Origin of the sequence: Streptococcus sp. FDAARGOS_520, assembly GCF_003812685.1 — a bacterium.
Lineage (GTDB): Bacteria > Bacillota > Bacilli > Lactobacillales > Streptococcaceae > Streptococcus > Streptococcus agalactiae.
In genome coordinates this window covers 1,405,001-1,866,373 of the sequence record NZ_CP033810.1, presented here as the reverse complement: position 1 = coordinate 1,866,373, position 461,373 = coordinate 1,405,001, and the positions used below count along the sequence as shown (strand labels likewise).

The window sequence follows — 461,373 nt, the reverse complement described above, 5'->3', positions numbered from 1 at the left end:
AATCTTCTAACTTAGCAATTTCTTTTTGTTGTTTTTCAAAATTCTTTTCTTCAGTCGCTATTTTCTCTGCCTTAAGATCCATAAATTTCGAATAATTGCCTACATAGCGGTCTAGAGAATGTGTCGTTAAATCATAAGTTACTGTAGCTACCTTGTCTAAAAAATAGCGGTCATGGCTGACAATAATAAGGGCTCCTTGATAATTTACAAGATAATTTTCTAACCAAGCAATCGTATCAATGTCTAAATGGTTCGTTGGTTCATCTAAAACAAGTAATTCTGGCTTTTCAAGTAGCATTTTTGCAAGCGCTAATCGTGTATTTTGCCCGCCAGACAATTCACTAATAGGCATTTCCCACATATCACTGTTAAACTTAAAACCATTTAAAATAGCCTTTATATCTGATTCATAGGTAAAGCCACCTTTTTCACGAAACTCTTCTGACAAAATATCGTATGTTTTCATCAATTGTTCCAGGTCACTTCCTGAAACTTGCCCCATTTGTAATTCCAATTCACGTAAGCGCTTCTCTACTTCTCTTAATGAGTCAAAAACTTGTAACATTTCTTGGAAAATTGTATTTTCAGATTGAAAACGACTATCTTGTGCCAAGTAGGACAAACTCAAATCACGCTTTTTATTTATTTCTCCTTTTGTCGGAGCCTCTTCACCAACTAAAATTTTAAGAAGCGTTGATTTGCCAGCACCATTACGTCCAACAAGAGCAATACGATCACGTTGATCAACTTGAATATTAATATTATCAAAAAGCACATCACCTGAAAATGAGCGCTCAATTTTGTTTCCTTGTAGTATAATCATAGTTTTATTATAGCATACCTTCAAATAAAACCATTATGGAAATCTTCTCTTTTAATCAAATGATTGCACCTTTTAGGGCTTTAGGTTACAATGAATGTTAGTAATTTCCAAGAAAGAGAGAGACTTTATGTCTATTACAAAAGAATTTGATACCATCGCAGCTATTTCAACTCCTCTCGGTGAGGGAGCTATTGGTATTGTCCGTATATCTGGTACAGATGCCTTAAAGATAGCATCAAAAATTTATCGTGGAAAAGATCTATCCGCGATCCAATCCCATACCTTAAACTATGGTCATATTGTGGACCCAGATAAAAATGAAATCTTGGATGAAGTTATGTTAGGCGTTATGCTTGCTCCAAAAACATTCACAAGAGAAGATGTTATTGAAATTAATACGCATGGAGGAATTGCAGTTACTAACGAAATTCTTCAGTTAATTTTACGACATGGAGCACGAATGGCTGAACCAGGAGAATTTACTAAACGTGCTTTTTTAAATGGTCGAGTTGACTTGACTCAGGCTGAAGCTGTTATGGATCTTATTAGAGCTAAAACAGATAAAGCAATGGATATTGCCGTTAAGCAATTAGATGGTTCTTTAAAGACACTAATCAATAACACTCGACAAGAAATTTTAAATACTCTAGCCCAAGTTGAAGTTAATATCGATTACCCTGAATATGATGACGTTGAAGAGATGACTACAACACTGATGCGTGAAAAAACACAAGAGTTTCAAGCACTTATGGAAAATTTACTTCGAACTGCCAGACGTGGAAAAATTCTTCGAGAAGGACTTTCAACAGCAATCATTGGTCGTCCAAATGTCGGTAAATCCAGCTTACTAAATAACCTCTTACGTGAAGAAAAGGCGATTGTGACAGATATTGAAGGAACAACTCGTGATGTTATTGAAGAATACGTCAATATTAAAGGAGTTCCTTTAAAACTAGTTGACACTGCTGGTATCCGTGATACAGATGATATCGTTGAAAAAATTGGTGTTGAACGTTCAAAGAAGGCTTTAGAAGAAGCCGACCTTGTGTTGTTGGTTCTCAATAGTTCCGAACCACTAACATTACAAGACCGCTCCCTTCTAGAACTAAGTAAAGAAAGTAATCGTATCGTATTACTCAATAAAACGGATCTTCCTCAAAAAATAGAAGTTAACGAATTACCTAAAAATGTTATTCCAATTTCGGTTTTAGAAAATGAAAACATCGATAAAATCGAAGAACGTATTAACGATATTTTCTTTGACAACGCTGGTATGGTAGAACATGACGCTACTTATCTATCAAATGCTCGCCATATCTCACTAATTGAAAAAGCCGTTGATAGTTTAAAAGCTGTCAATGAGGGCTTGGAATTAGGAATGCCTGTTGATCTCTTACAAGTCGATATGACTAGAACTTGGGAAATACTTGGAGAAATCACTGGGGATGCAGCTCCAGATGAACTAATAACTCAGCTCTTCAGCCAATTCTGCTTAGGTAAATAAAAAAATATTCGGTGCGTAAGCACCGAATATTTTTATTTTCTTAAGTTAAAAACTCGTTTTAAAATTTGAGCAATAATAACCCAAAGTAAGACCGAAGTAGCAATAACAATTAACCATGAACTCCGTGATTCTGTAAGAGGTAATGGAATATTCATCCCAAAAAAGCCAGTAATTGCTGCAATAATCGCTAAATTAATCGAAATGATATTCAAACCTGTTAAGTTTTCGTTCAAGTTATTATTTAAGACATTATTAAAAGTAGATGATAATTGTGAAAGTACCTGACTGTTTAATTGTGTCATACTGACTAACTGATGCGCTTCAATGAGAGCATCTGATAACTGTTCTTTTTCCACTTCAGAATTAAATCGCTGACTAGGATGAACATCTAATTGCTCTAATACCAATGCATTTTGATTGGCAGCTGTCAAAAGATAAACGGATCCTGTCTCTAGGTCACTCATGGCTAATAAGCGCTTATTGGTTGTTTGTTCTCTCAATTGACGGTTGAGAATATCCTTTTCTCTATCAATTTTCGATACAACATTAAAATATTGTTTTGTAATCAAAGTTAAAGCTGCAAATAAAAATTTTTTAGGAGAGACATCTGGATTACGGTCTAGATATTTTTGCAATAGTTCTAGCATATAACTATTTCGAGACCGTGTCACCGTTATCAAACGGTCGTGTGATAAGCAAAAGGTCATCGGAACGGTCTCATAATAACTTTCTTTCTGCTTTAGATCAATAGTATTAAAAATAATCGTCAAGACTTCTTTTCCTTTAATATGAGAACATTCCATAAAGGCTCGTTCATAATCATCCAGAGCATATGTAATAATCTCACTATCCAAATATTTTGCTTGAATTTCCGATGTTTCTGTTCGCAATTGCTCTGCTTCAATGTTAATCCAAGTAAAACCATTTCCAAATTTTTGTTCGACTATCATTTTTTCCTTTCTTTAATCCATTTTTACCACTTCTAGCTGTTTACCACCTAAAAGAATTAAGTATTTGTCTATCTTTTCTATCTCGTAAGATTTTTTTAAAGCTTCTGCATATAAAGCCATTTGTCCCTGATAGCGTTCTTTTAATTCTAGAGGATTGACAAATTTATCAGTCTTATAATCAAATAGAATTATCCGATTTTCTAATAGTAGATACCCATCAATAATACCACGTACAACGAATTTCTCACCACTCTCCGGATCTTCTTTTAACATGGCAAAAGGTGCCTCTCGATGCAGATGTTCTACTTCTTCTTGTATATACTTACCGAGTGAGGTTTCTTGGAAAAAATAGTTGATTTTTTCAATCTGAATAGCCGCTTTGACACTTGTTTCAGCATTCACTTCTGTCAAAGCTTTTTGAATATCTTCCATTTTGACATGAGATGACATCTCTATGCGTTGCATTAATTCATGTACAGCAGATCCTAAAGCTGCTGGGTCTTGCTTTTTACTTGTAGAAAAATCAGGTAACTTAAAATCTACTGATGTTTTAGTAATAGTTTCCATCACATCAACACCTTCTATATCTAGAATAGGCTCATAGAATTTTTTGACTTGACTTGGTGTTCTCACTGTCGGTAACTCAATAGCCGCTTTATAAGTTTGATTAATCTGCTCAACAGATTCTAACACGCTAATCGCACGCACGATATCTTCAGACTGACGATTCTCTACCTTATTATCGGGATTGAAAGGTAGACTAGGGTTAACCATCCCTATGTGGTGATCTGTTAATTCCTCTAATGATACGAAGTTGATGTCATAAAACAACTCTTGTTTCTTATAGGTTTCATGAACAGCCAGTAACCAATCTTGAAAGGTCACAAAAGTCTCACGACTAGCTAATGGGAGATGATTATTTTCAGATACTAAGTCATAATGATCAGCCCATTTGGTTTGACTAGCCTTACCAACCAGATATAATTTTTTCTCTGCACGTGTCATAGCTACGTAAAGTAAACGCATTTGCTCTGATAAAGTAGCTAAGCGTAACTCTCTTTTATTAAGTTGGTAAGGAAGTGTTTCCATGCTAACCTTTACTGCAGGCAGTATCTCTTCTTCGAGTTCATGTCGCATATCAGCAACATATTTAATACCAATTCCTTGATTTCGGCTTAAAATAAGAGGGGAAGTTATGTCTACCATTGAAAATTTCTTATCAATATTTAAAATAAATACATACTTAAACTCAAGCCCCTTTGATTTGTGTATAGTCATTAGGTTAACAGCATTTTGCGGTAATGCCACCTCAACATCTGCCAAATCATTTTCATTTTCTAAAACTTTATCAATCATTCGAATAAAGCGTGATAAACCCTTGAAACCTGTTTTTTCAAACTGATTTGCTCGAAGTGCCAAGGCATATAGATTGGCTTGACGTTGCTCAGCTTTAGGCAGAGCTCCTACATAATCATAATAAAAACGGTCATTATATATTTTCCATATTAAATCATAAAGCGAATGCCATTTAGCAAAATCACGCCAAGTCTGGAATGTTTTCATAAAGTGATCTATTTTAGAAGATAATTCTGGAGTAATTAAATCACTATGATGACCTTCTTTATGATAAGACAATTTCACTTTATGATAAAAAGCCATTTTGACATCCTGAATAGCAATTCTTGTTAAATCATCTTCATTAAAGCCAAACATGGGAGATCTCAAAAGAGCAACTAGAGCATAATCATTTAAGGGATTATCAATTGACCGCAAAGTATCAAGCATTACCATCACTTCGACTGATTTTAAGTAATTTTGCTCCCCACCGTCAGTTACCAAAGGAATACCATAACGGTCAAAAGTTTGTAAGATACCATCATTCCTTGTCCTTGAAGAAACTAAGAGGGTGATATCTTGAAAGGGAACATTCTCTTCTTTATGCAATCGAATAATTTCTTTTGCGACTAACTTTGCTTCAGCTGGGCTAATATCATATTGTTGACTATCACTGTCATCTATATCATCTTCATCAGTATCTAATAGTAAAACTTGTGTTTTATTATTCGGATGTCTTTCTTGCTGTCTTGGACTACCAGCTTTTAATTGGTGACTTTCATCATAAAGAATGTCTCCTACTTCTTCATCCATAAGATGTGTAAACACACTATTTGTACTGTCTAAAACCTCTGATTGACTCCGAAAATTCTCTTTCAGAATAATTAATTTCCCTTGACTTGGATTGTCTTGGTAAGCTTTGTATTTATCATTAAAAATTTGTGGATCAGCCTGACGAAAACGGTAAATTGATTGTTTTATGTCTCCAACCATGAAACGATTATGTCCATTAGACAATAATTCTAACATTCTCTCTTGGGTATGGTTATTGTCCTGATACTCATCAACCATTACTTCATGATACTTATCTTGATAAAGTTGCCTAATATCATGATTTTCTTCCAATATTTGAATTGCAAAATGGGCAATATCAGAAAATTCAAAAGCATTTTCTTGAATCTTCTCCTGTAAATATTGTTCTGAGAAATCTAAAACAAAGGATTGCAATAATTCTAACAAGAAAAGAGATTCTCCTTGATACTTAAAAATAACTTCTAAGTGCTTAAGTCCAACGATACGATTATGCAATTGTTTAAAGATAGGATATTTAACGCCAGCAACTGTAACATCATTGCCTGAAGGAATCACATTAGTGATATCACGTGCCAAATTAGTCAATCCTTTTTTTCCATACAGCAAATTAAAGTCTTGAGACCAATGGACTAAATTTTCAATTATTTTAAGGTGTTTTTTGTAATTTGCTGTCGGAACCCCTTTAGCAGTTAATTGCTTATAATCTTCTTGATCCGTTAAATCACGTAATTGATTAGCAGTTGTTTGCATTACATTTAAAAGGCTTGAAACTTCTTGATCTGGAATAGCTTCAAAATCAGTGTAAGTTTGTGCACCTTTTAGAAAAACTGTTTGCATCCAGCGCTTGGGGTTATCGGTGGACTGGCTAAAAGCATAAACTTTATAAACCATTTCTCGAAAAGCTTTGCTATCTTTACGATTACCTGAGAAATTTTTGACTAATTTTATGAATGAAGCTGCATTCTTCCCAGTCATGTAGTCAGAAAATAAATCAGCATAGACCTCATTCTTTATGACGTCTTGCTCATTTTTATCTTGTAAAATCCTAAATATAGGTGATATGCCCAAAGTATAACCATATTGGTTAACTATTTTTTGCGTAAAAGCATCCATAGTACCAATATCAGCTGTTTGAATGCCGACAAGTTGCTGGGTGAGAAACTGTTTTAAATCATCTGATTCTGCGGATTTCAAAGACTCGTTTATTTTCTTTTCTAAACGTTCTTTGAGCTCACCTGCCGCTTTTACTGTAAATGTTGAGATAAACAAAGAGTCAATCGGAACCCCTCTTAAAAGTTTATCTAAAATCCGCTCAACCATTACAAAAGTCTTTCCAGAACCAGCCGAAGCTGATACCAGGACATTGTTACCAAAAGTATAAATGGCTTCAATTTGTTCAGGCGTTCGCTTTTGTTTTTTATCAGAATTTTTTTCTTCTGTCTGAATAACAGCAATATCTTCTGGATTTAAGAAAGGCTTAAAGGTCATCATTTTCCTCCTCTTGCTGCATTAATGTTAAGAAACCTTGACGTTTTTCCTTAGCAGGTAATTTATAAAGCGCTCTGGCACGTGCCATATGCCTATCCGCCTCGAATCCCGTAATACTCTTAAACTGATCTCCGTCAACTGTTTTAGCATCTTCTGTATATGGATTGATCAAAAACTTACCTGACTTAATAGTCTCAGATGCTTTTTTGTAAAGCGATTGGTTATGTGCTTGTAAAATAGCAATTTCAGTCTCTGAATAAAGGGAATCTTTGAGATGGTATTTCCCATTTGCTAAGAATTCTTTTTCGGCTTCTGAAAATAATCCTTTATAAGTTAAAGCTTGATGATTTTTTGTTACTAAATCATCTAAATTTTTAATTTTAGACAAGTCTTGTCTAGGTTCCTGCATATGTAAGTACATAGCTCCAAAAATCGGTGGTTTTTGTTCAACTTCCTTGTCACGACTGATAGCATCAATGTAGGTGACTAATTGTGGACTTAGACCGTTATAAAATTTTTGGATATCGAATTTTTGAGCGCTTGATTTATAGTCCACGACACCCAAAGAACCATCAGATAAACGATCGATACGGTCAATAATACCGTTAATTTTTATAGTATTATCAATCATTAGTTCAAATCGTTCTTCTTCACTTTCAACAGTCATCTGACTATCTTGTCGTAATATGGTTGCAGTTGCACGCGCGATATCTTCTAAAATTTCTAAAGAATAACGACTTTCTGCATCTTCTGAATACAAGGATTTGAAAACATCTTCTTGATTGGTTTTATTAATTGCAGAGTTGAGTTTCTCTTCAAAAGATTCTATCCCTTGGTTTTTCATCAGAATTTCAAAAACACGATGAAGGTACGTTCCATGGTGCCGCATATCTGGATGAATTGAGTCTTGTTCTTCCAAACCTAACACATATTGTAAAAAATACTTATATTGATTATTATAAAAAGTTGTCAAAGCAGATGAGGATAATTTAAGTGGGTCATCTTCTGGGAAGCGTCTGGTCATCACATCTGATGAAACTGTCACAGTATCAAGACTATCTGTAATTATTGGTATCTCAATCCCTTTAGAAGTTAATTGACGACGCAAATAACGAACAGCAACTGACCAAAAAGTTTGTTCTTCTTTAGTCATCTCTTTGTCAATAGCAGAGCGATACAAGTCAACAACACGCGATAATAAAGCTTTGTAATTCCCAATATTATCAGCTTCTTCTTTTAACGATTGGCGTCCTTTATGATTAAAAGGAACACCTATATCTCTTAGTTCGACAAGATATGGTGACATCTGATCTTCAGACTCATTCAATAATTGTGGTATAGTCAACACTAATTCTTGTTTAGCAGCATTAAAAAGAGAGAGGGCAGCAAAATGGTTTTTCTTCAAATTTTCTTGCGTCATAATGTCAAAATGACCATCAGTGTCATTGGCATCATTTATAAGCTGACGTTCAATATCAGATATTAAAGATTTGTTTTGAGCAATCTTTGGAAAATGTGATTGTGTCATGCCTAGGGCATAGACAAATTGATTACTATGTGGTTCTACCAAATCGTAAGACTTAACAGTAACCACATCAACAGTAGCAGGGACCATACGATACTCGGCTTGCATCATACCTGAATTTAATAACGATAAAAATTCGTCTAAATTTAATTTTTCTTGACCAAATATTGTTTGAAACTGCTCTAAAATATCTGTAAATGTTTTCCAAACTTCTTGATGTTTTTCTTGTTCATTTTCAGACATTTGACCAACTAATCGCGATAAATTGTCACTCAAACCTACCTGAGTAAGGAAAAACATGAATTGGTTGAGTGTTTTTATACCGTCTTGTTTTTTCGTTTTCACAAAACTTTCCAGTGGAGTAAGGAGGGACTGACGAATAGTGTTAAGACGCCCTAAATCAAATTTTTTAGCCCCCACAACAAAATCTGTAAAGAACTTCTTAGGACCTTTAATGTCTGCATATGAGATATAAGCCTCAAAATAATCTAAATCATCTTGGCTAATCTCTCCATAAATACCTGTCTTAAAAAGATTTAAAACATCTTCAGCTCTAAATCGATAACGTTTTATTCGAGACAAGGAATCCATAAAATGAACTAAAGGGTGCGCAGCCATTGTTTCAGCTTTACCGAAATAATAAGGAATATCATACTGCTCAAAAATCTTACTTAATTGTAGTTTATAACTATCTACATCTCCTAGTAAAACTAAAATATCTTTGTAGCGATATCCTTGATAAAGTTTCTGACGTATAGCTCTAGCCACATGTTCCACTTCATCTTTTTGATTAATGCACTCCCAAATTGTTATACAATCTTTAGCAGTGTCGTCTAAAATGTGACTACTATTTGTAAAATCATGTTTACCTTCGATATTTTTCGAAATCATTTCAAAACCAGATTTACTTTCCCACTTGGACAAGATAAATTCTGGTTTTGTTTGAAATGTCGTTGCTAGATATCTTAAAAAATCAACCCCTGCAGAATAAATATTTCCATTAGTAAAGTTAGCCTTATACGCTTTTTGGCTAGCATAAGCTCCGATGATAATCTCTTGACAACGTGAACTCAGACTTTTAATTAAAGCTTCTTCTTCAGCTGAGAAACGGGTAAAACCATCGACTATAAGGATAGTGTTCTTTAAATCCACATCTAGCTGGCCTGACCTTACTTGTTCTGTAAAAAAGGCAATTTTAGATTGATTGTCGTATTCTCCTTCTCTTAAAAGATCTGAAACCACTAGAAAAATAGCTAATAAATCTTCAAATTTTTCAGGAGAATGTAAATATTTTAACTCTAAAATACTCAGATTTGCTGTCTGCAATTCTTTGTATAGGTCTACCAATTGACTGATAAAGGAAGCATCTTGCTTCAATCGTCCAAAAACTTTTAATTGTCCATCTTCAAAACTTGCTAAAGCACGATAAAAGATCATTGCTAATCCAATATCGTTTAAACTTTCTTTTTGATTAGGCTGGTTTAAAGTAAAATAACGTGCCAATTGAGCAAAGCGAGTAATTGTAATAGCAAAAGAGGCTTCTTGAGGAAGGTTCTCTAATACTGCACGCTCTTTTTCAAAAGATAAAGAGTTTGGAGCAATATAAAAAATACGCCATCCAGCTTCAGCAGCATGCGCGGCCTGATTGACTAAGATTTCTGTCATATCATGATTAATATCAGTATAAAGTAATTTCATGAATCTCCTATCTTATAAGTCAACTGAGAAGTAAACCTTCTTCAACTTATCCTTTACAGTTTATTAATATTATACCAAAAATAGCTTCAAATCTAGGGGAAGATATTTAGTTAAAAATTCAAGCATTTCTTATTAAAATAGTTTATAATGAGCCTATAAAACACTTTGGAGATACTTATGAAAATAGATGACCTAAGAAAAAGCGACAATGTTGAAGATCGTCGCTCCAGTAGCGGAGGTTCATTCTCTAGCGGAGGAAGTGGATTACCGATTCTTCAACTTTTATTGCTGCGAGGGAGTTGGAAAACCAAGCTTGTGGTTTTAATCATCTTACTGCTACTTGGCGGAGGGGGACTAACCAGCATTTTTAATGACTCATCCTCACCTTCTAGTTACCAATCTCAGAATGTCTCACGTTCTGTTGATAATAGCGCAACGAGAGAACAAATCGATTTCGTTAATAAAGTCCTTGGCTCAACTGAGGATTTCTGGTCACAAGAATTCCAAACCCAAGGTTTTGGAAATTATAAGGAACCAAAACTTGTTCTTTACACCAATTCAATTCAAACAGGTTGTGGTATAGGTGAATCTGCTTCAGGACCATTTTATTGTTCAGCAGATAAAAAAATCTATCTTGATATTTCTTTTTACAATGAATTATCACATAAATATGGTGCTACTGGTGATTTTGCTATGGCCTACGTCATCGCCCACGAAGTTGGTCACCACATTCAAACAGAGTTAGGCATTATGGATAAGTATAATAGAATGCGACACGGACTTACTAAGAAAGAAGCAAATGCTTTAAATGTTCGGCTAGAACTTCAAGCAGATTATTATGCAGGGGTATGGGCTCACTACATCAGGGGAAAAAATCTCTTAGAACAAGGAGACTTTGAAGAGGCCATGAATGCTGCCCACGCCGTCGGAGACGATACCCTTCAGAAAGAAACCTACGGAAAATTAGTGCCTGATAGCTTTACCCATGGAACAGCTGAACAACGCCAACGTTGGTTTAACAAAGGCTTTCAATATGGTGACATCCAACACGGTGATACTTTCTCCGTAGAACATCTATAAATTTTAAATAAAAAAACAGCATCTTAATTGATGCTGTTTTTTATTTATTTTTCAACGTAAAATATAAATTATCTTATTTCTGCATTAACTTTCTCAACGAGTGATTTAGTGATTTTTTCCATATATTTAGCCACTTCTTCGTCCGTTAGATTGTCATTAGGGTTTTGGAAAGTTAAGCTATAAGCCATTGATTTATACCCTTCTGCAATATTATTTCCAGCGTAGACATCAAACAGTTTAATCGCTGTTAGACGTTTTACCCCTGATGTCTCAATTGCTGACACAATATCATGATGACTAACAGATTCTGCAAGTAATAATGCAATATCGCGAGATACAGACGGATACTTCGTAATATCTTCAAAAATCAACGCTTGGTTCATTTGACTTTCAATAGTTGATAGATTGATTTCAGCAACATAAGTTTCAGGAATATCATATTGTTTTGCAGTTTGTGGGTGTACTTGACCAACAAAACCAATCTCTTTCCCATCTAATAAGATAGTTGCTGTACGACCTGGGTGCATACTTGCTAAACCTTTTTGTGCTACAAAAGTAACATCTAATTTTAATTTAATAAAGAGCGCCTCTACAATACCTTTGGCGTAGAAGAAATCAACTGGCTTGGCTTTTGTTTGGAAATCTTTTTCCTCTACTAGACCTGTTAAGGCAAAAGTAAACGTCTCTACTTCAGTTGGTAAATCTTCTTTTGGATTACCAGTTTGTTCAAAAACTTTTCCTATCTCATAAACTGCAAGGTTACTGTTTTTGCGAGCAACGTTATAAGCAATTGTATCAAGCATTCCTGAAACAACATTTTGGCGAAGTGCTGAGCGATCAACAGTCATCGGCCACATAAGTTCAGTTATATTAGTTGCTTGAGTTGAGAACTGCACTGCTTTTTCTGGAGTTGTTAAAGCATAGGTGATAATTTCAGATAATCCTGCTCCTTCAGCAACCGTACGGACTCTACGACGTAAGCGTTGCATACTCGTTAATTCTCCTGCAGTCGCTCCGGCTTCTGGCAATGTTGTTGGTAATTTTTCGTAACCATAAATACGGGCAATCTCTTCAACTAAGTCAGCTTGAATGGCAATATCCCATCTACGACGCGGTACCAACACAGTAAATTTCACTTCTGAACCAGAAATAGCAAAGCCGAGTTTTTCAAATACTTCTTCAATATCAGTATAGGTAAGTTCTGTTCCCAAACGAGTATTAACGTAACCAAGAGTCGTTGATACCTCTACCGGCTCAGTTGGAAGAACTCCTTCTGTAACTTGACCAGAAAGAACTTGACCACCTGCCAATTCTTGTAACATTGCAGCCGCAAAATCCATAGCCTCTGAAACTGTATCATAATTGATACCTTTTTCAAAGCGAGAAGATGATTCTGAACGAAGGTTGAGTCTTCCACTTGTTTTGCGGATACTTGTTCCATTAAATACTGCCGCTTCAAGGACCACTGTCTTAGAAGAACTACCAATTTCAGTTGATTGTCCTCCCATAACGCCTGCCAAAGCAACTGGTTGATCATTTACCGCAATGACCAAGTCATCAGCTATTAAGTCACGCTCTTCACCATCAAGAGTAATTAACTTTTCCCCATTCTCAGCATTACGTGCTACTATAGTTGTCCCATCAAATTTATCAAAATCAAAAGCATGCATTGGTTGACCATAAGTCAAAAGAACATAGTTTGTCACATCAACAACATTATTAATTGGACGTATACCAGCATTCATCAGTTTATTTTGAAGCCATTGTGGACTTGGTGCAACTGTTACATTCTTAACAATACGAGCCGAGTAAGATAAAACTTTATCTGATTCAATGACAACAGAAATCTTATCAGCTGCTCTTTCTGCTTCTTCAATGAGATTTTTTTCTTCAAAATGAACTTTTTTCCCATAAATTGCTGCTACCTCATGGGCAACACCACGCATTGAAAGAGCATCTGCACGGTTTGGTGTAATTGATAATTCAATAATTTCATCATCTAAGTCAAGATAAGAGAAAATACTATCACCAGGTATAGCTCCCTCAGGTAAAATTTGGATACCATCAGAAAACTCTTTTGGAATGATACTTTCCGATAAGCCCAACTCTTGAAGTGAACAAATCATTCCAAGTGACTCCATACCACGGATTTTACCTTTTTTAATCTTATAGTTATCTGCAATACGAGCACCAGGAACCGCTACGATAACATTAATACCAGTCTTGACATTTGGAGCACCACAGACAACTTGACGAAGTTCATCATCCCCTGTATCAACTTGACACAAATGTAAGTGGGTATCTGGAACATCTTCACACGAAACAATATGACCTACAACTAATTTTGATAAACCTTCCGCTGGTGTCTCCACACCTTCAACCTCAATACCAGTGGTTGACATTTTCTCAGCTAGTTCTGCTGTTGTAACATCAACATCCACTAACTCTTTTAACCATTTATACGATACTAACATGTAATTTCTCTCTATTTATTTTCTTTTATTTTTATACAAGTGCTTTGTAGTTTTTAGTGTAAACTTTTTCTTAATAACCAATCCGTATCCACTTTATCACCTACTGAAAATTGGTGCTCAGAAAATTTTTCAAATCCGTATTTAGCGTAAAATGCCTGAGCTTTATGATTAAACTCCCAAACACCTAACCAAGCCCAATCTAAGCCTGATTTATAAGCTAAATCCAAAGCAAATTCGAAAGTAGCCTTACCTATACCTTGCCCTTGGTAGGCATCTAGAAGATAAATCCTTTGAATTTCAAATGCTTTATCAAGATCTTTTTCAGTTTGCTGACTTCCCCAGTTTACTTTTAAATAACCCACTAAATCTGTATCAAGATAAACAAAATAAGTATCAGATTCAGCATGGGTAATTTCCGATTTTAATACTGGTAAAGTGTAAGACTCATTGAAAAATGCTTGAAGTTGTTCCTCACTATTATCATGAGAAAACGTCTGCCGAAAGGTTTCTATAGCAATATTCTGTAAAATATTCACATTATCAAGGCCAACCTTTTTAAAAGTAATTTGAGACATTAGAAAACCTCCTATTGAGTAAGGTAATAGCGTTAACATAAATTTATCATCACACCAATGATGCTACTTGCTATCTAAAATCTTAAAATTGATCTGTGAAGCGAACATCACCTTGATAGAAGCCACGAATGTCATTGATACCGTAGCGTAACATTGCAATACGTTCTTGACCTAAACCAAAGGCAAAACTGGAGTATTTCTCAGAATCAATACCAGACATTTCCAAAACACTTGGGTGAACCATACCAGCACCCAATATCTCAATCCAACCTGTCTGTTTGCAGACATTACATCCCTTACCTCCGCACTTGAAGCAAGAGACATCAACTTCAACTGAAGGTTCTGTGAATGGGAAATATGAAGGACGAAGTCGGATTTTACGCTCTGCTCCAAACATTTTTTGAGAAATCAGTTGAAGTGTTCCTTTGAGATCGCCCATTGAAATATTTTCTCCAACAACTAAGCCTTCAATTTGATGGAATTGATGGCTATGAGTAGCATCATCAGTATCACGACGGAAAACACGTCCAGGAGAAATCATTTTTAAAGGCCCTTTAGAAAAATCATGTTGGTCCATTGTTCGTGCTTGAACAGGCGAAGTATGAGTACGTAGCAAGATTTCTTCTGTAATATAAAAAGTATCTTGCATATCACGGGCTGGATGATCTTTTGGTAAATTCATTCGTTCAAAATTATAGTAGTCTTTCTCAACTTCAAAACCATCAACCACTTGGAATCCCATACCTAAAAAGATATCTTCAATCTCTTCGCTAGTTTGTGTTAAGACATGACGGTGACCTAATGTCATTTGACGACCAGGCAAGGTAACGTCGACACTCTCAGACTCTAACTGTGCTTGAATCTTCGCAGCTTCCACTACTTTAGCTTGTTCCTCAAACGCTTTTGTTAAAATATCACGTACTTCATTGACTTGTTTTCCAACAACTGGTCGTAAATCATTAGATAAATCTTTCAGACCTTTTAGTAATTCTGTTAGAGAACCTTTTTTTCCTAAAACTTGTACACGTAAGTCTTGTAATTCTTTAGTGTGGTTCCCAGTCATTTCTTTAAGCTTTTCTTGAGTTGATATTTTCAACTCTTCTAATTGTTTTTGTAAATCCATCTTTCCTCCAAGTCAAAATAAGTAGCTTTGAAAACAAAAAAAAGCGTGCCACTACCCCTTAATCGGAGCGTTGACACGCGGTACCATCCGTTTTCTATCTGATCGACCAATCAGACCTTAATTATAGTCCTATTTGTGAGTGAATTCCACCCTCTTTCACTGATTCAGCTTGCAGTCACGGCTGAACTCCCTAAGCAGCTTCCCTTGGTTTACTAGTCTCACAGACCTCTATTCAATTAAAGACTATTTTATCAAATTTTTCAGTCTTTAACAAGCACTATTAGATAAAGATTACTTTGTCTGCTTCACTTTTCCTGTTGCATAATCAAATAATAATCCCGATTGTACATTAGGAATAAAAACGTTAAATTCTAAACTTCCATCTGAAGATTTAGCCTCAATATGTGATCCCGAAGATAAAAGATTATCTCTGTCATAAATTAAAGTCACACGATACCTAACAGTTTTATGACGATCCAATGCTTTACGAACTAAAGTTTCATAATAATTTTGCCCTGTTGATTGGTTGCTATTAGCTTGGTTTGCCCAAGCTGCTTGTGTGGCAATATTTTTAGGATTACTTGTGGAGGCATCAAATCCTCTTAAACTCCCTACTAAAGCATAACCAATTAAATGGCCTCTGTCCACAGCGTGGTTATAGCTCCCTTTTAATCCATTTATCTGATGCCATCCAGCTGGTTTCCAATAAGTTCTACCATTCCCTGTTTCTTCTCGATTTCGATATTGACGAGTTGCTTTTGTTAATAAGGCATTTGCTTTAGTCGGAACAATTTGGTTATTAACCTTCTTTATTTCATTAATAGCATATGGTGCACTTGACACTTTAGCATTCAAATCTGTTTTATTTTGATTAATGATAAAAGCACCTGACTGGTTCCAAGCTATATTTGTTCCCAATTGTTTTTTAACATTGCTAGTCAAAACAGATTCAGATAACTCTCTACTAGGAGTTCCTGATACATTTTTAAGGGAAGTATTTTTGCCAGATTCATTACTAATAATTAAATCTGTCACCTGTTTTAAAATGTGATCATTAGGCAAAGATTTGCTTTCACCTAACCCTATTGCCAGTAATGAAAAAAGCAAAGTTACAATCGAAGCTGTTATTTGTTTTTGTTTTTTTGTCATTGTATTATTCTACTGCTAAAATTAACTCTCAAAGGAAACCACTATAAGCATCAAATAACTTATAGTGGCTCTTTCTATTTTCCTAAAAATTTTCCAATAATATTTTGCCATTTATCCAGCGATAAAATAGAGTAAGCATGCTCTCCGTCACCAAAAACACTATAACCCAACATCAATCCAACCGCTAAAAACAGCAAGGCTAATAGTATGACTAATACTATTAGACCGATTTGTTTTAATACATATTTCCAACCACTAGATGCCATATTACGCCTCACTTACACGTTTAATATTAGCACCAAGAGCCGCTAATTTTTCATGGAATTGATAATAACCACGGTCTAAATGGGTTAATTGGCCAACTACTGTTTGCCCTTGCGCAACCATTCCTGCCAAGATTAAAGCTGCACTAGCTCGTAAGTCAGTAGACATGACCGGTGCACCTTGTAAAGCTCTCCCACCATGAATCATTGCAGTATCTCGTAAAATTTCCGTTTGTAATCCCATGCGACGCATTTCTTCCAAATGTTGAAAACGATTTTCAAAAACTGTCTCAATCATAGTTGATTCGCCATTAACTACTGCCATTAGAGCTGTAAATTGAGCTTGCATATCAGTAGGAAATCCTGGATGAGGGAGTGTTTTCACAGTCACTGGCTTCAATTTTTTAGTATCAGCTTTTACACGAATACCATCTTCTTCCTCTGACACTTCAACACCCATCTCCATCAATTTAGAGATTAAAGGACGGTTATGTTCCCAAATAGCATCCTTTACTAGAACATTTCCAGAAGTCATAGCAGCTGCCACCATAAAGGTTCCAGCTTCAATACGATCTTGGACAACATCATGTTCTGTACCATGTAAAGCATCAACACCAATGATCGTTAATGTTTCCGTACCAGCACCCTTTACTTTAGCTCCCATTTTATTTAGTAACTGCGCAAGGTCTACAATTTCTGGTTCACGTGCAGCATTCTCTATCGTTGTTGTGCCTGAAGCAAGTGTAGCAGCCATCATTAAGTTTTGAGTGGCACCGACTGAGGGAAAATCCATGTATATATTAGCTCCCTTAAGCTTTTCAGCTTGGGCAGTAATATCACCACCATTTTGTGTAATCGTAGCTCCCATAGCTTCTAAACCTTTAAGATGAAGGTCAATTGGTCGGCTACCAATTGTACAACCGCCTGGCATTGAAACCTTAGCATGGCCATTTCTAGCTAAAATAGGTCCCAAAACAACAATAGAAGCTCTCATTTGACTAACAAATTCATAAGGTGCAACATCTAAAATATCACCTGAGGCATCCACTAAGATTTCTTTTTTATCGCAATTAAAGTCAACTTGAATATCTAAACCACGAACAACATTGTTCATTGTAAATACATCAGACAAGATAGGAACATTGGTCAACAATGTTTTCCCTTGGCTTGGTAAAATTGTGGCTGCTAAAAGAGGTAAAACTGCATTTTTAGCTCCTTCAATAACAACTTGACCTTGAAGCTGCGTTTGCCCACCTTCCACAATAATTTTATCCATTTGAATCTCCATTCTTATAACAATAGTAAGTTGATTATATCATAGTTCAGCTAATATTTCCTTTATTGGAGAGCCCAAAAGATTGATTGACACAACTGAATCACTTCCAATAAAAAATGACTAACCACATAGCCACCAACTATACTTATCAACAAAATAAAAACTTTTAATTTTGAGATGTTTTGAGGGGACATTTTAATCATTTTAGACCAGTCAAATAAATCTACAAAAAGTTGATAAAAAAGGGCAATAAAAATAAAATTACTAACTATAGTTACTATATTTAATATCATATTCATGCCTTCTATTATACACTAAAAAAGCCTAATTAGTCACAAAACTAATTAGACCATTTTTCTACTTTTTACCGACGCTAATACGGTTAATTGCGCGACGAAGAGCAACCTCAGCTCTACGCATCTCATCAATATTCTGAGTTGTTTGAGCTTTTTCTAATGCACGCTCAGCGCGTTCCTTAGCCCGTTCTGCACGGTTAAGGTCTATATCACGTGCTCGTTCTGCTGAATCCGCAACAATTGTCACCTGATCCTCATTAACTTCAATTATACCACCATTAACAGCTACCCAGTCTACACCTTCTTGATGAGAACGATTAATCTTCATCTGATGAACATTAAGGGGAGCAATCAAATTTATGTGACCTGGTAAAATTCCCATTTCACCATCTGGCGTTCTAACAGTAATGAGACTAGCGTGATGGTCATATCTAATACCATCTGGTGTTACTACTTGAACAGTCAATTGTGCCATAGCATCACCTCATTAATAGTTCATTTTTTCTGCTTTTGCGATAACATCCTCAATACCACCAACCATACGGAAGGCATCTTCTGGAATTTGATCATGTTTACCATCTAGGATTTCTTTGAATCCGCGAACAGTTTCTTCAACCGGAACATATGAACCTGGTTGACCAGTAAATGTTTCTGCAACATTGAAGTTTTGAGAAAGGAAGAATTGGATACGACGTGCACGTCCAACTAACGTTTTTTCCTCATCTGATAATTCATCCATACCTAAAATCGCAATGATATCTTGTAACTCACGGTAACGTTGAAGAACACGCTGTACTTCTGTTGCAACTTCATAGTGCTCATCTCCAACGATTTCTGGTGTGAGTGCACGAGAACTTGAAGCTAATGGGTCAACGGCTGGATAAATCCCCATTTGTGTCAATTTACGTTCAAGGTTAGTTGTTGAATCTAAGTGAGCAAAGGCTGTAGCTGGCGCAGGGTCAGTATAGTCATCTGCTGGCACATAAATAGCTTGGATTGATGTAACAGAACCTTTTTTAGTTGAAGTGATACGCTCTTGTAATTGTCCCATTTCTGTAGCAAGTGTTGGTTGATAACCAACGGCTGAAGGCATACGACCTAAAAGCGCTGACACTTCTGACCCAGCTTGTGTGAAACGGAAGATATTATCAATGAAGAGAAGCACATCTTGTCCTTCTACATCACGGAAGTACTCAGCTATTGTAAGACCAGTAAGTGCCACACGCATACGTGCTCCTGGTGGTTCATTCATTTGACCAAAGACCATAGCCGTTTTTTCAATAACGCCAGATTCTTTCATTTCCCAATAAAGGTCATTCCCTTCACGAGTACGTTCTCCTACACCAGTAAATACTGAAATACCACCATGTTCTTGGGCGATGTTGTGGATTAATTCTTGAATAAGAACGGTTTTACCAACACCTGCACCACCGAAAAGTCCAACTTTACCACCTTTTAAGTAAGGTGCTAATAAGTCAATAACTTTAATACCAGTTTCTAAGATTTCTGATGATGTTGATAATTCATCAAACGATGGTGCTTTTTTATGGATTGGTTGACGTTCTGCATCTTCTGCAAAAGGCTCTTCAAGGTCAATAGCATCTCCAAGAACGTTGAAGACACGACCCAAAGTATCCTTACCAACCGGCACACTAATTGCGCGACCAGTATCTAATACTTCCAAACCACGTGTAAGCCCATCAGTTGATTCCATAGCGATTGTACGAACGAGGCCGTCACCAAGTTCAAGAGCAACTTCAAGTACTACTTTTTGTGACTTATCGCCATTTTTATAGACAATCAATGCATTATTAATCTCAGGAAGTTTGTCGCCACTTGCAAATACAACGTCAACGACAGGTCCAACTACCTGAGCAATTTTGCCTGAGCTCATGTATTTCTCCTTATCATATGATACAAAGGATTTAAAATACCTTTGTTCACTATTTTTTCTATAGACTAATTAATTATTCAAGTGCATTAGCACCTGCAACAATTTCTGTAATTTCCTGTGTGATAGCTGCTTGACGAGCGCGGTTATATTGAATAGTTAAATCATTGATAACATTTTTAGCATTATCAGTTGCAGTCTGCATAGCTGTCATACCAGCCGCATGCTCTGCTGTTTTAGCATCAATAATAGCTCCATAAATCAAACTCTCAGTATATTGAGGCAATAATTGCTCCAATATAACTTCACGGTTTGGCTCAAGTTCAAAACCAGTAATCACTCTATCCTCAGAAGCCTCTTCTGCATCCAATTCTTTGATAGGAAGCATTTGTTGCATTCTGACTTGGCTAGTTAAACTGTTAACATGGTGATTGTAGCAAACATATAATTCATCGAACAACTCATTTTTGTACATTTCAACTGCTTGAGCAATAATTTTACCAACTTGATCAAAACTTGGTTGGTCCTCTAAACCACGTAATTCGAAAGAAACATTCATTCCACGTGCTTTGAAAAAATCAGAACCAACACTACCAATTGAAATGATGGCATAATCATCATTCTCAGTATGATAGTCAGTTATAGTGTCCATCATCGCTTTTAAGATTTTTGAATTGTAACCACCAACTAAACCCTTATCAGAAGTAATAACAATATAACCTGTTTTCTTCACCGGACGTGAAGATAACATAGGGTTATCTGATCCAGATACTAAGTCTGACTTTAAGAGGTTAGTAGTAATTTGACGAATTTTAGAGGCATACACTTGAAAATCTCTAGCAGCTTGTTCAGATTTAACCAACTTAGCAGATGAGACCATCTGCATCGCACTAGTAATCTTACTTGTTTTTTCTGTAGAGAGAATCTTGTCTTTAATTTCACTAAGAGAGCCTGCCATATTAGAACCCTCCTATTATTTAAATTGTGATTGATCTTTAAATGCTTGAATAGCAGCATCTAATTCTGCTTCTTCTGGTAAATCTTTTGTTGTGCGGATTGTTTCGAAGAGATTATCATAATGAGCATCAAAGTAATCATACAAAGCTTCTTCAAAAGCTAAAATATCATTTACAGGTACATCATCAAGGAATCCATGTGTTAGAGCATATAAAATCACAACTTGTTTCTCAACTGGTAATGGTTTGTGTAATGGTTGTTTTAACACTTCCACTGTGCGACGACCACGATTTAGTTTTGCTTGTGTTGCTGCATCAAGGTCTGAACCAAATTGAGTGAATGCCTCAAGTTCGCGATAAGAAGCAAGATCTAGACGAAGCGTACCTGCAACTCTCTTCATCGCTTTAATTTGCGCTGCACCACCAACACGAGATACTGATGAACCTGCATCAATCGCTGGACGAATACCTGAGTTAAAGAGATTTTCTTGCAAGAAAATTTGGCCGTCAGTAATTGAAATAACGTTTGTAGCAATATATGCTGAGATATCACCTGCTTGTGTTTCAATGAACGGAAGCGCTGTAATCGAACCTCCACCTAAAGCATCTGATACTTTAGCTGAACGTTCCAAAAGACGACTATGAAGGTAGAAAACATCCCCTGGGTAAGCTTCGCGACCTGGAGGACGGCGAAGAAGAAGCGAAAGTTCACGATAAGCTACGGCTTGTTTTGATAAATCATCATAAACAATCAAAACGTGTTTCCCGTTATACATGAATTCCTCAGCCATTGCTACTCCTGCATATGGAGCAATGAAAAGTAATGGAGATGGTTGTGATGCTGAAGCTGTCACAACGATTGTATAATCAAGGGCACCGTATTTACGCAAAGTTTCAACTTGTGTACGTACTGTAGACTCTTTTTGACCGATAGCCACATAGATACAGATCATATCTTGACCTTTTTGATTCAAGATTGCATCAATCGCTACAGACGTCTTACCAGTTTGGCGGTCACCGATAATCAATTCGCGTTGACCACGTCCGATAGGAACCAAAGCATCAATCGCTTTGAGACCTGTTTGAAGAGGCTCAAAAACTGATTTACGTTGCATAACACCAGGTGCTGGTGTTTCAACTGGGCGTGTTGCTGTCGTCTCAATTTCACCTAGTCCATCAACTGGTTGACCAAGCGGATTGACGACACGTCCAATCATAGCTTCCCCTACTGGTACTTCCATAATTTTACCAGTACGTTTTACCACATCACCTTCACGAATTTCTGAGAAATCACCCAAAATAATGATACCCACGTCATTAGACTCAAGGTTTTGAGCCATACCGTACGCACCATTTGAAAATTCAAGAAGTTCTCCACTCATAGCATTATCTAGCCCACGAGCACGAGCAATACCATCACCGATATATGTAACAATACCAGTTTCTGTGACGTCAAAATTTGGCTGGAAGTCTTCAATTTGCTTTTTAATTAAAGCGCTAATTTCTTGTGCATTAATTGCCAAAAGTCACACCACTTTCTATTTTAATTTCATTTTAAATTGATGTAATTGATTACGAACACTTGCATCAATTACTTTATTGTTTGCATTGACAACAAATCCACCAACAATAGATGGGTCAATGTGCTCAACTAACTGTCCATTTGGTAAAGCTAATTTAGTTTTAGCAATATCAAAAAGACGTTCTTTTTGTTCTGGAGACAAAGCAACTGCAGTTGTAATTTGAATTGGATATTGACCATTCACTTTGATAAGTTCCTGATCAACTGATTTCAAAATAGGATATAGAAGTGCTTCACGTTCATTTTGTACAATAACCTCAAGGAAATTAACAAGATAAGTTGAACATGATGTTTGCAATGTCTTCACAAAATGTTGTTTTTCATCATGTGAAACGGCAAGACTTGACAGGACACCCTCAAGCTCGCTTGTTTCAAAAATATCAATTAAAGCTGCTACTTCTTGTTGGATTTTTTCAACAATTTTATGTTCAATGGCAACTTCAACAAGGCTTTTTGAATATTGCTCAATTAGAGCCTGCGTCTTTTTATTCATTAGGCATCTCCTAGCTTTTTAATATAGCTATCAATGAGATTACTCTGAGCTTCTTTATCAAGATTTGATACCATAATTTTTTCAGCTAATAAAACTGTTAAATCTGCTACTTCACCCTTAACATCTGCTAGTGCTTCTGCCTTATTTTGGGCAATATCTTGATGTGCTTTTTCTTTTAATCGATCAGCTTCAGTTTTTGCTTCTGAAATAATTTGATCACCTTTTGCAAGACCTGTCTCTTTAGCGTTATCAATGATTTGATTAGCTTCAGTTTTAGCGTTAGATAGTTCTTCCTCGCGCTTAGTTGCAAAAGCTTCAGCTTGTTGACGTGCCTGTTCAGCAGTATCAATATCATTAGCTATCTTTTGTTCACGGGCTTCAAAAATACCTGTGATTTGTTTCCATGCAAAAGTCTTAATTAAGATAAATAAGAGAAGCACAGAGCCAGATACGATAATGATATCACCAATCGTTGTACTATTAATAAGTATTGACATATTTCTCCTCTCTTTTCTTATTCTTCTTCGTCACCATGAACTTTGTGTCCAATATAACTTGAGCTCAAGATAATGAACACATACGCTTGGATGAAACCAATAAACATTGAGAATGCTGTCCAAACGATATTCAATGCAAAAGCTAGTGGACCTGTAAATGGTGATAAAACTGCAAGTTGTAAAAGTAATCCAGTGACAACTTCACCAGAAAAGATATTACCAAAAAGACGCAATGCTAATGAAGCAACATTAGTAACTTCTTCCAATAAATTCATCGGAAGCATTGCTGGTGTTGGTGATAAGAAACCTTTGAGATAACCACCAATTCCTTTTTTGCGAATACCTTCAATATGACAAATAAATGCTACTAATAATGATAATGTAATATCTACACCAAAATTAGCGGTCGGAGATGTCCAAAAATTATGCTCATGTGTTTTCAATGATGTCATCAATCCTAAGTTGTTAGCAATGAAGACAAAACTGAATAAAATAAACATCAATAAACTATAATTTTTAGTATAGTGTCCTAAATTTTGTGAGATTGTATTATTAACAAGCTCATAGACATATTCTAAGACATTCTGCTTACCTTTTGGTTTTATTGTCATCTTACGACTAGCCCAGAAGACTAAGATAAAGATAATAGTAATTGTCAAGAGAGACATAGCTAGGATGGTTAAATCAAAATCAATGCCTAAAAAAGATACGGTTGGATTACTTGTAGATTCCAATCCTCATCCCTCCTTTTTTTCTAAATTGTCGTCTATCTTACTAAGAATGTAAACGCAAATAGAACGAAGAAGGTACCTTCAATGAAGGCCACACCTGTAAACATCAATGTTTGCAGTTTGCTAAACATTTCAGGCTGACGAGCCGCTGATTTGGCAATATTTGCAACCAAAATTCCTTCACCGATTGAAACACCCATCACGGCGAAACCAAGTGCTAAAATAGCTAAATTCATAATAGAATTCTCCTTTAAAAAATATTTACTCCGTTATTTTATTCCTATTTCTTGTGCATGTCAATGAATTTCCTCATTTGATTACGTTTTCATGAAATAGTTTGAGATGGTTTACACAATCCTTTTCAAATAACAATTTTTAGTTTTTTTAGCTTTAATTTAATCCCTTATTAAGATATGACAACACTTTATTTTTGATATAGTGTCTCTTTACATTAATAATATTTTACCTTATAGGATAATAAAATCTCTATACTAAAGTGGTTTTACATAAGAAACGTTTAGCATAGAGATTCGATAAGCTTATCAACTAATCACTAAAATAGGGTGATTATTGTAGTTGCTGATACAGTTGTTCGTAAGCAACACATGCTGTATCCCATGAAAAATCTTTTGACATAGCTTGCCATTGTAACTTTTTCCACGCTTCAGGATAATCATTATAAACTTCTAATGCTAGTTTTAGAGTTTGCATTAACCAATAGCCTGAAAAATGATTAAATGAAAAACCTGTACCACTACCATCAAATTGATTGAAGGCTACCACAGTATCTTTTAATCCTCCAACTTCATGTACCAAGGGCAAGCTACCATATCTCATAGCCATCATCTGCGAGAGACCACAAGGTTCAAAAGCACTTGGCATCATGAAGATATCTGAAGCCGCATAAATCTGTTGCGCTAATCTTAAGTCAAAAGTAATATTAGCAGATAGTTTTTCAGGGTAACGACTAGCAAAATAAGAGAACGTTTCTTCAAAATGGTGATAGCCTGTTCCTAAAATAACCATTTGAATATCTTGTTGAAGCATATTGTCCAATTCAGAAGCAATAATATCAAATCCTTTTTGATCGGTAAGTCGTGAAACAATACCAATTAATGGTACATTTTTATCTTGAGGTAAGCCCAAATTTTCCTGTAAAGCCAACTTATTTTTAATTTTGCCCTCTAAGTTGCTTTTTGAAAAATGATATGGCAAAAAAGCATCTGTTTCTGGATTTAACAAATCGCTATCAATACCATTTACAATTCCAGATAATTTGCCTGCTTCCATACGCATAATTTGATCTAAACCTTTACCAAATTCTGGAGTTTTTATTTCATTTGCGTAGCTTGGTGATACCGTTGTCACTCTATCTGAGTAAAGAATTGCTGCTTTCATCCAATTAAGACAATTATTCCATCTAAGAGTTCCATCTTCATATCTCTCAGCGCCAACTCCAAATAAATCTCCTAACATTTCTGGACCAAACTGCCCTTGAAATTCAATATTGTGAATAGTAAAAACTGCTCTTATATTATTATAGGCCTGAATCCAGTGGTACTTCTCTTTCAATAAGAAAGGAATCATTGCTGTATGATAATCATGGACGTGTAAGACATCGGGAATAAAATCGATTTTCTCCATCAACTCTAAAGCAGCTAATTGGAAATAAGCAAAACGCTCCCCATCATCCCAATCACCATAGACATGACCTCTATAAAAATAATATTGATTATCAATAAAGTAGAACGTAACATTATCTTGAGAAAGTCTCTTAACTCCTACATATTGATGACGCCAGCCAACATCTGTATAGAAATACATGAGGTTTTCTATTTGGTCTCCAAATTTTTGGTCTACCATATCATAATATGGCATGACAACAGCGACATCATGACCTTTTTTACTAAGTGATTTTGGGAGTGCGCCAATCACATCTCCCAAACCACCTGTTTTAGCAAAGGGAGCACCCTCTGCCGCAACAAACATTATTTTCATTGTATAATATCCTCATTAATCTCTGAAAATTTAGGAATCACTAACGGTTTATCTAAACTACCTTTCAATGTAACTCCGGATGCAACCTTAACGCATTTGTCAATAATAGTATTTTCAATGGTTGCCCCTTCTCCGATTTTTACTTTTGGAAAGATAATACTATTGACTACTCGAGTCCCTTTTTCAAGGAGACAATTTCTAGAAACGATAGAATGGTCTAAATAACCTTTAATAATACTTCCAGAGGCTAGTTGCGAATTAGAGACATTTGATTGTTTATCAAAATAAGTAGCTTCCTCATTTTTCACCTTAGTATAAACTTTTTGGTTTGAAAAGAAGAGCGAATAAAATTTATTTGGTGTTAACATGTCCATGTTAGCATCATAATAGGATTTAATAGAAGAAATGTTTGACAAATAACCAGTGTATTCAAAAGCCAAAGCATTACTTTCAACAATTAAATCACGAAGTAAGAAGCGGAGTTTACGTGGTTCATTATTTTGAGCTTCCTCTTCCATTTTTTCGATTAACCAAGGTGTATCGATAACATAAATCTCAGCAGACATTTTTTGGTTATCGTCATTATCTACAGCTTTACCTAGACTCACTACATGATCAGATTCATCAATGGTCAAGACTTGATTAGCCTCTGCAATAGCTGATCTCGGCATTTTTTTATAAACCACGGTGGCTTGCGCACCATTTGCATTATGCAAGTGGATTACTTGACTTAAGTCAATATTACAAAGCATATCACAACTCATATATATCGTCTGGTCGCTACCCGAACGCCTCAAGTAAGTTAAAATTTGATCGTAATAATCCCCATTGACTGTACGAGTATCATCGTCTGTATCATAGAATCCTAAAGAATAGTGACTCAACAGTGTACCTAAGCCCCACTCACGACCACTTCTAATATGGTCAAAAACAGAGCGAACATTATTCCCACGAAAAATACCATAAATACTTCTAACGCCTGCATTAGCTAAAGAGGATAATTGAAAATCAATTAAACGATACTTACCATCAAAAGGTAGAGAAGCAAGCGGACGATTATCCGTCAAACTGTGCATATCTGGGTAACTAACAGTATTTCCTAAAATCGCAGTATATTTATCAATCTTCATTTGGAACCCCCGCTACTTCTTTATAACCAATAACTTCTACTTCTTTACTTCCATCAATCACAACACCATCACCAATAACAGCATCCTCACCGATAATAGCTCGATTTATCTTTGCACCTTCACCGATAGTCGCGCCACTCATAACAAAGGAGTCTTTAATAATAGCATTTGGTTTTACCTGGACATTAGTTGATGAAATGGAGTGCTCAACATTTCCTGCAACAAAGCATCCATCTACAACTAAAGAATCTTTAACATTTGCATCTTCTGTCATGAAATTAGGTGGTGCAATCAAATTTTTAGAATAGATTTTCCATGAACGATCACGACTATGTAATTTGTTATCTTCTCCAATATATTCCATATTAGCTTCCCAAAGGGATTCAATAGTACCAACATCTTTCCAATACCCATCAAAATTATAGGTATAAACACGTTCACCCGATTCAAGGTATGCTGGTATAACATTTTTACCAAAGTCTGACATGTCTATGCCGTTCTTTTCACCATCAATTAAAACTGTCCGTAATCTCTTCCAGTCAAAAATGTATATTCCCATTGAAGCCTTTGTTGACTTAGGATGTTCAGGTTTTTCTTCAAATTCGACAATACGGTCGTTTGAATCAGTATTCATAATTCCAAAACGGCTTGCTTCTTTTAAAGGAACATCTAAAACAGCGACTGTTAGGCTTGCTAAATTATCTTTATGCGTCTGTAGCATGTCATCATAGTTCATTTTATAGATGTGGTCCCCAGAGAGAATGAGTACATATTCTGGATTAATACGATCAATGTAGTCAATATTTTGATAGATAGCGTGGCTGGTACCTTGAAACCAGCGATTACCTTCTGTTGCAGAATATGGCTGTAATACAGTTACTCCCGAATCGATACCATCTAGTCCCCAGCTAGATCCGTTTCCAATATGAGTATTGAGTTCCAGCGGTTGATACTGAGTAATAACTCCAACATTATTAATACCTGAATTCGCACAATTTGAAAGCGCAAAGTCAATAATACGGTAACGACCTCCAAATTGAACAGCAGGTTTCGCAATGCTCTGAGTCAATTTTCCGAGTCGAGTGCCTTGTCCTCCGGCGAGAATGAGTGCTAACATTTCATTTTTCATATTATTCTTTCCTTTCAAAATGAGGTTACTAAATTGCAGACTTATTTACGAAGCCGACGTTTTATTCTCCAAACACTTGCCCCAAGGGCTGGTAATGTAAAACTTAAAGTATGATCATAATCTTTCCATGTAGCCACTTGTGTTTTCGTTACAGGATTGTGGTTTTTCCAAACACCTCCAAACTCTTCCATTTCAGTATTTAAAACTTCTTCATAAATACCCGCTTGCGGAACACCAATAGTAAAGTTAGGGCGTTCTACAGGAGTCATATTAAAGACACAAAGTAACAAATCGCCTTTATCATCTTTTCGTATAAAAGATAAAACAGTTTCAGATTTATTATCCGCATCAATAATTTCTAGCCCGTCAAAGGAATCATCAATACGCCATAGGCACTTATGATCTTTATAAAATTGATTCAATTGTTTAGTATAGCGTTGCATCTTTTGGTTCATATCATCATTTAAGTTTTCCCATTCTAGTTGATCATTATATTTCCATTCTAAAAATTGACCAAACTCACTTCCCATAAAGAGAAGTTTTTTCCCAGGATGACACATTTGATATGCATATAAATTACGTAAACCAGCAAATTGATTATAACGGTCACCCCACATTTTATGCATCATACTCTTTTTACCATGTACTACTTCATCATGTGAAAAAGCTAGTACAAAGTTCTCATTGAATATATACATAAAACTAAAAGTCACTAAATTAAAATCATATTGCCTATAGAGAGGATCTTCTTCATAAAAACGCAGGATATCATTCATCCAGCCCATATTCCATTTAAAGTCAAAACCCAATCCTCCAGACTCTAAGTCTTTAGTTATTGGGGTAGAAGCTGTTGACTCTTCAGCAATCATCATAACATTAGGATGACGCTCTTTAATTACTTTGTTAAGTTTCCTTAAAAAGTGATATCCTTCCAAATTACGATTATCCCCAAATTGGTTAGCTTCCCATGGTCCTTCATCATAATCGAGATATAACATATTACTAACCGCATCAACACGAATACCATCAATATGATAATGTTCAATCCAGAACAAGGCACTCGAAATCAAAAAGGATTGTACTTGATTTTTTCCTAAATCAAAGTTCAGAGCTCCCCATCGATAGTTATGCGCACGATCATGATTTTGATACTCATAAGTAGCAGTTCCATCGAAATAGGCTAAAGCATCGTCATTCTGAATAAAGTGTCCTGGAACCCAATCTACAAGAACTCCTATATTATTTTTATGACATGCTTCTACAAAGTCTTGAAATTCTTCTGGAGTACCATAGGTATGTTCAAAAGCAAAATACCCCATTAATTGATATCCCCAACTCATATCAAGCGGATGTGCCATTAAGGGCATAAATTCAACATGAGTATAATTCATCTCAACAAGGTAGGGGATTAAGTAATCTTTTAACTGAGAAAAAGTCATAGGATGTCCAAAATCATCTTTTTTCCATGAACCAGCATGAACTTCGTAAATATTAATTGGACGCTTCTGAAAACCCAGACGTTTGCGCCTTCCCATCCAAAGACCATCTTCCCACTTTTTATTTCTAAGAACTTTAATAACACTTGCAGTTCCAGGACGTCTTTCCATATAAACTGCCATAGGATCGATTTTCTCAACTACTTGACCACCTTTACGAGTAACCAAATATTTATATAAATCACCTTCGCGCGCATCCAAACTGTTAGCTTCCCAAACTCCTGCTTGATTTTTGTTCATTTGGAGAGGTCGATTTCGCCAATCTGTAAAATCTCCAATAACTTGAACATTTTCAGCATTAGGAGCCCAAACTCTGAAACAAAAGCTTCCATTTTCGCTATGTACGCCTAAATAATTCTGGAGATGAAAATTTTCACCTATTCCAAAAGTATATAACTCATCTTTATTGGACATCTACTCACCTCACAGGTCCTACTAGTCAATATAAGACAAAAATATTTCCTCAATGGTACAAAAAAAGAGGAATACATTTTCCTCATACAGACGCATCTGAAAATATTTCACCCTCTATATTTCCGAAAAATTAACTAAAATATAAGAAACTCAAATTCAAATCAAATTCCTTAATATACACAAAAATAACCTGAATGTTTTCAGGTTATTTTGTGATATCAAGGATCATTACAGAAAGCTCATCATCTAATGAATCTATCGCTTTTCCTTCTTCATGATTTGATATTATTATATCACCTATGAAAGAATTCTGCAAGCGTTTTCCTTTAATATTGAAAATTATTTTTATTTTCTTATGTTCTTCGACTGTAAAACTTATGAAACCTGAATGGTATTGAGCAGACTCTACAAAAACATGTTTGCGAATCTCTTCAAAGCTAGAATAAGAAAAGTAAGGAGAGTTTGTCTTCAAAGTAATTATTTTCCTAATAAAATTAATAGTACTCTTATGAAAGGTAACATTATCCCAGTTGACCTGATTAACTTGGTCTGGGGCATTGTAAGAATTCATAGCCCTTTCTTTATCTGCTTGAGTAAGTTGACCTTTATCACCTGTAGGATAACACTTTGTTCGAAGAAACTCCTGACCTAATTGCATGAAAGCCATCCCTTGCATCAATAGATTCATAGCACTAGCTACTTCAACTCGGTAAATATGTTGTTTCTCGTTGTCATTAGGATGTAATTCCCATAGCAAATCATTTAAGTTGTAGTTGTCATGTGCTTCAACATAATTTAAAACTTGACTAGGATCAATGTATGATACTAACTCATCACTTCCTAAAATGCCTTTTGCAACAATATCTTCTGTACTGTTTCCAGAAACTAAGCCTTTTTTAAATTCTCCGTAAATTTCCGCACCTTTGACAGCGTCTCTTACATCATCATTGAAAAAGCCAATTCCAGGCATCTGATAAGCATTATCTTTTTTAGCTTTATTTTGAGGCGTGAGACCAGCTCCCATGTCCCATCCTTCTCCATAAACCAAAATACGAGGGTCGATTTTATTTAGCTCATTTCTTATAATGTTCATCGTTTCTACATCATGTAGTCCCATCAAATCAAATCGAAAACCATCAATATTATATTCTTTCACCCAATACAAAACTGAATCAAGAATATACTTACGACACATTTCTTTTTCACTAGCTGTTTCATTACCACAGCCTGACCCATTTTGAAATGTTCCATTGTGATTCATTCGATAATAATAATCTGGAACCGTTAGTTGAAATGCAGAATCAGTTGATGAAAAAGTATGATTATAGACAACATCCATAATAACACCAATGCCTGCATCATGGTACGCTTGGATAGCAGATTTTAATTCTAAAATACGCGTTGCAGGTTCATGTGGATTACTAGAGAAGCTTGCTTCTGGAACATTGTAGTTTTCAGGATCATATCCCCAATTATAAGCATAGTGACCATCATCATCAAATGTCTGATGATGATCGAAAATTGGTTGAAGTTGGATATAGTTAACTCCTAGGTCTTGTACATAATCAAAGGTCGTTTTATCACCATGCTGATTAACCGTACCTTTTTGATGCAATCCCTTAAATTTTCCGTGATAATCTGTCTTAACTCCTGAAGTCTCAGATATCGAAAAATCACGCACATGCATTTCGTAAATGACTGCTTGATTGGGGTTTTCGAGCCGCCACTTAGCTTCTTTTCCATGACTTATTTTAAACCCTTCCGGAGTTAATGCTTCTGGAGCAATAACAATAGACCTTTTACCATTTGCAGTCGTTGCAATGGAATAAGGGTCTCTCGTAATTTTAAAGGTACGTCGTCTATAGTAGACTCGATAAGTATATGCTTGGTAATTATAGTTTCCTTCAAGTTCAGTAAACCAGACTCCATGGGTATTTTCTTTATGATTTTTATAATTGACGGCTGTCCCTCTTTTCATAGAAAGAACTTTTGATACACTTGCTGTTTCATCTGTCGAATGATATAAAATCAGTTCTACACGTTCCGCAGTAGGGGCCCATAATCTAAAAGCCGTTTTAGTTTCTGAATATTCAAAACCTAACCAACCATCAAATCCCCATTTTTTGTCAAACGCTCTACTATTGATTGCCATGTCGTAGGCATGAGGTTGGCGTCTACTATAATGATGGCTACTAACTGCTGCTTGACGAGAATAATACAGATTGTCATCCCCATCTACAATCCAAACTTCTTTACGTGCACCACCTTGAGTACAATCAATGCGATAATCTATTGTTTTATGATGCCAATTTTTATCCTTAACAATCACATAATAATGGCTTAAAAAATATGGCAAGGGATATTTTAGTATCGCAACAGCACCGAAACTGTCAAACCGTGAAAAATGAGCATCTTGACCCTCTGAGCCATCGCGCCACTGCCATAAACTTAAATTAAAGTAATTTTTCTTTCGGCTATGGTAATGTACAATGACAGTATTATCCATTCATCAATCTCCTAATCCTTCTAAATCATCTACCTCATTAGCAAACTTCTGTGCAATAGCTTCTATCGCTAGTTCATCTTTATCTAAAACTAAAGCATCATCTGAAATTTCATCAGTATTAGCAAAGAACCTAATATGATTTTTAAGGTTTGCTAGAGTAATGGGAGCATCTCCTCCATATTCTCCATCTAAGTTAATCATCATACGCTCGTCTGATAGGGGTTCGATAGTTAGATAAGACGTTTTAATATACTCTACTCGTTTATCATTAATATGTTTTCCACCTGCTAGCACCAAACGAATGAGATGCATAATCTCAATAAGATTTGCAGTTTTTACTAAAATAAGGGTAAATTTCCCATCATCCAATTTGGCATCAGGTGCAATTTGTTCAAACCCTCCTACAGAATTTGTGATGGCAACAAAAATCATTGAAGCATCACCGATAAATTCACCCTTATCGTGAGTAATTTTGACTGGTACTTTTCGAACTCGAGGTAATAATTCAACACCCTTTGCTAGATAAGCAAGATAGCCAAACGTTGTTTTCAATTGACTTGGTACACTATAAGTTAACTCTGTCAAACTACCTGCAGCTGCAATATTAATAAAATAATTGTCCTCTTGAGCTTGACCAATGTCCATCTTAACGATTTGATTTTTACCAATTAATTTAGTTGCTTCAATAGGATTACCTCGCGGTATTTTTAAGGCACGAGCAAAATCATTAGTTGTTCCAGTTGGAATAATTGCCATCTTAGGACGACGTTTCAAAGGTGCAATACCATTAACAACTTCATTAATAGTACCATCTCCACCTGCTGCAACAATCAAATCAAAACCAGCTTGAGCAGCTCTAGTAGCTTCATCTCTGGCAGAATTTTTAGTTGGTGTTGTTTGAAAGGCTGATGTTTCATACCCAAATCCTTCAAGTATATCAAGAACTTCCGCTACATTTTTTTTCATAATTTCTTGACCAGAAGTTGGGTTATAAATTAAACGCGCTTTTTTTTGTTTCTTCATTTCTTCCTCACTTAAAGGTTGAGTAACCAGTCTTCATCTTGTATTGTAATCCCTAAATCTTGAGCCTTGGTTAGTTTACTTCCTGCATCGCTTCCTGCAACAATTAAATCAGTCTTTTTAGAAACGCTACCTGTCACCTTAGCACCAAGGTTTTGTAATTTCTCTTTTGCTTCATTACGAGTCATTTTTTCAAGCTTACCGGTTAAAACGACTGTTAAACCTGAAAGTTGTGCATCTGTACTAACTCGTTTTCCTAGATAATTAAAATTAACGTTATAGGAAGTTAATTCCTCTAGTAGTTTATCTACCTCTTCTTTTTCAAAGAAGGTATGAAGTGATTTGGCAATAACCCCTCCTAGTCCATCAATTGAGGCAATACTTTCTTGACTTGCTTGACTTAGTTGCCTCAAATTACCAAATTCCTCCAATAAAAGGCGGCTCGCCTTGCTTCCCACATGACGAATACCTAGGCCAAAAAGAAGTTTTTCAGCAGAATTTTCTTTTGAAGATTGGATTGCATGATAAATCTTAGTTGCAGATTTCTCTTTAATACCATCTAAAGTTAATAAATTCTCTATACTTAAACGATAAATATCTGCAACATCTGCTATTAAATGAGCATCAAATAATTTTTCGACTAAGGATGGACCAAAACCTGTAATATTCATAGCATCTCGGCTAGCAAAATGAGCTAAACGTTCTTTGATTTGGTTGGGGCACAGCGGATTAATACAACGTAAAGCCACCTCACCTTCAAAATGAACTAATTCACTACCACAAGAAGGACATAGTTTAGGAATAAGCATGACTTCTTGCTGGTTTCGCTTACTCATAACGACATTTAAGACTGCAGGGATGATATCCCCTGCTTTGTATACAACAACAGTATCTCCAATACGGATATCTTTTTCGGCAATATAATCTACATTATGCAGAGTGGCCCTACTAACGGTTGTCCCTGCTAGTTGAACTGGAGTTAGGTTAGCTGTTGGTGTTACGACTCCTGTTCGCCCAACTGTCCAATCAACAGATAATATTTCTGCTTCCTTTTCTTCAGCAGGAAATTTATATGCAATCGCCCAACGAGGTGCCTTTACAGTGAAGCCCAGCTCTTCTTGCATTGCTAAGCTATTAACCTTAATAACAATACCATCGATATCATAAGGGAGGGAAACTCTATCTTTTTCTATAGTTTGGATAAAATCCCAAATTTTCTCCATAGACGAGCTAATTAAACGATGATGATTGACTGAAAAGCCATAGCTTTCTAGCTCTTTTAAAACATCATCTTGTGTTTCTTTTTGCGTAGGGCTAGCTTCTTGATAAAGAAAAGTTGCTAATTTACGTTTCGCAACAATTCCTGTGTTTAATTGGCGCAAGGTTCCTGCTGCTGCATTCCTAGGATTAGCAAATTCCTGCTCACCATTTGCTCGTTTTTCTATGTTAATAGCTTCAAAAGATTCTTTGGGAAGGTAGCACTCTCCGCGAACAGTAATATCTAAACTTTGGTCTAAATGTAGAGGAATATCATGAACACGCTTTAAATTTTCAGTAATATTTTCTCCAATATTGCCATCACCACGTGTTGCCCCAACCTGTAAAACACCATTTACATAAGTCAACGAGACAGATAGACCATCAATTTTCAGCTCTGCCATATAAGCAGCAGTTGGAAACTCTGCTTTAACACGTTTATCAAAGGCTATCAATTCTTCTTTTGAGAAAGCATCCTGCAATGAATACAAAGGATATTCATGTTGGTATTTTTCAAAGCCTTCTAAAACTAAACCACCCACTCGATGTGTGGGACTATTTGGCAAAATGTTTTCTGGATGTTGCTTTTCTAATTCTACTAACTCTCGATATAACTGGTCATATTGACTGTCAGAAACTGTGGGATTATCTTGTGTATAATACTCTTTTGCGTACTGATTCAACAAAGATACTAATTCATTCATACGATTTTCCATATTTCTATTTTATCACAAAGACTAAGGATATTAGTAAAAATTGGAGCATTTCTCATAAAAGTTGCAGCATTTTCTAGCTATGCTAACTATAAACCCAAACAAAAAAGCCGAGATCAATGTCTCGCGCTTTATAATATATTTATTTTGTAAAATCGACGTGTCTACTCAACTTATCCACAAGGACTGCTCCAACCAAAAGTGAAGCCAATTCACCAACAGCTGTCGTTAACCATGTTAATAATAAAGGTAATCCTGCTACAATTTTCAATTCAACTGCTACCGTAATCATTGAAGCAGCAAAGAAGAAAGAAAAGAAAAAGAATGCTTTGTTAATAAGGCCATTAAATAGATAATCTTTTTGATATTGCTTGAATAAAATGGTTCCAAGATAAACAAAAAGTAAGGTTGAACCACCACCTACAAAGACATCAATCATTCCAAAACTATAAAGATTAGAAATCATACATCCTAACGTTACCGCAAAAAGGTATTTTCGGTGGTAAAAGGCCAAGAAATTTAGCATTTCTGAAACACGGAATTGATAAGCACCATAAGCAATAGCATTAAAAGGTGGCGTTATGGTTAAAACGATATAGATAGCTGTTACAATAGCCATGTGAGCGTAATCGCGAGTTGTAAATGTGTTCATAATTTCTCCTTTAACGTTTAGATAGTTAACACTTCTAACGTTTGTAATATGCTTGATGAAAGGGAACTAAGCATCAAGGGTTGTGTAAAACAACTTACTAAGTATATCACAAACAAAAAGTAAAGCCAAGCTTATGGGAGATTTCCTCATCACTTTGAAGCATCCGTGATATAATAAAAATATGGTTAAATTAAAATCGTTACTGAAAAAAAGTATTCAAAATGAAGTCAGCTTATATTTACTGTTCGGACTATTAACATCCCTTCTTTATTTAGTTATTCGACAAGGGATTTTTAATTTCTCGCAGGACGCTCCATTCTCTGCAATAGTTGCTAACATAATAGCTATACTTTTTGCTTTTTTTACAAATGATCGATTTGTTTTTAAACAAACTAAAATTGGACAGCTTCAACGCTTACAAACATTTGTCATCGCTAGATTAGGCACATTAGGATTAGATTTGATATTAGCTGTTATTTTTGTTGATCAATTTCCTTCTATTATCGGACAATTCGTTCAGCACAATTTAAATAAAATCAACACCATTGAAAGCCTTGTATCTCAAATATTAATTATTTTACTCAACTACATCTTGAGCAAATTTGTTATTTTTAAAGACAAAAAAAGACAACTCTAACAAGAGCTGTCTTTTCTTATTTTTCTTCTTTGGATTTTTGGATAAGAGACATAATATCTCCACGCCTTGATTCAATTTTTCCTGTCGCAATTTCTTGAACGCTGGCATTCAGTATTGCACCTAAAATCATAATGTGGGCTAAGAAAATAAACCATAGCATTAAGATAAAGATAACGACCGAACCAAACGTTTTAATATCTACCATTTTCTCAACCCTATTTAAGACGTATTGGCTAATTAAATTACTAAAAAAACCAATAACAAACGTTGAAAATAATGTCCCTGGAATGACATAACGTACTTTTCTAATTCGTGCGTTAGGTAAAATAAAGTATAAAATTCCAATACCTAAAAATATAGTCAAAAATGTAACTGGTTGTGCAAGATTTAAAAGCCACGCCGTTAGAGTATCTCCCAAATCATACATGTTTACAATTATCTGTAAAACTGGTTTTGAAAAGGTTGAAAAAATTAAAACAAAAGTCAGTAAAAATAGGATGATCAGCCCAGTCCCCACACCCACTAAACGACTAATCACAAAGTCTCTGTGTTGGTCAACACCGTATGCTTTATTAATGGCTTTTTGAAGAGAGGTCAAACTTTTAGACATTGTCCAAAAAGCTGTTAATGACGCGAATCCCAAAATGCCGGTAGACGGTTTCGAAAAAGCATCTACTGCTAAGCGTGAGGCAGGTTCATAAATATTTTTCGGAAGATTTTTTTGCATAAGTGACAATAAATCCGACACATTAATATGAAAATAAGGAAAAATATTAGCAGCAATAACTAGTAATGGAAAAGCTGTCACTAATAGATAATAAGCAACTGCTATGGCTGATAAGTCCATCTCTGCACTTTGAAAATGACGCATAAAAACTTGAATGGGTCTATATTCTAGTTTAGCCAGCAAATCCTCAAAGAATTTTTTTAATTTCATTTTAGTAAGTTCTTTCTTCTCCTTGACTCGTTAAAATAACAGGACCATCTTTAGTGATAACAAATTGATGTTCATATTGACAAGAAAGACCACCATCTAAGGTTTTATGTGCCCAACCAGTTTTCATGTCTGTATCAATTTCCCAAGTACCAGTATTAATCATTGGTTCGATGGTTAAAACCATCCCCTCACGAAGACGGAGACCTCGACCTGCTGTACCATAGTTAGGCACCATAGGCTCTTCATGCATTGTTGGACCAACACCGTGACCAACCAAATCACGAACAACTCCATAACCACGACTCTCTGCATAATCCTGAATAGCAGCTCCAATATCACCAATGCGGTTTCCGATAACTGCTTTTTCAATCCCAATATACATTGCTTCTCTTGTCACAGACATTAAGTCTTTCACCTCTTGTGAAACTTCACCTACAGCATAAGCCCAACACGAGTCTGCCAAACCACCACTATATGTTTCCGTGTACTTTTTCATTTGAGCCACGTTGTCAAAGTTTAACGATGAAACGTCAACAATTGATTTATCTAAAGGTTCGCTTAAAACCATATCTACTTTTAAAAGGTCACCTTGTTTTAGGGTATAATGACGAGGAAAGGCATGAGCCACTTCATCATTAAGCCCACAACAAGTAGCATATGGGTAATCCATAACTGCACCATCAACCCCGATTTGCAATGGCAATACGTTTTCTTCTTTACAACGTCTACGAACGTATTCTTCAACTTCCCACATATCAACTCCTGGTTTGATAATATCACGAAGTCCAATGTGGATGCTGGCTAAAAAATCACCTGCTCTATCCATTGCTTCAATTTCGCGTGCTGACTTTAATGTAATCATTTTCTATTTATTCTCCTTATATCTAATTAATTTTTACCGCTATCATAGCTTTAGCAATAATTTTATTTTCTAATTTTAATTCTAAATCGAGTGTAGCTTCGCGCCGTTTTTCTGAAATAATTGTTGGCGTTACCATTATTATTTCATCAATTTGAACAGGTTGCAAGAAATAAAGTGTCATTTGTTTAACAACAATACTGCGTTGATGCTTACGAGTTAAGACACGAATACAAATTTCTTTTAAGAACTCCGTCAAAACTCCTTGTGTTAAGCTACCTGTATGGTCAATCATAGCGGGTTCTACTAAAAACGAAAAGTGACCATCTTCAATTTGTAAATTAGACAAGATTTGATCACTATAGGTGTATAAATCCGTCCCTTGCGACATCGATAAATTTTCTACAGCTTGTCGTCTTGTAATAACGCCTAATAATTCAAAGTCATCCGATACTACTGGCATCATATTCAAATCTTCAAAAATCATTTTTTGACTGATATTAGCTAGACTCATTCGAGGTTTAGCAACAATGATATTTTTTGACATGACTGTTGCCAATTTTACTTCTTTATCTTTTCCAAGAATATCTTGAACACTAACAACACCAACGACAACATTAGCTTGGTTGACTATTGGAAAACGAACATTTTTAGTTTGTTTAACAAGAAGATTAAATTCTTTTACGGTATCATCCTGCGCTAAGAAACCGTAATCCATTTGCGACTGATAGACTTGTTCAACGGTCTTTAAATCAGTACGAATTTTGGCATTTGACAAAGTGTGATTAATCATCGTTGATACTGTGAATGTATCATAGTGTGTTACCATTACGGGAATTTGAAGTTTATCTGCTAAACGACAAACAGATGGGGAAACATTAAAGCCACCTGTAACTAAGATAGCGTTTTGATGTTGTAAGGCTAAATGTTGTATCTCATCACGGTCGCCAACAATCAATAACCCTCCTTGCACCAAATATTTTTCAATATTTCTGTGAGTCATTGCACCTATAGAAAATTTACTAAACTCCTTGCTGAGTCCCTCTATTCCTGCAACAACTTGTGAGTCACTAATCCTTGCAATTTCAGCATAAGTCAGTTTTTCAATATTAACCTTTGCTTTTTGAGCAACACGTACTGTCCCACTACGCGGTCTAGTCTCAACAATACCCCTATTTTCTGCCTCTTTTATAGCGCGGTATGCAGTGCCATCACTCACCTTTAAATGATTTGAAATACTGCGTACACTAACCCTCTTACCAACAGCTAAATTTTCTAGGTACTCCAAAATTTCTTGATGTTTACTCATAACGATAATCACCCCTAGTTAATTGAAACTCAATATAGTCTCTTATACGGCGTGTGTAACGGTCGCTTCCTTTAAAACTCCTAGATTGTTTGAAATGCGCCTTCAAAGCAACCTTCTGACTAGCAATATTCTCTTTATGTGTTACTATGATCAATTTGTCCATCCCAAACTCTCGAAAAGCAAAAAAAGAAAGTGTCTTTAGACATTCAGTCATAATGCCTTGACCCCAAGAACTTTCTTTCAAAAAATAGCCAATTTCAGCTGTCTTTTTAGATAAATCAATGTTTTCAAAACGGATAACTCCAAACATTTTATGACTAACTTTATCTTCAATCGCCCAAACTCCCAATGGCTCTTTCATAAAAGAATGAACTAAAAGAAAATCACTTTCCTTCTTACTGGTTTGAACAGGAAAAATAAATTGTAAATTTGTCCTTTTTGAAGCTATTCGCCAAAAAGCTTCCCTATCAGTGTAGGCAACAGGACGTAGGTTAACATGTTCTGTTTCAATGAATGCAAACCGTCCTAAATTTGTCCATATATCCATGATAATATTATACCACAAGAGATTTCAAATACCTATAAGTGACTTAATCTAAAACAAGAAGAAAAGAGCTAAGAAATATTCTCAACTCTTTGTTATATATACTATTCCTCAACCAATTGGATATCCGCACCCAATGATGTTAGTTTCTCGATGATATTAGAATATCCACGTAAAATAAACTCGATATTCGTAATTTCAGTTCGTCCCTCTGCCATTAAGCCAGCGATAACTAAAGCAGCGCCTGCACGCAAATCTGTCGCTTTTACAGGTGCACCAGATAATTGATTAGGACCACTATAAACTATTTTGCCCCCTAGGGTAGAAATATTAGCTCCCATACGTGCTAATTCGGGAACATGATTAACACGTTTCTCATAGATAGTATCTAATAAACTCCCGTTTCCTTCTGCTGTTAGTAATAAAGGAGTTAGAGGTTGTTGTAAATCTGTAGCAAATCCTGGGTAAGGTGAGGTTTTTATGGATACAGCTTTTAACCTTTCTTGTTCTTCGACAAAAATTGAATCCTCTTCAACTGTCATTCGAACTCCCATCTCATCTAACTTAGCAATGAAACTCTCAAGGTGTTCATATAACACATTGGTCACTTTTATTCCTCGTCCGATAGCTGCTGCCATAGCAATATAAGTTCCTGCTTCAATACGATCTGGAATTACTTGATGACGCGTGCCATGGAGCGATTTCACACCTTCAATTGTAATAACATCAGTCCCAGCACCACGAATATGAGCTCCCATATTATTTAAAAGAGTAGCCACGTCAATAATTTCTGGTTCACGTGCAGCATTTTCAATAACCGTACGGCCATTTGCCTTAGCTGCTGCGATTATAGTGTTAATTGTCGCACCAACACTGACAGTATCCATATAAATATTTGCTCCTTGCAAAGGCTTTCCGTTTGTTGCTAGACGCATTGAATCACCTTCATAAGAAACACTAGCTCCCATCGCTTCAAAAGCTTTTAAATGTAAATCAATCGGACGGGGGCCTAAATCACAACCACCAGGTAAACCTAATGTTGCTTGACCATAACGCCCCAATAAGCTTCCATAGAAATAATAGGATGCACGAAGACTATTGATTTTGCCATAAGGCATTGGAATATCTTTAACGCCACATGGATCAATTTCAAGCGTCTCACCATAACGCTTAATCTTAGCTCCCATAGTTTCCATAATGTCAACTAAACTGTCAACATCAGAAATAGCCGGAACTCCATCTAAGACCACAACATCATCAGCAAGAATAGTGGCAGGAATCAAGGCAACTACACTATTTTTGGCACCCGATACAGCAACTTCTCCCGTCAGTTGCTTGCCACCGTTAATAATAATTTTACGCATACTTTCAAATCTTTCTTTAACTAGAATTCAACTCTACTATATTATCATAGTTTAAATTCTTTTTCAAATACCAGTATTGTGTGATGATATAATATCTTAAAAATTCTTATAATTAACGATGTAGCCTTATTTGATTACATCACTGTGTTTTTGCCTATTAACCAGAGCTTTTTCAACTTCATAACGCAATTGTCTGGTTGCATCTACAATATGATTTGCTTTTGAAATAGCCGATATAACAGCAATCCCATCTGCACCTGATTCTATAATATCATGAACAAAATCACTAGTGATTCCGCCTATTGCAACGATTGGAATATCTTGATTAATTTCTCTAACTGCCTTTGTTGTCCTATTGCCAACAGCAGGCTTAGCATCTGCTTTTGATTGTGTCGGATTAAAAGGACCAATTCCGATGTAATCAACAACAGATAATTGTGATTTCTGATATTCATCCATTGTACTCACAGATAAACCGATGATTTTATCTGGTAAACGTCTCCGTGCCTCATCAACAGGTAAATCATTTTGTCCAATATGAAGACCATCAGCATCAATTAACTCAACTAAGTCAATGTCATCATCAATAATAAAAGGAACTTGATATTGCTTACAAAGTATTTGGAGTTGCTTAGCCATAGCAATTTTTTCCTTACCTTGTAATGCTGTAAAACCTTTTTCTCTAAATTGAAATAGAGTTATACCTGCTTGTAAGGCTTCTTCAACAACAGTCAATATATTCTTCCTAGAGCAATCCACAGTTCCACAAACAAAATATAATTTCAATGTATCTTTCATCTACTGACACCACCTATTTGTCCATAATCATTTCTGATTTCATCTGGGAAAGGGCATCTAAAAATGCAACTTGGAAACTTCCCACCCCCTTACCTTTTGCCACCTTCTCTGCAATTTCTCCAGCAACATTATAAACAGTCATGGCCTCTGTCAGACAAGCAAGATCATCGCTTCTGTCAGAACTACCAATAAAAGCAGCCAATACTGCCCCTAATAGACATCCAGTTCCTGTAACAAGTGGCATTAAAGGACTACCATTTTGTAATAAGCGAACTTCTCCTCTAACAGCGATAGCATCAGTTTCTCCTGTGACAACCACTGGCACATCAAAAACTTGATTGGCTTTTACAGCAATTGATTCTAAATCAGCCACTTTTCCGCCATCTGCCCCTTTAGACGCTTGTTTTTCACCAATCAAAGCAGCGATTTCACTACCATTTCCTCTAAGTAAACTAATAGAATAATTCTTCAATAAATCAAGTGACACTTCTAATCGAAAACGACTTGCTCCTGCCGCTACAGGATCTAATACAACTGGAACTTGGTTTTTATTTGCTATTTTGATTGCTTCTTGGTAAAGTTGCCAACTTTCTTTTGTTAGTGTTCCTATATTAATTAATAATGCATCTGCAACTTTTAACAAGTCTTCTAAGTCCTCTATGCACTCGCTCATAGCCGGAGAAGCTCCTAAAGCTAATAAACCATTGGCTGTAAAGTTTTTGACCACATTATTAGTGATACAAATGGTTAAAGGATTTACCTCTTTTAATTGTTCTAAATACATTTTAGTCTCCTTGATAGCTAGTATGATTGACAGGACCGTTTCCAAGGCCCAACTCAGGCGCTGTTTCGATAGCTGAAGTAATAAATGATTTAGCGGTACTTACCGCGTTTAGAATTGATTGCCCTTTAGCTAACTCCGCTGCAACGACTGCTGCAAATGTACACCCAGTCCCATGAGTATGAATAGTATTGATACGTTGATTACTAAGAGTTATCAACCCTTCTTTTTCCAAAAATAAATAATCTTTAGCCAAGCCATCTAGATGTCCTCCCTTTATAAGAACATTTCTAACAGAATATTGTTTTTGAATATCGTAACCTGCTTTAATAATACTTACTTCATCTGATAAGTCATATCCCACTAAAACCTCAGCTTCTGGTAAATTTGGTGTGATAATAGTTGCTAATGGCAATAAGTCTTCTTTTAATGCTTCTACGGCATCTGAATCAATTAAACGATGTCCGCTAGTTGCCACCATAACAGGATCTAATACATAAGGTTGCGGATATTTTTTTAAATATGAAGCGACTAAACTAATTGTTTCCCTCTCCGCTAACATTCCTGTTTTAACCGCCTTTGGCTTAATATCATCATAGACACAAGCTAGTTGTTGATCAATGATAGCTGTTTCTATATGCTGAACGCCTCTAACCCCACAAGTGTTCTGAGCAACAACACTAGTCACAACAGCCATCCCGTAAGTCCGACGAGCTTGAAATGTCTTTAAATCCGCCATAATCCCTGCTCCACCGCTAGGATCAGTTCCTGCAATAGTTAAAACTGGTGCTAAATAAGTCATATTAATCCTCCCATTTTTCTTGATTTATTGCCATTTGAAAAAAACGTCTCTCATGCTGACAAGATTTCACAAAAGCATCTACCAAATCAGCTTGCTTCTCTTTTGACAAATTCTGCGCATAATAATCCATCATACGAAAATAGTTTTCCATTAACTCTTCAACTGTATCGTTAGCATAAAAAGTTATCCAATTATTAAAAGGGTTACCATTCAAAAACTGGTTCTCCTCAATTATTTTTTTAGCCAATTGATGGTAAATCCATGGACATGGGCTCATTGCAGCTAAAGCACCAGCAATACCATTTTCGTAAAAATGAAAATACATATGTTTAATGTAATGATCTGCTGACGGGTACCATACACCCTTTTCGATAATATCCTGATAAGATCGATTAGTATAAGCGGCCAAGGCTTGATGTGGGCCTTCACCATCTGCTAACTCCCGATTTAATGTAAAGTCAATTTGTTCAAGGAAAAATTGTTTATCTCGTAAATTATCAGATTTTGCCAAGCACAGGGCATAAATATCAGCAAATTTCCCAAGGTAGATATTATCTGCCTGTAAATAATGGCAGATTACGTCATGGTCTAAACGCCCTTTTATAATTCCTTGAATAAATGGATCTTGATAGATGGATTGGATATATTTTGCTCCTTTAGCAATCATCTTATCTTTTAACATAGTAATCTCCTTTGTTATGATCTCATGAGCAGAACACGCTCATTCTATATAAATGCACAATTGTATTACTAAACTAATTGTACTTATTTAAAAATCATTCCTATAGACAATAAAATACTCATACCAAGTAAACTATAATCTCGAAAACGAACGGGATAAGTTGAAGCATGTGTTCGCTCTTTACCCACTTCAAAACCTTTAGAAAGCATTGCTAACTCTAACTGTTCTACCCAATATATCGTCTTTAATAAAACTGACAATATTAGTCTAGGCGATAATGCCCAAGTTACCTGATTCTTCAGTCGGAATGCGAGTCGATTACGTTGGTATTGTAATTTAATTAATGGTAGAAGATTAAAGACCGCAAAAATACCATATGCAAAATGACTAGGCACTTTGAAAGTTTGATAAAGAGATTCTATAAAATCATAATTAGAATGTGATGCATGAAATAACAAACCCACGTTCATAAAAATAAGCGGACGACAGGCCACTAGACTAGCTAAGACGAATTGATGGGGTAATTTTCCCCAAAAATACGTCCCTAGAAATAAAGAGAGTCCCATCACAAATGATATCAGATTGACCTTCGCCCAAGTTTTTAAAGAAACCTTTACGAAGCATTGCAGTGTTACTACTATAATTAGAAATAACAAAGACGTTCTTAACCTCAATGTGAAACTAAACGAAAAGGTTGGTATTAATAAACATAGGAAGGTAATAGCTGGATGATAGTTTTTCAAATTGAACAAGATGACACCTCCAAGAAACGTGTTGCAAAACACTCTTTTAAGTGAGGATCATGGCTAGTAAAAATAACCCCACAATGATTTTTGTGACAATAACTCAAAAGAAGAGTTGTAATCATATTAGCGTGATAGGCATCTTGTCCATAAGTTGGTTCATCTAATAATAGAAGTTTACTATCACTAGCTAAAATACTGCCAATGGCTAATCGCCTCTGTTGGCCTTGACTTAGTTGAAATGGTGAAAACTGTTTCTTATCCCAAAGATTTATGGTTTCCAAAATATCCCTCGCTTTGTTACTATCCTTGCAAACCTGAAAAATTTCGTCATAAACTGTTGAAAAAATAAATTGGTCTAAGGGATTTTGAAATAAAAAGCTTATAGGAATTTGCTTTCTATGAGTAAATTGTTTTTTCCCTTTAGTCCTATAAAGCCCTAACAATCCCATAAACAAACTAGACTTCCCCACGCCACTTGGTCCATCTAAGCACAACCTCTCCCCACTTGCTAAATCAAAATCAAGGTAAGAGATGAATTTGTTTTTTGAAAGTTTAACTTGGAAATCTTTAATTGATAACAGTTTGTCACCTGTATTATGACTTTTCTTTTCTAATTCGAAGACATTCAAACGATTGAGCATATAATCAAAATTGACCCTTGTCAACCGTTTTTCCAACCAAAAATAGTGATCCATTATATCTTGATAATAAGTAATCAAATGATCGATTACAATCAGCATTGATTGATTGTTTGCTTGATAATTAAGAACTAATTGTAATAGTTGACTGGCACTCTCTTGATCCAAATTCGCAAAAGCTTCATCTAAAATAATAAGTTTAGGAGATTTTAAAAAAATGGTCGCCAATGCTAATCGCTGTTTTTCACCTTGAGATAAAGTATAAATCAACCGATTCTGAAATCCTTTTAAACCAACTTGTGCCAATACAAACTCACTTCTATCTTGCATTTGCTCCGGTTCTATTTGTAAATTTTCTAAAATAAAATACAACTCATGCGCCACAGTATCCATACAAAATTGCAAATCAGGATTTGGAAAAAGAAACCCCACATCGCTTGGTTCTATTAATGAGCCGTTTAATAAAACTTGACCTTTCCCACTTTCTTTTAACCCTGATAGTAAAAGAGCCAATGTACTCTTACCACACCCTGAATAGCCACTGATTAAAATTCGTTCTCCTGGGTTAAGACTAAAAGTCACTTCATCAAATAAATAATGACTATCGCCATGGGTGCAAGCTAATTTTTCAACAGATAGCATAGGCTACTTCCTTTCATGAATCCCATAAGCATTCAGTACACCACTTCTATGCAATTGGTCGCATATATTCTTTGTTAATAAGAAGAAAATAATAGATGAAACAGTTCTTACTATAAGCATCAGAATGTTATATGAAAATGAAAACGCACTAAGTCCATTGGCATAAAAACTCCATGCAAAACTAAAAATTGATGTCAAAATAGCAGACAATATAAAAGCTGGCAACTTGTAATTATGATACCTAAATAGTGTAAAGCCTAATTCTGACCCTAAACCTTGAAGGGTACCAATAACGAGTACACTTGGTCCATAAATTGATCCAATTAAAACCTCTATCAAAGCAGCTAACAATTCTGCTACAATAGCGGTTCCTGGTTTCCTCAATATATAAAGAGCCATTGGACCTGCCACAAACCAAATACCATAAATAACTTCATGCGCTATAGGGCCTACAAAAGGTACAAAAGCATTTGAAATATAGCCTGCTCCAAAGTAAACAACGCCCAGAACAACCGCTAATAGAGCAATCAATAATACATCTTTTAAACTCAATTTCATTTTACTTTTTCTCCTTTAAATAATGCTTGTATTGTCATAAATACAGGAACCCGCTTTAATCCCTGAAGTAGCAACAAAGCAATAACACCGCCAATTATAGTCGCCCCTATAAACCTTGGCATAAAAAGAAAAATGGATTGAGCTGCAGATGCTTTAGCTAACACTTCGTGATTTCCATCCGCTGTCCAAGTCCAAAACCAGACCATAATTGGAGCTGATAAAAGTGCTCCAATTATCCCTGTTCCTATAAACTCACCCACCCAAGACATCCAGTCTTTCGCATAAAACCGATAAAACCAACCCGCTAAGAAAGCTCCTGGACCAGCTCCTAGAATAGCTAAAGGTGCAACAGATGCTACTCCTGCTTGAGTTAAAATACGAATAAAAGCCGTTACAAGTGCCATAACTAATGCATAGATTGGTCCCATTATAACTCCAGCGATAATATTAACCACACTAGACATAAAGGCCATGCCTTCTATTCTAAAAATGGGCGTTAAAAAAACATCTAAAGCAATCATAATTGCTAAAACCGTTAATTTTTTTGTTTTATGATTAGTCATCATAACTCCTTCTCTATGACAGATAAGGGGCAACAACCTACAAAAAATTTTGACAACAAAAAACTCCATCTGCAAGCAAACGGAGTTTATTATCTGATTAACTAGAGCTAGCTGTCTACTAAGAAGACACTACGCCCTTTTCCACCACAAAAAACTTGTAATGGCACACATTTCCCTTCGACAGTACTAACTGCATCAAGTTCAATGGGTATAATCTCAGCTGTTACGCACCCCAAATGTCCTATTTAATTTACTTAAGAATAATAACATAGTTCCTTTGAAATGACAAGGCTTACATTCTGATCAGAAAGCTATTTAAAACAGTAAAACCCTACTCACTAATCAATGAGTAGGGTTTTATGTCTTATATTTAGGAATGTTTGTTAGTTTAGAAACTAATTATATTTTTGGATATTTCTGTTTATCGCCTCCACTCTACTTTCATTGAGATAAACATGTTCATACATATCGTCCAACTCAGCATAAAAGTTTTTTAAGTCTGTATTATCTTGATGCGATGCAAGTAAGACTTGAACCTTATCACGTGTAGATTTGATTTTTTCAAATAAATCATAGTTACGTTTATACAAAGCCTGAGCTTCATTAACAATATCTGAGACATTTTCCAAAGAATAGGCATTATCAATACGTTGGATGAACCCTTTAGACTCCTGAGAAATAAGAATGCCTAAATTGTAGATATCATTTCTAGCCTTTTCTTGTTTAAGAGGTAGTTGATGCCTTATTTCTGAATTATTAAAAGTCTTCACAGTAGTATGTGCCTTACGTTGTTTTTCTTGTAGTCTTTGATAAAATGCTTTTGATTTTTCACTCATTTTAACATAACGCGTTGGCATTTCAAAGTTATCATCAGCTTTAACCGATGTCGTTGCAACTAGTAATAAGCTACTAGCTAAGATTAAAGTTGTTATTTTTTTCATATTAGTCTCTTTCTATCTTTTAGGTTAGTTTAATACAAAAGTTTAAGATCGCCTTGATAGCAGTGTCTACTCTTTTATACGCGATGAGATTGATTTACTCATCTCAGTAACTTCTAATAAACTAGCTACAAAAGCTTGATCCATGTGGCGCGCTCCGATACGATTGTCCAAATGGCTAATTTTAGCTTGAGAACCTGCTAAAATAGCTTCAATATCATTATCAACTGGAACTGTTTCTGTCTTGATTTGGTTATTATAAGTATTACGAGCGACGTTGAATTCTTCAATAGCTTGGTAAGCACGATTCCAAATCATATTCTCAAGACGAGCTGTATCTTCTCTCAATACATTGACTGCACCATTATTAACCTTATTATTTCCTAAAGCTTTCTCAACATCAGAAAGATTAGAAGTTTGAGTATTAATGAGCGTGGTCATTTCCGCAGTTGTTACACCGGCTGTATTAGCAATATTGACTGTTGATTTATACGCCGAAATAGCATCGTGTGCTGCATTAATCTCCTCTTGAGAAGCTTTGGATTCTTGAACAACTGATTGAACCGGAGCCGGCTGTTGGACAGAAGTTTGCGCAACTGAACTTTGTTGTGGAGTTGCCACAGTTTCAGATTTCTTTTCTATCTCTTGAGTATTTCCAGATACTTTTTGCTCAGTTTGTTCTTTTACAGCCCCTTTTTGAGGAGCTAGCGATTTAGTTTTTTCCTGTTCTACTTTTGGTTTTTGAGCATCATTTTCTACTAGTGAGTCATGATTCAATACTTCTTTATTAGAAATTGTAAATGGGGTGAGTAGCTTCACTTTTTCAACTTGCTTTTGAGGCATAAGTACATTAGACGTTGTTGTCATAATTACTTGCGGGACGTAAGGTAATCTTTTGACTGAATAAACAAACTTTTTAGTAGACCCATAATTGGAACTAATTGCTTGCATGTCTAATAAAATATTGTCATTAGAAATTACTTTTGTTAACTCTGCATTTACTAATTCTTTTTTAGAATAACTCTTAGTAGCTTTTCTTACTTCTTGTTTATACTTAGTTACAAATTTTCGAAGTGACTTAATAGCAGTGTCTAATTTATTATATTGAATGTCCAATGTATTAAAATTATTTTCTATGGGTAAATCCACAGTGTTATCGAGTGCCTTTTTTAGATTTATCTCTGAACTTATAACTATTTGAAGAAGTTGTAAATACTGATTAAAAATTGAAGGGCTTAGATTCATGGACTTAATTTCATTATAATTATCTTTTGCAATCTTCACTTTTTGAAGCAATTCTTTTGCAGCATCAATTTCTTCACTATATAGTGCATAATGAGCAGACGTATAAATTTTAGAAGACTTTTTGTATCCATATTCCAATTTTTTTATTTGCTTTTCCTTCAATTCTTTATAATTTGAAGGTAAGTTAGTTTCAATACTATACGGTTCAGTTGAATTAAGATATTTTTTATGGAATTCTGTGTCCTTTAACTTTTCAAGAGAAGGCTTATCTTTTCCTGTATTCTTAAAAAAGTCATTGATAACTCCATCTAAATCTTCAATTATTTTCGCTGCAATTCTTTTATTTGGAATATATTTATATCCAGGAGCATCTTTTGAAACAAAAGTTATATCTCTGATTAAAATATCCAGTATTTCTGCTTCATCTTTATGCTCCCCATCTTTATGGTTATTTACAATTTGATATCCTAACCTTGCTTTTCGTGTAATTTCATTTAATAAAGCAATGTACTCTTTAAAATCTTTATTATCCTTGTAGTTATCATTATTATCTAAATGTTTATCATACCATACAGAGAAAGGAAATAAAGTACTATCTAAACGATAAATTTTATCTACCCCATCCGAAAACTTGTGCTTCGCTGAACTAATTTCTTGATATATATAATTATAAACACCTTGGTCTAAATTATATATTCCACTTTTTTCATATTTATCTAATGATTGAAGAATATTTCTTTGATGCGCATCTTCTTTAGCAATATTACTTAAGTTAATTAAGTAGTATTCAATACTATCTATTTTATCTTTAAATTCTGATAAAATAGTTCTATACTCAGGTTCCTGAAACTCACTTCGGTTAATCCATTCGTTTGCTTCAATGAGCTCATAACTTAGATAGTTATAAATTTTTTCACCCCATCTCTCATCAATTTTCTTTCCAGATTTTTTTGAATCAATATACCCAAGTTGCTGTCTTAATTTCGTTTCATCTTTTCCCACTATCGCCCCTACCGGCTGACTTGTAGATACTGCTGTTACTGCTAGCGATAGAATCGCTGCTGATTTTAAAAATTGTTTTTTCATTTCCATCTCTCTTTTCTTTTTCATGATAATTTTTACATCAAAAACTTATCACGAGATAATATATTAGCATAAGATTAGTAACATGGCAAATCAATTAAATTACGAACTTTTGTTTTTGTTTTCATGCTTTAAGGACAATAATGTTCGGTTATAATAACTAACGCTGTTTGTCGAGATGGAATTTTTACTTTTTTTAGAAACTTTGTATTTTTATTAAATACATTTAAATCAAATAAAAATATCATTTTTTAATTTTTTTTACATTTTATACTTATATAATATTTTTATAAAGGCTATATTTATTTGATAATCAAATGATTTGAGTGTGAAATTATTTTTTTGAAAAATTTTTCGATAGGAAAATTCAATTAACTTGGCCATCATTTTATTCACAATATACACCATATTTTCAAGAAATATGCAGTATTTCCTATACTTAACCAGTTTATTATAAGATTTTATAAATGTTCTATAAATTATCATGAGCAAAAAAAGCGTAAACTTTCGTTTACGCTTTTTATTATTTGCTAGCAATAAAATCCTTTAAGGCCTGGACTTTATCAACTCGCTCCCATGGCAAATCGATATCAGTACGTCCCATATGCCCATAGGCTGCTGTTTGTCGATAAATAGGTCGTTTGAGGTCCAACATATTAATAATGCCTGCTGGTCGCAAATCAAATATTTGACGTACAGCTGCCTCTAGGTCTGCTTCTGCTATAACACCTGTTCCAAATGTATCTACACGCACAGAGACAGGCTGGGCAACACCAATTGCATAAGCAAGTTGTACTTCTACTTTTTTAGCTAAATCAGCTGCAACAATATTTTTTGCAATATAACGAGCTGCATAAGATGCTGAACGATCTACTTTAGTAGCATCTTTACCTGAAAATGCACCACCACCATGACGAGAATAACCACCATAAGTATCTACAATAATCTTACGACCTGTTAGTCCTGAATCTCCTTGAGGGCCTCCAATAACAAAGCGCCCTGTAGGATTGATAAAGAATTTTGTTTGGTCATCTAAATAATGGCTTGGAATAACTTCATTGATAACTTTCTCAATCACGTCCTTATGGAGTTGGTCATTAGTTACATTAGGATCATGCTGTGTCGAAATAACTACTGCATCCACACGAATTGGTTGATCATTTTCATCATATTCAACCGTTACTTGAGATTTTGCATCTGGTCGAAGATAAGTGAGTTCCCCAGACTTACGTAGATCTGTCAATTTCTTAACTAACTGATGAGCTAAAGAAATTGGCAATGGCATTAACTCAGGTGTTTCATCAACAGCAAACCCAAACATCAAACCTTGGTCACCTGCACCAATTAAATCTAAAGGATCTTGTTCAAGAGAACCACGTACCTCAAGAGCTTCATTGACTCCCTGTGCAATGTCTGGCGACTGTTCAACGAGTGACGGATGCACTCCAACAGATTCAGCTGAGAAGCCATATTCAGCTTTATCATAGCCAATTTCAGCGATTGTGTTACGGACAACTCGGTTAATATCAACATAGGCTGTCGTTGATATTTCGCCAAATACATGAACCGACCCTGTATAAACAGCTGTTTCGGCTGCTACGTGGGCATCTGGATCTTGCTCTAAAATTGCATCTAAAATCGCATCGGAAATTTGGTCAGCAATCTTATCAGGATGTCCCTCAGATACTGACTCAGACGTGAAAAGTTTACGTTCTGACATAAAAATGTCCCCCCTAAAATGTAAAATGTGTCGAGTTACAAAGAACTAGCCTCTAGGCTACCTTTTCGGGACTCATATAGCTATTGTACCACTATTTCATCTTTTGTGAAATAAGTTACCAATAAATAAAAAAATATCTCTATTTTCTTTAGTCTTTTTTCTCGATTTATACTATACTAGATTTATGAAAACCTACGAAAAAATTTATCAAATACTATCAAAAAATAACAACTTTATTAGCGGAGAAACTATGGCAAATCAACTTAATATTTCCCGCACAGCTATTTGGAAAGGTATAAAAACGTTAGAAGAATTAGGCCTAGAGATTGAGTCTGTCACTAACAAGGGCTACCGATTGGTATCAGGTGACATATTATTACCAGAACAACTCGAACAAGAAATTGGTATTAAGGTTAGTCTTAATAATAATAGTGCTTCAACCCAACTAGATGCTAAAATGGGGATAGAAAGTAAATTAAAGACTCCACACCTTTTTTTAGCTCCTAATCAAAAAAAAGCTAAAGGACGTTTTGATAGACCTTTCTTTACATCAAATCAAGGCGGCATCTATATGTCTCTTTTATTACAACCTAATGTACCGATTGAAGATATAAAACCTTATACTGTCATGGTAGCCTCTAGTGCTGTAAAAGCTATCTCACGGTTAACAGGAATTACTCCTGAAATTAAGTGGGTCAATGATATTTATTTAGATAATAAAAAAATAGCTGGTATTTTAACCGAGGCTATCGCTTCTGTTGAGAGTGGGTTGGTAACGAATGTTATTATAGGATTAGGTATCAATTTCTATATCAAAGAGTTCCCTAGGGCGTTAACTAAGCGCGCAGGTAGTCTCTTTACAGAGCAACCGACCATAACTAGAAATCAATTGATTACAGAAATCTGGAATCTCTTTTTCAATATTCCACTAGAGGATCACTTAAAGGTATATAGAGAAAAATCCCTAGTCTTAGATAGAACCGTTAGCTTTATGGATGGTCAAACAATGTATTCTGGGAAAGCTATTGATATTACAGATAAAGGATATTTAGTGGTTGAGTTAGATGATGGTCAGTTGAAAACACTTCGCAGTGGCGAAATCAGTCTTTCTTCTTGGTAGATTTGATAAGCTCTTTTGTGAATTTTGAAATCGCATACACCTTTTGAAGATCTCGAAGTAATAAAACTCCCCAAAAAATAGCAAAAATCCAGGAGCCATCCATAACGGATTGATTAAAAAAATAAGTTTCAAAAGAGCATAAAAGCGCCATAAAAATAAATTGTCGTTTTGTCATATCACCATTATAACAGAATCTACTAAATAATTAAAAAACTTATCAAAAAAATAGTTGCCTGTAACAGGCAACTATTTTTAGTTACGTTTTAATCTTCAACGATTGCTATTCGTTCTGCTAGATAAGAAAAGTCTTCTGGAATTTGATGATTAACTTCAGGTTCTGTTTCCGTCTTTTGAGCTTTCATTTTCTTTGCAAAATCGCTCCGAATTTGATTAAAATCATTTCTAGGTACAGCTAAAATATTAGGTGAAAAACCTGCTGCTTTACTCATAATATTACCAAATATATCATTGAGATCGGTACGTTTCATAGCTTGTTCAGCATTAAAGGCCGCATCAAATGCCAAAATAGCATTCTCGCTATTAGCTAAGACAGGTTCAGATCCCATTAATAAGGCTCTATCTTGAGCCGTAATATTATCTAATATCTCGTTCCAAGCGCTCTTTAAAGCTTCTAAGTATTCACGTGAACGTTGACTATCTACAACCGTTTCTTCCATAATGGTCAAAATCTTTGTACGGTCAACTTTAAATGTGAATGTCTTATTATTAACCTTTACTTTTTGAGTTGATGAACTTTGATCTGCTCGAGAGAGTTGGCTCATTTCGTTTTTTAACGATTTTAACTCTCGACGAAGACTATCTAATTCTGCTGTCACATCTGCGGGTATGTTTGACGAATTTTTTTCTACCATTTCAGACAATTGGATGGTCATCATCTCTGCATAAACTTTAGGATGGCTACCATTTTTTATCTCAGGAAGAACAGATGTCACTTTATCAATCATTTCAAATAAAATATCTTGTTTAACATTAAGATTGGCTATAAAAGTATCACTTGAATGACTATCTTCACCACCTGCTTGAACAACAAGTAAATCTCTTAAGTACATCAATAAATCTGTTGCAAAACGACTCATACTTTTGCCACTATCAAAGATTACTTCAAGTTTAGCGAGTGCTTCAGTTGTATCGTGAGCCAATATATTCGATACATAATCATCTATAGCAGATAAGGAAATGCTCCCTGTAATTTCTTCTGCTACATCTAAAGAAATGTGGTTATCTTTCGCTAAACTCAAGGCTTGATCGAGAATTGATAAAGCATCACGCATACCACCTTCGGCTCGTCTAGCGACTAGTGTCAGAGCATCCAAATCATATGAAATAGCTTCTTTATCTAAAATCTGTGCTAAATGATCTCGAATAGCTAATAATTTAATCGCTTTAAATTCAAAGCGCTGGACACGAGATAAGATTGTTGCAGGGATTTTATGGAGTTCTGTTGTTGCTAATATAAAAACAACATTTTCTGTTGGCTCTTCAAGTGTTTTCAATAGTGCATTGAAGGCACCTGTAGACAACATATGAACCTCATCAATAATATAAACTTTATAGGTTGCCCTACTTGGAGCATAAGTTGATTTGTCCCTGATATCACGAATTTCATCGACACCATTATTTGACGCAGCATCAATTTCAATGACATCCTCTAAACTACCATTTGTAATATCTCGACAAATATCACAATGATTACAAGGTTCGCCATTAATTTGATTTGGGCAATTCATCGCTTTTGCAAATATTTTAGCAGCACTTGTTTTTCCAGTTCCCCTAGGTCCTGAAAAAAGGTAAGCATGGCTAATTTTTTTGCTGGACACAGCTTGCTTTAAAGTAGTTGAAATAACACTTTGTCCAACCATTTCATCAAATGTTTGGCTACGATATTTCCGATAAAGGGCCTGATACATTACTTTTCAACTCCAAACATATCCAAATTCCAAATCGTATGTTCTACTAGAATACCTACAAATTTTTCTAAGTATTCTTGATCAATCTCATCATAATCTGCTACTAAAGAAGAATCTAAATCTAGAACTCCTAGAAGTTTGCCATTTTTAAACATAGGTACTACGATTTCACTCATAGCTTTTGAATCACAGGAGATATAGTTAGCATGCTTTGTAACATCATCAACGATCAGCGTCTTAGCAGTTTGTGCAGATTCACCACAAACACCTTTTCCTAAAGTAATATGCACACATGATACACCACCCTGGAAAGGGCCAAGAATTAACTCTTCTCCATCAAATAAATAAAAGCCTGTAAATACAGAATTTGGAAGCATAGCATTTAGCATAGCTGAAGCATTTGATAAGTTGGCAAGAGCATTTGTTTCATCTGAGAATAGAGCTTGCGCTTGTAGTAATAATAATTGATAATTTTCGATTTTCTTAGACTTGTTCATAGCACTTATTATAGCATAATTTGAAAGTTACTAAAACTAAATAACCATCCTATATAAAACAAAAAAATAAACACAAACCATTGTGTTTATTTTGCTTCATTTAAGATGCTAGCCACTTTGGTATTGATTAAATCAATAGCGACAATATTACTTACTCCTTCTGGAATTACAATATCCGCATAACGCTTTGTTGGTTCGATAAATTGATGATACATAGGTTTTACAACTTCTGTATACTGTTCAATAATACTATCTAAACTTCTATCGCGCTCTTCCATATCACGCTTAATACGACGAATAATACGAATATCATCATCTGTATCAACAAATAATTTGATATCCATTAAATCACGCAAACGCTGATCTTCTAATACCAAAATTCCCTCAACAATAATGACATCCTGGGGTTCTTGGCGGATAGTTCTATCACTACGGGTATGTTTTGTGTAATCATAAACCGGAATATCGACCGGACGTCCCTCAATCAATTCGTTCAATTGCTCAATCATCAAATTGGTATCAAAAGCAAGGGGATGATCATAATTGGTTTTTACACGTTCTTCAAAAGTTAAATGACTTTGATCTTTATAGTAAGAATCATGTTCAATCATGGTAATTTTTTGATCTGGGAAATTTGATAAAATCGCCCGAGAAACACTGGTTTTACCACCACCAGATCCACCTGTAACACCAATAATAATAGGTTTTTTACGCATTTGTCACTCCAAATTAAATTTATCCTCTATCTATTGTACTATAAACTTATTTTTTTTAAAGTCTAAATTTTATTGAAAACGCTCTAAAAATAAAAAGCATGTTATAATAACAATGATAATATATAAAATAACAAGAGGATTCTTATGATAACAAAATTTCCAGACCAATGGCAGGATAAATTAACCCAGCGTCAATTTGATGATCTAACAGATATTCAAAATAAACTTTTTCAACCTATTACTGATGGTGATAATATCCTTGGAATTAGCCCTACAGGTACTGGTAAAACTCTAGCATACCTTTTCCCAACGCTTCTTAAGTTGCAACCTAAAAAGAGCCAACAACTCTTAATTTTAGCTCCAAATTCAGAATTAGCTGGACAAATCTTCGACGTTACAAAAGAATGGGCTGAACCATTAGGACTGACCGCACAACTATTCCTTTCAGGTTCTAGTCAAAAACGCCAAATTGAGCGACTAAAAAAAGGACCAGAAATTCTTATAGGAACTGCTGGACGCGTATTTGAACTTGTGAAACTAAAAAAAATAAAAATGATGAACATTAATACTATCGTCCTTGATGAATTCGATGAATTACTCGGCGACTCACAATATCATTTTGTGGACAATATTATTAATCGCGTTCCTCGTGATCAGCAAATGATTTACATTAGTGCCACCAACAAACTGGACAATAGTAAACTTGCCGATAACACTATAACAATCGATCTATCTAATCAAAAACTTGATACTATAAAACATTATTATATTACAGTTGATAAAAGAGAGCGTACTGACCTACTTCGTAAATTTTCAAATATTCCTGATTTTAGAGGTCTTGTCTTTTTTAACAGCTTATCAGACTTAGGTGCATGTGAAGAACGTTTACAATTTAATAGGGCCTCGGCAGTTTCTTTAGCAAGCGATATTAATATTAAATTCCGTAAAGTTATCTTAGAGAAATTTAAAAACCATGATATTTCATTACTCCTAGGAACTGATTTGGTAGCTCGTGGCATTGATATCGACAACCTAGAATATGTGATTAATTTTGATATCGCACGCGACAAAGAAACATATACACATCGTTCTGGACGAACTGGTCGTATGGGGAAAGAGGGATGTGTTATTACATTTGTAACACATAAAGAAGAGCTCAAACAACTTAAAAAATACGCCACCGTTACAGAACTTGTACTTCACAATCAAAAATTACATTTAAAATAAAAAAAGAAACAAGTAACTTGTTTCTTTTTTTATTAAGGCGTTGAATATAATTCACCTACAGTAACAAAATAATAGCCCTGGGTTGTCAGATAATCCATAATTGTAGGCAGAGCATCTATGGTTGTCTGGTGAATATCATGCATCAAAATCACTCCTCCAGGACGTAATTGTTTTTTGATATTGGTCATCATTGCTTGTGTATTATGATTTTTCCAGTCTTCTGTATCAACTGACCACAACATTTCTTTCAATCCTGTCACTGTTTTTACAGTAGCATTTGTTGCTCCGTAAGGGGGACGTAAGTACACCGGTTTTTGTCCTGTTGCTTTCATAATCAGATCATTAGTCTTATGAATCTCTTCCTTGATTTTCTCCGCTGGTAGTTTGGTTAAATTAGGATGATCCCATGTATGATTACCAATCTCATGACCTTCAGCATGCATCCTTTGTAAAATATCTGTGTGCCCTACAGCACTTTGTCCCATTACAAAGAAAGTCGCTTTAGCATTATATCTTTTAAGGATTTCTAAGGCTTTAGGAGTCGTTTTTTCATTTGGTCCATCATCAAAGGTAAGTGCAACACGTGGTGCTTTAGCTTTTAAATTAGAAACTAAATCTAGATCACTTGATTTTAAATATGACTCATCGATCACATTATATAATTTATCAAGTGGTAATTTTAAATCATTAATAATTAACTTACCATCTTTAACATCTAGCCCATCTGTTACTCTTCCAGTTTTTAAAAATTCTTTATTGCTATCATGTTCCTTTAGTTGAGTTCCTGGAGCTATATTTTCTAAAATAGCCTTAAATCCAGATATATTATGAGCTAAAAGCTCATCTAATTCAAAAGGTTTCTTATTTTGATCAAGTAAGTAGGTTCTCAAAAGGCGACTTGATTTTTGAAACATACTTCCTTTTTCTTTTTGATATAAGATTTGATAAATGGATAATTTTTTAACATTTGCAAAGTTAGAATCTGCTAATTGAGGACGTAGAATAATGTATTGATTGTCATAAAATTTTTTATGCTCAAAGCTTTTTTGATTCCACTTTAAAATATCAGCGCTTAGACTTTTGTCATATCCTTTAGGTTCAAGAAAAAGAACACGTTCAGTTTTCTGTCTTTTCACCACTTCTACCGTTTTCTCGGCTATGCGAATTTCTTTTTCAACAACAGCTTGTTGAAGTTTTATTTCTTTATGTTTCAAAAACGAAAAACCTTGCCAAGCAAGAATCGCTATAATAATTAGACTAAAAATACCTATAATTAATTTCTTCATATAATGACTCTTTTGTTATTTTTTATGACAATTATATCACAAAAATAAAACCACTTTAGAAGATTATATAATTCTTTATTTTTAATGTAAAAGAGGTTTATAAAACGACTCAACTGACAATAGTTGAGTCGTTTTACGTCTATTTCATATCAAAAACTATCGATTTTACATTTGTCATTGCTTCAATTGAATATCTGATACCTTGAACACCTGCACCAGATCCTTTGAGTCCTAAGAATGGGAAATTATCAGGACCACGTCCAGTCTTATTGTTAATGTGAACTGTACCAACTTCAAGTTTATTTGCTATATCAAATGCTTTTTGGAAATCACGTGTAAAGACTGATGATTGTAATCCAAAATCAGATTTGTTGGCAATAGCAACAGCTTCTTCTGCATCCTTGACACGAATAATTGGGAGAATTGGTCCAAAAGGCTCTTCCCAAGCTAGTTTCATATCTAAAGTAACATGATCAAACAATCCTGGAGTTAATAGACGACCATCACGTTTAAATTCATTCAATTCTTTCGCACCTTTTTGACGTGCATCTACTACTAAGCTTTCAATAAAGTCGGCTGAATTATCATCAATAACCGGTGTCACCGTTGCATTATCAAATGGATCACCTACTGATAATTTTGCTACATTTTCAGATATTTTTTCTGCCAATTCATCTGCAACTTCTTCAACGACAAGTACACGCTTAATTGCCGTACAGCGTTGTCCGGAGTAATCATAAGCACCTGCAACGATTTGTTTAGCAGCGTTGTCAAGGTCAGCATCAGCTAAGACGACACCTGCATCCTTACCACCCAACTCAAGCATAATTGGACGCATTCCTGCTAACTTACCAATACGTTTTCCAACTGGCGTTGATCCTGTAAAGTTAATAAAATTAACTTCTTCATGCTCAACAATGTAATCTCCAATCTCAGAACCGCGTCCTGTAATAGTATTAAAGACACCTGCTGGAAGACCTGCTTCTGCAAAAGCTTTTGCTAAAACAAGTCCTGAGACTGAACCTTGTGTTGGTGGTTTAAACATCACAACGTTTCCACCAATTAGAGCTGGCGCAATTTTTGATCCTGAGAGGTTAACAGGGTAATTATAAGGTGCGATTGCTAAAACGATACCTACTGGTTGACGACGAATAACAGCCAACTTATGACCTGTTGAAGCATCCATTTTTCCACCTTCGTCAGCTGAAGTTGATAAACGAATTCCTTCTTCTGCTGCATAACGAATAAGATCAGCTGTCCTTACAACCTCAGTTACTGAAGCATTGTAAGCTTTAGAAATTTCTTTTGCTAAAACAGTAGCAATTTCTTCTTTATCACGTTCAATAATGTCTGCGGCTTTATGAAGGTATTGTGCACGTTCATATACTGTCAAAGCAGCCCAGGCTGGTAAAGCCTCACGACCCGCTTTCATAGCATGATCAACTTCTTCTCGAGTCATCGCTGGCACGAATCCCAATGAAGAATCATCAATTGGTGACAAAATCTCAATCTGATTAACAGATGATTTCCATTCGCCATTGACATAATTTTGATATTCTTTTGTCAAAGTAAATCTCCTTTTACATTGTAATAGGTTTATTCTATCACTTTATCTATTTATTTCAATTATCTGACATATTTTTCTTAGAAACTTAACAATATCCAAACTTTCAATAAAAAAGTAGAGATTTTTTAATCCCTACTTTTTTATTATTCTCAGTCAAAGTCAACGTATTCTTTTTGAAGTTCGATAACTTCTTCCATAGTTGAACACTCTGAAAGAGCACGATTAGCGTATTCTTCCATTTTAGCTGTGTCCAATTTTTTCATTAAGCTACGTGTACGAAGTACTGAGGTTGCTGACATTGAGAATTCATCCAATCCCATACCAACAAGAAGTGGAACCGCAGTTTGATCACCGGCCATCTCACCACACATACCTGCCCATTTACCTTCAGCATGAGCAGCTTTGATAACGTTGTTAATCAAACGAAGGATTGATGGATTGTATGGTTGATAGAGGTATGAAACTTGCTCATTCATACGGTCCGCAGCCATTGTGTATTGGATAAGATCATTAGTACCAATTGAGAAGAAATCAACTTCTTTTGCAAATTGGTCTGCAAGCATAGCTGCCGCTGGGATTTCAATCATAATACCAACTTCAATGCCTTCAGCTACTGCTACACCGTCAGCTAACAAGTTCGCTTTCTCTTCTTCAAATATAGCTTTAGCAGCACGGAATTCTTTAAGCAAAGCAACCATTGGGAACATGATGCGTAGCTGTCCATGAACTGAAGCACGAAGAAGTGCTCGGATTTGTGTGCGGAACATTGCATCACCAGTTTCAGAAATTGAAATACGCAATGCACGGAATCCTAAGAATGGGTTCATCTCTTTTGGAAGATCAAAGTAAGGAAGCTCTTTATCTCCACCGATATCCATTGTACGAACAACAACTGGTTTACCATTCATACCCTCAAGAACTGCTTTATATGCTTCATATTGCTCATCTTCTGTTGGGAAATCTTGTGAATCCATATATAAGAACTCTGTACGGTAAAGACCAACTGCTTCTGCTCCATTTTCGTTAACACCCTCAACATCTTTAGGTGTACCGATATTAGCAGCTAATTCAAAATGTTTACCATCAGCAGTAACTGTTTGTGCATCCTTAAGAAGTGCCCATTCAGCTTTTTGTTTGGCATATGCTTCACCTGCTGCCTTGAAGGCTGAAATTTGAGCTTCAGTTGGTTCAATGATAACTTCACCAGTAATACCATTAACAGCAATCAACTGACCATCTTGAACACGTTCAGTAATATCATTTGTACCAAGAACAGCTGCGATTTCGAGTGTACGTGCCATAATAGCTGAGTGACTTGTACGCCCTCCAATATTTGTTACAAAAGCTTTAACAAATTGTTTATTTAATTGAGCTGTATCAGAAGGTGTCAAATCGTGTGCAATAACGATTGATTCTTCATTGATAGTTGCTGGGTTTGGTAATTTAACACCCAAAAGATGTGCTAAGACACGTTTGGCAACATCACGGATATCTGCTGCACGTTCTTGCATGTATGGGTTATCTTCCATACCTTCAAAGATAGTGATGAACATATCAGTCACTTCTTTAAGACCTGTTTCTGCATTTACTTGTTTTGCACGAATAGTCTCTTTAATTTGATTAATCATTTCTGGGTCAGAAAGAACCATTAAATGAGCATCAAATACAGCTGCGGCTTCTTCGCCTAAGCTTTCTACTGCCTTCTCACGGATAACAGAAAGCTCGTCTTGTGAAGCTTGGAGTGCAACATCAAGGCGAGCTTCTTCTGCGTTTGTATCTTCGACTGTTACAGTCTCAAATGACAAATCCGGTTGGACAAGTAGATATGCTTTAGCAACTGCAACACCATCAGAGGCTGCGATTCCTTTAAGCATTTCTGTCATTTTCTTATGCCAATCCTTCTTTTGTCATTGTTTCTTCGATAGCTGCAATTGCATCATCTGCATCTGCACCTTCTGCTGAAATAGTAACATCAGCACCTTGACCAACACCAAGACTCATAACACCCATGATTGATTTAAGGTTTACTGCTTTACCTTTGTAATCAAGCGTGATGTCTGAAGCAAATTTGCTAGCTGTTTGGACAAGCAAAGTAGCTGGACGTGCGTGAATACCTGTTTCTGCAACAATGTGGAAATCTTTTGAAGCCATATTATGGTTCTCCTTTTGTCATTTGTAAATATTTGAGTCACCTATTGGTAACCCTTACAAGTTAAAAGTATAACATATTGCTTTTTATTTTTCAAGATTAAATGTCTCAAACAGAAAAAAACTTGAATGTTTTCCACAGCTTTTCATATTAAAAATGAGAGTCTTAGAATTTAAAAATAGAATTCTAAAAATGATTTTTTTATGTTCTTCTGAAAGGAATTGGAAAACAGGCTGAAAGCTTTTAAACTAACCCTAAAAAACGAAATATAGTGTCTCATTTTATTTTAAGACACTATATATTGTGTTTTGTTAGAAATAAAACACTTGCTTTTTCCATTCTTTTTTTATATGCTATTACCATGAAAAAAATTAGGAGGACAACATGGCAGCTATTACTGTTTTTTCGAAAAACAACTGTATGCAATGTAAAATGACTAAGAAATTTCTTGACCAGCACGGCGCTGATTTTGAAGAAATTAATATTGATGAAAAACCAGAAAAAATTGAATATGTGAAAAATCTCGGCTTTTCTGCGGCTCCAGTGATTGAAGCTGGTAATGTTGTTTTTTCAGGTTTCCAACCAAGCAAACTAAAAGAACTTGTTTAAGCAAATTAGAGTCTGGGAATAAAGCAATTAATTGCTTTATTCCCATTTTGTATTGTTAAGTTAAGAGGATAAATTCAATGAGTTTAAAAAATATTGGCAATGTATCTTACTTTCGCCTAAATAATGAAATTAACCGTCCTGTTAATGGACAAATCCCACTCCATAAAGATAAAGAAGCCTTAACTGCTTTTTTCAAAGAAAACGTACAGCCTAATTCAAAAGCTTTTGACTCAATCACTGATAAAATTGCTTACCTCCTTAAGTATGATTATCTTGAAGAAGCTTTCCTCAATAAATATCGTCCTGAATTTATTGAAGAATTATCTACCAAACTCTTCGATAAAAAGTTTCGTTTTAAATCCTTCATGGCAGCCTATAAGTTTTATCAGCAGTATGCATTAAAAACAAATGATGGAGAATACTATTTAGAAAGTATTGAAGATCGCGTTCTCTTTAACGCTCTTTATTTTGCAGACGGTGATGAAGAACTAGCAACTGACTTAGCTCTAGAAATGATTTCACAACGCTATCAACCTGCAACACCAAGTTTTTTAAATGCTGGTCGAAGTCGTCGCGGAGAATTAGTCTCATGTTTCTTAATCCAAGTAACTGATGATATGAATGCTATTGGTCGTTCGATTAATTCAGCTCTTCAATTATCTCGTATTGGTGGTGGGGTTGGAATATCACTTAGTAACCTTCGTGAGGCTGGAGCTCCTATCAAAGGTTTTGCTGGTGCTGCTTCTGGAGTCGTTCCAGTCATGAAATTATTTGAAGACAGTTTTTCTTACTCCAACCAACTTGGACAACGCCAAGGTGCTGGAGTTGTTTACCTTGACGTTTTCCATCCAGATATTATTTCATTCTTATCAACTAAAAAAGAAAATGCTGATGAAAAAGTACGTGTTAAAACATTGTCATTAGGGATTACTGTACCCGATAAATTCTATGAACTAGCACGTAACAATCAAGAAATGTACTTGTTTAGTCCTTATAGTATCGAACGTGAATATGGTGTTCCTTTCAGCTATATTGATATTACCGAAAAATACGATGAATTAGTCGCTAACCCTAATATCACTAAAACAAAAATCAATGCTCGTGATTTAGAAACAGAGATTTCTAAACTTCAACAAGAATCAGGTTATCCTTACATCATCAATATTGACACTGCTAATCGTACTAACCCTGTTGATGGAAAAATTATCATGTCAAATCTTTGCTCTGAGATTTTGCAAGTACAAAAACCAAGTCTTATCAATGATGCTCAAGAATACCTTGAAATGGGAACTGATATTTCTTGTAACCTTGGCTCAACTAATGTTTTAAATATGATGACATCTCCTGATTTTGGAAAATCAATTAAAACAATGACTCGTGCTTTAACTTTCGTTACTGACTCATCAAATATTGAAGCTGTTCCAACTATTAAAAACGGAAATGCTCAAGCACATACATTTGGACTTGGAGCAATGGGACTCCACTCCTATTTGGCAAAAAATCATATCGAATATGGTAGTCCAGAATCAATTGAATTTACTGATATTTATTTCATGCTAATGAACTACTGGACCTTAGTAGAATCAAACAATATTGCCCGCGAACGTCAAACAACATTTGTAGGTTTTGAAAAATCAAAATACGCTGACGGTACATACTTTGATAAATATGTATCTGGAAAATTTGTTCCACAATCTGACAAAGTAAAATCCCTATTTGCTAATCATTTTATCCCCGAAGCTAAAGATTGGGAAAACCTTAGATACGCAGTTATGAAAGACGGACTATATCATCAAAATCGGCTTGCAGTTGCTCCGAATGGTTCTATTTCGTATATCAACGATTGTTCAGCATCTATCCACCCTATTACACAACGTATTGAAGAGCGTCAAGAGAAAAAAATCGGGAAAATTTATTATCCAGCTAATGGCTTAGCTACAGATACTATCCCTTATTACACTTCTGCCTATGATATGGATATGCGTAAAGTAATAGACGTCTATGCCGCAGCAACTGAGCACGTAGACCAAGGTCTCTCAATGACACTCTTTTTACGAAGCGAATTACCAAAGGAGTTGTACGAGTGGAAAACAGAAAGTAAGCAGACTACTCGCGACCTTTCAATCCTACGCAACTATGCTTTCAACAAAGGTGTGAAATCAATCTACTATATCCGTACTTTTACAGATGATGGTAGCGAAGTCGGAGCTAATCAATGCGAAAGTTGTGTCATCTAACGAAGAAACTCTACTTAAAACATCAGAAACTAGACTGAGATAAACTATCTCAGTTTCATGATGTTATCTTATTTTCTAAGGTATTTTCATCTTTATTTTTCTAAAAATCGATAATACTTGAAATATTGCTAGATCAGAATTCTATATTCTACTCTTCTTCCATCATCATTATATAAAAACCTATTTACCATTGGAGAAAACCATGACAACTTACTACGAAGCTATAAACTGGAACGAAATTGAAGATGTTATTGATAAATCAACTTGGGAAAAACTAACCGAACAATTTTGGCTCGATACACGTATCCCTTTATCAAATGACTTAGACGATTGGCGCAAACTTTCTGCTCAAGAAAAAGATCTTGTTGGCAAGGTTTTTGGAGGCTTAACCCTACTTGATACCATGCAATCAGAAACTGGTGTTGAAGCTATTCGTGCCGATGTTCGCACGCCTCACGAAGAAGCTGTCTTAAACAATATTCAATTCATGGAATCTGTTCACGCTAAATCTTATTCTTCAATTTTCTCAACTTTAAATACTAAATCAGAAATTGAAGAAATTTTCGAGTGGACTAATAATAATGAGTTCCTTCAAGAAAAAGCACGTATTATCAATGACATTTATGCTAATGGAAATGCCCTTCAAAAAAAGGTGGCTTCCACCTACCTCGAAACTTTCCTTTTTTATTCTGGCTTTTTCACACCTCTTTACTATTTGGGAAATAATAAGTTAGCAAATGTTGCTGAAATCATTAAATTAATTATTCGTGATGAATCTGTACATGGTACTTATATCGGTTACAAATTCCAGCTTGGTTTTAACGAATTACCAGAAGATGAGCAAGAGAATTTTCGTGATTGGATGTATGACCTCCTTTATCAGCTGTATGAAAACGAAGAAAAATACACCAAGACACTTTATGATGGCGTAGGATGGACTGAAGAAGTTATGACCTTTTTACGCTACAATGCTAATAAAGCTCTTATGAATTTAGGACAAGATCCTTTATTCCCAGATACAGCAAATGATGTCAACCCAATTGTTATGAATGGTATTTCAACAGGAACATCAAACCATGACTTCTTCTCTCAAGTAGGTAATGGTTACCTACTTGGTAGCGTTGAAGCTATGCATGATGATGACTATAACTATGGATTATAAGAAAAAGACACTGATTTAGTGTCTTTTTCTAGTTAAATACAAATTTCTTGACAAGCAAACCCTTTCAAGATAGAATGTTAGAGTAAATACACAAGGGAGTGCCTTGAGCTGAGATTGCAGATATGCAAAATCCTCTAACCTGATCTCGTTAGGACGAGCGTAGGAATTGTGGTTTGAATTGGTTAAACATGACAAATGACAAAAGAATCTCCTTTGCTGTATAAAAAAAGGAGATTTTTTATGTCAAAAAATAACAACACTACCTGTCTTATTGAAACTGCTATTTTTGCAGCGCTTGCTATGGCTTTATCAATGATTCCTGATTTTGCGTCATGGTTCACTCCCTCTTTTGGAGCAATTCCTCTGATACTTTTTGCATTACGTCGTGGTACAAAATACGGTCTATTTGCTGGCTTAATTTGGGGCTTATTGCACTTTGTTCTTTCCAAAGTATATTACCTTAGTTTATCCCAAGTTTTTATAGAATACATCTTAGCATTTATAAGTATGGGACTTGCAGGCGTATTTTCTGCTAAATTTAAAGATGCACTTAGCAGCAGCTCTAAAACTAAAGCTTTATCATTAGCATTATCTGGAGCAATATTAGCAACATTTGTTCGTTATGTTTGGCATTATATCGCTGGTGTTATTTTTTGGGCTAGTTATGCACCAAAAGGTATGTCTGCTACATTATACTCATTAAGCGTCAATGGTACTGCTGGTTTGTTAACTCTATTTTTTGTAGTCATTAGTATTATTATTTTAGTTATCAGCTACCCTAGCTTCTTTTTACCTAAGAAATAGAAAAAATAAAAGGACTGATTTTCAGAGAATCAATCCTTTTATTTTACACTAATATAAGTTTTTTGATAAAAAATCTAGCTACTACTATCTATAAAAATGACGTGCTGCTTTTAAAGACTTAATGAGAATGTAGATATGAATAGATGTTGTTATAATAATTGCTACAATCTCCACTTTTTGAAAAACAAATGAGATAAAGAATAATACAAAATAGATCGTAGGGAAAATAAAACCACTTAAATTCATGACAATATCAAAACACATCTTATAATTTGATTCCAACTCTGCTTCGTCCAATTGTAAGACATTGTTTTTCAACTCTTTTAAAGTTGGAGCGACTGTCATTTTTATACCTCGGATATTCCGATATACCTTTAAAAAATATATATGTAAACCCAATAAAACAAATAGCAGTGATAAATCATATATTGGAATAACTAAAGTAACTGAATCATCAAAAATATTTAGTTTATAGTTAAATAAAGTATTAACTATACTGAGTACTATTGAAATTGACACAAAAGTCATCCCATAAGAATGTCTTAAATTAATCTGGCGATAAATTTCTTCAGATTGACTTTCATCAACATTGAAAAAAACTTTCTGATATTTTTGAATCTGATAGAGGTAGATGAGACTAAAGAGAGCTGTTATAATTACAACAATACGACTAACCCATAGGAAATATTGAACAATATTAATTTCAGATAAGTACTTATCTTGACCAAATATGATAAAAAGAGCTCCTACGGAACCAAGTATGGCCCCTATAAAACCACCAATTAAAAGACTTTTGATAATTCGAACAAATGTAGTATCACTTTGTTTTATAAAATTTTTCATCATTATTCCTCCATTGACACTAAACTAAAAACATTCTCTAGGGATTCTTTAAATACTTGAGAAATCTTCATAGCAATAATAACAGATGGCGTATATTCTCCGCGTTCAATTAGGCTAATTGTTTGTCTTGAGACTCCTGTTAATTTAGCGAGTTCTGTTTGATTGATACCATCTCGTGCACGCAATTCTTTGAGTCTATTTTTTAAAATTAATCCCATCATTTTTCTCCTTTATAAAATGATATATAGATTTATTCCTCGCTCTATTTATTGACTGGACGCAATTCCTTGATATCATGAATACGGACAATACGCACCTCCTCTTTACTTCGTTTCAAGTTGCGACGAATCTGTACCCAATCCTCATCTACCTTTAAAATCTCATAAGGATGAGTTTGAGAACCATCCTCTAAATAAATCATACATGTGCTTCCTACTAAATCTTGAATCATTTGTGACATAAGTGTTTTTCCTCCCTGATTTATTTTTTCTAATTGTTTACCCCTACGACTGAGTGCCTTTTGCTCTTTAGGTACACCAATATACGTCATGACCATAAAAAGCCATTAAGCCAAACAATTCCATCTATCTACTCCCTTTCTTTTTGCAAACAAAACTCAAGCCCTGCAATTGATGCTACCAACACACAAAATACAATTTCATTTATTTCTATTATATCAAGCATATCAAGAACAAGATTACTTACCATACATAAGCAAACTAGGGTTTCCATAACTCTTGCAACCATCCGACCTGTAATAATAAATTCCTTTTTCATTTGAGTAACTCCTAAAACCATTATGCTTTTGAAACAATGATTAATTTGATTGTTCAATGATTAAGTGATTTTAACACGCTCCTCCTTTGATATTATTTTTCTTTTTTATAAATAATTATTAGCAAAGATTATTGATATCATTAAAATATCACCCCAAAAAAAGTTACTAAATAGAAATAATTTAGTAACCTTTTAAATCTTCAATTTTTAGTTAAAGCCTCTTTAGCCATAAACTTATAAAGGCCCGAGTAACGTCCTCTATAATCTTTTTTCCATGGTTTATCTCGTCCTGCAAAATGTAAAAAAACAGTATGGTTAATAACCCACTCTAAATCCCATTCATTGCGACTTTTTAATTGATAAATAAGACTATACCTAGCATCATAATTATAAATTTCATCAGGTATTGGTTTAACCAAATTAGCGTATAAGCCATTTAAGATATCCTGATCTGGTAAGATTAGACGACCACGGTTTTGCATTATGTAATCTAAGATAGTTTGTTGATGAACAACTTTTCGTATAGCAGGCAAGTTCATCAAGAGTACCCCTGTATTGAAATAAGAGGATTCTAGCTCTACATTTTTTAACCGTAATTTATTGACATAATCTAGAAACTTACCATCAGTATTATGACTTGCCGCTGCATATAGTTGATCACCTAACTCCATATCATATAAACTTGAGAAATCATTTAAGCAAAGCATATCTGCATCTAAATAAAGTATCCTATCTAAGGTCTCAGGTAAAAATTTATGAGCCAAAAGTCGATAATATATTGTATCTGGATAGCGATCAGTTGTAGGTGCCTGAGCAAATACTTCGGTACCTACAATTATTGGATGATAGCCAACTTCTAAATTTTGAGTATATTGAATAAGTTCTGTATGACGTTTGAGTAATGTTTTTTGTAAGACATATATCTCTAACTTACGATTCTTGGTTTGTCGGACAAGCGAATAAAGCATCACTTTAAAATGATCTACGTACATATCATCAATAGAAAATAATAGATTCATGAGTTGGATCCTCTCCGTAGTATATCTTCTTTCATCCTAACATATGTCTAAAGAAAAACCAAGTTTGAGTTAAAACTTGGTTATCTTTTATATAAAACTTCCCCATAATATAGCTAAAATAATTGCTGGCAACATATTGATAACTTTAATATTTAGGTTAAAGAGTAAATTAACACCGACACAGAATATAAGCATATTTCCTACTAAGTTAAGGTAATCTAAAGATGATGGATTAAGTAGACTCCCCATGAAAAAAGCAACAATCGTAAGGCTACCTTGTAGTAAAGCGACAGGAAGTGCAGAAAATAGAGCTCCTTTCCCTAAAGACACTGTCATAATTGCAATAATAATCATGTCTAACATTCCCTTAGCAAATAAAATCGAATGATCTGCTGCTATACCATCTTGAATGCTACCAACAACGGCCATTGCTCCAATACAAACGGTACAAGTTGAGGTGACGAATGCCTCCACAAATTTAATATCGTTACCACTTCCTGTTTTTTGCTTAAGATAGTTCCCAAATTTATCAATATACGAATCTAGTGATAGCAACTCTCCAAGTACCGTACCTAGAGCAAGAGTAATAATCATCATATTTGTATGATTAGAGATGAGATGTGACTTTTCGACTAACATCATTTTCTCCAAAACACCTGATATCGAAATAAATAAAACTGCAACTCCCATGGCTTGCATAAGGCTCTTTTGAAGTGATTCTTTCAAAAAATTTTTCAAAAATAAACCTACAAAGCCTCCAACTATAATAAGAATAACATTGATAACTGTTCCTAAACCAACCATATTTCTCCTATATACACAAAGGAACAGAACGATGTTCTGCCCTTTGTCTGTTTTATTTACTAACTAAATGAGAGGTGTTTCTTATAAATTTTCTGCAACTGCTGCTAGCAACTCTGCAATTTTACTTGCATCGCTACCACCTGCCATAGCCATGTCTGGTTTACCACCACCACGACCTGCTACAATTGGTGCCAATCCTTTGATCATGTTACCAGCGTGGACATCTTTAGTTTTGCTTGCAACAAGGACATTAACCTTCTCACCAATAGCTGCTACGAGAACAAGCACATCAGAGTAGTCTTTTTGTTTCCAGTTATCAGCAAATGTACGAAGTGCACCTGCGTCTGCAACATCAACTTGACTAGCAATGAAGCGCACGCCCTTAGCTTCTTGAATATCTTTAAAGACATCACCAGCTGCTGCAGCTGCTGCTTTTTCTTTAAGCTCTACATTTTCTTTTTGAAGATCACGAAGTGAGTCGCTAAGAGCTTGTACTTTAGCTGCTGCATCTTTCAATTGCGGAGCTTTTACAGTAGCAGCGATCTCTTTTAGTGCATCCTCTTGGTTACGATAAGCTTCAAAAGCTTGTCTACCAGTAACTGCAATAATACGACGAGTACCTGAACCAATACCTTCTTCTTTGACAATCTTGAAGAGACCGATTTCTGAAGAATTATTTAAGTGAGTTCCACCGCAAAGTTCAACAGAATAATTACCAATTTGAACCACACGAACCACTTTACCATATTTCTCACCAAAAAGTGCCATTGCTCCCATCTCTTTTGCGGTTTCAACGTCAGTTTCAGTCGTTGTGATCGTAAGATCGTTCCAAATTTGCTCATTAACTTCTTGTTCAATGTGACGAAGTTCCTCATTGCTTACTGCTTCAAAGTGAGTAAAATCAAAGCGCAAGAATTCTTCTTCGTTCAATGAACCAGCCTGAGTTGCGTGTTCACCGATAACATTGTGAAGAGCTGCATGGAGCAAGTGAGTTGCTGTGTGGTTTTTCTCAACAGCCAAACGACGCTCTTTGTTGATTTCAAGTGTGTAGTTTGTTCCAACTGAAAGTGATGCCAAAACGTTTACAGTGTGTAGAGGTTGACCATTTGGTGCTTTTTGAACATCAACAACCTCAGCAACTGTGTCACCCTTATCATTTTTGATGACACCGTGGTCAGCAACCTGTCCACCCATTTCAGCATAGAATGGTGTTTGAGCAAAGACAAGAAGAGCTTGACCTTCTGAAACTGCTTCAGTACGTTCATTGTCAGCGATGATGACTGAAAGACTTGATTCAAGACTATATGTGTCGTATTCGAATCGTGATTCTTCAACAATACCAGCTAGGGTTTCATTTTGCATCCCCATCGAACCACCCTTAACAACAGCTGCACGCGCACGGTCTTGTTGTTCTTTCATGGCTGACTTAAAGCCTTCGTGGTCAATCTTATAGCCTGCATCTTCTGCCAATTCCTCTGTCAATTCAACTGGGAATCCATAAGTATCATAAAGTTTGAAGATATCTTTACCTTCAAGTGTGTCTTTACCTTCAGCCTTAAGCTGCGCAAGCAATGAATCTAAGTGACCGCTACCAGCATCGATAGTACGAGCAAATGTTTCTTCCTCACGTTTAACGATTTTCTCAATAAAATCACGTTTTTCAAGCACTTCTGGATAGTAGCTTTCCATGATTTGTCCAACAGTCGGAACCAATTTGTAAAGGAAAGTTTCGTTGATGCCAAGACGGCGACCGTGCATAACCGCACGACGGAGAAGACGACGAAGAACATAACCACGACCTTCATTTCCAGGAAGCGCACCATCACCGATGGCAAATGAAAGCGCACGGATGTGATCAGCGATAACCTTGAAGCTCATGTTGTCGCCATCTGGATCGTAAGTTTTACCTGACAATTTCTCTACTTCACGGATGATAGGCATGAAAAGGTCAGTTTCAAAGTTTGTTTTTGCCCCTTGCATAACAGCTGCAAGACGTTCAAGACCCGCACCCGTATCAATGTTTTTGTTTGGCAATTCTTTGTATTCTGAACGTGGTACGGCTGGGTCAGCATTGAATTGTGAGAGAACAATGTTCCAGATTTCGATGTAACGATCGTTTTCGATATCTTCAGCCAAAAGACGAAGTCCAATATTTTCTGGATCAAAATCTTCACCACGGTCGAAGAAAATCTCAGTATCTGGACCTGAAGGACCAGCACCGATTTCCCAGAAGTTATCCTCGATTGGCACCAAGTGACTTGGTTCAACGCCACAAGCAATCCAACGGTTATATGAATCCTTGTCATCTGGGTAATAAGTCATGTAGAGCTTGTCTTTAGGGAAGTCAAACCATTCAGGACTTGTCAAGAGTTCAAATCCCCACTCAATAGCTTCATCACGGAAATAGTCTCCAATTGAGAAGTTACCAAGCATTTCAAACATAGTATGGTGACGTGCTGTTTTACCAACATTTTCAATATCATTAGTACGAATTGATTTTTGTGCATTGGTAATACGTGGATTTTCTGGAATCACTGAACCATCAAAATATTTTTTCAAGGTTGCAACACCTGAGTTGATCCAAAGAAGCGTTGGGTCATTAACAGGAACCAAGTTAGCTGAAGGCTCAACGGAATGTCCTTTGGATTTCCAGAAATCCAACCACATTTGGCGGATTTGTGCAGACGATAATTCTTTCATTATTCTCTCCTAAAATTAGTTTGATGCATTTTTTTCTAACTCTTTGACATAGTCGATCGCTATGACAAGCGAAATTGTCAAATCGTTGTAAGTTTCACTGTAAACTTCTACCTGATAAGTTGAAGTCATACGAAACCACTGTTGAGATATGTTTGCTATAACTTGATTGTCTTTTAAGAGTTGGAAATCCATATCCCAAAAATTTCCCTTAACTTCCATATCAAGGTCTTCAATGGTGTAATGAGGTTTCAAAAATGAGAAATCTTTCTTAATCGTGAAATGATTCCCATTGGCTAATGTCACATTAAACTTTGGTAAAAAACTTAAAACCTTCTTCTCAATCTGACTAATGAGATGTTCCTCTTCGTCAAAGACTTTAAAAGTCTTAGGTAGAGGGAACAAACTTCCTTCAACGTGATAACAGGGAAGCCCAGTCAGGTCTGTAATAGTAAATTTACCGCCTAGAGAAAACATTTTTTCTTTAATTTGAAAAGTAGCCATATCTCTTCCTCCTCGAAAGTTGACAAATAGCAAAAGACAAGTCCATTACGAAGGGCGAAAACCGCGGTACCACCTTCATTCAATGAACTTGTCATTCTCATTTATTTTTAGTTTTACCCCATTGAGTAGCATCTTTTTCTGATTATCCATGACTCGCAGCAACCGTCACTTTTCTGTATCTAATCGTTGAAATTTCATTCTCAATAGTATTAATTATACAGTCTTTTTAAGACTTGGTCAACTATTTTTTAAGTGATGATGAACCACTTGTTGTAGCATATTGTGATAAGATGCCTGCAAATGCTTTATCTTTAATCTTAACATTAGCTTTTTCTAAGGCTTTTGAAATCACTTTATTTTGGAAGGCTCTATCGCTTGTTTTATCCTTAAGAATAACTTCTTTTAAGCGATTTTTGTAAGATTTCCAATCAGATTTTTTCTCTGTCTTATCAGTTACTTTAATGATGTAGTAACTTGTTTTATAAGTTGTTGAATCAACCGTTGAAACCACATCTGAAACACCATTTTTATCTAGCTTAAAGGCTGCTGACATAACTTCTTTAGGGAGGGTTGTCCCTGCAGAATCAAATTTATACTCAACTTTCTTATCAGTAGCTGTTGTTTTTTCTTTTGCAATCTTTGCAAAATCAGCTCCATCAGCCTTTACATCTTTAAGGACAGATTTAGCTTTATCTTCTGCATCCAATTTGATTACTTGTACAGAAGTTTCAGGAGTATAGTTTTTATATGCTTCTTTATAGTTTGCTTCTGTTAATTCTTTCTTAGCTGCTTCTTTTACAGCATATTCCACAAGCATAGTTGTGCGAATTTGTTGTTTGTAACCTTCCGGAGTCAAACCTGCTTGTGAAAGTGCGCTTGAAAATGAATTACCATAGCCTTTAGCTGTCTTATTATAAGCTTCTGATACTTTTTTATCTGAAACTTTATCACCATACTGTGTATCAAAAACACGTGAGAGGATCAATGTAAGCATTGATTGTTGTGCAGCTTTTGATGTTTTTACTTGATCATAAAAATCAGAGACTGTAATAGTGTCGCCCTTCATTGTAACAACATTTGTTCCATTTGATGTTTTACCTGAGCAGGCAGCTAATGTGGCAACTGACATAAGTGTCAAAAAGCCTGCTGCAAGTTTTGATCTTGTTTTCATGATTTATAACTCCTTTTTGTCATTAACTCCATTATTATATCATAATTTCTTAAAAATGCCTTAATCTTCTAGTACAATATGATCTGCATTTTTACGAATCATCAATAAACCATCTCCCAAAGGTACCAAAGTAGCAGTTAAATCAGGATGTTGCAAAGTCGAGTCAAATAAACGTTGCAGACCTCGGTAGATAGTTCGCTGACCTCTTCTCACTTCATCGATAGGTTTTGCAATATCTCCACCTTGGAAAATATCATCTAAAACAACTACTCCTCCAACATCTAAATGTTTTAATACTTGAGGTAAAAAAACGATATATTTAGACTTAGCAGAATCCATGAATACAAAATCGTAAGATTTATCCAATGTTTGTAACACATCCACAGCATCGCCTTCCAAAAGGGTTATCTGATTGTGATTATCATATTTTGCAAAGTTTTCCTTAGCCAAGGCAATCATCTCTTCATTACGATCGATCGTTGTTATCTTTGCTTCAGGAGCGTTTTCTGCCATCAAAAGGGCCGAAAAACCAATAGCTGTTCCAATTTCTAAAATGTGCTTAGGTTGTAATGTTTGCATCAAAAAACGAAAATAAGTCGCTGTTTCATGAGGTATAATAGGGATATTTTCCTGTTTAGCAAATGCTTCTAACTCTGCTAAACAGCCATTATTTTGTTTTTGGTGCTGACGCATATATTGAACAATTTCTTCTTTAACTACTGGACGACGCATATTATGATTAGCATTTTTACTGTAAGATTGAACCACTTTTGGCTCCTCTTTTCTATTTTAAATAATAACTTTTTTATTATAGCAAAAAATGTCTAACTCTGAGAATGATTTAATCCAAACGAGTGAAATCAAGTGATATTATATCTTTGAGACTTGAAATATTATAGTTTTCTTTGGAATTCTCTAACCTTAAGTTTATGGATTTTATACCAGCATTTTGAGCAACCTCCAAATCTAGTGGACGATCTCCTATGTAATAAGTCATTGATTTATCTAAAGAATATCGTTTAACTAAATAATTAATCCCTTGTGGATGTGGTTTTCGCTCGAATCCCGAAACACCAGTTAAAATTTCATCAAAATAATGAGAGATCTGCAAGGTTTCCAACACTGAATGCGTACTTGCTCCTTTATGTGTATACATAAAATTGGGGATATCTTGTTCTTTGGTCCATTCTAAAATCTCTTTTGCATATGGCATTAAATGTATTTTAGAATCTCGACTTTCTTGTTCTTTTGTAAAATATGCTTTCAGTTTTTCATGAGGTATTTGCTCTTCCTCTGAAAGGTTTACCAATAATTTCCCCACTGATTCCTGTAAAATATATTCATGGATTAATTCTTTATCAAATATTAAACCAAAATGACGATAGGTTTCTTCAAGAGCTTCCATAATTGGTACATACGAATCTATTAATGTCCCATCTAAATCCCAAATAAAAGTAAGCTTCTTCATCCTATTTCCCTTCTTTTTTGACAATAGCAGTTTTGGTCTCATAAAAATCATAACTTGGGTAGGTATTTCCACCTATTGAGTTTTCCACTAACTAACTTTACCAAAACCACTCTCAAAACAAACTATAAAATAACTGATCACTATCAAAAACCAGTCTAGTTGACTGGTTTTACTTCAATAGCTATATTTTCAACTTAATCATTATGGACGCCTTTTGCTACAAGATTTTCCAGTTCCACTAAACGCTCTTCAAATACTCTAAAAGCTGCATCCAGATAGTCTGCACTAGTCATATCAACACCAGCTTTAGCAATGACGTTTAGAGGGTAATCTGAATTCCCAGCTTTAAGGTAATTTAGGTAGGCCTCTTTATCCTCCGGATTACCGTTTACAATACGCTCTGCTAAATAATTTGCTGCTGCGAAGCCGGTTGCATATTGGAAAACATAATAATTGTAGTAAAAGTGTGGAATTCTTGCCCATTCATATTGAATAAAATGATTATCTTCTTTAGTCAAACCATAATATTTTTCATTAAGCTCAGCGTAAAGATTGTTTAAGTATTCGCTAGTTAGTACTTGCCCCTCCTGATCAGCTACATGAATGGCATGTTCGAATTCAGCGAACTGTGTTTGCCTAAAAATTGTTCCTTTGAAACCGTCCAAATAATGATTGAGAATTGCAAAGCGATTTTTATCATCTTTAACTTCTTTCAAAAGGGTTTCTGTTAATATATTTTCATTTGTTGTTGATGCAATTTCAGCTAGGAAAATAGAATAATCACCATAAACATAGGGTTGATTTTCACGAGTAAACGTCGAGTGTAGACTATGTCCAGTTTCATGCACCAGCGTATAAAGATTATCTAAAGTATCTTGCCAGTTAAGAAGCATGAAAGCATTAGTGTCATAAGATCCACCTGAATAAGCGCCTGACCTCTTTCCTTTGTTAACATGGACATCAATCCAACGTTCAGTAAAAGCACGATGAACACGTTCAGAATATGCTTCGCCAAAAATAGCTAGAACCTCCTCTGATTTTTTTAGAGCTTCATCATAAGTAAAACTCATATCCATTTGAGAAAGGGGTGTATATACGTCATACATCTTCAAATCATCTAGCCCAAGAACTTTTTGACGCAACTTCATATAACGATGTAAGAGCGGTAAATGATGATTAACTGTCTTAATTAGAGTTTCGTAGACCTCTTCTGGAATAAAATTGGCAGATAGAGCTGATTGGCGTGCTGATTGATAATGATGCACACGAGCCTTAAAATTTTGAGATTTCACATTTGTTTGTAATGTTTTAGCGTAAGTATGCTGGAATTGTTCATATGTGCTATACATAGCTTGATATGCTTCTTTTCGAACCGTCCTATCGCTAGATTCCATAAGGGAAATGAAATTACCATGTGTAAGCTCAACTTCCTCACCTTTTGCATTTTTTACAACTGGGAAGACCATATCTGCATTATCAAGGATTTCAAATGTCTCACCAGCTGCTCCAAAAATCTCACTAGCACCAGCTAACAATTCTTCTTCGTTTTGAGATAAGACATGAGGTTTATTTGCAAATATTTTCTCAAAGAAATGATCATATTTTTGCAAGTCAGGCATTTCTAAAAGGAATGACTGGTAATCAGACTCTGAAAGTTGCAATAGTTCTGGCTCGTAAAACGAAAATGTTTCACTAAATTTTGCATAGAGCGCTGTCGCTTTCGCTTGAAATTCTTGATATTTCGCAACAGTGGTGTCTTGGTCATTTTTCATTGAAGCATAGACATAAACTTTTTCTAAACGGCGAGATAAATCTAATTCAACCTCCGTGATCTCCAATAAAGATTGGCTTGAGTCCAACAGATGACCTGAAAAACCCTTTGCATTATCGATGGCTTGAGTAAGCTCTACCACTTCAGTTTCCCATAACTCATCAGTCGCAAAGACAGTAGTTAAATCCCATTGGTATTTTTCTTCAATATGTGAGCGATTGTCTGACATTTTGTATCCTCCAGTTTAATTCTTAGTGACTATTTTATCATAAAATACAGGGGGATAAAGTGTTTGGTCTAAGTTATTCTTATTTTTTTGATAATAATTTGTAAAATTCTGATAAAACGATGTTAGAGAATTTGTTATTTGACAAAAATCAGTATCTACACGTGGTGGCTGTATTTGAGGAAAAAACATCATTAGCTCTTGGGTCAATAGATTCTGACCAGAAAGGTAGGCCTTTTCTTGTTTTCGTAACCAAAATTGATTGCCATAGCGTAACTGCTGACGCACATAATCTCTGATATTTCTGTCTTGTTTAACCTTATAAAAATTTAGATTTTTTGATTGGTATGGCCACTTCAAAAATGCTAGAACGTCTCCACTAAGAGGGCAAGTTTTACTTAAGTAATAGACATGTCCGCGTAAATCTTCGTAAATCAAATATTTTAGTCTCAGTACTTCTAACCTCAAATCTAACTCCCAAATATGAAATCCGATACTTTGAGAAAATTGTAAAAATTGTTTATGTAGATTTGTTAAACGATGCTTTAACCAGAGTTTTTCCCCTAGTAACCATCTCACTTGAAAGTCTGCCTGTAGATATGCTTTTGTTCGCTCCCTGAGTCGCTGCTCTGATAGTCGGCTACACTGAACTTCTAAAGCCAATGTCTCATTCACAAATAAATCTGCAATCTGATTAATTTCTGGCAAATGATGCTCGAGCATAGTTTCATTCTCTCTACTTAAACTCATATATAACTTTGCTTTTAATTGCAAGTGCTCATTAGACTCATTTTCATGATAAAACTGACAATTTTTTAGACTAATATGTGCAAAGTGTCTTCTCATGATTCGACCTGCCTTTAACCTTACAGCTGAACAACAAGTTGGACAAAAATACTGTCCCTTTCCCGGATGAGACTCGAGTAGATTAATTAAATTTCCTTGTTTGTCTTTAGCAATTAACATTTTTTCTCCTACTTTTACTATTCGAAAAAAGTTATCCTTTCGGATAACTTTTTATTTATTTTTTGACATTAAAACTAGGTAAACAAAGACATTAATCACCATCAGCCCACTTGTTATTAAAAATGGTGTCATAAAAGGTTCCAGATGTAGCTGGCTTGGAAGTTTCGTTAAAATAAGCGGTGTCAAAATAACTCCTATATTACCAGCTGTTAAGGCAAGGCTTGTGATAAAGTTATTATGTTCTTTTGCATAGTTTTTTGAAATATAAAAGAATACAGAAGACATGGTGCCAACAAAACTAGCTCCTATTAAAATACTAGCTACGATAAAAATGATCTGATTATTAGCTAAAGCAAATAGCACATTACCTATTCCCATAGCTAGAATCATGATTAATAGCGTCTTCTCTTGGAATACTTTAACTAATTTTCCAAATACAGATCCAACTAAAATACCACTAAAAGCAAGGAGAGTTAACATATTACTAGAGAAGCTCGTCGCGTAGTGATATTTTGTCACTAGTAAGGTTGGAATTTTGACAGTTGCTCCTATATAAGCAATACCTACTAAGAACGTGATGAGCATCAACAAAGCCGCTTTAGTATCAAATGTTGTACTAGCTTTAAGGGTATGTGTTTGATTTTCAACCTCTGGAACATTTTTCCAAAAGAAAAAGAAAACAGGAATAACCAGAAGGTAAACCAAATAAATATAATTCACACCAATAGCTAAAACCAATCCAACAATAAATGTAGTTAAGGCTTTACCGATATTGAGTGATGCTGTTCTAAGACCAATCATACTGGCTCTCTCATCAGCCTCATATAAATCCGTTATGATACTAATTGATAGCGAATTATAGAGACCAATACCAATACCCAAAAGTAGTCGACTAGCCATCGCAAGTGAAAAATTACTTGTAAAAAATGAGATAAACCCAGACATTAAGATTAAACATAAACCAAGTAAGACCGTGTTTTTTTTGCCAAGTTTTGTGACTACAAAATTACTCAAAATAACAAAAATAGTAATCATCATAGCTGGAATAGTAACTAAACTCTCTACTGAAGCTAGTCCAATATGAGGGTTTTGAGTATGGTAAAAGGCATACAATTTAGGAATTGCAGGAGCAATTGCTAAATGAGACATCAAAAAGATAGAAATCGATAAAATAGTCAATTTCAATGAAAGTTTTGAATTCAATGGTTTTCTCCTTTAAAATAATCACTTATAAGTATATGAAGAATACTAAGCAAGGTCAAGTGAGTCGTTTCACTAATCTAAATACCTTTTTAAGATAGCTGCCTCTGAATCTCTCAATCTACGATACTGACCTGGTTTCAAATTCATATCAAGCCTCAAGTCACCAAAAGAAATACGCCTCAAGTATATAACTTTAACGCCATATGCAAGAAACATCTTTTTTACTTGGTGAAATTTCCCTTCTGTGATAGTTATTCTTGCGGTACTTTTGTCATTATTAGCCGTATCAATCGTTAATTCAGCTGGTTTACACTTTGTTCCATCGTCAAATACAACTCCTTCTTCAAAAAAGGTAATAGCATCTCTTTCCAAGAAACCATTTACTTCAACATAATATGTTTTTGCAACGTGGTGTTTTGGATGTAACATTCGGTAACCCAGTGGACCATTATTCGTGACTATTAAAAGCCCTTCCGTATCACGATCTAGACGACCAATCGGATACAATCCCTCCACCTTATCTTTTTCGCTAATTAAGTCTATGACTGTTTTATGTTCTGAATCTCTAACTGCTGAAACAACTCCTGATGGCTTATAAAGAAGGTAATAAGAACTTTCTTTTAGGCAGACCCTCTCTTTTCCTACAAAAATCGATTGTAGACCACTATCTACAATAACATTATCCTTTGTAACAATTTGACCATCTACAGAAACTTGCCTAGAACAAATTAATTTCTTAACCTGATTTCTAGACCCAAATCCTGCCTGACCTAATAATTTATCTAAACGCATACCCTTAGTTTACCATACTGTAAGTTAAACATTTGCTAATTCTTTTTAAAATCTTTATACTACTAATTAGTAATAGAAAAACAAAGGAGATTATCATGGGACTTTTAGTAGATGGCAAATGGGTTGATCAATGGTATGATACTGCATCAACTGGTGGTAAATTCGTCCGAACCGTTACACAATTCCGTCATTGGGTTACTAAAGATGGTTCAGCAGGGCCTAGTGGGGATGCAGGTTTTAAAGCAGAATCTGGACGATATCATCTCTACGTTTCACTAGCTTGCCCTTGGGCATCACGTGTATTAATCATGAGAAAGCTTAAAAATCTAGAATCTCATATCTCTATCTCCATTGTTAACCCTTTAATGTTGGAGAATGGTTGGACTTTTCAAGAATATAAAGGCGTTATTCCTGATATGATTAACCAAAGCCAATACCTTTACCAAATCTATCAAGCAAGTCAAAGTGATTATACAGGACGCGTGACAGTCCCTGTTCTTTGGGATAAAAAATTCCATACAATCGTTAACAATGAATCATCTGAAATTATGCGTATGTTAAATACTGCATTTAATCATATTACTGGAAATACTGACGATTACTATCCCGATTCCTTACAAGGACAAATTGACGAAATGAATAATTTTATTTATCCAAAAATAAATAATGGTGTCTATAAAGCTGGTTTTGCCACTTCTCAGAACGTTTATCAAAAGGAAGTTGAAACCTTATTCACAGCTTTAGATCAGTTAGAAAAACACTTATCTGATAACCATTATCTTGTTGGAGAACAATTTACCGAAGCTGATATTCGCCTTTTCACAACTTTAGTTCGCTTTGACACCGTTTATTATGGTCATTTTAAATGTAATTTAAAAGCGCTACATGATTACCCACATTTATGGCATTATACAAAACGTATTTACAACCTACCTGGAATTGCTGAGACAGTTAATTTTGATCATATCAAAAAACACTATTACGGTAGCCATAAAACCATTAACCCTACTGGTATTATTCCAGCTGGACCTAACTTAGACTGGACAATTTAATAAAGCATAATAAAAAAGTAAGAATGAATTTTTTCTCATTGAGATTCATCCTTACTTTTTTATTATTTACTTTACAACTTTGATGCCGCTGCTTCATCCACAATAATCACAACATCATCATGTTTTTGGAGGATACTTGCTGGCATATCTTCTGTGATAGGTCCTTTAATCATACTTGCAATCGCTTCTGCTTTTTCAATACCATACGCCACTAATACGATTGTTTTTGATTTCATAATAGAGCCTATACCCATTGATAAGGCTTGCTTTGGTACATCATCAATACTATTAAAGAAACGACTATTAGCTTCAATTGTACTTGGAGCTAAATCAACCACATGTGTTGTAATATCAAAAGGTGTACCTGGTTCATTAAAACCAATATGACCGTTACGACCAATTCCAAGGATTTGAAAATCAATTGGATTAGCATTTATGACAGCATCGTATCGTTTTATTTCTTCTTTCAAATCTTTAGCCAAGCCGTTTGGAAGGTTATTTTCCTTGAAAGGTTTAGCATCAAAAAGATGTTTATGCATAAAATAAGAGTAACTTTGATCATTACTTGCGGCAATTCCAACATATTCATCAAGGTTAATAGAAACCATATTTGAAAAATCAAGATTACTTTTTACAATCTCTTCGTAAAAGGTGATTGGGCTACTTCCTGTTGCCAATCCTAAAGTTTGAGCACCAGCTTTCATTTTCTCTTCTAAAAGAGTAAATGCAATTTTTCCCCCCTCAATGTCGTTCTTAACTGTAATAACTCTCATGTTTACTCTCCTTTTATTTGGTATAGACCTTTATGATTATATTATATGGTATATACCAATTTTTGTCAATAAAAACTTCTTAATTTCGTTATAAAACTAAAAAGAATTACTGTCCATTCTAGTTTAGACAATAACTCCACGATTAATATTTTATATTGAAAATAATTGTCCAATGACGTAGGTTGCCAACATTGTCAAACAACCAATCATCACATTTCGACGCATGGCAGGTACTGTAGGAGCTTGACCTAACTTAGCACTTACATAACCAGTTGATAATAGTGAAACAATAACAATTATTACCGTTCCTACAATTCGTACCGAAAATGGCAATAACAGAATAGTTATAGTTGGAAAAATTGATCCGATGGCAAAAGCTATAAAACTAGATATAGCAGCATGCCAGGGGCTTGTATATTCACCGAACTCAATACCATATTTTTCTTCAACTAAATGCTCAATAGCATTCTTTGAAAAAGCCTTGTCAACTAGCCATTGAGCATGTTCGTGACTTTCTCCTTTTGCTAAGTAGATATCAACTAAGGATTTTTTGGCAAGTTCTGGATTATTTTCTAGTAGTTTCTCTTCACGCGCAACTGCTGCTTGTTCAGTATCTTTTTGAGTAGAAACACTAACATACTCCCCGCCAGCCATAGAAAATGCACCAGCTAAAATCGCGGAAGCTGCTGATAAAAAAATAATCCAAAGGTTATGAGTTGCACTCGCAACACCAATAACAACACCAGCTACAGAGATGATACCATCATTAGCACCAAGAACACCAGCTCTTAAAATATTCAATTGTTGGGAAAAATTTTTTGCTTCTTTCATCTTCTCTACTTCTCACTTTCTGACAATTATTATATCACTTATTTAGAATGATTACAATTATTTTTTATAATCATTCTAAATAAAAAGATTAGTTGGGTCATTTTTACTGAACGTGATATAATAGAAAAGCTTACTTATAGATAGGAGAAATCATGAATACAAACGATTTTGATTTTTATTTACCAGAAGAACTCATTGCCCAAACACCACTTGAAAAAAGAGACGCTTCTAAATTATTAGTCATTGATCATAAGAATAAGACGATGACAGATAGCCATTTCGATCATATCTTAGATGAACTCAAGCCTGGTGATGCTTTAGTAATGAATAACACACGTGTTCTGCCCGCTCGCCTTTATGGTGAAAAGCAAGATACACACGGCCATGTAGAGTTATTACTTCTCAAAAATACAGAAGGCGATCAATGGGAAGTGCTTGCTAAACCCGCTAAACGCTTACGAGTAGGGACCAAAGTTTCATTTGGTGATGGTCGGTTAATAGCAACAGTCACAAAGGAATTAGAACATGGTGGGCGTATTGTAGAATTCTCATATGATGGTATTTTTCTAGAAGTCCTTGAAAGTTTGGGCGAAATGCCACTTCCGCCATATATTCATGAAAAACTAGAAGATCGTGACCGCTATCAGACTGTGTATGCAAAAGAAAATGGTTCTGCTGCTGCACCAACAGCCGGTCTCCATTTTACAAAAGAACTATTGGAAAAAATTGAAACAAAAGGTGTGAAGCTTGTCTATTTGACGCTTCACGTTGGACTTGGAACTTTCCGTCCTGTTTCAGTTGATAATCTTGATGAACACGAAATGCATTCTGAGTTTTACCAATTATCTAAAGAAGCTGCTGATACTCTCAATGCAGTTAAAGAATCTGGTGGACGTATTGTAGCTGTTGGTACAACTTCTATTCGCACATTAGAGACAATCGGTTCTAAATTCAATGGTGAATTAAAAGCCGACTCAGGGTGGACAAATATTTTTATCAAGCCTGGTTATCAGTTCAAGGTTGTAGACGCTTTTTCAACCAACTTTCACTTACCAAAGTCTACTCTTGTCATGTTAGTATCAGCATTTGCTGGACGTGATTTTGTACTAGAAGCTTACAACCATGCAGTTGAAGAACGATATCGTTTCTTCAGCTTTGGTGATGCTATGTTTGTTAAGTAAGAATAGGCTTTCAATTAGGAAAAAGTTTTATCATTTTTTAACACGATTGACATACTATAACGCCTCCAAAATGCTACAATATGATAATGAGTAATCGAAGTATTTTAGACGAGCGATTATGTTTTACGGTTAGTGAAACACATCGACTTTTCAATAAATTTTACCAAAAAGCTTTGGATGAATTTCAATTGACTTATCTCCAATACGTTATCTTGTTAGTCCTTTGGGAAGAGGATCATCGGCATATGAAGGAACTTAGTTATGCACTATCTCTTAATTCGAATACCCTAACTCCAGTTTTAAAGCGTATGGAAAATCGTGGGTGGATTGTACGAGAAAAACCAAGAGATGATAAAAGGCAACTCATTATTCATCTAAGTAACAAAGGTATTGAGTCACAAGATGCCGTTGTCAATGCGGTGCAATCGTGCGGGTATTTTTTCTCAGAAATTAGTCCTGAATCTTATCAAAAAACTGTTTCTGCCCTTTCTTCACTTAACCAAGTTATAAAATCACATTTATAAAAACCTCTTAGATAGTTAATCTAAGAGGTTTTTATTATTTTGATAGATTTATTTCTAATTCATATTAACACGATGCCATTGATTAATAACAAAACATAATTGTTCTAGCTGATATAGTCCCACTCCATTAATTTCTGAATCTTCCTGAGTAGAGCCACCTAAACCTGCAGTATAAATAGCAACAATATAAGGCACTTCTTCTTTGACAATTGCTCCAACATTCAACGCCTCACGGACATACCCTGGCTTTTGAGCAACAACAACATCAGATGGTATCAAAGCACGATAATAATCTGTTGGAAAAGCTTCTTCTAAATAAGTAATTAAACTATCATACTTTTTACGATGTTTCCAGAGATAGTCTAGCACTTGAATATAGTAATCTGTTGTCACTTTATTACCGTTTTTTTGTATATTTTTGATGTCTCCTTTAGATTGGCCATAACGACCAAACTTTGAATAAGCACTATCCATGCCACCAATACGCTCAGCTAAAGCATAGGCGGGTGTATTTTCTGAATAAACTAAAGAGTATTTTTGCATATCATCAATAGACATTGCCCCCGAGAAAGCAGCAACATAATTATTATGTTCACCAATATATTCATAGTCAGTCTCGGTAATATCAAAGCGTTCTTCCATGGACAACTTGCCCTTGACCACTGCATCTACTACCAACATGTTAAGAGGTAACTTATAGGTGCTCCCTGCTGTCATAGCCTGAGTATCATTCATAGCGTCCCTTTGTCCTGTTTTTAAATTTTTATAAGAAAAAGCAACACTATTTTTTTCAATGCCATATTCAGACATATAGGCCAGAACAACCTCTTTCAAGGACAAATGGGCATAATCATAATAGAGCCTATAGGCATTCATCAATTCCATATCTTGTTCCATGACCATTTTCTTTTTTTCAAGAGACTTTTCTACAATTTTTTGATCATGTGAGCTACTGGATGTCCTTGTGGTTGAAGTAGATGATATTCTTCTATCTTTTGTCTGCTTCAACTTAGAGTTACTGGACTTATTAAACATTACTAAAAAAATCAGCATGATTAATAAAGTAAGGGTAATAATAATGGTTAATCCTAAAATAAATTCTTTCTTTGTTTGTTTCACAACACCTCTCCTACTAATTTATTATAGTAAGAAAATTAGAAAAAATCAATGAGAATTCTATTCAAACAGTGATAATAAACATCACGTATTCATCCAAATTTTACCCAAAGAAACAATAGTAAACGACAGCAACTATTGTGCTAGTTAATCCAATCAAAGCTTCATAGCTAATTAGTTTCATACGATCTTTTATAGCCATATTGACAGCTCCGCCTGTCGCATGGAAGAAGGATCCATGAGGTAGCGAATCCAAAACAGTCGCACCTGCGTGAATCATAGCTGCACCCGAAACCGCCGGTACCCCTGATTTAATCAAGGTTTCAGCAAACGTTTGTGAAGCAATAGTTGTTCCAGAAGTCGTTGATGCTGTTGCTGCTCCCATAAAAATACCTGAGAGTGGGGCAAGGATAAAGGTCGGCATATTTAAAAATTCAAGGAGATGAATCATATCAAATTGTAGATTAGATGCTTTAATAATACCTGAGAGCGTACCTGTTCCAATCAAAAGAATTGAAACGCCAACAACTTTTGATAAACCGTATTCAACAAACGGTACCGTTTCTTTTAGGTAACCTGTTGCTAAAATACTAATTAGACCACCCAACGGCAGTGCAATCAAGGGATCAATAGTGATTCCAAATAAAGGACGAAGAGCTAATAAGCAGATAACCACAAGTGGACCAGAAATAGCCGGTAAGAATGCTGGCAGATCAGAGCCCACTTGCTCCTCACTATCATAAGAAATATCGTTATTTTTCTTGGAAACAATCTTTGCTAATATAATCGTAACTACTAAAGCTGCAATTGCAGGAATAATATTTTGTACCATTAAGCTTGTTAAATCAACCTTAAATGCTTCTGAAGCAGCAATTGTATTAGGATTGGGTGAGATAATATTCCCAGCCTTACCACCACCAATCATTGCTAACAGTATGCTAGATTTAGAAAGATTAGCTTTTTTACCTATTGCTAATGCAATCGGAGCAACTGTAATAACTGCAATATCAATAAAGACACCTACTGCACAAATAATCATTGTTGCGATGGCTAAAGCTGTGATGGCTCGCTGTTGTCCTAATTTTTTAATGATACTTTCTGCAATTTTTTCAGCTGATCCGGTTTTAATTAAAGCACCCGCTAAAATCCCTGATGTTAAAATGCGTAATATGGATGACATCATCCCTTGCGCACCTAATACCATTGTATTGACAATTGTAACTAAATCACCGCCACCAATCAAACCACCAACTAATGCTCCAAGAATGAGACTATAGGCAGGATGAACTTTTTTGATAATCAGTAAAATAGCAAGCGCTAATCCTATTAAAGCCCCTGTTGTTGTAAATGTAGCTTCCATAACTTATCAAAATTCCTTTCAATATTAATGATTATACAAATTGATTAATCTAAAGACTTGAGTAGCAGTTTCTTTCATATTTTTATAAGCTACCTCTTTAGACATAGCCTCATCTAAGCTGATAAGGCGTCGTACGATTGGAAAAAAAGCATCAATACCATGTTGATTACAAAGTATAGCATCTTCGGTGACAGATCCAGAAAATGCCACTACTTTCTTACCATATTTTTTAGCTAATTTTGCTACGCCAATTGGAGCTTTTCCCATCACCGTTTGCCCATCCAAACGACCTTCACCAGTAACTACTAAATCAGCTTCAGAAATCGCTTTTTCTATATTAATTTCTGATAGAATAATATCAATACCAGGTTCTAAGGTAGCATTTGTAAAGGCTAAAAAGGCAAATCCAAGCCCACCCGCTGCACCTGTTCCTTCAATAGTTGCATCTGCTTTTTCACTAACTGAAGTAGCTAAGGTAGCATAATTACTTAACCAAGTATCCATTTTTGTAATCATATCTTCATCAGCACCTTTTTGCGGTCCAAAAATCGAACTACAACCTTGAGCACCACATAAAGGATTTGTTACATCACATGCAATTTTAAAATCACATTCTTTTAATTCCTCAATAACCTTATCAGTAGAGATAGATTTTAAATCTGCCAATCCTTGTGCTCCCAAACTGATTTCTTGATTATCTTTATCTAATAATGCATATCCCAAAGCTTGTAGCATACCTGCCCCACCATCATTAGTAGCACTACCTCCAATACCAATAATAAAGTGCCTACAGCCTTTACTTATAGCATCCTTTATCATTTCTCCAACTCCATAAGTGGTTGTGTGGAGAGGATTTCTCTCTTCAGTAGCAATTAGGGTAATACCAGCAGCTGCAGCCATTTCAATAATAGCTAACTGACGCTGTGGAATAATACCATAACTCGCATGTACTTTTTCTCCAAGAGGCCCCTTAACAGGGATTGTTTCGATCGTACCCCCCATACCTAGCGTCAAAGCTTCAACAGTTCCTTCTCCCCCGTCTGCTAATGGATGTACTTCCACATCCGCCCCTGAGATTACTTCATTAATTGACTCCTTTATAGCATTGCCAGCTTCTAAAGAAGAAAGACTCCCTTTCAAAGAATCAATAGCTACTACTACCTTCATTTGAAAACCTCCTTGAAAATATTTTGTGAATCTTTGTTATTTTTTTCACTATTTTATATCACTCAATTATAGTAACAAAATCAAATAACAAAAAATATAGACTACAGAACAAATGTTAGCGTTTTTATGATATGATATTTGTTATATATAACAAAAGGTAAGCTGAATGAAATTAAGAAAACAACTCGCACAACAAATCGTTACCTCTATCAAAGATGTTTGTCAACAAGATATTAATTTTATTAATACCAAAGGAATCATTTTCGCTAGTACCAATCCAAAACGTGTTGGAGAATTCCATGAAATTGGTTTAAAAGTAGCACAGACAGGACAAATGATTGAAGTAACAGATCAAGAATCTTATTTTGGGACACAAGCAGGGATCAATATTCCTTTCTATTATAATTGTGAATTATTAGCTACTATTGGGATTAGTGGAAACCCCAACCAAGTAGGAAAATATGCTTTACTTGCTCAAAAAATGACTCGACTCATCTTAAAAGAGCATGAATTAGATTATCTGGATTTCGGGCGAAAAAACGAAGCTTCTATTGTCTTACATCATCTTGTTGAAGGCAGAGAGTTAGACTACTATTACCTCAATCAATTTTTAAACCAATACCACCTATCAGAAAAAACTGACTATCGTCTACTCACTTTTGAAATCAATAGTCAAAAACAAAAATTACTCTTAAGTCAATCTGAAATGTCACTCTTGAACTTTTTTGATAAACTTGACACTGCTATTTATACCTTTAATTATCCCAATCAATACTGGCTTTTACTTTCTGACCATATGTTTGACTATTATTATCCAAATATCCTATCAAAGTTTGAATGCGAAAAGGGCCTCTATAAAGTTGGTATCGGACAAAAATCATCTTTATCACTTTTAAAAAGATCATATGAAACGTCTATCTTAGCCCTGAAAGCTTTAAAAGGTCAACAAAAGGTCAACCTCGTCGACGACCTTGATCTTGAACTGTTATTAACAAGTATTGATTCTAATATTAAACAATATGTGCTAAATAAAGCGCTTGTAAACTTATCTGAAAATGATAAGATCTTGCTTAACTCATATTTTAAGCATAATCTATCATTAAAAGAATGTAGTCAGGAACTTTTTATCCATAAAAATACTGTTCAATATAGGTTAAATAAGATTTATGAATCAACGCAACTCAATCCAAGAAACTTTAAGGATGCAACTTTATTGTATCTAGCACTTAAATCAGAAGATATTAACCTTCATAAATTATAATAAAAAGGAGTAACCTATGGATACTCCTTTTTATATTAAATTGAAACAGAGACTAGTTGTTTAACATGTTATCTGTTATGATGTTCAAACAATGATTGGCCATTTGTCTTAATCACTTTTTGGTACCAACCAAATGACTTCTTCTTGTAACGTTGTAGACTCCCTGTTCCATCATCATTTCGATCAACATATATTAGACCATAACGTTTACTTAGTTGAGCTGTAGACATGGATACACAATCAATACACCCCCAAGATGTATATCCCATTATTTCAACACCATCTTCAATAGCTTTAGCAACTTGAACTAAATGTTGATTCATATAATCAATACGATAATCATCTTCGACAGTATAATCACCGTCTAGTGTTTCTATCAATTGATCTTTTGCTCCCAATCCATTTTCTACAATAAACAACGGAATCTGATAACGTTCATAATACTGATTTAAGACTAGGCGTAGCCCGATGGGATCGATTTGCCATCCCCATTCTGAAGTTGTTAAATGAGGATTAGTTAGGCCTCCAAGGATATTTCCCTGACCACTTTGATAATTTTCAAAGTCATAAGCTTGTGTCACGCTCATATAGTAACTAAACGATAGAAAATCTACTGTATTTTGTGCCAATACTTCCTCATCTCCTTCTTCAAATTTAATTTTAATACCATTATTTTTGAAATAGGACTGAATATAAGTGGGATATTTACCTCTGACATGTATATCTGAAAATAGCAGATTATGTTGTTCAAATTGTCTTGCAGCCAGGACATCTCTTGGATCAGATGTCATAGGATAAGCTGGCATAGCCAGAATCATACAGCCAATTTTAAAATTAGGATTGATAGAACGCCCTAATTTTGTCACTCTAGCCGATGCTACTAATTCATGATGAATAGCTTGATAAAGCTCCTGAGGACTTAGTTGTGATTTGTCGGTCATAATAGCACCACTGGTGAAAGGCATATGTAAAATAGAATTCACTTCATTAAAAGTCAACCAATATTTCACCTTATCTTTATAACGCTCCATGACTGTTTGAGCAAATTTCTCAAAAAATGCTATCAAACATCTATCAGCCCAACCATTATAAGTTTTTGCAAGATGAAGCGGTGTTTCATAATGAGATAAGGTAACCAAGGGCTCGATATTATATTTAAGCAACTCATCAAATAAATTATCATAAAATTGTAAGCCAGCTTCGTTTGGAGCACTATCATCACCATTTGGAAAAATTCGAGACCAGGCAATAGAGGTTCTAAAAACTTTAAAGCCCATCTCTGCAAACAGTTTTATATCATTTTTATAGTTATGATAAAAATCAATTGCTTCTAGCTTCAAATTGTCTGGAGTAGGTTTGGCGGTGAAATCGCCTAAACCACCATTTGGAAGTACATCTTGTACAGATAAACCTTTGCCATCTGTTCTAAATGCACCCTCTACCTGATTGGCAGCAACTGCACCTCCCCATAGAAAATGTTTAGGAAAAACCGTCATATTATCATCCTTCCTTTTAAAGAATTACAAGTAAATCATCTTCATTTGTAACCATTGTCTCTGCGTCTTTAACGATAATTTCAAGTTGGTCAATTGAATTTGTAACTACAACCGGACTAATAAGAGAATACCCCTTTGAACTAATAAAATCAATATCCATTCGCAAAAGTAACTGTCCTCGTTTAACAAAATCGCCAACTTTGACCAATTGTTCAAAACCTTCTCCATTTAGTTCTACAGTATCTATTCCAATATGGATTAACACTTCGACTCCCTTATCATCCTTTAAGGCAATGGCATGTTTTGTAGGAAATAAACTTATAATTTCACCATCAAATGGTGCATAAACTTCACCCACACTAGGAGTGATTGCTAAACCTTCACCTAGTAATTTAGATGAAAATGTTTCATCGGGTACTTTAGATAAAGGTAATACATTGCCTACCATAGGTGAATACAATGTCTCTTTTTTTGATAAACCACTTCTAATATGTGTGTGCTCTTGAGCATTAATACTACTTTTTTCGTTTTCTCCTTCATCAATTCCCAAGAACCATGTAATAATGAAAGTCAAAATAATAGTAGCTATTGCTGCAATAACAGCATTACTGAAATTATTGCCCCCCTGTGGATTGATATATTGTGGCAAACCAATAATAGATGGTACTACAAATGTATAGGAAGCAATATTAACTAATCCAATATAAGCTCCTACTAAACCACCTGATATCATTGCAGCGTATAAAGGCTTCTTGAATTTCAGTGTGACACCATAAAGTGCAGGTTCTGTGATACCAGCTAGTAGTGCTGATAAACCTGCTGCAAAGGCCACCTGACGTGTTTGTTTTTGTTTAGCCTTAACTGCAACAGCAAGAGAAGCCGCACCTTGAGCTAAATTAGAAGCTAACATTGCTGGTAAAATCAAAACATCTGGTGTCGCAACAGAAGCAGCTAAAAATATTGGAGCAAATGCCCAGTGCATTCCTGTCATAACAACCAATGGCATAATAGCACCAAGAATAGATAAAGCTAACCATGGCGCCACATGGTAAATCGAAAGCATTGCACTAGACAATCCTTTACCAATAATTACCCCCAGTGGCCCCACGACCACTAAAGCTAAAAAGCCAGAAATGAGAATAATCAAAGTCGGTTGTAAAAAACTCTTCATTACACTAGGAACAATTTTATTAATCCATCTCTCAATATATTGCATAAGAAAAACCATAATTAAGATTGGAATAACAGAAGAACCATAACTAGCCAGTGTAACCGGAGCTCCAAATAAAGATAATGGTTTTCCTTCAGCTACCATTGTCACAAAAGCAGGGTGTAAGAGAATCCCTCCTACTGTAGCAGCTAATACAGGTGTAACTTTAAATCGTGACGCAGCTGAATAAGCAATCATTATTGGCATAAAATAATAAGCGGCATCACCAAAAAAATTGATAAAAGCTACTGTTTGAGAACTAGAGCTTGCTATACCGAGCATAGGGAGCAAAATACCTATAACCTTGAGCATCCCTCCTCCTAGAAGAGCAGGTATAAGCGGCGTAATGACTCCTGCAATCGTTTCAATTAATTTCTCAAGTATTGAACTCTTTTTTTGTGATGAAAATTCTCTGGTAGTATTTTCAAAATGACCTAAGGCCAAAAAAGCATTATAATAATTATTGACATCATTTCCCAAAATAATTTGGTATTGATCATTTTTACGCATAACACCGATAACATTCGGAATAGTTTTAATAACCTGATCGTTGACAATTTCATCATTGTCTAAAACTAATCGTAATCGTGTCACACAGTGGGTTACGTGTTGAATATTTTTTTCTCCCCCTACTGCTGCTAAAATAGCTTTAGCAGTCTCTTGGTATTTAGTCATCTGATATCTCCTTTAAATTTTTAACTAATCGTTTAACATGCACCGTCAGATATAGGAGTTCACTTGAATTAAGTTGATATTGGTATTGGATAGCCATATTGTTGCCGATCTCTTTAACACATTTATATTCTCTCGGATATTTTTTCTTAACTACCAAAAGTAAATCAGCATCATCATCTTCGTATTTCATTCCTGATAAAACGCGTTGAGCAAATAATTTGGTATGTGTCATGAAACGATAATAATCAATTGAACTTTCATCTAGTTCTGTTCGAAAATCTATTTTTACTTTCTGTTCAATGTAAGATACAATCTCAGTGATTTTATGCGCTTCATTAAACGGATTATCCAATCCAGCATTTACAAAGTGCATAGCAATAAAAGCCGACTCATCGATTGTTAAACAAATGCCCAATTCATCCTTTATAAGTTCCAGAGCCTTCATCCCAATGGAGTATTCATCAGGATAGTAACGTTGGATTTCCAACCTTAGTGGATTTTGGATAACCATTCCTTGTTCATGTCTTTCAATAGCCGAATGAATATGATCTGTCAAATTGATATAAAGAATTTCATCTAAGTTCTTACCCAATTTGATTTTACCTAGGTTGATAATTCGTTCTGAACATGCAACTACTTCTTCTGGAACAGTAATAAATAACTCCGTAAAACGGTTCATGTTATCACTATTTTTTAAAACAAATGACTTCTCAATAGCATCGCTATTAATCCTATCACCTATTCTTTTCTTAAATGCAATTCCTTTCCCCATCAGTAGCACATCTAATCCTTGATGTGTTACTGATATGACTGCATTATGATTTAATACGCGTTTTATAATCATTAAAGTCCTAGTCCTTCACTCGCACAATAAAAAATGACCCATCCAAGACACAACAAAAAGTCGTCGTTGAATAGGTCCCTGCTCACAAAATGTGATAACATCCTTTATTATGCAATTTTATCTGTTATCAGCTTGCTTACCTTAAATAATAACACCTGAAAACGTCTTAATTTTATCATTTCTTACTAATCTTGTCAAGCGCTTTCAATAAACTTATTCGCTTAGTTGAAGATAATAGGACTATTCTAGTTTTATCTGAGTTTGGACTTCTAGACTTTTAAAAAACATTATCAACTTTTAGAATAATAAAAAAACGAGCCTATCGACTCGTTTTTTATTAAGCTTTAGCAGCTTGGTAAAGTTCATTTACTTTATTCCAGTTAATAATTTCAAAGAAAGCTTTGATGTAGTTAGGACGAACATTACGATAGTTTAAGTAATAAGCATGCTCCCATACATCAAGCCCTAAAATAGGTTTCTTGCCTTCCATAATTGGAGTATCTTGATTGGCAGTTGAAAGCACTTCAAGTTTGCCTTCAGCATTAACAACAAGCCAAGCCCAACCTGAACCAAAACGTCCTGTTGCTGCTGCTGTGAAAGCAGCTTTAAAGTCTTCAAATGAACCAAAAGTTGCATTAATGTCTTCAGATAACTCTTGTGAAATTTGAGTTTCTTCTGGTGACATCAATTCCCAGAAAAGAGCGTGGTTAAGATGTCCACCACCGTTATTGATGACTGCCTGACGAATATCTTCTGGAATTTGAGAAACATCAGCTAAGAGCGCCTCTAAGTCTTCTCCAATTTCAGGATGTTTCTCAAGAGCAGCATTTGCATTAGCAACATAAGTTGCATGGTGCTTATCATGATGTAGTGTCATTGTCTCAGCATCAATATGTGGCTCAAGCGCATCATATGCATAGGGTAAATCTGGTAAAATAATTGCCATGTCGAAATCCTCTTTTCATCTATTATTACCCTTATTCTATAGGAATTTGGAACAGCTTTCAACTCTTTTGTTTCTTTAATTAGGGCTTTTTATGAGCAATTTTTAATAAGGCTAAATCAAAGAGATAATCCTTATCATAAGTCCCTCTTTTAATAGCATAGTCAGTCTCGATTAAAATCCTAATCGCTTCTTTTAAAAAAGCAAGGGGAAGGTTTCTAGAATCTCTGACAGCAAATTTTACTTGATAAGGGTTGATTTTACGTCCTATGTAATGGGATAGTTCAGAAACAATTTGACTCTCTGACTTCCCTTTACTAGCCAATATTTTAACTTGCAAAAACATCCGAAACTGTCCTAACATGATTGCAATCAATTTGATTTCGTCTTCGCCTTGTAGACGTAAATCTCTTACTAAATCACGCGCTAAATCTATCCTGCCAAGTAAGACATCTTGAGTCAAATCAAATATATTATCTTGCAGGCTTTTAGGGATAGCCTCTCTAACATCATTGGACGAAATATGACCGTCTGTTTTATATGACTTTAAGAAAGCGATATTCGTTAAAGTATCACTAAAATCATAGTTAGACTTAATCAATAACTCATCAAAAACACCTGCTTCAAAAACTAATCCTTCTTGGTGAGCATATTTTTGAAAATACGTCTTTAAATCTGATTCTTTTAAAGTATTAGCCTCTAAAACACGAGCATCACGTTTCAATAACTTTACAAGTCGACGTTTTCCATCAAGTTTTCCTGGAGCACAAATAACAAGTCTCGTAGTATCTACAGGATTCTGCAAGTAGGCTTCAAAGCGCTTCATTGCTTGTTCATCTAAATAAGTTTTTTTATCAGTTGTAATATCTTGAAACTGATCAAAAATAACAACCTTGTAGTCTGATAAAAAAGGTAAACTTTCTAAGTCTAATTCCGCATTTTGATAGTCTTCTTCACTTAAATCAAAATAAGAATAGGCTAAATCGTCTTTATTGAATCCAATTACCTGAAATAGCTTCTCTTTCATCTGAGCATATTGCCCTAAATCTTCTCCTGCTAAAACAGTTACTAACCCTAAATTATCTGGGGTAATTCTCCCAATTTCTTCAATCGCAATCATATTCCTTATTATACCATAAGGAAACTTTTCAAGGTGTCAAATAATACTTAAAATCATTCATCAACTCTATGAGAAATAATTCCAAATTGACAATCTCGGATAAAATGGTCATTATTCTCTTCTAATTCTTTTTGTAAATTGACATCTTCTAATCCCTGAAGGTCACTATATTTTTGTATTCTTTCTTTCATGATATTTAGTAGCCAAGATAAATCTGTACCAGTTTGTGACGTTTGAATGACATTTTCTGATACAAAATGGTCAACGATTAAGCCTGCTTCTAACATTAATTGCTCAAGTTGACTTCCAATATGAATGTGTCCTCCTTCCTTCTCAACAGTTTGCCAGATTAGTGATTGTATTTTATTCATATTTACAAAGCTAGGCTTAGCTAGTTCTAAACACATTGCATCACTTTCTTGAAAAACATAAAAACCATTTGGCTTTAACAAAGGTGTTAAACTTTCTATTACTTTCTTTGGATCTTTTTGATACATTAATACACGACGTCCAATAATTGCATCAAAACTTTTTGTTTCAAAGGAGGAAAGTGCTGCTAAATCTGCGTTTTGATAACTAACATTAGCATAGCCATTATCATGTCTAGCTTGCCATAAAAGTTGCTCATTAATATCAATTCCTACAACATCACCTTCTTTACCAACGATATCAGCAGCCAAACGCGTCAATTCCCCACTACCACAACCAATATCCATAACTCTCATACCGGGCTGCAAAGCTTTTTTTAATAATGCTTTTGAAAAATCTTCTCTGTGAAACATAATAACACTCTCCTCTCTTCTATTTTAGCAAATTAAAGGTTAATACGTACTATCAGCAAAAAATTATAATAGGTTGAAATTTTATAGCATTATTTTCTTGTTTTCGTATCTACTTTATTATAGAATAACAACTAATCATTTTTAGCATGACGAGCTCAATTACAAAAGGATAATCATGAAAAACTATCGAAAACTTATTGTACTACTACTTCTAACCTTTTTTGTCATTTTTATGGGAGCATATGCTTACACGCATATTGTTGAAAAAAGATCCCTAACTAGCAATACTATTGAAAAAACTCTACCTGTGGTAAATCAGATTAAGCCTCAAACCATCAAAGAATACCAAAATTACTTAACTAAGGTAGCTAAACGTAATGTTCTTCCTGTAGACATTCCTCAGGCATTAAATAATGAAAAGGTAGAAATTACCGCTACTGATGGCATGCAAACATTCACTTGGAATGATAAAAATAATCCTAAGCAAAAGGTTATCTTCTATGTTCATGGAGGATCATATATCCATCAAGCTTCTGAATTACAATATATTTTTGTCAATAAACTAGCTAAAAAATTAGATGCAAAAGTTGTCTTTCCTATTTACCCTAAAGCTCCTACATATAATTATAGTGATGCTATCCCCAAAATTAAAAAATTATACCAAAATACATTAGCTAGCGTCACATCTCCCAAACAAATTATCCTAGTAGGTGAAAGTGCAGGCGGAGGTCTTGCTTTAGGTCTTGCTGATAACCTTGTCACGGAGCATATCAAACAACCAAAAGAAATTATTTTAATATCACCATGGTTAGATATTGCTACTAATAATCCAAAGATTGAAAAAGTTCAAAAAAAAGATCCCCTTCTTAAAGCTTGGCAATTACAACAAGTAGCTCCTTACTGGGCAAATGGAAAAAAGAATTTTAAAAATCCTCAAGTTAGTCCTCTTTACAGTAGCCAATTTAACAAGATGGCTCCAATATCATTTTTTATAGGAACGCACGATATTTTCTACCCCGATAATCAATTATTACATCAAAAATTAGCAAAAGAAAACATTAAACACCACTATATCGTTGGTCAAAAAATGAACCACGTTTATCCAGTCTTACCGATTCCTGAAGCAGAGACTGCTTTCAAACAAATGCTTAAAATTATCAATCATTAAATAAAAAGGTTTCCAATCAAGTTTAGTTGGAAACCTTTTTTCTATTACTTTTGAATGACTAATTGTCTTGAGATAAAAACTCTGAGAATAAAACTTCTTGACTAATCTTTTCAGCTAAAGCCTGTTTAAAAGCTAATTTCCCTAAATAATAGGATTTGTGGTCAATTGTTGGGAGTTTCAAAAGTTGCCCAACTAATAAACATTCCTGACCAATAATATAAGGACATTTTTTCCTACTTTCTTCATAACCTTTTATTAGCCCTGCCGCAACTTCATCACTTGTAGCTAATATACCATCTATACTAACTTCTTTTACCAATTGATAAGATAAATTTAGTCCATCATTAAAGTCATGAACATTCCCAACTACCATATATGGAGAGGATAGTTGCCCATAGACCTCTTGATAAGCTAATAATGCGGATTGATAGGTAGCAGAGGATTCATTATTCCTTGAAAATAATAAAACTAAGTGCTCCAAACCTCGTAACTTCATATCAGAAAACGCCTCTAGAAATGAAGAATAGCGATCAAGGTAAGCAGAGGATAGATGATTATATTCCTGCAATTTTTCACAAACTACTATTCGTCCATATTTTGCATAAGTTTCAATAATATCGAGGCTAATTGCTCTTGAAGTGAATATTAAAGCATCAATAGCTTCCATCTTGAGCTGTTTCAAGTAGGAAAGTTCTAATTCTTGGTTGTAATCCGAAGGCATCATAACAAGTTGATAGTCGGTAGTTTTAGCAGCATCTAATAGGCCATTTATTAATTGTGTAAAATAAGGATGGCGCGTGTGGGGAATGACGACACCTATTTTTTGTGTTTTGCCTCGACTTAAATCCCGCGCTAGTTGATTTGGTATATAATCCAATTCGGTGATAAGAGCCATTACTTTTTGTCGCGTCTCATCAGAAACATGTGGGTGATGATTGATAACACGGGAAACTGTTGATTTAGCAACACCTGCCTTTTTAGCTATATCACTAATACTTGTCATTATAAGGCTCCTACTTTAAAAATTTTTGAATCCCATATCCCACTCCGTCTTCATCATTAGACTTAGTTAGTTGATATGCTATCGCTTTGATATCATCAAAAGCATTATCCATAACAATAGGGTAACCTACCATTTCAAGCATAGGCAAATCATTATGTCCATCTCCAAATGCAGCCGTTTCTTCTCTAGCTAACTGCTCTTTTTGAAGGATGTAAGCAATTCCTTTAGATTTTTTGGCTAAGAGATGTGTAATTTCAAGATACGCTTTACCTGAACGTTGAATAGTGATTTCTGGTAACTCCAAACTTTGAAGATATTTTTCTAATTCTAGCATATTTGCTTCATCGAAAGTAATCATCATAATTTTAAAAGTATTTGTGTGACCTTCTAAAAACTGATCCTCATTATGAATAAACGTTGGGCATTGTTGAGTTAAACTATGTTCGTATCGGATTCCTTCATCTATTTTATCACAATACCAGTTATTAAGATCGTAATAAGATAAACTAACTTGAGGAAAATGAAACCGTATTCCTCTTAGCAATTGTTTTACTGTGCTTTTTTTAATGATTTGTGTATGAATAGGTAGAACTTGATTATTATCTCCTATTCTATAAATCAATCCTCCATTAAAAGCAACTTGGACTCCTCCTAATTGAAGTGCATCTACGGCATCCTTCATTTCCATAGGTGCCCTAGCAGACACTAAAGTTACTGGAATCGCTGCCTCACGTATTAAGGTAGCGTTACTTTTACTCACTTGTCCTTCACTATTTAATAGTGTACCATCCATGTCACAAAAAATACGTTTGATAGTCATAAAAAATACCTCTCTTCTTCTGAAATCAGTATAAATGCTGGAACCCGTTCCATGTCAAGCTTAAAATTACTGAATTCTTGCGAAAAATAGATTGTATTTAACAGATACGCAATCATTTTTATAAATCAACGAACTGTCTGAATATGCCACTTCCACCATCCTGTTAGCCTAATTGTACCTGATTGATCCGTTCGGAAAATCTTGCTTTTAATCTTTTGGAACCTTTGTAAAGTCTCTTGATGAGGATGCTGGTAACGATTATTTTTACCAGCTGAAACTAGAACCACACTAGGAGACAACTTTTTCAGAAAGGATAGACTTGATGAGCCCTTAGAACCATGATGTCCTGCTTTAAGGATATCTACTGATAAATTAGGATAAGCTTCTAATAACTGCTTTTCTCCCTCTTCCTCCAAATCACCGGTAAATAAGAAGCCTTTTCCTAATAAATGTCCATATAAAACAATTGAATCATTATTTTTTCCATCACCCTTGTGCCATGGGTAAAGTACTTGTAAATAACTTCCCATGACAGCAAGTTTATCACCGGCTTCTATAGATTTTACCGCTACACCTATCTTTGATAAATGCTTAACGTACTGCGAATTCGTTAAAGAACCTGAACTTGTAATCAAACGTGCAACTTTAAAATGCTTTGAGATAACTTCCATATCCCCCATATGATCTGTATCGGTATGAGTTATCACTAAATCATCTATCTTGCTAATACCTCTGCTTTTCAAGTAAGGAATGAGCGTTCTCTTAGCATTAGACTGATTTACTTTTTGTTTCCATTCTTCAGGCTGTTCAAATCTCACCCTTCCCCCAGTATCAATTAAAATTGTTTTTCCTAACCAATCCCTCACTAAAATACTATCTCCCTGTCCAACATCTAAAATCGCAACCTCGTTAGTAATTGGATTCTTAGTGATAAAAAACAAGGTAAAGATAATAAGAAGGGAGCAATAACGAAAACATTTAGAATGATAATAATCATAAAGTAATCCCAAAATTATAATCATGACTATTAAAAGAAAAAGGCTGGGCTTTCCAAAAATAAGTGGCCTTGGAAACAGTTGCCCAGTCCATTTTAATAACACTTCTAGGATTTCAAACAAACTATTAATACAACTTAATTTAACGATAGGCGATAAGACAAATATAACAGTTAATAAAGGCAAAAATATAATATCAAATGCAAAAGATAAAAGTGCTGTTAATATAATTGATATTGGTTGAAAACCCGAAAAATAGTAGGTTAGTATGGGAAGAATTCCTACAGAGACTGTCAAAGATTCGATAGCTACTTTTTTTATACTCGAAAAATGATCAAAGGAGGTCATCGTAAGTATAAAAGCATAAGCAAAGCTAAGAACTCCTCCCGTAGTCAAAAGTGAGTGGGGGAGGGAGATAAGACAAATTAACAAGCAGAGAGCAAAGTTCTCATCTTTCTTGACACCGCTATGTGATAATAAAGATTGAATAAGTGCCCTAACGACTGAGATACTAAAGCCTGTTAAACCAGCATAAATTAGCGAGAATGGTATTTGAAGTAACCAAACATGGTCTAGACGTAAGCCAATACGTAGACAGATATAACGAAAAATACCGAGAAAAAAACCTACTTGCATACCTGACAAAGCAAATAAATGTATAATACCTAGACTACTATATAAATCGGACATGTCATCAAAGGTCTTATCTAGATATCCAAACAAAAGCCCTGACATATAGTGACGCATAGGATTTGGAAAAGTTTGACTAATAACAATTGCACTTCTACGCCACTTAGACATAAGAGCAAAGAAAGACCTATGTTGAAATAAGCGTATCTGTTTTATCTTTGTCACTTTGGCGATACGATAAATTCCATGTCTTTTTAAATACTGACGATAATCAAAGCCATTAAAATGCCTTCTCTCCTCTGCTTCTTCAAGTTTGATATCTGCAATTATCATTATATTATTATCAAGATTTTGAAAATAATCTTTCTCACTTTTATTTTTTAATGTGTAAAAAGCTTGATAAGTGTTACCTGAAGCATCTGCCTGGAATGATAAAACATCACCATTGATAGAAATAGTATCAATACGCACTTTAATCTGGCTAATATGATTCGGTACTCTTTGATATTGGACATTCATATTGTGATTTTGCCATAAAAAATAAAATAAGAAAAAAATTACTATTGCTATTGTTTTAAAAATAGTTTCACGATCATATTGATAAATCAGAAAAATAAAAGAAAATAAAAGAAAGGCACAACCAAGCATTGTCCAAGAAAACACTAGTAAGTAAATTTGGAAGACCAACAATGCTAAATAAATAGGTTTTAGAGGAAAATACTTAGTCAATTGTAACATCTTGACGTAATTTTTCTAGTGTTTTCTCACCAATACCTGATACGTTTTTGAGGTCATCAATAGTTTTAAAACCACCTTGACTATCACGATAATCTAAAATATCTTGAGCTCTTTTAGCCCCAACGCCTGATATGGTCTGAAGACTTGATAAATCTGCTTTATTAAGATTAATTTTCCCCTTACTATTTCCCTGAGTAGCGATATTATTTGCTTTCTCCTCTTCCACAACAGTTATTTTTTCACCTTTTTGAGCAACATAGATAACCGTCTCATCTTGTAATTTCTGTGCTAGATTAACGGATTTACTATCAGCGAGATTGCTTAGTCCACCTGCACGCTTAATCGCATCTGTTACACGACTTTGAGAAGGCAAACTATAAACACCTGGATGATTGACTGCCCCTTTTACGTCAACCGTTACTTGATTAGATACTTTATCTTTGACGTGACTAATCATTGGTACCTTTTTTTCTGTTATAGTTGATACTTTTTTCTCTAAATTGATATTTAAATTGTCTTCTTTATGATGAGTGCCAAAATGATTTAAACCCAAAATTCCAAATAATAAGAGTCCTACAATAATTCCTGTTGTCTCCCATTTATGCGATTTAATTTTTTCCAATACTATTTCAAACATAAAAATATTCCTCCATTTACTTATTCGTAACTAAAGAGATTTTCCTATTAAAAACCAAAAAAACTATTTACTAAAAAGTAAATAGTTTCCATGTAACCCTTATTTTAGATGTTTTTGTGGATCCCACACAAAGCTTGCTAAATAACTAAAAATTAGAGTTAGGACAAGCAAGACAATAGCTATAATTGCTAAAGGTAGACGATAAATATAAGTCAATGGATTTAATTTCTTACCATCATCATAAGTTTCATTTTCTCTATCTAAACGATCAAATTCTTCCTGAATACGACGAGATACTTCTGCAATCCCTTCGGCATCCATACGCTTAATATCAGAAACATCAATAGGGTTACCAAAATTCATATCAACACGATGCCCCTTTAATAGATTTTTAAAAACCATAGGACCTCTATATGCTGCTGGCATAATTCTGACTTTTGCCATTTTTGCAATAACAGCTACGCCTCCTTTGACATCTTTGGAGTGGCGGCTTCCACTCGGAAACATCACCAAAGAACGGTTGCTATTTTTCAGCATCTTTACAGGATATCGAATAGCATCTTGCCCTGGCTTTTCACGATCAATAGGGAAAGCACCACACATTTTAATCCACCAACCAAACAAACGATTCGTGAATAATTCTTTTTTGGCCATAAAAATAAACTGTTTGGGTCTAGCAGCAAAAGCCATGTACACAGGATCCCAAAATGTTCTGTGTGGAGCTACTAAAATATAATTTTCATCATCTTTTAACATTTTATCTTCATTATGATAGTGCGCATTACCATTAGCCACCCAAATCAAGAACATAACTAAAGTACGTAAGTAAGTATAGAACATGTTTCTCCTCTACCTTTCATCAAGTAACTTCTATTTTATCATGCTTCCTTTTTTTTAGAAAGAATTATCTTAAAATCAACCTCCACACTTTCAAAACTAGTGCTAGGAAGCTGTAATTTTGCTATAATAAGCCTATGATAGATACAATTTTAAAAGAAAATGAACGCATTGATCAGCTTTTTTCAACTGATGTCAAAATCATCCAAAACAAAGAAGTTTTTTCCTATTCCATAGATAGTGTTTTATTGTCTCGGTTCCCTAAACTTCCTTCTCGTGGTCTTATCGTTGACTTATGTAGTGGTAATGGTGCTGTCGGTTTGTTTGCCAGCACCAAAACAAATGCGACAATTATAGAGATCGAACTACAAGAGAGCCTTGCGGATATGGCTAAGCGTTCGATTAAGCTCAATAAATTGGAAAAACAGGTTACTATGATTAATGATGATTTAAAAAATCTTCTTGATCATGTTCAACGTTCAAACGTTGATTTAATGCTTTGCAATCCACCTTATTTCAAAGCAAGCGAAACCTCTAAAAAAAATCTAAGCCCGCATTATCTCCTTGCAAGACACGAAATAACAACAAACCTTAGAGAGATTTGTCAAATTGCTCAACATGCTCTAAAAACAAAAGGACGTATCGCTATGGTACATCGTCCAGACCGTTTCCTTGAAATTATTGATACGATGCGTCAGTTCAATTTAGCACCTAAACGTATCCAATTTGTTTATCCAAAATTAGGAAAAGATGCTAATATGCTTTTAATTGAAGCTATTAAAGATGGCTCGACAGAAGGTATGAAAATACTTCCTCCTCTTGTTGTTCATCAAGATAATGGAGACTATACTGAGACTATTTTTGATATATATTTCGGAGAAAACGGAAAATCTCATGATTAAAGTTCCTGCTTATATGTATGTTTTAGAATGTTCAGATGGAACACTTTATACAGGTTATACTACAGATGTCAAGCGCCGTCTCAATACACACAATACTGGAAAAGGTGCTAAATATACTCGTGCGAGATTGCCAGTAAAACTTCTTTATTCTGAAGCTTTTAATAGCAAACAAGAAGCAATGAGGGCAGAAGCATTATTTAAACAAAAGACTCGGCAAGCAAAATTGACTTATATTAAACAACATAAAAATGAACAATAATACGATAATATACTAAGTGTAATGAGCCTATCCTCGCTTCTTTAACTTTTAAATTTCAACCTCACTTTAATCTTTTGTCTTCATTCTTAAAGTTATAAGGCAATTTTATGGATATCACTATCTACGCTTTATCTTACAAAAATTAAAAAAGGAGTCGCTCAGCAACTCCTTTTTCATAATCCTCTTATTTATCGCCTTTGTTGCGAATAACAAATCCAGTTTGTTTTTCACTTGAAGTGTTTTTATGAGGTTTTTTATTTTCTTGACGACGATTATCTTTCTTGAACTTATCATCACGACGTTTAAAATCACAACGACCACCACGATCATCACGGTCACGATTTCCACGACGATCACCACGATCATTGCGTCGACGATCGCCACCACGGCCATTGCCTCGTCCACCTTTACCTTTAAAGCCACCACCTGATGGTTTAAATGGTAATGGTTTTTCACGTGTGATTTCAACTTCTGGTAACGATTCTGGATCCTGAACTGTTAAGCTTAAGACATAAAGAGCAAGTTCTTCTGGTGTGTATTGAGTTGCTAATTCTAAAGCATCGGCTTTAAATTTATCAAATTTAGAAACTAATTCCTGATCCTCAAAGTCACGTGCAATACGTTTCAATGCAACTTTTTTCTTAGCCTGAAATGCTTCGCTTGCAGTAGCAGGCTTCATTCCAGTCATACGTTTTTTAGTTAAGTTTTCAATAATTGTCAAATATCCCATTTCGTTTGGTGAAACAAAAGTGATAGATTGACCAGATTTACCAGCACGACCAGTACGTCCAATACGGTGAACATAACTTTCGGGATCTTGGGGAATATCATAGTTGTAAACATGTGTAACGCCTGAAATATCTAAACCACGCGCAGCAACATCTGTGGCAACAAGAATATCAATATGGTCATTTTTAAAGTCTCTGATAACACGAAGACGTTTATTTTGATCTAAGTCTCCATGAATTCCTTCTGCTCGGAAACCACGTAATTTTAGTCCACGAGTTAATTCATCTACACGACGTTTCGTACGTCCAAAGACAATTGACAATTCTGGTTGATCAACGTCCATCAAACGTGTCATAGTATCGAATTTTTCATTTTCCTTAACACGAACATAATACTGATCAACATTCACATTAGTTAATTCAGTTGCTTTAATTTTAACATGCTCAGGATCTTTCATGAATTTAACGCCGATACGTTTGATTGGATCAGGCATTGTCGCTGAGAATAAAAGAGTTTGACGTGTTTCTGGTACACGACTAATGATTGCTTCAATGTCCTCTAAAAATCCCATGTTAAGCATTTCGTCTGCTTCATCAAGAATAAGAGTTTCAATGTGATTAAGTTTAAGTGCTTTACGTTTAATTAAATCAAGTAATCGACCTGGAGTTCCAACAACAACGTGTGCTCCTGAACGTAATGCCTTGATTTGTTTTTCAATACTTGACCCACCATAAACAGAGCGGACCTTAACACCTTTATCGCGTCCAAAACGGAACAATTCTTCTTGTGATTGTACTGCAAGTTCACGTGTAGGAGCAATAATAAGTGCTTGGATAGTATTATCTTCAGTATGAATTTTATTTAAAGTTGGTAACCCAAAAGCTGCAGTTTTTCCTGTACCTGTCTGCGCTTGACCAATGACATCTTTGCCTTCAAGAGCAAGTGGGATAGTCATTTCTTGGATTGGTGATGGCTCTACAAAGCCTGCTTTTTCTACCGCTGAAAGAATATCTTGCGATAAGTTAAGTTCTGTAAATTTCAAATGTTTCTCTTTTCTAAAAGACAGTGCGAAGCTGCCTTATGAACCTTTATTAGTTATCTTTTCTGACAACCTACTTAGTGTAACACAATTAAAAGTAAAAAGATATAAAATAAGGTCAATCTAATAAATAACACGCTTTCATAAATTGCTAGTTCTATTAGTTGCTTCAGAAAATAGAAAAAAGGCAATAAAAACCCACCATCTATAAAGAAGGAGGGTTTATAGTTTATCTATCTAGAACGCAACGGCTGCTTCACTTGGAATCTCCTTAGTGATATAGTGACGAATCTCTTTACTTGTTAGTACTTCTTTAAGTACTTTTATTTTATCACTATTTTTATTATCTTCACGAGCTACCAAGGCACCTGCAAAACGGATATCTGGTTTTTTCTCATATAATAATCTTTCCCTTTTAGGAACTAGATTGATTTTTGTCACATATCCAGGGAAATTAAAGACAAGGTCATATTCAAAATAGGCCTGATTGAGGTTAAGTAATGCTACAGGTTCAATTCGTAATTTTTTAGGGTTAGTAATAATATCTTCGATAGCCTTGGTCTTTTTGGACGTATTCTTTAAGGTGATAAGTTTCTTTTCTTGCAATAATAGCAGAGCTCTAGTCATATTGGCAGGATCAGACGGAATCGCTACCTTAGCACCGTCTTTAAGCTCGGCAATATTTTTCAAATGTTGACCATAAAAACCAGCCAATGAATGATAAATTGGTGTAATTGATACTAGATGACCATCATTTTCCTTATTAAAGATACTCATGAAAAATTCATGTTGTAAAAGGTTAGCATCATGTTCTTTGTTTTCTAAAGCAATGTTAGCCTGAATATAGTCAGAGACCATGACAACCTTTAAAGTATATCCTTTTTCTTTTACATTATCTTTAACCAAATCTAAAAAGGTAGATGTAGGTTTGCTGTAAGTTGCAACAGTAATCACCTTTTCTTTACTATTCTTATCTTTAATTTTCTTAGACGACATTGCTTGCTTAGTACATGCCACTAAACATAAAGACATCATGATTAGACATGTTAGGGAAAGTAATTTTTTCATAGTTCCTCTTTTCTTTTATTTTCTTGAGTAGCGGTTTGCTATAAAATAGCCCAAACTCTGTAAGATAAACACATATATTATAAATAAGACAACAATCAAGTACATAACTGGGTAGTCATACTCTTGATAGCCAAAACGATAGGCATATTCACCCAAACCTCCTGCACCAATAACTCCCATTATTGTCGAGTAGCCAAGAATACTTATAGCCGTTGCAGTAAATGATAAAACAAGGTCAATCTTGATGGAGGGGATTAAAAAATAATAAATTATCTGTCTCTTGTTAGCCCCTAGACTGAGAGCTCGATCTACAACAACTTGAGGTATATTTAATAAAGCTTGTTCCACATAACGTGCATACAAACTGACTGAAACCAAAGTAAGAGGTAAGATTGCCGCTATCGTTCCAAATGAGGTCCCAAAAATTAATCGATTGAGAGGGATTAAGATAAAAATAAAAATAAGGAAAGGGACACTCCGTAACGTACCTAAAAATAAATTTAGTAGTTGATAGGCTAAAGAATGTTTAATCAAGTAAGACTTTCTCAATGAAAACAATAAAATACCTGTTGGAAAAGCAATTAGAAAACAAAGAATCAAGGTTAACCCTAACATTAAATTGGTTTCCCAAAATGATTTTAAGATACCTTCGCCATGTTTTTCAATAATGTCAATCATGTAACAAAAACTCCTTTACTTGATCTACGTAGTTTGACTTTAATTGATTCAGAGTTGCTTTCACTGGAACAACAGTATCTACAATAGTCTGGTGATCCAAAATCATTACACGATCACAATATTGTTTTAAAAGAGATAGGTGATGAGCAATCATCAAGATAGAGATACCATATTTTTCACGAAGATCAGACAACAAGTTAAATATCTCTTTTTCACTATTAGTATCTAAGGCAGAGCTGATCTCATCACATAGAATAAGTTTCGGTTTTTGCAAAACAGCCATAGCGATTGCAACTTTTTGTTGCTGCCCACCACTCAAACTATGGCATTTCACCTGTTTTAAATCCATCAAACCTAAAAAATCTAAGATATCATTAATTGCGTCATGATTTACTTTTTGATGATTTAATTTATAAACTAAAGCTAGATGATAATATACACTTTCTCCTGCTAACAAATTATGATTTTGAAAAATATAAGCAATATCTTTACGCATCTGACGTAACTTATTATCAGAAAAAGACTTCACTTCTTTTCCTTGATAATAAATATTTCCTTTATCATAAGGGATTAAGCCATTAATCATCTTCAAAATAGTACTCTTTCCAGTACCATTAGAACCAATCAGACCAACTATCTCGCCTTCTTCTATATTAAAAGAAATATCATCTAATCTAAACTGTGATTTTGGAAAAATTTTTCCAACACTCTTTAATTCTATTATCATTATTTAATACTCCTCAAAAAAATATCTTATCAAAAAAATACAGCGTTTTCAAAATATATGCTTGAGGCCTACTATACTTCAAAATAAAAGCAGTGATAAAAATCACTACTGCTAAATTGTTTATTTTAAAACAGCTGTCGCCAAAGCTTTCTGTATACTCACTATGTTACGGTCGTTCTTAAACTGAAGTACTTCTGCTGGTTCTATTGCTGATGATATCCAAATCTTTAACTCAGCATCTAAATCAAAATGACCACTAGTTTCCACTGTAAAACGTGATATAGAAGCATAAGGTATAGAATTATAAGAAACCTTTTTACCTGTCACCCCCTGTTTATCGACTAAAATTAAACGATAATTAGTAAAAACAATCAAATCACGAATTAAGGTATAAGCTAAATCAACCTGTTCATCTGAAATCAGAATATCAGATAACTGATTCTCGACTTTATCGGTATCCATTTGTGAAGCATTTCCCATTAATCCCGAAAAAATTCCCATGTTAATCTCCAATCTTTTCTATGTATTATAACTATTTTAGTCTAAAAAACTTAAAAAGTCACTCAAATTTGAGTGACTTTAAATTTTACATTTTTTCTTCAAGCTTCACATCAGGATACTTATCAGCAAACCAGCGAAGTGCAAAATCATTTTCAAATAGGAAAACTGGTTGGTCAAAACGATCTTTTGCTAAAATATTTCGGCTTGAAGACATGCGTTCGTCTAAATCGTCTGAGTTAATCCAACGTACAGTCTTTTTACCCATTGGTGTCATAACAACTTCAGCATTGTATTCACCTTCCATACGATGTTTAAAAACTTCAAACTGAAGTTGACCCACAGCACCCAGCATGTATTCGCCTGTCTGATAATTCTTATAAAGCTGGATTGCTCCTTCTTGTACTAATTGCTCAATACCTTTGTGGAATGATTTCTGCTTCATAACATTTTTTGCTGATACTTTCATAAATAATTCTGGGGTAAAAGTTGGTAATGGTTCAAATTCAAATTTATTTTTCCCAACTGTTAAGGTATCCCCAACTTGATAAGTTCCTGTATCATAAACCCCGATAATATCCCCAGCAACAGCATTCGTCACATTTTCACGTGATTCTGCCATAAATTGAGTAACATTGGAGAGCTTAGCACCTTTACCAGTACGTGTCAAATTAACTCCCATACCGCGCTCAAATTCACCAGAAACAATACGAACAAAAGCAATACGGTCGCGATGACGTGGGTCCATGTTAGCTTGAATTTTAAAGACAAAACCTGAAAAATCTTTAGCCAAGGGGTCAATAACATTACCTTCTGTAGTCTTGTGACCATGAGGTTCTGGAGCAAACTCCAAGAAAGTATCAAGAAAAGTCTGAACTCCAAAGTTCGTAAGGGCAGAGCCAAAGAATACTGGAGTTAGGTCACCATCAAGAATAGCTTGTTCTGAAAAGTCATTACCTGCTTCTTGAAGAAGTTCAATATCTTCTTTGACTTGTTCATAAAATGGATTATTGGCAAACAGCTGATCACCGTCTTCAATACTTGCAAAACGCTCGTCTCCCTTATAGAGTTCTAAACGTTTATTATGTAAATCATAAAGCCCTTCAAATGATTTCCCCATACCAATCGGCCAATTCATTGGATAAGAAGCAATACCTAGTACTTCTTCTAACTCTTCAAGCAAATCCAATGGCTCACGTCCATCACGGTCCAATTTATTAATAAACGTAAAAACCGGAATATTACGATGCTTAACAACTTCAAAAAGTTTTTTAGTTTGAGCCTCAATACCTTTAGCCGAATCTACAACCATGACAGCTGCATCCACAGCCATTAAGGTCCGGTATGTATCTTCCGAGAAATCCTCATGTCCAGGTGTATCCAAAATATTAACACGTTTACCCGCGTAATCAAATTGCATAACAGATGAAGTAACAGAGATACCCCGTTGCTTTTCAATATCCATCCAGTCGGACTTTGCAAAAGTACCTGATTTTTTCCCTTTTACTGTCCCTGCTTCTCTAATTTCACCACCAAAATATAATAATTGCTCAGTAATAGTCGTCTTACCAGCATCCGGGTGAGAGATGATGGCAAAAGTACGGCGTTTTTTGATTTCGTCTTGTAATGTCATATTCAATCCTTAGCTTTTATCCATTTCTTAGTATTATTTTCAGTAGTCTCAACTGAAACAATAATCTTGTCTATAACTTTATTATTATAGCGAATTTAACAACATTCTTCAAGTTCAATCTATTTCCGAAGAAAGAAGAGAAGCCTGTGTCTAAAGACCCAAGCTTCTAAAATAAATTATTTTGATCGTGATTTTTTAAGGAAGCCTAACATAATCGCTAACCCTGTTACAATAAAACCAACCAAAGTTAAAATACTAATGGCTTGATCACCAGTTTTAGGCAATTTTTTAGCTAAGGCTGTCATAGCTTTTGGCTTAGCACCTATAGCCTTAACACTTGACTTCAAACTAGAAGATTGACTTTTCGTGAACTTCTTAGGGGAATCGTCCTTTTTATTTTTAATTGGTGCTGTTGGTTTCGAAGTAGGTGGTACTGGTTTTGGAGTATCTAAGAGCTCCTTTTCCTTCTCTTGGTTCATTTCTTTATCCAATTTATCAGGAGTAACAGGTTTTTCTTTCTTAATTTGTTTATCTGTTAGAAAAACACTGACATCACTACCAACAAGGGCAGTTTTAGGCATCTCAATACCATTTACAAAAATATTGTATAACGTTCCTGCCATTAATTTATTGGCGAACCTTGCTTTGCCATCTTTTTCAGTCAAACCTTTTGCAACAATTGTCCCATTTGAATTAGTTAATGTCACTTCTTGGTTTGCTATAGTATTTCCATTAGCATCGTAAACAGTTACAACCGCTGCTTCTGCACTAAATTGAGGTGCTTTGGTACCTTTACCATCTACATAGAATGCAGCCGCTTTATGAGAGCCTGCTACATCAGTTCGAAGAGTATAGCCCTTTGATTTTCCATCAATTGAAACACTGATATTTCTTGATAATGGTAGGTTGGTAAAGATAGCTTGTCCATTATCATTCGTTTTTAAAGAAGCAAGCGCTACTGCTTTACCATCAGTAATATCAGTCAACGTTACTTCTTTTCCCTTAACAACAAGTCCATCTTTATCTAAAGCAGTGACTGTAAAGGTAAAATAATCTTTTTTAGGTGCAACATTAACATATGCACTTCTTGATTCTCCAGGTACAATATCACCAATTTTTTTCCCATCAACAAAATATTGGTAGAATGTTCCATCTAGTAAACGATCAGTAAAGCGAGTTAATCCATTGTCACCAGAAACCAAGCTAGCAATCTCACGACCAGCTTGTGTTTTTAAGGTAACTGTCCTGCCTGAAACAGGTTCAGCATTCTGGTCTCTCACTGTGATGTCTATGGTTTTTTTTGAATACGTTGGCTCATTTGTCCCTACTCCTGTTGCTGTAAAACTAGCTGCTTTACTAGAACCTGCTACGTCAGTTCGAATAGTATATCCTTTTACTTGTCCATCAACAGACACACTAAGGTTACGTTTTATAGGGAGATTATTAAAAATAGCTTGTCCGGCATCATTCGTTTTCACACTTGCAATAATTTTAGGCTGACCACTTGTCACCTCTGACAAAGTTACCAATTTTCCCGGCAAGACATGCGTCTGACTATCTACAACGGTTGCTACAAAACGGAAACCTTGTTGTGCACTTGCTGCCATTACTGGTGTCTCAGCTTTAGCGTTCACAGGTAATTGAGACGTTAATACAATACCTGATAATACCGCTACAGTTACCAAACCTAATTTGGTATTGAATGATTTATTCATTACTATTTTCCTCCAGAAAAAATATATTTCAAAAATAATTAACCGGTTAAGTTTTTATTACGTACTATATCTTAGCAGATTAATAATTAGCGGTCAATCATAAAAATAGCTAAAAATGAAAAACATTATCCAGCTATTTATTTTTTAATAGCTAGATAATATAATAATATTAAAATAATTAAGATTCTTCTGTTTTAAGACTAGCTCTCATTCTCACTTTTTGGAAAATTTGTTTAACAAATAGGACGAGAAAACTTAATAGAGTTGTCACTATAAAAAGGTTTAAAAAGGGATTTGTTATTCCTAGTATTGGTGTCTTCATCATAAAGCCATAATTCCCCCCAGTCAAGAGGTTAATAAAAATCAAAGACATATTAATGAGAAGCGTTAGTTGTATAATCAATTTTGGATTTAATTTGTCCAAATTGGACTGTGTCATCAGATGTAGTAAACTAAGGACAAATAAAGCAAAATGTCCAATAAAGAAGAAAATATTAGTCACATGTAGAAACTGGTAAGGGTAAAAGTCTGGGTGAATCATTGCCAATACTCCACCTACTACTCCTAACAATGCGAAATAATCCTTTAATATTCCAGGCCTCGCCAAGAGAACGACAAACATGCCTATTCGACAATGGTAAAGGGGAAGACTTTCAGATAAAGGCAATTTTGCCCAGAAAAACCAAGTATAAATCGTAATTAACTGAAGTCCTAAAAGGATACTCCAAATAGTTTTATACAAAGGCTTATCTCTATTAACCAAAGTCAGCCACATCAGAAAAGGTAAGACAGATAAAATCAAACTATGGATAAGTAAAGGCATCTGCGGAATCTCTGTTCTGATATTAGAAAAGAATTCTATCATTTTAGTATTATCTTTCTATCATTTTTTTACTAGATACTTAGTATATCAAATTATTTGCTATAAGACAAAACTATTTTTCAAAGAAAAAACTCTTTGGTAAAACCAAAGAATTTTAAATTAGATATATACTACACAACTTTAGTTGTTAATTTTCTTAAATATAGAGATAACAATAATCCGAATAGGAATAAAAAACCAAAAACCATTAATGTCAATTGATAGGAATTTCCCCATGAATATGTCTTTGATAACAATAGGGGCCCAAACAGACCTGCTATTGCCCATGCTGTTAAACTATAACCATGTAAAGTAGCTAATTCCTTTGTTCCAAAAATATCACTTAGATAAGCAGGTAATAAGGAAAAGCCTGCACCATAACAAGTCATTAAAATAGACATTGCTATTGCAAATACAATAGCATTGAATGACAAAAATAAACTAGAAGTCATAATAAAGTTCACAATAAATAATATTATAAAGGTCAACGGGCGTCCAATGTAGTCAGAGAGACTTGCCCATAACAGACGTCCAAAACCGTTAAATATCCCTAGTACCCCTACTAATAAGGCTGCAGATTCTGCGGAATAGCCTGCTAAATCTTGTGCCATTGGTGAAGCTGCTGATATTAAACCTAAGCCACACGAAATATTAATAAACAAAGTCAACCAAATGATGTAAAAGGTTTTTGATTTTATAGCAGCATTTGCTTTTAATCCAGTAATAATTTGTGAATTCATAGCATTCTTTTTACCGTCGTGAGTCAAAATAGTTATTTTTTCCTGAGGTGGTTGTTTAATAAATTGTGAGGCAATCATCATGACAAAAAAATATACTAATCCCAAAATATAAAATGTTTTACCTACACCAATCCTAATCATTAAGGATTGTGCAAGCGGACTTGTTACTAAAGAAGCAAAGCCAAATCCCATAATAGCGAATCCTGTTGCTAGTCCCCTCCTATCAGGAAACCATTTAATAATAGTCGATACTGGAGTAATATAACCTGAACCAAGTCCGATTCCTCCTAAAATACCGTATGCAACATACAGTAACCATAACTGCTGAGTTTCAATGGCTAAACCTGTTAACACATTCCCTGCTCCATATAAAATAGCAGAAATCATTCCCATTATCCTAGGACCAAAACGCTCTACTAAGTGTCCCATAAAAGCTGCAGACATTCCTAGACAAAAAATAGCCAAACTAAAAGCGAATGAAACTGATGAAATATCCCAACCAGTCTCTGAGATGATTGGGTTACGAAACACACTCCAAGCATAAGTTGATCCTAGCATTAAATGTAAAACGACTCCAGAAACCGCAACTACATAACGATTTAAATTTTTCAAACAATCCTCCTAAAAACGAACTTAAGTTTTATTTTTAAAAATATAGTTCGTAATAAACAGATTATCAAAAAACTGAATATATCACCAGTTTTCTGCTTAGCATATCTATTTTCCTCAATAAAACTGAATATTATTCGTGATTAAAAAACAAAAAAGTTAGGGTAACTTGTTACCCTAACACCTCTATTATCCTACTTCAAGAATATCAACTATTTTAGAAAGATTCATTGAGTTAGAACCTTTTAATAATATTTGATCTTTCTCCTTAAGAGTATCTTTTACTTTTGCAAGCAATTGATCAAACTGATCTACTTCTTGATTCTTTTTAAAGAAATACACTTTACCAATTGGGAACATCTGGCTTGCTAATTGAGCCAACCCCTCAATATCCTGGCCATAACAAATCAAAGTATCAATAGAGTCAGGTCTGATACTCATAATCATTTGATTATGTAAATCCACAGATTGTTCTCCCAGTTCTTTCATATCAGCTAAAAGAGCAATCTTCTTTCCACCATCATTATTGGGAATAGCTGAAAAGGTTTCTAGTATCAATCGCATAGCCGTTGGGTTAGCATTGTAAACATCTGATAAAATATCTGCTCCATTGGCTGATTTCTTCCATTCGGTGCGATTACGAGTTAGTTGAAGATTTTCTAGAGCATCCACTATATCTTCTTCTGCTACTGCTAATAATTTTCCAACATAGGCAGCGACCATCGCATTAGTTGCATTGTACTTACCAGGTACTGGTATACGTAATTGGTGCTCCAAAGCATTAGTTTTAAAAGTTAAGGAATGTTTTTCTTCTTTGAGTTCTGTCACTTGCAATTCTTGGTCATGACCAAAACGAATAGTCATCTGGTTTGCTGGAAGATATGGATCAATAATTGGATCTCCCGGTGCAATTAATATGCCATCTGAACTCATACCATCTGTGATTTGCATTTTCCCTTCTGCAATCTTTTCTCGACTACCAAAAAATTCTAAGTGTGCTTCACCAATCAAAGTAACAACAGCAATACGTGGTTTTGCAATTTCAGATAACACATGGATATCTCCAAGATGATCCTGTCCCATCTCCAAAATAATTTTTTCAGTATCTTCTGGCATGTGTAGCACAGTATAGGGTAAGCCAATCTCGTTATTGTAGTTTCCTTGTGTTTTATAAGTCTTATATGTGGTTGATAAGATTGCAGCTATCATATCTTTAGTTGTTGTCTTACCATTTGAGCCAGTTACTGCAATAACATCAACGTTCATCTTTTCAATATAATACTGTGCCAAGACTTGAAATGCTTTAAGTGCATCAGACACTAAAAGATAAGGATGACCCTCTATTTCCTTCTCTGAAATGGTTGCTATTGCTCCATTATCAAAAGCCATCTCTATAAACTCATGTCCATCTCTTGCTCCTTTTAAGGGAAGAAATAAGTCACCTTCACTGATATTACGACTATCAAATTCAATATTTCCCAGGGGAACGTCTTCAAACTCTGATACTTGATTTTTAGCGCCAACTACTTTAGCAACTTCATGCAAACTAAGCTTCATATCATTTCCTTTTCTATTATTTAGCAACAATGTTGTAGATAGTATGCTATCCCTTATAAACGAATATACTCCTAAATTATAACACACTTTCATAACATATCATAGATTTGAAAAAGCTCAACTAAGAAAGACTTAGTTGAACTTTTTTAAATTAAATGACTCTCACGTTTTTCAAACATTTCTTTAGCTAACATAACTAACTTTTCAATCAAATCACTATAAGTTAGCCCCATATTTTCCCAAAGCAGGGGATACATTGACCACTGAGTAAAACCGGGCATTGTATTCAGTTCGTTTAAGAAGATTTGTCCATCTTTCGTCAAAAAGAAATCACAGCGTGATAAACCACAAGCCCCGATTGCTTTAAAAGCTTTACTTGCATATTGACGCATTGCTTCCATAGTTGCTTCATCAACTTTAGCTGGAATATCCATAGTAATTTTATTATCAATATATTTGGCGTCATAGTCATAGAAATCGACGTCTTTAACGACTTCGCCAGGAAAAGTTGTCTTAACATCATTATTGCCTAAAATACCTACTTCAATTTCACGAGCTGTCACGCCTTGTTCAATCAAAATACGGCTATCATACTTGAGAGCTAAGTCAATTGCAGAGCGAAGTGAGGATTCATCTGTCGCTTTTGAAATACCTACTGATGACCCCATATTAGCCGGTTTTACAAAAATTGGGAAACTTAAAGTTTCTAAAGAGAGTTTAATCGCATGTTCCAAATCATCACCCTCAAAATAAGTTTGATATGCAACCTGAGGTACACCTACTGTTGCAAGGACTTGTTTTGTTGTAATTTTATCCATAGCCACGCTTGAAGATAGAATATTAGTCCCAACATAAGGCATCCTTAAAACTTCTAAAAATCCTTGGATAGAACCATCTTCCCCCATTGGTCCATGTAAAACGGGGAAAACAATTGCATTATCATCATAGATATCACTTGGACGAACCATTTTGTCTAAATCAACAGTTTGGTTTGTCATTAACTTTTCATCTGAAGATGGCATTTCATCAAATTCTTGTGTTTTAATAAATTGACCTACTTGCGTGATAAAATAAGTTTTAACAAAAAATTTATCATAATTAATAGCACGCATGACGCTTTCTGCAGACAGTACAGATACTTCACGTTCCGCAGAGCGACCACCGTAAAGCAAGATCAATGTTTCTTTTGACATATTTCTTCTCTTTTCTATCTAATCTAAGATTGACCTTTTAATAATACCATATTTTAACCTAACTTTCAAAAATCAATCCACTTAAAGTTAGTATTGTAAAAGAAAAAGTTAGGAGATTCCCAACCTTTTCTTTATAACAATTATAACTCTGTACGATTTTCGATTGCTCGAAGCAAGGTTACTTCATCTGCATATTCGATATCTGAACCAACAGCTAAACCTCTCGCTAATCGTGTCACTTTGATACCAGCTGGTTTTAAGACTCGTGAAATATACATTGATGTAGCTTCACCATCAGCAGTCGCATTGGTAGCAACAATAACTTCTGTCACCTGACCATCCATCAATCGAGTAATTAAACTTTTCAAATTAATGTCATCAGGGCTAATACCATTCATAGGTGAAATTAAGCCATGTAAGACATGATACAAACCATTATACTCTTGAATTTTTTCCATAGCTGACACATCTTTACTATCTTCAACAACCAAGATAACAGACTGGTCACGCGTCTTATCTGTACAAATTAAGCAAGGATCATCATCAGTCAAATTACCACAAACAGAACAATAGGTTAATTCCCGCTTAGCAGCTAATAAATTCTTAGCAAATTCATTAACATCTTCATCACTCATACCAATGGTGTAAAAAGCTAAACGTGTTGCTGTTTTAGTACCTATACCCGGTAATTTTGAAAAGCTGTCAATCAATTTAGCAATTGGTGTTGGGTAAAGCATTCAAATGTCCTCTCTTATTGTCCTGTGAACTGTGAAATATATTGATCAATCATATCTCGTGCAACTAATTGATGGGATTTTGTTGTATCAGTTGTAACATGCGGATACATTACCGCTACTGCTATTTTACGATTAGTATCGTAGGCAATAGCGTTTAAGTTGTAGGTAGAAACTGTTTGTCCATTTACATTTTTAGCAAATGTTTCAGCGGTACCAGTTTTACCACTAATGGTTGTCACATTCCCCCTCATTGACGTACCAGTTGCATAGCCACTTCCACTATTGACAACGTTATAAAAACCTTCTTGAATAATGGCTAACTCTTGATCTGAGATAGCTATCTTATTTAGTGTTTTAGGAGTGATTGAACGAACCAATTGAGCGAACTTATTAGAATCATTCCCTTCATAGATATCTGAAACCACGTGAGGTGCTAAACGATTCCCATTATTCGCAATAGTTGAGATATACTGACCAAGTTGCATTGGTGTATAGGCATCATACTGACCGAACGATTCCATTAGAGTTGTTCCTAAGCTGTATTTTCCAGGTACATAACCTTCTGATTCAGGTAAATCTAATCCTGTAGAAACCCCTAAACCATATTCGCCGTAAGTTTTCCTTAGTTTAGCCATTGCTTCTTGATAGCCTCGATCAGTTAAAGCATCTCCTGTATTATAGTCTTGTCCCATTAAACGAAGTGCTACTTGAACCATATAAGTATTAGATGAATACTCTAGCGCTTGTGCCGCAGATATTGGAGTCAAACCTCGTGTAAACCATGACCGTATATTAGCAATTTCTTGGTCATAAAGCACTTCATTTCCTCTAAGAACTTTATTTTCCCATCCTGATGATAGCGTCGCACCTTTCACAACAGATCCTGGCGTGAAATTCTTAGCAATAGTGCCTAGGCTGTCATCAACTAAATTCCCATGATCATTTTTCAGACCAGCCATTGCTAACACTTTACCAGTTGAAGGTTCTATAGCAACTGCATACATCCCTTCGGAAAAACTAGCGCGTCCACTAGATAATTCACTGCCATAGTATTGTTTCAAGATACTTTCTACTTTGTTTTGGTAATTAAGATCAATCGTTAATTTAAGATTTCTTCCTGACTTACCTTCTTGCGTAATATTATCTGAAACAACTTTACCTTTTTTATTAACAACTACTTTGCGAATTTGTCTGATTCCTTGTAAGTCATCTTCATATTGTTTTTCAAGGTAAGAAGTTCCCACTCGGTCATTCAGTGAATAGCCTTTTTTCAAATATTTTTTAACTTCTTCTCTTGGTAAACCTGCCTTTTCTGTAGAAATAGTACCTAATATATCCGATAAAGAAGTTCCTTTTTTACGACGATGCCAATTACTTGTTACAGAAATTCCTAACAGTTCCTTCTTATCAGCATCCAGTTTCTTGATTTGATCATCACTTAATTCGCCTGTACTTAATTTCACTGAACCAAACGTTGGTGTCGCATTCATTTGGTTAAATAAGGCAACCACTTTTAACTCATCTTCAGAATAGTTAATAGCGCTCACTGGAACTGCAGCAACTGCATTTGCATATACGGTTGATTCGGCTAGATGGTTACCAAATTTATCGTAACGTTTAGAATCTGGTAAACTTTCAACAACTTTTTTGTAGTTGGCTTTATCTGCTAAATAATAATCTCTCTTTGCTCTATCGCTTGAAGCAACTTCGGTTAAGGTAATGTAATGTGATAATTTATTCGCTAACTCTTTGATAGACTGAGATGAAATATTGTTTCCTCTAGAAAACGCCACAGTAGGACGTTCATCATTTTCAACTAAGACAACTCCCTTAGCATCAAAAATCTGACCTCTCGCTTTTGATTCTTTCACTGTATAACTCGTAAGAGCTGTCAGTTTTTTCATGTAAAATGATTGTTGCCCAATCTGCATTTGCTCTAAACGAAGAATTAGAACAGTAAATAATAAAACAATAATAAAAAATAGAAGATTTAATCGTCTAGGTATGCTAGCATTTTGCTTTTTTACAGTGAGACGATACCTTTTTTTACGATTCAACATTAACTCCTTGCTATAAAAACTCTGACTACTATTGTATCATAAAAATGGTTTTTTACAGACACTCAAAATGTTATAAATAATAAAAAATTCAAGCCAACTTGGCCTGAATTTTTTATATAAAGATTAGATTATTTACCTAAGTAATATTCTGAAACAAGGTTTAATTTTTCATCAAATTCGAAAACAAGTGGTGGGAAGTTAGGAATTTCAACGTCCATGATTTCATCATCTGACAATTGTTTGATATGTTTTACAAGAGCACGGATTGAGTTACCGTGTGCACCAACAAACACATTTTTACCATCTTTAAGAGCAGGAGCAATTTTATCTTCCCAGAAAGGAAGAGCACGCTCTAAAGTAACTTTTAGGTTTTCTGCATCTGGAATAACAGAATCATCTAGTGAAGCATAGCGACGATCAGTATGTGCTGAATGTTCATCATCTTTAGCCATATCTGGAGGCAATACATCATATGAACGACGCCAAATATGAACTTGCTCATCACCAAATTGTTCAGCTGCTTCTGCTTTATTTTTTCCTGTCAATCCACCGTAATGACGTTCGTTCAAGCGCCATGATTTTTCAACTGGTACCCAAAGTTGATCAGCTGCTTCAAGGGCAAGGTTAGTTGTTTTGATGGCACGTTTAAGAACTGATGTAAAAGCAAGGTCGAACTCAATACCTGCTGCTTGAATTAATTTCCCAGCATCAATAGCTTGTTGTGTACCTTTTTCTGAAAGATCTACGTCAGCCCATCCAGTGAAAAGGTTAGCTTTATTCCACTCAGATTCACCGTGGCGTGCGAATACTAATTTTACCATTAGAAAATTTCTCCTTTAATTTTGGCTATACCAATATTTACTTTAACTATTCTACAAAAAATAGCCATAAAAATCTAGTCTGATTACTAGTTCAATAATCAAAAATAGCTTATTATTAACTATCTATAAGAAAAGGCATATCACCTAGAGTGCTATGCCTTTAGATATCATGTGATTTATTTAACAAAATCTAATAAGGCAAGGAAGCTTTCTGCTTCAAGTGAAGCTCCACCTACAAGGGCACCGTCAACGTCTGGGCAAGCCATATATTCTGCAACGTTTTCAGGTTTAACTGAACCACCGTATTGAACGCGAACTTTGTCAGCAACTGCTTGACCGAAGTCTGCTGCAACAACGTCACGAACTGCTTTACACATGTTTTGTGCGTCGTCTTGAGTTGCTGATTTACCAGTACCAATAGCCCAGATTGGTTCGTAAGCGATAACAAGTGATGATACTTGCTCTTCTGACAAACCTGCAAGAGCTGCTGAAACTTGAGCACCTACGAATTCAACCGCTTTACCAGCTTCGTAAGTTTCAAGAGACTCACCGCAACAAATGATTGGAGTCAAACCATTAGCAAAGATAGCTTTTGCTTTTTTGTTGATATCTTGGTCAGTTTCATGGAAATAATCACGACGTTCTGAGTGACCGATAACAACGTAGTCTGTACCCATTTCAGCCAATACTTTAGGGCTGTTTTCACCAGTGAATGCACCTGAATTCTCAAAATAGCTATTTTGAGCAGCGATTTTCAATTCTGAACCTTTAGCTGCTTCAAGAACTGTTGATAAAGTAAGCGCTGGAGCAGCAATCCCTGCTTCAACAAGTTCTGATGATGGTAATTTAGAAGCTACTGCTTCGATGAATGCTTTTGCTTCTTCTGGATTTTTATTCATTTTCCAGTTACCAGCGATAAATGGTTTACGTGACATTACACATACCTCTTCTTTTTTTATTTACTAATCTATCATACCATAAATTATAGTTAATTAAAAGTTTCACGAGTCTAGTAAAACGCTTTAATTATAGATACTAAAAAAGAGTCCCTGAGGACTCTTCACAATTTGAGCTGTCTGACTCTAACTGCCGTTTGGGAACTTAATTAAGTTAAATTAAGCTTCGATTTCTGAAACGATACCTGAACCAACAGTACGTCCACCTTCACGGATTGAGAAAGTAGTACCTTGTTCTACGGCGATTGGGTGAATCAATTCAACTTCGATAGTAACGTTATCACCAGGCATAACCATTTCTGTTCCTGCTGGAAGTTCGATTGAACCTGTTACGTCAGTTGTACGGAAGTAGAATTGTGGACGGTAGTTGTTGAAGAATGGAGTATGACGTCCACCTTCTTCTTTAGAAAGGATGTAAACTTCACCTTTAAATTTAGTGTGTGGGTTGATTGAACCTGGTTTAGCAAGAACTTGACCACGTTCGATTTCATCACGTTGAACACCACGAAGAAGAACACCAACGTTGTCCCCTGCAAGACCTTCGTCAAGTTGTTTACGGAACATTTCAACACCAGTAACAACTGCTTTTTGGATATCTTCTTTAATACCAACGATTTCAACTTCGTCGTTGACACGAACAGTACCACGGTCGATACGTCCTGAAGCAACTGTACCACGTCCAGTGATTGAGAATACATCTTCAACTGGAAGAAGTAAAGGTTTGTCAGTATCACGTTCTGGTTCTGGAATGTACTCATCAACAGTGCTCATCAATTCCATGATGATGTCTTCGTATTTTTCGTCGCCTTCAAGTGCTTTAAGAGCTGAACCTTGGATAACTGGAAGGTCATCACCTGGGAAGTCGTATTCTGAAAGAAGGTCACGAATTTCCATTTCAACCAATTCAAGCAATTCTTCATCATCAACAAGGTCAACTTTGTTCATGAATACGATAAGGTGTTTAACACCAACTTGACGTGAAAGAAGGATGTGCTCACGAGTTTGTGGCATTGGTCCATCAGTTGAAGCAACTACAAGGATAGCTCCGTCCATTTGAGCAGCACCAGTGATCATGTTTTTAACGTAGTCCGCGTGTCCTGGAGCGTCGATGTGGGCATAGTGACGTTTTTCAGTTTCGTACTCAACGTGTGCAGTGTTGATTGTGATTCCGCGTTCGCGCTCTTCTGGAGCAGCATCGATAGAAGCGTAATCTTTTGGTTGGTTAACTGAAGTAGGCAAGCGACGTGCCAATACAGTTGTGATAGCTGCTGTTAAAGTAGTTTTACCGTGGTCAACGTGTCCGATTGTACCAATGTTAACGTGTGGTTTACTACGATCGTATTTTTCTTTTGCCATTTTAGGAAAAGCCTCCAATAAAATATATTTTATAGATAGACGGTAGGCAATACAGTCTAACTTTACTTATCTATTTTAACAAAATCCTCTAAAAAAGCAAGTATTTTATGCTTTTTTGCTTATTTCTTTATTTCCTTAAAATTCGGGTAAGATTGATTGAGGCATTTGTTATCTCTTATATGTATTTTTTAGTAGTTATCATATAATCATATTGTTAAATACATCCTAATTTATAGTATTAGAATATTAATAGACACTTCTTTTCTTCAAATATCTTCTCTCTATTAATTAGAGTTTAAATTTCAAAAAATACAAAAATCGAGATAAAAATCTCGATTTTTGTTTGGATGATTATTTAAAGGCATCAAGGTTGATTATTTTTTCATTTTTTTCTTGTGGCTTATATTGCTCTTCTGCTTCTTTCATTATGAGTTCCTTTTTCTCGTTAGCATCAATATTAAGCACGAATCCGATAGCTACAGAAAGTACCAAGAGGCTGTTCCCTCCTTGGGATAAGAAAGGAAATGTCACTCCAGTTGAGGGGATTAACCCAGAAATACCACCAATGTTAACAAAAACTTGCATCAATAGCATTGCTCCAATACCAAGAGCGATCATTGAGTTGAAAGGATCTTTAGCCTTTATACCTACGTGCATAATACGTAAAATTAAGAAGAAAACCAAAGCTAAAATAAACCCTGCACCAATAACTCCTAATTCCTCAATAACAATTGAAAAGACAAAGTCTGTTGTTGCTTCTGGTAAGTACCCTAATTTTTCAATAGAATTCCCAAGTCCTCGACCAAACCAGCCACCGTTGCTCATTGCATAATACGAATTAGCCAACTGGTGTCCTGAATCTGTTAAATCTTTAAATGGGTCAAAAAAAGCATTAAATCGCTTAGCTACATAACCAAAGACAGGGACTTTAGCCATTGTCTCAACTCCAACAACTGCAATAGTTCCGATAAATAAAGTTGACCCCACGACGATTAGACCAAGTAAAGCTGAAAACCATCGATAACCAATACCACTAATACAGTACATAATAATGACCGTTAGAACAATTATCGAACCATTTCCTAAATCAGGTTGTGCAATTACCAAACCAATCATAAATAAAGAATAAAATCGCCAATCTTTTAGGTCGCTTAGTGATCTCGGAAGCCATCTCCCTTTTGTCAAAGCTTGATAATCATATATTTCTATCTTTTTTTGCCTTCGAGCAAAAGTAAACGCTAAATACCATACAATGATAACTTTTAAATATTCAGCAGGTTGAAAACTAATAGGACCAATAACAATCCAACCATGTGCTCCATTAACTTCTTGTGTAAAAAAGCGCGCTATTAGTAGTAAAAATACTTCTACCAATACTGCCATAGTCAACACTTTAGAATTTTTCAAAAAATTTAGTTTCAGTTTATAGATAAAGATAATTGCAACCAAACTGACTGCCCAAAAGACACCCTGGTTGATTACTGAACGAAAAGGGTTAGCTCCAAGCTGAATTAGAGTTGCACTAGTTGTCGAATAAATTACAATTAAGCCTAGAATAGACAATATCAAATAGGGAATGAGGATGGAATAATTCAGAAGATGCCTTTTATCAATTTTCATATTGTATTATTTCCTTTAATATATCAAAAAATTACCATTATGCATTATATCATCTTTCGAAGTAAAGTAAAAGGGAGAATAGCAATGATCCTCCCTCTATCAATATTAACCTGAATTTCGTAAACCTGTTGCAATACCATTAATAGTAATATGAATCAACTTCTCATAGTCTTCATCTAGTTGGTTACTACGAAGACGTTTAATCAATTCAATTTGAACATAATTCAAAACATTGAAATATGGCAAACGATAATCTAAACTTGCATGTAACATTGGGTTTTCTTCTAATAAATTATCATGCTGTTCAATAGCTAAAATCATATCTTTAGTTAACTGCCATTCATTAAGGATGATATTAAAAACATCTCGAACTTCTTTACTTCCAGCTAACTGAGCATACTGAAGCGCAATATTCATATTTGATTTTGATAAAACCATATCTACATTAGATAAAAGAGAATTAAAGAATGGCCATTTTTGATACATGGTTTGTAATTTTGCTAAGTTTGCCTCATCTTGTTCAATAAAGTGCTTGAAGGCTGATCCAACACCATACCATCCTGGAAACATAATACGATTTTGTGACCATGAAAATACCCATGGAATTGCACGTAAACCTGAAATTTCTGTAATTGTTTTACGTGCTGCTGGCCGAGAACCAATATTTAAACTTGATACCTCTTTAATTGGACTTGCTTCAAAGAAATAGTCATAGAAATAAGGATTATCAAAAACTAAATTTCTATAAACGGCATTACTTTCAGACACAATACCATCCATTGTCTCACGGAAATTATCAATTTCATTAGGGTTAGTAATCATACGTGTTACCATGCGGTCTATGGAAGCTGAAATAAGCATTTCAAGGTTATAATAGGCTGCATCTTGATTACCATATTTATTCTCAATGATTTCACCTTGCTCTGTTAGGCGAATTCGATCTTTGATTGAACCAAAAGGTTGTGATGTGATAGCTTCATAAGATGGACCACCACCACGACCAACAGTTCCACCACGACCGTGGAAAAATGTGATTTTAATACCGTTTTCTTCACCTATTTTTGTTAGCTCATTTTGAGCTTTATATAGAGTCCAACCAGATGATAAATAGCCACCATCTTTATTACTATCTGAATAACCTAGCATTATTTCTTGATAATTGTTGTTAGTAGCAATCCATTTTTTAACTAATTCATAATGTAGATACTGGGTCATAATATCACGTGAATTATCCAAATCTTCGATGGTTTCAAATAACGGTACAATCTGAATACGAGCTTGATTGGCATCAATTAGTCCAACTTCTTTTAACATGATAGCTAACTCAAACATATCCGAAACGCTCTCTGTGTGAGAAATGATATGCTGGTTTATAATGTCTTCACCCAATTGATCTTTTAACTCACGTGCTGTTTGGAAAATAGCCAATTCTTTTTGAAGTAACTCGGATTTAGGAGCATGCGTAGAAGATAATGTTCTAGGATCTTCTGTTAATTCTTTTAAGAGAAGTTGACATTTTTCTTCTTCTGAAAGAGAACTGTAATCATCTACAATATTGGCAGACTTCAATAATTCTGCTACACAAGCTTCATTAATACTAGAATCTTGACGCATATCAATAGTAGCTAAATAAAATCCAAAGATATCTACTGCTTGAATAAGACAAGCTAATTCGCCATCAACAAGAGAATCTTGTCCATATTGAACTAAAGATTGCTTCACAAGTAACAAATCTTGTTTAAACTCCTCAGCAGTAGCGTATGCTGGTAGTTCTTCTGTCTGTATGTCAGAAGCTACTTGAGCGATATGTGATTTTATATACCTTCCTACAATATCAGAAGATTCTTGGCGACTAACAAATTTCTCTTTTGGGGAAGAACCAACTTTTAAATTTAGTAGGGTTTGTACCAGTTTATCTTGGATAAAATTGAAAGCTTTACGGTAAGGTTCATTTTCCCTATATACCGAATTATCTTGTGACTGGTTTGCCAATGTAACAAGTTCGGGAGAGACTTCAGTTAGATTTATTGAAAGTGACATATTACGATAAAGTTCATTTAGCTGCTCAATATAATGGTTAATAATCACTTCACTTTGTACCATAGCTGATAATCTTAGTGTCTCAGCAGTTACAAAGGGATTGCCATCTCTATCACCACCAATCCACATCCCCATAGTCAGAGGCTTAGGATTCTCCAAGTGAATACCTTTTTTAGCTGCCAGTGCCTTATATTCTGCTGTTAATTTGGTAACTGCTTTAATAAGAGAACGGTTGTAATATTCCATTACATTGGTTATCTCATTTTTGACTTTCAATTTTTTCTCGCGAATAGTGTCTGTTTGCATGATAATGCCGATGTAACGACGCAAGTCAGCATACCATTTTTCTTGATTCACGATTCCTGCCTTGACATCTCTGTATTTACGTAATAAATCATGAATCTTAGACGTTAATTCGAGCACCGTTTTACGCTGCACCTGAGTAGGATGAGCTGTTAGCACAGGCACAACATTGACGTGTTCAAGAATATCTTTAGCATTTTCATGGCCAGCTACAACATCAATAGTCGTTGATAACTTTCCTAGGTAATCTTGGTTAAGATTATTTTTATAATTAATTTCATATGCTAAATCAACGTCTTCTGAAATATTAATTAAGAGCGGCAAAATAGAGAAGTAACGAGAAACAATAACCATCTCCTCGTTGCTTAAAGCCGAAATAGTTTCCTTCAGACCAGTATAATCGTCAGTTAATGATAATGAAACTATTTTTTCAATCTTGTCAAATGATTCACTACCAATCAATTTTTGCGTTGCTTCATCCAAAAGCTGCTTCAGTAAACCGACCTCTTCGGTAATGATTTCTTTATTGCTACTACTTTCTAATTTCGGGTGGGACAAACCATCACTTCCTCTCTTAAATCTCACTACTATGATACCATTTTAAAGTAAAAAGTAAACCATTCTAGGATTTTTAGATAGAATTTTCAGATTTTTACTTATTTATGACAGTAATCAGTTTTTCTTGTTCGACTTTTTTGATATACTGAGGATAATTGAGATTAACTGATTAATTGTTAATTAACAACTATTATTAAAGGAGTATCGCATGAAACTTAAAAAACGCTCTGAATTCCCTGAAAATGAACTTTGGGATCTGACTGCTCTCTACAAAGATCGTCAAGATTTTTTACTGGCTATTGAAAAAGCTCTTGAGGATATCAAGGTTTTCAAAAAAAATTACGAGGGAAAACTTAATTGTGTTGAGGATTTTACTAGTGCCCTTATGGAAATCGAGCATATTTATATCCAGATGAGTCACATTGATACGTATGCTTTTATGCCTCAAACTACTGACTTTAGCAACGAAGAGTTTGCACAAATTTCTCAAGCAGGATCAGACTTCGCAACTAAAGCTAATGTACTACTTTCTTTCTTTAATACTGCCCTAGCAAATGCAGATATAAAGATTTTAGATTCTTTAGAAAATAACCCTCATTTCAAAGCAACTATTCGCCAAGCTAAAATTCAAAAGCAACACTTATTAAGTCCAGAAGTCGAAAAAGCTTTGACAAACTTAAATGAAGTCCTAAATACACCATATGATATTTATACTAAAATGCGTGCTGGCGATTTTGATATGGAAGATTTTGAAGTTGACGGAAAAACCTACAAAAATAGTTTTGTAACTTATGAAAATTACTTTCAAAATCACGAAAATGCAGAGATACGTGAAAAATCCTTCCGTTCATTCTCGAAAGGTCTACGTAAGCACCAAAATGCTGCAGCTGCGGCTTATCTTGCAAAAGTCAAATCTGAAAAGTTAATTGCTGATATGCGTGGTTACGATAGTGTTTTTGATTATCTTCTTTCCGAACAAGAAGTTGACCGTTCAATGTTTGACAGACAAATTGATCTTATCATGGATGAATTTGGTCCAGTAGCTCAACGATTCCTCAAACATATCGCCGATGTTAATGGTATTGAAAAGATGACTTTTGCAGATTGGAAATTAGACATTGATAACGAACTTAATCCCGAAGTAAGTATCAATGATGCTTATGACTTAGTAATGAAATCAGTTGCTCCTTTAGGAAAAGAATATTCTCAAGAGGTTGAGCGCTATCAAAAAGAGCGTTGGGTTGATTTTGCAGCTAACGCTAATAAAGATTCTGGAGGATATGCTGCGGATCCTTACAAAGTTCATCCCTATGTACTCATGAGCTGGACGGGGCGTATGAGCGATGTCTACACACTTATTCATGAGATTGGACATTCTGGTCAATTTATCTTCTCAGATAATCACCAAAGTTTTTTCAATACTCACATGTCCACTTACTATGTTGAAGCTCCATCTACTTTTAACGAACTTTTACTTAGTGACTACTTAGAAAACCAATTTGATACAGCACGTCAAAAACGCTTTGCTCTTGCACATCGCTTAACTGATACTTACTTCCACAATTTCATTACTCACTTACTTGAAGCTGCTTTCCAACGTAAAGTTTACACTCTAATTGAGGAGGGAGGAACTTTTGGAGCAGAACAATTAAATGCTATTATGAAGGAAGTATTAACACAATTCTGGGGAGATGCTATTGAAATAGATGACGATGCCGCTTTGACATGGATGAGACAAGCTCATTACTACATGGGGCTCTATAGCTATACTTACTCTGCTGGATTAGTAATCTCGACAGCCGGCTATCTCAATCTCAAAAATAATCCAAACGGAGCAAAAGAGTGGTTAGCATTCTTGAAATCTGGTGGGAGCCGTACCCCTTTAGAAACAGCTCTATTAATCAGTGCTGATATTTCTACTGATAAGCCTCTGCGCGATACTATTAATTTCTTATCTAACACTGTAGACCAAATTATTAATTACAGTAATCTTATTGAGCAAGGCTAAACTACAGCCTTTCAAAAACATAAAAACAAGTTGGAGATATCTCCAACTTGTTTTTATCTTATTTTTTGTAAACTTCCTGATAAAATTCAATTTTGTCATTCTTTTTAACTTTAATTTGGTTTGCTGCCTTAGGAGCTAATTTATTATTGACCTTGAACATCCAATAAAGCCCTTTGGTTTCATCTTGGCTGATGCCATCAATTGAAGTAATGAAACCATCTTTTTCTTTAACTTTATAGTTAGCTTTAAGCACATCCAAAACAGTATCACCTTTATGGTAAACAACCTTTTCACTTAACACGTTCGTATCTTCTTTAACCACCAATTCAACCTTACCAACTTCTAACGTTGAGCTAGTTGTTGTCTTATTCGATGTAGATGGTTGCCCGCAAGCTACTAAAGTTGTAGCGAATACTGTTAGCAAGAATAATTTAATGTATTTTTTCATTCCTAAATCTCCTTAAAATCGGTAACAAAAGAGGATAAAATAAACAAGTTGATAAAGCGTGTGCCATATTAAAACTAAGTCCTGCTAATACATAAGTCCACCAAGGCATATGATATAACCAAGCAAAACAGGTATCAATAATGACGCCATAAACAACCCCTAACCCTCCTGCAAAGAAAGTTTGAAGTACTACCTCCGTTATTTTACCAAAACATACAGCTTTTGTCAGCGGATATATCAGAAATTTCCACAAGCATAAAATTAAAGTGAAGGAAATGATTTGCAAAAAGACCCATGGCCCAAAGCCCATTAAAAAAGAAGAAACTAGCATTGTTATAGTTACAGTAGCTACACCTTCTTTTAAATCGAATAAGACAACTGTAATCAAAAAAATGGCAGTAATTGGCTGAATGTTAGGCAGAGGCGCAAAAGCATATCTCAACACAACACACAAAGCAGATAATATAGCGACTCTAGTCAATTTAGTTAAAGTTGAATTCTTTATCATGTCTTTAATTATACCTCAAAACTATGACTACCGCTTAAAAGTCTTTTTTATTACAATTTCATTTCTAATGTTACATAAACGACCTCTTTTTTAAAAGAACGTAAATAAGCCTGTAAACTTTGATTTTTTAAACCTTTTAAGTTACAATATCAATAATGAGAAGAAGAATTAAACCTATTGTTGTTGCGGTTTTTTTCAGTTTATTTGGACTTTTATTAATTATTGGTCATTTACATTCGACAAATACTTTGAAAAAAGAATTAGTTGAAGCTAAAAAGACAATTCCATCCGTAAAAGCTTCAAAAGTACCGCAAAAATCAACATCATCGAAAGATAAAGAGTTTGTTCTTAAACCGATTATCGATGTCTCTGGTTGGCAACTTCCTAAGGAGATTGATTACGATACGCTTTCAAAAAATATTTCAGGTGTTGTTATTCGTGTCTTTGGTGGATCAAAGATATCTAAGACTAATAACGCTGCTTATACAACTGGAATCGATAAATCGTTTAAGACCCATATCAAAGAATTTCAAAAGCGAAATATCCCAGTAGCTGTCTACAGTTATGCACTTGGTTCAAGTGTTAAAGAAATGAAAGAAGAGGCTCAGATATTTTATAAGAATGCAGCTCCTTACAAACCAACTTTTTATTGGATTGACGTAGAAGAGGAGACAATGTCTAACATGAATAAAGGTGTCCAAGCATTCCGAAAAGAATTAAAAAGACTTGGTGCTAAAAATGTTGGTATCTACATTGGTACTTACTTTATGACTGAGCAAGGCATCTCTGTAAAAGGATTTGACGCTGTTTGGATTCCAACTTATGGTAGCGATTCTGGATACTATGAAGCGGCTCCGCAAACTGAACTTAAATACGATTTACACCAATACACCTCTCAAGGTTATCTACCAGGATTCAATCAACCGCTTGATTTAAATCAAATTGCAGTTAATAAAGACAAGAAGAAAACTTATGAGAAACTTTTTGGAAAAGTAAAAGAGTAAAAGCTACTGTTAACAGTAGCTTTTTTGATAAACTATTTATTATTTAATTCTTCAATAGAAAGGATTTTTTGGGTTGGTTTTTTCCTAAGCGTAGTAACGATTGCTTCTGCCACTATCACAACCTTAGTTGGAAAGACCTTTTGTACAACAATACCTAAGAAAGGCAAATGACTAAATAACTTTATACACTTGGCTTGGAAAATCGAGAGAGGTCGCTCTTCACCATACATCAAACCTGGTCTTACAAAAAGATAATCCAGACCGCTTGCTTTGATTATCTGCTCTGCCTTCCTTTTACTTTTAATGTAAGCTGAATAGCCGCTGTTGGCTGAAATATAAACTAACTTTGGTATTTGATTTTTGTGACAGAGTGCTACTGCTTTTTGGGTTGCTTTAACGTTAAGCTCATCTAGTTGATTGGGCTTAATCGCTCCAATACAGTCAATTAATATATCAAAAGTTCTGTCTTCTAAATGAATCTTATCAGCTTCTGTAATATCTCCCCTAATGTAGGTTAATCTAGGATCCTTAAATATATCACCTTTACCTTCATGTCTTGATAAGTAAGCCACTTTATGCCCTTTTGTAAGCGCTGCTTTTATTATCTGCTTTCCTAAAAAACCACTACCACCTGCAATCAGTATTTCCATAGTTCCCTCTCCTTCATTTTGTAAATTTAGTATAGAAATTTTTATATGCCTTGTCAAAGTAATCGTTTAATACCTGACCACGGTATGATTTCAAGTCATTACATCAGGACACTTCATATTTAGCTATTTATAAAACTTCTAATTTAACATTCCAAATAGTACTGTTGCGATATTTATTATCATTATTCCCTGAAATGGTATTCAAGCTTATTTCTAAGAGTCAGTAGAAATTTACTATAATCATCTTTAAATGTTATAATAAATATGAAACAAACTTATTAGTTAAGGGTCATTATGAGTAAAAAGAATAAAATCAAAAAAACTTTAGTTGATCAAATTTTAGATAAAGCAAAAATCGAACATGATAGTCTACAATTGGATGCTTTACAGGGAGATTTCCCCAACGGTATTCAAAAACAAGATATCTTTAAGACATTAGCGCTAATCGGTGATAAAACCGGTCCCATAATAGGTATCTTACCTCTCACCGAGCATTTATCCGAAAAAAAGTTAGCTAAAATTTCAGGAAACAAAAAGGTACAAATGATACCTCAAAAAGATCTCCAGAAAATAACCGGTTATATTCACGGAGCAAATAATCCAATTGGAATTCGCCAAAAACATAATTACCCTATTTTTATCGATACTATCGCTTTAGAAAAACAAGAACTCATTGTCTCTGCAGGAGAAATTGGACGTTCTATTCGTATTAATAGTGAGGTTCTTGCAGATTTCGTAAATGCTAAATTTGCCGATATAAAGGAATAATAATTAGGATTGGAGAAAAATATGAAATTTTATCTTGTTAGACACGGAAAAACACAATGGAATTTAGAGGGGCGTTTCCAAGGTGCTAACGGAGACTCACCTCTCCTTGAAGAAGCTATTGAAGAATTAGAAGAACTTGGACAATACCTATCATCTATTCATTTTGATGCTGTTTATTCTAGCGACTTAGGTCGTGCTAGAGATACTGTTAATATCCTCAATGATGCTAATTCATGCCCAAAAGAAATCCACTATACTCCTCAACTTCGTGAATGGGCATTGGGAACTTTAGAAGGTTGTAAAATTGCAACTATGCAAGCTATCTATCCTCGTCAAATGACCGCATTTTATCAAAATCCCTTACAATTTAAACATGACATGTTCGGTGCAGAATCTCTTTATCAGACAACGCATCGTGTAGAGAGTTTCTTACGTTCTCTAGCTTCAAAAAATTACGACAAGGTCCTTATTGTAGGACATGGAGCAAACCTAACTGCGTCTATTCGTTCCTTACTGGGTTATCAATATGGTAGTTTACACTACAAAGATAAACTTGATAATGCCAGCCTCACAATCATAGAAACTCATGATTTTAAAGACTTCAACTGTCTGACTTGGAACGATAAATCTTATTTAAGGCAAGAGGTCAAAATGACACACTAAAATAATCCACTAGATTCATCTAGTGGATTATTTAATTATCTAGCATACTTCATGCGTAATACTTTTTCTTGTTTTGCAGTTAGGCGCAGTAAAATAACAACTTTGTCAACGCTCATATTACTCTCAAGCAGACGCTCTGCTGCCATCATTAAACCATTATTAAGTCCCATTTCAAGGACTGGATTACTTTTATCGTTGATATCAAAAATAAATTTATTATCAGGTAAGTCAAACAACACTTTAACAGCACCGAATAATTGCTCAAAGTTATCAATAGCAACATCATAAACTGGTTTAATTCCCGGTTTTAAAGAACGTCCTCTATGGTTGAACCACATAGAATGCCAACCACCATTAAATGCACCCATAATATCATTATCATATGAATCACCCACATAAAGTGTAGTTGAAGGGTTCATATCAAATTGCTCTGCTGCTAAATTAAAAATCTCCTTTTCAGGCTTTTGAAAACCAGTTGCTTGACTAACTATAACACGTTTTGGATCAACATAGTCATAAAGTCCCAATTTTTTAACTTTTTTCAATTGATGTTCCGTAGGACCATTTGTAATAATTCCCATTGGTACATTTTTTGATTTCAAAAAGTCAAGTGTCATACGCATCTCATCAAGCATTGTAATATTTTCAAGTTCATGTTCGTATATTTCTTGAAAATAAATACCAGTAGCTTCGTCAATTTCACGATAACCAAACTCTAAAAGCGTTTCTTTGCATCGCCAGAAACGAAAATATTCTGTTGTCCATTCACCAGCCATTACTCGTGGAAAGCCAATATCTGAATAATGACGAAAGCGAATATAAGCTTGGTTAATAGCGCTCATATCAAAATCAGGAAAGCATTTCTCCACAGCAATACGGTAAGGTGCTTGTTGATCGTAAATCGTATCATCAACATCAAAAACAATTGAAGTAATCATGATTATCCTTTTCTTTCTGAATTTTCAATTGTTAATTATACCTTTTTCTACCCTTATTTTCAAATGGTGAAAAGTCTATTAAAAATGAGAATAACACCAGAAACTCATAAAATAAATTATGAATTATCAGTGTTTTTGTGGTACAATAGGATGAATACTAACTTGGAGGAAATTATGTCTAACCAACATATTGAAGAATTAAATGACCAACAGATTGTTCGTCGTGAAAAAATGGCTGCTTTGACTGAACAAGGCATTGATCCTTTTGGTAAACGATTTGAACGTACAGCAACATCTGGTCAATTAAATGAAAAATACGCTGACAAATCAAAAGAAGACTTGCACGACATTGAAGAAACTGCTACAATCGCTGGTCGTTTAATGACTAAGCGCGGTAAGGGGAAAGTTGGCTTTGCGCATATCCAAGATCGCGAAGGTCAAATTCAAATTTATGTCCGTAAAGATTCTGTTGGCGAAGAAAACTACGAAATCTTTAAAAAAGCTGATTTAGGTGACTTCCTTGGTGTTGAAGGGCAAGTAATGCGTACAGATATGGGAGAACTTTCTATCAAGGCTACTCATATTACTCACCTTTCAAAAGCACTCCGTCCACTTCCTGAAAAATTCCACGGCCTAACTGATATTGAAACAATCTATCGTAAACGTCATCTTGATTTAATCTCAAATCGTGACAGCTTTGACCGTTTTGTAACACGCTCAAAAATCATTTCAGAAATTCGTCGCTTTATGGATAGCAATGGTTTCTTAGAGGTTGAAACACCTGTTCTTCATAATGAAGCTGGTGGTGCTTCTGCTCGCCCATTTATCACACATCACAATGCACAAGACATTGACATGGTTCTTCGTATCGCAACTGAATTGCATCTAAAACGTCTTATTGTAGGTGGTATGGAGCGTGTTTATGAAATCGGACGTATTTTCCGTAATGAAGGGATGGATGCAACCCACAATCCAGAGTTCACATCTATTGAAGCCTACCAAGCCTATGCTGACTACCAGGATATTATGGACTTGACAGAAGGTATTATCCAGCATGTTACAAAAACTGTAAAAGGTGATGGACCAATTAATTATCAAGGCACAGAAATTAAAATTAATGAACCATTCAAACGTGTTCATATGGTTGATGCGGTTAAAGAAATCACTGGTATTGACTTCTGGAAAGAAATGACTCTTGAAGAAGCACAAGCTTTGGCACAAGAAAAAAATGTTCCACTTGAAAAACATTTCACAACAGTTGGTCACATCATTAATGCCTTCTTCGAAGAATTTGTTGAAGACACTTTAATTCAACCAACTTTTGTCTTTGGTCATCCAGTTGAAGTGTCTCCACTTGCTAAGAAAAATGATACAGACCCTCGTTTTACAGACCGTTTCGAACTCTTTATCATGACTAAAGAATACGCTAATGCTTTTACAGAATTAAATGACCCAATTGATCAGCTATCTCGCTTTGAAGCACAAGCATCTGCTAAAGAACTTGGCGATGATGAAGCAACTGGAGTTGATTACGATTATGTTGAAGCACTTGAATATGGTATGCCACCTACTGGTGGACTAGGTATTGGTATCGACCGTCTCTGTATGCTGTTAACTGATACAACAACTATCCGAGACGTCCTACTTTTCCCTACAATGAAATAAGAATATATTAAAACCCATCCTTATTTAAGGTGGGTTTTAATATTACCTCTACTGAACTTTGTTAGGTTTCTGATTTATCGCTCACGCAATTTTTTATCAAGGTTCACCATTTCAATAGCCGAAAGAGCACAATCATAACCTTTATTTCCTGCTTTTGTTCCTGCCCTCTCAATAGCTTGTTCGATGTTATCCGTTGTTAGAACACCAAAGATATGAGGGATATCTGACTGGCTATTTAAATGACCAATACCTTTTGTCACCTCATTACAAACATAATCATAATGATCAGTGCTGCCTTTAATGACTACCCCAAGACAGATAATAGCATCATAATCTTTATATAATGCCATTTTTCTAGCCATATAGGGGATTTCAAAAGCACCAGGTACCCATACAATATCTATATCTTCTTCTGAAACACCATGTCTCAGCAGTCCATCTACTGCTCCTGATAATAATTTAGATGTAATCAATTCATTGAAACGTGAGACTACGATTCCTATTTTCATTTCGTTTGCCACTAATTGTCCTTCAATAATTGTCATTTTTTCTTCCTCCTTTAATCTAAAAGATGTCCCATTTTTCCTTTTTTAGTTTTTAAATAATTAAGGTCATAAGCTGTTACTGCCACCTGTAATGGCACTCTGTTTTTGACGCAAATTCCTTCTGCTTCAAGTTGTTGGATTTTATCTGGATTATTGGTTAGTAAGTTTATAGAATTTATACCTAAATCTTTTAAAAGTTGAGCACTAACTCCATAGTCTCTCTCATCTCCTTCAAAACCTAAAGCCAAATTAGCTTCTAAAGTATCTAAGCCTTCTTCTTGCAAATGATAAGCTTTTAACTTATTAATCAAACCAATTCCTCGACCTTCCTGTCTCATATAAAGAAGGACTCCACGACCTTCAGCCTCTATTTGTTGGAGGGCATTAGCCAGTTGTTCCCCACAATCACATCTCAAGGAATGAAAGACATCACCTGTCAAACATTCTGAGTGTAAACGACATAAAACATCTTCACCACTACTAATATCCCCTTTAACAAGGGCAACATGTTCCTTATTTGCCACAACTTCGCTATATCCATAAGCCGTAAAATGACCGAATTGCGTTGGTAGCTGAATCTCAATTTCTCTAACCACCCCTCCCTCTTCTTGACGTCTATAGTCTTGCAATTGTTTTATGGTAGCGATAGCTAAATCGTGCTTTTGAGCAAATGCTAATAACTCATCCTTTCTCATCATACTACCATCTTCAGCCATTATTTCACAACAAAGTCCACATTCCTTTAATCCAGCTAAACGACATAGATCAACGGTTGCTTCAGTATGTCCATTTCTAGCTAAAACACCTCCTTCCTTGGCTAACAAGGGAAATAAGTGCCCAGGACGTCTAAAGTCTTTAGCTTTGCTACTGTCGTTAGCAACCATCTTAGCTGTCAAAGCTCTATCTTCCGCAGAAATCCCAGTACTAGTTGATAGATGATCAATAGATATGGTAAAAGCTGTTTCATGATTATCAGTATTATGGCTAGCCATTTGAGCTAATTCTAACTTTTCAGCATAGTAATTAGACAGAGGTAAGCAAATTAATCCTTTCCCAAATTTAGCCATAAAATTAATCGACTCTTTTGTCACCATTTCAGCCGCACAAATAAGGTCTCCTTCATTCTCTCTATTTTCGTCATCCATCAACACTACCATTTTCCCTGATTTGATGTCTTGTAAAAGTTTTTTTATTGGACTAAAGGCCATTAGCTTTCTCCTCTCTCTTAGTAGCCATTTTCTGATAAAAAAGACCAATCCATTACCGATGAAGTGTGATTAGTTCTATTAGTGGGTGCTAAAAATTTCTCAGCATATTTGCCTAAAACATCCACTTCGATATTTAATAAATCCCCAACCTTTTTTAAGGATAGATTAGTTTGAGCCATCGTGTGGGGAATGACCGAAACTTCAAAAGAATGCTCTGTAAATGATACCACTGTTAAGCTAATCCCATCTAGAGCCACCGAACCTTTCTCTATAATATAAGACATAATACTAGGTGGAGCATCAATTGAAAATCTGACAGCAATATCATCTTTTTGGATTTTTTCTATTTTTCCAACCCCATCCACATGTCCAAGAACAAAATGCCCCCCTAACCTTGAGTCACTTCTGAGTGCTAATTCTAAGTTAACTTTAGAATGAAGTCGTAAAGCAGCTAAGCTTGTTCGCATCATACTTTCTGGCATGACGTCTGCTATAAAAGCTGTTTCACTTTTGTCAAGAACCGTCAAACAAACACCATTAACAGCTACGCTATCCCCTTTTCTTAATAAAGGGACTAGTTTGGGAGCATCAATACTTAATTGTTGGGACTTTATGCCATTCCGAATACGACTGACTTGACCCATTTCCTCAATAATTCCTGTAAACATAATGTTCTACCTTTCCTTCAATAACAACGTCAGAATCCATACGACTAAGTTCAATATCTTTTACTCTGAAAGCTTGGTTAAGCCAATCCAAACCTTCTCCAGAAATAGCTGTTTTTGCTTTCAGACCTCCTATTATTTTGGGTGCAATAAAAACAATTAGTCTGTTAACAATACCAGCTTTTAAAGCTGAAAAATGTAAACTACTTCCTCCTTCAATAAGAAGGCTATCAATCCCTTCTTGTCCTAAAATAGTCATTAATACTTTCAAATCCAGCTTTCCATCTTTTCTTGGGACCTTAATCAAACGGCAACCCATTTCTTTTAATGTTTGTTGCTGAGCAAGATTATCTGAACATGTTGCAATCCATGTTGGTATTGTTTTAGCGCTCTTAACTAGGTAAGAGTCTAAAGGTATCTTCAACTGACTATCACATACGATCCTCACAAGCGCTTCACCTTTAGGAATACGGCAAGTTAAACGTGGATTATCAGCTAATACAGTATTGATACCGACCATAATAGCACTACATTTTTGCCTCAATTTCTGAACAGATTGTCTTGAGTGCTCATTTGATATCCACTTAGAATCGCCCGTCTTTGTAGCTATCTTCCCATCTAAAGTCATAGCATATTTCAAATAAACAAAAGGCTGCTTATAGGTCATGTGAAAAATAAATCTTTCATTCAGAGCATCGCATTCTTCTCTTAAGATACCAACTTCAACATTTAAACCTTCTTTTCTCAACAAGGCAATCCCTTTTCCTGAAACTAAAGGATTTGGATCTAAACTTCCAACTACTACTTTTTTGATACCAGATTTAATAAGAGCTTCAGTACAAGGTGGTTGCTTACCAACATGACAGCATGGTTCTAAAGTCACGTACAGAGTACTTCCAGAGATATCCTCATCAGCATTTTTAATAGCCTGTCTTTCCGCATGTAAATCTCCAAATCGTTTATGATAACCTTTGGAAATTATACGATCATCTTTAACAATAACAGCACCTACTAATGGGTTGGGAGCAACGAACCCCATACCTTTCTCAGCCTCTTTCAAGGCTAATGCCATGTAGTCTTCTTTTTTCATCATTTCCTTTTTCCTTCTAAAATAAAAACCCTTAGCTTCTAAAATAGAAAACTAAGGGGAGGGATGAGAAGTCGTTGATTATACTAATTAGCATTATATTTTAGGTAGCACAAAAAAACTAAAGACTCCCTATAGAAAACTATAGGGAGTCTCTCATTAATCCAGCACAAATAAACTGCAAGTAGCAGACAATCACTGAATTCTTCTCTCATCCAGACTTTACTGTCGGTACTGGAATCACACCAGTTCATGCTCGAAAGCTCGCGGACTATACCGCCGGTTAGGATTTTCACCTGACCCCGAAGAAATTCTATTTGACAGTTATTTTACTAAACTCATTTTTATTTGTCAATAAAAATAATGTGTTTTTTATTATAAAATAATAATTAAGTAGCTCATCTATTCTTATCTCTACAAGACAGTATATCTATACCATAAAGCAATCTTTCGAACTAATCAAACAAGAATCGCTAGTATTATTGGATTATATTTCTTAAAAAATTCACTACAGATATAGTTTACTCCACTTAAATAACTTAGGTAAATCTACGGAACTAAAAATAATCGATAGAAATCTGTTATTTTGTTATTTCAAATGTAACTGTTAAGAAAATAATTCTCTAAATACTAAACAGCACCTCAATTGATTATTAAGTAGCGTTAATTTTTAATTGTTTTTCTATTTTCTATTTGTTATAATGGCTTGAGATTACTAGAAAGTATAGTATTACATGAATCAAAATCATTCCGTCAAAAGATCCTTATCCGAAGTTAATCAGAGCGTTGAGGTTCCTCACAATAGCTCTTTTTGGAACACTTTAAGAGCTTTTCTTGGACCTGGAGCTTTGGTTGCAGTTGGTTATATGGATCCAGATAACTGGATTACTAGCGTTATTGGTGGAGCTACCTATCGTTACTTACTATTGTTTGTTGTTTTAGTATCTTCTTTGATGGCGATGCAATTACAACAAATGGCTGGCAAGCTTGGCATTGTTACACGACAGGACTTAGCACAAGCAACAGCTTCTCGACTCCCAAAACCGCTTCGTTACCTGCTATTTATTATCATTGAGTTAGCCCTTATCGCTACTGATTTAGCAGAAGTCATTGGCTCTGCCATTGCTCTTCACTTATTATTTGGCTGGCCCCTGTTACTGTCTATCATGATTACTATTTTGGATGTATTCTTACTTTTACTCTTAATGAAGTTAGGCGTCCAAAAAATTGAAGCCTTTGTTTCTGTTCTCATATTGACAATTTTGATAATCTTTACATATTTAGTTGTTTTATCACAACCTGATTTAGATGCTATGTTCAAAGGATTTTTACCACACCATGAGCTTTTTAACATATCACATGAAGGGAAAAATAGTCCTTTAACCCTCGCTCTTGGCATTATCGGCGCAACAGTCATGCCACATAATCTTTATTTACATTCTTCTTTATCTCAGACTAGACGCGTGGATTATCATAATAAATCTTCAATAAAAAAAGCTGTACGTTTCATGACCTTAGATTCTAACATTCAGCTATCACTTGCATTTGTCGTGAATTCGCTACTATTAGTCTTAGGAGCTAGTCTATTTTATGGGCATGCTAATGATATCAGTGCCTTTTCTCAAATGTATCTTGCCCTATCTGATAAAACTATTACTGGTGCAGTAGCCAGTTCTTTCCTTTCTACCCTTTTTGCAGTTGCCCTACTAGCAAGTGGTCAAAATTCAACGATTACAGGTACTTTAACAGGACAAATCGTTATGGAAGGTTTCCTTCACTTCAAATTACCTCAATGGTTAATAAGGCTTTGTACTAGATTATTAACTCTTCTTCCAATTTTTGTTATCGCCCTACTAGTTGGAGGCGAAGAAAATACGTTAGATCAACTAATCGTCTATTCACAAGTTTTTCTTTCCTTAGCTTTACCATTTTCAATCTTTCCATTGATTTATTTCACGTCGCAAAAATCAATTATGGGAGAGCATGCTAATGCTAAATGGAATACCTATTTAGCATACCTTGTCGCCATCATTTTAACATTACTCAATTTGAAATTAATCATGGATTTACTTTAATACAATACAAAAAAGCCCCACTAATGAACTGAACCTCTATCATGAGACATACATCTAATGATAGAGGAAAGTACATAATGATGGAGCTTTTTGTATTTCTTTCAAAGAACCCGTGAGTAAGGGCTAGTATTTTTTTGCTTGTACCTCTCCTTGACATTATAATAACCGATGATGAAAAACGATACGCCAAGGATAATTGCTGCAATCAAAGATAAAATTTGGATACTAAAATATAGGTGTTGAAAATTTCCTTCTAAATGTGCTTTAAAAACCATCAACCAAGCCCAAAAAACGGATAAGATTAAGTAAGCATTTTGTAATACTCTAGCTAGGTAAAGACTTAAAACAGTTATAAAAATCAAGGCAATGATAGCTATATATACCTTTGGTAATGGGTAATTAAAATCAATTTTAACTAAGTAGACCGCTAAATTGACCAATGACGCAACTAGCAACCATCCTGCATGAATTCCAAATGTTATTCTAAGCAGTAATTTTGATTTATTTTTACTTAGTATCTTGATAATGATAACCAGAAGAATACAGTAAGCAAAAATTATTATTGTTGATAGGCCAATCAAATTACTCGTAAAAAATACAGTCCATATATTATTAACTAATAGAAGACCCAAAAAGTATGGAAAAATGCTAGCAAAGTTATCTTGGTAAGATTGACTCTTACTGAATATAGCTCTTAATATTACTAAAAAGGTCAATAAATAGATGACTGACCAAATTGAAAAGGCTAATGGTGCTGGTGTCAAGAGCGTTTGATAACGATCAGACAGACTCTTCTGACTGTTCCCTGTTAAAAAACCTGTTGCGGATAAATAATTCACTATTATTGTTAAGATAAAGACTAACAATAACACCTTACTTTTAAATGAATGTCTAATCATAGAGGCCTCCTTTTACCTCCATTATAATTCTTTTAGTTTAAAAATTCTATTTTTTTAATCAATATGTTTACTGAATACTCGTTTGTCTCGACAAAAAAAGTGGTTTTTGAAACCACTTTTTATTTATTTACGAAAAGCATCTAAAATGACTTTAAATTCTTCATTAGATAAAGTGATACCTTTACCCATTTTTGTATGATCTGGACTCCATGTACGCAAATCAAATTTAGCTGGCGCTCCGTTGAAGCTCACACGATTCAACTCTTTTGTCCAACCTTTTTCATTTTCAGATAGGACCAATAACTTCTCAACAATTTCAAATGTAAATTCTGACATTTTATACCTCCACTTATACTATTCGTTATTTTTATAGCTTTTTGTTCTATTTAAATGAACTTCTTCTATTTTAACAATTTTTAGTAATATTGACCATGTAAAATGACAAAATAGTTATAAAAGTATCTAAGCTCTTACAGTCTTGCTAGTACCATCATTTTGATAAAGGTTCACTAATCCTTCTTTACAAGCACGAATCATATCCCCTTTTTTTACTGGATTTGGTAATGTTATGGTTAATAATTCCATCGGATTTGGAGCACGGTCTATTTTATTTCCTTCAGCATCACGCAGACCATCAATAAAACATTCAAAGTGACGGAAGCCAGGACCATAGAATTCTACGCGATCTCCTTCCATAATAACATTACGCTGACGAATTGTAGCCTCCATTTTAGCATTGTCAAATGAAACCACTTCCCCAACAAATTTGTATTGAGGAATTTTACGACGAGCTCCAAAGAGTTGTTCATTTTCAGTTGGTGTATGGTAGTAGAAACCTGTTGCTAATTCGCGTTGTGCAACCTTCCAAAGTTCATCAATCAAGTCTTCTTTAATAGCTTCAAAAGCTTCTGGACTTTCCATATAGGCATCTACAGCAGCTTTATAGCAATTAGTTACTGTAGAAACATAATGAATGGATTTCATACGTCCTTCTATTTTTAAACTATCTACACCATTTTCAATCATATCTGGAATATGCTCAATCATACACATATCCACAGCTGACATTGAGAAAGGTTCTGGAATCTCGCCTTTTAACGATTGACGTTCTTGTCCAAATGGCATATCGTAGAGGTCATATTTCCAACGACATGACTGAGAGCAACCGCCACGATTAGCATCACGATGGCTCATATGGTTTGATAGAACACATCGTCCTGAGTATGAAATACACATCGCGCCATGAACAAATGCTTCTATCTCAACATCTGTCCTCTTCCTGATTTCAGCCAACTCTGCCATAGTAACCTCACGTGCTAATACGACACGAGTAAGCCCCATCTCTTTCCAAAATTCAAAAGTTTCATAGTTCGTGGAAGAGGCTTGAGTTGACAAATGAATTTCTAAGCCTGGTGCTTCTGTAGCACAAATAACAATAAGAGCAGGATCTGAAACAATGACTGCATCTAGTCCCATATCACGTAATTCACGAAACCACGGACCTGCCCCAAGCTCATTACCTTCATGAGTAACCATATTAGCCGCTACATAAACTTTAGCATCTCTTGCATGAGCATAGTTTATTCCCTCTTGTAACTCTTCCATAGAAAAGTTACCAGCTCTACTTCGAAGACCATACGCTTGACCTCCAACAAATACAGCATCTGCTCCATAATCAATAGCAACTTTTAATTTTTCTAGTGTTCCTGCAGGTGATAAAACCTCAGGGCGTTTTTTTACATTAGACATCTTATATTTCCTTCTATTTTCAAGATAAAAGAATTATTTTCTATCTTAATTAACATACCAATCGATATGCAGTTCTTAGTGTAATTGGCTACGCTTTGAAATAGAAAACTTTCACGTAGCAAATAAATCTTATTTTACTGTTGATGGGTCAAAATCATAAAATCCAGTATCTAAACCACGTCCTTTAGGGTGCAGTTTTCTAATTCGTTCATCAAACAAGAAAGCCTGATCCTGAGTGAATGTTCCATTTTCAATCAAACGAGCTGTTTCGACAAAAATTTCAGCAATAGCAACAAAATTATCTCCTGGACAATAAATACCATCTAATTTCCAGTGAGTAAAGTGATGTTCAACTAGTTCAGTCACTTTAGTCATCATATTGATATCATTGTTAATAAAAATATGAGTCCCATGCTTATCTTCGTAAATAGAATAGTGACTTTCTGGATCACCTGGTTCTGCTAAAAAAAGACCACGCTCACGTGTTTTTTCATCAGTGATATGAGTAAAATTATAATAGTTTTGCAATAACGGACGCTTAGAGTGATGAATTACAGAAGCCCCATAAACTAAAATCTCAGCAGGAAATTCAAGATTCTCAGACATCTTAAAAAGTTCTTCAGAAGGTATTTCACGTGCTAAAACCGTTTCTACTGCTCCATGTTGTCCCCAAAAATTAACTTGACGACTTGATGTAACGAAGACAGAAGTGTCGTAGATAAGTTTGAAGTTATAACCATCACGCTTGTTGATATAAAATACTCCTGCATCACCAACTACCAAATAATCCACATTAATTTCTTTCATCAACTCCAAAAATGGTTTGATATTATCCATCATCTCTTGATGCATGAGTGCATTACAAGCTACTGTCAATTCTTTACCAGCATCATGTACTAATTTAGCGATTTCACGCAATTCATCGTCTGAAAATGAATGTGGTAAACGAAGACCGTAATTTTCTTCCCCTACATAGATGCGGTCAATTCCTATTGCTAGCAATTGCTTTACTTGTTCAATAGATTCAGCTGTCGCTGTCAAAATTATTTTTTCCATAATTAGTATTATAACAAACTTTCAGCATTTTTAAGCATATTTCTTGACAAGAATAAATAAAAATATTCTTTTCGAAAATTATATCACTTTAGAGGTTAAGCACTATCAGATAAGAAAAAATATAGTATTGTAATATTATATAAAATTATATCTATTTTTTCTTTTCCAATTTAAAAAAGTAAGGAAAGTAGTAAAAAATACTTTTAGTATTCTACTACTAATATGGGCAATGTTTTGGTTTTTTTGAGAAAAAACCTTTATTTTAACTCATAGTATCAAAAAACTAGTGACAAACTCTATTATTTGTGATATGATATGCTAGTATCAAAGGAGAAAGCTATGTCATCACCACTTAAGCAAGAGCAAACTCACGAAAGCAAAACAGAGCAAGCTCAACCAAAATTTCAAGTATTTCAAGAATTTGATCACAGTGCTAAGTTGCGTGAGCTAGTCTTTTTTGCTCGTATCGCTCTCTTCAGTATAACCACTGTGCTAATCTCTTTCTTATTACTAGCACTAAGTTTAACACCTGTCTGGAGTTTCTTACTAGCGATGCTGGCAAGTCTAGCAGTTACATCTGCAGTCTCTTCATTCATTTGGTCACTCAGACAATAAAAATCTCATAAAAAAGAAGCTACTTATAGTAGCTTCTTTTTTATTTTTCTTTATCTTCTGTGTTTTCTTTATAATCAATGACAATATCTTCTACTTTTGTTTCAGGAGCCTTATCTTCTTTTTTAGCAGTATCCTCGTCTGAGAATTTTGATTTAGCTTGATTGACAAAATCATTAGCAAAGTCAACTACTTCTCCGCTTTTTTCCTTAACGGCTGAGACGATATCCTCTGTTGTCAATTCACCTGATTCAAATTTACCTTTATAATCTTTAAAAGTATCAACAGCTAAATTTGAATATTCACTTGCTTTATCTTTAGCTATTTGATGATATTCTTCTGGATTTTCTTTATATTCTCCATAGAATTTTTCTGCATTTTTCCTTAGCTCTTTTCCTTTTTTTGTTGTTAAAAAATAAGCTGCTGCTGCACCTGATGCAGCACTGATAACTAAAGTTTTAAATAATTTACTCATTTTTTGTCTCCTTTTTTACGAAAAATTTTTGAAGCCGCTTTTCCAATAGCTAAAGCTGAACCTGCCTTAGTAACACTTGAGGTTGCACTACTTGCCTTTTGTCCAATATGTCTTGCCTGTAGGTTTAAATCAGATACAGATTCTGATAAGTCAGCAATAGCTACAAAAAGAGGATCAATAGTAGATACTTTACCATTAACATCATCAACTAAAACATTAGCTTTGGCTAAAATTTCATTAGTTTGGTAAAGAGTCACGTTAACATCGCTTGTTAATACTTTAATAGTTTGCTTGGTTTCCTCAATCGTTTCTGATACTTTTTTCAGAACGAAAAGTATTCCTAAAACTAAAACAACAAACGCAATGGCAATAATTAATACAGCAATTTCTATCATAATACCTCCTCTGTTTAATAATATGAAATATGTTGTTCACGACGACGATAAATAATCATGACAATTCCGATAATAACTAAAATAACTGATAACCATTGTGACACGCGCAAACCCGCCAAATAAAGGCTATCTGTCCTCATCCCTTCAATAATGAACCGTCCACATCCATACCAAACTAAATAAAAACATGCCACTTCACCTTGTTTTAAAGTGCGCGGTCGATGACGAATAGACATGATGATGACAAAACCTAGGAAGTTCCAAAGAGACTCATATAAAAATGTAGGTACTCGGTAAGCTCCATCAATATACATTTGATTTTTTATAAAGTTTGGTACGTAATTCAGATTTTTTACTGCCCTACCGTATGCTTCTTGATTAATAAAATTCCCCCACCTACCTATGGCTTGGGCAATCATCACTCCTGGAGCAGCAATATCCAGAAAATCAATGGGTTTAATCAAGCGACGATATGAAAAAATCACAAGGAGAATGGCCCCGGTAATTAACCCTCCGTAAATAGCAATACCGCCATTCCAGATGGCGATAATCTCTACTGGGTGCTTAGAGTAATAAGCCCATTCGAAGATAACATAATAAATACGAGCTCCAACAATGGATAGTGGAAAAGCCATGAGAATGAAATCTAGAATATCATCCGACTTAATGTTCTTACGAGGGGCCTCTTTCATTGCTAAGTAAACTGCTAACAACATACCAGACACTATGCAAATAGCATACCAGCGAATAGAAAAGGGGCCTAATCGTATTGCTACTGGATTAATCATCATTGACCTCGTTCTGACTAATCAAATGTGTTAAACGATCCTCAAAAGTCTGGGTAGCATCAAACCCCATTTGTTTAGCTCTGTGATTCATAGCCGCTGCTTCAATAACTACTGACACGTTTCGGCCTGTTTTAACAGGAATACGTATCCGAGGAACCTTAACTCCAGATAATTCGATCTCTTCATTGCCATTCCCGAGTCTATCAAAAACTTTTCCAGTTTCAAAGTTTTCAAGGTATATAGCTAATTGCACTTGCGATGAATCTTTAACCGCACTAGCTCCATATAGGCTCATAATATCAATGATTCCCACACCTCTAATTTCAAGTAAATGACGTAATATCTCAGCAGGCTCTCCCCAAAGCGTCTCTTCGTCTTTAGCATAAACATCAACACGATCATCTGCTACCAAACGATGTCCTCGCTTAACTAGCTCTAGTCCTGTCTCACTCTTACCAATACCGGAATCACCTTGAATCAGAACACCCATACCATAGATATCCATCAAGACACCATGAACACTTGTCCTCTCAGCTAAGCAAGAATCTAAATACCAAGAAACTTCACCTGATAAACGACTTGTAGGGGCCTTACTTTGAAGAATAGCAATACCGGTATCTTTAGCCGCCTCATACATCTCTTCTGGAATTTCTAAATCACGTGCTACAACAATAGCTGGTGTTTCTTTTTGGAACATTTCACGTAACACTTGATAACGATTATGTCCTGTCATAGCCATTAAATATGACCACTCTTTCATACCAACAAGTTGCAAACGCTCTGGTGCATAATAATCAAAATACCCTGTCATTTCTAGACCAGGACGTGAAATGTCAGCTGTTGTAATCCGCTTAGATAATAGATGTTCATCACCATAGATGACATTTAACTTTAAGCGGTCAACTAACATTTGAACAGTAACTGCCATACTTACTCCTTCTTATAAAAGTGAATATCCCTATTGCTATACCCTACAATTTAAAGTTGAGCAAAGGTACTAAACACTTTCATTAATTTACACCCACATTATATCATACTTTTTACTAAAAGTAAGCGCTAACGCGTTTTTCTGAAAAAAAGAAGATATTTTGAAAAAGTGGTCTAAATAAAGCTAAGAAAAAAGGAGATTCATCTAGCAAATCTCCTTTATATGAATTACCAGAACCAACCGTCATCATCAACAGGTTCAGCATCTTTACGTCTTCTGGGACCTTGTCTTCTTGTTTCAATAATATCTTCTTTATAGGGTAAGAAAACAGCTAATAAAATATATAGCAAAAGACCAAATTTGGTAAAATACAAAATCAGTGCAATCAACACCCGTGAAAGAGCTAAATCCCAGTTATACTTATCAGCTAGACCGGCGACAACACCGCAGACCAACTTACCTTTTCGTTGTTTGTAGAAGCTTGATTTCATACCTATCCTTCTTTCTATCTACTCTATATTTTAATTATAACTACTTTGACAGTAAAATTAAATAGGCCTTACGACTGATTTTAAAAACTCTCTATCAAGCGACCATGACAATAACCACAAGCAAACTTGCGTAAATTAACACGTCTCCTACGTCGGTATACTTGACCGCAAGATTGGCAAGAGTAATGATGATAATTCACTTTAACAGCCGTAACTCTAGGGGTATATCGTAAGCCATCGACTTTTTCTAGTAACTCTTTAAAAGCTTTATCCCTATGTTGATATCCTTTACCTTGTATATAGAGATGATAATGGCAAAGCTCATGTCTTACAATCTTACGAAAAATATCAATACCAAACTCACGATAAATTTTGGGATTAAAGTCAAGGTGTCTATCGTTTGGAAAGAAGCGTCCTCCAGTTGTTCTTAAGCGATTATTCCAATGTGCAGTATGTAAAAACTGACATCCAAAATCTTCTATAGACACCTTCTTAACATAATTAGTCAAGTCCGTCTGGCTTGATAAGACTAAGTCCAATTCTGCTACGCTCCGCATCTACCTCTACAACCCAAACAGTTACAATATCACCAACAGAGAGATATTTGCTTGGATGTTGTAAAGGAGGCATTTTTCTAGTTTTTTTATCGCGTTTTCGCTTAATAAGGCGAGACTGGTGGATTAGACCATCTTCATGAACACCAATATCAACAAAAGCACCAAAATCAACGACGTTTCGAACAGTTCCTTGCAATTCCTGTCCAACTTTTAAATCACTGACATCTAAAACATCATGTCTCAAAACAGGCGCTTCAAAATCATCACGCAAATCACGACCTGGTTTCAAAAGATCTTCTATAATGTCTTTTAATGTTTCTTGACCTACCCCAATACTTTCTGCTGTTGCAATTAAGTCAAGGTTTTGTAACTTCTCTTTAGCAAGATCATCTAATTCTTTGATAGTCAGTTGGTCAAGCAACTTTTTAACAGCTTCATAAGACTCAGGGTGAACACCTGTATTATCCAAGAAATTTTTAGCATTAGGAATACGTAAGAATCCAGCAGCTTGCTCAAAAGCTTTTGCTCCTAATCTGGGCACTTTCTTAATTTCAGCACGTGACTTAATTTGCCCATTCTCTTCACGATATTTAACAATATTTTCAGATATTGTTTTATTTAAACCTGAAACATGAGCTAACAAGGCTGGACTTGCTGTATTAACATTAACACCTACTTGGTTAACTACAGTTTCAACAACAAAATCAAGATTTTCTGCTAATTTTTTTTGGCTAACATCATGTTGATATTGACCCACACCAATAGATTTTGGATCAATTTTGACTAGTTCTGCTAATGGGTCTTGCAGACGTCTTGCAATTGAGATGGCCGAACGTTTTTCAACCGTTAAGTCTGGAAATTCATGACGTGCCAATTCTGAGGCTGAATAAACAGAGGCACCACTTTCGTTAACAATCACATAGGATACGTCTGGAAAATCTTGTAAAACTTCTGCAACAAATGCTTCTGATTCACGACTCGCTGTTCCATTCCCTATAGCAATAATTTCTATATTGAATTCTTTGATAAGTTTTGCTAACTCTATTTTTGATTGTTCGATTTTTGCTTGATTAGCTGGAGGAACTGGATAAATCACTTGTGTTGTCATTAATTTTCCAGTTTGGTCTACTACTGCTAATTTTGCTCCTGTACGAAAGGCAGGGTCAAAACCTAACACCATTTTCCCCTTAAGCGGTGAGACTAACAATAAGTTACGAAGATTCTCTGAAAACAGTGAAATTGCACCATCTTCTGCTCCTTCACTTAGTTCTGTACGGATACGGCGTTCCATAGCTGGAACGATTTTTTTCTTGACAGTCTGTACAATAAGGTCATCTATATATTGGCTAGTTTCTTTAAATCGAACAGCAAAAAAGCGAAACATTTTTTCAAGGTTATGCTCAAAATTAACCTTAAGAACACCCATTTTCTCACCACGATTCAATGCTAAAACTTGATAGCCATGGAGTTTACTTATTTTTTCAGAAAAGTCATAGTAGATTTTGAAGACCTGTTTTTCATCAAGTGACTCATCTTTAACAACTGCAGTGATTGAGCTGTAGTTCCAGATCTCATTATATGTCCATGAACGTAATTTATTATCCTCAGAAAAAGCTTCGATAAGAATATCTACTGCTCCAGAAAGTGCCTTCGTAGTTGTCTCAAAACCATCTGTAAGATAGTTTTGAGCTTCTTCCTCAAGGTTATCCTTATTTTGTAAAATAAGACGTGCTAAAGGAAAAAGACCTGCTTCACGTGCAATCGTAGCTTTCGTACGACGTTTTTCTTTATAAGGTAGGTAGAGTTCCTCAACATCTGCTAGTTTAGTTGCTTCTTCAATAGCCTTTTTGAGTTCTTGAGTCAACTTTCCTTGTTCTTCAATTTTGGCTAAGACCGTAGTTTTACGATCTGAAAGAGCTGTCATACTCTTATCAAGGTCAATAATTGATTTGATTTGAACTTCATCCAAATTACCTGTCATTTCTTTACGATAACGGGCAATAAAAGGAATAGTATTTCCTTCATCTGTTAATTCTAAAACCTTTTCGATTTGTGACGCTTTAATACCTAAATCAATAGCAATTTGTGTAATATTTAAATTTTCCATAACGCTTTTATTATAGCATATTTTTGACTTACGAAGAGTTTTAAAAAGCGATTTCAAGATAGCGTTTTTATAATCTAACAATAAAAAAACAGACCAGATCTGCTTTAATTCTTTTCAAAATATTTTCGAACAATTGGTGCTACTTCCTTACCATAAAGTTTGATAGCATTTAGGACGTCTTTGTGAGGCATAGAGCCAACTGGTAGATGTAACATAAAACGGTCTAACTCAAGTGCTTCAACAAGTCCTATAATTTTATGTGCAACCACTTCAGGACTTCCTACAAAAATAGCACCTTCTGGACCTACTGAACGTAAATACTGCTCTTTGGTCATTTCAGACCAATGAGGGCGTCCCTTAGCAATATTATCGACGGTCTGTTTCGTAGGGAAAAAATAACGGTCAATAGCGGTTTGATTATCCTCTTCAATCCATCCCCAAGAGTGAGCAGCAACTTTTAGTTGTTCTGGTTTGTGTCCATTACGACTACCAACTTCTTTATAAATATGGACCAATTGACGAAATGCTTTGGGATTCCCACCAATAGTTGCATAAACAATTGGCAAACCTTGTTCTGCAATACGAATTGTAGAATCAACATTTCCTCCTGTTGCCACCCATATTGGTAACTGTCTCTGTAATGCTCTTGGATAAATTGGTCGCTCATTAACTGTTTGTGTCAAATGACCTTTCCAATCGAGATTTGTCGCTGAGTTAATTGCTAACAACATATCCATTTTTTCATTAAATAAATCATCATAATCCGCTAAATCGTATCCAAACAATGGAAAAGACTCAATAAAGGAACCACGCCCTGCCATAATTTCTGCTCTACCATTTGAAAGTGCGTCAATCGTTGAAAATTGCTGGTAGACGCGAATAGGATCATTGGAAGAGAGAATCGTTACTGCACTAGATAAACGGATATTATTAGTTCTAACCGCTCCTGCTGCTAGGACAATTTCGGGTGCAGAGACCGCAAAATCTTCACGATGGTGCTCTCCAATACCATATACATCTAAACCAACTTGATCAGCTAGTTCAATCTCAGCAACTAATTGGCGAATCCTCTCAGGATGTGAATAGCTTTGGTTTGTTTCTTCAAGGATTGTTGTCTCTCCGAATGTTGTAATACCTAATTCAATCATAATCTTACCTCATCAATCTACTAATAACATTTTATCACTATATAGTATCATTTCCAATCGATTTGTTTTTTTATGTTAAAAATAAGCTAATATAGTATAATAGGTTATTATATAAAGAAAGAGGTGCCATTAATGGCTATTACGCACAAACGTCAAGATGACTTAGAAAGTATGTTCGCTAGTTTTGCTAAAGTACCAAAACCTAAAAAAGTTGATTCTGATTCAAAACCTGAACAGAAAGATGATTCTCAGAAAGATTAAGTTCTATGGATATCTTTAATCAATTACCGGATAGTGTCCTTCAATGGTTTGCCATTTTCATTTCCATTATTATTGAGGCACTTCCTTTTGTTTTGCTTGGAACTATTTTATCAGGAATTATTGAAGTCTTTATAACACCTGATATAGTCAATAAGTTCTTACCGAAAAATAAATTTCTCAGAGTCTTATTTGGAACCTTCGTTGGCTTTGTCTTTCCTTCTTGCGAATGTGGTATCATTCCTATTATTAATCGATTCCTTGAAAAGAAAGTGCCTTCATACACGGCAGTTCCGTTTCTTGCTACTGCCCCTATTATTAATCCTATTGTTTTATTTGCGACCTACTCAGCATTTGGAAATTCCATACGCTTCCTGATATTACGCTTTGTAGGTGCTACCATTGTAGCCATTGCTTTAGGAGTCATGCTTGCCTTTTTAGTAGATGATAATATTCTAAAAGAAGACGCTAAACCTACTCATTTTCATGATTATTCTGATAAGAAGTGGTATCAAAAAATCTTTCTAGCCTTAGCTCATGCCATCGATGAATTTTTTGATACAGGACGCTATCTAGTATTTGGTACTTTAATTGCTTCAGCTATGCAAATTTATTTACCAACTCGAGTTCTTACTACTATCGGACATAGCCCTATCACAGCCATCTTAGTTATGATGTTGCTTGCTTTCATCTTGTCATTGTGTAGTGAAGCTGACGCTTTTATAGGTGCTTCTTTATTATCAACCTTTGGAATCGCGCCAGTGATGGCTTTCCTTTTAATTGGACCCATGATTGATATTAAGAATTTAATGATGATGGTAAATTCTTTTAAAACAAGGTTTATTGTCCAATTCATTAGTGTATCTTCTCTTATTATTATTATCTATTGTTTATTTGTGGGGGTAATATAATGATTCGATTTCTTATTCTTGCTGGTTATTTTGAATTAAGCATGTATTTAAAGTTATCAGGTAAACTAAATCAGTATATTAATACTCATTATACCTATTTGGCCTATATTTCAATGGTCCTATCTTTTATTTTAGCAATTGTACAGCTAATTATTTGGGTTAAAAATATGAAAATGCATAGTCACCTACATGGTAAAATAGCTAAATCAACAAGCCCAATGATTTTAGTATTTCCCGTTTTAGTAGGTTTGTTAGTACCTACAGTTAGTTTAGACTCAACCACAGTCTCTGCCAAGGGATATAATTTCCCTCTAGCAGCCGGCTCTACTGGTACTGTAAGTCAAGATGGGACACGCGTTCAATATTTGAAACCAGATACCAGCACTTATTTTACTTCTTCAGCCTATGAAAAAGAAATGCAAAAAGAGCTTAAAAAATATAAAGGCTCTGGTACATTAACCATCACAACTGAAAATTACATGGAAGTTATGGAACTAATTTATCTCTATCCCGAGCAATTCATGGATCGCCAAATACAATATACTGGGTTTGTTTATAACGAACCCAAACACGAAGGATATCAATTTATTTTCCGCTTTGGAATCATTCATTGTATTGCCGATTCAGGAGTTTATGGTCTACTAACGACTGGAAATCAAAAAAGTTATCCGGACAATACTTGGGTAACTGTTAGAGGTACAATTAAATCCGAGTATAATCAATTGTTACAACAAAACTTACCAGTCTTACACATTGAAGAGTCTCGTCAAGTTTCTAAAGCTAATAATCCTTATGTTTATCGTGTCTTTTAATATAAAAAGAACTTTCTAAATGAAAGTTCTTTTTTCTTATAAAATTCCTTCCAGAAGGCCACGCATGAAATCTTCTGAATTAAATTCACCAATATCATCGATTTTTTCGCCGAAACCAATGAATTTAACAGGAATATCTAGTTCTTGACGAATAGCCAGTACCACACCACCCTTAGCAGTACCATCAATTTTAGTCAGAATAAGGCCAGTTAATGGTGTAATTTTCGAGAACTCTTTAGCTTGACTTAAAGCATTTTGTCCTGTAGATGCATCTAAAGCAAGCAAAGTTTCGTGGGGAGCATCAGGTACGACACGCTTAATAATACGTCCAATTTTTTCCAACTCTGCCATAAGGTTTTCTTTATTTTGCAGACGTCCTGCTGTATCAATTAACAAGACATCAACGCCTTGAGCAACGGCTTTTTCCATGCCATCAAAGACAACGCTAGCCGGATCTGCTTTTTCTTCTCCAGTGACAACTGGTACATCAACACGGCGTCCCCATTCTACTAGTTGAGCCACAGCACCTGCACGGAAAGTATCAGCTGCTACTAACATAACTTTTTTCCCTTGAGACTTGTATTGATGAGCTAACTTACCTATAGATGTCGTTTTTCCAACACCATTAACACCTACAAAAAGCATTACGGTTAAACCTTCTTGGAAATTGATAGCCTCATTATAAATACCATCTTTTTCGTAGATTTCAACTAATTTTTCAACGATAACACGTTTTAAATCCTCTGATTTCTTGGCATTCTCTAATTTTGCTTCATAACGAAGATCTTCGGTTAACTGTGTTGCAACATTTACCCCAACGTCAGATAAGATTAACATTTCTTCTAATTCTTCAAAGAACTCTTCGTCAACACGACGGAAGTTAGAAAGGAAAGCATTAAGGCGTGCACTAAAACCTGTGCGTGTTTTTTTCAGGCTACGATTATATTTTTCCTCTTGACTCTCAGCTTTTATAGTGTCTGCCTGTGATTGCGATAAAACTTCCTGTGCCTCAGAAAATTCTGACTCATCTGTTGACAGCGAATTAGACGAGATTTCTTTCTCAATTGCTTTACGTTTAGCATAGTAATCTGCTAAAAAAGCATCAGCCGCAGATGTATCCTCTGACTCTGTTTGTACCTCAGTTTTTCCACTAGACATCTCTTCTTGAAGGGGAGTTTCTGAAAACTGATCTGAAGCCTGACTATCACTTAATTGCTCCTTATCACTAAAAGATGCCTCAGATTTAGCAGAAACATTGTCAGAAAGAGTCGTGGAATCAGGAACTACATTTTCTACCTCAGAAGTATCTGCTACCTTTGTCTTAGCCCTATCTTCTAGTTCTAAAAAACTATCGTCTTCTTTTACAGGAATTTCATCGGTATCTTCTGACTCTAAAGGATGAATTTCAGAGGTAACTGGTTGATGTGATTCTGACAATGCTGTATCTCTTTCTAATTCTAAGAAAGAATCATCTTCTGCAACAGGGACTTCAGAGGTTCGATTCAAAGTTGACTCCTTCGAAAAGTTGCTGCCCTCCTCTTTATCAATAACTGAATCTTCATCTTCTAAAACAACAGATTCTGATGCTTCAATTTCTGGTTCTTTATCTTTTTTCTTATGTCCAAATAGGCGGTCAAATAATCCCATTAATTTTCCTCACTTAAAATATATTTCCCAATTGCTTCGGCGACTCCAGACTCATCGTTATTACAAATAGTTGTCGCTTTTGCTATTGCCTTAGCTTCTGGAATACCATTAGCCATTGCAACTCCTAAGCCTGCCCACTCTAGCATTGATAAATCATTTGCTTCATCTCCCATTGCCATAACTTGACTACTATCTAACCCAAGGTGTTTTGTCAGTAGTTCTAAGCCGACTGCTTTATGAACACCTTTAGGCATCAATTCTAAAATGATATCACGTGATTTAAACATTTCATAGTCAACTTTAAGTCTATCAGGAAGTTTAGCAATTTGTTGATCAAGATATGTAGCATCAATAACACTAACAATTTTATTATAAACTACATCCTTTGGCACTTGCTCTAAATCATCAACTTCTATAAATTCTAAGAGCGGGTTGGCTAAATGATATTGAGAATGGTGTCCCTTGTTAGCGATACTATATACCGTTCCCTCACTTAAGATATCTGTTGGCAAACCCACTTGATACAACTCCTCATGGATATCTTCCACTTCTTGTCGTGTCATTGCAGTTTTAGCTAAGATTTTCCCTGTATTTTGTTGAACTAAACCACCGTTAAAAGTAATGCTGTAATCTTCATCAGATACTAACTCTAGGTCCTCTAACAAATTACCAATTGCTTTTAAAGGACGCCCTGTTGTAATAACAACTTTTATACCTTTTTCTCTAGCTGCTTTTAAGGCCACTTTATTTTCTTCTGAAACTTTCTTATCTGTTGTAAATAAAGTGCCATCTAAATCTAAGGCAAGTATTTTAATATCCGACATTAATCCACCATACTTTCTAAATAAGCCATTACAGCTTGATTATTGTGATGACCTATAATACAATCTGCTATCTCTTTAACTTCTGGTCTAGCATTTTCTGTTGCGATAGCTTTTCCTGACCACTCTAGCATTTCTAAATCATTAATATTGTCACCAAAAGATAAGACTTCTTCTGCTCTAATACCGTATTGTTCACAGAGGTGCTCTAAACCATTTCGTTTATTAACTGAGCTTAGAATAATATCAATGGATTTAAAACCTGTTGTCACTGCTGTGGCATACGGTATAGCTTGATTTACCCACTCCTCAGCTTGTCTAACAGTCTCTTCAGTAAAGTTAGCCGTTACTTTGAAAATAATATCATCAACATCTTCAAAGTGAGAAACTTTTTGCAAATTATCATAATAATGAGTGATGAATTCAATATAATCTGGATTGGCATCACTTAGAATATATGCACCATCCTTGCCAGATAAGACATATTCATTATTCTCCATATAAGGGCTCTTACTCAAATGGTCAATAATATCTAAGTATTGTTCTCGACTCAAGTGCTGTTCATATGCCAAGCGATTAAATAAGACTGCTGCACTTCCGTTTTCTGCTATAAAAGCCATCTGATCACGAAAGTCAGCAAATAATTGTTCAAGTGATAATAAGGAACGCCCACTTGCTGCCGTAAAGACAATTCCTTGTTCTTTAAATTTTTTTAGCACATTTGCTAAACGTTTTTTATCATAGGTACCGTTTTCATCTAAGAATGTACCGTCCATATCGGTTGCTACTAATTTTATCATGGAATCTCCTAACTAAAGGGTTTACATTTACTATTGTAACATAAAATAAGGCTGAAAATCCAAAAAACAGAAGAGATCCCCTTCTGTTTTCTAATTGGTCATTTCTTGAGCTTCTTTTAATTTTACAGAAACAATTTTGGAAACGCCTGATTCTTGCATCGTTACCCCATAGATACTATCAGCAGCAGACATAGTCCCTTTTCGGTGAGTAACAACGATAAATTGACTTGATTTATCAAATCGATTAAGATAATCGCCAAATCGCTTAACATTTGCTTCATCTAAAGCGGCCTCAACTTCATCCAAGATGACAAATGGAATTGTCTTAACACGGATAATGGCAAATAATAATGCTAACGCTGATAATGCTTTTTCACCACCTGACATCAAGTTTAAAGACTGGATTTTTTTACCAGGAGGTTGAACCGAAATATCAACCCCAGCTGATAATAAATCACCTTCTGTCAGAATAAGGTCCGCAGAACCTCCACCAAACATCTGTACAAAGGTTTCTTTGAAACTATGACGAATGGCTTCAAATGTCGATTTAAAACGAGTCTTAACTTCATCATCCATATCTGTAATCGTCTCTAGTAATAAATTTTTGGCATGAACTAAGTCGTCTCGCTGTGTGTTAAGGAAGGTCAATCGTTCATGAACTTCTTCAAATTGAGCAATTGCATCAATATTAACAGGTCCTAAAGCTTTAATTTTAGCTTGTAGAGATTTCAATTGTTCACGCGCCATCAAAATATCTTCCAAGACATTTGCTTTTACCTTCGCTTCATCCAATGTCATCTGATAGTCTTCTGATAATTGACGTGAGAATATCATCAATTGTTGAGATAATTGTTCACATTGTGACTCTAATTGAGCTTGCTGACGAATAAGACTTTCATTTTTTTGTCCCTCTTTAGCCAGAGAAGCAGCTAAATCATCTAAAGCAGCTTCACAATCCTCCAATTCAAAACGGAGACTCACAAGCTTTTCTTCGTCATTTTCTCTTCTATTATTTACTTGTAGCAACTGTTTTTCTATACGTGGAAGCTCTTCTTTGTCTAATTGACTGTCCTGATGGCTTAGTAATGTTTGTAAATTACTAATGTCACGTTTTATTTCAGACAAGGTAATCTCTAGACGTGTACAGTTGGCACGTTCAAATTTCTGCTCGTTTAGCAAATCACGTTCTTCTAGCTGTGCCTCTGACAATAATGTTGTTAGATTATTGACTTTTTCTTGAATTGAATCTTTATCTTCCTTAATTTGAGCAATTGAAGTTGTCAACTCTTCTTTTTTAATAGCAAATTGTTCAAGTTCTTTTTCTAAACGATTTTTTTCATTTTCAGAAGTAGTTTGTTCCAACGCCCCGCTGCTTAATTGCAAGCCATTATATAGTTTATTTAAATCAGCAAGCTTTTCTGATAGTTGTTGATACTCTATATCAGCTCTTTGTTCCTCAAGACGAGCTTGTTCTCCATCATTCTTAAGTTGTGCTAAGGTTTCTTGTTTCTCTTTGAGTTGCTCTAACAATGTGGCAACTTCTTTTTCTTGAATTAATTGTTTACTTTGTGCCTGTTTCAATTCTTTTTTTAGATTATCCAATTCAGGCTTGATAAAAACAGTATTATTTTGACGATTTGCTCCCCCTGAGTACGACCCTCCAGGGCGTAACTCTGTTCCATCTAAGGTTACTAAACGTACTTGATAATTCAATTGTCTCGCAGCTACATTAGCATTATCAACCGTATCAAAAATAGCAGTTAACCCTAAGTTATTTTTAAAAATGTTTGACAAGCGTTGATCATAGGTTACCAATTCACTAGCTATTCCTAAAAACCCTTGAGAACTTTGTAATTTTGAGAGATAATGTTGTGCTAATTCTCTTGGTTTTATTGTAGTTAAAGGCAGAAATGTCGCTCTACCTTGGCGGTTTTTCTTTAAAAAAGCAATTGAACGTTTGGCAGCACTCTCGTCTTCAACAATGATGTGTTGGCTGCTACCTCCCAAAGCTATCTCCAATGCTGTTTGGTAATGTTTGTCAAAGCTAAGATGCTCACTAACAGCACCTATGATACCTCCAAGCTGGTCCTTAGCCTGTAGAACTGACTTCACTCCAGCATAGAAATTACTATGATTTTTCAAAATAGATTCTAAACTCGAAATACGTGCTTGCTTTGATTTGATTTCATCTAAATGATCAAATAAAATTGACTGCTGATTCTTATACTCACCTTCTAGATTTTGCAAGGTTTGACCTAAATCTTGGTAGTGAGATAATAACTGACGAACATTCTTCTTTGCAGCCTCAAATCGTTCCAATGCTACCTTTGCGTTACTTTTTAATACTTCTAAATTTTTGCTAACTTCTTGTATTTCTTGAGATTTAGCTTGAGAAGCTTGTTTTTGATTCTCTATATCAGCTAGTAAAGCTGTTAAAGCGTTTGAAGTGTCGGCTTCTTCTTGCATCAAGGTAACAAAGTCTTCTCGAAGTTTTTCAATAATCTGATCCGGATTAGTTGAAAAACGCTCCAAGGAACTTTCTGTACTAACAATTTCTGATCTTATTTGGGCTATTTTTTCCGACAGAGTAGTTAACTCTATATTTTTTTGGGTAATCTGGTCACTACAATCTTTAGCTTTAATTTCTAACTCTGCTAAGCGTTGACCTGCCTCTTCTTTTTTTTCAGCCTTTTGGTTTGACTCTAAACGAATCAGATCAATTTGGCGTTCCAAATCTGACTTTAACTTTGTAACGTCTAAAAGAGCTAACTGTTTAGCCTCAATTTCTTCAGATAAATGGTGACGTTTCTGTTTTAACGATTGATTTTCATCTTCAAGGGACTGACGTTGTTGGTAATAAGTTGCTAACTCTTTTCTTACTGTCAATAGCTTTTCCTCAACAGTAGTTAAATCTGATTGATGTTGTAAAATATCTTCAATCAAAATAGATAAGTGGAGTCCTTGTCGTTCCTCATCTAATACTAAAAAACGCTTGGCAATACTTGCTTGTTTTTCTAATGGTTGGACTTGCATGTCCAATTCATAAATAATATCCTCTAAGCGATCTAAGTTCCCTTGAGTTTGTTCTAATTTGGATTGTGTTTCTTTCTTACGTGTTTTGTATTTCAGAACACCAGCGGCTTCTTCAAATATGGCACGGCGCTCTTCTGGTTTACTATTAAAAATAGCTTCAACGCGTCCTTGGGAAATAATAGAAAAAGAATCTCTTCCTAATCCAGTATCCATAAATAAATCATGAATATCACGTAAGCGAACTTTGCGTCCATCTATTAAATATTCACTATCTCCGTTTCGAAAAATACGACGTTCAACTCGAACTTCGTCAGCTATATTTTCGATAAAATGGTCGCTATTATCTAAAGTAACACTCACTTGCGCATAATTAAGGGGCTTACGATTTTCTGTACCAGCAAATATAACGTCTGGCATCTTACCTCCTCGTAAACTTTTTGCGCTTGATTCTCCCAATGCCCAACGTAAACTCTCTGTGATATTACTTTTACCTGATCCATTTGGACCTACAACAGCAGTAACTCCTTGATCAAATTCTACCTTAGTTTTATCCGCAAAGGACTTAAAGCCTTGCATTTCAATTTCTTTTAAAAACATGATTTCCTCATTGTAACGTTGCTAAAGCATTTTTGGCAGCGTCTTGTTCAGCAGCTTTCTTTGATCGTCCAATTCCTTGGCTCAAATTTTCTTGGTTGACAGATACAGTCACCTCAAATTCCTTTGCATGTGCTGGACCACTTTCATTAGTAACTTGATAATCTATTTTTACATCCCCATGAGATTGAAGTAATTCTTGCAAGCTTGTCTTGTAATCTTTAACACGCTCATAGGTCCCTTTTTCAACGTGAGGGATCATTACCTTGTTAACAAAGGCATGAACCACTTCAACACCTTTATCTAATAATAAAGCTCCTAAAAAAGCCTCAAATAAATCTCCTAAAATAGTGTCACGATTACGTCCACCAGATTTTTCTTCTCCTTTTCCAAGTTTAATATAGTGATCAAAGCCACATAGACGTGAAAAACCTGCAAGACTTTCCTCACGAACAATCATTGAACGTAATTTTGATAAATCACCTTCTGCCTTTTGAGGGTACTTTGTAAAAAGATACTGTGAAATAAGTAATTGTAGAACAGCGTCTCCTAAAAATTCCAAACGTTCATTATGTGAAATGTTTAGGAGGCGATGCTCATTTGCGTATGATGTATGGGTAAAAGCTGTATCTAATAATTCTTGATTAGCAAAAACAATACCATAGTCTTTTTCCAGCTTTGATCTTAATTCTTTCATTTTTTTCTCCTTGATTTCAATCATAGATAAAATATTAAACAAATACCATTATACCACAGTTGACAAATAATCAAACATTTTGGAAGTTAAACCTATCTTCCAAAGAAAACGTTTCCTTAATTACATATTTGAATATTCAACAAAAGACTAGGATACACACCTAGTCTCTTGTTAACTATTCATCAATTTTATCAGGTACTACATAAAAAAGCACATAAGTTCCTACAATAGTTCCAATCAATAATCCCAGTTTGAGCCACATTAGAGGAGCAAAATAGATTGAAATTCCCATCAAGATATAAATTTGCCAAATCATTGACTTTTTACGCGCTGGGGCAATACTTCTGCTTTCAACAAAATCTGCAGCGTAGTATTTATAAACTTTAGTTTGACGCAACCAAATATCAAATTTTTCAGAGCTTCTCGAAAAGCAAAAAGCTGAAAGCAATACTAATGGAGTCGTTGGAACTACCGGCAAGACAATACCTGCAATGCCTATCCCTAAACTAATAAATCCTAAACTAATGTAAAAAATCTTTTTCAATCTTAAATCCTCGTCAGTGGGGTAGCTGAATCAGGTGAAGTATCGTGAACAGAAAAATCTGTGCCCACACCAAAGTCAGCTCTCATTAAATTGTTTTCCATAGTCATGTGAGCAAGTTCCTTAATATTATTTTCCTTACTCAAGTGTCCTAAATAGATGTGTTTAGTACGGTTACCTATAGTGCGAATCATGGTTTCTGAACCATCTTCATTAGATAAATGTCCTTTATCTGATAAAATACGTTGCTTAAGTGTCCAAGGATAAGAACCCGAACGTAGAATCTCAATGTCGTGATTTGACTCGATCAAATAACCATCTGCATTCTCAATCAAGCCTGCCATTCGGTCGCTAACATATCCTGTATCTGTCAACATCACAAAGCTCTTATCATCTTTCATCATACGGTAAAATTGGGGATCCACAGCATCATGACTTACACCAAAGCTCTCAATATCTAAATCCCCGAAAGTTAAGGTTTTACCGCGTCCAAAAACATGCTTTTGACTAACATCAACTTTGCCTAACATGTTACGCTCATCCATAACTTTCCACGTCTGCTCATTGGCATAAATATCAAGGTGATATTTCCTAGCCAATACGCCAACACCTTTAATGTGGTCAGAATGTTCATGGGTAACTAGTATAGCATCTAAATCTTCTGGTTTACGATTAATTTCTGCAAGAAGGCTAGTCACTTTCTTGCCTGTTAAACCAGCGTCAATTAAAAGACGTTTTTGGGGTGTCTCAATATAAAAACAATTTCCAGTTGAACCTGAAGCTAAGATACTATATTTAAATCCTATTTCTGACATGTTTTAATCTTCAACGTCCTCCCATTCTTCATAAGTTACAGCATCTTTATCATAAGGCAAGACTATTGTAAAAGTAGACCCTTTACCATACTCACTCTTAGCCCAAATAAATCCCTTATGCTGCTTAACAATTTCTTTTGCAATTGACAAACCAAGTCCAGTCCCACCCTGTTGACGACTTCTCGCCTTATCAACACGATAAAAACGATCAAAGATGAGAGGTAAATCTTTTTTGGGAATACCTAAGCCTTGGTCTGATATTGATAAAATCATCTGCGTTTTAGTTGTGCGTAGATTAACTGTGATCTTACCACCATCTGGTGAATACTTGACTGCATTATTTAAAATGTTATCAATCACTTGAGTCATCTTATCTGTATCAATTTCCACCCAAATTGACTTAAGAGGATAATCTCTGACAATTTCATAAACTTTTCCTGTGACTGTTTTTTGATTTCTAATCTGATCAAATCGATTCAAAATTGAGGTCATGAAAGCTGTAAAATTCGTCATTTCAACATCTAAATGCGTTACTTCATTATCAATGCGCGATAAACTTAATAAATCTGATATCATACGCATCATACGATTTGTTTCATCTAGAGATACCTTAATGAAGCTTGGAGCAACTTCTTCATTAAGCGCTCCCTCATCTAAAGCTTCTAAATAAGATTTTACAGATGTCAAAGGTGTACGAAGTTCATGAGAAACATTAGATACAAAAAGTCTTCTTTCACGCTCTTCTTTCTCTTGCTCAGTAGCATCGTGTGACACTGCAACTAAACCGGAAATAAAACCACTTTCACGACGGTTCAAAGCAAATCGAATCCGTAAGGTAACAAATTCACCGTTTTCATCACGTCTATTAAGAACTACCTCTGGCGTTTTAGAGACTAAATCTTGGAACGAATATGGACTTCCCGACCCTAACATATCAACAATATTCATTGATAAAGCTTCATCATATGCTAGATTGAACTGCTGTTGGGCTGTCTCATTAATCATAACGATTTTTCCTGAACGATCTGTAGCCAGCACACCGTCAGTCATATAAGTTAAGATACTTGCTAAGCGATTCTTTTCTTGTTCTAAGTTATCATGTGCCATTCGGAAGACATCAGATAAATCATTTATACTTTCACCTAATTCTACCAAATCTGCATCACCTTGAATTAGAATACTATCTGAATAATTTCCTGCTATCAAATCTCTGACTTTCCAATTCAAAAGCCGGATATTTTTAGACATTTTAAAATCTCTAACCGCTAGATAAACAAAATAAACAGCAACAAAAACTAGTAAAAAAAGTAAGGCTAGCTCAAACGACCTAATATTTGCAGCACTATTATTCATAAGACTTCATGTAATAACCTACACCACGTCGAGTCAAAATATATTCTGGACGACCAGGAGTATCTTCAATCTTTTCACGTAAACGTCTCACCGTCACATCAACTGTACGGACATCTCCAAAATAATCATATCCCCAAACTGTTTCCAATAAATGTTCGCGTGTCATGACTTGTCCGATATGTGTCGCTAAATGGTGAAGTAATTCAAATTCTCGGTGCGTTAATTCAATTTCTTCGCCACGTTTCTTAGCAATAAAGGCATCTGGTAAAATTTGCAACTCACCAATAGTAATATCTGAAGAAGCATTTTGAGCACTTTCTTCTGCTACAGCTGTTTCAATATTTTCAGTACGTCGTAAATGTGCTTTGACCCGTGCCAAAAGTTCACGATTTGAAAAAGGTTTAGTAACATAATCATCTGCACCGATTTCTAAACCAATGACTTTGTCAAACTCACTGTCTTTTGCAGAAAGCATAATAATAGGAATATGGCTGGTTTTACGAACTTCCTTAGCCACTTCTAAACCATCTAGTTCAGGAAGCATTAAATCCAAAATGATTAAATCTGGTTGAAATTCTGCATATTGTACTAAAGCTTCACGGCCATCGAAAGCTGTCGCCGTCTCATATCCTTCTTTGGTTAAATTAAATTTGATAATATCTGAAATTGGTTTTTCATCATCAACGATAAGTATTTTTTTCATATTTTACCTCTATTACTTTCTGGTCTCCCACTTCCATTCATAAACTGAAAAATAAAAGTGACCGAAAATATGATAATATGGGCCTAAAGCACCACTATTATCACTAATTATAACAGATTTCCTAGTTAATTGGAAACTTTCAATACATCCTATTAAACTGAAAAATAAATGATACGAGAACGTAATATTTTTACTAAAAATACCGCTCTAAAAATAGCAATATTTAAATCAATCCTACTCTTTAATATTCTGAATTTATTGACAAGCTCACAAACAGGTGATACACTTATCTATAATGTTAGGTAACCTAACAATAAACTGTTATTTTAGGAGGTTCTTATGTCACTCATATCTTATAAGAATGTTAACAAGTATTATGGAGATTATCACGCCCTTCGTCAGATTAATTTGGAAATAGAGCCAGGGCAAGTGGTTGTTCTATTAGGACCTTCTGGATCAGGTAAATCAACACTTATTAGAACAATGAACGCTCTCGAATCTATTGACGATGGTAGTTTGGTCGTGAATGGACATGAATTAGCAAATATTTCATCTAAAGAATTGGTCAACCTCCGTAAAGAAGTTGGTATGGTTTTTCAACATTTTAACCTTTATCCTCACAAAACCGTGTTAGAAAATATTACATTAGCTCCTATTAAAGTATTAAAACAATCTAAAAAAGAAGCTATGGAAATTGCTGAAAAATATTTAAAATTTGTCAATATGTGGGAAAGAAAAGATTCCTACCCATCTATGCTATCAGGTGGTCAAAAACAAAGAATTGCTATTGCTAGAGGGCTTGCCATGCATCCAAAACTCCTCCTCTTTGATGAGCCTACCTCTGCCCTTGATCCCGAAACCATCGGAGACGTTCTTTCAGTGATGCAAAAATTGGCAAATGACGGAATGAATATGGTCGTTGTAACTCATGAAATGGGATTTGCACGAGAAGTTGCTGATCGTATTATTTTTATGGCTGATGGGGAAATTTTAGTGGATACTACAGATGTACAAGACTTTTTTGATAATCCCAGAGAACCACGTGCTAAACAATTTTTAAGCAACATTATCAACCATACCAGTACTGACCTTTAGGAGGACGAAATATGCTGAGACGAAAAAGATTAACGTTCTATCTATTATCCTGTATTTTTATTTTCCTGTTATTTTATCCTAACTCAACGTCAGCTAATCAATTATCAGAAATCAAAAAATCGGGCGTCCTTAAAGTTGGAGTCAAACAAGATGTGCCTAACTTTGGTTATTATAATGCTGAGACGAATCAATACGAAGGAATGGAAATTGATATTGCCAAAAAAATTGCCAAATCCTTAGGTGTCAAACCAGTTTTTGTACCGACAACCGCACAAACCAGAGAGCCTCTGATGGACAATGGGCAAATTGATATTCTAATCGCAACATACACTATCACGCCCGAAAGAAAAGCTAACTATAATATTTCTAAAGCTTATTATCACGATGAAATTGGATTTTTGGTGCGTAAAAATAGTCATATCAAAACTATAAAAGAATTGGATGGTAAACACATTGGTGTGGCTCAAGGTGCCACTACAAAAGTCAATTTAGAAAAATATGCTAAAGAACACAAGCTAAAATTTAGCTATGCTCAATTAGGGAGTTTCCCAGAATTAGCGATATCGCTGTACGCTAATCGTATTGATGCTTTTTCAGTTGATAAATCTATCCTTAGCGGCTACCTTAGCCCTCATACAACCATATTAAAAGAAGGGTTCAATACGCAAGAATACGGTATTGCAACCAGTAAACAGGACAAAGTCTTGATTCCCTACGTTAATAAGTTACTGGTATCATGGGAAAAAGATGGTAGTTTAAAACACATTTATCAAAAATTTAAGCTTAAACCCGCTAAAGTAAAAAAAGAATAGGGAGGATTTTTTATGACTTTATTAAACATCAGTCCTTTTGCCATTTCAAGGTGGGGCGCTTTCTTTAACCATTTCGACCTATTCTTTAAAGGCTTCTTATATACTCTAGGTATTTCGTTTGGTGCACTCCTACTTGCTCTGATATTAGGAATTCTCTCTGGTGGTTTATCAACTTCTAAAAGTAAAGTTGGTAAGTTGATATCACGTATCTATGTTGAAGTTTTTCAAAACACACCTCTTTTAGTTCAAATGGTTTTTGTCTACTATGGACTAGCAATCATTAGTAATGGACATGTTATGATTAGTGCTTTTTTCACCGCCGTTTTGTGCGTTGGACTATACCATGGTGCCTATATTTCTGAAGTTATTCGCTCAGGAATTGAAGCTGTCCCTAAAGGACAAACAGAGGCTGCTTTAGCTCAAGGATTCACAGCTAATCAAACCATGCAACTTATCATTTTGCCTCAAGCTGTCAGAACAATTTTACCACCAATGACCAACCAAGTTGTTAATCTAATCAAGAATACCTCTACCGTAGCAATCATTTCTGGAGCCGATATCATGTTTGTAGCTAAGGCCTGGGCTTATGATACGACTAATTATATCCCAGCTTTTGCAGGAGCTGCTATCTTCTATTTTGTTATTTGTTTCCCACTAGCAAGCTGGGCAAGAAAACAAGAAGAATTAAATAAGAAAACTTATTCTTAAGGAGGTTTGATATGTCATCAGTCTTAACACTAACAAAGATACTATTTCTCCTTCAAGGGTTCGGTTTAACCTTATATATATCTTTTATTTCCATTTTACTATCAATGTTTTTTGGAACTCTATTAGCAATTATGAGAAATAGCAAAAATCCTATCTGGAAATTAATAGCTAGTATCTATATCGAATTTGTCAGAAATGTTCCAAATCTACTTTGGATTTTTATCATTTTCTTAGTATTCCAGATGAAATCAGTCAGCGCTGGTATTACTTCGTTTACAATTTTTACCTCCGCTGCTTTAGCAGAAATTATTCGGGGAGGTTTAAATGGAGTCGATAAAGGACAAACAGAAGCTGGACTTTCTCAAGGATTCACTTATTTGCAAGTTTTCATTATTATTATTTTCCCACAAGCTTTTCGCAAAATGTTGCCAGCCATTATTTCTCAGTTTGTAACGGTTATAAAAGATACATCACTACTTTATTCTGTTATAGCTATTCAAGAAATCTTCGGAAAAAGTCAAATTCTAATGGGAAGATATTTCGAAGCTGGACAAGTTTTTACACTCTACGCTATTATAACTGCTGTCTATTTCATTACAAACTTTATCATCTCAAGTTTTTCACGTAAACTTTCAAAACGTTGGGAGCAAGCTACTGAGTAATTAAAACGAAGGCCTTTTAGACCTTCGTTTTTTTATATCTTATTTAAATTAATCATTCATATGATCTCTAGAACGTTCAATGATTTTTCCAGTTTCTGCATCAATTTGATAATCAACTTCATTTTTATTTTTCAGGTCCACAAAGTCAATATCATAAACTGATTTTCCATTTTCAATTTCTTCTTTGATCTTAAGATTACTGACTTCTGATTCCTCTATATTAGCATCTTTAAATGCAATCTTTTTGGCTTCTTCTTGACTTATTTTATGAGATTTTTGACTTGACGATGAACTTGACTGAGAAGTCGATTTTGAAAAGCCATTATTATCCATGTCCCGCTCAAGGATTTGTCCAGTCTTAACATCTACATGATAGCTGTATTCTGCGCTTTTGGTATTGAATTCAATTTCGTAGCTCCCTCTAAAGTTTTCAAATTCTTTGTCAATTTTTTGATGTATGACATCCTTCTTAGCCACTTTAGCATCTTTATAAGCAATAGCTAACGCTTGATTAGTTGTCTTTTGGAATTGTGATTGGTAAAATAATACACCACCTCCAAGGATAACAACAAGGACTAAAAGAACTCCTAAAAAAACTTTATTTTTCTTAATCATACAGCACCTTCTTTCTATTATTCAATTATATTTTAACATAAGCTAGATACTTCTTCAATTTTGACCACTCGTTTATAAAAACATGTGGTCAATAAAAAACCATTTGACATTAATACCTCAAATTAAAAGATACCATAGTACTATGGTATCTTTTAATAGTATATGTATCAGTTGATGCGCATTTTCTGCACAGCCTTCTTCAAGTATTTGACTTGTTTATCAACCGATTGCTTAGCACTACGCCTTCCAAATGCGTAATATCCTTTTTTATTGAAATAACTACAATCGTAATCCTCTTCTTTAAAGAAAAACCATTTCCTTCTAGATAGATTTGGCGATCTATAACCTCTAGTCATATCGTTTCGAAATTTTGGGTCTAACTTTACAGGATCAACATCTAATTCTTTATGACGTGTATTATTTTTAAAAGCATAATTAAAGCTAGCTCCATTGATAATACCATTACGTGTTATTACTTCTGCGTCAATCTCGTTTAAAAAGTTTCCTTTGTCATCAATAATAAATTCCGTATGGAATGAAATTAAAAGCTTACTATTAATAACCGGCTCATCATCTGGGAAACCAAAGATTTCACCATTTCTCCGACGTTTATTATGCAAGCGAGCAGATTCATAGTAGGCGATACTATCTGGTTCTCTTAAACATGATAGGTAGTTTACTAAAGCATCTCTATCAGTCATACCAACATCTTTAAAGTATCGTCGAACATACTGTGCTTGCTGACTAGAAATCAAATAGCGGAATTGATGGAGTTTCCTATTTAATACAGTATCTTCGGCTAGACTATTCCCAGGAAAAGAATCATAAATAACTTGTGATAAGGCTATCCAGAAATCATCATGTGGAGCTAACTCATCTGAAAACTGTGCGACCAAGTATTGTGTTTCTGATAATTCTCCTGACAATTCAGTTGGCATTTTAGCCTGCTCTAACACGAATTCTAAAGCTTTGAGGGGTGCTTGTAAACTTAAAGAAGTCCAAAAATACTTAAAAATAGGAGAGCCAACTTTTATATCATCAATAGCCTTGAGGCCCTTTAAAAAAAGTAATAGATCATCTTTAGGTATGCTCCATTTATCTGCTAAAGACAGTATCATTTTTATATTTTGATAATAATTTTCTATCCCTTCAACTGTAAAAGGAATATTAAGAGCGGTCTTTGCCATATCTCTCCCCTCCAATTTTACTTATTATAGCAAAAAGGAAAGCTTAAAACCAAGAAATATCTTCACTAAAAAATGGCTCTTACTAGCCATTATATTTTTAAACAAGATACTGCGGTTTTTCGATTTTATATCCTACTCCTCTAAGTGTTTTTATATATTTAGGATATTTACTATCATCTTCGATTTTGTCACGGATATTAGAAATATGCACCATAATCGTTGTCTCATCACCTTCTAAATACCTACCATTAATCTTCTCATAGAGTTGTGTTTTAGTATAAATCCTTCCTGGTGATGACATTAAGATATGAAGAATCTTAAATTCTGTAGCAGTCAACTTGATATGTTTACCATTTTTAGTTAGTTCAACATGTTCCTCATCTAATTCCAATTCCCCTATCTTTATAAATTGATTTTTAGGTTTGGCAAGACTATTGAATTCATAGTAACGACGCAGTTGCGAATTAATTCGAGCTAAAACCTCCAAAGAATTAAACGGTTTCGTGATAAAATCATCTGCTCCAATATTCAATCCTAATATTCTGTCCATATCTGTTGTCTTAGCTGCTAGCATAATAATAGGAATCTGACTATCTTGACGAATGAGTCGCGTCAACTCATATCCATCTATTTTAGGTAGCGTAATATCTATGATTGCTAAATCAATCTGATGTTGCTGAAATAAAGAAAAAGCCTCCTCACCATCACTAGCCATCACAACCTTATAAAGAGCTCCCTCTAAATACGACCTTAATAACTCTATTGTTTCGTCATCACCTTGCACTACTAATACTGTTCGCAATGCTCCATACCCCTTTTTATTAATACTATTTTCCTTCATGTGTCAATCATATTAATTATACCAAAAAAATCTAATTTTGTGAATGTTATATGAGATTATTTATCTATAATTAGCTTATAATTAAACATAAAGAAAAAATTAGCATCTAAAAAACTGATTCTGCATCATACAGTAATCAGTTCACATCATTTATTAATGATTTTTATAATGACTAATAAAATTTATTTAACTTCGTCAGGTCTAGATTTTCTTGCAATATCAGCTAAAATACTTTCTACAAATTCCTCTATAGATTTTGTTTCAGTCGCTTTGCTTCCATAGCGGCGCACATTTACGGCTTTTTCTTCCATTTCCTTATCACCAACAATCAATTGATATGGAATTTTTTGGGTTTGAGCCGCACGAATCTTATATTGCATCTTTTCGTTACGGTCATCTACTTCAGCACGAATACCACGATCTTTAAGGACACGAGCCACTTCCCAAGCATAATCAATGTGGGCTTCATTTGAAATTGGAATAACAGAAACTTGTTGTGGAGCAAGCCAAGTTGGAAAGGCACCTTTGTAAGTTTCAATTAAAATAGCTGTAAAGCGCTCCATTGTTGAAATACCACCGCGGTGAATCATAATTGGACGATGTTCTTCACCATCTGCACCGATGTATTTGAGATCAAAGCGTTCTGGAAGAAGGAAATCTAGTTGGATAGTAGATAGTGTTTCTTCATTACCAAGAGCAGTTTTCACCTGGATATCCAATTTAGGACCGTAAAAGGCTGCTTCGCCTTCTGCTTCAAAATAATCTAATCCAAAATCATCCATAGCCTCTTTTAGCATAGCTTGTGCATTTTCCCACATCTCATCGTTATCATAATACTTATGTTTATCTTCTGGGTCACGATAAGATAAGCGGAAACGGTAATCTGTTAAGTTAAAATCTTCATAAATTTCTGCTATAAGATTAAGAGCTTTAAGAAATTCATCTTTAATTTGCTCAGGTGTAACGAAAATATGGGCATCGTTGAGTGTCATTTCGCGTACACGTTGCAATCCTGTGAGGGCCCCTGATTTTTCATAACGGTGCATCATACCAAGTTCAGCGATACGAATTGGCAATTCACGATATGAATGAACATGATGTTTATAAACTTCAATATGGTGTGGGCAGTTCATTGGACGAAGAACGAATTCCTCTCCATCTCCCATATCCATTGTTGGGAACATATCTTCACGATAGTGGTCCCAGTGCCCAGAAGTCTTGTAAAATTCAACAGATGCCATCGGAGGTGTGTAAACGTGTTGATAACCTGAAGCAATCTCCTTATCAACAATGTAACGTTCCAATTCGCGGCGAATAGTTGCTCCATTTGGCAACCAGAATGGCAATCCTTGACCTACTTCAGGATTAACCATAAATAAATCAAGTTCTTTACCTAATTTGCGATGGTCACGTTCCTTAGCTTCTTCACGGCGTTTAAGATATGCTTTCAAATCTTTTTTATCAAACCAAGCAGTACCATAGACACGCTGCATCATAGCATTATCACTGTTACCACGCCAGTAAGCACCAGCGACATTTAGAAGATGAAAGACTTGAATACGTCCTGTTGATGGGACATGAGGTCCACGACAAAGGTCTACAAATTCACCTTGACGATAAACAGTTAAACCATCTTCAGCATGTTCACTAATTAATTCAACTTTATAAGGGTCATCTTTAAAAAGTTCTAACGCTTCTTCTTTACTGATTTCTTCACGAATACAAGGGTGATTTTCCTTAACAATTTTTTTCATTTCTTCTTCAATACGAGGAAGATCATCATTTGAAATTTGACCTGATTTATTATCAGTATCGTAGTAAAAACCATCTTGAATAGCTGGACCTACACCTAAACATAAGTCTGGAAAAAGGCGTTTTGCAGCTTGAGCAAATAAATGCGCTGCTGAGTGACGAAGAACTCCTAAAGCATCTTCGTGGTCAGGTGTTACAATCTCAATACTACCATCTTCTTCGATAGCACGTGTTGTATCAATAAGTTGACCATTAAATTTACCAGCTAAAGCTTTTTTAGCTAAAGAGTTAGAAATTGATTGTGCAATTTCAAATGTTGTGATGCCAGATTCAAATTCACGAATTGCACCATCTGGGAAAGTGATTTTAATCATCTTGTTCTCCTTTTCTTAATAACTGTTAGGATGATACCAATTCCTAAACACATTAATTCACTAATAAACAAAGGGATTGACCTTTGATTGAATTCCACATTATCCTAGCTAGGGATAATAAGTATAACATTAGCAAAGCAATCTGCCTCTTTTATGCAACCACTTCTTTTATAAAAAAAGAGCCTTTACATCCAAAAGGACGTAAAGACTACGTGGTTCCACCTCAATTTATCCAACACAAAAACTCGAGTATACTTGTGTCAGACCTCTAGTGGCGATAAGGGAACCACCCTTTTATGTTTGCATAAAATCAAGGAAGTAGTACTAAGTTCTCTAATTGCACTCTTTCCACCAACCAGTGCTCGCTCTTAAAATCTATTAGAACCTAACATGTCTTCATTTTTTATTATAACAATATTTTTTATAATTTCAAGACATTTACTAATTTTATTCGTCTCAATCTAAAAAATCTCGAATAGATGAAATACGACGTTTAGGTGCTTTTACCACTTTTTTAGAGGCTCTTCCTGTAAAGGTAAAAACTTTCTTAGGTAAATATACCGCTTTTCTGACAAAACGAAGAGTAGAATGGCTATCCTTATTTCCTATTGTCAGAGAGACTTTTTCTTTCACACTAGCTTTTTGTGAAATCAGAAAGTCTAGGTAAAAAGCATATACAGACTTGCTGAAATTCTCAGCAGAAATCTCATATAATTTCTGTTCATAAGCTTCTTGAGTCATTTTGGGTGTCTCTGCTATTGCATCTAGGATAGCATCTGCCAAATCACTTTCCTTCTTGTACAGAGTTCCAAACATTTTATCTGAAATAACATCATCTAGATAAGGATTACTTTGCGCAATGATTGGACGTCCACTCGCCAGACTCTCAATGTAAGTTAATCCTTGCGTTTCACTTGTTGAAGCACTAATAAAGAAATCACATGCTTTATAGTAGATAGCCACTTGGCTATGCTCAACCATACCTGTAAAAATAACTGAATTTTCAAGTTCTAAAGAGTGAACAAGTTCTTTTAGATCTGAAAGATAAGGACCATCTCCAACTATCACTAATTTTACGTGAGGATTTTCATCAACGACAGCTGATAAATGCATCAAGATTGCTTGAATATTTTTTTCAAAAGATACCCGTGATAAACTCAATAGCATTGTATCATTATCCGCAAGTCCAAGCTCCGTTCGTAGATTCTTGATTGTTTCTTCAGAGATATCCTCTCGACGATAGTTCTCAACAGGAATACCTGTCGGAATAACTTGTTTTGGAATTTTGACACCGTAACCATCTAGAAGATTGAGAACAATTCGAGAAGGACATATGACACCATCCAAATCACTTAGGTAGGTACGCATGATATATTTGACCATACTTGGCTTAATCAATTTGCCTTTTGCGATATAACCAACGTAATCCTCATATTGAGTATGATAAGTATGCACAACAGGTATTCTTAAAGCTTTTGCAACTAATTTTCCTAAAAGCCCTAAGCTGAATTCTGTTTGAGTATGAATAATATCAAGTTCGTAGTCTTTAGCTATCCTATAAGCAGAAATTAAACCTCTATAAACTACTCGACGATCCGTAAAAGAAATAAAAGGGACACTTGGTAAACGAATAATTGTAGGGTCTTCAAAACGTTTGACATTACGGTCGGTAGTTGTGAAAATATAAACTTCGTGTCCTTCCTTCTCCAACCCTTCCTTTAAAGTGCGGATACTTGTTGAAACTCCCGAAACTTGGGGGAAGTATGTATCTGTAAATAGACCTATACGCATCTTACAACTCCATTACTTTTTGATAAACACTTGCCAATTCATGGGCAATTCGTTCGATACTTCGACTCTCAGCCACATGATAACCTTCTTTAATCTTATCACTCTTACCAGATAAGACTTTATCCAACTTTTCAACAAAACCATCAACATCAGTCGCTAATTCAACACTGTCTTCGGTCACCCAACCGTGATACACAGGGATATCTCTTAAAACCACATGCTGATGACTAGCTAAAGCCTCTAAAACTACTATCCCTTCTGTCTCTTCACGACTCGGAAAGAAGAAAGCATCGCTAGCACTCATGGCACCTTCATAAACATCACCTTTTATGTAACCAGCAAAAGTAACATTTGAGGGATGTTGCTTGGTAACGATTTGCCTAACCTTTCGAGGAATAACCCATTTATTTGTTTCTCCAAACCAAATAAAACGAATATCAGGCATTTTTGCAGCTACTTCAACAAATTGGTCAATTCCCTTACGCATGAAATAAAGACCGGCCCCCATAACAACTTTATCATCCTTACTTAAGTGAAAATAGTGACGAAATGCAGATTCTTTCTTTTCTGACCTCTGATAGCGACTTAGATCAATCCCGTTAGATAAAACAAAAATTGGTTTCTTGATGCCATATGCTTTTATTAGTTGTTTAGAATAATCAGTTGGGGTTATAATGGCATCTGCTTTTTGATAAAAACGGCAAAGGTACCATTTAAAAAGCGGGGATACTAAATTTGAGCCAATAAAAGAATTTCTAAAGTCCTCTTCAGTGGAATGGCCATGCATAATTACTTTTTTCCCAGTTTTTTTAGCTTTACTCATCAAAAGCCAACTTCTAATACCATAGGTATTCATATGAACAAGGTCAAAGTCATCTGTAGGATTAGTGGTATAATCTATCCCAGCAATTTGAAGAGCTTTCTCTTGATGTTTGATAGCACGACCGATACCTGACTTTTTCAAGTATTCTTCAGCCTCTAAATACAGTAAAACTTTCATAGGTCTTATTATATCTCATTTTACCTTTTTTTTCACCTGATTTATCAGTTAGCTTCCTCTATTTTAGGAACCCAAGCCGAGATAGACGCAGATTCAACTAAAAAATCACCCCAACCATCATCTCCTATAACAACCTCTTGTTCACAATTACCTAAATAATCAACAAACGTTTTGCCTGCATAAATTTCCCCTACTTCCATATGTTTCCATCCCTGATCACCATTTGTTAGGACCACAGCTAAACAAGAATTATGTTCCTCATCCCCAAGACAAGTCCAACCAATACAATTTGAATGCGTAAAATAATCGACTTGTTTGCCAAATACATAGTTTTGGCGTAGCTCAGCCATTTTATCAATAACCTCTTTAAAGGATGGTTGACCAAATTCTCCTTGAATGCCATAGTAATCACCATAAAAAAGACATGGAGTCCCTTGTTGGCGTAAAAGTATCAAGCCATAAGCTAAAGGTTTAAACCAATCTTCCACTCTACTTTCTAGAGCTTGTCCACTTTGCGTATCATGATTTTCTACGAATGTAACAGCATACTCAGGATTATCAATAACAAGACTATCATCAAAAATTGTTCGCATATCAAAATCACGGTTTTGGTGACTGGCATCAAAAAAATTCATATGTAAGGTAACATCAACAAGAGAAAATTGAAATTGTGTTGCCTCTAAATAGTCCTTCATTGATGTTTGGTCAGATTTCCAATATTCGCCAAAGACCTCTAAATCGGGTTTTATTTTTGTACGAATATCATTAATGAAAGTTTGAATAAAGTAAGAATCGATATGTTTCACAGCATCCAAACGAAAACCTTCAATGCCTGTAGTTTCAATAAACCACTTAGCCCAATCTTGTAAGTTTTTTATAACTTCAGGATGCTTAAAATCAATGTCATTGTACATGAGATAATCGAAATTACCATTTTCATCATCAATCAAATCATCGTCTGCCCAACCTTTATTATCGCCTACAATCATAAAGATGTCTGTTTCATTATTTTTAGCATCGTAATCTAAACCAGTAAAGTGGTACCAGTGCCATTTAAAATCATTGTACTCACCCTGTCTACCTGGGAAATCAAATCCCGTCCATCCTTCAATCTCATAGGGTTCACTTAATGCTTCTTGACGATTTTCAGGATTGACTTTGATGACTTGAAATTTTTCTTTATGATCACCATTGGCTTTATGGTTAAGAACGATATCTGCAAACGGTTTAATGCCATTTGCCTTTAACGACTTAATAAGCTTTAGATACTCTTCTTTCCTACCATATTTTGTTCTAATTGTTCCATTCTGGTCAAATTCTCCTAAATCAAAGAGATCATAAACACCATATCCTACATCATCACTGCTAGTTCCCTTAAATGCTGGTGGTAACCAGATTTTACTAATTCCAAGTTTTTTAAGGTCTGATATAGACTCCTCTAATTTCTTCCAGTGATTCCCATCACTAGGTAAATACCACTCAAAAGCTTGCATTATCAATTCATTTGTCATATTACACCTCTAAAAAAAGATTAGGAAGCTAAGCTACCCTAATCCTCTCAATATATCATGTTAAGTATCAGAAAGTTAAGCGCTAAGCTACTACCATTCTACCACTATTTTTCAAATAACATACTCTAACACTAATTATTTGTTGTGCCACGTTTAACAATCCCGTGATTAAGCACTATTTCTTTTTCTTCCAACTCTTCTTTGTGCATAATTTTTGTTAGCATACGCATGCTAACAGCACCCAAATCATAGACCGGTTGACTGATAGAAGTTAAGTTAGGACGTGTATATTGTGCGATTGGCGAGTCATTGCTTGTGATAATTTCAAAATCTTCAGGAACACGTTTACCTGCCTCAAAAAGACCATTTAACAAACCTGCCGCTAACTCATCCTCAGCAACATATGCTGCTGTTGCTCCAGCATTAATCACGCGTTGAGCTAATGCAAAGCCTTCAGCATAACGGTAGTTGGCTTCAAAAACCAACCCCTCTTTAAAGTTTAAGCCATTTTTCTTGAGACCTTCTTTGTATCCTGCCAAACGAACCTTGCCATTAATATCGTCAATAAGTGGTCCTGATACAAAAGCAATGTCTTTATGATTGCCAGCTAAAATATCAATAACATCAACTGCTGCTGCTTTGTAATCGATATTAACACTTGGTAATTGATGCTCAAGGTCCACAGTACCTGCTAAAACAATCGGTGTGCGTGAACGAGAGAACTCTGCACGAATCTTTTCAGTTAAGTGGTGTCCCATAAAAATAATACCGTCTACTTGCTTAGCAAACAAAGTATTAACAACATTAACCTCTTTATCATCGTCTTCATCACTTGAAGCAAGGACAATGTTATATTTGTACATTGCTGCAATATCATCAATACCACGCGCTAAAATTGAAAAGTAGCTATTTGCGATATTAGGAATGACAACACCAACAGTTGTCGTTTTTTTACTTGCTAAACCACGCGCCACAGCATTTGGACGATAGTCAAGACGATCAATAACTTCAAGGACTTTCTTACGTGTATTTTCCTTGACATTTTTATTTCCATTTACCACACGACTAACAGTTGCCATCGAAACACCTGCTTCACGGGCAACATCATAAATCGTAATCGTATCATCTGTATTCATATTGATTTAACTTCCTTTCTATTTGAAAATGACGCTTTCACTGATATTTTATCACCTTTTGGAAACACTTTCAAGCTTTTATAAAGCTTTTTTATGAAAAACTTTCAAAATACTAACTAAACTTGATTTTTTCCTATTTTTTTGGAAAAATAATAGGCATAAGAAACTAGCCTAACTAGACTAAGTTCCTTTTAGGAAGAAGGGTTATTATGTCAAAACTTAATCGTATACGCCATCACTTACATTCAGTCCAAGCTGAACTTGCTGTCTTTTCTGATCCTGTGACAGTCAACTATTTAACAGGTTTCTTTTGCGATCCCCATGAAAGACAAATGTTTTTATTTGTCTATGAAGATCGCGATCCTATTTTATTTGTACCAGCACTAGAAGTATCGCGTGCAAAACAAAGTGTACCATTTCCCGTCTTTGGTTACATAGATTCAGAAAATCCTTGGCAAAAAATAGCTAGCAACTTACCATCCTTTTCTGTTTCTAAAGTTCTAGCCGAATTTGATAATCTTAATGTTACTAAATTCCAAGGTCTCCAAACCGTTTTTGATGGTCATTTTGAAAACCTAACACCTTATATTCAAAACATGCGCCTAATTAAATCACGAGATGAAATTGAGAAAATGTTAGTCGCTGGAGAATTTGCTGATAAAGCTGTTCAAGTTGGATTTGACAATATCTCGCTAAACAACACTGAAACCGATATTATCGCTCAAATCGAATTTGAAATGAAAAAACAAGGTATCAATAAAATGAGTTTCGACACTATGGTTTTGACTGGCAATAATGCAGCAAATCCACATGGTATCCCAGGAACTAATAAAATCGAAAATAATGCTTTGTTATTATTTGATTTAGGTGTAGAAACACTAGGTTATACGTCAGATATGACCCGTACAGTAGCAGTGGGGAAACCTGATCAATTCAAAAAAGATATTTACCATTTATGTCTTGAAGCACATCAAGCGGCTATTGATTTTATTAAGCCAGGAGTCCTTGCTTCTGAAGTTGACGCAGCAGCAAGAAATGTTATTGAAAAGGCTGGTTATGGACAATACTTTAACCACCGCCTTGGTCATGGATTAGGTATGGATGTCCATGAATTTCCATCTATTATGGCTGGTAACGATATGGAGATTCAAGAAGGCATGTGCTTCTCTGTTGAACCAGGTATTTATATACCAGATAAAGTTGGTGTGCGAATTGAAGACTGCGGTTATGTGACTAAAACCGGCTTTGAAGTATTTACCAAAACACCCAAGGAACTACTCTATTTTGAAGGATAAAAAAAGAGCTTTAAGCTCTTTTTTTATGTTACATAAAAGTACATCATCTTGTTTCTATTAGCATTGGCGCCATAAATGTGTATCAATTAAACCACAGTAAGCATCTACTGGTGAAACTCCTGTAAATTCTGATTCTCCAGCCAATTTCGCAACTACTGCACTTATCGTGCTAGGAAGCCCATCATAAGCATTAATATAAGTCCCTACCTGTGGCATATCTGCTAAAGCAAATGCATGTTGTACTGAAATCACAATAGATGGTATTTCATGAACGTAAAAAGGCTGATCAGGGGTGCCTTTAGCTGCTGGCCAAATAATACGTTGTGTTGTTCCTCCAGCATTGACATCTACCAAGTTAATAATCAAGTCATAGTGTTCTGTTAGATTTGCGATTGGCTGTTTTTGTGCGTAAACATTAGCGATAGCTGCTGCCCGCTCCTCTTGTGGCAATTTCATAATACGCTCTTCGGTAGACTCCCAGACAGTTACTTCATGGCCACGTGCCTCAAGTAACTCTTTCATGTAATCCGATGCACGTTGCTTGTTTCCAGCAATCATCGCACCAAAACCTCCCTTATATCCTTCAACGTTAACAAGTAAGATATGACGATAACGTTCTGGATTTACTGGAAAGATATCTTTTTGTTTATCTTTTACCAGAGTTACTGCTTTATCAGCAACTTCATCAGCTATTTTTTGCGACTCTAATGTGTTGATTAAAGCCATAGCCTTATCTTTAGGCATAAAGAGTTCTTGGCGACGTCCCTCATAGTTATGCAAGCCTAATTTCGCTTTTAGACCGAGAGTACGACGTAAAGCGTCATGGAGACGTTCCTCTGTTAGAATACCTTTTTCGTAACCTTCTTTCATCCATTGAATGTCTTCATCAGGGTCATTAAAGAATAAGAATAAATCACAACCTGCTTCAATCGCCGTTGGCAACAAATCTCTCCTTGCCATTGAAGCAGTCATTCCAACCATATGAGAAGCGTCCGTTACAATAGCTCCATTATAACCTAACTCTCCTCTCAATAACTCATCTAAAAGTGTTTTATTCAATGAAGCTGGTAACATATCATCAAGGTCTCGCTCTGGATGCATTTCTTTTTCAACGTTTGGTAAATGTATGTGACCTGCCATGACTCCTGGTAAACCTGCGTCAGCCAATTCACCATAAATGCGGCCAAATGTCGACATCCACTCCTCTTTACTCATAGGATTGGAAGCAAATGACAAATGATGATCACGCTCATCAATGCCATCCCCTGGAAAATGTTTAGCGAAAGGTACAATATTATATTGCATGATTCCTTTCATATACTCTTTTGAAAGTGAAATAATTTGATCAACGTTAGCACCCCAATTTCGACTAGCTATGATAGGATTACGCCAATTACGTGTCAAATCTACAATTGGAGAAAATGAAGCATTACAACCCACAGCAGATGCCTCCATCCCTGCGATTCTTCCCATTTCATAAGCATATTTCGGATCATTTGTAGCAGCCACTTTTATTTCATCGCCAACTTTAGTTCCATCCGTGACAGCACCGTCTCCACCAGCTTCTGTATTTGCAGCAATCAACATCGGCAATTTCGACTTTGTCTGTAAAATTAAATTCTGATCATAGATTTCACTTGAACTACCTCTATTATAGCGAACAGCAGCAATATGATACCGATCCAAAACATCTGTTAAATATTCTTCTGAACGACTAGCTCCCATATTGAAAAAAAGTTGCCCAATTTTCTCATCCAATGTCATCTCATTAATTGTTTTTTCAATCCACTCAATTGCTTCTTGATTTAGATTGAAGGGTTTCTTTGTTAAGTCAACTAAATGTGTCATAGCCTATCCTTTCTATTAGTTATCTAAATTAGCCCAAAAGGTATTAATAGATTCTTTTTGCCTTTGCTGTTCGAATTGACCTTTTGCAAAAGCTTCACCAATATCTTCTCTAAGAATTTCCCATGATTTGACTTCCTTACCAACAAGTACTGGGTAAAATGCAATACCATTTTGTTCTGCTGCAGCCAGATCACCCAGGGAATCTCCTACCATCAAAATAGTTTCACGGCAGTAACCACTTGCAATTAAAGTGGCGATAACATCTTCTTTTTTACCTCTATCTTGACAATAGATATCATCAACATACTTTAGCAATCCCTGTTCTTCCCACTCTTGCCAAACAGCTTCCTTGTTAGCAGAACTCACGACATAAACATTACCAAATTGACTTAATCGTTCTAAACTTTCTAACACACCTGAAAACGCTAAAGAATCTCCCTCATAATTTTTGATTTGGCGATTCACTTCATTGGACCATTCTAAAGCCTTCTCTAAATCTCTACTAAAATCGTTGGCAAGCGCTAACTCTAAGGAATTATTGGACAATGAGTCTGTTGTTTCGACCCATTCTTTTAATTTATCAATATGTTCTACTCCGGCAAACTCAAGGCCCATAACCAATCCCACAAACCGATTAACTCCACGAGTTCTTGAATAAAGATTGACTCTATCCCACTCTTTTAAAAAACTTGTTCTTTCTTGTTCTGATATCCCAAATATATCTGCAGCAATTGGACCAAAAAAGAGTTGATGCTTATATGTCATTGTATCCATTGCGCAACCATCAGAATCTATGCAAAAAGCGATTTTGTGATTTGTATCTACCATATTATCTCCAGTTTCTAAATTTATCTAACTTATGAGGATTTTCCAATTAGCAACCTACCCATCATTTAGTGGTAAGATCATTAAACAAATTTCCTTAAAAAACCACTCAACTCAATAATCTCTTATGTGTTAAGTGGCTATTATCTTGTAAATTAAACACCAGAGTAAGCAGCAAATCCACCATCAATCGGAAGGACAACGCCATTAACAAAACTTGATGATTTTTCATCTGCTAAAAAGAACAATCCGCCAATCAGCTCACTTGCTTCTCCAAATCTTCCCATTGGTGTATTATTAAGAATTTTCTCAGCACGCGCAGTTGGCTGACCGTCCTCAGTAAATAACAAGCTTCGGTTCTGATTTGTTACCAAGAAACCAGGTGCAATAGCATTACAACGGATACCAACTTTTGAGAAATGAACAGCTAGCCATTGTGTGAAGTTACTAATAGCTGCTTTAGCTCCAGAATAAGCTGGTATTTTGGTCAGAGGGGTAAAAGCATTCATTGAAGAGATATTAATAATATTCGCTCCTTCACGTCCAACCATATCTTGGGCAAATACTTGCGTTGGCAATAATGTTCCTAAATAATTTAAGTTAAAAACAAAGCTAATACCAGCTTCATCTAACTCAAAGAAGGTTTTTGTTTCTGAAGGTAAGTCTAATTCGTGAAATTCATTATCAGTTGTAGCTTTAGGATTGTTGCCTCCTGCACCATTAACTAAAATATCAGTTGGTCCAAGATCCTCTAAAACGGCTTGATGCACTTCTTCAAGGTTTTCTTTAGACAAAACGTTAGCTTTATAAGCCTTAGCGATACCACCTTCTTCTACAATTTCATCAGCAAATGTTTGAGCAGCTTCTTGATTCAAATCTAATAATGCCACTTTAGCGCCTGCTTTCGCAAATTCTTTAGCCATATAACCACAGAGAACACCGCCTGCACCTGTTATGACGACAACTTTATTGGTAAATGTAATTGTTTTTGACATCTTATTCCTCTCATTAACTTCTATAAGTATTCTACTCTTAGCTAAGTACAATCATATTATGATAATAACTTTCCAAATTTCTCTTTCAGGAGATTGGAACAGGAGAAATTTGGAAGCATCGCCTTATTTTGAACCTTTAATCACAGCTTCGTATAAACCAGAAACGTAAGTGGCTCCTAAAGCTCTATCGTATAGGCCATATCCTGGACGACCTGTTTCTCCCCAAATCATACGCCCGTGGTCAGGTCGAATAGCACCCTCAAACCCAAATTCATGGCATAACTTAATAACTTCATACATGTCTATTGACCCGTATTCTGATGGATGAGCCGATTCTTTAAATGACTTTCCATCACCTAATTTAATATTGCGAGCATGAACAAAGTTTACACGATCTAACTCAAAAGCACGTCGCGAAATCTCTAAAACATCATTCTGGGGATCAGAAGCGTAAGAACCCACACATAAAGTGATGCCATTACTTTTACTATCGTACAATTTCACAAAACGCTCAATAGCCTCTAACCCAGTAATAATGCGAGGTAAACCAAAAATAGAATATGGTGGGTCATCCGGATGAATGGCCATTTTAACGCCTACGGCTTCCGCTTCAGGAATAATACGTTTAATAAAATAAGTGAGATTTTCCCAAAGTTTTTCCTCATCAATTTCAGCATAGGCATCCATGATAGCCTTCATTTCTTCTTTACTATAGCTGGCATCCCATCCTGGCAAAGATAATTCACCGTTTACTGGATCCATTTTTTTAGAAACCGTCTCATCAAATATCAAAGCTGTGGAACCATCTGGATATTGATATGCTAAATCAGTGCGTGTCCAGTCAAATACTGGCATAAAATTATAACAAATAGTATCAATACCTTCCGCAGCCAAATTTTTGACGGTTTGAATATAATTATCAATCAAGAGATCACGTGTTGGACGTCCCAATTTGATATCTTCATGAACAGGTACTGATTCGATAACCGAAATTTTAAGCCCTGCTGCCTCTACCTTTTCTTTCAGCTGTTGAATGCGCTCACGTGACCAAACTTCTCCTACTGGTACATCGTATATCGCTGTAACAATCCCTTTCATTGTTGGAATTTGACCAATATTTTCTAAAGTAACGGGGTCGTCTTCACCATACCACCTAAATGACATTTCCATGATTTCACTCTTCCTTTTTAGTTCTTAAAATAATTAACTGCATTTTGATAAGCGATGTCTTTAGCCATACTTCCTAAAGCTTGATAATCTTCTGGAACTTCTCCTTCTTCAATCCATTCTCCTAAGTAGGTACATAAAATACGTCGAAAATAGTCATGACGTTGATAAGATAGAAAACTTCTAGAATCTGTTAACATACCAATAAAATTCGCCAACATGCCTTGCTCTGCTAAGGCATTCATTTGACTAATCATCCCTAATTTAGTATCTGCAAACCACCAACCTGCACCAAATTGAAGGTAAGATCTCACTCCAAGTTCGTTAGCTTGAAAATTTGCCAAAGTGTTAGCTACTGCTATATTGTAAGCTGGATTGAGATTATACCAAATCATTTTAGGCAGACTATCTTTTTTAACCAAGGAATCCAATAAACGGTTCATATTAACAGTTAAAGCCACTTGGTCACCAAGTGAATCCACACCCACGTCAGCTCCCAATTTTTCAAAAATAGTAGAATGATTATTTCTCAAAGCTCCAAAATGCACCTGTGTTACAAAACCATATTTTTTATATAATCGGCAAAGTTCCATAAAAACAGCTGTTTGCCATTTGCTGATTTCTGATTGATTTGGGATATAGCCTTCACAAACTTTATTAAATAAATCGTTCAACTCCAATTCATCAGTTTGTTCAAAGACGATTTCCGTAAAACTGATATCGCTAGCCCTACAACCATTTTGAGCAAAATACGCAATGCGTTCTTCCATTGCTGCTATAAATGTTGAAAAATCTGTAATCTCTTTTTGAGTAATGTCACCCAGTTTAGTAATAAAATCAACAAAATGTCGATGTTCAATAAAAGCTTCATCTGGCCTAAATGTCGGAGCAACAACTGTTTTAAAACTCTCATCAGCAGCCAACTTTTTATGCCACTCGAGAGTATCAAGAGGGTGGTCTGTAGTACCAATAAACATAACTTTGCTATCTGCAATTAAACGTCTAGGACTTATTTTATGCTCTTTCAAGAAATGATTTAAACGATGATAAATTTCCTCAGCATTTGATTCTGTCAAAATCTCATTAACACCAAAGACATTTTTCAATTCCATAGCAGACCAATGATAAACAGGATTACCGTATGCTCTTTCTAGTGTTCTAGCAAATGCTTTAAATTTCTCAAGGTTGGATGCTGGACCTGTAATTTCTGCTTCAGAAATACCATTAGCCCTCATAAGACGCCATTTATAGTGGTCACCACCAAGCCACAAATCCACAATATTATCAAAAATATGATCTTCAAAAATGTCCTTTGGATCTAAGTGGCAATGATAATCAAAAATAGGTTGTCTCTTGACCTCTTCATACAGCTGTATAGCTGCTTGATTTTTTAACATAAATGTTTCAGTATTAAACGCCATATTCTTCTCTTACTCACTAATCAAGTGCAGAAACAAACTGTTTAGCTATTTTAGTAACACTATCATAGCCTTCTGTGGCTACTTTACTAGATAATGCTGAGCCAACACCAACCGCAACTGCTCCTGCTTTTCTCCATTCAACTACATTTGAAACAGAGACGCCACCTGATGGCATTAAATCAACATCTGGAATAGGACCATGAATATCTTTGATAAAACCTGGACCCACAACTCCACCTGGAAAAAGCTTTATAATCTGACATTTATACTTTCTAGCTACCACGATTTCTGTTGCCGTTGCACAGCCTGGGAAATAATAAACCTTGTTTTCATTAGCTAAATTAGCAATATCTGAATCAAAGTGTGGGCTAACCAAAAATTTAGCTCCAGCATCAATAGCCTCTTTAGCAAGTTCAGTTGTCATGACCGTTCCGGCCCCCACAATAATTTCTTTATTATTTTTAAAGTCATCTGATAATTGTTTGATGACTTTGCTTGCTTCAGGAGTCGAAAAAGTTACTTCAATATTCCGAATACCACCCAAAATAGCATGCTTTGCGATTTCGAGCGCATCCTCAGATGATTTCCCTCGAATAACAGCAAAGAAATAGTTGTTTTTCAATTGATTTAACATAATACCTCCCAAAATGTAACCGTTATCTTTAACTATATTATATAAGTCATCTGATGAATTGTCAAGAAGAATACTAAAAAAATAGCTATTCAAGAATAGCTATTTTTCTTCTTATATTAAGCTTTCAATGCTGAACGTCTAACACTCATGATATGCATAAGCATAGCATCATGTGCAGCTACTGGATTTTTTTCTCGGATTGCTTTGATAATTTCTCTATGTGCTTCTAAACTATCCGACTTCATCTGACGATTTGTATAATTCGCATTTATCAGATGAATTGACTGGTTGATGACTGGCAAAAGGCTATCCATTGCAATATTACCACTGTATTTAGCTAGCATGGAATGAAATTCCACGTCTAAAAGTAAATGTTTCGGATCGCCTGCGTGAACAGCATCTTCAATATCTCCAACAAGCTTTTCGAGTAATTGTAACTGATCATCTGTAATTCTATAAGCTACCAGCTCTGCTATTCGAGGTTCCAATAAAAGGCGTAGTTCAAAGAGATCTGATGTCAACCTATCTGTGTCCTTTATTAGAGAGAACCCTAATGGATCCTCAGAAACACCCTTTTTAGAACTAATATATGTTCCAGAGCCCTGTCTGACTTCTAAAATATTACGCGTTGCTAAACTTCTGACTGCTTCTCGGATTGTGCTGCGACCAACATCTAGATCTTCTGCTAATTCATATTCATTGGGGAGCTTAGCACCAACAGGGTATTCTCTTTCTAAAATTAAATGCAATAGACGATCTGCTGTTTGTTCTACTAAGGGTCTAGCCATATCATCACCTCTTCTAAAATAACTACCCCTATTTTACACTATTTTTTTTATTATGGTAATGAGGAATAGTCATCCAGCGTTTTTTAAATTCTTTGACGACTTGTTTCGGCTGGCGATTCCTTGAAAAGAGACCTTTGTGATTCCCCTGTACACGAAGTATCATCAGATTAGTTTCAAAGTCTGCAAAATTCCAGACTTGCTCACCAACTAAATTAGGAATACCATCAAAAACACGATGACTCATTTCATAAAAATCACATTGAAATTCTTCTGTATATGGAATATTCCAAGTAGAATGTAATCCCGGTAACGTATCAGCGCCATACTCCGTTATGATAATTGGTTTGTCAGGAAATTTATCTTGCCATTCTAATAACTCTTTTCTTATACCTACTTCTGCATTTGTTAAATCACCGTGGTCAACGTACCAACCATAGTAACGATTAAGGCAGACAACATCAACCAGGTCCATCACTTGGTCTCTATCTGGGGTTGCCATTAAAATATTAACCAAGGTGACAGGACGTTTTTGAGGGTCTAAATCTTTATAAAGTTTTACTAATGGCTCAAAATAATCATGTGCTCCCGCTTCATGACTAGCCGGTTCGTTAGCGACTACCCACATCACGACGCTAGGATGATTTTTATCACGCTTCACTAATTCTTGGATAGCTTGTTCATGCGCCGCTTTTGTTTGCATCAAATTCCACGTACCATTATCTTTTGGTGACAAATCTAAGGAAGCGTTAAAATTTTGAAATAACCCTACTGCTGGAACCTCATCTATCACTAACACTCCCATTCGATCTGCTAAACGCATCATTTCTTCAGAATAAGGATAATGGGATGTTCTAAAAGAGTTTGCCCCCATATCCTTCAAAAGATTCAAATCCATTAAGTTAGCAGCTTCATTCAAACCTCTGCCATTAATGAACGTATCTTCATGTTTACCAAATCCTTTAAAATAAATAGGTTTGCGATTCAATAGGAATTGACCATTTGTCACTTCTATTTCTCTAAGACCAAAATTTTCCTCATAGACATCTTGGAGTTGATTATCAACAAAAATTTCAACACGCGCTGTGTACAGATAGGCATTTAAAACTTCCCAAAGATGGACATCACTAAGAAATAATCTGCTATCCTTCGTTTCACCCACTAGTTTGTTATCTTCATCAAAAACGCTAATTCTAACTTCGTCAACCTTTTGATTAGTCTCCACTAAAAAATGTAAATCTGCTGACTGTAAATCATCTGATAGACGACTTGTAATTGTAATATCAAAAATATGATTTTTAGGACGTATCATCAACTTAAGAGGACGATGCACACCTGCATAATTGAAGAAATCAAAATTCTCACGTACTTTCTTCTTAATGCTACCATCTTCTTGAATGATTTCACTATAATTTCCGACCGGAAGCGTGGTATAGTCTAAAACGTTATTAGCACAAATTGATACCTTAATTTTCTCATTATTATACTTACATTCAGGAACAAGAACTTCAAAAGGAGTAAAACCTCCCTTATGCTCTCCTACCAATACACCGTCAACATAAATTTTAGCTTGATGTGTCACTGAGCCAAAACGCAGCACCATCTCTTCATCCTCTGATACTTTAGGTACTTCAATGACTTTTTCATACCAAAAATCACCTATATAATCACGTTTTTCTTTACTTACCATCAAATCATTAAATGAAGTCGGGATAACCATGACTTCATCTGAAGGTAGTAATTCATTTGGATTATGTTCTCCTAATTTAAAGTTCCAAATACCGCCTAAATCATAAGTATTTCTTGTTTTTGTCAATAATGGATATAACATACACTCTCCTTTTACACTATCGTTTAATATCATTTGTTTCTTTTTCAATGAGGTAAGCAATATCATCTCGTGTCATGATATTGATATCTCCTTGAATGGTATGTTTGTATTTAAATGTAGCCATAGCTATTTCTAAGGCCCTTTGAGGAGTTTCTTTTTCCAGAAGCGCATGAATTAAACCTGCAGCAAAGGCATCTCCTGTCCCCACACGATCTAATACTTCAACGCCAGTTTTATCAGTTTGATATAACATATTATTATGATACAAATATGATTTTAACATATACTGATTAGTATATTCCATTTCCCTTTGAGTAAAGGCAATATAGTCTAACCCATATTCTTGGACAATCTTTTGGGTTATCTTTTCAAGTAATTCAATATCAAGGTAAGGTCTGGATAAGCCCAACTCATCTTTTAAATCTTCACTTTCGCCAGCTAAATAAATCGGCTCTAAGCCAAAGCAAACATCTAATAATCCTAATAGTGGCGATAATTGCTCACGTGCCTCTTGAAAAGATGACCATAAACTCTCACGAAAATTGAGATCAATCGATACTTTTACACCTCCTTCTTTAGCTTTTGTCATAAGGAACCGAGTCACCTCATATAAGTCCTTGGTTAGTGCTGGAGTAATTCCAGAAACATGAAACCAATCCACTCCCTTAAAAATAGAAGTAAAATCATAATCACTCAAGGTACTTTCCCAAAAAGATGAATAGTTACGATCGTAGATAACCTTATTTGTTCTTACCGAAAATCCTTGTTCATAGTAATAAATTCCTAGTCGTCCTTCTTTTTTAATTATAGCAGCTGGACTAATTTGCTGTGACAATATAAATTGACTTGCCATCTTGCCCAAATCATTATCAGGCAAAGCTGAGACCAATCCTACATGGTAACCTAGTTGAGCAAGGCTTGCTAAGACATTAAGTTCTGAACCACCGAATTGGCATTTTAGGTGATTAGCCTGCATCAGTGTGTGATATTGAGGTGGAGATAATCGCAAAAGAACCTCACCTAATGAAATAATTTTTGCCATAAGAATCCTCCAATGGTAGCTCTTATTTAACAAAATAGCTGCTCTATTGAAGAGCAGCTAAACTTTTTAATCTTTATCAATAGGATATTTTGTTACATCAACATAATCCATATCTGTCAAAGGAACATTACGAGCAATATCTTTAGCACGTTCCTTAGTAGTTGCTGCTTTCATAACTTGAATCTTCTCTTGAATACGAACCATTTCTTCTTTATCTAGTTTGTAAAATTTCATTAAAAGAAGAGCTATAGACAAAGCTATAAATGGAATGGCCACAAGGATACTAATAGCTGCCATTTTTAAATCAGGGGGCAGTGGTGTTTCGATAGTTGGAAATGATTTTGAAAATCCAATTCCTGCTAACACAAAACCTACTACCATAGGAGCAAATGAAGAAGCAATCGAATCTGTTAAGGAGAAGATAGTTCCAATCATTCCTGATACATAACGACCGGATTCAGAAGTTTCATAGTCAGAAATATCTGCTCCCATAGTCAATACTAAACTAGCAGGTGCTTGTGAAGCGTATCTCGCAATAATATTAGTAACGATAAATAAAATAGTATAAAGATTTAGGCTTGTTAAACTAAGGTCACCAGGCTTACCAACGTAAAGAACTGCACCAAAAGCAAGTAAACCAATCATACCGATCTGAATTGCTCTGACATATGAAAAACGAAGACCTTTTTTACGAGCAATTGTTGAGAACAAAATATTAATAATAACACCAGGAACAATGAAAAGAAGTGAGAATTGTCCTGATAAAGCATAATTACCAAATAAAATACCAAACAATAGCACCATAACAACGGAATCGCCAAAGAATTGGATGGCAAATTTTACCAAAGCTGCAGCAATGGATAATATCTGAAGCGGTTTATTTCCTTTCAACACCTTCCAGTAATCTTTTAGAGCAGTCTTTTGGGTATTCTCTCCTAAACCAAAGAATTCTTTTCTGTCTTTTGCCCAAATCCCAATAATTGCAACGATTGCTAAAATAGCTGAAATAAGAATTGTTCCAAAAATAAGGACATTGAAGAATTGAGGTGTAAAATTACCAAATTTTGGTACTAAGAAAACTGAAACGACAAACTGACCGCCTGTCATTAATGATGTTGTCATAACTGCATCAACGATATTAAAAATAGGACGTTGCTTAGGGTCATTTGTCAGTGCTGTTTGCCCTGCTTTAGTTATTGTCTGTTGCATTGAGTATCCAATTTTATGGATAATTAGAACAAGGATAAATAATGGGAAACGAATATTTTCATCGACACCTCTCAATGCAAGAAGAAAAATCAATGACAAAGCCGTAATAACGTTCCCAATAATCAAAATAGGACGATACTTACCAAATTTTGTATCAGTTTTATCAATCATAATACCAATAGCTGGATCAATAAAACCATCAAAAATACGGATATAACCCATAATTTGACTGACAAAAATGGCTGCCGAGCCAAGAACGCCAGTTGAGAAATAGGTAACAAACATAAACGTAAATAAGTATATATTTGTAGAAGCATTGTTCATGGCAAACATAACTAACTGCCATACTTTCGCTCGGTTATAAGATACAACTTCTTCACGTTGTTCCATATCCATTGTTTTCTCCATGAGAGAACCCTCCTTGTATTTTGTAAACGCTTTTATGATTAAATAATACTATTCATCTGATGTTTTTTCAATATTTTTATAAAAAATATCTTTTTTTATTATAAAAAAGACTTTCCAGCTATAAATACATAAGATGTTTTTTTGCTTTAAAGGTCATGATCATCATATGTTTTGTTACCCCACAAAAAAAGATGCCTAAGCATCTTTTAGTTGACTTTCGTAGTAGTTGTTCCCGTTTCAATCACTTCTACACAAGCATTTAAGGCACCCTCTACTAGATTTTTGACCGCTTCATCTGTATAATAAGCCGCATGAGGAGTGTATATTACTTTCGGATGGTTAATCAGTCTTAGGAAATCCTTGTCTGAAATGTCTTGACCTTGACAATTTTTAGGTATATATGGCCCCTCAAATTCATAAGTATCAATACCAGCTCCCTCCAAAAGCCCTTGATCTAAAGCCTCAAGAAGATCTTTGGTTTCCACCAATGCTCCACGTGCCATATTCATTAAAATAGCACCTTTTTTAAACTGTTTAAACATATCTAAATTAAATAGATGCGTATTTTCAGCAGTTGGTGGCATATGTAAGGACACAAGATCAGCTTCTTCAACAGCTTCTTCTACCGAATTGACATACTCAAGGATACCATCTGCCATTGGATTATGGTAAATATCATAACCAATAACACGACATCCGAACCCTTTAAAAATTTTAGCAGTCGCTAGACCAATGCGACCAGTTCCTATTATAGCCACAGTCATGTTACCTAGGACTCGTCCTCGAATTGGCAAGGTCCATGAAAAATTCTGTTCACGAACATTAGCTCTAATAAGCTCAACTTTTCGAATAAGGTTAAGAGCGATTGTCACTGTAAATTCTGCAATAGACTCCGGTGAGTAACTTGGCACATTGCTAATGATAATACCATGTTGCTTAGCTAACTCAAGATTATACATATCAACACCAGCACTGCGCTGAGCGATTTGCTTAATTCCCATTTCTTTGAGAAGAGGATAAATAGCATCATCTAAAGGCTCAATCTGTGCATTAGCAATCCCATCAAAACCTTCTACCTCATTAACAGTTTCCAATGTCAAAGGTCCTTCACTCATAGAAAGTTCCACATGATTTCGGTTTGCCCAATCTTGTGCTAATGTTGCTTCTTCTTCTCTAACATTAAATACTTTGAGTTTCATCACTAATATCTCCTTAAATATCTAATTTATAGTCCATTGGATCAATAATTTTAAGTACTTTTATAAAGAGGTAATTAAAAATAAAATTCAATATAATTGGTGCAGCAACAAATATTATAATTATCAATAACATATTCATAACTGACCATCCACCTTTTGCTAAATTAAGAGCATTAATCGGTCCAATCAAACCACTGATACCAAAACCTGCACTAGCTGGTGTTCCTTGAATATTAAAGAGAGCTCCGAGAATTCCTAGTATTGCTGCTGAAGATATCATAGGTAGCATAATCTTCGGTTTTGCTAATACATTAGCCATCGAAATCTTAGGAGACCCTAAAACATGCGCTAAGGCTGTCCCCTTAGAATTGACTGACCACCCAGCCATACAAAGCCCAAAACTAGCAGCACAGATACCTAAATTAGCAGCACCAGAACCAATTCCGGACAAACTAATTGCCAAAGCAATCCCAACTGTTGTGATTGGAGATACGATCAAGAAACAGAAAATCATCGCAATTAAAATTGACATCAAAACAGGTTGTAAACCAAGTAATGAAGCAATCCCTTGTCCAATCATGGTGGTAATCATTTTGACATAAGGTAATAACACATGACCTACTCCTCCAACTAGTAAGAGTGTTACTGTTGGAATGACAATCAAAGTGAATGATTTCGTCTTGTCAGATAAAAATTGGATCAAAAGGACACCTAAGGCAGCAGTAATTCCCATGTTAATGATATCGCCTGTTCCTTTTAGCATAATAGCGCCTTTAAGGAAGGTTGCAGCTCCACCTGCAAACATAACCGCTAATCCTAGTGATGCTGATTGAATGGGATTAAATTTAAAATTGAGACCAACCATAATACCAATAACAAGCCCCATCATACTTGTTGCAACTGCTGTTGCAGCGATTAAAGTTGCAAAGCCGCTCCACATTGGCAGTAAAGCTTTCATTAATTCTCCAAGGATTGCTCCTGGTATCAAGACAATAACAGTCCCTAAAGCTAAACCATTTAATACGTTCATTATAAACGATTTAGTTGTTTGTTTTTCGACAACATCCGACATAAGATGCCTCCTACTAATAATGATTGTTTGTGATTTCACTAACTATATTAACTATATCATAGCTATTTGCAAAAGGAAAATTGGAAAAAATTATATAAGTATAGCTTTTACTAATATTATTGTGGAAATAATCATAAAGGTCAGATTGATAGACTTGTGCTATACTATTACTAAGAAAAAAGGACAGATATTATGGATATTAGACAACTTACTTACTTTATTGCTGTTGCAGAAGCAAAAAATTATTCACGCGCTGCAAAAAGTCTTTTTGTGACCCAACCTACACTTTCACAATCCATTAAAAAATTAGAAGCAGAATTAAATACTATTTTATTCTTACAAAATGGTCGTCAACTCGCTTTAACTGAAGCAGGAGAAATTCTCTATGAGAAAGGACAATTGTTGATGACTAATGTTAATCAAATGGTTACGGAGATCCAGCAATTAAATCAAGAAAAAAAGGAAGGTATCCGTGTAGGGCTTACTTCTCTTTTTGCTATTCAATTTATGAAACAGATTTCAACTTTTATGGCTACACATTCAAATGTTGAAGTATCTTTGATTCAAGATGGTTCCCGTAAATTACAAGAATTGTTAGCAAAAGGAAAGATCGATATTGGCTTATTGTCCTTTCCAAGTACCCGCAATGATATCACTATCGAACCACTGCAAACCTCAACTAAAGGATATAAAGTAAGCATTGTCATGCCAAAATCGCATCCTCTTGCAACACTTCCTGAAATTGAACTTAATGATTTAAGAGATTATAAAGTTGCCTCACTCAACGAACATTATATGCTAGGAGAGATGTTGCCTCGTAAATGTCGTGCTTTAGGATTTGACCCCCATATCGTCTTTAAACACAATGACTGGGAAGTTCTTATTCATAGTTTACAAGACCTCAATGCAGTCACTATTTTACCAAGTGAATTTGAAAGCATTAGCCAAGTTCAAGATTTATGCTGGGTCCCACTTAAGGATAAAAATAATTTTTATCCGATTGGTATTGCTTACCGAAATGATACTTCTTTTAGTCCTATGATTGAAGAATTTTTAAGTCTTTTAAAGACCAATTAATAGCAGTTAAACCAAAAAGTTTTAAACTTTTTGGTTTTATTTATTTTCCAAATGACAAAGAAAATCATAAACTTTTTGATTCCACTCATAAAGTGTTTCGTTACAGTAATCTAAATAATAAACCCTGTGTTTCAAGTCATTGGGCACAAGGCTTTGATAATCTTCTTGATAATGTTTTGGGATAACACATGCAACTAAATGTTCTGCTAAAGAAAGCTGATTTTTAATTTTAGCAGGATGATAACCATCAAAAATAGAATCAGGATGATTGATGATATCTTGATAAGTAAAATGAAAACTGACCCCTGGCTTAAAACCTACTGTTAACTCCTGTTCAGATGGTGCTTTGCCTAACAATCTTTCCATTACTAAACGATAACCAGAATTGGTATTTGACCAGTTCAACATCACATAGTCAAAGTAATCTTTAGGGTCTCCAGCAGCATTCCTCTTATCTTTTACCAGTACTTCAGCAGGCTTATTAAAGGCTTTAACTGCTGATAAGATTTTACCTTCTTTAAAAATTAGTTTTGCAGTTTCAATCGTACATGTATGGCTTAAAAAATCAGAAGTTAAACTAATACCATCCTCATTAAAAGTAGCTGCCGCTTCTCTATATTTGGGAATATAGGGAAAAGTAAAACTATTGTATTTTAAAAAATGAACAATTTTTGCGAGGAGATGTTTATCGTCACATTGTATCTCAGTTTTTCTTTTATATTGTTTCTCGTAAGCTATGAAAGCTCCTATCCTTTCCAATTCAAACGCCTTAATTCGAGGATAATCCAGCAAAGCTAATTGGTAAACACCTCCCCATTGTAAACTATATGCTGCACGACAAATTTTTAAAATCATTTCTTCCTCCTTTTGATAATCCCTACAACAATTTCTATTAAATAGTAGCATTTAAACGTAATCGACTCAATAACTTGGTCAATTTTCGATCAAAAATAAGATTAAGATACCAAAAAAGCCTGGACTATACTTACCAGACTAACATACTGTTTATTAAAATGAATCAATCTTTTGTTACTACTAATTGCTTACGATTATTAAAGAAAATTTTATAAGCCAAATAAGTAGCTACAAAAGAAGCTATCGAAGTCGTTGCTAATAGCATAAACGTCACCATCATTTGGTATTTAACCGCTTGGATAGGTGAAGTTCCAGCAAGAATTAACCCTGTCATCATCCCTGGCAAAGATACAATCCCAAGTGTTTTAGCTGAATCAATTGTAGGTACCATACCAGTTTTGATAACATCACGAATAATATCAATCGAAGCTGGCAAAATATCTGCTCCTAAAGCTAATTTTGTCTCCACTTCCTCTTGTTTACTTCTAAATTCGGACAATAATTGTTTATAGCACAAACCGATTGCTACCATAGAATTACTAATAATCATACCACCTACAGGAATCATTTGATTCGGAACAAATTTTAAAATTCCTGAAAAAATCAAGACAGATAAAGTGATTATAGTCCCTGACCCAATAGCTATAAATGAAATAACAAACCCTTTATTAATCCCTTTACCACGCTTAGCTGCGTTATAAGAAGCATTAATAATCATGAATAGCATTAAAAGAGCTGTGAAAATAGGATTTTGATAACCAAATATATAGTCTAGCAAAAAACCCACTGCTAATAATTGAATCACTGCTCGGATAGCGCTAATAATCACTTCTTTTTCTAGGTTTAACTTTTGCCAGTAAGAAAAAAATAAAGTAATCAAAACTAATGACGATGCCATTAGTAATGACATTAAAGAAATAGAATTTGCACCGCTCATTTTATAACCTCCATTGCTTCAATACTACCATTGACAACTTTTAAGACTTTATTGGCAAATCGACGACTCTGTTCCTCATCATGCGTAATCCACAAAATCGTTATTCCTTTGTCATGTAATGATTTAATAACCTTTTCAACAATAGCTTTATTATGATTGTCTAAAGCCGAAGTAACTTCATCTAAGAGTAAAACTTTAGGTTCAAACAATAATTGCCTAATCAGAGCAATACGTTGCTTTTCTCCTCCTGATAGTTTTTTGACATCCTGTTTCAGGTAAGACTGGTCCATTTCAAAACGTTGAAATAAATCATCAACGCGTCTATAATCTACTTTTTCGTGTCGAATGTGGTAAGGAAAACTAATATTGTCTTCCACTGTATTACCAAATAAATGTGGCGTTTGAAAACAGTAAGAAATCATTTTTCGACTTTCAATCGGTTCTAATTGGTTCAAATCTTTTCCATCAAAGAAAATATGACCTGCAGTAGGACTCATTAAACCACTGGCTAATTTTAATACAGTACTCTTACCACTTCCAGATGGCCCTACAATAGAAACAAAATCACCTTCATCAATTGCAAAGTTGATATCATTTAAAACCAACTTATCATCCGTTTTAAAATCAACGTGTTTAAAGGTTAAATAGGACATTGTTAAGCTCCTTTATTTCTTATTTATAATCATTATAATTAAGTCTAACATAAAAATCAAAAAAAAGCTCTTTAGAATAATTCTAAATTAATAAGTAAACTTATTTTACCTCTTATTAAAAATTTTCTGATAAAATAGGCTTTGTAAGAGGCCTTATAAACAAGATAGTTATCATCCAAGTCTCTGCACTTTAGTTGATCAATAAAGGAGACTCCTATGTTTTTAATCGATTTTATTTTACATATTGATACTCATATCTATGCTATGGCTAACACTGTTGGTAATTGGACCTATCTATTGCTCTTCCTCGTTATTTTCGTTGAAACTGGGGCTGTCATCTTTCCATTTTTACCAGGTGATAGTTTATTATTTGCTGCTGGAGCCCTTGCTGCAAATCCAAAAATGTCCTTCAATATTGTAACTTTTCTTATTATTTTCTTTATTGCAGCATTTATTGGTGATAGTTGCAACTTCTTGATTGGTCGTACATTTGGTTACCGTTTTATCAAACATCCTTTCTTTCGTCGTTTCATTAAAGAAAAAAATATCCGAGATGCTGAGCTTTATTTTGAGAAAAAAGGTACTGCTGCCATCATTTTAGGGCGCTATATCCCTATTATCAGAACCTTTGTTCCTTTTGTAGCAGGTATTAGTCAGCTCCCTCCAAAAGTATTTATCAAACGCGCCTTCATTGCAGCATTATCTTGGTCAGTTATTGCAACAGGTTCTGGTTTTCTCTTTGGTAATATTCCTTTTGTGAAGCAGCACTTCTCGCTTATTATCTTGGGAATTGTATTTGTTACCTTAATTCCTGTCCTTATTTCTGGTGTCAAATCATATCGGAACACTAAGTAATGTATCCAAAAATTTCTATTTAACACTATTAATCACTAAGAATGACAACAAAAAAAGAGCAATTAGTTGCTCTTTTATTAATTTAGTGTTATTTCTCCTGTTGCATAATCCATAGTGTATGATGCTTGTGTGTTTGGAATAGCAACATTAAATTCTAATGTGCCATCTTGTGATTTAGCTTCTAGGTGCATTGCAAATGGAACTAAATCAGTATCATTACGGTACAATGGAGTTACACGGTAACGAACACGTTTGTTTTGGTCAACCGCCTTACGAACTAAGCTTTCATAATAATTTTGTCCACGATTGATTTTTTGATTTGATTGGTTGGAATGAGCTGTTTGTGTGACAACATTTTGAGGATTTGACACGGAAGCATCCCAACCTTTGAAATTTCCAGCTAAAGCATAGGCAATTAAATGCCCCTTGTCGACTGCATGTCCATAATGGTCATTAGTAGCTACTTGATGCCAACCTAATGGTTTCCAATTTGCATCGGGAAGAGTGGTATCTCTGCGATTTTGATATTGACGAATGGTTCTATCAAGCATTGCATTAGCAGTTGATAGTCTTTGTTGATTGTCAATTGTATTTTGAACATACGCTTTAACATTGACATCAGCATTTAAATTTGTCTGATTATTATTTAATTCATAAATACCATTAACATATTGAAATGGTAGGTTACCAATAGCATTTTTTAAATTATTTTGAAATTCCTGGCTCGTATCAACAGATGAATTGACATCAGCATGTACTATCGGCGTTACGTTTTGCGGCTGCGTTGGAAGACCAAAGGTCATTACCCCCAACATACCTAATGTAGCAATTACGGTTATAAACAGTTTATGTAATCTTTTCATAAGCTTTACCTCTTTCTAATTACATTAAACAAGCGTCTACCATATTGATATCCGTTTTAGCTAATTGCTCTCCTTTTGTCACAACCATATCATATGCCTATTATTTAAGCATGTCAATCATTTATTTAATCTTATATTAATTTAATATTACTTTAAATTTAATTTACTCATTAAATTAGAAAATCTGCAAATAATAGCTTTGTTCATCCCCTAACTTAAATCAAAATTTATGCTATGATAGTGGTAAGGAGGCTTGTTATGTGAAAAAAACAATTGGTATTATAGGTATGGGAGTTAGTGGTTTAGCTGTTCTACTAGCACTTTCTCGTAAAAAAGAGAAAGAGTTAAAACAGTTAGCTATTTTTTGTTTTGATGATACTGTCCACTTTGGACGAGGAATTCCTTTTCAAGAAGACGTTGACTCAGCTTTAATCAATTCCCCAATCAACGATATTTCATTTGATTATCGCCATATGTCTGACTTCATGGATTGGTTAGAAGAAAATTACTATGACACAAATCTAACCTATGTATCAAGGACACTTTACGGACAATACCTTTCAGAAAGAACTAAGTTACTTTTAGATAAACTCCCTGTCACGGTTATTAAAACAAGAGTGGATAAACTAAACTATTTATCAGATGAGCAACAATGGCAAGTCTATATTCAAGATAAGCTTTTTCCTGTCACATTTGATGAATTACACTTAGCTTGTGGTGCTCTGCCTGTTATAGAACCTTATCATTTGGAAGGGAAGACCGATTATATCAAAGACCCTTATCCTATCAAATACTTGGCTCAGGAAAATTGGAAGGGAAAAACAGTTGCTATCATCGGGACTGGTCTAGCTGCAATTGATGTTATAAAATGGTTGCTACTCAATACACAATCTTCTGTTAAAGCATTTTCAATAACCAACTACTTCCCTAGCGTCCGTATTGTTAATGATTTACCACTTACTTGGCACTTTTTTACCAATGATAACCTTAAAGCATTTCTATCACATCCTTCAAAAACCTTCACTATTGCCGATTTTAATGATTTGATGTCTGGCGAATTGGAGCATCTTGGCTTTAAAAACTGGAAAAATACAACAGAAACTTTTTTATCCCCAGGAATTGATGGTCTCAAGTTAGCCTTTAAATACCCTAAGCAACTCTATCTATTACAACAATTAGCTTCACGAATCACTGTCTGGTTAACTGACCTTTGGCCACTCATGTCATTATCAGATAAGAAAGAGTATAAAGCACTCTATGGAAAAGCGATTATTAACTTGCGAAATCCTATGCCTGATGAATCTGCTAAAGTAATTTTGAAAGCTGCACAAAAAGGGACTTTTTCTCTGATCAATAACGTCAAGACAATTACAAAAAATGACGAAGGATTTTCAATAGAAAAAGAAAAACAAAATCATATATCTGTCGATCGCGTCATTAACGCTACTGGTTACCAGTTAAACACTAAAAACTGGACAAAAGCCAATCCACTTCTAAAATCGCTCATCAATCAAGAATTTTGTCAAATTGACGATCAAGGAGGGATTACTATTTTAACTGAAAATGCACAAGTTTTGTCTCCAAAATATGGTCCAATGCCAGGTTTATATGCGCATGGTGCACTGGTTAATGGTGTCGTTTATCAGAATAACTCTACAATTAAAATTCAACAAATGGCAGAGCGAGCCTTTTCTGATAATAAATAACCATTTCTAAAAAATACCTCCTCTTTTATTATTTAAGAAAGGGAGGTATTTTTTTATTATAAATTCCTTTGTTGTAATATAGACTGTGCTATACTTTCTTTTGATAATTCTTTTAAGTTATCTCCTATCAATTGTAAAGCAGTATCAGCCATATGAGCGATCTCTCTACTATGTGTCACCATAATAACACATCGTTTTTCCTTATGCGCAAAATCTTTAAGACGCATCGTAATATCACGCGCAATGTCAAAATCTAAATTCCCCGTAGGTTCATCAAGTAAAATAGCTGGTGTTCCTACAACCAAAGCTCTCGCAATAGCTACACGTTGTTGTTGCCCTCCTGATAATCTCAAGATATTTCGCGTTAACATATCTTCTTTTAAACCTAAATCCAACAATAATTGTTTATCTGCAGTAGGTTTTACCAACTGAACATTTTCCAATGGGGTTAGATAGTCTAAAAGGTTATAATTTTGAAAGACCAAAGCTATATTCTTTTTGCGATGCTGAGCATAACCTGCTTCTTTAATATCTTTTTTGTTAAATAATACTTGTCCCTCAGTAGGCGAATCAAGACCTGCCATCAAGGATAGAAGGGTTGTTTTCCCTGAACCAGAATTCCCTAATATAGTATAAAATACCCCTGACTGAAAACTATAATTGATATTTTCTAATGTTTTATTGTCGTTCCCCTTATAACGATAAGCAATATTTTTTAATTCGAGCATAGATTTCTCTTTCTTGAGCTATGTATTCAATAGCAGAGCATATTCATTTTAACCGTTAATATAGATGTCACTATTGGTCGGTATACTTATGGCACTTTAGGACAGTTTTGATAAGATTCCCCTTGGTTTGTAGCGAGCAATAATTAAACTAGTAGTAATAATAGCAAATAAGACGATTGCTAAACCAACTAGAATTACTAACCAGACTTCCTCAGGCTTCACTTGTACATTTAACGTCTTAATCGTTTGCATAAACATATCTGTATCACTATCAGCCCCAAGCTGCATATTCCCAAACCCTTTCATAAAGTCTGCTCTGACAGTTCTAGAGGCCTGATACACTAAGGAGTCTGCTAATTTTTGACCAATAAATTGACTGATAAGTACTGATAAAGCAAAGGCTGGAATAGCAATCATTAGTACTTCTACTGCGTACTGACAATGATAATTGCTTTAGACTTACCAATAGCTAATAAAATACCTGTCTCATGGGTTCTACCACCAATCCAGAATAGCAGAGCCATCATCACTAGGATAATAGATACTACTAACATGCCGCCTTGTAGAGAAGTAATTAATTGATTCAAGACATCTATACTTTTTGCATAACTTGTTAGCAAGGTTGCTGTAATTGTCAGTTGGTATTTATTCCAATCAATAGGATTGTTTTTTGATAAAACTTTTAAGAGTTTCTATATCAGCATTCTTTTTAGGATATACAGTTGTTTGGCGATAAAAGGCCTTACCTTTAGAATAGCCGTATAAATCCTTAATCAATTGCGTATCTGAAAAGGCTGTATTTTCTAGCATCTCATAAGGGTAATTTGATTTTTGTACCGTTTTACCTTTATATATGCCAACAATAGTTGCTTCAACTAATGTTTTATCCTTACTGTTTCTAACGGGGTCTTTTGAAAACATTAACTTATCGCCAACTTTAAGATGATTTGTCTTCGCAAAAGCCTGATGAACAATTATAACTCGCTGATCTTTCGGCGTGATATGTCACCCTCCCTTAAGAGAAATCATCCCCGCTGTGTATTTAGGATCTGTATCGGAGTAACTATTACCATGAACTTGTAAAACTTGTTCTTTATATTGTTCTTTATCATTTGGTCATGTAACCATTTTTTCCGAGGTTAGTCCAGCATAAGCCATCAAATTATTATTAACGCGCTTAACATTTGGATTACTTGCTATGTTAACTATTGCTTTTTCAGGGATTTCTCCAGATCCGTAACCATCACCAACAAGGTCAGTACTATCCGATGAAATATGCAAAATTGATCCAGTTTGCCTTGAAAATGTCTTCTTAGCAGTAAGACCAGCATTTTTTACCGCAATACCGCTAATTAATGTAGAAGCAACTAGCCATAAACATACGAATAAAGTGATACTCTTACGCTTTTTACGGCTAACATATAAAAAGGAACGTTTAAATAAATTCATATTAACCTCCTATGACATTCGTGACAATATTTGCTTTGGTTGTAGTTTAAGAATAGAATAACTAGATAATACAACTGCAAATAAGCAAATTAAAGCACCCTGAGCATAGAGTCTAAAGACATCCATTACTCCAACAGAAACAGCGAGGTTATCAATTCTATCAATAATTAGACTACTATTTTGTACAATTTGTGAACTCACACCACCATTAACTTGTGATAAAAGGCCAGCTGCAAATGTTTTTCCAAGAAAGACACCACCAATAATAGATAGTGTGAAGGCAGCACCTGCTACTAACAGTACTTCTATCAGATAATGACCTATGATTTCAAACTTAGTTTTTCCGATAGCGAGTAAAATTCCCGTCTCTTTAATGCGGTTATTAATCCAAAATGTTAGCATGACAACTAATATTGCCATCGCCACGAGACTAACAATAAGAATGATTCGTCCCACTAGACGATGCAATGTCTCGATATTACGATAAGAATCTCCATAAAACTCTTTAGCTGTTTGAACATCTAATTTCCCGAAATCAAGCGGCCATTGTTTGATGTTTTGGATAACTGTATCCACTAAACGTTTATCACTTAAGCGCACTGCAACCGTCTGATAACCTTTTTGTTTACTAATCTTCCTAACCAATGTTGCCTGAGCAATCAATGTATTATCAATATTGGGATTAAAAGTATTTTTAGACTTAGCACTATTCGCATCATAAATTCCTGCAATAGTAACATTTTCTTTGCCTAATCTCAATTTGTTACCCACACTTAAATGATTCTTTTGTGCTAACTTCAATGGAACTAGTACTTGTTTTGTATTATCGGCCGCTAAATGGCTTCCTTTCTTTAAGACCAATGCTTTTGTCTGAAAAGCTCGTAAATCTTCTGTACTTTGATAACCTGCTAATGTAACTTGATTCTCTTCTTTAGAAGAGTTATATGGTGATACAGATTTTAAACGGCTACCAACATCAATGCTTAAACTTGCCTCTACTGACTCAACCATTTTTGCTTTTTTCAAAGCTTCGTATGCTTGTTCAGGCCAATAAGCCTTTTCTTTGGAGGTTAAATAAATGCTTTTCCCTTGTTTTGTTAGGATATTTTTTTCCAAAGAATGCTGAATACTCATCAGACTGATTAAACATGTGCCTATAGTTAGAAAAACTAAGAACAAGGTTACTGTTTTCATTTTTTGACGTTTCAAATAAGCTAAACTTAATGTCCATAGGTTCACTATTTTCCCTCCTTTTTCTATCTTAATAATCTCTAGAATAACGATAGAAGTCGTTAGATATTCTCTATCGACTTCTACGTTATCTATCAATTAGTGATTTTATAGCACTGTTTCTAAAAACAATTATTTCTCAAATGTTTTCATAAATTGGTTAGTATAATCAATTACTTCTTTAAGGTTAGTATCATAAATTTGGTGAGTTCCGTCTAGTGTATGAATAGAGACTTCTTTTGGATCTTCTGATAACTCCTTATGTTGCTCTTGCCAACTGCCTTTAATTGGTATATCTAAACTACGTAATTGAAGCCCTAAGTCACTTTCACGTGCTAATAAATACATAGCAGGAATTCCCTTTGGAATCTTATAGTTGGCACTTTCGTTAATCATATTAGAAGAATTCTTCGCTTCTTCTTTCATATTAGAATTATTAAGTATCTTATGTCCAATAGCAAAAAATTGTGCATTAATATCGTCGGATACTTTAGGAATTTTAGGTAATTCTTTTAACACTGGAGCAGCGAAATCAACTTGCTTACCACCTTCCATACCCGGCGTTGATGTATCTAAACCTATTAATCCTAGCACTTCCTTTGGATAAGTACTGATGTATTTAAGGGCATAAACACCACCAATTGAATGAGAGGCAATTACATATTTTCCGGTAATACCAACTTTTTGTAAAGCTTCGTGGATATCTGAGGTAATATTAGCTAGATTTCGTGGTTGGTCAATGACATCACTTAAACCTGAACCAAATGGCTCAACTACCACAACCTTATGAGTTTTACTTAAATTACTAATCAAATTATGGTACTGATGTTTGGCAGTCACCGTCCCTTGACCAGGAATAAAGACAATTGGTACTTTACCTTCTCCAACAGTATAGACATTCATCTTCTTGCCTTTGACTTCAACCTTTTGACCATATTCTTTGATAGGTGTTTTGATATATTTTTGATATTGTTTGTTACTAATAAAGCTCTCTGTGCCTTTATTATATTTTTCAAGTTCTTTCGTTAACTTCATTCGCTTGGCTGCTGTTGCCTTGTCTTCCTTCGGATTTGCAGTTACGTTTTCTTGCTTAGGATCCTCAGTTTTAGTTTTTTGATTATCTTTATTGGCAGAACATCCAACGCAAAGCATTAAAGTCAGGGCGATGGTTGATAATGTCGTTATTTTATTCATCTTTTCTCCTTAGTAAAATAATTGGGGGGAATAATTATTTTTCATGCGATTGAATCCACTCGTCAATAGCCTTCGCCATATGTTTATATTGCGTATGATAAATCAAGTGGCTAGCATCTAGTGTCTCAACAGAAACGTCTTTTGGATCTTCAGATAAGTCAATATGTTGTTGTTCCCAGCTTTTAAGCTTAGGGAATATTTTTTTACGCATTTTTATATCTTCTGCTGACTCATTAGCTAAGAAATACTTAGCTGGCATACCTTTAGGGAACTTAACTTTTTCCATTTTATGAAGATTGTCACTAACACGCCTATCTTTATCGCGCTCTGTTTTATTACCTGATTTTTTAGCACCGATTGATAAGTATTGTTCATTGGTTTTCTTATCAACTTCTGGAATGGATTCTGCCCATTTTAAGGTTGAAGCTGAAGATTCTCCAGTTGTGCCATCACCTTCCATATTTGGTGTGCTTGTATCCATGCCAATGAAACCTTTGACATCGTTAGAATATGTCTTAGCATAATTTAGACCGTATATGCCACCTAACGAGTGAGCCATAAGATAGAAATTTTTGACACCGACTTTTTCAAGAGCTGTATGAATCTCTTTGGTAATATTTTCAATCGTACGTGGCTTATCTGTCATATCACTAAGCCCATAACCGAGCGGTTCAACCGTATAAATTTTATATTTTTTCCCTAATCTATCAAGCAAGTTTTTGTAAGCATAACGTGGTGAAATTTCAGCTTGACCAGGGAAGACTACTAGCGGAATTTTCCCTTGACCCATTGTATATATGTTCATTTTTTTACCGTCACCGACATCAATTTTTTGTCCGTAATCTTCAATTGGTTTCGCTTTATATTTAGTTAGGTCAATAGCACCTTTAGCAATCATAGCTTTTTCTGCTTCTCTCTCTTGTTTTTGCTTAGCGATTGACTTTTCTTGCTTAGGCTGCTCAGTTTTAGTTTTTTGATTATCTTTATTGGCAGAACATCCAACGCAAAGCATCAAAGCGAGGGCAACGGTTGATAATTTCGTTATTTTATTCATTTTTTCTCCTTGACTTAGGTATTTCATTCAACGATTACTTTTGATGGGATTGGATAAATCCATCAATAGCTTTAGCCATATGTTCATATTGTGTTTGGAAAATATTGTGACTACCTTTAAGAATTTCAACGGAAGCATCTTTTGGATCTTCAGATAAATCAATATGCTGCTGATCCCAATTTTTCAAACCTTTAAAATCTGCTTGACGTAGCTTGATTCCCTCCACAGATTGATCAGCAAGAAAATACTTAGTTGGCATCCCTTTAGGGAATTTTACATTCTTCAATTTACCAAGATTATCACCTAAGCGCTCATCTTCATCTCGTTGAGACTTATTGCCGTTAATTTTTTTCGCAATTGACAGATACTGTTCGTTAGTCTTATCATCAACATCTGGTAATTTCATTGCCCATTTAGCACTTTCAGGGTCATACTTTGTTTTTTGTTCCCCTTCCATCCAAGGTGTACTGGTATCCATACCAATAAATCCTCTGACTTCTTCTGGATAATTTTTAGCATAATTTAAAGAATACATACCGCCAAGTGAGTGAGCTGCAAGGTAGAAATTTTTAACTCCAATTTTATTTAGGCCTGTGTGAATTTCTTTTGTAATGTTTTCTAGCGTACGTGGTTTAGTAGGAATATCACTGAGACCATAGCCTAATGGTTCTACTGTATAAATTTTATATTTTTTACTTAACCGCTCAATTAAATTCTTATAAGCATAGCGTGGCGAAATCTCAGCTTGACCAGGAATAAAAACAATTGGAATTTTTCCCTGACCAGTTTCATAAATGTTCATTTTCTTGCCATCACCAACATCGATTTTTTTACCATAATCTTTGACCGGTTTTGCCTTATATTTTGTCAAATCAACAGCGCCTTGGGGATGCATCTCTTGATCAGCAGCTTCTTTGTTTTTGGGTTCTTCTTTTTGCTTATCTGTGAGTTTAGTTTGTTTAGGATGATGAGACTGTGTTTTAGATGTAGACGTGTTTGATGCAGCACACGCCGTACAAAGTAGTAGGCTTAAAGCAACAGTTGATAGCTTTGTTATATTCTTCATGCATTCTCCTTATTGTCTGGAAAACATAGCTTTACCAAAGTGTCAAACGTTTTTCTGGTTTTAGATACATTGAATCGCCTTTTTTAACACCAAAGGCATCATAAAATTCTTGGAAATTACGTACTGGGATGTTAGCTCTCAATTCATATGGTGCATGAACATCTGACTGAATTGAGGACTTACTTTGTTCTTTGGTTGCTTTTTGACGCCAAATACTTGCCCATGATTCAAAAAATTCTTTATAGTTTGGATTTTTTCAGTCTTAAGAGCTTCTAGAGATGCCATAACACCACCATTATCTGCAATATTTTCTGCTAAAGTTAATTTACCATCAACTTTACCGCCATCTGCTTTAAGGCCATCCCATTGGTCAATCATAGCTTGTGTTTTTTTCTTATAATGTTTTAAATCTTCTTTAGTCCACCAATCGTGAAGATTCCCTTTCTCGTCATATTTCATACCATTAATATCAAATGAGTGTGAAATTTCATGACCAATAATTGCTCCGATAGCTCCATAATTTTGACTAACTGTTTTAGTTTTATCGTAGAGTGGTGATTGAAAAATCGCTGCTGGAAAGACTATGGAATTGGTATTAGGATCATTATAAGCATTTACAGCATTGGCACTCATTTGCCAATGTTCACGTTGATTAGACTGGTTAAATTCTTCAAATGTTTTCTTGTTCGATAATTTTCTGTAGTTATCATTGTTTTCAAAGAAGCTTGCTTTACTATCAAATTGGTACTGACGATAAAGATCAGGATAATCTTCTGGATAGCCAATCATTAATCTCATGTTATCAAGTTTCTTAATGGCCATTGCTTTTGTATTTTCTGATAACCAAGTGTTGTTTTTTAACCGTGTTTTATAGACATTAATGATTTTCTTAGCCATATGTTCGACGTCTTTTTTAGCTGCCTCACCAAAATATTTCTTACCATAATAATCACCCAAAATATGGCCAAAAGTATATTCTAATTGGGTGTAAGCATTTTTTCTTTCGATTCAATCTGAGTCAAACCAGACGCAACATTCTTAAAAGCACTCGCTGCTTGACGATTTTGTTCTCCTAGAAAATCTGATTGATCAACTAGCATAGAAATCATCATCCATGCTTTCATATTGGCTAATTGTTTACTATTTATAACATCATTAACCTGTTTAAAATAAGTTTTATCTTCTACATTGACTGCCTTATTCGTTGGCCCAACTAGTTTTTCAATCAATTCTTTAAAGTCAAATTCCTTGGCGTAATTGTGAACCGTTTCCATACTTTCAGGGTTATATCGCCCCGCAGCTGTCTCACTTTCAGCTGTGATTTTACTTTGATCAACTTGCGTTTTTTCTGATAAGAGTCTATCAAATGCTATAGCTTGTTTAACTAGTTTTCTATCTTCAATGTTACTTTTTCCAGCTTGTTTAAGCAAAGCCATTGCTGAAGTACGGTAAGCTGATAATTTAGCCTCACCTTCTTTATTGCCCTTCTTATATTGGTCAGGTGATTCAAGTAATGCGGGTGCTTGACGAAGCACCAATTGCTTTTGGCTATTATCTCGAGCATTGGTTTCCACAGTCAAACCAAATGGTAAAACAAAACCACTCATCACAAAATCATGGGCCAAACTTTGAAAGTCTTTCATTGAAGAGACTGCTTCAAGTTTTTGTAAAACTGGTTTTAGAGGTTTGAGACCATTTTTATCTCTTGTTTTAAAGTCCATACCTTGTTTATAGTATGCAACCATTTTTTTCTGTTCATCATTGGTTGTTTCAATCTTTCCTGAGGCCATTTTAGCCATATCAGACACTAACAGTTGCTTTAATTTATCCTCAATTTCTGAAAAACTATTAACACTAGTCTGCCCTTGTTTGAGTTTTGTATTGGCTAGCCAATTATCATTGACAGCCCTGTAGAGATTTTCTCTCGGACTGACATTATTTGCTTTCTTCTCACTGGCAGATACTGCATGTAACATAGCAATATCTTTAACCACATATCCTGATATAAGACAAGCTGTTAAAGTAAGAACACTCATGGATTTTAAATAGGATTTTCTTTGCATAAATGACACCTCTCTTTCTTATTCACTTTTAGTATAGCAAGTAGGGTGTTAAATTCTTGTTAAGAATTCACTTTTTTACACTTATACAAAAAAGTAGTAGCTAATGAGCTACTACTTTTGATTTAAGAGATAAAACCTTTTATCCATCACAATTAATGTTGCTAAATAGATTTTATTTTATCATTAATATTTGCTTTTAAACTTTTTAGCTAAACTAAATAATACACTCAGCATAACGATAGCCATTCCAGTGATATAATAACCACGTTTGCTGTCACCAGTGGATGGCAATGTATTTTTAATTTGTTTTTCAACATGTGTCTGATGTGAAGTTATCTGTTTATTGTCTGTTCTAGCCATATGAACTGCGGAAACTGTCTTAGTCTTTGGTAAATCAGACGCTTTAACTGTAGTATCAGTTTGATGAACGTTATTAACCTTGTAGCCTTCTTCAACTATAGGTGCTTCTTGGGTTTTATGTCCCTCTTCAGCTTTACGTGCTTCTTCAGCTTTACGTGCTTCTTCAGCTTTACGAATAGCTTCTAAGTCAACTACTTTAATCGGAACATCAACTTTATCAACACCACCATTTACATAATGAATCGATACTTTAGCGTTTGTTAACATTCCTGATTCATTTGTGTTTGGAGCTTCGTCGATTGTTAATGTATAAGCTCCTGCCATTTCTGGAACAACTAAGTGCTTCATCAACATATCCACAGTTACTTTAGCTCCTTTGTCAGCTGTCATTTGGCTTGCTTTAACATCAAAACGGTTTCTATAGATATGAAGGGTCTCATTACGACGATAATTTGATAAGTCAACAGCAGATAACTTAATAATATTATCTCCAAATTCTAGTGGTACTGTCATATCTTTAGTGATTTCTACACCATTTCTAAAACTATAAAGACCGGTTTTATCAACAGATTCAAGTAATGAATCATCTTGATATAATTTTAGTTTTAGAGAGTCATCTTTGGCAACGATGTGGATAAGAGCAGTATCAGAAGTCAAATCACGTTTAGCAACTGCTGTGTTAAGCTCTGGAACTGATTGGTCAAAGAACATGCGACGAACAATACTTGCTTTCTCTCCTGCTTCTGTTACCACTTCAACCCTAATCCAAGTGTTAAAACGACTAAGTGGTAATTTAGCCCGGAACTCATATTGTTTACCGGCATAAAGTACTCTACGTCCACTCATTAATGGTTTTGTTCGATTAGTCAAGTCTTTACCTTGAATAATAACAGGGGTTCCTAGCATGTCTCCATTTTCATTCACCATTTTGACTTCAACATGCTTGCTTTTATCACCATCCTTGATGTGACCGATAATACCAGATGCTGTGATTTCCTTACCATTTAGAGTTGCCTCACTAGCAGTTTCCAATAAGGCAGGAGTTAAGAGAAATACTGATGGGTATTTATGTTCACTAACAGGATCATCTTGTGGTCCAGCAACTGCAAACTGTCTCATCATCATATTTTCAGTAAGAGCACTCGCTCCTTTAACAGCATTAAAATTAAGTTTAGTATCTGCAGTGAGATTAATTCGAAGGACTAGACTGTCACTTGTTTCGTAATACGCTGAATCTTTTTGCATAGTAAGTAGCATATCCCTCATATGCTTATTTTTAGATAATCTAGGACTTAAAGGAAGTTGTTGAACTTTCTTACTTACACTACCCGTCTCCATAATCAAACTTTTAACATTTAATGAATTTTCTGTTTTATGTAATACAAATGTTGTCCATCCTTTAGTTAAAGGTAACTCACTACCTTTAACAACTTCTTTTCCATTCACAGTAACCTTACTATAATGTGACCAGTCAATATTAGCAAAGGTTACTTTTGCTGTATTTTCATTGGCTTGAGTTGAATGACTGAGCTGTTCACCTTTTTTAGTCATATCTTCTTTCTGATGACTATATGGATCTTCTTGCCCTTTATAAACAACTTTAAGACTTGCACCACTGGTTAATTTAAATTTAAGGTTAATTGCATCTTTATAAATATAGTATCCATCTATCTGACTTTCAGTTAAACCAAAACTAGAGTCAAATTTTTTCAATTCATTTGGAACACCATTTTGGATAAGGTATATTTTTTTAATAATTGAAGCTGGGTCTTGAGATTGTTTGAAAAACATATCTAATTCAACTGTTCCAGTTTTTGCAATAAGTTGTCCCTTAAATTCAGAATCCTTTCGTCCAAGTCGAATAGTTTTAAACTTACTCATGTCCATATCGTTTATATCCAAAGAAACATCTTTTTGTTCAACCAATTCTGGCATCTTTCCATCTTTGAAAGTGGTCATGATTTCTGAACTTGAGTTAATGTTATTAATAGTAAACTCTAGACGACGATTTGTCGGGTTGTATTTTAATTGGTAAGTTTTGCTGAGATTAATGTCTTGTTCATCATTTTTCAAGATATTATCAACAGTTTTAACCTCATTCAAACGACGAACAGATAAACTATCAATATGTCTGACATCATTTGGTAATTCAATACCAATCTTAACAGATTTATCTTTAAGCGCTATACGAGAAGTTTCTTGCAATTTATCGTTAACATAAATCTTACCACCCTTGTCTTTAATAGCAGCAAAGCTTGAAAATACAATGGCATGGTAATCTACTGTTTCACCAGTAGCTAATTGCTCAAAAGTAGTATTGCTCAAATAGTCAACCGCTGTGATATTGACATATTTTGTATCTGCAAAATAATCTGTTGTGATAGTAATTTCTTTATTGCGATTATTATTACGATGAATTTTAAGACTAGTGTCATCAAATTGATTAGCTGACAAAGCATTTCTAGGAATGACTAATTTGCCATCAGATTCGACTTGTAATATTTTGCCATTTACTTTGCTAGCTAAAATAGGGTCATCAACAAAGCTAAGTTGAAGAGACTTAGCATATTTAATTGCTCCTGATTTATCTTCAATAGCGTCTTTTTTACTATCCTTTGGTGCTTCATCCGGCGGCGTGTTTAAATCTGGGAAACCTGGAGGAGTTGATAAACTATCTTTGGGTTTGCTTGGCTTAGTTCCCGGTGGGGTTGAATAATCAAAACTTCTCATTGAAGTTGGTGCTGGTAAATCAATTCCTGGTGGACGGTCTAATTTTGGTTTTTCAACTTTTTTATCTTCTTTTTTAAATCCTGGAGGTGTGATAAGGTCTAAATTATTATTGCCACCACCAACATACTTAACAGATTGAAGATAAACGTCTTTCAAACCAATGCCAGTATCCTGAACTTTGAAAGTAATTTTTTTCCAGCGATCTTCTAACTTCTCTACAGTAGTCTTATCTTTGGGACTTAAGTAAGGTTTATTGTTGTCCATTTTGATATAGTATTGATAAATTTGGACACCATCGCCACCGACACCTTTATTATTCAACTGTACTTTAATTTGATAAATGTATTGTTTATCCCCTTTTGCAATTTAATCTTTAATCTTACCATCCCAAATAGAATCTGGCATCATGGCAAAACTATTACGATAATCTAGGCGATAAAGTTTTCTAACGTCGTGTGATCTACCAAGTACACGAACTTCTTTATTGGTATCTGGATCTATAATAGAATATTGAACATACTCCATATTACGCAAAGCTGCAATACGAACTCCTGCTTTGTCATAGAAAGGACTATTAGGAGAGAAAAATACTGTATTGTTATAGATTGGAAGACTCAACATGCCGTTAGTTGTAAAGGTTGATGAGGTCTTGTTGGTTTCTTTATTAACATAGAATTGAACGCGACGTTTTTTGTCACCGTTACCAATTTCAGAAATGCCTTCAAAAGCATCAATAGCTTTTTGCTCTGTCCATGAACCGTAAAAACCTAAAAATGGTAAGTGTAAATCGGCTACACCTTCAGTATCTTTTAAGTTAAGATAACCTTCCAAGAAATTATTGCGAGTTAAAGCCTCTGCATCAGAATAATCCACATCAAGGTCAACAGCTAATGTCTTACCTGCTTCTACAGTAACTTTCCTTGTAACTGCATCAGCTTTTTTTGATACTAGGTGTTCTGAATTTTGCGTACGAAATCCTTTTTCATCAACTGGGTCCGCAATCGCTTCTGATGAGATGATATACGTTTTATTAGTTTTTCCAAAGTTACGAAGTAGAATGCGTGCTTTAAATTTTTTCTCTTTTAATTCACGTAACTCCAACTTACCATCTGCATTATTATCGTTAGTCCCTGTTACAGTTGCAACGACTGTCGTAACAAGAGCTTTGGCAAGATTCATTGCTCCGCTACCTTGTTGGCGCACAAAGTAAGGTGTTTTGCCATCTTTTGATTGTTTATTGATAATTGGCTGTGCAGTGTTCATCAAGAGTAATTTAATAAAATCAGCAGCATTATCAACAGGAATTTTTTTATCTGTAATGTATTGTTTTAAAACTGCAGCTGCCCCAGCTACCTGAGGTGCAGCCATTGATGTTCCTGATTTATCAGCATATTGATTATCCTCCACAGTTGAGAAAATATGACCACCTGGAGCTGTAATCTCAGGTTTTAGACGTAAGTCTGGTGTAGGTCCCCAAGAAGAATAAGAAGATAATTGTCCTGCTAAACTATTATCAATAGCTTGACGCTCTGTTAAAATAGTAATAATTTTATTGCTATTATTTTTGATATTGTTATACGTGCTTCTGGTAATGCGAGCAATATTAAATTTAGCTGCTTCTGATTCAACTAATAATTGACTGCCTAAATCATCTTTAACCTTCGCATTATTGTAAAGCAAGATAGCAGCTGGATTTAACTTAGTAATCGCCTGTACTTTTTCTAAAAATCCATTAGATTTATTATCTTCTGGAATTTCAAGCATGGCGATTTTACCACTTAAATCAAAATGTTTTGACAATTCCGAAGGAGCTCCTGCTCCCAAATCTACAGCCAATCCAATAATAGTTTTTGAAGCGTTTGGGGCAACATGAAGATTAATGACTTCTGTAACTTCTGTTCCAGATTTTTTATCTTTAAATTTCAAAACATGAGCATGCTTTTTAAGGTTCTCCATAGAGGCAACAGCCAAGGTATTATCATCGAGGGCTGGGTTGGCAATCAAGGCTGTATCATAATTTTCTGCTAGCGGCTTAACACCATAAGTATTACCGTCAGTGATATTTCCTTCATTACCTGCTGCTACTGCAATGACGATTCCTGCCTTACACGCTCTTGCAATAACTTCAAGTTCAGGATAGTCTTTCCCCTCATGTACAAATCCAGCAGGTGTTCCAAGACTCATATTAACAACATCAGCTTTTAGTAAAATAGCATCGTCTAGAGCTTTTAGCCACACATCTGTGAAGGTTGTGGGATTTTGTTGGTCATCTGAAAATACCTTCATCGCTAAAATTTGAGCATTTGGTGCAACACCATACAATTTTTGATTATCATCATTAGCTCCTACGATACCTGTTACATGCATACCATGCATTACACCGTAGCTATCCTTGAGGTTATCATTATAGTCATAATAGTTATAACCATAAGGTACTTTTTCGGAATAGAATTTTCCTTTGAGATTCTTTTCATGAATCAGTTTTTCAATACTAGTTTTATTATACTTAGCACGATTTGGTTCTTTGATTTTTAGTGCTTGGTGTTTGAAATCAACCCCTGAATCAATAACTGCAACAACAGTTCCCTCACCTTTATACTGGGAGTTGTTCCAAACTTCTGGCAAACCAATAAGTTGCCCTGAGGAAGATAGTAAAGGTTTTGTCTGAACATATTCTTGTGAGACATAGACCCTTCTAACATCAGCAATCGTTTTTAATTTTTCAATTTCTTGAGCTTGAATATCAAGTGCGACACCATTAATAATAGCATCGTAACGCTTCACTTTGCTTGAATCAAAGTGAACACTTTTTTCAATATTCTTAAGAACTTTATCTTGCTCTTGCTTGATGCTTTGTAATTTTTTCTCAACATCAGCTTGATTTAACTGTGCAACTGTTTTTTTCTGTTCTGTCGCATAATCTAAGATAGATTCCTTATTAAATTCAACAATTACTCTTACTTTTTGAGGCTTTGGCACAGCCGGAGTAGCTTTCTCAGCAACCGCCCCCTGTGGTTTAGTCACAGTAACTGCCTTAGTTGCTTCTGTACTCTTATTGCCTTTCTCTGAGTTTTCTTACTCGTATTTAGGCAACTGCTTTGGCTGATTAACAACTTCTGGTGTAACAGTTACTTTTGGAGCTACCTTCTTAGTATCTTGAGCTAAGTTAGGAATCTCAACTGTTTTTTCATTAATTGTTGGGGGTGTGGTTGTAATAGGTTGGCTAACGTCTGAGTTAACACTAGCTTTTACTGTTTCTGGCCTTTCTACTACCTTATCTCTAGGCATTACTCGGCTCTCAGATTGAACAGTTTCACTTTTGACAACCTTATTCTCCTTAGCTTCAACAGGAGTTGTAGTTGCTTGTGTACTGTGAGTCTTAGAGGTATTTAGAGCTGTTGTGTCTGCTTGAACTGGCTGAGGTACTTTCGTTACAGTGGTAGGTGAGGTTGTTGCTTCATCAGCGTGAATCTCTGTACTTGCTGTAGCTAGACTAACAACTGCTACTGTACCCAATAAAGCACCGCATAGGCTGCGGCACACTTTACTTTTCCTAAATCCAAATTTGTCCGTCTTTTTATAAAATGTCATGGCTTCCTCGTTTCTAAATTTTTGTCTACATCTTTAATCATCATTAAGAAATAATCCATGCTGAATACTCGGAAACGGATCAACCATATCATCACCATTGTCATAAACAATATGATTATCTAGCCCTAAATTGGTTATATTATCAACGGTACTATTTTTCAAAACAACAGTTACATACCGACATATGTCTGAAAATTCTAAATAATGAAGACGTGAATCCATAAAAAAGACTTTGATAGGCTCTTTTTGAGGAGGAATTTCGACAACAACTTTTCCATCATAGTGATGAATATATTTCGTATTCTCTATAATTCTTAAAATAGTATTAGATGAATCATTATGACCAATAGGTTTGGCTGAAAGGAATTCACTCATAAAAGAACCTCACATTACTTAACCGGTTTGTTAACCAGCTAACGAAATTTTAGCACTCCTCTAAGTACTTGTCAATGGCAAATGTTAAGTTAAAATCGTTTTCAGCAATAAGTTCTTTTATCTTTTTTTACATTAGAAAATATTTCAGTTTTTATTATTTCTAATTATTATCACAAAAAAACACCTCTATTTTCTGATTTTCTCATAAAATGTGGAAATGATCAGTTTATCATATCAACTCTAACCATAATTGTTAAAGACTACCCAAGGTATTATAAAAAGCCCTTGAAATACTTCAAAGTGCTTTTTATAGATGCATATGTAGGAACAACATGTTGCGAGTTAGTTATCTGGTAATAATTCTTTTAAGTAAACCGCTTCTACTTTAAAAGTATTATCAAAAGCATAACCATAAATATAGCCATCTATCATTGTTTGATAGGTAATATCTATAGATTTCCCACATTTATAGGAAATTTCTTTTTGTAACCATGCCTTATAAAATAATAATTTAGAATCCATATCACTACTAACTGATTCTCCTAGGTAGTTTTGGTAGGTTTGTTCTGATCTATCTTTGTATTTCTCAATATCAACCCCAGTTGAACCACTGGGAGCATAGGTTAGAATATGATAGTCACCAGAATTAGAGTAACTAATTTTCCCCTTTGGCAAACCAATTAAATAACTACTAACACTAGAAAAAGATTCCTGACAAATCTTATTGGTAAAACCTAACTTTTTTAAGCATTGGTACACAAAATAACTCCCTGTTAACAGTTTATCTTTGCTTACCTGTCTATTTGCTTGTTGATATCTCATCAACCGATCGCCAGATAAATTATTCTCCAATGTAGACTGCCTATTTTTATAAATCATAATATAGTTAACTTTGTCTTTTTCTGATAAAGGATTCAATTTCTGCCTCCGCTTTTTGTAAAGATGCCTCTGCTTCTTCTTTAATTCCTTGGCTTAGTCTTATCATATAACTTTTATAGATATCATAGTCTCTTTCAAGACAGCTAATTGCTTTACGTATCTCTCTTACATCAGGTTTCTTTACCAAATAAGCGCACTTTTCTTTACTGAACTTCTTAATATTCCAAAATTGTTCGTTAAAGAAAGGGATACCTATAAAGGGAATACCTTGTGCAGCCATCGCATAAACTGTTCCTTGCCCACCGTGTATAATAGCGAAATAAATCTCTTTATCTATGGTTTTAAAATCAATAAAATCAACTATCTCAATATAACTTCCTGGAATGTTTATAGCCTCACCACAGCTTGTCAGTAAATAATGATAATGCCTTGGTAATGTCTTTAAAAAAGATTCCACCCAATCTCGTTTAAATGAAGTACCAAAGCTGAGCAGTACAGTCTTATTGTCTTGATTAATTTGGCTGCATTTTGAAAAACCTACATTATCTATCAAAATAGGTCCTATCGTTTTATAGGACGAATCTTTATCAAATTCATAAAACAAAGAGTAATCTGTTACCAAGTTTAGATCACCAGTAAATAATTCTAAAGCATTATTAAAAGGTTTGCCACCATATTTTTTAATATAGTTATTCCACGTTTTAACATTTGTTGAATAAGTAGTGATTACTCTTTTGATAAAATCCTTTGTTTGAGGCTTACTAGCTTTACTTATCTTCCCATTAGGCAATATTCCTTCTGAGTTTTCAACAATTTCACTGATATGCGTTGCCCCTGAAATAATCCAAATTAATGGTATGCTTTCTAAACGACAACTTGTAACAATAGATAGACGGTAACCTGTCAATACAGCATCAAATTTTTCTTGGCGTAACAAGTCTCTTTCAATAGAACAGATGCGTTCAATTTCTTCTTCTGATAAAAAATTAAAGTCTGTTGAAAGAGAAAAGAAAGCATCATATCGCTTACTATTATAAACAGATTTATCTTCTACACAGTGGTGATAGCGATAAGCATCATTATTAAATAAAAATGGATAATAATTGTCTCCAAGGATATGAATATCATGTCCTTGTTCATATAAACAATTAGCCAGTTTTGATAATCTTTGGCTCTCTCCTAAATTCATCATGAAAGGAGCAAATAAAAATTTACTCATTTTATCACCTTTTTTCAATAATAGCAAAAGAGATACCACCGAAGATCGAATAAGATAGGACTAAATAATAGCCCTTTTCTATACTTTCATTAACAGTATAGTCCAGTTCTTCACCAGCACCATTAGATGAAAATCCAAACTGACCAGAAGCAAGGTTTGGCATATTATAATACTCAGACAAGTTCGCTAAGAAATCATAATCTGAACTAACTGCCTTCTTCCGCTCATTCCAAACGAAACCTTTGATATCTTTTATGGTTAGTCCTAAGTCTGATAATAAATTTTGAAGCGCAGCATCAAAAATAGTCATCACATCTGTGAATGTTTTATGGCTATATTTTAATTGTTTACTACCTAATATTATAGGAGAATTATCCAATGCTTGACGAGAGAGGACTTGTGCTGAACAATAATCAGAACCGACAAACATTTGACTATCATAGTTTAATTGTTGCCACCACATAAAACTCATGTCTGTCCACTGATTAGCAGAAACAAGAATCACATAGTCTAGATTATCGTTACGCATCATTTCCTTGGCATATTGTATACCATCAAGCGCTCCACTATTTGTCGAAATGACAGATAAAGGACCTGTTATTTTAAAAATGATAGAAAGCATACCAGCTGCTGCATTCATTACTGTAAACGGGAATCGTGAAGCAGAAACATGTGCATATCCTTCTGTTGTGATTTGCTTTTCAATACCTTCAACAACCTCAACTGGTCCAGAAAGTGTTGTAAATACAATTCCTACTTTTGAAGTATCTTGTTTTTTTAGATTAATATTGCTTTCTATTAGTGCTTGAGCTGTTGTTACGGCAACCATTTTGGAAAAATCATCCATTTTCCTAAATTGTGCTGGGTTGACAGTTTTGGGTGGTCTAGCCCCTTTAAAGCGTAATGCTTCAAAGTCGTTGAAATTACTAGCAACTTTTTCATAGGTTATAGAAAGTGATTCATTCTTAGAAATGGAAGCAACAGATGATAAGATAGCCATTTTAAGATTTTCTCTAGCAGGTAATGTTTCTAGAGGTGAATCTAAAGATGACAATAAGACACCACTATTATTTCCACCAAAAGCAAACGAAAAATTTAAAGCATTTCTTATTGGGTATTCTCTCTTTTGATGATAGACAAAATTTTCTGGAAAACCTTCTATCCCAATCTCATTTTTAGTTGCTGGTACAGTCTGTTCCTCTATTGCCGCTAAACAATTAATCAATTCGATAATACCTGCAGCCCCTAGAGTATGACCCGTTTGCCCCTTGGTACTGCTGATCAATGTCGTTGTCGGGAAAAACTTACCATACATATTTTTTTCCATTTTATCATTAGCTTGAGTACCTGTACCGTGACCGTTAATATAGTCAATCTCACTGTAGTCAATACCTGCTTGAGTCACTAGCTGCTTTGCAATCTGTGCCGCCCCTTCACCTGTTGGCTTAGGTGCTGTTATATGATAACCATCTGAAGTAATAAGACCACCTATAATTTTTCCATATTTAGCTAAGGACTGATCTTTGACAAGAACAACAAAACCAGCGCCCTCACCCAAATTGATTCCTTTTCCAGAAGAATAGGGCTGACATGCCATTTCTGTATTAATAGCTCCTAGTGATGTGAAGCCTGCTAAAGAAATATCACTTAACTCATCACAGCCACCACAAATAGCTAAATCACAATCGCCATCTTGAAGTAATTGTGTTCCTAATATTACGGCATTATTACTTGCAGAACAGGCGGTTGAAATAACATACGAAGCTCCCACAATATCATGATAAGCCATCAATTCATCAGCAATATGGTAAACAGATGCTTTTTCTAATAAACTAGCATCTACTTGACGCTCTCCTTCTTCAAATTGATACAAGGCATTTTGACCAGCACTCTTTCCCCCAAGTGAGGTCCCTAAACACACAGCAATATTATGATAAGCTTTTAAATTAACACCTGAAGAAGCAAGAGCCTCTTCAAAAGCGGTAAAAGCAAATTTAAAATTACGTGTCTCATCTTTGTATTGCTCAGGAACCTCTGGGTCACTAGTTATGCTTCCTGTATAAGATTCTAAAATAGAGTCGTGATTTTTATATAAATGTTTAGAAATTCCTTCTTTTAAGTCGAAGAGATGCTGTTTATGCTCGCTATAATTCTTTCCCAAAGAAGAAATAATTCCTATTCCACTAACATATACGCTCATTCTTTGTTCCAACTTTCTGGGATACAATAAGGGCTTGATTGTGTTTTCAAAATTTGGCCATCTTCTGTTACAAAAGTAACTCCTGAATGAGCATATGTTTGGTTAACAATCATCAAACCTAGGTAATTTTCCGAAGAGTCTTTCTCGTCTGCTATCCAAAAAATCTTTCCAACAATTTGGTCATCAAATAGCACTGGTGTTCCTGAAGCGAGTTTTTCCTTCGTTGAGAATCCAACACTTTTAACTGTTGCTGATCTGATGTGCTCTAACAAGCTATCGCGACCTCTAAATTCTTCCTTTGTGAAATCTAGATTCCAAGAATAACCTATTTCATATAAAGAATATTCTTCTTGTTGATAAATATCAGTAATGGGTTGTCCCACTTCAAACCTTAAATATCTATCAAGTTCATCCCCATACTCTGCTATACCTTCACAGACATCCGAAACAAAAGTAGCAAAAATAGAAGATGGTAGGAAAAATTGATAGCCAAATTCTCCAGAAAAACCAAATCTAGCAAGATAACCTTTCTCACCTTTATAAGTCATCTCTATCAAAGTACGAAAATTAAGTGTTGAAATATCATATTCATAAAATGACTGAGCAATTTCTCCCGAATATCTTCCTTCAATTTGCAGCATTTTATACTCGTCAGAAATATCTGTTACGGTATAGTCAAAATTGATGTTGTCTAAATAAGAATCCAAAGCTTTATGACTAGCCAACCAATATTTATCATCAAATTTGTAGAAAGTCACATCATCATAAACTGTTCCATCTTCATTGAGTAAAAAAGTGTAGCCACAAGTATCTGTATCTGCAAATACAATATTCTTAGGAATCACAAGGTCTAAGGCTTCTTCACATTCTTCACCAGTAATTTCATATAAATACCCCTCATAAACTTTATAACCTTTATCTGTTCTCAATGTATTATAAATAGTATTCATTTTTCTTCACACTTTCTATATTCTGTAATGCTCACATTTGTAGCATAAGGTGAGTTCCTTTTAAACATGCACCTTATTTTTAAATGATTGTTCTCTTTGTAAGAATAAAATATTCCATTTTTAGCAGAAATTAGTATATATTTATCATCGCTAGCTACATACAATACTAATTGTTGACTATTTTCCAAAACATAGGATTTATTATCATATTTGACATGTTCCCCTTGGCGGATTTGGACAAACTTTCCTCTAATTCGATAATCAAAAGAAATAGAATATAATTCACTGTCTCTTGGAATTTCATTCTTAGGCAAAACAATCTGATTATAGGCTAAAACCAGTTTGTGACTAGGATAATGCTTTCTGTTAGCTATCATTCTCTTGATGCCATAATCCTTCTCTTCTTCTAATGTTAGGTTAGAGATATGTTTTAAAAGGTCAGTTGCTGACGCTTGGTAGTTGCTGTCCCATATTGGCTGTTTTTTTAGATTGATTAACGCCTCCTCCGATGATGCTTGTGAAATCCTAAAATGATAAGTCAGTGGAAAAGAAAGGCTATCTGTATCAATAAGACATAAGGGTCTAAATTGCATTTGATTGCTGGCTTTGCCAGGAGGAGAATAGGAAATCATTTTATCTTCATTCGGGAGGTAATAATGGAATTGTCTATCTTCAAACTTATCTGCTCGAAGAAAATCATCATGCTCAATCGGGTAACTTCCTGGAACATTCACAAGATAACCTTCACTATCTCTAATCAACTGCTCTTGGCAGTGTAACTTGAAAGTCTGTTTCAATAATTTTGGGAACATCTCTTTAGCCTTTTGATTACATTTATAAACACAAGTGATTTCTTCGTCACTTGTAAATGTCATGATTTTCTCAATTAAAGCACCTTGATAGAAACATTTGATTGTAATGTGATTTTCTTCTTCTTTTACAACTAATTTCTTGTCCAAAGGTTGGCTAAAAATCAAAAAACTATCTTCAAGTATCTTTCTTTTCTGCTTTTCAAAAATAAGGCTGCCATTTGGAGAGATAAGTAAATCATAACCTTGAAAAGTTCTCTTAAGACAAATAGTTGCATCTCTATAATGCTTTTTTCGACGTTCCAGTTGAACATCGATATTACCATAAAGGGTTTCCACAGTTGCTTGAATGTAATAATAATTGGCAAAACGACTTAAAGTTAGGCTAGGGTGAGCCCTCGTTAAGTTTGCCAAGTGATATTTTCCAGTTTTAACCCGAACCCTCTTTACTTGTTCCGATAAAAAGTCAACTTGTAAAACATAACGGTTATCTAACTTAGCAATTTCCATTTGAAACAAGCTCATTTTTAAATAATAAGGAAGTGAAGCACTATCTTCTGCTTTAAATAATATTTCTTCATCAGAGACTTTGGTCCTAATTTCTGTCTCCTCTTCCAAGGGATTTTCAATTTCCTCCATAATTTGAAAAGTTGATATGTCGTATGTTTTACCATAATAATTCGAAATACGAAACGTATTCAATATCTTAGGGAGGTGACTACGCAATGATCGACAATGCAGTATGTCTTCATATGTCTTATCATACTCTTTGAAGCCATTCAATTTTGATAAAGCTAAGGAGGGTTTATTGTAGTTACTGATTTCGGTATAGATATTAGAAAACTTCAGTTTTGTTATCTTCTTTAAGATAGTTTTATATAGATAAGTGATTGCCTGTCCACTACGACTTTTCGAATCAATTAAAAGAAAACCACTAAAGCTACTATTCCAATCTAAACAACCATAGGTAATAAATTTAAAGAAAGCTGATGTTCCAATCAAAACACCATGATTTTTCAGTAAAAATAAATGTGTCACTTCTTTAACTTTTAACGTTAAATCAAGGTCATCAACAGTTAAAGGCCTACCGTCTGGAAATTGATAAACATGATTCCTATTAAATAAATGAACCACTTCAGAATAATCTTCTAAGGAAGCTTCAGAAATCTTTAATTTATTATCATCTTTCATTTTTTAACCTTTTTAATAATAAAATGAATTGCCAATAAAATAAGAATGAGGGCAATGATATAAATCAACATAAAGTGATTACTCAGCCTTTCTCCATCAGCATTACGCAAAACAACACCATATGATTCTTTATAGTTAGAGACAGTGGCTTCGTTGGCTTTGTCAAATACCTTCGCAATAGAACCCTTCATTAAGACCTGTTTCAAAAGAGAATTGATTTGAGTCAATGGAAACCATGTCATAACCTGTTGTAATGCTTTTCCTACCGAGCCAATTGAGAGATATACTCCTGAAATAAAACCAATAAAAGTCCCTACAATTGTGCTAAGAGTCGTAAAAGCTGAACTAGTATGAATAAAGGCTAAAATAGGTAAAATCATCGCCGCAGATAAAACAGTCCCTAAGGAAACGATCCCTAAAATAGTTAAATAATCCATAGCTGAATACTCTAGCAAGGAATTAAAGCCGTTAAAAATACCGATAGCAAAGATGCAAGAGAACATCGTCATGACAATACCAAATAAAACGGCAAATATAGCATAGGACAATTCAATTTTGATATTTGATATAGGACTGACCTTAAAATCTTCATTTAATTTTTTTTCTTTGTCGGACACCATAACTCCAAAGGCACCTAATGTACTAGTCATTGAAATAATAGTCGTCAAACCTGCAATGAGCCAATAATTAACCATGTGAATAGTATCACTGGATACTGTATTACTCCTCAATGCTGCTTTTATAGCATCTAATTGAATTTTTCCCAAGAAAATCTGATAGACCAAAATTAAGATAATAACTGATAAAAAAGACATGAAAAACGCTAACCGATCTCGCGTGTAAACTTTACGATTTCTAGAAATTAGTTCAAACATTGTTTTTCCTTTCTTTTTCTCTAAGCAAGTTGAGATACGCCGCCTCTAAGTTCGAATATTCAACATTAAATGTCTCAATAATAGATTTATCTTGATTGTCTGAGATAACCTGCATCATTTCCTCAACAGAAATATCCTTAAATACTATCTCCCTTTCTGAAAGGACTTGACATTTATTAACAAAATCAGCTATCGAAAGTTGGTCTAATGACTTTTCTGGTTTCAATACCACATTCAAGTTTGTTGTGGAATGTTGCTCAATAAAGCTTTTAATATCTCCCGAATAATAAATGTTTCCTTCAATAAGAACATTTAAAACATCACAAGCAGACATTTCTTCAAGATAATGAGTAATTAGTACAACTGTCATCTGCGATTGTTGATTTAGTTGTGCGATAGCATCCCATAAATCGCGACGAGATTGAGGGTCTAAACCAGTCGTTGGTTCATCTAATAATAATAGAGAAGGTTGTGGCAGCAAGGCGCGTGCAATATCAACTTTTCGTTTTTGACCTCCTGATAAACTGCCATATTTTTGTTTTTTTATTGCTGTGATATCTAGATACGTTTGAAGATCTTTAAGGCGATTACGTACTTGTGATTTAGATAAACCGTACAAAGCACCTCTAGAAATTAGATTTTCCTCAACCGTTAAATTATCATCTAAGCGATTACTTTGGAAGACAATACCAATGTGACGATAAAAATCTTTAATAGATAGAGGTTTTCCATCCACCTCCCACTTAATATCGCCTGACGTTTGCTTAAAATTTTGAATTAAAAGGTTAAATAAAGTTGTTTTACCAGCTCCATTAGGTCCAAGAAGGCCATAAAATTTTCCCTCTTCAAAGATGAGATTAATGTCTCTCAATGCTTCAAAAGAACCATATTTTTTTCCAATATTTTTGAGTTTAATTTCCATTTTCTGATACCAACATCCTTCCTGAGGCAACCTCTTTTTTATTCTCATCTCTAATAACGACTTGAATTTCTAAAAGATGCCCCAATTTTGATTGAGATTTACATGTAATGTTTAGCTGGTCTCCTGGAGTAACAATTTTCTTGAATTTGAAATTCTTCACACTGGCTAAATAACCTACTTTTTCTGCTATTTTCTCTGCTGTTAATTCATCAAGAGAGGGGAGGCTACCATCAAGTGCATCTAAAATATAAAGTAAAGCTGCAGATTGAGCTGCCATCTCAATCATCAAAACACCCGGAACTATAGGACGTTGTGGAAAATGTCCTTGAAAGTAAGGTTCGTTGATAGTAATATTCTTACGACATTCAATGATACCTTTTTTATAACTCTGCACTCTATCCACCATTAGAAACGGATAGCGATGAGGTAACATTTTTATAATTTCTTCACTACTTAGCTTGGTCATCTATATCCTCACTATTTTCAATCACAAAATCTGCTAGTCTATTTACTGATGATAATATTGAAATATCATCATCATTTAGTTCAACACCAAACGTTGTTGAAATCCCTATTGACAGTTCTAGGGCATCAATAGAGTCTAGCTCTAATCCACGACCAAATAATGGTTGATCATTCATAATCAGATCTTTATCAATATCCAACATTAAAGAGTCAATCAAAATACCTTTAATTTCATCAACTACTTCTTGACGTGTTTTTATTATTTTACGTTCTTCAGCCCAGTTAATCATTAATCATTCCTCCATCAATCACAATATTTTTTCCTGTAATATAGTTTGCCTTCTCACTTGCTAAAAAGCTTACGAGCCAAGCCACCTCTTCAGGTTGTCCAAACCTTTTTAGAGGAATAAGATGCTCTTTTAGCTCTTCTTTATTTTGCAATTCATTTGTCATATCTGTTTCAATGAATCCTGGACTTACACAATTAATCGTAATACCATCTGATGCAAATTCTTTCGCTAGAGTTTTAGTAATGGAAATGATAGCGCCTTTCGTTGCTGAATAGTTCGCTTGCCCTATCTGCCCTGCTATACCACTAGTTGAAGAAATATTGATAACCTTTCCCTGTATACGCTTAGCCTTCATGATTTTTAACACGGCTTTACTCATGTTAACTAGCCCCATAATATTTATGTTAATGACATCCATCCATTTTTCCTTAGACATCATCAAGAAAAAGCCATCTCTAACAATACCAGCATTATTAACTAAACAATCAATACCGCCATATTCTCTAAAAATTTTAGTCACCAATTTTTGTACTGCTTTTGCATCTGAAATATTGCATTTATAAACGTCTAATTTTGGTAACTCCTCTTGTAAAGCTCTTGCCTTAGCATCATTGCTATTATAAATAGCAATGACTTTGTAACCTTCTTTGTATAACTCTTTTGTAATAGCCCTTCCAATTCCTCTGGTACCACCAGTAACTATTGCTACTTTCATAACTGTTTCCTCCCCCTCTTTTTCATTTTTTGCAACTGACTAGAAATAAACCTATTAGGAGAAATATCAATAATCTCCGCATCCTTTTCTATGATAGTTTCCTTAATCGCACGCCAGTTAAAGAGATTGGTCCACTGATATAAAATTTCATCTACCAATTGATCACAATGAAAAATATAGTCATAGTCATCATTTTGCGAAATATCTAGGCTTTCAATCAATTGTTTATACTGCTCTTTAGATTCATTTAAAAAATCAGTATGATATGGTGCTTTTACGCCTAACTGCTTTAATTTATAAAAATAACCTTTGTTAGTCATCACGTCATCAAAGAAAGAACGGTTGACTTGATCCATAGCAATTACACCAGCTCTATCATCAGTAATAATAGCTAATTTTACTTTCTCAGACTGTTCTTTTAAAACATCCTTACTAAACATATCAATGTTTTCAACCATCAAAAGCCAAAGCTCTTCAGACACATGACAATTTTCTATAAGTTGGGCACGACGTTTAATAAAGTGAATAATGTTTTCAAAACTAGTACTACCACTAGCATATAACACATTGAAAATACCGGCGCTATGAGCTGAAAATCCTATCCCAGATACTATTTTTTCATCGTTTGTTAGCCAATCATTATATAAAAAATTTGCTAACATAGACGCATGAACATTGTCTAAACTTACCTTGTGGTTAATGACATCCATCATTAACTGATATGATTCTAAATCAGTTGCTTGTAACTTTGAAAAAAGAATTTCACCTTTTGGAGTTTTAACTAGTTGACAAAGGTGTTTTGACTGAACATTACCCTGTCCTCCATATATTATTACTGTTTTCATTATTCAATCCTTTCCATTAATAGTATTGGCATGTTATAATCAACGACACTGCCATCAGCACAGTACTTCTTGATTACTTTGATATCCCCATAACTTTTATATTCATAAGAAATTCCTAAGGTTATAACTTCCAACAAGGTTTCTCCCTTATGATATACACCACCTTCCGTAAGAAACTCAGAATACCTAATATTTCCAACCAGTTGGACTACTAATAGTAACTTGTCTTTAAGCCGCGTTTTATACAAGCCACATTGATTATCAGAACATTGTTCACACCTACTCAAAATATTAGAACGTCCCATATTATCACCTTCAACTAATCATCTTCGCTCTGATATCAGTACTGTTGGAAAATAAAATATTTCTAAACATCTACTTCAAACACTACTATGGACAAGCCGTGCATTGCCTTTCTTATGTTTTCTTCCTTTCTGTGTCGTCTGAAACTCTTTAAAATGAGGTCATGACTTAAGTGTTGAATTCACAAAATCATGAGTAAAACACTGCTATAAACATTAGTTTAAATTTAAAATAAACATTATAAAAATTAATTATAAATTCACACTCTAATTAAAATATCATTATTATGTTAAAATAGTAACAAAGTATTTCATCTTTGTCAACACTTTCATAAATGACATCTGCTTTTTGCTTACCTTTTATAGACCAAAAAACGCTCTTAGAAAGCACATCTAAGAGCGTTTTTAACTTTATTTTGGTAAAGATATGGTAATTATTGTTCTATGAGGGACATTATTCTCAACACTAATAGTCCCTCTTCACCTGATATACTCCCCTTATAGTGGACAGTAAAAAAACAAAAATTCACTAGACACTATAAGGGGAGTATATCATCACTAACAAAGCTAAGTTAGTAAGCCTAAAACTTCTAAACACTCAAAAAAATTAATGGCTTGCCTTACTAATCAAGAACCCGCACTCTCATATACTTCTACTCCTTTATGCCAAAGTATTAGTGATACCATAAAAGAAATCAAGGAAATCAAGATAACCCCACCAATATTAAAATAGACATTTCTATCTTGTAAGAAGTAAGCAGCGGGATAATAAGCTGTAAAAGCAAATGGAATGACAAAACTAATGATCCAACGCAATAGATTATTATATATTGCGACAGGATACTTAGCAAAGTCATTAAACATATAAAAAATATAGATAACAGCACCAGATTGTTTGGTCCAAAAAGCGATACTTGACGTAGCAATCTTCAAGGAGGTATAAATCAAAGTTGCAAAGGGGATAATAAATATAAATAATAATACTTTTGGCACGGTCCAGCTTATACTAGATACTGTGGTAGATAACAGAATAAAACCAACCAATAACTCCCCCAATGCATCTACTTGAAAGGTTTCAACTAGGACATGAAATAAAGGACTGATCGGCCTGGTTAAATACTTATCAAATTCTCCTTTTCGAATAAGCCTTTGACCAAGAGCCCACAAGTTATCAAAGAAAAGGTGATCAATTCCTTTTGGGAGGAGAGAAAAACCATAAATAAAAGCTATTTGCTGAAAAGTCCATCCTTCTAAAGAAGGGATATGTTGAAAAAGAACATTCAGAAATAAAAGATTTAACCCTTGTGTTAAAAATACTCCTAAAACGCCTACAAAAAAGTCTATTTTATACTCCATGATTTGCTTCATGTATTGTTTAATAAAAATAAAGTGCATTCGCTGATATTTTGTCATCTCAACCTCCTTGGATAGTGATATGCAACTGTACTTTTTTCCATATTAATTGAGATAAAGCTACCATTACTATTAGCCAAAATATTTGTAAAAGTAAGGCTTGCACAATTTGACTGCCATCATATTTACCAATAATAATCATTACTGGTGTGTAAATTAAAGATGAAAATGGTAAAAATCCTAAAATATCAGCAACGATTTTCGGAAAAAAAGTAAGAGGAATCAAGCTCCCCGACATAAATGCGACTAACGAATTTTTTAACAGGTTTGACCCCCATAAATTTTTAAAAACAAATGCCGAGAAGCCAAAACAAATATTAAAAAAGAAGTTAATCAAAAAAGCTAAAATAATGCTAATAATATAAAATACCACTAACACTATAGCTTGAATCAAATCAGTCCCCAAGAAGAGGCGTACCCCCGTAATAACAAGCAAAAACGGTACCCCTATACTTAAAAAGATGAGCCATCTAGAACCAATCTCCATGAAAAGGTAGGAAGCAGCAAAGTGAACTGGACGTAAGAGTCGCATAATAATTGAACCGTCTTTTACTTCGTCACCTATCATAAATGAACTATCAGTTCTTGTTAATAAATTAGTCACAAAACTCATAATAATATAGAGAATCATATCTGACAGCTGAAAACCTTGGATTAAGGATTGACTTGAGGAATCGAAAACTGCTTTCCATAGATAAAATGCAACAAATGCTCCTATCACATCACCTATCCTATAAAGGATGAAATCAACACGATATGTGATTAATCCTTGGATTCCTGTACTAATAAAAGGTTTATAACGTCTCCAAATTCTGTTCATCCTTATAGCTCATTTCTATAGAAGCGACGAATGATATCTTCAATATCCGCATCTGTCATTTTAAGGTCACGTACAGAAAAATCTGCTAATGTCTGCTGAATTATGTCAGCAGTTTGGTAGCGAGAACTATCATACTGAATATCTAAAACTAAGTCATTACGTTTAATATTAATCTCCGACTTTCCAATTAAACTAGAGCTGATATGCTCTTGTCCTGGGCGCAAATCAAAAGAAAGAGTTTTCATCTTTCCAAATGTCTCTTTTAGCTGAGAAACTGTGCCATCAAATATTTCTTGTCCTCTATCAATCATAAAAATACGATGACAAAGTTGTTCAATATCACTGAGGTCATGTGTCGTTAGTAAAATCGTTGTCTCTTCTTCTTGATTAATTTGTGTGATTGCACGTCGGATATTATCTTTCACTGAAACGTCCAAGCCAATGGTGGGTTCATCTAAGAAAAGAACCTTTGGGTTATGTAATAAAGAAGCTGCGATATCCGCTCTCATACGCTGTCCGAGAGACAAAGTTCTAACAGGATCCTTTATAAAGTCATTTAGTTCCAAAACCTCATTTAAAAAAGCCATGCGTTTGCGAAATTCTTTATCAGGAACGTCATAGATTTCTTTTAACACTGTATAGGTTTCTTGTAGAGCTAAATCCCACCATAACTGCGTACGTTGCCCAAAAACGACTCCAATATCCTTAACATAATTTTGTCGGTTTTCTTGTGGCAATTTGCCATCAATACGGCAAAAGCCCGAAGTTGGTTTTAAAATCCCAGTTAACATTTTAATTGTTGTAGATTTTCCTGCACCGTTCGCTCCAATAAATCCCAAAATTTGTCCTTTAGGCACATCAAATGTTAAATCTTTAACAGCTTCAAAGGTGTGTTTTTCAGGACGAAGAAATGATTGAAATGCTCCTTTTAACCCTGGTGCTTTAACGGTTTTTATAAAATTTTTCTGAAGGTGAGAAACTTCAATCATTGACATATTAATACCTCTTTTACTCAACAGTATTTTTATAGCTTAAATCAGCTCGACAGTTAGATTATTAAACTATAATAATGATTAACAGCTATTTATTATAGCACAATTAAAAATTCAATGCAAACGTTTTCTTAGATGGTGTTACTGCTTAATATTGAATAAAAAAGAAGGCCAACTTAGCCTTCTTTTTTATTCATGTGATTTAGAGACGTTTCTTATACCTTCTTTTCCTAAACGAATGACGTATTAAAAGCATTAAAAAGAAAGAAAATACAAAGTAAAAGACTAAGTGGAAAATCTTATTAAGGAACATAAATTTTTGATAATATTCAAATGCTTTTGGTGCCACGTGACTAGCATCACTATAGACTTTGTTATTCATAAAAAGCACCATTGTATCATGCGTCTTTAGATCTGCATAACCAAAACTTGAATACTGGAAAAAGGTCCCATTAGAATTAACTATACGACCATGCATGTAAAGCCCACCATAATAATGTGATATCGCATCATTTTGATGTTTGGTATATTCATCCGTTGGGAAAAAGTACCCTTTAGAAAAAGACCGCATCAACACCCAAAAGTTCAGCGGAGTTGTGAAAAAATCTCCAGCTCCATATGCTGTGGATACTTGATTAAAGATATTAATTTTATTTAACTTGCCGTTCTTTCGCATTGGGCTAACTAAGTCATGATTAACAACTGATTGGTAACTTTGGGTATCATCTAATCGCAAAGGATTTTTTATCACATCATCAACAAGTTCAGCGTAGGTCCTTCCCGTAACTTGAGTGGCTATACCTGTTAGGAAACTAAAGTTGATATTAGAATAATACCACGATTTCTTATTAACAAAGTTATAGTGTTTTAAGCAAAATTGTAATTGTTCTCTCTCATTTTTTAGATAAGGAGACACCTTAACACCTTTTTCTCTTAACCCACTCGTATGGGTCAACAATTGGTGGATGGTAATACTATTACTACCTTTTACTTGGGGAAAGAACTGAGACAATCGGTCGTCTTCACTCAAGACATCTTGATCAATTAATCTTTGGATAATAATTCCTGTCATGAGTTTTTGGAGAGAAGCCATTGGAAATAATTTATTATTTTCAATATCCGTTTCAACTTCCCCACGGTTAATCCCATGCGAGATGGTAATCGGTTTACCAGTATTATCGCTAACAATCATCATTCCATTAACATTATTTTTTCGCATAAAGCGATGCAATAAAATCGGTGTAATATTCCCTTTATTTTCTGGAATAAAAAAGAAACATGCCACTGAAATACCGGTGGCGATTACTGCTATAAGAAAGAGAGATAGGAGCGATTTTAAAAATTTACGTACCATAAATAACCTCCTTAATATCATAACACAGGGCTAAATTATTTCAAAGACATTTTATATATTCTAGCAAAAAATATGTTCGTCGCTAATATTATTTTCAACTCCTATCATTGCTACCTCAATATTTCCTTTTAGATTCTCACTATGATCTTGATAGTTATAACTCTTCTGATAAGTACGGATTCCTAAAAAAACTTGGTAATTCTCTTCAGTCACTTTAGCCTTCTCAAAATTTTCTGTTTCAAGATAAGAAGATATCGCTTCTCTATAAAAAACATTATGAAACTCTATCAACTCCTCCTGCTTTACTTTCAAGAGAAGCAAGCTCACCATTTCTTTACCCTGTTTAAAACACTTTCTCTAGTGTCACTCCAATCTTTTAAACTGTTTTTAGGACATTTTTTAAAGACAGAGATAAGGTTATCAATGTCCTTGAATCGCCTTATTCAAACACCAAACTTGAGCAACCAATAATCTCATCAAAATCATCAAGCACAAACATTTAGCTTTAGAAACTTTGAATATTTTAAAAAGAGAATTCATATCACTTTGAATATCAAAAAGGAGAAAACCAATTTGGTTTTCTCCAGAATATAATTTTTCATCAACCCACTACAGTTGACAAAGAGCCAAAAAACAAGGAATCAATCAAGAAATTTTGATTGATTCCTCGTTTTATGCTTATATGAGATACTTTAAACAAATTTTTTCAATGAGATCCAACTATCTAGTGACTCCTCGATATCCTTTTATACCTCTCACGATAGCTTTGAGGAGTAAGTACTATTCCATTCGTTTTACCTATAATTTCACCAAATGCATACATACCATATCCTATATAACGGCTATCGTTTTAAGAACAATTTATTTATGTTGGCAGAAAATAATAATAGGAAGCAGAAAAATCCAATAATATTCAAGAGAAAAAGTATAGGTGATAGCTCTCTAAAAAAATTTGATATTGAAACTATAAGAAACCCTGTAGATACGATAGTTGAAACAACCTTTTTCTTATCCATATTAATAACCACCCCTTAAAACAATTTCATATCCTATATACTTTGTACGCATAACGAATCCCTCCTAAATTATTTTTTTGTCTGTTGCAACCCTGACAAGTTAGTGTAGCACGAAAAAACGATTATATTCTCAAAATCTTATCTTCTAGCTGCTCAACTTCTTCTTCAATACGAGGGTCTTCATCATTCTTAGTGTTAAATAAAGCGAGATTGGATCAACCAGTGTCACGTTAGCCTCTCCAAGCTATTTATTTTTCTAGTAATCAAAGGGATTGGTTCATAATTCCAAATCTCTAGCCGATGACTTTGAAGGATGTATAGTTGAAGACTTGATTCGAAACTTTTGTATCTTTTCCTTGAAATAGTATAGTCTCCGTATTTTTCCGAATCATCAAGCAAGCCTAGATATGATAAGTCTTTAAAATAAGTCGGTTAAAATAATAGCTCTTGTTTTAATTTTTGAAAATCCTTATCACTTATAATCAACGCTTCTCTAACTGGACTATCTATTAGATCTTTGGACTCTTCAAATATCATATTTTTTGGCTTCGCAAATTGGTAAGATTTCTGTTTATTATGAAGCCATCCACGCTCTTTAAAATTTCTAAAGCAACAATATAAGTTTTAGAATAGAAAGATCGGTTAGCTGACTTACTTCTTACATATCAATGATTAAACCTTTAGTATGTAATAATAAGGTAATCAATAACTTTTGTTCAGTCGGAGACAACCGATTATCAAGTTCAATTTTTTTAGTTAATTTAGAATATAGAAAACCTAATTGTGGGATAAGAGCATTTTCTTGATAGTCAAAATAAGACTTCCCAACATGCATTAACTTCTCCTTCTGCTCATCAGATAGCTTATTAAAAACTAGAGTAATGCCCATTTCAAACTATTTTTAGATAGCTTGAGCTTGTTTGACAAAGTTATCTAAACGACCTGACCTTTTTTCTTTAACCAAAGGGAGGTGGAATCCTAACAGTTAAGATTGAAAATTCATATCGTCGACGAAAAACAATTAGAAGTTCTAGAACTATTAGCTATATTTGAATTTCAAAATGGAAAGCACTTAGGATACTCTTGATTTTTTAAATATCCATATTTAGCTCCTACTATCATTATATTTGCATCTTATCAAACATAATGATAATATGCAAACTTTTCGATAAAATGGACAAATACGATAATAAATATTTCATTTGTTAGTATATCCTCACTTTACTTGGTCATATAAGCAAAATTCATGGTACTATCTGTAGATGTAATGTGACGAAAGATATAGTTCCGTAGCCTATATACGAACCATAACTACTTTCCTAAAAAGAGAGAATAGTACCTTCTTTTGGAACTGTATCAGTTTCACCATCTAGTCTTTCGGCTGTTCCAACCCAATCCTGACCATTTCCCATTGAACTGGTAATGGTAATCTTCTCACCATTTCAACCTTTGAGTTTCAGTCCCACTGATTAATTCGTGCCGCAACTCCCCAAGTACATTTGCTATAAGCATAACCCATGACATCATCACCGCCCGAAATCGAATCATTACGGACACTTTCTAGTGCCTTTGGATCATTCTGGGCGGTTCCCCTTTTGGTTGACTAAAGCTACGATCGACTTGGTAGTACCACCCCGTTGCGCTGGTTTGGTGTTCAATGAGCTTGTCCCCAGAATTCCCCTCCCAATGGATGAGAACTCGTGAATCCTGTTTTTCCATATATATTTTTCCTCCGTAAACTAAAAAAAGAGAACACTCTAAAAATGTTCTCGTAATGCCAGAAATTTATCTGACGTATCTATTTTTTTGTCTACGCAAGCCACTTCAAAACAAACGGTCACGTCAATATGTTTTTTAATACCTTTTTTATGTTAAAATCACTCTTTTCAATAAAGACAAAATGCTTGAAAAAGTGCTTAAAATAAAGGATTTTTACCCTTTGCTTCGTTGTAGCAACGCTACGCACTCCACATGGCTGGTATTATCAGCCATTGGGTAATCAGCCTCTTTGAAGTTAGCTTCATCCACAATTGTCGTTTTTCCTGAATTTTGAACGACCACAACATAAGTCTTAGGATCAAGTACGTAAGCATTCGGCGCTTTCGTTTCTTTAAGGTCATAAAATCCAGGTTTAAGGTTGTCAAAGGTAAGGGTTGTCCGACCGACTGTCGTCTCTTTGCTGACAGGAATGAAATCTCCTTGTACTTGATGATCTGCCGCTACTGTTGTGCGTTTAGACAAGGTGAAGGTCGCACCTACTAAGCCTTCTTTAGCTTCGTCAATCTTGTTAATGCTGAACTTCCTGCTCTTTTTATCCGTAACCGTCAAAATCGATTCCGGAATTTGTGACTTAATCGTTGTCCCAATAGCTTGAATCTGAGTGGTGTAGTTTGCATTAATAGGTGGTGTAAATAAAGTGCTGGAGTTGTTAGACCAAGCTACCTTAATATTATCTGCTGGAAAAAAGGCGCCAAAAGAGGATGATAGAACTTTTGGATCTAAATATCTCGATCTATCACTATATGGATCGCGCGCCACTAAAAGATAAGGAATAACTCCTAATGGCTTCATGATATCAAAGCTAGACTGACTTTGAGGTATAAAAGTTTTCTCAGATGAGCTCCGCTATTATAACGACCTTTATCAGCTCATACTCTTTCATTTCTAAGAAAAGCGAACAACTGAATTCTTTAGCTTCATAGATGATAACGTAACAACTGGCAATTCTGCTTTTAAAATGGTCTTTAGGACCTTCATGAAGTACAAAACTTACATCACAAACGCCCTCAGCTATCCCTTTCCAATGCCAAATTAGAAGCGACCAACAAGCTTATCAAAGACATCAAGCGACAAGCCTTTGGCTTTCGCAACTTTAAAAATTTTAAAAGCAAAATTCTCATCGCTTTGAACATCCAAAAAGAGAGAGAACCAAGCTGATTCTCTCTCGTTGTTAATGATAAGTCACCCATTACAGTTGACAAAGAGCCCATATAAGGTGTACAGGTCAGAAGGGTAACATAATCTTTATCCTCTTCAATGCTCACGGCATCCAATTGGCTAGGTTCAATCACCATGATACGATCCACTTGATAAGCCAAGGTTTCTTTCAGATTGGTAACATAAAAATAATCACCTTTTTTCATCTTATCCAAATCCGCAAACAACCGAGCAGCTGGCATACCTCTTTGACCGCTCAAGACCGCATGTGTAGAAGCCCCTCCAATCGGCAAACTTATCCCTTCTAGATGACCAACTCCCCGTTGCAGATTGTCCTCTTCTGAACCAGCGTAGATTGGTAAATCCTGATTGATTTTTGGAATCATCACATGGTCAACCTGCTCTCTGACTTCTAACATCCTAGCGTATTCAGTCCACCCTGCCTTTTTTGCTCCTCAGAATAAGAATCTCTCAGCACAGATTGAGTCGACTGACTACTTGTTCCAGAAATACTAGCATTGTAGGCTTTAGCCAGACCTAACCGTCGTTGAATCTCCGTACGGTCAATGGTTGTAACTGTTCTTTTAAAGGCATTAATATTGGCATGAGAAGCTTGATAATAACTAATCTGACTGACAATAGGGAAAGGCCAAAACTAGTCATTTTCTATTATTTAATAATTTCAACGACACCTTACAATTGTTTACGACGGAAAGAACAAATGGTAAGTATCATAAAAGTAGAACCAACTAATATATAGACAATTGTACCAATTCCCCCTGTTTTAGGAAAAACACCTGGTGGGCGTTTGGGAGTGTTGGTAATAAGATGTTTACCATTTCCTTCAAGATACCCGATTTGATTTTTATTAGCATTTGGATCTGCTTTCAGGTTCGTAACTTCTCCATTTTGAATTGTAAATGTCACAACAGGTTTCGTTTTAACCTCTATATAGCCATCTGGACTTGAAATTTCATATAATTTATAGTTACCATCTTGAAGTGCTTTAAAATAAATTTTACCATCATTCTTTGTTGTAACATCACTTCCCTCTGGAACAAATTGCTTATACCCAGAAAAATCTTTTTCTATCTGAAGTTGAAACTTAGCTCCCAAAAGCGATTCTGAATGTTTGTCTTTATTAACTTTAATAAATTCAACCTCACCCATTTTCTTCTGATTACTGATGGTTAGTACCGGAAACTCACGAACATCACGAATTTTGGGAATTGGGAAATCACGAATAGTATTTGGTTCTTTTTCACTCTTCGGACTTAGCGTTGTACGATTATTTGTATTGTAAAATTTGTTACTTATATAGTTATCTTTTAAACGTACATCATAGGTAAGAACTACTTTTTGTCCACTTCCTAAGTTCAAATGATTGATTTTGATGGTTTGAGATGTCTTATCATAAGTCACTGTAACATCTTTTAAAATTCCCCCATCACTGTTTGGTCCACCAAGAGCCACACCATTTTTTAATTGACTGCCATCATTTCCAACCAAAACGTAATCATCATGTGTAAAACTTTGACCATTTTTTAATTGGAATTCAATCATCTCTCCCATAGGATCAGTCACATTTCCATCAACAATAGAATGTTTTTCCTCAACAATTGTTTTAAAGTATTTATTTAGCTCATCATAAATTTTATTTGTATCATCAACATTAGTATAATTTTCTGTTTTACTTGATATTGATTGCATAAATTTCTCAGCTTCAAGAGGAGTTGCACCAGGATCTCCGTTTACACCAATCCCAACAGTAAAAATGTCATAACCTTTAGGTCTTATATTTCCATTAAAGTATAATGTTGTTGGCTCACCATGAGTTTTGATTTGTTTCGTTGCAGAAACTTTCTTTGTCTTAGGATCAAATGGATAGACCCAGTTGTAATCTCTCCAATAGAGATAAATATATCCACTATTAATTGCATATCCCTCATTACTCATTACAGAGAGTTGATTTTGCGGTACTCGATAAGCTGCTTGTGTCGTTCCTCCAGTAACAGGAACTTTTCTATCCGAAAACAGTTTAAAACTCTCTCCATCTCCTTTTACTATTTGATAATCATCACCATTGATTATAAAATCCTCTTGGAGAATACCACTTCTATCTGGTATTTTATTTAAAAAAGAATTAAACTGGTTTTGGTAAGATGTTGATATATAAGGATTAAAATTTATGGCATAAGACATCGTAGGGACACCATCAGTTACGTGAAAAATAAGTTTTTTTCTAGCATTAGAACTTTGTGTCTCTAAAATTTCATTTGCTTTCATTAGAGCTTTTTGAGTAAATGTCGCACCAAATTGATAGAGCGTGCGATCCCCATTTATATGCTCCGCTTCCTTTGGAATTCTTGACTTTAGAATATTAACTTCGTTAGCATCATTTGTTAAATTTAAATAACTGTAATTATGTGTAGTTGCTGTAAAAGTAGTTTTATGATAATCCCATGATACACTATCATTCAGCGCTTTACCATTTTGATCGGCAACTCCCTTTGATACGGTCGCTTCAGTACCATCAAAAATGGTTGAGGCATATGTCACAAGAGCTACTCTATTGTCTTTATTTGATGTAATTTTATCAATCAGCTTTTCAACTGCTTCCCCAGCTTTTAATGCTCTTTGAGAATTATTGGCTCTTTCATTATTCATACTATTTGAATTATCTAATAGCACAACGACATCTAGTGGTTGATTAAGTTCTTTCGTTTCAACAGTGGTTTTACCCTCAACAGTTAATTCAATTTTATATTTATTCTTATCGAGATCATTGACCCCTGTAATTTTTTTTGATAACCAACCTTCAGCAATCTCTCTTCGACCATCTTTTCCATTTATTGGATTCAATGCTTTGTATTGTTCACCAACTTTGGAACCCTCTACATTAACTAATGGGTAATTTTCTTTTGTATCCTCATAAATAGCTGATTTTGGATATTGGGCATTCAAAACTTCTTTTCGTTTCTCTGCTTTATCTGCATCCATACCCTCGATTATTGTTGCTCCGTTATCTGCAACTTTAACTTTCCAGGTTTTATCAGTTTTTTTATAACCAATTGGTGCTGTTTCTTCTCTTAATGTGTAGTCTCCAGGTTTTATGTTTTCAAAGGTTGCTTCTCCAGAACCCTCTACCGTTTCGTGACTTGTTTCTGACTTATCATTGTCATTTTTTAACACAAAAGTCGCTTTGCCTAATGGTGTAGCATTGTCTCCCGTTTTTTTAACAATTACTTTTCCAAGTGCTTGATTGGTATCTTGGGTTTCACCTTGTACCAATATACCAAATGGAATTTGGGACAGGATTAGTAAAGTAACTGATAACCCTCTCCATATTTTTTGTCTCTTTTTCATTTTTCTCCCTTCTAGATAACCATTATTCACAATCATCATTAGTCACCTATTTGATAAGTAAGTAAGCCATTCACAACATCGTTATTGACGATGTTGCATCCATCTTCTCATCATTATCACGATGAAGAGTCCAATTAATAATACTAGTAGTATCTTCAACACTAGTGACAAACGATAATCTTGTACGGTTTGTTCTTTGTGCTTTTCCGCCTCGGTAGAATCATAAGGAATACGCTCTCCTTTTACCAAGAGACGATGACTATTGATCATGTAAGGTGTGCAAGTCAGCAAGGTTATATAATCCTTACCATTGACAATCTTAACCTCACTTAAAGCTGTTGGATCCACAACTTTGATAGACACGACTTTGTAGGCAAGTGTTTCCTTGATGTTCGTCACATAGAAAATCTGGCCTTTTTTAACTTTATTTAAGTCGGTAAATAGCCTAGCTGTTGGCAAGCCACGGTGGGCAGTTAGTACTGAATGGGTTGACAAACCTCCCACTGGAAGACTGGTTCCCTCCAAATGCCCACTACCTTTCTGAAGCACAGTTTCGGATGTTCCAGCATAAATTGGAATATCAACCCCAATACTTGGGATTGCCACATGACCTATTTGCTCATGAACTTCAAGCATACGAGCATACTCTCTCAAACCTTCTTTTTGCTTACTGGTAAAAGGGTCTATAAGCAAGGGATTCCTTGATAACGTCTCATTGTAAGCATTAGCTAAAGCGATGCGTCGTTCAACCGTATTAGTATCAATCTTAGCGACTTCCCGCTTAAATTGATTAATATTTTGATGCGAAGCAAGGTAGTAACTTACCTGGCTCACAATCGGAAATAAGAGAATCAGACTTCCCATCACAAAAATGAGGGTTCTGATTTTATTATTTCGAATTATTGTGACTATTTTGACTAGCCGCTTTTTCATTCTTTCTCCGCTTTTTCTGTTTCGTCTTTTTAAACCAAATGAGAAGCGACAGCAAGATAAGTCCAACGACTACCCACATAGCATAGGTTAGGTATTGTTGTTGCCTGAAGGTCTTTGAATCTTTCTGCACTGTTTTTTCCACATAAGGAATTCGCTTGCCTCGAACGAGGAGGCGATGACTATTTATCATATAAGGTGTGCAAGTTAATAGGGTGACGTGATCTTCTCCTTGAATCACGTACAAATCCTCTAACTGATCAGGGGCGATAACTTTGATTTGGTCTACCTGATAAGCAATCTTTCCGCCGATGTGTTCAATGTAAAAACGGTCACCTACTGTTACCTTGTCTAAATTGGTAAATAGCTTGGCCGTTGGTAGCCCTCGATGGGCAGTTAGAACGGCATGAGTTGACTCACCACCGACTGGAAGACTGGTCCCCTCTAAATGTCCAACGCCCCTCTGAAGATTTTCTTCAGCAGAGCCAGCGTAAATAGGGATATCCTGATTAATTCTTGGAATAATCACATGACCTATTTGTTCTTTGACTTCAAGCATGCGGGCGTACTCAACGACCCCTGCCTGCTTTTGTTCAGCAGAGTAGGGGTCTTTAAGCGCTGGATATTCGCCATTAGTTTTGGCACCTGCTATACTGGCGTTATAAGCATAAGCAAGTTCTAAACGCCGATTAATCTCCACCCGGTCAATCTTGGTAACAGCTTCTTTAAAAGCATTAATATTGGCGTGAGAGGCTTGAAAGTACATGACCTGACTAACGATGAGAAATGCCAAAACAAGGAAACCCGCTAAGAAAATTAAACGAAAAATCCATATACGAATATTCGTAGCTAGAGATATTTTTGATTTTTGTCCCATGCTAATCCTTATTTTGATGTTTCCGATGTTTTGATAGTAATCGTAAGGCTAAAGCAATTAAAATACCACCAATAATTACAAGTGCCATTGCCTGTTGCTCACCTGTTTTGGGAATAAGACCTCCTCGAGATGGCACTTTAGGTGTCGGAACTTTTTTATTTTCAATCGTTACTGTTACTGTTTTTGATTTTTCAATAGTCACAGCAGTCTCTGCCTGTCCGATCTGATATCCTGACTGTGTCTCGATTTCTTTTAAGACATAGTCCCCATGGATGAGCCCGGAAATTCTGATATGCCCTGATGAATCTGTTTCTAAATGTTTTGCAGCGTCAATATCTTGAGAATGCACCCCATTTTTCACACGAATAGGAGTCCTACCATTCTTTTCATAAAGTTCAAAGACAACGCCTGCTAGTGGTTTTTTGGTATCACCATCCACACCAACTTTAAGCAAGTCCAACTCACCTGTGGACCAGATGATTTTAGGATAAATCACTTTATCCTCAGACAAGTCAACCAAGAAAGCTGAGACATTACGATTTTTTTCACCGGCTTTAACCGCCAGACCATAATAAATTCCATCTGGTAGTTGGTTAAATGTAGCCTTTCCTTGTTGATTAGTAGTGGCTTCAAAAACCTGCTGCGCCTGTTTTTTCAATTCTGTGATAGTTAGGGAATTCCAATGTGCCAACAAATCGCCATCTTCAGTTGATTTTAATTGGTACAACTGATAGAGTACTCCTTCAATTGGAGTCCCTTCTTTAGGGGCAATCTCCAACTGTGGATTTGGACGATCAATATCCCTTGCTTCAAGATGAACAATCGTCAACTGATGAGTTTCTTGCGCTAAAACAGTTTGGCTAATTCCAAACATAGTCCCTAACATCAACAGAAAAGAAAACATAAGTTTTAATGTTTGTTTCATGATGTTCCTTTATTTTAAAAACGACAAAAAGAGAAATAAGGCTATTTCTCTTTTCTTAAACATGGTTACTTAAGAAGTAGCCTTTTATTTAGTTATCTTTTGTACGACGCTTCATCCCCTTAACAGCAAAAGCCATCACCGCAGCACCGATAGCGACAAAGATAGCCGTACCAATACCACCAGTATTAGGGATTGAAGGACGTTTGTTGTTTTTAATTGTATCAGGTGTTGCATCAGCACTATCAACCGTGATGTCAGTTGGTTTTGTATTATAAGATGTTTGTGATACTGTAAACTCGATTTCTTTATCAGGGATTACATAACCTTCTGGTGCTTTTGTTTCTTTTAATTTGTAAGTTACTGCTGTACCCTCTGCATTCGCATCAACTGCATAAGCCAAACCTTTAATCTCAAACGTACCGTCTGTATGTGATTTCAATTTGATTGGTTGCCCAGTAACAGCTTCTCCAGCAATATAGTTTTTATTAGTATTCGCTTTAATAAGAGCATCTGTCCATTTTACTGCTGTCCCATCAGAAGCCAACAAATCAAACTCAGCACCACCTAGTGTTTGTGTTTCTGTTGAGTCTTTCTTTACAAATCGTTTCCCACCAGTATGAACTTCTGGTTTTCTTGGAGGATTAGATGGTTTTGGATTGTCAGCTTTATCAGGAGGTATGGTCATATTGAAGTTCAAAAGTATTTTCAATTGCTTTTCCTAAAACTGCTTTTTCATTAATAGTTGATGCAACTGGAATTTCCAAAAATGCCGCATCATCTGTATTTGCAGTAGCTTTATCAAGAGCATCTTGATTTTTAACAAGGGTCATTCCTTTAAGTAGCTCAGCAATTTCTTTAAATTTCTCTGGTTTAAACGTAATTTTTAATGTATTTTGGTTATCAACTGTTGGTTCATCAATAGTGTAGTGCTCATCTCTATTCAGTGTTTTCGAACCAATCTTGATTTTTCCAACAGATTTATAAGTCAAGCCATCTGCAAATTTATCAGTAATTTCAAATTTTTCATAGTCACCTAAATTGGCAGGGATTGTAGATTTCAAGAACCATTTGAATTCTTCACCAATCGTATAACCTGCATCGTCCTGACCTAATTTTTTAACATCTTTATCTGTTTTTGGTTCATCAGTTACAACGTTTTTAGGGTAAATATTAATTTCAGAAAGGAAACCTGTACCTGTAGAGTTAGCAACTGGTAATTCCAACACAAACGGTACAGCATAAGCTTTGGTAATGTTTGAAGGTGAATTCTTTAAATCTTCTACATACAAGTATCTCACATTACTTTTTGAATCCAGAGCATCGACGACCAAACCTTGAGCATTAGTTTTTTGAGGTAGACTGACACCTTCTTCAAGAATCGTTCCAACTTTTGCATCTGCTGCTTCAACTGTTGTCAATTTTTTCAATTCATCAACAGAAATATCCGTCTTGACTTTATAACGTTTAAACTGTACACCTTGCAAACCTTTTACATTGTCACCAAGTTTAGCATAGTTAGATATTACTTCGCCGTCTTTATTCTCGATACCACCATTAGAAGTAATTTCCGATTTATAACTATCAGCTTGTAATTTATAGATATTTACTGTTGTTTTCGCTGGGCGTTCTTGTGACACTTCTGCAGCTCTTACAATACTCATTCCAGTCGCAAACTGAGCTACTGGTTCAACAGTTGACCCCGCCACCATTGTTAAAACAGCAGCCGAAAACAATAACTTCTTCGATAATTTCATTAAAAGTTCTCTCCTCGCTTTTCCCTTTGTTCTTTGTAAGTGCTGATTATTATTAAGCACAAAACTATTAAAGTTTAGCACAGATTTTCTTAAAAAATTTGCTTATTTTAAATTCGTGTTTATTTTTACTATTTTTATTTATTTTTTCAGACGGAAGATTAAAAATATATGTGGATTTTCAAAGTTATATTTTAACAAAATCACCTTTATTTGTCATATAAATAGTAGTATAATAATGGTGAGAGATGATGAAGAGAGAGTTTGCTAATTAGCGTGTCTTTTTAGTGTATCCACAAGATAGTTGTTTTCATCATTTTATTTTGTAGTCTTTACAAACCTAAAGAAAAATTCTAGAAATGATAATGAAGGCGGTCTATCAAATGGTTACATTCGATTTTAAACATGTTCAAACATTGCATACCATATCTCAACTACCTATTTCAGTCATGTCACGAGACAAGGAACTCGTTCAGTTATATGGTAACGAAGACTATCTGTTGCCTTACTATCAGTTTTTAAAACATTTAGCTATCCCTTATAACCAAGATATCACTGTTTATGAGGGTCTTTTTGAAGAATCATTCTTAATTTTTCCTGTCTGTCAATATCTTATTGCTATTGGACCATTTTATCCCTATAGCCCTGATATCAATAGGCAAGAACAGTTATCCAGTCGCTTTCTAGAACAATTTTCTCATCGTAGTAAAAAAGAAATCTTATCCTATATAAAGCTTGTCCCTTGTTTTCCTACTACCAGTATACGTAGTCTTCTTGTGTCTATCGATGCCTTTTTCCAAACACAGTTTGAGGCTAGTTGCCAACAAGTCATCAATCATTTATTAGAAGAGTCAGAACAGATTGTTGCGGATCCTGATATTGTTCTTCACCTAAAACATACTAAGAAAAACTCTTTTCAGTTACCCACTGTTTTAAACCATCTCAATCACATTATTGATCTCGTTAAGCTGGGTAACACTCAACTGTTAAAGCAAGAAATTAATCGCCTCCCATCATCCAGTGTTACCTCATCTTCAATCCCTGCCCTAAGAGCTGAAAAGAACTTAACTGTTGTTTACTTAACAAAATTACTAGAATTAAGTTTCGAGGAAAATACTGATGTGGCTAAAAGTTATGCGCTGGTAAAGCACTATATGGCTTTAAACGAAGAGGCTCCTGATCTTATTGATGTTTCAAGAATTCGCTGTGCAGCTCTTATTGATTTTTCAGAATCCTTAACCAATAAGAGCATCTCTGACAAGCAGCAAATGTACAATAGTATTCTCCATTATGTGGACAACCACCTCTACTCCAAACTCAAAGTATCTGATATTGCCAACTACCTATATATCTCAGATTCCCACTTACGCTCAGTTTTTAAAAAATACTCTGACATTTCCTTGCAAAGTTATATTCTAAAGGCAAAAATTAAGGAGGGACAATTACTACTGCAAAGAGGGGTACCGATTGAGGAAGTAGCGAAATTATTACATTTTTACGACACCACACATTTTCTTAAAACCTTTAAAAAATACGTGGGAATATCTTCAAACGAATATCTTACTAAATATCGTGAGACCTCATGCCAGTAACATAGCAATCCATGAAGGTACGGAATTATTTCATCGTCCTTTTGCCTTCATCTGAAACGACTAAAAAGAGCCTTCTCGTTTAAACGGAAGACTCTTTTGTTACCTTTCAAAATCCACTGGCACTACTTTTTAGTCTAAAATTTTCAGCTAATCCAGTCCATACAAACTCTCTCTTTGTGCTATAACATAGGTTATGGATAAAATTATTAAATCAATTTCTGCCTCTGGTGCCTTCAGGTCTTATGTCCTCGATAGCACCGAGACTGTTAAATTGGCTCAGGAAAAACATCATACCTTGTCGTCTTCAACAGTTGCTCTTGGTCGCACCCTGATTGCTAATCAAATATTAGCGGCTAATCAAAAAGGCGATAGCAAGATTACGGTTAAAGTCATCGGTGATTCTTCCTTTGGTCATATTATCTCTGTTGCAGATACCAAAGGGCATGTTAAGGGGTACATCCAAAATACTGGTGTTGACATCAAAAAACGGTCACAGGTGAAGTTTTGGTTGGCCCTTTTATGGGGAATGGTCATTTTGTGACCATCATCGACTATGGCACAGGTAATCCCTATACCTCAACAACGCCTCTTATTACTGGGAAAATTGGTGAGGATTTTGCTTATTACTTAACCGAATCAGAGCAACCCCCCTGCTGTTGGGCTTAACGTGCTTCTCGATGAAAGTGATACTGAGCCTGAGAAATTAGATGGCTTTGGTTGATAGCACGCGCAATTTGATTGATGTTATTTCCAATCCGTGTTAATCGTGACAAATGACATATTGGGATTAAGAAGAACTCTTCTAGCATAGACTGAGAAATTTTGACAATTGCTCTTAGCAATCCGCTCATTTAATTGATTCAATTCTGAATCTGTTAGAAAGACTTTTTTGAGATTGGTACGATAACGATAAACAATTGCAGCCTCCTAACCCATATACTTTTCACGAAACTCACGACTGAGTGGCTGTGTTTGATTGACTTCCACAATCAATTCTTGAACGCAGGTCAATAAGATTGACACGTGTTCATGAGTCACTTGATGATTCTCTCTTGCAATAATCAAAACTTCCTGCACATCTCAACTAATCTGCTCAAACTTTTGGTATTGCCAAAGGGTGGATGTATACTATAAAAGTAGACAAAACTTTGTGTGTTACAATCTGTTTTAAAAGACACAAAAACGAAAGGACAACCTATGTCAACATTTAAACGCTATGATGAAGAATTCAAACAATCTCTTGTTAACCTTTATCAAACTGGAAAAACTCAGTCTGAACTCTGTAAAGACTATAGGGTATCCACTTCTGCGCTTGCAAAATGGATCAAACAGTACTCTCAATTCAAACTCGAAGATAATTCTGTACTTACTGCCAAGCAAATACAAGAGTTACAAAAACGTAATGCGCAGCTTGAAGAGGAGAACCTTATCCTAAAAAAAGCAAGTGCCATATTCATGCAAAACTTAAAGTAAGACTCCTCGCTGTCTATCGGTTACGCTTTGAACACGCCACAACAACCTTGTGTCGTGTTTTACGTGTCAATCGCTCCACTTACTATAAATTTCTAAAACATAAGCCCTCAAAAAGAGAATTGGATAATCAAATTTATAAAAAACAAATACTTGAGATTTATACCAAAGCAAACAAAAGACTTGGTGTGAAGTCTATCAAAGTCATTCTTCAAAGAGACTACGACACAAAAATCTCTGAAGGAAGAATTTACCATCTGATGAAGAATATGGCGCTCCCTAAAATGGCTACCGTTAAGCCAAAAACAGCTCTTAAAAAGACTCAAAAAACGTATCCTCAAAACTTACTCAACCAGAAATTTTATCCTGACAAACCTAATCAAGTATGGTCTACTGACTTCACCTATATTTCTATTGGATATAAGAAATATGTCTATCTCTGCGCAATACTTGATCTCTATTCTAGAAAATGTATTGCTTGGAAATTGAGTCACCGTATGGATGCAAAGTTAGCATGTAACACTCTAGAATTAGCTCTTAATAAAAGAAAGATTGAAGGAACACTTCTCTTTCATTCCGACCAAGGGTCACAATTTAAGGCCAGGGAATTTAGAAAAATAATTGATGACAACAATATCATGCATTCTTTTTCTAAACCTGGATATCCTTATGATAATGCCGTAACTGAAGCATTTTTCAAGTATTTAAAGCATAGACAAATCAACCGAAAACATTATCAAAATATCAAACAGGTTCAATTAGACTGCTTTGAATACATTGAGAATTTTTATAACAATTACATCCCACATACGGCTAATCTAGGACTAACCCCTAATCAGAAAGAAGAAAATTATTTTAACGCAATAAAATAACACGGTTTTCTGTCTACTTATTTGACATTAGTCCACTCTGTGAATTCAGATGTGGAAGAAGAAGTAACTCGCAATGTTTTATTTGCTTCTTTTTCGTGTGTCACTGGAACCGCTGCATCTCATTCTAATCCTACAGCATGCTCCGCTGATTCTGTAGGATTAGAATGAGATGCATCTGTTGATAACACTGCTGAAGTTGACGTATCTGTCGCAAGACTTGTTACATCTGAAGTAGGCTGTGTAACAGTAACTTCCGGTTTTACACCAGCTGTTTGTGGTACCTCAGTACTCATAATGCTTGACTCATCCGCCAAAACAGAATGACTACTCATTCCTAGAAATGTCAATCCAATTAATACCGATGCTACACCAAATTTGAATTTCTTAATCGAAAAACGCTGTTTCGTATGTGCGACATTATAATTTCTTTGCTTATACTTCCTAAGCATAACTTCTCTCCTTTTCAAAAGTAAAAATAGATTAACCAATAAAGTTATCTATTTTTACTTTTTTTAAAGTTTTACTGTTTTACATTATCTCGATAAATGTGAACTATTATTTGAATTTGTATTGTATAATCACATTCGATAAGATTTATAACTTTAAGATTTTATATAAAGGTGATAGTATATTGGTAAGTTCAGATAACACTAATTTAAAATTTTTAAAAGCTTTCTCAGAATTGTTAAAGATGAGGAGCTTTGAGCAAATTAAAGTTAGCGATTTAGCAAAAAAAGCTCGACTTAGTAGAAGATCTTTCTATAATCATTACAATTCAAAAGAAGACTTCCTTAGGGAGTCTATTTTAATAATCTTTGATGATATCACAAAAATTTTAAATAATGATTTATTATATGAAGAAGTGGTCTTAAAGGAGATGCTTAGCTATATGTATATAAATAAAGAAATTATTAAATCCTTTGTTTTTTCCGAATATTGACAACATAATTAAAAACTATATCAAAGAGATGATTACACATTCCGATATACCAGACTTACAAAAACAACTGGAAACAGCATATCAAGTTCCATATTCTTTCGCTCTTGGTATTTATATCTCAACAATTGAAAGTATTATTTTAAATTGGATAGATCATGACTTTACTGAAGAGCCTGAAGAAATAGCAAGATATATTACATCTGTCGTGAGAATTTAATATTTGTATTAGAAAAAATAATATTTCTTTTCCTCATCTAATACTTTATAAAGAAAAAGACGATAGTTTTTTCTTCTATCGCCTTTGGTAACCATTTTTATGAAATTTTTTAAAGTTAAAAATATAATTTATAATACTATCTTCTTCCATTTTCTGATTTTAGTTCTGAAAGTTCCAAAAGGTGCAACCGTATTTACATGAATAAACTTATACACTTCCCAAGTCGCTGTTTTAGTCGCTTCATCAGCCCACTTTCTCATATGCGCTTCAAATAATTCTTCCTCACTCAACAAATCAATCATTGCATAGATAGAATTAATATTTTCATTTAATTTTGCTTTCAACTCTTGCAGAGATAAATGAGCGTAGGTATCTGTGAACCACTGATATAATTCACCAAGTTGATTCCATTTAAATTTATCCGATGGTGTTTTTACTTGAAGTCCCTTTCTTTCATCTTCTTCCCATTTAAGAACCAAGTTGGTCCAGCCAACCTGATAAGAAAGGTTGGCTGCTGGAGTTCTATCAACTTCATCAATTCTTTTATCTTTTAGATTCTCTGGAATATTATTAAATTCCATAATGTATTTCTCAAATGTTTTACTTATTTCTTTTTTCAACTCTTCTTTATTTTCATAAACTCTCAAAAAACATCTCCTTTCTGATACATATTATTAATAATGATACGGAAACAACCCCAAAGTATTGTATTATAGAATTAGATGACTGATTACAAATTCCTTGTTCACGCCAAAAGAGTTATTAAAAAATTATGATTCAATTTTTTTAGACAGGCATTTGTTAGAAAAACTTCTTGTTACCGAGAGGGGAGAAGATCAGTCATTAATAATCAATCTAAACTACTCCAACTTCCCTTATTAGCATATCATTGATTTGCTACTTTTTTAGCACTTCTTATTACAAATCTAAAAATTGATAGATAATACTATGTTAACTAATAAAGATACTAGTAAGCTGAATTTTCGAGAACCTCTTCACCGTAGCCTCCAGCTTCTGGTAAAGGTAGATTTGTAGAATTAGGTGCTCTTAAAATTCTAATTGGTCTAGCACCGGCCTCCCTAGCTGCATGAATATCGTCATCACTATCTCCATAATGAATGTCTGAACCATATTTCTTAATATAATATGATTTATCATATTTGTATGGCTTTTTAGGTTTATCGCCTGTATAATTTACAGCAATTGGTTTGTCTAATTTAAAATCTTTAGCTAAGGCTTTAGCTGTTTTATCAACCTCGCCCTCCTTATACATTGACCCTCTTGTCCTACCTGTTATAAAAACAATTTTATCTCCTCGTTTTTGATGCATAGCAATTAATTTTTTAGCATATTCTTTGGGAATGGAATCTTGATCTCCTCGTTTTGCAACAAGATCCCAGAATTTTTGTTTATGAAGAAAATCAAACGATCCAGGAGTTACATATTCTTTACCATATTGAAAATATTGACTACTGAAAAGCAGTGTATCATCAATATCAAAACTAACAGTAATCGGCTTCTTACCTTCTAAGCTTTTTTGAATCTCGTCAATAGAAATAGTAGTGACTTTATCTTTATTTGTGTCCGAAAGAGCAGTCATTCCCTCTTGTGTATAAGCTACTTTTGGCCCCTTAGCCTCAACTACTGTTTGTAACGTTATCGTAATCCCTAAAACCAAAAGACTACTCACTAACACTTTCTTCATAAGAACCTCCATAATAAAGTATAAAAATTATTTCTTTAATTAGTTTATCACAAAAAACATAAGAATGAAAGCGATATCATATATGGTTATTTTTTACTTATGTTAAGTCTACAGTCTTCAAAGTGATTTTTCTTCTGTCTCTTGCTTAGGAGTGTTCGCTTCACGAGATTTAATATAATCTTTCATTTCTTGGTAGGTTGTATAAGTCTTCAGCATATCGTCAAAAAATTCTTGAAGGGCATCTCTTTCTATTTCAAATTCTTGGATACTTTGACTGACATCTGCTATGGTAATGTCTTTTGGAAGAACTAACTCATCTAACAGCTGCATAGTTGGCAAACTATTTCCTGGTGTTTGTGCAATGGCAAGTAGAGCCCCTTCGATTTTTTGGTAATAGGTCAGTCGATTATCTAAGGCTTTTTAATATTCCTTTCGTTAAAAAGTTTCTAGGCTTTTACGAGCAGAGCCACACACTCCACATGATGTGTCATTGGGAATAAGTCTACTGGTTGAATTTTTACTAAATGATACCCTAATTCTTCAAATAGTTTGATATCACGCGCCATTGTCGCTGAATTACAAGAAATATAAGTGATTTTATCTGCTTTTGTTTGGGCAGCAGAATATACAAAACTCTCCGTTAATCCTTTTCGTGGTGGATCAACCATTATAACAGTTGGTTTTATACCTTCTTTAAGCCACTTTGCCATTGCATTTTCAGCCGAATCAGCAACATAGGTACTGTTAGTTATCCCATTTCGAGTAGCATTTTCTTTGGCATCACTTACTGCTTTTTCAACAACTTCAACACCATAAACATGTTTTACTTGTTTAGCAACAGATAAGCCAATTGTTCCTATACCTGAATAGGCATCAATAACGATATCCTCTGAGTTTAAATCTGAAAAATCGATTGCTTTTTGGTACAGTTTTTCAGCCATTTCAGTATTAACTTGGTAAAAAGATTGGGCTGATATAGCGTAAGTATTTCCTAACATTTGGTCCTCAATAGTATCAGAACCATATAGAGTACGAAATTCTTTCCCAAAAATAACGTTGCTATTACGATCATTAATATTTTGCATAATTGAAACAACAGAAGGAAAGGCAGACACCAACTTTTCAATCATTTGGTCAATGCGGAATATTTTAGGACGTGTTGTCACCAAAACCAACATTAATTGCCCTGTATAATGTCCTCGACGAACAACGAGATTTCTAATTAAACCAGATTGCTGCTCTTCGTCATATGGTTTAACATCAAATTTTCTTAATAAATCTCGTGTAAAATTAATCAGAGCATCAATCTCTTTTTCCTGAATTAAATAATCTTCAATGGATACCAGAGTATGTGAATTTTTTCTGAAAAAACCTGTCTCTAGCTGTCCATCAACACGACGAACTGGTACCTGAGCTTTATTTCGATATGCCAAAGGGATTGTCATACCAAGAGTAGGTTCTACTAAAACATCAGATATATGAGCAATTTTATAAAGGTTATCAGCTACTTGTTTTTGTTTAAATAACAGCTGTTGTTCATAAGTAAGATGTCCCAAATCAGCAATCCCTGTACGTAAATAGGTATAGTCTAATCCTTCATTTCGGTGAGGAGAAGTCGTTAAATATTCCTCAACTTTTCCATATCCTATACGCTTACGTAATTTCAAGACGCGCATCTTAATAATCTCACCTGGAAGAGCATTTTCAACAAAGAAAACAAAGCCATCTACTTTGGCAATACCCATTCCCTCATGGCTAATGTCGCTAATTTCAGTTTCAATAATATCATTTTTATGTAACATAATTTTCCTTTTATATCTATCATTTGAAGTCTTTAGTTTATACACTAAAGATAAAAATAGAGTGACAATAAATCACTCTATTATATCATAATTAAAAATGTTAACGCAGTCCCATTTTCTTTAGGATCTTTTTGTACTTAGCAAAATCAATTGTTAACCCTTGACCACCATACTGGTCATAATCATCTACCCAATCTCCTTCTCTTGGAATTGTCATTTGCTTAATACCATTTTTAGCATCTGATAAAATTGGAATGCCATCTGTTAGGACAAAGCTATAAGATAAATTACTTGAAGTTAAAGCATAGGCTTTACCGATAGCAGCAGAACCTGTAAAGAGACGACGTGGGTCTTTTATTTGAGAGACAATAGCTCTCATAACTTGTTGTTGACGTTGTGTTCGACCAAAGTCCCCATCATCGTCTTTTCTGAAACGAGCATAATTTAGAAGGGTCCTTCCATCCATGTACTGAATCCCAACCTTAATTTTTTGGCTAGGTACAACGCCATTTTTCATCCTTAAATCATCAGGAACTTTAACTGAATCAGCAGATTGTCCACCGACAAGTCCAAATTTAGCATTAATCTTGACACCATTAGGAAACAGTGTATCAATAGCATCTGCAAATGTCTCAAAGTCAACCATAACATAATATTTTATATCAATATCAAAATGATTTTTCAACGTTTGTCGAACATACTCTGCTCCTTTATGATTATCTTGTTCTCCCAAATTAAAAGACGCATTTAATTTCATATCATAGTAACCTTCCGTACTATAATTAGGAATATTGACTAAGAGATCTCGCATAAAACTCACCATCTTAACCTTATTATCCTTGTTACCAACATTAGCAACCATTATGGTATCTGTTCTCGCATCAGTAGATCTCTCGCTGACACGTTTATCACTACCTAAAATTAAGATATTAGTCCCATCAACAGCATCTTTTCCCTTAAAATCTTCAATAATTGCAGGGCTATAATGTGACTTCCCATTATTCACATCACGCATTCCTTTAACAAACATGAAAACCATACCTGATAAAACAATTAGTAATATAATACCTATGAACTTTAGGAAACCCTTAAATTTTTTTTTCTTTCTAGGGGGGGTTATAGCCTTTGGAGGGAAAGGCGCCATAACCTTCACCCTCTGTTTTTCTTTTCTGGCCCTTTGTTTTTTCTTCTTCGGAGCTCTCTCTTCTTGATAAATTGGTAAACCTTGTGAGGTTAGCTGAGGCTCTGAGTAAAAATCGTCATCTTGATAATAAGAATCAGAATAAGGTTCCTCATAATAAGAATTAGTTGGTGGACTTTCTGTCCTTCTCTGTGGTCGTACTGCTGTTTTTTTATAATGAAGGTACTGAAATTCCATCTTTTCACGTTCATTAAGATAATGGATGTTTTTTAAAAGATAGTTATATCGTAGCTCTTCATGATGATTTAGCTGACCGTAATTATTTCTTGACATATTTTCAGGTGATTTACTTTCAATAATAATAGTTCATACTACCAAACTGTGATAACTTAGTTAGATAAATTAACCAGTGACTCTCCAATTACAGTAGCTATTTTTTGTGGTGTAAGATAATCGGTATCAATAATCATATCAGACAAACCACTATAGAGTAACATGCGTTTTTGATAAATATCATAAAATTCTTCTTTTGAATGGTTTAAAAATAATGGTCTTCTATTCTTCTCATCTTTTTTTATACGATGATATAAGACTTCAAAACTTCCTGTTAAAAGAATATTATTATGACGATTTAAAGTTAAAAGACGACGATTTTCTTCAAGGAGTACAATACCTCCTCCACTAGCTATCACAAGTCCTTCATTTTTTTTCTTTAAAAGTTCGTTTAAAAATTGAGATTCTAAAGCACGAAAGGAGGCTTCTCCTTCTTCTGTAAAAAATCGGGAAATTGACATACCAATATGTTTTTCAATCAGACTATCCATATCAATTACTTCATTTTCTAAGCAGTTGGCAACACTAGTCTTGCCAACTCCCATGAATCCCAATAATACCTTAGGCATTAACTAATCCCTCCAAATGTTCTAAAAAGTTAGGATAGCTTGTATTAATAGCTTCTTCACCAGATAAATCTACTTCGCCTTCTTTGACCAAGAGAGCAGCAATAGCTATCATCATTCCTATTCTATGATCTCCATGACAATCAAGTGAAGCAGCGTGAAGAGGGGTATTACCACGTATAATCATACCATCTGCTGTAGCAGTAATATCAGCACCCATCTGTTTTAGCGATTCGACAACGACCTGAATCCGATCTGTCTCTTTCACCTTTAATTCCTGAGCATCTGCTATGACTGTGGTGCCTTGAGCTTGTGTTGCTAAAAGAGCAATAATAGGTAATTCATCAATCAGACGTGGAATCATAGCCCCAGAAATATGAGTAGCTTGTAGATGAGAGTAATCAACTGTAAGGGTTGCTGATTTTACTTGATTATCAACCGAAGATAACTTAATTTTTCCACCCATTTTACTGACGACATCAAGGATTCCAGTTCGTGTCTCGTTTATACCTACGTTTTCTAAAATAATATGACTGTTAGGAATAATAAGACCCGCTACTATCCAAAAGGCAGCACTCGAAATATCACCAGGAACTCTTATATCTTGTCCTACTAAGCTCTGACCGCCATTGAGTCGAATTTCTTTATCTTTAATATCCAAATGTCCACCAAATTGCCGAATCATGTCCTCAGTATGATTCCTTGTTTGCTCTTTTTCTACAATGAGAGATTCTCCCTTAGTTTGTAAAGCCGCAAAAATTAAAGCTGATTTTACTTGTGCAGAAGCTACGGGTAAATGGTAAAAAATAGGTTTTAATTTTTTTGTACCTTGAAGTTTTAATGGTGGTAAATCACGGTTAGTTACTCCCGAAATTCTAGCTCCCATTTTGCTTAAAGGCAATGCTATACGATCCATAGGTCTCTTTGACAAACTATTGTCTCCAACCATCGTCACTTCAAACTCTTGACCAGCTAACACACCTGCTATCAGACGCATTGAAGTACCAGAGTTTCCCATGTCTAAGAGATTATTCGGTTGTGTTAAACCTGCAAATCCTTTGCCATAGATAGTGATTATCTCGCCATCGTCTTCAATTAGAACCCCCATTTGTTTAAAAGCCTCTATAGTTGATAAAACATCCTCGCCTCTTAAGACATCAACAATTCGGGTAACTCCCTGAGATATACTCCCAAAAATAATAGCCCTGTGACTTATTGATTTATCGCCAGGAACACGGATGGTTCCCTTGAGAGTATTTGCATTAGTCAGTAATTTCATGATAACTCCCAAAATCTATTTTGCTATTATTGTATCATAATATATGCTATATTTTGAATTTTTTATTTATACTATAGCTCCTCTATATAGCTGTAACATCTTTTATAAATTAACTTCACATGTCATACATCATTATGTTATAATATTGTTACAAAAATCACATTTTAATTTTCAGAATGCATTTAAAAATAAACAGCTACTATTTTATGTTATTTTAGAGGTTAACAGATGAAAAGAAAACAGTTTATAAAATTAGGAATTGCAACCTTACTAACGGTTATTTCGCTTTACACACCAATAAACCTAGCTACAAATCATACCACAGAAAATATTGTTACTGCTCAAGAGTATAAAACAAAAGAGAATGGTACTTTACCTTTTAAACACAAACGACAATTGGTTTTAGGAGAGTTGGATGACAAAGGTCGTGCCACATTCGCACATATTCAGCTAAAAGTTAAAGATGAACCCAAGAAAAAGAGAGTAAAACGTTTAAAAACAACCCCTGTTGGATGGCACAATTTTAAATTCTATTATAATGATGGTACTCAAAAAGCTTGGCTAGTGAGCCGAGGCCGTCTTATTTGCCACCAATTTAGTGGACTAAACAATGAAAGAAAGAATTTAGTTCCAATGACGAATTGGCTAAATACTGGAAACTACAATAGCACGAATTCATCTAACCCTGAGAGCATGCTATTCTATGAAAAACAACTAAAGACTTGGCTTTCGACTCATAAAAACTACTACTTAGATTATAAAGTAACACCAATTTATCAAAATAATGAACTAATTCCAAGAAAAATTGAATTAAAATATGTTGGTATTGATAAGACTGGGAAATTATTACCTATTTTTATCGGAAACAAATCCACTCAAGATCAATTCGGCATCAGCACTGTTACCTTAGAGAATACCTCACCAAATGCTACCATTGACTACCTCAGCGGAAAGGCTCAAAATACTGTCTTATCAGCTAAAGAACAAAGAAAACTTATCGCTAAGCACGAAGAAGAAAAACGACTTGCAGAAAAGAAAGTTGAAGAGGAAAAAGCTGCTGCTGAAACTCAGAAAAAACTGGAAGAAGAACAAGCAAGGCTTGCTGCTGAAGCTCAAAGGAAGCAAAAAGAGGAGCAAGCAAGGCTCGCAGCTGAAACTCAGAAAAAACAAGAAACTCTAGTACAAGAACAAACTAGTCAAGGCTACAAACGTGACTATAGAGGAAGGTGGCATCGTCCAAATGGACAATACGCTTCAAAAGCAGAAATCGCTGCTGCTGGATTGCAATGGTAGAACTGTTTATTATCAAATCAATTCTATTATTATAATGTGTACATAAAAACCATCTTGCATATGCAAGATGGTTTTTATTATATTTTCAACTGTTTAATAATCTGAGACTATTTTTTTAAGTTGTAGAATGATTTGATACCTTTGTATTGAGCAACTTCACCAAGTTGGTCTTCGATACGAAGTAATTGGTTGTATTTAGCAATACGGTCAGTACGTGATAATGAACCTGTTTTAATTTGACCAGCGTTAGTTGCAACTGCGATATCAGCGATTGTTGAATCTTCAGTTTCACCTGAACGGTGTGATACAACTGCAGTGTAACCAGCTTCTTTAGCCATTTCAATAGCTTCGAAAGTTTCTGTCAAAGTACCGATTTGGTTAACTTTGATAAGGATTGAGTTAGCAGCTTCTTCTTTGATACCACGTGCTAAGTAATCAGTATTTGTAACGAAGAAATCGTCACCAACTAATTGTACACGTCCACCAAGGCGTTCTGTAAGAGCTTTCCAACCATCCCAGTCGTTTTCATCCATACCATCTTCAATAGTGATGATTGGGTATTTGTTAACCAACTCTTCAAGGTAATCGATTTGTTCTGCAGCAGTACGAACTGCTCCACCTTCACCTTCGAATTTACTGTAGTCGTATACTTTACGTTCTGCATCGTAGAACTCTGATGAAGCACAGTCAAAACCAATCATGATTCCGTTTTCGCCAGCTTCGTAACCAGCTGCTTCAATAGCTTTAAGAATAGTTTCTACGCCATCTTCAGTACCTTCAAATTTAGGTGCAAATCCACCTTCATCACCAACAGCTGTTTCAAGACCACGTTCTTTAAGGATTTTCTTAAGAGCATGGAATACTTCAGCACCCCAACGAAGTGCTTCTTTGAAAGTTGGTGCACCAACTGGCATAATCATGAATTCTTGGAATGCGATTGGAGCGTCTGAGTGAGAACCACCGTTGATGATGTTCATCATTGGAGTTGGAAGAACTTTAGTGTTGAATCCACCAAGGTAGCTGTAAAGTGGTACTTCAAGGTAATCAGCTGCAGCACGTGCTACGGCAATAGAAACACCAAGAATAGCATTTGCACCTAATTTACCTTTATTAGGAGTTCCGTCAAGAGCGATCATAGCACGGTCGATAGCTTGTTGGTCGCGTACATCATAACCAATGATTGCTTCTGCAATAACGTTATTTACATTGTCAACAGCTTTTTGTGTTCCAAGACCACCGTAACGAGACTTGTCGCCGTCGCGAAGTTCAACTGCTTCGTGTTCACCAGTAGAAGCTCCTGAAGGAACCATACCACGTCCGAAAGCACCTGATTCTGTATAAACTTCTACTTCAAGTGTTGGGTTACCGCGTGAGTCAAGGACTTCGCGTGCGTAAACATCAGTAATAATTGACATTACAATACTCTCCTTATGAGTTTTAATTTTTTACATATTCATAATATCATAATCTTTAGTTAATAACAAGGAAAAACCCAGTGAAACCGCTTTATTACGTGGTTTTTGATAAAAAAATCACTAATTCTTTTCAAGTTTACCTGTGCTAATGCAACCCATTTAGGTTATAATAAAATTAGCAAATTCAAGGAGAAATTATGACTGAACTTGACAATAAAATCCTACAAAAAGCAAGCGGTGAAAATCGTCTTGATCCTGATCAACAACGTTACTACCTTGGTACTTATAAAGAAAGAGTTGTGCTCCACTTAAGTTTAAAAGAGGCACAAGAAGAAAAGTTTCAACTTGCTATAACATCTGCTCTTAATAATCTGATACTTGAATATCCTAATCTTAGTTTAAAATTATCACCAAATCTCCCTACTGATGTTCAAATGTTCTACATGAAGTTAGCTAACCGTCTATCACTAGCTGCTACGATTGTTAATGAAGCAAATGCCAATTCTCCATTTGGTATTATTATACATAGTGATAAGGCTGAAAACGTTGAATGGAACGATTTTGAGACACAATTCCCTGATTTATTCAATTCACCAAAAAAAGAGGAGTCTCCTAAAAAAAGTCTATGGCAACATTTCTTTAGTCAAAAATAACAAGGAGGTCTAATGGAAATTTGGGATGCTTATGACCAATATGGGTTCATTACAGGTCTTACACTTAATAGGGATCAAAATATCCCACAAGGCTTATTCCACTTAGTTGTTGATGTTATCCTTTTTCATGAGGATGGTGACGTATTGATGATGAAACGGCACCCTAAAAAGAAAGCTTTTCCTGCTTATTTCGAAGCCACCGCTGGCGGATCTGCCCTTAAAGGAGAAAATGCTAAGCAAGCTATTCTAAGGGAACTCAAAGAAGAAACTGGTATCGTTCCTCAATGTCTAACCTTTCTTAATAGAGAGTGGTTCTCTGAGCGTTCTTACTTTGTAGACCATTTTATCGCAAAATACAATGGTGCAAAAGATATAATTACATTGCAAGAAGGAGAGACCGTTGACTATATCTGGTTAAAACCAGAATATATTGATTTATTTTTATCTAAAAACAAATTAATACCCTCTCAAATAAAACTCTTAAAATCCTTAATCTAAAAACTAGGCTTAATAAAGGCCTAGTTTTCATTTGCATCAATAATATCAAATACCTTAAGCAAATTTTTTTCATTAATCTGATACGCAGCTTCTTCTCTGACAATTGGTTTTGCACAAAAAGCAATTCCTACCCCAGCGGATTTGATCATTGGTAAATCATTGGCACCATCTCCCATTGCGATGGTTTGTGAAAGGTCTAAGTGATTTTCAGAAGCCCACTCTTTTAACTTTATTTTTTTCACTTCTTTAGTGACAATCTCTCCCTCAACTTCGCCAGTGAGAAAACCACCTTTGACACCAAGACGATTCGCTTTGACATAATCAACTTGTAATTGCTTAGCTAAGATATCAATCGTCTCGTGAAAACCTCCTGATACAAGACCAACTTTCATCTGACGCTTGTGACACTCTTTAATCAATTCATAAGCCCCTGGAGTAAAATGTATTGAGGATAATATATCTGTCAAAATAGTAACAGGCAAACCTTTAAGTAGCGCTACTCTTTTCTTCAAAGCTTCTTCAAAATCTAACTCGCCACGCATTGCAGCGTCAGTCAGTGCAGCAACCTGTTTCCCCACCCCTGCTTCAATAGCTAATAAATCAATAGCTTCTTCCATTATTAAGGTTGAATCAACGTCCATGACTAACAAACCTTTAATCATTTAAAACCTCCAAAACTTTTTTACTATTGTACCTTAAAATTAGCACCTTTCATAGATAGCAATTAAAAAAAGAAGAGTACTAACTCTTCTTTTTTAGAAACGAATACGTTCTTGTGTCTTTTCATAAGACGTCACAAAACGGTCAGTTACACCTGGTTCCACAGTCTCAAGTGCGTATGAAATTTCATCGAAAGATGCTTTATAGTTATGTTCAACTTCAAATAAGTACAAAGCTTGTTCAAAGCTCTTTTGCACATTTTGTTCAAAACTACGATAACGGTTTGAATACTGTAGTAACTGCTCTGTGAGAGTCGCATCTTGAACAACTAGATATGTAGCTTGCTCTAAATTAGCGATAGCATTTGTAGTCACATCATTTAAACGTGAAACAGCCTCAATATCAATACGACCGCGACTGAGTTCATTAATAAGTGCCTCAATTTGAGAACTTGTTGTAAAGAAAGTGCTTAAGAAGTCTTGCGGGATTCCTGGAAGATTGCGTTTTTCCATGAAACGTTTAATCATATGGAGCTTGTTAACATACTTATCCATATTTTGGCGTGCTCGTGTCTCAACGCTTTCAATAGTTTTAACGGCTTCAAAAACTTCCATTTGATTTTCTTCAACAGTAGTCAATGTTTTCAACGTACGCTCAAATAAAATTTGTAGATGAGTATAAGGTGAAGCTTCTTGACCAAAATTTTCTACAGAAGGTAAAACCTTTGTTTCAATTTCTTCCAAATCATTTGTGAAGGAACGTAAACTTAAGCTTTCATTTTCATTTAAGATATATTTAGCAGATAATCGTTTGATTTCATGCCCCAGTTGTTCATTGTTAGATTTTGCATGAGCAAGGAATTGAGGAATAATTTTACTATCCTTATGAGCTACTTTATAAGCAGCAATCTCACGTTCAAAAATATCATAAAGTTTATCAATTTTTTCTTGAATATGTTCATTTTCATCGCGAGCACGATCTAGATCCAAACTAACTAAACCATCTGAATTCGAACGAATAGCCTCACGAACTTCTTGAAAACGTTGTTCAATATCCTTTTCAGGGAAATGGTAGTTTTCCTCTAAAAGACGACGATATCCTGTCTCCAAATCATCTAACTGATCTGGAAAATCGTCTTCTAATTTAGCAACAATAGCTGGAATTTGTTCTGTAATTTGCCCTAAAGCAATCGTATGCTCCTCTGCTTTATTCAAAACTTCAGAAGCTTCAATCGGGTCACCAGTTGAGTTTAAGGTCACAAAATGTGAAAATTCAGCCTCGATATTTTTCAACTGCTTTTCAATTTCTGGCATGGTTGTCCCGTAATTATCTTCTTTTTCAGAAATTGATTTTTGAAGTGTTTCGTATAGGTCCAAAGCATGTGTTACACGGGCACTATTTTTCTCTTCTTGCTCTTTTAAAACTTCTAAAGCTTCACGAATCGAAACAATATCTTCTTCTATAATAGTTAGCTGACTATCAACATTATCAATCTCGTGCTTAGCACGCACAAAATTAAATGAATCATTAAGATTTTCAGCTTCAACTAAATGAAAATCAATATCTTTAAATGAATTAGTTGATAAATCAGTCCATTTTTGGTTCCATTCTCTAAAAGTTGATTGACTTTGGCCAATCAAATGAAGCAATTTGACTTGCTCAATCTCCTCTTGCACAGGAAGGTCAACTAACTCTTGTTTTCTAGTTTCTAAGTTTGCAATTAATGTATCATTACGTTTTCTTATTACGACGCCGACTACGTAGGCAATAATCACAAGCAGGACTATAGCCACAAGCAGCAATATGATTCCGCTCGACATTCAACTCTCCTTATAATGGTCTAATTTTCTAAAAATCTACTATAACGTTAAGATTATAGCATACTTGAACTGTTTTTCAAAGCTATCTTTGGACTAGATATCTAAGTTACTATAAACAGCATTAGCTTCAATGAATTCACGTCGTGGTTCTACTCGATCTCCCATTAGCATATCGAAAATCTTATCTGCTTCTGCTGCATCATCAACTGAGACACGTGCCATCAAGCGGTTTTCAGGATCCATTGTTGTTTCCCAAAGTTGATGGTCATCCATCTCACCTAGACCTTTGTAACGTTGTACAGTAGGTTTTGAACGTCCTGAACTATAGGTATCTAGAGCTTGACGTAATTCCTCTTCTTGATTGACCCCTGGCTGAATATAAGCTTTAATCTCACTTCCTACTTTGACACCATAGATTGGTGGTTGAGCGATATAAACATATCCTGCTTCCAAAACAGGTCGCATAAAACGATAAATCAGAGTTAAAAGTAAAGTTCTGATGTGAGCTCCATCAACATCGGCATCAGTCATAATGACTAATTTTTGATATCTGACTTTTGATACATCAAAATCTGCACCAAATCCAGTTCCCATAGCTGTGAAGAGACTTCGGATTTCTTCGTTTGCTAAAATTTTATCCATTGTAGCTTTTTCAACGTTTAGAATCTTACCCCTAATCGGTAAAATTGCTTGAAACTCACGATTACGTCCTGATTTTGCAGACCCTCCCGCAGAATCTCCCTCCACTATAAAAAGTTCATTCATCTCAGCATTATTAGATGAGCAATCAGCCAGTTTCCCAGGTAAGTTTGAAATCTCTAAGCCTGACTTTTTACGTGTTACTTCACGCGCCCGTTTTGCTGCAATACGGGCTTTAGATGCCAAAATTCCTTTTTCAACAATCTTCTTAGCTACTTGTGGATTTTCTAATAGGAATCGATTGAAAGCTTCGCTAAAGAGACGATTTGTAATTTTAACAACTTCAGAATTTCCAAGTTTTGTTTTAGTTTGTCCTTCAAATTGTGGATTTGGATGTTTAACAGATATAACTGCTGTTAAACCTTCACGAACATCTTCTCCAGTTAAATTATCTTCATTTTCTTTGAGAATCTTATTCTTTTTAGCGTAATCATTAATCACACGTGTCAAGGCAGTACGAAATCCTTGTTCGTGCGTTCCTCCTTCATGAGTGTGGATGTTATTTGCAAAACTCATAACAGTCTCTTGATATCCAGTAGTATACTGCATTGCTACTTCAACTGAAATACCATCTAATTCACCGTCAGTATAAATAGGATTTTCAAAAATCACTTCTTTGTTCTCATTGATAAACTCAACGTATGAACCTATACCACCTTCATAGTGATATTCTTTTTCAACTTCTTGACCTTCTCGCTTGTCTGAAATGGAGATTCTTAGTCCACGATTTAAAAAAGCTAATTCCTGAATACGTTTGGCTAATTTATCAAAATCAAATACAGTGGTTTCAGTGAAAATTTCTGGGTCAGGCGTAAAGTGAACTGTTGTTCCTGATAAGTCAGTATCACCGATAATTTCAAGATCATTAACAACAACACCGCGTTGGTATTCTTGATAATGAACCTTGCCATTTTTATAAACCTTGACATCTAATTGTGTTGACAATGCATTAACAACAGATGACCCTACACCATGTAAGCCACCAGAAACCTTGTATCCGCCACCACCAAATTTACCACCGGCATGGAGAACTGTAAAAACTGTCTCTACAGCTGGTCTTCCAGTTTTTTCTTGGATATCTACCGGAATACCGCGACCATCATCAACAACTGTAATAGAGTTATCTGGTTCAATGTAAACTTTAATATGTCCTGCAAATCCAGCTAAGGCTTCATCAATTGAGTTATCAACAATTTCCCATACAAGGTGATGAAGCCCTTCTTTCGAAGTCGAACCGATATACATGCCTGGACGCATGCGAACAGCTTCTAAACCTTCTAATACTTGAATCTGACTTGCGTCATATTCTTGAGCACGTTGTTCCATATTCTTTGTTTCTTCTGTCATTTACTCTATTATCTCCATCAATGATTTTGACCCATCGACTAATAAGGTATCAAAACCAGCCGATTCTCCTGCTTGCTTATCTATATCACGATCGCCTATTACTAAACAATTATCAATTTGGTATTTTTCTTTCAAATAAAGCATACTCTCGGGACTAGGTTTCCTTGAAAAGCCGTTATCAGCAGTCACTACTTCTGTAAAATAGTCAATAATTTCTGTTTTTTCCAGAATAACTATAACTTGATTATCACGATGAGACACCAAAAAATTACGACTACCTTGTCTTTGAATTTTCGCTAAAAGTTCTTTTGCCCCTTGGAATAGAATTGGTGTTTCCAAAACCTTAGCTTCATTAGCCTTATACTCTTTTAAAAAATCAGCTTCTTCAGGGATAAAATATGCAATTGCATCTGCTGTTGACTCTTTTAATTTTTGATACACACTATCGTGGTCTGCTTGATATCCAAATTCTTTCAAAGTCTCTACAAAAGCACGTGTGGAACTTTCGTAATTATCAAGTAGTGTACCACCCAAATCCCAAATATAATCATGATAATTCATACCCTTTATTATATCATATTATTACGATTTTTTATAGCTACCACCTTACTTAATTAACTCACTCCTCTAAAATATTTCGATTATTAAAAGGCTGGATTATCTTTCCAACCTTTTTTTGTTATATACTACGATACTTCAAATGTGATCCATTAGCCTTGGCCTGACGAACTGTATTTTGATAAGACATGGATAAGACCAATCCAATTCCAATAAGATTACTTAGTAATGAACTTCCACCTTGCGAAATAAACGGAAGTGGGATTCCTGTTAGAGGTAATATACCAACTGCTGCACCAATATTTTCAAAAACATGGAAAACAATCATCATGATAAAACCAGTTGATATAAAAGTATAAAATTGATTATTAGATTCAATGGTGATCCTTAACATACGGTAAATGATAATGAGATATAACCCTAAAACAATCGCCGAACCAATGAAGCCAAAATTCTCAGCAATGACAGTAAAAATCATGTCACTTTCACGAACAGGAACCGAGAGCTCTAAAATATTAAAACCTTTACCTGTTACCCCGCCACTTCCAATTGATACCATACCCTGTGTTTGTTGATAAGCAATTGAGTCTGCAAAACTAAATGGATCAATCCAAGCAGATAAACGGTTGATTTGATATGTATCCATCCCCAAATTATAAAACCATTCCTTGCCGTTTGGTGAGATAAAAATCATCAAAAAGCTAGCTATAAAAAGAACGATAGTAGATAAAATTGGCAAGATTATCCACCAAGATATGCCCGATAAAAGGATTAAACCTGACAAAATGGCAAGGAAAACTAATGCTGTTCCTAAATCTTTTTGTAACATTAGAAGAATCATCACTGGCAATGTAACCAAACCAAACAATCCTAGCAACTTCCAATCATCTTGAAAAGTTTTGCGATTTTTCTGATGAAAACTAACAGTTATTCGAGATAACATTAAAATATAGGAAATCTTCATAAACTCTGACGGTTGAAACAAAGTTACCGAGCCAATGGTCACCCAATTTTTAGCACCTGTTGCCGCAAAAAGCTGTGGACTATAAAAAATTAAGGGAAGAACCATTAGGGTTAGTCCTAAAGCATACAGATAGGGCGTGGCTTTCCATAAAAATTCAGTACTGAAAAGCATAACGACAAATGCAATAATACACCCCATAATAATCCAAGACACCTGCTGAAACATCGCGATATAGATATTAGAAGGATAATCATTCATCGTTGCAACATAAATTGAGGCTAAACCAATCATTAATAAAAAAAATACTGGTATCACAACAGCATAATCAATTTGCCCTTTAAAATAGTTTGATTTTTGTGACATAGGACTTCCTTTTTTATTCATGGTAATTATTATAACATTTTTTCAGAATCTGACTTATATTTTTTGCAATAAAAAATGCAACTCAAATCATTATGAGTTGCAAATATTAGGAGATTGTTCTTCATCAGTAAAACAAAGAACATGAAAAGAAAAGTTTATTTAGGATATTTAAAGTATACAAAGTTCACCTTAAACAAAACTTAAATAAGATTATTTAAGTTTTGTTATTTTCTCAACACTAGTCTAAAGAATAAAATCCTTCCTAACATCTCAAAAAAGGTTTTAATATGTCCCCTGCCAACTTCTCTACCATTAAAATAGGATATATTAAAGGTTAAAATACACGATACATCCATAATAAAAAGCATATTTTTTTATTTTATTCTATTTTAAAATACTTTTTGGGGCGAATTTTGGTCCGTTATTATGATAACTTCCTCAGTACATCAAGCACTCTCTCAACTGTAACAACCTCTTCTTCTCTCACTTCTTCGTGTAGTAACACATAATCAAATATCTTTCCGTTTTTACGCACTATCGCTACTGTGTTCCCTGAAATATAGCCTTTATCAATCGCTTCTTTAAACTCATCTATATCTGTTCTGATAGACAAAAAGATAACAAATAACCGCTCGTTAAATGAGCGGTTATTTGTTACTTCAGTTTTTCTTTGACAGCATCTACTGCCCCTTCAACAGCATCTTTAGCATCATCTGCTAGTTCTTTGCCTTTAGCAATTGTTTTTTCAATAAATCCTTTTGCTTCTAACTCTTTATCACCGGTTATTTTGCCAAAGCCTTCTTTAGCACCACCTTTTGCTTGATCTAATTTTGATTTTAGTTTTTCTTGTGACATACTGCACCTCCTTATTATTTTTATTAATCATAACATCTATATCTTTCTTTAGCAAATAAAAACAAGAGTCGCTAGTGTCAGGCGACTCTTGTTTTAGTGATTATCTCATGGTTATGCGAGTATGGATGTATACTATAAAAATAGACAACACTTTGTGTGTTATAACCTGTTTTAAAAGACACAAAAATCTCTGAAGGAAGAATTTACCGTCTGATGAAGAATATGGCGCTCCCTAAAATGGCTACCGTTAAGACAAAAACAGCTCTTAAAAAGACTCAAAAAACGTATCCTCAAAACTTACTCAACCAGAAATTTAATCCTGATAAACCTAATCAAGTATGGTCTACTGACTTCACCTATATTTCTATTGGATATAAGAAATATGTCTATCTCTGCGCAATAATTGATCTCTATTCTAGAAAATATATTGCTTGGAAATTGAGTCATCGTATGGATGCAAAGTTAGCATGTGACACTCTAGAATTAGCTCTTAATAAAAGAAAGATTGAAGGAACACTTCTCTTTCATTCCGACCAAGGGTCACAATTTAAGGCCAGGGAATTTAGAAAAATAATTGATGACAACAATATCATGCATTCTTTTTCTAAACCTAGATATCCTTATGATAATGCCGTAACTGAAGCATTTTTCAAGTATTTAAAGCATAGACAAATCAACCAAAAAAATTATCAAAATATCAAACAGGTTCAATTAGACTGCTTTGAATACATTGAGAATTTTTATAACAATTACATCCCACATACGGCTAATCTAGGACTAACCCCTAATCAGAAAGAAGAAAATTATTTTAACGCAATAAAATAACACGGTTTTCTGTCTACTTATTTGACATTAGTCCAATAGTATGATTATTACTCAAGAGATTATTTTTATTTTAAATATAAAATAATTTTCACCATGTAATATTTCATACTTTATATTATACTTATTAAGTATATTCTTTACTATATTTAATCCTAATCCATTACTATTATCCAATTTTAGATCAAAACTAGCATCTAAAATTTTATTTATTTTCGAAATTTTATTTTTATCATATGAGTTTTCTATAAGTAACCAATCATTAGCTATTTTGATATTAATTATTCCATTTCGATTAGTATATTTTACTGCATTGCTAATCAAATTAGAAAATACAATATTTAGTGCCGTTTTTCCTATATAAATATTATAGTCTAATAATTCCTTATTAATATTTATTTTTTTTTGATTTACTAAGATAGAGTATTTTTCTAATACTTCATCTAATGTATCACCAACATTTAAATATTCTTCATCATTATTCAAGTCTTTTATAGAATAAAAAGATAATATTTGCGAGACATTCTTTGTTAAGTTATCTACAATATTAATACACTCACTGATATAAAAGTCTCTATCTTTATATTTTCCGATATTATATTTCATATTCTCAAGTAATATCTTTAGGCTGGAAAGAGGAGTTTTAAGTTCGTGGGACGCCCCCTTAAAAAAATCATATTTCAATTTTTCTAACTTTAAAATTTCCTTATTTTTAAATTCCAAATCATTAATTGTATTCAATAAAGCACAATATAAGTCATTGATTTGCTGTTTTAGTTGTCCAATTTCATCATTAGAACTAATTTTCAATCTTGTTTCTTTGTCAAGTTTTATCATTTTATCAGTAACCATAGTTATTTCTTGTATATTGTTTTTTATAGATTTAGCATAAATTAAAGAAATAACAATGGAAAAAAGAAATGATATCGATAAAGAATATGGTAAAAACTTAAGGCTCAAGTCTTTCGCGTCTTTTTGCATATCAGCTGTTGAAACAAATTGAAGATGTATTTTTTTGCCATCATGAAGTTTAATTTCCCTTTCTTCAATTATTAAAGAATTACTATCACTTTTTACATTAACATTTATATTATCATTTATTTGTAATTCATTTTTGTTATTATTTTTTTTTATAAATACCTTTATGTCACTACTTTTAGAATAAAGCTCCAAAGTTTGGTCTAAATATTTTAACTCTTTTCCATTCATATTTTTAGAAATTTCATCTGCCATAATGTGGATTTTTACTTTCCTCGTCTCCAAATATGTTTTAGGAAAGATAAAAAAGAATAATGAATGAACTAATATAATTAGTATTCCAAGAATAGAAAATATTTGTATGAACATTTTTGGGAATATTTTTAATTTCTTCATTTTCTCTCCAATTTATATCCTACATTTCTTATAGTAGTTATACAGTCTAATTGTAATTTTTTTCTAAGTTCTTTTATATATACATCTACTACTCGATCATAAGGGATCTCTTCGCTATCCTTCCAGACATAATCAATAATTTGCATTCTTGTTAAAACTTGTCCATCATTATCCAATAAACATTTTAGTATTTCGAGTTCTTTTGCATTTACATCTATTTTTTCATCATTTATTTTAGCTGTATAACTATTAAAATTTACCGAAAGATTCTTATATTCAAACTTCTCTAAATGTCCAAAATTCTTCTTAATTAAAGAATCTATTCTAGCCTTTAAAACAGGCAATGAAAATGGTTTTTCTACATATCCATCTACTAAATTAGTAAATGCATCAATTTTATATTCTTCATCACTAAATGCAGTCAAAATTAGAATTGGTAAATTGCTTTTCTTTCTAATTTCTTTCAACACTTCTAAACCATTTATAAAAGGTATCTGAATGTCTAAGATAACCAAGTTTATATCACTATTAAATTTTGACAAGGCTTCCCTTCCATCTTTAGCCTGAATAACAGTATATCCAAATTCTGAAAGGTATTCACTTATTCCCTCTCTTATCAACTTATCATCTTCAACAGTTAATATTTTCATAGATACCTCCATTTAAATCTATACATAATATTATACAGTATATTATTTGATTTTTATAAGTCAAAAAACATTCGGTGATATAAATCACCGAAAATTTTAATTATTATCAATTAATAACTCTTTTGGATTCTTTCTTAATGTATAAATTGAAGAAAGAATCAATGATACAAGAAGTACAAAACTCATAAATATAACTACATAAATTATGAATTTAGGTAATACATTTATATCTAAACCTGAAAGAGTCTTGTTGAATCCTTCAGCTTCTGCCCCCCCGCCTAATTGACTAGATGCAGATTGTCTAGCTATTTGTTTAGCTATATCGCCAGTAACTTTATTCAATATATTATTCCCTAGCTTATCAGCTGTATATTGAGCTAAGAAATAAGATCCAAGAAGTGCGGGAATGGATATAAATACCATCTCGATTATAAATTGACCAAAAATTTCTAATTTAGATATACCTAATGATAGTAATACTGCTATTTCTTTCTTTCTGGCATTCATCCATAAGAAAAGTAATAATGAAACTACAACTCCTGCAAATATTAATGAGCCAACAAATAATTTGTTTGAAATAGAATAGATACCGGATATAGATTGTTGCAGCGCAGGATAATTTGATGAACTTTTAATCAAATTATATTCTCTCCAATTTATATCTAGTTTCCCAAGATCTTTTATTACACTATCAAGATTCTTATCACCTTTTACAAAGAATGTTGCATCTTGGTATACGGCTGTATCTTCTGTATTACCATAAACTTTAGCAGCTGAATGAACGTCAGTGATTAGTGTATTTTCGTATAGTTCTTGTGCTGCACTTACCCCACCGCTATTATGACCATCAAATAAACCTTTAATTTCTACTTCTACAGTTTCATTTGCAACTTTTTCATTGTCAGCATCAAACAAATTAGATTTTATTTTTATTTTATCTCCAACTTTGAGATTGTTTTTTTTTGCCAAATCTTTATGCATTAAAATTTTATTTTTATCTTTATTTTCTAAATGCTTTCCTTCTACTAACTTATATGCTTCTGATACAAATTTTGTTTCTTTTGCTGAGTCATTAACCCCTGTTAACATAACTGTTCTCTTAAAATTCTTTGCTCTTTCAGGTGATTGATTTGCAAGTGTATCTTGAGTTTCAATTATATCATGATCAACTAGGTCTGCGACGCTGTTTATTCTTTTTACATAGGAGTCTATACTGTTTGTTTGAGATATCTTTTTAATATCTTCACCTTTTACATTTCCTCCACCCCTAGGTGTTCCTGGATTTACTTGTCTATTTATTTCCATAGAAAAACTGTTTGTTATATTAGCAAATGTTTCCTTAGAAGCTCTATCTGTGGCATCTTTAATAGATAAACTAATGATGCTTAAAGTTGCCATTGATAGAATAACTAATATAATAATTAATGATTTTAAGCTTTTTCTAGTTACATAAGCAAATGCATTTTTTATCATTATTCAACCTCCAAATTCATTTTATTTACTTTTTTCAACTTTTTACCACTTAGTTCTAAAATGATATCCGCAGAATCTGCTACTTCCTTACTATGTGTTACAACTATTACACATTTATTTCTATCTTGAGCTAATTCCTTTAATATATTAATTATTTCTCCAGCAGTAACACTGTCTAGGTTACCGGTAGGCTCATCAGCTAGTATTATTGGGGCATCTGATACCAGTGCCCTAGCAATAGCTACCCTTTGTTGCTGACCACCAGATAATTTCATAACATTTCTTTTTATTTGTTTTTTATCTAAACCTAATTCGAACAAGATACTCTCATCTACTGATTTATTTACTAGTCTAATATTTTCAATCGGCGATAAATAATCTATTAAATTATAATTTTGAAATACCAAAGATATATTATTTTTTCTGTGATTACTATATCCTTTCTTTTCTATATCTTCATTCTTAAACAAGATTTTTCCTGTTTGAACTTTATCAAGTCCTGCAAGTAAGGAAAGAAGTGTGGATTTTCCTGTTCCTGACTTCCCTACTATCGCATAAAACTTTCCAAGTTCAAATTTTTGATTTACTCCTGACAAAACTTTTTCTTTAGAATTTGCGTAACTGTAATTTACATTCTTTATTTCTAATATATCCATTATTTGCTCCTAACTTATTTTTGATAATATTTCTTTTGGTTTCTTAAATAATATTAATGAAGAGGCCATTACAACTGATAAAACAATAATACTTATTAATATTAAATAACTTTCTGCAAGTGTTGTTATGTTTAACATAAAACTGCTTTTATTTATTAAACTTCCACCGAAAATCATTGAGTTCTCTGAGTTAATAAATCCTTCTACAATTACTTTTAATAGTAGATTCCCTAAAAATAAGGAGGATATTATACTTGGTATTGATATGAATATTAACTCAAATATAAATTGCCTTATAATTTGTATCTTAGTTGTTCCAATAGATAAAAATATACCTATTTCATAAATTCTTTCTCTTAACCATAGAATCAAGATTAATGAAAGAACAACTATTCCACCTAACATAATCGAATAAGTCATTATTTTAATTATATGTTTTATTCCACTCACTGACTCTAAAGACTCTTCGAATGCTTTATTATCTTTCTTAATAGAATACTTTGACTTATCAATTTTAAAGTCTTTCAATTTGTTTAAGGCAAGCTCTGTAGATTCTAAACTACCAGAATACATTAAAATTTTATTTGCAATTCTATTATTCTCTGATTTATTTAATATTTCTTGGCTAGTTGAATAATCTACAAAAACCATATTTTCGCTAAAATCAGATGATAATCCTGTATATGTTTCCTGTTTTTTACCAGAAAAGATTCCTATAATTTTAAATTTATGACTTTTTATTTTTCCACTTTTTTCCGTATCTAGTAATTCAAGATCAATTTCATCACCCAATTTTAGTTTGTTTTGTTTAGCAAATTCTTCATGAACAAGAATTGAATTCTTATCATTTTCTTCTATATTTTTTCCTTCTTTAAAACTAAATACTCCACTACTAAATAAAAGATTTCTTTTAGTATTACTTGTAGCTTCTAGTGAAACAACATTTTTAAATTCGTCAGATAAATCTTCTCTATTTATACTTTGCTCACCACTAACTACTTTAAGATCTTTCAATTTTGCTAATCCATCATATTGAAATATTTTTTCTTCAACCTCTTTTATTTTTTCAATATTCTTAAATTGATTAATATTAAAATATTTACCATCTTTTTTTGTAATTGATATTGAAGAATTAGAACTTTCATATAAAGCCTTTTCTATTTCATTACTTGATTTCATTATTGTTAAACATGAATACAAGCAAGAAAGAACAATTGTTAAAATAGCAAATATAATAAGTGTTCTATTTTTTTTTCTGGTAATATATGCTATAGCATTTTTTATCACTTCCTAATTACTCCTCTCTATTTTTACTCCGCAACTATTGCATCCACTGGATTAATATTTTTACATCGCCTACAACTAATGTTTTTAAAACTATTTCCATTAAAATTTCTTCATTTGACAAACTATCTCAATGATAGAGCCGTTTATATATGAAGTTACTGAATTTCGTATCTATTTATTCAAAGGAAAATCTCAAATAACTCATTATGAAGAATGCGATACGAAATCTAATTCTCATGTTTATATAGTTTTATTATCAAAAACTACCTAATGCTCTATTGAAAAAACTAGACTTAGGGTAGCGATGATAAACAATGAACTGATGTCTGGTTAAGGAAATAGTTATTAAGCAATACAGATTTTATGATGCATACTGGCTGTTTCAATAATCATCCCGTACTTGACAGTACCTATCTAATTTTACATAAGTTCACCTCCCAATTTAGCTTACAATAAATAGACATTTAACTCTTAAAGCGAAGAATTACGTTTACTAGTAAAATTATCAATCTATAAGTTACTAGACACCAGTGACAAAATAGTGTTGCCTAAATACTAGATTACATACCTTTTATGAAACGTTTATGAAATAAAATTTTTTCCATATTATATTAATTTTTTTATTTTCAAAAGAGCTATGCTAATTTCTTTTATCCCTTACTCTAATCCATTTATATGAAATTCAGTTGTAAAAATAAAGTCTTATGCTAACATAGTAGTTTATGTTTTATTAACGTTCTTTTGGGCGGCATTGGAGCGCATAAATTTTACGCAGGAAAAATAGGCCAGGTTTTTTTATATATTATTTTTAGTATTACCTTTATTCCTGGAATTATCGACCTTATCGAAGCTTTGATGGCTCTCGGAAAACAAACTGATGAATATGGAAATATCATCGTTTAATGAAACAAAAAGCCTCACGCTCAATTTTTGGTCGAGGAGAGCGTGAGGCAAGACAGTATAAGAAATAAGCATTAAATGGCTCGTTTTCTTGTAGCTATTTTAGCAAATTTAGAAAGGTTAAGCAATCTGAACGGCTCCCTGTCAAGTAGACAGTCAAATAATAAAAGATAAGTTATGCAACCTGATTCCTGAATTCTAGAGGAGTCAGGTTGTTTAATTTTGATTGATAACGTTGTGTGTTGTAGAATTCGATATAACGTGCCACATCATTGACCAACTCATCATAAGAGTTGTATTTCTTAAGGTGGTAAGACTCAGTCTTGAAAAACCCAAAGAAACTTTCAGTTGGTGCATTATCAATACATTTGCCAATCCGGGACATGGATAAGGTCAGACCAGCTTGTTGTATGATATAACGGTATTCTTTGGAAGTATATTGACTACCTCAATCGCTATGGATGATAGGTGTGGCTCCTGGATTGAGCTCTAGCCCCTTTTTAATGGTCTTCATAACAAGTGGATTTCATTGTTGTGACTAATCTCATAAGCGATAATAGAACCGTTATACAGGTCTTTAATCGCACTGAGATAAGCTTTAGCTCCCAGACCGTATTGAAGATAGGTGACATCTGTGCACCATTTCTGGTTATGAGCTGTGGCTGTAAATTCACGATTAAGAATATTTTCTTCGTAAAATCTGTCACCAGCTTTTGTACAAGCATGGCTAACACGACGAATGACTGAACTAATCCCCAGAATGTTCATCAATCAACGAATCCGTTTCTTGTTTTAAGTTGTCCCAAGTTGACGATTAATAAATGTTGTCATACGGCGATAACCTAAGATACCATTGTAGAGTCTATGAAGTTCCTTGATTTTAGCCATTAGCTTTGTATTTTTTGTCTCAAAATCTGTTTTTTGACGATTGAGCCACTTGTAATAGCCTGAACGAGACCCCTTCAAGAGTTGGCATAAGGCCTGAATAGGCACATTAGATTCCTCATCGTAATAATTCTTGATTACTTGGAACTCCGCTAAATGCTTACCTAGTCTTACCGTCTGTTTCCTCGTTTGATGTCTTCTAACTTTTTTAGTAAACTAACCTCGATTTCTAAGAGACGATTACGTTCCTCCAATTGTTTAATCTTGAGTTAAAGTTGCTCAATCTCGGTTAAATCAGGCCTACTCTCCAACCCTTTCACACGTCTATCAACCAAACCTTGTGAGCCATTCTTCTCAAGCTTACGCACCCAAGAATAAATTTGTTGGTAGGAAACACCAAACTTCTCAATAGCTGCTTGATAGTCTTTCCCATGGGCAATGGTGTAGTTAACAATCTCTACACGTTCTTCAAATGTGGCTTGCCTTCCTTGTTTCATACGGCTATATCCTCTACTAGTGGCTTTCAAGTCTTCACCACTAGTATACCGTTTTATCCACTTTTGGAGAACAGAGCGACTTGAGATATCATACCATTTACAAATATCTCTAAGAGAGCCTTTTCCATCAAGGTAGCCTTGAACACCCTGTTCTTTAGCTAATGTGGAGTATATCAATGGCGTATTTCCGTAAACGCGACAACGGGTGGGAATATCGAATATCGTATAAACATATAATAGGAAATATATTACTTTGCAATATTACTTCCACTAAATATCAACAAGTCATAAATCATTATAGTCAAACGCATGTGCAAGATACAGTAAAGCGTTTTAACATACATGTAAAAGCCTGCGTATCCATGGCTGTTCACGAGGGATATATAGAAAAAAATTTTTGTTTATTCACTAAGGTTAAAGCAAAAAATAAGGGGCGTAAATAGAGATAAAATTTCTTGAAACCAATGAATACTTACGCTTGATAAAAATTTGTAAAGAAAAATCACAACATCAATCGTATGCAGCGTTATACCTCATCGCTAAAACTGGCATGCGCTTCGCTGAATGTTTAGGTTTAACAGTTAATGATATTGATTACACTAACAAATATTTATCAATTAATAAAACTTGGGATTATCATTTCAACCAAAGATACCTGCCAACAAAAAACAAAAGTAGTATCAGAAATATACCAATTGACAATGATACATTATTTTTTTTGCATGAATTTACAAAAAATAAAAACGACAGATTATTCGACAAACTTTCAAATAATGCAGTCAATAAAACTATCCGAAAAATAACTGGTCGCGAGGTACGAGTGCACTCTCTCAGGCATACATTTGCAAGCTATCTAATTTCCATCTCTCAAGTTTTAGATCACGAGAATTTAAATATCACTTTAGAAGTTTACGCACATCAATTACAAGAACAAAAAGATAGGAACGATAAACTTAATCAGAGAAATTTGGGGCGGATTTGGGGCAAAATAGCTCTAAACCGCTATTTACATGCAATGAATATGTCCCCTGCCGGAATCTACTACTATTGTACACAATAGTTCATAATAGTCCAAGCGTTGATTTAATGGTTGTTTATAATAGTAAAAAGTTCAATGTAGTTTCATTTTTAATCTATTTTGCCCCTTTTTTGCACCCTTTCACCTCAATTCTCTCATAACGTCTTCCACTCTCTCAACTGTCACAACTTCATCATCTCTCACTTCCTCGTGCGGCAACACATAATCAAATATCTTTCCGTTTTTACGCACTATCGCTACTGTGTTCCCTGAAATATAGCCTTTATCAATCGCTTCTTTAAACTCATCTATATATAACATATTTTATCCTCCTACTTATCTATTCGATAAAAAATCCCCAAAATAGACAATTTTAAATTTTTCTGTTCTGATAGACAAAAAGATAAATATTTTAAAAAAAAGTATTGACTTTATATAGTACATGTATTATAATTAATATATAGAAAGGAGGAAGATATGAGGATATCAGAAATTGCTGATTTGCTTACTTCAATCGGAACTCTGTTGGTTGGTATAGCAAGCATAATCACAGCAATAAAAAAAGAACCTAAAAAGAAAAACCGGCCACGGAGATTCAAATAAGGTTCTAGTAGTAGTTTGGGGCTCAAGCCCCTTGCCACTACTGATAGTATATCATATCTAAGACAAATATGAAATATTTGATTATTTTCGCAATTTGTTTAGTTGTATTTTACTTTATTAACAATGATGATTGAAATGGATAAAGAATTAACACCTCAAGAAAAAGCAAATAAAAAGTGGGCAGAAAACAATAGAGAACATAGAACCTATCTATCAAAACGATCTACTGCTCGTAGTTTTATTAACAAAAATGCTACAAAAGAAGACTTATTAGAATTAAAACAATTAATTGAAAGCAAACTCTAGACACACAAAAAAACCGCCCTCAATAGAGAGCGGTTAATATTTATTTCAGTTTTTCTTTGACAGCATCTACTGCCTCTTCAACAGCATCTTTAGCATCATCTGCTAGTTCTTTGCCTTTAGCAATTGTTTTTTCGACAAATCCTTTTGCTTCTAACTCTTTATCACCGGTTATTTTGCCAAAGCCTTCTTTAGCACCACCTTTTGCTTGATCTAATTTTGATTTTAGTTTTTCTTGTGACATAATGTGCCTCCTTATTATTTTTATTCTATGGTAACATTTTGATTATTTCTAGGCAAATAAAAAAGCAAGAACCGCTAGTGTCAGGCGATTCTTGCTAAATAATATGCACCTATACTGTAATCTGCCTACTTATTTCAAAACTAAATCGTTGTTTTATTAAATCATTTATTTGTTTTGTTGAATTTACAATTTTTAGTTGACTTTTAATATGATTAAAATCATAGTAAGACAATAAATTGATAAAAGCAGAGTTTACAAAGGACGAACTTACTTCGCTAATTCCTGCGAACGAAACAGTCACGACTGTATCTGTATAAAAATAAGATTTCAATTGTTCAAATAAAATCTCTCCCGCCTTATTATCGTTAGAAAAATTCTTTGCTAGTTCTTTGACAGTTAACGTTACCATTCGAATTCTTCCTCCTCTTCTAAATCATATAAATTGTCATTCGATACATCTATTCGAATTTCAAAAAAAGTACCAGGATATGATTCCTCAGACGAATAACTTTGAGTAATTTTATTATCTGATACCGAGACTATACCACAATTAGATATAATTGTAAAGTTCCCGACTTTGTTAGTAGTTAAAGTATTTACAATATTAGAAAGCCCTGCCCCTCTATTTTGAGGTATAGTTTCTGCAGAAACACCCTCTTGAAGAGCGAATTCTATTAACTTGTTGTCAGGCTCATCCTTTTTAAATTTTCGCTTTATAGACTGAGGGATTCCTATTCCGAAATCAGATACTGCTATTACAATCTCCTTGTTCTTGGGATAGTATTGCCCAAAAATACATCCCTTAGATTCCTTAGAATGATCTGCAATATTATTAAAAATTTCGTCAACCGCTACACAAATAGAACTAAACTCATTTGTTCTGCCAGTTTGCTTTTGTAACCAATTCTTAAAGTCTGTTACCTTCCATTGAGCTATTTGTTCAGTGTTAATAAATTTAATTTCAAAAGTAGTCGGGCGCAGTTCCGGCTCTTTATAAACCAATTTATCAAACACTTTAAAAAAGCCACAATCTACTAGATACAACATAGCTTGCCTTTGACGTTTATTTAAAGAGCTTTCTTCGCATATTAACCACTTGATGTTTGCATCTTTTCTTTTTGTAGCAAAAGTTAACATATTATATAACGAAATTACTCCACTAGGTTCCGCAAACTCAATGTTTCTCATATCTACTGTAAGTGTCCTGTTATCACTTAAAGCAAGTAATCTATTGAAATTGGTAACGATTTTCGTAATGTTATATTTGTTTAAATTCTGAGGAAGAACTAGATTATTCATTGATAACAACTTTCTTTATAATAGCGAAACTATTTTACTATTTTTATAAAGAGATTTCAATATTTCAATAAAAATAGCCCCCGCAAAGCGAGGGCATTTGTCTTATCTAAAGGAGCTTTTCCTTTCGTTTATTTTTACATATCTGTTGCGTTAACTAAGTAGCTATCTTCTACCCATTGCGCCGACTCTGGATGGTTAATGCGTGACCATCCATTCACTTTTTCATAAACTCTTACACGAGTTCCTGCCTTGATAAATTCTTTATCAGCGCTACTTGCGTTTGGCTTAGACTCTACATAATAGTCTGTGCTAAGAGTTGCTTCGTAATAAGGTACATTTGAGTTGTCTAATTTAGTGTTAGTAGCTAGTTTTTGATAAAAAGTAAGTTCTTGTGGCTTATCAACCTTAGGTATATCCATTTTGCTACTATCATCTGCTAACAACACAATATTTTTATCTAAACCACCTGCTACTCCTACACTTGTAAACTGCCACCAGCGAACACCATCCATTGAAGGGAAGAACTCCCACAGCGGCTCTGTTCGTACTTCGTAGTCTGGATAACCAGCTATCCAAATGCTATTAGGGTACTTAGCGATAATTTTCTGATAATCAATATTATTAAGCGTAAATGGTTTATAGCTGTAATAAATAGGCTTATATCCAGCGCTAGCGATTTTATCCATAAATGCAATAACTGCATTTGTGTTAGCTTGCTTGTCTGCGCTTGCGGAATCTTCATAGTCAATGACTAAGTATGATACTTTTTTGCTTGGTAAGTTAGACAAAAATAAGTCTGCTTCCCGTTGCGCTAAAGCACTATCACCGCCAAAACGTCCAAAGTGGTAATAGCCAATTGGGTCGCTTGTGTTTGCTTGTTGTTGATGTCTGTCAGACAGCCAAGCAATTGACTCGGATACCTTGATAATCGTTTTTGTAGTGCCCGCCTGCTGACAAGTCGTTGTTAAATCTGCTTGTTGATAAGCCGATACATCGATAAAGTAATCACCTTTATTTAAACCGGTATTATCAGTTACAGTAACAGCGTTTTTAAAGCTTTTTGGTCTAAAGGCTGTTGGATAAGTTGCTGAATATGGGATTTTTACAAGATTGTATGCACCGTTAGCACCCCCTTGATTTTGCCCCAAAAACCAGCCATATCCGCCTCCTGCATCGCTGTCAAAAATTGCTACATGACTGTAAGGCGTTACACCGTCAACAACCATAAAAATAGCAACATCACCAGCTTGCATAACTTCCACTTCATCAAAATAGTTTAAGATACCATTTTCGTGACGTTGCTCCCATATATCCCTTGCGTATCCTGTATTTGTACAGTTTGCGTATGGCAGTCCTAGATACTTACAGTAATCTGCGTAGCCATCCCAACATTGTGCACCGAAAGACCCATCAATATCATAAGCGTTACCATTTGACCTGCTTTTATATTCTTGATAAGTTGCCATTTACTCCTCCTTTCCAAAAAGTAAATAAATCGGATAACTAAAAAAAGCAACCACTGCAAGCGGTATGTACAGTATTGCTATTGCTAGTACCATTGCTATTTTAGTGATTGCACGCATGTCCCCTCCTATTTTTTTGGCTCGTGGTAAGTCAATGCTTGCTCACTGTCTGAAAGACCTTCGGTTGTTGGGTCTGTAACAATACCTGCAATAACAAGTACTGAAAACACACTATTAACAACTACTAACAATTTATTACCTAAATCACTAAGTTCAAGTGTATAACCAAAAACATTTGCAACTGCTTGTACAACTAAAAATATTGCTGGAATAATTGCTGACCAAAATGCTTTGTTTTTAATTCTTACTTTCCAATTAATCATGTTATTTCTCCTCTTTTTCTAGACGACCAATGCGGTCACTCATATAAGACATCTCCTTTTGGACAACACCAATGGTCTGAGAAATGTCCTGTAACTGTTCTGTATTTTTATCTAAGTGACCTTTGAGCCACTCTTCACGTTTGTTAGATTCTGATTTTGATTGGTCATGGAAATCCATTAGCTTTTTCTCACGCTTATCAGACGTTCGCACCAGATAACCAACCACAATCATAAAAAGCAAGATAAAGAGAATAGCCCACACAAATTGTGATTGAGCGATTCTTTCTGCTTGTTCTACTGTCATCCGACTACCTCACTAACTTGCTAAAATTTCAGCAAGTAATTCTTCATCGCACATAATTGCAAGTTGCTCTTTTGTTTTGTTATTAATAAACTCTGAAAATCCCTTTTTAACAAAACTTGACCAAGCCATACGTCCATAATATAAGTCAATCGCAAATAATTTAATCATCATATCTATCCCTTCTTCCTGTAAAAAAATTCTAACCAATAGCAATAAGATCTTCATCTTTTAAAACCTCTTTTGCGTAAAGCGTACTTATCAGATTGATAAGTGTTTGTGTGCCTGTTGATGTTGATGTACTTAGTTCAGTCATTTTTTCAGACTGAGCTTTATCTTTATACTTTTCGTCGTAAAATATCTGCTCACACTTTTCAAGTGTTTCTGCAAAAGATTTATTATCAAAGTCAACTGGTAAGTCAAAAGTTAAGTTACCTCTTACGTGAGGTAAATCAACTGCCACAATTGCATTAACTTTTGCAATGCTTTTATCTTCTAACATTACAGGATATTTGTTTAAAATTTCCAATAGTTTTCCTCCTTTAAATTGTCCACTGAATTTGACCTTTTACGTTAACAGTCCATTTTGACGGATTAAACCACAGAATACGACCGTCTGCGCTCACTTGAACATTTAAAACATTGAGTTGTATAGTCCAAGCCGTTACTGCAAACATCATGTCGCTAGGTATCAAATTCGTAGGCATAGAGCCAACCGTCAACTTATCTATGCCATTCGTCGCAAAGTTGTACTTAACGGTGACTGTACTGCCTGTCTGCCTATAACTAAAACCATTGCCGATTGACTGCCAGCCTGAGTCTATCGTTGTAGGCAAGCTATCTTTTTTAGCGTACTCACTCCATGTGCTCCAAGCACCGTTTTCCAGCAACCGCGTAAATATAGTTTTATTTGTACGGTCGTAAAATTGTTGATAAGCATAGTTTGCCGTCTGGTGTCTTACAACTGTTACGTACCCAGGACCTGCCCCTACAGGTCTATTAGCACCTCTAAATACACAATAAAAACCTGTGTCTTGCAAGCTATTTAGGTCAGTGTCATCATGTCTAAAAGAGCCACCATTATTTAAAGCAAGTTGTTTTTGTTGGATTGGCTTGCCATCAGAGTAGATATTCCCAGCGACGTTTAAAGAACCTGAATCATCGATTTTAGGTAGTGTACCAATTCCAACGCTATTTTTGTGCCATGCTAGCGGAAAAGATTCTGTTGATACGGTCTGTTTTACAGGCGTTCCACCACCGCTAACAGAAAACAAATCACTTAGCAAGCCGTAAACATCAAACGATTTATCTGGTCCATACGTGCCACTCAAAGTTGCTGTTGAGTTAACAAGTTCTGCGGTTGACGTATATGTCCCACTAGCGTTAGAAGTATCAACTGTAAAGCTAGTTGTATTGAGTGGCGCTGTCTTAAAAGTCAACATCATCTTATTTTTTTGTACGCCATCAACAATAAGAGGTGCAATTTTAGCGTTGCGAGTAACAACCAAATTGTCATTTTTAGCGCCTGCTCTGGTTACGGTAAAACTGAACGCAGGTGGGAAGTACGGAATGACGTTTACTTCTGCGGTAATAGGGTCTGACACCCTGCCCCTACTATCTGTAACTGTAGCTTTAATAGTTGCTTTGCCACTAAAGTTAAATATCCCGAGCGGACCACCATTTTGCTGCGTGGATTGGTTTTTGCCAACCACCTCCGCATAATAACTAGCTATCGTCGACCCATATGCTCCTACAGCACCATTAAAAGTGACAATTGGATTGGATACAATTTGCACAAAATTATTAGCACCTACTAATGCAGATGCTTTTTGATTTGTATCCGATAAAACAAGACTTGCTATTGTTGGTTTAACACTATCAGGTAAAGTCAGATAAAAAATAGCGGTTGACGTCCCAATGACAGAACCGTTAGATTTTGTATCAACGTATATTGTTCCAGGTGTGCTAGTTGCATTTGGAACCGTATTAGCCCAATCTAAACTTGTTTTAAAAGTTGTTGAACCTTTTATATCACTAGCAACAACTCCAGTGATACCATTCACGTTGTATCTTACATCATGTGTAAAATCACTTGAACTTTGATTGATATTAACATTTAGCGCATCTCCAAAATAGCCGCTAGATACAGATACAGTACTTGCACGAGATAGCTTCGTTAGTTTAAATTGTTGGTCTGGTATCGTCAACGTTCCGGGTGCGTATCCACCTGGACCTAGCAATTTAGCAGCAACAACGACTATTTCATCTCCATTTGAATCGTGTGGAACTCTGATAGTTTTATCAATCAACAATTGATTGCCGTTAAAACCGATAGAGGAAGGTGCGTTAAAGTCATATTTAGCACCCACCCAGGCATATCCACCAAAACTATACTGAGCGTAACTGTTAGTGCCAGAAGTCAAATAGAGCCTAAACCTTACTTGACTACTATTGTCTGCAACCGACGTTGAAACCTCGTCAACAATATAAGTTAAGCGATAACTCTTGTCAGAGTTACTATAATATGTTGTCATCTATCCTCCTTTCTACCCGACATATCTTACGACGTTAATATCAGCGTTTAGTTCGTATTGCTCAATACGATAACGTCCAATTTGCAGTTTAGTTGTAAAAATACCGCTATCAATAACAAGCACACTCTGAGCTATATATGCTACTTCTTTACCACTTGAGTAAAAACTGATGCGATCGTTATCAACTCTAACGCTTGACGTTCCATCTTTTTGTCCGATTACAAGACCGTCCTCTGACTGACTCATAAATTTATTAACAAAATCAGTGCGTATCTGCATCTCCCCAATTGTTTGCTGTACTGCTATCATGCGATTAGAAAAGTCTATCAGTTTTTGTTCTGATAACTTTTGTCCTCCCTCTCGTGCTTTGATTTCGTCTTGCAATGCTTTAACCCAGTCGTTGACTGTGTCTAACGTTGCTTTAGATTGCAATTCAGCTTCTGCGATGCGAGCACGTTCAGCGAGTGCATTTAGTTGCTCAACTGTAAACGCTTCGTCAGCTTTTGAATCAAGATTACTTGCTTTATCAGCTTCTGATTCCTGCCAGTCGCCTGTTTTATTTCCCCTAACGAGCATAAACCCACCAGAGCTGAAACTACCTTGCTCCGATGACACCATCGCGAACCTTGGTCTAATCCTACCTGTCTTAGTTGGTGTAAAAGTGATTTCAAAACGTCTGAGACTAGAGTCAACGTTTTTTATAATTGTCTCTCGTGGGGTATCGCTAGTAATAAAACCATCTGCTATATCATAAAGATAAAAATATAAATTCCCAGCTACCTCACGTTTAACATAAGCACTAAAAGTGTACGTTACACCTTGCTCGACCATGATATCTTTTGCATGCGACACTTTTTGCCCACTAATCCATTTTTTAAGCGTGAAAGGACAATTAGAGAGGTTCTCGTCTTCTAGCGTTGCAGAAGTAAACCAATCAGTCCCAAAAAATGATTTTGTACCATCAATCAGATTGTTTGTCCCGACGACAACCGTCCCAACCATGTCAGTCCAGCGGTATTTTTTAGGGTCACTTGAATCTATTGCATCGTAGTCAGTATATTGCCCAATGTAGCGCTTGTTTGCACTATCAGACACGCTAAAGTCAACTGTCCCATCTGAGCTGTTTGCATACGCTACATGCCAGTAAGGTGTCTTACCGTCAGCACCAGCTGGACCTTGGATACCTCTAGCACCATCTGCGCCTTTTATCAAATTCCACTTGTACTTTTTAGGGTCGTTTGAGTCTATGATATTATCATCAACATACATACCTATGTACGTTTTGCCAACGTTATCAGATACACTAAAGCCAGTTGATCCGTTCTCGTCAAGGGCGTATGCTATATGCGTATAAGTCGCTTTACCGTCAGCACCAGCTGGACCTTGAATGCCTTGGTCACCTTTTGGACCTTGCAGTCCGTTTACACCGGGAGGTCCTTGTGGTCCCGGTGCGCCATCTTTCCCGTCAGCACCGTCTTCAGTGTCTGTAAATGATATTTGTGTGCTTGCTACAAGTTCCTCATTTAAATATGCCTCAACTGTTATATTTAAAACGTGGTTAAAGTCGCTTGCTTTAACGATTAGCGATGGTCCGATATCAATTAGCGAGTCACCATTTTTATAAAAATAAACTGCTTCATAGTCTTTCCCGTTCTTTTGCAAGCTAGGAGTTAGGACAGATTCACCAGTGCCATTTTTAAAAGCGACACCATTCGAAGTAGCTAGTTTGATTTCGTATGGAATTGACTCATCGTATAGACGCAACATATCACTGATTAAATCAGAAGCTAACTGACTTTCTTTTTCGACAAAATTGCTGAATTTAGTTTTGTTAGAGCTGGGATTTGTTATGGATATTTCTTGCTCAACTACTCGTGCTGTCAAAATCAGCGGTGGCTCGTATCCGTCGTCCTGTATCCGCACAACATCACCAAGTTCTAAGTCAACATAGCCATCAACTTCGTATGTAATTGCTGGATATGCGTGTGCTTTTAAGTCTTTTAGACCTGTTGACATCAAGACTTCTTGACTATCAGTCTCGACTTCCATGTCTTTTCGTATCCAGTTGTCTCGTGTCTCATTACCGGTTAAAACAGATGGATAGCGGTCTCTTGAAAGTGGTGCGTACAAAAATCCATTTTTGAGATAGTACTCTACTTTACCGTTTTCATCTTTCCACTCTTTGTAGATAGAGTTGTCAATATAGATGATTTGTTCTTCTTCATATGTTTCTGTTTGCGCCTCTTGTACAACTTCTTCGTACGATATCTGTGTTCCACCAGTAACTTGCTGAGTAGTTGCACCATTGACAGACATACCTTGCGCTATTTCACGAGGGTAACATACTGTCTGCAATCCTCTAGCAAAAGCGTTAATCTCATACGAGTTTTCCATGACATACATGCGTCCAGCGTAATTCTGCTCTAAGACAGTGACTCTTGTTTTAGACACACTCTTGATAATCCCTGTGTGCCCCCATTGTGTTGTATAAAATGGAGCACCAAAATTTGCTTTAACATTATAGATACCGCCAGCTTGCAAGTTGCCAGCATTAGGCGACCTGTCTAGCTTCCAACCATAAGCACCCCAGTTATAATCAGTGCCGATTAAGGCAGCAGCCATACCGCCTCCGATACGACCTCTAATACCACCAACCGAGCTGTCAATCCAAGCGCCATCCAATTTTTTTGCATACCACCCAGATAGCGCATAACACTGTCCAGAACCGATTCTGCGCCCTTTCAGCTTAGTAGCCTCATTAATAGCTTGTATTGTTTTAGTGGCTCTTCTAGCGACGTTTACGGCGGTTATGGGCTTTACAGGAGTCTGCCACAGCTTATCAATCGTATTGAGGATATTTCCAGTTACTTTATTGATACCATTTCGGATATTAGTCATCAAATTTGTGTAGCTTTGATATCCTGCTGCTGCATAGTCATATTTAGCTCCACCAGCTCTAAAAAGCCCTTTTGTATAGTCTGCTATATTCTTTTTGCCGACGACATTATAAATCCCTTGTTTTGCTAAAAGATAAGTGTAATCTTTTAAAAAGTCATCTACACTTGCATAGTGCATGTACGTTCCGCCCTCGTTTGCAGGACGAGCCATACCAGTAGTGACTTTTACTCCGCTAGGACGTGTCTGTGCTCCTCCACTCATACCTGCCCAATTGTTGTCACGTTTACCAACTGTCGAATCACCCCAGAAACTCTCTAAATAAAGCTGTGTAATGATGCCACTTGGCAAAATGTTGTATTGTACAGCATAGTTTATAATCGCTTGTACGTTGGCTTTTTTGATTGTGTGACCGTAATATTTAATATCGCCGCCTAAGTAAGTCTTGTTAGAGCCAACTGTCTTAGTGACTTTACGTGTAACAGGATTAGAGACAACACGCTCACCTTTTACAGTCTTTTTACCGTAAGGACGTATTGCGTTATAAATCTGACGCTTATCAAGCTTTTTAGTAATACCAGCGATATTTTTTTGGTATCTAAGCACAGTGTCACTTCTGTCACGACCAACACCGTATGACTTTCCTTCTTCGTATTCTTTATAGACGTTTACTATAAAAGCTTTAAAAGTGTGGTTATTGTGTAGTTGCGTTTCAAACTCAATTTCTGCATCAAAATTATTAGCAATCGATAACAAGCGAGCTAACTTAGTATCTTGGCCAGTCCATTCCAAAGTGAGTTTTTTGTCCTTGACTTCGTTTGTGCCAATTGTCAAAGCACCCCAATTTAAAATATCAAATGCTACAAGATACTCTTCAAACGACATCGCTTTAGTTGCTTTATATGCGTTGCAATACTCGTTGAGTAACTCTAAATTAAGATTTTCGCAAAGGCAACGTATTTTTGTCTCTGTTTCCTCGACTTGCATGATGTTAAACAATTGTACTTTACCTTTGTGTACAAAAGAGACAAATGCTTGATCGTTTAGTGCGTGATATTTGTGATTAAGTGGATTGTCACCCAACAGCGTTTTTTTATAAACTGAAAACTCAAAGGCTGACGAACCAGTTGTGAGCTGTCTAGTCCACAAATCATCATAATAATTAAGTGCTCCTTGTTTATCATTGTCTAAAAGCAAAACTGGATGTAACTTTGCGTCGTGTATTACTAGAGTTATTACAACCACCTCTCTTCCATAAGTATCTCAACATTTGGTGCAGACTGAGAAAATTTAGATAACTGCATAACCAACTCTGACTCTCCCGGTGGTATAGATATTGGTTGAGAGCCTAAGACCATGTCCTGTAAGGAATTAAGCTCTTTGGTTTTGACTGTATCATTTTCAAAGTTAATGATAACCTCATCCCCTGGTTGATATTTATTGACGATATTGTTGTAATGAGACACTCCCATTTTTTCAAAATTAACTTTTTCAAAAAGATTATAATTGATATATTTAGAACTATCACTACATGTTCCCATTGCAAGGTGTATCTTGCGGGATTTTTTCCCTTTAAGAGATGGAACAGTTACATGATGATGCGCACCGTTAAAATAAATACGAAACTTATCTTCTTCCCTGAAAATCTCAACCGCTCTACTTCTATTCATTGAAAAAGGATTGTGATAATTTCTGTCTGCTTGGAATTTAAACTGCTTATAAAATCTCCAACCCACACCGTCGTCATCAAGCGCAAAAAAATTGTACTCTGTTTCAAAACCATTTTTCCGTTTGTAAGTTTCGATTCCATACAAAAACTCGTCATTTCCTTCATCGTCGATTCCCGTTACACAAAGCTTTAAAAAACCTTTCTGATCCTGCGCAGTAGCAATAAAAATCTGTTGCCACCAAAAATGTTCGTTCATCGTATACTCTCCATTAGAATCTGGTTTAATGTCAAATGTGCGAGTTCCTACATGTTCTGTGTATCCCGGTGTGGTGCCTCTATTTCCAATAACAACATATTCACCGCCCTTGCCAGAACCTAAGATGTTATCAATGCGCATCCGTTTCAGCTCTGTATCGTACGTCGGTGGCATGTGATTAAGTTTTGCGACGTTTGGCGCACCATCCAAAGATTGTGCTATCGCTTTTGAGTAATCAAAAAGGACTTCGTTGCGATGCACGATAGTCCCGTCTTCTTCTTCTGATGATCCAAGTGCAAAAGCACCTGTTTCGTTTGCGATGCCGATGTAGCCATTTTCGGAGTTGTGTTTTATTTTGATAATTGGCAACGCATTGGTGTTACCCTCGTTTTGCAATTTAAATGTTAGTTTATTTCCATCTTGCGTGTAATCTAAAAACTTTTTGTAAGTAGTTGAATGAGCGACGCCATCTGGAATTAAAAAAGTGATAACAGCCCTCTGATACCACCTTGCTACTTTTTCTGTCGAAATCTCACCTTGTGCAAGCCCGAGATAGTACTTATCTGGTTCATCTCCGAACGTCATTTTTTTAGGCTTGTCAACATTTAACACACCAGCAAGTTCATGTTTTAATTGCTCGGTTAAAACGCCATTTATTTCTAGTGGCTCTATATGTACTTTGATAATTTTAGCGCCCGTCTTTATGCCACGAATAGCTGTACCAAGTTGAAACGTCTCATTCAACGACAATGTTCGTTCATTTCCTATAGACCGCTCAACACGAGATATCCTAAAAAATTTAGACATGTCTACACCGTCATAAATAAATTTCAATTTAGCATTCCTTTCATTCGATTATTGCGACTATTTCGTTGCGTTTGATAATTTGTAATGCGGTCCGCAACTTTAGCTACCCACTGACCGTCCTGTAAGTAAAGTTCTACTGGACGCTCTATTGCTTGTTCTGCAATGTCTAAAGCTTGCTCAATAACGCTGTTATCTTTAGTAGATTTTAAAACTGCAATCATTTCCTCAATCATCCAATACAACTTATCATCTGTTGTTGAAGTCACTGTGTTTTTAGGAAGTTCGCTCATTCGTTGCGTGATATTAGCAATCTTAGTGTTGTCAAAACCAATACCGTTTGCATATTTTGGTATTCCTAAGTCATACATGTAATCACGAGTAGCACTTGCTTTCATGACTTTCGAACCACGAGGGAGTGGCAAGATAACGTCACGTCCATCTGGGATAAAAGATTGTCCGTTTGGTAATGTTACTAACTCTTTATATAAAGAACCTTTTTGGTCGTTGACCATCGCAAGTCCACCAGGGTGGTAGTCTGTACCAACAGCGTATCCTGTTAGTTTGCTCCATAAGTCACTCGCAGTTTTTTTGATTGACGCCCAAATAGTGACATGTTTATCTTGCACACTATTTAATGTTCTTTGAGCGCTGTTAACTCCGGACAATGTTTTATTAGCCGCTGTCACTTTGACTTCTTTTCCGACTAAGCTATTGATCGTTTTTTGTGCTTCATCTTTCCCTTTTTTTGTTAAGTTTTTAGCGAGTAATTTTTTTTCGTCTGGTTTTAAAGCATTCCAATTTTCAAGAGTTCGTGTTGCAACTCCTTTTTTATTCAGGAAGTCTTTGTTATCCCCTAAAATCCGCTTAACTTCTTCTGGCAAACTATTCCATATTTCTAAATGTTGCTTACTTTCTACTATAGCTTGAATACCTTGATGCCCATCAACAACTAACTCTTTCTCTTCTGGAGTAAGGGTATCCCATTTGCCAGTCTCTACAAGTACTTCTGCCATGGTTATCCGAGCGTTTGTTTCTAGGTTTGCGTTTTTAGCAATAAACTTAAGTCTGTCCCAGCCACCTTCCGCTTCAAGAGCCTTGGCTACTTCCTCTTTAGCATTGGTTTTTAACTTACCTGTTTTGGGATTCCAGACAAGTCCGTTCCACTGCGAATTAGCAAGCTTTTGGTCTTCTGTAGATTTCTTAGTGGTTCTAGCCCACATTGTATTCACTTCTTGCGCTTTTGAAGCCGCTTTGGTTGTCTTTGTCATCAACTCTTCGTAAGACAAACCAAGCTCCTTCATTTGCTTTTTAACATCATTAACCATCGCTTGTTGCAATTGAGGGTCTAAATATTTAGCAGTACCTTTTAGCAATTTCTTTTGAATTGCAGCGTAGCGCTTGCCGTAAGCTTCCATTTTTAAGTAATGGTCTGCTTCAAGTTGTTGTTGCTTCTTGTGTATCTCTTCGCGAGTTTTGACAGCCTCTTTGTCATTACCTTTTATAGAGTCGTAAACTTTTTTAAGACCACTTTTGAGTTTATTGTATGACTTATTTTCTGCTTTTATCCATTTTTCAGTAACTTCAAGAGCTTTGGTTAATTGCTGGCTATTCAATGAATTTAAATCGCCATTCATTGCTTTTACGATAGCTTTTTTCTCTTTAGCAGAGTAGTTCAATTTTGACAGTTGCACATTGATAAGCTCGTTTTGATTCGCTAATACAACAGCTTTTTCTTCTTCGGTTAATCTTCTGTGTTCATTACTAGCATTTTGATAGATATTGATAACTTCATCAGACATCTGTTTAACATTCTCTACAGTTTGTCGGCTAGATTTTTTTATTTGGTCCATCGTACCTTGGCTAAAACCAAATTGTTCTGCAAGTTTGATTTTTTCGCTTAAATCTTTATTTTCTAGCTTTTCAATTTCAGCAACTAAACCTTGGAACGCTGTCTTCACGGAGTTAACCTGTTCAGCTCCCCCTCTAAAGCCTTCCATTGATTGATTTGTTTGATCAACCTTATCTTTAAAGGATTGCAGTTCATTGGCTTGTACTTGACTAACTTTAGTCCCCCACTCTTGCGTACGTTGGTGCGCTTCGTAGGCTTTTTGAGCAAAGTATCCGACAGCAAGCGCAGCAGCTCCTCCTAGCACAACACCCCAAGTTACGGGATTCCCTAGCAATGCTGCCGCTCCACTCATTCCAGTTAATGCAGTAGTTGCACCTTCCGCTCCAACTCCTAAAGCAGCAGCTCCAGTTTTTGCTGCTCCCAGACTCCCGGAGAGTGTGCCTAACGTTTTGCTTAATTTTCCTAGTCCTTGAATCGTTCCACCGATGACACCGACGCCTTTACCAAAAATGGATAGAGCAGGCCCAGATGCAGCTGCAATGAGCCCCCATTTTATGATTTGGCGTTGTTGTTCTTTGTCGAGAGAACTAAAACTCTTTGCTAAGTCAGCTACTCCTTTGATAAAAGGTCTGCTCGCTTCTAAACCATCGCGTAGTGCGTCAATTAGAGGTCCTCCAAATTCAATAGCAACATCATTCACTTGGTTTTTTAACATCTGTAATTTAGATGCAGTTGTTTCATAGCGTTTGTTAGCTTCATTCATCAATGCTTTGTTTTCACTAAAACCTTTATTAGCCGATTTAAAAGCATCTCCTAACAAATCGCCTGCTCCTGCTAGACGTTGCAATGTATCAATTTCACGCACGGAATTAATATCCATATCTTTTAGGTAAGCGGTTACGTCTTTGCCCTCATCCTTAAAACGCTTCAACCCTTTGACAAAGTCAATAATGGCTTCTTGTGGATTTTTCTTCCAAGACGCAGCAAATTCATCAGCGGATTTACCAGCAATTTTTGCAAACTTCCACAAATCTTCGCCACTAGACAACACTTGTGTATTAATTTTTTGCATGACACGACTAAACGCCGAACCGCCCGCTTCCGCTTCGATACCAACAGAGCTCATAGCTGTTGCCAAACCAAGAATTTGAGGGTCTGTCAATCCTACAACCTTACCTGTACCAGCTAAGCGAAGACCCATTTCAACGATTTCTTTTTCAGTTGTCGCAAAGTTGTTACCCAATTCAACAATTGAGCTACCTAGATTGCTGTACCTAGATGGATCTAGTTGTGTGATATTAGCAAACCTAGCTAATGCTGTTGCAGCTTCTTCTGATGACAAGTTAGTAGATTTTCCCATGTCAATCATGACACGAGTAAACCCTAAGATGTCTTTTGTTTTAATACCCAATTGGCCAGCTGCTTCTGCAACGTGAGATATTTCGGTTGTTGATGCTGGTATCTCTTTAGCCATTTGCCTAATCCCTTTAGACAACATATCATAAGAATAAATTACTTTTCCGTTCGAGTCTTTTACTTCATCAACAGTCTTTTTCACACCAGCAAACGCATCTTCATATTCAATTGCTGCTTTAATTGCATATCCTGCTCCTGCTGCAATAGGTGCTGTAACCCCTTTAGTAAAAGCAGCGCCAACACCAGACACAGAATCTCCAAACGACCTCATCTTTTTCCCAGCTTGTTCTGCTGCGTTGCCAAAACGAGTAAAAACACTTGTTTCTGTTGCGAGTGCTTTTAAGCGACTTTGCAATTCTGAAACTTTTGCCGCAGTCTCCATCATTGCTGACTTGGCGTTAATTAATGATTTTTTTTGTTTGGCAGTGGCTTTGTCAACATCACCGATACTTTCTTTTAATTCACTGTATTTTTGTGATTGTCGCTTAAGTAACTCTTGATAACCTTTCAGAGCACTACCCGTTTCTGCATAAACAGCTTTAAGTCCTTTTACACGACTACCGTGACCTTTAAAGCTATTTTCAACAGCTTTAAGAGAGTTATCTAAAGTTTTCATGTAAGTTTTTAGGTTTCTTGTGTTAGCCATAAAAGGCGCTATGTCAAGAGTTGCAGTTGCTACTAAATCACCTATGTTTCCCATCTATTCTCCTTTCTAGCCGAAAAGGAATGGAAAAGCCTTGTCCAAGGTTGTTTCAACCACTTCTTCTTTTTCAGCAAAGTTTATCTCTAGTGCTTGCACCATCAATTCTATATCTGATAAGCGCATTTTTTTGATATCTAAAATGGTATAACCATTTTTTAGCAGACTCTGAATCCACAAGAGCAAGTTGTCTTTAGCTTCTTGAGGAGTTATCGTTCCTTTTTTTCGTCTTCCTCTTTTTCTCCGCCTAAAGCGTCAACAAAAAGATCATTCAATTTGTCCAAAACAGTCATGTCTGACTGTTTTAAGTCATCGATAGTAAATTGATTTCCGTACATTTCAACAAACATTTGTAAGTATGATTCGTTTAATTTGCGGTGCTCTTTTGCATCCAAGCGGTGTTCATCACTGCTAAATACAGCGCTTTGCCTAACTTGATGTTCAACTGCTAATAGATTATCTTCAACATTGATGAAATCCTTCGCAAAAGTCTTATCAACACCGCCTTTTTTTAGTGTAATTTCGTACATATCTACTCCTTATCAAAAATAAAAGGTTGGATTTAAAATCCAACCTTAAACAACTTCATCTCCGTGGCGACTATCAGGAAGACCATCAGAACTTCGATGGTCTTCCACTACGACTTTGGGAATACCATTCCTTTGAATGTTTCTAAATTAAAATCACTTGCAGCTTCGCGACCGATAACGATAACATCACCGTCTTCGCCGCGAGCCACAAAGTTACCCGTTACCTTGTCTGCCTCTGGGTTAGGTGCACCCTCTTTTGTTTTTGTATCCATGCCTGGAATGTTAAATTTACCTTTTAGCAAGCCAACCCAAATCGCTTTGCCATTTTCATCACTTGTTCTAAACATACAAGCAACATTGTTAGGCGTGAGCGATTTATTGTATTTTTCAATACCATTTTCTGCCTTTATACCAAAGAAAGCTTGCCGAGCTTCGGACGTCAAATCTAACACCTCAATTTCTAATTTAGTTTCCGTAATACCGCCAGATAAAACAACATACGGTCCATCATCTGCCATAACTGTCACTAACTCGTTAGTAATATCAAGTTTCGCTGCTTTCATCCCAGGCAATGGCTTGACGCCATCTTTTTTTTCTTTTACTTTGTCATCATCTCCAAGCACTGCATACTGGAAATCACGTAGTCCAAATTTTACTTTTCCCATTTAGTTCCTCTTTTCTTAATAAAAATCAAAATAGCGGTATTTCCTTACATTCATTAGTAAGTCAATATCGCTATCTTTGTATCTTGGCTTTTCATTTGCGGTATATCTTTCAAAACCGCCTTTTTTTAAAACATCGTCTATACACTTCGCAATCTGGTCAGACTGAGAAGCCGTTTTACACCAAAAATTGATTGTAATACGTTGTTCATTGCTAACCATATCATCATCCGCATATAGGGATGGTCCATCGTACGTCGTATTTATGCGCATAAATGGGGCTAGCTCTACTTTTCGTACATCAATTGGGTTGTCTGGTATATCGTAAGTAAAAATACCTTGTTCAAACCCATTTTTAAAAGGACCACCTCTGAGCTTATCCAACAACTCGTTCAATGTCCTATCGTTTTTTAATAATTTATAAGCTGTTGTCTCAGCAATCAAAGCCCAAGTCCCTCCTTAACTTTTTGAGCGTAAATTTCTCTTGCTCTCGGCGTCATCTCATTGATAGTCTTTTCCTCAAAGTCTTGTCCTTTTTGATAGATTGTCCCACTATTCGGGAAATGAGCGCGCCAACCAGTTTTTCGACCGTAACCGATATCTTTTGATATAATGCCGACGTTAGCTCCTTTGAAACCACTTGTCGTAGTATCATATTTCAATTTAGTAACATAAACTGAATAATCTATTGGTGTATTTCTAGACAAAGCCTTTTCGAACTCCTCAGCAACCTGCGTAACCGCTCCTTTCGCAGCGTTAGGCGCTTTAACCTCAAGTTTAGTAAGATTATCCAAAATACCATCAAGTCCTTTTGTCATGACATGCTAACCCCGCTAATCATAGTAATATCTTTACCAGACTCGTCCAATTCAATTTTGTCAATCTTATATATACGTTTGTTAAAATCGACAAACATAGTGTTATCGATGGACAATTTAGGATTGTATCTGATTAAAAACGTTTTTGTATCTTTGTTTGTAGGCAAATCACTTGCATTTTGAAATTTCGATTGATAATTAAAATCTCTCAGTTGCGTTTTTATAACTTCCGCCCAACAGGTATACAAATCTTCACGAATGTTGTCTACAACTTCACCATCTTCGTTTTGTCCGCCTGTTTGGTTAAAGATAGTAATTCTAACATTCATCTTCCGCGTTATCATGCGTCACCACCCCTCAGTCTGAGTTGGTGGATAATGTTCAGAACACCGTTAGCAAGCGGATAGCGATTACTATCCGCAGATAGACCACGGTGATCGTATTCCTCCTTAACCTGTTTTTTTACAGCTAACGCAAATTTAGCGCTATCTTTGAACGTGTCTGCGGTTGAGCCATCTTCTATCGCAAAACAGATTTGTTCCTGTGCCGATTTAATCATTTCTTCGATGATGTCATCTTCAAAATCAAAGTCAATTTTACAATAGAGCTTTACACTGTCTAATAACTCTTTCGATACAGCCATAGCTATACCTCTTCAACGCCTGCTAGTGCAAGTAAATCTGATTTCAATGTCTTACCACTAAAGTCAATTCCTTGACTTGTTAAATAGCGTTTGATTTCTTCTACAGTGCTCTTACTAGTTGGTTTCGCCTCTTTCTCAGAGGCTTTCGCTGGGTGTGAATGTCACATAGTATCCAGCTTTGTCATCAACTTTAGAAACGCCAAAGCGAAGCACAGCTTGCAAGTATTGACCGTAGATTTCATTATCTGCCCAACGAAGCCCTAAGTCTTTACGATCAGCAAATAATACACCACGTTTAAAATCTCCGACAAAAGCCGAGTCTTTACCAATTACGTCATCAGATAAGACAAAAACAGGTTTTCCAAGAAATACTTTCCCAGAAACAGAAGTGATTGAATCTTGCAATAGGTAACGACCATTTTTATCTTTTAGTGTATCCATTGTTTGATAGAAACTTTGAGATACAATAAACGACACGTTGTAAGCAGGGTCTAAATCAACGTTGAGAAGCTTCTTGATTTCGTCTAAGTTTTTTACTGTCTTAGTTTCGAATTTTTTGAGAATTGTTGCGATAGCGTCATTTGTTGTATTAACTTTCATTTGACCGATTGTTTCAGCAACAATACCAACCAAATCTACATCTGCGTCGTCAATTGACTCTTGAGACAACGGGATAGCTCCACGGTAAGTTTTAATTTCCCATTCGACGTTTTTAAATTGTGGTTTGCCTAGTTTTGGATTTTTTTCCAATTCTTCAACGCTTACCATTTTCTCTGTTGCACGTTGTAATACCGGCCATTTTCCTGATGCTTTTTTAGCTGGGTGGATGCTAGTGAATTGTTTCAAATCAACAACTGTCTTAACTTCACGAGCTGGTGTATATAAAATTTCTTCACTAGAGACAGGTTTTACATCTTTTTTCTTAACACCGTCCGTTTTAGGATCTACAGGAGTTGTTTGGTTAAGTGGGATAAGAACCTCGTCTTTCCCTTCAAAACGCAAAGTTTCGTTAGTTACTGTTCCTTTTGAACGAATAAATTCGTTAACGCTTTCGCGGTATGTTTTAGTTTCTTGTGGCACTTCTTTTCCTCCAGTATTTTCTGCACCGCCTTTTTCAATGCTAGATTCATATAATTTCAAGTCGTTTTCTGCTTCTGCTAGGCTTGCTTTAGCTTCTTCAACTTCTGCTTTAATTGAGCGAGCAGTTTCAAGGTCATCTGATTCCAAAGAGTTTTTTACTTCTGCTGTTTTCGTAGCAATTGTTTGGTTTAAGCCAGCGATAGTCGCTTTAATTTCTTTAATTTTTTCTTCGAACATAAATTCCTCCAATAAAAAATGAGCCTATAGCCCTTGTAAAATTTCTTCTTTTTCGATTTCTAGCAACATATTGCTAATTTCTTTTTTACGTTTATTTCTACTTGCGTAATAATCATCAATTACCGCTTGCGGCAACATCGAATTATCAATGCTAGCGACTGCTTCAAACGACATCACTTCGTCAGCAAAACCTTTTTCTACGGCATCTTGAGCGGACATAAACGTTTCATTTCGCATCAAATCCATGATTTCATCTTCCGATAACCCTGTTTTTGCGACATAGGCATTCACGATAGCTTTATCGCTAGATTTCAGAGCGTTAGAAGCTTTGTCTAGAACATCGCTATTACCAGACACCCGATTAAAAAGTGCTTTGTGCACCATCATCTGAGCGGTTGGGCTCATGACGACTTTATCAGCTCCCATAACAGCCACTGATGCTGCGCTTGCAGCCATACCAGTGATTTCTGCGGTTACTTTTCCTTTATAATTTCGCAAAGCCGTATAGATTTCACTTCCGACTGTAACAAGACCACCATTTGAGTTAACTTCCAAAACAATATCGCTATTGTCTTCGGGAAGGTTATCAAAAATACTTTTTGCACTAACAGCTTCCATTCCGTAATAGTCGTAAACTTCTTGAGAATTATTTGAAATTAGTGGCCCTTTAAGATTTATCCTCTTTGGCATTTACCTCACCTCCTTTCCCTTTGATACCAATCTTGTCCTGATATTCTTCTTTTTTGTCTAAAAAGACGTAGTTTAGGCTCGACTGATACCTATCCATATTAGGATCTGTAGATTTTTGCTTACCAAGTTCGACAAGGCCTTGATTAGGTGTTAATATTTGGTTATTAACCAGCTTGACAATTTCATCAACATTACGACCTGTGACACTTCGTGTGTCGAATTCGATATGATAGAGACGCCTGTCGTTGTCGTTTAGTGTTTTAAGACCTAACTCACTTGTAATTGCGTCAAAATAAAAAGGCAAGTCATTTGTGACATAGTCCTCCATAAGTTGAGCAACAGACTGGTTTGGGCTATTAACCCCAAGCTTATAGCTAGGGACCCGCAAAGCTTTAGCAATCTGAGCGGTTGAAAAATTGTTACTTGTGATTAGTTGCAACACGTTAGTATCAATTTCAAGTGGTGTATATTCTTGCGTATCATCGAATACTAAAGGACTACCACCAATTGCACCCTCGCGCATTTTTTCAAATTCAACTCTGGCTCTCTTACGTGCTTCACCGCTTAATTGAGCACCTTTCATTTTTAAGATACCGCTAGAAAATCCATCCTTGAAGAATTTAATTAAGGTATTGATACCACCTTTTTGTAGGTCTATCTCATCTCCTAAAGATAAAAGCGGAGACCTTCCCAAAATTGTGTCATGGCTAAAGAATTTCCAGTGTATGACATCATGAGCAAAGCATTTAATTTTTTTACCAGTCAAAGTGTCAGTAAAAGTGTAGACAATATCATGATTGTCCGTTTCCTCGACTGTTGTTTCTGATGGTCTATAAAACTGAAATTGCAGCGCTTGACCTGTTTTTGGATCGCGCAAAATGCGAGAAAAGGAGTTGCCGGTCAAAATGGCATTGACTGCCATAGCGAATTTCCAAGTCCTAGCACTCGCATTATTTGTGGATTTAACATTTAAAAGATAATTAATATCCTCATCGTGGATGATGTCGCCATTAACATCCTTTTTAACGAGCGGAAACCTAGCAATGTCTCCAGCAATAATAGACGTCGCTGTCAAAATGTCACTGTTTTTTAACGCCGACACTCCTAAATATTTTTGAGAGATATCGCCGGCCAGAACAGATGCTACATAGTCATCGTAAGATACCTTTGAACTCCCCAAAGGTTGAAAAAAACTCATAGATTTCTCACCTCCTTTCTAGAGGTCTGTTACTTTTTCCAGCGGTTTTTGTGTTTTTTCTTGATGCGACTTAACTCATTATTAGTTGCTTGAGCATTGTGTTCTACAATTTGTTCGAGTTGCTCAATTCTTTTATGCTGATTCCTTAGCGCATCAGCTTGCAATGCGTTTTCTGCAATCAGTAACGCTACTTTTTTTTCAATTTTTCGTTTTTTCTTAATACGTTTATTCATTTTCTTCCTCCTATGCTATCTACGTAGATAGCTAAAATAACCAAGATAAGACCACTTGATATAAAGCCGACTTTATCGCCAAACAAAAAAAGACCGTATATTAACAGTCCTAGTCCAACTAATAAGATTAATGTATGTATGTTTTTTAAAATAAAACCAATCAAAACAGTGTCTCTCCTCCTAGAATCTTTTCGCTTGTCCAGTAGCCAGAACCATCAAATGGCTCTAAGTAACAAACTGCATACCCGTCTAAAGCTGCGTCCAGAGGGTCTATCTTATTGCTATTCTTATTCTTATCAATCCTCATACCATTGTTATCAGTCTTGATATAGGCGTTGTTTACAGCCATGGTCAGCAAAGGGTTACCAGAGTGCTTTATTTTGCCTTTTTTGAGGTCGTCACGGAATTGTTTTGTCGGCATGTTCAAAACCATTGTCGTCTGCGAAACTTCTATCAGAGGCCACTCTGGATGCCTTTTTTCAATCATTGTAAGTAATGTTCCAAACTGATAAGGGTCAAAGCAAATTCCATTAACTTCCCACTCGTTGGTATAGACCATCTCTTCAATTTTTTCTAGGACACGCTCATCATCAATAACCCCGCTTTCAAGTGTTGTTATCTCACAATAACCTTGACGTTCCAAATTACTATAAGATACACCATCCCGCTTTTCTTTAGCAGTTAAACCATATTTTGTAGCAACAAAAGAAAAGCTATCGATGTACCAATAGTCATCCATCATAACGACTGGTGTGATAGCGAACAAGTCGCTAACACGACCGACGTCAACACCTAGCCAAACTCTGCGTTTTGTGGTGTCTGGTTTATCAATCTGAGCAAGTTCCCAAGATTGCTTGTCAATATAGGATTCCTCGCTAGATTGACGCCACATGTTAAAGTTTTTAATCAGGACTTTATTAATTTCCCCTGTTTCGAGAGATACTCGTCTACGAGTTCGTAGATAGTCCATGATCTTATCGTGCAGAGCTTCTACTTCGAGTATTGGATTAGATTTTATCCAATTAGATTCATCTTTAATCTCTTCTTCGTTGTCTTGCTCCGCGACATATCCAAAATAGCCATCATCTACAATTTCTCCATCTAGTATTTTAGTGATGTATGGATACTCAATTGTGTGCATTGGGACATTCAAATCCACCCCAGCCGTCGAAATAATCAAGATAAACGGGTTATCAAGCTGACCTTGACCAGATTCTAAAAGTTCTAGCATTTCATTAGTCTTTGATGCTGCGAACTCATCTAAGACACCAACATAAGGTTCAAATCCATCAACCGCTCCCGTATCGCGACTAAGGGCCCTAATATAGGATTCGTCATGCAAATTTTTGAGTTCGTCCCTAACAATTTTAGTGGCTTTTCTAACATCTTCATCTTTACCTCTTAGAGAAGATAGTTGCTTTTTAGCCATATCCCAAGCTATTTTAGCCTGTGTTCGGTCATTAGCCGTACAAAATAGTTGTCTGCTCATAGATGGGTTATGACCAAACAAAAATTCATAAAGCAAAATACCAGCTATTAGAATTGTTTTACCGTTTTTACGAGCAACAGAAATCATAGCTTTTCTAAATCGTCTCAAAGAATGGTCGTTTTTTTTACGCCATCCATACAGATTAGATATAATAAACTTTTGAAATTTGGCTAACGGATATGGTTTTCCAGTTTTGACGTCTGGTAAAATTTCAATGAAATGAATTGGATCGGCCGCTTTTTCTGGTAGATAAATAAATTTAAAATTGTCATCGCCTATTTTTTTGAGGTCATTCAAATGTCTCAAGCATGCTTTGAAAACTTTTTGACTTGCTTTTATCTCTTCGTCAACAACCATTTTTGCATAATAAAAAGCGTCATCTTTATAGATGTCGCTGATTGCTGAATAATCGTATTCCACTTTTATCACCTACGAACCTACGCCAAACGACTGCCCTATCGTTTGCTTATAATACCGACCACCTTCTTTGCCAATACACTCCACTAAAAAGCCATTATCCCATGGATTATTTTGGGCGTCATTTGGATCGTATTTAACAACTATTTTAGTGATGCTATTTATTTTCTCACCGTTGATTTCAACAATCGGAAACTTGTCGTTCCCTAACCATTTAATAGTAAATTCTTTAACCGGCTTCATTTTTATCCTCCAAATTTATCAAAAATACTCTTGGGCTTTTCCTCTTCTTTAGGAATAAACATTTTCATACGACTGTCAACTGTTAAACCTAATTGGCTAGCACTACTTCTGATATTAGTTGTAGCCTTTTCCAGTGTTAAAATAAGCGGACTCGGAATTAAACCTTTGTCTGGATCATTCGCAAAATAGCCAACTTCATCTAATTTTTTGACTGCATCTTTATATATTGCGTACCATGTGCAATATAGTTCAAGAAGCCCTCTATCTAAGTTTCTTATGGGTAGGGTCTGCAGGTCATTTATAATTCTTCTATACTCAGCTCTAGCCACTTCGTTTAAGTGCCGCGGTGGTGTTACTTGCAATTTCGCAAGACCGTCAGAAGCCTTTTCTTGAGCGGTTTCTCGGACTTTTTTCTCTTCTTTAGTAAGGTGTTTTTTTGTCGTTTCAACTACTTTTAATTTTCTCCCCATAGGACCTCCTTTACACAAAAATTGACAGTTCAAAAATTTCAAAAAGGGAATTTTTTGCACGAAAAAGGCCGCGTTCTCAAAAACACGAACAATACACGCCCGTTCAAAAACAAGCGGGGTATTTTCCGAACATTTGTGCCGTATATCGTTTTTTTATAGCCGTTTATTCGCCATGGCTTTTACATCTTTCTCTTATCGCTTTACTGTCATTACACGCTTTACAGCTCGCTTGTAGGTTGTTCCAGTCTAACCTTTTACTCCAATCTTTCTTAACTGAGATAATGTGGTCAGTCATAGTTGCTTCTCCTCCACACATAGCACAGACATAATCACTCTGCAACAAGACTTGTTTGCTTGTCTCTCTCCAAATCTTAGAGTTATAAAATTGTTTAGTCTTCTTGTCATACTTCCATCTGTTACGATTATAATCTCTGTACTCAGCTGACCTATCATCGTAGTCTACAGTTGTTCGTCTACCTCTTGAGATAGTTAATTTCTGTGGTCTCATTGCCTGACCTCCAATAAAAAATAAGTATTTTATGCGTATTTTACTTGACAAACATGTCTTTTATGTGTATAATATAAGTATAGAAAGTGAGGTAAGCAATATGCCAATGACCCCTAAGCAAATGATTAAATTGCTTAAAAAGAACGGGTTTTATGAAATTAGTCAAAACGGTAGTCATAAAAAACTTCGTGATGATTTAGGACACCAAACAATCGTTCCAATGCACAATAAAGACCTTGGTAAGGGTCTTGAAGATACCATCTTAAAACAAGCGGGTTTGAAATAATCCGCTTGACAAGATGACTTGCTTATCTCACAATAATCAAAGGAGAATCATTATGTTAGTTTATCCAGCTATATTTACACAAGACTCAGATTATATCATGGTTACATTTCCAGATGTCCCTGAAGCAATCACTCAAGGTGAAGACTTTCAAGAAGCTTACGAAATGGCTGTCGAAGTCTTAGGTTTTGCCCTTGAGGATTATACTGACTATCCAAAGGCGAGCTCCGTTTCTGATTTAAAAGAACAGTATCTTGGTTCTGATATTGCTTTAATTGGCATTGATATGATTGCCTACATGAAAAAATATCACTCTAAGAAGGTACGCAAAAACGTGACTATTCCTGAGTGGTTGAACAACGCAGCCGAAGATAAAAACCTCAACTTTTCTCAAGTCCTTACTGAAGCACTTGAATTAAAATTACAAGCATAAGAGCCACCGTTGTGGTTCTTTTTGCATAATAAAAAGCCACCACAATGTGATGACTGAGTGTTTATTTATTCGGACGACTAACACTAAACGCCTCTTCACGCTTGTCTCGTCAAGTAACGTGCCCTAAACGCTATCTGTTATCGCATGATAGTTGCGCTGTTGTTTCCGTACAACAGTTAAACGACGTTTTCCACCACTAAGACTATAACTTAATGCGTGTTTTTAGCAAACGCAGCTACAGGAACAGTCGGAATCGAACCGACACATATAATCAGACCGTCGACAATCCAATTATCAAGGCGCTACCTCTACCGTTTTCCAATCACGGTTCATGTTCCAACGGTTTAGTCTTACTTTGCGCAAAGGTCCCCGTAGAGATACTAGTGCTTATTTTTAAAGTAAGCCTATAGACCCATCACGAATCGAACGTGATTAATACCATAAGGTCTACACAAAAACGGTTATAACTCCGCTCCATGTCCCACGCCCGCTGTATTGCTCTAGTGGCTGAAATAACCACTATTGAGACGGCAGGATTCGAACCTGCGTACGTTCCAGACCCTTTATAGTCATATCGCTCCCCCAACTGAGCTACGTCTCAACACCCTATCTCGCCTTTTAGCTACAAAATAGCAAGTTCGATAGTAGTTAAAGTTGACGACTAAATAAATAGCCTGTTGGTAAATGATTATCTCTTCTTGCTATTTTGATAATACTATATTAACACATATTTTTATGTATAAACTATTGTATTACTGTATAAAAACTAGTCAAAAACTCCTTGCTCTACAATCAAAGAACCCTCCCTATAAAGCTCTGCAAAAGCTAATAATGCAGCATCTAGCGTGTCATAATAAAAACTCTCTGACATACATAATTCTGTATAAATAACCTTATCTGCATTTTTGTAAGGAGATAGGTATTTGTCATACAAAATCCTACGCTTTTCTGGCTCCAATATCATACTAACTGATTGCTCAATTGCTTCTAATTCTTGTTCAGCTGACACACGGTTGAGTGCTAAGCGTTCAACTGGCTTACTAGGAGTTCCGTGTGATTGTCTAGGCTCAAAGGAATAAGTGGCTGTCACTTTTTGAGTATCTACATCATTAGCGATCCTACGCCAGCGTGGATACTCTCTTAGTTTTCGCTTAGCGTTTGATTTAGTCTTTTGTATATTAATTTCTGGAAAAAACGTCATGAAAGCTCCTCGTATGATATAATAGTTGTACGAATATATACCGAATGGCGCTTTCACGAGCGCTTTTTTATTGTTCTCCTTTCCTTTTTCTGCTGACTGTTTTTTTGTGTTGTTAAATGTCGAGTATTAAATTTTTAGTTTTGTGTCAGCACTATATTTTCAGCTTTGTGCTTGTATAATCATCTGTGAGCGATAACAGACTTTAGATTTTTTATGAAAAAAATGTCGGAGGATATTTCCCTTTCTAAAAATTTCGCTCTATAACTACGTAACGATTATTCCACGCTACGCAGCTGAATACTTACAGAAAGCTTCTAGGGTAAGTTTAACGAGTATTCCAGCTCGTAGACCCACAGAGCCATTGCAGGCTCTTAGGCGCTTGCGTGGGACTTTAATTTGCTTCTGTGTTTAATAGTTTAAAATGCCAAGTTTCATATTCACCATGATAAACGAAGCTTATAGAGTCTGCGTCAACGATCTTATCGCATACAACATATGCTAAATCAGTATTTTTTAAATAATCTTTTTCACCATATTTAACAATAGCAATATCATGTTTTTCACCACTTCTAAAATAATAGCCAGAGGACAAATTATATTTGTCATTGTTAAAGTCATTTGCATATTTTTTTGATATAAAAATTGTTTTTTCTTTCATAATTTAATCTTTCCCCATAAACTAAGCATTTTCGCTTTAGCTTCAACAGTACCACTCGAAGACTCTGTAATTTCTTCTAACTCGTAAAAATGAACTTTTTTATTATGGAAAGTAATCATTATTTTTTTGTTCTGTTTTTCCATAGAGTTGAGAAATTTAACGGCTTCAAATAATTTTTTTAAATATGTCATCTCAACTCCTCCAAACTCACCCATCTAAACTGCGGAAACTGTTCTGCTTCTTTGCGTGTGCATTTGTGTGCATATTCGGTGTTGACTGTGTATACTGGTAATCCGTCCCGATTATTTCCTACATAATACGCACGTTTGGGATTTACCAACACTCCTAATTCTTCATTCATTCTGTTACCTCAAGATATTACATAAACAAAGTCACTATCCAAAGCAATAACAATACGACTAGCGGAGAAATAAACGCTCTTGCAATCACTGTAGCAAAATCTTCATCCGTATTTTTTTTAGCAATAACAAAACTAATTAACACATCAATTCCTACAGCTTGCGGTAAATTGATAGATGGTACACCATCGATTGTTAATAAAATATTATTCCAACCGTATTTAATAACAAATCCAGATAATACTAAGCCGAACGGCAATAGAACTAAAAGTATAATAAAGTTCTTTTTAGCAGCATTTTTATTTTTATCATAATTCATAATCTTATTTAACTCTCTTTCATTCATTTTCTACATCTTTTCTAAACTGCCAAGCCCAGTCAAAGTCTTTGCGGATTTCGGATTCGGTGACGTTTCTAATATTTTTGTATTCCTCTAATTGATCTTCATATGCTTCAATTAATTTTAGTTTCTTGTTTACCTTTACTAAAATTATTTTTAAATCACTATTCGGATTTGGTATCTCAACCGTATACAGCTTCTCTTTTTCGATTGTGTAGCCATGCATCCAAGCACTAATAAAATCATTGTGGTGGTCAATAGCCCAAAGCCACACATCATGATAATAGCCACCTCGGTTATCAGAGGTGAGATTATCGTACATATCTATTGCAGACGCATCCGAAAATGATTTTTTATGTTCCTCAATCCAATCAGCCACAAACTGTGGCACTTCTGGTTTTGGTTGAATGAGTTGGTCGAGTAATACTTTTACAATATGTGTTTTCACTACTGGAATGTCGCCGACACCACCTTTACCAATAGACTGTTTGTCTATCAATTTCTTCGCTTCTTCAATATTCATTTTCTACCTCGCTTAACTTCTTCAACAATTTCAATTGCTACACCTATTGCAGCCATATAACCAGCGTAGCTTTCTTGTCCGTAGTTATCCAGATCATTGTCAAATTCTTTATTAAGTCTTTTTAAAATTTCGTCAATCATACCCTATCCCCCATTTCCAGTCAGCTCAGCAATCCGTTTTGTCTGTCTAGCTCTATCATCACTAGCACGTTTAAGTTGCTTTTGTGTCCTGCGTAATGCAGTCAAGTATTTCTTATTCTTCAATCATCCTTCTAACCTTTCTAGTAATTCTGGATTTTCGTGTATATTTCCGATATTTTCGATTTCCCGAATTTCGTCTGGACACCCGTCTTTGTAGTTGTAAAATGGATCGTGTGTATCTGCTTTATCAACTATGTTCCAACCAAAATCTACAAATTTTACTTGTCCTACGTACTCAGACAAAGAGTCGTTAAAAAGTCTGCAACACTTAACGATATCCCCATCAAACACCTCAATGCCGTTTTTATCTTTTAGGCCTGTTGATTGCATTAACACAGCTTCCTCGAAAGGGATATATCTACGGACAACTTTCCGATAAAAGGTGTATATTTTGTTATCGACGTAATCTATTGCTTCAACCACGCCCATAGCTTGCGTTACTTTATCCCACACTCTAAATTTTGGTATCATCCTTAACCTCCAACCAAACCGCTAACATCACGCAATAATTAGCCATGTCGTTTAACGTGTCTGACAGGCTTTCTGAGACGTTTTTGTCGCTGCTTATAAGATTATATAGTCTGTTGTATTTATCGCCTATACGAACGATACCAGCGATGTATCCGAAGTCGTTTAGAGACTTCTCGAAAGAATTTCCGTAATCTGCGTTTTTGGCTAAAAATGTTTGATAGTTTTCGTTATATGCTACTTGCATAGTTTCTGCGTTAATTTTATCTGTCATGTGTTATACCTCTAAAAACTCATAGCTGCATATATCAGACGTTTAGTCTGCTTGTAATGCTCTAACTTAGTATCTTTGTGCGCTCTTTTTAGTTTTACAAAAAAGTTCTGTTTCATGGTCATTTGGATCGTGATACTCACGATATGATTTGAGATACATCTGTACATAAGTGTCTTTATCAAAATAATCTTTAAATGCTTCGATTACGTAAGGCCTTGGCAGTATATTTCTACGCTTGTTATTTGAGATATTTAGTCTTAAGCGTTCTGATGTTTTATCATCTAGATTTAACTCTTTGACACGTCTCAAAATACTGCTATCAAAGATACTATAAAATTTATCCGTTAGTTCGTTCATCTATTTCCTCAATTTTTACTTTTATTCTAGGGTTTGGACTATACTTTTTTGTTGCTCTTAAGTCACATACAATATTATCGTCTGACCAGACAATCCCCGATTTTTGTATTTTGTCATAACCCGCGTCTGAAATACTATCAAAAACAGCTTTAACTAGGTTATCAATATCAGGCTTCTTTACGTGCCATATAAGCTCGTTTATAAATTTTTGATATATTTGTACGGTTTTACTTTTTGAGCGTGCCGTAGGCTCTTTTATTAGCGTTTGTGGCGCTCTCATGTAAAACGTGACATCTACTTTTACACAGTTATCAAAAAATGGCCCATTATAGTTTTTTTCAATCCAACCAGTGACTTGTTTTCTCCACTTTTTCATTTTAGGGTCTTCATACGTTCCCCACTTGCTAAATTTTGGTCTTGTTTGTGGTTTTGGCTCTACTGGTATCTCAAACTCTGTTTTAAAATTCAATTTCTTCAACTCCTACAAAAATAGCGATTCTTTTTGAGCTAGGTCTAGCTTGATAAGATTTAGTCATGTACTGTTCTATGGTTGCTTTTTTGATACCAAGCCGTGCTGATAACTCTTCTTTTGTGCCAACGTCGACAAACTTGTCGTCGTCATATATTGCATATATCCTTTGCTTCCGCGGCTTCGTCATATTTAGAATGGTAAGTCATCATCTGAAATATCCATTTTGTTGGCATTGCCAAAATGAGAATTAGAACTATTGCCGCTTTGATTAGTCTGTTGTTGGCTATTGCGACTTTCTAATAATTGGAAATTTTCCGCAACAACTTCTGTTACATAGATACGTTGCCCTTGCTGATTTTCGTAATTGCGTGTCTGAATGTGCCCTGTGATACCGATTAAAGTCCCTTTTTTAGCCCAGTTTGCTAGATTTTCAGCAGATTGTCGCCAGATAACACAATTAATGAAGTCCGTCTCTCGCTCTCCGTTTTGCTCTTTGAATCTGCGGTTAACTGCAAGTGTAAACGTAGCTACAGCTACTTGACTTGGCGTGTGACGAAGTTCGGCATCCTTGGTCATGCGACCTACAAGTACAATATTATTAATCATTTTTTAGTCCTGCTTTCTTTTTGAGTTTATTGATTAATTCGTCTGCCGAAACAATGTGTTCCGTATGCAAATTTTCCAGTGTCCCCACTTTTAAAGTATCGGTTAGCCATTTTGTTAACTCTTCAACGTTTTGGTTTGTGGCTTTCGCAATATCATTTAAATCAGACTTGTAAGTCTCGACTTGGATATTGCTTATTTTAGGAGTTTTAGAGGTTGTCGGTCGGGAGGTTTTTTGTTCTTTGCGTTGCGTATCTTCTGTAACAATCGCATCTACATCTTCCTCACCAATTCCAAACAGCCCTTGCAAGGCATACTTACCTGCGTACGAACTCACTGCACCAGTCCATTGCGGAACTTGCATTTGTTGTATTTGTTTAGGTTCTCCTGTTTTATAGTCTTTAGTATTTAAAACAGGCACACTGTCCAACTCAGCATATCTTGTCGCTTGGTGTTGTTCATCACCAAGTCTAGCTGTTGCTGTTGCTTTGATAAAAATTCTGCCGATCAATTCCACCAATTCGTCAGATACCGTTAACTCCCACCCGCTATTTAGTGTTTTAAAGTGTGTAAAAATATCTTCTGCATTGCGAAATGTATATTTAACGCCTTGTTTTGTTGTTTTTGTTATTTGCATTTTTGTCTGCAATTCTGCAAAAGTCATGCTCATCTACTTCACCTGTAAACTTTCTGTTTCGATTAGTTGAACTCCAGATATATCAATTCCAGATTTTAAAACTTTTGAGATTTCATCTTTTTTTGGTTTGTATTCAACTTTTTCTTGCATGTATTCAAAAGGTATTTTTGTTTCGTCCAAAACCTCAACCTTCTTACTTTTTCGCAAAGATACTTTAAACATTCCAGCATCAACTTTTTTCTTTTGACTTAAGTCCATTGCTAGCCTAATTGTATCTTTGTATTTTTCCGCTTTGGCTTCTGCTTGCTTTTGCTTTTTGTAAAAAGTTTCTTTTTCGTTTTTGTACATTTCAATATCAGCTTGTGTATTTTTTAACATCTTTACAAAATATTCAATATTATTCTCTAAATCTGATTGAAAATCGATGCTATCCAAAGTGTCTTGAAATGTTTCATCATCAAGATCCATAGCTGATAATTGCGCATAAATACCCTGTAACTCGTATAAATAAGCCATTTATTTCCTCTTTCTGTGTTTCAGCTGCCAATTTTCGGCTTTTAATCTCTTCAACTGTTTCTTTAACTCTATATTTTCTTCAGCTTCTTTAAGATAATCAGACATCAAGTCGCTGTATCTACTTTGCCAGTAACGACTAGACTCATATATTTCTTCGTTCACAGTCAGTCCTCTAAAATTCGTTGTTTAATTTTCCATCTGCTGTCTGAATTAGTATCAACAAACATTTCCGGGTCTACATCAAATTCTGTGCTGATATATCCCATCAAGTCCTCGTCTGTATAATCTTTAAACTCGTTGTAAGTCTGCCTCAAAGAAGGATCGTCATAATTTTTTAGGTGATCTACCGTAAATATAAGCGCATCCCTAAAATTGCTATCAAATGTGATTGACTCACCGTTAATTCTGATTTCAACCATATATCCCTTCCTAAATCGCATATTTCTTGCGCAATTGCCGCAATAGTGTCACGTACTGTGATTTATCAACTAGCCCAAAATCAAGCAGCTTCTCACGCTCTTGATGACTTGCTCGGTACCAGATAAGCGTTTCTCTATGTTGTTTTGTCATAACGTATTCTCCTGTTTATATCGCTCTATTCTTAATCGGTCTGCTTCTGCTGTTGTCATACCGGTTCCAAAAGCGTATAGGTTTATCCAATTAAAAATTGGCTTAACTCCATTTTTTTCGATTCCTTCGGCGCAGTAACTAGCAAACTTAGCAAAAGTCTCTTTACTCGCCGTTTTACCAAAATCTTTTTTGATTTGTTTGTTAAAAAATTTAAAAATCTCCTGATCCATCTTCTATATCGTCTATGCTTCCTAGTGCAAATTCTTTTAAATCTGGTCCTTTGTAGTCTGGATTAGACCAGCTAGGAACGTTGGATTGTGATTGCATTGTTTTGTTAGCTTTTTTAGCTTTAAAGTCTCTTTGAGCCTGATATGCTTGTTCAGGAGTCTTTATCCCATCATTAATCCAATTATCCAAAATGCGAGCGATGTAATTAAATTTGCGGACATTATTAGCAACTGCTACTTTAACAGCTTCCAAAAACAAATCCTTTGAGACATTTTGTCCAATGAGATAGTCATTAATCATGTCGAACTCAAACTTTACAAGACCTCTACCAAGATTTGCTTCAACAACATCAACAAACCTATCTTCTTTATCTTGTTCTAGTTCTAACTCTTTATCTATATTTATATCTATCTTTTTATCTTTCTCTATCTCTATCTCTGGTGTACATTTGTACAACATTTGTACACCACTGTTATTTTTTGCTCTTAGTTTTCGTATCCTGTCAGCCTCAGTGCTTGATTTTCCGACAAAATTTTGAATATTTGTCATATATATAGCACCATTATCAAGAATTTCAATTAGTTGTAGGTCTCTAAAAATTTGAATAGCCTTTTCGACAGTGCCAACCTGATGTCTTGTAATCGTTGCAAGCATTTGTGCGTTGTAAGGGATAAGGTTGTTAAACATTAATAAACCGTCATTTTTTAAACTTCTTAGGTATAGCTTGAGCAAAATATTGCTATAGATATAGCCGTCAGGCATACTTTCTAAAATGATTGCTTCATCACTTTCAAAAAAATTTTCTTTTAATTTTAGATAGTAATACTTTTTGTTATCTGCCATTCAATACTCCTTAAAAAGGTCTATCCTTGCCCCAAACTTTCCCGCATGATCCTGGGGTAGGTAACTCTATAAAATCCGTGCGTTTTGGTCTCTCAACCTTTCGCACAACTTGGTAGTTATCTAACACCGTCTCAACAGTCTTAGTAATTGTCTTTTGATTGCTATTGCGATTGCCGAGATATGCAAGTAAAGCGATAAATGCTAGTATTGCTACTCCTGTCATTGGATTTTCCATATCATACTCCTTTTCTCGATCCACTTGTTCGTAGAGATCTATTGACGTCTGCTAGGTCATATAGCACTTTCCCGTTTAGACATGTGTTTCAATTGTCCATTTTGGTCTTTCTTCTTTTTGGTTTTGCGAAAATAAAGTTAAATAATTTTTTCATTTTGTAATTTTCTCCATTCTTCAAATTTTTTAACTTTTGTTGAACGACCGCCAACCTTGTCAATGTATTTGCGATAATTTCTGTCTTTGTACATCTTTCTTAGTAATCGCTGCGTTTGGTCAAATGACTTTCCAATAAATTCGGATAAGTCGTTATCATTAAGCCAAAGCTCTTCGTAAGGTACTTCGATACCGCTTTTAAGTTTTGCTAGCATATTGTTTCCTTTCTGTGATATAATTAAGTAAATTAAGTTTGTTTTGAGTCCGATTCCCGTCGGACTTTTTTAGTGGTATAATCATCTCGAAAGGAGGTGATTATAATGAACGACGTTTTAAAAACTAATCTTATTGCAGATGTCGCTATTTTTTCGGAAAAAAGCAATTGTAAGCTTAATGTGATTACAGCGAGTGGAATATTCACTGGAACTTTATTACCTGAAAATCCTGATAAAGCCAAGTATGCTCATGTCCTTGAATTCTTGGAATATCGTAAAGAAAATAAAGATGACAACGAAAGATTTATGTTGCTTGTTGATGCTACTTTGTCAACATCAAAAGAATCTACTTTGAACCTTCCATTTGTTGTTCTGTTTATTGACCAGATAATCGGCGTATCTTCTGTTCAGTAGTTAGCGTATTACTTAACTTTTCAGAATCTACTGTTACCACAGTAGGTTCTTTTAATTCTGCTAGGATTTCTTTTAGTGTTTGGTTTATTTCTTTTAAAATAGTAATCATGTTCTTTCTCCTTAGTGATATACACTTTGATTTTGTATGAACGCTCCATAGTATGGATTTCGTTCTTGCTGTTCAGCAAATGATGGCAACTCATTTAAAACAAGCTTTCGAACAGCAGCGCAAAAATTAACTATCATGACCGATATCCTCTTCTGAAGGTGTCGGTATTTGTTTGGCAATAATCTCAACGGCAATTTTTATGCCGGTTAAGAAACCTTTTCCATAGTCAGAACCTAAAAATTCTAAGATATTTTCAGTGATCAACTGCTTAAAATTTCTTCCATCCCTTCTCCTTTCTAAGCTACATCGCCTTTTTCTAAAGCGATAATTTCTTTTTGTTTTGGTGTTTCACGAATTTCAAACAATGAGAAACTGTCAAATGTTAGTGATTTTAAATAAGAGAACGCTTTTTCTGCTTCTGTATGTTTGATATGAGTGTACTTCGTCACATTGAAATGATGTTTCAATCGTGAATGTTGCAAACGGATGAACTGACCTTTTTTAGATGCAAATAGGTTTTGACTAGCGATTTTACCTGATGCGTCAAAATATTCTTTAGCAAAACCATAAGCTTGTTTGCTGATAATACTTTTGATTTCACTAGCTTCTACATCGTCGATGTGGACTTTTTTATCAATTTCAATTGCTAAAGACCGAACTTCTTCAACATCTTTTTTAATGGCTTCTTGGGAAGCTTTTACTTGCTTTTGAGAAGATAAAACCTCAATCATCATATCTTCAAGCGTCATTCCTTTGACGACTTCAAGAGCGTCTTTTTCGTTCATTTTTGATAATTCTTTACTCATTGATTATTACCTCTTCTATAATTTTTCTATTCCCGGATGGAATGATTTTGTACATTTCATCACACCAAGACTGGACTGTGTTAACCATCTTGGTTACTTCCGTAACTGAATAATGTGCATTGACATTGTTGATAATTGGCTTAAAACGAAGTGGCGCCATTTTCGTATCGAAGAAGTTTTGCACGTCACTAATGATTGAGGACAGCTCACTTATCGAAGTAACAAGGTTCTCAAGTTTTTCTTTTTTGCCCTCGAGGTGACGAATCTGGTTTGTTACTTCAATAGCTCGTTGTGACTCAAGCTTTATTGTCGATAACTCAAGCTTTTTACTATCTAGCTCCCATTCAGCTTCTTCAAGTGTTGTGGAAAGCTCTTTATTTTTATCTAGTAAAGTCCGGTTAAGTTGCTTTGTAGATTCATAATCATCTGGAACTTTTTCGATTACGACTTCTTTTTCAACGACTTTAGCACTCAAGGCTTGTTCGGCTAGTCTCTCATTTTGTTGTTTTAACCGTTCTTTGTCAGCTTCTGCTAGTTTGAGTTGGCGTTCTAACTCTTTGTATTGCTTATGAGTTGTAATATCCCCATCAAAGACTTTTTGATTGAGTTCTGGATTGGCAGACGGCTTTGACATTTCTGATTGAAGCTTTTTTGGAAGTTCTTCAAATGTTTCGATATTCAATTGTTCGCTTTGCGAACGAATGAAATTATAATGATTAATGTACTCATAAGCTTTTGTTTTTCTAAATCCAAGGCTTGAATACCACTCTTCAAAACAACCATATCTATTTTTTGCCAAAACTTCTTGAGCTTTAACAAGTTGCTTACCTATTTCATAAGCGCTTTTGCTTTGAATTCCATAGATAATATTTGAACGCTCTTGTAAAAATTCTTGAGTTTCAAAATCAACAAGTGAATAGTCAAAATCATTTTGTGTTGTTATTTCCTGCATTTTTCTCCTTTCTAGTGTTGTGTTAGTTTTGTTCTATTTCTAAGAGTTTGCGTTTAAACCGCAATGTTTGGTAAAAAAATAATATCATCTAATGATATATCGAATATATAGGCAATTTGATAAGCCTTTGTAACACTTGGCTCTGTATTACCTCTTTCCCAGTTGCCCCATGTATCTTTGGAAACTTTCAAAGCTCTTGCAGCCTCTTCTTGACTCCAGTTTTTTGTTGCTCTTAAAGCTTTCAACGTCATTTTCGTCATTCTCCCACCCCCTTTCTATCTGTTTTTAGTACCTCTAATCTGCTATAATGTGAGCAGAAAGGAGGTGAATGTGATGTTTGACTATTTCAAACTTTATACAATTGTCTTGGAAACCTTTGTGGAAACCAAACCAGACGACGCTTATAGCTTATTTGATAATCTAAGTCTTAACAGTGAATTTGTAAAATTCTCTAAAGACTTAGATAAAAACATTGTAATATCAGGCACTTTAGAAGTAATTGATAATTTACTTGATGATTGCTTGATAAAAGGAAAACGTCGCCCAACAAAAGATATTACTTTCTATTTTTTCGATGGCGTAACAACAACTGGTTACTTATATCTTCAAAGTCTTAAAGATAATAATTTTTCGAGCCGTTTAAAGAATATCCTTAAAGAAGAAGGTATCCCTCTTACACCAACTTCTATCACAAGGACTATCGCCAAACTAACCTTGTGATTTTGTAAAACTCTTGGCAATTATGGAAAGTGTTACTTCAACATAGCCATCGCCAAGGGTTTTTGTCTTTACAGAATCTTCAATAACATAATGAATCCTTTTATCATCTATCAAGAAATGATTATCGGTTTCAATGATGTTATGAAGCTTCGGCGCTGGATAGTTTTTTTGGCTATACGGATATTTTTTGGGGCGCATCTATTCCACCTCCTTTCTGTGGTATAATTGAAATAAAAATGTCGAGGTGAAAATATGGTTAATGATTTAAATAACAATTTCTATCTTAATGCTGACGATACTCTAAAACCCATTAAAAACGTTTTAGAACCAATTTCATATGCCCTTTATTCGATTATTGTCTACTTTTTAGGTCCGCAAATAGAACAAGGCATACAAGATAAAGCAAAAGTCGATTACTTAGTAAATGCTACTGCTAAAACTACAAAGCAAATACCTGAAGAATATTTTTCTGATGAAAATAAATTATTAATCGCACAGATAGTGGAAGATTCTATTTACAAATTATCTAATGAAGATTTTTGCAATTTATTCGCTTCACTTATTGCATCAAGTATGGATAAAAGAAAAACTGTCAAACCTATTTATTCTTCTATACTAAAAGAAATGTCGTCTTCAGATGCAAAACTATTACAATACTTTTTTTCGAATCGTTTTATATTTGAAATTAATATTCAAAGTAGTAATCATTTATTTTCAAATCCAAATTTATATAACTGGTATTGGGATAGTAAATATTATAAAGGGATCTATCCTCATAATTTTGAAGCAACTCGGAATTATGAACAACCCACAGAAATGGAAGAAATGTACAATAACGGCATTGATTTTTACCAAGATAATATTGAAACCGAAATTCAATTTTTAGTTAGTAAAGGAATAATTGCACCTGATCCCAATTTTTATTGTCACCAATTTATTCCAAGCATTAAAAAATTTTCACTTGAAAATGATGAAACTGTTCAGAAATTACTTAAAGAAAACGAATATTCCACACCGAAGACGATTATTTCAGTTGAGCATAAAGTATATTGTCTTACGACATTAGGGAATGAATTAAAAGATACTCTTATTAATGGAAGTGATATTTTATTTACCGAAGACGATCTTTAATTACACTTTTTATAATATCTTCAGAATTTTTATAATTTTGCTCCGATATTTTTAACCAAGAATCAGACAATACTCCAATGAGTCCTTTAGTAACAAATAATGACGTAATAAATGATGTAAAGAATGAGATTAAAATAATTTTTAATATCATAATTTTCCTCCTACTCCCTCATGGGAGTTTTTATTTTGTAATAAGCCAAGCGATCAGCCAAGTGATACCACCTAGCACCAATAGCGCTGGCAATACGCCGCCTTCAAATTCAATACTTGTTTTTTCTTTGCCATTACGACTAGTAAACGTGTGTTCTAAATCGCCTAGCATTAGTTTTTTCCAATTCATTTTGTACCTCCTAAAAATGTTATAATCAACTTATCCTAGTGGAAAGGAGGATAAGTCATGGCGAAAAATGGACCTAAAGGCGGCGGTCGTATCGGAGCCGTCAAAGGTCGCTCTCAGTCTCATAACCCTAAAACTGGACTTTATACCAAGCGTGACACATCTACTGGCAAGTTTATGGACACGAAAACTACTGGTGGAAAGTTCAAAGGTGTTAGGACTGAAAAGTAAGCGTTGGATTATCTTTAAGAACCTGATGCAGACCGATTGAAAAACGACTAACAAGTTCTTCATCTTGTTCTTTGTAGCCAACTTCATGTAGAATAGCATGTGTTAGTTCGTGGACTAGCACTTGCTTTTTCTTTTGCTCTGATAATGACTCACGAATATATATGATTTGTTGTTCGTAATCACAATACCCCCAGAGATTTCTATCATCATCATAAGCTTTGAAATGCTCCTGAATAACAACGTTATAGGTCATGCCACCTACTTTCAATAAATCCATTTACTCTCCTTTCATTCTTGCAGAGATACAGCCAATGTGCTAAACTAAACTTACCCCATTAGGGGTGGGGGAATTTCACCCCCCTATCCGATTACCATGTAATCAGATATTTGATTTTGAGCTTAAACCAAAGAATGTGAATTTCCAACTCGACTTCTTTGTGTTTAGGCTTTTTGTTTAGCCTAGATTTCATTAGCTGTACCTCCTTTCGTTTTGCTTAATTCCTTAAGCTTGATTATATTATACTGCGGTTAAACCGCAATGTCAAGTATTTTTTTGCGTTTTTTTACGGTTTTTTAATTTTTTTATTTACTTTTTTGCGTTTTTGCCGTAATATATACATTATAAGGAGGTGCAAAAATGTCTTCAAAAAAATTAGAGAACAAAGAGATATTTTCTAAAAACCTTGCATTTTATATGGAGCGAAAAAGAGTAGACAGAAATACACTATGTGCAGACTTAGGACTGAAGTATACTACGGTTAGAGATTGGCTCAAGGGTATAACTTATCCACGAATAGGGAAAATAGAACTTTTGGCTGAATACTTTTCAATTAACAAGTCAGATTTGATTGAAGAACACTCTACTAATGGAGCAACTTCCAAAGTCAACTTTGATCCAAGGCAAGCAATTCTCTTATCTAACTATTCAAAACTTAACAACGTACGAAAGAATAAGTTGCTGGCTATATCTGAGACACTTTTATCTGAGGAACAAGGCAAAGTGATAAACTTGCAAGAGAAGATGGCAGAATACGGCTCCAGAAAACGTGTAAGTCTATCTGTACCCGGTAAAGTGTCTGCTGGTACTGGATATTGGCAAGAGGATGACTATGACACAGAGGTTGACTTCTACGCTGATGAAATACCAGATGAAAAAAACTATGACACCGTTGCGGTTGTTGTCGGTCACTCAATGGAACCAAAAATAAAAAATGGCGACTTTTTATTTATTAAGCTGGCTGATCAAGTTGACATTAACAAAATTGGTATTTTCCAAGTTAACGGTGAAAACTATGTCAAGAAATTAAAGAACGACTACCTCCAGTCACTTAATCCAAAGTATGCTGACATCACACCAGCTGAAGGAGATGATTTCAGAACCATTGGTGAGGTGGTAGATATTTATAGAGAAGGGTAGTCTGTGGAAAACTTGACGACATAGAAGATTTTAATGTTTATAGATTTATGAAAGCGTATAGGTTAAACACCATCTGCGATGAAGCGATGGTAGTAAATGAGTTTAAAAATTTAATTTAGGAGATTTATGATATGAAAAAACCTTTTTATAAAAAGTGGTATTTTTGGACACACGCTATACTACTATTAGTTTTAGGATTTTCGTTTTTTGTCATTTACAGATTGGCAGAGACTAATATTGTTAACGAGAAGAAAATAGCAAAATTAGAAAAAACTCAAGAAAATAAAACGACGTCAGGTATTAGGAAAACCATATCCGATTTTACCAGTCGTTTTGACGAAGAATTGTCTGTCAGAGCTATTAAATTTTATCTTAATAAAGATCAAGTTGTATCGTCTTTTGGTGATGAAGTTAAATTGGGTGGAGGTTACTTAACTATAAATAAACCAAATAATGACAAAACAAGAATGTTAGCAACAACAACAGATTTCAAAAATAAAATCATTGTGCCGATAGAATTCAAAAATACAACTGGGGAAACAAAAGGTTTTGATACAAGAGATATTTTCGCCTACAATGGAGATGAAACTATTTCTTTTGATTCAGTTATCAGCGAAAATTTAGATAATGACGGATATAGCGTTGTTGTAAAAGATGGAGAAACAGCAGCGGCTAGTATTGTTTTTGGGACAAACAGCAAGATTAAAGATATCAAAGTGAGATATAACTCAGGATTATGGAAATAAAAAAAGCCCCACGCTCAAATTTTGTCCAAGGAGAGCGTGAGGCAAATTCTAGTATAGTAAAAACCTGCTTTTTGGGAGGGGCTTTTACCATACCTATTTTAACAGAAAATGAGGTAAAAAACAATGTGGATAGAGGAGCTAGCCAACGGGAAATTTAAATATATCGAAAGATATACTGACCCTCTAACAAATAAGTACAAAAAAGTATCTGTGACACTAGATAAAAATTCTAGTCAAGCTCAGAAAAAAGCTGGTTTAATATTGCAGGAAAAGATTGAAGATAGGCTCGCTATCAGAAATCACTCAGAAATGACTTACGGAGAACTTAAAAAGGAATATCTAAAGCAATGGATACCGACCGTCAAAGACTCCACAAAACGTGGTTATTTAGTATCTGACAGTCATATAGCAACCGTGTTACCAGATGATACAATTATCAACAAGTTGACTAAACGTGATATTAGACTAATCATTGATAAACTATTAAAACACAATTCGTATCATGTTACGCATAAATGTAGAAAGAGATTGCATGCTATATTTTCTTATGCGATACAAATGGACTATATGACAAGTAATCCGACGGAGAACGTCTTAGTTCCCAAACCAAAGGATGATTACAAGCCTGAAAAGGTGCTTTATTTAACATCTAACGAGGTTTACGACCTGTGCAATAGAATGATAGACAATGATGAACAAACGCTCGCAGACATCGTTTTATTCATGTTTTTGACGGGTGTACGGTATGGAGAATTAGCTTGTCTGACTTACGACAAAATAGATTTTGAAAATAAAGAAATTCTGATTAATGCAACTTACGATTTTAACACACGAGAAATCACTACGACCAAGACCAAAAAATCAACACGCAAAATATCTGTATCAGATAATATTTTAGATATCGTCAATAGACAGAAAAAGACAAGTTCATTCGTCTTTCCAAATTCGAACGGTGTACCGATTTTAAACGCGTACATCAATAAGCGATTGAAAATTTATGGAGATTATCACACGCACTTATTTAGACACTCGCATATATCATTTTTAGCAGAAAAAGGGATACCGCTAAATGCGATAATGGATAGAGTTGGTCACAGCGATCCAAAAACAACATTATCTATTTACAGTCACACAACTGTAAATATGAAAGAAATTATAAATAAACAAACTGCCCCTTTTGTGCCCCTTTTAAAATCGGAATAAAACAAAAAGCCTTTAATACAAAGGCTTTTGACGTTATTTACATGTCCCCTGCCGGAATCGAACCAGCAATTACTCCTTAGGAGGGAGTTGTTATATCCATTGAACTAAGGGGACCTAGTAAAAAAACTGCCCACAGGCAGATTTTTTACGTCTTGGTTGTCCAGTTTTAAAACATAGTTACTATCCTCAAACAACCAAGCATTTTTAAAATCTGATCATCAAAATTAACGACGGATTTCTTTAATACGTGCAGCTTTACCTTGCAATGCGCGTAAGTAGTAAAGTTTAGCACGACGTACTTTACCATAACGAACAACTTCGATTTTATCAACACGAGGAGTGTGAATTGGGAATGTACGCTCTACACCGATACCACCAGAAATTTTACGTACTGTGTACATTTCTGAGATTCCTTGACCTTTACGTGAGATAACAACACCTTCAAAGATCTGAATACGTTCGCGAGTACCTTCGACAACTTTAGCGTGAACACGTACAGTATCACCAGCACGGAACTCAGGGATATCAGAACGAAGTTGACCTTCTGTCAAACTTTGAATTAATGGATTCATTTTTATTCTCCTTCTCTTACTAATCTTAAGTACTTGTCTCAGCGGATTAGCCGTTTTTTGTGCGTCCATCACACACTCTCACAATTCTACCAAATTTTAACCTACTTGTAAAGCTATTTTATCTAGAAGAACAAGGTGTCATCCTTTAGAATAGTTATTTGTATATTATTTAAATTTGATTTACTGTTTCTAGGTTAGCTTTTTTCTGATTTTTGAGAGTTTAATTCATTTAATATTTGATTTTTTAAGCTACGTTTTCTATATTAGCTTTCGTGTCACTTAACTCTTTCCCATAAAGTTGAAATCCACATCAACTTTTTATCTTATAATGCATTTCACCATCGCGACTTAAATGCTTGTAGACATTATCCTAACCTAAGTTCCTACACATTCAATTGGATTTTACAGTATTTTAATGACAATCATAAAATCAATTTCTTTGAAGAAATTATATTAGCCACATAATTTTTGCATTCATAAAATTGACAAACTCCATTTTTATAAACTTTAAGAGAATAAAAAAGAGAACGGAATATTCCGTTCTACAAACTGATAAACTCTTTTAAAACTCATCACTAACTATCTAGATTGAGCACCATAAATCGTATGAGCATGTGATATGGAGTAAGCAACAAGACATACAATAACAAAATAAGGAGTGTTGGCAAAGCCAAAGACTTCGCCTCCTATTAAGATAGGACCTAACAGAGTATTCGTTGCACTCCCAAAAACGCTAGTATAGCCTAAAGCAGCAACTAAAATAACTGGCAAACCTAAAATGGGCGCAATAATCACTCCTAAACTTGCTCCGATTGCAAATAAGGGAGTTACTTCTCCTCCCTGATAACCTGCAGCCAAAGTAATAACTGTCAAACACAATTTTAACAACCAATCATAATCATAAAGGTTCTTATTAGTGAAGCTAGCCTCAATTAGATTTGTTCCCAGTCCTGAATATCGTCCAAAATGGAAGATAAACAATAAAAAAGTAGCTAACAATCCAAGTGTGAAAATCCGTTTATATGGGTTTAGCAACCTACTAGAAGCAATTAATTTAGCTTTAGCCAATAAATAAGCAAATAAATTACCACACAGACCAAAACATAGTCCTAAAACCAATAATTTTAGAATAATATCTGGTGTTAACGCCATTGATGTTGCTATACTATGAGAAAATTTTTCTAAACCTAAAGAATGTGAGACGAAATTTGCTGTCAGGGCAGCAATTAAACTTGGTAATACATACGAAACCATTAAACGACCTACTACCAAAACTTCAATCGCAAAAAAAGTAGCAGCTAAAGGAGTCTGAAATAAACCAGCAAAACCTGCTGCCATTCCCATTACTAGGAAAAGTTGAGAAGCGTTTTGTAAACGGCAATATTTTTGAAAGTAGTGTGAAACGGTAGCCCCAATCTGTACAGCAACCCCCTCACGACCTGCACTACCACCAAATAAGTGGGTTAACCAAGTTGTTAATATCACGAGAGGAACAAGACGTTTCGGAATAGTCTCCTCATTACCATGACCTACTTCAAATACCAATCCCATCCCTTTAACACTCTTACCCCCAAATTTTTGATAGACAAAAACTATAAATAAACCAACAATGCTAAGAAAAGGGAGTAGGTAAGCTATATAATCACTTCTAAAGGCTGTCAGGAATAATAGAACACGTCCAAAGACTGCTGTAATAGCCCCAACCACACCACCAATTAGTAAGCTAAAACCTAAAACAAGTACGTACTGAGCATAATTATCAAATCGTTTAATCACCGTCTACAATATTCTCCTTTTGATAAACACGAGATTCTGTCATAATGTCTTTGAAAGTTGCTCGTATCACATCGTCAAATTGATGGTTTTGGACTTTCTTCAATACATTGTTAAGCACTTCGTTTTCACGATTATTATCTAAAACTGGAAGTCGATGTTTCTTTTTAAATGCTATGACCTCTAAAATTAGACCCATTCTAGTTTCTAAAAGGCTTACTAATTGCTGATCTATTTCATCTATTTCTTGACGAATCTCTTCTAATTCCATATCTATATCTCATATTCTAGTTACAAAAGATGGTAAAAAAGTTAAAAAGACGACTCGTGTTCGTCTTTTTGGTAGCTTAGTTAAGTTTAGAAGCAATTTCTTCAGCAAAAGCTTCTAAGTTTTCAATGTCTTCGTCTTCTGCCGCTAAATCAACTTTAACACAATCAGCACCTTTTTGTGCTCCTGTTAATGCGAATTGAGCCTCGAACTCATCAACAGATTTGCAGAAGTAATCATAGAAAGTATCACCTGAACCCACTACGCCGTAAACTTTACCAGATAAATCAACCTCTGCTAAATCTTCATAAAAGTCCACGATTTCATCTGGTAAATCTCCATCACCATATGTATAAGTGGCAACAATTGCAATGTCAGCATCTTCAAAATCTGCAGCATCAACCATCGTACACTCTTCTACTTCAACATCTAGACCCAAGTCACGTAATTTATCAGCAACAATGTCAGCAATTTCTTCAGTATTTCCGGTCATGCTAGCATAAACAATCTTTGCTAAAGCCATATCTTCCTCCACTTGTAAATTACCACTATTCTATCATATTTTTAAAGAATCGTGAAGGTTATTTTAGATAGCTGTCATAGTTTTCTTGTAGCTTATGTAGTAAAGTATCTTTCTCTGAATCACTTGTAAAGGAGGCCTTCACAGCGTTTTGATTGAAAACAAGAAAGTCTTCTATTTTCGTTCCAAAATAAGTTACGAAAAGACTATATTCTTTCGTCAAATTTGTATCGGAAACAGTACGATTATCTGTATTAATTGTAATCTTACCTCCAGCATCATAAAGTTCTTGATAAGGAAAACTTTGAATACTTGAGGCTGCTTTTGTTTGTAAATTGCTAGTTAAACACATCTCTGCTACAGCATCTTCTTCGACAAATCGCTTTATTAAATCCCTCTGTCCTGTTAAAGCTGTCACATGTCCCATACGCTTAATCCCTAAATTTAAACTATCCGCAATATGCTTAGCACAACCACACTCACCTGCATGTAAAGTCATCGGGTAACCTGAGCGTTTTACTTCCTGAATAAGATCTACTAAACTATCTGTTGGATAGGAAAATTCATCACCTGCAAAATCAAAACCTACCAGGCCTTTGGGAGCCAAATCAACAATGTGTTTAATAATGTCCTTGGTCGTTTTATGAGACGATTGGCGCATACCGCAAACAAGGGCGCGTGCAACGATATTAAATTCTTTCTGAGCGTCTGCTAAACCTTCTAAGACTGCAAGGACTGTATCACTTGCAGTTAAACCTTTATCCATAGAGAGTTCTGGCGCAAAACGAATCTCAATATAAATAACATTTTCTAAAGCTGCCTGTCTAGCAACATCATAAGCAGCAAAACGTAATGCTTCCTTCGTTTGAAGAAGCGGTCTGATAAACTCAAACGTTTTAAGGTAATCTACCAAGCTTTCTGTTTGAGCTGGAGCTATAACATATTTTCTTAATTCTTTATCACTACTCGGCAGTATTATATCAGCCATATTAGCCAATTTTCTAATAGCTGGTAAAGAAAGTGAGCCATCTAGATGACAATGCAACTCCGCCTTAGCCAATTCTTTTAATACTGCTTGTGTCATAATTTATCTCCTATTAAAAAGCATTTTTACTATATTAACAAAAGTTAGCTAAAAAGCAATACATTTACAAAATATTATTATAAAAAAGATTATTAGTTAGCAGTATCCGAATTTTATAAAAAAATAACATACCATCATATAAAAATAAACAAACATTGTGACCGCTATCTTAATTTCTTTCCTCAATAAAAGATTTAAGCTATAATATAGTCAACAATATAGCCTTGTTCTTCACTAAAAGACAAAACAGTTAGGTAGGTAAAAAATGATTATTTTTCAACAAATTCTTGATAAAATCAAAGAGTACGACACCATCATTATCCATCGACATATGAGACCAGACCCTGATGCTCTTGGTAGCCAAATCGGCTTAAGGGATATCATCAGGCATAATTTTCCAAAGAAAAAAGTACTTGCTACTGGTTTTGACGAACCCACTCTCGCTTGGATTGCTAAAATGGATCAAGTGACCGACCAAGACTATCAAGGCGCTCTTGTTGTTGTTACAGATACAGCAAATACCCCACGCATTGATGATGAACGTTATAAAAAAGGTGACTTTTTAATTAAAATTGACCATCATCCAAACGATGAAGTCTATGGAGATCTCTCTTATGTAGATACTAACGCCTCTAGTGCAAGTGAAATTGTGACAGACTTTGCTCTTTCTTGTGATTTGTTGTTATCAACAAGTGCAGCAAGAGTTCTATATAATGGTATTGTAGGAGATACAGGACGCTTTTTATATCCTGCTACCACAAGTAAAACACTGAAGATTGCTAGCAAACTTCGTGAATTTGACTTTGATTTTTCTGCAATGGCACGTCAAATGGATTCCTTTCCTTTCAAAATTGCAAAATTACAAGGCTTTATTTTTGAGCAACTTAAAATTGACAAGAACGGCGCTGCATGCGTTACTTTAACACAAGAAGACCTAAAACGCTTCGATGTAACAGATGCAGAGACTGCTGCAATCGTTGGTGTACCTGGAAAAATTGATATTGTAGAAAGTTGGGCAATTTTCGTTGAACAAAGCGATGGGCATTATCGTGTGCGCCTACGTAGTAAGTCACACATCATTAATGAAATAGCTAAACGTCATAATGGTGGCGGACATCCTTTAGCCAGCGGAGCTAATTCTTATAGTTTGGAAGAGAATCAAGCTATTTACCAAGAAATCCAGGAAATACTTTCTTTATAATTTTACTTTTTTTATCAAAACACTTGTCAAGACTATTCTTATTTGATAGAATAGAGTGGTTAATAACTATGACTCAGACGAGTTATGGCAGAAAGGAAATTTTTAAAGATGAAAAAAGACATCCATCCAGATTATCGTCCAGTTGTTTTCTTAGATACAACTACAGGTTACAAATTCCTTAGTGGTTCAACTAAATCAACTAAAGAAACAGTAGAATTCGAAGGTGAAACTTACCCACTTATTCGTGTGGAAATCTCATCAGATTCACATCCATTCTATACAGGACGTCAAAAATTCACTCAAGCAGATGGACGTGTGGACCGTTTCAACAAAAAATATGGTCTCAAAGACGCAAACGCTGCTCAATAAGCATAGCATTAATTTTAAAAGCACTTCTATTAGAAGTGCTTTTTTCTATGTTTGAGCCTATCACGTACAAAGAAAAAAAGATGATATCGTATCCGATATCATCTTTTAAATATTAATGAGACATAAGGTCTTGGGCAACTTCACGTCCAGACATTTTAGCTGGGAAGTATGTTGGCCAGTTTTCCATTTCCTCAAATAATTTTTCTTGGCTTTCTGAACCCCAGAAGATATGGAAGTGTTCAGCTTTATTCGGTTTAATACCATGGTCACTAAATTGGATATATTTGAATTGACCAGCATCTTTTTCTTTAGCTTCAAAGAGATAACGTACTCCACGATTACCTTTTTTATAAGTTAAGATTTTGTAACCTGCATATTTGTATGTAAATGTTTGTGATTTACCATTACGTACAAAGGTCATTTGATGTTTTTTACCATCAATCTTGATTGATTCTACGTCAGTCTTGTAACCTGCTGTATAATATTTTTTGTACTCTGCAGCAGTCATATCTTTTTTAGATTTAGCTTTGTAATCCCAAACTGGATCAAGTGTCCCATCTTGAAGAAGAGGATATACTGATTGCCAATTACCAGAGTAATCTGTCAATTTACGGTCTTTAACATCTTTAGTTTTAAAGTAACCTGTTTCAACTGTTTTAGTTTTATCTTCTTCAGGAGCTACTTCTTTACCTGCAACATCTGTTGTCTTTTTAAGAACTTTCAAATTACGTCTCATAACTGAGAAGTAATCTTCGCCAGCTGCCATTTCTTTTTTAGAAAGTCCTTCAAGTGGACTAAGCACAGCTGTTTTCACGCCAACTTCATCTGCTAAAGTTTTAGCAACTTTATTTGAAGCATTTTCTTCAAAATAAATGTAGTTGATGTTATATTTCTTGATGTATTTAGCTAATTCGCCTAAACGTTTTGATGAAGGTTCTGCATCTGGAGTAAGACCAGCAATTGGAACTTGATTTAAACCGTAATCAAGCGCCATGTAACCAAACGCTGCGTGTTGAGTCACAAAACTCTTTTGTTTAGCATTTGACAAACCATTTTTGTATTCTTTGTCAAGCTCTTTTAATTTTGCAATGTAAGCATCTGCATTTTTGTTAAATGAAGCTGCATCTTTTGGATAAGCTTTGACAAATTTATTACGGATGTTTTCTACAACAGAAATCGCACGTTCTGGAGACAACCATACGTGTGGGTCAAGTTCATGATGATGCCCTTCATGACCATGTCCTTCATGTTCTTCACCTTCTTCTTCGACGCCTTTAGTAAGTAACATATCGCCAGTACCTTTAATAGTTGTTACTTTTTTGGATTTAACTGACTTAGCTACTTTTGGAGCCCAAGTTTCCATGTTATCATCCATGTAAACAAAAGCATTTGAATCTTGGATGGCAGCGATGTTTTTAGTTGATGGTTCAAAATCATGCGGTTCTGTACCTGCTTTAATTAACATAGATACATCAGCTTTATCACCAACGACATTTTTTGTAAACTCATAAACTGGGTAAAAAGTTGTTACCACTTTAAGTTTACTATCAGCCCAAACTTGTTTAACTTGAACAAGTTGCCAAGCTGCAAACATAGCTACAAAGCTCATCAATAAAAGAAATTTCTTTCTCATTTTTTCTCCTTTTTATTTAACCCGTTATTTACCGGTTAATATTTTACTAGTAAAGTATAGCACGATATTTTTTTTTTGCAAGTTTTATATACTTATGCAAGCGTTTTTATCTTAAAAAACCCGGAAAATATTCCGAGTTTTTTAATCTCCCATTGAAAAGCGATTTGTCATTAAATTACTTGCATCAAATAGAATACGATTTAACAATTCTTGGCTTTCTTTTTGGATATAGTCACTCATTTCTTGATTTTTCTGTTGAAAATCAATCTCTTTATTCTCAGCAACTTCTCTATCAACACCGTTAATATGTGCATGTCCTTGAGCCATCGTTCTCTCGATATAGCTTTCAATATCAGCTTCATGTTGATAAAAGTGTGGATCTGCTAGAGCTGCAATTAAACGATTGGTCCAATAAAAATTATCTGTTGAAGCATCCTTGGTTGTATTCGAAAAATAGTTTGGTACAGTCTCAACTTGTGTAAACAACGGCACCATGGTTGCAAATGGCATAGAGCCATAAGATAACCATTGAACACCTGTCGTTTCAAGTGATTTATTTGGTCGTAATTGTAGAATAGACGTTTGACTAGTTCGGTTGATACCAACTGAACGAAAAGCTCTCCTACTTACCGCATCCCCTTCTGGTCCATATGGGTCATACACACTGTCTTGATAATGATCACTCAACACATATTTAATATCCTCAACAGTAATTTTTCGGTAAGGCTTTTGACACCAGGGAATAAACAAGCTACGTGGATCCTGTTCAATTTCAGGATTTAAAAAACGCTGCATTGCCCAACTTCTTGGTGTGTTGTAATGACGATCTTTATCACGTTGGCTACCAAAAGCATATCGAGGATTGAAATGCTCATTAGAATAGGTCAAATCTAAATGGTATTGTTCGATAAACTCTTTCAAATCACTAGAGCACATGTAGTCATCACAGTTATTAAATTCAAAATGATCAATTCCTAGTTGGTTAGGATTAGTAACATAAACATCATCAGGTACGCGACGAGCAATCCAATGATGCCCACCAATTGTTTCTAACCACCATATTTCTTCGGTATCTGAAAAAGCAATACCATTTGATTCATAGGTTCCATATTTTTCCAAAATAGCACCTAAACGCTCCACACCTTCTCGCGCTGACTGAATATAGGGAAGCACTAAAGTGAGTATATCCTCTTCCCCTATACCATCTGAAACCAAAGGATCTGCACCCAAAACGCGGGAATTCGTTGTAATAGTTTCTGTAGCACTCATCGCTACATTTTTACTGTTAATACCGGCTTCACCCCATATACCATCTTTTCCCAATGCGTCCGGTACTGAAGTATAAGGAAGTGGGTTATCTGGTAAATCTACTTCAAAATTTGATAAAACTGATTTGTAATGACGCGGTTGATCTTTAGATGTCATTACCTTTAATTTTTTGGGTGTGAAATCGCCATTAACAGAGTCTTCCGTTCTAGCGATCATAGTCGAACCATCATAAGAAGCCTTTTTACCAACCAATATTGTTGTACAAGCCATGTGAATATCTCCTTCTATAATTCATCTGCAATTTTATTTATTTTCCGTAAGCGATGGTTAACGCCACTCTTACTCAGAGGCGTTTCTAAACTGTCTGCTATTTGTTGAATAGAGTAATCTGGATGAGCCACACGCACCTGAGCTACTTGTCTTAAATCACTAGGCAGTGCATCAAAACCAATAGTATCCATAATCTTGATAATATTATTGATAGTCTTCATACTAGCTGTGATTGTTCTAGCAATATTAGCTGTTTCAACGTTGTTAGCACGATTAATATCATTACGTGTCTCACGTATCATTTTAATCTCTTCAAAAGCATCTCTAGCTTCCATGGCATCAATGACTATCAAGAAATCCATAATATCTTCTGCTTTTTGCAAATAAGTTACTGCTCCATGTTTATGTTCAATAACCTTTGCATCTAACATAAATTTTTTCATAAGATTAGCTAAGTCTTGTGCATGGTCTAGATAAACAGAAAAAATTTCTAGTTGATATTTCCCAGAATCAGGTTCTCTAACAGTACCCGTTGATAAGAATGCTCCCCTGAGATAAGCTCTTCCATTTTCATCATTGTCCAATATAGAGTGTTCAATACCAGTTTCAATACCAAAAAAAGCATCAGCCAACTTCAAATCAGCAAGAATAACATCAACTTTTTCTTCAATAAAAACAGTATACACACGATTCTTTCGTAAGTTCGTTTTTTGATGGTATTTGATTTCTGGCTGCAAATGATAATGTTCTTCTAGCATGCTATAAATATGACGAGCAATTTTAGCATTTTCTGTAGTAATAGAAAGGTTAAGGCCGTGGTTAGCTAATCCTAAACTACCTGACATTTTGATAATAGCTGACAGTTCCATCTTATTTTCACTCTTATGACCTAGCAGCTCTTCTTTGACTTTTACTGTAAAACTCATAAATGTGTTCCTACTAAATTCATTAGTTCCTCAACAACGAAGTCACCATGATGGAAGGCTCCACCTTTTTCTAATTTTAAAAAGTTAGACGAGATGACACGTCTGGCATGTTTTCTAAGCCCTGAAAAATCATGTTCAACCTGTACCAAATACTCATCAAAATGATTGTTTTCCATATAAGACTCTGGCACTTTTTCAATATTAACCAAAACTGTATCGATAGCATCTTGTCCTAAATGACGTTTCAATACTTCAACGTGGTCTGCGTCTGTAAAATGCTCAGTTTCACCACGTTGTGTCATAATATTGCATACATAAGCTACCTCTGCCCGAGTTTCTAAAAGAGCTTGTTTAATTTCTGGAATAACTAGGTTAGGTAAAATAGAGGTGAAAAGTGACCCTGGCCCCAACACAATCATATCACTTTCTAAAATTGCATCAACAACTTTGCGGCTGGCCGTAGGAGTCTCTTCATTATAAGTATTAGTGACATACACATGGTCAATCATGCCTTTATAATCGGCTATTTGACTCTCTCCAACCACTTCATGGCCATCTTTAAAAACAGCATGCAGAGTGAGCGGATGTTCACTAGATGGATATATCTTTCCTGTTGTATGAAAGAACTGTGTTAAACTCTGCATAGCGTTATAAGTTGAACCTTGCATTTCAGCAACACCAGCAATAATAAGATTTCCTAAAGGATGACCTGCAAAATCCCCATCACCTTCTGCAAAACGATATTGGAAAATTTGTTCGTAAAACTTCGGCATATCACTCAAGGCAACCAAAACATTTCTTAGATCTCCTGGTGGTGTTAGTTGCATAACTGAGCGCAACTCACCTGACGAACCACCATCATCTGCAACCGTGACAACCGCTGTAATCTCAACATCTTCTAAGCGAAGACTTTTCAAAATAACTGGAATTCCCGTTCCTCCGCCGATAACGGTTATTTTAGGTTTTCTCATGAACGATTTACCGTCTCCTTACGCTTATTTTTATCACGATGGCTTTCATTAACTGTCCAATCTGCTTTTAAATCTTCTGATAATCTATGAGCAAAAGCGGTGCTACGATGTTGCCCACCTGTACATCCGATTGCCACAGTCAAAACAGATTTCCCTTCATTTTGATAGCCTGGTAAGATTGGCTTTATTAAGGCAAGAAGATGGTCATAAAAATCATCTGATTCATCAAAACTCATGACATAGTCATAAACCTCAGTATCTAAACCTGTCTTATCTCTTAATTCTGGTTTATAGTATGGATTTGGTAAAAAACGCACATCGAATACTAAATCCGCATCCAAAGGTATACCATATTTAAAACCAAAACTCATAACTTCGATACGAAAAGAACTTTGACTATCTTGATTTGAGAATTCTTTAGAAATGACCTTACGTAGTTGTCTTGGTGTTAATTCACTAGTGTCCACAACGTTCTGACTCATACTTTTAAGCGGTGCTAATAGTTCTCTCTCTAGAGAAATACCATCTAACACTCTGCCGTCGGCAGCAAGAGGGTGGCTACGACGTGTCTCTTTATATCGTGACACTAGCTCGGTGTCAGTAGCATCTAAAAATAGAATCTTAAAGTTAATATTATCATTAATTTCAAGGCTATCCAAAATAGAGTTAATTTCTCTAAAGAAAAGACGACTACGCATGTCAACTACCATAGCAATCTTGCTTGTATCTCCTGATTGTGCTGCTAATTCTAAAAACTTAGGCACTAGAGTAGGCGGCATATTATCTATTGTAAAATATCCTAAATCTTCAAATGACTGAATAGCCACTGTCTTTCCTGCCCCACTCATACCTGTTACAATCACAAGTTTGATTTGTTCGTCTGACATTACGATTACCTCTTTCTCTTATGTTTTATGCCATTATACCACAAATGGCTAGCAATTAGGATTTTACTTCAGAGGAAAAGAAACTCATTCTAAATAGTAAAATCTTGTCGGAATGCTCCCAAATTTGGTAAACTAGACCCAAAGGAGTTTATTATGCTTTATGAAGTAACCTCATCAAACACTCAAGGCGTTGATGGAAAAGTTTATCTCTCCAATGGAAAAATTGTGGAGACCAATCACCCTTTAAATCATTTACCAGGATTTAATCCTGAGGAATTAATTGCTTTAGCATGGTCAACATGTTTAAATGCAACTATAAAAGCTATTTTAGAACAAAAAGGATTCAAAGACCTAAAATCTCGCGTTGATGTTACTTGCCAGCTCATGAAGGAAAAGCAAGTAGGTAAGGGATTTTATTTCCAAGTTAACGCTGTTGCTAGTATTGAAAAACTGTCATTATCTGATAGTAAGCTAATCGTTAACAAAGCACACAGCAGATGTCCGATTTCAAAATTAATTTCAAATGCTAAAACAATCAATCTAGACACTGTTAAATGGTCAGTTTGAATCTTTACAAGTTAGTGCTTTCATATTATAATAAAACACGTGCATAATCGAGTATTTCTCGGACTGGTTCGAAAACTTCCCAGAATAAAAAACTAAGTGACTGAAAATATGATTGAATTTAGAAAACTAAATTCATTTTTTCGTGTGATCTTGGTAACTGCCAAGATCTTTTTTATTGCCATGACTATTGTTAATAGTTTCATAAAAGCATAGAACATTCACTAATATTAAAAGAAAGGAGACAAATGAATAAAGAAAAAATTATTATCGATTGCGATCCCGGTATTGATGATACCTTAGCACTGATGTATGCTATTCAGCATCCTAAGTTAGAAGTTGTTGCTATTACTATAACAGCAGGCAATTCGCCTGTTGAGCTAGGACTAAAGAATACCTTTGTAACGCTTGAATTACTAAACCGTCACGACATTCCAGTTTATGTTGGTGATAACTTGCCTTTACAACGTGAATTTGTATCTGCTCAGGATACTCATGGAATGGATGGCCTTGGAGAGAATAACTTTACATTGGCGCAACCAATTATCTTTCAAGAAGAATCAGCAGATTGTTTTTTAGCAAACTATTTTGAACACAAAAATGATACTTCTATTATAGCTCTCGGACCTCTGACCAATATCGCTCGAGCCTTACAAACTAATCCCAAATTAGGCAAACATTGCAAGCGATTTATTAGCATGGGAGGAAGTTTTAAATCACATGGCAATTGTTCTCCAGTTGCTGAATACAACTATTGGTGTGATCCTCATGCTGCACAATATGTATTTGAAAACCTTGACAAAAAAATAGAGATGGTTGGACTAGACATCACACGTCATATTGTATTAACCCCCAATCATTTATCTTATATGGAGCGTATTAATCCAGACGTATCAAGTTTTATCCAAAAAATCACAAAGTTCTACTTCGATTTTCACTGGCAATATGAGCATATTATTGGATGTGTGATAAATGATCCTTTAGCTATTGCTTACTTTGTTAATGAAAATATCGCTACTGGTTTTGATAGCTATACCGATGTTGCTTGTCACGGAATCGCCATGGGACAAACAATTGTAGATCAGTATCATTTTTATAAAAAAGATGCTAACAGTAAGATTTTAACCTCAGTCAATACTAATTTATTTTGGAATGATTTTATGACCGTCCTATTACATGCACAAAATTCAGTCATCATTGAAGACTTAGAAATGTTAGGACTTAACAAATGACAAAATCACCTGCTCGTTTAATTTCATTTATCTCAATCGCTATCGCCATCAACCTTGTTGGGGCTAATTTAGCTCTATTTTTACGCCTACCTATCTATCTAGATACTATAGGTACATTGTTAATAGCAGTTATCCTGGGACCATGGTACGCTGCCAGCACTGCTTTTCTCAGTGCACTCATCAATTGGATGACTACTGATATTTTTTCACTTTATTATTCACCAGTCGCCATCGTGGTTGCTATCATTACGGGTATCTTGATTAAAAGGAATTGTAAACCCTCTAGCCTATTGTGGAAATCACTGATTATTTCTTTACCAGGAACTATTATTGCTTCAGTTATAACAGTTATCCTTTTTAAAGGAATTACCTCTAGTGGCTCAAGTATTATAGCACAATTCTTACATGGAATTGGATTAGACATGACAAGTAGTTTGATACTTGTTCAAGTTGGAACAGATTATATGGATCGACTAATCAGTCTTATCCTTGTCTTTTCGACAATCACATTGTTAAAAAAACATAGTCCCAATTTAATTAACCAACGATTCTAAAGACCATAATAAAAAAGCGCACTAGCTAGCGCTTTTTTATTATGGTTTGATACGATGTAACATACGTGGGAATGGAATAGCTTCGCGAATATGTTTGGTACCAGCAACAAAAGTTACCATACGTTCAATACCTATACCAAAACCGCCATGAGGAACAGAGCCGTATTTACGAAGGTCAAGGTAAAAGTCGTATTCTGATTTATCCATACCTAGTTCATCCATTTTAGCCACAAGAGCATCGTAGTCGTCTTCACGCATTGAGCCGCCAATGATCTCTCCATAACCTTCTGGAGCTAGAAGATCAGCACAAAGAACGCGTTCTGGATTTCCAGGAACTGGTTTCATATAAAATGCTTTAAAGCTTGCTGGGTAATTCACTACAAATGTCGGCACTCCAAAGTAATTAGAAATCCAAGTTTCATGTGGTGAACCAAAGTCATCACCATGCTCTAAATGTTCATAATCTGTATCTTCATCTGCTTCATGCTCTTGAAGAAGTGTAATAGCATCATCATAAGAAACACGCTTGAATGGCTCTGCGATATAACGTTTGAGAGCCTCAACATCACGTTCTAAAATATCAAGTGCTTGAGGCGCACGATCTAGAACGCCTTGGATCAATGCTTTAACATAAGCTTCTTGGAGGTCAAGTGATTCCTCATGTGACAAGAAAGAATACTCAGCATCCATCATCCAAAATTCTGTTAAATGGCGACGTGTTTTAGATTTTTCAGCACGAAAGACTGGACCAAAGTCGAAAACTCGGCCTAGAGCCATTGCTCCAGCTTCAAGGTATAATTGACCAGATTGGCTAAGAAATGCTGGTTTCCCAAAATAGTCTGTTTCAAATAACTCTGTTGAATCTTCTGCTGCATTTTCTGATAAAATTGGGCTATCAAATTTGATAAAACCATTTTGGTCAAAGAATTCATAAGTTGAATAAATAATAGCGTTACGAATTTGCATAACAGCCATTTGTTTACGAGAACGCAACCAAAGATGACGGTTGTCCATCAAGAAGTCTGTCCCATGCTCTTTAGGAGTTATAGGATATTCATGTGACTCTCCAATGACTTCAAGGTCAGTAATATCAAGCTCATAGCCAAATTTTGAACGTTCATCCTCTTTAACAATCCCTGTTACATAAACAGATGTTTCTTGGTTGAGACGTTTAATAACGTCAAATTTTTCAAGACCTGATTCTTCACCATATTTTTCAATGAAGTTTGGTTTAAAAGCGACACCTTGGAAAAAGGCAGAACCATCGCGCAACTGTACAAACGCAATCTTACCTTTACCTGATTTGTTAGCAACCCAAGCACCAATAGTAACTTCTTGACCAACATAATCTTTAACATCAACAATTGAAATAAGTTTTTTTGACATAAGTTTCTCTCTATTTTTATTTAATTAATTTCATTACTTCCCATAAAGACATGCAGTCTACGAACAGCTTCTTTAAGGGTTTCAAGATCTGTAGCATAACTCAGACGAACATTTTCCGGCGCTCCAAAACCAGCACCCGTTACTAAAGCAAGTCCAACTTCTTCAAGAATGGCATCCGTGAATGCTGTAACATCCGTATATCCTTTCATTTCCATTGCTTTTGTAACATTTGGGAAAAGATAAAAAGCACCTTGTGGTTTAACAACCTCAAACCCAGGGACCTGACACAACAATGGATAAATGATATTAAGGCGTTCTTCAAATGCTAGCCTCATTTTTTCAAATGACTCTTGAGAACCATTTAAAGCCTCAATAGTAGCATACTGTGAGACAGCCGTAAGGTTAGAAGTTGTTTGACTGACTACTTTAGACATTGCCGCTATAATATCATGATTACCCACTGCAAAACCAACACGCCAACCTGTCATCGCATAAGTCTTAGAAACTCCATTTATGACTATCGTTTGGTTTCGAATAGACTCTGAAAGGCTTGAAATAGGGGTAAAAATATTGCCATTGTAAACCAATCGACCGTAAATATCATCTGCTAAAATTAGGATATCATGTTCGACTGCCCAATTTCCAATAGCCTCCAACTCCTCAGCTTTATAAATCATACCTGTAGGATTTGATGGACTATTAAGAAGTATGACTTTTGTCTTATCAGTCCTAACAGCTTCTAACTGTTCCACAGTTACTTTGAAGTGATTAACTTCTTTTGCTGTGACAAAAACTGGCTTACCTTCAGCCATCTTAATCTGATCAGCATAAGATACCCAATAAGGAGTCGGAATAATTACTTCATCACCGGGATTCAGTACTGTCATAAAGAAAGTATAAAGGATAAACTTAGCACCAGTTCCCACAACCACCTGATTAGGTTTAAGGGAGTAGCCATAAAAACGTTCAAAATACGCATTAATTGCTGACTTCAACTCCGGCAAACCACTTGATGGTGTGTAAAAACTTGCACGTCCATCTGTTATAGCCTCAATAGCCGCTTGCTGAATGTTTTTAGGAGTAGCAAAGTCAGGCTCCCCTAAAGTTAAACTAAGAATATCTCTTCCTTGTACTCTGAGTTCTCTTGCTTTAGCTCCCGCAGCTAAAGTAACACTCTCTTCCATATTGAGTACACGTTCTGACAAATAGGTCATTACTCCTCCTTTTATCAACGTACTACTATTATTTAATCTTGAGTCGCACTGTCAAAATCTTATTTTTAGACAATGATCTTTACCATTATATCAAAAATTTAGCCATTTCAGTCAAGACCTTGTTAATTTTTTCCTTAGAAATTTCAAAATCTCTACCAAGAGAATGCATGATGGTTTGTCCATAAGATTTAATAACCAATCTGCTATCCAAAATAATTACCGCTGACTTTTGTTCTTCTCTCCTTGTAGTACGTCCCAAGGCCTGTTTTAATTTTAAGACAGTCATTGGTAAAGAATAGTCATAAAAGAAGTTTTTCCCCTCTTTTGTTAAACTCTGCGATAGTTTCTGGATAAAATAGTCTTTGGGAGTATCAAAAGGCAATCGCGTGATAACTTCAATAAGACGATCACGATGTACAAAGTCAACACCTTCCCAAAAAGATCCTGTACCTAAAAGAAGATTGCTTTCTCCACGATCAAAACGTTTTTTAACGTTATAAGCTAAGCCATTTTTATCTTGAGTAAGATGTTTTATCTCCCACTTATCCAAATAATCAGATACCATAAACATTGTCTGTTTAGAAGTTAATAAGACTAAGGTAGGCTGCTTTAACGTCATTATATCTTGTAAACGCTTGGCTATTTCGTAAGCATACTGTTCCGGTGATAAATCAAGTATATTGGGCATAGAGGTATCAATCCATACTTTCTGATTGGCATTTTTCTCATGCGCTATCTTTTCTGTACTTATACTTGAAAATCCTCCTAAAAGATCTGACAAGTAGACTTTGGGACTGATTTGTAAAGTCGCTGATATCATATAGGTCTTTTTTGTGGGGGGGAGGAACTTTGAAAATTTAAGAAAATCTTCTCTCGCCCCACGTAAAATGGTTAAACGCTTCTCATTGACTTTGTCAGTTTCAAACCAATAGTTAGTATAAGTAGCTGTGAAAAAAGTTTGTAACTCATCTAATCCTACTACTTCTAAAGCGTTTATACTATTTTTTAGACGTTTCAACCAGGTCTCTGAAAATTCAAAAGAATTATGACGATAAAAAAGTTCTACTGCATGACTTAGCTCATAAGAGATACTTTCCAGAAGGCGCTTTTGTAATAATGGAATAGAACTATCAATTATTTTTTGAATAACCTGCAATTGGTGACTAATATCAAGTTGCCCACGAGAAAAATTTTCCAGTCCCAAAACAAGTTTCTGAGCTTCATCAAAAACTAAAACCTTCCCCTTTGCAAAATCTTTGTCATCCTGAACACGCTCAAGAAAATAAGCATGATTGATAATAACAAGTTGACTTTGTGCAACTTTATCATAACTGCGTTTCCAAAAATCCAGATCATAAAAAAGTGATGATTGAGTCACTTCTCCATCGTGTTTTAGCTGGTCAAAGTAAGATTCTAATCGTTGTTTTTGTTTAATTTCATCCAAATCACCTGTAGTCGTTTCCGTCAACCACACTAGCAGTTGCATTTTAAAACGATTTATCAATCGATTTCGATCCTGCACTTGGAGGCTCTTATAAAACGCATCTAACTTCAAGTAATTTCTCGGTCCTTTGATACTGTGACAGGGAATATGAAAAAGTTCTTGAATGTGCTTTATTTCTTTAGCCATTATTTGATCTTGCAAAATCTTTGTTGGAACAGATACTATTATTTGTTGTTTTTGAGACTGATCCAATAAAGGCAAGAGATAACCATATGTTTTACCAAGTCCTGGTTGAGCTTCTAAAAACGTTGTTGTTTGATCATTAAAATGCGCTTTAACCAAGTCAGCAAAAACAACTTGCTTAGGGCGAGCATCCATACCTAACAAAGCCATGTTAACTTGAAAATCACTAGATAATTTCTTAGGCTTTCCAACAGCTTTTTCTTTTTTTAAGACCAATCCTTGCCAGAAATAATATTCTTTAGGATTAACGAAATCAGCTTCTTGATAAGCTTCTTCAATCAATAAATAGGATTCGAACAAAAGATTATCAGCAAATGTTAAAATGGTCTCCAACACTTCTTTAGGTAAACTACTAATTTTAGCTTTTAACTTAATGAATAACTGTGCTGTAGCTCTTGCATCTGCAATAGCAGTGTGCGCATCTGTTAATTCAATATTTAAGCTTTCTGCTAATGCCCCTAAAGAATATTTTTCTAAACAGGGATAAAATACTTGTGATAATTCTACTGTATCTATCCTTGGTGTACGTAACTCGCAGCCTTCTAAAAATAGTTGCTCAGCCAATAAATTTGCATCGAACTTTACATTGTGGGCAACAAAAATACAATCTTCAATCAATTGATAAATGTGATGCGCCACTTGACCAAAATCCGGAGCTTTAGCCAACTGCTTATCCGTAATACCTGTCAAATGAACAATATGCTCATCCAAAGATTCATGAGGATTAACATCTGTTTCATAACTATCAATAATTTTATTTCCTTGGATAATAACAATCCCAACCTGAATAATAGAAGCATTGGGACCTGCTCCAGTAGCCTCCAAGTCAACTACTGCATATTTTCTAAGTTTTTTCTGGGTCATAGTAAGTCTATTATAGCACGCTATATCTATAAAACAAAACATGACTATACCTCAAAGATGCCATCACTCCAATAACCAAGATAAGATAATTTTTTAAGAAATATAAAAAACACTGTGAGTGAAACTCACAGTGTTAGCATTAATCATTTTTAATGGAATACCATACCCCCATCGACAACTATTGTTTGTCCAGTGATATAATTTGAATCATCTCCCGCTAAGAAGCCTACTGCATTAGCAACATCTTCTGGTTCAGACAAGCGTTTCAAAGTGATATCTTTGGCAAACTGCTCCATACCCCATTCATCATCTTTGCCTGCATTCTTACCAACTTCATGGGCAATATCAAACATCATAGGTGTTTTAACAATACCTGGTGCGTAAGCATTGACTGTGATTCCTTCTGATGCTAAATCTTTTGCCAAAGTCTGTGTAATACCACGAACTGCAAATTTTGTACCACCATAAACAGTCAAATTAGGATTCCCTTCACATCCTGCTTGTGAAGTTGCATTTATAATTTTTCCGCCATGACCTAATTCTCTAAAATGTTTCTGAGCTGCTTGGCTTCCCCAAATAGTTCCTCCGACATTGATTGCAAAAGCCTTTTCAAACTGCTCTTCAGTAATAGTGTCAAGAGGAGTTGTTGGGGCAACACCTGCATTGTTAACAACAACATTCAAATCACCAAAAGTATCTACAACTTTTTGGAAAGCATCAAAAACTTGATCACGTTTTGAAACATCTGCTACAACTGCAACAGCATCCTCAGGTGATAGTTTATCAACCGCAGCCTGAGCAGTCTCTTCATTATAGTCTAAAACGCCTATTTTAAAGCCGTCTGCATGAAGACGTTTCGCAATAGCAAATCCAATTCCTTGACCAGCACCAGTAACAATAGCAACTTTTGACATATCTTCCACCTCATATTCTTTAGTCAACCAATTAGGTTGCTCTCAAAAAGTCAGTGTTCTTAAACTAAGTTCAGCTTTAGGCTTGGCTTATTGATTACTTTTATGATACACCTTTATGAAAACGGTGTCAAGAAATTGCTGTGAGATCCCATATTTTCTGAAACTAGTTGCCATTTATTTTCCGCCACTCTTTTTTTAACAAAGTCTTGATTTTTTGGTACACTATCATTATGAAAATCTATAAAACAATAAACCACATTGCTGGTGAAAATACTTATTACCTCGTTAATGATCAAGCTGTTATCCTCATTGATCCAGGGAGCAATGGCCAAGAAATTATTGCTAAAATTAAATCCTTTGAAAAACCTTTAGTGGCTATCCTCTTAACTCATACTCACTATGATCATATTTTTAGTTTAGATTTGGTCAGAGATACTTTTGATAATCCACCTGTTTATGTTTCAGAAAAAGAAGCCGCTTGGCTATCTTCCCCAGATGATAATTTATCTGGGTTAGGCCGTCATGATGATATCATTAATGTTATAGCAAGACCGGCAGAGAACTTTTTTAAATTAAAGCAACCCTATCAACTAAATGGTTTTGAATTCACAGTTTTACCAACACCTGGTCATTCTTGGGGAGGAGTCTCGTTTGTTTTCCACTCAGATGAATTAGTCGTTACTGGCGATGCTCTATTTCGTGAAACTATCGGTCGTACTGACTTACCTACCAGTAACTTTGAGGACCTCATTACTGGTATTCGTCAAGAACTATTCACCTTACCTAGTCATTATAGTGTTCACCCAGGCCATGGCATGAATACAACTATTGGCCACGAAAAAAACTTTAATCCTTTCTTCCAATGAACATAAAACGTCACTCTATTTTTCTTTGGTTAACAACAAGTATCCTTGCTATTTTAATGGCCGTCGGGATGACCATTTACTTCAATACTTACCAAGCCTCCCCATTAGCTAGGAGAATTGCTAAAACCGCTACAAACCATAAGAACTACCTTCTTTTTAGAAGCAAGGGTAAGGTAAAAGCAAATATTATTTTCTATCAAGGGGCTCTTGTGGAAGAAGAAGCTTATTCTCAACTTGCTAGAGATTTAGCTGACAAAGGGGATAATACCTATATTTTGAAGACACCTTTAAATTTGCCAGTTTTATCGCCTCATAAAGCTAAAACAATTATTAATCAGAACCACTTAACTAATGTTTACCTTGCTGGACATTCTTTAGGAGGAGTTGTTGCTAGCCAAAATGCCAAAGTAGCCCCTGTTAGAGGGCTCATATTATTAGCTTCCTACCCTTCACGTAAATCCGACCTATCTCATAAAAAGTTAAGAGTACTCTCCATTACAGCAAGTAATGATCATATTTTAAACTGGGAAAAATATGAGGAAGCTAAAAAACGCCTCCCAAATTCAAGTACTTTTCGAACTATTGTCGGAGGAAACCATAGCCGATTTGGTAACTACGGACATCAAAAAGGGGATGGTAAAGCTACCCTTTCTCACAAATCATCTGAAAAACAATTGGCTACGTTTATTTCGAATTTTATCCACTAACATGATATCTACAATTAATAAAAAGAGATGAAATAGATTTCATCTCTTTTTATTAAATCTTAAGGTAACGTCTCATTGATAGGACAGACCCAAGTGAGCCAATAATAATACCAATAATCACCATACCACCAATAATTGCTGGAACCATAATATCCATAGGATACAATGAAACATGGCTTGTCTCAAATTTTGGATTAAACTTGTTAAACACAAATTGATAACCAAAATAGAAAATCAGCGATGGAACGATAGCCCCTAAAATCCCTACCCAAGCACCTTCAAAAAAGAACGGTCCTCGAATATAAGAATTTTTAGCGCCAACTAATCTCATGATTTCAATATCTGTACGGCGTGACATAATCGACATACGAATAGTATTTGAAATCAAAAAGATAGCAAGGACAATTAATAAGGCAACACCACCAAATCCCCATATACGGATGTTATCTGTGAGATTAGATAGTTTTGTTGAATCAATAGGTTCTTTAGTATAATCAACACCTTCAATGCGTCCAATTGCTTCACTGACACTCTTAGAAACTTTTGCAGAACTTGTCCCAACTACGTAAACATCTAACAAAGCATCTTTATAGGTATCATCAATAACATCTGAACCATACTCTTTTTGAACTTCTTTTAATTGTTCAGCTTTACTTGAATAAGTGACTTTCTCTACACCAGAAATACGTTTAATTTTGTCGTAAACTTTATGATAATCAGGATTATCTTTTAGCTTTCCGTCCTTATCTTTGACTTGTTTTTGAGCATCCGTTGAGTCAACATTTAAAAAGGCACTGATAGTAAAATTACCTGAAACATCAGTTGTTAACTTTTCAACATTCAGTAAAACTGATGAAAACAAGCCTACAAGAAGTAAGGTTATGGTAACTGATGTTACAGAAGCAAAAGTCATCCAAAAGTTACGTTTCAAGTTTTTAAGCGATTCCCAGAAATGTCTAAAGAAATTAATCATGATAACCATATTCTCCCTTCTCTTCATCTCGGATAACGCTACCTGCTTCAATCTCAATGACACGATGACGAAGTGTGTTAACAATTTGACTATTGTGTGTTGCCATCAAAACAGTCGTTCCTTGAAGGTTAATACGTTCCAATAGATGCATGATTTCCCAAGCAATTTCTGGATCCAAATTACCAGTAGGTTCATCTGCAATTAATAATTTTGGATTATTAACAATCGCACGTGCAATTGCCACACGTTGTTGTTCTCCACCAGATAACTGTGTTGGAAAAGAACGCATCTTGTGTTTTAAACCTACTAATTCTAGAACTTCTGGCACGCGTTTTTTAATATGACGGCGCTTAGCTCCAATAACTTGCATCGCAAACGCAACATTCTCATAAACTGTTTTTGTTGGTAGTAATTTATAATCTTGGAAGACAACTCCAATACTACGACGTAAAATAGGAATTTGACGACGTTTGAGTTTATTGAGATTGAATTCCCCTACCTTTAATCTACCTGAACTTAATTTTTCTTCACGGTATAGGAGGCGAATCAAGCTAGATTTACCAGCACCTGACGGACCAACTAAATACACAAACTCACCTTGCTGAATTGATAAATTTAAGTTTCTCAAGGCAGTTGTTGAACGGCGATACTTTTTAGTAACACCAGACATTTCTATTAGTGCCATGTTTCTCCTTCATTATTTTTAGTCTTCAATGCGCCACTTAAGGTAGGCATCAATAAAGCCATTGATTTCTCCATCCATAACCTTATCTACCTGAGCAAGCTCAAAGTTAGTACGATGATCCTTCACCATCGTATAAGGGGTGAAAACATAAGAACGAATCTGACTTCCCCAAGTGATTTCTTTTTTATCACCCTTAAGAGCATCTACTTCTTGTGCTTTCTTTTCTTGTTCTAACTGATATAGCTTAGCCTGCAACATCTTCATAGCGCGATCGCGGTTCCCATATTGAGTACGGTCAACGGTAGACGATACCACAATTCCAGTTGGAATATGCGTCAAACGAACACCTGTTGATACTTTATTGACGTTCTGACCACCAGCTCCTCCGGAACGGAAAGTATCCATTTTAATGTCATCATCACGTACTTCTACTTCAATCGTATCATCTAACTCTGGCATCACTTCAACTGAAGCAAATGAGGTATGACGACGTTTAGCCGAATCAAAAGGTGATATACGAACGAGGCGATGAACTCCCATTTCTGATTTCAACAAACCATAAGCATTGGGGCCTTCAAAAGAGAGGGTAACCGATTTAATACCAGCTTCATCCCCTGCTTGATAATCTAATACTTCTACTTTGAAACCATTAGCATTGCCAAAACGGGTATACATTCGTAAGAGTAAATCTCCCCAATCTTGCGCTTCAGTTCCTCCTGAACCAGGATGGATTTCTAAGATAGCATTATTGTGGTCATAAGGCTCAGATAAGAGAAGCGTCATTTCATAAGCACCCATTATCTTATCTAGCTGCATTAGATTTTCTTCTAATTCTTCTTTCAAAGAATCATCTTCGTCAAGCATCTCAAGTAAGAGTTCTGTTTCGTCAGATAATTCTTGCATATTATGGAAAGTATCATACTTACCTTTTAACTCATTCAGTTCTTGAGATGTCTTTTGCGCTGCAATATTGTCATTCCAAAAGTCTGGCTCAGTCATTTGATTTTCAAGAAGAGCAATCTCCTCTTCCAAACGATCTAAGTCAAAGAGACCTCCTGAAGCTAGTCAACTTCTCTTTATTTTCTACTATTTTTTGGCGAATTTCAGCCACTTCCATGAGATTTCTCCAATCTTTGTTAATCTGTTTTATTTTATCATAAGGTTCTTAAAAATACCATAAAAGGCTTAAAATTGCCATTTATGACGGATTAATTCCAACTCTTTTCGGCTATCTTCATCTTTTAAGGTTAAATTACTCATAAACTCCAGTATCTCATCGTTTGGTTTTTTGACAATTTCTCCCAATGCCCATATAGCTGTTGCAGTATGAATAGGGTTATTATTTTTATCAATAATCTCTATTAATTTGACCACTGCGGTTTTATCATGAGCATTTGCTAGCGCAATAATGGCATTACGCTGTAAAATATTTTTACCTCGCCAACTTCCAGCAATCATACCAAATTTTTCTTTAAATTGTCCATTTGATAAACTCAAAAATGGTATTAATTCTGGTTGAGCCAACTCAGGATCAATCTCTGTCGCCAATGGATTATTTATACCTTTGTTATAAGGACAGCAAATTTGGCAAATATCACAACCATAGATAACTGTTTTAATCTTTTTTCGAAACTCTATGTCCATCATTCCCTTATCTTGGGTTTGAAATGATAGACAACGCTTGGCATTCATTGAGCCATCACCAATTAAACAAGAAGTTGGACAGGCATCTAGACAACGACGACAGTCACCACAATCATAATCGACAGGCTTGTCTGGCTCGATCTCTAAATTGGTAATTAATTCTCCCAAAAACATATAAGAGCCATATTCTTTAGAAATAACTAGACCATTTTTTCCTATAAAACCAATACCTGCTCTTTGGGCAACTGCAGTATCAACTAAAGCTCCAGTATCGACCATTGCTTTTTGTTGCAAAGGAAAATCTCGACAGAGCTCTTCAATGCCTTTTGATAGTCTGTCTAACTTTTCGCCGACCACATAATGATAATCAAGCCCCCACGAATTAGGTGTAATTTTTCCTCGTTTATAAGATGTTTTTTGAGGTTGCTGAGGAAGTTTGTGAGGATAAGCAACGCCAATTGAAATAATCGTTTTAGCCGATTCTGAAAGCCTTTCAGGGTAGATACGATCCTCTATGACTTTATGTTCAAATCCTGAATTGCGCCCCTCTTCCACAGAAGCACGCAATGACTTTTCCAAATAATCAAAGTTATCTGCCGTCGTAAAACCAATTTTAGAGATACCAATTTCTTTTGCTAATTTTTGAATTTCTGCCTTTATGTCCATAATATTATTTTAAGTCAATTTAATAAAAGAGACAAGGTAAGAAACTGAAAAATTAAATCCTACATATCAATTAGTAAATTACTTAAACACTAGTCATCATATTCCTGAAAATGACGATAAAGGTGATCTAAGTCTTTAATCTCTTTGGTTAACTTTTGTCCAATAGTTGTATCTTTTACAAGAATCCTATCCTTGGCTTCTTCTACTAATCGCTTCGTATCAATGATATAGTTGGTTCCACTTAAAACTTCCTCAATGGATGTAAAAGGAAGGTGTGAAATTAATTGTATCCCATAGCTATTATAAATCAAAGTGTAGCCAGCTAAACCTGTATTTTTCTGATAACCTTTGGCAAAGCCACCATCAATTACTAACATCTTACCATTTGCTTTTATCGGTTGCTCACCATTTTTTTCTTTGACTGGCGTATGACCATTGACAATATGCCCAAACTTAGGCAAATCAAACTCTTGTAAAAGAGCAGTGCAAATATCATCTTTATCTCTCAGTTTAAAGTAGGGATTTTTTCTTTCTTGATGAGTTACTTTGTCGGAAACATAATAGCGCTCAAAAGTAGTCATGGCATTCTTACCAAAAAGAGAAGAATTTTCACCACACCAAAGATACCAAATGATATCTGTCGCCAAATCATCATGTTTCTCTGGTCTAGCATATGCTAGACGTATTTGACTTTCAAATAAATCCAGTAAATCCCTACCACCATAAGTTTTTCCTGCAATTTTAAAGCTTTTAAAATCACCATTACTATGCATTGGTATGCAACCATGGAATAAAAGATTATCATTATATGTTAAATACATACTTCCTTTTTCAAATAGGAAATCAATATGTTTCTTTAAACTTTCAGAAGTCTGGAAGGCTATCATCAATTGTTGTAAAAGCTCTTCTTCCTCACTTGTTAATCGACTGGGATTTTTCGAATCAATGCATCTACTATTAAAATCTTTAAGTTGATGCACAACTTCCTTAATAGATATACTTAAATCTTTATAATTTACCTGGTTAATAAGTTGCCGATTATGCATTTGAAATTCTGGACGCCTGTCAATCAATTGGGCTTCCAATTTAAACTGTAAAATTGCTGTTGCTTGTTGTATCATATTTAACAAGTCTAGTTCATCTGGATGAGTCATTTCCTCTCCATCTAATATAGGAACGAAAGAAGGTAGAGGTTCATAGTAACGGCGTGAGTAATCAACCAAGCGACGCAAATTGATACCATATCGGTCTTCAATTAAAGTAATATTATTATAACGTGCAGCAATACGGATAACATTTACCATACAAAGGTAAGAACCAGATGCTGCTCCCATCCAAGTGACATCATGGTTCCCCCATTGGATATCCAAATTTGGAAAAGCCATTAACCTATTCAAGATACGATCAGGATACCTACCACGATCGTAAATATCCCCTACAACATGTAAATGGTCAATAATCAAAACTTGAATTGTTTGGGACAATACTATAATTAAATCTTCTACTTGGTCTAATTCAAATAATTTTTCAATAATAGTATCAAAATAGCTTTTCTTCTCTGGGTTACGGTCAATCTCAGCTAAAAGTTCTTCGATAATGTAAGCAAACTTACCTGACAATTGCTTACGTACTTTAGATTTTGTATATTTACTAGAAAAATATTTTAAAACTTGTATTTGTAACGGAATCATTTCCCATAACTTCGTTTTATAAGCACTTGCTGACAAGTTCATTTTATCGAAGGCTAATTTTTCCTTTGGGTAATAAAGCAGTATACAAAAATCATCTAAATCAACAGCAACTATTTTCTGCCAATCAAAACAGTCTAATAATTTAGCTCTAATAGACCCTGCACCTGTCCGTAAGAGATAATCAACAGCATCGTATTCCCCGTGTAAATCACTAATAAAATACTCCGTCCCTTTGGGTAATTGACAAATAGCTTCTAAATTGATCATTTCTGTTACGATATCTTCTTTTCGAGGAAATTTTTCTTTCAAGAGCTTATAAAAATTAGACATGAGACCTCCTTAAGGCACCTTAAATATAAAACTTCTAAACACACTTATGAAAGCGCATTCTACAATGACATATCTATTATAGAATGACTCTAAAACTATTTCAAAAATTTACTGTTTAACTCTTTGAACTACAATATGGTACAATACCCTTATGACCAAACTTGCTATCATGAGTGATTTACATATTGACCTCAATCATTTTTCTACCTTTGAGACGAAAACGTTAATTAATTTGCTTAAGAAAGAAAAAATTGATCACCTCCATATCGCTGGAGATATATCTAATCATTTTACTAAAGATACACTTCCCTTTATCAATAACTTAAAAAAGCATATTAAACTTAGCTATAATTTAGGAAACCATGATATGCTTGATTTAACAGAAACAGAAATCCAACGTCTTGACTTTCAAACCTATCGATTTGACAAAAAAATGCTACTAGCTTTTCATGGCTGGTATGATTACAGCTTTTCAAATAATAGAGACATCAAGGATGTTGAAAAATTAAAAAAGACTTTTTGGTTTGATAGACGTTTAAAACGTCCAAATAATGATGTAACTATCCAAGCATCAATTTTAAAACGCTTAGACGAAATATTAGCAAAAGTCGATTCTTCAAATATCATTATTGCTATGCACTTTGTTCCCCATAAACAATTCACGATGACTCATCCTAGATTCTCTCCTTTTAATGCTTTTTTGGGGAGTCAGGCTTATCATGATTTATTCCAAAAATATCATATCAAAGATGTTGTTTTTGGTCATGCACACCGCTCATTTGGCGACGTTAAAATTGGAGAGACTACTTATCATTCTAGACCACTTGGATATATTAGAGAATGGAATTTAACTATTGACTTTGTCAATCAGAATCCCAATCATAACCCTAATTTAACCTGGAATCTTAGCAAAAGGTATAATGCCGTTAAGCATTTGGATAGTTTTGAAAACTATCGAAAAAAATATTTTGAAGACGAATTACGCAACTCTATGACAATATTTGATTGCTAAAAAACTCACTTAGATATTCTAAGTGAGTTTTTTTATCAGCTAAACTAAATAGCTTTTTCGTCTTGTCCTAATTTACGTTGGATAAATTTAACAATTTCCGTTAACACTACCATCAATAAACTTCCGATAACTACAGTTAACCATTGTGTTGAACTTAAATGAGTTACATGGAAAAGTTTATTAAATCCAGGAACAACAATAGTCACCATCAAAAGAATGAAAGCTACTGGAATAGACCAGTTAAAGGTTCTATTTTTAAAAGCTCCAACTGTAAAGATTGATTGGTAAACTGACTTAACGTTAAATGCATGTACCAATTGGATTAAACCAAGCGTTGCAAAGGCCATCGTAAGGGCATCTGCGTGAATCATGCGATAACCAGCATGTTCTGGATACATCAATGCCCAACCATAGACACCAAGTACTAAGATAGTTTGTAAAATACCTTGATAGATAATAGCTCCCATAACACCACCATCAAAGAAGTTTGACTGGCGACCACGAGGTTTATGTGTCATAACTCCTGGTTCAGCTGGCTCAACTCCAAGAGCGATGGCTGGAAGAGTATCTGTTACCAAGTTAATCCAAAGAAGGTGAACCGGTGCAAGTACATCCCATCCTAATAAAGTTGCAAAGAAAATTGTAAATACCTCTGCCATGTTGGCTGAAAGAAGATACTGAATAGATTTTTGGATATTTGAGAAGACTTTACGTCCTTCCTCAACAGCCACAATAATAGTTGCAAAATTATCATCAGCAAGGACCATATCAGAAGCACCTTTGGAAACTTCCGTACCAGTTATTCCCATACCAATACCAATATCTGCTGTTTTTAGCGATGGAGCATCATTAACACCATCACCAGTCATGGCAACGACTTTGCCATCGTTTTGCCAAGCTTTCACGATACGCACTTTATGTTCAGGAGAAACACGTGCATAGACAGAATATTGTTTAAATACTTTTTGAAACTCTTCATCACTTAATTCATTAAGTTCAGCACCCGTAAAGACATGATCTTCTGTGTCATTTGCATCAATAATACCTAGACGCTTTGCAATAGCTTCTGCAGTATCTTGATGGTCCCCGGTAATCATAATCGGACGAATTCCTGCTTCTTTAGCAACTCGAACAGCTTCTGCCGCTTCTGGACGCTCAGGGTCAATCATTCCCACTAAACCTGAGAATACTAAATCTGACTCAACAATATCAGTCTCTAAAGTTGGAATTTGTGTTTCATATTTATAAGCCATCATCAAGACACGAAGAGCTTGTTTTGCGAGTTCTTTATTGGTATTTAGGATAGCCTCTTTATCTTCAGCCGTGATATCACGAACCAAGCCATTATCTTCAATTTTAGTAACTCGTTTTAATAATTGATCAGGAGCACCCTTGACTGCGATAAAGTAGCGACCATCTGATTCTTTATGAATCGTAGACATTAACTTACGATCTGAATCAAATGGTAACTCAGCTACACGTGGTTCATTTTTCAAAACTTCACGGACATCAAAATTCTTATCTAAACCAAATTGTACCAGTGCAGTCTCTGTTGGGTCACCAATTAATTTTCCTGAAGGATCAATCTTAGTATCGTTGGAGAAATTCATAATACGTAAAGTGTTATTATCAACTGAAATTTCTTCCGAAGATGATTGGAGAACACCATTAGTATACACTTTTTCGACAGTCATTTGATTCATTGTCAGAGTTCCAGTCTTATCTGATGCAATGATTTCTGTAGAACCTAAAGTTTCAACTGCAGGGAGTTTACGAACGATAGAATTGCGTTTAGCAAGAGTTTTTGTTCCCATTGATAAGACAATCGTAACAATTGCAGGAAGCCCTTCTGGAATAGCTGCAACTGCTAAAGCAACTGAAGTCATCAATCCTTCAATCCAACCTTCTTTACGGACAAATATCCCCACTAAGAAAGTAATAACCGCAATAATCACGATTAAGTAAGTCAATAATTTAGAAAGTTGAACTAAACTTTGTTTCAATGGTGTTTCAGATTCATCAGCATTTGCCAACATGTCCGCAATTTTACCAACTTCAGTATACATCCCTGTGTTAGTAACAACACCATATCCTCGACCATACGTGACATTTGAATTTTGATACGCCATATTCACACGGTCACCAATACCTGCATCCTCTGCTACTACTTGAGATATGTCTTTCTCAACAGGTACTGACTCACCAGTTAGAGCTGCTTCTTCAATTTTTAGAGACGCGGCTTCTAAAAGTCGTAAATCTGCGGGAACAACATCTCCTGCTTCTAACATAACGAGGTCACCAGAAACTAGTTCTTTAGAATCCACCTCAATAGTATGACCATCACGACGAACACGCGCAATTGGGCTTGACATATCTTTGAGGGCTTCAATAGCTGCTTCGGCTTGCCCCTCTTGATAAACACCAAAAGCTGCATTTAAGATAACAACCGCCAAGATAATCAATGCATCCGTTAAGCCATGCATACCTTCCGTAATAACAGAGAGAGCTGCAGCAACCAGTAAGATAATAATCATTAAATCTTTGAATTGGTCAAAAAACTTAGCTATTAGACTACGTTTTTTCCCTTCTTCAAGCTCATTGCGACCATACATCTCTAAGCGATTTTTCGCTTCTGTCGTTGATAATCCTTCACGAGAAGATTCTAAAGACGTTAGAACCTCTTCTTGACCTTGTGTGTAAAACAAGGATTTTTTCTGTTCTTTTAACAAAACCTTTCCTCCTTTGGTCTCTCCACAAACAAAAAGAGACCTGTTTTTATGAAAACAAGTCTCGCTGTTTAAGACAACGCCGGAAATTTCTTTCGTAATGACGACATTGCCACGGTAAACCGTCTGCTACTCCCTTGATATGTTAATCATTGTAACAGAAAAAAATCCATTTTTCAATTAATTATCCTTGCTATCACTAATAATCTCAAGGGAAAAAACGAAGTTCATCTAGTCGAAATAAACCACACTGCAGTTTATCAAATAAATGGCTCTCATAAAGAGATCCCAGCGTCTTCAGTAAACGAAATTCATAACGACTACTCTTTTGTTAATGGTAGTTATCTTAATACCATTGAATCCTTAATTCATAATTTGCAAAACAGTCTCCTGTCTCCGTTTGCTTAAGGACATAATTGATATGCAACCTTTGCTGTGACAAATCAAACTGATAGTGACTTGTCTCTGTAATCAAATGTTGAACACCAAGTGGAGTGGGGATATTAACCAAAGCAGGCGTTTCACGATGAAAACGCATTACAGACTTAGGATTTGAAAACCTCGTCATAAGCAATTCCTCATGATTTGCCTTAATAACTACCCTCTCGCCCTCAGCATTAATATAATTCAAATAAACGTAACTTCCTTTTTCAATAAATTGACAATCGTGAATCTCATGAATCATTTCGGTTTCGTTGTCAATTTGAATGTTATTGTTAATTTCTAGTTTCATGACTTCTCTCACTTCTTTTATCCTTCTATTCTACCAATTTCTGACTCAAGTTTCAATTTTTGCTATAATATATATATGAATGAAAAAGTATTTCGTGACCCCGTTCACACTTATATCCATGTAAATAATCAAGTCATATATGACTTGATTAACACTAAAGAATTTCAACGTTTACGACGCATTAAACAAACCTCAACGACTTCTTTTACCTTCCATGGTGCAGAGCATAGTCGTTTTTCACATTGTCTCGGAGTTTATGAACTGGCTCGTAAAGTTACAGAAATCTTTGATGAACATTATTCTGATCTTTGGAATAAAAATGAGTCCCTGCTAACGATGGCTGCCGCCCTACTACATGATATCGGACATGGCGCATATTCTCATACATTTGAGCGTCTCTTCAATACTGATCATGAAGCTTACACTCAGGAAATCATCACCAATCCTACCACAGAGATTAATGCTATTTTACGAAAGGTGGCTCCTGATTTTCCTGATAAAGTAGCTAGTGTTATTAATCATAGCTACCCCAATAAACAAGTTGTTCAATTAATTTCTAGTCAAATTGATTGTGATCGAATGGACTATCTTCTCAGAGATTCTTACTACACTGCTGCTAGCTATGGACAATTTGATTTAACACGAATTTTACGCGTTATTAGACCAACCGATTCTGGAATTGCTTTTGCTCGTAACGGGATGCACGCTGTGGAAGATTATATTGTTAGTCGCTTCCAAATGTATATGCAAGTTTATTTCCATCCAGCCAGTCGTGCTATGGAATTACTCTTACAAAATTTACTAAAACGTGCTCGCTTCTTATTTGATACCCATCGCGATTTTTTTGAACAAACTTCTCCAAATCTTATTCCTTTCTTCACGGATCAATATGATTTACAAGATTATTTAGCCCTAGATGATGGGGTAATGAATACTTACTTCCAATCTTGGATGCAAGCTGATGATAACATTTTGGCAGATTTAGCTAATCGTTTTATCAATCGAAAAGTCTTTAAATCAATTACCTTTGAAGAGTCTGATAAAGAAAATCTAGTTAAAATGAAAGAACTAGTCTCACAGGTTGGTTTTGATCCCGATTATTACACTGGTGTCCATGCTAATTTTGACTTACCTTACGATGTTTATCGGCCTGAACATTCAAATCCACGAACAGAAATTCAAATTATCCAAAAGAATGGACAACTTGCTGAATTATCAAGCTTATCACCGATTGTAAAAGCATTAACTGGATCTAATTATGGTGATCAACGTTTTTATTTTCCAAAAGAAATGTTGACATTAGATAGCCTATTTTCAAGTACAAAAGAAGAATTTCAATCTTATATCACAAATGAGCATTTGACACTCACGAAAGATAATAGCCATTCATGACAAACCCTTTATTTTTTAGTAAGATATAAGGTGAGTATTTTAGGATATTGAATAAAGAGTGGGAGATAAAATGACTTCAATTAAACTTGTTGCCGTAGATATTGACGGCACCCTATTAAATAGTAAGCGTGAAATTACACCTGAAGTGGCTAAAGCTGTTCAAGAAGCAAAATCAAAAGGCGTTAAAATTGTTATTGCTACAGGACGTCCAATCATCGGAGTCCAAGATCTTTTAGAAGAATTGAAACTCAATGAAGAGGGAGATTATGTTATCACCTTTAACGGCGGTCTAGTTCAAGACACAGCCACAGGAGATGACATCATCAAAGAAACCTTAACCTATGAAGACTATCTGGATTTCGAACTGTTAGCGCGTAAATTAGGCGTCCACATGCACGCCATTACAAAAGAAGGAATTTACACAGCAAATCGTGATATTGGTAAATATACAATACACGAAGTAACTTTAGTTAATATGCCGCTCTTCTATCGTACTCCTGAAGAAATGGGAGACAAAGAAATCATTAAACTAATGATGATTGATCAACCTGACATCTTAGATGCAGCAATTGCTAAAATTCCAAAAAAAGTTCTCGATAACTACACTATTGTAAAATCAACTCCTTTTTATTTAGAAATTTTACCCAAAAACGTTAATAAAGGCACTGCACTTCTCCACCTTGCAGAGAAAATGGGATTAACTGTAGATCAAACAATGGCTATTGGTGATGAAGAAAATGACCGTGCTATGCTTGAAGTTGTTGGAAATCCTGTTGTTATGCAAAACGGCAATCCTGAACTAAAAAAAATAGCAAAATATATCACCAAATCAAACGAGGAAAGTGGCGTAGCCTACGCACTACGTGAATGGGTAATAAACTGATGTATCATGTTACCGTTGGAATATCCGAAAAAGAATATGATGCCTTTGCTATTGCATCGTCTCAAACCAATCTCCTCCACTCTTCAAAGTGGGCACAAGTAAAATCAAATTGGCAAAATGAACGTTTAGGCTTTTATAAAGATGACCAATTAGTTGCTGTAGCTAGCATCTTAATTAAATCATTACCACTTGGTTTTACAATGCTTTATATTCCACGTGGACCTATTATGGACTACAGCAATAAAGAATTAGTTAACTTTGTGTTAAAAACACTAAAAAACTTTGGACGAAAGAAACGTGCTGTTTTTGCAAAATTCGATCCAGCACTTCTTCTACGTCAATATCACCTTAAAGAAGAGAATGTCGCCGAAGAGATAGATGAAAGTAGACAGGCAATTGATAATCTTAAGTCAGCAGGTGCCCAATGGATAGGTCCAACGAAAGCCATTTCCGAAACCATCCAACCTCGTTTTCAAGCGAATATCTATACCAAAGCAAATATAGAAGAAAACTTTCCAAAACACACTAAACGTCTGATAAAAGATGCAAAGCATCGCGGTGTTCAAATTTATCGTGCCAACATTGATGATTTACCTAAATTCGCCACGGTTGTAGCATTAACCGAGAATCGTAAAGGTGTAGCTTTACGTAATGAAAACTATTTCCATCAACTAATGACAATTTATGGAGAAGATGCCTATCTCTATTTAGCTAAAGTCAATCTTCCTAAAAGATTAGCGCAATTTAAAGAACAACTTCTTCAAATCCAAAAAGATTTATCAGAAACTCCATCCCATCAAAAAAGTCGCCTGACAAGGCTAAATCAACAAGAAGCTTCTGTTAAACAATATATCCTTGAATTTCAGGAGTTTAGCAAGAAATATCCAGATGAGCCTGTCATTGCAGGAATTTTGTCCATTCGTTTTGGCAATGTCCTGGAGATGTTGTATGCTGGTATGGATGATAGCTTCCGTAAATTTTATCCACAGTATCTCTTGAATGCTAGGGTGTTCGAAGATGCTTTCAAAAACGATATTGTATCTGCTAATCTAGGCGGTGTCGAGGGAAGTCTTAACGATGGTTTAACAAAATTTAAAAGTAACTTCAATCCAATGTTTGAAGAATATATTGGCGAGTTTAATCTAGCAATCAATCCATTATTATATAAATTGGCCAACCTAGCCTATACTATTCGAAAAAAACAAAGACACTCTCACTAAGAAAGGAAACTCATGTATAGAGAAATTACCGCTGTCGAACACGATCGCTTTGTGAGCGAATCCAACCAAACAAACCTACTTCAATCTTCTAATTGGCCCAAAGTAAAAGACAACTGGGGTAGTCAATTACTTGGCTTTTTTGACGGTGAAACCCAAATTGCCAGCGCTAGTATTCTCATCAAATCACTTCCTCTTGGCTTCTCCATGCTATATATTCCGCGTGGACCAATCATGGATTACTCCAATCTAGATATTGTAACTAAGGTCCTTAAGGACCTTAAAGCTTTTGGCAAAAAACAAAGAGCTCTCTTTATCAAGTGTGATCCTCTCATCTATTTAAAAATGGTCAATGCCAAAGATTTTGAAAATTCGCCCGATGAAAAAGAAGGGTTAATCGCCATTGATCATTTACAGCGTGCAGGTGCTGATTGGACTGGTCGGACAACAGATTTAGCTCATACTATCCAACCACGTTTTCAGGCAAACCTATATGCTAATCAATTTGGACTTGATAAAATGTCTAAAAAAACTCGTCAAGCTATTCGAACTTCCAAAAATAAGGGAGTAGATATACAATTTGGTAGCCATGAACTACTTGAAGATTTTGCAGAGTTGATGAAAAAAACGGAAGACCGTAAAGGGATAAATCTTAGAGGAATTGACTACTACCAAAAACTCCTTGATACGTATCCTAATAACTCATACATCACAATGGCTTCGCTAGATGTTGCAAAACGATTAGAAAAAATAGAAAAAGAATGTCAGATAGCCCAATCTGAAAGAATAAAATCACTTGAACTTAATCGTGAGAAAAAAGTTAAACAACACCAAGGTACGATTGATCGATTAAATAAAGAAATTGATTTTCTCAAAGAAGCTCAAAAAGCCTATGACCGAGACATTATTCCATTGGCTGCAACCCTCACTCTAGAATTTGGTAATACATCAGAAAATATTTATGCTGGTATGGACGATTACTTTAAATCTTATTCTGCTCCTATTTACACTTGGTTTGAAACAGCTCAAAGGGCTTTTGAACGTGGAAATATTTGGCAAAATATGGGGGGGATTGAGAATGACTTATCTGGTGGTTTATATCATTTTAAGTCTAAGTTCGAACCAATCATTGAGGAATTTATTGGAGAATTTAACATTCCAGTGAACAGATTGCTTTATAAAGCCTCTAATTATGTCTATGCCTTACGCAAAAAACGTAATAGCTAGTTAGGAAAGGATACTTTTATGGCGCTTAAAGAATTAACAGCTAAAGAGTTCGAAAGTTATTCAGGAAATTACGATTTACAATCGTTTATGCAAACCCCTGAGATGGCAAAGCTTCTAAAAAAACGTGGGTATGACATTACCTACATGGGCTACCAAATCGATGGGAAAATGGAAATCATCAGTATTGTTTATACCATCCCAATGACTGGTGGACTTCATATGGAAGTCAATTCTGGTCCAGCCCATTCCAATTCTAAATATCTGAAACATTTTTATAAAGAACTACAGAACTATGCCAAATCTCAGGGCGCTTTAGAATTATTAATTAAACCTTATGATACCTACCAAGAGTTTACTGGTGAAGGTAAGCCTAAAGGTGCACCGAACACCTATCTTATTGATGACCTGACTAGTATAGGTTATCACCACGATGGGCTTCATATTGGTTATCCTGGCGGTGAACCTGATTGGCATTATGTTAAAAATCTAGAAGGTATCACTCCTCAAAATCTTCTTAAATCTTTCTCTAAAAAAGGACGCCCCTTGGTTAAAAAAGCCATGTCTTTTGGTATAAAAATACGTGTCCTCAAGCGGGAAGAACTACATATCTTTAAGGATATTACTTCTTCTACTTCTGATCGCCGGGACTATATGGATAAATCTCTAGATTATTATCAAGATTTTTATGATAGTTTCGGAGATAAGGCGGAATTTGTCATTGCAACTCTAAACTTTAGGGAATATGATCATAACCTACAATTAAATGCAAAGAAATTGGAAGAACAGATTACAGTCCTTGATAATCGCCATCAAAATAATACAGATTCTGCCAAATACCATCGTCAACGTACTGAGCTTGTCAATCAACTAGCTAGTTTAGATAAACGTCGCAAAGAAGTCGAACCTTTTATTCAAAAATTTGGAAATCAAGATGTTGTTTTAGCTGGTAGCCTCTTTATTTATAGCCCGAAAGAAACTGTCTATCTTTTCTCTGGCTCATACACAGAATTTAATAAATTTTATGCGCCTGCAGTTCTTCAAGAATATGTTATGCAAGAGGCTTTAAAGCGTCAATCAACTTTCTATAATTTTTTAGGTATTCAAGGAAATTTTGATGGTTCAGATGGCGTACTTCGCTTTAAACAGAATTTTAATGGTTACATTGTTCGTAAAATGGGTACTTTCCGCTACTATCCAAATCCATTAAAATATAAGAGTATTCAATTACTAAAGAAAATCTTACGCCGAACATAAAAAATAAGCTTACATAAGCTTATTTTTTATGCATTATAGAAAGCATCATTTATTTCTTTACTATTATTGTTTATACAAACAATAATGTTCGTTATTTAGCGAAATTTTATTACCATTATCATTATTTTCTTGCAGCTCTATTAATCAAGTGATAAAATAGTAAAAATTTATCTTCAGGAGGATATTATGGTATCGCTAAAAACGGAAATTGCTGGTTTTAGTTTTGACAATTGTTTGATGAATGCAGCGGGTATTTATTGTATGACTAAGGAAGAGTTATTAGCTATTGAAAATTCTGAAGCTGGTTCCTTTGTTACAAAAACAGGTACCCTTGAAGCTAGAGAGGGAAACCCTCAACCACGTTATGCAGATACTGACTGGGGATCAATTAATTCTATGGGACTCCCTAATAAAGGTATTGACTATTATCTTGATTTCGTGACTGAATTACAAGATCAAGACAATAGCAAAAATCACGTTTTATCATTAGTAGGTTTATCACCAGAAGAGACACATATTATTCTTAAAAAGGTTGAAAACAGTAGTTACAATGGCCTAATAGAGTTAAATTTATCGTGCCCAAATGTTCCTGGAAAACCTCAAATTGCTTATGATTTTGAAATGACTGACCTCATCCTTTCAGAAATCTTTAGCTATTATCAAAAGCCATTGGGCATCAAATTACCACCTTACTTTGATATCGTTCACTTTGATCAAGCAGCTACAATTTTTAACAAATATCCTTTAGCTTTTATTAACTGTGTTAATTCTATCGGAAATGGACTTGTTATTGATGATGAAACTGTCGTTATAAAGCCTAAAAATGGCTTTGGAGGTATCGGTGGGGATTTTATCAAGCCTACCGCCTTAGCTAACGTCCATGCTTTCTACAAACGTTTAAATCCTTCAATTAAAATTATCGGAACAGGTGGTGTTAAAAACGGCCGTGATGCCTTTGAACACATTCTATGTGGAGCTAGTATGGTCCAAATCGGAACCGCTTTACAAAAAGAAGGACCAGAAATTTTTCAGCGTGTAAGCAGAGAATTAAAAGAAATAATGGCTGATAAAGGCTATCAATCATTGGAGGATTTTCGAGGACAACTTAATTACCTTTAAAAATAATAAAAGAGCAAACCTTGTTTGCTCTTTTATATTGATTTTACCAATCTTTATCAAATTCACGTTCTTCACGTTCCTCGGGTGTTAAATCATCCTTTACAGGCTTTGTTATGATGTTTCCTTCATTATCTACTTTAGGTTTTATCGTATTCATATATAACTTTAACAGAGCTATCTTTATAATAGCGATAATAACAAAAGCAATAAGGATAATTAATAGTATAGCTTTTTCTGACATTCTCTTTCGCAACCTCTCTTTTAACTTATCTTTTAGGAATTATAACATCACAGTTAAGATAATTCAAGGGTATGCTCTAACACATTTGAAACTCTAAATTCCTTTAATCTCTCTAGTCATTTATTGAGTATTGGATATAAAAAAGAACCTTGTCGCTATCAATAAACATTGATATGACAAGGTTTTTCTAGACGAATTATTTAACAGCGTCTTTAAGAGCTTTACCAGCTTTAAATGCTGGAACTTTTGATGCTGCAATTTCGATTTCTGCACCAGTTTGTGGGTTACGACCTTTACGAGCTGCACGTTCACGAACTTCAAAGTTACCAAAACCGATTAATTGTACTTTTTCACCTTCAGCAAGGTAATCTGCTACAGCTGCAAAAACTGCATCTACTGCTGCTGCTGAATCTTTTTTAGTTAATTCTGTAGCTTCTGCTACTTTTGCAATTAAATCTTGTTTGTTAGCCATGTTAACAAATCCTCCAAATAAATTCTAAACTTATACAACATAAGTTTTAACAGATTATATGATATCTAAAAAAAGGCTTAAGGTCAAGTATTTAACGTCATTTTAGGGCTTTTTCTTAAAAATATCGAAACTAAAATTATCGTTTACTAAATCAATTGCAGTCGCTTTCAAATAAATACCTTCTTTATTTTTTAAATCTTGCAAATTAATATTAATAACCGATTTTTTAGGTTTTATATCTACAAAGTTTGGCAATTTATAAGATGATTTTATATATTGTAACACATCTTTTTCTGGAAGCGGAAGAGTTCCTACTGAAAATGAGGTCACTTTAAGTTGAACAGCGCCATTTGTTAAACGATAAGGTTCAAAATAGATGTATAAAGGCACTTCATAACCTAATAATTGATAAGAGCCTTCAAATAGTATAGAAGATGAAGCAGCATAAATCTTATAATTCATCTTCTTAGTTTGATATTGTTTTAAATAAAGTGCAATTGTCTTATTCAGTTGCGACTTATTGGTCGTAAAAGTACCTACTTTTACTTTATCTTGTACCCCAGTCGAAATTTTTCCTGTATTAGGCTCACGTACTTGAATTAAGCGACTTGCAATCACTGCTGTGAAGGAAAGGTTAATTGCCAACAATAAGAGAAATGCCCATTTCCAGAAATTTAAATTACGGCCAGTTTTTTCTTGTTTCATTTATTTTCTCCATAACGGCGTTAGACATGATTTGATAGCCAATATTATTGGGATGAAAATGGTCTCCAGTAAAGAGAGCATCATTAGTGATACTTGCCTGACTATTTGATGACTCTGTAATACCCTCTTTACCATTTATTCCCTTATAAAGGCGGTCATTAATTGGGACAAAATAAACATTTTCTGAAGCATCAACTACTTCTTTTGTAGCTTTATTCCAATTATCAATAACGGTTTGCATTTTAGTTAATTGTGGAAAGTTTAGGTAAAAAGGATTATAAATGCCTAAAACATAAATAGGCAATTTAGGATTATCTTGTCTTGCTTTTGCAAGGATTTCTTTCAAACGTTCCTTATATGCTTCTGCTGGTTTCTCAAAGGAATTTAGTGATAAATGACTGAGCTCTTTACGAATAACAGCCAAGACATCATTACCACCAACAGTTAGCGTCAATAAATCAGCTTTCTCTAAATCTTTTTCGATTTGAGGATCTGTCGTCATACGTTTTAAAATTTGTTGACTAGTATTCCCAGACACACCATAATTAACAGAAGTCACTTGGTAAGAGTATCGATTATGGAGTGATTCTGATAGCAGTGGAACAAAACCACCTTGAGAGGTTGTATCGCCCACACCTTCGGTCAGAGAATCTCCAAGAGCAACATAGTTAAGTGGGATAACTTTCTTTGTTAGGAAGTCTTTTTTTGTTAATTTAGGATTTGATTTTGGAATGATCAAGGAAAAAATCCCAAAAGATAAAAGAAGACTTACCAGAAAAAAAGAAAGTCCGGTAAGTATTTTTTTCTTATTCATAACGAACCATAACAGCAAATGCATCCTCACCAGTATGAGTTTGGATGATTGAGCCAGTTTCTAAAACGGATATAGGAGCACCTAGAACAGCTAGTTTTTCTCTAAAGTTATTAGCCATATCAGCTTTACCACAGTAGGAGATGCCAATTTCAGCAATTTTTCGTGTTTGGGCACTTTCAACAAAATTATCTAACCATTTGCTGAAGGTCTTTAGACCGCGACCTTTAACAATCGGTACTAATTCATGGTTTGTTAGCTCCATAATTACTTTTATATTAAGCAATGAACTTAGAAGACCCGTTACACGTCCAATACGACCACCTTTTACTAAATTTTCAAGGGTCGATACGCCAATAAATAATTCTGACTTCTGGCGTACTTCTTCCACACGAGCCAAGATGGTATCTAAATCAGCTCCCTCTTTAGCTAATTTCGCAGCTTCTACAACCTGGAATTTTTGACACTGGTCTGTAAAAGTAGAATCAATAACTGTAACATCTGCACCAGCAATATTAGCTCCCTGGCGTGATGCTTCAATAGTTCCTGATAGTGTATGCGTTAAATGAATTGCAATGATATGTTCCACACCTTCATTCATTAATTTTTCATAAATTTCTGCAAAAACACCTACAGGTGGTTGACTTGTTTTTGGCAATTCCTTACTTCCACGCATTAGGTTCAAGAATTCCCCTTGTGCTTTTAAGTCATTGTCTGAATACAAGGTACCATCTATCATAACTGACAAGGGAACAACTGTAATGTCAAGCTCTTTAATAAGTTCTGGTTCAATGGTAATGGAAGAATCCGTTACAATTTTGATTTTACTCATATCCTATCCTATTCTATACTTTAATATTTCAATACCCTTATTATAACAAAATTTAAGTGTATCAACATTAATTTCTCCTAACAATGTTAGCTTTTTAAAGACGTTACCAAAGTTAACTACCAAGTAATTCTTTAGCTTGAGTACGTGCAGTGTCTGTTACATTGTTTCCTGCCAACATTTTAGCGATTTCTTCTACACGTTCTTCATAGCTTAAAAGCCTTACCGTTGAAACTGTTGAAGAGTCACTGGAAATTTTTTCAATAAAATATTGGTAATCCGCTATTGCAATAACCTGAGCTAAATGAGAAATTGCTAAAACTTGTCCATGACTACCAATCTTGTGAATTTTTTGAGCGATAGCCTGGGCCACGCGACCAGAAACTCCTGTATCCACCTCATCAAATACAATGGAAGTTTTATCTTCCTTACGTGAAAAAGCAGATTTAATAGCTAACATCAATCGAGATAACTCTCCTCCTGAAGCCACTTTTACCAATGGCTTAAAGCCCTCTCCGGGATTCGTTGAAATATAAAATTCAACGATTTCGTTCCCTTCTTTATTAAATTTTCCTTTTGTAAATTGAACTTGGAAATCAGCTTTCTCCATATAAAGCTCTGTTAATTCTTGTTTGATTTCATTTTCCAATTGTTTAGCTAGCTTATGGCGCTCTAAACTTAATTGATTTGCTGATTCAATCAAATCGTGTTCTAAAATCTTTAATTCTTTTTCTAAAGCATCTGAGGACTCTTCACTACCTGTCAATAGACTATATTCTTTAGTAATGTTATCAAAATAGTCTAAAACATCATTCACATCACCGCCATATTTTCGCGTTATTGTGTTAATAACATCTAGTCTATTTTCAATTTCTTGTAGTAAACCAGCGTCAAAATCTAAATCATCGATAACGTCACCTAAACGTTTAGTAACTTCTTCAATAACGTAGTAAGCTTCTGAAAGATTGGTGGAAAGATCTTTATATTCTCGATCAAATTCTTCTAAAGCCATAAGGTCATTCATTGCAGAACGAACATTCGATAAACTTGAAAACTCTTCGTTATCTAACATAAGATATGCATTTGTCAAAGTATCTGCAATATTCTTATGATTCATTAATTTATCACGTTGCTTGAGTAGCGTTTGGTCTTCATCTGATTTAAGGGCTACAGACTCAATTTCTGCTATTTGAAATTCTAGCATTTCAATACGTGATTTATTCTCTTGTTCATTTTTTTGCTTATCCAATACGCGTTTACGAAGCTGACGATAAGCATCAAAAAGACTTTGATAACGTTCTTTTATGACATTAAATTCTGTATTACCAAATTCATCTAACATCAGAATGTGCATGTTAGGTTTCATTAGTTCCTCTTGGTCATGCTGACCATGAATGTCTACCAAATAATGCCCCACAGCTTTTAGTGTTGACAAATTCACCATTTGCCCATTAATTCGACTAACGCTGCGCCCATTTTGAAAGATTTCTCGGCGAATAATTAATTCATCTGCTAATTCAATGCCATTTTCTTCCAATAATTGGACTAATGATTGATTTTTTTCAACAGAGAAAAATCCTTCAATTTCTGCTTTGTTAGCACCATGGCGAATCACTTCAACGCTAGCACGGGATCCTAACATCATATTCATAGCATCAATAATGATAGATTTCCCTGCACCAGTCTCACCAGTTAAAACAGTCATTCCTGTTTCAAAATTAAGTGAAATTTCTTCGATAATAGCGAAATTCTTAATAGAAATTTCTAAAAGCATAAGGTCCTCTACTAATCTTTTTTCTCCAACATTGCAATCATTGATTGACGAATGTGATCAGCATCTGCTTCTGATTTTGCAATCAAAAGGAGACTATTATCGTCAGCTGTCAAACTAAAAATATGTTCTTGACAATGTGACATTATGAAGGTTTTAATTAATTGACTGTTACCTGGTATGACATTAATATTGATAAATTGCTCTAAACCTAGTAGCTTATCTGATATTGATAAAATACTTGTTTTAATAGGCTTTGCCACAGCAGTTGTAAAGATAGGGTCGTTTTCATTTGACAAACCGTAAATATAGCGACCTTTTGCTGATGGCACTTTTATAATGCCAATTTCATTCATATCACGTGAAATAGTTGCTTGAGTTAGAGTTACCCCATAAGCTTCCAATCTGCGTAACAACTCATGTTGTGTTTCAACAGCATGGTTAAGAACAATTTGCTTAATTAAATTTAAACGTTCACTCTTCTTCATTTTTCTTAAATTCCTTATGTGCTTTTTCTATAACATCTTGTATTTGGTCAAGCACAAGATTTTGTGGATCTTGACACTTTTGCAAATGCATTAAAAACTCAATATTTCCATGTCCACCTTGAATGGGCGAAAAATCAAGATGTTTAACCGTATATCCATAATCTTTCGTGAAATTGGTCACTGTTGTCAAAACCTTTTCATGAACCAACTTGTCTTTGACAATACCATTTTTACCAATTTGCTCACGACCTGCTTCAAATTGTGGTTTAATTAATGCCACTACTTGTCCACCATCCACTAAAATTTCTTTTAGAGCTGGTAAAATCAAATTAAGAGAGATAAATGAGACATCTATCGATGCAAATTCAGGCAGTCCCTCCTTGAAATCTTCTTTTTGGGCATACCTAAAATTATATTGTTCCATAGAACGAACACGATGATCCTGACGTAACTTCCAAACTAATTGATTTGTTCCTACATCTACTGCGTAAACTAAACGCGCTCCTGATTGTAGCATAACATCAGTAAAACCACCCGTAGAGGCGCCAATATCTATAGTTAGCTTATCTGCAACTGAAATTTCAAAAACTTGTAAAGCTTTTTCTAATTTCAATCCACCTCTACTAACATATTTTAGTTTTTCACCTTTTAGTTTTAATTCAGTATCGTCTGCAACCTTTTCACCTGGTTTATCATAACGTTCTCCATTGATAACGTTAATCACCATTCCTGCCATAACACCACGTTTCGCTTGCTCTCGTGTATCAAAAAGTCCCTGTTTATAGGCAAGAACATCTACCCTCTCTTTAGCCATTCAACCGTAATCCCTCTATTATATCTATTATTTTTCTAGCATTAAAGTTAGCTTTTTTCTCTAGATTTGGAAAAATTGCCTGAGCTTTTTTCAAAGTATCATCAAGTATTTCCTGTGACTTATCCAAACCCAATAAATTTGGATAAGTTGTCTTTTCTGCTACAATGTCTTTATTTGGTGTCTTCCCCAATTCTTCAAAACTAGCAGTCACATCTAAAATATCATCACGTACTTGAAAAGCATGACCGATTAAAAGGCCAGCTTGATGCAGTTTTCCTTTTACTTCTTCCGACTTCTCAGCTAAAATACCTGCTGCAACAAAGGGATAAGCTAACAGGCGTCCCGTTTTATTAATATGAATCAAGCTTAAATCGTCAATAGATAAAACTTTGTTTTCTCCCTTCATATCTAACATTTGTCCACCAACCATGCCAAAACTACCCGCAGACATAGACAATAACTCTATTAACCTAACAGTAACATCAGCTTTAAAACCAGCTTTTACAACTAAATCAAATGGGTCTAAAAAAAGGGAATCTCCAGCTAAAACCGCTGTAGCTTCATCAAACTTTTTATGGTTTGTTAAGCGGCCACGACGAAAATCATCATTATCCATCGCCGGTAAATCATCATGGATTAAAGAGCCGGTGTGAATCATCTCCAAAGCAGCAGCCACATCATAATGACCATCTATTAGTTCAACTCCAAATCCCTCTAAAATTTCTAAAAGGATGCGTGGACGAATACGTTTCCCACCTCCATCAACTGAGTAGAGGATAGCCTTAATCAAATCAGGAGAAACGACACTATGTGTCTGTTTGTAATAACGATGAATAGCTTCATCAATTTTTTCAATAGTAACCATCAAGTATCCATTTCTACTTCCGTTCCGTCAGCTTGCATCACTTTTACAAGCGTCTCTTCAGCTTCTTTTAAAGTTCTTTGTAACTCTTTTGAAATAAGCATTCCTTTTTGAAATTCAGCAATGGCATCTTCTAAGGCAACATCACCTGTTTCTAAACGTGAGACAATTGTCTCTAATTCCTGTAAATTTTCTTCAAATGTTTTCTTGTCTGACATCCTTCACCTCAACTTCTAAAAGACCATCTTGCATCTTAACTTGCAAATGATCTCCTTCATTTATTCCATTAGTAGTAGATACTAAAGTATGGTTTTTTTCGATAATAGCGTAACCACGCGCTACAATTCTAGAACTATCCAATGATATAAGCGCATCTTGAGCCTTTTCAAAACGTGCTAGCTTGCTGTCATACTGACTAGTCATTGTACTTGATAATAGTCGTCTACTTTGCACAACACGCTCTTGGTAAATATGAATACGCTGTTTTAAATCTATGCCTTGCAGTTTTTGATGAAGCAAACCTTGCTTTTGTCTTACTGTTTGTAGTTTATCACGCATAGAATATGTTAACTGCTGATTTAGGTTATCTAATTTTTGAAGGAAACCATCATATAGACGCTCTGGTTGCCTAAAAATAACTGATTGCTTTGATTTTTGCAACCTCTCCTCTTTTGTCCTGATAAGACGAAGGCTAGACTGATACATTCTATTTTCACGTTCAGTAATCCAAGACAAGATATCAATTTTAGTAACCGGTGTAGCAAGCTCAGCTGCTGCAGTTGGAGTTGCTGCTCTGCGATCGGCTACAAAATCTGCTAAAGTTGTATCAGTTTCATGTCCGACACTAGAAATAACGGGAAGACGAGATTCAAAAATAGCTTCTACAACACATTCTTCATTAAATGCCCATAAGTCCTCAATAGAACCTCCCCCACGGCCAACAATTAATAGATCCAAATCCTTTTTCTCGTTAGCTAAAGCAATAGTTTGTGCTATTTCCTGAGCTGCGCCCTCTCCTTGAACTTTTGTGGGGAAAAGTAATATTTCCACTCCTGGAAATCGACGAGATACTGTTGTAATAATATCCCGAATAACGGCTCCACTTGGACTAGTCACAACTCCTATTTTTCTAACAAATTGAGGAATTAATTGCTTATGACGATCATCAAAATAACCTGCTTGAGAGAGTTTCTTCTTTAGTTGTTCAAATTGGATAGCAAGAGCTCCTATACCATCCGGTTCTGCTTTTTCAACAATAATAGAGTAGGAGCCGCTTGGTTCATAAAGTTGAACACGGCCAACTACATTAACCTTCATCCCTTCCTCTAATTCAAAACCCAATTTTTTGAAGTGACCTGACCACATTGTCGCCTGAATGACTGATTTATCATCTTTTAAAGAGAAATATTGATGGTTTGGGCGACGACGAAAATTAGACACTTGCCCAGTTAAATAAACCCTCTCTAAATAAGGGTCTTTGTCAAATTTTAATTTTAAATACTTAGTCAGTGTCGACACGGATAAATAGTCTGACATAGCACCTCCTCATGAGAGTTTTATTAACTTCATTATACCAAAAAAACTTAAAAAATACCTATTTGCTCTACAAATAGCTCGATAAAGCAAAAGAAGTGTCATGCTAACACCTCTCTACTTATTTTTTATTTAGATAGTCTAGCCATTTCTTTTGGAATCTCATCACTAATCGTTGTCGGTAGAACAACATAGGCTTCTTTAGATAATCCTTGAGCAATTGCCGAATGTAGATAAACTCCCACTGATACCTTATCTAGAGGAGAGGCTTCTTTAAATTGCGCTAACATACCTGCAATCATACCACACAAAGTATCCCCCATCCCTCCAGTCGCCTGGTAAGGACCTCCTACTATAATTTCTTTTTCGTCTAAATCTTGAAAAATACGCGTATGCGAACTCTTAGCGACTAAAATCGTCCCTTTGGGAAAAGATTTAAGAGCGGTTTGGGTATTTTCTTTTGTCTGTTGCGATACAGCGATACCTGACAATCGCTCCCATTCTTTTTGATGAGGTGTCAACACTAAATTTTTAGCCTTTGTTTGCGGAAACGCACCTTCTGATAACAGAGTCAAGGCTGATCCGTCAAGGATGACACTTTGATGTGATTGAATCTTCTCCATGGTCTGGTTCAAAATTTTTCGAGATGATTCTGATACTCCTAATCCAGGACCAATTACAATAACATCACTTTGAACAATTGATTTTTCCAACCATTTGTAATCATCACTATCAAACGCCATTACCTCTGGTAGTTGACTATGCAAAGAGGGGATATTGCAACTTTGGGTTGCTACAGTAACTAATCCTGCACCAGTTTTGACACAGGCCAAAGCTGCCATTATAATAGCACCTCCATAGGGATAAAAACCTCCTATCAGAAGAACACTACCATAATCACCTTTATGGCTTGATTTAGGGCGTGGCTTAATTAACGCCCTCGCTTCTTGTTCACCAACAATCATAGACTCACACTTCTAAGAGCTGCTTGATAAGTTTGTTCCAAAAGCATTGTAATCGTCATAGGTCCTACGCCCCCAGGAACAGGTGTTATCATACTAGCAACTTCTGCCACTTGTTCAAATACAACGTCTCCAATCAATTTACCATTTTCATCGCGATTCATACCAACATCAATCACCACAGCACCTTCTTTAACGAAGTCTTTTGTAACAAAGTGCCCCTGACCAATCGCAACAATAAGGATATCAGCCTCCTTTGTTACCTCAGAAAGGTTTCGAGTTCTTGAATGTGTCAAAGTAACTGTTGCGTTTTTATCAAGGAGAAGTTGTGCCATTGGCTTACCAACAATATTGGACCTTCCGATGATAACAGCATGTTTTCCCTCTAAATCCACATGGTACTCTCTAAACATCTCCATAATACCAGCTGGCGTACAAGGTACCATCATCGGTCGTCCTGACCAAAGATGACCCGTATTCATTGGGTGGAAACCATCAACATCTTTCTTAGGATCTATTGCTAAAATAATTTTTTTATCGTTAATATGTTGTGGTAACGGAAGTTGAACTAAAATACCATGGATACTTTTATCTTCATTGTATTGATGGATAATATCAATCAGTTCTTCTTGAGAAATGGATTCAGATAATCGTAGAGTCTCACTTTTAAAACCAGCTTCTAATGCAGAGCGTTCTTTATTTCGAACGTACACTTGGCTAGCTGGATTATCCCCAACAAGGATTACAGCTAAACCAGGTATGATACCATGCTGTTCCTTTAACCTTTCAACTTTTCGCCCTAACTCAGCCTGCATTTTTTGTGATAAGGCTTTACCATCTATTAATTCAGTCATTGATACTCCTTCTTCATCCGTTTTTTCTATATTATATCAAAAAATAGCGATTATGCTATTTTATATCGCTATTCATTTTGTATCAATTTTAATCAATAGAAAAGGCAATGAATCCCTCATCGCCTTTTTACATATGACTTATTTAGTACTATTCATTTTAGCACGACAAGCCGACTCAATTGCATTAAGTTTCGATAAACTATCTGCTTCTGTACAACCAATCGTATAAAGGTAACATTTTATCTTAGGTTCCGTCCCTGACGGCCTTAAAGCATACCATGAACCCTCATTAAAATAATATTTTAAACAATTTTGCTTTGGAAAATCCTTATAACCATCCTTGAAATCAATAGAATTCTCCAATGTCATCTCACCTACTTGTAATATTGGGTCCTGTCTAAAATCCTCCATAATACGACTAATACGTTCTTGCCCCTCAGCACCCTCTAACTCAAGAGAAAATTGGCGCTCGTTGTAATAGCCAAATTTATCGTAAATGGTTTGCAAAACGTCTAAAAGTGTTTGCCCTCGTTCTTTATAATAGGCAGTCATTTCTACTACCATCATTGAAGCACTCACAGCATCTTTATCACGTACAAAAGTGCCATAGCAAAAACCAATACTTTCTTCATAGCCAAAGAGATAAGTTTTATCCTTTGAGATATCATATTCATTAGCTTTTCCACAAATATTTTTAAATCCTGTTAAAGTTTCAACAGTTTCAATATTATATTTATCTGCAATAACTTTTGATAGATCACCAGTTACAATGGATTTTACCAATACAGGATGATGTGGCAAATTCCCTAAGGCACATCGTTGTGAAAAAATATAATAGGAAAGAAGTGCCCCTATCTTATTACCATTTAAGAAAATATATTCTCCCTTACTATCTTTGACTTCCAATGCTACTCGGTCACAATCTGGATCTGTGGCAAGTAAGATATCTGCATCAACTGACTTTCCTAGAGATTCTGAATAGGCAAATGCTTTAGGAACTTCAGGGTTTGGATAGCCAACCGTTGTAAAATCAGGATCGGACATTTCCTGCTCAGGTACCACATAAACATTTTCAAAACCACGGCGTCTTAAAACTTCGCGCACAGGTAAATTTCCTACGCCATTTAAAGGAGTATAAACTACCCGGACTGACTTATCAATATTAGTATCATTAATAGTTAAACCAAGCACTTCTTTTTTATATGCTTCTTCAATACTCTCATCGATATAACTTGCCGAACCACTTGCCAGAGCCTCTTCAAAGGGTATTTGCTTAATTTGCTGATAATCGGTTATAGCATCCATATGATTGGCAATTTGATCAGCAATATCATCTAAAATCTGAGATCCTTCTTTCCAATATGCCTTATAACCATTATAAGCTTGAGGATTATGACTAGCAGTAATCATCACACCCGAAACACATCCTAGAGCACGAATAGCATATGAGCACATTGGTGTTGGGCGAATCCCTTTATAAATATAAGACTTAATACCATTTGCTGCCATAATGGAACAAGTTAATTCTGCAAATTCCTTAGATTGATAACGGACATCATAACTAACTGCAATTCCACGTGCAATAGCTTCAGGGCCATGATCAATAATCGTATTAGCTAATGCTTGTGCTGCTTTCCCCACCATATAAGTATTCATACGATTGGTTCCTGCTCCAAGTTTACCTCTCAATCCCGCCGTTCCAAATTCTAATGTTTTGTAAAAACGATCCTGAATTTCAGATTCATCGCCTTTAATAGCTTCTAAATCTGACTTAATATCTTTACCGAGTGAGTCGTTTTCTAACCACTCTTGATAAATCTCTTTATAATTCATATGAGACATCCTATTCTAAGACCAAAATGGTAAAAATCAGCTCCATGATAAGAGATTTTAGTTCTTCAGGAGCTAACTGAATAGTATCAAATTAACCTTATAAAGTCAACTTATTTTATAAATTAACTACACTTAATATATTTAAAGCATCTAAATTTTTTTCATCACCCTATCATTCTTAGTCTACATTATATATAGACTTACCAACTTCCAAACAATACAGTAACAATTTACTCATAACAATGGAATAATAAAAGTCTAAAACAAGTTGTTTTAGACAATGAAATTATAATACTTTACTTAAGAAATCTCTTGTGCGGATTTCTTTTGTCTGCTCAAATACTTCCTTAGGGGCCCCTTGCTCAACAATAATTCCTGCATCCATAAAAATGACACGATCCGCTACTTCACGTGCAAAACCCATTTCATGAGTGACAATAACCATCGTCATACCAGATTTAGCTAAATCTTGCATAACAGTCAAGACTTCACCTACCATTTCAGGATCAAGAGCTGAAGTAGGTTCATCAAAAAGAAGGACATCAGGATTCATTGCAAGACCTCTTGCAATAGCAATTCGTTGTTGTTGTCCTCCAGATAAGCTAGCTGGATAAGTATTAGCCTTCTCTTTGAGTCCAACTTTTTCAAGTAGCTCATATGCTTTTGTCTGAGCATCAAGATTAGAAAGCCCCTTTGTCTTAATAGGTGATAAAGTAATATTTTCTAGTACAGTCATATTGGGAAATAGATTGAACTGTTGAAAAACCATGCCCATTTTTTCGCGCATTTTAAAAATATCATTCTTTTTGTCTGTTATATCAATCCCTTCAAAAGTCACTGTTCCCTTTGTTGGTACTTCCAAGAGATTCATTGTTCTTAAAAATGTTGACTTACCAGAGCCAGAAGGGCCAATAATAACCACTACTTCTCCTTGATGAATATCCAAGTCAATGCCTTTTAAAACCTCATTTTTCCCAAAACTTTTATGAAGTCCTTGTATTGAAATAATTGGCTCAACCATCTATTTTTACCCCTTTCCCAAGATATTTCTCCATTTGTTTTAACAAAGCTGAGAGAATCGTTGTCAACATTAAATAGTAAAATGCTGCAAATAATAACGGTGCAACTGGTGAGTAAGTAGCCGTTACAACTGATTGTGCTCCGTTCCATAATTCCATGACACCAATAGTTTGAAGGAGAGCACTATCTTTAATAATTGTAATAAATTCATTCCCTAGAGCAGGTAAAATATTTTTAAAAGCTTGGGGTAAGATAACATAGCGAAGTGTATTTTTAGGTCGAATCCCCAACGAGTAAGCTGCTTCTATTTGTCCAGATGGTACAGCCTCAATCCCTGCACGTACAATTTCCGAAATATAGGCACCACTATTTAAGGAAATGATAATGATACCAGGTAAAAGTCGTGTAAAATCTAAATCTAAAACACCAAAGCTAATCGTTGGTAAATTGTTAAAATGCATCCATGCGAAAGCAATCATAATTTGAACTACCATCGGTGTCCCACGAAATACCCATACATAGAAATTAGCTAATATTGTGAGAAAATGTAAATTAGTACGCTTTACTAAAGCAATTAACACACCTATAATAGTTCCAAAAAAAACAACACATGTTGAAATCATAATGGTTACCATCACACCATAATTAAAATAGGACCAATATTGTGGTAAAAATGAAAAATTCATTGACATCTCCTAAAAAAGTAATTGCCAATAGTCTATCACACAAAGAATAAAAATACAAGTTTAGATAAATATTTTTGTTTTTATTCTATTTTACTGTATATTTAGATATAAAAAAAAGACCTTCAAGGTCTTTTATAATTATCAGTATAATAAATCGTAAATTTCCATTGCGATAAGGTCAATGCTGTCAAATGAATATGATTCACGCGCTTCTACATCACGTAATGTGAAAACAGGACCGTTTTCAGGGTCATTACTAAAAGATACTTCTGCTACAACAACACCTTCACGTTCAAAATTACGTTTTAAATTACCACCATCAGTCGCCATTAATTCGAGGCGATTGATGATTCTCACTAAATGTGATTCCATCTTACTTACTCCTATATATTTTCTAGTCTTTTCTATTTTAACACAAAAGTGACCAAAGCAACATGAAAAGCAACATTTTTACTAACTTTTTAACGATTTTATCGTCTAAAATCCGCAAATAACGATTTTTCTCAGTAGTCATCTATTTTTCAATTTAGCACTCTAATATATTCAGTGCTAAAAACAGAACTTTTTTCTTGATTTCTAGGCTTTAGGTGCTATAATAAAAGCATAAAGTTTGACTATATTTGACTATATACACATCAATAGTTAAATGTCATAAGAAAGGGGTAGCCTATGCTCTGTCAAAACTGCAAACTAAACGAATCAACTATTCATTTGTATACAAATGTTAATGGAAAACAAAAGCAAGTTGATCTTTGTCAAAATTGCTACCAAATTATTAAAACTGACCCTAATAATCCACTTTTTTCAGGTTTAAATCATGTTTCACATGCGCCTGGTGGCATCAATCCTTTCTTTGATGATTTCTTTGGAGATTTAAATAATTTCAGAGCCTTTAATGGCCAAGATTTACCAAACACTCCTCCTACACAATCAGGAGGAAACCGAGGTGGAGGAAACGGTAATGGACGAAATAATAATCGCAACCAAACTGCAACTCCTTCTCAAGCCAAAGGGATTCTAGAAGAATTTGGTATCAATGTCACTGAAATAGCCCGCCATGGTGATATTGACCCTGTTATTGGACGTGACTCAGAAATTATTCGTGTTATCGAAATCCTTAATCGTCGTACAAAAAATAATCCTGTACTTATTGGCGAACCCGGCGTTGGGAAAACTGCCGTTGTTGAAGGACTTGCTCAGAAAATTGTTGATGGTAATGTGCCTCATAAACTTCAAGGCAAACAAGTTATTCGTTTGGATGTTGTGAGTCTAGTACAAGGAACGGGCATTCGTGGTCAATTTGAAGAACGCATGCAAAAGTTGATGGAAGAAATTCGTCAACGTCAAGATGTTATTCTATTCATAGATGAAATTCACGAAATAGTTGGAGCTGGTACAGCTGGCGAAGGTAGTATGGATGCAGGTAATATTTTAAAACCTGCCCTTGCACGTGGAGAATTACAACTAGTAGGTGCTACTACTCTCAATGAATATCGTATTATCGAAAAGGACGCTGCCTTAGAACGCCGTATGCAACCTGTAAAAGTCGATGAGCCTTCTGTTGAAGAAACCATTACTATTTTGAAAGGTATCCAAAAAAAATACGAAGATTATCATCATGTAAAATATAATAATGATGCCATAGAAGCAGCTGCAGTACTATCTAATCGTTATATCCAGGACCGCTTTTTACCTGATAAAGCAATAGACTTATTAGATGAAGCTGGTTCTAAAATGAACCTAACACTAAATTTTGTTGATCCAAAAGAAATTGATCAACGTCTCATTGAAGCAGAAAATTTAAAAGCGCAAGCGACTCGTGAAGAAGATTACGAACGTGCAGCTTACTTCCGTGACCAGATTGCAAAATATAAAGAAATGCAACAACAAAAGGTCGACGATCAAGATACACCTATTATTACCGAAAAAACAATTGAGCACATCATTGAAGAAAAAACGAATATCCCTGTTGGTGATTTAAAAGAAAAAGAACAATCTCAATTAATTAATCTCGCAGATGACTTGAAACAACATGTGATCGGCCAGGATGACGCTGTCGTTAAGATTGCAAAAGCTATTCGTCGTAATCGAGTTGGTCTTGGTAGCCCAAACCGTCCTATTGGTTCCTTTTTATTTGTAGGACCAACCGGCGTTGGTAAAACTGAACTTTCTAAACAACTAGCAATTGAGCTCTTTGGTTCAGCTGATAGTATGATTCGTTTTGATATGTCAGAGTACATGGAAAAGCATGCTGTTGCTAAATTAGTCGGAGCGCCTCCAGGATACGTGGGATACGAGGAAGCTGGACAATTAACTGAAAAGGTTCGTCGAAATCCTTACTCGCTCATCCTTCTAGATGAAATTGAAAAAGCTCATCCTGATGTCATGCATATGTTCTTGCAGGTCCTTGATGACGGTCGATTAACAGATGGACAAGGAAGAACTGTTAGTTTTAAAGATACCATTATCATCATGACCTCAAATGCTGGTTCTGGTAAAACTGAAGCAAGCGTTGGCTTTGGTGCCTCACGAGAAGGTAGAACGAATTCCGTACTAGGTCAACTAGGTAACTTCTTCAGCCCTGAATTTATGAACCGCTTTGACGGTATTATTGAATTCAAGGCTTTAGATAAAGAGAATCTCCTCAATATCGTTGATATTATGTTATCTGACGTTAATGCACGTCTCGCCATCAATGGTATTCATCTAGATGTCACTGATAAAGTGAAAGAAAAATTGGTTGATTTAGGTTACGATCCCAAAATGGGAGCACGTCCATTACGTCGTACCATTCAAGAACATATTGAAGATGCTATCACAGATTACTATCTTGAGAATCCAAGCGAAAAAGAACTTCGTGCTATTATGACTAGCAATGGAAATATCATAATAAAATCTTCTAAAAAAACTGAAGAAAGTACAAAAGGTTGAGTAAGAAACTCAACCTTTTTTCACACTCTTCTCAAAAAATAATAGCCTCTATAAAGCTGTTTCTCTCCTACCTCGTCTTTAAATTTTAATACAATTATTAAGGAAATATTCCAAAAATTTTAGTATAATAAATAAAAAATAATTAAAGCTTTTAAAATCATAAAACACAATCAGGAGAGAGAACTATGACTAATCCTACTTTCGGTGAAAAAATAGATAATGTAAACTATAGGTCACGATTTGGTGTCTATGCTATTATTCCAAATCCAACTCATGATAAAATTATTTTAGTACAGGCACCTAATGGTGCTTGGTTTCTTCCAGGTGGGGAAATTGAAGAAAATGAAAATCACCTAGAAGCTTTAACTCGTGAGTTAATTGAAGAATTAGGTTATTCCGCAACAATTGGCCATTACTATGGTCAAGCTGATGAATATTTTTACTCTAGACACCGTGATACTTACTACTATAATCCCGCCTATATTTATGAAGTTACTGCCTATCATAAGGATCAAGCGCCACTAGAAGATTTCAACCATCTAGCCTGGTTTCCTATCCAAGAAGCTAAAGAAAAGCTAAAACGAGGAAGCCATAGATGGGGTGTCCAAGCTTGGGAAAAAAATCACCATTCTAGGAAATAATTCATACCTTTCTTCCTAAATAGTGTTATAATAAACCTAATAAGAATCAGGGGGAAAATAGTTATGAGACTAATTAATACAACCAGTAGTCATCCTGAACTAGTTCGAAATCAACTCCAAAATACAGATGCAAAATTAGTGGAAGTCTATTCAGCTGGCAACACCGATGTCGTTTTTACAAAAGCACCTAAACATTATGAATTATTAATTTCAAACAAATATCGTGCTATCAAAGATGAAGAATTAGAAGCTATTCGTGAGTTCTTCTTAAAGCGTAAAATAGATCAATCTATTATTATTCAAGAGCAGATGAAATCACTCCATACTGCCAAGTTAATTGAAATTTCATATCCAACAACAGCATAATTAAAAGAAGCCTAATCAAGGCTTCTTTTTTGATGACTACTAAACAAATGTCTTACCAATTTCTTCCATTAAAACTGGTAAGATATTTGTCAAAATATAGCGTTAAATAATTTTTATTAAGCTTCAAAACCTTGAGCTACTGCTTCAGGATAATATTGCTCAATAATTGCTGCACTAGCATCACAAACAGCTACACCATACGAACGCATCTTTGTGGTTGGATCAATACGGCGTGAGCGTTCGCAGACTTCACCTTCAGCGTGTTCAACAGTAAATGCAACACCTTCAAATGATACTGAGTCAGCTGGTTTGTCTGCTTCATCAGCAATTGTTAATTGTGAGACAATCATCAAGAGTGCAATATCGCTATTTAACGCTGTTAATAACGTTTTCACTTCTTGACTAGCATAAATTGTTAAATGTGCTTCTAGAGATTTACCAATAACTTTAGCGTTACGTGCTTCTTCGAGAGCTTTTTGAGCTTGTGTTCGTAACGTCATGAATGCTGACCACTCTTCAAGAATTTCTTCTTGACCAGAGAATGTCTGTGCAACAGGCATTTCTGCTAATTGAACAAACTCCTCCTCCTCATGTTCGAGGTATGACCAAATTTCTTCAGCAGTATGTGGTAGAATCGGAGTCAAAAGTTTTGTAAGTTTAACTAAAATATCATAGAAAACAGTTTGCATACGACGTCGTTCTGGACTGTTAGCCGCTTCAATGTAAACCACATCTTTTGCAAAATCAAGGTAAAATGCTGATAGATCAACTGTTACGAAGTTAACGACAGCTTTATAAATTGCCATAAAATCATAAGCAGCATAAGCTTTGTTGATTGTATCCACAACTTGATTAAATTTAATAGTCATATAACGATCAACGGCACCTAAATTTTCATAGGCTACTGCATCTTGTTTAGGATTAAAATCGGAAGTATTTGCAATCAAGAAACGCAATGTATTCCTGATCTTACGATAAGTTTCTGATGTTTGTTTTAAGATATCCATTGAAATACGAACATCATTACTTGAGTCAACAGAAGTTACCCACAGACGCAAGATTTCCGCACCAAATTGTTTTTCAACATCACTAGGAAGAATTGTATTTCCTAGAGATTTAGACATTTTCTCACCTTTACCATCAAGTACAAAACCTTGAGATAAGACTGCTTTGTATGGAGCGTGACCATTAACAGCAACTGATGTAATTAGTGATGAGTTGAACCAACCACGGTATTGATCAGAACCTTCAAGATAAAGATCTGCTGGATAGGAAAGGTTTTCACGAGCATTCATTACCCCATTCCATGATGAACCAGAATCAAACCAAACATCCATGATGTCTGTTTCTTTCTCAAAGAGACCATTAGGTGAACCTGGATGAGTATAACCTGCTGGTAGAAGGTCCTTAGCATCACGTTGCCACCAAACGATTGAGCCGTATTCAGCAAATAAATCTGCAACGTGATCAGTCACTTCTTTTGTCATGATAGCTGTACCATCTTCTGCATAAAAAATTGGAAGTGGAACACCCCAAGCACGTTGACGTGAGATTACCCAGTCGCCACGGTCACGGATCATGTTATAAAGACGTTTTTTACCCCACTCAGGTTGGAAATTTGTCTTTTCAATTTCATCGAGGATTTCTTGACGGAATTTCGAAACAGAGGCAAACCATTGTGGAACCGCACGCCAAATGATTGGCTTTTTCGTACGCCAGTCAAATGGATATGAGTGGTTGATAACTTCGCTGGCTAAAAGAAGATCTCCCAATTTTTCTTTTACAAGTGGTGTTACTTTGTCATAGAATTGACCTTCAAAATCAGGACCAGCATTTTCCATCATCAAACCACGACTATCTACGGTAACTACAACATCAAGTCCATTAGCAATACCAACGTTATAGTCATCTTCACCAAAACCAGGAGCCGTGTGGACAATACCTGTACCAGAATCTGTTGTAACATGGTCTCCAAGGATAACCAACTCTTCTACTTCTGTATCCCATGGATGTTCTGTAACAATGTGATTAAGTTCTTTACCAGTGTGATGAGTCACAATTTCAAAGTTTTCCCAGCCAAACTTAGCAGCGAGACTATCTACAAGAACCTCTGCAAGAAGGTATTTACGCTCACTACCTACTGGTACAACTACAACATACTCCATATCTGGTCCTACTGTTAAACCGCGTGAAGCTGTTACAGTAAATGGTGTTGTCGTCCAAACGACGATATAGGTATCTGTATCAAGAATTCCCTTACCATCTTTAACTTTATTGGCATAGTAGAGTGATGTCGAATCAATATCATGATATTCGATTTCAGCCTCAGCAAGGGCAGACTCTGATGACCATGACCAATACACTGGTTTAGCACCACGATAGATATATCCTTTATCTGCCATAGCACCGAAAACACGTACTTGATCTGCTTCATAATCTGGTGTTAGTGTAATATAAGGATTTTCCCAATCGGCAGAAACGCCCAGACGTTTAAAATCATCACGTTGTTTGTCAACTTGGCTGAGAGCATAATCACGACACATTTCAAGGTATTCAGCCAAGTCCATTTCTTTACGTTTAACCCCTTTTTTAGCTAATACTTGCTCAATTGGGAGTCCATGAGTATCCCAACCAGGCACATAAGGAGCTCGAAAACCTGACATTGATTTTGAACGTACAATAATGTCTTTCGAAATTTTATTTAGTGCATGTCCTACATGAATATTCCCATTAGCATAGGGAGGTCCGTCATGAAGGTGAAAGGCTGGTTTTCCTTCATTCAATGCTTGACGTTTTTTATAAATGTCAGCTTGATCCCATGCTTCTTGCCATTGAGGTTCCTTATTTGGAAGCCCTGCACGCATTGGAAAAGCTGTTTGTCCTAAATTCAAGGTTTCTTTTAATTTCATACTAACTCCTTATCTTATAGTAATAGTTATCACAATTTTTTAAATTGCTAAATAAAAAAGCTTTCATCACATAAAGGACGAAAGCTCGTGGTACCACCTTAATTCAGAGCAGAAAATAGCTATTTCTTACTCCCTCAACAACCCGTAAGGTGGGTTAAGCCTTCTACCTTACTTAAATAATAGTTCAGGTAGAATGATTGAAAATGATAATTTCAATATTAGGGATTGTAGGGCTCTCACCATCTCCTACTCGCTGATAATATAATATTAAAACCTTGTTTTTCTTAATCTTCAATATTTAATTTAAAAGTTTGAGTTTCACCTAAATTGATCGGTTCTTCCATTTGGAAATTATTAGTATCTAATAAACCTGACTCTTCAAGTTGTTTGTTACTTTCTTCAACACGACGCTGTAATTCTTCCATTTCATCTGGTGAGAATTGACGAGTAGCATCAAATGACTCAGTGTCATCCACCACTGGTAAAGCATCATCTTCATCAAGAACTTTTTCAACAACTTCTTTGAAAGAAGCATCAGAATTTTGAAGATAAATAGCTGTTGGTTTCAACAATTCTTCCCAAGCAGATGAGTTAGCTAATTTTAGCTGCCCTTCTAACTCAGAAAGCAAACGTTGGTGGAAAACACGTGATTGACGTTTCAAATCTTCTGTTTCTATAGCAACACGCTTAGCATCATCTGTCGCATCTCGAAGGATTTGATTTGCTTTTAATTTAGCCTCATCAATTAAATGTTGAGCATCAAATGTAGCTTTCCCCATTAGGTTAGATGCTTCATCCTGTGCTGAAATTTTCACACGCTCAGCAGTTTCTTGAGCTAAAATAACTGATTGACTTAACGATTCCTTCATTTCGTTGAAGTAAGCGATTTTCTCTTCTAAATCTTTAATGTATTGCTCTTGCTCACGATTACGTCTAATCAAGTCCTCGTAATCGTCAACAACAATCTCTAAAAATTCATTAACTTCTTCTTCGCTATAACCGCGAAATTTTGATGAAAATGTTTTATCTTTAATTTCAAGTGCTGTAAGTGGCATGTTTTCTCCTTAGTTATGTATCATTTTGTCTACTTCTAACTTATATTTTTGATTTTTAGTTAACCCTAGGTTATGGTTCAACGTAAATCGACCATATCCTCTAACACTAATCAAATCCCCCTCTACTAATTGTTCAGAAACTCGATTGACGGTTGCATAATTGACCTTGACTTTATCTGCCTCAATCAATTTCGTCGACTGTGTTCGTGAAATCTTTAAAATCGTTGCTAAAATTTTATCAAGACGTAAACTGGAAGCAATAACAGTTAGTTTTTGAATATCTTGTTTGGGAGTTAGAAGTTTGGACAAGGGAACTTCAGCTAATTGTACACTAGCAGTTCCAATTTTTGTAACTGAATGAACAAGGTGATTTGTCATTTGACTATCGACCAAAACCTGAGCACAGCCTTCTTCAACTAGGATATCCCCTAAAATTGATCGTTTTACACCTAAGTAATTCAGTAAAGTTCCCATAATTTTAGCATGGGTAAGGTGATTAAATTTAGCATTATACTTTATTTCAATTAGGCTAAGGTTAAAATCAGCCATATCTAACTGATAGTATTCCGGTGCTATTATTACTTTAACATATTCTGTTTGAAAATACTGACCAGAAGTGTAATAATGACTACCTCGCCTCTCTAGAACACTTTCGAGTATTTTAAATTCCCTAGGATTTAGAAATTCAGTGGTAATAAACGAATAGGTGTTTTCGACATATTGAGCTAAATGGTCTATTTTATGGATAAACGCATACTCTTCTGGTCGAAAATGCTGATAAATATCATCTAACGTCATCTTATGTAAAAAGCAAGATTAAAAATCTACTCAACATATTTAGTAAAAAGAATGCTACTATTACTGTAAAATCTAGACCTAAAAATTGTAGATTAAATCTTCTGAGTGGGCGAATAATCGGATCAACAATCTGTACCACTAGTCTACCAATCCATGAATCGTATGCTCCTGGAAACCAAGATAACAAGGCATAGGCTAGTAAGATATAAGAATAGACCCTAATTGTTTTTAATAATATTAATAGTACTAATATCATATTTATCGTCTCTTCATATCAAAATCAAAACTCGTCTCTTGACCAGTCTTTGGAATATTCATCTCCTCAATATCAACCATAACATTGGCTGGTGTTAATAGAAACATTGAACTCCCAACCTTTTGTAATGAACCATATAATACTCTACTTGCACCATCAATATAATCCAAGCAACGTCGTGCTTGCGCATCAAGCATATATTGAAAATCAATCAAGACACATTCATTAACGATAAGTAAATCAACAATTTCTTGTGCATCCTCATACTTACGGGGATACTTCAGAGCAATTGTTACTTGTTCTCTCTGTTGTCGAACTGAGTCTTTATTTTGAACCCTAGGAGTAGCTTGCTGATAAGCATTGTCTCTCTGTACCCTTTGTCTCTCCTGACGATTAGGATCATAGGTATAAGTTCTCGGACGACTACCAATCATCTCTTCCTCTGCGGAGTTAGTCATATGACTACGCTGAGAAGCTTCCTGTGCTGTAGCTGCTCTGGAATCTCTTTGCACTGAAGTTCTCTCTTGTACTTCGTGTACTTCATTTTCACTTACATCGTCAGTGTCAAAATAAGAAATAATTTTGTCAAATCTATCTTTTAATGCCATATTCCCCTCCATTATTTAAAGAATGAAGTTCCTATCCTTACAAATGTTGATCCATTTTGAATAGCAATATCATAATCTCTACTCATGCCCATGCTTAATTCTGTAAACGGCATTCGTTCTATGTTCCTAGCTTGAAGCCTTTTCCTAAGACTCTCAGTCTCTTCAAAAATTGATGATATTTCCTCTTTAGTTGCTTTTAAGGGAGCCATAGTCATGATGCCGATAAGTTCAATTTTATCGTACCGAGAAATTAAGTTCAGTGCATCATCTATTTGCTCAATAGTAAAACCATGCTTACTGTCTTCTCGTGATATATTAACTTGTAGAAAACATTTAATTGGTTTTTGAGCACGTTTTTGAATCTCAGCTGCTAACTTAACAGAATCTAAAGCATGAAAATAATCAACATAATTAATGACATCTTTAACTTTTCGACGTTGTAAACTACCAATGAGATGCCATGTAAGCTTTTCATCTTTTAATGCTTGATATTTTTCAAGAAATTTATCAACACGATTTTCACCGATATGATTAACACCTGTTCTAATAAGCGCTTCTGTTGTTTGACAGTTAACATATTTTGTTACAGCTACGATATGAACTGATTCATGAGCGCGACCTGCTTTTAGTGCTAATTTACTAACATTGTCAAAAATCGCTGTTTTATTTTCTTGTAAATTCATCATTTTAATTAACGGTTTTTAAAGAATGGAGGTGTTTCAAGTTCATCATCCATATCATCATTTTCTGAAAACGTTGACATAGACAACTTGCTATCAAGTTCACCTTCTGTCGGACGTGAAATATTATCACGACGAAGGTCCCAATTACCAAAAGCAGAACTTTGTTGCTGATTTTGTGCATGAGGCTGATTTTGTTGAGTTGGCATTTCGCGAGACTCTGTCATATCAAAGTTGCCACGACGATCAAAGTTTGAATTTGAAGTACTTTGACGTTCTGAAGGTGCTTGATTAGTTGGAGCTGATGTTGTAAAACCAGATACTTGATTAGTTTTATCTTTACGTACACCTGTTGCAACAACTGTTACGCGGATTTCGTCTTTCATATCCATGTCAATTGAAGTACCTAACCAAATATTGACACCTTTACCTGCTGCTTGGCTAACAATCTCTGATGCTTCCTCTGCTTCAGTAAGTGTCATATCCATACCGCCGGTAACATTGACAATAACGTCTTCTGCTCCATCAATCGTTGTTTCAAGAAGTGGTGAATAAATTGCTTTTCGAGCAGCTTCAGTAATACGTTCCTCACCAGAACCGATACCAATTCCCATCAGTGCATTACCTTTATTTGCCATAACTGTTTTAACATCTGCAAAGTCAAGGTTAATTAAACCTGGGTTAGTAATCAAATCCGTAATACCTTGAACACCTTGACGTAAAACATTATCTGCTTCACTAAGAGCTTCAAGCAATGGTGTCTTCTTATCTACAATTTCAAGAAGATTATTATTTGAAATGATAAGCAGTGTATCAACTTGTTCTCTTAATTCTTGAATACCTTCGATAGCGAAGTTAGAACGTTTATTACCCTCAAAGCCAAAAGGACGTGTGATGACCGCTACTGTAAGTGCTCCTAAACTCTTTGCAATACGTGCAATAACTGGAGCCGCACCTGTACCAGATCCGCCCCCCATACCTGCTGTGATAAATACCATATCAGCGCCAGTAAGTGCTTCTGTTAAAACTTCTTCACTTTCTTCAGCTGCTTTACGACCAACTTCAGGTTGTCCTCCTGCACCAAGTCCGCGAGTTAATTTTGGACCAAGTTGAATGACAGTTTCAGCTTTTGAGCTACTTAAGGCTTGAATATCAGTATTTGCTGCAATAAACTCAACGCCAGCGACACCTTCGTCAATCATGCGGTTAATAGCGTTACCGCCACCGCCTCCAACACCAATAACTTTAATAACTGCACCTTGTACTGATGCTGTATCAAATGAAAATACCATTTTTATTCCTCACTTATTGTTTTAGTCAAACATACTTCCAAAAATTCCTCTGATGCGCTCACCAATATTAGCTTTAGGCTCAGTAGGCTCTTGAGCGTTTTCTCTTGCTCGGATTGGTTCTAAATTAGAATCTTCCATAGAAGAGGTTAACGGCTCAGAATAAGGCATTGTCGACATTGTATTTGTTTTTTCTTTATAATCAAAGTCGACTGGTTTATGTCTTAGCATTTCGTCGCCAGTTACAGCATGTTGTGCGATAATGTCAACTTCTGACATCATTCCTACATAATCAACGATACTAATAACATTAGCAAACATTGGATTGCGAATACCTACTTGGTTTGGAACGTGCAATTTAACTCTAGTTCCAAAAATTTGTTGAGCAACCTCGACAACTCCTGGCATAATTGCACCACCTCCAACAAGAATAATACCACCAGGTAAATCAAGTAAACGACCTCTACCCAAGTCTTGTTTGACATGTTCTAAAATTTGACGAATACGTCCTGAAATAATTTGCGAAAGATAGCTTTCTGTAATTTCAACAGGTTCCTCGTTACCAACAACATTAACTTGAACTGTATCAGAAGTACTTGCTTCTTCAACATTAGCTTGTCCAAAGTTGAATTTCAATGCTTCGGCGATTTCTACTGTTGTACGTAGCACTTTAGAAATATCTTTGGTAACATAATCGCTACCTTCAGAATAAATATTAGTATATTGCAATTCTTGATTACGCATAGAAGCGACTGTTGTTTGTCCGCCTCCCATATCAATCACAGTTGCACCAAACTCACGTTCACCTTCGTTTAGAACTGATTTTGCTAAGGCTAGAGGGGCGATCACAACATGCTCTACTTTTATACCTGCTCGTTCAACAGTTTTACGAAGATTATGAAGGATAGTTGTTGGTCCAGTATAGATAAGACCACGCATCTCAAGGCGAATCCCCATCATCCCTCTAGGGTCTCTAATCCCTTGGAAACCATCTACAATGAATTCAAGCGGAATCAATGAAATAACTTCTCTTTCAGGAGTAATGCTTTTAGTCAATGCTGATTTAACAACACTTTCGACATCTTCATCCTTAATTTCTTTTGATTCATTAGGAACAGGAATCATTCCTTGAGTTGGTTCAATTTGGAGAAGATTTGCTGGTAATCCAACATTGATTTTGTCAATGGTGATGCCTGCTTTCTCCTCAGCTTGTTTTACCGCCTCTTTGATTGCAGTTGCTGCTGCCTCAATATCAATAATTATACCATCTTTTACACCGGAACTAGGGACGTTGCTAACCCCAATTACATTCATTTCATTTGCAATAAATTCTGCAACTAAAACTTTAATCGAGCTTGTTCCTATATCCAAACCAGTAAAAAAGCCATTTCTAGCCATTCACTCGACCTCGCTATCTTTCCATTCTTTTCTATTCTACATCTGCCAAAAACAGAATTATTCAGAAAATATTATACCATAAAAAAAGCAGAATTGTTACCAAATTACGTTTTTTTATTAAGCAACATCAAATTGAAATATTTCTAACTTATTTAAACCATTCGGAACTTATAACAAACTTAAATTTTTTTCAAGAAATCAATTTTTACTAGCAATCTATGACTGACTTGATATATATAAAAAAGACTGATAAATCCAGTCTTTTTTATTGCTAATTAACATTTTGAGGGTTAGGTGCCTGCTCTGTTGCTATCTGTTGTCCTTGTTGATTAGTATTTGAGTTATTTGTTTGTCCTTGACTATTTTCCGCAACCTGACCATTTTGTGTTTGTGTTTTATCAGTTGATTTATTTTTTGTATCTTCTGCTTTAACAGGGGTTGATTCAATGGTATTTGTTGTTGTGTAAACTCCCACTTCCATATCAACAATAGAAGGTTCCTTAAGGTTCTTCTTAATTTGTTTGTAAAAAGGAAGTCTTTCTTTAAATTTAGATAATGGTATTCTAATACTATTTCCATCGTGCATATCTAACAGCAGGAGGTCAGGTGTCGTTTTAGAATCAGCTAAACTTATCACCTGAATCTCACTTATTAAATCAGGGTCTAAAGCCTTTAAATCTTTAATTAATAGCTTAATACTATCTTCCTTATCAAGGTTAATTGTTAAGAAGTGCTTTGGTAGCTCTGAACTATTTACAGGATCAGCCTTTTTTCCAGTTTCCAAGACAGGTTGATATCCTTGCTTTGTATGTGCATATGCAATAATCTTATTTTCTTGAACTTGAATATGAAACTTATTGGGAAATTGATAAGTCATCTGAGCTGTTTTTACCCATACATCTTCTGCAGCTAAACGTTGTTCAATAGCTTTATGTTTAAAAATTAAAGAAAAGAAATAATCGTTTTTTTGAATATTCGTTTTCTCTATCAAAATATCATCAGGTGTATGCTGATTTCCACTAACTGTTATTGTTTTTTGCTTACTAAAAGGAGTTAGTAGGAAAACGGAAACTAAAATGACTAGGAATGCTACTACAAATATAGGTGCAGTTCTAATGCGATTAGTTTTGGCTAAGCTGTTGACTATTTTTTCTTTTTTCTGTTTCTTTTCAATCTTAGGTCTTGAAATCTTTGGAAAATGAAGCTTCTTAATTTTAGTAGTATTTTGAGGTTCTTCAGGAGAAGAAATATTTAATTTACTTCTTTTATCTAAGCGTAATTTTTCGTTAATACGTTTTTGTTCTTCTTCATCTTCTTTGCGTTTTTTTAAAAATTCAAGGTTACGCTTTTGCCATTCCGTTAAGACAACTTCTTCTTTTTCTGGGGTATCTGATTTCTTCTTAGGCATGTTTTATCCTTTTGTTACTTTTGCCATATCATCAATTAATAATTGATAAAATTCATCTTGAGATTTTATTTCAGATGATTGTGACATGTTTTTTTCGTAACTCTCACTGTTAGAAATTAATAAATTTATCTGTTTCTCAAGTGTATTTATGTTTAATTCAGATTCTGGTAACTGCAATGCGTAGCCCTTTTCTTCAAAATAAGCAGCATTCTCTAATTGGTCACCTCGGCTCGCTTCACGTCCAAGAGGGATAATAAGATGAAGTTTTTTCATAGCTACTAATTCAAAAATAGTATTAGAGCCACCTCGTGTAACAACCACATCTGCTAAATTCATTAAAGGCTGATAAAGGTCTGTAACATAATCCACGCGATAAAGGTTCTTCTTCAATCGATTGAGAGAAGAATCGCCTGAAATATTGATAACATTATATTTTTCTTCCAGCTCAGGTGTTTGAGTAATAAAATCATTGAATACTTTTGCACCTGCTGATCCTCCAATAAATAGTAAGGTCTTTAGGTTTGGATCGAAGGCTTCTTTTATACTAGTTAAGTCAGTATTTTCAAACGACTTTTTACAATCCATGACTTTTGTTACAGCACCAATATGCTTAGTTTTGATTAAATCTTTAGATTGTTCAAAAGTCGTATACATAATAGTCGCAAATTTATAAGCAATCTTATTTGCTAACCCCATTGATAAATCTGATTCATGAACAAAAACAGGAACTTTTAATAGGCGTGCAGCTACTACAGGAGGTACTGAAACAAATCCCCCTTTTGAAAATAAGGCTTGGGGTCTAAGTTTAGCAATAATAGCAATCGATTGAAGAACGCCAACCCCTACTTTAAAGACATCTAACATATTTTGCCATGAAAAATAGCGACGTAGTTTCCCAGTAGCTATAGAGTGAAATGTGATATCAAGTCCAGACTGATTAATTTGTTCATGTTCTATGCCATTTTTATCACCAATATAATGTACTTCCCAACCATCTTTGATAAATTTGGGGATTAATATTAGGTTTAGTGTTACATGACCTACCGTACCACCACCTGTAAAAACAATTTTTTTCCCCATAGTTACTCTCCTCTAAGACTTTCGAAAGTATCAATGAATTCATCACCACGGACTTCGAAATTCTTATACATGTCCCATGATGCATTTGCAGGACTTAGCAAGATAACATCGCCCTGTTGTGCCACCTCATAAGCTTTATGTACCGCATCTCTAACATCTAAAGCATCGCTATAAGTTACTCCTGCTTTTTGTGCAGCACGTTTTACTCGAGATGCCGATTCCCCTAAAACAACCATATGTTTAAGTCCAGTGATATCTGGTATCAATTCATCAAACTCATTACCGCGATCAAGACCTCCTGCAATTAGGATAACTTTAGTATTATCAAAGCCAGATAATGCTTTTTGAGTTGCCAATATATTAGTTGACTTGCTGTCGTTATAGAAACTAATACCATGAACCTTACCGAGTGATTGCAAGCGGTGTTTAACACCTCCAAAATTGCTTAAAGTTTCTCTAATAACTTGATTACTGATACCAGCCAGTTTAGCAACCGCAATAGTTGCTAGAGCATTCTCTACGTTATGGCTTCCTGGGACACCAATGTCATCTACTGACATAATATTCTCCCCTTTATAGAAAAGTTGCTTGTCTTGTACGTAAGCACCATCAACTTTTTCCGTAGTAGAGAAAGGAACGATTGTTGCTTTAGTAGTTTTAGCTAACTCTTTAGAAATACCTTGATTAAAATTAAGTACCAAAAAATCAGATGAAGACATTTGATTTTGGATATTCCATTTTGCAGCAACATAATCTTCAAAAGACCCATGATAATCTAAATGAGTTGGCATTAAATTAGTAATTACTGCAATATGAGGACGAAATTCCTTAACTCCCATTAGCTGAAAACTTGATAATTCCATAACTAGAGTATCTTTATCATTCGCAGCCTGAACAACTTCACTAGCAGGAAAGCCGATATTCCCAGCTAACAAACCTCTCTGACCTCCAGCATTTAAGACTTCTGCAATCATCGTTGTCGTTGTCGTTTTCCCGTTAGAGCCTGTAATACCTATTAGCTGAGATTCTGAAACTAAGTATGCTAATTCCACTTCAGTCAAAACAGGGATTTGTTTTTCTAATGCTTTTTTGACCATAGGATTGTTATAAGGTATTCCTGGATTTTTAATCATGTAACAAAAATCCTCATCTAACAATTCTAAAGGATGACTACCACAAACCACTTTAATACCCTCTTCCAACAAAGACTGTGCTGTTGGATTTTCATCAAATGGTTTGCCATCATTAACTGTCACTATTGCTCCTAACTTAGCTAACAAACGTGCAGCAGCTTCTCCAGATCGTGCTAAACCAAGGACTAAAACTTTTTTATTTTCAAATGTTGTTATTGTTTTCATTACTCGTCCCATTCTATCATTATTATCCCTATTATTTTACCTTTAATCAGTGGCTTTTTCAAGGTAAAGGATATGTCTCTAATTTCTCAAAACAAAAGAACTTAGGAGACAAAATCCTAAGTTCATAAGCTATTTCTTCTTTTCTGACAAATTCAATGTTTCTTTAAATGCTGTATATCCTAGAGGAATCATTATAAGCCCAATATACAATTCACCTGGCAATTGAAGGATTTTAATAAAACTCATAACTGCCAAGACAAGTAATAAGGCTACCAAACCTACTAAACCAATAGCGTTCAAAGTATTACGTACTGTTTTTGGTGCCATAAAAAAGTAATACAAGGCAATCAAAAGGGCAACAATTAAGTAAAACATAGAACTCCTTTCTTATTAATCATAAATAAGAAATACTTTGGATATTATTCAGCTGATTTTTTCTTTTTATTAGCTTTGTCACGTGCTGCTTTATTTAAAATTTGTTTACGAAGACGAATAGACTCAGGAGTTACTTCCATGTACTCATCATCTGCTAAAAATTCAAGTGACTCTTCTAAAGTAAGGATACGAGGCGTCTTGATGACTGCAGTTTGATCTTTAGTTGCTGAACGGACATTTGTCATTTGTTTAGCAGTTGTAATATTGACTCCGAGGTCATTATCACGAGAATTCTCACCAACAATCATTCCTTCATAAACTTCTATACCTGGATTTACAAAGATAGTCCCACGTTCTTCAATACGCATAATTGAATATGTAGTTGCTTTACCATTTTCAATAGAAACCAAGGCACCACGATGACGACCACCAATTTCTCCTTGAACAACCGGTAGATACTGGTCAAAAGTATGATTCATGATACCATATCCACGTGTCATTGAAAGAAACTCTGTTGAATAACCAATCAAACCACGTGCAGGAATCAAGAAAATCAAACGCGTTTGACCATTACCAACCATCTGCATATCAAGCATATCACCTTTACGCTCTGACAAACTTTGGATAATAGCACCCTGATATTCTTCTGGAGTATCAATTTGAACACGCTCAAACGGCTCGCATTGAACACCATCAATTTCTTTGATGATAACTTCTGGACGTGATACTTGAAGTTCATATCCCTCACGACGCATTGTTTCAATAAGGATAGATAAATGTAATTCTCCACGCCCTGAAACCGTCCATTTATCTGGCGAATCTGTTGGGTCAACACGTAAAGAAACGTCTGTTTGTAATTCTGCTAAAAGACGTTCTTCAACCTTACGTGACGTAATCCATTTACCTTCGCGACCTGCAAATGGTGAATTATTCACCAAGAAAGTCATTTGAAGTGTTGGCTCGTCAATACGTAAAACTGGTAGTGGTTCAATAGCATCTGTCGGAGTTACTGTCTCACCAACGAAGATATCTTCCATACCAGAAACAGCGATTAAATCACCCGCTTTAGCCTCTTGGATTTCTTTACGTTCAAGTCCAAAGAAACCAAAAAGTTTTGTTACGCGGAAGTTTTTAGTTGTACCATCAAGTTTTGAAAGAGTAACTTGATCTCCAACTTTGACAGTCCCGCGGAAAACACGTCCAATACCAATACGTCCTACAAAATCATTGTAATCAAGAAGAGAAACTTGGAATTGAAGTGGTTCTTCCGAGTTGTCAACTGGGGCTGGAATGTGATCAATGATAGTATCAAAAATCGGTGCCATTGTTTTTTCTTGATCTGAAGGATCATCTGACATTGAAGATGTTCCATTGATAGCTGAAGCATAAACAACAGGGAAATCTAGTTGATCATCATCAGCACCGAGCTCAATAAATAGTTCAAGAACTTCATCAACAACCTCTGATGGACGAGCTGACGGCTTATCAATTTTATTTACAACAACGATTGGAATTAAGTTTTGTTCAAGAGCTTTCTTCAAAACAAAACGTGTTTGTGGCATTGTTCCTTCGTAGGCATCAACGACTAAAACAACACCATCAACCATTTTCATAATACGCTCAACTTCACCACCAAAGTCCGCGTGACCAGGTGTGTCCATAATATTGATACGAACATCGTTGTATGCTACGGCTGTATTTTTTGCAAGAATGGTGATACCACGTTCTTTTTCGATATCATTTGAATCCATTGCACGTTCTTCAAGCTCTTTACGCTCATCAAGAGTATGTGATTGTTTTAATAATTCATCAACGAGAGTTGTTTTACCGTGGTCAACGTGGGCAATGATCGCAACGTTACGGATATCTGTTCTTAAATTTGTCATGTTTTCCTCTATTTTATAATGTAATTCTGTTAACTTATGAATTATAACACAATTTTTCTTAAAAAACAGAATTTACACAAGTGTAAATGTTTTCATATTAACTGCCTATTTGTGATAAGAAAACTTTTCATCATTTCATTATTTATGCCATTTATTTTCTACTTTTTTCAATTTAATTCATTTCTACAAAAAGTGAAGAGAGTTATTAATAGTAACTCTCTCCTTAGTATATTACTTAACTCTACCCGTCCAGTAATTGAAACCGTCCTTTAACACGTAAAGTTGATTAAAACCTTCTTTTCTGAGTAACAAAACAATCCTTGGAATAGATTGACCACGGCTTGCGTCATATAAGAGGACAGGTTTATCTTTGCGCAAAGCCGATAAGGCAACTTTAAATTGACTTGCTGGAATGTTACGTGCTCCGAGAATATGCTTTCTATGAAAAGCACCAGCTTCTCGGATATCAATTAACTGTCCTCGTGACATTTCTTTTTGAAAAGACTCGTTATCTAAAAATTTAGCTGCCCTACGAACCCTCCAATAATTCCAAGATGCCCAAGCAACAAAAGCCAGAAGAATAACAATAATTAAAATAACAGACATATCCATACCTTATCTCCTTAACTTGCTTGTTGATTGGCTAAGCTTGCTGCACCAATAATACCAGCATCATTACCTAGTTCAGCAATCTTAATTTTAGTTGACTTTTTAACTTGTGGGAAAGCAAATGTGACAAAGTATTTCTCAACGCGACTACGTAAAAATTCACCTGCTGCTGAGACACCGCCACCAATAACCACAGAATCAGGGTTTAAAATATTTGAAATATTAGCTGCTGCCAGTCCAAGGTAACGTGATACACGTTCAACAACAGAATTAGCAAATTTATCCCCATCTTCTGCTGCTATAAAAATATCTTTACTTGTAACAGTATCACCGTTGTCAATCGCTGCTTTAATGGCAGACGAACCCTCATATTGTTCTGCGAGTTGACGTGCTACTCTAACAACACCTGTCGCTGATGCAACTGTCTCAAGGCAGCCTTTGTTACCACATGTGCACGTAAATCCATTTTCTGGATCAACAATCATATGCCCAATTTCTCCACCTGCTCCTGCAACACCATGGATGAGGTTACCATCTGCGATAACACCTCCACCTACTCCTGTTCCGAGGGTTACGAAAACAACGTCGGGATTATTGGCACCAGCACCTACCCAGCGTTCACCAAGTGCTGCAACATTAGCATCGTTATCAATAAAAAATGGAATTCCAACTTCTTTTTCAATAACTGAACCTACTTCTTGAGTATCAGCCCAATTTAGATTAAAAGCACCTGTTACTGTTTTACTAGTTCTATCAACAGCTCCTGGAGAACCCATACCGATACCGAGAAAGTCATCTTTTGTTAATCCATAGAGGCTCAAACGATGTTTGAGAGATTCAACGATATCAGAAACGATATGTCTTCCGTTTTCTAAAGTATTGGTCTCAATTGCCCATTTTTCTTGTACTTCTCCCTCAAGCGTCAAGATACCAAATTTAATGGTCGTTCCTCCGAGGTCAATTCCCAATAATTTCTTACTCATTTTTTATTTTCCTTCTCCAATTCTAGTCTGTGCTCTCTTCTTAAAATCAGTTCTGCTTTTAAATAATCATCTCTACTTATCAGACCATTATCGTAGAGACGTTGCAATTCAATCTTCATAACTTCGATATCATAAAGACGTTTACCAATATAAACATAAATACCAAATTTTTCCAAAAGATTCTGCACATCGAATAAAACTTTCATATATGAATTTTAACAGAAAACCATTCAATTTTCAAGAAAATCCGCAACCGCTTGCTAATTGTCATTATGACGTTAGACTGACTATCTATAATAGAAATCGTAATCTCTTTTCTACCATTTTTCGAATATAAATATAAACTATAAAAAGGATTTTATGATTATGTCTACCATCTATTTTATTTCTTTATGCATGAGTTTTATCTTAAGTTATTATGATATAAAATACCAAGAGTATCCTATTTTTCTATGGATATTATTCACCATTTCAACGATAATTCTCACACCGATTACAAAAGTTTCTATTGTTTTGTGTTTATTTGGGATTTTAGCTGAAGTGGTTGATATTAATATCGGAAGTGGAGATTTCCTTTATTTAGCCACAATTGGCTTATCTTTACCTCTTCATCAAATGCTTTTTATTATTCAAATAGGTGCTTGGTTAGGAATTATTTATTGTTTAGTTATGAGAAAAATGAAAAAAACGATAGCTTTTCTACCGTTTTTAAGTATCGCTTATATAATCGTCACCAGTTACTCTCTTTTATTCTAATCACTTTAAATTATCAGGAAAGTGATAAAGTTGTGGGTACTGGTCGCATTTTGGATTTTTAGGATGACAAATTGCACGACCAAAATAAATCATGGATTGATGTGCAGCTAGCCACTCTTCTGGTGGTAAAACCTCCATGACTCGTTTCTCAATTTCCAGTGGAGAAGCCGACTGTTTGCAAATCTGGTGGTGTTTACAAATCCGAGTGACATGAGTATCTACGGCAAAAGCCGGAATACCAAATCCAACACTCATGACCACGTTAGCCGTTTTCCTTCCAACGCCAGCCAAACTTTCTAGCTCTTGACGAGTTCGGGGGACTTTTCCATCAAAATGCTCTATCAATTGTTTAGCGCATTGATTTAAGAATCGAGCTTTATTACGGTAAAGCCCAATTTTAGAAATATAGGGTTCAATCTCTTTGGGATCAGCTTGTGCCAAAACTAAAGGATTTGGAAAGCGTTCAAAAAGGGCGGGTGTAACTTTATTAACAGCTGCATCAGTTGTTTGAGCTGATAGCATTACAGCTACCAAAAGCTCAAAGACATTAGTAAAGTCTAAGCTAGGTTTAGCATCTGGAAATAACTTAATAATCTCACGGATAATATATCGTGATTTTGCTTTTGATAACATTTTATTCCTTATCTTTCTTTTTTATCATTATATCACGATATCTTTCAAAATAAAGAATATCAGAACTGAGGTTTACAATCCATTAACCCTATTTTATTTTTTTAGTAAAAGCTCATGCTAACTGTCTTTTGAGTTGTTGATAATCAATTTTTCCAGATGGCATCAAAGGAATTTTAGATACAATATGATAATGCTTAAACCCATACTTCTTTTCAAAATGTTCCGATAACCACTTCAAACACTCTTGTTGCATCTGATTTTCAATTAAAACAATACAGCAATGTGACTCTTGTCCATGACTTTGACTCTCTTTTGTAAATGCTACTGCATCCTTGATATAAGGGCATGTTTTTATTTTTTCGATTAATCTAGGTAAATAGAGCTTAATGCCCGATTGATTGCACCAATCACCACCACGGCCAAATAGATATAATTTGCCATCTATCAGTTCACCATAATCACCAGCACAATATTCACTTGAAAGGCCACAGATACTATACGGTGTTTTTACAAAAATTCTTCCCTCTTTAATCCTAACAGCTACATTTGGAACGATTTCTCCAACATACTGTGGCTTATCTCGGATATCACGACCATCGTACCATGACACATAATTGAGCTCACTAGCACCATAGAAGATTTTCACTGACACTTTAGGATGCTTTCTATATAAACCTTCCAGTAATGAGTCAGAGACATATTGCGAAGAGGTAATAATAGTTTTATTGTCTAACGCAGTCTCCTTGCTATATTGTTCCACTAACTTGAGATAACTAGGGAGCAGATATAGATGCGTTACACCAGTTTTTTCCCATAAAGTCTGCCAGTATTTTACAGAATTTTTCTGTGTGACAACAAGTGTTCCCCCCAGTAATAAAAGGGATAGCGCTAAATTTAAGTTACCAGTAAATGAAAAATCACCTTGAATAAACAGTTTGCTATTGGAAGTGACCGAAAAATAAGCATTCTGAATGCTAAAAAAATCAGACCACGAAGTGAAGCTCCTCCACAATAGTTTAGCATCAGCTGTAGTCCCAGAAGAAAGAACACCAAAATCAGCTAGTTGAGGAGCATACTGCACTTCTTTTTCTAATCGACTTATTTCATTATGAGTAAGGTTAGGTTTACAAATAATAGGAAGAGCTTTTTGACATAACTTTGAAACAAATCTTACTAATTGGTTAAGCAGAGAGTGTGTGCTAATCACATGTTTCCTATTGTCTTGTGACGCCATATCTTGTCTTACTAAGTTATAAAATTCTCCATAACTGACCTGTAAATCACCATCAAATAACTTTTTATCGCTATTGGTTTTAACTATCGTTTTCAATGATTCAAGCATTCTTAACTCCTAAGTACTCTATTGATATGGCCATTCCGACTCCTCCTGCCCCTGCAATGGCAGTTAGACCCATAGGTTTATTTTTATATTTTAATGCCTGCATAAGATGAAGGATATTAATAATTCCTGAGCAGGCATAAGGGTGTCCGTAAGCTAATGTCCCTCCAAAAATATTGAATTTTTCTCTCTCTTCAGGATAATAATGATTAAATAGAGCATCAATCGCTGCAAATGGTTCATTCCATTCAATTGCATCATAATCCGATATTTTAGTATGAGTTTCTGTTAATAGTTTTTCCGTAGCCGTGTGAACCAATTCTGGACTAAGCTTGGGATCTCCTGCTACTTCTACAATGTGAACAATCCGGAATTCTGTTTTCTGACTCTGAAGCGTTAGAAATGCAGCAGCATCGTGCATTAAACAAACATTTCCAATAGTGAGCAAAGGTGAATTTTCCATCAATCTTGGTAATTTTGGAAAAAATGTTTCTTTTAGTTTTCTAACGCCTTGATCTCGCATCCCTTCCATTGGTAAGATTACCTCTTCTAAATAGCCACCTTGTTTAGCTGTTAAGGCGCGTTTATGGCTCAAGAATGCCAATTTATCTAACATTTCTCTTCTAAAACCATATTTTTGACAGACTCTCTGGGCCCCTTCTAACATTACAGTTTCAGCATAAGAGTCAGGAGAAAACTGAGCAACTGTATATTCTCCGTTACGATTATCTTCTTTAGCATAACGTCTCATAGGTTGAAGAGAACTACTTTCAATCCCCCCAACAAGAACTTTTTCATTAATACCGGTACTGATTTTTAGATAACCAAAAAACAAGGCAGAACTTGATGAAGCACACTGCATATCAATCGTTTGTACTGGAATATAGGATTCATAATCAGAAAAAAGAGTCATCAAACGACCAATATTGCCCCCAGTACCAACTGTGTTCCCACAAATAATACTATCAATGTTAGATTCTGATTCTATTTTTTTTATTTGATTTAAAAGGTGTGCTCCTAAAAGTTCTGGACGGTAATGTTTAAATTGCTTCCCTTTTATACCGATAGGTGTTCGTAGCCCAAAACCAATATAAACATCTCTATTCTTCATATGTTCCCCTCACCATAATATTTGATGCTGAAAAATAATCACTGTGTTATCCACTACTTGCACTGAGAATTCTTGATTCACCCTTACTGGAGATAAAAAAGTCAAATGAATCTCCTTTATTTTTCCTTTTCTAACTTCCATTATTTTTTCCAATAATAGAGCCGCAGGCACAATAGCTGCTTCCCCTTGGTGAAAAGGATTTTTATCTCGCACTAAGCTAGTGAATTTTTGACATTCTTCTATTGAAATAAGACTAGCCTTCTCTTCCCTTGCAGGACAGTCACTGGATGCTAGTGACATTGGCTTAAGTTTTGGTAAATTAAGCATCCTCAAATGGTAAATCCATTGCTGATCAGTTACCGTTACCTCAAGAATTCTCTTAGAAATCCATTTAATATTATCAGATGAGCCATCCTCTCTTTGATACAAACTAAGTTCAACAATTACAAAATTAAGCGGCAAATCTCGGCACATAGCTATCGCTTTTTTAAATAGTTTTTTCATCTTATCTCCCGTCAAAATATAAGACCAGTATATCATAATTTTTTATATTGTTAACTTATGACATCGACTAAGTTTACAATATAGTTTTTTTATGCTATTATTAATTTCGTTAAAGGAGGCTATCATGTCATTTCAAACAAATTATATCCATTTGGCTGACGAAATATTATCTGGAAAGACTAGCATTTCTTATGAACAAGCGCTGGAAATTCTAAATAGCGATGAGAACTGGTGGGAAATCTACGCTGCTGCCTTATACCTTAAAAATCAAGTTAGCCGAAATAATATTCGCCTTAACGTTTTATTAAGTGCTAAGCAAGGACTTTGTGCAGAAAATTGTGGTTACTGTTCTCAATCTAAAGAAAGCACTGCTGACATTGATAAATTTGGTCTGCTTCCTCAAAATGTCATTCTAAAACAGGCTATTGTCGCTCATCAAAATGGTGCTAGCGTCTTTTGTATTGCGATGAGTGGAACTAAGCCTAGCAAGAGAGAAATTGAGCAGTTATGTCAAGTCATCCCTGAAATCAAAAAAAGCCTCCCTCTAGAAATATGCCTTACCGCTGGTTTTTTGGATAGAGAACAACTTCATCAGCTAAAACAAGCAGGAATTGACCGTATCAATCATAATCTCAACACCCCCGAAGAAAACTACCCCAACATTGCAACGACGCATAGCTTCAAAGATCGTTGTGATACTTTAGAAAGAATTCACAATGAAGACATTGATGTTTGTTCTGGATTCATTTGTGGTATGGGAGAGAGCGATGAGGGGCTCATCACATTAGCTTTCAGACTAAAAGAGCTGGACCCCTATTCTATCCCTGTCAATTTTTTACTTGCTGTTGAAGGAACACCTCTTGGAAAATATAACTATTTGACTCCCATTAAATGCTTAAAAATTATGGCCATGTTGCGTTTTGTTTTTCCTTTCAAGGAATTAAGATTAAGCGCTGGACGAGAGGTCCATTTTGAGAATTTTGAATCATTAGTCACCTTACTTGTTGACTCAACTTTTTTGGGAAATTACCTAACAGAGGGCGGTCGCAATCAACATACCGATATTGAATTCTTGGAAAAATTACAACTAAATCATACTAAAAAGGAATTAATTTAAATGAAAACAAGAACAACTACCTATATTGCACTCATGGTTGCACTACTTATTGTTTTAGGTTTTATCCCAGGGATCCCATTAGGTTTCATTCCAGTCCCAATTGTTTTACAAAATCTTGGTGTTATGCTGGCAGGTGCTCTGCTTGGTAGTAGGAAGGGTTTCCTAGCTGTGGCTATTTTCTTGCTCTTAGTTGCTATTGGTGCACCATTTTTACCAGGAGGACGGTCAGGTCTCGTAACGCTGTTTGGGCCAACAGCAGGCTATCTGCTGACTTATCCATTTGCAGCTTTTTTTATCGGCCTAGGGCTTGAGAAAGTGAAAACAACAAAACTCTGGGTTCAATTCCTTATTATTTGGATATTTGGCGTACTATTGATTGATATTTGTGGTAGCATCGTTCTTTCCTTTCAAACTTCTCTACCCTTAACTAAATCACTATTTTCTAACCTTATTTTTATTCCTGGGGATACCTTAAAAGCATCCATTTGCTTGATTATTTATCGTAAATTTGCAAACAGATTAACTCATCTATACAACTAAATAAAAGACAGTACCTAAGGTACTGTCTTTTATTTATAGAGAGTCATTATCCTACACTAACACATTTTAGTCATTAATTAACGTCAAAAAGTTTTCAATCATTTTCATTCCATCAATACTCCCGATTGACTCAGGATGAAACTGCATCGCATATACCTTTAAGCTGGGGCAATGGAATGCCATGATTTCATTATCCTCATTTGATCGTGCAATAACAGCAATATTCTCTGGTAAATCAGTCACTACCAATGAATGATAACGCATAACTTGGGTTGGACTATCAATTCCCTTAAACAAACTAGTATGGTCGTTTATTGTTACCCAACTTTGTTTACCATGCATAACGTGATTTGCTAAATTTAATCGCCCACCCAAGCACTCGGCAAGCGCTTGATGCCCCAAACAGATACCTAGAATAGGTTTCTTTCCTATAAACTGATTGATTAATTCTACCATTTTCCCAGCATCCTTTGGGTGTCCTGGTCCAGGTGATAAGACGATGGCTTCTGCGCTCTCAGCTAATAAAAAAAGGTTAGGAACATCATTTTTTATGACGAATACCTCTTTATAGACACTTAAATATTGCTTTAAATTATAGGTAAAAGAATCGTAATTATCTACCAATAGTAACATTTTATAGACCTTTCCTTGCACTTTGACCTCATTATACACTAATTGTAAAATATAAAAAAGGCTTAGAGGAATAACTACTCCAACCTCTAAACCTCACAGATTATGCCTTTTGAATAGTCTAAATTTTCTAGACCTCCATCATGCCAGCTTGTAATTGGTACATACGATAATAAGTCCCTTTTAGGTCTAATAAAGACTCGTGATTCCCACTTTCAATTATCTTTCCTCTATCAAGAACATAGATACAATTAGCATCTTGAATGGTTGATAAGCGGTGAGCAATGGCAATTGTTGTTCGACCTTGACGCATTTTTGCTAACGAATCTTGTACAATCTGCTCTGTTTCCGAATCAATATTTGCTGTCGCTTCATCTAAGATTAAAATTTTAGGTTTACTAGCCACAGTTCTGGCAAACGCCAATAGTTGGCGTTGTCCAGTCGAAAAACTTGACCCACGTTCTGAAACAGCTGCATCGTACTTATCTGGCAACTTCTGAATAAATTGATCAGCATCAACAAACTCTGCTGCGTCCTGTACCTCTTGATCGGTGATGTCTTGGTACATTTTGATATTAGATTTAATAGTGCCATGATATAAAAAGGGGTCTTGTAAGACGAGTCCAATATTCTTTCGCAATTGTTCTTGTGAGTAATCCCTAATATCCTTCCCATCTAATAAAACTTGTCCAGATTGAAATTCGTAAAACCTCATAAAGACATTAATAATAGATGATTTTCCAGAACCTGTCGCTCCTACAAAAGCAATCGTTTCACCTTTTTTAACACTAAAAGAAACATTATCAAGGATTTGTTTTTTTCCATCATATGAGAATGATACATTTTTAAATTCGATATTTCCTTCTCTCACAAAAGCTTCTGTATTTTTTTGGCTTGGTTCAAAACCTGTTTCATCAATCAAATCAAACACACGCCCTGCTGATACCATTGATGTTTGTAAGGTTGAAAAATTTTGCGTTACTTCAATTAAAGGGTCAAAGAGACGATTAACGTACTGAATAAAAGCATACATCAATCCTGCCGTAAGACCTCCTTTAACTCCTGTAAATCCAAAATAAGCCATAAGAACAGCATATGCTAGGAGTTTTAAAAGAGACATCGCCGGTCTTAAGAAGAGACTATCAAGAGCCATAGAACGATTGGCATACACAACATGCTCTTTGTTAATTTCCTCAAATTCAGTCTTCAAGCGCTCTTCTTGACCAAAAGCCTGTACAATGCGAATTCCTTCAATACTTTCTGATAATTTACTGTTGATATCACTAAGTAAACTTCTCGTTTTAGCAATGACAGTGACTGATTTTTTCCGATAGACATTCACTAATATAAAGATAACAGGTAATAAAAGAGCGACAAGTCCTGTTAGTTTAATGTCTAGCATCAACATAGTGTACAGAGTAACTGTAAAAATAAATATCGCCGAGATAAAACTCGATAAAATACCCGAAAACATATCAGATATTGCTTCAGTATCATTAGTAATACGTGACACTATAGATCCTGCCGGTGTCCTATCAAAATAAGACATGCCAAGCCTTTCCATATTAGCAAAAGCATCTCTACGAATATCTCTAACAATACTATAAGAAACACGCGCAAAAAAGAGATTCCCAAAATATTGAATTAAGGTCTGCAAGACATACATTGAATAATATCCCACTAAAATAAGAACTGCTGTTTGATTAACATTTGTCAGATAGTGATCAATAAAATGTGAAGCAATTAAAGGAATAATATTTTTAACAACAGTCGTCAACAATAAGAGAGATAGAGCTAATACTGTAAACCATTTATAAGGGCGTAAATAGGAGATTAATCTCTTAAAGACTTGCCATTGATTAGACTTCATCAAATGCTTCCTCCATTTCTAATTGCTGTGAGGCATACGTTTCAGCATACCAACCACCTTTATTTAGCAACTCTTGATGCTGACCTCGCTCGATGACTCTGCCGTCTTGCATAACTAAGATAAGGTCTGCGTGCACAACAGCTGATAATCGATGTGCTGAAATAATAGTCGATTTCCCTTGACGATTCGTTTTAAGATTTTCAATAATGGCATGTTCCGTTTTAGCGTCCACTGCTGATAGAGAATCATCCAAAATAAGAATATCTGGATCTAAAATCATGGCACGACTCATCGCAATCCTTTGTTTTTGTCCACCAGATAATGAGACTCCTTTTTCTCCAATTAGAGTCTCAAATCCTGCTGGCATCTGTTTAATGTCATCGTAAACATGAGCCAATTTAGTTGCTTTTTTAACAGCATTGATAGATAGAGTTGGATTTCCAAAGCGAACATTTTCTAAAATACTGGTAGCAAATAAAAACTGATCTTGAGGAACATAACCGATTAGTTGACGTAACTCAGACAATCGATAATCACGTATATCATGTTTATTTAAAGTAATTTTTCCCTGAGTCACATCATGTTCACGTAGCAATAACTTAATAAGACTTGTCTTCCCTGATCCCGTTTGACCTACCAAACCTAAGGTTTGACCTTTTTCTAAGGTGAAATGAATATCGGCTAAGGTTTCTTCATTGTCGTATCTAAAGAAATCAATATCATATCTTAATGTTCCATTGACAACAGGTCTGATAGGATTTAAAGGGTCAGTTATATCCGATTCTTGCTCAAGTAGGCTATTAATACGGTTATAAGAAACACTACCACGCTGTACCATATTGAACAAGAAACCAATCGCCATCAAGGGCCATACCAACATATCTAAATACGTCACAAATGTTACCAAGTCACCAACAGTAACTTGACCTTTTGAAATCATAAAAGCTCCCATAGCCAATGTTAATACGTAGGAGGCACCTATAAAAAGAAGAACTAAAGGATCAAACATGACATCATAAGTCATGGTCCGCATGTTCTTCACGAAAGTCATCTGATTAACCTCTTGAAAAGAAGCAATTTCTTGTTCTTGATAACCAAATGATTTAGTCACTTTGACGCCAGAGACACTTTCTTGCACTTTATTATTTAATTCTGAAAAGGCTGCCTGAGATTCTTTGAAGGTTTCATGGGTTTTTCGCCCCAATTTACTAGTTGCTAAGGCCATTAAGGGCAAAGGGATAACCGCAATTAATGTCATTTGCCACGAAATAGTAAAGAACATGGTGATAAGCGTTACTAATGCTGTGATAGAGGCATCCACTGCTGACATAACTCCTCCTCCTGCAAGACGTGTTAGAGAATTGATGTCGTTGGTCGCGTGCGCCATTAAATCACCTGTACGATATTTCTGATAAAAAGAAGGAGACATTTTTGTAAAATGTTCAAATAAACGGTATCTGACAACTTGACCCAATTTGTAAGAAGTCCCTAAAATATACATACGCCAAATATAACGCAGCCCATACATAGCTAAAGCTGACAAAACCAAACCTAATAAATTCCAGAGCAATTGTGGTCTTGTTAATTTTCCAGTTGTAATAGCATCAATAACTGATCCCATGATTTTAGGAGGGATAAGATTTAACACCGCAACCAAACTTAATGACAAAATTCCAATAAGATAGCGCTTCTTTTCTTCCTTAAAAAACCACCACAAATTTTTTATAATAGACATATTTTTCCTTTCTCAAAGATTGAAAAACATCATAATTAAGTCAGAAGACATGAAAAGTGTTTTAAAATTCTCATTTAACAACTCTCTATTATGCCTCTATAAGCTTACTTTCGTCAACTAAAGTGATTCTTTTTAAATAGTAAAAGGCTTGAACAATATCATAGCCTTTACATTATTTTCATTTTCTAATAGTTAGAAGCCAACCTTTTATGTTTCGATAAGTCCATAGGGCGAAAGGACCGCCTAAGGTATTTGTCCATAGATCGTCGATTTCAAAAACCCGATTAGCATCTATTAAAATATCTAAAACAACTTGAGTACACTCTATGAAAATAGACATCAAGAAAGCAAGTAATATAACGCTTTTATATTTCCGTAAACTTGGCTTTAGGGATAGTAACCCTATAATGAGAGGAAACAGCAGTAAAATATTCACTACATTTTGACCAATAACCCAAAAAATCTCTTTAAAGCTAGTTAGCTGATCTAAACTACGAAAAGAATTAAATGGTACTAAAAGAGCTACAATTCTTCCGAAGCGCTGAACATTCGGAGTTGATACCCCCTCAATCATAATTTGAGGCCCAAAACACATCCTGACAATAATAAGACAATAGATAATCACTAACATCCAAACGAAACGACGACTAATCTTTGTCAATTCCCCATCTTCAGTAAGTAATCTTTTAAGCATTACTGCCCTACCTTCGCTTTTTGACGATCGCGTTTCATTGTGTTTGAACGTAATTGCCCGCAAGCTGCATCAATGTCCGTACCATGTTCTTGACGAACAACACAGTTAACTCCATTTTTCTTCAAAACGTCATAGAAAGCTTCTACACGCTCTTTAGGACTACGACTATACTGGTCATGTTCTGAGACAGGATTGTAAGGAATTAAATTGACATAAGATAATTTGCGAATCTTTTTCGTTAAATCTGCTAACTCTTGAGCATTTTCTGGGGTATCGTTGACACCATTTAACATAATATACTCAAATGTTACACGACGGTTAGTCGTCTCAATATAATATTCAATAGCCGCAAACAACTTTTCAAGAGGGAAAGAACGATTAATACGCATGATACTTGATCGTAAATCGTTATTTGGAGCATGAAGAGATACTGCTAAGTTAACTTGTACACCTTCATTTGCAAATTCACGAATTTTATGTGCTAAACCTGAAGTAGACACTGTAATGTGACGTGCACCAATAGCTAATCCATTATCATCATTAACTGTACGCAAGAATTTTAATACATTGGTATAGTTATCAAAGGGTTCACCTATTCCCATGACCACAATGTGACTAACGCGCTCACCTTGTCCACGTTCATCAAAATATTTTTGAACAAGCATAATTTGAGCAGTGATTTCGCCATTGTTAAGATCACGTTGTTTCTTTATTAAACCACTTGCACAGAAAGTGCAACCAATGTTACAACCAACTTGAGTCGTTACACATACTGATAAACCATAATGTTGACGCATCAAAACCGTCTCAATCAGCATGCCATCAGGTAATTCAAAAAGGTATTTAACAGTTCCATCAGCAGATTCTTGAACAATACGTTGTTTTAGAGGATTAACAACAAAATTCTCGTTCAAAAGTGCAATAAAATCTTTGGAAATGTTAGTCATTTCATCGAAGCTTTGCACACGCTTTTTATAGAGCCAGTCCCAGATTTGTGAAGCACGGAATTTCTTTTCTCCATGTTCAATAGCCCAAGCTATTAGTTCATCGCGAGTTAAGCTATAAATAGAGGGTTTATAGGCGGGTGTATCAGTTTTTTTAGGCATAATATTTTCTTTCTTCATGGTGGAATAAACGGTTACAGTTTATCCCTTTCTTATTTTTTCTTACGAATAACAAAATGCTGCTTTGCAGAGGTCATTTCCTTATCTTGCTCTTCTTTAATATGACGTTCTTGACGGCGTTTTGTGTCTTTACGCTTTTTACTTGTAAAATGAGCATTGGCATTTGACTGGGAACGATTATTTCTAGTTTGTGACTTTGATGATTGTGATTTGGATCTTGACTTACGACGCTTATGAGGTCTTTCATCATCAAATTTAATATCTCTAGGATTTGGATTCTCCAACACAAAATAAGCACAACCAAAGTTACAATACTCTTTAATATAATCTTCTAAACGTGAAATCCGGCTATTTTTTCTAATTGTACTAGCATCTTTGTAAAAGCCTCTTAGCCTCAACTGCTCGTTACCCCAATCGCCAACGATAAAATCATATTTTAATAAAATCTCAGAAAAACGTTGTCCAAAGACAGTCACATCAAAAGCTGATTTTTCATTAATAACAAGTTGAAATTCAATATCATCACTTTTAACGATATTTTCAAAGTGAATGAACTGTGGGCCAGGATACTTATTATAGTTAAGCATCTCTGGTGTCACTTCTTTTCGCATAATACTCCTTTCTCTAAAATCATTGAGAGAAACGACTAGCTTCTACTCTTTATTTATCTATTTTTCATTTATAGTGTCATATTTATTAAATAATCTGCTGCCACATCTCTGAGTAATTCAGGAAAAGCAAGTCTACTTTTTTCGTTTTTAAACACTCAAAATACGATGCAAAATAATACTGATCAACGATTACAAGAATCACTTCTTCTTTGGCATCAATATCTTTCTCATTATACACTATTTTTCCATTTTTGTAATCAAATCCCGAATGTAAAACTTCTCCAAAGCACTTGCCACGAAAGCCCATACCATGAATCTTTTGTTGCGCTAAAAATTGACCTTGTTGATAAATAGTTTCATAAATCTCTAAAAGTTCTTGACTACTCACTGTCAATTTAGCGAGGCGCATTTGATGAGGTAATGATTCGTGGAGATTTTTCCTCGAAAAGTCTTTTTCAAATGGCTGAACAATTAAGCCAGAATTGATAATAGCAACATCTGCACCTGCGTAAAACAGCATCGCATCCATGACTAGTTGGTACGATTCTTCTAATGATAATGGTGCTGGAAAGGATATTAAACTTTCTTTTCTAAGCTGTTCTTTACCTTCTGACTCAATCTTCTTAGCCAGTCACTGTCCGAAGGATAACCAGTTAGTTGTTTTGTATCACATGTTGAGATTAAAATATCTTTTAGTGTATGATTATCAAAAGTTATATCAATACTCCCAACAAAGCGACCATATTTACCAGCTGCTGCAAGATATGTACCGTTAATTAGCTCCCCTTCCTCAAATAAATGGTGTGTATGTGCACCTATAATAAGGTCAATTTCTGAAAATTCTTGAGCAATCCTTGTATCAAAACGAATACCTAAATGACTCATCAAAATGCGACAATTTGCCTCTTTTATCTCATTTATTTGTAAATGGCATTTAAGACAGTCAATTGGATCTTCTATCGTCCACCCATTAGGTTCATAGGTTTTATAATAAGGAAAAGTATAAGCTAAAAAGGCAAGCTTAGTTCCTTGCTGCGTCTCATAAATAATGTAAGGTTTTGCCCAACTCGGTTCGATTATGTTATCTTTTAGATTGCCAACAATAACCGTAAAATCTGAATCTTTGTAGACTTGGTCCAAGTCTTTTTTGGATAAACCAACTCCTTCATTATTACCAATAGTAGCAAGCTCAATACCCAGTTCATTCATCAATTGGACATTAGCCTTTCCCGAGCTTGCTTCTGTCAAAGGATGGCTTTTATCAATATTATCCCCCAAGTCAAGTGAAATCGTCTCTATTGGCTGCGCTTGATTGTCATGAAAAAATCGTTTTACCTTAGGAAAATTCTCAAAATGAGAGTGCAGATCATTTAAATGTAGTATTCTTATAAGCTCTGTCATACTATCATTTTAGCACTTTGATAGTCAAATGTCGCAAAACAAAAAAGCCGAGCAGACGCCCGAACTCTTTGAGTTTATTTTGTTTTTTTCAAATAATCAATAGCTTGCTGAACATTTTGAACTGGTACAATTTTCATCTTCGTACCTAATCGCTTAGCTGCTGCTTTTGCCTCTTGATAATTCGTCTGAACCTTTGTTTTGCCTTTTTTAGCATTTTTATCGATCGGATTATTAGGAACAAAGAAAATATCCATTCCTTTTTTAGCCGCTGAAACAACTTTCAAACCTGCTCCACCAATATCGCCAACATGCCCATTTTGCTCAATAGTACCAGTACCTGCAATCTTACGTCCTTTACGTAAATCTTCTTTAACCAATTGGTCGTAAATCGCTAAAGTAAACATTAAACCTGCACTTGGTCCTCCAACACCTTCAGTATTAAAGTCCACAGGAACATCAGATAATACTTCTGTATGGTCTGTCAAACCGATACCAATACCATTTTTACCGTTTGATAGTTTAATAACTTTACCAACTGATTCTTTCTTTTTACCTTGACTTGTGTATTGTACCTTTACTTTATCACCTAGATGAAGAGCTGCAACATATTTGATAAGTTGAGAAGAATTTTTGAAACTTTTGCCATTAACTCCTGTGACTGTATCAGCTAAATGTAATCTATCTTTAAATGTCGAATTTTTAGCTAAGTTAAGCACATAAACTCCTTTATAAGTAAGAGATACTTGCTTATTAGCTAACTTTAAAGCTTGATAGATGGACTCATTTTGAGAAGTCTCCATGTAGAATTGATTAATTCTGAGATAATCGTCATTACTAAAGCCACCTGTTGTCTCCTCTTTACTAGATAATTCTGTAAAAGGAGTTAACCAAGCATAAAGAACCTGAGCTGGCGTTGCTTGACTGACAGATACCGCTACAAAATTGTACGAACCCTTAGCTTTATCAGCCTTTTTATTCACTTTCAATACCGAACGGATATCATAAGCTCCACCTGGCATTTCCAAATAATAAGGTAGTCTCACTACAAGGCTTGCTAATACTAACAATAAAAAAGCAAAACCTATAATCCACCATTTAAGCAGACCTAGTAAACTTTTATGTTTTCTTTTTGGATCTCTATTCTTCACTCATTTTCTCCACTTCTCTAACAACACTCTTTGGAACAAAAGGCTTCACAGAAGCCTTAAAATGTATCAATTCACGGATGCGACTAGATGATATCGGACTCAAAGATGGCGACGTTGATAAATAAACTGTCTCAATATCATCTGCCAACTGTTTATTAAAAAACTCCAAATTGGCTTCATAATCAAAATCCTGGCTATTACGCAGACCTCGAACAAAATATTTTGCTCCCACTTCCCTTGCTAAGTCAACAGCCAGTCTATCTTGCGCCACTAAAACTGAAACATTCTTAAACTGACGGATAGCTTCTTCTAACATTTTTTTACGGCACTCAATCGAAAAGTAACCTTGCTTCTCAAGGTTATAAAATAACCCAATGTAAACATGATCAAATAGATAGCTGGCGCGCTCAATAATATCTAAATGTCCATTAGTAACAGGATCAAATGAACCTGTAAATAAAGCTTTCTTTGTCATTCGTCGTCATCTCCACAATAATACAACCATAAAAAGACTACCACAGGAATCAGGCGAACAATGTCTATTGCCTCAAAACCATTAGCTATCCAATTGATAAGATTTGGCAAAAAAGTAATCATTGCCATTAATAGATACAATGGATTTTTTGTTCTTGATAATGAACAAACTCCTTCATCATTTTTGAAGTGATAATGTTTTAGCAACTCTTCTAAATAGTGAAGGCGCAACAACAAATAAATCAATATGACTAAGATGAGAATAATCATCACTAACTTGTAATCCATACCAAAGCCTCCTAACGAACGTAGACCGTTACTTTAGAAATGCCATAAATTTTCTGTTTCCATATCCCAAAAGAAGCAATTTCTTCAGGTAAATCAACTGATTTGTCCGTTTCACAAGCAATCATGATATCATCGCCTAATAAACCCTTGCTATCCATGATTTGGATTTGCTTTACAATTTCTTCCTTAGCATATGGCGGGTCCAACAAGACCAAATCAAATTGTCCCGTTAATTGTTCTAAAGCACGGTTGGCTTCCATTTTTAATAATTGAAATTGCTCCGGACTCTTAGTCATTGCAATATTTTCTTGAATAACGACCTGCGCACGCCTATCTTTTTCAACTAGGACAGCTTGGTCCATTCCCCTTGAGATCGCCTCAATAGCTAAGCTACCACTGCCAGAAAAAAGGTCTAAAACACGACCACCTTCAAAAAAAGGACCAATCATATTAAAAATAGCGCCTTTAACCTTATCAGTTGTTGGACGAGTTGTTTTTCCATCAAGCGTTTTTAAAGGACGCCCTCCAAATGTTCCTGCTACTACTCTCATAACCACTATTATAACAAAAAATAAGGTAGAGTTATCAAAAAATTGCTTATAACAAACAGAGAAGATAGTATCTCTTTTCCTTCTTTTTTGATATGATAAGCTAGCAGTAAGAGAAACGAGGTTCCCATAATGATTAAAAAACTATTATTAACTTTAATAGCCATATTATGCCTTACAACGCTAAAATCAAACTTAAGTAGCGCTGACACCATGACTATTTCTCAACAACAATACCAACACATGATAACAAATAGTGACTTAATCGCCATCACAGATAAGGCGTTAGTAAGCAAAAGTCAACAATCTGAAGCGACTATTTTTATAGGACGTCCAACTTGCCAATATTGTAGAGCTTTCTTACCAAAATTATTAAAATCTCAAGCCACACTTCATTCAAAAATTTACTACCTTGATAGTCAAAAATACAAAGGGAAACGATTGAAGAGTTTTTTCAAAAAGCATCATATTACCACTGTTCCAAATTTAGCACATTATCAACAAGGAAAAATGACTAAATATCTTGTTCAAGGAAGCCAAGCTACACCTCAACAAATCCAAACTTTCTTAAGCCAAAAATAAACTTATTGTTAAAATCAGCCAAACAAAACTGCTTGGCTGATTTTTTATAATATATTTTCAAAGGTATCTCTGACTTCTTTTGGCCAGACACTTGACTGTACTTCTCCAATATGTTTTTTACGAAGCAAGAACATAGCTAATCGTGATTGACCAATTCCCCCACCAATAGTCAGAGGGAAGAAACCACGTAATAGCGTCTTATGCCACTCAAACTCTAAACGATCTTCATCACCGGTGAGAACAACTTGACGTTTAAGAGCATCTTCATCAACTCGAATTCCCATTGATGATAGTTCAAAGGCAGTTCCAAGCTGTTCGTTCCACACTAAAATATCACCATTGAGACCTTTAAAACCATTTTCTGATGGTGTTGTCCAGTCATCATAGTCCGGTGCACGACCATCATGTGGTTTACCATCTGCTAACTCTCCACCAATACCAATCAAAAAGACTGCGCCATACTCCTTAGCGATGGCATTTTCACGCTCTTTAGGGCTTAAGTCTGGGTATTTTTCTACCAATTCTTCTGTATGAATAAAGGTAATACGCTTTGGTAAAATGGATTCAATATCAAAACGAGCTTCCACGGCAAGCTCTGTTAGGCGGATAGCTTTGTAGATTTTTTCCACAGTTTCTTTTAGATAGTCCAAATTACGTCTACCATCAGGAATGACCTTCTCCCAGTCCCACTGATCTACGTAAACTGAGTGTGTTGGATCAAGAGAATCTTCATCTGGACGAAGAGCTTTCATATGAACAAAAAGACCTTCTCCCTCATTAAACCCAAATCTTGCCAAAGTATGGCGTTTCCATTTAGCCAATGAGTGAACGACTTCAAATTCAGCTTCAGGTATATTAAGGACTTTCACCGATACAGGATGTTCAATACCAGATAAATTATCTTGCATACCATCCCCGACCTGACTAAGAATAGGTCCTTGCACTTCGACGATTTCTAACTTATCAATCAAATATTGTGTAAAAGTATTTTTGACAAAAGAAATCTCCTGTTGCTGATGAATAAAGCTTTTCTTCATATGTTCCTCCTTAAATTATAAAATGTTAGAGCTATTATACTCCTTCAAGTAACAAAATGGAAGAGGAATTGTAGAATTATTCTGACTTTTTTACAAGTTTTTTCTGAAAGTCATTACTCTAGAATTGTTTTTGCCATGACTTGTCGCAATTCCTTGGTCATTCGCCGTGGTCCTCTCACAGTCTTAACGCCGTGTTCTGCTAAAAATGCTACAGGATAGGTAGAATCTTCAAATTGCCTTATCAGTTTGAGTCGCATATAAGCTTTGACATCTCTTGCTCCTAAGTAAGTACTTGTTTTAAGGTCACGTTCTATCACTTGACAGACATAGCGCAAAGCACGAATAGGTGCTGTAATATAAATAAACACATAATCTCCCACCGCAATCTTTCCTTTTTGAGTCCAATCAATCAATTGATGCTCTGCAAACTCCTTATCAATATCGTAAAATTTAGGATTAGCAGGAATAATCCAAAACTCTGGCTCAGAATTTGATTTTTTATTGTGAGAAACAAGCTTACGACTATCTGATACCAATTTAAAAATTTCTATATCAGACAAAGTATTGTCTAAAACGATAGATACCCAAGTCTTTTTAGACATATGATAAGAAGGATAAATACCTTCTTTTTGTAAAAGTATTTCCATATCTTGAGGATTGACTTTAATATTCAAAACTTCAACCTCATCTTCTGACAGTTGAGCTGGAACATTTTCTAGTTTCCCCATCTTCAATGGAAAAAGCAGAGCATACCATTTACCTGACACACGATAGGAAGCATATTGTGGGTGCTTCGCAAATGGATAATCAACTGAATCTTCAAAAGTTTTAGCTATCTTCTCCGCTAAACGATTACTTTGATCTTTGGTAAATAATAAGTCCTTACAACAAGAATCTGAAATATCACCTAATATAGCCATATAAGCCGATCGTACTTCGCCAACAAACGAACCATTATAATTTGCTGCTCGAAGCGGTAAATATTCTTCTTCAAGTGCCGAATCAATAACCTTACCAGCTATCTTTCCATCCAATGAAATCGTGATAATAGCTTTAAAGTCATTATCCATAAATGTTTGACAATAGATATACTCTTGGTCAGATTTGATAAATCCAAACTCCTCAAGCGATGAAAAAATAAAACGTTTTTTCCGGAAAAAATCTGATTCTATTGACATAGTAACCTCTCTATTCACTGTACATTATCCTCTATTATGTCGTTTTAAGAGCTAGAAAGCAAGCTCAAAGTCAAAGATGAATTCTGCCTTGCGCTAAAGTTTCTTCGTACAAAAAAAGCATGTTACCATGCTTAAAACTAAACTAATTGATAGTACCCTCTTATTAATTCTCTATTTATGTTTGGGATGATTATCCTCTTTATGGACATAAATGTAGGTAGTGTAAAATATCTTGTGTAAACACAAAAAGGAATAAATCCTGTATAGTAGAGTTGCGAGACTTCACTAGAAAGAGATTTATTCCCATGACCCAGTTTACCACAGAATTACTTAACTTCCTAGCTCAAAAACAAGATATTGATGAATTTTTCCGTTCGTCTCTTGAAACTGCCATGAATGACCTTCTCCAAGTGGAGCTATCCGCCTTCCTTGGCTATGAACCATACGATAAGGCAGGTTACAACACCGGTAATAGTCGTAATGGTGCTTATACACGTCGATTTGAGACCAAGTATGGTGTTGTTAATTTGTTGATCCCTAGAGATCGAAACGGGGAGTTCAGTCCAGCCTTAATCCCAAGTTACGGTCGTCGAGACAATCATTTAGAAGAAATGGTTATCAAGCTTTATCGAACTGGAGTCACAACACGTGAAATCAGCGACATCATTGAGCGTATGTATGGTCATCATTACAGTCCAGCAACAGTATCTAATATCTCGAAAGCGACACAGGAAAACGTGGCTAGCTTTCATGAACGTTCCTTAGAAGCTAACTATACCGTATTATATCTTGATGGGACTTACCTTCCTCTGAGACGTGGTACAGTTAGTAAGGAATGCATCCACATTGCACTAGGCGTCACATCATATGGGCATAAGGCTATCCTTGGATATGACATCGCACCCAATGAAAACAATGCTTCGTGGTCAGACCTTCTAGAAAGATTTAAGGGTCAAGGTGTACAACAAGTCTCTCTTGTTGTGAGTGATGGTTTTAATGGACTTGATCAGCTTATCCAGCAAGCCTTTCCAATGGCCAAACAACAGCGTTGCCTTGTCCATATTGGCCGAAATATTGCAAGTAAGGTGAAACGAGCAGATCGTGCTCTAATTTTGGAGCAGTTTAAAACAATTTATCGCGCGATCAATGTAGAGGAAGCAAAGCAAGCCTTAGATAGCTTTATCAATGAGTGGAAACCACACTACAAGAAGGTAATAGAGACCTTAGAATCAATCGAAAATCTATTGATCTTTTATGAATTTCCTCATCAGATCTGGGGAAGTATCTACTCGACCAACCTTATTGAATCACTTAACAAAGAAATCAAACGTCAAACCAAAAAGAAAGTCGTCTTTCCCAATGAAGAATCCCTAGAACGCTATCTCGTCACACTATTTAGTGATTACAACTTCAAGCAAGGACAACGAATCCACAAAGGTTTTGGCCAATGTACGGACACACTTGAAAGCCTATTTGATTAACAATATCAGCTTTGCTAGAGTGTTTACACAAGATTATTGACAGACTCTAAATGTACATAACAATAGAGAGCATAATAGTAATGATAGTCGTAATTAAAATAATCAATACCCAGACAGCATCCACACTATCAAAAGGCAACTTAACATTCATTCCATAAAAACTGGTAACCATAGCAATAATGGAAATACCAATGGAAATAATTGTTAAAGTAGTTACATTGTCGTTAAGGTTATTGCTGAGGACATTATTATAAGAAGAAAGTTCTTGGAAAACCTGTGAATTTAAGGAACACATGTTAGATAATTGTCTTGCTTCAATAATAGCATCTTGAAGTTGCATCTTTTCATTTCTAGTGTTCTCTTTATCTTGCTCAATGTTTTGTAAATCGGTCAGCATTTCAAAATTTTGCTTAGTTCCCATCATTAAGTGTACTGTTCCACTTTGTAAATTTGCCAGCCTTGCCAAGTTCGATTTGTTTGGTCTTTTACGCAAATCATTGATTAGTTTATCTCTTTCTTCAGAAATAGTATCTAAAACATCAAAATATTGCTTTGAGAAAGCAGTCACTAATGATAATAAGAGGTGTTTCGGAGAATCTACCTTTTCAACACGATTAAGTGCTTTTTTTACAAGGTTAATATTTTTATGATTAGCTAATACAAACAAGCCATCTTCTTTCAAAAATAGAGTCACTGGTATCACTCTCGGCACATGACGAACATCATCAACGTGACCTTGCGTATCCAAAAGCTGGTAAACAAGTGCCAAATGCCCCTCAATATCACGTACGAAAGAAGACTCATTTTCATCACGTGCATAAGCCAGCAATTCTGAAGGTAAAAATCTCTCCTCTTGCAAGGATAGGTCGTCAACATTAATTATCTCAAATCCAAAATCGCTCGAAAACATAGAAGCACCTCACTCTAAACTTGTCTACATTATGAAATAAAAATCGAGAAAAAACAAGTAGAAAACCCTTTTAAATCTAATTAACCTTATGAGAGCAAAACAAAAAAGGACTACTAAAATAACATCTAGTACTCCTTATTAATATGCTAGATAGCCAGCATCATTTCCCCCATGAACGGTATAAGTCTTCTATAATCTTAACACCTGACAGCGTCAACTGAGGCGTCATGATATGACTTACCCTTTGCCCTTCTAAAATCATTTGACTAACATGATAAGCTTCTTTCTCAAAATCACTAACCATGTCAACTTGAATCGTTCGCGCACTAGTATCATTTCTCACCAATTTTGCATGAGTGGTTTTCCAAAAATGTGGAATGATTAGACGACCTTCAGTTCCATAAATAATCATTTCATGCGGTAAATTTAGACGTGTTGTCAAGAAGATATCTACGAGGACCCCATTTGATAATTGCAAGAGTAGTTTGGATTGACTATCGCTTTGACCTTTTGGAAAAGTCGCAGTCCCACTAGCATGAGTTATAGTCGCATCAAATAGATATTGTAAATAAGACAGGGCGTAGGGCGCCATAAAATGCACTGTTCCTCCACCTAACTCAAGTTCTCTAAACCATGTTACATGGTCAATGTTTGGGTAGGCTGTTGTAGATGAGATGGAGATCACTTCTCCTATTTCACCAGAGGCAAGTAATTTTTTAATCACTTGTGTCATCGGAATAAATACCGATTTTTGTGCCTCCATCAAAAACAGATTACAACTTTCTGCCAAAGCGAATAATTCATTCGCTTGGTCGTAAGTCAATGTGAAAGGCTTTTCTACCAACACATGTTTTCCCGCTAACAGAGCTGCTTTAGCAACTTTATAATGGTCTTGATTAATTGTTGCCACATAAATCACATCAATTGACTCATCTGCTAACATATCCTCTAACTTATCGTAAGCCTTTGGGAGATGATATTTGTTGGCAAAAGCTTGCGCAGACTCAAGAGTTCGACTCGATACAGCCACAACTTCACCATTTCCTGCTAAGCGGACTCCTTCAATAAAACGAGGCGCCACCTTTGCCGTTGACACAACACCATACCTTACCTTTGACATAAAAACTCCTTTGACATTGATAGAGTTATTATAGCATAAGAACTAGCATCAAACAGTTTAAAGCGACTATACATAATAAGGCTGCACAATTTCTACTTATTATCTCTAAAGATCCATAATCAAATTATATCAAAAAACGCCATCATTTATGATAGCGTTTTTTAATTTTTTTACCTCACCAACTTCTTCATTTCTTCAATACGTGCTATGGTTGCGTCGTATTTAGTTTGGTAGTCGGTCTGTTTATCTTTTTCTTTTTGGACGACTTCTGGTTTAGCGTTAGCTACAAAGCGCTCGTTGCTGAGTTTTTTGCCAACCATATCTAGTTCTTTTTGCCATTTAGCAAGTTCTTTTTCAAGTCGTGCCAACTCTTCTTCAACGTTAAGGAGGTCAGCAAGTGGGAGGAAAATTTCTGCACCTGTGATGACTGATGACATGGCAAGTTCTGGTGTGGCAATTGCTGAGCTGATTTCAAGCGTCTCTGGGTTTGTGAAGCGTTTGATGTAGTTGCTATTGTCTTTGAAGAAGCTTTCGAGTTCGCTGTCACTTGTCTTAACCAAGATAGTGATTGGTTTAGATGGAGCAACATTGACCTCTGCTCTGCTATTTCGCACTGAACGAATCAAATCTTTCAAGCTTTCAACGCCTTTGTGAGCTGTTTGATTTTCAAATGTCGCGTTAACTTGTGGATAACTTGCAAGGACAATTGATCCTTCTGCATATTGTCCAAAAATTTCTTCTGTCACAAATGGCATGATTGGATGAAGAAGACGCAAGATTTGATCTAAGGTATAAAGAAGAACAGAGCGAGTGATGACTTTCTCGTCTTCATTGTCACTATAAAGAACCTCTTTTGTTAACTCAACGTACCAATTAGCAAATTCTTCCCAGATAAAGTTGTAAAGGATGTGACCAGCAACACCAAATTCAAACTTGTCAAAGTTTTCAGTAACTTTACCCACAGTCTCATTTAAATTGTGGAGAATCCAACGGTCTGTTACATTTCCAACTTGACTATTAACAACTTTTTCCACATTTTCTCTGGCTTGATCCAACGTTAAACCTTCGTTATTCATAAGGATATAGCGTGAAATGTTCCAAATCTTATTAATGAAATTCCACGAAGCATCCATTTTTTCGTATGAAAAACGCACATCTTGACCAGGGGCTGAACCATTTGAGAGGAACCAACGAAGGGCATCCGCACCATATTTCTCAATGACATCCATCGGATCAATCCCGTTGCCGAGTGATTTAGACATTTTACGTCCTTCTTCATCACGGATGAGTCCATGAATAAGAACATTTGAGAATGGTTGGCGTCCTGTAAATTCAAGGGATTGGAAAATCATGCGCGATACCCAGAAGAAGATGATATCGTATCCAGTTACCAAGGTTGACGTTGGGAAGTAGCGTTTGAAGTCAGCTGCTTCGGTGTCTGGCCATCCCATTGTTGAAAACGGCCATAAAGCAGAACTAAACCATGTGTCTAGAACGTCTTCATCCTGTGTCCATCCGTCACCCTCTGGGGCATCTTCTCCAACATACATCTCACCATTGACGTTGTACCATGCAGGAATTTGGTGTCCCCACCATAATTGACGAGAGATAACCCAGTCATGGACATTTTCCATCCAGCTCATAAAAGTATCGTTAAATCGTGGTGGATAAAACTCTACCTTGTCTTCTGTATCTTGGTTGGCAATGGCATTCTTAGCCAATTGATCCATCTTGACGAACCATTGAGTAGATAAACGTGGTTCAACCACAACGCCTGTTCGTTCTGAATGACCAACAGAATGAGTCGTTTTTTTAATTTTTACTAAGTTTCCTAACGATTCTAATTTAGCGACTACTGCCTTACGAGCTTCGAAACGATCCATACCATTAAATTCATCCGCAAGTTCATTCATAGTACCATCATCGTTCATAACGTTAACTTGTGGTAAGTTGTGGCGTTGACCTACAGCAAAGTCATTAGGGTCGTGAGCCGGCGTAATCTTAACCACACCTGTTCCAAATTCTGGATCAGCGTGTTCATCAGCGACGATTGGAATAGGTTTATTGATGATAGGAAGGATAACATTTTGACCAATCAAATCCTTGTAACGTGCATCTTCTGGATTTACCGCTACAGCCACATCTCCAAACATAGTCTCAGGACGAGTTGTTGCTACTTCTAGGGCGCGTGAGCCATCTTCCAGCATATAATTCATATGATAGAAAGCACCCTCAACATCCTTGTGAATAACTTCAATATCTGAAAGGGCTGTGCGAGCTGCTGGATCCCAGTTAATGATGAACTCCCCACGATAGATCCAACCTTTATTGTACAAATCAACAAAGACTTTTCTTACCGCTTTTGAAAGTCCCTCATCAAGGGTAAAACGCTCACGGCTATAATCAACCGAAAGACCCATTTTTCCCCACTGAGATTTAATAGTTGCTGCATACTCGTCTTTCCATTCCCAAACTTTATCTAGGAATTTTTCACGACCAAGATCATAACGTGAAATGCCTTGCTCACGAAGGCGCTCCTCAACCTTAGCTTGAGTGGCTATACCAGCGTGGTCCATACCTGGAAGCCAGAGTGTATCAAAGCCCTGCATACGCTTTTGACGAATAATGATATCTTGTAGAGTTGTATCCCAAGCGTGACCCAAGTGCAATTTACCCGTAACGTTTGGTGGTGGAATTACGATAGAATAAGGCTTAGCCTCAGTATCCCCTGATGGCTTGAAAACATCTTGGTCAAGCCAAGTTTGATAACGGCCTTCCTCAACCTCGGCAGGATTGTATTTTGGTGATAGTTCTTTTGACATTAGTTTTTCTCCTTGATTTGGTTTATTTTTTGAATAATAAGATATGCTGTTTCAGTAGCAGTTAAGCAAGTATTATTGATTTTATGATAATATGTAAGCGCTTCTGGGGCTACTTCAGGATTAAAGATAGCGTAATCCATGGTTGAACAAATATCGCTCTCTGACCATTTGATATCACGTTTTGAAGGCTTATGCTTGAGGCGATTTTCTGTGCGATTTCGTTTGAGACGCTCACTTAGCTCTGTTTCTAATTCTACAAATAATACCTCTTGGTTGTGAGATTGAAAAACTATTTGAATCTTTTCTAGAAATACTACATCTCTTGAATCATTGAAATCAATTACAATAGTAAAAATCATTTCTTGACCAGTCTTAGCAAACGTTTCAAAAAATTTAAAGCGAATAGACTCCGTTAGAGCAATACTATCTGGAGACCATGGCATGAAGCGTAAAACAAAATCTATAGAATCATGGTTATGGAATAAGGTCATGCCTGTCTGTTTTGCGATTTCCTGACCAATTGTCATTTTCCCAGAAGCTTGTGCTCCGATGATAATAATATTCATCTTCTTTTTTTCTCCCACTCGCTTCGCAGTAAACCAAAGCGCATATCGCCACAACGTTTCCCCTGGGCATCTCTTCGATCACGAATATTAGCCTCTAAAGTAAAACCTAATTTGCGCGCAACCGCCTGACTTTGCTTATTATAGTCATAGCATCCCAGCTCAATCTTATGTAGTCCTAGCAGTGTGAAACCTATCTCCACAAGGGCTGAAGCTGCTTCTGGCACAATGCCTTGTCCCCCATAATCAGGGTGGAGCAGGTAGCCAATTTCAAAAATGTCATCTTCGTGGCGATGGTTAAAATCTACTGAACCAATTACCTTATCATCGCCTTTTAGAGTAATAGCATAACCAGAGGGTAACTTTTCTTTTTCAAGATTAGTTGGATAAATCTCTTGAATATAGGTTATCTCTTCTTCCAAGCTTTTAACAGCCGGAAAACCTGCTGGATAACTCACCTCATCAAGTTTGACAAATTCAAATATCTCCTTAGCATCTTCTAACTTGCGTTGACGCAACAACAGACGATTCGTTTCCACAACAGGTAGCTGGTTATCTACGATTTCTCCAAGTATCTTAATCATTTGTCTCCTCCATATCTACGATATTATTGATGACTTAGTTAAGTGCCCTGCACAGCCAAATTAGTCGATCTAGTAACTTCTATGAAGAGTAGAATAATTACTCCCACTCACTCCTCAGCAAACCATATATCAAATTGACACAGCGATTGTCTTGATTATCCTTACGATCACGAATGGTAGCTTCAAGGGTGAATCCTAGTTTTTCTGCCACGCGCCGGCTTTGCTTATTGTAATCATAGCAGCGGATTTCGATTTTGTGGAGATTGAGAAGGGTAAAACCGACTTCAATCAAAGCGGCGACAGCTTCTGTCATATAGCCATGACCCCAGTAGTCAGGATGAAGCAGATAGCAAATCTCGAAAACATCGTCTTCATGGCGATGGTTAAAGGCGCAGGATCCGATAATACGATCACTTCCTTTAACGGTAATACCATAACCAGATGGTAATTTTGCCTTTTCCAGATTTTGATAGTAGCGATTTTCAAAATAATCGTACTCATCTTCTAAAGAAGCTATTGGGCTGAGTCCTGCTGGATAGGCAACCTCTTCCAAGCAAACGTAATCAAACATGGCTGGGACATCCCCCACCGTTCGCTGACGCAAGATAAGCCGATCCGTTTCTAGTTTTGGTAATGCTTTGCCATCGAAATCTTCTAGAATCTGCATATACTTCAATCTCCTCACTCCTAAATACAAAAAATCCCTGTCAATTCTGACAGGGACGAATTTCGTGTTACGATTTCCGCGGTACCACCCAAATTCGGATGATAACATCCGCAACTCGTTTTGTTTCAATTATTGGACTTAGCAACAAGCTTTGACATTTGTGCGGATTTCTCAGTATGACCGCTTCCTGTGACAAATGGGATTTCAAAACACCTCTAAGTTAATTTATTCTAGCAAAATAAGGCTACTTTCGCAAGGTAAATCAAATTATTTTGCAAAAACAACACCATTATCAACTAACTGTTTAATAGCTGCTGGACCAATACCTTTTAGTGCTAAAACATCTGCTTCACTTACTTTCGCAAATGCTTCAAGGCTGACAAGGCCAGCTTCTTTTAAAACATCTTGTTTATTAGCAGTTAAACCTTCTAAAAGATCGACTGCCTTTGGCGCTTCAGGAGCCGTCTTTTTCGGTAATGCGACTTCTTGTAAAGTTTGAGATAGTCGAACATCCTTCCAATTGATCCCTTTAGCTTTCAAAAGCTCTCTTTTTTTATTCGGTTTAATACGCTTTGCCATTGTATAATGCTTTCTCCTCATTTATGAAATCTATCATAGTATCTAAAAACTACTATAACAATGTATCATAGAAATGCCTATTTGACAAGCTTTCTAGCGATAAACCTTTTAATAATGACGTTGTCCAAAAAGACCATCAGGCAAATCATGGAAAGATTTTTGGTTATGATAGTTATTAAATTTCCCTTGCAAAAAGCGATAAGCGTCTAACTTACTCTCATAACGAATATACGCATCTGCTGCTCGCTCATCCTTATCTTCCTCTAAAACTTTCTTTGCACTGTCCATTGCCATTTGGTTGATACTTATTTGCGATTGTAACCACTCTTCAAAGTCTTTTAAAAATTCTTGTTCGTATGACATGATATTCCTCTTTTTTAGTTTTTTTCATTATAACATATAAATTAAATACTCAAAAAATCATTATATCAAAAATAAATTATGATTTTTCTGACAGATATAAAAACAACTAGTTTTATCTAAGGAAGACCTTTTGAGATGTATGGTTCTCTATGCCATTCTAGTTTTGGCATCACACCCCTAGTTAAAAGAAAACGCTCTCTAAAATTCATCACTTATACCATTCAATCACTATTACTCCTTGTTATCTTAGCATCTATGTGTTATAATTAAGAAAAAATGATATTACTATTAAAAGAAAGAGGTGATCTTATTGCCACATAAAGAAATTGGACATCAATTCTTAGCACGACTAGGAAAAAACGCTTAAGACCAGGAGGTGTCCAAGCAACGAATTGGCTTATCAAAAAAGGACACTTTAGTGCTGACAGTCGTGTTCTAGAAGTAGCTTGTAATCAATGTACCAGTTCCATCGATATCGCTAAAGCATTTTCCTGTCACATTACAGCGCTTGATCTAGATAGTAAAGTAATAGAAAAGGCCAAAGAAAATGTCAAAAAGGCCCAATTAGAAGAATTTATTGAAGTTATTCAGGGAAATGCACTCAGACTGCCCTTTCCTGATAATAGTTTATCGTTATCAACGAAGCAATGTTAACGATGCTTAACAATTCAGCTAAGGAGAAAGCCATAAAAGAGTACTTACGTGTCCTAAAACCTGGTGGACGTTTACTCACACATGATGTTTCTTATCAAGATGAAGACACTGCCAAGCTGATCGATCAACTTAGACATACTATGAATGTTAACGTTGCTCCTCTAAAAATAGATGATTGGCAAAATTTATTCTTACAAAATGGTTTTTAAAGTTCAGAATATCAATTTGGAAAAATAAGTCTTATGTCCCCGTTAGGAATGATTAAAGATGAAGGTTTATTCAATACCATTAAAATCATCAGCCGGGGACTGAAAAATGAACGATGCCCTCATCCAAAATTAATAAATGTTTTGGAAAGAAAACTTGAAATTATCCTTGGTGATCAGAAACATATCCTTGAAAAAGATAGCCTTATTAGCCTCTCTCCACAAGAAACACACCATTTAAGAGCTATTGAAAATAGTAAATTTCTCCAAATAGAATTAGACTAAAAAAACGACTATTTTTCTAAGTAAAGAAATACTTGATTTCGTCAAAATCTTATAGTATCATAGAAAAGTAGCCGCTATAGTTAAATGGTATAATAGAGCAATGGTAATGCTCAATTCCGAGTTCAATTCTCGGTGGTGGCAGAAAATATATGAGTGAAACCTTATTATAATAGGGTTTCTTTTATTTTTGTTCTTAATTTGTTCTTGATAGTCATTTTAAAAACTACCTTTATTATTAAGAATTTTTAAAAGCTGATCATTTTCCTTTTCTTCCACTTACAGAAGCAAATGACCATATGTTTCTATTAATTGTTTGATATCTTTATGCCCCATTAATTTTGCAACCGCCCAAATATCTACTCCGTTAGCCAACAAATAACTTCCATAAGTATGTCTAGCACCTGTTGATGACATCTTAGATTCTATTTCTAATTTTTCCAATGAGCTTGCCAAGAATTTGTTAACAGCATCATTTGATATCATACCAAACCTATAGTCATAAAAAATCAATTGATCTGTATTTTTTATATGCAAACCTTTCAGCATTCTTTCTTGTTGAAATTTTAGTTCAAGCAATAACTCTTTTAAATCATGACTTACTGAAACTCTCCTTATTGAAGTCCTTGTTTTAGGCTTTGTAAAGTCATTTTTTATTGAAGAATATCTTCGATATGTATAAATACTATTTCTTTCAAAATCAATATCATCCCAAGTTACTCTATAAAATTGTTTACGAAAATAAACTATTCAAAGAAATAACCATTGATTTAGAAATTTCAAAGGAATGTTTAGAAATACGACTTTTCCATCTACTTAAAGATTATTCCAATTTGAACAATAAAGAAATAAGTACGATCGTTAGTAACTTTCAAAGAAATAAAAATCAAACCATGAATTTAGCTCTTTATGATATCATAACATAATATTATTTCTGAATACGAGCAAATAACTCCAAATAATCTGGAAAAAGCAACTCATCAATTAAATAAAAGCTATCTCATTTCCTCGCTTGATTTCATTGAATTAACAGATAACACTTTCCAAGAAAAACTAAGACAGAGTAACCCCATCTTCTTTTTGGTTCTTACTTTGATTTCGGTAAAAATACTTTTTATTGCTGGGATACAAATTATTTAACTAAAAATTAGGTGCTAAGTAAAATTAAGACTTTGCATTTTGAAGTTCATTTTTTAAATAAAAAAATAAGTTAGGAAAATAGTCCTAACTTTATTCTTTATCTCTTAATGCTTTTTCTAAAGCCTTGCTACCTTCTTTATAATATGTCTCCTTACCAGAAGCATTATAATAAAAGTTCCCTAAATCAACATTCAATTTACCATCACTTTTAACATCATATAAAACAGTATACTTAGCAGACCCACCTTTAAGTACAAAACTTTTACTTTTAGTATCAATATTAGTTACTACAAAGTTTCCTTCATTATGATAAATTCCTGATTCATCATTAATTTCTAAAACTAACATTTTTTCACCATCATATACTTTATAATACTTTACATTTAACGAATTAGTCGAACAAGCAACTAAAAATACTGTAGATATAGCTAAAATCATCAATCCTAATAATTTCTTTTTCATAACTAAACTTCCTTTGCTATGAGAAAATCTTTTAACCTCTCAACATCTCTATCGCTTAACTTACCTATAATTTTAATATTGAACCCTTTATTCTCAACATCATAATATTGAATAGTATCTATCCAAGAACGCCTATTTAAATTTGCTTTTGCCTAATCAATAACTTCTAAATACTGACTTCTTATATTGTCAGACTTATTTTCATATTTAGTAGTAAATCTTAAAGTTTTTATTACTTCATCATTAAATTTGACTACTACAGCAGGACGAACCTTTGAACCTGTACCATCAGAATATTCAATACGAGAAACTAATACAGAATATACCTCAATATCACTCATTTAAAATATTCCTCATATTCTGAAAAATCTTCATCTCCAAAAAACGCATTTACACTTTCTGGATCACTAGCCTTAACTCGTATTCCCTTTAATTTTGTTTCTACCAAATTTTGAAATTCTTCATCAGAAACAGATGATTTATTTTTTATTTCAAAAGGAATACTTTGAGTTTTAACAGATTGAATCAAAAACATTTTTACTGCTGTGCTCATATCCAACCCTAAGGATTGAAAAAGTTCTGTAGCATCATCTTTTAATTGATCATCAACTCTTACTGCTACTGTTGACATAATATCACCTCAAATCATTTTTGTATAACTATTGTATCACTAAATGCAATACAACGCAAACAAAAAAGGAAATCGTCTTTCCCAATGAAGAGGCTCTAGAATACTATCTAGTCACACTATTTAATGATTACAACTTCAAGCAAGAACAACGAATCCACAAAGGTTTTGGCCAATGTACAGACACACTTGAAAGCCTATTTGATTAACAATCCCAGCTTTGCCAGTGTGTTTACACAACATTATTGACACACTCCTTTTATTTTTATAAATTACCCTTAAATACATTTAATTACTTGAAAAGACAAACAGTCATTTTAGAAAATTTTGCATCTAACCTTACATTTGATTACACCTAAAAATTTTAAATCATCAAAAGAGAGCCTAGGATTAACATCTTAGGCTCTAATGATACACTTCATTTACAAATTTCAACTAAATAGGATCATTTCTTCAGTTTTATAGTAAGCGTCCAATAACAAGGTATATTGGATGCTTACGGAATAGGGAAGAAAATGGAAGATACCTCGTTATTGGACGCTTACACAAAATCAAAATCCTATCGAAATTAATAATCTCGATAGGATTTTTCAAGAATTAAACTCGAAAAATTGAAACACTTTAATTAAGTTTGTTGAAGAGAGATACATAACTTTATTAATGTGTTCACACCAATAAATGGTGAAAAGTTTAGTGACATTTTAGGTCAAAAGATTAATCCTCTTTTTTCTTAGAAACAGATAATAAACCAACTGATGACATAATTGTCAAAGCTACAACATTAAAGAATGGAGTTGCATTCTCACCTGTTGCTGGTAGTTTATTTCCTTTACCATTGACTTGCTGATCTTTACCTGCTGGATCATTCTTATCGGCATCTGTACGTGGATCGACAACCTTAACAGTCACATCTACAGTATCTTTTGAACCATCTGGGTAAGTCACAACAACTTTTGCTGGTTTGTCTCCCGGTGTTGCCGTATCAACTGGAGTTTCAAAGGCTACTGTTGTACCTTTCGGAAGATCTGGTAAGTTACCAATAGAATCTTCTGCCTTCGGTGTCTCACCTACATTGACTTGCTGATCTTTACCTGCTGGATCATTCTTATCGGCATCTGTACGTGGATCGACAACCTTAACAGTCACATCTACAGTATCTTTTGAACCATCTGGGTAAGTCACAACAACTTTTGCTGGTTTGTCTCCCGGTGTTGCCGTATCAACTGGAGTTTCAAAGGCTACTGTTGTACCTTTCGGAAGATCTGGTAAGTTACCAATAGAATCTTCTGCCTTCGGTGTCTCACCTACATTGACTTGCTGATCTTTACCTGCTGGATCATTCTTATCGGCATCTGTACGTGGATCGACAACCTTAACAGTCACATCTACAGTATCTTTTGAACCATCTGGGTAAGTCACAACAACTTTTGCTGGTTTGTCTCCCGGTGTTGCCGTATCAACTGGAGTTTCAAAGGCTACTGTTGTACCTTTCGGAAGATCTGGTAAGTTACCAATAGAATCTTCTGCCTTCGGTGTCTCACCTACATTGACTTGCTGATCTTTACCTGCTGGATCATTCTTATCGGCATCTGTACGTGGATCGACAACCTTAACAGTCACATCTACAGTATCTTTTGAACCATCTGGGTAAGTCACAACAACTTTTGCTGGTTTGTCTCCCGGTGTTGCCGTATCAACTGGAGTTTCAAAGGCTACTGTTGTACCTTTCGGAAGATCTGGTAAGTTACCAATAGAATCTTCTGCCTTCGGTGTCTCACCTACATTGACTTGCTGATCTTTACCTGCTGGATCATTCTTATCGGCATCTGTACGTGGATCGACAACCTTAACAGTCACATCTACAGTATCTTTTGAACCATCTGGGTAAGTCACAACAACTTTTGCTGGTTTGTCTCCCGGTGTTGCCGTATCAACTGGAGTTTCAAAGGCTACTGTTGTACCTTTCGGAAGATCTGGTAAGTTACCAATAGAATCTTCTGCCTTCGGTGTCTCACCTACATTGACTTGCTGATCTTTACCTGCTGGATCATTCTTATCGGCATCTGTACGTGGATCGACAACCTTAACAGTCACATCTACAGTATCTTTTGAACCATCTGGGTAAGTCACAACAACTTTTGCTGGTTTGTCTCCCGGTGTTGCCGTATCAACTGGAGTTTCAAAGGCTACTGTTGTACCTTTCGGAAGATCTGGTAAGTTACCAATAGAATCTTCTGCCTTCGGTGTCTCACCTACATTGACTTGCTGATCTTTACCTGCTGGATCATTCTTATCGGCATCTGTACGTGGATCGACAACCTTAACAGTCACATCTACAGTATCTTTTGAACCATCTGGGTAAGTCACAACAACTTTTGCTGGTTTGTCTCCCGGTGTTGCCGTATCAACTGGAGTTTCAAAGGCTACTGTTGTACCTTTCGGAAGATCTGGTAAGTTACCAATAGAATCTTCTGCCTTCGGTGTCTCACCTACATTGACTTGCTGATCTTTACCTGCTGGATCATTCTTATCGGCATCTGTACGTGGATCGACAACCTTAACAGTCACATCTACAGTATCTTTTGAACCATCTGGGTAAGTCACAACAACTTTTGCTGGTTTGTCTCCCGGTGTTGCCGTATCAACTGGAGTTTCAAAGGCTACTGTTGTACCTTTCGGAAGATCTGGTAAGTTACCAATAGAATCTTCTGCCTTCGGTGTCTCACCTACATTGACTTGCTGATCTTTACCTGCTGGATCATTCTTATCGGCATCTGTACGTGGATCGACAACCTTAACAGTCACATCTACAGTATCTTTTGAACCATCTGGGTAAGTCACAACAACTTTTGCTGGTTTGTCTCCCGGTGTTGCCGTATCAACTGGAGTTTCAAAGGCTACTGTTGTACCTTTCGGAAGATCTGGTAAGTTACCAATAGAATCTTCTGCCTTCGGTGTCTCACCTACATTGACTTGCTGATCTTTACCTGCTGGATCATTCTTATCGGCATCTGTACGTGGATCGACAACCTTAACAGTCACATCTACAGTATCTTTTGAACCATCTGGGTAAGTCACAACAACTTTTGCTGGTTTGTCTCCCGGTGTTGCCGTATCAACTGGAGTTTCAAAGGCTACTGTTGTACCTTTCGGAAGATCTGGTAAGTTACCAATAGAATCTTCTGCCTTCGGTGTCTCACCTACATTGACTTGCTGATCTTTACCTGCTGGATCATTCTTATCGGCATCTGTACGTGGATCGACAACCTTAACAGTCACATCTACAGTATCTTTTGAACCATCTGGGTAAGTCACAACAACTTTGCTGGTTTGTCTCCCGGTGTTGCCGTATCAACTGGAGTTTCAAAGGCTACTGTTGTACCTTTCGGAAGATCTGGTAAGTTACCAATAGAATCTTCTGCCTTCGGTGTCTCACCTACATTGACTTGCTGATCTTTACCTGCTGGATCATTCTTATCGGCATCTGTACGTGGATCGACAACCTTAACAGTCACATCTACAGTATCTTTTGAACCATCTGGGTAAGTCACAACAACTTTTGCTGGTTTGTCTCCCGGTGTTGCCGTATCAACTGGAGTTTCAAAGGCTACTGTTGTACCTTTCGGAAGATCTGGTAAGTTACCAATAGAATCTTCTGCCTTCGGTGTCTCACCTACATTGACTTGCTGATCTTTACCTGCTGGATCATTCTTATCGGCATCTGTACGTGGATCGACAACCTTAACAGTCACATCTACAGTATCTTTTGAACCATCTGGGTAAGTCACAACAACTTTTGCTGGTTTGTCTCCCGGTGTTGCCGTATCAACTGGAGTTTCAAAGGCTACTGTTGTACCTTTCGGAAGATCTGGTAAGTTACCAATAGAATCTTCTGCCTTCGGTGTCTCACCTACATTGACTTGCTGATCTTTACCTGCTGGATCATTCTTATCGGCATCTGTACGTGGATCGACAACCTTAACAGTCACATCTACAGTATCTTTGAACCATCTGGGTAAGTCACAACAACTTTTGCTGGTTTGTCTCCCGGTGTTGCCGTATCAACTGGAGTTTCAAAGGCTACTGTTGTACCTTTCGGAAGATCTGGTAAGTTACCAATAGAATCTTCTGCCTTCGGTGTCTCACCTACATTGACTTGCTGATCTTTACCTGCTGGATCATTCTTATCGGCATCTGTACGTGGATCGACAACCTTAACAGTCACATCTACAGTATCTTTTGAACCATCTGGGTAAGTCACAACAACTTTTGCTGGTTTGTCTCCCGGTGTTGCCGTATCAACTGGAGTTTCAAAGGCTACTGTTGTACCTTTCGGAAGATCTGGTAAGTTACCAATAGAATCTTCTGCCTTCGGTGTCTCACCTACATTGACTTGCTGATCTTTACCTGCTGGATCATTCTTATCGGCATCTGTACGTGGATCGACAACCTTAACAGTCACATCTACAGTATCTTTTGAACCATCTGGGTAAGTCACAACAACTTTTGCTGGTTTGTCTCCCGGTGTTGCCGTATCAACTGGAGTTTCAAAGGCTACTGTTGTACCTTTCGGAAGATCTGGTAAGTTACCAATAGAATCTTCTGCCTTCGGTGTCTCACCTACATTGACTTGCTGATCTTTACCTGCTGGATCATTCTTATCGGCATCTGTACGTGGATCGACAACCTTAACAGTCACATCTACAGTATCTTTTGAACCATCTGGGTAAGTCACAACAACTTTTGCTGGTTTGTCTCCCGGTGTTGCCGTATCAACTGGAGTTTCAAAGGCTACTGTTGTACCTTTCGGAAGATCTGGTAAGTTACCAATAGAATCTTCTGCCTTCGGTGTCTCACCTACATTGACTTGCTGATCTTTACCTGCTGGATCATTCTTATCGGCATCTGTACGTGGATCGACAACCTTAACAGTCACATCTACAGTATCTTTTGAACCATCTGGGTAAGTCACAACAACTTTTGCTGGTTTGTCTCCCGGTGTTGCCGTATCAACTGGAGTTTCAAAGGCTACTGTTGTACCTTTCGGAAGATCTGGTAAGTTACCAATAGAATCTTCTGCCTTCGGTGTCTCACCTACATTGACTTGCTGATCTTTACCTGCTGGATCATTCTTATCGGCATCTGTACGTGGATCGACAACCTTAACAGTCACATCTACAGTATCTTTTGAACCATCTGGGTAAGTCACAACAACTTTTGCTGGTTTGTCTCCCGGTGTTGCCGTATCAACTGGAGTTTCAAAGGCTACTGTTGTACCTTTCGGAAGATCTGGTAAGTTACCAATAGAATCTTCTGCCTTCGGTGTCTCACCTACATTGACTTGCTGATCTTTACCTGCTGGATCATTCTTATCGGCATCTGTACGTGGATCGACAACCTTAACAGTCACATCTACAGTATCTTTTGAACCATCTGGGTAAGTCACAACAACTTTTGCTGGTTTGTCTCCCGGTGTTGCCGTATCAACTGGAGTTTCAAAGGCTACTGTTGTACCTTTCGGAAGATCTGGTAAGTTACCAATAGAATCTTCTGCCTTCGGTGTCTCACCTACATTGACTTGCTGATCTTTACCTGCTGGATCATTCTTATCGGCATCTGGGATTCGAGGTACTAGTATTTTTTCTAAATTAGTAACTTCAGTTATTTTATTGGCAATGTCTGATTGCGTCTTAGGATTATTATCAATATCTGTTTTGATATCATCTAAACTTATCAAAACTTTATCGCGACTTCCCTCGTCCCATTTAGGGTCTTCCGCTTTCTTTTTAACTTCATCTATTTTATCTCTCAAAGCTGAAGAATTGTAAATAGTCAATGAAACGTTTATAATATCCACTTGTCCATCAGGCTTCGTATGAGGACTTCCATCTGTCTTCAATACTGTATAATTAATACTAGCTGCACCAACAGTAGTCAATTCAGAAGGTTGTGTGAAATAATTGCCGCCTTGCCTAATGACATACTGAGCTTTTAAATCAGGTGAATTTAACGTAATTAATTGTAATGGATCTATTTTCCCATTTTTCACATCATATAAATCTATATATGCTCTACCATTCTGAACATTTTTAGTCATATTTGTGTTTAACGTAACAGCACTTCCTGAAATTACTTCAGCTGCAAACACAGTATCTGTAGAAATATTAAATTGCCCTTGAGTAAAACCTCCTAAAAAACTAATACCAATTAGTACAGAAGCTGCACCAAACTTAAACTTCTTAATTGAAAACCGTTGTTTCGTCTGTAAAGTATCATAACTGTTATTTTTAGACCTTCTAAACATAATATTCTCCTTTACTTTATTCTGTATAGCTCTATACATAGTAAAGTATAGGCTTTAAAAACAAATATTAGAATATCTATACTTTTTTATCCGATCTAATCTGTTTTTTTTTTTTTTCTGATTTGACTTTTTCGGTTTTTTAATTCATATTTGGTTAAAAAGGTATCGACTACCTAATTATTCTGTTGACTTTAAAGAAATATTCTCTAAAATAGATAACATATTAAATCAAAGGTGGTAACTCATATGATTGATTTTCTACTGTTGAAATCATTACACAGTCTTCTAGGTCTAACTATTACTGTTTGTGATCAAAATTTTTCTGTTATCAGAGAGTATAAATCCGAGAAAACTATTTCACTTTTTTACAATCATTACCTTATTTTAAGTAACTTTAGTAAAACTCAACATGATTTTTTATTTCATTATGGCTCTTTAGGAGAACTTTTTCTTGTCCACCATATTCAACAATATTATATTATCATCGGTCCCTGGCGTAGCAATGTTATTGACCCTTTACTTCTTAAGAAAAAGCTGACTGAAACACAAATCAATGCTAGTGAACAAGACTACTTTATTGATAGACTATCCCAATTACCTTTCTTCTCACTTAGTCAAATCCGAGAATTACTAATAGTAACCAATTATTGTCTAACTGGGGTTGTGAAAGATAAATTATCAGAGCCCTTACATTACTACACGAAAGGGTGGAGCAACTCCTTTGATCTAGATAAAATTAAGCAATTTTCTAAACAGAATATGAGTTCTTACAAATATCAGTATCATTTTGAAAATAATATTCTAAAAGCTGTTAAATCAGGTAGTGAATTTCTTTTGAAAGAAACAGTGGAACAATTTAGCAATTCTATCGTACCTATAATCAGTGGAGATGAATTGCGATCTGAAAAAAACTACTCCATCATGATTTATGATCGTCTCTCACAGGCTACCATCCAAGCAGGACTTGATATCGAAACAGCTTATCGAGCACGAGATCGTTTTATAAAAGAAAACGAGTCAACTATAAGTCTAAATGAAGTTTTAAAATTACGTGATACTGCTATCTTATTCTATACTCAACAAGTTCATTCTTTAAAAAAACATCTCGAAACCCCTCATTCTCAAACTATTGTCGCAGTGATTCGATATCTTGAAAATAATCTAAATCGCTTTATTAAAACAGAAGAAATAGCTAAAGAATGTCACATGAGTGAATCGAAGTTACGAAAACTATTTAAGCAAGAAAAACACATCACTATTCAACAATATTTTCTAAACTTAAAAATCGAAGCTGCTAAGCAATTACTAGATGAAAATAAGAAAGTAGAAGAAGTTTCCAATTTACTTGGATTTTCCACTTCTTCTAATTTTTCAAGGACATTTAAAAAAATAGTGGGAATTAGCCCACTAGAATATAAGCAAAAGCCTAAGACAATATAGTAATCGAAAAATATTCATTTTGCTTATGGTGACATCAACAATCCCAAAGAAACTCTTTCATCAAGGGGACTTTTTTATCTCCCGAATTATACTCATTTAATCTAATAATTTCAACTCGCTATATTAGACAATCAATCCATTCATCACCTCTGATAACGCTAATGAAATAAGAGAATCTCCCAACTCTCTATAATTTACCTCTCTACCATAGTTAAATAATATTTTAGTAAATCTTCAACAGTCATTTTCTGTCTTTGATGAAGCCACCACTTTAAGGTCTCGATAAAACTGGATAAAAGAAATTGTTTTAAGAAATCTTCAGGAATGTCCACCTTTGTAATATACTCCTCACGCAATCTAGGGTAAACATCGTGTTCTAATTCACTTCTAAAGCGTAATAAAAAATAGGGATCGTCAGATAATAATAACGTAGCGATACTATCTTGATTTTGTTCAAAATGTTTTAAGATATGAACTAAATACTCTTCAAACGTAACATCTCTACCCTGCTTAAATAAGTGGTGAAAAAGGTCTTCACAGAGCTCCTTGAGTAACACTTCTTTGCTTTCATAGTGAGAGTAAAAAGTTGATCTTCCTACATTTGCAAGTCCGATTACATCTTGAACCGTTATTTTAGAATAATCATTTTCCTGTAGCAAGCTTATAAAAGCATTATAAATCGCTACTTTTGTTTTCTGAATTTGTCTATCTTTTACCATATAGGACACTTTCTAAGTTTTGTTCAGTATTGAACAAGTGTTCTTTTTTGTTTCTAGCAATTCTCTTTTATCTCCTAGATAATAGAAGAAAGAATCACACTACAATACCAGTATAACAAAAGGAGAAAAATATGACATCAAACAAAAAAGTGGCTATCGCTTTTATATTAAATATCAGCTTTTCCGTCCTTGAATTCATCTTTGGAAGTCTATTCTTCTCAGGAGCTATCTTAGCCGATGCTGTTCATGATTTTGGTGATGCAATAGCTATTGGCATCTCAGCTACTTTAGAAAAAAAATCTAAGAAAGATGAAGATACGATATTTTCATTAGGTTATAAACGTTTTAGCCTTTTAGGAGCTCTTATCACAAGTCTAATTCTTATAAGTGGATCTATCTTAGTCATGATAGAAAATATCCCAAAATTGTGGCATCCTACTCCTGTTAATTATCACGGCATGTTTATTCTAGCTGTCATCGCTATTATCATTAATGGTCTAGCTAGTTTTATTCTCCATTCTGGTCAAAGTAAACATGAGGAAATATTAAGCCTTCATTTTTTGGAAGATATTCTAGGGTGGTTAGCTATTATTGTTATATCTCTTATCTTAAATTGGAAACCGTTGTATATCCTTGATCCATTATTATCAGTTGCCATATCTACTTTCATCTTATCTAAAGCACTTCCTAAATTACTATCAACCCTGAAACTTTTTTTAGATGGTGTTCCAGATTCCATAGATTACGCTGCATTACATGATGAACTTAAGGGACTTTCGCAAGTAAGATCTATCAATCAACTCAATATCTGGTCAATGGATGGTATTGATAATCGAGCAATCATTCACTGTTGCTTAAATCAATTGATATCTGAAAAAGATTGTAAAAGAGCTATTCGAACGATTTGCCAACATTATAAGATAAACGATGTTACTGTTGAAATCGATTATTCTTTAAGAGAACATCAAAATCATTGCAAACCATTAAAAAACTAACCTGAGTGTTAGTTTTTTCCTTGACTTGGAGTTAACTCTAAGTGTTAAGATTAGGTCAATACTAATGAAAGAAGGAAAATAAAGATGACAGATACAATGATATTAAATGACAATCATAAAATACCAACTTTAGGTTTAGGTACGTGGATGATAGATAATGATAGGGTAGCTCAAGTTGTTAAAGATGCTATCGAATTAGGCTACCGCCATATTGATACTGCACAAGCATACAACAATGAAAAAGGTGTCGGTGTAGGGATTAAAGAGTCTGGTATTACACGTGAATCTTTATTTGTTACGACTAAAATTGCCGCTGAACATAAAGATTATGAAAGTGCTACAAAATCAATTGATCAATCACTAGAAGCTTTAGGGCTTGATTATATTGATTTAATGATTATTCATAGTCCACAGCCTTGGAAGGAATGGCGTGAAACAGATAAACATTTTGACCAAGGAAATTTAGAAGCTTGGAGAGCTTTAGAGGATGCTCAAAAATCTGGTAAGATGAAATCCATCGGTGTCTCAAACTTTTTAGAAAAAGACTTAGAAAATATCTTAAAAAATGGTCATGTTAAACCTGCTGTCAATCAAATCTTAGCTCACATCGGAAATACACCTTTCGACTTGATTGATTACTGTCAAAGTAAAGGTATTCAAGTTGAAGCCTATTCACCAATTGCACATGGACAAGCATTGAAATCTGATGGTATTCAAAAAATGGCTGAAAAATATGGGGTTAGTGTTGCTCAATTATGTATTCAATATTTACTACAATTAAACCTGATCGTTTTACCAAAGGCTTCTAGTAAAGAACATTTACAGTCTAATCTAGACTTTGACTTTGTAATTAGTGACGAAGATATGTCGATATTAAAATCACTTATGTTTGACGATTATGGGGAATTTTCTAACTTCCCTGTTTTTAGTGGAAAATGAAACCATATGCGGATTTTTACAGATGTTTAATTTTCAAAATTTTTAAGTTTTTCTTGACTTGAAGTTAACTCTAAGAGTTATAATGAAGTTATAGAAAAGAGGTAAGGTTATGAAAGTAGCTACATTTATTGAACCTGGCAAAATGGTTATAACTGATACACCAAAACCAGTCATTGAACAAGAGACAGATGCTGTTATCAAAATTGTTAGAGCCTGTGTTTGTGGTTCAGACTTGTGGTGGTATCGTGGTATTTCAAAACGTGAAAGTGGTTCTTTTGCAGGTCATGAGGCTATTGGTATCGTTGAGGAAGTTGGTACTAAAGTAACTGACGTGTCAAAAGGTGATTTTGTTATTGTTCCCTTTACACATGGCTGTGGCCAATGTCCGTCTTGTAAGGCTGGATTTGATGGAAATTGTACAAATCATCAAGCTGCAAAAAATGTAGGATACCAAGGTCAATATCTACGTTATACTAATGCAAACTGGGCATTGGTTAAGATCCCAGGACAACCTTCTGATTATGATAATGAGACTCTTAACTCTCTGCTCACCTTATCAGATGTAATGGCAACTGGTTATCATGCTGCAGCAACTGCAGAAGTTAAAGAAGGTGACACGGTAGTTGTCATGGGAGATGGTGCTGTTGGACTCTGTGGTGTTATCGCTGCTAAAATGTTAGGTGCTAACCGTATCATTGCAATGAGTCGTCACAAAGATAGGCAGGAACTAGCATTGACTTTTGGTGCAACGGATATTGTCGAAGAACGGGGTGACGAAGCCGTTAAACGTGTTTTAGATTTAACCAATCAAGCAGGTGCCGATGCTGTTTTAGAATGTGTTGGTACAGAGCAGTCTGTTGATACAGCTACCCAAATTGCTAGGCCTGGTGCTGTCATAGGACGTGTTGGTATCCCACAAAATCCAGACATGAATACCAATAATTTATTCTGGAAAAATATCGGCCTTAGAGGTGGCATTGCTTCTGTAACAACATTTGATAAGTCTGTCCTTTTAGATGCTGTTCTAACTCATAAAATTAACCCAGGCTTAGTTTTTACAAAATCCTTTGTATTAGATGATATTCAAAAGGCTTATGAAGCAATGGATAAACGTGACGCTATCAAATCCTTAGTGATTGTTGACTGAATATCGAGGTTAAAAATGCATATCAAAGAAGTTAGTAAAAAGACTGGCATTACGTCAGATACCATCAGGTATTATGAGAGAATTAATCTTATTCCCCCTATTCATCGGAGTGAATCAGGAATTCGTGAGTTCACACAAAACGATATTGATATTTTAGAATTTGTCCGCTATTTTAGAGGCGCAGGTGTTTCCGTTGAAAGTCTCATTGATTATATTCATTTGGTTGAAAAAGGCGATTCCACTATCCCAGCTAGGCTAGAAATTTTAAAAGATGAACGCGACAATCTTGAAGATAGGCTTCAAGGCCTCCAAGAAGCACTTAATCGTCTAAATCACAAAATAGACAATTATCAAAATAAAGTTGTTCCTAGAGAACAAGAACTTTTTGATCCAACAACGAAATGAGGAAATCTTATGCAAGAAACAACTAAGTCTATCTTTCCTAAGGGTGAAAAAAATCCATATGGTGAATTCTTTATTGGGCAATCCTATCTCGCAGCATTAGCAAAATCTCCAGATGGGAATGTTTCAGTTGGAAATGTAACCTTTGAAGCAGGCTGTCGTAATAATTGGCATGTTCATTTGGACGGTTATCAAATCCTTCTCGTTACAGAAGGTTCAGGTTGGTACCAAGAAGAAGGAAAAGAAGCAGTGTCATTAAAACCAGGCGACGTTATCGTTACAGATAAAGGTGTTAGACATTGGCATGGTGCTAAAAAAGATTCTGAATTTGCACATATTGCGATTACAGCTGGTAAGAGTGAGTTTTATGAAGCTGTTAGTGATGAAGAATATTCAAGACTAGGTTAAATTCAAGTAAGGAGGAATCCATTATGAAAGAAAAACAAACAGCCGGACGTCGTCAATTAGAAGAATTTGCACCTGAATTTGCCAGATATAATGATGATATTTTATTTGGTGAGGTTTGGGCAAAAGAGGATCATTTAACAGATAAAACACGTTCTATTATTACTATATCTGCCTTAATTAGCGGAGGAAATCTTGAACAGTTAGAGCATCATCTTCAATTTGCCAAACAAAACGGAGTTACTAAAGAAGAAATTGCTGACATTATCACTCACCTCGCTTTTTATGTTGGATGGCCAAAAGCTTGGTCAGCCTTTAATAAAGCTAAGGAAATTTGGATATAAAATAACAGACATAGCAAGAGAGATACTTTCCCAAAAGCCAAAAAGAAAGATCAACCAATTATTAAACCAACTATTAGGAGAATGATATGCTTACTATTCAAGAAATGAAAGATACAACCTTTGAATTACAAGAAAATTTTAGAAGGTTAAATTATCCTATTAAACAAGTTGCTAAAGACTTGCAACTTAATATCAGTGAAGTTGAATCTCTTTTAAGTCTTGATGTTACTTATCCTGGAGATGTTTGTATGCTGAGAGATTATCTAGAAGATATGTTGAAAAAAGAGGGTAAAGAAGTTTATCCATTTTCTAGATTAGCATCTCATTCAGCAAATCGTTGGTACCCTTATGAGACACCATGGCGTTATTAAAGAATAAAGATTAATCCATCATCTTTAGAGAAATAAACAAAAATAGTCAATAGATTTTTTTTAGAAAAAAGCTATAAAATAAGTGCCTCTTAGAGAATACTCTATATCATAAGATTTCTTCTTTGAACCATATCATTCCAAAAGAAAATTATGATTGCTAACAAGACAATTATTCTAAAAAGAAACTATTTTAACGACTCTATAATTACTTAAGGAATCATAAAGAATAAAGATTTTTATGCTATCATTTCAAATTGTTGAAAAGCCAGCAATGATACTTGCTGGAGTAACTTTAGAAAATGTAAAGTCAAATCAAGAAGGTATCCAGCAAGCCATTGGCATTTGTAAAACACAACCTGATTTTCGTTTCGATTACAGTGCCACTTATCAAGTAGAGACAAGTGTCCAAGCCCCAAAAGGGTTAGAAATTATTAGGATCCCAAGCGCTACCTATGCAGTCATTTCTGTTAAAGGTCCAATGCCATCGAGTCTTCAAGAAACATGGCGAAAAATAATACAAGGATTTTTTCAAGAGAATAATCTAAAACCAGCTAACTCGCCAAACTTAGAAATTTATTCATCTCAACATCCACAAGATACTGATTATCAAATGGAAATTTGGCTTGCTATCGCAGATATTACTAATAACTCGAAAACAAACTTAATCTAGTATTGCTTAATATAAAAAAGCCCCTTCTTGAGGCTTTTTTATATTAAGTGATTTCTTTACCTGCATTAGCACCAGATTGTAAATTAAAAATACGCTCGACATGAATAATACCAACTGCTTTCGGAACCCCCATGCGTCCTTCTGCCCATTTTTTCGCTGCTTCGTAATAAGTACCTTCTGTTTGAATTTCAGCAGTTCCCACAAACCTGTAACCTAAAAGACGTTCACGATCAACAAAGGCAATTTCAATTTTCCCATTATCTTCAATGTTAATACGAGTTTGACCATCTGTATTTTCATTATAAATAAACGTTTTATCATCCCAGAGACGCATAGAACGTTTTGGGCCAATATTGGGTTGACCTTTAGCATCAACCGTCGCGACCATTGCTAACTGACTATTAATAATCTCTTTCATTTCTTGTGTAATCATATTAATTTCTCCTTATTTTCTTGCTCGTTTTCCTTTTTTCCCAGCAGTTACTAGGAAAAGCAAACATAAACTAACGTATCCTAGAATCTCGTATATAAAATTATTTTTAGAACTTGTTTGAGGTAAATTTACATCAGACTGTGACTTATGTAATTGCTGCTCGGACCTTATTGGTGTTACAGCTACAGAATTATTAGTCTCCGCATTTATATTATGACCTTTAGCCGCTCTATCACCGTCTACCTTTTCATTAGGTAAAGCCTTATTAAAAATCGGCGTTTTATAATCAACTGGTTTTAAATTTTTCTCCACTTGTTTTTTACGATAATTTGGGACTTCATTTAGGTACCCCTTAGGTGTCTTAGGAAGCAATCGGTCTGCTTCTGCCGCTGCATTTCGAATAGCTTGGAAAATTCCTAATCTATGATATTTTGCCAAAGGAATCTGGCGTATTGCTTTAATCTTATCAAGGGAACTATTTAAAATATCTTTAATATAAAGACCTTCATAATCAGCTAAAGTGGCAACTGCCAAGGTATGATAACCTTCATTATCCTCGTCAACATTTAATATAGGATTACCATATGCATCTTTTTGTCCCTCGCCAATAGTATCACTCATATCAAGTGCATAAATCAATTTTCCAGACTTGTCAAAATAAACGTTCAATCCGATATAATATTCTGGCAATGGTAAAGGCGTCTTTAATAAATAAACTCCTTGTACCATTGTAGCTTGCGCTAATGGTCCTTTTCCCTCGACTAAATCTGTCAGCAAGTCTAACTCTTTTTCCAAGCGCTTAACATTAGCTTTTTTAATAGCACTATTATTATAAGCTAATACCGCTTTGTTAATACTCCTCTCAAGCAAATGACCATTCTTTGTTGCCTTCTTGGTCACTAAAGCCTTCTCAGCTTTAGCTATGGCTTTATCCAAATCAACGCGACCAAGGAAAAATTGTGCTTCTTGAAGGAATTTTTGTTTTTCTCCTTGTCGGAGGTTAGATTTTGATAACAACGCTTTACCTGCAGTAGTCATTTCTCTAAACTGAGTTTGAGTAGTCTGACGTAATGTAGAGTAATCTAAACCTTCGATTATTTTTAAAACCTTTTCAAGGTCTACCATTGTAGAAGATAGCTTATCTGGATCAATGATAAAACGCTCACCATCTGCTAACATATGAGAATTATTATGTGTCCTAACAACCACTTTCTTACCAAAGCGTTTGTCCCCATCATTTTGATCAAAAGCATTAAAAGTAATCTGAGATAATGTAGATGAACCCTTCACTTCTTTCAAATGATTCCTTTTGAAAGCCTCTTCACGAATAGTCTGTAAATTTGGCGGTAAGACTACTTCACTAAGGGCATTATCCGAAAAAGCTTGGACCTCAATTGTCTTTAATTGTTTTTGCTCAGAGAGATTTACACTTTCCAGTTTATTGGATAAAAAAGCCATTTCACCAATTGTTTTAACCTTATTTCCGATAAACATAAGGTGAAGCGCACCATTTTGTCGAAAAGCTGAACGTCCTATTTCTTGTACAGATTCTGGAAGAACAATGGCATAAATATGATTAATATGGAAAGCAGCATCACCTATTTTGATAAGTTTGTCTTTCAAGTCTAGAGTTCCAATACGATTATTCATAAAGGCTCCCTCTTTAATCTCTTCTAAATCTTCACTTGCTTCAAAGGATTTCAAGTTATTAGATTGAAAAGCAAAAGCACCTATTTTCCGAATAGTTGAGGGGAGCTTTATTTCTTCCAAATCATATTTACGTAAAGTTTTACTTTGAAAATCAACATTGCGAAAAGCGTTATCACCAATTTCAGTAATAGTAATACCATTGTGTTGTTTTGGAATTTCTAAGTTTTTATTACGTCTTACCTTTTGTAAGCCTTTATTTGAAAAACCTGTAACACTATTTTTTTGATAGGTAAAATCTTCCTCTAACCATTTGGTATAATCCATATCAGGTGTTGCACGCCACAATGATTTGTCCGGATTGACGTAAGTATTCTCAGTCGCAAGTTGATGTGGATTTTGGCCTGTCCTTGTGCGCAATACAACCTGATTGTTGTAATGTTCATCTCCTGGATTTCCTGTAAAAGCTTCTGATTCTATTTTTTCAAGTCCATCCGGAAGCATAACATTCCTCAGATTATTATCTTGAAAACTTGCTTCTCCTATAACCTTAAGCTTACTTCCCAAAAATTCAACTGTTTGAATACGATTAGATTTGAAAGCGCGTTCTGCTAATTTTATCAAGTGACGTGGCAAGTAAAGCTTACCACCAATCTGATTATCAAAAAAAGCTAATTCTCCAATGACCTTTAGGTTATCTGGTAACTTTACTTGTTTTAAAGACATGTGAGCAAAAGCATAGTCTGAAATAGTCTCGAGACTCTCAGGAAGGTTAACCTCAGCAATATTCTTATTGTCCACAAAAGCATCTTGACCAATAGACTTATAACCATTTGGAATAGTAAGCTTAGTCAACTGGTAAGCATTAAATATTTCTCCCTCATCAATAATTTCCTTCTGATCAATATCTAAACGACTCGGTTTCCCATTTTCTCCTAGCCTACTTGTATATTCTGCAATGGCCGTCTTTTTATCTGGAGTAAAAGCAAAGCTAGCTACTTGTGTCAATTGAGTTCCATCTGCTGCATGACTTGGTAAAACCAAGTGTGATGTTTGAGATAACTTATTAATTCCAGATTTTGAAAAACCTACTAAAGTATCCCCTCTAGTTACGAAATCTTTTGCCTCCCAAGTTGATGTTTCTAGAGTTTCCTTTTTTGAAGCTGTATCCTGTTTTGGTACTTCTACTTTGCTAGCATCATTACTAGAATTGCTTGCTTCTTGTGTAACCTCTGGTTTTGCTTTGGGGACTTGTTTAGGGTCACTTACCACTGACTCGGTTTTAGAACTAGAGTTATTACTATTTCCATCAGAAAATAAATCACTAACTGTTTCATCAACAGTAGAATTCTCTTTAGAAACATTTGTTTTCCTCTCATTATCTTCTTCGAACCAATCATCTTCTGAAGCTGACTGGGTTTGTTCTTGTTTGACCGATTCCTCTCTTTCTAATCCATATACCTCCTGGCTGTATGTCACTACTGATACTGTAGTAAGTGCCAAGGCAAGCGTTTTAAGATGTTTTTTTGTCATTACAATAAAGCCTTTCTAAAAGCCAATATATTTCTCTTAATCTTCTGATTGAGTATATTTAGTTAAATCATGCAGGATTGACAGTCTTCTAAGTCCGATGAAGTGAAATCATCCAGCATATCATCATAACTCTCGCTACCTTCTAGGATGTCCTGTCTCACTCGTACATAATAAATAGAGGCACATTTTTGTTTAAATGCTTGAATATAGGCTTTATTTAAATCTCGCGTAGTTGCTTGATCTGTCATGAAAAGCGTTAACGAAATAGCTTGATCAATGTGTTTTTGAGCGGCAGCTGCAATATTGATAATCGCCTCAGATCCCACTTCATAAGCTCCTTTTTTGTAGTAGACATAATTATCTGCATCAATCTTATAAGCAGGTACATAAACCCTCCCCAGTGCTCCTTCCTTGCGTACTTCGACAGGTGATACAACCGGTTGAAGGCTCGGAGTACAAGAAGAAAGATAACTGATTGACCCTGTCGGAGCAACAGCTAATAAATGCGCATTAGCTAATCCTATCTCTTTAATACTTTGCACAAGCTTTCTCCAATCCTCTTGGCTTGGTAGAGTCAGACCATACTCAGCTAGTAGATTTTTAACACGCTGTGTTTTTGGCTCAAAGTTTTGTTCGGTATATTGATAGAAATAACTGCCATCAGCATAACTTGATTCCGAGAAGCCCTCAAAGGTTCCTTTTTCTTTTGCTAAATGGTTAGAAGCTTTAAAGGCATAATAAGCCATAGCGTAAAAGAAGCAATCTGTAAAATCAATAGCCTCTTGAGAATCGTAATAAATATGGTTAGTCGCCAAAAATCCATGCAAATTCATAGCACCTAAACCAACAGCATGATTAGCTGCATTACCTTTTTTAATAGATGGAGCACTATCTAAATCAGAAGTTCGAGATACACGATCAAGGGCTCTAATGCTATTAGCAATTAATTTTTCAAAATCCGCCGCTTGATCCATAGCACGCGCAATATTAATAGAACCTAAATTACAACAAACATCATGTCCAACCTTAGTGAAAGTCAGGTCTTCTGAAAATTGACTAGCTGTATTAACTTGTGCAATCTCAGAACATAAATTAGACATAACAATTCGTCCCTCTTTTTTGTGAGGGTTTTTAGCATTTACAGTATCTTCAAATAAGATATAAGGATAACCAGATTCAAAATGAAGCTCTGCTATCGTTTGAAATAGTTTTCGTGCACTAATAAAGGTTTTACGAATATCCGCATTGGCTAATAAAGTTTCATATTCTTCTGTGATAGAGATATCAGACATTGGTTTACCATATACTCGCTCAATGTCATACGGTGAAAACAAGGCCATATCTTTATTTGCCTTAGCCAATTCAAAAGTAATATCAGGAATAACAAGTCCTAGGGAAAGAGATTTAATTCGAATTTTCTCATCGGCATTCTCACGTTTAGTATCTAAAAACGTTAATACTTCAGGATGGTGAGCGTGTAAGTAAACTGCACCAGCTCCTTGTCTTTGTCCTAATTGATTGGCGTAAGAAAACGAATCTTCTAGTAATTTCATGACAGGTACAATACCAGTAGCTTGATTTTTAATACCTTTTATTGGAGCACCAAATTCCCGTAAGTTGGTTAAGCAAAGTGCTACCCCACCACCTCGTTTTGATAACTGAAGGCTTGTACTAATAGCACGAGAAATAGATTCCATATTGTCTTCAATGCGCAACAAATAGCAAGAGATATATTCACCACGACGTTTTTTCCCTGCATTTAAAAAGGTAGGTGTTGCTGGTTGAAAGCGATTTGCTAGCATGTCATCTACTAGGTCATAGGCAGCTTTTTCATCACCAGCAGCTAAAAACAGAGCATTCATTACAACACGATCTTCATAGTGTTCCAAATAATAACGATTGTCTTCTGTTTTAAGAGCATAAGCATTATAAAATTTTAAAGCCCCCATAAAATTTAGAAAAGCAAATTTCTTAGCGTATGCATGCTCAAAAATTTGGCAAATAAACTCAAGGTTATATTGTTTTAGAAGGTCCGATTCATAGTAGTTATTAGAAACCAAATAATCTAGCTTTTCAATTAGTGATGTGAACACCATCGTATTAGGTTCAACATGTTCTATCATATATTGTTCAACAGCCTCTTTATCCGAAGTAAAATGATAATTACCTGTGCGATCTCTAAAGCGTGTCTTCGCGTTCAACGAGAGATATGCATCTGATTGTGTCATCTTATTTATCCTTTCTAGTGAATTGGCAAAGTAACTCCTTTACCCTTGTAACATCTTCTTGTGTTCCCAGTAATTCAAATTGATGAAGCAAAGGAACATTTAATTTTCGAGCAATAATAGGTCCAGCAATGGCATAAGTGTCACCAAAATTGGTATTTCCAGAAGAAATAACCCCTTGGCAATGTTCCCGATTTTGTCGAACATTTAAAAACTGTACAACTTGTTTTGGAACTGCGCCTTTGGTATCATCTCCTCCTCCAGCGTAAGTAGGCACAATCAAAATATAATCCTCAGTAACCAATATACTACTACCATCTGATGGAATACGCTGGTTAGAACAAGCCAACTTTTGAACAAAACGATGGGTATTGTTAGATTTCGATGAAAAATAGACCACCTTCACTGTACTATCCATTTAAAACTCCCAATCTTCATCCAATGTTTCTTCTGTAATCCCCATAATATATGAAGAGCCGTTTCCTGAGAAGAAATCATGATTTTCATCTGCACGCGCCGAAAGTTGTGCAAAAACCTCAGGAGATATACGAGTCTCTTCTTCTGTAAATGGAGAATCATATCCTAAATTTTGTAAAAATTTACCAGCATTGTAAATGCTAAATCTGATTGCATCTTCAGCCAAATCAAAACCATCATATAGTTCGTAAAGATAGGCTTTTTCTAAATCAATCAACTGATAGAGGAGGTCAAAGACAAATGTCTTCATTTCGGCTTGCTTTTCTACAGATAATTTAGCAACTTTCTGTTGATACTTATAGCCACTGTAATAGTTATGAATTACCTTATCTCGTAAAATTAAACGAATAATATCAGACGTATTTGGTAATTTTCCTCTGGCTGAAAGGTAAAAAGGAAGGTAAAAGCCACCATATAACAAAAATCCTGGCATCATGGCTGCAGCAACCTTAGATTTCAAAGGATCGTCACCAGTATAAAAAGGAATAAGTATACGTGATCGAGCTTGTAGACTTTCAGTATCCACTACCCATTCATGTGCTTCCTCAATTTGTTGGCTAGTGCATAAGGTTGAAAAAATCGTTCCATAAGATCGCGCATGAATAGCTACCATAAAGGCAAAGTTAGCATAAATAACTTGTTCATGATCTGTCTGAGAATGCTTAATCTGAGCAATATCACCAACAGTAGCCTGCACAGAATCTAATAAGGTTAGACCAGTAAAAGTCCGAGTAATTAATTGCTGCCAATCAGCATCCAATGTTCTCCAAGAATTAAGGTCATTAGAAACTGGGATCTTTTCAGGTAACCAGAAATTTTGAGTTACTCTGTTCCATACCTCTAAGTCTTTGTCATCGTTTAGCTTATTCCAATTAACAGAACGCATAGGAAAAGCTTTTTCTGACAAGGCATAGTCAAGTGGCGATTGAGAACGATCATAGTATGATTGCATTAAACTAGTCTCCTAAATATTAAAATTAAGCGAGTTTTAAGCACCAAAAAAGCCTCCCAAGAGGACTGGATTTTTGTTAAAATCACACAACTATTGGAATGTTCTTCTTGATGTTTTTTTATTCTGGTAAGAAGCTAACTCTTGCTTCAAAACCACTGTTTTGTTAAGTTACGTTAAACTTTTTTGTCGGTTACCTTTATTAAGGATCTGCTTAAACAGTATACTAACACAAAGTTTTGTGTCTTTCAACATATATCACCACTATATCTTGTGTTTTCATCATAATGTAAAGAATATAAAAATTAAAAAATTAAGCAAGCCTAATTTTTATAAAAAAAGGCTTTACCTTCATACTTTTCCTGTGTAAAACAAAAAAGGAGTAGCGATTGCTACTCCTTTTCCAAAACCCGAAATTAATGCGAGCCAAGGTTCTACCTTGTTCTTTAATATTATTATATACTAATTTCGTTAAGTGTCAACAACTTTTTGAAAAATAAATATTTTCTATATTTTTAACTACAACTCAACTTGATTTCCTTCAACCAAAAAAATTATGCTTTTGGTTTACCGTAACCTGTTAAAAGTAGGATAGTCATAGCAACTGTTTCTTTCAATGATTTCCGACGGAGTTTTAATTTTGATAAAAGATAAATCCTTCTCATTAGATTGGCATTTTTTAATTCTATAAAACGACTAAAGAAGAGTTTACGCTCCAGGGACATTTTATCGGATACTTGAGCAAAAATAAGCGAAGCACGATCAAAAGAAGTATTTATCATCTGCCAAAACGTAGCCACCCCATATTGTCTCCCGTAATTGTTTAGCGACTCTGCCCCTACTTGTCTACGCCAAAGGACTGTACTGTCAGAAATATAAGCCACATTTCCAACGGCGTAAGCTAGAGTTCCAACATAAGAATCATGGGCGCCAATTTGACGATATTCCCAAAGCTTTGCTAACTCATGATTCATCATGATAACCATACCATTTATTTGGTTAAAGGCAATTTGTTCTTGAATAACTGTTGCTGGATTATGTTCTTTCAATACTGTTAATTTTTCATCTACAGAAGTCCAGTTCGAATAAACAAGCAATGGTAGTTCTTGGTTAAATTTCTCTGCTTCTTCAAGGTAACGTTCTAAACGATTTTCTTTCCAAACATCATCCTGGTCTGAGAAAACATAAAAATCTGCTTTTTTATAGTTAACCAACTCGTAAAAACTGCGGTGACTTCCTAACTTTCTGTCATCGTTAGAATTAATAAATATAAAACGTGAATCTCTATTAACATATTCTTTAATAATAGCTACTGTATCATCAGTAGATCCATCGTCCCTTATTAAACAAATCCAGTCAGTATAACCTTGTTGTATTATGCTATCTAATTGCTGGCGAAGGTATTTTTGACCATTATAGGTCGCTAAGCAAATATTTATTTGCCAATCTTTTATCGTTTTCATTGCTATCAAAACTCCTTAAGGCTAGTTCATCTTATGAAAGCTTACAAAGTGAACGGTATCACATACTAATCGTAATTATAATATTATAATATTATATGTCATTAATCAATATAAAATTAATCAAAAATAAGAGTCAATACCCTAAAAGTCCAGCTTAACATAATGTTAAACTGAACTTTTCATCATATTGCCGAGTAGTTTACTTAGTTTTATTTACTATTATTTTTAGTCTTTTTGGGTTTCAAATAAAGAAGTAAACTAGATAACAATGCCAAAGTACCAACAAATAGACCATTCGTTGCTCTATCTGATGTACTAGGTAAGGTATGGTTAACAGAATCCCCGTTATGTTTAGGTGATATGATCTTAGCTACTCTGCTACTATTATTGTTTGTAGAAGTGAGGACTTTCTCATTTCCTGATTTAGTTATTTCTTTAGACAATGATTGAGTAGTAACTGTAGTTTGCGGCTTAACTAATATTATTTCTTCTAGATTCTTGTTTACTACTTTTTCTTTTTTAGAAATAAACATAGGTTCTTTTTTCAAGTTATCAAAATATTTGAAACTGTTAGAAATTACTATAGCGTTTTCTTTCTCTGATACTACTGCCTTATTCAAGAGATCAGACAATTTTACCGTTGCGAAATTACCAGCTTTATCTTCCACAACAAGTGTCAAGGCCTTAGGGTCTACCGCAACCTCACTCTCTCCTATCTTAACCGTTTTAGGAAGTGTCACTTTACCTTCTTGATCTATATGGAAATAATGGTAAGAAGTCTCATCCCCATATTCTTCATCTTTTACAACATGAGATAAAACTAATTGTAAACGATATGTAGGAACATAACTACTTTCCTTAGGCATGGCTAAGCTTAATGTTCGATTAGTTTCATCAAACTGAGCTCGTGAAGGAAGATTTGGTGACTTAGTACTTACTTGTACTTTAAAGTCTGACTCCTGACTATTTGCTCCTTCTGCTACTGGTGTGTAACGTAAGCGATAAGTATAAAAACCATCTGCTACAACTTTGCCATCCTTATCTAAACCACTCCACTGAAGAGCATCCATACGATAATGACCATCACTTTGCTTTGGATTATTATGGAAATTTTTACGATAAGATGGTAAAACCTTACTTTGCCAAATAACATTTCCATTTTGATCTAGAACTTGAGCAGAAATATCCTTAACATTTCTTAAGAAAGTTGCCTGGGGAGTGATTTCGTCCCTATTTCCATCTTTATTTGGAGAAATGGCAAAATATGGATTATTCGCTGCATCTCTTTCCAAAAGATGAATTGTTTTATCCTCAACCTTATTCTCAAAAGTTCCTAAAATAATTCTTTTTGGACTCTCCGGTGCTAATTCTAACTCCCCACCATTTTTGACATAATCAACATAGCCCCAAGACGCTGATTGTGTTAACAAGGCAGTATAGTTGTTGCTTTCAAAAGGAGCTGATTCATTGTACTCCAATTGGTCTTTATGAGTTGTATCATTTGGTTTATAGTAGAAACTACCTTTAGAAAGCGTCTTATAAATCGGTGTTTCAAGTGCTTGTAAGTTCGCAAAATCACCATTAAATCCTACAAAAGGAATACTCATTAACTCCTGATTACTATCCTTGGCTTCTTTAAAACGTACAAAACCTTCTAAGAAATAACCATTTGCCATCTGTTCTTTTAATTTCTGACTAAATTGACTAGCATCAATAGTAAATCGAACTTGTGTTTCTTTATCACGAAGAATTACTTTCTGCCAATTAGTATCTAGCAAGGCTTGTGGTTTAAGGGCAAATTTACCTTTATTTACTTGTTCTGTTGCTACATTAGCTTGATAATACAATTCTTTGACACCTTCTACAAGTTTATGAATTGTAACTGTGATATCAAATTTATCTCCCATTCGTTTGAGATTAATTTTAGCTTTGCCATCGTTTCCAGTAATATAATATTGAGCTTGGATAGCTTTTTCAGCATCAACTACACCTGCACCTTGCTGACGTGGTGAATAAAACGCCTTATCCTCTTCACTATATAATGCTGTTGCTGAGCTCATGAGGATGTTTTTAGACAATTCTAGCAATTTTTTAGAATCTAAATTCATCCCTTTATATTTCTCAGCCAAATGACTTTGAAGCATTGTCATTAATCCTGCAACATGTGGTGAAGCCATACTTGTACCAGACATTGTTTGGTATTGATTATTATAGGTTGAAGAATAAATTTCAAAGCCAGAAGCTGTTACATCAGGCTTGATTGCTCCTTCAGCTGTCACGCCCCAACTTGATTGTTCCAGCATACGATTACCACCTTGGCTATCAACTACTTCAAAACTCTGGTTAAATGTTAACTGACTTGAAGTATTTTTTATACGCTCGCCATCTACTTTACTAATAATCCCCACAGGTAATTCACGGTAAGGAATTAGAAAATTTCCACGTTTTTCTTGATCGTTAAAAATAACGATACCAACAACACCTGCATTTGTAGCATGAGTGATTTTAGTCATAAAATCAAGTCCACCACCACGCTCAATTAATGCAATCTTACCTTTAAAGTCCTTACCTTCAAAGTCTTTTTTTGCACCATAATTGGCATAAACCACATCGTAGGCCTTACCTTTGTCAAAAGGTTTAGAAGTCACAATCGGCAACTTAACTAACTTACCTTCAATAGTTGTTTCAACGACCTCACTGATAGTTTTAAGTGATTCATAGCTAGCAACACTCAAAGTATCTTCAGAAATAGCTGGACTATTAACCGTACCGTAGTCAGGATTAGTTGATAATGGTTTGCTATAATCCATACCAAATGCGCCTTCATTTCCGGCAGCCACAACAACTGCAACGCCCTTCTCAGAAGCTAATTTAAGTGCTAATTTAACTTTATCATTGAGAGCAATTAAAGAATCAGCTGTTTTTCCAATACTCATATTAATCGTTTTTGCTCCTAGATTAACAGCGTCTGTGATTGCTTTAGCATATGCTTCACCAAATTTGTCCGAATCAATTTTATCTGGAATACGCATTAATAAGACTTGAGCATTTGGCGCTGCACCTTCTAAAAGAAGACCATTGATTGCTGGACGTTTACTATTACCTACAAAAATACCAGCAACGTGTGTACCATGCGAAATATTCTTTGCTTCTGAACCATAACCATCTTTCATAGCTGCTGCAATATCAGCCACCGTTTCTGTATTGTTGGCGTAGTTATGTGCAAAAACAATCTTATCGTTAACCCATTTCCCATAAGTGATATTATGTTTTGCTTTTAATTCCTCAAATTCTGTCTTAGTTTTAAAGCTGTGCTTATCATCTTTTGGGCTATCTAAACGAAAAATATCATGGTTAATATCAAAGCCAGTATCAATAATAGCTACTACATTTCCCTTTCCTCTTTGGGTTATGGCTTGTAATTTTGTTATTTTAGATGTATCAAGAACAGCAAGCGATGACTTGCTTTCTGGCTTCACCTCTTCATATGCTGAGGGAACTTTCTGTGCTATTGCAGTTGAAGCATTTGTTACTACATTGCTTTCTTTATTGTTGGTTGTCTCTGGTTTAGAGGGATATTCTTCTTCAAGATCAGCCCCCAAATTAGACGTATCAAGGTTTTTAGATAACTCTTCTAATAATTCATCTTCTGTTTTGTCATTTTTTACAGATGTATCACCCATTTCTTTCGCTGTATTACTAGCAGAAGCAGCTGTTACAGATGTTTTTTCAACAGTATTAGTAGTTACCGATGGCGATGGCTGTTGAGCAACATTAGCAATTACAGGTGATTGCTCTTGGTTTTTTAATTCTTGCTCCTCTGCATTCACTTGATTGCTATGCATTAATAAAATACTAGTTGTTATAAGTGTTAACTTTAAAATAGCCTTTTTTGAGTGATGTTTATCCACTTTTCCTATTTCCTCCAAAAATCAGTATGCATACTATATTACAACATAATTAATTTATTAGCAATAGAATAATTAGCGATAAATTTTATTTTTATTTTTTAATTTAAATTTTTAAATTTTTTGTTAATTAAAAGATCTCTCAGCAATACTGAGAGACCTTTTAATTGATAGTTTAAATAGCATGTATTTATAATAAAACCATATCAAGATGAGGAATATTATCTTCTAGATAGATATCTGAGACAGGTTGAAATCCGAAAGATTGATAAAAATCTTGTAAATAAGCTTGGGCCTGAGCATAAATAGGTTTATTAGGGTAATTTGCCTCACTAAATTTAATCGCATATTCCACTAATTGATTTCCTAATCCCTTTTTTCTAAAGTCTGGATTAACAATCACACGTCCCAAATGCACCTTATCATCTTCTGGTATCAATCTATAATAAGCTGCCAATTGACCATCTACCCAATTCATCCCATGCAAACAAATCAAATCTTCATCATCAACCTCTTGATAAGGACAATCTTGTTCAACCACAAATACAGATACTCTTAATTTATATATTTGAAACAACTCATGTGTAGTTAAATTATCAAAAGTTTTTACATTCCACATTGCTATCTTCCTTTCAACATCATACAGTAGACCCTAAAAAGTCTCTATAGCAAACTCCATGGCAATATAAGCAATTTTATCTTTCTTTTCTAAATCCTCGCTATTTCCTAAAGATCTTGCTTCCCATACTTCTGCATCTAAATTATCCGCAGAGTAAAAAAATTGAATTTGTGTTTACTGCAATTTCAGAACTTGCTTCCGAATAATGAAATGATGTCCCTTCATCCCTAATAGCACTTCTTGGAATAATAATGGATGTCTCCTCAATTGACGAATCAAGGACGCCACATGTTCCAAAAACAATTAAACTTTCCATTCCAAATACTATAATATCTTCCAAGATTGCTACGCAAGCTGAAGCACCAACATAAGCATTGAAAAAGCCAATCTTTTGTCCTTTAAATTCTAATTCATAAATGGGAATTTCTAAGTTTGCTACACTAGTTCTAGCAATTTCACGATGAGGCAATTCTTCTAAAATACGATTGAAAGTCTCCCGCGCGAAACAGGTAATAACAGTCTTTGGAAAACCTTTTATTGGTGAATTAATATCTTCAGGATTAATAATCGCTTTTCTACTATTATCGAATGAATTTATTATCATAAGCATTTCCTTTAAACCTTAATTTACGATGTTCTATCATCTTGTTAAAAATATTTTTTCTATTTTAACTCAATGAAACTTAAAAGGCAAGGTCAAATTTGCAAAGATGAATATACTTAATGGAACTATTTACCATTTCTAAGGTAAATTTCCGTATCAAATAGCTTAAACCATGTGTTTTTAGACTATGTTATATTAATATCTCACCATTACTATCTAAAAATAAGAATACCCAAAAATACTCTTATTTTTTGATTAGAAAACTTTATTATTCCTTACGTTGTAGTTTCACTACAGCCTCGGTCCTTGCTGTATGTGGAAACATGTCAACGGATTGGATGTAGTGGACATGGTATACTTTTGTTAATGTTACTAAGTCTCTAGCAAGCGTGGATGTATTACAAGAAACGTAAACCATTTTTTCTGGAGGCATTTTTAGTATAGTATTTAGCAATTTATCATCTAAACCTGTGCGAGGAGGATCCACGATTAACGCATTAGCGCGAAATCCCTCACTATACCACCTAGGGATAATATCCTCTGCCTTTCCAGCTTCGTAATGTGTATTAGTAAAACCCATATAAAGTGCGTTCTCTTTAGCATCCTGAATAGCCTCAGGGATAATATCCATTCCACGAACACTTTTAACTTTTCCAGCAAAAGCAAGTCCAATCGTTCCTACTCCACAATAAGCGTCAATTAAATCATCATCTTCCTTCACATCTAAGGCCTTAACTGCCTCACTATATAAAATTTGTGTTTGTTTAGGATTAAGTTGATAAAAAGCACGTGGTGATAACGAAAAACCATAATCTAATACTTCTTCATTGATGGATTCTTGACCCCAAATAACTTCTGTTATTTGACCATAGATATCACTTGTTTTACTAGCGTTGATATTTACAGCAACTGTCTTTAACTCAGGAAACTCTCGAACTAATTCAATAACAACATCATCAAAATCAAGTCTTTTACTTGTGATAAAGATCAGTTGAACCTCTCCACTCGCTTGTGCTCGTCGAATCATAACAGTACGGACACCAGCTATTTTACGTTCATTATAAATAGGCAATTTATATTTTCCTAAAAGTTCTGCAACTCGATTTATCATTTCCTGAGTAAGGCTATCTTGCACTAAACAATCTTTGATATCAATCAATCGATGTGTCCCTTGTGCATATAAACCTGCCTTTACATTCCCTCCAAACGAACGCACTTGAAATTGTAATTTAGCACGATAGTGTTCAGGTTCCGACATACCTATCGTTTTACGGATTTCATAATTCTCATATCCCTCTGGTTTAAATTTCATTAGAGCCTGTCGAATAACATCCGTTTTAAACTCTAGCTGCTTATCATATTGAAGGTGCATTATTTGGCATCCCCCACATTCTTTATAAATAGAACAAGGGGGTTCTACCCTATTTTTAGATTTTTTATTTATCTTTAACAGTTTAGCTTCTGCAAAATTACGTCTAACAGAAGAAATCTGACAAAACACCTCTTCTCCCTTGAGGGCCCCTGGAACAAAGATTAGTGTTTTTTTATAAAAACCTATTCCTTCACCATTAATTCCCATTCGTTTAATTTTTAAAGGAATTCGCTGTTTTAAAACCACATTCATCAGTTCATTACTCCCTAACTAAGAAAATACTATAAATCCATAACATTTAAAAAAAGACTCATTTTTACTATTTTATCATTTTTGCTATAATAAAAACTATGAAAATAACCAAAATCGAAAAGAAAAAAAGACTTTACACTCTAGAGCTAGACAATACCGAAAATTTATATATAACAGAAGATACTATCGTTCATTTTATGTTAAGTAAAGGGATGATAATTAATGCCGAGAAACTTGAAAATATTAAAAAATTTGCCCAACTATCATACGGTAAAAATCTAGGTCTTTATTATATTTCTTTCAAGCAGAGAACCGAGAAAGAAGTTATTAAATATCTTCAACAACATGATATTGATTCTAAAATTATTCCACAAATTATTGATAATCTAAAAAGTGAGAATTGGATAAACGATAAAAACTACGTGCAATCTTTCATACAGCAAAATCTAAATACTGGCGATAAGGGACCATACGTGATAAAACAAAAATTATTGCAAAAAGGTATCAAAAGTAAAATAATTGAATCTGAACTTCAAGCTATAAACTTTCAAGACTTAGCATCCAAAATAAGCCAAAAACTCTATAAAAAATATCAAAACAAACTTCCACTAAAAGCATTAAAAGATAAATTGATGCAGAGCTTAACTACAAAAGGATTTGATTATCAGATAGTGCATACCGTAATTCAAAACCTTGAAATTGAAAAAGATCAAGAACTTGAAGAAGACCTCATTTATAAAGAATTAGATAAACAATACCAAAAATTATCAAAAAAACATGACCAGTATGAATTAAAGCAACGTATAATCAATGCCTTAATGCGTAAAGGATACCAGTACGAAGATATCAAAAGTGCTTTAAGAGAATATTTATAAGATAATAACTCT

The 461,373-nt window shown here is 35.2% G+C and carries 449 protein-coding genes, 3 tRNA genes, 20 pseudogenes and 5 riboswitches (1 of these 477 running past the window's edge); of the genes and pseudogenes, 96 read left to right on the top strand and 376 right to left on the bottom strand.

All coding sequences use genetic code 11. The features are described 5' to 3' along the window. Positions 1–823, bottom strand: partial view of an ABC-F family ATP-binding cassette domain-containing protein gene (locus tag EGX96_RS09920; RefSeq protein WP_000584913.1) — the 5' portion only. Its footprint begins 1,088 nt before the window's first position; only the first 823 of its 1,911 coding nucleotides appear in the window; the start codon lies at positions 821–823; its stop codon lies beyond the left edge, outside the window. Positions 824–950: 127 nt separating this feature from the next. On the opposite strand from EGX96_RS09920, the gene mnmE reads away from it, so the two are divergent. Continuing rightward, entirely contained in the window at positions 951–2,327 is a 1,377-nt protein-coding gene (gene mnmE / locus EGX96_RS09915; RefSeq protein ID WP_000028893.1) for a tRNA uridine-5-carboxymethylaminomethyl(34) synthesis GTPase MnmE, read from the top strand. Positions 2,328–2,359: 32 nt separating this feature from the next. Here the strand turns inward: mnmE and EGX96_RS09910 are convergent, their stop codons facing one another. Genes EGX96_RS09910 through rexB form a run of 3 tightly spaced genes read right to left on the bottom strand, consistent with a single transcriptional unit; the run spans position 2,360 to position 10,136 of the window. Beyond that, entirely contained in the window at positions 2,360–3,277 is a 918-nt protein-coding gene (locus tag EGX96_RS09910; RefSeq protein ID WP_000634649.1) for a magnesium transporter CorA family protein, read from the bottom strand. A 12-nt stretch (positions 3,278–3,289) separates the two neighbouring features. Continuing rightward, positions 3,290–6,913 (bottom strand): helicase-exonuclease AddAB subunit AddA, encoded by a 3,624-nt coding sequence (addA, locus tag EGX96_RS09905; RefSeq protein ID WP_000143231.1) that lies wholly within the window; start codon positions 6,911–6,913, stop codon positions 3,290–3,292. Further along, positions 6,903–10,136: an ATP-dependent nuclease subunit B gene (gene rexB / locus EGX96_RS09900; RefSeq protein WP_000772298.1), complete on the bottom strand. Its 3,234-nt coding sequence runs from the start codon at positions 10,134–10,136 to the stop codon at positions 6,903–6,905. The genes addA and rexB overlap by 11 nt, the downstream gene beginning before the upstream one ends. A 177-nt stretch (positions 10,137–10,313) precedes the next feature. Between rexB and ypfJ the strand changes: the two genes are divergently transcribed. Continuing rightward, on the top strand, positions 10,314–11,216 hold the full coding sequence (gene ypfJ / locus EGX96_RS09895; protein WP_000686759.1) for a KPN_02809 family neutral zinc metallopeptidase: 903 nt from the start codon (positions 10,314–10,316) through the stop codon (positions 11,214–11,216). A 68-nt stretch (positions 11,217–11,284) separates the two neighbouring features. On the opposite strand, the gene pheT is transcribed toward ypfJ, so the two are convergent. The 23 genes from pheT to EGX96_RS09780 all read right to left on the bottom strand — a co-directional run bounded on the left by pheT (position 11,285) and on the right by EGX96_RS09780 (position 36,837). Then, a complete protein-coding gene (gene pheT / locus EGX96_RS09890) occupies positions 11,285–13,690 on the bottom strand; it encodes a phenylalanine--tRNA ligase subunit beta (RefSeq protein ID WP_000961585.1) in 2,406 nt (801 codons plus the stop codon). Between the two features lie 53 nt (positions 13,691–13,743). Then, positions 13,744–14,265, bottom strand: coding sequence for a GNAT family N-acetyltransferase (locus tag EGX96_RS09885; protein ID WP_000078400.1), 522 nt, complete (start codon positions 14,263–14,265; stop codon positions 13,744–13,746). Positions 14,266–14,347: 82 nt separating this feature from the next. After that, positions 14,348–15,388: a phenylalanine--tRNA ligase subunit alpha gene (gene pheS, locus EGX96_RS09880; protein ID WP_000365656.1), complete on the bottom strand. Its 1,041-nt coding sequence runs from the start codon at positions 15,386–15,388 to the stop codon at positions 14,348–14,350. Between the two features lie 291 nt (positions 15,389–15,679). After that, positions 15,680–16,537 (bottom strand): DNA/RNA non-specific endonuclease, encoded by an 858-nt coding sequence (locus EGX96_RS09875; protein ID WP_000163020.1) that lies wholly within the window; start codon positions 16,535–16,537, stop codon positions 15,680–15,682. A gap of 74 nt (positions 16,538–16,611) precedes the next feature. Continuing rightward, entirely contained in the window at positions 16,612–16,803 is a 192-nt protein-coding gene (locus EGX96_RS09870; protein WP_000168511.1) for a DNA-directed RNA polymerase subunit beta, read from the bottom strand. Between the two features lies 1 nt (position 16,804). Then, positions 16,805–18,076: a UDP-N-acetylglucosamine 1-carboxyvinyltransferase gene (gene murA / locus EGX96_RS09865; protein WP_000357877.1), complete on the bottom strand. Its 1,272-nt coding sequence runs from the start codon at positions 18,074–18,076 to the stop codon at positions 16,805–16,807. Positions 18,077–18,138: 62 nt separating this feature from the next. Next, positions 18,139–18,369 carry a DUF1146 family protein gene (locus tag EGX96_RS09860; protein WP_000602601.1) on the bottom strand — a complete coding sequence of 77 codons (231 nt, stop codon included), beginning with the start codon at positions 18,367–18,369 and terminating at the stop codon, positions 18,139–18,141. 64 nt (positions 18,370–18,433) lie between these two features. Further along, positions 18,434–18,847, bottom strand: coding sequence for a F0F1 ATP synthase subunit epsilon (locus EGX96_RS09855; RefSeq protein WP_000068054.1), 414 nt, complete (start codon positions 18,845–18,847; stop codon positions 18,434–18,436). A gap of 12 nt (positions 18,848–18,859) precedes the next feature. Further along, positions 18,860–20,266: a F0F1 ATP synthase subunit beta gene (gene atpD / locus EGX96_RS09850; protein WP_000094375.1), complete on the bottom strand. Its 1,407-nt coding sequence runs from the start codon at positions 20,264–20,266 to the stop codon at positions 18,860–18,862. A gap of 73 nt (positions 20,267–20,339) precedes the next feature. Next, positions 20,340–21,221, bottom strand: a complete 882-nt coding sequence (locus tag EGX96_RS09845) for a F0F1 ATP synthase subunit gamma (protein WP_000919085.1) — start codon at positions 21,219–21,221, stop codon at positions 20,340–20,342. 15 nt (positions 21,222–21,236) lie between these two features. Then, the gene (gene atpA / locus EGX96_RS09840) at positions 21,237–22,742 is read right to left on the bottom strand and encodes a F0F1 ATP synthase subunit alpha (protein WP_000996613.1); all 1,506 of its coding nucleotides are present in this window, start codon (positions 22,740–22,742) and stop codon (positions 21,237–21,239) included. 15 nt (positions 22,743–22,757) lie between these two features. Beyond that, positions 22,758–23,294 (bottom strand): F0F1 ATP synthase subunit delta, encoded by a 537-nt coding sequence (locus tag EGX96_RS09835; RefSeq protein ID WP_001036760.1) that lies wholly within the window; start codon positions 23,292–23,294, stop codon positions 22,758–22,760. Beyond that, complete coding sequence (gene atpF, locus EGX96_RS09830; protein ID WP_000025478.1) at positions 23,294–23,791, bottom strand: F0F1 ATP synthase subunit B; 498 nt, start codon at positions 23,789–23,791, stop codon at positions 23,294–23,296. Before atpF ends, EGX96_RS09835 begins: the two co-directional genes overlap by 1 nt. Positions 23,792–23,808: 17 nt before the next feature. Then, positions 23,809–24,525, bottom strand: coding sequence for a F0F1 ATP synthase subunit A (gene atpB, locus EGX96_RS09825; protein WP_000446421.1), 717 nt, complete (start codon positions 24,523–24,525; stop codon positions 23,809–23,811). 32 nt (positions 24,526–24,557) lie between these two features. Beyond that, on the bottom strand, positions 24,558–24,758 hold the full coding sequence (locus EGX96_RS09820; RefSeq protein ID WP_001046538.1) for a F0F1 ATP synthase subunit C: 201 nt from the start codon (positions 24,756–24,758) through the stop codon (positions 24,558–24,560). Between the two features lie 331 nt (positions 24,759–25,089). Next, the gene (gene glgA / locus EGX96_RS09815; protein WP_000699858.1) at positions 25,090–26,520 is read right to left on the bottom strand and encodes a glycogen synthase GlgA; all 1,431 of its coding nucleotides are present in this window, start codon (positions 26,518–26,520) and stop codon (positions 25,090–25,092) included. After that, positions 26,517–27,650 (bottom strand): glucose-1-phosphate adenylyltransferase subunit GlgD, encoded by a 1,134-nt coding sequence (gene glgD / locus EGX96_RS09810; protein ID WP_000687087.1) that lies wholly within the window; start codon positions 27,648–27,650, stop codon positions 26,517–26,519. Before glgD ends, glgA begins: the two co-directional genes overlap by 4 nt. After that, entirely contained in the window at positions 27,640–28,779 is a 1,140-nt protein-coding gene (locus tag EGX96_RS09805; protein WP_000787291.1) for a glucose-1-phosphate adenylyltransferase, read from the bottom strand. Before EGX96_RS09805 ends, glgD begins: the two co-directional genes overlap by 11 nt. A gap of 41 nt (positions 28,780–28,820) precedes the next feature. After that, the gene (gene glgB, locus EGX96_RS09800) at positions 28,821–30,689 is read right to left on the bottom strand and encodes a 1,4-alpha-glucan branching protein GlgB (RefSeq protein ID WP_000066082.1); all 1,869 of its coding nucleotides are present in this window, start codon (positions 30,687–30,689) and stop codon (positions 28,821–28,823) included. Positions 30,690–30,894: 205 nt separating this feature from the next. Then, complete coding sequence (gene pulA, locus EGX96_RS09795; RefSeq protein WP_000370747.1) at positions 30,895–33,195, bottom strand: type I pullulanase; 2,301 nt, start codon at positions 33,193–33,195, stop codon at positions 30,895–30,897. Positions 33,196–33,198: 3 nt separating this feature from the next. Next, a complete protein-coding gene (locus tag EGX96_RS09790; RefSeq protein WP_000744293.1) occupies positions 33,199–34,218 on the bottom strand; it encodes a diacylglycerol kinase family lipid kinase in 1,020 nt (339 codons plus the stop codon). Between the two features lie 11 nt (positions 34,219–34,229). Beyond that, on the bottom strand, positions 34,230–36,188 hold the full coding sequence (gene ligA, locus EGX96_RS09785) for an NAD-dependent DNA ligase LigA (protein ID WP_001873525.1): 1,959 nt from the start codon (positions 36,186–36,188) through the stop codon (positions 34,230–34,232). 139 nt (positions 36,189–36,327) lie between these two features. Beyond that, complete coding sequence (locus tag EGX96_RS09780; protein ID WP_001091613.1) at positions 36,328–36,837, bottom strand: QueT transporter family protein; 510 nt, start codon at positions 36,835–36,837, stop codon at positions 36,328–36,330. Beyond that, positions 36,835–36,948, bottom strand: a riboswitch (PreQ1 riboswitch). Its footprint overlaps the gene before it by 3 nt. 70 nt (positions 36,949–37,018) lie before the next feature. On the opposite strand from EGX96_RS09780, the gene EGX96_RS09775 reads away from it, so the two are divergent. After that, positions 37,019–37,474, top strand: a complete 456-nt coding sequence (locus EGX96_RS09775; protein WP_000239850.1) for a GtrA family protein — start codon at positions 37,019–37,021, stop codon at positions 37,472–37,474. A 16-nt stretch (positions 37,475–37,490) separates the two neighbouring features. On the opposite strand, the gene EGX96_RS09770 is transcribed toward EGX96_RS09775, so the two are convergent. The 17 genes from EGX96_RS09770 to metK all read right to left on the bottom strand — a co-directional run bounded on the left by EGX96_RS09770 (position 37,491) and on the right by metK (position 53,683). Further along, positions 37,491–38,411, bottom strand: coding sequence for a YihY/virulence factor BrkB family protein (locus tag EGX96_RS09770; RefSeq protein ID WP_000768440.1), 921 nt, complete (start codon positions 38,409–38,411; stop codon positions 37,491–37,493). A gap of 1 nt (position 38,412) precedes the next feature. Beyond that, on the bottom strand, positions 38,413–39,273 hold the full coding sequence (locus EGX96_RS09765; protein ID WP_000631567.1) for a methionyl aminopeptidase: 861 nt from the start codon (positions 39,271–39,273) through the stop codon (positions 38,413–38,415). A 22-nt stretch (positions 39,274–39,295) separates the two neighbouring features. After that, entirely contained in the window at positions 39,296–40,579 is a 1,284-nt protein-coding gene (spxR, locus tag EGX96_RS09760; RefSeq protein ID WP_000033788.1) for a CBS-HotDog domain-containing transcription factor SpxR, read from the bottom strand. Then, a complete protein-coding gene (locus EGX96_RS09755) occupies positions 40,572–41,126 on the bottom strand; it encodes a GNAT family N-acetyltransferase (protein WP_000355953.1) in 555 nt (184 codons plus the stop codon). The genes spxR and EGX96_RS09755 overlap by 8 nt, the downstream gene beginning before the upstream one ends. Before the next feature lie 101 nt (positions 41,127–41,227). After that, positions 41,228–42,487 (bottom strand): UDP-N-acetylglucosamine 1-carboxyvinyltransferase, encoded by a 1,260-nt coding sequence (locus EGX96_RS09750; RefSeq protein ID WP_001226242.1) that lies wholly within the window; start codon positions 42,485–42,487, stop codon positions 41,228–41,230. 126 nt (positions 42,488–42,613) lie between these two features. Next, entirely contained in the window at positions 42,614–43,285 is a 672-nt protein-coding gene (gene thiE / locus EGX96_RS09745; RefSeq protein ID WP_000655661.1) for a thiamine phosphate synthase, read from the bottom strand. 13 nt (positions 43,286–43,298) lie between these two features. Next, entirely contained in the window at positions 43,299–44,069 is a 771-nt protein-coding gene (gene thiM, locus EGX96_RS09740; protein ID WP_000280417.1) for a hydroxyethylthiazole kinase, read from the bottom strand. A gap of 1 nt (position 44,070) precedes the next feature. Further along, positions 44,071–44,868, bottom strand: coding sequence for a bifunctional hydroxymethylpyrimidine kinase/phosphomethylpyrimidine kinase (gene thiD, locus EGX96_RS09735; protein ID WP_000221577.1), 798 nt, complete (start codon positions 44,866–44,868; stop codon positions 44,071–44,073). 1 nt (position 44,869) lies between these two features. After that, positions 44,870–45,550 (bottom strand): thiaminase II, encoded by a 681-nt coding sequence (gene tenA / locus EGX96_RS09730; RefSeq protein WP_000910184.1) that lies wholly within the window; start codon positions 45,548–45,550, stop codon positions 44,870–44,872. Positions 45,551–45,633: 83 nt separating this feature from the next. Next, positions 45,634–46,302: an energy-coupling factor transporter transmembrane component T family protein gene (locus EGX96_RS09725; protein WP_000482627.1), complete on the bottom strand. Its 669-nt coding sequence runs from the start codon at positions 46,300–46,302 to the stop codon at positions 45,634–45,636. After that, positions 46,290–47,576 carry an ATP-binding cassette domain-containing protein gene (locus EGX96_RS09720; protein WP_123957841.1) on the bottom strand — a complete coding sequence of 429 codons (1,287 nt, stop codon included), beginning with the start codon at positions 47,574–47,576 and terminating at the stop codon, positions 46,290–46,292. Before EGX96_RS09720 ends, EGX96_RS09725 begins: the two co-directional genes overlap by 13 nt. Positions 47,577–47,579: 3 nt before the next feature. Beyond that, positions 47,580–48,134 carry an ECF transporter S component gene (locus EGX96_RS09715; protein WP_000777526.1) on the bottom strand — a complete coding sequence of 185 codons (555 nt, stop codon included), beginning with the start codon at positions 48,132–48,134 and terminating at the stop codon, positions 47,580–47,582. After that, positions 48,131–48,697 (bottom strand): energy coupling factor transporter S component ThiW, encoded by a 567-nt coding sequence (gene thiW, locus EGX96_RS09710; RefSeq protein ID WP_000181409.1) that lies wholly within the window; start codon positions 48,695–48,697, stop codon positions 48,131–48,133. Before thiW ends, EGX96_RS09715 begins: the two co-directional genes overlap by 4 nt. A gap of 155 nt (positions 48,698–48,852) precedes the next feature. After that, positions 48,853–48,942: riboswitch (TPP riboswitch) on the bottom strand. A 150-nt stretch (positions 48,943–49,092) separates the two neighbouring features. Next, positions 49,093–49,638, bottom strand: a complete 546-nt coding sequence (locus tag EGX96_RS09705; protein ID WP_000724543.1) for a GA module-containing protein — start codon at positions 49,636–49,638, stop codon at positions 49,093–49,095. A 66-nt stretch (positions 49,639–49,704) separates the two neighbouring features. Beyond that, a complete protein-coding gene (locus tag EGX96_RS09700) occupies positions 49,705–51,966 on the bottom strand; it encodes a coagulase domain-containing protein (RefSeq protein ID WP_123957840.1) in 2,262 nt (753 codons plus the stop codon). Between the two features lie 258 nt (positions 51,967–52,224). Further along, on the bottom strand, positions 52,225–52,500 hold the full coding sequence (locus tag EGX96_RS09695) for a hypothetical protein (RefSeq protein ID WP_000880721.1): 276 nt from the start codon (positions 52,498–52,500) through the stop codon (positions 52,225–52,227). Next, on the bottom strand, positions 52,487–53,683 hold the full coding sequence (gene metK / locus EGX96_RS09690) for a methionine adenosyltransferase (protein ID WP_000003955.1): 1,197 nt from the start codon (positions 53,681–53,683) through the stop codon (positions 52,487–52,489). The genes EGX96_RS09695 and metK overlap by 14 nt, the downstream gene beginning before the upstream one ends. Positions 53,684–53,867: 184 nt before the next feature. On the opposite strand from metK, the gene birA reads away from it, so the two are divergent. Then, positions 53,868–54,803 (top strand): bifunctional biotin--[acetyl-CoA-carboxylase] ligase/biotin operon repressor BirA, encoded by a 936-nt coding sequence (gene birA, locus EGX96_RS09685; RefSeq protein ID WP_001872319.1) that lies wholly within the window; start codon positions 53,868–53,870, stop codon positions 54,801–54,803. On the opposite strand, the gene EGX96_RS09680 is transcribed toward birA, so the two are convergent. The 4 genes from EGX96_RS09680 to udk form a co-directional block, all read right to left on the bottom strand. Next, entirely contained in the window at positions 54,784–54,978 is a 195-nt protein-coding gene (locus EGX96_RS09680; RefSeq protein WP_000166926.1) for a DUF3272 domain-containing protein, read from the bottom strand. The two genes, birA and EGX96_RS09680, sit on opposite strands and share 20 nt — an antisense overlap. Before the next feature lie 88 nt (positions 54,979–55,066). Then, positions 55,067–56,731 (bottom strand): DNA polymerase III subunit gamma/tau, encoded by a 1,665-nt coding sequence (gene dnaX / locus EGX96_RS09675; protein WP_000283819.1) that lies wholly within the window; start codon positions 56,729–56,731, stop codon positions 55,067–55,069. After that, the gene (locus tag EGX96_RS09670) at positions 56,731–57,228 is read right to left on the bottom strand and encodes a GAF domain-containing protein (protein ID WP_001043210.1); all 498 of its coding nucleotides are present in this window, start codon (positions 57,226–57,228) and stop codon (positions 56,731–56,733) included. The genes dnaX and EGX96_RS09670 overlap by 1 nt, the downstream gene beginning before the upstream one ends. Before the next feature lie 86 nt (positions 57,229–57,314). Continuing rightward, complete coding sequence (udk, locus tag EGX96_RS09665; protein WP_001227823.1) at positions 57,315–57,944, bottom strand: uridine kinase; 630 nt, start codon at positions 57,942–57,944, stop codon at positions 57,315–57,317. A gap of 144 nt (positions 57,945–58,088) precedes the next feature. Here udk and EGX96_RS09660 point away from each other — a divergent pair, with 144 nt between their 5' ends. Beyond that, on the top strand, positions 58,089–59,171 hold the full coding sequence (locus tag EGX96_RS09660) for a DEAD/DEAH box helicase (protein ID WP_000628861.1): 1,083 nt from the start codon (positions 58,089–58,091) through the stop codon (positions 59,169–59,171). A gap of 32 nt (positions 59,172–59,203) precedes the next feature. Here the strand turns inward: EGX96_RS09660 and EGX96_RS09655 are convergent, their stop codons facing one another. The 4 genes from EGX96_RS09655 to EGX96_RS09640 all read right to left on the bottom strand — a co-directional run bounded on the left by EGX96_RS09655 (position 59,204) and on the right by EGX96_RS09640 (position 64,175). Then, positions 59,204–60,457 carry a polysaccharide deacetylase family protein gene (locus EGX96_RS09655; RefSeq protein ID WP_000733379.1) on the bottom strand — a complete coding sequence of 418 codons (1,254 nt, stop codon included), beginning with the start codon at positions 60,455–60,457 and terminating at the stop codon, positions 59,204–59,206. 139 nt (positions 60,458–60,596) lie between these two features. After that, positions 60,597–62,024, bottom strand: a complete 1,428-nt coding sequence (locus tag EGX96_RS09650) for an NADP-dependent glyceraldehyde-3-phosphate dehydrogenase (protein ID WP_000159911.1) — start codon at positions 62,022–62,024, stop codon at positions 60,597–60,599. A gap of 149 nt (positions 62,025–62,173) precedes the next feature. Beyond that, the gene (ptsP, locus tag EGX96_RS09645; RefSeq protein ID WP_000138153.1) at positions 62,174–63,907 is read right to left on the bottom strand and encodes a phosphoenolpyruvate--protein phosphotransferase; all 1,734 of its coding nucleotides are present in this window, start codon (positions 63,905–63,907) and stop codon (positions 62,174–62,176) included. A gap of 4 nt (positions 63,908–63,911) precedes the next feature. Beyond that, positions 63,912–64,175: a phosphocarrier protein HPr gene (locus tag EGX96_RS09640; protein WP_000146945.1), complete on the bottom strand. Its 264-nt coding sequence runs from the start codon at positions 64,173–64,175 to the stop codon at positions 63,912–63,914. A 382-nt stretch (positions 64,176–64,557) separates the two neighbouring features. Here EGX96_RS09640 and EGX96_RS09635 point away from each other — a divergent pair, with 382 nt between their 5' ends. The 4 genes from EGX96_RS09635 (at position 64,558) to thiT (ending at position 68,985) form a co-directional block, all read left to right on the top strand. Continuing rightward, a complete protein-coding gene (locus tag EGX96_RS09635) occupies positions 64,558–64,782 on the top strand; it encodes a redoxin NrdH (protein WP_000719060.1) in 225 nt (74 codons plus the stop codon). A 77-nt stretch (positions 64,783–64,859) separates the two neighbouring features. After that, on the top strand, positions 64,860–67,019 hold the full coding sequence (nrdE, locus tag EGX96_RS09630) for a class 1b ribonucleoside-diphosphate reductase subunit alpha (RefSeq protein ID WP_000053876.1): 2,160 nt from the start codon (positions 64,860–64,862) through the stop codon (positions 67,017–67,019). A gap of 202 nt (positions 67,020–67,221) precedes the next feature. Continuing rightward, positions 67,222–68,181, top strand: a complete 960-nt coding sequence (gene nrdF / locus EGX96_RS09625; protein WP_000214845.1) for a class 1b ribonucleoside-diphosphate reductase subunit beta — start codon at positions 67,222–67,224, stop codon at positions 68,179–68,181. Between the two features lie 84 nt (positions 68,182–68,265). Continuing rightward, a riboswitch (TPP riboswitch) is annotated at positions 68,266–68,364 on the top strand. A gap of 57 nt (positions 68,365–68,421) precedes the next feature. Continuing rightward, positions 68,422–68,985, top strand: coding sequence for an energy-coupled thiamine transporter ThiT (thiT, locus tag EGX96_RS09620; protein ID WP_000042136.1), 564 nt, complete (start codon positions 68,422–68,424; stop codon positions 68,983–68,985). 84 nt (positions 68,986–69,069) lie between these two features. Here thiT and EGX96_RS09615 read toward each other — a convergent pair whose 3' ends face one another. The 15 genes from EGX96_RS09615 to EGX96_RS09540 form a co-directional block, all read right to left on the bottom strand. Continuing rightward, on the bottom strand, positions 69,070–69,828 hold the full coding sequence (locus EGX96_RS09615; protein ID WP_001868051.1) for a DUF3169 family protein: 759 nt from the start codon (positions 69,826–69,828) through the stop codon (positions 69,070–69,072). 2 nt (positions 69,829–69,830) lie between these two features. Beyond that, positions 69,831–70,046, bottom strand: coding sequence for a helix-turn-helix transcriptional regulator (locus tag EGX96_RS09610; protein ID WP_000522957.1), 216 nt, complete (start codon positions 70,044–70,046; stop codon positions 69,831–69,833). A gap of 44 nt (positions 70,047–70,090) precedes the next feature. Continuing rightward, positions 70,091–70,384: a hypothetical protein gene (locus tag EGX96_RS09605; protein WP_000245558.1), complete on the bottom strand. Its 294-nt coding sequence runs from the start codon at positions 70,382–70,384 to the stop codon at positions 70,091–70,093. Positions 70,385–70,416: 32 nt separating this feature from the next. Further along, positions 70,417–70,605: a hypothetical protein gene (locus tag EGX96_RS09600; RefSeq protein ID WP_000711348.1), complete on the bottom strand. Its 189-nt coding sequence runs from the start codon at positions 70,603–70,605 to the stop codon at positions 70,417–70,419. A 200-nt stretch (positions 70,606–70,805) separates the two neighbouring features. Further along, the gene (locus tag EGX96_RS09595; protein ID WP_001050371.1) at positions 70,806–71,624 is read right to left on the bottom strand and encodes a glycosyltransferase family 8 protein; all 819 of its coding nucleotides are present in this window, start codon (positions 71,622–71,624) and stop codon (positions 70,806–70,808) included. 87 nt (positions 71,625–71,711) lie between these two features. Continuing rightward, positions 71,712–72,428: a DUF554 domain-containing protein gene (locus tag EGX96_RS09590; protein WP_000232924.1), complete on the bottom strand. Its 717-nt coding sequence runs from the start codon at positions 72,426–72,428 to the stop codon at positions 71,712–71,714. Between the two features lie 81 nt (positions 72,429–72,509). Then, positions 72,510–75,128 (bottom strand): alanine--tRNA ligase, encoded by a 2,619-nt coding sequence (alaS, locus tag EGX96_RS09585; protein WP_000661554.1) that lies wholly within the window; start codon positions 75,126–75,128, stop codon positions 72,510–72,512. A gap of 15 nt (positions 75,129–75,143) precedes the next feature. Further along, positions 75,144–75,629 carry an LURP-one-related/scramblase family protein gene (locus EGX96_RS09580; RefSeq protein ID WP_000190192.1) on the bottom strand — a complete coding sequence of 162 codons (486 nt, stop codon included), beginning with the start codon at positions 75,627–75,629 and terminating at the stop codon, positions 75,144–75,146. Between the two features lie 241 nt (positions 75,630–75,870). Beyond that, positions 75,871–76,800 (bottom strand): peptidylprolyl isomerase PrsA, encoded by a 930-nt coding sequence (prsA, locus tag EGX96_RS09575; RefSeq protein ID WP_000857822.1) that lies wholly within the window; start codon positions 76,798–76,800, stop codon positions 75,871–75,873. Between the two features lie 60 nt (positions 76,801–76,860). Then, a complete protein-coding gene (locus EGX96_RS09570; RefSeq protein WP_000250853.1) occupies positions 76,861–77,568 on the bottom strand; it encodes an O-methyltransferase in 708 nt (235 codons plus the stop codon). Between the two features lie 73 nt (positions 77,569–77,641). After that, complete coding sequence (locus tag EGX96_RS09565) at positions 77,642–78,268, bottom strand: HAD hydrolase-like protein (protein WP_000736935.1); 627 nt, start codon at positions 78,266–78,268, stop codon at positions 77,642–77,644. A gap of 194 nt (positions 78,269–78,462) precedes the next feature. After that, positions 78,463–80,268 (bottom strand): oligoendopeptidase F, encoded by a 1,806-nt coding sequence (gene pepF / locus EGX96_RS09560; RefSeq protein WP_001282902.1) that lies wholly within the window; start codon positions 80,266–80,268, stop codon positions 78,463–78,465. Positions 80,269–80,283: 15 nt separating this feature from the next. Beyond that, positions 80,284–81,231, bottom strand: coding sequence for a competence protein CoiA (locus tag EGX96_RS09555; RefSeq protein WP_000903642.1), 948 nt, complete (start codon positions 81,229–81,231; stop codon positions 80,284–80,286). A gap of 51 nt (positions 81,232–81,282) precedes the next feature. Further along, the gene (locus tag EGX96_RS09550; RefSeq protein ID WP_001086200.1) at positions 81,283–82,434 is read right to left on the bottom strand and encodes an MFS transporter; all 1,152 of its coding nucleotides are present in this window, start codon (positions 82,432–82,434) and stop codon (positions 81,283–81,285) included. Positions 82,435–82,506: 72 nt separating this feature from the next. Beyond that, entirely contained in the window at positions 82,507–83,226 is a 720-nt protein-coding gene (locus tag EGX96_RS09540) for a 16S rRNA pseudouridine(516) synthase (protein WP_001234957.1), read from the bottom strand. Positions 83,227–83,321: 95 nt separating this feature from the next. On the opposite strand from EGX96_RS09540, the gene EGX96_RS09535 reads away from it, so the two are divergent. Further along, the gene (locus EGX96_RS09535) at positions 83,322–84,278 is read left to right on the top strand and encodes a glutathione S-transferase family protein (protein WP_000523788.1); all 957 of its coding nucleotides are present in this window, start codon (positions 83,322–83,324) and stop codon (positions 84,276–84,278) included. A 71-nt stretch (positions 84,279–84,349) separates the two neighbouring features. Here the strand turns inward: EGX96_RS09535 and EGX96_RS09530 are convergent, their stop codons facing one another. Both EGX96_RS09530 and EGX96_RS09525 read right to left on the bottom strand, forming a co-directional pair. After that, entirely contained in the window at positions 84,350–85,051 is a 702-nt protein-coding gene (locus tag EGX96_RS09530; RefSeq protein WP_001263956.1) for a glucosamine-6-phosphate deaminase, read from the bottom strand. A 150-nt stretch (positions 85,052–85,201) separates the two neighbouring features. Beyond that, a complete protein-coding gene (locus EGX96_RS09525) occupies positions 85,202–85,882 on the bottom strand; it encodes a VIT1/CCC1 transporter family protein (RefSeq protein ID WP_000656582.1) in 681 nt (226 codons plus the stop codon). Positions 85,883–86,034: 152 nt separating this feature from the next. Between EGX96_RS09525 and queA the strand changes: the two genes are divergently transcribed. Both queA and EGX96_RS11335 read left to right on the top strand, forming a co-directional pair. Beyond that, the gene (gene queA, locus EGX96_RS09520) at positions 86,035–87,063 is read left to right on the top strand and encodes a tRNA preQ1(34) S-adenosylmethionine ribosyltransferase-isomerase QueA (protein WP_001095273.1); all 1,029 of its coding nucleotides are present in this window, start codon (positions 86,035–86,037) and stop codon (positions 87,061–87,063) included. Positions 87,064–87,143: 80 nt separating this feature from the next. Next, complete coding sequence (locus EGX96_RS11335; RefSeq protein WP_000606029.1) at positions 87,144–87,587, top strand: MarR family winged helix-turn-helix transcriptional regulator; 444 nt, start codon at positions 87,144–87,146, stop codon at positions 87,585–87,587. Positions 87,588–87,641: 54 nt separating this feature from the next. On the opposite strand, the gene EGX96_RS09510 is transcribed toward EGX96_RS11335, so the two are convergent. The 3 genes from EGX96_RS09510 to EGX96_RS09500 form a co-directional block, all read right to left on the bottom strand. Further along, positions 87,642–88,706 carry a serine hydrolase gene (locus tag EGX96_RS09510; protein WP_000814864.1) on the bottom strand — a complete coding sequence of 355 codons (1,065 nt, stop codon included), beginning with the start codon at positions 88,704–88,706 and terminating at the stop codon, positions 87,642–87,644. 100 nt (positions 88,707–88,806) lie between these two features. Continuing rightward, the gene (locus tag EGX96_RS09505) at positions 88,807–90,063 is read right to left on the bottom strand and encodes a GntP family permease (RefSeq protein WP_000388411.1); all 1,257 of its coding nucleotides are present in this window, start codon (positions 90,061–90,063) and stop codon (positions 88,807–88,809) included. A 24-nt stretch (positions 90,064–90,087) separates the two neighbouring features. Next, complete coding sequence (locus EGX96_RS09500; RefSeq protein ID WP_000869908.1) at positions 90,088–91,230, bottom strand: glycerate kinase family protein; 1,143 nt, start codon at positions 91,228–91,230, stop codon at positions 90,088–90,090. A gap of 166 nt (positions 91,231–91,396) precedes the next feature. Here EGX96_RS09500 and EGX96_RS09495 point away from each other — a divergent pair, with 166 nt between their 5' ends. Then, positions 91,397–92,491, top strand: a complete 1,095-nt coding sequence (locus EGX96_RS09495; protein WP_000776693.1) for a CdaR family transcriptional regulator — start codon at positions 91,397–91,399, stop codon at positions 92,489–92,491. Between the two features lie 68 nt (positions 92,492–92,559). On the opposite strand, the gene EGX96_RS09490 is transcribed toward EGX96_RS09495, so the two are convergent. From EGX96_RS09490 to EGX96_RS09465, 6 genes are all read right to left on the bottom strand, one after another. Beyond that, a complete protein-coding gene (locus tag EGX96_RS09490; RefSeq protein ID WP_000215670.1) occupies positions 92,560–93,987 on the bottom strand; it encodes a glycoside hydrolase family 1 protein in 1,428 nt (475 codons plus the stop codon). 16 nt (positions 93,988–94,003) lie between these two features. Beyond that, the gene (locus EGX96_RS09485; RefSeq protein WP_000170543.1) at positions 94,004–95,872 is read right to left on the bottom strand and encodes a PTS beta-glucoside transporter subunit IIBCA; all 1,869 of its coding nucleotides are present in this window, start codon (positions 95,870–95,872) and stop codon (positions 94,004–94,006) included. Next, positions 95,865–96,716, bottom strand: coding sequence for a BglG family transcription antiterminator LicT (licT, locus tag EGX96_RS09480; protein WP_000584608.1), 852 nt, complete (start codon positions 96,714–96,716; stop codon positions 95,865–95,867). The genes EGX96_RS09485 and licT overlap by 8 nt, the downstream gene beginning before the upstream one ends. 337 nt (positions 96,717–97,053) lie before the next feature. Then, a complete protein-coding gene (sodA, locus tag EGX96_RS09475) occupies positions 97,054–97,662 on the bottom strand; it encodes a superoxide dismutase SodA (protein WP_000974719.1) in 609 nt (202 codons plus the stop codon). A gap of 79 nt (positions 97,663–97,741) precedes the next feature. Continuing rightward, positions 97,742–98,779, bottom strand: coding sequence for a DNA polymerase III subunit delta (holA, locus tag EGX96_RS09470; RefSeq protein ID WP_000560292.1), 1,038 nt, complete (start codon positions 98,777–98,779; stop codon positions 97,742–97,744). A 53-nt stretch (positions 98,780–98,832) separates the two neighbouring features. Next, entirely contained in the window at positions 98,833–99,561 is a 729-nt protein-coding gene (locus tag EGX96_RS09465) for a methyltransferase domain-containing protein (RefSeq protein ID WP_000468966.1), read from the bottom strand. A 175-nt stretch (positions 99,562–99,736) separates the two neighbouring features. Between EGX96_RS09465 and EGX96_RS09460 the strand changes: the two genes are divergently transcribed. Next, positions 99,737–100,729 (top strand): alpha/beta hydrolase fold domain-containing protein, encoded by a 993-nt coding sequence (locus EGX96_RS09460; RefSeq protein WP_000800998.1) that lies wholly within the window; start codon positions 99,737–99,739, stop codon positions 100,727–100,729. 58 nt (positions 100,730–100,787) lie between these two features. Here EGX96_RS09460 and EGX96_RS09455 read toward each other — a convergent pair whose 3' ends face one another. The 5 genes from EGX96_RS09455 to EGX96_RS09435 all read right to left on the bottom strand — a co-directional run bounded on the left by EGX96_RS09455 (position 100,788) and on the right by EGX96_RS09435 (position 106,392). Further along, the gene (locus EGX96_RS09455) at positions 100,788–101,732 is read right to left on the bottom strand and encodes a LacI family DNA-binding transcriptional regulator (RefSeq protein ID WP_000200830.1); all 945 of its coding nucleotides are present in this window, start codon (positions 101,730–101,732) and stop codon (positions 100,788–100,790) included. 10 nt (positions 101,733–101,742) lie between these two features. After that, positions 101,743–102,552, bottom strand: a complete 810-nt coding sequence (locus tag EGX96_RS09450) for a Cof-type HAD-IIB family hydrolase (RefSeq protein WP_000153219.1) — start codon at positions 102,550–102,552, stop codon at positions 101,743–101,745. A gap of 125 nt (positions 102,553–102,677) precedes the next feature. Then, entirely contained in the window at positions 102,678–104,915 is a 2,238-nt protein-coding gene (locus tag EGX96_RS09445) for a DNA internalization-related competence protein ComEC/Rec2 (RefSeq protein WP_000939903.1), read from the bottom strand. Beyond that, on the bottom strand, positions 104,899–105,552 hold the full coding sequence (locus EGX96_RS09440) for a helix-hairpin-helix domain-containing protein (protein ID WP_000461744.1): 654 nt from the start codon (positions 105,550–105,552) through the stop codon (positions 104,899–104,901). The genes EGX96_RS09445 and EGX96_RS09440 overlap by 17 nt, the downstream gene beginning before the upstream one ends. A gap of 99 nt (positions 105,553–105,651) precedes the next feature. Continuing rightward, entirely contained in the window at positions 105,652–106,392 is a 741-nt protein-coding gene (locus EGX96_RS09435; RefSeq protein WP_000500220.1) for a lysophospholipid acyltransferase family protein, read from the bottom strand. Positions 106,393–106,526: 134 nt separating this feature from the next. Between EGX96_RS09435 and EGX96_RS09430 the strand changes: the two genes are divergently transcribed. Both EGX96_RS09430 and EGX96_RS09425 read left to right on the top strand, forming a co-directional pair. Further along, complete coding sequence (locus tag EGX96_RS09430) at positions 106,527–107,291, top strand: tRNA1(Val) (adenine(37)-N6)-methyltransferase (RefSeq protein WP_000567425.1); 765 nt, start codon at positions 106,527–106,529, stop codon at positions 107,289–107,291. Further along, complete coding sequence (locus tag EGX96_RS09425) at positions 107,284–107,550, top strand: GIY-YIG nuclease family protein (protein ID WP_000598736.1); 267 nt, start codon at positions 107,284–107,286, stop codon at positions 107,548–107,550. The genes EGX96_RS09430 and EGX96_RS09425 overlap by 8 nt, the downstream gene beginning before the upstream one ends. 184 nt (positions 107,551–107,734) lie before the next feature. Here EGX96_RS09425 and EGX96_RS09420 read toward each other — a convergent pair whose 3' ends face one another. From EGX96_RS09420 to ppc, 18 genes are all read right to left on the bottom strand, one after another. Further along, positions 107,735–109,321 carry a DEAD/DEAH box helicase gene (locus EGX96_RS09420; RefSeq protein WP_000673089.1) on the bottom strand — a complete coding sequence of 529 codons (1,587 nt, stop codon included), beginning with the start codon at positions 109,319–109,321 and terminating at the stop codon, positions 107,735–107,737. Between the two features lie 234 nt (positions 109,322–109,555). After that, the gene (locus EGX96_RS09415; RefSeq protein WP_000735505.1) at positions 109,556–110,386 is read right to left on the bottom strand and encodes a MetQ/NlpA family ABC transporter substrate-binding protein; all 831 of its coding nucleotides are present in this window, start codon (positions 110,384–110,386) and stop codon (positions 109,556–109,558) included. A gap of 15 nt (positions 110,387–110,401) precedes the next feature. Then, complete coding sequence (locus EGX96_RS09410) at positions 110,402–111,064, bottom strand: methionine ABC transporter permease (protein WP_000565395.1); 663 nt, start codon at positions 111,062–111,064, stop codon at positions 110,402–110,404. After that, complete coding sequence (locus EGX96_RS09405; protein ID WP_000582850.1) at positions 111,057–111,791, bottom strand: ATP-binding cassette domain-containing protein; 735 nt, start codon at positions 111,789–111,791, stop codon at positions 111,057–111,059. Before EGX96_RS09405 ends, EGX96_RS09410 begins: the two co-directional genes overlap by 8 nt. Before the next feature lie 120 nt (positions 111,792–111,911). Next, complete coding sequence (locus EGX96_RS09400) at positions 111,912–112,292, bottom strand: PH domain-containing protein (protein WP_000510901.1); 381 nt, start codon at positions 112,290–112,292, stop codon at positions 111,912–111,914. A gap of 85 nt (positions 112,293–112,377) precedes the next feature. Further along, positions 112,378–113,922, bottom strand: a complete 1,545-nt coding sequence (locus EGX96_RS09395; protein ID WP_000174832.1) for a peptide chain release factor 3 — start codon at positions 113,920–113,922, stop codon at positions 112,378–112,380. A gap of 176 nt (positions 113,923–114,098) precedes the next feature. After that, a complete protein-coding gene (locus tag EGX96_RS09390; protein WP_001043090.1) occupies positions 114,099–115,637 on the bottom strand; it encodes an LPXTG cell wall anchor domain-containing protein in 1,539 nt (512 codons plus the stop codon). Positions 115,638–115,815: 178 nt separating this feature from the next. Continuing rightward, the gene (locus EGX96_RS09385) at positions 115,816–116,502 is read right to left on the bottom strand and encodes a YwaF family protein (protein ID WP_000569006.1); all 687 of its coding nucleotides are present in this window, start codon (positions 116,500–116,502) and stop codon (positions 115,816–115,818) included. 128 nt (positions 116,503–116,630) lie between these two features. Beyond that, the gene (locus EGX96_RS09380) at positions 116,631–117,851 is read right to left on the bottom strand and encodes an L-lactate MFS transporter (protein WP_000793481.1); all 1,221 of its coding nucleotides are present in this window, start codon (positions 117,849–117,851) and stop codon (positions 116,631–116,633) included. A gap of 186 nt (positions 117,852–118,037) precedes the next feature. Next, entirely contained in the window at positions 118,038–119,405 is a 1,368-nt protein-coding gene (locus tag EGX96_RS09375) for a UDP-N-acetylmuramoyl-tripeptide--D-alanyl-D-alanine ligase (protein ID WP_000777517.1), read from the bottom strand. A gap of 146 nt (positions 119,406–119,551) precedes the next feature. After that, positions 119,552–120,598 carry a D-alanine--D-alanine ligase gene (locus EGX96_RS09370; protein ID WP_000032513.1) on the bottom strand — a complete coding sequence of 349 codons (1,047 nt, stop codon included), beginning with the start codon at positions 120,596–120,598 and terminating at the stop codon, positions 119,552–119,554. A gap of 140 nt (positions 120,599–120,738) precedes the next feature. After that, entirely contained in the window at positions 120,739–121,335 is a 597-nt protein-coding gene (recR, locus tag EGX96_RS09365) for a recombination mediator RecR (RefSeq protein WP_000966735.1), read from the bottom strand. A 14-nt stretch (positions 121,336–121,349) separates the two neighbouring features. Continuing rightward, positions 121,350–123,395, bottom strand: a complete 2,046-nt coding sequence (gene pbp2b, locus EGX96_RS09360) for a penicillin-binding protein PBP2B (RefSeq protein WP_000934666.1) — start codon at positions 123,393–123,395, stop codon at positions 121,350–121,352. 128 nt (positions 123,396–123,523) lie between these two features. Then, positions 123,524–124,216, bottom strand: a complete 693-nt coding sequence (locus EGX96_RS09355) for a phosphoglycerate mutase (RefSeq protein ID WP_000240135.1) — start codon at positions 124,214–124,216, stop codon at positions 123,524–123,526. A gap of 176 nt (positions 124,217–124,392) precedes the next feature. After that, entirely contained in the window at positions 124,393–125,151 is a 759-nt protein-coding gene (gene tpiA / locus EGX96_RS09350) for a triose-phosphate isomerase (RefSeq protein ID WP_000087883.1), read from the bottom strand. 180 nt (positions 125,152–125,331) lie between these two features. Next, the gene (gene tuf, locus EGX96_RS09345; RefSeq protein ID WP_001040730.1) at positions 125,332–126,528 is read right to left on the bottom strand and encodes an elongation factor Tu; all 1,197 of its coding nucleotides are present in this window, start codon (positions 126,526–126,528) and stop codon (positions 125,332–125,334) included. Positions 126,529–126,879: 351 nt separating this feature from the next. Next, positions 126,880–128,148 (bottom strand): cell division peptidoglycan polymerase FtsW, encoded by a 1,269-nt coding sequence (gene ftsW, locus EGX96_RS09340; protein WP_000687014.1) that lies wholly within the window; start codon positions 128,146–128,148, stop codon positions 126,880–126,882. Between the two features lie 105 nt (positions 128,149–128,253). Beyond that, a complete protein-coding gene (gene ppc, locus EGX96_RS09335) occupies positions 128,254–131,049 on the bottom strand; it encodes a phosphoenolpyruvate carboxylase (RefSeq protein WP_000019267.1) in 2,796 nt (931 codons plus the stop codon). A 208-nt stretch (positions 131,050–131,257) separates the two neighbouring features. On the opposite strand from ppc, the gene pepF (EGX96_RS09330) reads away from it, so the two are divergent. After that, a complete protein-coding gene (gene pepF, locus EGX96_RS09330; RefSeq protein ID WP_000768691.1) occupies positions 131,258–133,057 on the top strand; it encodes an oligoendopeptidase F in 1,800 nt (599 codons plus the stop codon). A 58-nt stretch (positions 133,058–133,115) separates the two neighbouring features. Here pepF (EGX96_RS09330) and EGX96_RS09325 read toward each other — a convergent pair whose 3' ends face one another. Next, positions 133,116–133,505 (bottom strand): DUF4430 domain-containing protein, encoded by a 390-nt coding sequence (locus tag EGX96_RS09325; RefSeq protein ID WP_000759944.1) that lies wholly within the window; start codon positions 133,503–133,505, stop codon positions 133,116–133,118. Beyond that, positions 133,489–134,013, bottom strand: a complete 525-nt coding sequence (locus EGX96_RS09320) for an ECF transporter S component (protein ID WP_000594806.1) — start codon at positions 134,011–134,013, stop codon at positions 133,489–133,491. The genes EGX96_RS09325 and EGX96_RS09320 overlap by 17 nt, the downstream gene beginning before the upstream one ends. Positions 134,014–134,168: 155 nt before the next feature. Between EGX96_RS09320 and EGX96_RS09315 the strand changes: the two genes are divergently transcribed. Then, positions 134,169–135,017, top strand: a complete 849-nt coding sequence (locus tag EGX96_RS09315) for a glycoside hydrolase family 25 protein (RefSeq protein WP_001254339.1) — start codon at positions 134,169–134,171, stop codon at positions 135,015–135,017. Between the two features lie 32 nt (positions 135,018–135,049). On the opposite strand, the gene EGX96_RS09310 is transcribed toward EGX96_RS09315, so the two are convergent. Continuing rightward, a complete protein-coding gene (locus tag EGX96_RS09310) occupies positions 135,050–135,667 on the bottom strand; it encodes an SDR family oxidoreductase (protein WP_000404307.1) in 618 nt (205 codons plus the stop codon). A 294-nt stretch (positions 135,668–135,961) separates the two neighbouring features. On the opposite strand from EGX96_RS09310, the gene EGX96_RS09305 reads away from it, so the two are divergent. Both EGX96_RS09305 and EGX96_RS09300 read left to right on the top strand, forming a co-directional pair. Continuing rightward, positions 135,962–136,435, top strand: coding sequence for an aminoacyl-tRNA deacylase (locus EGX96_RS09305; RefSeq protein WP_000038839.1), 474 nt, complete (start codon positions 135,962–135,964; stop codon positions 136,433–136,435). Positions 136,436–136,456: 21 nt separating this feature from the next. Next, positions 136,457–137,098 (top strand): histidine phosphatase family protein, encoded by a 642-nt coding sequence (locus EGX96_RS09300; protein WP_000675284.1) that lies wholly within the window; start codon positions 136,457–136,459, stop codon positions 137,096–137,098. A gap of 35 nt (positions 137,099–137,133) precedes the next feature. Here EGX96_RS09300 and EGX96_RS09295 read toward each other — a convergent pair whose 3' ends face one another. Further along, positions 137,134–138,036, bottom strand: coding sequence for an HAD family hydrolase (locus tag EGX96_RS09295; RefSeq protein ID WP_000633102.1), 903 nt, complete (start codon positions 138,034–138,036; stop codon positions 137,134–137,136). A gap of 174 nt (positions 138,037–138,210) precedes the next feature. Here EGX96_RS09295 and lysS point away from each other — a divergent pair, with 174 nt between their 5' ends. Then, on the top strand, positions 138,211–139,701 hold the full coding sequence (gene lysS / locus EGX96_RS09290; protein WP_000070708.1) for a lysine--tRNA ligase: 1,491 nt from the start codon (positions 138,211–138,213) through the stop codon (positions 139,699–139,701). A gap of 74 nt (positions 139,702–139,775) precedes the next feature. Here lysS and ribH read toward each other — a convergent pair whose 3' ends face one another. Genes ribH through ribD form a run of 4 tightly spaced genes read right to left on the bottom strand, consistent with a single transcriptional unit; the run spans position 139,776 to position 143,212 of the window. Then, on the bottom strand, positions 139,776–140,246 hold the full coding sequence (gene ribH, locus EGX96_RS09285; protein WP_000152414.1) for a 6,7-dimethyl-8-ribityllumazine synthase: 471 nt from the start codon (positions 140,244–140,246) through the stop codon (positions 139,776–139,778). Positions 140,247–140,260: 14 nt separating this feature from the next. After that, entirely contained in the window at positions 140,261–141,454 is a 1,194-nt protein-coding gene (locus tag EGX96_RS09280) for a bifunctional 3,4-dihydroxy-2-butanone-4-phosphate synthase/GTP cyclohydrolase II (protein WP_123957839.1), read from the bottom strand. A 17-nt stretch (positions 141,455–141,471) separates the two neighbouring features. Beyond that, positions 141,472–142,122 (bottom strand): riboflavin synthase, encoded by a 651-nt coding sequence (locus tag EGX96_RS09275; RefSeq protein WP_000493859.1) that lies wholly within the window; start codon positions 142,120–142,122, stop codon positions 141,472–141,474. Further along, positions 142,103–143,212 (bottom strand): bifunctional diaminohydroxyphosphoribosylaminopyrimidine deaminase/5-amino-6-(5-phosphoribosylamino)uracil reductase RibD, encoded by a 1,110-nt coding sequence (ribD, locus tag EGX96_RS09270; protein WP_000975998.1) that lies wholly within the window; start codon positions 143,210–143,212, stop codon positions 142,103–142,105. The genes EGX96_RS09275 and ribD overlap by 20 nt, the downstream gene beginning before the upstream one ends. Before the next feature lie 193 nt (positions 143,213–143,405). Next, positions 143,406–143,520, bottom strand: a riboswitch (FMN riboswitch). 420 nt (positions 143,521–143,940) lie between these two features. On the opposite strand from ribD, the gene EGX96_RS09265 reads away from it, so the two are divergent. Then, positions 143,941–145,281: an Nramp family divalent metal transporter gene (locus EGX96_RS09265; protein WP_001073009.1), complete on the top strand. Its 1,341-nt coding sequence runs from the start codon at positions 143,941–143,943 to the stop codon at positions 145,279–145,281. Positions 145,282–145,382: 101 nt separating this feature from the next. Here EGX96_RS09265 and EGX96_RS09260 read toward each other — a convergent pair whose 3' ends face one another. The 4 genes from EGX96_RS09260 to EGX96_RS09245 form a co-directional block, all read right to left on the bottom strand. Beyond that, on the bottom strand, positions 145,383–146,180 hold the full coding sequence (locus tag EGX96_RS09260; protein ID WP_000618024.1) for a tryptophan-rich sensory protein: 798 nt from the start codon (positions 146,178–146,180) through the stop codon (positions 145,383–145,385). A 123-nt stretch (positions 146,181–146,303) separates the two neighbouring features. Next, positions 146,304–146,516, bottom strand: coding sequence for a YdbC family protein (locus tag EGX96_RS09255; RefSeq protein WP_001288869.1), 213 nt, complete (start codon positions 146,514–146,516; stop codon positions 146,304–146,306). A gap of 126 nt (positions 146,517–146,642) precedes the next feature. Beyond that, on the bottom strand, positions 146,643–147,929 hold the full coding sequence (locus EGX96_RS09250; protein WP_000073157.1) for a peptidase U32 family protein: 1,287 nt from the start codon (positions 147,927–147,929) through the stop codon (positions 146,643–146,645). A 129-nt stretch (positions 147,930–148,058) separates the two neighbouring features. Then, a complete protein-coding gene (locus tag EGX96_RS09245) occupies positions 148,059–148,985 on the bottom strand; it encodes a peptidase U32 family protein (protein ID WP_000411251.1) in 927 nt (308 codons plus the stop codon). A 339-nt stretch (positions 148,986–149,324) separates the two neighbouring features. Between EGX96_RS09245 and EGX96_RS09240 the strand changes: the two genes are divergently transcribed. Next, positions 149,325–149,600, top strand: a complete 276-nt coding sequence (locus EGX96_RS09240; RefSeq protein ID WP_000097985.1) for a DUF3270 domain-containing protein — start codon at positions 149,325–149,327, stop codon at positions 149,598–149,600. 40 nt (positions 149,601–149,640) lie between these two features. Here the strand turns inward: EGX96_RS09240 and EGX96_RS09235 are convergent, their stop codons facing one another. The 8 genes from EGX96_RS09235 to EGX96_RS09195 form a co-directional block, all read right to left on the bottom strand. Beyond that, on the bottom strand, positions 149,641–150,072 hold the full coding sequence (locus tag EGX96_RS09235) for a YtxH domain-containing protein (RefSeq protein WP_000039971.1): 432 nt from the start codon (positions 150,070–150,072) through the stop codon (positions 149,641–149,643). Then, entirely contained in the window at positions 150,069–150,467 is a 399-nt protein-coding gene (locus EGX96_RS09230) for a DUF948 domain-containing protein (protein ID WP_000569599.1), read from the bottom strand. Before EGX96_RS09230 ends, EGX96_RS09235 begins: the two co-directional genes overlap by 4 nt. Positions 150,468–150,481: 14 nt before the next feature. Next, entirely contained in the window at positions 150,482–151,255 is a 774-nt protein-coding gene (gene lgt, locus EGX96_RS09225) for a prolipoprotein diacylglyceryl transferase (RefSeq protein ID WP_047200344.1), read from the bottom strand. Further along, positions 151,248–152,183 carry an HPr(Ser) kinase/phosphatase gene (gene hprK / locus EGX96_RS09220; protein WP_000301753.1) on the bottom strand — a complete coding sequence of 312 codons (936 nt, stop codon included), beginning with the start codon at positions 152,181–152,183 and terminating at the stop codon, positions 151,248–151,250. The genes lgt and hprK overlap by 8 nt, the downstream gene beginning before the upstream one ends. A 227-nt stretch (positions 152,184–152,410) precedes the next feature. Further along, entirely contained in the window at positions 152,411–152,674 is a 264-nt protein-coding gene (locus tag EGX96_RS09210; RefSeq protein WP_000842478.1) for a PspC domain-containing protein, read from the bottom strand. 80 nt (positions 152,675–152,754) lie between these two features. Next, positions 152,755–153,213 carry a SprT family protein gene (locus EGX96_RS09205; RefSeq protein WP_000366646.1) on the bottom strand — a complete coding sequence of 153 codons (459 nt, stop codon included), beginning with the start codon at positions 153,211–153,213 and terminating at the stop codon, positions 152,755–152,757. After that, complete coding sequence (locus EGX96_RS09200) at positions 153,176–155,338, bottom strand: Tex family protein (protein WP_000429384.1); 2,163 nt, start codon at positions 155,336–155,338, stop codon at positions 153,176–153,178. The genes EGX96_RS09205 and EGX96_RS09200 overlap by 38 nt, the downstream gene beginning before the upstream one ends. Before the next feature lie 104 nt (positions 155,339–155,442). Beyond that, positions 155,443–156,486 (bottom strand): LLM class flavin-dependent oxidoreductase, encoded by a 1,044-nt coding sequence (locus tag EGX96_RS09195; RefSeq protein ID WP_000571059.1) that lies wholly within the window; start codon positions 156,484–156,486, stop codon positions 155,443–155,445. A 132-nt stretch (positions 156,487–156,618) separates the two neighbouring features. Here EGX96_RS09195 and EGX96_RS09190 point away from each other — a divergent pair, with 132 nt between their 5' ends. From EGX96_RS09190 to EGX96_RS09180, 3 genes are read left to right on the top strand one after another with little or no spacing between them, the layout of a single operon-like run. Further along, positions 156,619–156,747: an SPJ_0845 family protein gene (locus EGX96_RS09190; RefSeq protein ID WP_001018624.1), complete on the top strand. Its 129-nt coding sequence runs from the start codon at positions 156,619–156,621 to the stop codon at positions 156,745–156,747. A 5-nt stretch (positions 156,748–156,752) separates the two neighbouring features. Continuing rightward, positions 156,753–157,655 (top strand): permease, encoded by a 903-nt coding sequence (locus EGX96_RS09185; RefSeq protein ID WP_000350891.1) that lies wholly within the window; start codon positions 156,753–156,755, stop codon positions 157,653–157,655. Then, on the top strand, positions 157,655–158,467 hold the full coding sequence (locus EGX96_RS09180) for a TIGR03943 family putative permease subunit (protein ID WP_000617813.1): 813 nt from the start codon (positions 157,655–157,657) through the stop codon (positions 158,465–158,467). The genes EGX96_RS09185 and EGX96_RS09180 overlap by 1 nt, the downstream gene beginning before the upstream one ends. Before the next feature lie 36 nt (positions 158,468–158,503). On the opposite strand, the gene ftsY is transcribed toward EGX96_RS09180, so the two are convergent. From ftsY to yycF, 9 genes are all read right to left on the bottom strand, one after another. Then, complete coding sequence (gene ftsY / locus EGX96_RS09175; protein WP_000522267.1) at positions 158,504–160,114, bottom strand: signal recognition particle-docking protein FtsY; 1,611 nt, start codon at positions 160,112–160,114, stop codon at positions 158,504–158,506. Further along, positions 160,114–160,938: a Cof-type HAD-IIB family hydrolase gene (locus EGX96_RS09170; RefSeq protein WP_001280060.1), complete on the bottom strand. Its 825-nt coding sequence runs from the start codon at positions 160,936–160,938 to the stop codon at positions 160,114–160,116. Before EGX96_RS09170 ends, ftsY begins: the two co-directional genes overlap by 1 nt. Beyond that, the gene (locus EGX96_RS09165; RefSeq protein WP_000594101.1) at positions 160,938–161,735 is read right to left on the bottom strand and encodes a Cof-type HAD-IIB family hydrolase; all 798 of its coding nucleotides are present in this window, start codon (positions 161,733–161,735) and stop codon (positions 160,938–160,940) included. Before EGX96_RS09165 ends, EGX96_RS09170 begins: the two co-directional genes overlap by 1 nt. Positions 161,736–161,825: 90 nt before the next feature. Continuing rightward, positions 161,826–165,365, bottom strand: a complete 3,540-nt coding sequence (gene smc, locus EGX96_RS09160; protein WP_000478794.1) for a chromosome segregation protein SMC — start codon at positions 165,363–165,365, stop codon at positions 161,826–161,828. A gap of 7 nt (positions 165,366–165,372) precedes the next feature. Beyond that, positions 165,373–166,059: a ribonuclease III gene (gene rnc, locus EGX96_RS09155; RefSeq protein ID WP_000661526.1), complete on the bottom strand. Its 687-nt coding sequence runs from the start codon at positions 166,057–166,059 to the stop codon at positions 165,373–165,375. A 175-nt stretch (positions 166,060–166,234) separates the two neighbouring features. Then, complete coding sequence (locus tag EGX96_RS09150; RefSeq protein WP_000719384.1) at positions 166,235–166,603, bottom strand: YbaN family protein; 369 nt, start codon at positions 166,601–166,603, stop codon at positions 166,235–166,237. A 2-nt stretch (positions 166,604–166,605) separates the two neighbouring features. After that, a complete protein-coding gene (locus EGX96_RS09145; RefSeq protein WP_001289497.1) occupies positions 166,606–167,415 on the bottom strand; it encodes an MBL fold metallo-hydrolase in 810 nt (269 codons plus the stop codon). 3 nt (positions 167,416–167,418) lie between these two features. Continuing rightward, positions 167,419–168,768 carry a cell wall metabolism sensor histidine kinase VicK gene (gene vicK, locus EGX96_RS09140; protein ID WP_001065466.1) on the bottom strand — a complete coding sequence of 450 codons (1,350 nt, stop codon included), beginning with the start codon at positions 168,766–168,768 and terminating at the stop codon, positions 167,419–167,421. After that, the gene (yycF, locus tag EGX96_RS09135; protein WP_000722052.1) at positions 168,761–169,471 is read right to left on the bottom strand and encodes a response regulator YycF; all 711 of its coding nucleotides are present in this window, start codon (positions 169,469–169,471) and stop codon (positions 168,761–168,763) included. The genes vicK and yycF overlap by 8 nt, the downstream gene beginning before the upstream one ends. A gap of 339 nt (positions 169,472–169,810) precedes the next feature. On the opposite strand from yycF, the gene EGX96_RS09130 reads away from it, so the two are divergent. Genes EGX96_RS09130 through EGX96_RS09115 form a run of 4 tightly spaced genes read left to right on the top strand, consistent with a single transcriptional unit; the run spans position 169,811 to position 172,748 of the window. After that, positions 169,811–170,566 carry an amino acid ABC transporter ATP-binding protein gene (locus EGX96_RS09130; RefSeq protein ID WP_000053145.1) on the top strand — a complete coding sequence of 252 codons (756 nt, stop codon included), beginning with the start codon at positions 169,811–169,813 and terminating at the stop codon, positions 170,564–170,566. An 11-nt stretch (positions 170,567–170,577) separates the two neighbouring features. Continuing rightward, positions 170,578–171,378 (top strand): transporter substrate-binding domain-containing protein, encoded by an 801-nt coding sequence (locus tag EGX96_RS09125; RefSeq protein WP_000946165.1) that lies wholly within the window; start codon positions 170,578–170,580, stop codon positions 171,376–171,378. A gap of 12 nt (positions 171,379–171,390) precedes the next feature. After that, on the top strand, positions 171,391–172,086 hold the full coding sequence (locus EGX96_RS09120; protein ID WP_000173642.1) for an amino acid ABC transporter permease: 696 nt from the start codon (positions 171,391–171,393) through the stop codon (positions 172,084–172,086). Between the two features lie 11 nt (positions 172,087–172,097). Continuing rightward, a complete protein-coding gene (locus tag EGX96_RS09115; protein ID WP_000100031.1) occupies positions 172,098–172,748 on the top strand; it encodes an amino acid ABC transporter permease in 651 nt (216 codons plus the stop codon). Positions 172,749–172,796: 48 nt separating this feature from the next. On the opposite strand, the gene EGX96_RS09110 is transcribed toward EGX96_RS09115, so the two are convergent. From EGX96_RS09110 to ccpA, 8 genes are all read right to left on the bottom strand, one after another. Further along, positions 172,797–173,363 (bottom strand): PepSY domain-containing protein, encoded by a 567-nt coding sequence (locus EGX96_RS09110; protein WP_000592391.1) that lies wholly within the window; start codon positions 173,361–173,363, stop codon positions 172,797–172,799. A gap of 167 nt (positions 173,364–173,530) precedes the next feature. Further along, entirely contained in the window at positions 173,531–174,550 is a 1,020-nt protein-coding gene (locus EGX96_RS09105) for a DUF3114 domain-containing protein (protein ID WP_001140268.1), read from the bottom strand. Positions 174,551–174,647: 97 nt separating this feature from the next. Next, positions 174,648–175,352 carry a response regulator transcription factor gene (locus tag EGX96_RS09100; RefSeq protein ID WP_001261248.1) on the bottom strand — a complete coding sequence of 235 codons (705 nt, stop codon included), beginning with the start codon at positions 175,350–175,352 and terminating at the stop codon, positions 174,648–174,650. Between the two features lie 221 nt (positions 175,353–175,573). Beyond that, positions 175,574–177,517 carry a threonine--tRNA ligase gene (thrS, locus tag EGX96_RS09095; protein WP_000591012.1) on the bottom strand — a complete coding sequence of 648 codons (1,944 nt, stop codon included), beginning with the start codon at positions 177,515–177,517 and terminating at the stop codon, positions 175,574–175,576. A 456-nt stretch (positions 177,518–177,973) separates the two neighbouring features. Further along, entirely contained in the window at positions 177,974–179,308 is a 1,335-nt protein-coding gene (locus EGX96_RS09090; protein WP_001219475.1) for a glycosyltransferase family 4 protein, read from the bottom strand. A gap of 1 nt (position 179,309) precedes the next feature. Then, the gene (locus EGX96_RS09085) at positions 179,310–180,308 is read right to left on the bottom strand and encodes a glycosyltransferase family 4 protein (protein ID WP_000866350.1); all 999 of its coding nucleotides are present in this window, start codon (positions 180,306–180,308) and stop codon (positions 179,310–179,312) included. 44 nt (positions 180,309–180,352) lie between these two features. Next, complete coding sequence (locus EGX96_RS09080) at positions 180,353–181,819, bottom strand: alpha-amylase (protein ID WP_000180590.1); 1,467 nt, start codon at positions 181,817–181,819, stop codon at positions 180,353–180,355. 131 nt (positions 181,820–181,950) lie between these two features. Then, complete coding sequence (gene ccpA / locus EGX96_RS09075) at positions 181,951–182,955, bottom strand: catabolite control protein A (protein ID WP_001090621.1); 1,005 nt, start codon at positions 182,953–182,955, stop codon at positions 181,951–181,953. 209 nt (positions 182,956–183,164) lie between these two features. Between ccpA and EGX96_RS09070 the strand changes: the two genes are divergently transcribed. Further along, the gene (locus tag EGX96_RS09070; RefSeq protein ID WP_000040811.1) at positions 183,165–184,250 is read left to right on the top strand and encodes a M24 family metallopeptidase; all 1,086 of its coding nucleotides are present in this window, start codon (positions 183,165–183,167) and stop codon (positions 184,248–184,250) included. Positions 184,251–184,307: 57 nt separating this feature from the next. Here the strand turns inward: EGX96_RS09070 and EGX96_RS09065 are convergent, their stop codons facing one another. The 12 genes from EGX96_RS09065 to EGX96_RS09005 form a co-directional block, all read right to left on the bottom strand. Continuing rightward, positions 184,308–186,098: a glycoside hydrolase family 3 protein gene (locus EGX96_RS09065; protein ID WP_000149454.1), complete on the bottom strand. Its 1,791-nt coding sequence runs from the start codon at positions 186,096–186,098 to the stop codon at positions 184,308–184,310. A 15-nt stretch (positions 186,099–186,113) separates the two neighbouring features. Continuing rightward, positions 186,114–186,926, bottom strand: a complete 813-nt coding sequence (locus EGX96_RS09060; protein WP_000228638.1) for an HAD family hydrolase — start codon at positions 186,924–186,926, stop codon at positions 186,114–186,116. A gap of 152 nt (positions 186,927–187,078) precedes the next feature. Further along, positions 187,079–187,918, bottom strand: a complete 840-nt coding sequence (locus EGX96_RS09055; protein WP_000047578.1) for an SDR family oxidoreductase — start codon at positions 187,916–187,918, stop codon at positions 187,079–187,081. A gap of 123 nt (positions 187,919–188,041) precedes the next feature. Next, positions 188,042–189,088, bottom strand: coding sequence for a mannonate dehydratase (gene uxuA, locus EGX96_RS09050; protein WP_000426045.1), 1,047 nt, complete (start codon positions 189,086–189,088; stop codon positions 188,042–188,044). A gap of 17 nt (positions 189,089–189,105) precedes the next feature. Continuing rightward, positions 189,106–190,506, bottom strand: a complete 1,401-nt coding sequence (uxaC, locus tag EGX96_RS09045; RefSeq protein WP_000885296.1) for a glucuronate isomerase — start codon at positions 190,504–190,506, stop codon at positions 189,106–189,108. Positions 190,507–190,522: 16 nt separating this feature from the next. Then, positions 190,523–191,176, bottom strand: a complete 654-nt coding sequence (locus EGX96_RS09040) for a bifunctional 4-hydroxy-2-oxoglutarate aldolase/2-dehydro-3-deoxy-phosphogluconate aldolase (protein WP_370657098.1) — start codon at positions 191,174–191,176, stop codon at positions 190,523–190,525. A gap of 80 nt (positions 191,177–191,256) precedes the next feature. Then, complete coding sequence (locus EGX96_RS09030) at positions 191,257–191,928, bottom strand: FadR/GntR family transcriptional regulator (RefSeq protein WP_000113632.1); 672 nt, start codon at positions 191,926–191,928, stop codon at positions 191,257–191,259. A 28-nt stretch (positions 191,929–191,956) separates the two neighbouring features. Then, entirely contained in the window at positions 191,957–193,756 is a 1,800-nt protein-coding gene (gene uidA / locus EGX96_RS09025) for a beta-glucuronidase (protein WP_000966715.1), read from the bottom strand. Positions 193,757–193,772: 16 nt separating this feature from the next. Then, complete coding sequence (locus EGX96_RS09020) at positions 193,773–194,798, bottom strand: sugar kinase (protein ID WP_001062640.1); 1,026 nt, start codon at positions 194,796–194,798, stop codon at positions 193,773–193,775. Positions 194,799–194,864: 66 nt separating this feature from the next. After that, a complete protein-coding gene (locus tag EGX96_RS09015) occupies positions 194,865–196,415 on the bottom strand; it encodes an MFS transporter (protein WP_000416108.1) in 1,551 nt (516 codons plus the stop codon). A 206-nt stretch (positions 196,416–196,621) separates the two neighbouring features. Beyond that, on the bottom strand, positions 196,622–197,614 hold the full coding sequence (locus tag EGX96_RS09010) for a D-lactate dehydrogenase (RefSeq protein WP_000770070.1): 993 nt from the start codon (positions 197,612–197,614) through the stop codon (positions 196,622–196,624). 13 nt (positions 197,615–197,627) lie between these two features. Next, positions 197,628–198,686: a PTS transporter subunit IIC gene (locus EGX96_RS09005; protein WP_001286427.1), complete on the bottom strand. Its 1,059-nt coding sequence runs from the start codon at positions 198,684–198,686 to the stop codon at positions 197,628–197,630. 192 nt (positions 198,687–198,878) lie between these two features. On the opposite strand from EGX96_RS09005, the gene EGX96_RS09000 reads away from it, so the two are divergent. Then, entirely contained in the window at positions 198,879–199,763 is an 885-nt protein-coding gene (locus EGX96_RS09000) for a LysR family transcriptional regulator (protein ID WP_000354840.1), read from the top strand. Positions 199,764–199,799: 36 nt separating this feature from the next. Here the strand turns inward: EGX96_RS09000 and EGX96_RS08995 are convergent, their stop codons facing one another. The 3 genes from EGX96_RS08995 to EGX96_RS08985 form a co-directional block, all read right to left on the bottom strand. Beyond that, positions 199,800–200,618, bottom strand: coding sequence for a hypothetical protein (locus tag EGX96_RS08995; RefSeq protein WP_000601007.1), 819 nt, complete (start codon positions 200,616–200,618; stop codon positions 199,800–199,802). A 163-nt stretch (positions 200,619–200,781) separates the two neighbouring features. Next, positions 200,782–201,555, bottom strand: a complete 774-nt coding sequence (locus EGX96_RS08990) for an ABC transporter permease (RefSeq protein ID WP_000011926.1) — start codon at positions 201,553–201,555, stop codon at positions 200,782–200,784. Then, positions 201,552–202,208: an ABC transporter ATP-binding protein gene (locus tag EGX96_RS08985; protein ID WP_000121094.1), complete on the bottom strand. Its 657-nt coding sequence runs from the start codon at positions 202,206–202,208 to the stop codon at positions 201,552–201,554. The genes EGX96_RS08990 and EGX96_RS08985 overlap by 4 nt, the downstream gene beginning before the upstream one ends. A gap of 216 nt (positions 202,209–202,424) precedes the next feature. Here EGX96_RS08985 and EGX96_RS08980 point away from each other — a divergent pair, with 216 nt between their 5' ends. Further along, positions 202,425–203,063 (top strand): VTT domain-containing protein, encoded by a 639-nt coding sequence (locus EGX96_RS08980; RefSeq protein ID WP_000478529.1) that lies wholly within the window; start codon positions 202,425–202,427, stop codon positions 203,061–203,063. Between the two features lie 77 nt (positions 203,064–203,140). Here the strand turns inward: EGX96_RS08980 and EGX96_RS08975 are convergent, their stop codons facing one another. Then, positions 203,141–203,926 carry a DNA/RNA non-specific endonuclease gene (locus tag EGX96_RS08975; RefSeq protein ID WP_000825431.1) on the bottom strand — a complete coding sequence of 262 codons (786 nt, stop codon included), beginning with the start codon at positions 203,924–203,926 and terminating at the stop codon, positions 203,141–203,143. A 260-nt stretch (positions 203,927–204,186) separates the two neighbouring features. On the opposite strand from EGX96_RS08975, the gene EGX96_RS08970 reads away from it, so the two are divergent. Further along, positions 204,187–205,632 carry an FAD/NAD(P)-binding protein gene (locus tag EGX96_RS08970; protein ID WP_000750930.1) on the top strand — a complete coding sequence of 482 codons (1,446 nt, stop codon included), beginning with the start codon at positions 204,187–204,189 and terminating at the stop codon, positions 205,630–205,632. 56 nt (positions 205,633–205,688) lie between these two features. Here EGX96_RS08970 and EGX96_RS08965 read toward each other — a convergent pair whose 3' ends face one another. The 33 genes and pseudogenes from EGX96_RS08965 to EGX96_RS08800 all read right to left on the bottom strand — a co-directional run bounded on the left by EGX96_RS08965 (position 205,689) and on the right by EGX96_RS08800 (position 238,043). Beyond that, positions 205,689–206,360: an ATP-binding cassette domain-containing protein gene (locus tag EGX96_RS08965; protein ID WP_000891267.1), complete on the bottom strand. Its 672-nt coding sequence runs from the start codon at positions 206,358–206,360 to the stop codon at positions 205,689–205,691. Positions 206,361–206,456: 96 nt separating this feature from the next. After that, on the bottom strand, positions 206,457–206,777 hold the full coding sequence (locus EGX96_RS08960; protein ID WP_001865677.1) for a hypothetical protein: 321 nt from the start codon (positions 206,775–206,777) through the stop codon (positions 206,457–206,459). An 8-nt stretch (positions 206,778–206,785) separates the two neighbouring features. Continuing rightward, the gene (locus EGX96_RS08955) at positions 206,786–206,914 is read right to left on the bottom strand and encodes a hypothetical protein (protein ID WP_000962057.1); all 129 of its coding nucleotides are present in this window, start codon (positions 206,912–206,914) and stop codon (positions 206,786–206,788) included. 100 nt (positions 206,915–207,014) lie between these two features. Further along, positions 207,015–207,281: a hypothetical protein gene (locus tag EGX96_RS08950; RefSeq protein WP_001865676.1), complete on the bottom strand. Its 267-nt coding sequence runs from the start codon at positions 207,279–207,281 to the stop codon at positions 207,015–207,017. Positions 207,282–207,365: 84 nt separating this feature from the next. Further along, positions 207,366–207,809, bottom strand: a pseudogene (locus tag EGX96_RS08945) (hypothetical protein). Between the two features lie 9 nt (positions 207,810–207,818). After that, entirely contained in the window at positions 207,819–209,048 is a 1,230-nt protein-coding gene (locus EGX96_RS08940; RefSeq protein ID WP_001055321.1) for an ABC transporter permease, read from the bottom strand. 123 nt (positions 209,049–209,171) lie between these two features. Beyond that, on the bottom strand, positions 209,172–210,233 hold the full coding sequence (locus tag EGX96_RS08935; RefSeq protein WP_001033956.1) for an alpha/beta fold hydrolase: 1,062 nt from the start codon (positions 210,231–210,233) through the stop codon (positions 209,172–209,174). A 34-nt stretch (positions 210,234–210,267) separates the two neighbouring features. Continuing rightward, the gene (locus EGX96_RS08930) at positions 210,268–211,287 is read right to left on the bottom strand and encodes an alpha/beta fold hydrolase (protein WP_001033940.1); all 1,020 of its coding nucleotides are present in this window, start codon (positions 211,285–211,287) and stop codon (positions 210,268–210,270) included. Between the two features lie 34 nt (positions 211,288–211,321). Continuing rightward, a complete protein-coding gene (locus tag EGX96_RS08925) occupies positions 211,322–212,353 on the bottom strand; it encodes an alpha/beta fold hydrolase (protein ID WP_000790436.1) in 1,032 nt (343 codons plus the stop codon). A 31-nt stretch (positions 212,354–212,384) separates the two neighbouring features. Next, positions 212,385–212,567: a M13-type metalloendopeptidase gene (locus EGX96_RS11255; protein ID WP_071659942.1), complete on the bottom strand. Its 183-nt coding sequence runs from the start codon at positions 212,565–212,567 to the stop codon at positions 212,385–212,387. Next, positions 212,492–213,310 carry a M13 family metallopeptidase gene (locus EGX96_RS08915; RefSeq protein ID WP_001865683.1) on the bottom strand — a complete coding sequence of 273 codons (819 nt, stop codon included), beginning with the start codon at positions 213,308–213,310 and terminating at the stop codon, positions 212,492–212,494. The genes EGX96_RS11255 and EGX96_RS08915 overlap by 76 nt, the downstream gene beginning before the upstream one ends. Before the next feature lie 20 nt (positions 213,311–213,330). Further along, a complete protein-coding gene (locus tag EGX96_RS08910; protein ID WP_001865685.1) occupies positions 213,331–214,416 on the bottom strand; it encodes a peptidase M13 in 1,086 nt (361 codons plus the stop codon). Positions 214,417–214,599: 183 nt separating this feature from the next. Beyond that, on the bottom strand, positions 214,600–217,827 hold the full coding sequence (locus tag EGX96_RS08905; RefSeq protein ID WP_001060263.1) for a hypothetical protein: 3,228 nt from the start codon (positions 217,825–217,827) through the stop codon (positions 214,600–214,602). Between the two features lie 45 nt (positions 217,828–217,872). Beyond that, complete coding sequence (locus tag EGX96_RS08900) at positions 217,873–220,530, bottom strand: S8 family serine peptidase (protein ID WP_000165742.1); 2,658 nt, start codon at positions 220,528–220,530, stop codon at positions 217,873–217,875. Between the two features lie 51 nt (positions 220,531–220,581). After that, positions 220,582–221,097 carry a putative cross-wall-targeting lipoprotein signal domain-containing proteiin gene (locus EGX96_RS08895; protein WP_000145149.1) on the bottom strand — a complete coding sequence of 172 codons (516 nt, stop codon included), beginning with the start codon at positions 221,095–221,097 and terminating at the stop codon, positions 220,582–220,584. A 33-nt stretch (positions 221,098–221,130) separates the two neighbouring features. After that, positions 221,131–221,472 carry a hypothetical protein gene (locus EGX96_RS08890; protein WP_001288730.1) on the bottom strand — a complete coding sequence of 114 codons (342 nt, stop codon included), beginning with the start codon at positions 221,470–221,472 and terminating at the stop codon, positions 221,131–221,133. Between the two features lie 342 nt (positions 221,473–221,814). Next, positions 221,815–222,390 carry a hypothetical protein gene (locus tag EGX96_RS08885; protein ID WP_001068960.1) on the bottom strand — a complete coding sequence of 192 codons (576 nt, stop codon included), beginning with the start codon at positions 222,388–222,390 and terminating at the stop codon, positions 221,815–221,817. Further along, the gene (gene cylJ / locus EGX96_RS08880; RefSeq protein ID WP_000033001.1) at positions 222,359–223,570 is read right to left on the bottom strand and encodes a glycosyltransferase CylJ; all 1,212 of its coding nucleotides are present in this window, start codon (positions 223,568–223,570) and stop codon (positions 222,359–222,361) included. Before cylJ ends, EGX96_RS08885 begins: the two co-directional genes overlap by 32 nt. A 4-nt stretch (positions 223,571–223,574) precedes the next feature. Continuing rightward, positions 223,575–225,770: a beta-ketoacyl-[acyl-carrier-protein] synthase family protein gene (locus EGX96_RS08875; protein ID WP_000118223.1), complete on the bottom strand. Its 2,196-nt coding sequence runs from the start codon at positions 225,768–225,770 to the stop codon at positions 223,575–223,577. Next, on the bottom strand, positions 225,767–226,720 hold the full coding sequence (locus EGX96_RS08870) for an aminomethyltransferase family protein (RefSeq protein WP_001092618.1): 954 nt from the start codon (positions 226,718–226,720) through the stop codon (positions 225,767–225,769). Before EGX96_RS08870 ends, EGX96_RS08875 begins: the two co-directional genes overlap by 4 nt. After that, positions 226,717–228,720, bottom strand: a complete 2,004-nt coding sequence (locus tag EGX96_RS08865; protein ID WP_000650743.1) for a hypothetical protein — start codon at positions 228,718–228,720, stop codon at positions 226,717–226,719. Before EGX96_RS08865 ends, EGX96_RS08870 begins: the two co-directional genes overlap by 4 nt. Continuing rightward, a complete protein-coding gene (locus EGX96_RS08860) occupies positions 228,717–229,595 on the bottom strand; it encodes an ABC transporter permease (RefSeq protein WP_000462408.1) in 879 nt (292 codons plus the stop codon). The genes EGX96_RS08865 and EGX96_RS08860 overlap by 4 nt, the downstream gene beginning before the upstream one ends. Beyond that, complete coding sequence (locus EGX96_RS08855) at positions 229,588–230,517, bottom strand: ABC transporter ATP-binding protein (RefSeq protein WP_000403526.1); 930 nt, start codon at positions 230,515–230,517, stop codon at positions 229,588–229,590. Before EGX96_RS08855 ends, EGX96_RS08860 begins: the two co-directional genes overlap by 8 nt. Continuing rightward, positions 230,507–230,983, bottom strand: coding sequence for a 3-hydroxyacyl-ACP dehydratase FabZ (fabZ, locus tag EGX96_RS08850; protein ID WP_000164166.1), 477 nt, complete (start codon positions 230,981–230,983; stop codon positions 230,507–230,509). The genes EGX96_RS08855 and fabZ overlap by 11 nt, the downstream gene beginning before the upstream one ends. Next, a complete protein-coding gene (locus EGX96_RS08845) occupies positions 230,967–231,272 on the bottom strand; it encodes a phosphopantetheine-binding protein (protein WP_000611493.1) in 306 nt (101 codons plus the stop codon). The genes fabZ and EGX96_RS08845 overlap by 17 nt, the downstream gene beginning before the upstream one ends. Then, positions 231,265–231,987: a 3-oxoacyl-ACP reductase FabG gene (fabG, locus tag EGX96_RS08840; RefSeq protein ID WP_000861303.1), complete on the bottom strand. Its 723-nt coding sequence runs from the start codon at positions 231,985–231,987 to the stop codon at positions 231,265–231,267. Before fabG ends, EGX96_RS08845 begins: the two co-directional genes overlap by 8 nt. Continuing rightward, on the bottom strand, positions 231,984–232,832 hold the full coding sequence (locus EGX96_RS08835; RefSeq protein WP_000859501.1) for a hypothetical protein: 849 nt from the start codon (positions 232,830–232,832) through the stop codon (positions 231,984–231,986). Before EGX96_RS08835 ends, fabG begins: the two co-directional genes overlap by 4 nt. After that, positions 232,832–233,137 (bottom strand): hypothetical protein, encoded by a 306-nt coding sequence (locus tag EGX96_RS08830; RefSeq protein WP_000533775.1) that lies wholly within the window; start codon positions 233,135–233,137, stop codon positions 232,832–232,834. Before EGX96_RS08830 ends, EGX96_RS08835 begins: the two co-directional genes overlap by 1 nt. A gap of 624 nt (positions 233,138–233,761) precedes the next feature. Next, positions 233,762–234,547 carry an ABC transporter permease gene (locus EGX96_RS08820; RefSeq protein WP_000170564.1) on the bottom strand — a complete coding sequence of 262 codons (786 nt, stop codon included), beginning with the start codon at positions 234,545–234,547 and terminating at the stop codon, positions 233,762–233,764. A gap of 1 nt (position 234,548) precedes the next feature. Further along, the gene (locus EGX96_RS08815; protein WP_001080087.1) at positions 234,549–235,367 is read right to left on the bottom strand and encodes an ABC transporter permease; all 819 of its coding nucleotides are present in this window, start codon (positions 235,365–235,367) and stop codon (positions 234,549–234,551) included. Positions 235,368–235,369: 2 nt separating this feature from the next. Continuing rightward, the gene (locus tag EGX96_RS08810; RefSeq protein ID WP_000061734.1) at positions 235,370–236,362 is read right to left on the bottom strand and encodes an ABC transporter ATP-binding protein; all 993 of its coding nucleotides are present in this window, start codon (positions 236,360–236,362) and stop codon (positions 235,370–235,372) included. 199 nt (positions 236,363–236,561) lie between these two features. Then, positions 236,562–237,713, bottom strand: coding sequence for a serine hydrolase domain-containing protein (locus EGX96_RS08805; protein ID WP_000251794.1), 1,152 nt, complete (start codon positions 237,711–237,713; stop codon positions 236,562–236,564). A gap of 60 nt (positions 237,714–237,773) precedes the next feature. Continuing rightward, entirely contained in the window at positions 237,774–238,043 is a 270-nt protein-coding gene (locus EGX96_RS08800; RefSeq protein WP_000254085.1) for a hypothetical protein, read from the bottom strand. Here EGX96_RS08800 and EGX96_RS11250 point away from each other — a divergent pair. Further along, a pseudogene (locus EGX96_RS11250) lies at positions 237,993–238,307 on the top strand (transposase); the annotation flags it as partial. The gene EGX96_RS08800 and the pseudogene EGX96_RS11250 overlap by 51 nt on opposite strands. 1,080 nt (positions 238,308–239,387) lie before the next feature. On the opposite strand, the gene EGX96_RS08780 reads toward EGX96_RS11250, so the two are convergent. The 3 genes and pseudogenes from EGX96_RS08780 to EGX96_RS08765 all read right to left on the bottom strand — a co-directional run bounded on the left by EGX96_RS08780 (position 239,388) and on the right by EGX96_RS08765 (position 241,267). After that, positions 239,388–239,618, bottom strand: coding sequence for a hypothetical protein (locus EGX96_RS08780; protein WP_001865548.1), 231 nt, complete (start codon positions 239,616–239,618; stop codon positions 239,388–239,390). A 433-nt stretch (positions 239,619–240,051) separates the two neighbouring features. Further along, a pseudogene (locus tag EGX96_RS11245) lies at positions 240,052–240,424 on the bottom strand (phage tail tip lysozyme); the annotation flags it as partial. A gap of 237 nt (positions 240,425–240,661) precedes the next feature. Beyond that, positions 240,662–241,267 carry a prealbumin-like fold domain-containing protein gene (locus tag EGX96_RS08765; protein ID WP_000090279.1) on the bottom strand — a complete coding sequence of 202 codons (606 nt, stop codon included), beginning with the start codon at positions 241,265–241,267 and terminating at the stop codon, positions 240,662–240,664. 70 nt (positions 241,268–241,337) lie between these two features. Here EGX96_RS08765 and EGX96_RS11240 point away from each other — a divergent pair. After that, positions 241,338–241,683, top strand: a pseudogene (locus tag EGX96_RS11240) (transposase); the annotation flags it as partial. A gap of 33 nt (positions 241,684–241,716) precedes the next feature. Here EGX96_RS11240 and EGX96_RS08760 read toward each other — a convergent pair. From EGX96_RS08760 to EGX96_RS08735, 6 genes and pseudogenes are all read right to left on the bottom strand, one after another. Beyond that, positions 241,717–242,312, bottom strand: a pseudogene (locus tag EGX96_RS08760) (class C sortase); the annotation flags it as partial. A 47-nt stretch (positions 242,313–242,359) separates the two neighbouring features. Next, complete coding sequence (locus EGX96_RS08755; protein WP_001868236.1) at positions 242,360–245,032, bottom strand: SpaA isopeptide-forming pilin-related protein; 2,673 nt, start codon at positions 245,030–245,032, stop codon at positions 242,360–242,362. Between the two features lie 81 nt (positions 245,033–245,113). After that, complete coding sequence (srtC2, locus tag EGX96_RS08750; protein ID WP_000746885.1) at positions 245,114–245,965, bottom strand: class C sortase SrtC2; 852 nt, start codon at positions 245,963–245,965, stop codon at positions 245,114–245,116. Then, positions 245,922–246,839, bottom strand: a complete 918-nt coding sequence (gene srtC1, locus EGX96_RS08745) for a class C sortase SrtC1 (protein ID WP_000529911.1) — start codon at positions 246,837–246,839, stop codon at positions 245,922–245,924. Before srtC1 ends, srtC2 begins: the two co-directional genes overlap by 44 nt. A gap of 1 nt (position 246,840) precedes the next feature. After that, a complete protein-coding gene (locus EGX96_RS08740) occupies positions 246,841–247,764 on the bottom strand; it encodes an MSCRAMM family protein (RefSeq protein WP_000815035.1) in 924 nt (307 codons plus the stop codon). Positions 247,765–247,852: 88 nt separating this feature from the next. Then, positions 247,853–249,518: pseudogene (locus EGX96_RS08735) on the bottom strand (SpaH/EbpB family LPXTG-anchored major pilin). Positions 249,519–249,898: 380 nt separating this feature from the next. Between EGX96_RS08735 and EGX96_RS08730 the strand changes: the two are divergent. After that, a complete protein-coding gene (locus EGX96_RS08730) occupies positions 249,899–251,107 on the top strand; it encodes a YSIRK-targeted surface antigen transcriptional regulator (protein ID WP_000255855.1) in 1,209 nt (402 codons plus the stop codon). A gap of 193 nt (positions 251,108–251,300) precedes the next feature. Then, a pseudogene (locus EGX96_RS08725) lies at positions 251,301–251,795 on the top strand (Hsp33 family molecular chaperone HslO); the annotation flags it as partial. A 1-nt stretch (position 251,796) separates the two neighbouring features. Here EGX96_RS08725 and mobC read toward each other — a convergent pair. After that, positions 251,797–252,025, bottom strand: a pseudogene (gene mobC / locus EGX96_RS08720) (plasmid mobilization relaxosome protein MobC); the annotation flags it as partial. A gap of 9 nt (positions 252,026–252,034) precedes the next feature. Further along, positions 252,035–252,223, bottom strand: a pseudogene (locus EGX96_RS11140) (SAG1252 family conjugative relaxosome accessory protein); the annotation flags it as partial. 81 nt (positions 252,224–252,304) lie between these two features. On the opposite strand from EGX96_RS11140, the gene EGX96_RS08715 reads away from it, so the two are divergent. Next, positions 252,305–253,449, top strand: a protein-coding gene (locus EGX96_RS08715; RefSeq protein ID WP_088187511.1) for an IS3-like element ISSag5 family transposase whose coding sequence is annotated in 2 segments (ribosomal slippage) — positions 252,305–252,539 and positions 252,539–253,449 — 1,146 coding nt in all. Because the reading frame shifts where the segments join, the coding sequence is not laid out codon by codon here. A 332-nt stretch (positions 253,450–253,781) separates the two neighbouring features. Here EGX96_RS08715 and EGX96_RS11330 read toward each other — a convergent pair. Further along, positions 253,782–253,898 (bottom strand): annotated as a pseudogene (locus EGX96_RS11330) (YSIRK-type signal peptide-containing protein); the annotation flags it as partial. 182 nt (positions 253,899–254,080) lie between these two features. On the opposite strand from EGX96_RS11330, the gene EGX96_RS11235 reads away from it, so the two are divergent. Further along, the gene (locus tag EGX96_RS11235; protein WP_001876114.1) at positions 254,081–254,389 is read left to right on the top strand and encodes a TetR/AcrR family transcriptional regulator; all 309 of its coding nucleotides are present in this window, start codon (positions 254,081–254,083) and stop codon (positions 254,387–254,389) included. A gap of 28 nt (positions 254,390–254,417) precedes the next feature. Next, positions 254,418–254,606 carry a TetR-like C-terminal domain-containing protein gene (locus tag EGX96_RS11230; protein ID WP_001875973.1) on the top strand — a complete coding sequence of 63 codons (189 nt, stop codon included), beginning with the start codon at positions 254,418–254,420 and terminating at the stop codon, positions 254,604–254,606. Between the two features lie 128 nt (positions 254,607–254,734). On the opposite strand, the gene EGX96_RS08700 is transcribed toward EGX96_RS11230, so the two are convergent. The 7 genes from EGX96_RS08700 to aroA form a co-directional block, all read right to left on the bottom strand. Then, entirely contained in the window at positions 254,735–255,253 is a 519-nt protein-coding gene (locus EGX96_RS08700; RefSeq protein WP_001267084.1) for a ClbS/DfsB family four-helix bundle protein, read from the bottom strand. Between the two features lie 320 nt (positions 255,254–255,573). Continuing rightward, positions 255,574–256,311 (bottom strand): acid phosphatase AphA, encoded by a 738-nt coding sequence (aphA, locus tag EGX96_RS08695; RefSeq protein ID WP_000757296.1) that lies wholly within the window; start codon positions 256,309–256,311, stop codon positions 255,574–255,576. 117 nt (positions 256,312–256,428) lie between these two features. Then, positions 256,429–256,674, bottom strand: a complete 246-nt coding sequence (locus EGX96_RS08690) for a helical hairpin domain-containing protein (RefSeq protein WP_338322624.1) — start codon at positions 256,672–256,674, stop codon at positions 256,429–256,431. Positions 256,675–256,757: 83 nt separating this feature from the next. Continuing rightward, on the bottom strand, positions 256,758–258,113 hold the full coding sequence (gene rlmD, locus EGX96_RS08685; RefSeq protein WP_000902654.1) for a 23S rRNA (uracil(1939)-C(5))-methyltransferase RlmD: 1,356 nt from the start codon (positions 258,111–258,113) through the stop codon (positions 256,758–256,760). A 100-nt stretch (positions 258,114–258,213) separates the two neighbouring features. Then, positions 258,214–259,587: an LCP family protein gene (locus EGX96_RS08680; protein WP_000089337.1), complete on the bottom strand. Its 1,374-nt coding sequence runs from the start codon at positions 259,585–259,587 to the stop codon at positions 258,214–258,216. A 56-nt stretch (positions 259,588–259,643) separates the two neighbouring features. After that, complete coding sequence (locus tag EGX96_RS08675) at positions 259,644–260,156, bottom strand: shikimate kinase (RefSeq protein ID WP_001127193.1); 513 nt, start codon at positions 260,154–260,156, stop codon at positions 259,644–259,646. Next, entirely contained in the window at positions 260,149–261,432 is a 1,284-nt protein-coding gene (gene aroA / locus EGX96_RS08670) for a 3-phosphoshikimate 1-carboxyvinyltransferase (protein ID WP_000772014.1), read from the bottom strand. The genes EGX96_RS08675 and aroA overlap by 8 nt, the downstream gene beginning before the upstream one ends. Positions 261,433–261,660: 228 nt before the next feature. Here aroA and EGX96_RS08665 point away from each other — a divergent pair, with 228 nt between their 5' ends. Next, entirely contained in the window at positions 261,661–262,725 is a 1,065-nt protein-coding gene (locus EGX96_RS08665; RefSeq protein WP_000823934.1) for a DNA/RNA non-specific endonuclease, read from the top strand. Between the two features lie 107 nt (positions 262,726–262,832). Here the strand turns inward: EGX96_RS08665 and eno are convergent, their stop codons facing one another. Beyond that, complete coding sequence (eno, locus tag EGX96_RS08660; protein ID WP_000022832.1) at positions 262,833–264,140, bottom strand: surface-displayed alpha-enolase; 1,308 nt, start codon at positions 264,138–264,140, stop codon at positions 262,833–262,835. 197 nt (positions 264,141–264,337) lie between these two features. On the opposite strand from eno, the gene EGX96_RS08655 reads away from it, so the two are divergent. Beyond that, a complete protein-coding gene (locus EGX96_RS08655) occupies positions 264,338–264,793 on the top strand; it encodes a YueI family protein (protein WP_000137373.1) in 456 nt (151 codons plus the stop codon). A 12-nt stretch (positions 264,794–264,805) separates the two neighbouring features. After that, entirely contained in the window at positions 264,806–265,291 is a 486-nt protein-coding gene (locus EGX96_RS08650; protein ID WP_000409124.1) for an NUDIX hydrolase, read from the top strand. A gap of 20 nt (positions 265,292–265,311) precedes the next feature. Here EGX96_RS08650 and serB read toward each other — a convergent pair whose 3' ends face one another. The 7 genes from serB to EGX96_RS08615 form a co-directional block, all read right to left on the bottom strand. Continuing rightward, complete coding sequence (gene serB / locus EGX96_RS08645; RefSeq protein ID WP_000589685.1) at positions 265,312–265,953, bottom strand: phosphoserine phosphatase SerB; 642 nt, start codon at positions 265,951–265,953, stop codon at positions 265,312–265,314. 93 nt (positions 265,954–266,046) lie between these two features. Further along, a complete protein-coding gene (gene ezrA / locus EGX96_RS08640; protein WP_000094341.1) occupies positions 266,047–267,771 on the bottom strand; it encodes a septation ring formation regulator EzrA in 1,725 nt (574 codons plus the stop codon). A gap of 93 nt (positions 267,772–267,864) precedes the next feature. Then, positions 267,865–269,817 carry a DNA topoisomerase (ATP-hydrolyzing) subunit B gene (gene gyrB / locus EGX96_RS08635; RefSeq protein ID WP_000134196.1) on the bottom strand — a complete coding sequence of 651 codons (1,953 nt, stop codon included), beginning with the start codon at positions 269,815–269,817 and terminating at the stop codon, positions 267,865–267,867. Then, positions 269,818–270,378: an HAD-IA family hydrolase gene (locus EGX96_RS08630; protein WP_001106189.1), complete on the bottom strand. Its 561-nt coding sequence runs from the start codon at positions 270,376–270,378 to the stop codon at positions 269,818–269,820. Between the two features lie 118 nt (positions 270,379–270,496). After that, positions 270,497–271,702: an FtsW/RodA/SpoVE family cell cycle protein gene (locus tag EGX96_RS08625; protein ID WP_000078931.1), complete on the bottom strand. Its 1,206-nt coding sequence runs from the start codon at positions 271,700–271,702 to the stop codon at positions 270,497–270,499. Positions 271,703–272,126: 424 nt separating this feature from the next. Further along, positions 272,127–272,315 (bottom strand): competence regulator inhibitor paratox, encoded by a 189-nt coding sequence (locus EGX96_RS08620; protein ID WP_000027835.1) that lies wholly within the window; start codon positions 272,313–272,315, stop codon positions 272,127–272,129. Positions 272,316–272,356: 41 nt separating this feature from the next. Further along, complete coding sequence (locus tag EGX96_RS08615) at positions 272,357–272,557, bottom strand: CsbD family protein (RefSeq protein WP_000076708.1); 201 nt, start codon at positions 272,555–272,557, stop codon at positions 272,357–272,359. Positions 272,558–272,734: 177 nt separating this feature from the next. Here EGX96_RS08615 and EGX96_RS08610 point away from each other — a divergent pair. Further along, positions 272,735–273,382: pseudogene (locus EGX96_RS08610) on the top strand (IS3 family transposase); the annotation flags it as partial. Positions 273,383–273,433: 51 nt separating this feature from the next. Here the strand turns inward: EGX96_RS08610 and EGX96_RS08605 are convergent. The 5 genes from EGX96_RS08605 to EGX96_RS08585 form a co-directional block, all read right to left on the bottom strand. After that, positions 273,434–274,753 carry a sensor histidine kinase gene (locus EGX96_RS08605; RefSeq protein ID WP_000734169.1) on the bottom strand — a complete coding sequence of 440 codons (1,320 nt, stop codon included), beginning with the start codon at positions 274,751–274,753 and terminating at the stop codon, positions 273,434–273,436. Beyond that, positions 274,750–275,403, bottom strand: coding sequence for a response regulator transcription factor (locus EGX96_RS08600; protein WP_000699093.1), 654 nt, complete (start codon positions 275,401–275,403; stop codon positions 274,750–274,752). Before EGX96_RS08600 ends, EGX96_RS08605 begins: the two co-directional genes overlap by 4 nt. A gap of 96 nt (positions 275,404–275,499) precedes the next feature. Continuing rightward, complete coding sequence (locus tag EGX96_RS08595; protein ID WP_000594351.1) at positions 275,500–276,876, bottom strand: ABC transporter permease; 1,377 nt, start codon at positions 276,874–276,876, stop codon at positions 275,500–275,502. Further along, positions 276,876–277,532, bottom strand: coding sequence for an ABC transporter ATP-binding protein (locus EGX96_RS08590; RefSeq protein ID WP_000353149.1), 657 nt, complete (start codon positions 277,530–277,532; stop codon positions 276,876–276,878). The genes EGX96_RS08595 and EGX96_RS08590 overlap by 1 nt, the downstream gene beginning before the upstream one ends. A 9-nt stretch (positions 277,533–277,541) precedes the next feature. Next, the gene (locus EGX96_RS08585) at positions 277,542–278,819 is read right to left on the bottom strand and encodes an ABC transporter permease (protein ID WP_000594360.1); all 1,278 of its coding nucleotides are present in this window, start codon (positions 278,817–278,819) and stop codon (positions 277,542–277,544) included. 741 nt (positions 278,820–279,560) lie between these two features. Between EGX96_RS08585 and EGX96_RS08580 the strand changes: the two genes are divergently transcribed. Further along, complete coding sequence (locus EGX96_RS08580) at positions 279,561–279,722, top strand: TM2 domain-containing protein (RefSeq protein WP_000508795.1); 162 nt, start codon at positions 279,561–279,563, stop codon at positions 279,720–279,722. A 172-nt stretch (positions 279,723–279,894) separates the two neighbouring features. Here EGX96_RS08580 and EGX96_RS11225 read toward each other — a convergent pair. Beyond that, positions 279,895–281,272: pseudogene (locus EGX96_RS11225) on the bottom strand (IS3 family transposase); the annotation flags it as partial. A 5-nt stretch (positions 281,273–281,277) separates the two neighbouring features. Here EGX96_RS11225 and EGX96_RS08555 point away from each other — a divergent pair. Together EGX96_RS08555 and EGX96_RS08550 are read left to right on the top strand one after the other, a co-directional pair. After that, positions 281,278–281,544, top strand: a complete 267-nt coding sequence (locus tag EGX96_RS08555) for a hypothetical protein (RefSeq protein WP_001872365.1) — start codon at positions 281,278–281,280, stop codon at positions 281,542–281,544. 35 nt (positions 281,545–281,579) lie between these two features. After that, complete coding sequence (locus EGX96_RS08550) at positions 281,580–282,161, top strand: site-specific integrase (protein ID WP_025193995.1); 582 nt, start codon at positions 281,580–281,582, stop codon at positions 282,159–282,161. Between the two features lie 99 nt (positions 282,162–282,260). On the opposite strand, the gene EGX96_RS08545 is transcribed toward EGX96_RS08550, so the two are convergent. Beyond that, positions 282,261–282,440, bottom strand: a complete 180-nt coding sequence (locus EGX96_RS08545) for a competence regulator inhibitor paratox (protein WP_000965641.1) — start codon at positions 282,438–282,440, stop codon at positions 282,261–282,263. Between the two features lie 417 nt (positions 282,441–282,857). Between EGX96_RS08545 and EGX96_RS08540 the strand changes: the two genes are divergently transcribed. Further along, entirely contained in the window at positions 282,858–283,028 is a 171-nt protein-coding gene (locus EGX96_RS08540; RefSeq protein ID WP_000356856.1) for a hypothetical protein, read from the top strand. A gap of 40 nt (positions 283,029–283,068) precedes the next feature. On the opposite strand, the gene EGX96_RS08535 is transcribed toward EGX96_RS08540, so the two are convergent. From EGX96_RS08535 to EGX96_RS08410, 27 genes are all read right to left on the bottom strand, one after another. Beyond that, positions 283,069–283,269: a CsbD family protein gene (locus EGX96_RS08535; protein ID WP_000076712.1), complete on the bottom strand. Its 201-nt coding sequence runs from the start codon at positions 283,267–283,269 to the stop codon at positions 283,069–283,071. Positions 283,270–283,378: 109 nt separating this feature from the next. Next, a complete protein-coding gene (locus tag EGX96_RS08530; RefSeq protein WP_000258211.1) occupies positions 283,379–283,678 on the bottom strand; it encodes an STAS-like domain-containing protein in 300 nt (99 codons plus the stop codon). Continuing rightward, positions 283,672–284,568, bottom strand: coding sequence for a sensor histidine kinase (locus EGX96_RS08525; RefSeq protein WP_001061853.1), 897 nt, complete (start codon positions 284,566–284,568; stop codon positions 283,672–283,674). The genes EGX96_RS08530 and EGX96_RS08525 overlap by 7 nt, the downstream gene beginning before the upstream one ends. A gap of 134 nt (positions 284,569–284,702) precedes the next feature. After that, a complete protein-coding gene (locus EGX96_RS08520; protein WP_000257237.1) occupies positions 284,703–286,034 on the bottom strand; it encodes a GH25 family lysozyme in 1,332 nt (443 codons plus the stop codon). A 125-nt stretch (positions 286,035–286,159) separates the two neighbouring features. After that, positions 286,160–286,414, bottom strand: a complete 255-nt coding sequence (locus EGX96_RS08515) for a phage holin (RefSeq protein WP_000611524.1) — start codon at positions 286,412–286,414, stop codon at positions 286,160–286,162. 1 nt (position 286,415) lies between these two features. Further along, the gene (locus EGX96_RS08510; protein ID WP_000215499.1) at positions 286,416–286,718 is read right to left on the bottom strand and encodes a hypothetical protein; all 303 of its coding nucleotides are present in this window, start codon (positions 286,716–286,718) and stop codon (positions 286,416–286,418) included. A 12-nt stretch (positions 286,719–286,730) separates the two neighbouring features. After that, positions 286,731–286,889 carry a CD1375 family protein gene (locus EGX96_RS08505; protein WP_418287329.1) on the bottom strand — a complete coding sequence of 53 codons (159 nt, stop codon included), beginning with the start codon at positions 286,887–286,889 and terminating at the stop codon, positions 286,731–286,733. Positions 286,890–286,917: 28 nt separating this feature from the next. Continuing rightward, entirely contained in the window at positions 286,918–287,244 is a 327-nt protein-coding gene (locus tag EGX96_RS08500) for a DUF1366 domain-containing protein (RefSeq protein WP_000404431.1), read from the bottom strand. Positions 287,245–287,257: 13 nt separating this feature from the next. Further along, on the bottom strand, positions 287,258–289,249 hold the full coding sequence (locus EGX96_RS08495) for a DUF859 family phage minor structural protein (protein WP_047200325.1): 1,992 nt from the start codon (positions 289,247–289,249) through the stop codon (positions 287,258–287,260). Positions 289,250–289,261: 12 nt separating this feature from the next. Further along, a complete protein-coding gene (locus EGX96_RS08490; RefSeq protein ID WP_047200816.1) occupies positions 289,262–293,389 on the bottom strand; it encodes a glucosaminidase domain-containing protein in 4,128 nt (1,375 codons plus the stop codon). Further along, positions 293,380–294,903 (bottom strand): distal tail protein Dit, encoded by a 1,524-nt coding sequence (locus EGX96_RS08485; protein ID WP_000668937.1) that lies wholly within the window; start codon positions 294,901–294,903, stop codon positions 293,380–293,382. The genes EGX96_RS08490 and EGX96_RS08485 overlap by 10 nt, the downstream gene beginning before the upstream one ends. Next, positions 294,900–298,841, bottom strand: coding sequence for a phage tail tape measure protein (locus EGX96_RS08480; RefSeq protein ID WP_000526768.1), 3,942 nt, complete (start codon positions 298,839–298,841; stop codon positions 294,900–294,902). The genes EGX96_RS08485 and EGX96_RS08480 overlap by 4 nt, the downstream gene beginning before the upstream one ends. A 12-nt stretch (positions 298,842–298,853) precedes the next feature. Continuing rightward, a complete protein-coding gene (locus EGX96_RS11135) occupies positions 298,854–299,027 on the bottom strand; it encodes a hypothetical protein (RefSeq protein ID WP_000928086.1) in 174 nt (57 codons plus the stop codon). 23 nt (positions 299,028–299,050) lie between these two features. Then, complete coding sequence (gene gpG / locus EGX96_RS08475; RefSeq protein WP_000273026.1) at positions 299,051–299,371, bottom strand: phage tail assembly chaperone G; 321 nt, start codon at positions 299,369–299,371, stop codon at positions 299,051–299,053. A gap of 107 nt (positions 299,372–299,478) precedes the next feature. After that, positions 299,479–300,036: a major tail protein gene (locus EGX96_RS08470; protein ID WP_000521115.1), complete on the bottom strand. Its 558-nt coding sequence runs from the start codon at positions 300,034–300,036 to the stop codon at positions 299,479–299,481. A gap of 15 nt (positions 300,037–300,051) precedes the next feature. Continuing rightward, a complete protein-coding gene (locus EGX96_RS08465; RefSeq protein WP_000559945.1) occupies positions 300,052–300,477 on the bottom strand; it encodes a hypothetical protein in 426 nt (141 codons plus the stop codon). Next, positions 300,474–300,851, bottom strand: a complete 378-nt coding sequence (locus EGX96_RS08460; protein ID WP_000160229.1) for an HK97-gp10 family putative phage morphogenesis protein — start codon at positions 300,849–300,851, stop codon at positions 300,474–300,476. Before EGX96_RS08460 ends, EGX96_RS08465 begins: the two co-directional genes overlap by 4 nt. Next, positions 300,848–301,195, bottom strand: a complete 348-nt coding sequence (locus EGX96_RS08455; RefSeq protein WP_000632972.1) for a phage head closure protein — start codon at positions 301,193–301,195, stop codon at positions 300,848–300,850. Before EGX96_RS08455 ends, EGX96_RS08460 begins: the two co-directional genes overlap by 4 nt. Then, entirely contained in the window at positions 301,192–301,494 is a 303-nt protein-coding gene (locus tag EGX96_RS08450; protein ID WP_000301152.1) for a head-tail connector protein, read from the bottom strand. Before EGX96_RS08450 ends, EGX96_RS08455 begins: the two co-directional genes overlap by 4 nt. Positions 301,495–301,629: 135 nt before the next feature. Further along, positions 301,630–302,811 carry a phage major capsid protein gene (locus EGX96_RS08445; protein ID WP_000461336.1) on the bottom strand — a complete coding sequence of 394 codons (1,182 nt, stop codon included), beginning with the start codon at positions 302,809–302,811 and terminating at the stop codon, positions 301,630–301,632. Between the two features lie 24 nt (positions 302,812–302,835). Next, entirely contained in the window at positions 302,836–303,501 is a 666-nt protein-coding gene (locus tag EGX96_RS08440; RefSeq protein WP_001126088.1) for a head maturation protease, ClpP-related, read from the bottom strand. After that, positions 303,479–304,699, bottom strand: coding sequence for a phage portal protein (locus EGX96_RS08435; RefSeq protein ID WP_000007730.1), 1,221 nt, complete (start codon positions 304,697–304,699; stop codon positions 303,479–303,481). Before EGX96_RS08435 ends, EGX96_RS08440 begins: the two co-directional genes overlap by 23 nt. A 29-nt stretch (positions 304,700–304,728) precedes the next feature. Beyond that, complete coding sequence (locus EGX96_RS08430; RefSeq protein WP_001042282.1) at positions 304,729–304,932, bottom strand: hypothetical protein; 204 nt, start codon at positions 304,930–304,932, stop codon at positions 304,729–304,731. Between the two features lie 160 nt (positions 304,933–305,092). After that, positions 305,093–306,847 carry a terminase large subunit gene (locus EGX96_RS08425; RefSeq protein WP_025194528.1) on the bottom strand — a complete coding sequence of 585 codons (1,755 nt, stop codon included), beginning with the start codon at positions 306,845–306,847 and terminating at the stop codon, positions 305,093–305,095. 3 nt (positions 306,848–306,850) lie between these two features. Then, entirely contained in the window at positions 306,851–307,081 is a 231-nt protein-coding gene (locus tag EGX96_RS08420) for a hypothetical protein (protein WP_000805624.1), read from the bottom strand. 2 nt (positions 307,082–307,083) lie between these two features. Further along, the gene (locus EGX96_RS08415; RefSeq protein WP_000532792.1) at positions 307,084–307,551 is read right to left on the bottom strand and encodes a phage terminase small subunit P27 family; all 468 of its coding nucleotides are present in this window, start codon (positions 307,549–307,551) and stop codon (positions 307,084–307,086) included. 163 nt (positions 307,552–307,714) lie between these two features. Continuing rightward, complete coding sequence (locus tag EGX96_RS08410) at positions 307,715–308,059, bottom strand: HNH endonuclease (protein WP_001247767.1); 345 nt, start codon at positions 308,057–308,059, stop codon at positions 307,715–307,717. A gap of 100 nt (positions 308,060–308,159) precedes the next feature. Here EGX96_RS08410 and EGX96_RS08405 point away from each other — a divergent pair, with 100 nt between their 5' ends. Both EGX96_RS08405 and EGX96_RS08400 read left to right on the top strand, forming a co-directional pair. Further along, positions 308,160–308,345 carry a type II toxin-antitoxin system HicA family toxin gene (locus EGX96_RS08405; RefSeq protein ID WP_001132272.1) on the top strand — a complete coding sequence of 62 codons (186 nt, stop codon included), beginning with the start codon at positions 308,160–308,162 and terminating at the stop codon, positions 308,343–308,345. Between the two features lie 52 nt (positions 308,346–308,397). Then, entirely contained in the window at positions 308,398–308,775 is a 378-nt protein-coding gene (locus tag EGX96_RS08400) for a type II toxin-antitoxin system HicB family antitoxin (protein WP_000964195.1), read from the top strand. Positions 308,776–309,297: 522 nt separating this feature from the next. On the opposite strand, the gene EGX96_RS08395 is transcribed toward EGX96_RS08400, so the two are convergent. The 22 genes and pseudogenes from EGX96_RS08395 to EGX96_RS08295 all read right to left on the bottom strand — a co-directional run bounded on the left by EGX96_RS08395 (position 309,298) and on the right by EGX96_RS08295 (position 317,627). Continuing rightward, a tRNA-OTHER gene (locus EGX96_RS08395) sits at positions 309,298–309,376 on the bottom strand. 165 nt (positions 309,377–309,541) lie between these two features. Beyond that, positions 309,542–309,976, bottom strand: coding sequence for an ArpU family phage packaging/lysis transcriptional regulator (locus EGX96_RS08390; protein WP_000142570.1), 435 nt, complete (start codon positions 309,974–309,976; stop codon positions 309,542–309,544). A gap of 391 nt (positions 309,977–310,367) precedes the next feature. Continuing rightward, positions 310,368–310,634 carry a hypothetical protein gene (locus EGX96_RS08385; RefSeq protein WP_000660741.1) on the bottom strand — a complete coding sequence of 89 codons (267 nt, stop codon included), beginning with the start codon at positions 310,632–310,634 and terminating at the stop codon, positions 310,368–310,370. Then, on the bottom strand, positions 310,631–310,825 hold the full coding sequence (locus EGX96_RS08380; protein ID WP_000221696.1) for a hypothetical protein: 195 nt from the start codon (positions 310,823–310,825) through the stop codon (positions 310,631–310,633). The genes EGX96_RS08385 and EGX96_RS08380 overlap by 4 nt, the downstream gene beginning before the upstream one ends. Positions 310,826–311,012: 187 nt before the next feature. Further along, on the bottom strand, positions 311,013–311,312 hold the full coding sequence (locus EGX96_RS08375) for a hypothetical protein (RefSeq protein ID WP_025194512.1): 300 nt from the start codon (positions 311,310–311,312) through the stop codon (positions 311,013–311,015). Positions 311,313–311,331: 19 nt separating this feature from the next. Next, on the bottom strand, positions 311,332–311,856 hold the full coding sequence (locus tag EGX96_RS08370) for a DUF1642 domain-containing protein (protein WP_001019155.1): 525 nt from the start codon (positions 311,854–311,856) through the stop codon (positions 311,332–311,334). Continuing rightward, positions 311,853–311,996: a hypothetical protein gene (locus EGX96_RS11130; protein ID WP_000564610.1), complete on the bottom strand. Its 144-nt coding sequence runs from the start codon at positions 311,994–311,996 to the stop codon at positions 311,853–311,855. The genes EGX96_RS08370 and EGX96_RS11130 overlap by 4 nt, the downstream gene beginning before the upstream one ends. A 123-nt stretch (positions 311,997–312,119) precedes the next feature. Next, positions 312,120–312,527 carry a YopX family protein gene (locus tag EGX96_RS08365; RefSeq protein WP_000612386.1) on the bottom strand — a complete coding sequence of 136 codons (408 nt, stop codon included), beginning with the start codon at positions 312,525–312,527 and terminating at the stop codon, positions 312,120–312,122. Then, positions 312,511–312,798 (bottom strand): nucleotide modification associated domain-containing protein, encoded by a 288-nt coding sequence (locus tag EGX96_RS08360; RefSeq protein WP_000130094.1) that lies wholly within the window; start codon positions 312,796–312,798, stop codon positions 312,511–312,513. The genes EGX96_RS08365 and EGX96_RS08360 overlap by 17 nt, the downstream gene beginning before the upstream one ends. An 11-nt stretch (positions 312,799–312,809) precedes the next feature. Next, a pseudogene (locus EGX96_RS08355) lies at positions 312,810–313,155 on the bottom strand (hypothetical protein). Next, entirely contained in the window at positions 313,136–313,624 is a 489-nt protein-coding gene (locus EGX96_RS08350; protein ID WP_001009815.1) for a RusA family crossover junction endodeoxyribonuclease, read from the bottom strand. The pseudogene EGX96_RS08355 and the gene EGX96_RS08350 overlap by 20 nt, the downstream one beginning before the upstream one ends. Next, positions 313,614–313,814: a hypothetical protein gene (locus tag EGX96_RS08345; protein ID WP_000165748.1), complete on the bottom strand. Its 201-nt coding sequence runs from the start codon at positions 313,812–313,814 to the stop codon at positions 313,614–313,616. Before EGX96_RS08345 ends, EGX96_RS08350 begins: the two co-directional genes overlap by 11 nt. A 2-nt stretch (positions 313,815–313,816) precedes the next feature. Then, a complete protein-coding gene (ssb, locus tag EGX96_RS08340) occupies positions 313,817–314,233 on the bottom strand; it encodes a single-stranded DNA-binding protein (RefSeq protein WP_000609374.1) in 417 nt (138 codons plus the stop codon). Beyond that, positions 314,226–314,900, bottom strand: coding sequence for an ERF family protein (locus EGX96_RS08335; protein WP_000063051.1), 675 nt, complete (start codon positions 314,898–314,900; stop codon positions 314,226–314,228). Before EGX96_RS08335 ends, ssb begins: the two co-directional genes overlap by 8 nt. Further along, positions 314,901–315,383, bottom strand: a complete 483-nt coding sequence (locus tag EGX96_RS08330) for a siphovirus Gp157 family protein (protein WP_000323862.1) — start codon at positions 315,381–315,383, stop codon at positions 314,901–314,903. It abuts the gene before it with no gap. Then, positions 315,384–315,545 carry a hypothetical protein gene (locus EGX96_RS08325; RefSeq protein ID WP_001001351.1) on the bottom strand — a complete coding sequence of 54 codons (162 nt, stop codon included), beginning with the start codon at positions 315,543–315,545 and terminating at the stop codon, positions 315,384–315,386. Between the two features lie 2 nt (positions 315,546–315,547). After that, complete coding sequence (locus tag EGX96_RS08320) at positions 315,548–315,802, bottom strand: hypothetical protein (RefSeq protein ID WP_000229417.1); 255 nt, start codon at positions 315,800–315,802, stop codon at positions 315,548–315,550. A gap of 10 nt (positions 315,803–315,812) precedes the next feature. Next, the gene (locus EGX96_RS08315; protein WP_000166038.1) at positions 315,813–315,953 is read right to left on the bottom strand and encodes a hypothetical protein; all 141 of its coding nucleotides are present in this window, start codon (positions 315,951–315,953) and stop codon (positions 315,813–315,815) included. Next, positions 315,950–316,183: a hypothetical protein gene (locus tag EGX96_RS08310; RefSeq protein ID WP_123957838.1), complete on the bottom strand. Its 234-nt coding sequence runs from the start codon at positions 316,181–316,183 to the stop codon at positions 315,950–315,952. The genes EGX96_RS08315 and EGX96_RS08310 overlap by 4 nt, the downstream gene beginning before the upstream one ends. Beyond that, on the bottom strand, positions 316,164–317,024 hold the full coding sequence (locus tag EGX96_RS08305) for a phage replisome organizer N-terminal domain-containing protein (protein WP_000774716.1): 861 nt from the start codon (positions 317,022–317,024) through the stop codon (positions 316,164–316,166). Before EGX96_RS08305 ends, EGX96_RS08310 begins: the two co-directional genes overlap by 20 nt. Positions 317,025–317,034: 10 nt before the next feature. Then, positions 317,035–317,259, bottom strand: a complete 225-nt coding sequence (locus EGX96_RS08300; RefSeq protein ID WP_000431178.1) for a hypothetical protein — start codon at positions 317,257–317,259, stop codon at positions 317,035–317,037. Between the two features lie 137 nt (positions 317,260–317,396). Beyond that, positions 317,397–317,627, bottom strand: a complete 231-nt coding sequence (locus EGX96_RS08295; RefSeq protein WP_000879943.1) for a hypothetical protein — start codon at positions 317,625–317,627, stop codon at positions 317,397–317,399. Positions 317,628–317,732: 105 nt separating this feature from the next. Between EGX96_RS08295 and EGX96_RS08290 the strand changes: the two genes are divergently transcribed. Next, a complete protein-coding gene (locus EGX96_RS08290; protein WP_001000651.1) occupies positions 317,733–318,041 on the top strand; it encodes a hypothetical protein in 309 nt (102 codons plus the stop codon). Here EGX96_RS08290 and EGX96_RS11125 read toward each other — a convergent pair. From EGX96_RS11125 to EGX96_RS08275, 5 genes are all read right to left on the bottom strand, one after another. Next, on the bottom strand, positions 318,004–318,150 hold the full coding sequence (locus tag EGX96_RS11125) for a hypothetical protein (RefSeq protein WP_001867241.1): 147 nt from the start codon (positions 318,148–318,150) through the stop codon (positions 318,004–318,006). The two genes, EGX96_RS08290 and EGX96_RS11125, sit on opposite strands and share 38 nt — an antisense overlap. Positions 318,151–318,276: 126 nt before the next feature. Beyond that, positions 318,277–318,414, bottom strand: coding sequence for a hypothetical protein (locus EGX96_RS11120; RefSeq protein ID WP_000627309.1), 138 nt, complete (start codon positions 318,412–318,414; stop codon positions 318,277–318,279). 32 nt (positions 318,415–318,446) lie between these two features. After that, positions 318,447–318,956: an ORF6C domain-containing protein gene (locus tag EGX96_RS08285; RefSeq protein ID WP_000032141.1), complete on the bottom strand. Its 510-nt coding sequence runs from the start codon at positions 318,954–318,956 to the stop codon at positions 318,447–318,449. Beyond that, a complete protein-coding gene (locus EGX96_RS08280) occupies positions 318,949–319,908 on the bottom strand; it encodes a hypothetical protein (RefSeq protein WP_001156316.1) in 960 nt (319 codons plus the stop codon). Before EGX96_RS08280 ends, EGX96_RS08285 begins: the two co-directional genes overlap by 8 nt. A gap of 53 nt (positions 319,909–319,961) precedes the next feature. Further along, a complete protein-coding gene (locus tag EGX96_RS08275) occupies positions 319,962–320,168 on the bottom strand; it encodes a helix-turn-helix transcriptional regulator (RefSeq protein WP_000164462.1) in 207 nt (68 codons plus the stop codon). A gap of 73 nt (positions 320,169–320,241) precedes the next feature. On the opposite strand from EGX96_RS08275, the gene EGX96_RS08270 reads away from it, so the two are divergent. Next, a complete protein-coding gene (locus EGX96_RS08270) occupies positions 320,242–320,628 on the top strand; it encodes a hypothetical protein (protein ID WP_000460827.1) in 387 nt (128 codons plus the stop codon). Here EGX96_RS08270 and EGX96_RS08265 read toward each other — a convergent pair. Next, a complete protein-coding gene (locus tag EGX96_RS08265; protein ID WP_001247539.1) occupies positions 320,617–320,826 on the bottom strand; it encodes a hypothetical protein in 210 nt (69 codons plus the stop codon). The two genes, EGX96_RS08270 and EGX96_RS08265, sit on opposite strands and share 12 nt — an antisense overlap. A gap of 54 nt (positions 320,827–320,880) precedes the next feature. Here EGX96_RS08265 and EGX96_RS08260 point away from each other — a divergent pair, with 54 nt between their 5' ends. Continuing rightward, positions 320,881–321,759, top strand: a complete 879-nt coding sequence (locus tag EGX96_RS08260; RefSeq protein WP_000245837.1) for an Abi-alpha family protein — start codon at positions 320,881–320,883, stop codon at positions 321,757–321,759. Here the strand turns inward: EGX96_RS08260 and EGX96_RS11115 are convergent. Continuing rightward, positions 321,740–321,910: a hypothetical protein gene (locus EGX96_RS11115; protein WP_017648335.1), complete on the bottom strand. Its 171-nt coding sequence runs from the start codon at positions 321,908–321,910 to the stop codon at positions 321,740–321,742. The two genes, EGX96_RS08260 and EGX96_RS11115, sit on opposite strands and share 20 nt — an antisense overlap. Positions 321,911–321,940: 30 nt before the next feature. Continuing rightward, positions 321,941–322,099 (bottom strand): hypothetical protein, encoded by a 159-nt coding sequence (locus tag EGX96_RS08255; protein ID WP_001104157.1) that lies wholly within the window; start codon positions 322,097–322,099, stop codon positions 321,941–321,943. A gap of 57 nt (positions 322,100–322,156) precedes the next feature. On the opposite strand from EGX96_RS08255, the gene EGX96_RS11110 reads away from it, so the two are divergent. Next, the gene (locus tag EGX96_RS11110; protein ID WP_001097075.1) at positions 322,157–322,327 is read left to right on the top strand and encodes a hypothetical protein; all 171 of its coding nucleotides are present in this window, start codon (positions 322,157–322,159) and stop codon (positions 322,325–322,327) included. Here EGX96_RS11110 and EGX96_RS08250 read toward each other — a convergent pair. Beyond that, entirely contained in the window at positions 322,311–322,604 is a 294-nt protein-coding gene (locus EGX96_RS08250; RefSeq protein ID WP_000364978.1) for an ImmA/IrrE family metallo-endopeptidase, read from the bottom strand. The two genes, EGX96_RS11110 and EGX96_RS08250, sit on opposite strands and share 17 nt — an antisense overlap. A gap of 360 nt (positions 322,605–322,964) precedes the next feature. On the opposite strand from EGX96_RS08250, the gene EGX96_RS08245 reads away from it, so the two are divergent. The 4 genes from EGX96_RS08245 to EGX96_RS08230 all read left to right on the top strand — a co-directional run bounded on the left by EGX96_RS08245 (position 322,965) and on the right by EGX96_RS08230 (position 325,693). After that, the gene (locus EGX96_RS08245) at positions 322,965–323,744 is read left to right on the top strand and encodes a S24 family peptidase (RefSeq protein WP_000095652.1); all 780 of its coding nucleotides are present in this window, start codon (positions 322,965–322,967) and stop codon (positions 323,742–323,744) included. 131 nt (positions 323,745–323,875) lie between these two features. Continuing rightward, a complete protein-coding gene (locus EGX96_RS08235) occupies positions 323,876–324,490 on the top strand; it encodes a hypothetical protein (RefSeq protein WP_000742866.1) in 615 nt (204 codons plus the stop codon). Further along, positions 324,481–324,648 carry a hypothetical protein gene (locus tag EGX96_RS11105; protein WP_001867243.1) on the top strand — a complete coding sequence of 56 codons (168 nt, stop codon included), beginning with the start codon at positions 324,481–324,483 and terminating at the stop codon, positions 324,646–324,648. Before EGX96_RS08235 ends, EGX96_RS11105 begins: the two co-directional genes overlap by 10 nt. Next, the gene (locus EGX96_RS08230; RefSeq protein WP_000264734.1) at positions 324,614–325,693 is read left to right on the top strand and encodes a tyrosine-type recombinase/integrase; all 1,080 of its coding nucleotides are present in this window, start codon (positions 324,614–324,616) and stop codon (positions 325,691–325,693) included. Before EGX96_RS11105 ends, EGX96_RS08230 begins: the two co-directional genes overlap by 35 nt. A gap of 42 nt (positions 325,694–325,735) precedes the next feature. On the opposite strand, the gene EGX96_RS08225 is transcribed toward EGX96_RS08230, so the two are convergent. From EGX96_RS08225 to add, 6 genes are all read right to left on the bottom strand, one after another. After that, a tRNA-Arg gene (locus tag EGX96_RS08225) sits at positions 325,736–325,807 on the bottom strand. A 110-nt stretch (positions 325,808–325,917) separates the two neighbouring features. After that, the gene (gene rplS / locus EGX96_RS08220) at positions 325,918–326,265 is read right to left on the bottom strand and encodes a 50S ribosomal protein L19 (protein ID WP_001068667.1); all 348 of its coding nucleotides are present in this window, start codon (positions 326,263–326,265) and stop codon (positions 325,918–325,920) included. Between the two features lie 579 nt (positions 326,266–326,844). Continuing rightward, on the bottom strand, positions 326,845–328,041 hold the full coding sequence (locus EGX96_RS08215) for a voltage-gated chloride channel family protein (RefSeq protein ID WP_000595708.1): 1,197 nt from the start codon (positions 328,039–328,041) through the stop codon (positions 326,845–326,847). Then, the gene (locus tag EGX96_RS08210; protein ID WP_000418127.1) at positions 328,034–328,309 is read right to left on the bottom strand and encodes a chorismate mutase; all 276 of its coding nucleotides are present in this window, start codon (positions 328,307–328,309) and stop codon (positions 328,034–328,036) included. The genes EGX96_RS08215 and EGX96_RS08210 overlap by 8 nt, the downstream gene beginning before the upstream one ends. 76 nt (positions 328,310–328,385) lie before the next feature. After that, positions 328,386–328,829 (bottom strand): flavodoxin, encoded by a 444-nt coding sequence (locus tag EGX96_RS08205; protein ID WP_001162136.1) that lies wholly within the window; start codon positions 328,827–328,829, stop codon positions 328,386–328,388. A 58-nt stretch (positions 328,830–328,887) separates the two neighbouring features. Next, positions 328,888–329,910, bottom strand: coding sequence for an adenosine deaminase (gene add / locus EGX96_RS08200; RefSeq protein WP_000189639.1), 1,023 nt, complete (start codon positions 329,908–329,910; stop codon positions 328,888–328,890). Positions 329,911–330,175: 265 nt separating this feature from the next. On the opposite strand from add, the gene EGX96_RS08195 reads away from it, so the two are divergent. Both EGX96_RS08195 and EGX96_RS08190 read left to right on the top strand, forming a co-directional pair. Then, positions 330,176–331,111 (top strand): DHH family phosphoesterase, encoded by a 936-nt coding sequence (locus EGX96_RS08195; RefSeq protein WP_000583238.1) that lies wholly within the window; start codon positions 330,176–330,178, stop codon positions 331,109–331,111. 108 nt (positions 331,112–331,219) lie between these two features. After that, complete coding sequence (locus tag EGX96_RS08190) at positions 331,220–331,480, top strand: type B 50S ribosomal protein L31 (RefSeq protein WP_000710757.1); 261 nt, start codon at positions 331,220–331,222, stop codon at positions 331,478–331,480. 112 nt (positions 331,481–331,592) lie between these two features. On the opposite strand, the gene EGX96_RS08185 is transcribed toward EGX96_RS08190, so the two are convergent. The 5 genes from EGX96_RS08185 to rapZ all read right to left on the bottom strand — a co-directional run bounded on the left by EGX96_RS08185 (position 331,593) and on the right by rapZ (position 337,436). Next, positions 331,593–333,113 carry a zinc ABC transporter substrate-binding protein AdcA gene (locus tag EGX96_RS08185; RefSeq protein WP_001227406.1) on the bottom strand — a complete coding sequence of 507 codons (1,521 nt, stop codon included), beginning with the start codon at positions 333,111–333,113 and terminating at the stop codon, positions 331,593–331,595. A 141-nt stretch (positions 333,114–333,254) separates the two neighbouring features. Further along, positions 333,255–334,652: a C69 family dipeptidase gene (locus EGX96_RS08180; RefSeq protein WP_000752457.1), complete on the bottom strand. Its 1,398-nt coding sequence runs from the start codon at positions 334,650–334,652 to the stop codon at positions 333,255–333,257. Between the two features lie 14 nt (positions 334,653–334,666). Beyond that, positions 334,667–335,578 carry a DNA-binding protein WhiA gene (gene whiA, locus EGX96_RS08175; protein ID WP_000011316.1) on the bottom strand — a complete coding sequence of 304 codons (912 nt, stop codon included), beginning with the start codon at positions 335,576–335,578 and terminating at the stop codon, positions 334,667–334,669. Continuing rightward, positions 335,575–336,549 (bottom strand): YvcK family protein, encoded by a 975-nt coding sequence (locus EGX96_RS08170; protein WP_001231102.1) that lies wholly within the window; start codon positions 336,547–336,549, stop codon positions 335,575–335,577. The genes whiA and EGX96_RS08170 overlap by 4 nt, the downstream gene beginning before the upstream one ends. Beyond that, positions 336,546–337,436: an RNase adapter RapZ gene (gene rapZ / locus EGX96_RS08165; RefSeq protein WP_001278848.1), complete on the bottom strand. Its 891-nt coding sequence runs from the start codon at positions 337,434–337,436 to the stop codon at positions 336,546–336,548. The genes EGX96_RS08170 and rapZ overlap by 4 nt, the downstream gene beginning before the upstream one ends. A 153-nt stretch (positions 337,437–337,589) precedes the next feature. Between rapZ and EGX96_RS08160 the strand changes: the two genes are divergently transcribed. The 3 genes from EGX96_RS08160 to EGX96_RS08145 all read left to right on the top strand — a co-directional run bounded on the left by EGX96_RS08160 (position 337,590) and on the right by EGX96_RS08145 (position 339,786). Continuing rightward, the gene (locus EGX96_RS08160) at positions 337,590–338,003 is read left to right on the top strand and encodes an OsmC family protein (protein ID WP_000965180.1); all 414 of its coding nucleotides are present in this window, start codon (positions 337,590–337,592) and stop codon (positions 338,001–338,003) included. 57 nt (positions 338,004–338,060) lie between these two features. Continuing rightward, a riboswitch (PreQ1 riboswitch) is annotated at positions 338,061–338,105 on the top strand. Positions 338,106–338,248: 143 nt separating this feature from the next. Further along, positions 338,249–339,232 (top strand): nucleoside hydrolase, encoded by a 984-nt coding sequence (locus EGX96_RS08150; RefSeq protein ID WP_001031097.1) that lies wholly within the window; start codon positions 338,249–338,251, stop codon positions 339,230–339,232. Continuing rightward, complete coding sequence (locus EGX96_RS08145; RefSeq protein WP_000167491.1) at positions 339,229–339,786, top strand: ECF transporter S component; 558 nt, start codon at positions 339,229–339,231, stop codon at positions 339,784–339,786. Before EGX96_RS08150 ends, EGX96_RS08145 begins: the two co-directional genes overlap by 4 nt. Positions 339,787–339,825: 39 nt before the next feature. Here EGX96_RS08145 and asnS read toward each other — a convergent pair whose 3' ends face one another. From asnS to EGX96_RS08125, 4 genes are all read right to left on the bottom strand, one after another. Beyond that, on the bottom strand, positions 339,826–341,172 hold the full coding sequence (asnS, locus tag EGX96_RS08140; protein ID WP_000038470.1) for an asparagine--tRNA ligase: 1,347 nt from the start codon (positions 341,170–341,172) through the stop codon (positions 339,826–339,828). A gap of 20 nt (positions 341,173–341,192) precedes the next feature. Further along, positions 341,193–342,386 carry a pyridoxal phosphate-dependent aminotransferase gene (locus EGX96_RS08135; RefSeq protein ID WP_000221826.1) on the bottom strand — a complete coding sequence of 398 codons (1,194 nt, stop codon included), beginning with the start codon at positions 342,384–342,386 and terminating at the stop codon, positions 341,193–341,195. Positions 342,387–342,471: 85 nt separating this feature from the next. Further along, positions 342,472–344,937, bottom strand: a complete 2,466-nt coding sequence (locus tag EGX96_RS08130; RefSeq protein ID WP_000192261.1) for a bifunctional DnaQ family exonuclease/ATP-dependent helicase — start codon at positions 344,935–344,937, stop codon at positions 342,472–342,474. A gap of 149 nt (positions 344,938–345,086) precedes the next feature. Beyond that, positions 345,087–345,851, bottom strand: coding sequence for a (S)-acetoin forming diacetyl reductase (locus EGX96_RS08125; protein ID WP_000048144.1), 765 nt, complete (start codon positions 345,849–345,851; stop codon positions 345,087–345,089). 230 nt (positions 345,852–346,081) lie between these two features. On the opposite strand from EGX96_RS08125, the gene EGX96_RS08120 reads away from it, so the two are divergent. Both EGX96_RS08120 and EGX96_RS08115 read left to right on the top strand, forming a co-directional pair. Continuing rightward, complete coding sequence (locus EGX96_RS08120) at positions 346,082–346,717, top strand: MBL fold metallo-hydrolase (protein ID WP_000708402.1); 636 nt, start codon at positions 346,082–346,084, stop codon at positions 346,715–346,717. Further along, positions 346,714–347,424 carry an alpha/beta hydrolase gene (locus EGX96_RS08115; RefSeq protein WP_001022570.1) on the top strand — a complete coding sequence of 237 codons (711 nt, stop codon included), beginning with the start codon at positions 346,714–346,716 and terminating at the stop codon, positions 347,422–347,424. Before EGX96_RS08120 ends, EGX96_RS08115 begins: the two co-directional genes overlap by 4 nt. Positions 347,425–347,476: 52 nt before the next feature. Here the strand turns inward: EGX96_RS08115 and ftsX are convergent, their stop codons facing one another. From ftsX to EGX96_RS08090, 5 genes are all read right to left on the bottom strand, one after another. Beyond that, positions 347,477–348,406, bottom strand: coding sequence for a permease-like cell division protein FtsX (gene ftsX / locus EGX96_RS08110; protein WP_000236202.1), 930 nt, complete (start codon positions 348,404–348,406; stop codon positions 347,477–347,479). Beyond that, on the bottom strand, positions 348,390–349,082 hold the full coding sequence (ftsE, locus tag EGX96_RS08105; protein WP_001173889.1) for a cell division ATP-binding protein FtsE: 693 nt from the start codon (positions 349,080–349,082) through the stop codon (positions 348,390–348,392). Before ftsE ends, ftsX begins: the two co-directional genes overlap by 17 nt. Before the next feature lie 18 nt (positions 349,083–349,100). Further along, positions 349,101–350,199 (bottom strand): peptide chain release factor 2 gene (prfB, locus tag EGX96_RS08100; RefSeq protein WP_011324939.1). Its coding sequence is split into 2 segments (ribosomal slippage): positions 349,101–350,126 and positions 350,128–350,199, totalling 1,098 coding nucleotides; the frame shifts between segments, so codons are not numbered across the junction. Between the two features lie 68 nt (positions 350,200–350,267). Then, positions 350,268–351,392: a tRNA epoxyqueuosine(34) reductase QueG gene (gene queG / locus EGX96_RS08095; RefSeq protein ID WP_000351639.1), complete on the bottom strand. Its 1,125-nt coding sequence runs from the start codon at positions 351,390–351,392 to the stop codon at positions 350,268–350,270. An 89-nt stretch (positions 351,393–351,481) separates the two neighbouring features. After that, positions 351,482–353,413 (bottom strand): fructose-1,6-bisphosphatase, encoded by a 1,932-nt coding sequence (locus EGX96_RS08090; RefSeq protein WP_000064640.1) that lies wholly within the window; start codon positions 353,411–353,413, stop codon positions 351,482–351,484. Between the two features lie 151 nt (positions 353,414–353,564). Here EGX96_RS08090 and EGX96_RS08085 point away from each other — a divergent pair, with 151 nt between their 5' ends. Further along, positions 353,565–354,425, top strand: a complete 861-nt coding sequence (locus tag EGX96_RS08085; RefSeq protein ID WP_000163483.1) for a metallophosphoesterase — start codon at positions 353,565–353,567, stop codon at positions 354,423–354,425. 44 nt (positions 354,426–354,469) lie between these two features. Here the strand turns inward: EGX96_RS08085 and EGX96_RS08080 are convergent, their stop codons facing one another. Together EGX96_RS08080 and EGX96_RS08075 are read right to left on the bottom strand one after the other, a co-directional pair. Next, entirely contained in the window at positions 354,470–357,154 is a 2,685-nt protein-coding gene (locus EGX96_RS08080) for a calcium-translocating P-type ATPase, PMCA-type (RefSeq protein WP_123957837.1), read from the bottom strand. Between the two features lie 343 nt (positions 357,155–357,497). Continuing rightward, entirely contained in the window at positions 357,498–357,884 is a 387-nt protein-coding gene (locus tag EGX96_RS08075) for a DUF1934 domain-containing protein (RefSeq protein WP_000764120.1), read from the bottom strand. 75 nt (positions 357,885–357,959) lie between these two features. On the opposite strand from EGX96_RS08075, the gene EGX96_RS08070 reads away from it, so the two are divergent. From EGX96_RS08070 to EGX96_RS08045, 6 genes are all read left to right on the top strand, one after another. After that, positions 357,960–359,276 carry an HD domain-containing protein gene (locus EGX96_RS08070; RefSeq protein WP_001003543.1) on the top strand — a complete coding sequence of 439 codons (1,317 nt, stop codon included), beginning with the start codon at positions 357,960–357,962 and terminating at the stop codon, positions 359,274–359,276. A 70-nt stretch (positions 359,277–359,346) separates the two neighbouring features. Further along, positions 359,347–360,159 (top strand): sugar-phosphatase, encoded by an 813-nt coding sequence (gene yidA, locus EGX96_RS08065; protein WP_000200668.1) that lies wholly within the window; start codon positions 359,347–359,349, stop codon positions 360,157–360,159. Next, positions 360,159–361,379, top strand: a complete 1,221-nt coding sequence (locus tag EGX96_RS08060) for an aminoacyltransferase (RefSeq protein WP_001865557.1) — start codon at positions 360,159–360,161, stop codon at positions 361,377–361,379. Before yidA ends, EGX96_RS08060 begins: the two co-directional genes overlap by 1 nt. Positions 361,380–361,391: 12 nt before the next feature. Further along, a complete protein-coding gene (locus tag EGX96_RS08055; RefSeq protein WP_000285514.1) occupies positions 361,392–362,603 on the top strand; it encodes an aminoacyltransferase in 1,212 nt (403 codons plus the stop codon). Between the two features lie 18 nt (positions 362,604–362,621). Further along, positions 362,622–363,857 carry an aminoacyltransferase gene (locus tag EGX96_RS08050; RefSeq protein ID WP_001185391.1) on the top strand — a complete coding sequence of 412 codons (1,236 nt, stop codon included), beginning with the start codon at positions 362,622–362,624 and terminating at the stop codon, positions 363,855–363,857. Between the two features lie 186 nt (positions 363,858–364,043). After that, positions 364,044–364,976, top strand: coding sequence for a dihydroorotate oxidase (locus EGX96_RS08045; RefSeq protein ID WP_000254063.1), 933 nt, complete (start codon positions 364,044–364,046; stop codon positions 364,974–364,976). 43 nt (positions 364,977–365,019) lie between these two features. Here the strand turns inward: EGX96_RS08045 and EGX96_RS08040 are convergent, their stop codons facing one another. From EGX96_RS08040 to EGX96_RS07960, 17 genes are all read right to left on the bottom strand, one after another. Continuing rightward, the gene (locus tag EGX96_RS08040; RefSeq protein WP_001290370.1) at positions 365,020–365,217 is read right to left on the bottom strand and encodes a hypothetical protein; all 198 of its coding nucleotides are present in this window, start codon (positions 365,215–365,217) and stop codon (positions 365,020–365,022) included. A gap of 196 nt (positions 365,218–365,413) precedes the next feature. Continuing rightward, positions 365,414–365,689, bottom strand: coding sequence for an HU family DNA-binding protein (locus EGX96_RS08035; RefSeq protein ID WP_001284634.1), 276 nt, complete (start codon positions 365,687–365,689; stop codon positions 365,414–365,416). Positions 365,690–365,791: 102 nt separating this feature from the next. Next, positions 365,792–366,394, bottom strand: coding sequence for a YpmS family protein (locus EGX96_RS08030; RefSeq protein WP_000806954.1), 603 nt, complete (start codon positions 366,392–366,394; stop codon positions 365,792–365,794). After that, positions 366,369–367,208: an SGNH/GDSL hydrolase family protein gene (locus tag EGX96_RS08025; protein WP_001035227.1), complete on the bottom strand. Its 840-nt coding sequence runs from the start codon at positions 367,206–367,208 to the stop codon at positions 366,369–366,371. The genes EGX96_RS08030 and EGX96_RS08025 overlap by 26 nt, the downstream gene beginning before the upstream one ends. Then, a complete protein-coding gene (locus tag EGX96_RS08020) occupies positions 367,201–368,037 on the bottom strand; it encodes a DegV family protein (RefSeq protein WP_000034838.1) in 837 nt (278 codons plus the stop codon). Before EGX96_RS08020 ends, EGX96_RS08025 begins: the two co-directional genes overlap by 8 nt. A gap of 112 nt (positions 368,038–368,149) precedes the next feature. Further along, positions 368,150–369,808, bottom strand: coding sequence for a DNA repair protein RecN (gene recN / locus EGX96_RS08015; RefSeq protein WP_000923619.1), 1,659 nt, complete (start codon positions 369,806–369,808; stop codon positions 368,150–368,152). A gap of 11 nt (positions 369,809–369,819) precedes the next feature. Next, positions 369,820–370,293, bottom strand: a complete 474-nt coding sequence (locus EGX96_RS08010) for an arginine repressor (RefSeq protein ID WP_000747940.1) — start codon at positions 370,291–370,293, stop codon at positions 369,820–369,822. Further along, a complete protein-coding gene (locus EGX96_RS08005; protein WP_001041040.1) occupies positions 370,280–371,107 on the bottom strand; it encodes a TlyA family rRNA (cytidine-2'-O)-methyltransferase in 828 nt (275 codons plus the stop codon). Before EGX96_RS08005 ends, EGX96_RS08010 begins: the two co-directional genes overlap by 14 nt. After that, positions 371,100–371,972: a polyprenyl synthetase family protein gene (locus tag EGX96_RS08000; protein ID WP_123957836.1), complete on the bottom strand. Its 873-nt coding sequence runs from the start codon at positions 371,970–371,972 to the stop codon at positions 371,100–371,102. The genes EGX96_RS08005 and EGX96_RS08000 overlap by 8 nt, the downstream gene beginning before the upstream one ends. Then, on the bottom strand, positions 371,972–372,187 hold the full coding sequence (locus EGX96_RS07995) for an exodeoxyribonuclease VII small subunit (protein WP_001280900.1): 216 nt from the start codon (positions 372,185–372,187) through the stop codon (positions 371,972–371,974). The genes EGX96_RS08000 and EGX96_RS07995 overlap by 1 nt, the downstream gene beginning before the upstream one ends. Next, positions 372,165–373,505, bottom strand: coding sequence for an exodeoxyribonuclease VII large subunit (gene xseA / locus EGX96_RS07990; protein ID WP_001286939.1), 1,341 nt, complete (start codon positions 373,503–373,505; stop codon positions 372,165–372,167). The genes EGX96_RS07995 and xseA overlap by 23 nt, the downstream gene beginning before the upstream one ends. A gap of 125 nt (positions 373,506–373,630) precedes the next feature. Next, entirely contained in the window at positions 373,631–374,467 is an 837-nt protein-coding gene (locus tag EGX96_RS07985; protein ID WP_000634981.1) for an NAD(P)H-hydrate dehydratase, read from the bottom strand. Beyond that, positions 374,464–375,318 carry a bifunctional methylenetetrahydrofolate dehydrogenase/methenyltetrahydrofolate cyclohydrolase gene (locus EGX96_RS07980; protein WP_000137498.1) on the bottom strand — a complete coding sequence of 285 codons (855 nt, stop codon included), beginning with the start codon at positions 375,316–375,318 and terminating at the stop codon, positions 374,464–374,466. Before EGX96_RS07980 ends, EGX96_RS07985 begins: the two co-directional genes overlap by 4 nt. Positions 375,319–375,456: 138 nt before the next feature. Then, on the bottom strand, positions 375,457–377,151 hold the full coding sequence (locus tag EGX96_RS07975; protein WP_001106846.1) for a phospho-sugar mutase: 1,695 nt from the start codon (positions 377,149–377,151) through the stop codon (positions 375,457–375,459). Between the two features lie 286 nt (positions 377,152–377,437). Next, positions 377,438–378,172 (bottom strand): amino acid ABC transporter ATP-binding protein, encoded by a 735-nt coding sequence (locus tag EGX96_RS07970; RefSeq protein ID WP_000230134.1) that lies wholly within the window; start codon positions 378,170–378,172, stop codon positions 377,438–377,440. Next, positions 378,165–378,857, bottom strand: coding sequence for an amino acid ABC transporter permease (locus tag EGX96_RS07965; protein ID WP_001011647.1), 693 nt, complete (start codon positions 378,855–378,857; stop codon positions 378,165–378,167). Before EGX96_RS07965 ends, EGX96_RS07970 begins: the two co-directional genes overlap by 8 nt. Before the next feature lie 141 nt (positions 378,858–378,998). After that, positions 378,999–379,229, bottom strand: a complete 231-nt coding sequence (locus EGX96_RS07960; protein WP_000443582.1) for a DUF1797 family protein — start codon at positions 379,227–379,229, stop codon at positions 378,999–379,001. A gap of 297 nt (positions 379,230–379,526) precedes the next feature. On the opposite strand from EGX96_RS07960, the gene EGX96_RS07950 reads away from it, so the two are divergent. The 3 genes from EGX96_RS07950 to EGX96_RS07940 all read left to right on the top strand — a co-directional run bounded on the left by EGX96_RS07950 (position 379,527) and on the right by EGX96_RS07940 (position 382,795). Then, a complete protein-coding gene (locus EGX96_RS07950; RefSeq protein WP_000882549.1) occupies positions 379,527–381,788 on the top strand; it encodes an ATP-dependent Clp protease ATP-binding subunit in 2,262 nt (753 codons plus the stop codon). Positions 381,789–381,973: 185 nt separating this feature from the next. Then, positions 381,974–382,429 carry an NUDIX hydrolase gene (locus EGX96_RS07945; RefSeq protein WP_000184292.1) on the top strand — a complete coding sequence of 152 codons (456 nt, stop codon included), beginning with the start codon at positions 381,974–381,976 and terminating at the stop codon, positions 382,427–382,429. A 63-nt stretch (positions 382,430–382,492) separates the two neighbouring features. Then, the gene (locus EGX96_RS07940) at positions 382,493–382,795 is read left to right on the top strand and encodes a DUF1827 family protein (protein WP_001237035.1); all 303 of its coding nucleotides are present in this window, start codon (positions 382,493–382,495) and stop codon (positions 382,793–382,795) included. Positions 382,796–382,911: 116 nt separating this feature from the next. On the opposite strand, the gene ileS is transcribed toward EGX96_RS07940, so the two are convergent. The 17 genes and pseudogenes from ileS to EGX96_RS07860 all read right to left on the bottom strand — a co-directional run bounded on the left by ileS (position 382,912) and on the right by EGX96_RS07860 (position 399,693). After that, the gene (ileS, locus tag EGX96_RS07935) at positions 382,912–385,704 is read right to left on the bottom strand and encodes an isoleucine--tRNA ligase (protein WP_000768163.1); all 2,793 of its coding nucleotides are present in this window, start codon (positions 385,702–385,704) and stop codon (positions 382,912–382,914) included. A gap of 284 nt (positions 385,705–385,988) precedes the next feature. Beyond that, the gene (locus EGX96_RS07930; RefSeq protein WP_001131467.1) at positions 385,989–386,759 is read right to left on the bottom strand and encodes a DivIVA domain-containing protein; all 771 of its coding nucleotides are present in this window, start codon (positions 386,757–386,759) and stop codon (positions 385,989–385,991) included. A 9-nt stretch (positions 386,760–386,768) separates the two neighbouring features. Beyond that, on the bottom strand, positions 386,769–387,557 hold the full coding sequence (locus EGX96_RS07925; protein WP_000171105.1) for a YlmH family RNA-binding protein: 789 nt from the start codon (positions 387,555–387,557) through the stop codon (positions 386,769–386,771). A 1-nt stretch (position 387,558) separates the two neighbouring features. After that, positions 387,559–387,813, bottom strand: coding sequence for a YggT family protein (locus EGX96_RS07920; protein WP_000604717.1), 255 nt, complete (start codon positions 387,811–387,813; stop codon positions 387,559–387,561). Positions 387,814–387,815: 2 nt separating this feature from the next. Then, positions 387,816–388,421, bottom strand: a complete 606-nt coding sequence (locus EGX96_RS07915; protein WP_001185366.1) for a cell division protein SepF — start codon at positions 388,419–388,421, stop codon at positions 387,816–387,818. 11 nt (positions 388,422–388,432) lie between these two features. Further along, positions 388,433–389,107, bottom strand: coding sequence for a YggS family pyridoxal phosphate-dependent enzyme (locus tag EGX96_RS07910; protein ID WP_000981485.1), 675 nt, complete (start codon positions 389,105–389,107; stop codon positions 388,433–388,435). A gap of 5 nt (positions 389,108–389,112) precedes the next feature. Continuing rightward, entirely contained in the window at positions 389,113–390,393 is a 1,281-nt protein-coding gene (ftsZ, locus tag EGX96_RS07905; RefSeq protein WP_000232007.1) for a cell division protein FtsZ, read from the bottom strand. Between the two features lie 21 nt (positions 390,394–390,414). Further along, the gene (locus EGX96_RS11325; protein ID WP_370443801.1) at positions 390,415–390,621 is read right to left on the bottom strand and encodes a cell division protein FtsA C-terminal domain-containing protein; all 207 of its coding nucleotides are present in this window, start codon (positions 390,619–390,621) and stop codon (positions 390,415–390,417) included. Continuing rightward, positions 390,595–391,788: pseudogene (gene ftsA / locus EGX96_RS07900) on the bottom strand (cell division protein FtsA); the annotation flags it as partial. The pseudogene ftsA and the gene EGX96_RS11325, both read right to left, overlap by 27 nt. 271 nt (positions 391,789–392,059) lie before the next feature. Beyond that, complete coding sequence (locus tag EGX96_RS07895) at positions 392,060–393,196, bottom strand: cell division protein FtsQ/DivIB (protein WP_001124859.1); 1,137 nt, start codon at positions 393,194–393,196, stop codon at positions 392,060–392,062. Between the two features lie 3 nt (positions 393,197–393,199). Beyond that, positions 393,200–394,276, bottom strand: a complete 1,077-nt coding sequence (locus tag EGX96_RS07890; protein WP_000516700.1) for a UDP-N-acetylglucosamine--N-acetylmuramyl-(pentapeptide) pyrophosphoryl-undecaprenol N-acetylglucosamine transferase — start codon at positions 394,274–394,276, stop codon at positions 393,200–393,202. Between the two features lie 2 nt (positions 394,277–394,278). Next, positions 394,279–395,634, bottom strand: a complete 1,356-nt coding sequence (gene murD / locus EGX96_RS07885) for a UDP-N-acetylmuramoyl-L-alanine--D-glutamate ligase (protein ID WP_000849681.1) — start codon at positions 395,632–395,634, stop codon at positions 394,279–394,281. A 129-nt stretch (positions 395,635–395,763) separates the two neighbouring features. Further along, positions 395,764–396,009: a DUF3165 family protein gene (locus tag EGX96_RS07880; RefSeq protein ID WP_000499533.1), complete on the bottom strand. Its 246-nt coding sequence runs from the start codon at positions 396,007–396,009 to the stop codon at positions 395,764–395,766. Positions 396,010–396,053: 44 nt separating this feature from the next. Further along, positions 396,054–397,895, bottom strand: a complete 1,842-nt coding sequence (gene typA / locus EGX96_RS07875; protein ID WP_000183432.1) for a translational GTPase TypA — start codon at positions 397,893–397,895, stop codon at positions 396,054–396,056. A 231-nt stretch (positions 397,896–398,126) separates the two neighbouring features. Continuing rightward, positions 398,127–398,507, bottom strand: coding sequence for a rhodanese-like domain-containing protein (locus EGX96_RS07870; RefSeq protein ID WP_000367664.1), 381 nt, complete (start codon positions 398,505–398,507; stop codon positions 398,127–398,129). 11 nt (positions 398,508–398,518) lie between these two features. Beyond that, a complete protein-coding gene (locus EGX96_RS07865; RefSeq protein ID WP_000038547.1) occupies positions 398,519–399,487 on the bottom strand; it encodes an ROK family glucokinase in 969 nt (322 codons plus the stop codon). Then, positions 399,484–399,693, bottom strand: coding sequence for a YqgQ family protein (locus EGX96_RS07860; RefSeq protein ID WP_123957835.1), 210 nt, complete (start codon positions 399,691–399,693; stop codon positions 399,484–399,486). The genes EGX96_RS07865 and EGX96_RS07860 overlap by 4 nt, the downstream gene beginning before the upstream one ends. Positions 399,694–399,847: 154 nt before the next feature. Between EGX96_RS07860 and EGX96_RS07855 the strand changes: the two genes are divergently transcribed. Next, positions 399,848–400,243: a prepilin peptidase gene (locus tag EGX96_RS07855; RefSeq protein WP_000606045.1), complete on the top strand. Its 396-nt coding sequence runs from the start codon at positions 399,848–399,850 to the stop codon at positions 400,241–400,243. On the opposite strand, the gene nth is transcribed toward EGX96_RS07855, so the two are convergent. The 4 genes from nth to EGX96_RS07835 form a co-directional block, all read right to left on the bottom strand. Then, positions 400,244–400,876, bottom strand: coding sequence for an endonuclease III (gene nth, locus EGX96_RS07850; protein ID WP_000949176.1), 633 nt, complete (start codon positions 400,874–400,876; stop codon positions 400,244–400,246). Between the two features lie 112 nt (positions 400,877–400,988). Beyond that, positions 400,989–402,218, bottom strand: a complete 1,230-nt coding sequence (locus EGX96_RS07845) for an AMP-binding protein (RefSeq protein WP_000894050.1) — start codon at positions 402,216–402,218, stop codon at positions 400,989–400,991. Next, positions 402,211–403,326 (bottom strand): thiolase family protein, encoded by a 1,116-nt coding sequence (locus EGX96_RS07840; protein ID WP_123957834.1) that lies wholly within the window; start codon positions 403,324–403,326, stop codon positions 402,211–402,213. Before EGX96_RS07840 ends, EGX96_RS07845 begins: the two co-directional genes overlap by 8 nt. Before the next feature lie 9 nt (positions 403,327–403,335). Next, positions 403,336–403,830 (bottom strand): hypothetical protein, encoded by a 495-nt coding sequence (locus EGX96_RS07835; RefSeq protein WP_000732601.1) that lies wholly within the window; start codon positions 403,828–403,830, stop codon positions 403,336–403,338. A gap of 124 nt (positions 403,831–403,954) precedes the next feature. Here EGX96_RS07835 and bioB point away from each other — a divergent pair, with 124 nt between their 5' ends. Together bioB and EGX96_RS07825 are read left to right on the top strand one after the other, a co-directional pair. After that, positions 403,955–404,947, top strand: coding sequence for a biotin synthase BioB (bioB, locus tag EGX96_RS07830; RefSeq protein WP_000009961.1), 993 nt, complete (start codon positions 403,955–403,957; stop codon positions 404,945–404,947). Beyond that, the gene (locus tag EGX96_RS07825) at positions 404,948–405,487 is read left to right on the top strand and encodes a biotin transporter BioY (protein WP_000857895.1); all 540 of its coding nucleotides are present in this window, start codon (positions 404,948–404,950) and stop codon (positions 405,485–405,487) included. A gap of 66 nt (positions 405,488–405,553) precedes the next feature. Here the strand turns inward: EGX96_RS07825 and EGX96_RS07820 are convergent, their stop codons facing one another. The 11 genes and pseudogenes from EGX96_RS07820 to rsmD all read right to left on the bottom strand — a co-directional run bounded on the left by EGX96_RS07820 (position 405,554) and on the right by rsmD (position 416,013). Further along, entirely contained in the window at positions 405,554–406,120 is a 567-nt protein-coding gene (locus tag EGX96_RS07820; protein WP_000925635.1) for an aminodeoxychorismate/anthranilate synthase component II, read from the bottom strand. Positions 406,121–406,247: 127 nt separating this feature from the next. Next, entirely contained in the window at positions 406,248–407,987 is a 1,740-nt protein-coding gene (locus EGX96_RS07815; RefSeq protein ID WP_000841525.1) for an ABC transporter ATP-binding protein, read from the bottom strand. Beyond that, positions 407,977–409,722: an ABC transporter ATP-binding protein gene (locus EGX96_RS07810; protein ID WP_000022475.1), complete on the bottom strand. Its 1,746-nt coding sequence runs from the start codon at positions 409,720–409,722 to the stop codon at positions 407,977–407,979. The genes EGX96_RS07815 and EGX96_RS07810 overlap by 11 nt, the downstream gene beginning before the upstream one ends. A 178-nt stretch (positions 409,723–409,900) precedes the next feature. Further along, on the bottom strand, positions 409,901–410,416 hold the full coding sequence (locus EGX96_RS07805) for a VanZ family protein (protein ID WP_000919802.1): 516 nt from the start codon (positions 410,414–410,416) through the stop codon (positions 409,901–409,903). Next, on the bottom strand, positions 410,416–411,522 hold the full coding sequence (rlmN, locus tag EGX96_RS07800) for a 23S rRNA (adenine(2503)-C(2))-methyltransferase RlmN (RefSeq protein ID WP_001124990.1): 1,107 nt from the start codon (positions 411,520–411,522) through the stop codon (positions 410,416–410,418). The genes EGX96_RS07805 and rlmN overlap by 1 nt, the downstream gene beginning before the upstream one ends. Before the next feature lie 50 nt (positions 411,523–411,572). Beyond that, positions 411,573–412,151 carry a YutD family protein gene (locus EGX96_RS07795; protein ID WP_001224500.1) on the bottom strand — a complete coding sequence of 193 codons (579 nt, stop codon included), beginning with the start codon at positions 412,149–412,151 and terminating at the stop codon, positions 411,573–411,575. Between the two features lie 68 nt (positions 412,152–412,219). Continuing rightward, a pseudogene (locus EGX96_RS07790) lies at positions 412,220–413,552 on the bottom strand (bifunctional metallophosphatase/5'-nucleotidase). Between the two features lie 74 nt (positions 413,553–413,626). Continuing rightward, positions 413,627–414,700 carry a SepM family pheromone-processing serine protease gene (locus tag EGX96_RS07785; RefSeq protein ID WP_000796095.1) on the bottom strand — a complete coding sequence of 358 codons (1,074 nt, stop codon included), beginning with the start codon at positions 414,698–414,700 and terminating at the stop codon, positions 413,627–413,629. Beyond that, positions 414,690–415,175, bottom strand: a complete 486-nt coding sequence (coaD, locus tag EGX96_RS07780; RefSeq protein ID WP_000161892.1) for a pantetheine-phosphate adenylyltransferase — start codon at positions 415,173–415,175, stop codon at positions 414,690–414,692. Before coaD ends, EGX96_RS07785 begins: the two co-directional genes overlap by 11 nt. Continuing rightward, positions 415,172–415,462 (bottom strand): hypothetical protein, encoded by a 291-nt coding sequence (locus tag EGX96_RS07775; RefSeq protein ID WP_000384889.1) that lies wholly within the window; start codon positions 415,460–415,462, stop codon positions 415,172–415,174. Before EGX96_RS07775 ends, coaD begins: the two co-directional genes overlap by 4 nt. Positions 415,463–415,473: 11 nt before the next feature. Beyond that, positions 415,474–416,013: a 16S rRNA (guanine(966)-N(2))-methyltransferase RsmD gene (gene rsmD / locus EGX96_RS07770; protein WP_001266829.1), complete on the bottom strand. Its 540-nt coding sequence runs from the start codon at positions 416,011–416,013 to the stop codon at positions 415,474–415,476. 129 nt (positions 416,014–416,142) lie between these two features. Here rsmD and EGX96_RS07760 point away from each other — a divergent pair, with 129 nt between their 5' ends. Next, the gene (locus tag EGX96_RS07760; protein WP_000592263.1) at positions 416,143–416,592 is read left to right on the top strand and encodes a thiol reductase thioredoxin; all 450 of its coding nucleotides are present in this window, start codon (positions 416,143–416,145) and stop codon (positions 416,590–416,592) included. A 44-nt stretch (positions 416,593–416,636) separates the two neighbouring features. Here EGX96_RS07760 and asnA read toward each other — a convergent pair whose 3' ends face one another. Further along, complete coding sequence (gene asnA / locus EGX96_RS07755; RefSeq protein WP_000748011.1) at positions 416,637–417,629, bottom strand: aspartate--ammonia ligase; 993 nt, start codon at positions 417,627–417,629, stop codon at positions 416,637–416,639. A 113-nt stretch (positions 417,630–417,742) separates the two neighbouring features. Further along, complete coding sequence (locus EGX96_RS07750) at positions 417,743–418,807, bottom strand: MmcQ/YjbR family DNA-binding protein (RefSeq protein ID WP_000021304.1); 1,065 nt, start codon at positions 418,805–418,807, stop codon at positions 417,743–417,745. A 305-nt stretch (positions 418,808–419,112) separates the two neighbouring features. Here EGX96_RS07750 and EGX96_RS07745 point away from each other — a divergent pair, with 305 nt between their 5' ends. Then, positions 419,113–420,288 (top strand): IS256-like element ISSag11 family transposase, encoded by a 1,176-nt coding sequence (locus tag EGX96_RS07745; protein ID WP_000191691.1) that lies wholly within the window; start codon positions 419,113–419,115, stop codon positions 420,286–420,288. Between the two features lie 46 nt (positions 420,289–420,334). Here the strand turns inward: EGX96_RS07745 and EGX96_RS07740 are convergent, their stop codons facing one another. From EGX96_RS07740 to EGX96_RS07705, 8 genes are all read right to left on the bottom strand, one after another. Further along, on the bottom strand, positions 420,335–421,198 hold the full coding sequence (locus EGX96_RS07740; RefSeq protein WP_000492960.1) for a magnesium transporter CorA family protein: 864 nt from the start codon (positions 421,196–421,198) through the stop codon (positions 420,335–420,337). Between the two features lie 160 nt (positions 421,199–421,358). After that, a complete protein-coding gene (locus EGX96_RS07735; RefSeq protein WP_000049317.1) occupies positions 421,359–422,318 on the bottom strand; it encodes a Gfo/Idh/MocA family protein in 960 nt (319 codons plus the stop codon). A gap of 170 nt (positions 422,319–422,488) precedes the next feature. Next, the gene (locus EGX96_RS07730) at positions 422,489–425,140 is read right to left on the bottom strand and encodes a valine--tRNA ligase (RefSeq protein ID WP_000032207.1); all 2,652 of its coding nucleotides are present in this window, start codon (positions 425,138–425,140) and stop codon (positions 422,489–422,491) included. After that, positions 425,140–425,706 carry an AAA family ATPase gene (locus tag EGX96_RS07725; protein ID WP_001021308.1) on the bottom strand — a complete coding sequence of 189 codons (567 nt, stop codon included), beginning with the start codon at positions 425,704–425,706 and terminating at the stop codon, positions 425,140–425,142. The genes EGX96_RS07730 and EGX96_RS07725 overlap by 1 nt, the downstream gene beginning before the upstream one ends. After that, positions 425,703–426,287 (bottom strand): GNAT family N-acetyltransferase, encoded by a 585-nt coding sequence (locus EGX96_RS07720; protein WP_050153243.1) that lies wholly within the window; start codon positions 426,285–426,287, stop codon positions 425,703–425,705. Before EGX96_RS07720 ends, EGX96_RS07725 begins: the two co-directional genes overlap by 4 nt. A gap of 97 nt (positions 426,288–426,384) precedes the next feature. Continuing rightward, entirely contained in the window at positions 426,385–426,954 is a 570-nt protein-coding gene (locus EGX96_RS07715) for a GNAT family N-acetyltransferase (protein ID WP_001166195.1), read from the bottom strand. Positions 426,955–427,221: 267 nt separating this feature from the next. After that, on the bottom strand, positions 427,222–427,533 hold the full coding sequence (locus tag EGX96_RS07710; protein WP_001119098.1) for a hypothetical protein: 312 nt from the start codon (positions 427,531–427,533) through the stop codon (positions 427,222–427,224). Between the two features lie 108 nt (positions 427,534–427,641). Then, on the bottom strand, positions 427,642–427,896 hold the full coding sequence (locus EGX96_RS07705; protein WP_000119699.1) for a DUF1912 family protein: 255 nt from the start codon (positions 427,894–427,896) through the stop codon (positions 427,642–427,644). Positions 427,897–428,206: 310 nt separating this feature from the next. On the opposite strand from EGX96_RS07705, the pseudogene EGX96_RS11275 reads away from it, so the two are divergent. The 3 genes and pseudogenes from EGX96_RS11275 to EGX96_RS07695 all read left to right on the top strand — a co-directional run. After that, positions 428,207–428,870, top strand: a pseudogene (locus EGX96_RS11275) (class I SAM-dependent methyltransferase); the annotation flags it as partial. Then, a complete protein-coding gene (locus tag EGX96_RS11210) occupies positions 428,844–429,041 on the top strand; it encodes a methyltransferase (protein ID WP_370657590.1) in 198 nt (65 codons plus the stop codon). The pseudogene EGX96_RS11275 and the gene EGX96_RS11210, both read left to right, overlap by 27 nt. 70 nt (positions 429,042–429,111) lie before the next feature. Then, positions 429,112–429,182, top strand: a tRNA-Thr gene (locus EGX96_RS07695). A 135-nt stretch (positions 429,183–429,317) separates the two neighbouring features. Here EGX96_RS07695 and EGX96_RS07690 read toward each other — a convergent pair. Further along, positions 429,318–429,722, bottom strand: coding sequence for a tyrosine-type recombinase/integrase (locus EGX96_RS07690; RefSeq protein WP_228761747.1), 405 nt, complete (start codon positions 429,720–429,722; stop codon positions 429,318–429,320). On the opposite strand from EGX96_RS07690, the gene EGX96_RS11205 reads away from it, so the two are divergent. Then, positions 429,713–429,964, top strand: a complete 252-nt coding sequence (locus tag EGX96_RS11205) for a hypothetical protein (RefSeq protein ID WP_000280199.1) — start codon at positions 429,713–429,715, stop codon at positions 429,962–429,964. The two genes, EGX96_RS07690 and EGX96_RS11205, sit on opposite strands and share 10 nt — an antisense overlap. Before the next feature lie 304 nt (positions 429,965–430,268). Here EGX96_RS11205 and EGX96_RS07680 read toward each other — a convergent pair whose 3' ends face one another. From EGX96_RS07680 to EGX96_RS07670, 3 genes and pseudogenes are all read right to left on the bottom strand, one after another. Further along, positions 430,269–430,640: a lipoprotein gene (locus EGX96_RS07680; RefSeq protein ID WP_000727985.1), complete on the bottom strand. Its 372-nt coding sequence runs from the start codon at positions 430,638–430,640 to the stop codon at positions 430,269–430,271. Positions 430,641–430,642: 2 nt separating this feature from the next. Continuing rightward, positions 430,643–430,981, bottom strand: a pseudogene (locus EGX96_RS11295) (hypothetical protein). After that, the gene (locus EGX96_RS07670; protein ID WP_000108709.1) at positions 430,978–431,271 is read right to left on the bottom strand and encodes a type II toxin-antitoxin system RelB/DinJ family antitoxin; all 294 of its coding nucleotides are present in this window, start codon (positions 431,269–431,271) and stop codon (positions 430,978–430,980) included. Before EGX96_RS07670 ends, EGX96_RS11295 begins: the two are co-directional and overlap by 4 nt. Positions 431,272–431,327: 56 nt before the next feature. Here EGX96_RS07670 and EGX96_RS07665 point away from each other — a divergent pair. Further along, positions 431,328–431,477, top strand: a pseudogene (locus EGX96_RS07665) (IS256 family transposase); the annotation flags it as partial. Positions 431,478–431,982: 505 nt separating this feature from the next. On the opposite strand, the pseudogene EGX96_RS11200 reads toward EGX96_RS07665, so the two are convergent. Beyond that, a pseudogene (locus EGX96_RS11200) lies at positions 431,983–437,572 on the bottom strand (alpha-like surface protein). A 246-nt stretch (positions 437,573–437,818) separates the two neighbouring features. Between EGX96_RS11200 and EGX96_RS07645 the strand changes: the two are divergent. After that, the gene (locus EGX96_RS07645; protein WP_000564876.1) at positions 437,819–439,012 is read left to right on the top strand and encodes a YSIRK-targeted surface antigen transcriptional regulator; all 1,194 of its coding nucleotides are present in this window, start codon (positions 437,819–437,821) and stop codon (positions 439,010–439,012) included. Between the two features lie 194 nt (positions 439,013–439,206). Here the strand turns inward: EGX96_RS07645 and EGX96_RS07640 are convergent, their stop codons facing one another. Beyond that, a complete protein-coding gene (locus tag EGX96_RS07640) occupies positions 439,207–439,731 on the bottom strand; it encodes a TetR/AcrR family transcriptional regulator (RefSeq protein WP_000237802.1) in 525 nt (174 codons plus the stop codon). A 131-nt stretch (positions 439,732–439,862) separates the two neighbouring features. Here EGX96_RS07640 and EGX96_RS07635 point away from each other — a divergent pair, with 131 nt between their 5' ends. From EGX96_RS07635 to EGX96_RS07600, 8 genes are all read left to right on the top strand, one after another. Continuing rightward, on the top strand, positions 439,863–440,726 hold the full coding sequence (locus EGX96_RS07635) for a cation diffusion facilitator family transporter (protein WP_000203282.1): 864 nt from the start codon (positions 439,863–439,865) through the stop codon (positions 440,724–440,726). Between the two features lie 84 nt (positions 440,727–440,810). After that, on the top strand, positions 440,811–441,665 hold the full coding sequence (locus EGX96_RS07630) for an aldo/keto reductase (protein ID WP_000132680.1): 855 nt from the start codon (positions 440,811–440,813) through the stop codon (positions 441,663–441,665). A 109-nt stretch (positions 441,666–441,774) separates the two neighbouring features. Beyond that, positions 441,775–442,812: a zinc-dependent alcohol dehydrogenase family protein gene (locus tag EGX96_RS07625; RefSeq protein ID WP_000861550.1), complete on the top strand. Its 1,038-nt coding sequence runs from the start codon at positions 441,775–441,777 to the stop codon at positions 442,810–442,812. A gap of 15 nt (positions 442,813–442,827) precedes the next feature. Next, positions 442,828–443,217: a stress response transcriptional regulator NmlR gene (nmlR, locus tag EGX96_RS07620; protein WP_000547676.1), complete on the top strand. Its 390-nt coding sequence runs from the start codon at positions 442,828–442,830 to the stop codon at positions 443,215–443,217. 9 nt (positions 443,218–443,226) lie between these two features. After that, positions 443,227–443,622 carry a cupin domain-containing protein gene (locus EGX96_RS07615; protein ID WP_001158467.1) on the top strand — a complete coding sequence of 132 codons (396 nt, stop codon included), beginning with the start codon at positions 443,227–443,229 and terminating at the stop codon, positions 443,620–443,622. A 23-nt stretch (positions 443,623–443,645) separates the two neighbouring features. Continuing rightward, positions 443,646–443,963, top strand: a complete 318-nt coding sequence (locus EGX96_RS07610) for a carboxymuconolactone decarboxylase family protein (RefSeq protein WP_000660666.1) — start codon at positions 443,646–443,648, stop codon at positions 443,961–443,963. Positions 443,964–444,049: 86 nt separating this feature from the next. Further along, positions 444,050–444,334 carry a DUF2316 family protein gene (locus EGX96_RS07605; RefSeq protein WP_000955820.1) on the top strand — a complete coding sequence of 95 codons (285 nt, stop codon included), beginning with the start codon at positions 444,050–444,052 and terminating at the stop codon, positions 444,332–444,334. Positions 444,335–444,572: 238 nt separating this feature from the next. Beyond that, on the top strand, positions 444,573–445,004 hold the full coding sequence (locus tag EGX96_RS07600) for a GyrI-like domain-containing protein (protein ID WP_000948275.1): 432 nt from the start codon (positions 444,573–444,575) through the stop codon (positions 445,002–445,004). A gap of 43 nt (positions 445,005–445,047) precedes the next feature. Here EGX96_RS07600 and EGX96_RS07595 read toward each other — a convergent pair whose 3' ends face one another. The 10 genes and pseudogenes from EGX96_RS07595 to rlmD (EGX96_RS07550) form a co-directional block, all read right to left on the bottom strand. Then, the gene (locus EGX96_RS07595; RefSeq protein ID WP_000632623.1) at positions 445,048–445,437 is read right to left on the bottom strand and encodes a pyridoxamine 5'-phosphate oxidase family protein; all 390 of its coding nucleotides are present in this window, start codon (positions 445,435–445,437) and stop codon (positions 445,048–445,050) included. 12 nt (positions 445,438–445,449) lie between these two features. Continuing rightward, positions 445,450–448,617: a leucine-rich repeat adhesin HupY/LrrG gene (gene hupY, locus EGX96_RS07590; RefSeq protein ID WP_000162175.1), complete on the bottom strand. Its 3,168-nt coding sequence runs from the start codon at positions 448,615–448,617 to the stop codon at positions 445,450–445,452. Positions 448,618–448,679: 62 nt separating this feature from the next. Further along, positions 448,680–450,845 (bottom strand): class 1b ribonucleoside-diphosphate reductase subunit alpha, encoded by a 2,166-nt coding sequence (nrdE, locus tag EGX96_RS07585; protein ID WP_000194382.1) that lies wholly within the window; start codon positions 450,843–450,845, stop codon positions 448,680–448,682. A gap of 1 nt (position 450,846) precedes the next feature. Continuing rightward, a complete protein-coding gene (nrdI, locus tag EGX96_RS07580) occupies positions 450,847–451,260 on the bottom strand; it encodes a class Ib ribonucleoside-diphosphate reductase assembly flavoprotein NrdI (RefSeq protein ID WP_000378631.1) in 414 nt (137 codons plus the stop codon). Further along, complete coding sequence (gene nrdF / locus EGX96_RS07575) at positions 451,261–452,271, bottom strand: class 1b ribonucleoside-diphosphate reductase subunit beta (protein ID WP_001192437.1); 1,011 nt, start codon at positions 452,269–452,271, stop codon at positions 451,261–451,263. It abuts the gene before it with no gap. Between the two features lie 551 nt (positions 452,272–452,822). Next, the gene (locus EGX96_RS07570; protein ID WP_000848921.1) at positions 452,823–453,731 is read right to left on the bottom strand and encodes a glycosyltransferase family 2 protein; all 909 of its coding nucleotides are present in this window, start codon (positions 453,729–453,731) and stop codon (positions 452,823–452,825) included. Between the two features lie 209 nt (positions 453,732–453,940). After that, positions 453,941–457,642 (bottom strand): S8 family serine peptidase, encoded by a 3,702-nt coding sequence (locus EGX96_RS07565; RefSeq protein ID WP_000357579.1) that lies wholly within the window; start codon positions 457,640–457,642, stop codon positions 453,941–453,943. Between the two features lie 187 nt (positions 457,643–457,829). Next, positions 457,830–458,258, bottom strand: a complete 429-nt coding sequence (locus EGX96_RS07560) for a GNAT family N-acetyltransferase (protein WP_000267395.1) — start codon at positions 458,256–458,258, stop codon at positions 457,830–457,832. A 33-nt stretch (positions 458,259–458,291) separates the two neighbouring features. Continuing rightward, positions 458,292–458,862: pseudogene (locus tag EGX96_RS07555) on the bottom strand (phosphorylase family protein). A 268-nt stretch (positions 458,863–459,130) separates the two neighbouring features. Then, complete coding sequence (gene rlmD, locus EGX96_RS07550) at positions 459,131–460,486, bottom strand: 23S rRNA (uracil(1939)-C(5))-methyltransferase RlmD (RefSeq protein ID WP_001103627.1); 1,356 nt, start codon at positions 460,484–460,486, stop codon at positions 459,131–459,133. Between the two features lie 98 nt (positions 460,487–460,584). Between rlmD (EGX96_RS07550) and recX the strand changes: the two genes are divergently transcribed. After that, positions 460,585–461,361, top strand: a complete 777-nt coding sequence (gene recX, locus EGX96_RS07545; RefSeq protein WP_000704972.1) for a recombination regulator RecX — start codon at positions 460,585–460,587, stop codon at positions 461,359–461,361. Positions 461,362–461,373: the final 12 nt, after the last annotated feature.

What these genes read in the sequence shown, in the direction of transcription:
- mnmE (WP_000028893.1), top strand. Translation starts at nt 951, where the DNA reads ATGTCTATTACAAAAGAATTTGATACCATCGCAGCTATTTCAACTCCT.
- EGX96_RS09910 (WP_000634649.1), bottom strand. Translation starts at nt 3,277, where the DNA reads ATGATAGTCGAACAAAAATTTGGAAATGGTTTTACTTGGATTAACATT.
- addA (WP_000143231.1), bottom strand. Translation starts at nt 6,913, where the DNA reads ATGACCTTTAAGCCTTTCTTAAATCCAGAAGATATTGCTGTTATTCAG.
- rexB (WP_000772298.1), bottom strand. Translation starts at nt 10,136, where the DNA reads ATGAAATTACTTTATACTGATATTAATCATGATATGACAGAAATCTTA.
- ypfJ (WP_000686759.1), top strand. Translation starts at nt 10,314, where the DNA reads ATGAAAATAGATGACCTAAGAAAAAGCGACAATGTTGAAGATCGTCGC.
- pheT (WP_000961585.1), bottom strand. Translation starts at nt 13,690, where the DNA reads ATGTTAGTATCGTATAAATGGTTAAAAGAGTTAGTGGATGTTGATGTT.
- EGX96_RS09885 (WP_000078400.1), bottom strand. Translation starts at nt 14,265, where the DNA reads ATGTCTCAAATTACTTTTAAAAAGGTTGGCCTTGATAATGTGAATATT.
- pheS (WP_000365656.1), bottom strand. Translation starts at nt 15,388, where the DNA reads ATGGATTTACAAAAACAATTAGAAGAGTTGAAAATATCAACTCAAGAA.
- EGX96_RS09875 (WP_000163020.1), bottom strand. Translation starts at nt 16,537, where the DNA reads ATGACAAAAAAACAAAAACAAATAACAGCTTCGATTGTAACTTTGCTT.
- EGX96_RS09870 (WP_000168511.1), bottom strand. Translation starts at nt 16,803, where the DNA reads ATGGCATCTAGTGGTTGGAAATATGTATTAAAACAAATCGGTCTAATA.
- murA (WP_000357877.1), bottom strand. Translation starts at nt 18,076, where the DNA reads ATGGATAAAATTATTGTGGAAGGTGGGCAAACGCAGCTTCAAGGTCAA.
- EGX96_RS09860 (WP_000602601.1), bottom strand. Translation starts at nt 18,369, where the DNA reads ATGATATTAAATATAGTAACTATAGTTAGTAATTTTATTTTTATTGCC.
- EGX96_RS09855 (WP_000068054.1), bottom strand. Translation starts at nt 18,847, where the DNA reads ATGGCACAATTGACTGTTCAAGTAGTAACACCAGATGGTATTAGATAT.
- atpD (WP_000094375.1), bottom strand. Translation starts at nt 20,266, where the DNA reads ATGAGCTCAGGCAAAATTGCTCAGGTAGTTGGACCTGTCGTTGACGTT.
- EGX96_RS09845 (WP_000919085.1), bottom strand. Translation starts at nt 21,221, where the DNA reads ATGGCAGGCTCTCTTAGTGAAATTAAAGACAAGATTCTCTCTACAGAA.
- EGX96_RS09835 (WP_001036760.1), bottom strand. Translation starts at nt 23,294, where the DNA reads ATGAATAAAAAGACGCAGGCTCTAATTGAGCAATATTCAAAAAGCCTT.
- atpF (WP_000025478.1), bottom strand. Translation starts at nt 23,791, where the DNA reads ATGTCAATACTTATTAATAGTACAACGATTGGTGATATCATTATCGTA.
- EGX96_RS09820 (WP_001046538.1), bottom strand. Translation starts at nt 24,758, where the DNA reads ATGAATTTAGCTATTTTAGCACTTGGTTTCGCCGTGATGGGTGTTTCA.
- glgA (WP_000699858.1), bottom strand. Translation starts at nt 26,520, where the DNA reads ATGAAAATAATGTTTGTTGCGGCAGAGGGTGCTCCCTTTGCTAAAACA.
- glgD (WP_000687087.1), bottom strand. Translation starts at nt 27,650, where the DNA reads ATGAAGATTGATAAATATACTGCGATTTTAGGAAATACTGTTAGTTAC.
- EGX96_RS09805 (WP_000787291.1), bottom strand. Translation starts at nt 28,779, where the DNA reads ATGAAAAATGAAATGTTAGCACTCATTCTCGCCGGAGGACAAGGCACT.
- glgB (WP_000066082.1), bottom strand. Translation starts at nt 30,689, where the DNA reads ATGTCCAATAAAGATGAGTTATATACTTTTGGAATAGGTGAAAATTTT.
- pulA (WP_000370747.1), bottom strand. Translation starts at nt 33,195, where the DNA reads ATGGATAATACTGTCATTGTACATTACCATAGCCGAAAGAAAAATTAC.
- EGX96_RS09790 (WP_000744293.1), bottom strand. Translation starts at nt 34,218, where the DNA reads ATGAAGAAACAAAAAAAAGCGCGTTTAATTTATAACCCAACTTCTGGT.
- ligA (WP_001873525.1), bottom strand. Translation starts at nt 36,188, where the DNA reads ATGGAAAATCGTATGAATGAATTAGTATCTTTGTTGAATCAGTACGCA.
- EGX96_RS09780 (WP_001091613.1), bottom strand. Translation starts at nt 36,837, where the DNA reads ATGAACACATTTACAACTCGCGATTACGCTCACATGGCTATTGTAACA.
- EGX96_RS09775 (WP_000239850.1), top strand. Translation starts at nt 37,019, where the DNA reads ATGGTTAAATTAAAATCGTTACTGAAAAAAAGTATTCAAAATGAAGTC.
- EGX96_RS09770 (WP_000768440.1), bottom strand. Translation starts at nt 38,411, where the DNA reads ATGAAATTAAAAAAATTCTTTGAGGATTTGCTGGCTAAACTAGAATAT.
- EGX96_RS09765 (WP_000631567.1), bottom strand. Translation starts at nt 39,273, where the DNA reads ATGATTACATTAAAGTCAGCACGCGAAATTGAAGCAATGGATAGAGCA.
- spxR (WP_000033788.1), bottom strand. Translation starts at nt 40,579, where the DNA reads ATGAGTAAACATCAAGAAATTTTGGAGTACCTAGAAAATTTAGCTGTT.
- EGX96_RS09755 (WP_000355953.1), bottom strand. Translation starts at nt 41,126, where the DNA reads ATGGATATATGGACAAATTTAGGACGGTTTGCATTCATTGAAACAGAA.
- EGX96_RS09750 (WP_001226242.1), bottom strand. Translation starts at nt 42,487, where the DNA reads ATGCGTAAAATTATTATTAACGGTGGCAAGCAACTGACGGGAGAAGTT.
- thiE (WP_000655661.1), bottom strand. Translation starts at nt 43,285, where the DNA reads ATGAAAGATACATTGAAATTATATTTTGTTTGTGGAACTGTGGATTGC.
- thiM (WP_000280417.1), bottom strand. Translation starts at nt 44,069, where the DNA reads ATGTATTTAGAACAATTAAAAGAGGTAAATCCTTTAACCATTTGTATC.
- thiD (WP_000221577.1), bottom strand. Translation starts at nt 44,868, where the DNA reads ATGACTTATTTAGCACCAGTTTTAACTATTGCAGGAACTGATCCTAGC.
- tenA (WP_000910184.1), bottom strand. Translation starts at nt 45,550, where the DNA reads ATGTTAAAAGATAAGATGATTGCTAAAGGAGCAAAATATATCCAATCC.
- EGX96_RS09720 (WP_123957841.1), bottom strand. Translation starts at nt 47,576, where the DNA reads ATGCTATCTGTTGAAAAATTAGCTTGCACCCATGGCGATAGTCATTAT.
- EGX96_RS09715 (WP_000777526.1), bottom strand. Translation starts at nt 48,134, where the DNA reads ATGAAATTGAGTTTAAAAGATGTATTATTGATTGCTCTATTAGCGGTT.
- thiW (WP_000181409.1), bottom strand. Translation starts at nt 48,697, where the DNA reads ATGACTAATCATAAAACAAAAAAATTAACGGTTTTAGCAATTATGATT.
- EGX96_RS09705 (WP_000724543.1), bottom strand. Translation starts at nt 49,638, where the DNA reads ATGAAAAAAATAACAACTTTAATCTTAGCTAGTAGCTTATTACTAGTT.
- EGX96_RS09700 (WP_123957840.1), bottom strand. Translation starts at nt 51,966, where the DNA reads ATGAAAAAACAATTTTTAAAATCAGCAGCGATTCTATCGCTAGCAGTA.
- metK (WP_000003955.1), bottom strand. Translation starts at nt 53,683, where the DNA reads ATGTCAGAACGTAAACTTTTCACGTCTGAGTCAGTATCTGAGGGACAT.
- birA (WP_001872319.1), top strand. Translation starts at nt 53,868, where the DNA reads ATGAAAACCTACGAAAAAATTTATCAAATACTATCAAAAAATAACAAC.
- EGX96_RS09680 (WP_000166926.1), bottom strand. Translation starts at nt 54,978, where the DNA reads ATGACAAAACGACAATTTATTTTTATGGCGCTTTTATGCTCTTTTGAA.
- dnaX (WP_000283819.1), bottom strand. Translation starts at nt 56,731, where the DNA reads ATGTATCAGGCCCTTTATCGGAAATATCGTAGCCAAACATTTGATGAA.
- EGX96_RS09670 (WP_001043210.1), bottom strand. Translation starts at nt 57,228, where the DNA reads ATGAACAAGTCTAAGAAAATCGAAAATTATCAATTATTATTACTACAA.
- udk (WP_001227823.1), bottom strand. Translation starts at nt 57,944, where the DNA reads ATGCGTAAAAAACCTATTATTATTGGTGTTACAGGTGGATCTGGTGGT.
- EGX96_RS09660 (WP_000628861.1), top strand. Translation starts at nt 58,089, where the DNA reads ATGATAACAAAATTTCCAGACCAATGGCAGGATAAATTAACCCAGCGT.
- EGX96_RS09655 (WP_000733379.1), bottom strand. Translation starts at nt 60,457, where the DNA reads ATGAAGAAATTAATTATAGGTATTTTTAGTCTAATTATTATAGCGATT.
- ptsP (WP_000138153.1), bottom strand. Translation starts at nt 63,907, where the DNA reads ATGACAGAAATGCTTAAAGGAATCGCAGCCTCTGATGGTGTTGCAGTT.
- EGX96_RS09640 (WP_000146945.1), bottom strand. Translation starts at nt 64,175, where the DNA reads ATGGCTTCAAAAGATTTCCACATTGTTGCAGAAACAGGTATTCACGCA.
- EGX96_RS09635 (WP_000719060.1), top strand. Translation starts at nt 64,558, where the DNA reads ATGGCAGCTATTACTGTTTTTTCGAAAAACAACTGTATGCAATGTAAA.
- nrdE (WP_000053876.1), top strand. Translation starts at nt 64,860, where the DNA reads ATGAGTTTAAAAAATATTGGCAATGTATCTTACTTTCGCCTAAATAAT.
- nrdF (WP_000214845.1), top strand. Translation starts at nt 67,222, where the DNA reads ATGACAACTTACTACGAAGCTATAAACTGGAACGAAATTGAAGATGTT.
- thiT (WP_000042136.1), top strand. Translation starts at nt 68,422, where the DNA reads ATGTCAAAAAATAACAACACTACCTGTCTTATTGAAACTGCTATTTTT.
- EGX96_RS09615 (WP_001868051.1), bottom strand. Translation starts at nt 69,828, where the DNA reads ATGAAAAATTTTATAAAACAAAGTGATACTACATTTGTTCGAATTATC.
- EGX96_RS09610 (WP_000522957.1), bottom strand. Translation starts at nt 70,046, where the DNA reads ATGGGATTAATTTTAAAAAATAGACTCAAAGAATTGCGTGCACGAGAT.
- EGX96_RS09605 (WP_000245558.1), bottom strand. Translation starts at nt 70,384, where the DNA reads ATGGTCATGACGTATATTGGTGTACCTAAAGAGCAAAAGGCACTCAGT.
- EGX96_RS09600 (WP_000711348.1), bottom strand. Translation starts at nt 70,605, where the DNA reads ATGAAAAAGGAATTTATTATTACAGGTCGGATGGTTGCAAGAGTTATG.
- EGX96_RS09595 (WP_001050371.1), bottom strand. Translation starts at nt 71,624, where the DNA reads ATGAATCTATTATTTTCTATTGATGATATGTACGTAGATCATTTTAAA.
- EGX96_RS09590 (WP_000232924.1), bottom strand. Translation starts at nt 72,428, where the DNA reads ATGGTTGGTTTAGGAACAGTTATCAATGTTATTCTTATTATAGTTGGA.
- alaS (WP_000661554.1), bottom strand. Translation starts at nt 75,128, where the DNA reads ATGAAAGAATTATCGTCTGCACAAATCCGCCAAATGTGGTTGGATTTC.
- EGX96_RS09580 (WP_000190192.1), bottom strand. Translation starts at nt 75,629, where the DNA reads ATGGCTACTTTTCAAATTAAAGAAAAAATGTTTTCTCTAGGCGGTAAA.
- prsA (WP_000857822.1), bottom strand. Translation starts at nt 76,800, where the DNA reads ATGAAAACAAGATCAAAACTTGCAGCAGGCTTTTTGACACTTATGTCA.
- EGX96_RS09565 (WP_000736935.1), bottom strand. Translation starts at nt 78,268, where the DNA reads ATGAAGAAGCTTACTTTTATTTGGGATTTAGATGGGACATTAATAGAT.
- pepF (WP_001282902.1), bottom strand. Translation starts at nt 80,268, where the DNA reads ATGTCAGACAATCGCTCACATATTGAAGAAAAATACCAATGGGATTTA.
- EGX96_RS09555 (WP_000903642.1), bottom strand. Translation starts at nt 81,231, where the DNA reads ATGTTAATTGCTAAAGACAAACAAGGAAATTTAATTAATCTACTCGAG.
- EGX96_RS09540 (WP_001234957.1), bottom strand. Translation starts at nt 83,226, where the DNA reads ATGCGTTTAGATAAATTATTAGGTCAGGCAGGATTTGGGTCTAGAAAT.
- EGX96_RS09535 (WP_000523788.1), top strand. Translation starts at nt 83,322, where the DNA reads ATGGGACTTTTAGTAGATGGCAAATGGGTTGATCAATGGTATGATACT.
- EGX96_RS09530 (WP_001263956.1), bottom strand. Translation starts at nt 85,051, where the DNA reads ATGAGAGTTATTACAGTTAAGAACGACATTGAGGGGGGAAAAATTGCA.
- EGX96_RS09525 (WP_000656582.1), bottom strand. Translation starts at nt 85,882, where the DNA reads ATGAAAGAAGCAAAAAATTTTTCCCAACAATTGAATATTTTAAGAGCT.
- queA (WP_001095273.1), top strand. Translation starts at nt 86,035, where the DNA reads ATGAATACAAACGATTTTGATTTTTATTTACCAGAAGAACTCATTGCC.
- EGX96_RS11335 (WP_000606029.1), top strand. Translation starts at nt 87,144, where the DNA reads ATGATAATGAGTAATCGAAGTATTTTAGACGAGCGATTATGTTTTACG.
- EGX96_RS09505 (WP_000388411.1), bottom strand. Translation starts at nt 90,063, where the DNA reads ATGGAAGCTACATTTACAACAACAGGGGCTTTAATAGGATTAGCGCTT.
- EGX96_RS09500 (WP_000869908.1), bottom strand. Translation starts at nt 91,230, where the DNA reads ATGAAGGTAGTAGTAGCTATTGATTCTTTGAAAGGGAGTCTTTCTTCT.
- EGX96_RS09495 (WP_000776693.1), top strand. Translation starts at nt 91,397, where the DNA reads ATGAAATTAAGAAAACAACTCGCACAACAAATCGTTACCTCTATCAAA.
- EGX96_RS09490 (WP_000215670.1), bottom strand. Translation starts at nt 93,987, where the DNA reads ATGACGGTTTTTCCTAAACATTTTCTATGGGGAGGTGCAGTTGCTGCC.
- EGX96_RS09485 (WP_000170543.1), bottom strand. Translation starts at nt 95,872, where the DNA reads ATGACTAAATACCAAGAGACTGCTAAAGCTATTTTAGCAGCAGTAGGG.
- licT (WP_000584608.1), bottom strand. Translation starts at nt 96,716, where the DNA reads ATGATTATAAAACGCGTATTAAATCATAATGCAGTCATATCAGTAACA.
- sodA (WP_000974719.1), bottom strand. Translation starts at nt 97,662, where the DNA reads ATGGCAATTATTTTACCAGATTTACCCTATGCATATGATGCGCTTGAG.
- holA (WP_000560292.1), bottom strand. Translation starts at nt 98,779, where the DNA reads ATGATTGCGATTGAAGAAATTGGGAGAATTACCCCAGATAATTTAGGG.
- EGX96_RS09465 (WP_000468966.1), bottom strand. Translation starts at nt 99,561, where the DNA reads ATGTTTCACAGAGAAGATTTTTCAAAAGCATTATTAAAAAAAGCTTTG.
- EGX96_RS09460 (WP_000800998.1), top strand. Translation starts at nt 99,737, where the DNA reads ATGAAAAACTATCGAAAACTTATTGTACTACTACTTCTAACCTTTTTT.
- EGX96_RS09455 (WP_000200830.1), bottom strand. Translation starts at nt 101,732, where the DNA reads ATGACAAGTATTAGTGATATAGCTAAAAAGGCAGGTGTTGCTAAATCA.
- EGX96_RS09450 (WP_000153219.1), bottom strand. Translation starts at nt 102,552, where the DNA reads ATGACTATCAAACGTATTTTTTGTGACATGGATGGTACACTATTAAAT.
- EGX96_RS09445 (WP_000939903.1), bottom strand. Translation starts at nt 104,915, where the DNA reads ATGTTACAATTGACTAAGTATTTTCCTCTAAAACCTATTTATTTAGCA.
- EGX96_RS09440 (WP_000461744.1), bottom strand. Translation starts at nt 105,552, where the DNA reads ATGTTTGAAATAGTATTGGAAAAAATTAAATCGCATAAATGGGAGACA.
- EGX96_RS09435 (WP_000500220.1), bottom strand. Translation starts at nt 106,392, where the DNA reads ATGTTCTATACTTACTTACGTACTTTAGTTATGTTCTTGATTTGGGTG.
- EGX96_RS09430 (WP_000567425.1), top strand. Translation starts at nt 106,527, where the DNA reads ATGATAGATACAATTTTAAAAGAAAATGAACGCATTGATCAGCTTTTT.
- EGX96_RS09425 (WP_000598736.1), top strand. Translation starts at nt 107,284, where the DNA reads ATGATTAAAGTTCCTGCTTATATGTATGTTTTAGAATGTTCAGATGGA.
- EGX96_RS09415 (WP_000735505.1), bottom strand. Translation starts at nt 110,386, where the DNA reads ATGAAAAAATTACTTTCCCTAACATGTCTAATCATGATGTCTTTATGT.
- EGX96_RS09410 (WP_000565395.1), bottom strand. Translation starts at nt 111,064, where the DNA reads ATGATTGACATTATTGAAAAACATGGCGAAGGTATCTTAAAATCATTT.
- EGX96_RS09405 (WP_000582850.1), bottom strand. Translation starts at nt 111,791, where the DNA reads ATGATAATAGAATTAAAGAGTGTTGGAAAAATTTTTCCAAAATCACAG.
- EGX96_RS09400 (WP_000510901.1), bottom strand. Translation starts at nt 112,292, where the DNA reads ATGGGAATTTTTTCGGGATTAATGGGAAATGCTTCACAAATGGATACC.
- EGX96_RS09395 (WP_000174832.1), bottom strand. Translation starts at nt 113,922, where the DNA reads ATGACATTACAAGACGAAATCAAAAAACGCCGTACTTTTGCCATCATC.
- EGX96_RS09390 (WP_001043090.1), bottom strand. Translation starts at nt 115,637, where the DNA reads ATGAATAAATCATTCAATACCAAATTAGGTTTGGTAACTGTAGCGGTA.
- EGX96_RS09385 (WP_000569006.1), bottom strand. Translation starts at nt 116,502, where the DNA reads ATGATAGAATTCTTTTCTAATATCAGAACAGAGATTCCGCAGATGCCT.
- EGX96_RS09375 (WP_000777517.1), bottom strand. Translation starts at nt 119,405, where the DNA reads ATGAAGCTTAGTTTGCATGAAGTTGCTAAAGTAGTTGGCGCTAAAAAT.
- EGX96_RS09370 (WP_000032513.1), bottom strand. Translation starts at nt 120,598, where the DNA reads ATGTCAAAAGAAACATTGATCTTGCTTTACGGTGGTCGCTCTGCGGAA.
- recR (WP_000966735.1), bottom strand. Translation starts at nt 121,335, where the DNA reads ATGCTTTACCCAACACCAATTGCTAAATTGATTGACAGCTTTTCAAAA.
- pbp2b (WP_000934666.1), bottom strand. Translation starts at nt 123,395, where the DNA reads ATGTTGAATCGTAAAAAAAGGTATCGTCTCACTGTAAAAAAGCAAAAT.
- EGX96_RS09355 (WP_000240135.1), bottom strand. Translation starts at nt 124,216, where the DNA reads ATGGTAAAATTAGTATTCGCACGCCACGGTGAATCTGAGTGGAATAAA.
- tpiA (WP_000087883.1), bottom strand. Translation starts at nt 125,151, where the DNA reads ATGTCACGTAAACCATTTATCGCTGGTAACTGGAAAATGAATAAAAAT.
- tuf (WP_001040730.1), bottom strand. Translation starts at nt 126,528, where the DNA reads ATGGCAAAAGAAAAATACGATCGTAGTAAACCACACGTTAACATTGGT.
- ftsW (WP_000687014.1), bottom strand. Translation starts at nt 128,148, where the DNA reads ATGAAAATTGATAAAAGGCATCTTCTGAATTATTCCATCCTCATTCCC.
- pepF (WP_000768691.1), top strand. Translation starts at nt 131,258, where the DNA reads ATGAAACTTAAAAAACGCTCTGAATTCCCTGAAAATGAACTTTGGGAT.
- EGX96_RS09325 (WP_000759944.1), bottom strand. Translation starts at nt 133,505, where the DNA reads ATGAAAAAATACATTAAATTATTCTTGCTAACAGTATTCGCTACAACT.
- EGX96_RS09320 (WP_000594806.1), bottom strand. Translation starts at nt 134,013, where the DNA reads ATGATAAAGAATTCAACTTTAACTAAATTGACTAGAGTCGCTATATTA.
- EGX96_RS09315 (WP_001254339.1), top strand. Translation starts at nt 134,169, where the DNA reads ATGAGAAGAAGAATTAAACCTATTGTTGTTGCGGTTTTTTTCAGTTTA.
- EGX96_RS09310 (WP_000404307.1), bottom strand. Translation starts at nt 135,667, where the DNA reads ATGGAAATACTGATTGCAGGTGGTAGTGGTTTTTTAGGAAAGCAGATA.
- EGX96_RS09305 (WP_000038839.1), top strand. Translation starts at nt 135,962, where the DNA reads ATGAGTAAAAAGAATAAAATCAAAAAAACTTTAGTTGATCAAATTTTA.
- EGX96_RS09300 (WP_000675284.1), top strand. Translation starts at nt 136,457, where the DNA reads ATGAAATTTTATCTTGTTAGACACGGAAAAACACAATGGAATTTAGAG.
- EGX96_RS09295 (WP_000633102.1), bottom strand. Translation starts at nt 138,036, where the DNA reads ATGATTACTTCAATTGTTTTTGATGTTGATGATACGATTTACGATCAA.
- lysS (WP_000070708.1), top strand. Translation starts at nt 138,211, where the DNA reads ATGTCTAACCAACATATTGAAGAATTAAATGACCAACAGATTGTTCGT.
- ribH (WP_000152414.1), bottom strand. Translation starts at nt 140,246, where the DNA reads ATGACAATTATTGAAGGACAATTAGTGGCAAACGAAATGAAAATAGGA.
- EGX96_RS09280 (WP_123957839.1), bottom strand. Translation starts at nt 141,454, where the DNA reads ATGGCCTTTAGTCCAATAAAAAAACTTTTACAAGACATCAAATCAGGG.
- EGX96_RS09275 (WP_000493859.1), bottom strand. Translation starts at nt 142,122, where the DNA reads ATGTTTACAGGAATTATTGAGGAAATGGGTCAAGTCAGTCGTATTCGG.
- ribD (WP_000975998.1), bottom strand. Translation starts at nt 143,212, where the DNA reads ATGATGAAAAAAGAAGACTACATGGCATTAGCCTTGAAAGAGGCTGAG.
- EGX96_RS09265 (WP_001073009.1), top strand. Translation starts at nt 143,941, where the DNA reads ATGAATCAAAATCATTCCGTCAAAAGATCCTTATCCGAAGTTAATCAG.
- EGX96_RS09260 (WP_000618024.1), bottom strand. Translation starts at nt 146,180, where the DNA reads ATGATTAGACATTCATTTAAAAGTAAGGTGTTATTGTTAGTCTTTATC.
- EGX96_RS09255 (WP_001288869.1), bottom strand. Translation starts at nt 146,516, where the DNA reads ATGTCAGAATTTACATTTGAAATTGTTGAGAAGTTATTGGTCCTATCT.
- EGX96_RS09250 (WP_000073157.1), bottom strand. Translation starts at nt 147,929, where the DNA reads ATGTCTAATGTAAAAAAACGCCCTGAGGTTTTATCACCTGCAGGAACA.
- EGX96_RS09245 (WP_000411251.1), bottom strand. Translation starts at nt 148,985, where the DNA reads ATGGAAAAAATAATTTTGACAGCGACAGCTGAATCTATTGAACAAGTA.
- EGX96_RS09240 (WP_000097985.1), top strand. Translation starts at nt 149,325, where the DNA reads ATGTCATCACCACTTAAGCAAGAGCAAACTCACGAAAGCAAAACAGAG.
- EGX96_RS09235 (WP_000039971.1), bottom strand. Translation starts at nt 150,072, where the DNA reads ATGAGTAAATTATTTAAAACTTTAGTTATCAGTGCTGCATCAGGTGCA.
- EGX96_RS09230 (WP_000569599.1), bottom strand. Translation starts at nt 150,467, where the DNA reads ATGATAGAAATTGCTGTATTAATTATTGCCATTGCGTTTGTTGTTTTA.
- lgt (WP_047200344.1), bottom strand. Translation starts at nt 151,255, where the DNA reads ATGATTAATCCAGTAGCAATACGATTAGGCCCCTTTTCTATTCGCTGG.
- hprK (WP_000301753.1), bottom strand. Translation starts at nt 152,183, where the DNA reads ATGGCAGTTACTGTTCAAATGTTAGTTGACCGCTTAAAGTTAAATGTC.
- EGX96_RS09210 (WP_000842478.1), bottom strand. Translation starts at nt 152,674, where the DNA reads ATGAAATCAAGCTTCTACAAACAACGAAAAGGTAAGTTGGTCTGCGGT.
- EGX96_RS09200 (WP_000429384.1), bottom strand. Translation starts at nt 155,338, where the DNA reads ATGGAAAATTTAAATATTACACAAATTGCTATTGATTTAGGTATTAAA.
- EGX96_RS09195 (WP_000571059.1), bottom strand. Translation starts at nt 156,486, where the DNA reads ATGATTGAATTAGGTATTACAACATTCGGAGAGACAACAATCCTTGAA.
- EGX96_RS09190 (WP_001018624.1), top strand. Translation starts at nt 156,619, where the DNA reads ATGGCTATTACGCACAAACGTCAAGATGACTTAGAAAGTATGTTCGCT.
- EGX96_RS09185 (WP_000350891.1), top strand. Translation starts at nt 156,753, where the DNA reads ATGGATATCTTTAATCAATTACCGGATAGTGTCCTTCAATGGTTTGCC.
- EGX96_RS09180 (WP_000617813.1), top strand. Translation starts at nt 157,655, where the DNA reads ATGATTCGATTTCTTATTCTTGCTGGTTATTTTGAATTAAGCATGTAT.
- ftsY (WP_000522267.1), bottom strand. Translation starts at nt 160,114, where the DNA reads ATGGGATTATTTGACCGCCTATTTGGACATAAGAAAAAAGATAAAGAA.
- EGX96_RS09170 (WP_001280060.1), bottom strand. Translation starts at nt 160,938, where the DNA reads ATGTCGGATATTAAAATACTTGCCTTAGATTTAGATGGCACTTTATTT.
- EGX96_RS09165 (WP_000594101.1), bottom strand. Translation starts at nt 161,735, where the DNA reads ATGATAAAATTAGTAGCAACCGATATGGACGGTACATTCTTAGATGAA.
- smc (WP_000478794.1), bottom strand. Translation starts at nt 165,365, where the DNA reads ATGTTTTTAAAAGAAATTGAAATGCAAGGCTTTAAGTCCTTTGCGGAT.
- rnc (WP_000661526.1), bottom strand. Translation starts at nt 166,059, where the DNA reads ATGAAAGAATTAAGATCAAAGCTGGAAAAAGACTATGGTATTGTTTTT.
- EGX96_RS09145 (WP_001289497.1), bottom strand. Translation starts at nt 167,415, where the DNA reads ATGTCAGAAATAGGATTTAAATATAGTATCTTAGCTTCAGGTTCAACT.
- vicK (WP_001065466.1), bottom strand. Translation starts at nt 168,768, where the DNA reads ATGAATAATAGTGCTGCAAATATTAGGTCGTTTGAGCTAGCCTTACTT.
- yycF (WP_000722052.1), bottom strand. Translation starts at nt 169,471, where the DNA reads ATGAAAAAAATACTTATCGTTGATGATGAAAAACCAATTTCAGATATT.
- EGX96_RS09130 (WP_000053145.1), top strand. Translation starts at nt 169,811, where the DNA reads ATGTCACTCATATCTTATAAGAATGTTAACAAGTATTATGGAGATTAT.
- EGX96_RS09125 (WP_000946165.1), top strand. Translation starts at nt 170,578, where the DNA reads ATGCTGAGACGAAAAAGATTAACGTTCTATCTATTATCCTGTATTTTT.
- EGX96_RS09120 (WP_000173642.1), top strand. Translation starts at nt 171,391, where the DNA reads ATGACTTTATTAAACATCAGTCCTTTTGCCATTTCAAGGTGGGGCGCT.
- EGX96_RS09115 (WP_000100031.1), top strand. Translation starts at nt 172,098, where the DNA reads ATGTCATCAGTCTTAACACTAACAAAGATACTATTTCTCCTTCAAGGG.
- EGX96_RS09110 (WP_000592391.1), bottom strand. Translation starts at nt 173,363, where the DNA reads ATGATTAAGAAAAATAAAGTTTTTTTAGGAGTTCTTTTAGTCCTTGTT.
- EGX96_RS09105 (WP_001140268.1), bottom strand. Translation starts at nt 174,550, where the DNA reads ATGGCAAAGACCGCTCTTAATATTCCTTTTACAGTTGAAGGGATAGAA.
- thrS (WP_000591012.1), bottom strand. Translation starts at nt 177,517, where the DNA reads ATGATTAAAATCACTTTCCCAGATGGTGCAATTCGTGAATTTGAATCT.
- EGX96_RS09090 (WP_001219475.1), bottom strand. Translation starts at nt 179,308, where the DNA reads ATGCGTATAGGTCTATTTACAGATACATACTTCCCCCAAGTTTCGGGA.
- EGX96_RS09085 (WP_000866350.1), bottom strand. Translation starts at nt 180,308, where the DNA reads ATGAAAGTTTTACTGTATTTAGAGGCTGAAGAATACTTGAAAAAGTCA.
- EGX96_RS09080 (WP_000180590.1), bottom strand. Translation starts at nt 181,819, where the DNA reads ATGACAAATGAATTGATAATGCAAGCTTTTGAGTGGTATTTACCTAGT.
- ccpA (WP_001090621.1), bottom strand. Translation starts at nt 182,955, where the DNA reads ATGAATACAGATGATACGATTACGATTTATGATGTTGCCCGTGAAGCA.
- EGX96_RS09070 (WP_000040811.1), top strand. Translation starts at nt 183,165, where the DNA reads ATGTCAAAACTTAATCGTATACGCCATCACTTACATTCAGTCCAAGCT.
- EGX96_RS09065 (WP_000149454.1), bottom strand. Translation starts at nt 186,098, where the DNA reads ATGACACATTTAGTTGACTTAACAAAGAAACCCTTCAATCTAAATCAA.
- EGX96_RS09060 (WP_000228638.1), bottom strand. Translation starts at nt 186,926, where the DNA reads ATGGTAGATACAAATCACAAAATCGCTTTTTGCATAGATTCTGATGGT.
- EGX96_RS09055 (WP_000047578.1), bottom strand. Translation starts at nt 187,918, where the DNA reads ATGTCAAAAACAATTACATTTACCAATAAAGTTGTCGTCATAACAGGT.
- uxuA (WP_000426045.1), bottom strand. Translation starts at nt 189,088, where the DNA reads ATGGAAATGTCATTTAGGTGGTATGGTGAAGACGACCCCGTTACTTTA.
- uxaC (WP_000885296.1), bottom strand. Translation starts at nt 190,506, where the DNA reads ATGGCGTTTAATACTGAAACATTTATGTTAAAAAATCAAGCAGCTATA.
- EGX96_RS09030 (WP_000113632.1), bottom strand. Translation starts at nt 191,928, where the DNA reads ATGGCTAGACCCTTAGTAGAACAAACAGCAGATCGTCTATTGCATTTA.
- uidA (WP_000966715.1), bottom strand. Translation starts at nt 193,756, where the DNA reads ATGTTATATCCATTATTGACAAAAACAAGAAATACTTATGATTTAGGC.
- EGX96_RS09020 (WP_001062640.1), bottom strand. Translation starts at nt 194,798, where the DNA reads ATGGCAAAAATTATTTCATTAGGTGAGGTTCTTTTGCGATTATCTCCA.
- EGX96_RS09015 (WP_000416108.1), bottom strand. Translation starts at nt 196,415, where the DNA reads ATGGAGAAAACAATGGATATGGAACAACGTGAAGAAGTTGTATCTTAT.
- EGX96_RS09010 (WP_000770070.1), bottom strand. Translation starts at nt 197,614, where the DNA reads ATGAAACTCAAAGTATTTAATGTTAGAGAAGAAGAAGCAACATTAGCA.
- EGX96_RS09005 (WP_001286427.1), bottom strand. Translation starts at nt 198,686, where the DNA reads ATGTCGGATGTTGTCGAAAAACAAACAACTAAATCGTTTATAATGAAC.
- EGX96_RS09000 (WP_000354840.1), top strand. Translation starts at nt 198,879, where the DNA reads ATGGATATTAGACAACTTACTTACTTTATTGCTGTTGCAGAAGCAAAA.
- EGX96_RS08995 (WP_000601007.1), bottom strand. Translation starts at nt 200,618, where the DNA reads ATGATTTTAAAAATTTGTCGTGCAGCATATAGTTTACAATGGGGAGGT.
- EGX96_RS08990 (WP_000011926.1), bottom strand. Translation starts at nt 201,555, where the DNA reads ATGAGCGGTGCAAATTCTATTTCTTTAATGTCATTACTAATGGCATCG.
- EGX96_RS08985 (WP_000121094.1), bottom strand. Translation starts at nt 202,208, where the DNA reads ATGTCCTATTTAACCTTTAAACACGTTGATTTTAAAACGGATGATAAG.
- EGX96_RS08980 (WP_000478529.1), top strand. Translation starts at nt 202,425, where the DNA reads ATGTTTTTAATCGATTTTATTTTACATATTGATACTCATATCTATGCT.
- EGX96_RS08975 (WP_000825431.1), bottom strand. Translation starts at nt 203,926, where the DNA reads ATGAAAAGATTACATAAACTGTTTATAACCGTAATTGCTACATTAGGT.
- EGX96_RS08965 (WP_000891267.1), bottom strand. Translation starts at nt 206,360, where the DNA reads ATGCTCGAATTAAAAAATATTGCTTATCGTTATAAGGGGAACGACAAT.
- EGX96_RS08960 (WP_001865677.1), bottom strand. Translation starts at nt 206,777, where the DNA reads ATGATTGCTATTCCAGCCTTTGCTTTATCAGTACTTATCAGTCAATTT.
- EGX96_RS08955 (WP_000962057.1), bottom strand. Translation starts at nt 206,914, where the DNA reads ATGTTAGTAGTATCTATTATCCTAGTGATGATGGCTCTGCTATTCTGG.
- EGX96_RS08950 (WP_001865676.1), bottom strand. Translation starts at nt 207,281, where the DNA reads ATGTTTTCAAAAGACCCCGTTAGAAACAGTAAGGATAAAACATTAGTT.
- EGX96_RS08935 (WP_001033956.1), bottom strand. Translation starts at nt 210,233, where the DNA reads ATGAATAAAATAACGACATTATCAACCATCGCCCTGACTTTAATGCTT.
- EGX96_RS08930 (WP_001033940.1), bottom strand. Translation starts at nt 211,287, where the DNA reads ATGAATAAAATAACGAAATTATCAACCGTTGCCCTCGCTTTGATGCTT.
- EGX96_RS08925 (WP_000790436.1), bottom strand. Translation starts at nt 212,353, where the DNA reads ATGAAGAATATAACAAAGCTATCAACTGTTGCTTTAAGCCTACTACTT.
- EGX96_RS08910 (WP_001865685.1), bottom strand. Translation starts at nt 214,416, where the DNA reads ATGCAAAGAAAATCCTATTTAAAATCCATGAGTGTTCTTACTTTAACA.
- EGX96_RS08895 (WP_000145149.1), bottom strand. Translation starts at nt 221,097, where the DNA reads ATGACATTTTATAAAAAGACGGACAAATTTGGATTTAGGAAAAGTAAA.
- EGX96_RS08890 (WP_001288730.1), bottom strand. Translation starts at nt 221,472, where the DNA reads ATGAGTGAATTCCTTTCAGCCAAACCTATTGGTCATAATGATTCATCT.
- cylJ (WP_000033001.1), bottom strand. Translation starts at nt 223,570, where the DNA reads ATGAGTAAATTTTTATTTGCTCCTTTCATGATGAATTTAGGAGAGAGC.
- EGX96_RS08875 (WP_000118223.1), bottom strand. Translation starts at nt 225,770, where the DNA reads ATGAGCGTATATGTTAGTGGAATAGGAATTATTTCTTCTTTGGGAAAG.
- EGX96_RS08870 (WP_001092618.1), bottom strand. Translation starts at nt 226,720, where the DNA reads ATGAATACTATTTATAATACATTGAGAACAGATAAAGGTTATAAAGTT.
- EGX96_RS08865 (WP_000650743.1), bottom strand. Translation starts at nt 228,720, where the DNA reads ATGAAAGATGATAATAAATTAAAGATTTCTGAAGCTTCCTTAGAAGAT.
- EGX96_RS08860 (WP_000462408.1), bottom strand. Translation starts at nt 229,595, where the DNA reads ATGTTTGAACTAATTTCTAGAAATCGTAAAGTTTACACGCGAGATCGG.
- EGX96_RS08855 (WP_000403526.1), bottom strand. Translation starts at nt 230,517, where the DNA reads ATGGAAATTAAACTCAAAAATATTGGAAAAAAATATGGTTCTTTTGAA.
- fabZ (WP_000164166.1), bottom strand. Translation starts at nt 230,983, where the DNA reads ATGACCAAGCTAAGTAGTGAAGAAATTATAAAAATGTTACCTCATCGC.
- EGX96_RS08845 (WP_000611493.1), bottom strand. Translation starts at nt 231,272, where the DNA reads ATGATTAACTGGGCTGAAGAACGTAAAATAATAAAAACACGTCAAGAA.
- fabG (WP_000861303.1), bottom strand. Translation starts at nt 231,987, where the DNA reads ATGAAAGTAGCAATAGTTACTGGTGGTACCAGAGGAATTGGAAGGGCT.
- EGX96_RS08835 (WP_000859501.1), bottom strand. Translation starts at nt 232,832, where the DNA reads ATGAAAACAGTAATAATATATGGAGGACAGGGTAATGTTCAGTCAAAA.
- EGX96_RS08830 (WP_000533775.1), bottom strand. Translation starts at nt 233,137, where the DNA reads ATGGGACGTTCTAATATTTTGAGTAGGTGTGAACAATGTTCTGATAAT.
- EGX96_RS08820 (WP_000170564.1), bottom strand. Translation starts at nt 234,547, where the DNA reads ATGACAAAATATCAGCGAATGCACTTTATTTTTATTAAACAATACATG.
- EGX96_RS08815 (WP_001080087.1), bottom strand. Translation starts at nt 235,367, where the DNA reads ATGAACAGAATTTGGAGACGTTATAAACCTTTTATTAGTACAGGAATC.
- EGX96_RS08810 (WP_000061734.1), bottom strand. Translation starts at nt 236,362, where the DNA reads ATGTCAATGATTGAAGTTTCTCACCTTCAGAAAAATTTTATAAAAACC.
- EGX96_RS08805 (WP_000251794.1), bottom strand. Translation starts at nt 237,713, where the DNA reads ATGGTACGTAAATTTTTAAAATCGCTCCTATCTCTCTTTCTTATAGCA.
- EGX96_RS08800 (WP_000254085.1), bottom strand. Translation starts at nt 238,043, where the DNA reads ATGGTGAGCTTGCTTCTCTTGAAAGTAAAGCAGGAGGAGTTGATAGAG.
- EGX96_RS08780 (WP_001865548.1), bottom strand. Translation starts at nt 239,618, where the DNA reads ATGGGCATTACTCTAGTTTTTAATAAGCTATCTGATGAGCAGAAGGAG.
- EGX96_RS08755 (WP_001868236.1), bottom strand. Translation starts at nt 245,032, where the DNA reads ATGAAAAAGAGACAAAAAATATGGAGAGGGTTATCAGTTACTTTACTA.
- srtC2 (WP_000746885.1), bottom strand. Translation starts at nt 245,965, where the DNA reads ATGAAAAAGCGGCTAGTCAAAATAGTCACAATAATTCGAAATAATAAA.
- srtC1 (WP_000529911.1), bottom strand. Translation starts at nt 246,839, where the DNA reads ATGGGACAAAAATCAAAAATATCTCTAGCTACGAATATTCGTATATGG.
- EGX96_RS08740 (WP_000815035.1), bottom strand. Translation starts at nt 247,764, where the DNA reads ATGAAACAAACATTAAAACTTATGTTTTCTTTTCTGTTGATGTTAGGG.
- EGX96_RS08730 (WP_000255855.1), top strand. Translation starts at nt 249,899, where the DNA reads ATGGTTACATTCGATTTTAAACATGTTCAAACATTGCATACCATATCT.
- EGX96_RS11230 (WP_001875973.1), top strand. Translation starts at nt 254,418, where the DNA reads ATGATTACACATTCCGATATACCAGACTTACAAAAACAACTGGAAACA.
- aphA (WP_000757296.1), bottom strand. Translation starts at nt 256,311, where the DNA reads ATGAAGAAAGTGTTAGTGAGTAGTCTTTTGGTTTTAGGGATTACGATA.
- rlmD (WP_000902654.1), bottom strand. Translation starts at nt 258,113, where the DNA reads ATGTTACATAAAAATGATATTATTGAAACTGAAATTAGCGACATTAGC.
- EGX96_RS08680 (WP_000089337.1), bottom strand. Translation starts at nt 259,587, where the DNA reads ATGTCAAGAAATAATTACGGTCAGCTAAATCATCATGAAGAGCTACGA.
- EGX96_RS08675 (WP_001127193.1), bottom strand. Translation starts at nt 260,156, where the DNA reads ATGCCTAAGGTATTATTGGGATTCATGGGAGTTGGCAAGACTAGTGTT.
- aroA (WP_000772014.1), bottom strand. Translation starts at nt 261,432, where the DNA reads ATGAAATTACTGACTAATGCAAATACTCTCAAGGGAACCATCCGTGTT.
- EGX96_RS08665 (WP_000823934.1), top strand. Translation starts at nt 261,661, where the DNA reads ATGAAAAGAAAACAGTTTATAAAATTAGGAATTGCAACCTTACTAACG.
- eno (WP_000022832.1), bottom strand. Translation starts at nt 264,140, where the DNA reads ATGTCAATTATTACTGATGTTTACGCACGCGAAGTCCTTGACTCACGC.
- EGX96_RS08655 (WP_000137373.1), top strand. Translation starts at nt 264,338, where the DNA reads ATGACTGAACTTGACAATAAAATCCTACAAAAAGCAAGCGGTGAAAAT.
- EGX96_RS08650 (WP_000409124.1), top strand. Translation starts at nt 264,806, where the DNA reads ATGGAAATTTGGGATGCTTATGACCAATATGGGTTCATTACAGGTCTT.
- serB (WP_000589685.1), bottom strand. Translation starts at nt 265,953, where the DNA reads ATGATTAAAGGTTTGTTAGTCATGGACGTTGATTCAACCTTAATAATG.
- ezrA (WP_000094341.1), bottom strand. Translation starts at nt 267,771, where the DNA reads ATGTCGAGCGGAATCATATTGCTGCTTGTGGCTATAGTCCTGCTTGTG.
- gyrB (WP_000134196.1), bottom strand. Translation starts at nt 269,817, where the DNA reads ATGACAGAAGAAACAAAGAATATGGAACAACGTGCTCAAGAATATGAC.
- EGX96_RS08630 (WP_001106189.1), bottom strand. Translation starts at nt 270,378, where the DNA reads ATGAATTATCATGATTATATTTGGGATTTGGGTGGTACACTACTTGAT.
- EGX96_RS08625 (WP_000078931.1), bottom strand. Translation starts at nt 271,702, where the DNA reads ATGTCACAAAAATCAAACTATTTTAAAGGGCAAATTGATTATGCTGTT.
- EGX96_RS08615 (WP_000076708.1), bottom strand. Translation starts at nt 272,557, where the DNA reads ATGTCACAAGAAAAACTAAAATCAAAATTAGATCAAGCAAAAGGTGGT.
- EGX96_RS08605 (WP_000734169.1), bottom strand. Translation starts at nt 274,753, where the DNA reads ATGAAGAAATTAAAAATATTCCCAAAAATGTTCATACAAATATTTTCT.
- EGX96_RS08600 (WP_000699093.1), bottom strand. Translation starts at nt 275,403, where the DNA reads ATGAAAATATTAACTGTTGAAGATGATAAGTTGATAAGAGAGGGAATA.
- EGX96_RS08595 (WP_000594351.1), bottom strand. Translation starts at nt 276,876, where the DNA reads ATGATAAAAAATGCATTTGCTTATGTAACTAGAAAAAGCTTAAAATCA.
- EGX96_RS08590 (WP_000353149.1), bottom strand. Translation starts at nt 277,532, where the DNA reads ATGGATATATTAGAAATAAAGAATGTAAATTACAGTTACGCAAATTCT.
- EGX96_RS08555 (WP_001872365.1), top strand. Translation starts at nt 281,278, where the DNA reads ATGGCGTATTTCCGTAAACGCGACAACGGGTGGGAATATCGAATATCG.
- EGX96_RS08545 (WP_000965641.1), bottom strand. Translation starts at nt 282,440, where the DNA reads ATGTTATATATAGATGAGTTTAAAGAAGCGATTGATAAAGGCTATATT.
- EGX96_RS08540 (WP_000356856.1), top strand. Translation starts at nt 282,858, where the DNA reads ATGGATAAAGAATTAACACCTCAAGAAAAAGCAAATAAAAAGTGGGCA.
- EGX96_RS08535 (WP_000076712.1), bottom strand. Translation starts at nt 283,269, where the DNA reads ATGTCACAAGAAAAACTAAAATCAAAATTAGATCAAGCAAAAGGTGGT.
- EGX96_RS08530 (WP_000258211.1), bottom strand. Translation starts at nt 283,678, where the DNA reads ATGGTAACGTTAACTGTCAAAGAACTAGCAAAGAATTTTTCTAACGAT.
- EGX96_RS08525 (WP_001061853.1), bottom strand. Translation starts at nt 284,568, where the DNA reads ATGAATAATCTAGTTCTTCCTCAGAATTTAAACAAATATAACATTACG.
- EGX96_RS08520 (WP_000257237.1), bottom strand. Translation starts at nt 286,034, where the DNA reads ATGGCAACTTATCAAGAATATAAAAGCAGGTCAAATGGTAACGCTTAT.
- EGX96_RS08515 (WP_000611524.1), bottom strand. Translation starts at nt 286,414, where the DNA reads ATGATTAATTGGAAAGTAAGAATTAAAAACAAAGCATTTTGGTCAGCA.
- EGX96_RS08510 (WP_000215499.1), bottom strand. Translation starts at nt 286,718, where the DNA reads ATGACAGTAGAACAAGCAGAAAGAATCGCTCAATCACAATTTGTGTGG.
- EGX96_RS08505 (WP_418287329.1), bottom strand. Translation starts at nt 286,889, where the DNA reads ATGATGATTAAATTATTTGCGATTGACTTATATTATGGACGTATGGCT.
- EGX96_RS08495 (WP_047200325.1), bottom strand. Translation starts at nt 289,249, where the DNA reads ATGACAACATATTATAGTAACTCTGACAAGAGTTATCGCTTAACTTAT.
- EGX96_RS08480 (WP_000526768.1), bottom strand. Translation starts at nt 298,841, where the DNA reads ATGGGAAACATAGGTGATTTAGTAGCAACTGCAACTCTTGACATAGCG.
- gpG (WP_000273026.1), bottom strand. Translation starts at nt 299,371, where the DNA reads ATGTACGAAATTACACTAAAAAAAGGCGGTGTTGATAAGACTTTTGCG.
- EGX96_RS08470 (WP_000521115.1), bottom strand. Translation starts at nt 300,036, where the DNA reads ATGGGAAAAGTAAAATTTGGACTACGTGATTTCCAGTATGCAGTGCTT.
- EGX96_RS08460 (WP_000160229.1), bottom strand. Translation starts at nt 300,851, where the DNA reads ATGACAAAAGGACTTGATGGTATTTTGGATAATCTTACTAAACTTGAG.
- EGX96_RS08455 (WP_000632972.1), bottom strand. Translation starts at nt 301,195, where the DNA reads ATGATAACGCGGAAGATGAATGTTAGAATTACTATCTTTAACCAAACA.
- EGX96_RS08450 (WP_000301152.1), bottom strand. Translation starts at nt 301,494, where the DNA reads ATGGCTGTATCGAAAGAGTTATTAGACAGTGTAAAGCTCTATTGTAAA.
- EGX96_RS08445 (WP_000461336.1), bottom strand. Translation starts at nt 302,811, where the DNA reads ATGTTCGAAGAAAAAATTAAAGAAATTAAAGCGACTATCGCTGGCTTA.
- EGX96_RS08440 (WP_001126088.1), bottom strand. Translation starts at nt 303,501, where the DNA reads ATGCCAAAGAGGATAAATCTTAAAGGGCCACTAATTTCAAATAATTCT.
- EGX96_RS08435 (WP_000007730.1), bottom strand. Translation starts at nt 304,699, where the DNA reads ATGAGTTTTTTTCAACCTTTGGGGAGTTCAAAGGTATCTTACGATGAC.
- EGX96_RS08430 (WP_001042282.1), bottom strand. Translation starts at nt 304,932, where the DNA reads ATGAATAAACGTATTAAGAAAAAACGAAAAATTGAAAAAAAAGTAGCG.
- EGX96_RS08420 (WP_000805624.1), bottom strand. Translation starts at nt 307,081, where the DNA reads ATGAAGCCGGTTAAAGAATTTACTATTAAATGGTTAGGGAACGACAAG.
- EGX96_RS08415 (WP_000532792.1), bottom strand. Translation starts at nt 307,551, where the DNA reads ATGGGGAGAAAATTAAAAGTAGTTGAAACGACAAAAAAACACCTTACT.
- EGX96_RS08410 (WP_001247767.1), bottom strand. Translation starts at nt 308,059, where the DNA reads ATGAGACCACAGAAATTAACTATCTCAAGAGGTAGACGAACAACTGTA.
- EGX96_RS08405 (WP_001132272.1), top strand. Translation starts at nt 308,160, where the DNA reads ATGCCAATGACCCCTAAGCAAATGATTAAATTGCTTAAAAAGAACGGG.
- EGX96_RS08400 (WP_000964195.1), top strand. Translation starts at nt 308,398, where the DNA reads ATGTTAGTTTATCCAGCTATATTTACACAAGACTCAGATTATATCATG.
- EGX96_RS08390 (WP_000142570.1), bottom strand. Translation starts at nt 309,976, where the DNA reads ATGACGTTTTTTCCAGAAATTAATATACAAAAGACTAAATCAAACGCT.
- EGX96_RS08385 (WP_000660741.1), bottom strand. Translation starts at nt 310,634, where the DNA reads ATGAAAGAAAAAACAATTTTTATATCAAAAAAATATGCAAATGACTTT.
- EGX96_RS08380 (WP_000221696.1), bottom strand. Translation starts at nt 310,825, where the DNA reads ATGACATATTTAAAAAAATTATTTGAAGCCGTTAAATTTCTCAACTCT.
- EGX96_RS08375 (WP_025194512.1), bottom strand. Translation starts at nt 311,312, where the DNA reads ATGAATTATGATAAAAATAAAAATGCTGCTAAAAAGAACTTTATTATA.
- EGX96_RS08370 (WP_001019155.1), bottom strand. Translation starts at nt 311,856, where the DNA reads ATGAATATTGAAGAAGCGAAGAAATTGATAGACAAACAGTCTATTGGT.
- EGX96_RS11130 (WP_000564610.1), bottom strand. Translation starts at nt 311,996, where the DNA reads ATGATTGACGAAATTTTAAAAAGACTTAATAAAGAATTTGACAATGAT.
- EGX96_RS08365 (WP_000612386.1), bottom strand. Translation starts at nt 312,527, where the DNA reads ATGATACCAAAATTTAGAGTGTGGGATAAAGTAACGCAAGCTATGGGC.
- EGX96_RS08360 (WP_000130094.1), bottom strand. Translation starts at nt 312,798, where the DNA reads ATGACAGATAAAATTAACGCAGAAACTATGCAAGTAGCATATAACGAA.
- EGX96_RS08345 (WP_000165748.1), bottom strand. Translation starts at nt 313,814, where the DNA reads ATGACGAAGCCGCGGAAGCAAAGGATATATGCAATATATGACGACGAC.
- ssb (WP_000609374.1), bottom strand. Translation starts at nt 314,233, where the DNA reads ATGATTAATAATATTGTACTTGTAGGTCGCATGACCAAGGATGCCGAA.
- EGX96_RS08335 (WP_000063051.1), bottom strand. Translation starts at nt 314,900, where the DNA reads ATGAGCATGACTTTTGCAGAATTGCAGACAAAAATGCAAATAACAAAA.
- EGX96_RS08330 (WP_000323862.1), bottom strand. Translation starts at nt 315,383, where the DNA reads ATGGCTTATTTATACGAGTTACAGGGTATTTATGCGCAATTATCAGCT.
- EGX96_RS08320 (WP_000229417.1), bottom strand. Translation starts at nt 315,802, where the DNA reads ATGGTTGAAATCAGAATTAACGGTGAGTCAATCACATTTGATAGCAAT.
- EGX96_RS08315 (WP_000166038.1), bottom strand. Translation starts at nt 315,953, where the DNA reads ATGACAAAACAACATAGAGAAACGCTTATCTGGTACCGAGCAAGTCAT.
- EGX96_RS08310 (WP_123957838.1), bottom strand. Translation starts at nt 316,183, where the DNA reads ATGGATCAGGAGATTTTTAAATTTTTTAACAAACAAATCAAAAAAGAT.
- EGX96_RS08305 (WP_000774716.1), bottom strand. Translation starts at nt 317,024, where the DNA reads ATGGCAGATAACAAAAAGTATTACTATCTAAAATTAAAAGAAAATTTT.
- EGX96_RS08300 (WP_000431178.1), bottom strand. Translation starts at nt 317,259, where the DNA reads ATGGAAAATCCAATGACAGGAGTAGCAATACTAGCATTTATCGCTTTA.
- EGX96_RS08295 (WP_000879943.1), bottom strand. Translation starts at nt 317,627, where the DNA reads ATGCTAGCAAAACTTAAAAGCGGTATCGAAGTACCTTACGAAGAGCTT.
- EGX96_RS08290 (WP_001000651.1), top strand. Translation starts at nt 317,733, where the DNA reads ATGAACGACGTTTTAAAAACTAATCTTATTGCAGATGTCGCTATTTTT.
- EGX96_RS11125 (WP_001867241.1), bottom strand. Translation starts at nt 318,150, where the DNA reads ATGATTACTATTTTAAAAGAAATAAACCAAACACTAAAAGAAATCCTA.
- EGX96_RS08285 (WP_000032141.1), bottom strand. Translation starts at nt 318,956, where the DNA reads ATGAGTAAAGAATTATCAAAAATGAACGAAAAAGACGCTCTTGAAGTC.
- EGX96_RS08280 (WP_001156316.1), bottom strand. Translation starts at nt 319,908, where the DNA reads ATGCAGGAAATAACAACACAAAATGATTTTGACTATTCACTTGTTGAT.
- EGX96_RS08275 (WP_000164462.1), bottom strand. Translation starts at nt 320,168, where the DNA reads ATGACGAAAATGACGTTGAAAGCTTTAAGAGCAACAAAAAACTGGAGT.
- EGX96_RS08270 (WP_000460827.1), top strand. Translation starts at nt 320,242, where the DNA reads ATGTTTGACTATTTCAAACTTTATACAATTGTCTTGGAAACCTTTGTG.
- EGX96_RS08265 (WP_001247539.1), bottom strand. Translation starts at nt 320,826, where the DNA reads ATGCGCCCCAAAAAATATCCGTATAGCCAAAAAAACTATCCAGCGCCG.
- EGX96_RS08260 (WP_000245837.1), top strand. Translation starts at nt 320,881, where the DNA reads ATGGTTAATGATTTAAATAACAATTTCTATCTTAATGCTGACGATACT.
- EGX96_RS11115 (WP_017648335.1), bottom strand. Translation starts at nt 321,910, where the DNA reads ATGATATTAAAAATTATTTTAATCTCATTCTTTACATCATTTATTACG.
- EGX96_RS08255 (WP_001104157.1), bottom strand. Translation starts at nt 322,099, where the DNA reads ATGAATTGGAAAAAACTAATGCTAGGCGATTTAGAACACACGTTTACT.
- EGX96_RS11110 (WP_001097075.1), top strand. Translation starts at nt 322,157, where the DNA reads ATGGCGAAAAATGGACCTAAAGGCGGCGGTCGTATCGGAGCCGTCAAA.
- EGX96_RS08250 (WP_000364978.1), bottom strand. Translation starts at nt 322,604, where the DNA reads ATGGATTTATTGAAAGTAGGTGGCATGACCTATAACGTTGTTATTCAG.
- EGX96_RS08245 (WP_000095652.1), top strand. Translation starts at nt 322,965, where the DNA reads ATGTCTTCAAAAAAATTAGAGAACAAAGAGATATTTTCTAAAAACCTT.
- EGX96_RS08235 (WP_000742866.1), top strand. Translation starts at nt 323,876, where the DNA reads ATGAAAAAACCTTTTTATAAAAAGTGGTATTTTTGGACACACGCTATA.
- EGX96_RS11105 (WP_001867243.1), top strand. Translation starts at nt 324,481, where the DNA reads ATGGAAATAAAAAAAGCCCCACGCTCAAATTTTGTCCAAGGAGAGCGT.
- EGX96_RS08230 (WP_000264734.1), top strand. Translation starts at nt 324,614, where the DNA reads ATGTGGATAGAGGAGCTAGCCAACGGGAAATTTAAATATATCGAAAGA.
- rplS (WP_001068667.1), bottom strand. Translation starts at nt 326,265, where the DNA reads ATGAATCCATTAATTCAAAGTTTGACAGAAGGTCAACTTCGTTCTGAT.
- EGX96_RS08210 (WP_000418127.1), bottom strand. Translation starts at nt 328,309, where the DNA reads ATGGAATTAGAAGAGATTCGTCAAGAAATAGATGAAATAGATCAGCAA.
- EGX96_RS08205 (WP_001162136.1), bottom strand. Translation starts at nt 328,829, where the DNA reads ATGGCTTTAGCAAAGATTGTTTATGCTAGCATGACCGGAAATACTGAA.
- add (WP_000189639.1), bottom strand. Translation starts at nt 329,910, where the DNA reads ATGACACAAGCAGTATTAAAAGAATTGGCTAAGGCGGAGTTGCATTGT.
- EGX96_RS08195 (WP_000583238.1), top strand. Translation starts at nt 330,176, where the DNA reads ATGATTATTTTTCAACAAATTCTTGATAAAATCAAAGAGTACGACACC.
- EGX96_RS08190 (WP_000710757.1), top strand. Translation starts at nt 331,220, where the DNA reads ATGAAAAAAGACATCCATCCAGATTATCGTCCAGTTGTTTTCTTAGAT.
- EGX96_RS08185 (WP_001227406.1), bottom strand. Translation starts at nt 333,113, where the DNA reads ATGAGAAAGAAATTTCTTTTATTGATGAGCTTTGTAGCTATGTTTGCA.
- EGX96_RS08180 (WP_000752457.1), bottom strand. Translation starts at nt 334,652, where the DNA reads ATGGCTTGTACAACAATATTGGTTGGTAAAAAGGCTTCTTATGATGGT.
- whiA (WP_000011316.1), bottom strand. Translation starts at nt 335,578, where the DNA reads ATGAGTTTTACAGTAAAAGTCAAAGAAGAGCTGCTAGGTCATAAGAGT.
- EGX96_RS08170 (WP_001231102.1), bottom strand. Translation starts at nt 336,549, where the DNA reads ATGAGAAAACCTAAAATAACCGTTATCGGCGGAGGAACGGGAATTCCA.
- rapZ (WP_001278848.1), bottom strand. Translation starts at nt 337,436, where the DNA reads ATGTCAGACGAACAAATCAAACTTGTGATTGTAACAGGTATGAGTGGG.
- EGX96_RS08160 (WP_000965180.1), top strand. Translation starts at nt 337,590, where the DNA reads ATGCTTTATGAAGTAACCTCATCAAACACTCAAGGCGTTGATGGAAAA.
- EGX96_RS08150 (WP_001031097.1), top strand. Translation starts at nt 338,249, where the DNA reads ATGAATAAAGAAAAAATTATTATCGATTGCGATCCCGGTATTGATGAT.
- EGX96_RS08145 (WP_000167491.1), top strand. Translation starts at nt 339,229, where the DNA reads ATGACAAAATCACCTGCTCGTTTAATTTCATTTATCTCAATCGCTATC.
- asnS (WP_000038470.1), bottom strand. Translation starts at nt 341,172, where the DNA reads ATGTCAAAAAAACTTATTTCAATTGTTGATGTTAAAGATTATGTTGGT.
- EGX96_RS08135 (WP_000221826.1), bottom strand. Translation starts at nt 342,386, where the DNA reads ATGACCTATTTGTCAGAACGTGTACTCAATATGGAAGAGAGTGTTACT.
- EGX96_RS08130 (WP_000192261.1), bottom strand. Translation starts at nt 344,937, where the DNA reads ATGACCCAGAAAAAACTTAGAAAATATGCAGTAGTTGACTTGGAGGCT.
- EGX96_RS08125 (WP_000048144.1), bottom strand. Translation starts at nt 345,851, where the DNA reads ATGTCAAAAGTTGCTATTGTTACTGGTGCTGGTCAAGGAATTGGATTT.
- EGX96_RS08120 (WP_000708402.1), top strand. Translation starts at nt 346,082, where the DNA reads ATGAAAATCTATAAAACAATAAACCACATTGCTGGTGAAAATACTTAT.
- EGX96_RS08115 (WP_001022570.1), top strand. Translation starts at nt 346,714, where the DNA reads ATGAACATAAAACGTCACTCTATTTTTCTTTGGTTAACAACAAGTATC.
- ftsX (WP_000236202.1), bottom strand. Translation starts at nt 348,406, where the DNA reads ATGGTTATCATGATTAATTTCTTTAGACATTTCTGGGAATCGCTTAAA.
- ftsE (WP_001173889.1), bottom strand. Translation starts at nt 349,082, where the DNA reads ATGGCACTAATAGAAATGTCTGGTGTTACTAAAAAGTATCGCCGTTCA.
- queG (WP_000351639.1), bottom strand. Translation starts at nt 351,392, where the DNA reads ATGGACATAAAGGCAGAAATTCAAAAATTAGCAAAAGAAATTGGTATC.
- EGX96_RS08090 (WP_000064640.1), bottom strand. Translation starts at nt 353,413, where the DNA reads ATGTCTAATTTTTATAAGCTCTTGAAAGAAAAATTTCCTCGAAAAGAA.
- EGX96_RS08085 (WP_000163483.1), top strand. Translation starts at nt 353,565, where the DNA reads ATGACCAAACTTGCTATCATGAGTGATTTACATATTGACCTCAATCAT.
- EGX96_RS08075 (WP_000764120.1), bottom strand. Translation starts at nt 357,884, where the DNA reads ATGAAACTAGAAATTAACAATAACATTCAAATTGACAACGAAACCGAA.
- EGX96_RS08070 (WP_001003543.1), top strand. Translation starts at nt 357,960, where the DNA reads ATGAATGAAAAAGTATTTCGTGACCCCGTTCACACTTATATCCATGTA.
- yidA (WP_000200668.1), top strand. Translation starts at nt 359,347, where the DNA reads ATGACTTCAATTAAACTTGTTGCCGTAGATATTGACGGCACCCTATTA.
- EGX96_RS08060 (WP_001865557.1), top strand. Translation starts at nt 360,159, where the DNA reads ATGTATCATGTTACCGTTGGAATATCCGAAAAAGAATATGATGCCTTT.
- EGX96_RS08055 (WP_000285514.1), top strand. Translation starts at nt 361,392, where the DNA reads ATGTATAGAGAAATTACCGCTGTCGAACACGATCGCTTTGTGAGCGAA.
- EGX96_RS08050 (WP_001185391.1), top strand. Translation starts at nt 362,622, where the DNA reads ATGGCGCTTAAAGAATTAACAGCTAAAGAGTTCGAAAGTTATTCAGGA.
- EGX96_RS08045 (WP_000254063.1), top strand. Translation starts at nt 364,044, where the DNA reads ATGGTATCGCTAAAAACGGAAATTGCTGGTTTTAGTTTTGACAATTGT.
- EGX96_RS08040 (WP_001290370.1), bottom strand. Translation starts at nt 365,217, where the DNA reads ATGTCAGAAAAAGCTATACTATTAATTATCCTTATTGCTTTTGTTATT.
- EGX96_RS08035 (WP_001284634.1), bottom strand. Translation starts at nt 365,689, where the DNA reads ATGGCTAACAAACAAGATTTAATTGCAAAAGTAGCAGAAGCTACAGAA.
- EGX96_RS08030 (WP_000806954.1), bottom strand. Translation starts at nt 366,394, where the DNA reads ATGAAACAAGAAAAAACTGGCCGTAATTTAAATTTCTGGAAATGGGCA.
- EGX96_RS08025 (WP_001035227.1), bottom strand. Translation starts at nt 367,208, where the DNA reads ATGAATAAGAAAAAAATACTTACCGGACTTTCTTTTTTTCTGGTAAGT.
- EGX96_RS08020 (WP_000034838.1), bottom strand. Translation starts at nt 368,037, where the DNA reads ATGAGTAAAATCAAAATTGTAACGGATTCTTCCATTACCATTGAACCA.
- recN (WP_000923619.1), bottom strand. Translation starts at nt 369,808, where the DNA reads ATGCTTTTAGAAATTTCTATTAAGAATTTCGCTATTATCGAAGAAATT.
- EGX96_RS08010 (WP_000747940.1), bottom strand. Translation starts at nt 370,293, where the DNA reads ATGAAGAAGAGTGAACGTTTAAATTTAATTAAGCAAATTGTTCTTAAC.
- EGX96_RS08005 (WP_001041040.1), bottom strand. Translation starts at nt 371,107, where the DNA reads ATGGCTAAAGAGAGGGTAGATGTTCTTGCCTATAAACAGGGACTTTTT.
- EGX96_RS08000 (WP_123957836.1), bottom strand. Translation starts at nt 371,972, where the DNA reads ATGGTTACTATTGAAAAAATTGATGAAGCTATTCATCGTTATTACAAA.
- EGX96_RS07995 (WP_001280900.1), bottom strand. Translation starts at nt 372,187, where the DNA reads ATGTCAGACAAGAAAACATTTGAAGAAAATTTACAGGAATTAGAGACA.
- xseA (WP_001286939.1), bottom strand. Translation starts at nt 373,505, where the DNA reads ATGTCAGACTATTTATCCGTGTCGACACTGACTAAGTATTTAAAATTA.
- EGX96_RS07985 (WP_000634981.1), bottom strand. Translation starts at nt 374,467, where the DNA reads ATGATTGTTGGTGAACAAGAAGCGAGGGCGTTAATTAAGCCACGCCCT.
- EGX96_RS07980 (WP_000137498.1), bottom strand. Translation starts at nt 375,318, where the DNA reads ATGACTGAATTAATAGATGGTAAAGCCTTATCACAAAAAATGCAGGCT.
- EGX96_RS07975 (WP_001106846.1), bottom strand. Translation starts at nt 377,151, where the DNA reads ATGAATTATAAAGAGATTTATCAAGAGTGGTTAGAAAACGACTCACTC.
- EGX96_RS07970 (WP_000230134.1), bottom strand. Translation starts at nt 378,172, where the DNA reads ATGGTTGAGCCAATTATTTCAATACAAGGACTTCATAAAAGTTTTGGG.
- EGX96_RS07965 (WP_001011647.1), bottom strand. Translation starts at nt 378,857, where the DNA reads ATGAATTTTTCATTTTTACCACAATATTGGTCCTATTTTAATTATGGT.
- EGX96_RS07960 (WP_000443582.1), bottom strand. Translation starts at nt 379,229, where the DNA reads ATGGAATCACATTTAGTGAGAATCATCAATCGCCTCGAATTAATGGCG.
- EGX96_RS07950 (WP_000882549.1), top strand. Translation starts at nt 379,527, where the DNA reads ATGCTCTGTCAAAACTGCAAACTAAACGAATCAACTATTCATTTGTAT.
- EGX96_RS07945 (WP_000184292.1), top strand. Translation starts at nt 381,974, where the DNA reads ATGACTAATCCTACTTTCGGTGAAAAAATAGATAATGTAAACTATAGG.
- EGX96_RS07940 (WP_001237035.1), top strand. Translation starts at nt 382,493, where the DNA reads ATGAGACTAATTAATACAACCAGTAGTCATCCTGAACTAGTTCGAAAT.
- ileS (WP_000768163.1), bottom strand. Translation starts at nt 385,704, where the DNA reads ATGAAATTAAAAGAAACCTTGAATTTAGGACAAACAGCTTTTCCAATG.
- EGX96_RS07930 (WP_001131467.1), bottom strand. Translation starts at nt 386,759, where the DNA reads ATGCCACTTACAGCACTTGAAATTAAAGATAAAACATTTTCATCAAAA.
- EGX96_RS07925 (WP_000171105.1), bottom strand. Translation starts at nt 387,557, where the DNA reads ATGACGTTAGATGATATTTATCAGCATTTTCGACCAGAAGAGTATGCG.
- EGX96_RS07920 (WP_000604717.1), bottom strand. Translation starts at nt 387,813, where the DNA reads ATGATATTAGTACTATTAATATTATTAAAAACAATTAGGGTCTATTCT.
- EGX96_RS07915 (WP_001185366.1), bottom strand. Translation starts at nt 388,421, where the DNA reads ATGGCATTAAAAGATAGATTTGACAAAATTATTTCTTATTTTGACACT.
- EGX96_RS07910 (WP_000981485.1), bottom strand. Translation starts at nt 389,107, where the DNA reads ATGATGAATTTACAAGAAAATAAAACAGCGATTTTTGACAATGTTAGT.
- ftsZ (WP_000232007.1), bottom strand. Translation starts at nt 390,393, where the DNA reads ATGGTATTTTCATTTGATACAGCATCAGTACAAGGTGCAGTTATTAAA.
- EGX96_RS11325 (WP_370443801.1), bottom strand. Translation starts at nt 390,621, where the DNA reads ATGCTAAGACATAAACCAGTCGACTTTGATTATAAAGAAAAAACAAAT.
- EGX96_RS07895 (WP_001124859.1), bottom strand. Translation starts at nt 393,196, where the DNA reads ATGCCTAAGAAGAAATCAGATACCCCAGAAAAAGAAGAAGTTGTCTTA.
- EGX96_RS07890 (WP_000516700.1), bottom strand. Translation starts at nt 394,276, where the DNA reads ATGGGGAAAAAAATTGTTTTTACAGGTGGTGGTACGGTAGGTCATGTA.
- murD (WP_000849681.1), bottom strand. Translation starts at nt 395,634, where the DNA reads ATGAAAACAATAACAACATTTGAAAATAAAAAAGTTTTAGTCCTTGGT.
- EGX96_RS07880 (WP_000499533.1), bottom strand. Translation starts at nt 396,009, where the DNA reads ATGTTTTACTTAATTGTTGCCCTTTTGATTGCCTTGTATTACTTTTTT.
- typA (WP_000183432.1), bottom strand. Translation starts at nt 397,895, where the DNA reads ATGACAAATTTAAGAACAGATATCCGTAACGTTGCGATCATTGCCCAC.
- EGX96_RS07870 (WP_000367664.1), bottom strand. Translation starts at nt 398,507, where the DNA reads ATGGATATGTCTGTTATTTTAATTATTGTTATTCTTCTGGCTTTTGTT.
- EGX96_RS07865 (WP_000038547.1), bottom strand. Translation starts at nt 399,487, where the DNA reads ATGAGTAAGAAATTATTGGGAATTGACCTCGGAGGAACGACCATTAAA.
- EGX96_RS07860 (WP_123957835.1), bottom strand. Translation starts at nt 399,693, where the DNA reads ATGAAAGTTTTATTCGATGTGCAGAATCTTTTGGAAAAATTTGGTATT.
- EGX96_RS07855 (WP_000606045.1), top strand. Translation starts at nt 399,848, where the DNA reads ATGATTATGTCTACCATCTATTTTATTTCTTTATGCATGAGTTTTATC.
- nth (WP_000949176.1), bottom strand. Translation starts at nt 400,876, where the DNA reads ATGTTATCAAAAGCAAAATCACGATATATTATCCGTGAGATTATTAAG.
- EGX96_RS07845 (WP_000894050.1), bottom strand. Translation starts at nt 402,218, where the DNA reads ATGCTTGAATCATTGAAAACGATAGTTAAAACCAATAGCGATAAAAAG.
- EGX96_RS07840 (WP_123957834.1), bottom strand. Translation starts at nt 403,326, where the DNA reads ATGAAGAATAGAGATGTTTATATTGGTTTTGGGCTACGAACACCTATC.
- EGX96_RS07835 (WP_000732601.1), bottom strand. Translation starts at nt 403,830, where the DNA reads ATGAAAAAACTATTTAAAAAAGCGATAGCTATGTGCCGAGATTTGCCG.
- bioB (WP_000009961.1), top strand. Translation starts at nt 403,955, where the DNA reads ATGTCATTTCAAACAAATTATATCCATTTGGCTGACGAAATATTATCT.
- EGX96_RS07825 (WP_000857895.1), top strand. Translation starts at nt 404,948, where the DNA reads ATGAAAACAAGAACAACTACCTATATTGCACTCATGGTTGCACTACTT.
- EGX96_RS07820 (WP_000925635.1), bottom strand. Translation starts at nt 406,120, where the DNA reads ATGTTACTATTGGTAGATAATTACGATTCTTTTACCTATAATTTAAAG.
- EGX96_RS07815 (WP_000841525.1), bottom strand. Translation starts at nt 407,987, where the DNA reads ATGAAGTCTAATCAATGGCAAGTCTTTAAGAGATTAATCTCCTATTTA.
- EGX96_RS07810 (WP_000022475.1), bottom strand. Translation starts at nt 409,722, where the DNA reads ATGTCTATTATAAAAAATTTGTGGTGGTTTTTTAAGGAAGAAAAGAAG.
- EGX96_RS07805 (WP_000919802.1), bottom strand. Translation starts at nt 410,416, where the DNA reads ATGCTTAAAAGATTACTTACTGAAGATGGGGAATTGACAAAGATTAGT.
- rlmN (WP_001124990.1), bottom strand. Translation starts at nt 411,522, where the DNA reads ATGCCTAAAAAAACTGATACACCCGCCTATAAACCCTCTATTTATAGC.
- EGX96_RS07795 (WP_001224500.1), bottom strand. Translation starts at nt 412,151, where the DNA reads ATGCGAAAAGAAGTGACACCAGAGATGCTTAACTATAATAAGTATCCT.
- coaD (WP_000161892.1), bottom strand. Translation starts at nt 415,175, where the DNA reads ATGACAAAGAAAGCTTTATTTACAGGTTCATTTGATCCTGTTACTAAT.
- EGX96_RS07775 (WP_000384889.1), bottom strand. Translation starts at nt 415,462, where the DNA reads ATGGATTACAAGTTAGTGATGATTATTCTCATCTTAGTCATATTGATT.
- rsmD (WP_001266829.1), bottom strand. Translation starts at nt 416,013, where the DNA reads ATGAGAGTAGTAGCAGGAACATTTGGAGGGCGTCCTTTAAAAACGCTT.
- EGX96_RS07760 (WP_000592263.1), top strand. Translation starts at nt 416,143, where the DNA reads ATGATTAAAAAACTATTATTAACTTTAATAGCCATATTATGCCTTACA.
- asnA (WP_000748011.1), bottom strand. Translation starts at nt 417,629, where the DNA reads ATGAAGAAAAGCTTTATTCATCAGCAACAGGAGATTTCTTTTGTCAAA.
- EGX96_RS07750 (WP_000021304.1), bottom strand. Translation starts at nt 418,807, where the DNA reads ATGTCAATAGAATCAGATTTTTTCCGGAAAAAACGTTTTATTTTTTCA.
- EGX96_RS07745 (WP_000191691.1), top strand. Translation starts at nt 419,113, where the DNA reads ATGACCCAGTTTACCACAGAATTACTTAACTTCCTAGCTCAAAAACAA.
- EGX96_RS07740 (WP_000492960.1), bottom strand. Translation starts at nt 421,198, where the DNA reads ATGTTTTCGAGCGATTTTGGATTTGAGATAATTAATGTTGACGACCTA.
- EGX96_RS07735 (WP_000049317.1), bottom strand. Translation starts at nt 422,318, where the DNA reads ATGTCAAAGGTAAGGTATGGTGTTGTGTCAACGGCAAAGGTGGCGCCT.
- EGX96_RS07730 (WP_000032207.1), bottom strand. Translation starts at nt 425,140, where the DNA reads ATGTCAAAAGAACTATCACCAAAATACAATCCTGCCGAGGTTGAGGAA.
- EGX96_RS07725 (WP_001021308.1), bottom strand. Translation starts at nt 425,706, where the DNA reads ATGAATATTATTATCATCGGAGCACAAGCTTCTGGGAAAATGACAATT.
- EGX96_RS07720 (WP_050153243.1), bottom strand. Translation starts at nt 426,287, where the DNA reads ATGATTAAGATACTTGGAGAAATCGTAGATAACCAGCTACCTGTTGTG.
- EGX96_RS07715 (WP_001166195.1), bottom strand. Translation starts at nt 426,954, where the DNA reads ATGCAGATTCTAGAAGATTTCGATGGCAAAGCATTACCAAAACTAGAA.
- EGX96_RS07710 (WP_001119098.1), bottom strand. Translation starts at nt 427,533, where the DNA reads ATGGCAAAGCGTATTAAACCGAATAAAAAAAGAGAGCTTTTGAAAGCT.
- EGX96_RS07705 (WP_000119699.1), bottom strand. Translation starts at nt 427,896, where the DNA reads ATGTCATACGAACAAGAATTTTTAAAAGACTTTGAAGAGTGGTTACAA.
- EGX96_RS11205 (WP_000280199.1), top strand. Translation starts at nt 429,713, where the DNA reads ATGTATAAATACTATTTCTTTCAAAATCAATATCATCCCAAGTTACTC.
- EGX96_RS07680 (WP_000727985.1), bottom strand. Translation starts at nt 430,640, where the DNA reads ATGAAAAAGAAATTATTAGGATTGATGATTTTAGCTATATCTACAGTA.
- EGX96_RS07670 (WP_000108709.1), bottom strand. Translation starts at nt 431,271, where the DNA reads ATGTCAACAGTAGCAGTAAGAGTTGATGATCAATTAAAAGATGATGCT.
- EGX96_RS07645 (WP_000564876.1), top strand. Translation starts at nt 437,819, where the DNA reads ATGATTGATTTTCTACTGTTGAAATCATTACACAGTCTTCTAGGTCTA.
- EGX96_RS07640 (WP_000237802.1), bottom strand. Translation starts at nt 439,731, where the DNA reads ATGGTAAAAGATAGACAAATTCAGAAAACAAAAGTAGCGATTTATAAT.
- EGX96_RS07635 (WP_000203282.1), top strand. Translation starts at nt 439,863, where the DNA reads ATGACATCAAACAAAAAAGTGGCTATCGCTTTTATATTAAATATCAGC.
- EGX96_RS07630 (WP_000132680.1), top strand. Translation starts at nt 440,811, where the DNA reads ATGACAGATACAATGATATTAAATGACAATCATAAAATACCAACTTTA.
- EGX96_RS07625 (WP_000861550.1), top strand. Translation starts at nt 441,775, where the DNA reads ATGAAAGTAGCTACATTTATTGAACCTGGCAAAATGGTTATAACTGAT.
- nmlR (WP_000547676.1), top strand. Translation starts at nt 442,828, where the DNA reads ATGCATATCAAAGAAGTTAGTAAAAAGACTGGCATTACGTCAGATACC.
- EGX96_RS07615 (WP_001158467.1), top strand. Translation starts at nt 443,227, where the DNA reads ATGCAAGAAACAACTAAGTCTATCTTTCCTAAGGGTGAAAAAAATCCA.
- EGX96_RS07610 (WP_000660666.1), top strand. Translation starts at nt 443,646, where the DNA reads ATGAAAGAAAAACAAACAGCCGGACGTCGTCAATTAGAAGAATTTGCA.
- EGX96_RS07605 (WP_000955820.1), top strand. Translation starts at nt 444,050, where the DNA reads ATGCTTACTATTCAAGAAATGAAAGATACAACCTTTGAATTACAAGAA.
- EGX96_RS07600 (WP_000948275.1), top strand. Translation starts at nt 444,573, where the DNA reads ATGCTATCATTTCAAATTGTTGAAAAGCCAGCAATGATACTTGCTGGA.
- EGX96_RS07595 (WP_000632623.1), bottom strand. Translation starts at nt 445,437, where the DNA reads ATGATTACACAAGAAATGAAAGAGATTATTAATAGTCAGTTAGCAATG.
- hupY (WP_000162175.1), bottom strand. Translation starts at nt 448,617, where the DNA reads ATGACAAAAAAACATCTTAAAACGCTTGCCTTGGCACTTACTACAGTA.
- nrdE (WP_000194382.1), bottom strand. Translation starts at nt 450,845, where the DNA reads ATGACACAATCAGATGCATATCTCTCGTTGAACGCGAAGACACGCTTT.
- nrdI (WP_000378631.1), bottom strand. Translation starts at nt 451,260, where the DNA reads ATGGATAGTACAGTGAAGGTGGTCTATTTTTCATCGAAATCTAACAAT.
- nrdF (WP_001192437.1), bottom strand. Translation starts at nt 452,271, where the DNA reads ATGCAATCATACTATGATCGTTCTCAATCGCCACTTGACTATGCCTTG.
- EGX96_RS07570 (WP_000848921.1), bottom strand. Translation starts at nt 453,731, where the DNA reads ATGAAAACGATAAAAGATTGGCAAATAAATATTTGCTTAGCGACCTAT.
- EGX96_RS07560 (WP_000267395.1), bottom strand. Translation starts at nt 458,258, where the DNA reads ATGTGGAATGTAAAAACTTTTGATAATTTAACTACACATGAGTTGTTT.
- rlmD (WP_001103627.1), bottom strand. Translation starts at nt 460,486, where the DNA reads ATGAATGTGGTTTTAAAACAGCGAATTCCTTTAAAAATTAAACGAATG.
- recX (WP_000704972.1), top strand. Translation starts at nt 460,585, where the DNA reads ATGAAAATAACCAAAATCGAAAAGAAAAAAAGACTTTACACTCTAGAG.